This window comes from Sphingomonas piscis (assembly GCF_011300455.1).
Lineage (GTDB): Bacteria > Pseudomonadota > Alphaproteobacteria > Sphingomonadales > Sphingomonadaceae > Sphingomicrobium > Sphingomicrobium piscis.
Window position 1 is genome coordinate 339745 of the sequence record NZ_CP049869.1, and the last position, 454735, is coordinate 794479.

Annotated in this window: 445 protein-coding genes, 8 tRNA genes, 1 other RNA gene and 10 pseudogenes (2 of these 464 running past the window's edge); 209 read left to right on the forward strand and 255 right to left on the reverse strand. The window is 62.7% G+C overall.

Going from position 1 to position 454735, the window contains the following annotated elements:
- The 3 genes from G7077_RS01705 to G7077_RS01715 all read left to right on the forward strand — a co-directional run.
- On the forward strand, positions 1-345 hold the final stretch of the coding sequence (locus tag G7077_RS01705; RefSeq protein ID WP_246167289.1) for a TonB-dependent receptor. The gene continues 2352 nt to the left of window position 1, outside the view; only the last 345 of its 2697 coding nucleotides appear in the window; its start codon lies off the left edge, out of view; it ends in the stop codon at positions 343-345.
- The gene (locus G7077_RS01710; protein ID WP_166410214.1) at positions 345-1865 is read left to right on the forward strand and encodes a tannase/feruloyl esterase family alpha/beta hydrolase; all 1521 of its coding nucleotides are present in this window, start codon (positions 345-347) and stop codon (positions 1863-1865) included. The genes G7077_RS01705 and G7077_RS01710 overlap by 1 nt, the downstream gene beginning before the upstream one ends.
- A 75-nt stretch (positions 1866-1940) precedes the next feature.
- Positions 1941-2014, forward strand: a tRNA-Gly gene (locus G7077_RS01715).
- Between the two features lie 5 nt (positions 2015-2019).
- On the opposite strand, the gene G7077_RS01720 is transcribed toward G7077_RS01715, so the two are convergent.
- On the reverse strand, positions 2020-3648 hold the full coding sequence (locus G7077_RS01720; RefSeq protein ID WP_166410215.1) for a Na+/H+ antiporter: 1629 nt from the start codon (positions 3646-3648) through the stop codon (positions 2020-2022).
- Between the two features lie 37 nt (positions 3649-3685).
- On the reverse strand, positions 3686-4462 hold the full coding sequence (locus tag G7077_RS01725) for a competence/damage-inducible protein A (RefSeq protein ID WP_166410216.1): 777 nt from the start codon (positions 4460-4462) through the stop codon (positions 3686-3688).
- 60 nt (positions 4463-4522) lie between these two features.
- Here G7077_RS01725 and map point away from each other — a divergent pair, with 60 nt between their 5' ends.
- Positions 4523-5350 carry a type I methionyl aminopeptidase gene (gene map, locus G7077_RS01730; protein ID WP_166410217.1) on the forward strand — a complete coding sequence of 276 codons (828 nt, stop codon included), beginning with the start codon at positions 4523-4525 and terminating at the stop codon, positions 5348-5350.
- Here the strand turns inward: map and G7077_RS01735 are convergent.
- On the reverse strand, positions 5347-6069 hold the full coding sequence (locus tag G7077_RS01735) for a phosphocholine cytidylyltransferase family protein (protein ID WP_166410218.1): 723 nt from the start codon (positions 6067-6069) through the stop codon (positions 5347-5349). The two genes, map and G7077_RS01735, sit on opposite strands and share 4 nt — an antisense overlap.
- Positions 6070-6190: 121 nt before the next feature.
- Between G7077_RS01735 and G7077_RS01740 the strand changes: the two genes are divergently transcribed.
- Both G7077_RS01740 and G7077_RS01745 read left to right on the forward strand, forming a co-directional pair.
- The gene (locus G7077_RS01740; protein WP_166410219.1) at positions 6191-6529 is read left to right on the forward strand and encodes a P-II family nitrogen regulator; all 339 of its coding nucleotides are present in this window, start codon (positions 6191-6193) and stop codon (positions 6527-6529) included.
- Positions 6519-6779, forward strand: coding sequence for a helix-turn-helix domain-containing protein (locus G7077_RS01745; RefSeq protein ID WP_246167292.1), 261 nt, complete (start codon positions 6519-6521; stop codon positions 6777-6779). Before G7077_RS01740 ends, G7077_RS01745 begins: the two co-directional genes overlap by 11 nt.
- 3 nt (positions 6780-6782) lie before the next feature.
- Here G7077_RS01745 and G7077_RS01750 read toward each other — a convergent pair whose 3' ends face one another.
- A complete protein-coding gene (locus tag G7077_RS01750; protein WP_166410220.1) occupies positions 6783-7358 on the reverse strand; it encodes a L,D-transpeptidase family protein in 576 nt (191 codons plus the stop codon).
- A 9-nt stretch (positions 7359-7367) separates the two neighbouring features.
- Positions 7368-7613: a hypothetical protein gene (locus tag G7077_RS01755; RefSeq protein ID WP_166410221.1), complete on the reverse strand. Its 246-nt coding sequence runs from the start codon at positions 7611-7613 to the stop codon at positions 7368-7370.
- 249 nt (positions 7614-7862) lie between these two features.
- Between G7077_RS01755 and glnA the strand changes: the two genes are divergently transcribed.
- On the forward strand, positions 7863-9275 hold the full coding sequence (glnA, locus tag G7077_RS01760; RefSeq protein ID WP_166410222.1) for a type I glutamate--ammonia ligase: 1413 nt from the start codon (positions 7863-7865) through the stop codon (positions 9273-9275).
- Positions 9276-9375: 100 nt separating this feature from the next.
- A complete protein-coding gene (locus G7077_RS01765) occupies positions 9376-10278 on the forward strand; it encodes a PilZ domain-containing protein (protein ID WP_166410223.1) in 903 nt (300 codons plus the stop codon).
- Here G7077_RS01765 and G7077_RS01770 read toward each other — a convergent pair.
- From G7077_RS01770 to G7077_RS01785, 4 genes are read right to left on the reverse strand one after another with little or no spacing between them, the layout of a single operon-like run.
- A complete protein-coding gene (locus tag G7077_RS01770; protein ID WP_166410224.1) occupies positions 10275-11570 on the reverse strand; it encodes an MFS transporter in 1296 nt (431 codons plus the stop codon). The genes G7077_RS01765 and G7077_RS01770 overlap by 4 nt on opposite strands.
- A gap of 2 nt (positions 11571-11572) precedes the next feature.
- A complete protein-coding gene (locus tag G7077_RS01775) occupies positions 11573-15715 on the reverse strand; it encodes a translocation/assembly module TamB domain-containing protein (RefSeq protein WP_166412254.1) in 4143 nt (1380 codons plus the stop codon).
- A 31-nt stretch (positions 15716-15746) separates the two neighbouring features.
- The gene (locus G7077_RS01780; protein WP_166410225.1) at positions 15747-17723 is read right to left on the reverse strand and encodes an autotransporter assembly complex protein TamA; all 1977 of its coding nucleotides are present in this window, start codon (positions 17721-17723) and stop codon (positions 15747-15749) included.
- 52 nt (positions 17724-17775) lie between these two features.
- Positions 17776-17985 (reverse strand): hypothetical protein, encoded by a 210-nt coding sequence (locus tag G7077_RS01785; RefSeq protein ID WP_166410226.1) that lies wholly within the window; start codon positions 17983-17985, stop codon positions 17776-17778.
- A 118-nt stretch (positions 17986-18103) separates the two neighbouring features.
- On the opposite strand from G7077_RS01785, the gene G7077_RS01790 reads away from it, so the two are divergent.
- Complete coding sequence (locus G7077_RS01790) at positions 18104-18280, forward strand: hypothetical protein (protein ID WP_166410227.1); 177 nt, start codon at positions 18104-18106, stop codon at positions 18278-18280.
- Here the strand turns inward: G7077_RS01790 and G7077_RS01795 are convergent.
- The gene (locus tag G7077_RS01795; protein ID WP_166410228.1) at positions 18277-18924 is read right to left on the reverse strand and encodes a S24 family peptidase; all 648 of its coding nucleotides are present in this window, start codon (positions 18922-18924) and stop codon (positions 18277-18279) included. The two genes, G7077_RS01790 and G7077_RS01795, sit on opposite strands and share 4 nt — an antisense overlap.
- A 393-nt stretch (positions 18925-19317) precedes the next feature.
- Between G7077_RS01795 and G7077_RS01800 the strand changes: the two genes are divergently transcribed.
- Entirely contained in the window at positions 19318-19521 is a 204-nt protein-coding gene (locus tag G7077_RS01800) for a hypothetical protein (protein WP_166410229.1), read from the forward strand.
- 99 nt (positions 19522-19620) lie between these two features.
- Positions 19621-20019, forward strand: a complete 399-nt coding sequence (locus G7077_RS01805; RefSeq protein WP_166410230.1) for a hypothetical protein — start codon at positions 19621-19623, stop codon at positions 20017-20019.
- A 33-nt stretch (positions 20020-20052) separates the two neighbouring features.
- Here G7077_RS01805 and G7077_RS01810 read toward each other — a convergent pair whose 3' ends face one another.
- Positions 20053-20586: a DJ-1/PfpI/YhbO family deglycase/protease gene (locus G7077_RS01810; protein WP_166410231.1), complete on the reverse strand. Its 534-nt coding sequence runs from the start codon at positions 20584-20586 to the stop codon at positions 20053-20055.
- A gap of 47 nt (positions 20587-20633) precedes the next feature.
- Between G7077_RS01810 and G7077_RS01815 the strand changes: the two genes are divergently transcribed.
- The 5 genes from G7077_RS01815 to G7077_RS01835 are packed head-to-tail and all read left to right on the forward strand — an operon-like array spanning position 20634 to position 25111.
- A complete protein-coding gene (locus tag G7077_RS01815) occupies positions 20634-21668 on the forward strand; it encodes a DNA topoisomerase IB (protein ID WP_166410232.1) in 1035 nt (344 codons plus the stop codon).
- Positions 21665-22747 (forward strand): mechanosensitive ion channel family protein, encoded by a 1083-nt coding sequence (locus tag G7077_RS01820; RefSeq protein WP_246167296.1) that lies wholly within the window; start codon positions 21665-21667, stop codon positions 22745-22747. Before G7077_RS01815 ends, G7077_RS01820 begins: the two co-directional genes overlap by 4 nt.
- 43 nt (positions 22748-22790) lie before the next feature.
- Complete coding sequence (locus tag G7077_RS01825; protein ID WP_166410233.1) at positions 22791-23405, forward strand: DUF4126 domain-containing protein; 615 nt, start codon at positions 22791-22793, stop codon at positions 23403-23405.
- Positions 23406-23429: 24 nt separating this feature from the next.
- Positions 23430-23720, forward strand: a complete 291-nt coding sequence (locus tag G7077_RS01830; protein WP_166410234.1) for a hypothetical protein — start codon at positions 23430-23432, stop codon at positions 23718-23720.
- A complete protein-coding gene (locus G7077_RS01835) occupies positions 23717-25111 on the forward strand; it encodes an MFS transporter (protein ID WP_166410235.1) in 1395 nt (464 codons plus the stop codon). Before G7077_RS01830 ends, G7077_RS01835 begins: the two co-directional genes overlap by 4 nt.
- 217 nt (positions 25112-25328) lie before the next feature.
- On the opposite strand, the gene G7077_RS01840 is transcribed toward G7077_RS01835, so the two are convergent.
- Positions 25329-26558, reverse strand: coding sequence for a polyhydroxyalkanoate depolymerase (locus G7077_RS01840; protein WP_166410236.1), 1230 nt, complete (start codon positions 26556-26558; stop codon positions 25329-25331).
- Between the two features lie 117 nt (positions 26559-26675).
- On the opposite strand from G7077_RS01840, the gene G7077_RS01845 reads away from it, so the two are divergent.
- Complete coding sequence (locus G7077_RS01845) at positions 26676-28445, forward strand: ABC transporter transmembrane domain-containing protein (RefSeq protein WP_166410237.1); 1770 nt, start codon at positions 26676-26678, stop codon at positions 28443-28445.
- On the opposite strand, the gene G7077_RS01850 is transcribed toward G7077_RS01845, so the two are convergent.
- Positions 28442-29074, reverse strand: coding sequence for a hypothetical protein (locus tag G7077_RS01850; RefSeq protein WP_166410238.1), 633 nt, complete (start codon positions 29072-29074; stop codon positions 28442-28444). The two genes, G7077_RS01845 and G7077_RS01850, sit on opposite strands and share 4 nt — an antisense overlap.
- A 135-nt stretch (positions 29075-29209) precedes the next feature.
- On the opposite strand from G7077_RS01850, the gene G7077_RS01855 reads away from it, so the two are divergent.
- Positions 29210-29641, forward strand: a complete 432-nt coding sequence (locus tag G7077_RS01855; RefSeq protein WP_166410239.1) for a hypothetical protein — start codon at positions 29210-29212, stop codon at positions 29639-29641.
- Positions 29642-29756: 115 nt separating this feature from the next.
- Positions 29757-31178, forward strand: coding sequence for a DEAD/DEAH box helicase (locus G7077_RS01860; protein WP_166410240.1), 1422 nt, complete (start codon positions 29757-29759; stop codon positions 31176-31178).
- Here G7077_RS01860 and tgt read toward each other — a convergent pair.
- Positions 31141-32276, reverse strand: a pseudogene (tgt, locus tag G7077_RS01865) (tRNA guanosine(34) transglycosylase Tgt). The gene G7077_RS01860 and the pseudogene tgt overlap by 38 nt on opposite strands.
- On the opposite strand from tgt, the gene G7077_RS01870 reads away from it, so the two are divergent.
- Positions 32212-33114, forward strand: a complete 903-nt coding sequence (locus G7077_RS01870; RefSeq protein ID WP_246167298.1) for a TSUP family transporter — start codon at positions 32212-32214, stop codon at positions 33112-33114. The pseudogene tgt and the gene G7077_RS01870 sit on opposite strands and share 65 nt — an antisense overlap.
- Before the next feature lie 3 nt (positions 33115-33117).
- On the opposite strand, the gene G7077_RS01875 is transcribed toward G7077_RS01870, so the two are convergent.
- Positions 33118-34044 carry a 3-keto-disaccharide hydrolase gene (locus tag G7077_RS01875; protein WP_166410241.1) on the reverse strand — a complete coding sequence of 309 codons (927 nt, stop codon included), beginning with the start codon at positions 34042-34044 and terminating at the stop codon, positions 33118-33120.
- A gap of 188 nt (positions 34045-34232) precedes the next feature.
- Between G7077_RS01875 and G7077_RS13985 the strand changes: the two are divergent.
- The 4 genes and pseudogenes from G7077_RS13985 to G7077_RS01890 all read left to right on the forward strand — a co-directional run.
- Positions 34233-35677, forward strand: a pseudogene (locus tag G7077_RS13985) (outer membrane protein assembly factor BamB family protein); the annotation flags it as partial.
- 3 nt (positions 35678-35680) lie between these two features.
- Positions 35681-36211 carry a hypothetical protein gene (locus G7077_RS14645; RefSeq protein WP_484592836.1) on the forward strand — a complete coding sequence of 177 codons (531 nt, stop codon included), beginning with the start codon at positions 35681-35683 and terminating at the stop codon, positions 36209-36211.
- A gap of 73 nt (positions 36212-36284) precedes the next feature.
- Positions 36285-37160, forward strand: coding sequence for a glutathione-dependent disulfide-bond oxidoreductase (gene yghU, locus G7077_RS01885; RefSeq protein WP_166410242.1), 876 nt, complete (start codon positions 36285-36287; stop codon positions 37158-37160).
- Positions 37161-37202: 42 nt separating this feature from the next.
- Entirely contained in the window at positions 37203-38456 is a 1254-nt protein-coding gene (locus G7077_RS01890; protein WP_166410243.1) for a b-glycosidase, read from the forward strand.
- Here G7077_RS01890 and queA read toward each other — a convergent pair.
- From queA to G7077_RS01930, 8 genes are all read right to left on the reverse strand, one after another.
- Positions 38453-39478 carry a tRNA preQ1(34) S-adenosylmethionine ribosyltransferase-isomerase QueA gene (gene queA, locus G7077_RS01895; protein ID WP_166410244.1) on the reverse strand — a complete coding sequence of 342 codons (1026 nt, stop codon included), beginning with the start codon at positions 39476-39478 and terminating at the stop codon, positions 38453-38455. The two genes, G7077_RS01890 and queA, sit on opposite strands and share 4 nt — an antisense overlap.
- 9 nt (positions 39479-39487) lie before the next feature.
- Positions 39488-40057, reverse strand: coding sequence for a peptidylprolyl isomerase (locus G7077_RS01900; RefSeq protein WP_166410245.1), 570 nt, complete (start codon positions 40055-40057; stop codon positions 39488-39490).
- Positions 40058-40072: 15 nt separating this feature from the next.
- A complete protein-coding gene (coaD, locus tag G7077_RS01905) occupies positions 40073-40564 on the reverse strand; it encodes a pantetheine-phosphate adenylyltransferase (protein WP_166410246.1) in 492 nt (163 codons plus the stop codon).
- Entirely contained in the window at positions 40564-41478 is a 915-nt protein-coding gene (locus G7077_RS01910; protein ID WP_166410247.1) for a polyprenyl synthetase family protein, read from the reverse strand. The genes coaD and G7077_RS01910 overlap by 1 nt, the downstream gene beginning before the upstream one ends.
- Complete coding sequence (locus tag G7077_RS01915) at positions 41468-41713, reverse strand: exodeoxyribonuclease VII small subunit (protein ID WP_166410248.1); 246 nt, start codon at positions 41711-41713, stop codon at positions 41468-41470. Before G7077_RS01915 ends, G7077_RS01910 begins: the two co-directional genes overlap by 11 nt.
- Positions 41714-41746: 33 nt before the next feature.
- Positions 41747-42451 carry a DUF1013 domain-containing protein gene (locus tag G7077_RS01920; RefSeq protein WP_166410249.1) on the reverse strand — a complete coding sequence of 235 codons (705 nt, stop codon included), beginning with the start codon at positions 42449-42451 and terminating at the stop codon, positions 41747-41749.
- Between the two features lie 98 nt (positions 42452-42549).
- Entirely contained in the window at positions 42550-43170 is a 621-nt protein-coding gene (locus G7077_RS01925) for a glutathione S-transferase family protein (RefSeq protein WP_166410250.1), read from the reverse strand.
- A gap of 86 nt (positions 43171-43256) precedes the next feature.
- Positions 43257-44261 carry an NAD(P)H-quinone oxidoreductase gene (locus G7077_RS01930; RefSeq protein WP_206367662.1) on the reverse strand — a complete coding sequence of 335 codons (1005 nt, stop codon included), beginning with the start codon at positions 44259-44261 and terminating at the stop codon, positions 43257-43259.
- A 45-nt stretch (positions 44262-44306) separates the two neighbouring features.
- Between G7077_RS01930 and G7077_RS01935 the strand changes: the two genes are divergently transcribed.
- The 5 genes from G7077_RS01935 (at position 44307) to G7077_RS01955 (ending at position 49654) form a co-directional block, all read left to right on the forward strand.
- A complete protein-coding gene (locus tag G7077_RS01935) occupies positions 44307-44507 on the forward strand; it encodes a DUF1192 domain-containing protein (protein ID WP_166410251.1) in 201 nt (66 codons plus the stop codon).
- A gap of 136 nt (positions 44508-44643) precedes the next feature.
- The gene (gene clpA / locus G7077_RS01940) at positions 44644-47001 is read left to right on the forward strand and encodes an ATP-dependent Clp protease ATP-binding subunit ClpA (protein ID WP_166410252.1); all 2358 of its coding nucleotides are present in this window, start codon (positions 44644-44646) and stop codon (positions 46999-47001) included.
- A 65-nt stretch (positions 47002-47066) separates the two neighbouring features.
- The gene (locus tag G7077_RS01945) at positions 47067-47639 is read left to right on the forward strand and encodes a hemerythrin domain-containing protein (protein ID WP_166410253.1); all 573 of its coding nucleotides are present in this window, start codon (positions 47067-47069) and stop codon (positions 47637-47639) included.
- Positions 47640-47711: 72 nt separating this feature from the next.
- Positions 47712-49076 (forward strand): alginate export family protein, encoded by a 1365-nt coding sequence (locus tag G7077_RS01950; protein ID WP_246167304.1) that lies wholly within the window; start codon positions 47712-47714, stop codon positions 49074-49076.
- 71 nt (positions 49077-49147) lie between these two features.
- Positions 49148-49654 carry a hypothetical protein gene (locus G7077_RS01955; protein ID WP_166410254.1) on the forward strand — a complete coding sequence of 169 codons (507 nt, stop codon included), beginning with the start codon at positions 49148-49150 and terminating at the stop codon, positions 49652-49654.
- Between the two features lie 61 nt (positions 49655-49715).
- Here G7077_RS01955 and G7077_RS01960 read toward each other — a convergent pair whose 3' ends face one another.
- Positions 49716-53192, reverse strand: a complete 3477-nt coding sequence (locus tag G7077_RS01960) for a TonB-dependent receptor (RefSeq protein WP_166410255.1) — start codon at positions 53190-53192, stop codon at positions 49716-49718.
- A gap of 357 nt (positions 53193-53549) precedes the next feature.
- On the opposite strand from G7077_RS01960, the gene G7077_RS01965 reads away from it, so the two are divergent.
- Positions 53550-54248, forward strand: coding sequence for a polysaccharide deacetylase family protein (locus G7077_RS01965; protein WP_206367663.1), 699 nt, complete (start codon positions 53550-53552; stop codon positions 54246-54248).
- Here G7077_RS01965 and G7077_RS01970 read toward each other — a convergent pair.
- Complete coding sequence (locus tag G7077_RS01970; protein ID WP_166410256.1) at positions 54245-54787, reverse strand: SRPBCC domain-containing protein; 543 nt, start codon at positions 54785-54787, stop codon at positions 54245-54247. The genes G7077_RS01965 and G7077_RS01970 overlap by 4 nt on opposite strands.
- Complete coding sequence (locus G7077_RS01975; protein WP_166410257.1) at positions 54780-55127, reverse strand: ArsR/SmtB family transcription factor; 348 nt, start codon at positions 55125-55127, stop codon at positions 54780-54782. The genes G7077_RS01970 and G7077_RS01975 overlap by 8 nt, the downstream gene beginning before the upstream one ends.
- A 130-nt stretch (positions 55128-55257) precedes the next feature.
- On the opposite strand from G7077_RS01975, the gene G7077_RS01980 reads away from it, so the two are divergent.
- The 5 genes from G7077_RS01980 to G7077_RS02000 all read left to right on the forward strand — a co-directional run bounded on the left by G7077_RS01980 (position 55258) and on the right by G7077_RS02000 (position 60886).
- Entirely contained in the window at positions 55258-56943 is a 1686-nt protein-coding gene (locus G7077_RS01980) for a M28 family metallopeptidase (RefSeq protein WP_206367664.1), read from the forward strand.
- Positions 56940-57455, forward strand: a complete 516-nt coding sequence (locus G7077_RS01985; protein WP_246167306.1) for a CinA family protein — start codon at positions 56940-56942, stop codon at positions 57453-57455. Before G7077_RS01980 ends, G7077_RS01985 begins: the two co-directional genes overlap by 4 nt.
- Complete coding sequence (locus G7077_RS01990) at positions 57452-59179, forward strand: M1 family metallopeptidase (RefSeq protein ID WP_166410258.1); 1728 nt, start codon at positions 57452-57454, stop codon at positions 59177-59179. Before G7077_RS01985 ends, G7077_RS01990 begins: the two co-directional genes overlap by 4 nt.
- Positions 59180-59190: 11 nt before the next feature.
- On the forward strand, positions 59191-59823 hold the full coding sequence (locus tag G7077_RS01995) for a glutathione S-transferase family protein (RefSeq protein ID WP_166410259.1): 633 nt from the start codon (positions 59191-59193) through the stop codon (positions 59821-59823).
- 136 nt (positions 59824-59959) lie between these two features.
- Positions 59960-60886 (forward strand): splicing factor U2AF large subunit, encoded by a 927-nt coding sequence (locus tag G7077_RS02000; protein WP_166410260.1) that lies wholly within the window; start codon positions 59960-59962, stop codon positions 60884-60886.
- 77 nt (positions 60887-60963) lie between these two features.
- On the opposite strand, the gene G7077_RS02005 is transcribed toward G7077_RS02000, so the two are convergent.
- Complete coding sequence (locus tag G7077_RS02005; protein ID WP_166410261.1) at positions 60964-61698, reverse strand: Bax inhibitor-1/YccA family protein; 735 nt, start codon at positions 61696-61698, stop codon at positions 60964-60966.
- A gap of 109 nt (positions 61699-61807) precedes the next feature.
- Positions 61808-63283 (reverse strand): phospholipase D-like domain-containing protein, encoded by a 1476-nt coding sequence (locus tag G7077_RS02010; RefSeq protein ID WP_166410262.1) that lies wholly within the window; start codon positions 63281-63283, stop codon positions 61808-61810.
- 91 nt (positions 63284-63374) lie between these two features.
- Between G7077_RS02010 and G7077_RS02015 the strand changes: the two genes are divergently transcribed.
- Both G7077_RS02015 and G7077_RS02020 read left to right on the forward strand, forming a co-directional pair.
- Positions 63375-64124 carry a CDP-alcohol phosphatidyltransferase family protein gene (locus tag G7077_RS02015; protein WP_166410263.1) on the forward strand — a complete coding sequence of 250 codons (750 nt, stop codon included), beginning with the start codon at positions 63375-63377 and terminating at the stop codon, positions 64122-64124.
- A 183-nt stretch (positions 64125-64307) separates the two neighbouring features.
- Positions 64308-64481 carry a YdcH family protein gene (locus G7077_RS02020; protein WP_166410264.1) on the forward strand — a complete coding sequence of 58 codons (174 nt, stop codon included), beginning with the start codon at positions 64308-64310 and terminating at the stop codon, positions 64479-64481.
- Between the two features lie 44 nt (positions 64482-64525).
- Here the strand turns inward: G7077_RS02020 and G7077_RS02025 are convergent, their stop codons facing one another.
- From G7077_RS02025 to G7077_RS02035, 3 genes are all read right to left on the reverse strand, one after another.
- Positions 64526-67048, reverse strand: a complete 2523-nt coding sequence (locus G7077_RS02025; protein ID WP_166410265.1) for a glycoside hydrolase family 9 protein — start codon at positions 67046-67048, stop codon at positions 64526-64528.
- Positions 67049-67184: 136 nt separating this feature from the next.
- Positions 67185-68084: a leishmanolysin-related zinc metalloendopeptidase gene (locus tag G7077_RS02030; RefSeq protein ID WP_166410266.1), complete on the reverse strand. Its 900-nt coding sequence runs from the start codon at positions 68082-68084 to the stop codon at positions 67185-67187.
- 182 nt (positions 68085-68266) lie between these two features.
- On the reverse strand, positions 68267-69691 hold the full coding sequence (locus tag G7077_RS02035; protein ID WP_166410267.1) for a carboxylesterase/lipase family protein: 1425 nt from the start codon (positions 69689-69691) through the stop codon (positions 68267-68269).
- Between the two features lie 310 nt (positions 69692-70001).
- On the opposite strand from G7077_RS02035, the gene G7077_RS02040 reads away from it, so the two are divergent.
- Genes G7077_RS02040 through G7077_RS02050 form a run of 3 tightly spaced genes read left to right on the forward strand, consistent with a single transcriptional unit; the run spans position 70002 to position 72675 of the window.
- Positions 70002-71441, forward strand: a complete 1440-nt coding sequence (locus tag G7077_RS02040) for a pilus assembly protein TadG-related protein (protein WP_166410268.1) — start codon at positions 70002-70004, stop codon at positions 71439-71441.
- Positions 71438-72043 carry a TadE/TadG family type IV pilus assembly protein gene (locus G7077_RS02045; protein ID WP_166410269.1) on the forward strand — a complete coding sequence of 202 codons (606 nt, stop codon included), beginning with the start codon at positions 71438-71440 and terminating at the stop codon, positions 72041-72043. Before G7077_RS02040 ends, G7077_RS02045 begins: the two co-directional genes overlap by 4 nt.
- Positions 72037-72675, forward strand: coding sequence for a TadE/TadG family type IV pilus assembly protein (locus G7077_RS02050; RefSeq protein ID WP_166410270.1), 639 nt, complete (start codon positions 72037-72039; stop codon positions 72673-72675). The genes G7077_RS02045 and G7077_RS02050 overlap by 7 nt, the downstream gene beginning before the upstream one ends.
- 18 nt (positions 72676-72693) lie before the next feature.
- Here G7077_RS02050 and G7077_RS02055 read toward each other — a convergent pair whose 3' ends face one another.
- Positions 72694-73689 carry an alpha/beta hydrolase gene (locus G7077_RS02055; protein WP_166410271.1) on the reverse strand — a complete coding sequence of 332 codons (996 nt, stop codon included), beginning with the start codon at positions 73687-73689 and terminating at the stop codon, positions 72694-72696.
- Between the two features lie 322 nt (positions 73690-74011).
- Here G7077_RS02055 and G7077_RS02060 point away from each other — a divergent pair, with 322 nt between their 5' ends.
- Both G7077_RS02060 and G7077_RS02065 read left to right on the forward strand, forming a co-directional pair.
- Positions 74012-74530, forward strand: a complete 519-nt coding sequence (locus G7077_RS02060; protein ID WP_246167308.1) for an Npun_F0296 family exosortase-dependent surface protein — start codon at positions 74012-74014, stop codon at positions 74528-74530.
- A 273-nt stretch (positions 74531-74803) separates the two neighbouring features.
- Positions 74804-75682 (forward strand): LysR substrate-binding domain-containing protein, encoded by an 879-nt coding sequence (locus G7077_RS02065; RefSeq protein ID WP_166410272.1) that lies wholly within the window; start codon positions 74804-74806, stop codon positions 75680-75682.
- A gap of 86 nt (positions 75683-75768) precedes the next feature.
- Here G7077_RS02065 and G7077_RS02070 read toward each other — a convergent pair whose 3' ends face one another.
- Together G7077_RS02070 and G7077_RS02075 are read right to left on the reverse strand one after the other, a co-directional pair.
- Positions 75769-76104, reverse strand: coding sequence for a hypothetical protein (locus G7077_RS02070; RefSeq protein ID WP_166410273.1), 336 nt, complete (start codon positions 76102-76104; stop codon positions 75769-75771).
- Between the two features lie 143 nt (positions 76105-76247).
- Positions 76248-77198, reverse strand: a complete 951-nt coding sequence (locus G7077_RS02075; protein WP_166410274.1) for an AraC family transcriptional regulator — start codon at positions 77196-77198, stop codon at positions 76248-76250.
- A 130-nt stretch (positions 77199-77328) separates the two neighbouring features.
- On the opposite strand from G7077_RS02075, the gene G7077_RS02080 reads away from it, so the two are divergent.
- The 4 genes from G7077_RS02080 to G7077_RS02095 all read left to right on the forward strand — a co-directional run bounded on the left by G7077_RS02080 (position 77329) and on the right by G7077_RS02095 (position 82116).
- Positions 77329-77892 carry an OsmC family protein gene (locus G7077_RS02080; RefSeq protein ID WP_166410275.1) on the forward strand — a complete coding sequence of 188 codons (564 nt, stop codon included), beginning with the start codon at positions 77329-77331 and terminating at the stop codon, positions 77890-77892.
- Positions 77893-77998: 106 nt separating this feature from the next.
- The gene (gene parE, locus G7077_RS02085; RefSeq protein ID WP_166410276.1) at positions 77999-79981 is read left to right on the forward strand and encodes a DNA topoisomerase IV subunit B; all 1983 of its coding nucleotides are present in this window, start codon (positions 77999-78001) and stop codon (positions 79979-79981) included.
- 1200 nt (positions 79982-81181) lie between these two features.
- Entirely contained in the window at positions 81182-81319 is a 138-nt protein-coding gene (locus tag G7077_RS13860; protein WP_206367665.1) for a hypothetical protein, read from the forward strand.
- A 407-nt stretch (positions 81320-81726) separates the two neighbouring features.
- Positions 81727-82116, forward strand: a complete 390-nt coding sequence (locus tag G7077_RS02095; RefSeq protein WP_166410278.1) for a DUF4019 domain-containing protein — start codon at positions 81727-81729, stop codon at positions 82114-82116.
- 82 nt (positions 82117-82198) lie between these two features.
- Here G7077_RS02095 and G7077_RS02100 read toward each other — a convergent pair whose 3' ends face one another.
- Entirely contained in the window at positions 82199-82564 is a 366-nt protein-coding gene (locus G7077_RS02100) for an iron chaperone (protein ID WP_166410279.1), read from the reverse strand.
- A gap of 215 nt (positions 82565-82779) precedes the next feature.
- Here G7077_RS02100 and G7077_RS02105 point away from each other — a divergent pair, with 215 nt between their 5' ends.
- The 3 genes from G7077_RS02105 (at position 82780) to G7077_RS02115 (ending at position 84942) form a co-directional block, all read left to right on the forward strand.
- Positions 82780-82935 (forward strand): Flp family type IVb pilin, encoded by a 156-nt coding sequence (locus G7077_RS02105; RefSeq protein WP_425505295.1) that lies wholly within the window; start codon positions 82780-82782, stop codon positions 82933-82935.
- Between the two features lie 380 nt (positions 82936-83315).
- Positions 83316-83831, forward strand: coding sequence for a PilZ domain-containing protein (locus G7077_RS02110; protein WP_246167469.1), 516 nt, complete (start codon positions 83316-83318; stop codon positions 83829-83831).
- A gap of 88 nt (positions 83832-83919) precedes the next feature.
- Positions 83920-84942, forward strand: a complete 1023-nt coding sequence (locus G7077_RS02115) for an amidohydrolase family protein (protein WP_166410282.1) — start codon at positions 83920-83922, stop codon at positions 84940-84942.
- A gap of 131 nt (positions 84943-85073) precedes the next feature.
- Here G7077_RS02115 and G7077_RS02120 read toward each other — a convergent pair whose 3' ends face one another.
- The 4 genes from G7077_RS02120 to G7077_RS02135 all read right to left on the reverse strand — a co-directional run bounded on the left by G7077_RS02120 (position 85074) and on the right by G7077_RS02135 (position 88774).
- Positions 85074-86483 (reverse strand): erythromycin esterase family protein, encoded by a 1410-nt coding sequence (locus G7077_RS02120; protein WP_166410283.1) that lies wholly within the window; start codon positions 86481-86483, stop codon positions 85074-85076.
- Positions 86484-86627: 144 nt separating this feature from the next.
- Complete coding sequence (locus tag G7077_RS02125) at positions 86628-87014, reverse strand: response regulator (RefSeq protein ID WP_166410284.1); 387 nt, start codon at positions 87012-87014, stop codon at positions 86628-86630.
- Between the two features lie 195 nt (positions 87015-87209).
- Positions 87210-88229 carry a sensor histidine kinase gene (locus G7077_RS02130; protein ID WP_166410285.1) on the reverse strand — a complete coding sequence of 340 codons (1020 nt, stop codon included), beginning with the start codon at positions 88227-88229 and terminating at the stop codon, positions 87210-87212.
- Positions 88230-88393: 164 nt separating this feature from the next.
- On the reverse strand, positions 88394-88774 hold the full coding sequence (locus G7077_RS02135) for a nuclear transport factor 2 family protein (protein ID WP_166410286.1): 381 nt from the start codon (positions 88772-88774) through the stop codon (positions 88394-88396).
- A 155-nt stretch (positions 88775-88929) separates the two neighbouring features.
- On the opposite strand from G7077_RS02135, the gene G7077_RS02140 reads away from it, so the two are divergent.
- Together G7077_RS02140 and G7077_RS02145 are read left to right on the forward strand one after the other, a co-directional pair.
- Complete coding sequence (locus G7077_RS02140) at positions 88930-89946, forward strand: hypothetical protein (protein ID WP_166410287.1); 1017 nt, start codon at positions 88930-88932, stop codon at positions 89944-89946.
- On the forward strand, positions 89943-90116 hold the full coding sequence (locus tag G7077_RS02145; RefSeq protein WP_166410288.1) for a hypothetical protein: 174 nt from the start codon (positions 89943-89945) through the stop codon (positions 90114-90116). Before G7077_RS02140 ends, G7077_RS02145 begins: the two co-directional genes overlap by 4 nt.
- A 23-nt stretch (positions 90117-90139) precedes the next feature.
- Here the strand turns inward: G7077_RS02145 and G7077_RS02150 are convergent, their stop codons facing one another.
- The 13 genes from G7077_RS02150 to G7077_RS02210 form a co-directional block, all read right to left on the reverse strand.
- Positions 90140-91261 (reverse strand): PAS domain-containing sensor histidine kinase, encoded by a 1122-nt coding sequence (locus G7077_RS02150; RefSeq protein ID WP_166410289.1) that lies wholly within the window; start codon positions 91259-91261, stop codon positions 90140-90142.
- The gene (locus G7077_RS02155) at positions 91248-92033 is read right to left on the reverse strand and encodes an alpha/beta fold hydrolase (RefSeq protein ID WP_166410290.1); all 786 of its coding nucleotides are present in this window, start codon (positions 92031-92033) and stop codon (positions 91248-91250) included. Before G7077_RS02155 ends, G7077_RS02150 begins: the two co-directional genes overlap by 14 nt.
- A 55-nt stretch (positions 92034-92088) precedes the next feature.
- Positions 92089-92253 carry a hypothetical protein gene (locus tag G7077_RS02160; protein WP_166410291.1) on the reverse strand — a complete coding sequence of 55 codons (165 nt, stop codon included), beginning with the start codon at positions 92251-92253 and terminating at the stop codon, positions 92089-92091.
- A 226-nt stretch (positions 92254-92479) separates the two neighbouring features.
- Positions 92480-93478: an SDR family oxidoreductase gene (locus tag G7077_RS02165; RefSeq protein ID WP_166410292.1), complete on the reverse strand. Its 999-nt coding sequence runs from the start codon at positions 93476-93478 to the stop codon at positions 92480-92482.
- A gap of 186 nt (positions 93479-93664) precedes the next feature.
- A tRNA-Gln gene (locus G7077_RS02170) sits at positions 93665-93739 on the reverse strand.
- Between the two features lie 44 nt (positions 93740-93783).
- Positions 93784-94674: a branched-chain amino acid aminotransferase gene (locus tag G7077_RS02175; protein WP_166410293.1), complete on the reverse strand. Its 891-nt coding sequence runs from the start codon at positions 94672-94674 to the stop codon at positions 93784-93786.
- A gap of 23 nt (positions 94675-94697) precedes the next feature.
- Positions 94698-95525, reverse strand: a complete 828-nt coding sequence (locus G7077_RS02180) for a pyrroline-5-carboxylate reductase family protein (RefSeq protein ID WP_166410294.1) — start codon at positions 95523-95525, stop codon at positions 94698-94700.
- 6 nt (positions 95526-95531) lie between these two features.
- Positions 95532-96041, reverse strand: coding sequence for a type III secretion system chaperone family protein (locus G7077_RS02185; RefSeq protein ID WP_166412263.1), 510 nt, complete (start codon positions 96039-96041; stop codon positions 95532-95534).
- A 3-nt stretch (positions 96042-96044) separates the two neighbouring features.
- Positions 96045-96359 (reverse strand): accessory factor UbiK family protein, encoded by a 315-nt coding sequence (locus G7077_RS02190; protein WP_166410295.1) that lies wholly within the window; start codon positions 96357-96359, stop codon positions 96045-96047.
- Positions 96360-96371: 12 nt separating this feature from the next.
- Positions 96372-96884 carry a TspO/MBR family protein gene (locus tag G7077_RS02195; protein WP_166410296.1) on the reverse strand — a complete coding sequence of 171 codons (513 nt, stop codon included), beginning with the start codon at positions 96882-96884 and terminating at the stop codon, positions 96372-96374.
- A 14-nt stretch (positions 96885-96898) separates the two neighbouring features.
- Positions 96899-97426: a superoxide dismutase family protein gene (locus G7077_RS02200; RefSeq protein ID WP_166410297.1), complete on the reverse strand. Its 528-nt coding sequence runs from the start codon at positions 97424-97426 to the stop codon at positions 96899-96901.
- Between the two features lie 29 nt (positions 97427-97455).
- The gene (locus G7077_RS02205; protein WP_166410298.1) at positions 97456-99336 is read right to left on the reverse strand and encodes an acetyl/propionyl/methylcrotonyl-CoA carboxylase subunit alpha; all 1881 of its coding nucleotides are present in this window, start codon (positions 99334-99336) and stop codon (positions 97456-97458) included.
- A gap of 4 nt (positions 99337-99340) precedes the next feature.
- Positions 99341-100942: a carboxyl transferase domain-containing protein gene (locus tag G7077_RS02210; RefSeq protein WP_166410299.1), complete on the reverse strand. Its 1602-nt coding sequence runs from the start codon at positions 100940-100942 to the stop codon at positions 99341-99343.
- Positions 100943-101063: 121 nt separating this feature from the next.
- Between G7077_RS02210 and G7077_RS02215 the strand changes: the two genes are divergently transcribed.
- The 5 genes from G7077_RS02215 to G7077_RS02235 all read left to right on the forward strand — a co-directional run bounded on the left by G7077_RS02215 (position 101064) and on the right by G7077_RS02235 (position 107142).
- Positions 101064-103127: a M13 family metallopeptidase gene (locus G7077_RS02215; protein WP_166410300.1), complete on the forward strand. Its 2064-nt coding sequence runs from the start codon at positions 101064-101066 to the stop codon at positions 103125-103127.
- A gap of 172 nt (positions 103128-103299) precedes the next feature.
- Positions 103300-104949, forward strand: coding sequence for a histidine kinase famiy protein (locus G7077_RS02220; RefSeq protein ID WP_166412264.1), 1650 nt, complete (start codon positions 103300-103302; stop codon positions 104947-104949).
- 32 nt (positions 104950-104981) lie between these two features.
- Positions 104982-105320 carry a DMT family protein gene (locus G7077_RS02225; RefSeq protein WP_166410301.1) on the forward strand — a complete coding sequence of 113 codons (339 nt, stop codon included), beginning with the start codon at positions 104982-104984 and terminating at the stop codon, positions 105318-105320.
- A 62-nt stretch (positions 105321-105382) separates the two neighbouring features.
- Positions 105383-105823 carry a DUF2231 domain-containing protein gene (locus G7077_RS02230; RefSeq protein ID WP_166410302.1) on the forward strand — a complete coding sequence of 147 codons (441 nt, stop codon included), beginning with the start codon at positions 105383-105385 and terminating at the stop codon, positions 105821-105823.
- Positions 105820-107142, forward strand: coding sequence for a PQQ-dependent sugar dehydrogenase (locus G7077_RS02235; protein ID WP_206367666.1), 1323 nt, complete (start codon positions 105820-105822; stop codon positions 107140-107142). Before G7077_RS02230 ends, G7077_RS02235 begins: the two co-directional genes overlap by 4 nt.
- On the opposite strand, the gene G7077_RS02240 is transcribed toward G7077_RS02235, so the two are convergent.
- Both G7077_RS02240 and G7077_RS02245 read right to left on the reverse strand, forming a co-directional pair.
- Positions 107139-108293: an acyl-CoA dehydrogenase family protein gene (locus G7077_RS02240; protein WP_166410303.1), complete on the reverse strand. Its 1155-nt coding sequence runs from the start codon at positions 108291-108293 to the stop codon at positions 107139-107141. The two genes, G7077_RS02235 and G7077_RS02240, sit on opposite strands and share 4 nt — an antisense overlap.
- A 183-nt stretch (positions 108294-108476) precedes the next feature.
- Positions 108477-108638: a hypothetical protein gene (locus G7077_RS02245; RefSeq protein WP_166410304.1), complete on the reverse strand. Its 162-nt coding sequence runs from the start codon at positions 108636-108638 to the stop codon at positions 108477-108479.
- A 192-nt stretch (positions 108639-108830) separates the two neighbouring features.
- Between G7077_RS02245 and G7077_RS02250 the strand changes: the two genes are divergently transcribed.
- Positions 108831-108983, forward strand: a complete 153-nt coding sequence (locus G7077_RS02250) for a hypothetical protein (RefSeq protein WP_166410305.1) — start codon at positions 108831-108833, stop codon at positions 108981-108983.
- Positions 108984-109002: 19 nt separating this feature from the next.
- Here the strand turns inward: G7077_RS02250 and G7077_RS02255 are convergent, their stop codons facing one another.
- Positions 109003-109437 carry a c-type cytochrome gene (locus G7077_RS02255; RefSeq protein ID WP_166410306.1) on the reverse strand — a complete coding sequence of 145 codons (435 nt, stop codon included), beginning with the start codon at positions 109435-109437 and terminating at the stop codon, positions 109003-109005.
- A gap of 139 nt (positions 109438-109576) precedes the next feature.
- Here G7077_RS02255 and G7077_RS02260 point away from each other — a divergent pair, with 139 nt between their 5' ends.
- Both G7077_RS02260 and G7077_RS02265 read left to right on the forward strand, forming a co-directional pair.
- Positions 109577-110719, forward strand: coding sequence for a thiolase family protein (locus G7077_RS02260; protein ID WP_166412266.1), 1143 nt, complete (start codon positions 109577-109579; stop codon positions 110717-110719).
- 5 nt (positions 110720-110724) lie between these two features.
- Positions 110725-111504, forward strand: a complete 780-nt coding sequence (locus tag G7077_RS02265) for a phytanoyl-CoA dioxygenase family protein (protein WP_166410307.1) — start codon at positions 110725-110727, stop codon at positions 111502-111504.
- Here the strand turns inward: G7077_RS02265 and G7077_RS02270 are convergent.
- From G7077_RS02270 to G7077_RS02315, 10 genes are all read right to left on the reverse strand, one after another.
- Positions 111501-111977, reverse strand: a complete 477-nt coding sequence (locus G7077_RS02270; protein WP_246167310.1) for an SH3 domain-containing protein — start codon at positions 111975-111977, stop codon at positions 111501-111503. The two genes, G7077_RS02265 and G7077_RS02270, sit on opposite strands and share 4 nt — an antisense overlap.
- Positions 111977-113383: an NAD(P)H-dependent flavin oxidoreductase gene (locus G7077_RS02275; protein WP_166410309.1), complete on the reverse strand. Its 1407-nt coding sequence runs from the start codon at positions 113381-113383 to the stop codon at positions 111977-111979. The genes G7077_RS02270 and G7077_RS02275 overlap by 1 nt, the downstream gene beginning before the upstream one ends.
- A gap of 133 nt (positions 113384-113516) precedes the next feature.
- Entirely contained in the window at positions 113517-113954 is a 438-nt protein-coding gene (locus G7077_RS02280; protein WP_166410310.1) for a glycine zipper 2TM domain-containing protein, read from the reverse strand.
- A 93-nt stretch (positions 113955-114047) separates the two neighbouring features.
- A complete protein-coding gene (nadC, locus tag G7077_RS02285; protein WP_166410311.1) occupies positions 114048-114905 on the reverse strand; it encodes a carboxylating nicotinate-nucleotide diphosphorylase in 858 nt (285 codons plus the stop codon).
- A 37-nt stretch (positions 114906-114942) separates the two neighbouring features.
- Positions 114943-115791: a metallophosphoesterase family protein gene (locus G7077_RS02290; RefSeq protein WP_166410312.1), complete on the reverse strand. Its 849-nt coding sequence runs from the start codon at positions 115789-115791 to the stop codon at positions 114943-114945.
- Between the two features lie 69 nt (positions 115792-115860).
- Positions 115861-116025, reverse strand: coding sequence for a hypothetical protein (locus G7077_RS02295; RefSeq protein ID WP_166410313.1), 165 nt, complete (start codon positions 116023-116025; stop codon positions 115861-115863).
- Between the two features lie 16 nt (positions 116026-116041).
- Positions 116042-116557, reverse strand: coding sequence for an NUDIX hydrolase (locus G7077_RS02300; protein WP_166410314.1), 516 nt, complete (start codon positions 116555-116557; stop codon positions 116042-116044).
- Positions 116554-117228: a TPM domain-containing protein gene (locus G7077_RS02305; protein ID WP_166410315.1), complete on the reverse strand. Its 675-nt coding sequence runs from the start codon at positions 117226-117228 to the stop codon at positions 116554-116556. Before G7077_RS02305 ends, G7077_RS02300 begins: the two co-directional genes overlap by 4 nt.
- Complete coding sequence (locus tag G7077_RS02310; protein ID WP_425505310.1) at positions 117222-118073, reverse strand: TPM domain-containing protein; 852 nt, start codon at positions 118071-118073, stop codon at positions 117222-117224. The genes G7077_RS02305 and G7077_RS02310 overlap by 7 nt, the downstream gene beginning before the upstream one ends.
- A gap of 44 nt (positions 118074-118117) precedes the next feature.
- Positions 118118-118705 (reverse strand): LemA family protein, encoded by a 588-nt coding sequence (locus G7077_RS02315; RefSeq protein WP_166410316.1) that lies wholly within the window; start codon positions 118703-118705, stop codon positions 118118-118120.
- Between the two features lie 92 nt (positions 118706-118797).
- On the opposite strand from G7077_RS02315, the gene mscL reads away from it, so the two are divergent.
- Positions 118798-119220 carry a large conductance mechanosensitive channel protein MscL gene (mscL, locus tag G7077_RS02320; RefSeq protein WP_166410317.1) on the forward strand — a complete coding sequence of 141 codons (423 nt, stop codon included), beginning with the start codon at positions 118798-118800 and terminating at the stop codon, positions 119218-119220.
- Positions 119221-119296: 76 nt separating this feature from the next.
- Here the strand turns inward: mscL and ssrA are convergent.
- Positions 119297-119641, reverse strand: a transfer-messenger RNA (tmRNA) gene (gene ssrA / locus G7077_RS02325).
- Between the two features lie 94 nt (positions 119642-119735).
- On the opposite strand from ssrA, the gene G7077_RS02330 reads away from it, so the two are divergent.
- The 3 genes from G7077_RS02330 (at position 119736) to G7077_RS02340 (ending at position 121562) form a co-directional block, all read left to right on the forward strand.
- Complete coding sequence (locus G7077_RS02330; RefSeq protein WP_166410318.1) at positions 119736-120011, forward strand: hypothetical protein; 276 nt, start codon at positions 119736-119738, stop codon at positions 120009-120011.
- Between the two features lie 158 nt (positions 120012-120169).
- A complete protein-coding gene (locus G7077_RS02335; protein WP_246167470.1) occupies positions 120170-120844 on the forward strand; it encodes an NUDIX hydrolase in 675 nt (224 codons plus the stop codon).
- Between the two features lie 4 nt (positions 120845-120848).
- Positions 120849-121562, forward strand: a complete 714-nt coding sequence (locus G7077_RS02340) for an extensin-like domain-containing protein (protein WP_166410320.1) — start codon at positions 120849-120851, stop codon at positions 121560-121562.
- Between the two features lie 96 nt (positions 121563-121658).
- On the opposite strand, the gene G7077_RS02345 is transcribed toward G7077_RS02340, so the two are convergent.
- Positions 121659-121934, reverse strand: a complete 276-nt coding sequence (locus G7077_RS02345; protein ID WP_166410321.1) for an SWIB/MDM2 domain-containing protein — start codon at positions 121932-121934, stop codon at positions 121659-121661.
- A gap of 76 nt (positions 121935-122010) precedes the next feature.
- Entirely contained in the window at positions 122011-122826 is an 816-nt protein-coding gene (locus G7077_RS02350; protein ID WP_166410322.1) for an LD-carboxypeptidase, read from the reverse strand.
- 45 nt (positions 122827-122871) lie between these two features.
- On the opposite strand from G7077_RS02350, the gene G7077_RS02355 reads away from it, so the two are divergent.
- Genes G7077_RS02355 through G7077_RS02365 form a run of 3 tightly spaced genes read left to right on the forward strand, consistent with a single transcriptional unit; the run spans position 122872 to position 125153 of the window.
- Positions 122872-124266: a UDP-N-acetylmuramate--L-alanine ligase gene (locus G7077_RS02355; protein ID WP_166410323.1), complete on the forward strand. Its 1395-nt coding sequence runs from the start codon at positions 122872-122874 to the stop codon at positions 124264-124266.
- 25 nt (positions 124267-124291) lie between these two features.
- Positions 124292-124669 carry a hypothetical protein gene (locus G7077_RS02360; protein ID WP_166410324.1) on the forward strand — a complete coding sequence of 126 codons (378 nt, stop codon included), beginning with the start codon at positions 124292-124294 and terminating at the stop codon, positions 124667-124669.
- A 31-nt stretch (positions 124670-124700) separates the two neighbouring features.
- Positions 124701-125153 (forward strand): 5' nucleotidase, NT5C type, encoded by a 453-nt coding sequence (locus G7077_RS02365; RefSeq protein ID WP_246167314.1) that lies wholly within the window; start codon positions 124701-124703, stop codon positions 125151-125153.
- On the opposite strand, the gene G7077_RS02370 is transcribed toward G7077_RS02365, so the two are convergent.
- The gene (locus G7077_RS02370) at positions 125150-125701 is read right to left on the reverse strand and encodes a hypothetical protein (RefSeq protein ID WP_425505296.1); all 552 of its coding nucleotides are present in this window, start codon (positions 125699-125701) and stop codon (positions 125150-125152) included. The two genes, G7077_RS02365 and G7077_RS02370, sit on opposite strands and share 4 nt — an antisense overlap.
- A 192-nt stretch (positions 125702-125893) precedes the next feature.
- Complete coding sequence (locus tag G7077_RS02375) at positions 125894-126106, reverse strand: hypothetical protein (RefSeq protein ID WP_166410326.1); 213 nt, start codon at positions 126104-126106, stop codon at positions 125894-125896.
- Positions 126107-126260: 154 nt separating this feature from the next.
- Here G7077_RS02375 and G7077_RS02380 point away from each other — a divergent pair, with 154 nt between their 5' ends.
- From G7077_RS02380 to G7077_RS14370, 3 genes are read left to right on the forward strand one after another with little or no spacing between them, the layout of a single operon-like run.
- Positions 126261-127475 carry a sensor histidine kinase gene (locus G7077_RS02380; RefSeq protein WP_166410327.1) on the forward strand — a complete coding sequence of 405 codons (1215 nt, stop codon included), beginning with the start codon at positions 126261-126263 and terminating at the stop codon, positions 127473-127475.
- Positions 127468-128037 (forward strand): LytR/AlgR family response regulator transcription factor, encoded by a 570-nt coding sequence (locus tag G7077_RS02385; RefSeq protein WP_343040005.1) that lies wholly within the window; start codon positions 127468-127470, stop codon positions 128035-128037. The genes G7077_RS02380 and G7077_RS02385 overlap by 8 nt, the downstream gene beginning before the upstream one ends.
- Positions 127968-128207 (forward strand): LytTR family DNA-binding domain-containing protein, encoded by a 240-nt coding sequence (locus G7077_RS14370; RefSeq protein WP_343040006.1) that lies wholly within the window; start codon positions 127968-127970, stop codon positions 128205-128207. The genes G7077_RS02385 and G7077_RS14370 overlap by 70 nt, the downstream gene beginning before the upstream one ends.
- On the opposite strand, the gene G7077_RS02390 is transcribed toward G7077_RS14370, so the two are convergent.
- Together G7077_RS02390 and G7077_RS02395 are read right to left on the reverse strand one after the other, a co-directional pair.
- Entirely contained in the window at positions 128204-129466 is a 1263-nt protein-coding gene (locus G7077_RS02390; protein ID WP_246167317.1) for a dicarboxylate/amino acid:cation symporter, read from the reverse strand. The genes G7077_RS14370 and G7077_RS02390 overlap by 4 nt on opposite strands.
- Positions 129463-130236, reverse strand: a complete 774-nt coding sequence (locus G7077_RS02395; RefSeq protein ID WP_166410328.1) for a class I SAM-dependent methyltransferase — start codon at positions 130234-130236, stop codon at positions 129463-129465. Before G7077_RS02395 ends, G7077_RS02390 begins: the two co-directional genes overlap by 4 nt.
- Before the next feature lie 168 nt (positions 130237-130404).
- Between G7077_RS02395 and G7077_RS02400 the strand changes: the two genes are divergently transcribed.
- The 4 genes from G7077_RS02400 to G7077_RS02415 all read left to right on the forward strand — a co-directional run bounded on the left by G7077_RS02400 (position 130405) and on the right by G7077_RS02415 (position 132278).
- Positions 130405-130860, forward strand: a complete 456-nt coding sequence (locus G7077_RS02400; RefSeq protein ID WP_166410329.1) for a PA2169 family four-helix-bundle protein — start codon at positions 130405-130407, stop codon at positions 130858-130860.
- 161 nt (positions 130861-131021) lie between these two features.
- Positions 131022-131558: a hypothetical protein gene (locus G7077_RS02405; protein ID WP_166410330.1), complete on the forward strand. Its 537-nt coding sequence runs from the start codon at positions 131022-131024 to the stop codon at positions 131556-131558.
- 91 nt (positions 131559-131649) lie between these two features.
- Entirely contained in the window at positions 131650-131985 is a 336-nt protein-coding gene (locus G7077_RS02410; RefSeq protein ID WP_166410331.1) for a hypothetical protein, read from the forward strand.
- A gap of 83 nt (positions 131986-132068) precedes the next feature.
- Positions 132069-132278 carry a hypothetical protein gene (locus tag G7077_RS02415; RefSeq protein WP_166410332.1) on the forward strand — a complete coding sequence of 70 codons (210 nt, stop codon included), beginning with the start codon at positions 132069-132071 and terminating at the stop codon, positions 132276-132278.
- 35 nt (positions 132279-132313) lie between these two features.
- Here G7077_RS02415 and folE read toward each other — a convergent pair whose 3' ends face one another.
- From folE to G7077_RS02445, 6 genes are all read right to left on the reverse strand, one after another.
- A complete protein-coding gene (folE, locus tag G7077_RS02420) occupies positions 132314-132925 on the reverse strand; it encodes a GTP cyclohydrolase I FolE (RefSeq protein ID WP_166410333.1) in 612 nt (203 codons plus the stop codon).
- A gap of 32 nt (positions 132926-132957) precedes the next feature.
- Positions 132958-133034: transfer RNA gene (locus tag G7077_RS02425), tRNA-Arg, on the reverse strand.
- 37 nt (positions 133035-133071) lie between these two features.
- Complete coding sequence (locus tag G7077_RS02430) at positions 133072-133473, reverse strand: DUF1178 family protein (protein ID WP_166410334.1); 402 nt, start codon at positions 133471-133473, stop codon at positions 133072-133074.
- Entirely contained in the window at positions 133470-134297 is an 828-nt protein-coding gene (locus G7077_RS02435; RefSeq protein ID WP_166410335.1) for a carbon-nitrogen hydrolase family protein, read from the reverse strand. The genes G7077_RS02430 and G7077_RS02435 overlap by 4 nt, the downstream gene beginning before the upstream one ends.
- 5 nt (positions 134298-134302) lie before the next feature.
- Positions 134303-134560, reverse strand: coding sequence for a glutaredoxin 3 (grxC, locus tag G7077_RS02440; RefSeq protein ID WP_166410336.1), 258 nt, complete (start codon positions 134558-134560; stop codon positions 134303-134305).
- Positions 134561-134592: 32 nt separating this feature from the next.
- Positions 134593-135324: a ComF family protein gene (locus G7077_RS02445; RefSeq protein WP_246167318.1), complete on the reverse strand. Its 732-nt coding sequence runs from the start codon at positions 135322-135324 to the stop codon at positions 134593-134595.
- Positions 135325-135366: 42 nt separating this feature from the next.
- Here G7077_RS02445 and G7077_RS02450 point away from each other — a divergent pair, with 42 nt between their 5' ends.
- Positions 135367-136155 (forward strand): methyltransferase domain-containing protein, encoded by a 789-nt coding sequence (locus G7077_RS02450; RefSeq protein WP_166410337.1) that lies wholly within the window; start codon positions 135367-135369, stop codon positions 136153-136155.
- Between the two features lie 95 nt (positions 136156-136250).
- Complete coding sequence (locus G7077_RS02455) at positions 136251-136433, forward strand: Flp family type IVb pilin (RefSeq protein ID WP_246167320.1); 183 nt, start codon at positions 136251-136253, stop codon at positions 136431-136433.
- 12 nt (positions 136434-136445) lie between these two features.
- On the opposite strand, the gene G7077_RS02460 is transcribed toward G7077_RS02455, so the two are convergent.
- From G7077_RS02460 to G7077_RS02480, 5 genes are all read right to left on the reverse strand, one after another.
- Positions 136446-137909: a M48 family metalloprotease gene (locus G7077_RS02460; protein ID WP_246167321.1), complete on the reverse strand. Its 1464-nt coding sequence runs from the start codon at positions 137907-137909 to the stop codon at positions 136446-136448.
- A gap of 82 nt (positions 137910-137991) precedes the next feature.
- Positions 137992-138933: an acetyl-CoA carboxylase carboxyltransferase subunit alpha gene (locus G7077_RS02465; protein WP_166410339.1), complete on the reverse strand. Its 942-nt coding sequence runs from the start codon at positions 138931-138933 to the stop codon at positions 137992-137994.
- Between the two features lie 32 nt (positions 138934-138965).
- Positions 138966-139811, reverse strand: coding sequence for a tyrosine recombinase (locus tag G7077_RS02470; RefSeq protein ID WP_246167472.1), 846 nt, complete (start codon positions 139809-139811; stop codon positions 138966-138968).
- Between the two features lie 38 nt (positions 139812-139849).
- Complete coding sequence (locus G7077_RS02475) at positions 139850-141652, reverse strand: hypothetical protein (protein ID WP_166410341.1); 1803 nt, start codon at positions 141650-141652, stop codon at positions 139850-139852.
- Positions 141642-141827, reverse strand: a complete 186-nt coding sequence (locus G7077_RS02480) for a hypothetical protein (RefSeq protein ID WP_166410342.1) — start codon at positions 141825-141827, stop codon at positions 141642-141644. Before G7077_RS02480 ends, G7077_RS02475 begins: the two co-directional genes overlap by 11 nt.
- 48 nt (positions 141828-141875) lie before the next feature.
- On the opposite strand from G7077_RS02480, the gene G7077_RS02485 reads away from it, so the two are divergent.
- The gene (locus G7077_RS02485; protein WP_246167323.1) at positions 141876-142421 is read left to right on the forward strand and encodes a shikimate kinase; all 546 of its coding nucleotides are present in this window, start codon (positions 141876-141878) and stop codon (positions 142419-142421) included.
- Here the strand turns inward: G7077_RS02485 and G7077_RS02490 are convergent.
- From G7077_RS02490 to G7077_RS02505, 4 genes are read right to left on the reverse strand one after another with little or no spacing between them, the layout of a single operon-like run.
- Positions 142384-144189 (reverse strand): cation:proton antiporter domain-containing protein, encoded by a 1806-nt coding sequence (locus G7077_RS02490; RefSeq protein WP_246167325.1) that lies wholly within the window; start codon positions 144187-144189, stop codon positions 142384-142386. The two genes, G7077_RS02485 and G7077_RS02490, sit on opposite strands and share 38 nt — an antisense overlap.
- On the reverse strand, positions 144182-144607 hold the full coding sequence (locus tag G7077_RS02495) for an iron-sulfur cluster assembly scaffold protein (protein ID WP_166410343.1): 426 nt from the start codon (positions 144605-144607) through the stop codon (positions 144182-144184). Before G7077_RS02495 ends, G7077_RS02490 begins: the two co-directional genes overlap by 8 nt.
- Positions 144604-145914: a cysteine--tRNA ligase gene (gene cysS, locus G7077_RS02500; RefSeq protein WP_166410344.1), complete on the reverse strand. Its 1311-nt coding sequence runs from the start codon at positions 145912-145914 to the stop codon at positions 144604-144606. The genes G7077_RS02495 and cysS overlap by 4 nt, the downstream gene beginning before the upstream one ends.
- On the reverse strand, positions 145911-146420 hold the full coding sequence (locus tag G7077_RS02505) for a CvpA family protein (RefSeq protein ID WP_166410345.1): 510 nt from the start codon (positions 146418-146420) through the stop codon (positions 145911-145913). Before G7077_RS02505 ends, cysS begins: the two co-directional genes overlap by 4 nt.
- Before the next feature lie 223 nt (positions 146421-146643).
- Between G7077_RS02505 and G7077_RS02510 the strand changes: the two genes are divergently transcribed.
- Positions 146644-147981, forward strand: a complete 1338-nt coding sequence (locus G7077_RS02510) for a S41 family peptidase (RefSeq protein ID WP_166410346.1) — start codon at positions 146644-146646, stop codon at positions 147979-147981.
- Positions 147982-147988: 7 nt separating this feature from the next.
- On the opposite strand, the gene radA is transcribed toward G7077_RS02510, so the two are convergent.
- Entirely contained in the window at positions 147989-149356 is a 1368-nt protein-coding gene (radA, locus tag G7077_RS02515; RefSeq protein WP_166410347.1) for a DNA repair protein RadA, read from the reverse strand.
- An 89-nt stretch (positions 149357-149445) separates the two neighbouring features.
- Here radA and G7077_RS02520 point away from each other — a divergent pair, with 89 nt between their 5' ends.
- The 6 genes from G7077_RS02520 to G7077_RS02545 all read left to right on the forward strand — a co-directional run bounded on the left by G7077_RS02520 (position 149446) and on the right by G7077_RS02545 (position 157743).
- Entirely contained in the window at positions 149446-150330 is an 885-nt protein-coding gene (locus G7077_RS02520; protein ID WP_166410348.1) for an alpha/beta fold hydrolase, read from the forward strand.
- 65 nt (positions 150331-150395) lie between these two features.
- Positions 150396-151673, forward strand: coding sequence for an MFS transporter (locus G7077_RS02525; protein WP_166410349.1), 1278 nt, complete (start codon positions 150396-150398; stop codon positions 151671-151673).
- 87 nt (positions 151674-151760) lie between these two features.
- A complete protein-coding gene (gene cysK / locus G7077_RS02530; protein ID WP_166410350.1) occupies positions 151761-152687 on the forward strand; it encodes a cysteine synthase A in 927 nt (308 codons plus the stop codon).
- Between the two features lie 102 nt (positions 152688-152789).
- Positions 152790-155462: a putative bifunctional diguanylate cyclase/phosphodiesterase gene (locus tag G7077_RS02535; RefSeq protein WP_166410351.1), complete on the forward strand. Its 2673-nt coding sequence runs from the start codon at positions 152790-152792 to the stop codon at positions 155460-155462.
- A 93-nt stretch (positions 155463-155555) separates the two neighbouring features.
- Positions 155556-157016, forward strand: a complete 1461-nt coding sequence (gene purF, locus G7077_RS02540; RefSeq protein WP_166410352.1) for an amidophosphoribosyltransferase — start codon at positions 155556-155558, stop codon at positions 157014-157016.
- Between the two features lie 10 nt (positions 157017-157026).
- Positions 157027-157743 (forward strand): SDR family NAD(P)-dependent oxidoreductase, encoded by a 717-nt coding sequence (locus G7077_RS02545; protein WP_166410353.1) that lies wholly within the window; start codon positions 157027-157029, stop codon positions 157741-157743.
- On the opposite strand, the gene G7077_RS02550 is transcribed toward G7077_RS02545, so the two are convergent.
- From G7077_RS02550 to G7077_RS02570, 5 genes are all read right to left on the reverse strand, one after another.
- The gene (locus G7077_RS02550; protein WP_166410354.1) at positions 157740-158990 is read right to left on the reverse strand and encodes an SAM-dependent methyltransferase; all 1251 of its coding nucleotides are present in this window, start codon (positions 158988-158990) and stop codon (positions 157740-157742) included. The genes G7077_RS02545 and G7077_RS02550 overlap by 4 nt on opposite strands.
- Positions 158991-159029: 39 nt before the next feature.
- Complete coding sequence (locus tag G7077_RS02555) at positions 159030-160361, reverse strand: cryptochrome/photolyase family protein (protein ID WP_166410355.1); 1332 nt, start codon at positions 160359-160361, stop codon at positions 159030-159032.
- A gap of 43 nt (positions 160362-160404) precedes the next feature.
- Positions 160405-161370, reverse strand: coding sequence for a metal-dependent hydrolase (locus tag G7077_RS02560; RefSeq protein WP_166410356.1), 966 nt, complete (start codon positions 161368-161370; stop codon positions 160405-160407).
- Between the two features lie 12 nt (positions 161371-161382).
- The gene (locus G7077_RS02565) at positions 161383-162393 is read right to left on the reverse strand and encodes a 2-oxoacid:ferredoxin oxidoreductase subunit beta (protein ID WP_166410357.1); all 1011 of its coding nucleotides are present in this window, start codon (positions 162391-162393) and stop codon (positions 161383-161385) included.
- A 79-nt stretch (positions 162394-162472) separates the two neighbouring features.
- Positions 162473-164362, reverse strand: a complete 1890-nt coding sequence (locus G7077_RS02570; protein ID WP_166410358.1) for a 2-oxoacid:acceptor oxidoreductase subunit alpha — start codon at positions 164360-164362, stop codon at positions 162473-162475.
- Positions 164363-164488: 126 nt separating this feature from the next.
- On the opposite strand from G7077_RS02570, the gene G7077_RS02575 reads away from it, so the two are divergent.
- Together G7077_RS02575 and G7077_RS02580 are read left to right on the forward strand one after the other, a co-directional pair.
- On the forward strand, positions 164489-164962 hold the full coding sequence (locus G7077_RS02575) for an RNA pyrophosphohydrolase (protein ID WP_166410359.1): 474 nt from the start codon (positions 164489-164491) through the stop codon (positions 164960-164962).
- An 83-nt stretch (positions 164963-165045) separates the two neighbouring features.
- Entirely contained in the window at positions 165046-165249 is a 204-nt protein-coding gene (locus G7077_RS02580) for a hypothetical protein (RefSeq protein ID WP_166409923.1), read from the forward strand.
- Between the two features lie 5 nt (positions 165250-165254).
- Here G7077_RS02580 and G7077_RS02585 read toward each other — a convergent pair whose 3' ends face one another.
- On the reverse strand, positions 165255-165818 hold the full coding sequence (locus G7077_RS02585) for a GIN domain-containing protein (RefSeq protein ID WP_166410360.1): 564 nt from the start codon (positions 165816-165818) through the stop codon (positions 165255-165257).
- 109 nt (positions 165819-165927) lie between these two features.
- Here G7077_RS02585 and G7077_RS02590 point away from each other — a divergent pair, with 109 nt between their 5' ends.
- From G7077_RS02590 to G7077_RS13995, 4 genes are all read left to right on the forward strand, one after another.
- Positions 165928-167136, forward strand: coding sequence for a hydrolase (locus tag G7077_RS02590; RefSeq protein WP_166410361.1), 1209 nt, complete (start codon positions 165928-165930; stop codon positions 167134-167136).
- Entirely contained in the window at positions 167133-168152 is a 1020-nt protein-coding gene (locus G7077_RS02595; RefSeq protein WP_166410362.1) for an arginine N-succinyltransferase, read from the forward strand. The genes G7077_RS02590 and G7077_RS02595 overlap by 4 nt, the downstream gene beginning before the upstream one ends.
- Positions 168152-169411, forward strand: coding sequence for an N-succinylarginine dihydrolase (locus G7077_RS02600; protein WP_166410363.1), 1260 nt, complete (start codon positions 168152-168154; stop codon positions 169409-169411). Before G7077_RS02595 ends, G7077_RS02600 begins: the two co-directional genes overlap by 1 nt.
- A gap of 76 nt (positions 169412-169487) precedes the next feature.
- Complete coding sequence (locus tag G7077_RS13995) at positions 169488-169823, forward strand: hypothetical protein (RefSeq protein ID WP_246167327.1); 336 nt, start codon at positions 169488-169490, stop codon at positions 169821-169823.
- Here G7077_RS13995 and G7077_RS02610 read toward each other — a convergent pair.
- Together G7077_RS02610 and G7077_RS02615 are read right to left on the reverse strand one after the other, a co-directional pair.
- Positions 169750-170091, reverse strand: a complete 342-nt coding sequence (locus G7077_RS02610) for a hypothetical protein (RefSeq protein ID WP_166410364.1) — start codon at positions 170089-170091, stop codon at positions 169750-169752. The two genes, G7077_RS13995 and G7077_RS02610, sit on opposite strands and share 74 nt — an antisense overlap.
- Positions 170092-170128: 37 nt before the next feature.
- Positions 170129-170458, reverse strand: a complete 330-nt coding sequence (locus G7077_RS02615) for a hypothetical protein (protein WP_166409924.1) — start codon at positions 170456-170458, stop codon at positions 170129-170131.
- A 113-nt stretch (positions 170459-170571) separates the two neighbouring features.
- Between G7077_RS02615 and G7077_RS02620 the strand changes: the two genes are divergently transcribed.
- From G7077_RS02620 to G7077_RS02635, 4 genes are all read left to right on the forward strand, one after another.
- On the forward strand, positions 170572-170730 hold the full coding sequence (locus G7077_RS02620; protein ID WP_166410365.1) for a hypothetical protein: 159 nt from the start codon (positions 170572-170574) through the stop codon (positions 170728-170730).
- Between the two features lie 85 nt (positions 170731-170815).
- Complete coding sequence (locus G7077_RS02625) at positions 170816-171256, forward strand: DUF6766 family protein (protein ID WP_166410366.1); 441 nt, start codon at positions 170816-170818, stop codon at positions 171254-171256.
- Between the two features lie 64 nt (positions 171257-171320).
- Positions 171321-171488: a hypothetical protein gene (locus G7077_RS02630; RefSeq protein WP_166409925.1), complete on the forward strand. Its 168-nt coding sequence runs from the start codon at positions 171321-171323 to the stop codon at positions 171486-171488.
- Positions 171489-171815: 327 nt separating this feature from the next.
- Positions 171816-173087: a tyrosine-type recombinase/integrase gene (locus G7077_RS02635; RefSeq protein ID WP_166410367.1), complete on the forward strand. Its 1272-nt coding sequence runs from the start codon at positions 171816-171818 to the stop codon at positions 173085-173087.
- On the opposite strand, the gene G7077_RS02640 is transcribed toward G7077_RS02635, so the two are convergent.
- Positions 173062-173922 carry a hypothetical protein gene (locus G7077_RS02640; protein ID WP_166410368.1) on the reverse strand — a complete coding sequence of 287 codons (861 nt, stop codon included), beginning with the start codon at positions 173920-173922 and terminating at the stop codon, positions 173062-173064. The genes G7077_RS02635 and G7077_RS02640 overlap by 26 nt on opposite strands.
- Positions 173923-174037: 115 nt before the next feature.
- Here G7077_RS02640 and G7077_RS02645 point away from each other — a divergent pair, with 115 nt between their 5' ends.
- From G7077_RS02645 to G7077_RS14455, 7 genes are all read left to right on the forward strand, one after another.
- Positions 174038-174253, forward strand: coding sequence for a MerR family transcriptional regulator (locus G7077_RS02645; RefSeq protein WP_206367667.1), 216 nt, complete (start codon positions 174038-174040; stop codon positions 174251-174253).
- 188 nt (positions 174254-174441) lie between these two features.
- Positions 174442-174648, forward strand: coding sequence for a hypothetical protein (locus tag G7077_RS02650; protein WP_166410369.1), 207 nt, complete (start codon positions 174442-174444; stop codon positions 174646-174648).
- Complete coding sequence (locus G7077_RS02655) at positions 174645-174980, forward strand: hypothetical protein (RefSeq protein ID WP_166410370.1); 336 nt, start codon at positions 174645-174647, stop codon at positions 174978-174980. The genes G7077_RS02650 and G7077_RS02655 overlap by 4 nt, the downstream gene beginning before the upstream one ends.
- Positions 174977-175192, forward strand: coding sequence for a hypothetical protein (locus tag G7077_RS02660; RefSeq protein ID WP_166410371.1), 216 nt, complete (start codon positions 174977-174979; stop codon positions 175190-175192). The genes G7077_RS02655 and G7077_RS02660 overlap by 4 nt, the downstream gene beginning before the upstream one ends.
- A 34-nt stretch (positions 175193-175226) precedes the next feature.
- Entirely contained in the window at positions 175227-175928 is a 702-nt protein-coding gene (locus tag G7077_RS02665; RefSeq protein WP_206367668.1) for a hypothetical protein, read from the forward strand.
- Between the two features lie 121 nt (positions 175929-176049).
- The gene (locus G7077_RS02670) at positions 176050-176628 is read left to right on the forward strand and encodes a hypothetical protein (protein ID WP_166410373.1); all 579 of its coding nucleotides are present in this window, start codon (positions 176050-176052) and stop codon (positions 176626-176628) included.
- A gap of 19 nt (positions 176629-176647) precedes the next feature.
- Positions 176648-176926: an HGGxSTG domain-containing protein gene (locus tag G7077_RS14455; protein WP_425505311.1), complete on the forward strand. Its 279-nt coding sequence runs from the start codon at positions 176648-176650 to the stop codon at positions 176924-176926.
- A 605-nt stretch (positions 176927-177531) separates the two neighbouring features.
- Here the strand turns inward: G7077_RS14455 and G7077_RS02675 are convergent.
- On the reverse strand, positions 177532-178083 hold the full coding sequence (locus G7077_RS02675) for a putative glycolipid-binding domain-containing protein (RefSeq protein ID WP_166410374.1): 552 nt from the start codon (positions 178081-178083) through the stop codon (positions 177532-177534).
- A 159-nt stretch (positions 178084-178242) separates the two neighbouring features.
- Between G7077_RS02675 and G7077_RS02680 the strand changes: the two genes are divergently transcribed.
- The 4 genes from G7077_RS02680 to G7077_RS02695 all read left to right on the forward strand — a co-directional run bounded on the left by G7077_RS02680 (position 178243) and on the right by G7077_RS02695 (position 181820).
- Positions 178243-178539, forward strand: a complete 297-nt coding sequence (locus tag G7077_RS02680; RefSeq protein WP_166412275.1) for an autorepressor SdpR family transcription factor — start codon at positions 178243-178245, stop codon at positions 178537-178539.
- Positions 178536-178910 carry an ammonium transporter gene (locus tag G7077_RS02685; protein WP_206367669.1) on the forward strand — a complete coding sequence of 125 codons (375 nt, stop codon included), beginning with the start codon at positions 178536-178538 and terminating at the stop codon, positions 178908-178910. Before G7077_RS02680 ends, G7077_RS02685 begins: the two co-directional genes overlap by 4 nt.
- Positions 178911-179296: 386 nt before the next feature.
- The gene (locus G7077_RS02690) at positions 179297-180292 is read left to right on the forward strand and encodes a helix-turn-helix domain-containing protein (protein ID WP_166410375.1); all 996 of its coding nucleotides are present in this window, start codon (positions 179297-179299) and stop codon (positions 180290-180292) included.
- A 40-nt stretch (positions 180293-180332) separates the two neighbouring features.
- The gene (locus G7077_RS02695) at positions 180333-181820 is read left to right on the forward strand and encodes a S41 family peptidase (protein ID WP_166410376.1); all 1488 of its coding nucleotides are present in this window, start codon (positions 180333-180335) and stop codon (positions 181818-181820) included.
- Between the two features lie 101 nt (positions 181821-181921).
- On the opposite strand, the gene G7077_RS02700 is transcribed toward G7077_RS02695, so the two are convergent.
- Positions 181922-182446, reverse strand: a complete 525-nt coding sequence (locus G7077_RS02700; RefSeq protein WP_166410377.1) for a hypothetical protein — start codon at positions 182444-182446, stop codon at positions 181922-181924.
- Positions 182447-182751: 305 nt separating this feature from the next.
- Between G7077_RS02700 and nhaA the strand changes: the two genes are divergently transcribed.
- Positions 182752-183915 carry a Na+/H+ antiporter NhaA gene (gene nhaA, locus G7077_RS02705; RefSeq protein WP_166412277.1) on the forward strand — a complete coding sequence of 388 codons (1164 nt, stop codon included), beginning with the start codon at positions 182752-182754 and terminating at the stop codon, positions 183913-183915.
- Here nhaA and G7077_RS02710 read toward each other — a convergent pair.
- A complete protein-coding gene (locus G7077_RS02710; RefSeq protein WP_166410378.1) occupies positions 183905-185167 on the reverse strand; it encodes a cation:proton antiporter in 1263 nt (420 codons plus the stop codon). The two genes, nhaA and G7077_RS02710, sit on opposite strands and share 11 nt — an antisense overlap.
- Positions 185168-185925: 758 nt before the next feature.
- Between G7077_RS02710 and G7077_RS02715 the strand changes: the two genes are divergently transcribed.
- The 6 genes from G7077_RS02715 to G7077_RS02740 all read left to right on the forward strand — a co-directional run bounded on the left by G7077_RS02715 (position 185926) and on the right by G7077_RS02740 (position 189778).
- Positions 185926-186288: a hypothetical protein gene (locus tag G7077_RS02715; protein WP_166410379.1), complete on the forward strand. Its 363-nt coding sequence runs from the start codon at positions 185926-185928 to the stop codon at positions 186286-186288.
- Between the two features lie 2 nt (positions 186289-186290).
- On the forward strand, positions 186291-186572 hold the full coding sequence (locus G7077_RS02720; RefSeq protein ID WP_206367670.1) for a DUF5985 family protein: 282 nt from the start codon (positions 186291-186293) through the stop codon (positions 186570-186572).
- Positions 186569-186835, forward strand: coding sequence for a DUF5985 family protein (locus G7077_RS02725; RefSeq protein WP_206367671.1), 267 nt, complete (start codon positions 186569-186571; stop codon positions 186833-186835). The genes G7077_RS02720 and G7077_RS02725 overlap by 4 nt, the downstream gene beginning before the upstream one ends.
- Positions 186836-186850: 15 nt before the next feature.
- The gene (locus G7077_RS02730) at positions 186851-188182 is read left to right on the forward strand and encodes an SLC13 family permease (RefSeq protein WP_166410380.1); all 1332 of its coding nucleotides are present in this window, start codon (positions 186851-186853) and stop codon (positions 188180-188182) included.
- A 585-nt stretch (positions 188183-188767) separates the two neighbouring features.
- A complete protein-coding gene (locus G7077_RS02735; protein ID WP_166410381.1) occupies positions 188768-188986 on the forward strand; it encodes a hypothetical protein in 219 nt (72 codons plus the stop codon).
- Between the two features lie 390 nt (positions 188987-189376).
- On the forward strand, positions 189377-189778 hold the full coding sequence (locus tag G7077_RS02740) for a hypothetical protein (protein ID WP_166410382.1): 402 nt from the start codon (positions 189377-189379) through the stop codon (positions 189776-189778).
- A 116-nt stretch (positions 189779-189894) separates the two neighbouring features.
- On the opposite strand, the gene G7077_RS02745 is transcribed toward G7077_RS02740, so the two are convergent.
- A complete protein-coding gene (locus G7077_RS02745) occupies positions 189895-190308 on the reverse strand; it encodes a hypothetical protein (protein ID WP_166410383.1) in 414 nt (137 codons plus the stop codon).
- Between the two features lie 131 nt (positions 190309-190439).
- On the opposite strand from G7077_RS02745, the gene G7077_RS02750 reads away from it, so the two are divergent.
- Complete coding sequence (locus G7077_RS02750; RefSeq protein ID WP_166410384.1) at positions 190440-190781, forward strand: hypothetical protein; 342 nt, start codon at positions 190440-190442, stop codon at positions 190779-190781.
- A 54-nt stretch (positions 190782-190835) separates the two neighbouring features.
- Positions 190836-191093 (forward strand): hypothetical protein, encoded by a 258-nt coding sequence (locus G7077_RS02755; protein ID WP_166410385.1) that lies wholly within the window; start codon positions 190836-190838, stop codon positions 191091-191093.
- 403 nt (positions 191094-191496) lie between these two features.
- On the opposite strand, the gene G7077_RS02760 is transcribed toward G7077_RS02755, so the two are convergent.
- Complete coding sequence (locus G7077_RS02760) at positions 191497-191796, reverse strand: hypothetical protein (RefSeq protein WP_166410386.1); 300 nt, start codon at positions 191794-191796, stop codon at positions 191497-191499.
- A gap of 457 nt (positions 191797-192253) precedes the next feature.
- Here G7077_RS02760 and G7077_RS02765 point away from each other — a divergent pair, with 457 nt between their 5' ends.
- A complete protein-coding gene (locus tag G7077_RS02765; RefSeq protein ID WP_166410387.1) occupies positions 192254-193894 on the forward strand; it encodes a carboxylesterase/lipase family protein in 1641 nt (546 codons plus the stop codon).
- 79 nt (positions 193895-193973) lie between these two features.
- On the opposite strand, the gene G7077_RS02770 is transcribed toward G7077_RS02765, so the two are convergent.
- The 3 genes from G7077_RS02770 to G7077_RS02780 form a co-directional block, all read right to left on the reverse strand.
- A complete protein-coding gene (locus tag G7077_RS02770) occupies positions 193974-194273 on the reverse strand; it encodes an ArsR/SmtB family transcription factor (RefSeq protein WP_206367672.1) in 300 nt (99 codons plus the stop codon).
- 19 nt (positions 194274-194292) lie between these two features.
- Positions 194293-194688, reverse strand: coding sequence for an SRPBCC domain-containing protein (locus G7077_RS02775; protein WP_246167329.1), 396 nt, complete (start codon positions 194686-194688; stop codon positions 194293-194295).
- Between the two features lie 267 nt (positions 194689-194955).
- Entirely contained in the window at positions 194956-195627 is a 672-nt protein-coding gene (locus tag G7077_RS02780) for a hypothetical protein (RefSeq protein ID WP_166410390.1), read from the reverse strand.
- A gap of 90 nt (positions 195628-195717) precedes the next feature.
- On the opposite strand from G7077_RS02780, the gene G7077_RS02785 reads away from it, so the two are divergent.
- A complete protein-coding gene (locus tag G7077_RS02785) occupies positions 195718-196311 on the forward strand; it encodes a hypothetical protein (RefSeq protein WP_166410391.1) in 594 nt (197 codons plus the stop codon).
- 920 nt (positions 196312-197231) lie between these two features.
- Here G7077_RS02785 and G7077_RS02790 read toward each other — a convergent pair.
- The 3 genes from G7077_RS02790 to G7077_RS02800 form a co-directional block, all read right to left on the reverse strand.
- Positions 197232-197504, reverse strand: a complete 273-nt coding sequence (locus tag G7077_RS02790) for a hypothetical protein (RefSeq protein ID WP_166410392.1) — start codon at positions 197502-197504, stop codon at positions 197232-197234.
- Between the two features lie 274 nt (positions 197505-197778).
- Entirely contained in the window at positions 197779-198195 is a 417-nt protein-coding gene (locus G7077_RS02795) for a DUF2267 domain-containing protein (protein ID WP_166410393.1), read from the reverse strand.
- Between the two features lie 38 nt (positions 198196-198233).
- A complete protein-coding gene (locus tag G7077_RS02800; RefSeq protein ID WP_166410394.1) occupies positions 198234-199061 on the reverse strand; it encodes a MerR family transcriptional regulator in 828 nt (275 codons plus the stop codon).
- A gap of 208 nt (positions 199062-199269) precedes the next feature.
- Here G7077_RS02800 and G7077_RS02805 point away from each other — a divergent pair, with 208 nt between their 5' ends.
- From G7077_RS02805 to G7077_RS02820, 4 genes are all read left to right on the forward strand, one after another.
- Entirely contained in the window at positions 199270-200250 is a 981-nt protein-coding gene (locus tag G7077_RS02805) for an acyltransferase family protein (protein ID WP_166410395.1), read from the forward strand.
- 145 nt (positions 200251-200395) lie between these two features.
- A complete protein-coding gene (locus G7077_RS02810; RefSeq protein ID WP_166410396.1) occupies positions 200396-201010 on the forward strand; it encodes a hypothetical protein in 615 nt (204 codons plus the stop codon).
- Positions 201011-201013: 3 nt separating this feature from the next.
- Positions 201014-201313 carry a winged helix-turn-helix domain-containing protein gene (locus G7077_RS02815; RefSeq protein WP_166410397.1) on the forward strand — a complete coding sequence of 100 codons (300 nt, stop codon included), beginning with the start codon at positions 201014-201016 and terminating at the stop codon, positions 201311-201313.
- An 83-nt stretch (positions 201314-201396) separates the two neighbouring features.
- Positions 201397-201636 (forward strand): hypothetical protein, encoded by a 240-nt coding sequence (locus tag G7077_RS02820; protein ID WP_166410398.1) that lies wholly within the window; start codon positions 201397-201399, stop codon positions 201634-201636.
- Between the two features lie 502 nt (positions 201637-202138).
- Here G7077_RS02820 and G7077_RS02825 read toward each other — a convergent pair.
- Complete coding sequence (locus G7077_RS02825; RefSeq protein WP_166410399.1) at positions 202139-202360, reverse strand: hypothetical protein; 222 nt, start codon at positions 202358-202360, stop codon at positions 202139-202141.
- A gap of 793 nt (positions 202361-203153) precedes the next feature.
- Positions 203154-203230 (reverse strand) — tRNA-Arg (locus G7077_RS02830).
- A 103-nt stretch (positions 203231-203333) separates the two neighbouring features.
- Between G7077_RS02830 and G7077_RS02835 the strand changes: the two genes are divergently transcribed.
- Positions 203334-203837: a hypothetical protein gene (locus G7077_RS02835; RefSeq protein WP_166410400.1), complete on the forward strand. Its 504-nt coding sequence runs from the start codon at positions 203334-203336 to the stop codon at positions 203835-203837.
- Here G7077_RS02835 and hemB read toward each other — a convergent pair.
- Positions 203834-204829, reverse strand: coding sequence for a porphobilinogen synthase (gene hemB, locus G7077_RS02840; RefSeq protein WP_166410401.1), 996 nt, complete (start codon positions 204827-204829; stop codon positions 203834-203836). The two genes, G7077_RS02835 and hemB, sit on opposite strands and share 4 nt — an antisense overlap.
- 55 nt (positions 204830-204884) lie before the next feature.
- Here hemB and G7077_RS02845 point away from each other — a divergent pair, with 55 nt between their 5' ends.
- Positions 204885-205793 (forward strand): diacylglycerol/lipid kinase family protein, encoded by a 909-nt coding sequence (locus G7077_RS02845; RefSeq protein WP_166410402.1) that lies wholly within the window; start codon positions 204885-204887, stop codon positions 205791-205793.
- Here G7077_RS02845 and G7077_RS02850 read toward each other — a convergent pair.
- Both G7077_RS02850 and G7077_RS02855 read right to left on the reverse strand, forming a co-directional pair.
- A complete protein-coding gene (locus tag G7077_RS02850) occupies positions 205777-207249 on the reverse strand; it encodes an MATE family efflux transporter (RefSeq protein ID WP_166410403.1) in 1473 nt (490 codons plus the stop codon). The genes G7077_RS02845 and G7077_RS02850 overlap by 17 nt on opposite strands.
- 8 nt (positions 207250-207257) lie before the next feature.
- Complete coding sequence (locus G7077_RS02855; RefSeq protein WP_166410404.1) at positions 207258-209879, reverse strand: valine--tRNA ligase; 2622 nt, start codon at positions 209877-209879, stop codon at positions 207258-207260.
- A 261-nt stretch (positions 209880-210140) separates the two neighbouring features.
- On the opposite strand from G7077_RS02855, the gene G7077_RS02860 reads away from it, so the two are divergent.
- Positions 210141-210575: an OsmC family protein gene (locus G7077_RS02860; RefSeq protein ID WP_166410405.1), complete on the forward strand. Its 435-nt coding sequence runs from the start codon at positions 210141-210143 to the stop codon at positions 210573-210575.
- An 84-nt stretch (positions 210576-210659) separates the two neighbouring features.
- Here the strand turns inward: G7077_RS02860 and G7077_RS02865 are convergent, their stop codons facing one another.
- From G7077_RS02865 to G7077_RS02880, 4 genes are read right to left on the reverse strand one after another with little or no spacing between them, the layout of a single operon-like run.
- Positions 210660-212693 carry a S9 family peptidase gene (locus G7077_RS02865; RefSeq protein WP_166410406.1) on the reverse strand — a complete coding sequence of 678 codons (2034 nt, stop codon included), beginning with the start codon at positions 212691-212693 and terminating at the stop codon, positions 210660-210662.
- 38 nt (positions 212694-212731) lie between these two features.
- Entirely contained in the window at positions 212732-213148 is a 417-nt protein-coding gene (locus G7077_RS02870) for a DUF2497 domain-containing protein (RefSeq protein WP_246167332.1), read from the reverse strand.
- A 15-nt stretch (positions 213149-213163) separates the two neighbouring features.
- The gene (locus G7077_RS02875) at positions 213164-214594 is read right to left on the reverse strand and encodes a TolC family outer membrane protein (protein ID WP_206367673.1); all 1431 of its coding nucleotides are present in this window, start codon (positions 214592-214594) and stop codon (positions 213164-213166) included.
- Between the two features lie 17 nt (positions 214595-214611).
- Positions 214612-215262 carry a protein-L-isoaspartate O-methyltransferase family protein gene (locus G7077_RS02880; protein WP_166410407.1) on the reverse strand — a complete coding sequence of 217 codons (651 nt, stop codon included), beginning with the start codon at positions 215260-215262 and terminating at the stop codon, positions 214612-214614.
- 164 nt (positions 215263-215426) lie between these two features.
- Here G7077_RS02880 and G7077_RS02885 point away from each other — a divergent pair.
- Both G7077_RS02885 and G7077_RS02890 read left to right on the forward strand, forming a co-directional pair.
- Positions 215427-215500 (forward strand) — tRNA-Cys (locus tag G7077_RS02885).
- Between the two features lie 431 nt (positions 215501-215931).
- A pseudogene (locus G7077_RS02890) lies at positions 215932-216565 on the forward strand (tyrosine-type recombinase/integrase).
- 178 nt (positions 216566-216743) lie between these two features.
- Here the strand turns inward: G7077_RS02890 and G7077_RS14375 are convergent.
- From G7077_RS14375 to G7077_RS02905, 3 genes are all read right to left on the reverse strand, one after another.
- On the reverse strand, positions 216744-218891 hold the full coding sequence (locus G7077_RS14375; protein ID WP_206367674.1) for a phytase: 2148 nt from the start codon (positions 218889-218891) through the stop codon (positions 216744-216746).
- A complete protein-coding gene (locus G7077_RS02900; protein ID WP_166410408.1) occupies positions 218891-221719 on the reverse strand; it encodes a TonB-dependent receptor in 2829 nt (942 codons plus the stop codon). Before G7077_RS02900 ends, G7077_RS14375 begins: the two co-directional genes overlap by 1 nt.
- Positions 221720-222049: 330 nt before the next feature.
- The gene (locus G7077_RS02905; RefSeq protein ID WP_206367675.1) at positions 222050-222754 is read right to left on the reverse strand and encodes a ParB/Srx family N-terminal domain-containing protein; all 705 of its coding nucleotides are present in this window, start codon (positions 222752-222754) and stop codon (positions 222050-222052) included.
- Between the two features lie 420 nt (positions 222755-223174).
- Between G7077_RS02905 and G7077_RS02910 the strand changes: the two genes are divergently transcribed.
- On the forward strand, positions 223175-223879 hold the full coding sequence (locus tag G7077_RS02910) for a hypothetical protein (protein WP_166410410.1): 705 nt from the start codon (positions 223175-223177) through the stop codon (positions 223877-223879).
- 527 nt (positions 223880-224406) lie between these two features.
- Here G7077_RS02910 and G7077_RS13870 read toward each other — a convergent pair.
- Positions 224407-224601 (reverse strand): hypothetical protein, encoded by a 195-nt coding sequence (locus G7077_RS13870; RefSeq protein ID WP_206367676.1) that lies wholly within the window; start codon positions 224599-224601, stop codon positions 224407-224409.
- A 175-nt stretch (positions 224602-224776) separates the two neighbouring features.
- On the opposite strand from G7077_RS13870, the gene G7077_RS02915 reads away from it, so the two are divergent.
- The 3 genes from G7077_RS02915 (at position 224777) to G7077_RS02925 (ending at position 227113) form a co-directional block, all read left to right on the forward strand.
- Positions 224777-225247 carry a MarR family transcriptional regulator gene (locus G7077_RS02915; RefSeq protein WP_166410411.1) on the forward strand — a complete coding sequence of 157 codons (471 nt, stop codon included), beginning with the start codon at positions 224777-224779 and terminating at the stop codon, positions 225245-225247.
- 1070 nt (positions 225248-226317) lie between these two features.
- On the forward strand, positions 226318-226680 hold the full coding sequence (locus G7077_RS02920; RefSeq protein ID WP_166410412.1) for a hypothetical protein: 363 nt from the start codon (positions 226318-226320) through the stop codon (positions 226678-226680).
- A 79-nt stretch (positions 226681-226759) separates the two neighbouring features.
- Positions 226760-227113 carry a hypothetical protein gene (locus tag G7077_RS02925; RefSeq protein ID WP_166410413.1) on the forward strand — a complete coding sequence of 118 codons (354 nt, stop codon included), beginning with the start codon at positions 226760-226762 and terminating at the stop codon, positions 227111-227113.
- A 26-nt stretch (positions 227114-227139) separates the two neighbouring features.
- Here the strand turns inward: G7077_RS02925 and G7077_RS02930 are convergent, their stop codons facing one another.
- Together G7077_RS02930 and G7077_RS02935 are read right to left on the reverse strand one after the other, a co-directional pair.
- Positions 227140-227322, reverse strand: coding sequence for a hypothetical protein (locus tag G7077_RS02930; RefSeq protein WP_343040007.1), 183 nt, complete (start codon positions 227320-227322; stop codon positions 227140-227142).
- 408 nt (positions 227323-227730) lie between these two features.
- Positions 227731-228399, reverse strand: coding sequence for a PEPxxWA-CTERM sorting domain-containing protein (locus tag G7077_RS02935; protein WP_246167334.1), 669 nt, complete (start codon positions 228397-228399; stop codon positions 227731-227733).
- Positions 228400-228786: 387 nt separating this feature from the next.
- Between G7077_RS02935 and G7077_RS14460 the strand changes: the two genes are divergently transcribed.
- The 5 genes from G7077_RS14460 (at position 228787) to G7077_RS02960 (ending at position 230744) form a co-directional block, all read left to right on the forward strand.
- Positions 228787-228963: a LuxR C-terminal-related transcriptional regulator gene (locus G7077_RS14460; RefSeq protein ID WP_425505312.1), complete on the forward strand. Its 177-nt coding sequence runs from the start codon at positions 228787-228789 to the stop codon at positions 228961-228963.
- A gap of 105 nt (positions 228964-229068) precedes the next feature.
- On the forward strand, positions 229069-229623 hold the full coding sequence (locus G7077_RS02945) for a PEPxxWA-CTERM sorting domain-containing protein (protein ID WP_166410416.1): 555 nt from the start codon (positions 229069-229071) through the stop codon (positions 229621-229623).
- 201 nt (positions 229624-229824) lie between these two features.
- On the forward strand, positions 229825-230004 hold the full coding sequence (locus tag G7077_RS02950) for a hypothetical protein (RefSeq protein WP_166410417.1): 180 nt from the start codon (positions 229825-229827) through the stop codon (positions 230002-230004).
- Between the two features lie 164 nt (positions 230005-230168).
- A complete protein-coding gene (locus G7077_RS02955; RefSeq protein WP_206367678.1) occupies positions 230169-230534 on the forward strand; it encodes a response regulator in 366 nt (121 codons plus the stop codon).
- 60 nt (positions 230535-230594) lie between these two features.
- On the forward strand, positions 230595-230744 hold the full coding sequence (locus tag G7077_RS02960; RefSeq protein WP_166410419.1) for a hypothetical protein: 150 nt from the start codon (positions 230595-230597) through the stop codon (positions 230742-230744).
- Positions 230745-230936: 192 nt separating this feature from the next.
- Here G7077_RS02960 and G7077_RS02965 read toward each other — a convergent pair whose 3' ends face one another.
- Together G7077_RS02965 and G7077_RS14010 are read right to left on the reverse strand one after the other, a co-directional pair.
- Positions 230937-231734, reverse strand: a complete 798-nt coding sequence (locus G7077_RS02965; RefSeq protein ID WP_343040008.1) for an alpha/beta fold hydrolase — start codon at positions 231732-231734, stop codon at positions 230937-230939.
- A 2128-nt stretch (positions 231735-233862) separates the two neighbouring features.
- The gene (locus G7077_RS14010; protein ID WP_246167336.1) at positions 233863-234492 is read right to left on the reverse strand and encodes a PEPxxWA-CTERM sorting domain-containing protein; all 630 of its coding nucleotides are present in this window, start codon (positions 234490-234492) and stop codon (positions 233863-233865) included.
- 178 nt (positions 234493-234670) lie between these two features.
- Between G7077_RS14010 and G7077_RS02975 the strand changes: the two genes are divergently transcribed.
- On the forward strand, positions 234671-234934 hold the full coding sequence (locus G7077_RS02975) for a hypothetical protein (RefSeq protein ID WP_166410420.1): 264 nt from the start codon (positions 234671-234673) through the stop codon (positions 234932-234934).
- Here the strand turns inward: G7077_RS02975 and G7077_RS14465 are convergent.
- The 3 genes from G7077_RS14465 to G7077_RS02985 all read right to left on the reverse strand — a co-directional run bounded on the left by G7077_RS14465 (position 234931) and on the right by G7077_RS02985 (position 236798).
- Positions 234931-235257 carry a PilZ domain-containing protein gene (locus G7077_RS14465; protein ID WP_425505313.1) on the reverse strand — a complete coding sequence of 109 codons (327 nt, stop codon included), beginning with the start codon at positions 235255-235257 and terminating at the stop codon, positions 234931-234933. The two genes, G7077_RS02975 and G7077_RS14465, sit on opposite strands and share 4 nt — an antisense overlap.
- Positions 235258-235818: 561 nt before the next feature.
- Entirely contained in the window at positions 235819-235977 is a 159-nt protein-coding gene (locus G7077_RS02980; RefSeq protein WP_166410421.1) for a hypothetical protein, read from the reverse strand.
- Positions 235978-236579: 602 nt separating this feature from the next.
- Positions 236580-236798, reverse strand: coding sequence for a hypothetical protein (locus G7077_RS02985; protein ID WP_166410422.1), 219 nt, complete (start codon positions 236796-236798; stop codon positions 236580-236582).
- Positions 236799-237592: 794 nt separating this feature from the next.
- Here G7077_RS02985 and G7077_RS02990 point away from each other — a divergent pair.
- On the forward strand, positions 237593-238042 hold the full coding sequence (locus G7077_RS02990; protein WP_166410423.1) for a Ros/MucR family transcriptional regulator: 450 nt from the start codon (positions 237593-237595) through the stop codon (positions 238040-238042).
- A gap of 1153 nt (positions 238043-239195) precedes the next feature.
- Here the strand turns inward: G7077_RS02990 and G7077_RS14470 are convergent.
- Positions 239196-239600, reverse strand: a complete 405-nt coding sequence (locus G7077_RS14470; protein ID WP_166410424.1) for a PilZ domain-containing protein — start codon at positions 239598-239600, stop codon at positions 239196-239198.
- Between the two features lie 24 nt (positions 239601-239624).
- Positions 239625-239900 carry a PilZ domain-containing protein gene (locus G7077_RS14475; RefSeq protein ID WP_425505297.1) on the reverse strand — a complete coding sequence of 92 codons (276 nt, stop codon included), beginning with the start codon at positions 239898-239900 and terminating at the stop codon, positions 239625-239627.
- A 214-nt stretch (positions 239901-240114) separates the two neighbouring features.
- Between G7077_RS14475 and G7077_RS03005 the strand changes: the two genes are divergently transcribed.
- A complete protein-coding gene (locus G7077_RS03005; RefSeq protein WP_166410426.1) occupies positions 240115-240477 on the forward strand; it encodes an SOS response-associated peptidase family protein in 363 nt (120 codons plus the stop codon).
- Positions 240478-240484: 7 nt separating this feature from the next.
- Positions 240485-240679, forward strand: a complete 195-nt coding sequence (locus tag G7077_RS03010) for a hypothetical protein (RefSeq protein ID WP_166410427.1) — start codon at positions 240485-240487, stop codon at positions 240677-240679.
- Positions 240680-240690: 11 nt separating this feature from the next.
- Here the strand turns inward: G7077_RS03010 and G7077_RS03015 are convergent, their stop codons facing one another.
- Together G7077_RS03015 and G7077_RS03020 are read right to left on the reverse strand one after the other, a co-directional pair.
- A complete protein-coding gene (locus G7077_RS03015) occupies positions 240691-240852 on the reverse strand; it encodes a hypothetical protein (RefSeq protein WP_166410428.1) in 162 nt (53 codons plus the stop codon).
- Positions 240853-241350: 498 nt separating this feature from the next.
- Positions 241351-241995 carry an exopolysaccharide biosynthesis protein gene (locus tag G7077_RS03020; RefSeq protein ID WP_166410429.1) on the reverse strand — a complete coding sequence of 215 codons (645 nt, stop codon included), beginning with the start codon at positions 241993-241995 and terminating at the stop codon, positions 241351-241353.
- A 459-nt stretch (positions 241996-242454) separates the two neighbouring features.
- Here G7077_RS03020 and G7077_RS03025 point away from each other — a divergent pair, with 459 nt between their 5' ends.
- Positions 242455-242571: a hypothetical protein gene (locus G7077_RS03025; RefSeq protein WP_166410430.1), complete on the forward strand. Its 117-nt coding sequence runs from the start codon at positions 242455-242457 to the stop codon at positions 242569-242571.
- A 518-nt stretch (positions 242572-243089) separates the two neighbouring features.
- Here G7077_RS03025 and G7077_RS14480 read toward each other — a convergent pair.
- The 7 genes from G7077_RS14480 to G7077_RS03060 all read right to left on the reverse strand — a co-directional run bounded on the left by G7077_RS14480 (position 243090) and on the right by G7077_RS03060 (position 254965).
- Positions 243090-243206, reverse strand: coding sequence for a hypothetical protein (locus G7077_RS14480; protein ID WP_166410431.1), 117 nt, complete (start codon positions 243204-243206; stop codon positions 243090-243092).
- Positions 243207-243332: 126 nt separating this feature from the next.
- Positions 243333-245900 carry a glycosyl hydrolase 115 family protein gene (locus G7077_RS03035; RefSeq protein ID WP_166410432.1) on the reverse strand — a complete coding sequence of 856 codons (2568 nt, stop codon included), beginning with the start codon at positions 245898-245900 and terminating at the stop codon, positions 243333-243335.
- A gap of 26 nt (positions 245901-245926) precedes the next feature.
- Entirely contained in the window at positions 245927-247204 is a 1278-nt protein-coding gene (locus tag G7077_RS03040) for an MFS transporter (RefSeq protein WP_246167337.1), read from the reverse strand.
- A 20-nt stretch (positions 247205-247224) separates the two neighbouring features.
- Positions 247225-248436 (reverse strand): D-mannonate dehydratase ManD, encoded by a 1212-nt coding sequence (gene manD / locus G7077_RS03045; protein ID WP_166412285.1) that lies wholly within the window; start codon positions 248434-248436, stop codon positions 247225-247227.
- A gap of 96 nt (positions 248437-248532) precedes the next feature.
- Positions 248533-249831 (reverse strand): sugar MFS transporter, encoded by a 1299-nt coding sequence (locus G7077_RS03050; protein WP_206367679.1) that lies wholly within the window; start codon positions 249829-249831, stop codon positions 248533-248535.
- A 67-nt stretch (positions 249832-249898) separates the two neighbouring features.
- On the reverse strand, positions 249899-251578 hold the full coding sequence (locus G7077_RS03055) for a GH35 family beta-galactosidase (protein ID WP_166410435.1): 1680 nt from the start codon (positions 251576-251578) through the stop codon (positions 249899-249901).
- 138 nt (positions 251579-251716) lie between these two features.
- Entirely contained in the window at positions 251717-254965 is a 3249-nt protein-coding gene (locus G7077_RS03060; RefSeq protein ID WP_166410436.1) for a TonB-dependent receptor, read from the reverse strand.
- 169 nt (positions 254966-255134) lie between these two features.
- Here G7077_RS03060 and G7077_RS03065 point away from each other — a divergent pair, with 169 nt between their 5' ends.
- Positions 255135-255905: a FadR/GntR family transcriptional regulator gene (locus tag G7077_RS03065; RefSeq protein WP_166410437.1), complete on the forward strand. Its 771-nt coding sequence runs from the start codon at positions 255135-255137 to the stop codon at positions 255903-255905.
- Between the two features lie 30 nt (positions 255906-255935).
- Positions 255936-256904 carry a prolyl oligopeptidase family serine peptidase gene (locus tag G7077_RS03070; protein WP_166410438.1) on the forward strand — a complete coding sequence of 323 codons (969 nt, stop codon included), beginning with the start codon at positions 255936-255938 and terminating at the stop codon, positions 256902-256904.
- Here the strand turns inward: G7077_RS03070 and G7077_RS03075 are convergent.
- The 3 genes and pseudogenes from G7077_RS03075 to G7077_RS03085 form a co-directional block, all read right to left on the reverse strand.
- Positions 256901-258340, reverse strand: coding sequence for an efflux transporter outer membrane subunit (locus G7077_RS03075; RefSeq protein WP_425505298.1), 1440 nt, complete (start codon positions 258338-258340; stop codon positions 256901-256903). The two genes, G7077_RS03070 and G7077_RS03075, sit on opposite strands and share 4 nt — an antisense overlap.
- Positions 258337-261476, reverse strand: a pseudogene (locus G7077_RS03080) (multidrug efflux RND transporter permease subunit). The gene G7077_RS03075 and the pseudogene G7077_RS03080 overlap by 4 nt, the downstream one beginning before the upstream one ends.
- Positions 261477-261536: 60 nt before the next feature.
- The gene (locus G7077_RS03085; RefSeq protein ID WP_166410439.1) at positions 261537-262748 is read right to left on the reverse strand and encodes an efflux RND transporter periplasmic adaptor subunit; all 1212 of its coding nucleotides are present in this window, start codon (positions 262746-262748) and stop codon (positions 261537-261539) included.
- 87 nt (positions 262749-262835) lie between these two features.
- Here G7077_RS03085 and G7077_RS03090 point away from each other — a divergent pair, with 87 nt between their 5' ends.
- Positions 262836-263975 (forward strand): cupin-like domain-containing protein, encoded by a 1140-nt coding sequence (locus tag G7077_RS03090; protein WP_166410440.1) that lies wholly within the window; start codon positions 262836-262838, stop codon positions 263973-263975.
- Positions 263976-263979: 4 nt separating this feature from the next.
- Here the strand turns inward: G7077_RS03090 and G7077_RS03095 are convergent, their stop codons facing one another.
- The 4 genes from G7077_RS03095 to G7077_RS03110 are packed head-to-tail and all read right to left on the reverse strand — an operon-like array spanning position 263980 to position 270042.
- Complete coding sequence (locus tag G7077_RS03095) at positions 263980-265503, reverse strand: tryptophan halogenase family protein (RefSeq protein ID WP_246167339.1); 1524 nt, start codon at positions 265501-265503, stop codon at positions 263980-263982.
- Between the two features lie 3 nt (positions 265504-265506).
- On the reverse strand, positions 265507-267009 hold the full coding sequence (locus tag G7077_RS03100; RefSeq protein WP_166410441.1) for a tryptophan halogenase family protein: 1503 nt from the start codon (positions 267007-267009) through the stop codon (positions 265507-265509).
- A 2-nt stretch (positions 267010-267011) separates the two neighbouring features.
- A complete protein-coding gene (locus tag G7077_RS03105) occupies positions 267012-268496 on the reverse strand; it encodes a tryptophan 7-halogenase (RefSeq protein WP_166410442.1) in 1485 nt (494 codons plus the stop codon).
- Positions 268480-270042 carry a tryptophan halogenase family protein gene (locus G7077_RS03110; RefSeq protein ID WP_166410443.1) on the reverse strand — a complete coding sequence of 521 codons (1563 nt, stop codon included), beginning with the start codon at positions 270040-270042 and terminating at the stop codon, positions 268480-268482. Before G7077_RS03110 ends, G7077_RS03105 begins: the two co-directional genes overlap by 17 nt.
- 282 nt (positions 270043-270324) lie before the next feature.
- Here G7077_RS03110 and G7077_RS03115 point away from each other — a divergent pair, with 282 nt between their 5' ends.
- On the forward strand, positions 270325-273675 hold the full coding sequence (locus tag G7077_RS03115) for a TonB-dependent receptor (RefSeq protein ID WP_166410444.1): 3351 nt from the start codon (positions 270325-270327) through the stop codon (positions 273673-273675).
- Positions 273676-273860: 185 nt separating this feature from the next.
- Complete coding sequence (locus tag G7077_RS03120; protein WP_166410445.1) at positions 273861-274328, forward strand: hypothetical protein; 468 nt, start codon at positions 273861-273863, stop codon at positions 274326-274328.
- A gap of 122 nt (positions 274329-274450) precedes the next feature.
- Here G7077_RS03120 and G7077_RS03125 read toward each other — a convergent pair whose 3' ends face one another.
- The 7 genes from G7077_RS03125 to G7077_RS03155 form a co-directional block, all read right to left on the reverse strand.
- Complete coding sequence (locus G7077_RS03125; RefSeq protein ID WP_246167341.1) at positions 274451-275572, reverse strand: capsule biosynthesis protein; 1122 nt, start codon at positions 275570-275572, stop codon at positions 274451-274453.
- A 210-nt stretch (positions 275573-275782) separates the two neighbouring features.
- On the reverse strand, positions 275783-276724 hold the full coding sequence (rfbD, locus tag G7077_RS03130) for a dTDP-4-dehydrorhamnose reductase (RefSeq protein WP_166410447.1): 942 nt from the start codon (positions 276722-276724) through the stop codon (positions 275783-275785).
- The gene (rfbB, locus tag G7077_RS03135) at positions 276724-277794 is read right to left on the reverse strand and encodes a dTDP-glucose 4,6-dehydratase (protein WP_166410448.1); all 1071 of its coding nucleotides are present in this window, start codon (positions 277792-277794) and stop codon (positions 276724-276726) included. Before rfbB ends, rfbD begins: the two co-directional genes overlap by 1 nt.
- Positions 277795-277933: 139 nt before the next feature.
- Entirely contained in the window at positions 277934-279364 is a 1431-nt protein-coding gene (locus G7077_RS03140) for a mannose-1-phosphate guanylyltransferase/mannose-6-phosphate isomerase (RefSeq protein ID WP_166410449.1), read from the reverse strand.
- A gap of 34 nt (positions 279365-279398) precedes the next feature.
- Positions 279399-281033, reverse strand: coding sequence for a capsular polysaccharide export protein, LipB/KpsS family (locus G7077_RS03145; RefSeq protein ID WP_166410450.1), 1635 nt, complete (start codon positions 281031-281033; stop codon positions 279399-279401).
- Positions 281034-281070: 37 nt separating this feature from the next.
- Entirely contained in the window at positions 281071-281943 is an 873-nt protein-coding gene (rfbA, locus tag G7077_RS03150; RefSeq protein WP_166410451.1) for a glucose-1-phosphate thymidylyltransferase RfbA, read from the reverse strand.
- A 112-nt stretch (positions 281944-282055) separates the two neighbouring features.
- Positions 282056-283183, reverse strand: coding sequence for a glycosyltransferase 61 family protein (locus G7077_RS03155; RefSeq protein ID WP_166410452.1), 1128 nt, complete (start codon positions 283181-283183; stop codon positions 282056-282058).
- A gap of 258 nt (positions 283184-283441) precedes the next feature.
- Between G7077_RS03155 and G7077_RS03160 the strand changes: the two genes are divergently transcribed.
- Both G7077_RS03160 and G7077_RS03165 read left to right on the forward strand, forming a co-directional pair.
- Positions 283442-284926 carry a GSCFA domain-containing protein gene (locus G7077_RS03160; RefSeq protein WP_166410453.1) on the forward strand — a complete coding sequence of 495 codons (1485 nt, stop codon included), beginning with the start codon at positions 283442-283444 and terminating at the stop codon, positions 284924-284926.
- A gap of 3 nt (positions 284927-284929) precedes the next feature.
- The gene (locus G7077_RS03165; protein ID WP_166410454.1) at positions 284930-285964 is read left to right on the forward strand and encodes a glycosyltransferase family 61 protein; all 1035 of its coding nucleotides are present in this window, start codon (positions 284930-284932) and stop codon (positions 285962-285964) included.
- A 32-nt stretch (positions 285965-285996) separates the two neighbouring features.
- On the opposite strand, the gene rfbC is transcribed toward G7077_RS03165, so the two are convergent.
- From rfbC to G7077_RS03180, 3 genes are all read right to left on the reverse strand, one after another.
- Positions 285997-286560, reverse strand: coding sequence for a dTDP-4-dehydrorhamnose 3,5-epimerase (gene rfbC, locus G7077_RS03170; RefSeq protein ID WP_166410455.1), 564 nt, complete (start codon positions 286558-286560; stop codon positions 285997-285999).
- A gap of 65 nt (positions 286561-286625) precedes the next feature.
- Positions 286626-287780, reverse strand: coding sequence for a glycosyltransferase family 4 protein (locus G7077_RS03175; protein WP_166410456.1), 1155 nt, complete (start codon positions 287778-287780; stop codon positions 286626-286628).
- Positions 287781-287891: 111 nt separating this feature from the next.
- Positions 287892-289040, reverse strand: a complete 1149-nt coding sequence (locus tag G7077_RS03180; RefSeq protein ID WP_246167343.1) for a polysaccharide biosynthesis/export family protein — start codon at positions 289038-289040, stop codon at positions 287892-287894.
- 421 nt (positions 289041-289461) lie between these two features.
- On the opposite strand from G7077_RS03180, the gene G7077_RS03185 reads away from it, so the two are divergent.
- The 5 genes from G7077_RS03185 to G7077_RS03200 all read left to right on the forward strand — a co-directional run bounded on the left by G7077_RS03185 (position 289462) and on the right by G7077_RS03200 (position 292972).
- Positions 289462-290487: a KpsE/RkpR family capsule polysaccharide export protein gene (locus tag G7077_RS03185; protein ID WP_246167345.1), complete on the forward strand. Its 1026-nt coding sequence runs from the start codon at positions 289462-289464 to the stop codon at positions 290485-290487.
- Between the two features lie 70 nt (positions 290488-290557).
- Entirely contained in the window at positions 290558-291079 is a 522-nt protein-coding gene (locus G7077_RS03190) for an ABC transporter permease (protein WP_343040009.1), read from the forward strand.
- A complete protein-coding gene (locus G7077_RS14380) occupies positions 291076-291309 on the forward strand; it encodes a hypothetical protein (RefSeq protein ID WP_343040010.1) in 234 nt (77 codons plus the stop codon). Before G7077_RS03190 ends, G7077_RS14380 begins: the two co-directional genes overlap by 4 nt.
- Entirely contained in the window at positions 291306-292001 is a 696-nt protein-coding gene (locus G7077_RS03195) for an ABC transporter ATP-binding protein (RefSeq protein ID WP_166410458.1), read from the forward strand. The genes G7077_RS14380 and G7077_RS03195 overlap by 4 nt, the downstream gene beginning before the upstream one ends.
- A gap of 137 nt (positions 292002-292138) precedes the next feature.
- A complete protein-coding gene (locus G7077_RS03200) occupies positions 292139-292972 on the forward strand; it encodes a hypothetical protein (RefSeq protein WP_166410459.1) in 834 nt (277 codons plus the stop codon).
- Here the strand turns inward: G7077_RS03200 and G7077_RS03205 are convergent.
- From G7077_RS03205 to G7077_RS03245, 9 genes are all read right to left on the reverse strand, one after another.
- The gene (locus G7077_RS03205; protein WP_166410460.1) at positions 292959-294068 is read right to left on the reverse strand and encodes a glycosyltransferase family protein; all 1110 of its coding nucleotides are present in this window, start codon (positions 294066-294068) and stop codon (positions 292959-292961) included. The genes G7077_RS03200 and G7077_RS03205 overlap by 14 nt on opposite strands.
- Complete coding sequence (locus tag G7077_RS03210; protein ID WP_166410461.1) at positions 294065-295258, reverse strand: hypothetical protein; 1194 nt, start codon at positions 295256-295258, stop codon at positions 294065-294067. Before G7077_RS03210 ends, G7077_RS03205 begins: the two co-directional genes overlap by 4 nt.
- Positions 295258-297378, reverse strand: coding sequence for a hypothetical protein (locus G7077_RS03215; RefSeq protein ID WP_166410462.1), 2121 nt, complete (start codon positions 297376-297378; stop codon positions 295258-295260). The genes G7077_RS03210 and G7077_RS03215 overlap by 1 nt, the downstream gene beginning before the upstream one ends.
- 54 nt (positions 297379-297432) lie before the next feature.
- Complete coding sequence (locus tag G7077_RS03220; RefSeq protein WP_166410463.1) at positions 297433-297606, reverse strand: hypothetical protein; 174 nt, start codon at positions 297604-297606, stop codon at positions 297433-297435.
- A gap of 164 nt (positions 297607-297770) precedes the next feature.
- The gene (locus G7077_RS03225) at positions 297771-298340 is read right to left on the reverse strand and encodes a hypothetical protein (protein WP_166410464.1); all 570 of its coding nucleotides are present in this window, start codon (positions 298338-298340) and stop codon (positions 297771-297773) included.
- Positions 298333-300081, reverse strand: coding sequence for a hypothetical protein (locus G7077_RS03230; protein WP_166410465.1), 1749 nt, complete (start codon positions 300079-300081; stop codon positions 298333-298335). Before G7077_RS03230 ends, G7077_RS03225 begins: the two co-directional genes overlap by 8 nt.
- 35 nt (positions 300082-300116) lie before the next feature.
- Positions 300117-302582 carry a glycosyltransferase family 4 protein gene (locus tag G7077_RS03235; protein ID WP_166410466.1) on the reverse strand — a complete coding sequence of 822 codons (2466 nt, stop codon included), beginning with the start codon at positions 302580-302582 and terminating at the stop codon, positions 300117-300119.
- 64 nt (positions 302583-302646) lie between these two features.
- Entirely contained in the window at positions 302647-303465 is an 819-nt protein-coding gene (locus G7077_RS03240) for a hypothetical protein (protein ID WP_166410467.1), read from the reverse strand.
- Positions 303466-303497: 32 nt separating this feature from the next.
- Entirely contained in the window at positions 303498-304430 is a 933-nt protein-coding gene (locus tag G7077_RS03245; protein ID WP_166410468.1) for an FkbM family methyltransferase, read from the reverse strand.
- A 339-nt stretch (positions 304431-304769) separates the two neighbouring features.
- Here G7077_RS03245 and G7077_RS03250 point away from each other — a divergent pair, with 339 nt between their 5' ends.
- Positions 304770-305102 carry a hypothetical protein gene (locus G7077_RS03250; RefSeq protein WP_166410469.1) on the forward strand — a complete coding sequence of 111 codons (333 nt, stop codon included), beginning with the start codon at positions 304770-304772 and terminating at the stop codon, positions 305100-305102.
- Between the two features lie 21 nt (positions 305103-305123).
- Here the strand turns inward: G7077_RS03250 and G7077_RS03255 are convergent, their stop codons facing one another.
- Positions 305124-306017 (reverse strand): hypothetical protein, encoded by an 894-nt coding sequence (locus G7077_RS03255; RefSeq protein ID WP_166410470.1) that lies wholly within the window; start codon positions 306015-306017, stop codon positions 305124-305126.
- A gap of 149 nt (positions 306018-306166) precedes the next feature.
- On the opposite strand from G7077_RS03255, the gene G7077_RS03260 reads away from it, so the two are divergent.
- Together G7077_RS03260 and G7077_RS03265 are read left to right on the forward strand one after the other, a co-directional pair.
- Entirely contained in the window at positions 306167-307039 is an 873-nt protein-coding gene (locus tag G7077_RS03260; RefSeq protein WP_166410471.1) for a Kdo hydroxylase family protein, read from the forward strand.
- Positions 307040-307138: 99 nt separating this feature from the next.
- Positions 307139-307465 (forward strand): hypothetical protein, encoded by a 327-nt coding sequence (locus tag G7077_RS03265; protein WP_166410472.1) that lies wholly within the window; start codon positions 307139-307141, stop codon positions 307463-307465.
- Between the two features lie 32 nt (positions 307466-307497).
- On the opposite strand, the gene G7077_RS03270 is transcribed toward G7077_RS03265, so the two are convergent.
- From G7077_RS03270 to G7077_RS03330, 13 genes are all read right to left on the reverse strand, one after another.
- The gene (locus G7077_RS03270) at positions 307498-308115 is read right to left on the reverse strand and encodes a class I SAM-dependent methyltransferase (protein WP_166410473.1); all 618 of its coding nucleotides are present in this window, start codon (positions 308113-308115) and stop codon (positions 307498-307500) included.
- Positions 308112-309131 (reverse strand): hypothetical protein, encoded by a 1020-nt coding sequence (locus tag G7077_RS03275; protein WP_166410474.1) that lies wholly within the window; start codon positions 309129-309131, stop codon positions 308112-308114. Before G7077_RS03275 ends, G7077_RS03270 begins: the two co-directional genes overlap by 4 nt.
- Positions 309092-310111, reverse strand: coding sequence for a hypothetical protein (locus G7077_RS03280; protein ID WP_166410475.1), 1020 nt, complete (start codon positions 310109-310111; stop codon positions 309092-309094). The genes G7077_RS03275 and G7077_RS03280 overlap by 40 nt, the downstream gene beginning before the upstream one ends.
- A 171-nt stretch (positions 310112-310282) precedes the next feature.
- Positions 310283-314176 carry a tetratricopeptide repeat protein gene (locus G7077_RS03285; RefSeq protein ID WP_166410476.1) on the reverse strand — a complete coding sequence of 1298 codons (3894 nt, stop codon included), beginning with the start codon at positions 314174-314176 and terminating at the stop codon, positions 310283-310285.
- A 74-nt stretch (positions 314177-314250) separates the two neighbouring features.
- Complete coding sequence (locus tag G7077_RS03290; protein WP_166410477.1) at positions 314251-314916, reverse strand: FkbM family methyltransferase; 666 nt, start codon at positions 314914-314916, stop codon at positions 314251-314253.
- A 78-nt stretch (positions 314917-314994) separates the two neighbouring features.
- The gene (locus G7077_RS03295) at positions 314995-315918 is read right to left on the reverse strand and encodes an FkbM family methyltransferase (protein ID WP_166410478.1); all 924 of its coding nucleotides are present in this window, start codon (positions 315916-315918) and stop codon (positions 314995-314997) included.
- Between the two features lie 77 nt (positions 315919-315995).
- Positions 315996-317126: an NAD-dependent epimerase/dehydratase family protein gene (locus tag G7077_RS03300; RefSeq protein WP_206367680.1), complete on the reverse strand. Its 1131-nt coding sequence runs from the start codon at positions 317124-317126 to the stop codon at positions 315996-315998.
- 2 nt (positions 317127-317128) lie between these two features.
- Positions 317129-318205: a GSCFA domain-containing protein gene (locus G7077_RS03305; RefSeq protein ID WP_166410479.1), complete on the reverse strand. Its 1077-nt coding sequence runs from the start codon at positions 318203-318205 to the stop codon at positions 317129-317131.
- Entirely contained in the window at positions 318202-318960 is a 759-nt protein-coding gene (locus G7077_RS03310; RefSeq protein WP_166410480.1) for a hypothetical protein, read from the reverse strand. Before G7077_RS03310 ends, G7077_RS03305 begins: the two co-directional genes overlap by 4 nt.
- Before the next feature lie 68 nt (positions 318961-319028).
- Positions 319029-319871 carry a 3-deoxy-8-phosphooctulonate synthase gene (gene kdsA / locus G7077_RS03315; protein ID WP_166412290.1) on the reverse strand — a complete coding sequence of 281 codons (843 nt, stop codon included), beginning with the start codon at positions 319869-319871 and terminating at the stop codon, positions 319029-319031.
- Between the two features lie 199 nt (positions 319872-320070).
- Positions 320071-321222, reverse strand: a complete 1152-nt coding sequence (locus G7077_RS03320) for a hypothetical protein (protein ID WP_166410481.1) — start codon at positions 321220-321222, stop codon at positions 320071-320073.
- Positions 321215-322654 (reverse strand): hypothetical protein, encoded by a 1440-nt coding sequence (locus G7077_RS03325; protein WP_166410482.1) that lies wholly within the window; start codon positions 322652-322654, stop codon positions 321215-321217. Before G7077_RS03325 ends, G7077_RS03320 begins: the two co-directional genes overlap by 8 nt.
- A complete protein-coding gene (locus G7077_RS03330; protein WP_166410483.1) occupies positions 322651-324918 on the reverse strand; it encodes a hypothetical protein in 2268 nt (755 codons plus the stop codon). Before G7077_RS03330 ends, G7077_RS03325 begins: the two co-directional genes overlap by 4 nt.
- Before the next feature lie 195 nt (positions 324919-325113).
- Between G7077_RS03330 and G7077_RS03335 the strand changes: the two genes are divergently transcribed.
- Positions 325114-325836 (forward strand): hypothetical protein, encoded by a 723-nt coding sequence (locus G7077_RS03335; protein WP_206367681.1) that lies wholly within the window; start codon positions 325114-325116, stop codon positions 325834-325836.
- On the opposite strand, the gene G7077_RS03340 is transcribed toward G7077_RS03335, so the two are convergent.
- The 5 genes from G7077_RS03340 to G7077_RS03360 all read right to left on the reverse strand — a co-directional run bounded on the left by G7077_RS03340 (position 325825) and on the right by G7077_RS03360 (position 330022).
- The gene (locus G7077_RS03340; RefSeq protein WP_166410484.1) at positions 325825-326586 is read right to left on the reverse strand and encodes a DUF5672 family protein; all 762 of its coding nucleotides are present in this window, start codon (positions 326584-326586) and stop codon (positions 325825-325827) included. The genes G7077_RS03335 and G7077_RS03340 overlap by 12 nt on opposite strands.
- On the reverse strand, positions 326586-327398 hold the full coding sequence (locus tag G7077_RS03345) for a glycosyltransferase family 2 protein (RefSeq protein WP_166410485.1): 813 nt from the start codon (positions 327396-327398) through the stop codon (positions 326586-326588). Before G7077_RS03345 ends, G7077_RS03340 begins: the two co-directional genes overlap by 1 nt.
- 410 nt (positions 327399-327808) lie before the next feature.
- Positions 327809-328219, reverse strand: coding sequence for a hypothetical protein (locus G7077_RS03350; RefSeq protein ID WP_166410486.1), 411 nt, complete (start codon positions 328217-328219; stop codon positions 327809-327811).
- Positions 328212-329018 carry a 3-deoxy-manno-octulosonate cytidylyltransferase gene (locus tag G7077_RS03355; RefSeq protein WP_166410487.1) on the reverse strand — a complete coding sequence of 269 codons (807 nt, stop codon included), beginning with the start codon at positions 329016-329018 and terminating at the stop codon, positions 328212-328214. The genes G7077_RS03350 and G7077_RS03355 overlap by 8 nt, the downstream gene beginning before the upstream one ends.
- Positions 329015-330022, reverse strand: coding sequence for a KpsF/GutQ family sugar-phosphate isomerase (locus G7077_RS03360; RefSeq protein ID WP_166410488.1), 1008 nt, complete (start codon positions 330020-330022; stop codon positions 329015-329017). Before G7077_RS03360 ends, G7077_RS03355 begins: the two co-directional genes overlap by 4 nt.
- 548 nt (positions 330023-330570) lie before the next feature.
- Here G7077_RS03360 and G7077_RS03365 point away from each other — a divergent pair.
- Entirely contained in the window at positions 330571-331299 is a 729-nt protein-coding gene (locus tag G7077_RS03365) for an outer membrane protein (RefSeq protein ID WP_166410489.1), read from the forward strand.
- A gap of 106 nt (positions 331300-331405) precedes the next feature.
- Here G7077_RS03365 and G7077_RS03370 read toward each other — a convergent pair whose 3' ends face one another.
- The 6 genes from G7077_RS03370 to G7077_RS03395 form a co-directional block, all read right to left on the reverse strand.
- On the reverse strand, positions 331406-333457 hold the full coding sequence (locus G7077_RS03370; protein ID WP_166410490.1) for an NAD(+) synthase: 2052 nt from the start codon (positions 333455-333457) through the stop codon (positions 331406-331408).
- Positions 333458-333529: 72 nt separating this feature from the next.
- Positions 333530-334570, reverse strand: coding sequence for a quinolinate synthase NadA (gene nadA, locus G7077_RS03375; RefSeq protein ID WP_166410491.1), 1041 nt, complete (start codon positions 334568-334570; stop codon positions 333530-333532).
- A 52-nt stretch (positions 334571-334622) separates the two neighbouring features.
- A complete protein-coding gene (locus G7077_RS03380) occupies positions 334623-335369 on the reverse strand; it encodes a hypothetical protein (protein ID WP_166410492.1) in 747 nt (248 codons plus the stop codon).
- A 69-nt stretch (positions 335370-335438) separates the two neighbouring features.
- Complete coding sequence (locus G7077_RS03385) at positions 335439-336134, reverse strand: DUF4230 domain-containing protein (protein WP_246167349.1); 696 nt, start codon at positions 336132-336134, stop codon at positions 335439-335441.
- Positions 336131-336976 (reverse strand): MBL fold metallo-hydrolase, encoded by an 846-nt coding sequence (locus tag G7077_RS03390; protein WP_166410493.1) that lies wholly within the window; start codon positions 336974-336976, stop codon positions 336131-336133. The genes G7077_RS03385 and G7077_RS03390 overlap by 4 nt, the downstream gene beginning before the upstream one ends.
- Before the next feature lie 36 nt (positions 336977-337012).
- Complete coding sequence (locus G7077_RS03395) at positions 337013-337792, reverse strand: helix-turn-helix domain-containing protein (RefSeq protein WP_166410494.1); 780 nt, start codon at positions 337790-337792, stop codon at positions 337013-337015.
- A gap of 114 nt (positions 337793-337906) precedes the next feature.
- Between G7077_RS03395 and G7077_RS03400 the strand changes: the two genes are divergently transcribed.
- On the forward strand, positions 337907-338299 hold the full coding sequence (locus G7077_RS03400; protein WP_166410495.1) for a hypothetical protein: 393 nt from the start codon (positions 337907-337909) through the stop codon (positions 338297-338299).
- A 53-nt stretch (positions 338300-338352) separates the two neighbouring features.
- Here G7077_RS03400 and G7077_RS03405 read toward each other — a convergent pair whose 3' ends face one another.
- The 10 genes from G7077_RS03405 to G7077_RS03450 form a co-directional block, all read right to left on the reverse strand.
- Positions 338353-339552, reverse strand: coding sequence for a M56 family metallopeptidase (locus G7077_RS03405; protein ID WP_166410496.1), 1200 nt, complete (start codon positions 339550-339552; stop codon positions 338353-338355).
- A gap of 5 nt (positions 339553-339557) precedes the next feature.
- On the reverse strand, positions 339558-339935 hold the full coding sequence (locus G7077_RS03410; RefSeq protein ID WP_166410497.1) for a BlaI/MecI/CopY family transcriptional regulator: 378 nt from the start codon (positions 339933-339935) through the stop codon (positions 339558-339560).
- Positions 339936-339978: 43 nt separating this feature from the next.
- Positions 339979-341250 carry a glycosyltransferase gene (locus G7077_RS03415; RefSeq protein ID WP_166410498.1) on the reverse strand — a complete coding sequence of 424 codons (1272 nt, stop codon included), beginning with the start codon at positions 341248-341250 and terminating at the stop codon, positions 339979-339981.
- 239 nt (positions 341251-341489) lie between these two features.
- A complete protein-coding gene (grxD, locus tag G7077_RS03420) occupies positions 341490-341816 on the reverse strand; it encodes a Grx4 family monothiol glutaredoxin (RefSeq protein ID WP_166410499.1) in 327 nt (108 codons plus the stop codon).
- Positions 341813-342058, reverse strand: coding sequence for a BolA family protein (locus G7077_RS03425; RefSeq protein WP_166410500.1), 246 nt, complete (start codon positions 342056-342058; stop codon positions 341813-341815). The genes grxD and G7077_RS03425 overlap by 4 nt, the downstream gene beginning before the upstream one ends.
- A gap of 4 nt (positions 342059-342062) precedes the next feature.
- Positions 342063-342389, reverse strand: coding sequence for a DUF1476 domain-containing protein (locus G7077_RS03430; protein ID WP_166410501.1), 327 nt, complete (start codon positions 342387-342389; stop codon positions 342063-342065).
- A 102-nt stretch (positions 342390-342491) separates the two neighbouring features.
- Positions 342492-342779, reverse strand: a complete 288-nt coding sequence (locus tag G7077_RS03435; RefSeq protein ID WP_166410502.1) for a DUF6694 family lipoprotein — start codon at positions 342777-342779, stop codon at positions 342492-342494.
- Entirely contained in the window at positions 342776-343411 is a 636-nt protein-coding gene (locus G7077_RS03440; protein WP_166412293.1) for a 3-oxoacid CoA-transferase subunit B, read from the reverse strand. Before G7077_RS03440 ends, G7077_RS03435 begins: the two co-directional genes overlap by 4 nt.
- Positions 343411-344118, reverse strand: coding sequence for a CoA transferase subunit A (locus G7077_RS03445; protein ID WP_166410503.1), 708 nt, complete (start codon positions 344116-344118; stop codon positions 343411-343413). The genes G7077_RS03440 and G7077_RS03445 overlap by 1 nt, the downstream gene beginning before the upstream one ends.
- A gap of 43 nt (positions 344119-344161) precedes the next feature.
- The gene (locus G7077_RS03450; protein ID WP_166410504.1) at positions 344162-344461 is read right to left on the reverse strand and encodes an SCP2 sterol-binding domain-containing protein; all 300 of its coding nucleotides are present in this window, start codon (positions 344459-344461) and stop codon (positions 344162-344164) included.
- A gap of 56 nt (positions 344462-344517) precedes the next feature.
- On the opposite strand from G7077_RS03450, the gene G7077_RS03455 reads away from it, so the two are divergent.
- Genes G7077_RS03455 through G7077_RS03465 form a run of 3 tightly spaced genes read left to right on the forward strand, consistent with a single transcriptional unit; the run spans position 344518 to position 349935 of the window.
- Positions 344518-345945 carry an NAD-dependent succinate-semialdehyde dehydrogenase gene (locus G7077_RS03455; protein WP_206367682.1) on the forward strand — a complete coding sequence of 476 codons (1428 nt, stop codon included), beginning with the start codon at positions 344518-344520 and terminating at the stop codon, positions 345943-345945.
- Positions 345946-345985: 40 nt separating this feature from the next.
- Positions 345986-348169: a spermidine synthase gene (locus G7077_RS03460; RefSeq protein WP_343040011.1), complete on the forward strand. Its 2184-nt coding sequence runs from the start codon at positions 345986-345988 to the stop codon at positions 348167-348169.
- 59 nt (positions 348170-348228) lie between these two features.
- Positions 348229-349935: a DEAD/DEAH box helicase gene (locus G7077_RS03465; RefSeq protein WP_166410505.1), complete on the forward strand. Its 1707-nt coding sequence runs from the start codon at positions 348229-348231 to the stop codon at positions 349933-349935.
- Positions 349936-349938: 3 nt separating this feature from the next.
- Here the strand turns inward: G7077_RS03465 and uvsE are convergent, their stop codons facing one another.
- From uvsE to G7077_RS03485, 5 genes are all read right to left on the reverse strand, one after another.
- Positions 349939-351108 carry a UV DNA damage repair endonuclease UvsE gene (gene uvsE, locus G7077_RS03470; protein WP_166410506.1) on the reverse strand — a complete coding sequence of 390 codons (1170 nt, stop codon included), beginning with the start codon at positions 351106-351108 and terminating at the stop codon, positions 349939-349941.
- Entirely contained in the window at positions 351105-351749 is a 645-nt protein-coding gene (locus tag G7077_RS03475) for a hypothetical protein (RefSeq protein WP_206367683.1), read from the reverse strand. The genes uvsE and G7077_RS03475 overlap by 4 nt, the downstream gene beginning before the upstream one ends.
- On the reverse strand, positions 351692-352147 hold the full coding sequence (locus tag G7077_RS13875; protein ID WP_206367684.1) for a DHH family phosphoesterase: 456 nt from the start codon (positions 352145-352147) through the stop codon (positions 351692-351694). Before G7077_RS13875 ends, G7077_RS03475 begins: the two co-directional genes overlap by 58 nt.
- 67 nt (positions 352148-352214) lie before the next feature.
- A complete protein-coding gene (locus tag G7077_RS03480; protein WP_166410507.1) occupies positions 352215-353798 on the reverse strand; it encodes a ShlB/FhaC/HecB family hemolysin secretion/activation protein in 1584 nt (527 codons plus the stop codon).
- Positions 353799-353861: 63 nt separating this feature from the next.
- Positions 353862-354311, reverse strand: coding sequence for a hypothetical protein (locus tag G7077_RS03485; protein WP_166410508.1), 450 nt, complete (start codon positions 354309-354311; stop codon positions 353862-353864).
- A gap of 39 nt (positions 354312-354350) precedes the next feature.
- Between G7077_RS03485 and G7077_RS03490 the strand changes: the two are divergent.
- Positions 354351-356014 (forward strand): annotated as a pseudogene (locus tag G7077_RS03490) (thiamine pyrophosphate-binding protein).
- Here G7077_RS03490 and G7077_RS03495 read toward each other — a convergent pair.
- Complete coding sequence (locus tag G7077_RS03495; protein ID WP_166410509.1) at positions 356005-356208, reverse strand: hypothetical protein; 204 nt, start codon at positions 356206-356208, stop codon at positions 356005-356007. The pseudogene G7077_RS03490 and the gene G7077_RS03495 sit on opposite strands and share 10 nt — an antisense overlap.
- A 93-nt stretch (positions 356209-356301) precedes the next feature.
- Positions 356302-357311, reverse strand: a pseudogene (thiS, locus tag G7077_RS03500) (sulfur carrier protein ThiS).
- Between the two features lie 38 nt (positions 357312-357349).
- On the opposite strand from thiS, the gene G7077_RS03510 reads away from it, so the two are divergent.
- The 3 genes from G7077_RS03510 to accC are packed head-to-tail and all read left to right on the forward strand — an operon-like array spanning position 357350 to position 359696.
- The gene (locus G7077_RS03510; protein ID WP_166410512.1) at positions 357350-357790 is read left to right on the forward strand and encodes a type II 3-dehydroquinate dehydratase; all 441 of its coding nucleotides are present in this window, start codon (positions 357350-357352) and stop codon (positions 357788-357790) included.
- A gap of 53 nt (positions 357791-357843) precedes the next feature.
- Positions 357844-358335, forward strand: a complete 492-nt coding sequence (gene accB / locus G7077_RS03515; protein WP_166410513.1) for an acetyl-CoA carboxylase biotin carboxyl carrier protein — start codon at positions 357844-357846, stop codon at positions 358333-358335.
- 8 nt (positions 358336-358343) lie between these two features.
- Positions 358344-359696, forward strand: a complete 1353-nt coding sequence (accC, locus tag G7077_RS03520) for an acetyl-CoA carboxylase biotin carboxylase subunit (RefSeq protein WP_166410514.1) — start codon at positions 358344-358346, stop codon at positions 359694-359696.
- 3 nt (positions 359697-359699) lie between these two features.
- Here accC and G7077_RS03525 read toward each other — a convergent pair whose 3' ends face one another.
- The 3 genes from G7077_RS03525 to G7077_RS03535 all read right to left on the reverse strand — a co-directional run bounded on the left by G7077_RS03525 (position 359700) and on the right by G7077_RS03535 (position 361303).
- A complete protein-coding gene (locus G7077_RS03525) occupies positions 359700-360206 on the reverse strand; it encodes a DUF4402 domain-containing protein (RefSeq protein WP_166410515.1) in 507 nt (168 codons plus the stop codon).
- Between the two features lie 121 nt (positions 360207-360327).
- Positions 360328-360879 (reverse strand): inorganic diphosphatase, encoded by a 552-nt coding sequence (locus G7077_RS03530; RefSeq protein WP_166410516.1) that lies wholly within the window; start codon positions 360877-360879, stop codon positions 360328-360330.
- Positions 360880-360925: 46 nt separating this feature from the next.
- Positions 360926-361303 carry a hypothetical protein gene (locus tag G7077_RS03535; protein WP_166410517.1) on the reverse strand — a complete coding sequence of 126 codons (378 nt, stop codon included), beginning with the start codon at positions 361301-361303 and terminating at the stop codon, positions 360926-360928.
- Positions 361304-361438: 135 nt separating this feature from the next.
- Here G7077_RS03535 and G7077_RS03540 point away from each other — a divergent pair, with 135 nt between their 5' ends.
- From G7077_RS03540 to G7077_RS03550, 3 genes are all read left to right on the forward strand, one after another.
- Entirely contained in the window at positions 361439-363583 is a 2145-nt protein-coding gene (locus tag G7077_RS03540; RefSeq protein ID WP_166412296.1) for an RNA degradosome polyphosphate kinase, read from the forward strand.
- Positions 363584-363664: 81 nt separating this feature from the next.
- Complete coding sequence (locus tag G7077_RS03545) at positions 363665-364564, forward strand: iron-containing redox enzyme family protein (RefSeq protein ID WP_166410518.1); 900 nt, start codon at positions 363665-363667, stop codon at positions 364562-364564.
- Between the two features lie 49 nt (positions 364565-364613).
- Complete coding sequence (locus G7077_RS03550) at positions 364614-365345, forward strand: energy transducer TonB (RefSeq protein WP_166410519.1); 732 nt, start codon at positions 364614-364616, stop codon at positions 365343-365345.
- Here G7077_RS03550 and G7077_RS03555 read toward each other — a convergent pair.
- Positions 365342-366700 (reverse strand): L,D-transpeptidase scaffold domain-containing protein, encoded by a 1359-nt coding sequence (locus tag G7077_RS03555; protein WP_246167478.1) that lies wholly within the window; start codon positions 366698-366700, stop codon positions 365342-365344. The two genes, G7077_RS03550 and G7077_RS03555, sit on opposite strands and share 4 nt — an antisense overlap.
- A gap of 30 nt (positions 366701-366730) precedes the next feature.
- Positions 366731-367291 carry a YMGG-like glycine zipper-containing protein gene (locus tag G7077_RS03560; protein ID WP_206367685.1) on the reverse strand — a complete coding sequence of 187 codons (561 nt, stop codon included), beginning with the start codon at positions 367289-367291 and terminating at the stop codon, positions 366731-366733.
- A gap of 167 nt (positions 367292-367458) precedes the next feature.
- Between G7077_RS03560 and arsC the strand changes: the two genes are divergently transcribed.
- Both arsC and aat read left to right on the forward strand, forming a co-directional pair.
- The gene (gene arsC, locus G7077_RS03565) at positions 367459-367806 is read left to right on the forward strand and encodes an arsenate reductase (glutaredoxin) (protein ID WP_166410521.1); all 348 of its coding nucleotides are present in this window, start codon (positions 367459-367461) and stop codon (positions 367804-367806) included.
- A 34-nt stretch (positions 367807-367840) separates the two neighbouring features.
- Complete coding sequence (gene aat, locus G7077_RS03570; RefSeq protein WP_166410522.1) at positions 367841-368536, forward strand: leucyl/phenylalanyl-tRNA--protein transferase; 696 nt, start codon at positions 367841-367843, stop codon at positions 368534-368536.
- A 35-nt stretch (positions 368537-368571) separates the two neighbouring features.
- On the opposite strand, the pseudogene G7077_RS03575 reads toward aat, so the two are convergent.
- From G7077_RS03575 to G7077_RS03595, 6 genes and pseudogenes are all read right to left on the reverse strand, one after another.
- Positions 368572-368805 (reverse strand): annotated as a pseudogene (locus G7077_RS03575) (DUF2155 domain-containing protein); the annotation flags it as partial.
- A 160-nt stretch (positions 368806-368965) separates the two neighbouring features.
- Complete coding sequence (locus G7077_RS03580; protein WP_166410523.1) at positions 368966-369349, reverse strand: NADH:ubiquinone oxidoreductase subunit NDUFA12; 384 nt, start codon at positions 369347-369349, stop codon at positions 368966-368968.
- Between the two features lie 63 nt (positions 369350-369412).
- Complete coding sequence (locus G7077_RS03585) at positions 369413-370249, reverse strand: glutaminyl-peptide cyclotransferase (protein ID WP_166410524.1); 837 nt, start codon at positions 370247-370249, stop codon at positions 369413-369415.
- 1 nt (position 370250) lies between these two features.
- The gene (locus G7077_RS14015; RefSeq protein ID WP_246167351.1) at positions 370251-370643 is read right to left on the reverse strand and encodes a DUF192 domain-containing protein; all 393 of its coding nucleotides are present in this window, start codon (positions 370641-370643) and stop codon (positions 370251-370253) included.
- Positions 370644-370714: 71 nt separating this feature from the next.
- The gene (locus tag G7077_RS14020) at positions 370715-371251 is read right to left on the reverse strand and encodes a cold-shock protein (protein WP_246167354.1); all 537 of its coding nucleotides are present in this window, start codon (positions 371249-371251) and stop codon (positions 370715-370717) included.
- 91 nt (positions 371252-371342) lie between these two features.
- Positions 371343-371894, reverse strand: coding sequence for a regulatory protein RecX (locus tag G7077_RS03595; protein WP_166410526.1), 552 nt, complete (start codon positions 371892-371894; stop codon positions 371343-371345).
- 50 nt (positions 371895-371944) lie between these two features.
- Here G7077_RS03595 and G7077_RS03600 point away from each other — a divergent pair, with 50 nt between their 5' ends.
- Entirely contained in the window at positions 371945-373747 is a 1803-nt protein-coding gene (locus G7077_RS03600) for a fatty acyl-AMP ligase (protein WP_166410527.1), read from the forward strand.
- Between the two features lie 116 nt (positions 373748-373863).
- Here G7077_RS03600 and G7077_RS03605 read toward each other — a convergent pair whose 3' ends face one another.
- The 4 genes from G7077_RS03605 to G7077_RS03620 all read right to left on the reverse strand — a co-directional run bounded on the left by G7077_RS03605 (position 373864) and on the right by G7077_RS03620 (position 379535).
- Positions 373864-374496 (reverse strand): hypothetical protein, encoded by a 633-nt coding sequence (locus tag G7077_RS03605; RefSeq protein WP_166410528.1) that lies wholly within the window; start codon positions 374494-374496, stop codon positions 373864-373866.
- Entirely contained in the window at positions 374493-376139 is a 1647-nt protein-coding gene (locus tag G7077_RS03610) for an alkaline phosphatase D family protein (protein WP_166410529.1), read from the reverse strand. Before G7077_RS03610 ends, G7077_RS03605 begins: the two co-directional genes overlap by 4 nt.
- 362 nt (positions 376140-376501) lie before the next feature.
- The gene (locus G7077_RS03615; protein ID WP_166410530.1) at positions 376502-378940 is read right to left on the reverse strand and encodes a TonB-dependent receptor; all 2439 of its coding nucleotides are present in this window, start codon (positions 378938-378940) and stop codon (positions 376502-376504) included.
- A 424-nt stretch (positions 378941-379364) separates the two neighbouring features.
- On the reverse strand, positions 379365-379535 hold the full coding sequence (locus G7077_RS03620; RefSeq protein ID WP_166410531.1) for a YezD family protein: 171 nt from the start codon (positions 379533-379535) through the stop codon (positions 379365-379367).
- 124 nt (positions 379536-379659) lie between these two features.
- Between G7077_RS03620 and msrB the strand changes: the two genes are divergently transcribed.
- The 7 genes from msrB to G7077_RS03655 all read left to right on the forward strand — a co-directional run bounded on the left by msrB (position 379660) and on the right by G7077_RS03655 (position 384111).
- Positions 379660-380151 (forward strand): peptide-methionine (R)-S-oxide reductase MsrB, encoded by a 492-nt coding sequence (gene msrB, locus G7077_RS03625; RefSeq protein ID WP_166410532.1) that lies wholly within the window; start codon positions 379660-379662, stop codon positions 380149-380151.
- Between the two features lie 76 nt (positions 380152-380227).
- A tRNA-Trp gene (locus tag G7077_RS03630) sits at positions 380228-380303 on the forward strand.
- A gap of 103 nt (positions 380304-380406) precedes the next feature.
- Entirely contained in the window at positions 380407-380619 is a 213-nt protein-coding gene (secE, locus tag G7077_RS03635) for a preprotein translocase subunit SecE (RefSeq protein ID WP_166410533.1), read from the forward strand.
- Positions 380620-380628: 9 nt separating this feature from the next.
- Complete coding sequence (gene nusG, locus G7077_RS03640; RefSeq protein ID WP_166410534.1) at positions 380629-381168, forward strand: transcription termination/antitermination protein NusG; 540 nt, start codon at positions 380629-380631, stop codon at positions 381166-381168.
- 162 nt (positions 381169-381330) lie between these two features.
- Complete coding sequence (locus tag G7077_RS03645; protein WP_166410535.1) at positions 381331-381516, forward strand: hypothetical protein; 186 nt, start codon at positions 381331-381333, stop codon at positions 381514-381516.
- 91 nt (positions 381517-381607) lie between these two features.
- The gene (locus tag G7077_RS03650) at positions 381608-382948 is read left to right on the forward strand and encodes a sensor histidine kinase (protein WP_166410536.1); all 1341 of its coding nucleotides are present in this window, start codon (positions 381608-381610) and stop codon (positions 382946-382948) included.
- Positions 382945-384111 (forward strand): sugar ABC transporter substrate-binding protein, encoded by a 1167-nt coding sequence (locus G7077_RS03655; protein ID WP_206367686.1) that lies wholly within the window; start codon positions 382945-382947, stop codon positions 384109-384111. Before G7077_RS03650 ends, G7077_RS03655 begins: the two co-directional genes overlap by 4 nt.
- Positions 384112-384278: 167 nt before the next feature.
- On the opposite strand, the gene G7077_RS14025 is transcribed toward G7077_RS03655, so the two are convergent.
- Positions 384279-384848 (reverse strand): restriction endonuclease, encoded by a 570-nt coding sequence (locus G7077_RS14025; protein WP_246167480.1) that lies wholly within the window; start codon positions 384846-384848, stop codon positions 384279-384281.
- Positions 384849-384881: 33 nt separating this feature from the next.
- Positions 384882-386083, reverse strand: a pseudogene (locus G7077_RS14035) (site-specific DNA-methyltransferase); the annotation flags it as partial.
- Between the two features lie 115 nt (positions 386084-386198).
- On the opposite strand from G7077_RS14035, the gene G7077_RS03665 reads away from it, so the two are divergent.
- The 5 genes from G7077_RS03665 to G7077_RS03685 all read left to right on the forward strand — a co-directional run bounded on the left by G7077_RS03665 (position 386199) and on the right by G7077_RS03685 (position 391743).
- The gene (locus tag G7077_RS03665) at positions 386199-386339 is read left to right on the forward strand and encodes a hypothetical protein (RefSeq protein WP_166410537.1); all 141 of its coding nucleotides are present in this window, start codon (positions 386199-386201) and stop codon (positions 386337-386339) included.
- 341 nt (positions 386340-386680) lie between these two features.
- The gene (gene rplK, locus G7077_RS03670; protein WP_166410538.1) at positions 386681-387112 is read left to right on the forward strand and encodes a 50S ribosomal protein L11; all 432 of its coding nucleotides are present in this window, start codon (positions 386681-386683) and stop codon (positions 387110-387112) included.
- A gap of 4 nt (positions 387113-387116) precedes the next feature.
- The gene (gene rplA, locus G7077_RS03675) at positions 387117-387815 is read left to right on the forward strand and encodes a 50S ribosomal protein L1 (RefSeq protein ID WP_166410539.1); all 699 of its coding nucleotides are present in this window, start codon (positions 387117-387119) and stop codon (positions 387813-387815) included.
- 184 nt (positions 387816-387999) lie between these two features.
- Positions 388000-388947 carry an outer membrane beta-barrel protein gene (locus G7077_RS03680; RefSeq protein WP_166410540.1) on the forward strand — a complete coding sequence of 316 codons (948 nt, stop codon included), beginning with the start codon at positions 388000-388002 and terminating at the stop codon, positions 388945-388947.
- 135 nt (positions 388948-389082) lie between these two features.
- Entirely contained in the window at positions 389083-391743 is a 2661-nt protein-coding gene (locus tag G7077_RS03685; RefSeq protein ID WP_246167356.1) for a M1 family metallopeptidase, read from the forward strand.
- Between the two features lie 3 nt (positions 391744-391746).
- Here the strand turns inward: G7077_RS03685 and G7077_RS03690 are convergent, their stop codons facing one another.
- Positions 391747-391917: a hypothetical protein gene (locus G7077_RS03690; RefSeq protein ID WP_166410541.1), complete on the reverse strand. Its 171-nt coding sequence runs from the start codon at positions 391915-391917 to the stop codon at positions 391747-391749.
- Between the two features lie 401 nt (positions 391918-392318).
- Between G7077_RS03690 and rplJ the strand changes: the two genes are divergently transcribed.
- The 5 genes from rplJ to G7077_RS03715 all read left to right on the forward strand — a co-directional run bounded on the left by rplJ (position 392319) and on the right by G7077_RS03715 (position 395480).
- A complete protein-coding gene (gene rplJ / locus G7077_RS03695) occupies positions 392319-392834 on the forward strand; it encodes a 50S ribosomal protein L10 (RefSeq protein WP_166410542.1) in 516 nt (171 codons plus the stop codon).
- Positions 392835-392891: 57 nt separating this feature from the next.
- Positions 392892-393269: a 50S ribosomal protein L7/L12 gene (gene rplL / locus G7077_RS03700; RefSeq protein WP_166410543.1), complete on the forward strand. Its 378-nt coding sequence runs from the start codon at positions 392892-392894 to the stop codon at positions 393267-393269.
- A 137-nt stretch (positions 393270-393406) separates the two neighbouring features.
- Positions 393407-394381, forward strand: a complete 975-nt coding sequence (locus G7077_RS03705; protein ID WP_166410544.1) for an aspartyl/asparaginyl beta-hydroxylase domain-containing protein — start codon at positions 393407-393409, stop codon at positions 394379-394381.
- On the forward strand, positions 394378-395232 hold the full coding sequence (locus tag G7077_RS03710; protein WP_166410545.1) for a sulfotransferase family protein: 855 nt from the start codon (positions 394378-394380) through the stop codon (positions 395230-395232). Before G7077_RS03705 ends, G7077_RS03710 begins: the two co-directional genes overlap by 4 nt.
- Before the next feature lie 62 nt (positions 395233-395294).
- Positions 395295-395480, forward strand: coding sequence for a hypothetical protein (locus tag G7077_RS03715; protein ID WP_166410546.1), 186 nt, complete (start codon positions 395295-395297; stop codon positions 395478-395480).
- 3 nt (positions 395481-395483) lie between these two features.
- On the opposite strand, the gene G7077_RS03720 is transcribed toward G7077_RS03715, so the two are convergent.
- The 4 genes from G7077_RS03720 to G7077_RS03735 form a co-directional block, all read right to left on the reverse strand.
- Positions 395484-396608 (reverse strand): BaiN/RdsA family NAD(P)/FAD-dependent oxidoreductase, encoded by a 1125-nt coding sequence (locus G7077_RS03720; protein ID WP_425505314.1) that lies wholly within the window; start codon positions 396606-396608, stop codon positions 395484-395486.
- A 314-nt stretch (positions 396609-396922) separates the two neighbouring features.
- Positions 396923-397381, reverse strand: coding sequence for a cistern family PEP-CTERM protein (locus G7077_RS03725; RefSeq protein WP_166410548.1), 459 nt, complete (start codon positions 397379-397381; stop codon positions 396923-396925).
- A 456-nt stretch (positions 397382-397837) separates the two neighbouring features.
- A complete protein-coding gene (locus G7077_RS03730; protein ID WP_166410549.1) occupies positions 397838-398356 on the reverse strand; it encodes a carboxymuconolactone decarboxylase family protein in 519 nt (172 codons plus the stop codon).
- Positions 398357-398529: 173 nt separating this feature from the next.
- Entirely contained in the window at positions 398530-399075 is a 546-nt protein-coding gene (locus tag G7077_RS03735; RefSeq protein ID WP_166410550.1) for a peroxiredoxin, read from the reverse strand.
- Positions 399076-399190: 115 nt separating this feature from the next.
- Here G7077_RS03735 and G7077_RS03740 point away from each other — a divergent pair, with 115 nt between their 5' ends.
- Entirely contained in the window at positions 399191-400141 is a 951-nt protein-coding gene (locus tag G7077_RS03740) for a hydrogen peroxide-inducible genes activator (RefSeq protein WP_166412300.1), read from the forward strand.
- Here G7077_RS03740 and G7077_RS03745 read toward each other — a convergent pair.
- Positions 400092-400379: a hypothetical protein gene (locus G7077_RS03745; RefSeq protein ID WP_166410551.1), complete on the reverse strand. Its 288-nt coding sequence runs from the start codon at positions 400377-400379 to the stop codon at positions 400092-400094. The genes G7077_RS03740 and G7077_RS03745 overlap by 50 nt on opposite strands.
- Positions 400380-400438: 59 nt before the next feature.
- On the reverse strand, positions 400439-402658 hold the full coding sequence (katG, locus tag G7077_RS03750) for a catalase/peroxidase HPI (protein ID WP_166410552.1): 2220 nt from the start codon (positions 402656-402658) through the stop codon (positions 400439-400441).
- Between the two features lie 406 nt (positions 402659-403064).
- Between katG and G7077_RS03755 the strand changes: the two genes are divergently transcribed.
- On the forward strand, positions 403065-403595 hold the full coding sequence (locus tag G7077_RS03755) for a DUF4402 domain-containing protein (protein WP_166410553.1): 531 nt from the start codon (positions 403065-403067) through the stop codon (positions 403593-403595).
- 58 nt (positions 403596-403653) lie between these two features.
- Here the strand turns inward: G7077_RS03755 and pgsA are convergent.
- Positions 403654-404219, reverse strand: a pseudogene (gene pgsA / locus G7077_RS03760) (CDP-diacylglycerol--glycerol-3-phosphate 3-phosphatidyltransferase).
- A gap of 117 nt (positions 404220-404336) precedes the next feature.
- On the opposite strand from pgsA, the gene G7077_RS03765 reads away from it, so the two are divergent.
- Positions 404337-405671 (forward strand): MFS transporter, encoded by a 1335-nt coding sequence (locus G7077_RS03765; protein WP_166410554.1) that lies wholly within the window; start codon positions 404337-404339, stop codon positions 405669-405671.
- On the opposite strand, the gene G7077_RS03770 is transcribed toward G7077_RS03765, so the two are convergent.
- From G7077_RS03770 to G7077_RS03800, 7 genes are all read right to left on the reverse strand, one after another.
- Positions 405668-405841 carry a hypothetical protein gene (locus G7077_RS03770; protein ID WP_166410555.1) on the reverse strand — a complete coding sequence of 58 codons (174 nt, stop codon included), beginning with the start codon at positions 405839-405841 and terminating at the stop codon, positions 405668-405670. The two genes, G7077_RS03765 and G7077_RS03770, sit on opposite strands and share 4 nt — an antisense overlap.
- Before the next feature lie 103 nt (positions 405842-405944).
- Positions 405945-407600, reverse strand: a complete 1656-nt coding sequence (locus tag G7077_RS03775; RefSeq protein WP_206367687.1) for a putative bifunctional diguanylate cyclase/phosphodiesterase — start codon at positions 407598-407600, stop codon at positions 405945-405947.
- A gap of 80 nt (positions 407601-407680) precedes the next feature.
- Complete coding sequence (locus tag G7077_RS03780; protein ID WP_166410557.1) at positions 407681-409732, reverse strand: glycoside hydrolase family 97 protein; 2052 nt, start codon at positions 409730-409732, stop codon at positions 407681-407683.
- Between the two features lie 54 nt (positions 409733-409786).
- Positions 409787-411259, reverse strand: a complete 1473-nt coding sequence (locus G7077_RS03785) for a tryptophan 7-halogenase (RefSeq protein WP_166410558.1) — start codon at positions 411257-411259, stop codon at positions 409787-409789.
- A complete protein-coding gene (locus tag G7077_RS03790) occupies positions 411256-412788 on the reverse strand; it encodes a tryptophan halogenase family protein (protein WP_166410559.1) in 1533 nt (510 codons plus the stop codon). The genes G7077_RS03785 and G7077_RS03790 overlap by 4 nt, the downstream gene beginning before the upstream one ends.
- Before the next feature lie 88 nt (positions 412789-412876).
- The gene (locus tag G7077_RS03795; protein ID WP_166410560.1) at positions 412877-416314 is read right to left on the reverse strand and encodes a TonB-dependent receptor; all 3438 of its coding nucleotides are present in this window, start codon (positions 416312-416314) and stop codon (positions 412877-412879) included.
- A 135-nt stretch (positions 416315-416449) separates the two neighbouring features.
- Positions 416450-417961, reverse strand: a complete 1512-nt coding sequence (locus G7077_RS03800; RefSeq protein WP_246167358.1) for an MFS transporter — start codon at positions 417959-417961, stop codon at positions 416450-416452.
- A 43-nt stretch (positions 417962-418004) separates the two neighbouring features.
- Here G7077_RS03800 and G7077_RS03805 point away from each other — a divergent pair, with 43 nt between their 5' ends.
- Positions 418005-419018, forward strand: coding sequence for a LacI family DNA-binding transcriptional regulator (locus tag G7077_RS03805; protein WP_166410561.1), 1014 nt, complete (start codon positions 418005-418007; stop codon positions 419016-419018).
- A gap of 74 nt (positions 419019-419092) precedes the next feature.
- Here the strand turns inward: G7077_RS03805 and G7077_RS03810 are convergent.
- The 4 genes from G7077_RS03810 to G7077_RS03825 form a co-directional block, all read right to left on the reverse strand.
- Positions 419093-419178, reverse strand: a tRNA-Leu gene (locus G7077_RS03810).
- Between the two features lie 254 nt (positions 419179-419432).
- Positions 419433-419729, reverse strand: coding sequence for an integration host factor subunit beta (locus G7077_RS03815; protein ID WP_166410562.1), 297 nt, complete (start codon positions 419727-419729; stop codon positions 419433-419435).
- A 124-nt stretch (positions 419730-419853) separates the two neighbouring features.
- The gene (gene rpsA / locus G7077_RS03820; protein WP_166410563.1) at positions 419854-421563 is read right to left on the reverse strand and encodes a 30S ribosomal protein S1; all 1710 of its coding nucleotides are present in this window, start codon (positions 421561-421563) and stop codon (positions 419854-419856) included.
- Positions 421564-421859: 296 nt separating this feature from the next.
- Entirely contained in the window at positions 421860-422540 is a 681-nt protein-coding gene (locus G7077_RS03825) for an arylesterase (RefSeq protein WP_425505301.1), read from the reverse strand.
- A 49-nt stretch (positions 422541-422589) separates the two neighbouring features.
- On the opposite strand from G7077_RS03825, the gene G7077_RS03830 reads away from it, so the two are divergent.
- Both G7077_RS03830 and G7077_RS03835 read left to right on the forward strand, forming a co-directional pair.
- A complete protein-coding gene (locus G7077_RS03830; protein WP_246167360.1) occupies positions 422590-423291 on the forward strand; it encodes an ABC transporter ATP-binding protein in 702 nt (233 codons plus the stop codon).
- Positions 423288-425795, forward strand: coding sequence for an ABC transporter permease (locus tag G7077_RS03835; RefSeq protein WP_166410565.1), 2508 nt, complete (start codon positions 423288-423290; stop codon positions 425793-425795). The genes G7077_RS03830 and G7077_RS03835 overlap by 4 nt, the downstream gene beginning before the upstream one ends.
- Positions 425796-425953: 158 nt before the next feature.
- Here the strand turns inward: G7077_RS03835 and G7077_RS03840 are convergent, their stop codons facing one another.
- Together G7077_RS03840 and G7077_RS03845 are read right to left on the reverse strand one after the other, a co-directional pair.
- Entirely contained in the window at positions 425954-426127 is a 174-nt protein-coding gene (locus G7077_RS03840) for a hypothetical protein (protein WP_166410566.1), read from the reverse strand.
- An 87-nt stretch (positions 426128-426214) separates the two neighbouring features.
- On the reverse strand, positions 426215-426838 hold the full coding sequence (locus tag G7077_RS03845; protein WP_166412303.1) for a (d)CMP kinase: 624 nt from the start codon (positions 426836-426838) through the stop codon (positions 426215-426217).
- A 133-nt stretch (positions 426839-426971) separates the two neighbouring features.
- Here G7077_RS03845 and G7077_RS03850 point away from each other — a divergent pair, with 133 nt between their 5' ends.
- Positions 426972-427292, forward strand: coding sequence for a TIGR02300 family protein (locus G7077_RS03850; protein WP_166410567.1), 321 nt, complete (start codon positions 426972-426974; stop codon positions 427290-427292).
- Here the strand turns inward: G7077_RS03850 and G7077_RS03855 are convergent.
- Positions 427289-427930, reverse strand: a complete 642-nt coding sequence (locus tag G7077_RS03855; protein WP_166410568.1) for a TonB-dependent receptor plug domain-containing protein — start codon at positions 427928-427930, stop codon at positions 427289-427291. The genes G7077_RS03850 and G7077_RS03855 overlap by 4 nt on opposite strands.
- A 192-nt stretch (positions 427931-428122) precedes the next feature.
- On the opposite strand from G7077_RS03855, the gene G7077_RS03860 reads away from it, so the two are divergent.
- Positions 428123-428198 (forward strand) — tRNA-Ala (locus tag G7077_RS03860).
- 11 nt (positions 428199-428209) lie between these two features.
- Here G7077_RS03860 and G7077_RS03865 read toward each other — a convergent pair.
- The 7 genes from G7077_RS03865 to G7077_RS03890 form a co-directional block, all read right to left on the reverse strand.
- On the reverse strand, positions 428210-431572 hold the full coding sequence (locus G7077_RS03865; RefSeq protein ID WP_166412304.1) for an error-prone DNA polymerase: 3363 nt from the start codon (positions 431570-431572) through the stop codon (positions 428210-428212).
- Between the two features lie 8 nt (positions 431573-431580).
- Positions 431581-432729 carry a Y-family DNA polymerase gene (locus tag G7077_RS03870; RefSeq protein WP_343040012.1) on the reverse strand — a complete coding sequence of 383 codons (1149 nt, stop codon included), beginning with the start codon at positions 432727-432729 and terminating at the stop codon, positions 431581-431583.
- Positions 432615-433385 carry a Y-family DNA polymerase gene (locus G7077_RS14385; RefSeq protein ID WP_343040013.1) on the reverse strand — a complete coding sequence of 257 codons (771 nt, stop codon included), beginning with the start codon at positions 433383-433385 and terminating at the stop codon, positions 432615-432617. Before G7077_RS14385 ends, G7077_RS03870 begins: the two co-directional genes overlap by 115 nt.
- Complete coding sequence (locus G7077_RS03875; RefSeq protein WP_166412305.1) at positions 433300-433998, reverse strand: ImuA family protein; 699 nt, start codon at positions 433996-433998, stop codon at positions 433300-433302. Before G7077_RS03875 ends, G7077_RS14385 begins: the two co-directional genes overlap by 86 nt.
- A gap of 141 nt (positions 433999-434139) precedes the next feature.
- Entirely contained in the window at positions 434140-434622 is a 483-nt protein-coding gene (locus G7077_RS03880) for a hypothetical protein (protein ID WP_166410569.1), read from the reverse strand.
- A gap of 180 nt (positions 434623-434802) precedes the next feature.
- Positions 434803-434961: a Flp family type IVb pilin gene (locus G7077_RS03885; RefSeq protein WP_166410570.1), complete on the reverse strand. Its 159-nt coding sequence runs from the start codon at positions 434959-434961 to the stop codon at positions 434803-434805.
- A gap of 146 nt (positions 434962-435107) precedes the next feature.
- Positions 435108-437099, reverse strand: a complete 1992-nt coding sequence (locus G7077_RS03890; RefSeq protein WP_246167361.1) for a transglycosylase domain-containing protein — start codon at positions 437097-437099, stop codon at positions 435108-435110.
- A 132-nt stretch (positions 437100-437231) separates the two neighbouring features.
- On the opposite strand from G7077_RS03890, the gene G7077_RS03895 reads away from it, so the two are divergent.
- Genes G7077_RS03895 through G7077_RS03905 form a run of 3 tightly spaced genes read left to right on the forward strand, consistent with a single transcriptional unit; the run spans position 437232 to position 439863 of the window.
- A complete protein-coding gene (locus G7077_RS03895; RefSeq protein ID WP_166410571.1) occupies positions 437232-438707 on the forward strand; it encodes an ABC transporter substrate-binding protein in 1476 nt (491 codons plus the stop codon).
- Positions 438704-439129 (forward strand): DUF4112 domain-containing protein, encoded by a 426-nt coding sequence (locus tag G7077_RS03900; protein WP_166410572.1) that lies wholly within the window; start codon positions 438704-438706, stop codon positions 439127-439129. Before G7077_RS03895 ends, G7077_RS03900 begins: the two co-directional genes overlap by 4 nt.
- A 2-nt stretch (positions 439130-439131) precedes the next feature.
- Positions 439132-439863 carry a 2OG-Fe(II) oxygenase gene (locus G7077_RS03905; RefSeq protein WP_166410573.1) on the forward strand — a complete coding sequence of 244 codons (732 nt, stop codon included), beginning with the start codon at positions 439132-439134 and terminating at the stop codon, positions 439861-439863.
- Here G7077_RS03905 and G7077_RS03910 read toward each other — a convergent pair.
- Both G7077_RS03910 and G7077_RS03915 read right to left on the reverse strand, forming a co-directional pair.
- Positions 439860-440606, reverse strand: coding sequence for a metallophosphoesterase family protein (locus tag G7077_RS03910; RefSeq protein ID WP_166410574.1), 747 nt, complete (start codon positions 440604-440606; stop codon positions 439860-439862). The genes G7077_RS03905 and G7077_RS03910 overlap by 4 nt on opposite strands.
- Entirely contained in the window at positions 440593-441375 is a 783-nt protein-coding gene (locus tag G7077_RS03915; RefSeq protein WP_166410575.1) for a nucleotidyltransferase family protein, read from the reverse strand. The genes G7077_RS03910 and G7077_RS03915 overlap by 14 nt, the downstream gene beginning before the upstream one ends.
- Positions 441376-441465: 90 nt before the next feature.
- Here G7077_RS03915 and G7077_RS03920 point away from each other — a divergent pair, with 90 nt between their 5' ends.
- From G7077_RS03920 to G7077_RS03970, 12 genes and pseudogenes are all read left to right on the forward strand, one after another.
- Positions 441466-441984 (forward strand): MgtC/SapB family protein, encoded by a 519-nt coding sequence (locus G7077_RS03920; protein WP_166410576.1) that lies wholly within the window; start codon positions 441466-441468, stop codon positions 441982-441984.
- Positions 441985-442017: 33 nt separating this feature from the next.
- Entirely contained in the window at positions 442018-442476 is a 459-nt protein-coding gene (locus G7077_RS03925; protein WP_166410577.1) for a copper chaperone PCu(A)C, read from the forward strand.
- A 1-nt stretch (position 442477) separates the two neighbouring features.
- The gene (locus tag G7077_RS03930; RefSeq protein ID WP_166410578.1) at positions 442478-443077 is read left to right on the forward strand and encodes an SCO family protein; all 600 of its coding nucleotides are present in this window, start codon (positions 442478-442480) and stop codon (positions 443075-443077) included.
- 48 nt (positions 443078-443125) lie between these two features.
- The gene (locus G7077_RS03935; protein WP_206367689.1) at positions 443126-444175 is read left to right on the forward strand and encodes an SMP-30/gluconolactonase/LRE family protein; all 1050 of its coding nucleotides are present in this window, start codon (positions 443126-443128) and stop codon (positions 444173-444175) included.
- Between the two features lie 97 nt (positions 444176-444272).
- Positions 444273-445460, forward strand: coding sequence for a glycoside hydrolase family 43 protein (locus tag G7077_RS03940; protein ID WP_166410579.1), 1188 nt, complete (start codon positions 444273-444275; stop codon positions 445458-445460).
- Positions 445461-445466: 6 nt separating this feature from the next.
- Positions 445467-446921 (forward strand): xylulokinase, encoded by a 1455-nt coding sequence (xylB, locus tag G7077_RS03945; protein ID WP_166410580.1) that lies wholly within the window; start codon positions 445467-445469, stop codon positions 446919-446921.
- A complete protein-coding gene (gene xylA, locus G7077_RS03950) occupies positions 446918-448234 on the forward strand; it encodes a xylose isomerase (protein ID WP_166410581.1) in 1317 nt (438 codons plus the stop codon). Before xylB ends, xylA begins: the two co-directional genes overlap by 4 nt.
- Before the next feature lie 462 nt (positions 448235-448696).
- A pseudogene (locus G7077_RS03955) lies at positions 448697-450318 on the forward strand (glycoside hydrolase family 3 protein); the annotation flags it as partial.
- A gap of 147 nt (positions 450319-450465) precedes the next feature.
- The gene (locus G7077_RS14040; protein ID WP_246167482.1) at positions 450466-450933 is read left to right on the forward strand and encodes a putative glycoside hydrolase; all 468 of its coding nucleotides are present in this window, start codon (positions 450466-450468) and stop codon (positions 450931-450933) included.
- A gap of 10 nt (positions 450934-450943) precedes the next feature.
- The gene (locus G7077_RS03960; RefSeq protein ID WP_166410582.1) at positions 450944-451933 is read left to right on the forward strand and encodes a Gfo/Idh/MocA family oxidoreductase; all 990 of its coding nucleotides are present in this window, start codon (positions 450944-450946) and stop codon (positions 451931-451933) included.
- A 179-nt stretch (positions 451934-452112) separates the two neighbouring features.
- Entirely contained in the window at positions 452113-453690 is a 1578-nt protein-coding gene (locus tag G7077_RS03965; protein ID WP_425505302.1) for an aldehyde dehydrogenase (NADP(+)), read from the forward strand.
- 49 nt (positions 453691-453739) lie between these two features.
- Positions 453740-454735, forward strand: partial view of a fumarylacetoacetate hydrolase family protein gene (locus G7077_RS03970; RefSeq protein WP_166412309.1) — the 5' portion only. 123 nt of this gene lie beyond the right edge of the window; the window shows 996 of its 1119 coding nt (coding positions 1-996); its start codon is at positions 453740-453742; its stop codon lies beyond the right edge, outside the window.

The window sequence follows — 454735 nt, forward strand, 5'->3', positions numbered from 1 at the left end:
GGCTCAGGCCTTCGCGACGTGCTCGATACCTTCGGCTTCACGCAGAAGTACCGCTCGCAAGCCGACGTGGGCGCCAAATGGAGGGGGCTGACGACGCGGCTCACCTGGAACCACCTTGGCGGTTATGAAAACACGACGGTCACGCCGTTCCAGAAGGTAAGCAATTACGACACGGTCGATGCGCTGGTTGCCTATGACATCAACCAGAACATCACGCTGGGCGTGGATGTCCGCAACTTGTTCAACGAGGACCCACCCTTCGTGAACACGACCAACGGCTACGATCCGCAATCGTCGAATCCGATCCCGCGGCTCATCTCCTTCAGCGCGCGCCTGAAATACTGATGCTCTCCCTGGGCCTTGCCGTTGCTGCCGGTGCTTTGAACTGTGCTGCACTGGCCGGCCCACACTCGCGCACCGTGGTTGTCCAAGCGGCGACCACGGTGCGCCCTTCCCCAAGCTGGCGGATTGAAGGCAACGGACCCTACCGCGCCGAACCGGTCCAGGTGCCCTTCTGCCGGGTTCAGGGCACGATCGAAGGCAACATCGGCTTCGAACTGTGGCTTCCGGCCGACTGGAACGGTCGCTTGCTCGGTGCCGGTGTGGGCGGCGACGCCGGCGTGTTCAACTATCGAGACATGGCATTCCGCTTGCCCGAGGGCTTCGCGACGGTGACCACCGATGCAGGACACAAGGCGACGCAGAAACGCTGGATGGCCGATGCGAAGGCGCGCGTCGATTACGAACATCGCGCCGTTCACCTGACCGCCCAGGTCGCCAAGTCGCTGATCGCCCGCTACTACGGCAAGGCTGCCAACCGCAGTTATTTTCTCGGTTGCTCAGGCGGTGGGCGGCAGGCGCTCAAGGAGATGCAGAACTACCCCGCCGACTATGACGGTGTGATCGCCGGAGCGCCGGGCCCCTACATGCCGCTGATCAGCGTCCGCATGATGTGGTTCGCGCTTCAGCAGAAGCATAATCCAGCCGGCGCACTCAGCGATGCCGACTGGTCGCTCTACGAACGCCGAGCAACCGCTGCATGCGACCGAAACGACGGCGTTGCTGACGGCGTGATCGAAAACCCGCTGGTCTGCCGTTTCGACAAAGCTACCTTGCTGTGTAAGCCAGGTCAGTTTGCCAATTGCCTGCCCGCGCCCAAGCTCGCCATGCTGAACCAGATCGTCAGCCCGATGCGCGACGAGCAAGGCCGCCCGATGGACAAGGGCCTGCTTCCCGGCGTCCGCACCCGTCCCGGCCCACCCTCGCCGCTTCTGCGCGCGATGTGGGCCGATGCGGTCTACAACGACCCGAACTGGAACGAAGAGACGTTCCGGAGAACCGCGGACCTCGCCGCTGCCAATCGCATCATGCCGGAACTTCGCGCCGACAAAGTGGCGATTGCGCCGTTCATCCGCCGCGGGGGGAAGGCGATCTTCTACCAGGGCTGGGCCGATCCATCCGTCATCGCAGGTCCGACGATCGACTATTATGCGCGGTTGGCGCGCGCGAACGGCGGCTACGACAGTATATCGCGGTCCGTTCGTCTGTTCATGGCGCCAGGCATGTATCATTGTGGCGGAGGACCCGGCGCGGACACATTCGGCGGATCCGGCCACACGCCGCTCCCGGGCCGAAAGGAAGACGGCGACACCCTATGGTCGCTGATCCGCTGGGTGGAACGCAATGAAGCGCCGGAACTGCTGGTTGCCACCAAGCTTGAAGGCAGCAGCGTTCGCTTCACACGGAAGCTTTGCGCTTTCCCCAGGGTTGCCGTTTATCGGGGCAGCGGTGACGTTACCGCCGCTACATCCTTCTACTGCCGGGTGGACCCGCAACTCGCAGGAAGAATGCAGCAATCCGATTAGCCCGTCGTTCGGGCAATAGGGCGTCGTCGAGTTGACGATGCTGCCGTTGTCGTGGCAATCGGCCCGCGCCTTTGGGCGGGTATGATGTAATGGTAGCCTGTCAGCTTCCCAAGCTGAACGCGCGGGTTCGATTCCCGCTACCCGCTCCAGCCTTTTAGATCGTCCGACCGGCCGCCGCAGCTTGATCCTCGTCTTCGGGGTCGTCGCCGCGCTGGAACACGATCGTCATCTCCTCGAAGTCCAGGTCGCGCTCGAGGTCGTGGAGCACCTCATCCTCGATCTCGCCATGGCGGTGAAGCCGCAGGAGTTCGGTCCGCCCCGCCGCGATTACCTGCAGCATCAGGTCAAAGTGCGGGCGGATACGCTCCATGAAGTTATCCGCATCCGCCGCATATTTCGCCGTTCCCTCGGCCCGCGACTTGTAGGTTTCCAGCAGCTGTGGATGGATGAGTTCGCCATTACGGTCGTAGGCGACGGCCTCCGCTTCCAGGAACTTGGCGCGGGCGACCGCCGCCTCGGCCGCCGGAAGTGCCATCTTCGCAGGCGGATCCTTGTCCTCCGGCCGGAGCAGGCGGATCACCCAACCCAATGTCGCGCCCTGGATGATCACCGTCGCAAGGATCACGGCGAATGCCGTCACCAGCATCATGTCGCGGCCCGGGAAGTTGCCCGGCAGGCTGAGTGCCACCGCCATGGTGACGACACCGCGCATGCCGGTCCAACCGATCACCCCCGCCTGACGCCAGCCGAGTGGCCTTGCCCGCGACAGTCCCGTTGCCTTCAATCCGGTGAGCATCATTTCCGATCCGGCCACCCAAAGGAAGCGCGCCGCGATAACTGCCGCCGTCACCGTCAGAGCGGGGACGGCATAGGTGCTGACCAACGCCTCGACCCCGCCGGCGCGCTCGATGACGCTGCGTAGCGAGAAGCCCATCAGGATGAAGACCAAGGCCTCCAGCGTGAACACAAGGGTCCGCCAGAAGGCCGACCCCTGAAGGCGAACGCCCGCCGGAAGAATCACATGCTGGTACCAGCCGAACGCGATGCCGGCGGTGACGGTGGAAATCACACCCGACACATGCGCCGCCTCGCCCGCGACATAGGCCCCCCAGCACAGCAGAACCGACGTTGCGACGACAAGTGTCTCGTCCCGGAGCCGCCGCATCACGAACATCCAGACCGCCGCAACCAGCGCGCCGATGACTACCCCGCCAACGGCAAGAACCAGGAAGGTACCCACCGCCTGTCCAGGGTTGAACATGCCGGTCAGCGCAGCCGCCACGGCGAAGCGGAAGAGCACCAGCCCGGTCGCGTCGTTGAGCAGGCTCTCTCCCTCGAGCAACGCCTGCAGACGGCGCGGCAAGCGGACGCCTTGGAGCACGGCACGCGCCGCCACGGCATCGGGCGGAGAGACGATGGCGCCGAGTGCAAGGCAAGCAGCCCAGGGAAGTTGCGGGAATAGCCAGTGGACCGCGATGCTGACGACGATCGCCGAAAAGAGAACCGCGCCGATGGCGAGCGACAAGATACCCGGCAAATGGCGGCGGAAGCGCCCAAACGCGGTGTAGTAGGCCCCGTCCATCAGCAGCGGCGGCAGGAACAGGACCAGCATCAGTTCCGGGTCGAGCTCCACCAGGGGTAGTCCGGGGGCAAACGCAAGCGCTCCGCCGCCGACCAGCAAAGCGGCCGACGGCGGAATGCGTAAACGTGCGGCACCATAATGAAGCGCGATCGCGACACCGAGCAGCGCAAGGATCAGCTCAAAGGTTTGAACCGGATGCATGCGACCGCGCTAACGGGCAGGCGCGAGCAAATGCAAGTTAATGCATTGAAGCGGTTCTGATCCCGCCATCCACCGGTTGGTAGCCCAAGGCGCTGAGCCCCGCCGCCAGCCGGTCGGCACATGCCCGCGCCTGGGCTCCGTCGCGAGAGCGGACGACGAAGTTGGCGCCGTAACCGGCATCATCCTGAAACGGATAGCTGCCGATGCTCACGCCCTCGGCAGAGGCTTCGGTCTCACGCAGGAGGTCTGCAACCTCGCTTTCGGCCGCGCGGGCGCCGACGGTGACCGAAACCACCGGCCGTCCGCCCTCCAACGTTCCGCTCAGCCCCTGGATCATGCTCGCCGTGATGTGCGGCACACCCGCCATAATGAAGATATTGCCGACCCTGATGCCCGGCGCCCCCGACGTCGGATTAGGGATCAGGTCCGCGCCGGCCGGTGTCCGGGCCATGCGGAGGCGGGCGTCGGTGACCTCCTGCCCGCGCGCGGCGTAATAAGTCTCCAGCGTTCGTCTTGCCTCCGGGTGGACGATCACGTCCACGCCAAGGGCGGCGGCAATGGCGTCGACGGTGATGTCGTCATGGGTCGGACCGATACCGCCAGTGGTGAACAGATAGTCATTCTCCGCCCGAAGCGCGTTCACGGCGCGGCCGATCGCCTCCATCTCGTCCGGCACCACCCGCACTTCAGCAAGGCGGATGCCCTGCTCGTTGAGCCAGGTCGCGATCTGCGCGACATTCTTATCCTGGGTGCGCCCCGACAGGATCTCGTCGCCGATGATCAGCAGTGCCGCGGTCCAGATCTTTTCGTTCATTGTTTAGCGCCTGCTCCTTCGCCTCTCGCCACTTGGACGCTGAGCGCCTATATCTCAAGGATGACGGAATATATCACGGTGGATGCCGAAGACCGGGTCGAGCCCCGCAACGGCGTGGTCAAACTGCATGGTCCGGACGGCTTTGCGGGAATGCGCAAGGCTGGCCGGCTGGCTGCGGAAATCCTCGACGCATTGGTGCCTCATGTGGTTCCCGGCGTCACCACCGATGAGCTCGATCGCATCGTCTACGATCATATGATCAGCGCCGGGGCGCTGCCGGCGACGCTTGGCTACCGTGGCTACACCAAGAGCAGCTGCATCTCGATCAATCATGTCGTCTGCCACGGCATTCCGAGCGAGAAGCCGCTTCGCGACGGCGACATCGTCAACATCGATGTGACGCCGATCGTCGACGGCTGGCACGGCGATACCAGCCGCATGTACCTGGTCGGCGACGTGCCGATAAAGGCGAAGCGTTTGGTCGACGTCACCTATGAGTGCCTGATGCTCGGCATCGAGCAGGCGCGGCCCGGCAACCGCCTGGGCGACGTCGCCAATGCCATCCAACGCCATGCCGAGGCGCACCGCTATGGGGTCGTCCGTGATTTCTGCGGCCACGGCGTCGGCCGGCTGTTCCATGACTCGCCGGAGGTCATCCATGCGGGCCGGCCCGGAACGGGCGTCGAGCTTCGGCCGGGAATGATCTTCACGATCGAGCCGATGGTGAACATCGGCCGTCCCGACTGCAAGGTGCTGGAGGACGGCTGGACCGCCGTGACCCGTGACCGCTCCTTGTCTGCTCAGTTCGAGCATTCCATCGGGATCACCGAGGACGGCTGCGAAATCTTCACAAAGAGCCCGGCCGGGTTAGACAAGCCGCCTTACTAAGCCCAGCCCGCAACCAGCGCCTGAGCTTGCTGGACGTCCTCCGGGAAATCGACCTCACCCCACTCCTCCCCCTGAATGTCAAACGTCCAGACATCGGCTTCCTGAGCGATGTGGTGAATGACGCGCAGGTACCAGACGGTGGTTCCTTCGGGAGTTCGGATGGTGCGCTCGATGGCGTCACGGAACTGCTCGGCACCGCCTGAGCGGAAGGCCAGCAGCCCGATCGATTCCGCGTTCACTCCCTCGTCGAGCCGCTTGCCGATCGCCTTCAGCTTGCCGTCGCTTTCCACCACCTTCATGTCGTCGCTGTCGTAGCTGTCCTTCCGGTCGACAGTGACTCGGATTCCCGGCTGATCGTTGTCGATCACCCGCTTCATCAACGCTTTGGACACGAGGGTGTCGCCGTTCCAGACGAGGCAGTCGCCCGCCAATTCATCGCGGGCGATGTAGAGCGAGCCCAAATTGTCCGCGACCTTGTAGAATGGGTTGTAGATGGTGCGCACGGTCGGGCCGCCCTGCCGGCGAGCCAGTGCCGCGGCAATCTGGTCGTCGCGAAATCCGGTCACCACGACTGCGTCCTCGATACCGTTGGCCTCCAACGTGTCGAGCTGCCAGTCGAGCAAGGTCTTGCCTCCGAACTCAATCAGGCATTTGGGTCGGTCGACCGTCAGGGCTCCGAGGCGCGAGCCTTGGCCCGCGGCGAGTATGATGGCTTTCATGGGAGCGCCGCTTGGCCGGAAATTGCGGCGGGCGTTGGGCAAGCCGTTGACGAAGAGGTTGCAAAGGGCGCCTCTCCGGCGGCAATGGGCTTGTGACCCAACATTTGGTAGAGACGCGGACGTGAAGAAGATCGAAGCCATCATCAAGCCGTTCAAGCTCGACGACGTGAAGGACGCCCTTCACGAGGTAGGTGTCAGCGGCATCACGGTTGGCGAGGTCAAGGGCTTCGGCCGTCAGAAAGGCCACACCGAGCTCTATCGCGGTGCCGAATATGTCGTGGACTTCCTGCCCAAGGTTAAGGTCGAAGTGGTGGTCGAGGACAGCATGGCCGAAAATGTCATCGACGCGATCGAGCGGGCGGCGCGCACCGGCCGGATCGGCGACGGCAAGATCTTCGTGTCCGACATTGCGCAGGCAATCCGGATCCGAACCGGGGACCGCGGCTCGGATGCCATCTGAGGACGATGCGGCCAATCCGCCGCAGCCGATCAACATCCTGGAAGACGAGCGCCGGCTTGCGTCCATGGCGCCAGACGAATTGCGTTCGGCGATGCGGACCCTCGGCTACAAAACCCAGAGCGAGCTTGCGACCGCCATCGGCGTCAGCCGCTCTGCGGTAAGCCTGTGGCTCGAGGGCAAGGTCGGGGTACCGCGCCCTGTCGCAATGCTGCTTCGCATGCTGATCGCCGCACAGCGCCGGGCTTACTGACCCTTAGCCTTCGACGATGACCTTGGTGCCCACCTCGGTTAGGCTGAATAACTTCTCCGCGAACTTGATCGGCAATCGCACACAGCCGTGGCTTGCCGGATAGCCGGGCAAGGCACCGCCATGAAGCGCGATGCCGTGATCGTCGATGATCTGCGCAAACGGCATTGGTGCATTCTGATACTTGCGTGACCGGTATGTGCGCTGTTTGCGCTCCACCTTCCAGAAGCCGAGCGGTGTTTCCTTGCCCTTCTTACCGCTGGAAATCGTGGTCATGCCGACCACCTGCTCCCCGCGGTAGACGAAGGCGGTCTGCGTCAACAGGTCGACGACGACCTGCGTGTCGCCTTCTGCCGGAATGTGCGGCGTCCAAAGGAAATCGCCGGGCTTCAGGTGGGTGAGCCCGAAGCTGCTGGTCGCCCCCTCCCGCGCTTTTTCAGCGAAGCCGTTGGTCCAGCGATAGCCGAGGTCGGCCTTCTTGGTCGGCGCAACGGCAACTTGCTGCACGCGCGGCACTTCGGTCGTGGAACATGAGGCGAGCGCTGCCGAACACAGCAGCGCAAGCGCGACCTTGAGCCTCATCTGGACGATCTACTTGAGAGCGGCGGCGACCGGCTCGGCGGCAGCCGACCGGATCTGCTGCGCCGACTGGGCGAGTCCGGCGAAATGCGCAGCCAAGGCGGAGTGCCGTTCCCGCGCCGCCTCGGTCAGTGCCTCACGCGCCGCACGGCGCTCCCGCGACGCGCGGCGCTCATAGAAATGTACCGTCGTGACCATCATAACCCTCCCGACCCATTCGGTCGCGACATAATCACGGTCATCACGGCGCTGCAACATAGTTTTCGTCACTAAGTGCATGACGAGGAACGATTTTCCGTTTACTGCGCCCGGTGGTGATTATGGTTAACGACGGAATAACCGCTCTCCCCTCTATGTTGCCCGCCCGTCGTTTCGTGCCGCAGTGCAGCGTGAAATATTCACTTTTTTTGCAGCTGCGACTGGACTGGGGCGCCCGCGGCTGGAATGGGATCCCGTAACCCGGCCGGGGGCGCCGGGCGATTCTCAACATCAGCGGGTGTGTGCAAAATGGCGAACGACGCGGGCAAAATCCTCAGCCGGATCAAGGACGAAGAGATCGAGTGGGTCGACCTTCGCTTCACCGATCCCAAGGGCAAGTGGCAGCACCTGACCATGGCGTCTGGCGTCATTGACGAGGATATGCTCACCGACGGCTTCATGTTCGACGGTTCGTCGATCGCGGGTTGGAAGGCGATCAACGAATCCGACATGATCCTGCGGGCCGACCTCAACGCGGCCTACATCGATCCGTTCAGCGCCACCCCGATGCTGGTGCTCTTCTGCGACGTGCTCGAGCCGTCCACCGGCGAGCTCTACGCCCGTGATCCGCGCTCCACCGCGCATCGCGCCGAAGCGTATCTCAAGTCGACCGGCATCGGCGACACCGTCTACGTCGGCCCGGAGGCCGAATTCTTCATGTTCGACGACGTCCGCTTCGAGGACAGCTACAATGCGTCGGGCTACAAGATCGACGACATCGAACTGCCGACGAACACCATGCGCGAATATGACGGTGGCAACCTTGGCCACCGTCCGCGGGCCAAGGGCGGCTACTTCCCGGTTGCGCCGGTCGATAGCGCCCAGGACATTCGTGCCGAGATGGTGTCGACCATGCTCGAAATGGGCCTGCCCTGCGACAAGCATCACCACGAAGTGGCCGCTGCGCAGCACGAGCTAGGCCTCACCTTCGGTACGCTGGTCGAAACCGCCGACCGCATGCAGATCTACAAGTATGTCGTGCACATGGTTGCCCAGGCCTACGGCAAGACGGCGACTTTCATGCCGAAGCCGATCGCCAAGGATAACGGCAGCGGCATGCACACGCACATCTCCATCTGGGATGGCGGCAAGCCGCTCTTTGCCGGCAACGGCTATGCGGGCCTCAGCGACACCGCGCTCTACTTCATCGGCGGCGTGATCAAGCACGCCCGCGCGCTGAACGCGTTCACCAATCCGACCACCAACAGCTACAAGCGACTTGTGCCGGGCTTCGAGGCGCCGGTGCTGCTGGCTTATTCCAGCCGCAACCGCTCCGCGTCCTGTCGTATCCCCTACGGCACCGGCGAGAAGTCTAAGCGCGTCGAGTTCCGCTTCCCTGACGCCATGGCCAATCCGTACCTCTGCTACTCGGCGATTTTGATGGCAGGCCTGGACGGTATCCAGAACCGCATCCACCCGGGCGATCCGATGGACAAGAACCTGTACGACCTGCCGCCGGCGGAACTGGTCGCGGTCCCGACCGTCTGCGGCTCGCTGCGTGAGGCGCTCATCTCGCTTCAGAACGACAAGGCCTTCCTGACGAAGGGCGACGTGTTCAGCGAAGACCAGATCGACGCTTATGTCGAACTCAAGTGGGAAGAAGTGATGCGCTGGGAAACCACGCCGAGCCCCGTCGAGTTCGACATGTATTATTCCAGCTAGCGTTCGACGCTCAGCACCGAACGGAACGCGGCCGTCCCGACCTTCGGGGCGGCCGTTTTCGTGCACCAATCAGTAATCAGTTTGCGGCATTGCCGGCCCCATGACCTTTGAACGTGGGCACAACAGCTTTCGCGAGGCGCTGCTGCGGCAGCCGGGAACATCGCCGGTCGTCCCGGACAAGGCTCCACGCGGGAAAAGGGGCAACCCTGCTCTGAGCGCCTCGGCCGTCGCCCGGAAGGAAGTGCGCCGAAGCGACGACCGCGACGGTGATCGGCATCGCCTGACGGACGCCGGAGCGACGGTCCGAAGCGGACGCCGCAAGGTTGCGGTTGAGCTCATCAATATTTCAGGCGGCGGCGCCATGGTTCGCGGTGACCTGCGCGCACGCCTGTGGCAGAAGGTGATCTTGATCCTCGGCGATGTTGGCGAGGTGGAATGTGCCGTCCGTTGGATCCGCGACGACCGCTTCGGACTGGAGTTCGCCCACGAAACCCAAATCGCCTGCGACCCTGCAACACTCAACGAGACGTTGCTGCTGGTGTTGAAGAACAATGCACCGAAGGATGTCGAGAACAGCGACCCGGAACCGCTTACGGTGGAGCCTTCCGACCCTCGGCGCACGGCTCGCCGGCATCCGCTGATTTGGTCGGGGCTGGTGCAGTTCAATCACGAAAGCGCCGTCGCCCGGCTCCGAAACATTTCGGCCGAGGGTGCGCAGATCCAGTCGACGGGATCGTACAATGTCGGCAATGTCGTGCTTCTCGACCTCGGCAACGCCGGCGCTTTGCCAGCAACCGTTCGCTGGGCCCATGGCGATCAGGCTGGCCTCGCCTTTCACCGCCCGTTCGACGTCACCAAGCTCGCCAAGGTGCAGCCGCAGGTGGCGGGCCGCGGCTGGGTGAAGCCCGAATATCTACAGGACGAAGACGTGACGACCTCTCCGTGGGCGTCGCAATGGGGGCGCCTCACCGTCGGTGAGCTCAAGAAGACGCTGCTGCGCTAATCTTCTTCGATCAGGCTGGTTTTCTGCGTTTCCGGCAGGAGCGCGAACGCGATGGTCGCGCACCCAAGGATTGCCGTCACGTACCAGTAGAAAGCGCTCTCAATCCCTTGGTTCTTGAACCACAGCGCGGCGGCCTCCGCCGTACCGCCGAACAGGGCGTTGCCAACCGCATAGGGCAAGGCGACGCCAAGGGTCCTGATGTGGGCCGGGAACAGCTCGGCTTTGAACACCGCGCCGATGGACGTGTAGGCGCCGAGAAGCGTCAGCGGTACCAGGATCAACAGGAAGGCGGCCACCGGGTCGGTCACCGTCGACAAAGCGCTGAACACCGGCACCGTCACCAGCATCCCCCCAATGCTGAACAGGAACAGCAGCGGCTTTCGTCCAACCTTGTCGCTGACAAGACCCCACAGCGGCTGCAGCGCCATGAAGACGATCAGCGCCAGCGTCATCACCTGCGTCGCGCTCTGCTTCGAAAAGCCGGAGGTGTTGACCAGGAACTTCTGCAGGTAGGTGGTGTAGGAGTAGAAGGCCAGGCTGCCACCCGCCGAGATGATGGCGACGATGACGAACAGCCGGGCATGACCGCGCCACAAGTGCCTGGCGCTGGACACCGGCCGGTCCGCTGGCATGGCCTTGAAGCTCTCCGTCTCCTCTATCCGGCGCCGAAGCAGATAGACGATGATCGCCAGCGCGGAGCCGATGACGAACGGAATGCGCCAGCCCCAGGCGGTCAGTTCCGCTTCCGACATCAACGACTGGAGCAACAACAGCACGCCGAGCGACAGCAACTGCCCGCCGATCAGTGTAAAATATTGAAAGCTCGACCAGAAACCGCGTCGCCGCCGGCTTGAAACCTCGGACAAATATGTCGCGCTGGTGCCATATTCGCCGCCGACGGAGAGCCCCTGCATCAGCCGTGCGAGCAGAAGGATTAATGGCGCAACGAACCCGGCCTGCTCGTATGTCGGCGCGACGGCGATGATGAGGGAGCCGCCCGCCATCAAGCCGACGGAGAGTGCCAGGCCGGCCTTGCGCCCATGACGGTCGCCATAGACGCCCATCCACCAGGCGCCGATCGGCCGCATCAGGAAGCCGACGGCAAAGATGGCAGCCGTCGACAATAGCTGCGCGGTCGGATTGCCCTTCGGGAAGAACGCCGCGGCGAAGTACAGGCTCAGCGACGTATAGGCGTACCAGTCATACCATTCGACCAAATTGCCGGCCGAGCCCCCAATGACGTTCCTGAGGCGCTTTCCATTGTCCGACGTGCGGCTCTCTGTTGGCTGCAAAGCTAATAATCCTTGCTGACGCGAACGTTGGCGCCGGCCCGCCCGATTGTCGACAGAGACGAAAGCAGGGAGAGCCAGCGGGTGACCTGATACTCGATACGCGTTGCGGAATAGCCCTGCCCGTCCGTGATCACCTCCACGAACAATCGGCGGCGGATATATTTGCCCGCGGCGATCGCCGTCCGTTGCCCCGTTGCGACGTCGGCCGGAATGATCCGGAGCCGGTCGAGACCGACCGCTCGCCGCAACGCATTGATCGGGTCCAGCCCGCCCGAGCCGGATTGCAACGCCGCCACCGCGGCAGCCAGCTGCAGCGCTTCTGGTGCCGACAGGTTGGTGATCGAGGTGCCGAACAGAATGCGCGAGAGCAGTTCGTCTTGCGGCAGCGCGGGGACGCTCGCGAAGGTGATCTCGGGTCGCTGCCCCGTGCCACCGACGCGCACCGTCGCATCGATGCCCTGAACTTGCGCCTCTGCCGAAATGTCGAGCTGCGGGTCCGGCGGGCTTTCGCCGCGGAAGCGGATGATCCCACGCTCAAGCCGAAAATTGCGGCCCGCAAAGTCATAGTCGCCGCGCACCAGATTGGCCTGGCCGGTGAAGCGCGGTGAGTCGGCCGTCCCACCGATGTCCAGCTCCGTGCGCCAGCGGCTGTCGATCCCGAGACCGGTGACTTGAAGGTTGCTGCCGGTGAGACCGATCTTCAGCGCCCAAGGCCGCAGATCCTCCGTTTCGATGACTTCCCCGTCGTTCCGGTTGCGGTGGCGAACCTGGAGCTGCGGCACTGCCGCCGCGGCGCTTGCGCGGCCAAGTTGGAAGCGGCCCTTGTCGAGCCGTAGGTTGCCGGAGATCGTCCCGCCCTGTCCGTCCGATCGGATCTGAAGCGGCCCCGTCACGCGCGCGGCGACATCGTCGCGGTCGAGCAGCAAAGCCTCGTCCGCTGCAAAGCTGAGGTTCAACCCCGTCCGTCCTTCTGCGAAGGTCACCGACCCGCCGCCCCGCACGGTGCCGCCGCCGCTGGTCTGCCCGCTGAGGTTGGTGAAGACGAGCTGCGGCCCGGAGAAGCGGGCATCGGCGTTCAATTGCGTCAGCGCCATTCCCGTCACCGGGCTGTCGAGCCGGGCACCCTTGGTTCGAAGCGACCCGCGGATCACCGGATTGGCCAATCGACCGCCGACGTCGGCACCGATCGCAAGCGGGCCTGACAAGTCGAACAGCTCGTTGCCCGTCAGTCGCCACAACGTATCGGCTGGTCCTTGGTAGCGAAGCTGGGCAAACAGCGGTGCATTCAGCAGCTCTGCAATCAACGGGCCCCTGCCAAGCGGGGCGAAGCGCGCCTGCGCGCGGCCGACCGTCCGTCCCTCGCTGACGGCAACGGCGCGTATCGCCGCCTTGCCGTCGGCAACGGCCGCCGCAATGCCGACGTCGATTGGACGCGACGACAGAACCAACCCGGCCTTGCTGAGGCCGCGAACCCGAAGATCGATGCGACCGCTCCGGTTTCCCTGCCAAGCATAGTCGAGACGTCCAGTCGCAAGGCCTCCAAGACCAAGGCCGGGTTGAACGATATCGAGGATCTGTAGCGGCATGCCGCGAAGCTCGGCATGGACTTCCGGGCGCGACCCGCTCCGCCCGGACAAAGTTCCTGCCCCGCCCGCAAACAGGAAGTCTGTCGGTGCCAGCGCCCATCCATCGCCGCTGCGGGTGAGCACGGCGGCTGTCCGAAGCTGAAGCGGTCGTCTGTTCACCTGTCCGTTTCCGGTAAGGCTGATCCGGTCCGGAGAGACATCGGCAAGAGTAGAGAAGCTGAAGTCGGCGCCTCGACGCCCACTGAATGCCGCACGTATCTGGCCGCGACCGTCGACCAAGCGCCCATTCGCCACCAGCCGCGCCAGGCTGATGCCGCCGATCTGCAGGTTTTGGGCGTTCACAACGCCGTCGAGACTACTGCGACCATCCGCGACGATGACCGAGCCATCCAGCCGTCCAGCGCCGATGGCGATGCTGCCTGGCAACCGCACGTTGCGGCCGGTGAGATGCGCCTCGATCTTCTGATCGCTGCCGACCGGCGAGAACAGCAGGGTGCCGTCGATCCCTCCACCAGCGAGGCGGAGAAGACCGCTTAGTCCACCCGGATCTGCACGCAGAACGCCACTGGCGCTGGTTCCTGCGACGTCGAGAGCCGCAATCGTGATTGTAGGTCGCCCTCCCGGCGGGAGAAGAAGGGCCCCATTGCTGCTGAAGGGGCCGAGCCGCGACCCGCCCGCAGCCCGATAATCGAAGCCGGCGGCCGTCGGGACCAGTTGAAGTCGCACCTGCGAAAGCGCCAGTGCTTCGTTGGGCCGTGCCAGTAGAAGGTCGATCTTGGGTCGATTGATCGGACCGTCGAGAATCAACTTCAGCGGTCCATATTGCGCCTGTTTTCCCGCGGCCACGATGTGGAACGTGCCGTTCCGGCTGCGCTGTCCAAAGCCGGTCAGGATCAGCTTAGGGGATTGCACCCGCATGTTGCTGAAGTGGAGCACGCCATCACCACCGCGCTCCAAATCAGTGGTCAAGACGGGAAGGCCGCCGGTGAGGCTGAGGAAGAAGGCGTTGTCCAGCCTCCGAACCCACGCCTTCGCCGATCCGACGACGCGTGACCCCTGCCCGCCCGGACCGGGAACGACCTTGAGTTCGGTCAGCACGTCGACGATGCCGAGACCGGGGACAAGGTAGCGCTTCAGCCCTCCCGACAGCAAAAGTTCGAACCGGCCGGTGACGAGATCCACCAGCAACGACAATTTCCCCGACAGCTGGGCGCTCGTAAAGCGGAGGTCCTCGCCGCGGATCAGCTTGGGTGTGACGGCCAGCATTCCTTCAAGCCGCGCGTTGGCGAGGATCGAACCCGCAGCATCGCCGATCCCGGTGACACCTCGCGCTGTCAGCCGAAGCGGAACACGCATCGGCCAGGGCCCGAAGCGGCCACGGCCCTCCGCCTGGACATCGATGAAGCCCGTCGTGTCGAACCGCACCGACGGAGAGGTAAGCCGATAGGAATAATCCGCTTCGTCGAAGGCGCCGTCCAGCGTCCAAACCAGCCGCACCTGCCGCCCTGACATGTCGGGAAACAGCGCCGCCGGTCGCAGCAGATCGACGCCGACGCGCAGGTCCCGGTACCGCCCCGCGCTGAGATCGACGCCGCCGCGTGCAACCGCGCGCACTGCCGGCGATGCAAGACTGAGCTGTCCGTTTAACCGATTGTCGCGCAGACGGCCCCCGCCGCGTACCCGAACCTTCGGCGCAAGCAGTCGCCGGGCCTTGCCGGAAAGGAGCTGCGATGCAGAGACATCCCCAGCCAATTGGTAGCGACCGGAGTCCACCCCGAGCGCCAGGCGGGCGGTCGGACTGCCCCCGATGTCGAGCTTGGCCGCGCCGCGCCACCGCTTCCAGCTGCCGTCACCGTCGAGCGTCAAATCGATCGACCGCCGAAGCCCCGCAAGGGCCGTCAACACACCCGTTGCAGGCGAGACGACCCTGGCATCCAGGTCGAAGCGGTTCCGGTCCGGCTCGGCATCGAGTGCCAGCGCCAGCCGGTCACCGCCCTCGACCATCACCGCAAGCTGCACCATCGCCCGGCCCGCGCGTACGTCGGCCGTTCCGCGCACTCGGCCGACCTGCGCACGCCCGGTAACTGCCCGGGAAATCTCCAGCCGGTCGATGTTGAGACGTCCGACGAAGATATCGAAGTCGGGAAGGATCGGCCCACGGCGAGCGCTCGGGCGAAGTGTCGGAAGCCGCGCCAGGGTGGCCTTGGCCGCGGTGAGCTCCTCGACATGAAGGCTGTTGTACAGCCATGCCCCCGGCGCCCAATCGAGCATGATCTCGGGCGATGTCAGGAAAACGCCGTTTTGGTCGGCGATCGCCACATCCTTCAGGCGCGACTTTCCGAAGATAGACCCGTCGATCCGGCCGATGCAAATACGGAGACCCGAACTGGTCTCGAGCGCGGCGATCCGGTCAACGATGAAGCGGTGCCCGGGCGCAGTGTCGAGCAGCACCAAGGCCCCTGCCGCCAGAAGCAGCAGTCCCACAAGGAAGGCGAGCAGTTCCCTGGCGAGCCGGCGAGGCCAGTCCTGCCGCGGCCGCCACCCGTTTCGCCGTGGCATTTCGTCGGCAACGACGGCGGCTTCGCTCACCTCAGAAGGCCTGACCGAGCGACACGACCACCGCCACGCGTCCATCGCCGCTGCGGGGGTTTAGCGGCGTGCCGACGTCAATCCGGATCGGGCCGAAGCTGGAGTAATAACGGAGGCCCAGGCCGGCGCCGAACTGAAGCTCGCTAAGGCGCGGGAGCTTGCGGTTGCTTAGCACGCCGCCATCCAGGAAGGGCACCAGTCCGAAGTTGCCGCCGAATGCCTTCAACCGCACCCGTCCTTCCAGTCCGAACTCGGCCAGGCTGCGACCACCGGTTGGGTCGCCATCGGAATCGCGCGGTCCAAGCTGCTGATAGCCATAGCCGCGCACGGACCCGCCGCCGCCCGCATAGAAACGGCGGGTCGGCGCGATCGAGAATGTGTCCGCGTTGACGATGGTGCCGAACCGCACGCGACCGGCGACAACAACCGATTGTCCGAGCGGCTGGTACGTGCTCGCGTCGACCTGCAGCCGACCGTACGCGAACTGGCCCCCGTGCGCGGATATTTCCGGGCTCAAACGACCGCTGAGCCGGAAGCCCGTCGTCGGGTCGAGAAGGTCATCGCTGCTGTCATAACCCAGGCTCACCGGAAAAGCCGTCAGCAGGAAATCCCGGGTATCCTTGATCCCCGACAGGTCGAATGCACCGCGCTCCCGAGTAGCGAGCACCTCGGCGCCGAGGCTGTAGGTCCACTTCTTCTGCCAGATGATGTTGCTTTGCCGCTCGATATTGCCGGCGAGCAGGAGTGTCTTGGCTTCATAAGCGTCGCGGTCCTGGTGGCTTGCCGATGCCTGGACGTTCAGCACCTGATCGCGGCGCGCGAAATTGTTGCGCCGGAATTGCACGGCGGCAAGCTGCTCCTGCGTACCGGCGATGCCGCGCAACGTGATCGCGCCTTCCGGCGTGATGAAGTTGCGGTGCTGCCAACTGGCCTCAGCGCGCAGCCCCTCGCCCGTTCCGTAACCGAGCTCCCCCGCAATGGTTCGCGGCGGAGCGGGCTCAAGGCGCACCGCCAAGTCGACAGTCTGCCAATCCGCAGCGGGAATCACCTGCACCTCGGCGGATGCAACAAGGCCGGTCGCGATCAGCGCGCGGCGAAGATCGTCGACCTTGGAGCGCTGGAAGGTGTCGCCGGTGCGGAAACGCGCAATCGTCTGGACATGACGGGGCGAGAAAGCAGGCCGGCCAGCAACGCGGATGGTGCCGAAACGCGCCTGGGGTCCGGGCCGAACTGGCAGTGTCAACGTCGCCCTCCGGGCCTCGTGATCGATCTCGATGTCCTGCTCACCAACCTCGGCGAGGGCGAACCCCTGCTCGCCAAGTGCTACCTTCAGGGCAGTCCCTGCCGCGATCACGTCGGCAGCAACCACCGGATCACCCGCCCGGATGACAAAGGTCTGCCGCAATGCTCCTGCCTCTGTTCCAGCCCCTTCGAGACCGGGCAGGCTGACGCCGGCAAATTCGTATCGTTCACCCGGCTCGGCAGCGACAACGACGCGAAGAGACTGCCCCGCACGTTCGATCCGCGGCTCCACCGCCGCATCATAGTAACCCTGGCTTCGAAGCAGCTCGGCGAGCAACTCCGCGTCGCCGTTCGAGCGGCGTTCGATCTGCGCTGCATTGGCAGTCCGCCGCCGATCCGCTTCCAGCTGCGACTGCGTGCGGAAATCGGTCAGCAGCTTGTCGGCATCTGCCAGGCTGTCCAATCCCTCGACGGCAACGTCATAGCGAAGGCTAGCCGAGCCATCGTCCTGTGTGGGTGAGGGAACGGCCGGTGTTTCAGCGGTGACCGGCGACTGATCGAGGACGGGCCAATCAACCCCGAGATCGGGTAAAGGATCGAGCGGGGCGGAAGGATCGAGTTCCCCCGGATCGAGAGGATCCGTCTGTTGGGCGAGCGCAGGAAGGCACCACAGCAGCCCCGTCGCTGCCGCACACAACAGCCGCGCGCGTGCGCCCGCCTTTCCCCGCCCGACCATGGTCTTAGCTCTACCCGCGCCTCCTGAACGGCGCCAGTCCGACCTTGGGAGCTTAGTGGATCGTTCCGGTCGCCTCGTCGCCTGTCAGCAGCGTTATGACCCGCTCGATCTGTCGCCAGTGGCAGAAACGCTGGACGTTGCCGTCACTGCGAGACCGGCGGGCACGGGTTTTTGCCTCGCCGGCAGCGTCGGCGCCGAATCGTGCAATCAGCTCGTCGGCATCGCTCAGCGCGTGCCGTCCGGAAATGAACGGAAGATCCATAGGCAGCGCTGATACCGTCTGGTGATTGCCGGACTGCGCAAGAATGGAGTTGACGCCTCCTTCACCATGCTTGCCAAGATTGCGGGTGGCTCCGTCCTCTCCACTCTGGCAAGGGTTTATGATGGACGGACGGACAACACAGGCGGGGGGCTGCCTGCTTGCACTCTCTATTCTCGGCGGGCTGATCTTCGGGATCGTTCAGCGAGCGCCGACGCTTGGCGCGATCATCGGCACGGCGGTGGGCATTGTCATTGCCCTTGCCGTATGGCTGATCGACAAGCGCCGCAGCGCCTAAACCAGCTTCCGCCCCGCCCAGATCACCCGGCCGACGCAGTTGATCGATCGGATCTCGCAATCCGGCCAGTCGGGATAGGCCGGATTGTCCGACTGAACGGTGACCCGCCGGCGGATCGGGTTGATGGCGATCCGCTTCACCACCAAAGCATCGTCCACCCGAAGCACATAGATGCCGTCCCGGAGCCGGTCGCCGCAGTCGCCGAGGTCGACCAGTATGTCATCGCCCGAATTCAGCGTGGGTGCCATGGAGTCGCCCTCGACCCGGATGATCGACAATTTGTCGGAGGGGCTGCTGGTCAGGCCTTTCAGCCATCGCGATTCGAAGGCGAAATAAGGCTTACCCGTTTCGTCGTCGGGGATCGCGCCGGGACCAGCAGATGCGTGAACCGGTGTTCGGACCACGGAAACAAGGCCCGCGGTTGGCGCCTCAGCCTCCGCAGGCCCGCCAAGCAGCGCTTCGGAAATGCCGAAGTAGCGGGCAAGTTTTCGCCTTTCCTCCTCCTTCAATCGCCTCGGCACGCCGCGGCGGACGAATTGCTGGATGTAGGCGGAATTGCGGCCGAGCATGCGGGAGAGGCTGGCGAAGTCATCGCCCCTTTCCGCACATAGGCCTTCAAGAACTGTTCTGGGATCCGGCACCATTACCACGCTCTTAAGGATAGGAAACTACCTAGACAAGTAGGAAATGCGTTGGGAAATAACGATTGCCGAGTCGGCTAGACCGAGGATTTTCGCAGTGCACCTTCTTTACGACGTTGAACGTTTTCTCCGCCAGTCCCAGATTGCTCCAACCAGATTCGGCCGCGACGCGATCGGCGATCCTCGGTTCGTTTTCGACCTTCGACGGGGAAGAGAGCCACGCCCGCAGACAGTTAAGCGGGTCCGCGCCTATCTGGAACAAGTGCAATGATGCGCCTTCCGATGTCGCCAGCAGCATCCGCGCTGTTGCGTGCTCTGCTGAACCGGGCGCAAGTCGGACGTGATAGGATTCTGCTTACCGACTGGCGTTCAACGGATTGGCAATCATTAACGTTAATGGGGGAGCGGCACGTCGTCAGCCTACGCGTCCCTGGGCCCGAAGCGCCGGCGGTAGTCGCACGGCTGACGGACGGAATCGAAGAAGCGGAATTCACCATCCCCGGTCAGATCGTTGCCGACATCGCGCTTACGGGTGCACCGCAGGCTCGCAACGACGGTTCGATCGAAGTCTCGCTCGAGGCACTGACGATTGGCGATTGATTAGCCGAGTGAGCGGCGAAGGTCGGCAAGCGCATCGTACAAGGCTTGCGAAGCATCGGGCGGGGATACTGGGAGGGTCTCCCGCCTGCCCTGCTGCAAATGCCTATCGATACGCAATTTGAGCTCACCGGCGGTTGGCATGGGAGGCGCGGCGAACAACTGAACGACGCGGGAATTGGGCTCTACGGCCGCAAGGACATCGTCGAGTATCAGCTCGTCCGCGGCTGGAATCACCATCATCTCTGCGGTCAGCAGCAATTCCTCCGGCCTATCCTCCGACCAGCCGGCATCCACGAGGTCGAATGGCCGCAATGGAAGTTTGTCGTTTCGAAGCGAAGCAAGTGCCCGATAGGCAAGGCCCCAATCACCAATGCGGCTGTTCCAGAGACAGCGAGCGGCGCTCCGCCGATCCAGCCGGCAATTGCGACCGCAGCCGACAGCCAGGCGGCGGCGATCCAATCAAGGGTGATCTCAATCGTTGTCGCCGTGCCCATCTGAGCGACGCTACGACAATAATCGTTACGAGGCGGTTTAGCTGGCCAGCAATTCCGCCAGGGCTTGCGTGAATTCAGGAACGTCGTCCGGCTTGCGGCTGGTCACGATGTTTTCATCCACAACCACAGCTTCGTCGACCACGGTGGCACCGGCATTACGCACATCCGTGGCGATCGAGGGCCAGCATGCGGCCCGCCGTCCGCGAAGAAGGTCGGCCTCCACCAGCAGCCATGGCCCGTGACAGATTGCAGCCACCGGCTTCCCCGCCGCCGCAAACGCCCTGATCAACTCAATCGCCGCGGCATTGGTTCGAAGCGCATCCGGGTTGATCACCCCGCCCGGCAGCACCAGCGCATCGAACTCGTCCGCCCGTGCGTCGGCGACCAGCAGGTCGGGCCGGATCGTTCGGCCCGGATCATCGCGCACCGTGGCCTGAATGGGGCTTCTCCCCGGCGCTGCAAGCTTCACTTCGGCGCCCATGCCAAGCAGGATTTCGCGTGGGCCGAACAGCTCCGACTCCTCGGAACCGTCCGTCGCCATGATCAGGATGCGCTTGCCCTTCAACGTCATTTGTTCCTCGCACCGGAACCGCGCACCCGGCGGCTCATTCTCTCAACATGCTACGCCATTCCAGCGACGCCGAGCCCGGCATCACCCGCAAACGCCAAGGCCGCTACTGGGCCTATTTCGATGCGGAAGGCAATCGCATCACCGATCGCGACGAAATTGATCGGTTGAACGCCGTCGGTTTGCCCCCCGCCTATGAAAACGCCTGGTTCTGCGCTGACCCGGACGGACACTTGCAGGCGACGGGTGTCGATGCCCGCGGCCGCAAGCAATATCGCTACCACGTCAATTTTCGCGAGGCGCAGGACGCCGTCAAATATGAAGGGCTGCTGGAGTTCGGCAAGGCACTGCCCAAGCTTCGCAAGAAGGTTGAGCAGGATCTCAAACGCCGCAAGCTGGACCGCGACAATGTGCTCGCCGCCGTCGTTCGCCTCCTCGACACGGAGCACATCCGCATCGGGAACGAGCAATATGCAAAGTCGAACAAAAGCTACGGCGCAACGACGCTTCGCAATCGGCATCTCAAGCGCAAGGGAAGCAGCCTCGCCATGCGCTTCACCGGCAAGCATGGCATCGTGCATGAGGTGAAGATCACCGACGGCAATCTGAAACGCATCGTCAAGCGCTGCCAGGAACTGCCCGGCCAGATGCTGTTCCAGTGCCTGGATGACGGCGGTGAGGCGCGGCCGATCACCTCCGGCGACGTGAACGCTTACATCAAGGAAGCGACCGGTGGCGACTTCACGGCCAAGCATTTCCGTACTTGGGGCGCCAGCGTGATCGCGCTTGAGCAGTTGCTGAGAAAGGCGGACGACGCGCGCATCACGGTGAAGACGGTGGTCGAGCCTGTGGCCGAAGCACTCGGCAACACCCCGGCGATCAGCCGCAAGTCCTATGTCCACCCGCAACTGCTCGATGCGGTCAAGAATGATGCCCGCGACCCGCTGAACGGCATGGACCGGCCCCGCGGCCGCAAGTGGCTGTCGTCGGCCGAGGTCGGACTGCTCGAGTTCCTGGCCCGGGGCGGGAAGCGGAGCCGCAAACGCAAGGCAGCCGAAGCACCGGGAACCGCTGAGGCAGCTTGATCGCTTCGCCGTCGCTTGCCATGCCCGCGTCGATGAAGCGGCTCGACAAAATGCTCGGTTGGTTTGCGGCGAACCTGGATGCCTTGCTGCTGGGGGCGATCGTTGCCGCGGTGCTGGTCGCGATCATGCTCGTCCTACGGCAAGTGGGTCGCCGGATCACGGCGCGCGATCCTCATTGTACAAGTTGGAAGTCGGTAATCGGCCGGGTGCTCGCCAAGACCAGCCTCGGCTTTATGGTGGTCGCGGCGCTGGAGATCGTCGCCAATTACGCCGAGCCGCCGGCGAAGATCGGCAGGCTGTTCGAGATCGCCTTCGTGGTCGCAGCCTCGCTTCAAGGCGCCGTTTGGGGCCGCGAGCTCGTCATTGGGCTGATCTCTCGCAAGGTCGCGGAGGACAATGGCGGCGGCACCATCGGCAACGCGATGGCGATCATCCGCGTGCTGGTCAGCGTCGCACTGTTTGCGATCGCGATCATTCTGATCCTCCAGAACCTGGGCGTGAACGTAACTGCGCTGGTGGCCGGTCTCGGTATTGGCGGCATTGCCATCGGCCTTGCGGCGCAAGGCATCTTCTCCGACCTGTTCGCCGCCTTGGCCATCCTGTTCGACAAGCCGTTCCGCCGCGGCGATACGATCCGCTACGACAACAGCACCGGCACGGTAGAGCGCATCGGCCTGAAGACCACGAGGCTTCGCGCGCTCACCGGCGAACAGCTAATCATGGCCAACACCAAGCTTCTGGAACGCGAGATCCACAACCTTGCGCAGGCGGAGTCGCGGCGCATGACCGTGTTGTTCGCCGTTGCGGCAACCGGCAGCGACAAGCTCGACACCATCGCCGACCTCGCCTCGCAGGCCGTTCGCGACAACAAGGACTGCCGGCTGGTCCGCTGCACGCTGACCGGCATCGGCTCCGGCGCGTTCGGCCACGAGCTCGTGTATGACGACCGATCCGGCGACAACGACCGTATCGCGCGAAACAGGTCGGACATCATTCGCTCCCTGATGACCAGGCTGGAGGCCGCGGGAATGGAACTGCAGCGGGCGTCCGACATCCAGCCGCCGCTGGCTCCGTTCTGAAGCCGCAATGAACCTCGCTCACCGTTCCGCGCGTTAGGCTGCCGTGGACGCCGTTCAGCTCATCGCCCTTGCTTCGTCGGCCAGCCTGCTGGCAGGATGGCGGCTTTACCTCGTCACCTTCGTGGTCGGGCTGGGCATGAAGCTCGGCTGGATCGACCTTCCCGAGCGGCTCGCGGGGCTCGACGTGCTTGCGAACAACTGGCTGATCGGCATTGCCGCTGCCGGCGCGGTCGCTGAGTTCTTCGCCGACAAGGTGGCCTGGGTCGATAGCGCCTGGGACGCGGTCCACAGCATTATCCGGCCGCTCGGCGGCGCCCTGCTGTCGCTTGCAATCGTCGATTCCGGAGATCCCACGTGGCAGGTTGCAAGCTTCCTGCTCGGCGGCGGCGCGGCGCTGATGTCGCACGCCGGCAAGGCCGGCGCCCGAGCGATGGTGAATGCCAGCCCGGAGCCTTTCTCGAACATCCTTGTGTCGACCGCGGAGGACGTCGCCACGGGCGGGTTGCTGGCGCTTGCCATTGCAAATCCTGTCGCAGCCGCGCTGATTGCCCTTATCCTCGTCATCCTTTCGCTGTGGCTGGTGCTCACCGCCCGCCGCGTCTTGAAGCGCCTGCTCCGCGGACCGGTGCGGCAACCCGGGGGCACACCAAAGCATTAAGCCGGCAAAACAGGAGGAATGACCATGCCCGTTTCCAGTCTCACGCTTGTTGAACGGATCGCCCGCGTGCTTGCCGGCCGCGCGCTCAGCAGCAATGCGGAGGGCGATGATCCTTCGGCGGGCCCCAGTGTCGACGAGGAATGGCACAACCATGTGGACGACGCGCTGTCGATCCTCCGCACCCTTCGCGAGCCCGACCAGGTAATGGCAGCGGCAGGCGATGCGGACATGTGGGAACGGATGGTTGAGGCCGCACTGAACGTGGAGCGCGCCGCCGGTACGCCCAAGCCGGTCAACAGCGACCCCGTCGATTGAGCCCTCGCGACGGGGCACCGCCGGGGGTTCGGAGCGATCCCCGCTGGACCCTGTTCGCCTGTGTGCTCGCCTCCGGCCTGTCCTTCGTGGAAGGCTCGGTCCTGTCGGTCGCCCTGCCGGCGATCCGCGACAGCTATAGCGCTGGTGCGCAGGACGTGCAGTGGGTGATGAACGCCTATCTGCTGCCCCTGTCGGCCTTGTTGTTGCTGGGCGGCGCGCTCGGGGATCATTTCGGCCGCAAGCGCTTGCTGCTTGTGGGCACCAGCATCTTTGCGCTGACCTCGGTCGTATGCGCACTCGCGCCAAGCTTGCCGGTGCTGCTTGCCGCCCGCGCCGCGCAAGGCGTCGGCGCCGCATTGCTGCTGCCCAACAGCCTGGCCTTGCTCAACGCCGCCTATCAAGGTGAGAAGCGCGGACGCGCCGTCGGCATCTGGGCTGCAGCCGGCGCCGGAGCCGCCGCCATCGCACCGCTGATCGGCGGGTGGCTGGTCGGCTCGGTCGGATGGCCGGCCATCTTCTATATCAACTTGCCGCTTGCGCTCGGCGCTATCCTGCTTGCCGCTCGGTATGTGTCCGAAAGCCACGAGAAAGGCGCCGGCCGCACCGACTATCCGGGTGCCTTAGTAGCAACGGCCGGTCTCGGCGGCCTCACCTATGGTTTGACCCTCTGGTCGGCGACCCGCCAGTTCGGGACCAGCGCGATCCTCGCGATTGCCGCCGGCCTGCTCCTCGGAGCCATCTTCCTATGGGCCGAGCACCGCCGTGGAGAACGGGCGATGATGCCGCTCACCCTGTTCGAGAACCGCTGCTTTTCCGGGCTGAACCTGCTGACCTTCTTCCTCTACGGCGCATTCGGCGCGGCCATGCTGCTCATTCCTTATGTGCTGATCACCAGCGGAGGTTATTCGCCGGTGCAGGCAGGGCTTGCCATGTTGCCGCTGCCCGTCTTGATGACGTCACTGTCGCCAACCATGGGCGGCTTGGCCGCGCGGCTCGGACCGCGCCTACCGCTCAGCATCGGCCCTGCCGTGGTCGCCGCAGGCATGCTGCTGGCCCTGCGCGTCGGCGAAGACGCAAGCTACTGGCCTAGTGTCTTTCCGATGATCCTGGTCATGGCGATCGGCATGACGATCGCCGTGGCGCCCCTCACCTCCTCCGTGCTCGGATCCGTGGAGGAACAGCATGTCGCCATGGCATCGGGTTTCAACAGCGCGGTCGCCCGCACCGGCGGACTGATCGCCACAGCCTTGCTCGGCGCGGTGCTTGCGAGTGAAGGCTCGGCCTTGTTCGGCGGCTTCCACATGGCGATGTTCGCGGCTGCAATCACGTGCGCCGCGGCCAGCGCTGTCGCGCTTACCATGCTCGATGGGCTGAAGCGGAAGGCAGCATAGAAAATCGAAAGGCCGCCCGGGTCGCCCCGAACGGCCTTTCCATTGTCTAGCCAAGGCGGCCTGACGTTACGCGCGGACCCCCGCGGAGGCTGCGCTCACGATTTCGACCGCATGCGGCATTTGACAATGAGACATCAGACCACCTCCTTTCAGCTGTTGAAAACTGATTGAGAGATGGGAATTTCGCGCGACCATTCAAGAGGTTAACGAACAAACCTCAATCGTGCTTGGCAATGAATTCCTCGAGCACCGGCGCGATCCGCTCGCGCCACTTGCGACCGTTGAAGATGCCGTAATGGCCGACATCCTCCGCAAGGAAATACTCCTTCTTGGTCGCGGACAATTTGCTCGCGATCTTCAGCGCAGCCTTGGTTTGCCCAATGCCGGAGATGTCGTCCCGTTCGCCTTCGATCGCCAGCAGCGCCGTGTCCCGGATTGCGGCCGGGTCGACCAGCCGCCCACGATGCTTGAACTCGCCCTTGGGCAGGGCCTGCCGCTGAAACACGAGGTCGATGGTCTGTAGGTAGAATTCCTCCGTCATGTCGCAGACGGCGCGATACTCGTCATAGAATTTCTGGGTCGACGCCGCGCTCTCCTCGTCCCCCTCGACCAGATGCCTGAACATCTCCCAATGGCTGATGAGGTGGGAGCCGAGGTTCATGGTCATGAAGCCCGCAAGCTGCAGGAAACCCGGATAAACCTTCCGTCCCGCGCCCGGATAGCTCATCGGAACCGTCGCGATGACGTTGTTCTTGAACCAACTCTGAGGCCGCTCGGTCGCAAGCGTGTTCACCGCCGTCGGTGCCTCCCGCGTGTCGATGGGGCCGCCCATCATGGTGAGGCTCTTGGGTCGCCACGCGTCCTTGTCGGCATTCATCAGGGCCGTTGCCGCATAGGCCGGCACTGCCGGCTGACAGACGGCAAGGACGTGCGCGCGCTCGCCCGTTTCGGCGCCGATCGCATGCAGGAACTCGATCAGGTAATCGATATAGTCGTCGAGATCGAACCTTCCCGCCTCTTGCGGCACCAGCTTCGCATCGGCCCAGTCGGTGATGTAGACGTCGTGCTTCGGAAGCAGCCGCGCCACCGTACCGCGCAAAAGGGTTGCATAGTGGCCGGACATCGGAGCGACGATCATCAGCGGCGGGCCGCCTTGAACGTCCTCTCTGGCGAAATGCTTCAGCGAGCCGAACGGCTTTTCGAGGAGATACTCCTCGCGCACCGCGACGTCCTTGCGGCCGACGCGCACGGTCTTGATCCCGAACTCCGGTTTACCGCGCGACGCGGCAACATGGGCGAACATGTCGAGGCTCGCTGCCACCAGCGGGCTCATCGAATTGTAACTCATGGGGTTGGCAGGATTTTGGAGCCAATCCGCTCCCATCCCCGCCAATTTGCTCGCTCCGGCAAGCCAGGAGCGCTGCACTTCATATGCGTCGTAAAGCAATTCGCGTTACCCTTCCCCGTCCTAACCGATGTGGCCGCGAATGGCTCCGCTTGCAAGCGCGTGCCCTTGCGACACCCAGATTGAGACGGTGCCGCGGCGCTGCTACGGCGCCGCCCAATGGCCCGAAACACATCCCGCGCGACCGGCCGGTCGCTCTCCAGCCTCGCGATGATCTGGAGCTTCACCCGCCGCTATCCGGGCCAGATCCTGGTAGCGGCCCTTGCTTTGCTGGTGGCTGCCGCGGCAACGTCCGGAATTCCGATCGCCTTCAAGCTGATCATCGACAAGGGCTTCGGAGAAGGCGGCGCTCCGTCCGACCTGTCCCGCTGGTTCCATTATCTGTTGCTGCTGGTGGCGGTCATGGCGGTCGCGACCGCCGTTCGCTTCTACTTCGTGACCCTACTGGGCGAGCGGACCGTCGCCGACATCCGCCGCGCTGTTCACCGCAACCTGCTGCGCCTGTCCCCTGCCTTCTTCGAGGAGAACAGCCCGGCGGAGATCACGTCGCGGATCACCGTCGATACCACCATCATCGAACAGGTGGTCGGCACCACCGCGTCCGTTGCGCTGCGCAACGTCATCCTGGCGATCAGCTGCACCGGCATCATGTTCTACCTGGCGCCGAAGCTCGCCGGGATGATGCTGCTGGTCATCCCCCTGATCATCGGTCCCGTATCGCTGCTGGGCCGGCGCGTCCGCACATTGTCGACCCGCACGCAGGACCGTGTCGCCGACGTCGGCAGCATCACCAGCGAAGTGCTTCGGGCGATGAAGATCGTTCAGGCCTTCGGGCAGGAGGAGCGCGAAAGCCAGCGCTTCAGCGCCGCCGTCGGAGCGGTTTACGCGACGGCTAAGAAGCGGATCCTGCTGCGCTCCGTCCTGACCGCCACCGCCATCCTGCTGATGCTCGGCGCGATCGTGCTCGTCATCTGGCAGGGCGCCGTCGACGTCGCTGCGGGGCGCATGACCGGCGGTACGATCGGCGCCTTTGTCCTGTGCGGCGGCCTTCTCGGCGGCGCATTCGGCGCATTGTCGGAAGTGTTCGGCGACTTACTGCGCGCCGCCGGCGCGTCTGACCGGCTCAACGAACTTCTGACCGCCGAGCCCGACATCCGTGCACCCGCAACGCCGACCCCGCTGCCGGCCCATGCGACCGGCGCTTTGGCGTTCGACCATGTGACGTTCCGCTATCCAACCCGGCCCGACGTCTCGGCACTCACCGATTTCTCGCTTGCGGTGAAGCCACGCGAACGTCTCGCGGTGGTGGGCCCCTCGGGAGCAGGCAAGACGACGCTCTTCCAACTGGCACAACGCTTCTACGATCCGCACTCGGGCCGCGTGTTGCTGGACGGCGTGGACCTGCGCAATGCCGATCCAGCGGACATTCGTGAGCGGTTAGCGATCGTACCGCAGGAGACGGTAATCTTCGCCGCCTCCGCACGGGACAACCTCCGCTACGGCAATTGGGGCGCCAGCGACGATCAGCTTTGGGCGGCCGCGCGCGACGCCAATGCGGAGGAGTTCCTGCGCGGGCTCCCCGACGGCCTCGATACCTTCATGGGTGAAGGCGGTGCCAGGCTGTCGGGTGGCCAGCGTCAACGGCTGGCGATCGCCCGAGCGTTACTTCGCGACGCACCGCTGCTGTTGCTTGATGAGGCGACCTCGGCCTTGGATGCGGAGAGCGAACGGCTGGTTCAGGACGCCCTTGACCGACTGATGGCCGACCGCACAACCATCGTCATCGCGCACCGGTTGGCGACCGTCCGAGCGGCCGACCGGATCATCGTCATGGATGAAGGACGCATTGCCGAAGAAGGCAACCATTCCGAATTGATCGCTGCGGGCGGGCTGTACGCCCGCCTCGCCCGTTTGCAGTTCGACGCTTAGGCGTTCGCTCCGCCGTCGTTGCCGGTGTTTCCGGCTCCGCCGGTCTTGCCGCGGCCGCGCCCACCACCGGTCGAGCGCGTGCTCTTGCGGGCCGTTGTGGACCGGCTCTTCGTCGCCCGTGCTGGCTTGGCGTCGCCACTCGCGGCTGCAGACCGGCTTGCGCCAGTGGCCGCGGCCGACTTGGCACGGCTCGCCGCGGGCTTCTTCGCTGCCGTCTTGGCGCGGGTGCCCGACTTCGCCGACGAAGCAGGGCTCGACTTGGAACGCGAACGGCTTCCGCTGCCGGCAGACGTTGTGGTCGTGCTTGATGCGCCCGACGACGAGGAGCCTTCATCGCCACCAAAGCGCCCGGACAACACCCGCTGCGCCGCATCGGCGACCGCTTCGGCAATCAGCGAGCCCAGCTTGGTCGCACTCGAAACGGCAGCGGTTGCTGCATTACTAGCGCTGTCGGCAGCATCGAGGCCCGCATCACGAATTTTGCGACGGGCGGCGGGGCTGGCGCTGATTGCCGCCGCGGCGGCGGCGAGGCCCGCCGCCAGCATTTCACGGCTGAGCGCGACCTTTGCCAGCTTGTCGACCGTGCTTTCGCTCGACGTGGAAGAATTCTTGCTGTCGGATTTGGCCATCTGATCCTCCCTGTTTCGAGGTAGAAGACACTTCAAAGCCGTAACGGTTCCGTATCGCCTTACTGCCGCCAAGCTCGCGAAGCGTGCAAAAGGGTTCAGCGATTGTTCAACGCGTTGGAGCAAACCGCAACTGCAATGTTTCCGGGGCTAACTTCCGCTTCCATCCTGCTTGCCTGGCTGCCGGCCATGTTCGGCCTTGCCGGACCGGGTGAACCGACGGTCACCCGGATGATCGTTCAGGAACAGCTGATCATCAAGATTCCGGTGCGCCCACAACCGATCCGACGCCCGCTCGTGTGGGAAGAGCATAAGGGACCCAAATGCATCAACACCGGCCAGATCAGGGGGGCGGTTCTCGCTGGCACAACGGCGGTCGACTTCGCGCTCAATGGCGGCGGAAGGGTCCGCGCGAAGCTCGATGACGATTGTCCCGCGCTGGATTTCTACAATGGCTTCTACTTGAAGCCGGAGGATGAGCGCATCTGCGCCGACCGCGACTCCATCCACTCGCGCATGGGCGGCAGTTGCCAGATCGATACATTCCGGAGCCTCAGCCCTAAAGGCTGAATGCCGCATTTCTTGACTTATCCGCCCTTCGCGGTCTAGCGCCTCAAGGCGCAGCGGCAGCGTCCTTTAAGAAGACGCCCGCCTCTCTCTTCAACCCTGCTTTGTTGGACACTGGATGTCGTTCGCCGACCTCGGCCTTTCCCCCGAATTGATGCGCGCAGTCGGCGAAAGCGGCTACGACACCCCGACCCCGATCCAGAAGGGGGCGATCCCCTCCGTGCTGATGGGCAAGGACCTCATCGGCATTGCCCAGACCGGTACCGGCAAGACCGCGGCCTTCGTGCTGCCGATGATAGATATCCTGGGCGAAGGCCGAAGCCGCGCTCGAATGCCGCGCTCGCTGATCCTCGAGCCGACCCGTGAGCTGGCCGTTCAGGTGTCGGAGAATTTCGAGAAGTACGGAAAGTATCACAAGCTCTCCATGGCGCTGCTGATTGGCGGCGTTCAGATGGGCGATCAGGTCAAGGCGCTCGAAAAGGGCGTGGATGTCCTCATCGCCACGCCCGGCCGCCTCAAGGACCTGTTCGAACGCGGCAAGATCCTGCTGACCGGTTGCGAGCTTCTCGTCATCGACGAAGCCGACCGCATGCTCGACATGGGCTTCATCCCGGACATCGAGGAAATCTGCTCCAAGCTCCCCAAGTCGCGGCAGACGTTGCTGTTCTCGGCGACCATGCCGCCGCCGATCCAGAAGCTCGGCGCCAAGTTCCTCACCGACCCCAAGCGCATCGAAGTCGCTCGTCCGGCAACCGCCAACGTCAACATCGAACAACGGCTGATCATCACCCGCGCGGACAAGAAGCGCGACGTTCTTCGCGACGTGTTGCGGCATGAAGAAGTGAAGAACGCGATCATCTTCTCCAACCGCAAGACGACGGTTCGCGACTTGGCGGCCAGCCTGAAGCGGTCGGGTTTCGCGGTTGGTCAGATCCACGGCGACATGGAGCAGAAGGACCGGCTTGCCGAATTCGATCGCTTCAAGAAGGACGAAATCAACATCCTCGTCGCGTCGGACGTCGCCGCACGCGGATTGGACGTCAAAGGGGTCAGCCACGTCGTCAACTTCGACGTGCCGTGGCAGCCCGACGACTACATCCATCGCATCGGCCGCACCGGGCGAGCAGGCGCGCAGGGCATCGCGATCACCCTTGCGACCAAGGAAGATGCGGAGGCGGTCGCAAACATTGAGAAGCTGACCGGAATCAAGATCCCGCGTCCCGAAGCCGCACCGCAGGCCGATGCCGAGGAACCGGCAGCCGAGCCTAAAGAAGCGCGCAAGAAGGCGGCCCACAAGGCTGAGCCGCGCAAGACCCAGGCGCGCAAGCCGAAGTCGCGTGAGAATGAGCGACGGAACGATGAGGCGCCAAGCGCACCTAAGCCGCGCCGTGATCGCGAGGAGGATGTTTCTTCGCAGCCTGCCTCCGGGCGCTCGCCGATCGTCGAAGACATCGCCCCGAGTGGAACGGGCCGGTGCCTTCGTTCCTGTCGTTCGGCGCGCTCTAGACCTCGGCCTTGCCGCTTCGGTAGCGGCTTCTGAAAGCATCCGCGAAGGCTTGTAGCCGCTGTTCGGCGATCGCATCGCGCAGCCCTTGCATCAACCGTTGGTAGAACCAAAGGTTGTGCTGGGTCATCAGCATGGCGCCAAGGATCTCGCCCGACCTGACGAGATGATGCACATAGGCCCGCTCGAACGTGGTGCAGGCGGGGCACGGGCATCCCGGCTCGATCGGCTCCTGATCCTCGGCAAACCTGGCGTTGCGAAGGTTGAGCGGCCCGTTCGCGGTAAACGCCTGCCCCGTCCGGCCGGAGCGCGTTGGAAGCACGCAGTCGAACATGTCGATCCCGCGTTCCACGGCGCCAACGATGTCGTCCGGCTTGCCGACTCCCATGAGGTAGCGCGGCTTGTCGCGCGGGAGTTGTTCAGGCGCGAAGTCGAGGCAGGCGAACATCGCCTCCTGCCCTTCGCCCACCGCAAGACCACCGACCGCGTAACCGTCGAAGCCGATCTCGATTAGTCCGTCCGCAGACGCCTTCCGCAACCCTTCGTCCAGCGCACCCTGCTGAATTCCAAATAGCGCCGCACGCTCCGCATGCTCGCCGCCCTTTTCGAACTCCTCGCGCGAGCGTTTCGCCCATCGGATCGATCGCTCCATGGCGCCGACCTGTTCCTCACGCAAAGACGTGGTCGGAACCAGCTGATCGAACTGCATCACGATGTCCGACCCGAGTAGCCGTTGGATTTCGATCGAGCGTTCCGGCGACAGCATGTGCTTGCTTCCGTCCAGATGACTCTTGAACGAGACCCCCTGCTCCGTGACCTTGGACAGCTCGGACAGGCTCATCACCTGGTAACCCCCGCTGTCCGTCAGGATCGGCCGGTCCCAGCCCATGAACCGATGCAGTCCGCCAAGCTTTGCCACCCGTTCGGCCGAAGGGCGAAGCATCAGGTGATAGGTGTTGCCGAGGATGATGTCGGCGCCTGCCGCTCGCACCTCTTCTGGCCGCATCGCCTTTACGGTCGCCGCGGTGCCCACCGGCATGAAGGCGGGGTCCGGATCTCCCCACGATTCATGACAATGGTACCGGTGCGCGCGCGTCCGTCGCTCGCGCTGATGTTGAAGGAAAAGCGGGTCACGCGAGCCCCCTACCCGTTCGTGTCGCGCGAAGTCGAGACGCGCCCCCTCGACTTCGCCGGGGACGAACGGCATTGCAGAAGGATGCTGGAACCTTGGCTTTACCCAGTCCTCACTGCCGTCGCCTTTTGCACCGGCTTTATCGACGCGATTGCCGGCGGCGGCGGATTGATCATGGTCCCGGCCTTGCTGTTCGCGGGCATTCCGCCGCTGCACGCGCTCGGCACCAACAAGGCGCAATCCATGTGCGGGACGGCCGTAGCTTGCGCCAATTATGCTCGCTCGGGCCTGTTCAGCTGGCGCGAGCATCGCTGGACGGTCGCGCTGGTGTTTGTCGGTGCGGCGGCCGGCGTGCTCGTCGTTCAGGCGATCGGCAGCCAGAGCATGGGACTCGTCATCCCGATCCTGCTGATGGCCGTCGCGCTCTACGTGCTGCTGAGCCCGCGCATGACCGACGAAGACGCGCAGGAGCGGATCGGCGACACGGCATACAAGCCGCTGGCCGGTGCGATCGGCTTCTACGACGGCTTCTTCGGGCCGGGCACCGGAAGCTTCTTCACCTCCAGCCTTGTCGGCCTTCGCGGCATGGGCCTGACCCGCGCCACCGCGCTCACCAAATTGTTCAACCTCACGAGCAATGTCGCCAGCGTCATCGTCTTCGCCATCGGCGGCAAGATCCTGTGCTTGCTCAGCCTCTGCATGGCGCTTGGCGCGATGGCCGGCGGCTGGGCGGGCAGCCACAGCGCCATGCGCTTCGGTGCCCGCCTGATCCGTCCGCTGCTGGTAATCCTCTCGCTCGGGCTGACCGCCCGCCTGCTGTGGGGTTATTTCAGCGGCTGATTGTCACTCAGCGACGACCTTCGGCAGCTCGCTGATCGGTTCGACGATGATGTTGCGGAACATGGTTTCCGCGCCTTCGGACTGAAGCTGGATTCGCCCGCGGGTCAGCGGCGTGCGGCGGCCATTCTTCAGGTTCACCGTCGACAGCCGAGTGACGATCATGACCGGCTCACCATTGACAACATGCACCGCCTTGTCGCCGACGACATAAAGGTCGAGCTTGTTCCACTCGCCAACCGGCTTCTCGGCGTCCTTGGCGCCCTCGATGTTCCAGGCGGGGGTCTTCACCTCCATCGGCTTGCCGCCGAGCATGAAGCGCCGCTTCGGATAGATGATGCTTGGGTCATGCCCAGCCTCGGCAGTAGCGCTCGCATCTTCACCGACGCGGACCACCATGCCCGTCGAGCCCTTCATGATCTCGAACTCGATCGAGCGCATCCACGTCCCGAACACGGCGCCATGCGGTCCGCTGGAATGATAAAGGAGGCCGTTATTTTCCGGCAGATCGAGCCGCGGTGCGTGGCGCTTGCCGGTCCAGCGGAAATCCAGGCTAAGATGATAGTTGCCGATCACGCGCTTGTGGACCAGGCTGCCCCAGGTCTTGCCGTCGACGAACAGCACCGGCCCGCCGTCCGCCTGAATGACCTTGAAGGTCGTGCCCTTGCCGTGGGCGCCGAGCGGCTTCACCTTGGGCGCGGTATAGGTGAGCGACGGGTCCGCGTAACCGAGCCATGCTTCCCAGTCGTTCAGGTCCTTGCCGTTGAACAACGGGTATGCGGGTCCGGTCGCCTTTGGCAGGCTTTCGATCTTCAACTTCTGCTTCTTGTACGGCGGGTCGTTGGCAATCGCCGCCGCCTCGGCCGCTGTGATCTTCTCTTCCGGTGCAACCGCTACAGCCGCAGCCGTAAGCGCCAACGCTACTGACAACATCTTCGGTTCCCCGTCCACTCTCGCAAAAGCTGTGCGTGCGGCTAGTAATGAGCGCGGAGGGGGATGTCTGTATGCTTTATCGCCATGGCCGCTTGACCTCGGACCGGCTTGCGACGGCAGCACTCGGTCTCTCCGCTCTGGCGCTGGTCGCGGCCGCCGGCGCGGCGCCGCCGGCGACGGACTGGCCCATGTACGGGGGCAGTTCGACCGGCGACCGCTACTCCCCGCTGGATCAGATCAACCGCGCCAACGTCTCGCAGTTGCGCGAGGCTTGGCGCTTCGACACTGGTCCTGGCGGGCTTCAGACCTCGCCCTTGATGATCGATGGCGTGCTGTACGCCGTCACACCAAAGCAGGATGTCATCGCGCTTGACGCTGCTACGGGTAAGCCGCTCTGGACCTGGGACGCGCCGGAGGATGGCGAGCAGCCGGTCCGCGGCCTCACCATGTGGGCAGAAGACGGCGGTCGGCGGCTGTTCACCAGCAACGGTTTCTACCTGGTCGCGCTCGACCCCGCGACCGGCAAGCTCGCCGCCGACTTCGGCGAGAAAGGACGCATCGACCTTCGCGAGGGCCTCGGCCGCGATCCCGCGGACATCGCTGCCTTCCTCACCAGCCCCGGCGTGATCTACGGCGATCAGATCATCACTGGTTTCCGCACCTGGGAAGGCCATCCGGGCGCGCCCGGCGCCGTCCGCTCCTACGATGTGCGCATCGGCAAGCTTCGATGGAAGTTCAACCTCATCCCTCAGCCGGGCGAAGCAGGCCAGGACACCTGGCCGAAGGACGCCTGGAAGACGGCCGGCGCTGCGAACAGCTGGCCCGGAATGGTCGTCGATCAGCAGCGCGGGATCGTCTTCGTACCCACGGGCTCGCCGGTCGACGATTTCTACGGCGGCGACCGCACCGGCGACAATCTCTACTCGGACTCCTTGGTCGCGCTGGATGCCCGCACCGGCAAGTATCTGTGGCATTTCCAGGCCGTCCATCATGACATCCTGGACCGTGACTTCCCCTCGCCGCCCGTGCTGGTCACCGTCCAGCATGGCGGAATGCGCATCGACGCCGTTGCGCAGACAAGCAAGCAGGGTTTCCTCTTCCTGCTCGACCGGGTGACCGGCAAACCGCTCTGGCCCGTCGTCGAGAAGCCGGTCCCGCAGTCGACCGTGCCGGGTGAAGTCACCTCCCCACTCAGCCGCACGCGCTCAAGCCCGCGCCTTACGCGCGCCAGTGGCTGACCGAGGACATGCTGACCCGGCGGACGCCCGAAGCGCATGCCGCCGTCCTCGCCGAGTTTCGGAAGATGCGCAGCGGCGGTCCGTTCATGCCCTTCACTGTCGGTCAGGACACGATCGTTTTCCCCGGCTTCGACGGTGCGGCCGAATGGGGTGGCCCGGCCGTCGATCGCGCGAGCAACATCATCTACATCAACAGTAACGAGATGGCTTGGAAGGCGTCGCTCGCCGAGAACAAGCCGGAGGGCAGCGCCGGTCAGCAGCTTTACACCGAGCGTTGCGCCAGCTGCCACGGCGAGACCCGCGAAGGCTCGCCGCCACAATTCCCTAGACTGCTCGATGTTCACAAGCGGCTTACGGACGCGCAGATCACCCGCGTCATTCACGCCGGCAAAGGCCGCATGCCGGGATCCCGGCAGATCAAAGGCGAACCGCTCAAGGCTCTGCTTGCCTTCCTGCACGACGATCCCGGCGAGCAGAAAGAAGCGGTCGGCAAGGCGGCGCCGCGCAATCCTTACCGCTTCACCGGCTACCGCCGCTGGTTCGATCCCGACGGCTACCCGGCTATCGCGCCGCCCTGGGGCACGCTCAACGCCATCGACCTCGACACCGGCGATTACGTCTGGCGCATTCCCTTCGGCGAATATCCGGAGCTTGCCGATAAGACGACCGGCTCCGAAAACTACGGCGGCCCGATCGTCACCGCGGGTGGCCTCCTGATCATCGGCGCCACCAACTACGACCGAAAGATCCGCGCCTTCGACATCCGCACCGGCAAGCTCTTGTGGCAGCACGTCATGCCCTACAGCGGCAATGCGACGCCGATCACCTACGTGGCTAACGGCAAGCAATATGTGGTCATCGCCACCAGCGGATCGCGCAACCCGAAAGGGCCGCAAGGCTCCGCTTACGTCGCCTTCGCCTTGCCCTGAAAATCTTCGCCCACCCTCTGGAAAGGTTGCAAGCCGCCACCCAATTGTTCCGCACCCATAAGGAGCAAGGCGAATGAGCGACGGCAACGACTACGTACCCCCGAAGGTCTGGACCTGGGACGCGCCCAGCGGCGGGCAGTTTGCCAACATCAACCGGCCGATCGCCGGCCCAACCCATGACAAGGACCTTCCGGTCGGCAAGCACCCCTTCCAACTCTACTCGCTCGCCACGCCCAATGGGCAGAAGGTCTCGATCATGTTCGAGGAACTGCTCGAACGTGGGATCAGCGAGGCGGATTATGACGCCTGGCTGATCAACATCGGCGAAGGCGACCAGTTCGGAAGCGGCTTCGTCGACGTGAACCCCAATTCCAAGATCCCCGCCCTCCTCGACCGCAGCGGACCCGAGCCGCAGCGTGTCTTCGAATCCGGCTCTATCCTCGTCTACCTCGCCGAAAAGTTCGGCGCCTTCCTGCCCGCCTCCGGCCCGGCGCGCACCGAGACCCTCAACTGGCTGTTCTGGCAGATGGGCAGCGCGCCTTTCCTCGGCGGCGGCTTCGGCCACTTCTTCGCCTATGCACCCGTGAAGATCGAATATGCGATCAACCGCTATGCGATGGAGGCGAAGCGCCAGCTCGACGTCCTCAACCGCCAGCTCGCCGACCACGAATTCGTCGCTGGTTCCGACTATAGCATTGCCGACATGGCGATCTGGCCGTGGTATGGGCAGCTCGCGCTCGGCAAGACTTACGCCGGTGCGGACGAGTTTCTGTCGACCCATGAATATGAGCATCTGAACCGCTGGGCGAAGCAGCTCATGGAACGTCCCGGCGTGAAGCGTGGCCGCATCGTCAACAAGGTCAACGGCGAACCGCACGAGCAACTGCGCGAACGGCATAGCGCTTCCGACTTCGACACCGTCCCCGCCCCGCAATTGGATCCGGCTTAGTAATGGCGGACCTTACCGCGGTGCCCGTGCGTAGTGGGGCGCATGGGCACCGAGGGCATCTTCCCGACATTTTTCCTGTCCGGCTTCGAATGTTCCAGCTTCGACTGGGGCAAGGAGGGCCGCCGCAACGTCACCGCCGAGCTCCGCCACGACGTCCACGCCGACGAGGATTATGCCATGCTCCCGTCGCTCGGCATCGCCGTCGCCCGGGAAGGGATCGCCTGGCCCTTCGTCGACAAGGGCAATGGCGATTATGACTTCAGCAGCATCGATCCGTTTCTCGCCGCTCAGCGCCGCCACAACGTCCTGCCGATCTGGGACTTGTGCCACTACGGCTATCCGTCCGACCTCGACCCTTGGAGCGACACTTTCGTGCAGCGCTTCGCCGCTTACGCCCGCGCCGCCGCGCGCCACGTCGCCGAGCATGCGCACCACGGACCCTTGTGCTTCACGCCGATCAACGAGCCGACCTTCTGGGGCTATATGGGCGGCGAATGGGGCTGGTGCGCACCGTTCGGTAAGACCGCCGACGACCGCCGACGCTGGACGCTTCAGCTTGCCAAGGCGGACATTGCGGCGGTCAAGGCGATCCGCGCCGACTTCCCCGATGCCCGCTTTGTCCACATCGATCCTTTGATCTGGGTCGTCCCGCCCCGCAATCGGCCGGACTGGGCGGAAGCCGCAAACCGCGAGGCGTACGAAGACGCCTATATCGCTTGGGACGTGATCAGCGGCCTCAAGCACCCGGAGCTTGGCGGAAGCATGGAGATCATCGATATCTTGGGCTTCAACAACTACAGCTTCGGCCAGATGGAATATGCCGGCGGCGGCAAGCCCAACAATCCGCTGCAGCCCGGAGACGACCGTATCCGCTCCGTCTGCGACCTCGTTACCGAAGCCTGGGCCAAGTACAAGCGCCCCTCGATCATCGCCGAGACCTCGGGGCTCCACGGCGGCCGTGCCCAATGGCTCGACGACATCACTTGCGAATGCCTTGCCGCCGTCAACAAGGGCGTCGATCTCCACGGCATCTGCCTCTTCCCCGCCGTCGACATGCAGGACTGGCACAGCGGCGAATGGCTGCACATGGGGATCGCCGACGTCGAGCAACTCCCAAGCGGCGCCCTGATGCGCAAGCCGTTCATGCCCTACGTCGACATGCTTCACCAATGGCAGAAGAAGCTCAACCGGGTACAGAGGCTCGATAGCGACCCGTTCGACAAAGTCGTCGATCTGGAGGACATTCGGAAGGCGGCCCGGGAGCTGAGCCCACAGCCTGACGTGCAGTGGAACTAGGGCAGCAGCAGGCTTGAATCCCCATAGGAGTAAAAGCGGTAGCTGCTCGCAATCGCATGCGTGTAGGCCGACTGGATCACCTCCAGCCCCACTAAAGCGCTGACCAGCATGAACAGGGTCGAGCGGGGCAGGTGGAAGTTGGTCATCAGCCCATCCACGGCCTTGAAGCGATAGCCGGGCGTGATGAAGATGGCGGTGTCGCCTTCGAACGGCTGCACCTGCCCGTCCTCGCTCGCGGCGCTTTCCAGCAGGCGAAGGCTGGTGGTACCGACCGCGATCAGCCGTCCACCTGTCGCCCGCGCGGCGTTCAGCCGGTCGGCCGTCGCCGCATCGATCCGGCCCCACTCGGCATGCATCTTGTGGTCGGCGGTGTCCTCCGCCTTCACCGGCAGAAAGGTGCCCGCGCCGACGTGAAGCGTCAGCGTTTCGGTGAGGACGCCGCGCTCTTCCAAAGCCGCAAGCAACTCCGGCGTAAAATGAAGTGCCGCGGTCGGCGCGGCGACCGCGCCCTCATCCTTCGCGAACATCGTCTGATAATCGCTGAGGTCCTGCGCATCCGTTCCACGCTTCGACGCGATGTAGGGCGGCAGCGGCATCCGCCCTGCCCGCTCCAGCATCAACTCGACCGGCTCCTCGCCCTCGAAGTGCAGCAGGAAAGCGCCCTGCTCGTCGCGCTCCGACGCCGTCGCGGACACGTCAGCCGAAAAGTCGATCCGGTCACCAACCTTCAGCCGTTTGGCATTGCGGACGAACGCCCACCAGTCGCGCGGGCCCGCCCGCTTGTGCAGCGTAGCCCCGATCTTCGCCTCGCCCCTGCGGCCTTCCAGCTGCGCCGGAATGACCTTGGTGTCGTTGAACACCAGCACATCGCCCGTCCGGAGCAGCGTCGGCAAGTCTCGCACAACATGGTCGGACAGCGCACCGCCAGCGACCTTCAGCAACCGCGCACTGTCCCGCGGCCGCGCGGGGCGAAGCGCGATCAGCTCTGATGGCAGTTCGAAATCGAAGAGATCGACGCGCATGCGCGCGCCTTAGGCGCCGAGCGTCGCCTTGACGATCTTGGTCGGCACTTCCGGCGGCTCACCCACGGCGATTGCGTCCACCGCGTCCATGCCGCTGATCACACGGCCGAACACCGTATACTTTCCCCACAGCTGCATGTTGGGAGAGAACATGATGAAGAACTGGCTGTTGGCGCTGTCCGGGCTTTCGGAGCGCGCCATGGCAGCCGTACCGCGCATGTAGGGCATTTCGCTGAACTCGGCCTTCAAGTCGGGCAGCTCCGACCCTCCAGTGCCGTTGCCCTTGGGATCGCCGCCCTGCGCCATGAACCCGGGGATCACGCGATGGAACGGCAAGCCGTCGTAGAAACCGCGGCGGACCAAAGTCTTGATACGCTCGACATGGCCGGGCGCTACATCGGGACGCAGCTGGATGACGACCGATTTGCCGTTGTCGAGCGCCAGGGTCAGCCGGTTCGAAAGGTCTGCCGCGACCTCGGCCGGCGGCAAGACGGCGGGCTTCGGCAAGCTTTGCGCAACCGCGGCGCTCGTCAGCGCCAGCGACGACAAGGATAATGCGAACAAGGTCTTACGAAACATTCCCAACTCCGATTGTCAGCGCTTGGCAAGGTGGCGAGCGACATCGGCGGCCACTGCCGGCGTCACGAACTTGCCGATATCGCCCCCATAACGCGCGATTTCTTTCACCAGCCTTGACGCGATCGGCTGCAACGACACGTCCGCCATCAAGAAGACGGTCTCCACCCGGTCGTTCAGCTGCTGGTTCATGCCCGCCATCTGGAATTCATACTCGAAGTCCGCGACGGCGCGCAGGCCGCGAAGGATCAGCGACGCTCCCTGGGCCTCGGCGAAATCCATCAGCAGCGAATTGAACTCGACCACTTCGACATTGCCGCCAATGACATCGGCCTCGCGCCGGACCATCGCCAGCCGCTCCTCCAGCGAGAACATCGGCTCCTTGGACGGGTTAGTGGTCACCCCGATCACAAGCTTGTCAACCAGGTTTGCGCCACGGCGAATGATGTCGATGTGACCCAGCGTTACCGGGTCGAACGTACCGGGGTACACGCCGATGCGGCTGACCATCAGCGGTCCCTTTCGATCGCGAAACGGGCGATGGCGCGCAGCAGGTCGGCCTCGCTTCCATGGTCCGACAGATGCTCGCAGGCCTGCTCGACCAGCAGTTCCGCCTGTTGCCGCGCCCGGTCGGCGCCAAGCAGCGAAACGAACGTCGCCTTGCCCGCGTCTTCGTCCTTGCCCAGCCTCTTGCCCGCCGCTTCCTCGTCGCCCTGATGGTCGATCAGGTCGTCGGCGATCTGAAAGGCCAGCCCCACGTTGCGGGCATAGCCGCGGTAAGGCGTCCGCGCCTCGGGATGCAGGCGGTTGAGGATGCAGGCCGCCTCGACCGAATATTCGATCAGCGCGCCGGTCTTGAGCTGCTGCAGCCGCGCGATCTCCGGCATGCCGAGCTCCCGCCCCTCGGCCTCGAGGTCGAGCATCTGCCCGCCCGCCATCCCGGCCGGACCCGCGGCCCGCGCGAGCTCCAGAGTCAGTTCGGCCCGGACGTTCGGATCCTCATGGCTTTCGGGATCGGCGACGATCTCGAATGCCAGGGCATGGAGGCTGTCGCCGGCCAGCACGGCGACCGCTTCGCCAAACGCCTTGTGCACCGTCGGCTTGCCGCGGCGCAGGTCGTCATCATCCATGCACGGCAGATCGTCGTGGATCAGCGAATAGACGTGGATTGCCTCGATGGCGCAGCCCACCCGAAGCGCGCGCTGCCGCTGGATCGCGAACATGTTGCCTGCGGCCACGGTCAGCAGGGGCCGGAGCCTTTTGCCGCCGCCGATCGCCGCATGACGCATGGCTTCGAACAGGGGCTCGCGCGCGTCACCGGTAACCGGCAGCAGGTCGGCGAAAAAGGCGTCGACGTCCGCCGCGACCCGACTCGCTTCCCGCTCGAGGCGGGTGCTTGGGTTGTCGACGACTTCAGTCGGCATCGAAGGGCTTCAGGCCCTTAGGGCTTCCGTCGCCGGCGAAGGCAATCTGCTCGATCCGCGCCTGCGCATCCTTGAGCCGTGCCTCGCAATGACGCTTCAGCCGGTCGCCTTCCTGGTAAAGCTCGATCGACTTGTCGAGCGGCGCCTCGCCGCGCTCCAGCAGCCGCACGATCTCCTCGAGCCGGGCAAGCGCCGCCTCGAAGCTCAATTCACCCGTCTGTTGCTGCTCGTCCATCCGTCAGCTTCTTGCGACCGGGAAGCCGCTGAATCAAGAAGCCGGCGTGTTCTTGAACGGGTCGCGGATGCCGGGGAAGATTTCGTCGGCCAGATTCTCCTGGTCGGCATTGGCAAGCGCGGCCTCCGCGTCGCGGACATGCTGCTCACGCTCAGCGCGAAGCTGCTCGATCAGCGCGGCGCGGTCGCCTTCCAGCCGTTCGTCGGTCTGCGCGGTGGTGCCCGCCGCCTTCTGTGCCTTGGCGATCGCCGCATCCAGCTCACGCTGCGACGTCAGGCCAAGCGTCACCGGATCCTTCGGCGTGATGTTCGCCATGTTCCAGTGGCTGCGGTCGCGGATCGCGGCGATGGTGGTGCGGGTGGTGCCGATTAGCTTGCCGATCTGCCCATCGGTCACTTCCGGATGGTTGCGGATGATCCAGGCGATTCCGTCCGGCTTGTCCTGCCGCTTGCTGACCGGCGTGTAACGAGGCCCCTTGGTGCGGCGAACCGGGTCCGGCTCCTTGTGCATCTGCAGCTTATAATCGGGGTTGGTCTGACCCTTTTCGATTTCCTCGTGGGTCAGCTCGCCGGCGCGGATCGGGTCGCGGCCCGTCAGCTTGGTCGCGGCGGTATCGTCGGCGATGGCCTGAACTTCCAGGATGTGAAGGCCGCAGAATTCGGCGATCTGCTCGAAAGTCAGCGAGGTTTCCTCGACCAGCCAGGACGCGGTCGCATGGGGCATAAGGGGCTGGGCCACGGGGCATCTCCAGTGAATACAAATGAATAGGGCCGCCCCTTGCGGAGCGGCCGTCACCCTGTTCGCTTAGTCCGACCGTCGCCGGAGGGCAAGAATGTTCACGCCTTAATCGCGACGTGCCCCGAAAGGCTCTGCACCCGCCCAACCCAGCGAAACACGGACGGGTAGCGCCCGAGGTCGAACCCGCCTTCCCCGGCCACGTGGGTGTAGGCGAGCAGGGCAATGTCGGCGAGGGTGAAGCGTCCGGCCGCGAACCAGTCGTTGGCGGAAAGATGCTCGTCCATGACCGCTAGCGCGTCCTCGCCCGCCTTGCGCTTGGCCGGAAGCATGTCGCGCTGGGCCTCGCTCAGCTTGTCCTCGCCAACGAACGCCAGCCAGAAGCGCAAGGTCGCGATGTTCGGCTCATGGCTATACTGCTCGAAGGACATCCAGCGCAGCATGTCGGCATGGTCGAACCGCTCGGTTGGGATCAGGTCGGTGCCATGCGCCAGGTAGACGCAGGCGGCATTGCTTTCCGGCAGGAAGCGATCGCCGATCTGCAGCACCGGTATGCGGCCGTTGGCGTTGACGTTGCGAAGGAAGTCGGGCGTCCGCGTCTCGCCCTTGATGATGTCATATTCGCGGCGTTCCAGCGGCGTACCGACATGCGCGGCAGTCAGCCGGATCTTGTAGCAATTTCCCGACTGGGAATATTCGTGAAGGATCAGATTCTCGGTCACTGCGGCTCTGCATTGTCGCCGCCAAGGCGTGCCACAAACCCTGCCGGTTTGCTTATCGAAACGCCTACGAAATCAATAAGCGACGCTTATCGCCCGATCTCCAGCACGATTTTGCCGACATGCTCGCCGCTTTCCATGCGAGCATGCGCCTCGGCGACGCGCTCCAGCGGAAAGACGCTGTCGATTACCGGCTTCAGCATGCCGGTCTCCACGAACGGCCACACCGACTTCTCGATCTCACTGGCAACCATCGCCTTGAAATCCGTGCTCCGCGGCCGGAGCGTCGAGCCGGTCAGGGTAAGCCGCCGCCGCATGATGTCGGTGATACTCACCTCCGCCTTGGCACCGCGCTGAAAAGCGATGGACACGTGCCGTCCCTCGTCTGCCAGGCAGGCTAGATTGCGCGGCAGATAGTCTCCGCCGACCATGTCCAGCACCACGGCTACCCCGCGCCCGCCGGTCAGCCGGGTGACCTCTTCGACATAGTCGTGGGTCCTGTAGTTGATCGCAGCAAAGGCACCCAAGTTCTTGGCGCGGGCGCATTTTTCGTCGGACCCGCACGTCACGATGCAACGAATGCCGAACAAGCGGCACAGGGCGATCGCCATCGTCCCGATGCCGCTGGTGCCGCCATGCACCAGAACCGTGTCACCGTCCGCTGCGAAGCCGCGCTCGAACAGGTTGATCCAGACGGTAAACAACGTCTCCGGGATCGCCGCCGCCTCGGTCATAGTCACCGCCGGCGGTACGGACAGGCACAGGCCGGTATTCACGACGGCATATTCCGCATAGCCCCCACCCGGCACCAGTGCACAGACGCCGGTGCCGACCAGATCGTACATGGCACCCGGGCCGGCGGCTTCGACGAAGCCTGCCACCTCCAGCCCCAGCGTCGTCGGTGCGCCGGGCGGCGGCGGATAGGCGCCTTTTCGCTGCAATATGTCCGGGCGGTTCACCCCTGCGGCCACAACGCGGATCAGCACCTCGTCGGGCCCCGGCTCCGGCACCGGCAATTCCACGATCCGGAGAGCCTCGGGGCCGCCGGGTTCCGGCGCGACGACCGCGCGCATGCTACTGGGACGTGACGCCATGGCGCCGCTTATTGACAGCGCGTGTCGGAGGGTCAACGTCGGCGCATGGACATCGACGAACTTTTCCCGAGGAAGCCCGGCGATCCGCTGACGGAGCTGGCCCGCCAAGACCTCGATCCGCTCTCCATCCACGAACTCGACGCCCGCGTTGAGGCGCTCAAGGCCGAAATCGCGCGCGTCGAAGCCCACAAGGCCCGTGCCTCGGCGCACCGCTCCGCCGCGGAAGAGCTGTTCAAGAAGTCCTGAGCTTAAGCGAACATCTCACTCCGGCACATAATCTGTTGAAAAGCCTGGACACGGGCCTTGATTGCCGCGTTCCTCCGCATGACATTGGTGTTCAAGAGCCTGCGGGCTTTTCCCGCGGGCAGGAGTATCCTGCTACATGCCTAGTTTCGCTCGCGAACTCGAACAGACCCTCCACAATGCCCTGTCGGAGGCCAGCCGCCGTCGGCACGAGTACGCCACCCTTGAACATCTTCTGATCGCGCTGATCGACGACGAGCATGCGTCCAAGGTGATGACCGCGTGCGGCGTCAACCGAGACGAACTGCGTGCGTCGGTGAAGCAATATCTGGATGGGGAGCTTGGCGCCCTCGTCACCGACACCAACACCGACCCGCAGCCGACCAGCGGCTTTCAGCGGGTGGTTCAGCGTGCCATCCTCCATGTCCAGTCCTCCGGCCGCGACGACGTGACCGGCGCCAACGTGCTGGTCGCCCTCTTCTCCGAGCGTGAGAGCTACGCAGTCTATTTCCTGCAGCAGCAGGACATGAGCCGCCTGGATGCGGTCACCTACATCAGCCACGGGGTGGGCAAGGGCGAGACCCCGACCGAAGCGCGCCCGGCCGAAGGAGCCGCCGAGGAGAAATCGGAGAAGTCTGAAGGCAAGAAGGAATCTGCGCTCAAGCAGTTCACCGTCGACCTCAACGAGAAGGCGAAGGCCGGCAAGGTCGATCCCCTGATCGGCCGCATGGCCGAGGTTGACCGCACGGTGCAGATCCTCTGCCGCCGGTCGAAGAACAATCCGCTATACGTCGGCGATCCCGGCGTCGGTAAGACCGCGATCGCCGAAGGCCTCGCCCGCAAGATCGTCGAGGGCGACGTTCCCGAGGTGCTCAAACCCGCGATTATCTACTCGCTCGACATGGGCGCACTGCTAGCCGGCACGCGCTATCGTGGCGACTTCGAGGAGCGCTTGAAGTCGGTCGTGTCGGAGCTCGAGAAGCTTCCGCACGCCGTCCTCTTCATCGACGAGATCCACACGGTGATCGGCGCGGGTGCCACCAGCGGCGGTGCGATGGACGCATCCAACCTCCTGAAGCCCGCCCTCTCCTCTGGCGCGATCCGCTGCATCGGCTCGACGACGTACAAGGAGTTCCGCAACCACTTCGAAAAGGACCGGGCTTTGCTCCGGCGCTTCCAGAAGATCGACGTCAACGAGCCGACGGTCGAGGATACGGTGAAGATCATTGCCGGCCTGCGCGCGGCGTTCGAGCTTCACCACGGCGTCCGCTACACGCCCGACAGCATCAAGTCGGCCGTTGAGCTCAGCGCTCGCTACATCCACGACCGCAAGCTGCCGGACAAGGCGATCGACGTCATCGACGAGGTCGGCGCCATGCAGATGCTGGTGCCGCCCAGCCGCCGCAAGAAGGTGATCACGACCAAGGAGATCGAGGCCGTCGTTGCGACCATGGCGCGCATCCCTCCGAAGTCAGTCTCAAGCGACGACAAGCGCGTGCTGGAAACGCTCGAGGGCGACCTGAAGCGCGTCGTGTTCGGCCAGGATCTTGCCATCGAGACCTTGGCGTCGGCGATCAAGCTCAGCCGTGCGGGTCTTCGCGATCCCGACAAGCCGATCGGCAACTATCTCTTCTCCGGCCCCACCGGCGTCGGCAAGACGGAGGTTGCGCGTCAGCTCGCAAACATCATGGGCATTCCGCTGCAGCGGTTCGACATGTCCGAATATATGGAGCGTCACTCGGTCAGCCGGCTGATCGGCGCCCCTCCCGGCTATGTCGGCTATGACCAAGGCGGCCTGCTCACCGACGCCGTCGACCAGCAGCCGCACAGCGTGCTCCTGCTCGACGAGATCGAGAAGGCGCACCCGGACCTGTTCAACATCCTTCTGCAGGTGATGGACAACGGAAAGCTGACCGATCACCACGGCAAGACCGTCGATTTCCGCAACACCATCCTCATCATGACCACCAATGCCGGCGCGTCGGACATGGCGCGCGAAAGCATCGGCTTCGGTGCGCAGAGCCGCGAGGATGTGCAGGAGGATGCGATCCGGAAGATGTTCACGCCGGAATTTCGCAACCGCCTCGATGCGGTGGTTCCGTTCGGCTACCTGCCACCGGCGGTGGTCTCCCGGGTGGTCGACAAGTTCATCCTCCAGCTGGAGCTTCAGCTTGCCGACCGTGGCGTCCACATCGATCTCGACGACGAGGCACGGGAGTGGCTCACCGCCCGCGGCTACGACAAGCTCTACGGCGCGCGTCCGATGGGCCGTCTGGTTCAGGAGAAGATCAAGCAGCCGCTCGCCGAGGAGCTTCTCTTCGGCAAGCTCGTCAACGGCGGCGAGGTCAAGATCCGGATCAAGGATAATGCACCGAGCTTCGAGATCACGCCTGCAGCGCCCAAGCCGGGCAAGGTCCGCAAGGGCAAGAAACCGGAAGGCGCCGTCGATCAACGGGAATCGTCCGAACCGCAGGACGAACCGCCCGCTGCCGAGTAAGGCAAACTGACGTGAAGCGAAGGGCCGGGAGCGATCCCGGCCCTTTCTGCTTTCAGGAGAGCACGATGTCTGATCATCCCCTCGCAACGAGGAGCGGCATCCCTGACGAGCTTGCCTATCTTCGCGCAACCTACGCCCGCGAAGGCTGGCGCACCCACGCCAATTATGGCCAGCTCGCCGACTTCTGGCTCCACGTCCACGACAGCCTGCGCGGCGAAGGCAAGGCGCTCGCCCAGGCCACCGCCGACTATCGCGAAGGACAAATGGACTTGGCGGCATACCACCGCCAGTTCGCGCCCAACCTCAGCCACTTCCTCCAGCATCTGAACGCGCACCACCAGATCGAGGATCGCCACTATTTCCCCAGGTTTCAGGCGCTCGACCCGCGCATGGTCGCCGGCTTCGCCCTCCTCGACCGCGATCATCACCTGATCCACGAGGCACTCGTCGCCTCTGCTGAAAGCGCCAATCGGCTCATCGCGACCTTCGGCGGCGACAATGACGACGGGCGTCGCGCCGCCGACGATTATGCCGCCTCCGCTGATCGCCTGCTGGCGTTGCTGATGCGCCATCTCGCCGATGAAGAGGAATTGGTCATCCCCGCCCTTCTTCACCATGGCGAGCGAAGCGTCGATTAGCTTTCCCGACCTTTACACTAGGGTTAAGATCTGCTGACTGCGGCGCACCGGCGTCAATGGGGGTTCGCGCACATGCTGTATCGGGGCTTTCAGCCTTTTCGAACTGGGCTCACCGCCCTTGCGTTTGCGTCCCTTCCGGTCGCTGCGATGGCGCAAGGCGCTTCATCCGCCAAGCCGAAGGACGGTTTCTCATTCTCCGGCAGCGTTCGCCTTCGTTACGAGTACCTTACCGGGCAATTCCGCCCGGGCTTCGACAAGAGTGAGGACGCAACGCTGCTCCGAACCATCCTGACCCCGCAGTACAAGAGCGGAAAGGTACGGATCGGTGCCGAACTCTGGGACAGCCGGATGTGGGGTGGGCGCGGCGCCATCGTCGGGACGGGCGAGGTCAATACGGCGGAGCTCGTGCAGGCCTATGTTGCCGTCGACGTCGACTCGCCGCTCGGCGACGGCAGCCGCGGGGCGATCCAGGGTGGGCGAATGACGCTCAATCTCGGCTCGCGCCGCCTGATTGCCAGCGACGACTATCGTAACACGACGAACGGCTTCACCGGCATCCGTGCCGACGTGGCCAAGGGCCCGACCAGCGCCACCCTCCTCTACCTGCTGCCGCAACGCCGGCTTCCCGACGACCTGCCGTCCATCCTCGACAATGAGTGGAAGTTCGACCGGGAAAGCTTCGATCAGCGGCTCTGGGGCGGACTCGTGAACCATGGTCTAGGACGCGTCGGCAGTCTTGAGGCCACCTACCTCCGCTTCGCCGAACGGGACGACGGCAGCTTCGTCACCCGCAACCGCCGCCTTCAAACTGTGGGTGCCCGCTTCATCCGCGAGCCCAAGCCGAACCAGTGGGACTATGAACTTGAAGGCATCCGGCAGACGGGAAGCATTGCGGCCAGCACCCTTCCCGGCGCAGCAAGGCTGCCGGTCCGTGCCGGCTTCGTCCACGCCGAAGTCGGCTACACCTTCGCCGGACCCTGGAAACCGCACCTTTCCCTTGAATATGATTGGGCAAGCGGCGACGGGCCGGGCCGCCGCTACACCCGCTTCGACACATTGTTCGGCATGCGCCGCGCCGACCTCGGGCCCGCCAGCCTTTACAACGCGCTCGGCCGAGCGAACATCAGCGCGCCCGGCGTGCGGCTGGAAGTCACGCCCTCAAGCCGGCTGGACGCCTTCACCACATGGCGCGGTCTGTGGGCCGATGAGCCTGGCGACATCTTCTCCACCACGGGTGTCCGCAACGCCGTCAACGAAGAGCGCTTCGGCGGTCACCAGCTTGAGGGCCGGGTCCGCTATTGGCTGGTTCCCGCAAAGCTTCGGGCCGAAGGCAATGTCGCCGTCATTCTTCGCGACAATTTCCTCCGCGACGCCGCCAATGTTCCGACCCGGCGCGACACGATCTATTCGTCGCTATCACTGACGGCGAGCTTTTAGCGCAGCGCCACTTTGCGTCATGGCCGGATCGTGCCAGTCTCCTTCGAAAAACAAGTAGGAGGGAGAGGAAAATGCTCGGAAGAATTGCTCTGCTGGCAGTGGCTTGTGCAGCGCCCGCGGCCGCACAAGGCGATCTGGCGTCCAAGATGGTCAACACGCCGTCGGAAGTGTCGATCTACGGCGGTCCGGCCAAGGTAATGGACGACCCCGCCGTCCAGGGCGGCAAGTTCGTGCGCGTGGACAGCCCCGGCAAGCCGAACGCCTGGGACATCGGCGTCAGCAGCGCGGTGACGAAGCCGGTCAAATCCGGCGACAAGCTCGTGCTCGCCTTCTTCGCCAAGTCGGCCAATGGCGGCGACATCACCCTTCCCCACAACGGCCTCCAGCTGAACGCCGCGCCCTACACGCCGGTGTTCTCGCAGCCCGTCACGATCGGAGCGGCGTGGAAGCTTCACCAAGTCGCCGGCAAGGCGGACAAGGACTATCCGGCCGGCGGCCTTGGCGTCGCCATGCACCTGTCCGCCGCCAAGCAGGTGGTCGATCTGGGGCCGGTGATCGTCCTTAATCTCGGCCAATAAACAAAAGGCCCTCCCCGCCGGGTGGCGAGGAGGGCCTTTGTCCCGCAATGCGGCTACTGGCTTAAAAGCTGCCGCGCAGGATGAACGAGAAGCGACGGTCGTTCATGAAGTAGGACCGCGGCCCCAGCATTCCCGGCGCGAACTGCTGCAGAGTCTTCGTGACCTGGTTGTTCAGGTTCACGCCCTGCACGCCGATCTTCAGCTTATCGGTGATGCTGTAGAATGCCGACGCGTCGATCTGACCGCCCTTGTCGTTGTAGATCGGGTAATATGGGAAGATGACGTCGGACGAGGTCAGCAGATACTTCGACCGCCAATTGTAGGCCAGGCGCAACGACAACGGACCCTTCTCATAGAAGGGCGCGAAGTTGATGTTGTGCTTGGACAATTGCTCCAGCGGCAAGCTGCCGACGCGGCCTAGCGGCCCGGTATCCTGACGGAAGGTGTTCTGGACCGGCAGGCCCTTGCTCTTAATGTAGGTGTAGTTGGCCGCGACGCCGAGGCCGCTCAGCACGCCCGGAAGCATGTCGAACGTCTGCTGGTACGCAACCTCAAACCCGCGGATCTTCCCCTTGCCGTCAAAGTTGGCGGGGCCGCGCACGAACACCGGCTGGGTCACGCCTCCGCTGGTGATCGGCCGCTCCGTCACCTCCTGGTAGAAGAAGTTGTGGATGTTCTTGGCGAAGGCGTTGAACGTCAACGATCCGACGCGGGCGAAATACCACTCCAGGCTGGCATCGAGGTTATCCGACAGCGCCGGCTTCAGATACGGATTGCCCGCCGTCGCCGTCAGCCGGAAGCCATTGCTGCTGTCCTGCCCAAGCGTCAGGAAATTGCGGATGTCTGCCAATCCCGGACGCGCAAGGTTGCGGCCCGCTGCAAAGCGCAGGATCAGATTGTCCGTGAGGCCGAACCGAAGGTTCAGGCTGGGCAGGAAGTAGCTGTAGTCGTTCCGCGCGAGGTCGTCCGCCGTCTCGCCGGTCGCGAATTGCGCCAGCTGGTTGTACGCCGCCGCGCCGACCGTGCAGATGCCGCCGGGAACCGCCGGGATGGTTCCCGGAGGTGCACCTTCCGGAACCCGCGGATCGCACCGGCCTGGAATTGGGGCGGTGACGCCGGTGGCCGGGTTGGTCTCGACAATTGCCGGATCCGTCGTGAACGGGATCAGATTGCCCTGCGTGGTCAGCAGACCGAGCGCCTGCTGCGTCGGGACGCCGATGGAGCCGAGCGACTTCACCTTGCTGGTCACATAGCGCAGGCCGATGTTACCCGCGACGCGGACGTTGCCGAAGATCGGATTGTCGCTGTCGAAGCTCAGCATGGCGTAAGCCGCCTTGTTGGCCTCGCTGACGCGCTGCACTTCACCCGGCAGGAAGCCGTCCGAACGAACGCCTGAGCGCTCCGCCAGCGGGTTCCAGGTCACGGCGCTCGACCCCGATGCGCGGGTGACTTCCTGGATCTGACGAAGGAAGTTCACCGTGTCGTCGTAATCGCCCGCAGGATCCCCGGCATAATAGTTTGCCGACGGCGGCGCCGAGGTCTCGCCACGGAAGAAGTCGCGGTAATTGTACAGCTCGACGTTTCCGCCGCCGACCTGGTCCATGAACGTCGGCGATCCCGACCATGCCTCGCTGAGGGCGCCCCAATTGTAGGCGCTGCTCTTGATCAGCTGGTCGCGGTCCGAATAACGGGCGCCGAACTTCACGCGTTTCAGGAAGGGTGAGGCGTCCTCGAAGTTGTACGTGACGTCGCCCTTGAAGGCCCACTCCCTGCCGCGGCTCTTTTCCTTATGGTCCATCGCCGCGCGCCAGAAGGTGAAGCGCGGATCGGCGAAATATTGCTCGTCGGTGGCCGCGATCAGGTCCGGGCTCGCCGTTCCCCACGTCGGGAATAGCGTGTTCGGCTTGTGCGCGATCACGTCCGGCACGCCGCCCGTCAGGTCGAGCTCATAATCGGCATAGTTCGAACCGAAGACGCTGAGGTCCAGATTGTCGTGCTTCGCACGGACATGCTGGGCATCGACGTTGAACGACCAGCGCTCGTTCGGCGTGTACTTGAAGTTCAGGCCGTGGTCCTGCACCCGGTTATACTCGTCGACCGAACGGCGGGAGAGCGAGTTCTGGATGCCGCCGGTGGGGATCCGGGCAATCGCCTGTCCCGTGTCGCCGGCGCGCCAGCCGGTGCCCGGCGCAGTGATGTAGCCGCTCTCGAAAACCCCGTCGTCGCCATACTGATAGTTGGTGAACTGACCAACCGGGCACTCCGCCTGCGTGCGGCCGCCCGGACCGTTCGCATTCTGAAGGCAGCCGATCGGGAAGGTGTTGTACTCGGCCAGGTCGGGCGCGGCTTCGAACGTATGTTCGCCCCACTTCTGCGTGGCGGCCGAGCGGAGCACCTGGGCCGTGACGGCCATGGTGCGGTCGGTGCTTTCCCACTGCAATGCGCCTGCGAATCCCTTGCGGCGGCGGTCGTAGTCCTGGGTGCGATACTGGCCGCCGAGCGGAGCGTAGCGGTCACCGACGATCCAGTCGGCAAAGCCGTCGCTCGACCCCGTTGCCGTGCCGAAGCAGGCCGCGTTCGGCGCGGCTCCGGCAAGCACCGGCGGGAAGCCGGTCGCGTCGGTGTCGGACGGCAGCGGCATGCGGCAAAAATTGTCGGGCGAGCCGTTGGAGTCCGTGTCCGAATTGCCCGCCACGGTGCCGTTGCGGAGCTGGAAGTTGGTGACCTGCACACCATCGGAACGGCTCAGCAGCCTGGAGTAGGCCCCCGCGGCCATGAAGCCGACGCGACCGATGTTCGTGTCCCAATTGTTGCTGACGAGCGCGGATCCGACGGGCGACCACTTGTTGGCGAGGTCGCTGTAATTGGCCTCGACGTCGAAGCCCCAATGCAGGCCCTTGCGGTCGAACGGCAGGCGCAGGTTCATGTTGACCGTGCCGGAGAGCCCGCCCTCGATCATTTCGGCAGTGGAGTTCTTGTAGACTTCGACGGAGCCGAGCAGTTCGGCCGGCACGTCGGCGAAATTGATCGCCTGGCCGTAGACGCCGGTCGAGAATGTATCGCGGCCGTTGAATTCCGAACGAACGAAGCTGAGGCCGCGGATGACGACGCCCGAACCTTCGGCCGAGAAGTGGTCGGGATCGCTCGCGGCGGCGAAGCGGTTGATCTGGACGCCCGGAACGCGCTGCAGCGCTTCCGTCACCGACCGGTCGGGAAGAGCGCCGATGTCGGTGGCGGTGATGGCATCGACCACCGTGTCGGCGTTGCGCTTGATGTTCTGCGAATTGCGAAGGCTCTGACGGATGCCGGTGACGACGATGGTGCCGCCTTCAGGTTCGGCCGGCGCGGTCGCGTTGGCGACACTGCTTTCCGGCGCGGGCGCTTCGTCCGTCTGCTGCACCTGGCCGGCGGTGTCGCTGATATCGGCCGGCTGTTCGGTTTGGGCTTGAGCCGGTGCCGCGGCAAGCGCGAACAGGGAAACACCGGTGGACAACAATGTAAATCGGCTACGCAACAGCGATCCGTCACTCAGACGCATGGGCACTCATCTCCAAGAATGGTAGCGGTAACAATTACGCGTTCGATTAGGGGATGGCTGGGCGTGCGCAAACGGTAAGCACATGAATTTGCACGCTAAACTCGACACCGTGTCGTGAAGGTGACGACCTATGTTAAGTTTCACTCGAAAACTGATCGAGCGTTAACTCCGCCAAAAATATTTTTGATCGTCGGGAACCGTTTTGACGCGGCCGCGTGCGCAGGCCTTTTCGGTAGGCGGAGCTCCGCCACGCTACGATTCTCCCGCAGATCCGCACGCGGCGAGGTCCGATGGCAGTCACGCAGAACTTCGATATGAAGGTGATCCAGCGCGAAGGCGCGCACCGGGAGGGGTTTAATGCGGCGCGTGAAGATCGGCTTTCTCATCGTCGCGGCGCTGCTCCTGATCGCCGGCACCCTCAACGAGATCAGCAAGGCCACCTGCTTCAGCTTTACCGGACGTGTGGTTTGCCGCGTGGAAACCGCCGAACCGTTGGTAGCACTGACGTTTGACGATGGGCCGACGACGGTTGGCGTAGAAAGCGTTCTTCCCGCCCTCAAGCGCTACAATGCAAAAGCCACCTTCTTCCTCGTCGGCGCGTCAACCGAGATCGCCCTCACACGCCGGATCGTCGCGGAGGGACATGAGGTCGGCAATCACAGCTTCACCCACCAGCGCATGGTCGGCCACCCGAAGGCATTCTACGATGACGAGCTGCGCAGGACGGACGCGGCGCTTGTATCCGCGGGCGCCCCGAAGCCGACCTTGTTCCGTCCGCCGTACGGCAAGAAGCTGTTCGGACTTCCCATTGCCGTCGCGCGCAATGGGCAGACGATGGTGATGTGGGACTCAGGCGACGCCCCCGACCGCTACCCAAAGGCCTACGCCGCCGAGGTGCTGGCCGACGTCCGTCCCGGCTCAATCGTCCTCATCCATCCGATGTTTCGGTCGAGAGAAACCGAGCGGCAAGCGTTGCCACTCATCTTGGAAGGACTGACCAGGCGCGGCTACCGCTTGGTCACCGTCAGCGAACTCCTGCGCGCTGGGCGTGCTTAGGCCGCGAGAGCCTTGCCGACGGCCGCTCTGGAACGGGTGTGAAGCGCCCAGAAGTCTGGCACAGAACGACCGGCAAGCTTTTCCTGAAGCACGATCAGGTGCGAGTTCCAGCCGCTTCCGAAGCCGGTCGCGCCGGTCGGGCTCTGGATGCCGCTGTGGGTCAGGACGAGGCGGGTTTTGCCGCCCTCGGGGAACAGCTCAAACGTTGCAACCCCATTGCGCCCCTCGCCGAACGTGTAGGCTAATACCTTTTGAGGCTCGAAGCGCAGCACCTGCTCCTGGTTCACGCCGTGGCGGTGCGCCGCATATTCCTCGGGCGTCGGCACCGGCCCGTCGGACAGCTTGTCATGGTCGAAAACAAGCTTGAGCGGTCCCTCTCCGCCGATGTCGTCGCCGCCGGCAAACCACTGCGAGCGAAGCCCCGCTTGGGTGAGGTAACGCCACAACGTTTCCACCGAGGCGTCCAGCACCCGCTCCAGCCGGATCGTGTCCGCTGCCGTCCGCGCGATCGGCGCGTCCACCATGATCGTGTCACCCATTCTTCGTCTCCTTGCGTTCGGAATTGCGATCGGTTTCGACCAGCGCCTGCAGTTGATCCAGGCGGCTGTTCCAGAAATGTTCCCACTGCTTCAGCCACCGCTCGGCCTCCGCGAGCGGCTCGGCGTTCAGGGTGCAGATTTGCTGACGGCCCGACTTGCGGCGCTCCACCAGCCCCGCATTCTCCAGCACCTTCACATGCTTGGCGGCGCCCGCGAAGGTCATCCGGTAAGGCTCGGCAAGCTCACCGATCGACCGCTCGCCAAGCGCCAGGCTGGCCAGCATCCCGCGCCGCGTCGGATCGGAGAGTGCATGAAAGGTGGTGTCGAGTCGTTCAACCATATGGTTGTATATCCACGGCCTTCGCTGCATTGTCAACCAGGCGGTTTAACTTCAGCAGCCGTTCGTCGAAATCCTTTGCAGCGCGCCGCTCACTTCCGCTTAATGCGGTCAGTCCTGAAGGAGACCGTCGTTGAAGCTTTTCCGCCTGCTGTGCGGCGTTGCCCTGGCCGCCGCCGCTGCCCCGCTCGCCGCCCAGTCCGCCCCGACCTTTCAGCCTGCCCGTCTCGCGACCCACATCAAGACGCTGAGCGACGACAGCTTCGAAGGCCGTGCGCCAGCCTCGCCGGGCGAGAAGAAGACCATCGACTATCTCGTGGCGCAAATGCAGGCAGCCGGAGTCCAGCCCGGCGGCGATCTGGTGAACGGCAAGCGCGGCTGGACCCAGGCCGTGCCGCTCCTGATGTCGCAATGGAGCGCCGCTCCCACTGTCTCGATCCAGACCACGACCGGCACCCTGCCCCTCGTTCAGACCGAACAAGTCTCCGTCCGTGCGCCTCTCAACGGTCAAACTGCGCTCAACCTCAGCAACGCCCCGCTGGTGTTCGCCGGCTACGGCGTCTCCGCGCCTGAACGCGGCTGGGACGACTTCAAGGGCCAAGATGTCCGCGGCAAGATCCTCGTCGTCCTCATCAATGATCCTGACTTTGAAACCGCACAGGGCGCGTTCGGCGGCAAGGCGATGACCTATTACGGCCGCTGGACCTACAAATATGAGGAGGCTGCCCGCCGCGGCGCCGCCGGCGTCCTCATCGTCCACGAAACCGCGCCCGCCTCTTACGGCTGGAACACGGTCAAGAACAGCAACACCAACGTCATGTTCGACATCGTCCGCAAGACGCCTGCCGCCGATCACCCGGCCCTCGAAGCATGGATTCAACGCGACACGGCGGTGCAGCTGTTCAAGGCCGCGGGCCTCGATTTCGAGGCTGCGAAGCGTGCCGCCCAGCGCAAGGACTTCGTGCCCATGGATCTCAAGGCGCGCCTCACCGTCAGCGGCACGGCCACGGCCAAGGTCATCACGTCCTACAATGTCGCCGGACTGCTGCCCGGTAAGGCGCGCCCGAACGAGACCGTCGTCTATTCGGCCCATTGGGATCACCTCGGGGTTGGTCAGCCGGACGCACGGGGCGACACCATTTACAATGGCGCGGTCGACAATGCGTCGGGCACGGCCTTGCTGCTGGAGGAGGCGCGCGCCTTCGCCCGCGCTCCGCGTACCGACCGCTCGCTCCTGTTCCTGTTCGTCACCGCCGAGGAACGAGGCCTGCTCGGATCCGCTTATTACGCCAACAATCCCCTTTACCCGCTGGGCACCACGGTCGGCGTCATCAACGCCGATGCGCTCAACGTCTGGGGCCGAAGCCGCAACTTCAGCATGTCGGGCAGCGCCAAGCTCGGCCTGCTCGACCTGCTGATCGAGGAAGCGGCCAAGCGCGGTCGCCGCTTCGAACCGGACGCACATCCGGAGGCCGGCAGCTTCTACCGCTCCGACCATTTCTCAATGGCCAAGGTCGGCGTGCCAGCGATCAGCTTCGACAGCGGCGAGGACATGGTGGACGGCGGCTCGGCCCGCGGCGCGGTCCTGGCCGCCGATTATGTCGACAAGGCCTACCATCAGCCGGCCGACGAATATTCGGACCGCTGGGACCTTCGCGGCCTAGCCGATGATGCATCCCTCCTCTACGCGGTCGGACGCCGGCTGGCCAACTCGACGATGTGGCCGAACTGGAGCGAGGACAGCGAGTTTCGTGCCACCCGGAACAAGTCTGCCGCTGAGCGCCCTCTTGAGGCAGCCGGCAAGGGAGAGCGCGGGTGAGTGAAACGCTTCAGCCGGCGCTGCCTGACGATCTCGACGCGCAGGCCGAACGGCTGATGAAGCAGCTTTGCGCACAGGATCTGATGGTCGCGACGGCAGAAAGCTGCACCGGCGGCATGCTCGCAGCGCTTCTGACGGACGTCGCCGGCGCCGGCCATGGCTTCGACCGTGGTTTCGTCACCTACGACCCGCGGTCCAAGCAGGACCTGCTCGGCCTCACGCCCGAAATGACCGAGCGCAACCAGGCGGTCACGGCCGCCGTCGCCCACGCCATGGCCGAAGGCGCGCTTCAAAACAGCAATGCCGATATCGCCCTGGCGGTCACCGGCTTTGCCGGACCTGCCGGGCCGGACAATGAAGAGGGCCTCGTCCACTTCGCTTGCGCTCGGCGCGGCGCGCCCGCGGTCCTGCGCGAGGAGCATTTCGGCGCCATCGGGCGCGGGCCCGTCAGGATCGCTGCGCTTCGCGTGCTCCTGGACATGCTCGAACAATCGCTGGAGAAAGCCAAGTGAAGCGTCAGCTTGCAATCGCCGCCGCCGCGGCTCTCGTCGTCGCAACCGTACCGGCCATCCTCCTGTGGAAGAAGCATGAGCAAGGCCGTGAGCTGACATCGCACACACGGGAAAGCGGCCTCCCGCTTAGCGCCGAGCAACAGTCCGTTCGCTTCACTGACGCCGACCTCACCTTCGTCATCCATCCCGGCCGCCGCTTCATCGAAGGCAAGAGCCTCCTCGGTCTCACCGTCGTGAAGCCGATCCAGCGCATCCACTTCGACCTCGACCGAAACCTGCCGATCAAGAGCATCGCCGTGAACGGCACGTCCCTCGATCGCTCCAAGTGGAGCAATCCGGACGGACGGATTGCGATCGCGCTCCCCCGCGCCTTCGCGGCCGGCGAGCGGCTGCAGGTGGCGATCGACTATTCGGGCCACCCGCACGTGGCCGTTCGCGCGCCCTGGGACGGCGGCTTCGTGTGGACGAAGACGGCCGACGGCAAGCCCTGGGTCGCGTCGGCAGTCCAGGGCGAAGGGTGCGACCTCTTCTGGCCCTGCTTCGACAATAGCCGGGTCGAGATCGGCACCGTCACCCAGCATATCGTCGTCCCCGAAGGCTTGGCCGCGCCCTCCAACGGCCGCCTGCTCGGCGTCGACAAGCTGGACAAGGGTTGGACCCGCTGGAACTGGCGCGCGTCCAACCCCAACAATTACGCCATCGCGATCGACATCGCCCCGTACAAGCTGACCCAAAGCGTCCACCGCAGCCGATACGGGAACAGTTTCCCGATCCAGTTCTGGCATCTTCCCGGAGAGGAAAAGCAGGCTCAGGCGCTGGTCGCGGAACTGGGCGGCACCATCGACTTCTTCGAAGCGACGGTCGGCCCCTACCCCTTCGGCGATGAAAAGGTGGGTGTCGTCGCCACGCCGCACCTCGGCATGGAGCATCAGACGATCAACGCCTACGGCAACAAATATAAGCCGGCGCCCGAAGGCTACGACTGGCTGCTCAACCATGAATTCAGCCATGAATGGTTCGGCAATCAGCTGACCAACGGCGACTGGGATGACATGTGGCTGCACGAAGGGTTCGGCACCTACATGCAGCCGCTCTATCTCGGCTGGCTGCGAGGCCGGATGGTCTACGACGCGGCCATGTTCAAGCAGCGCCAGTCGCTCATGAACAAATTTCCGATCGTCTCGGGCAAGAGCCGGACCGAGGAACAGGTCTACAATGCCGAAAGCGGGCCCGGGAACGACATCTACTACAAGGGTTCGTGGGTGCTCCACACCCTCCGCGGCCTGATCGGCGACGAGCCCTTCTACCGTTCCGTGCGCCGGCTCGTGTATGGCCGTCCGGACCCGCGCCCCGGCAATTTCAAGCCACGCTTCGGCTCAACCAACGAGTTCGTCGCCATCGTCAACCAGGAGTCGGGCCGGAATCTCGACTGGTTCTTCAACGTCTACCTGCGCCACGCGCCCTTGCCGCGGCTCTTGAGCTGGCGGACCGGCAACAGCCTCAACCTTCAGTGGCAGACGCCGCGCGGGCTGCCCTTCCCCATGCCGGTCACGGTCGAAGTCGACGGACAGCGCAGCACCGTCGCGATGAACGGCGGCCGTGGCGCCCTTACCCTCCCCAGCCCGCAGGCTTTGGTCACCATCGATCCTGACAGCATGATCCTTCGCCACGCCGAGGAGATGGACCGCTTCCGCGATGTCGGCAAAAGCGCCGCCAGCAAGTAGAGAGAACCGCCATGTCTGAGCTCATCTTCTACACCAACCCGATGTCGCGCGGTCAGACGATCCGCTGGATGCTCGAGGAGATCGGACAGCCCTACGAGACCCGCATCCTCGACTATGCGACGACGATGAAGGCCCCCGATTATCTCGCCATCAACCCGATGGGAAAGGTCCCGGCCATCGTTCACGACGGCAAAGTGGTGACGGAAGTGGCGGCCATCGTCTGCTATCTCGCTGACGCCTTCCCGGAGGCGGGCCTTGCCCCCGACACAAGGGACCGGGCCGACTATTACCGCTGGATCTTCTTCGCCTCAGGACCGGTCGAGGCCGCCTTCACTGCCAAGGCGATGGGCTGGGAAGTGCCGGCCGACCGGCGCGCGATGGCGGGCTTTGGCGATTATGAAACGGCGATGAAGACGTTGGAGCGCGCCATCTCGTCCAAGCCCTTCATCACCGGCGACCGATTCACCGCGGCCGACCTGTGGCTGGGCGCGATGATCAACTTCATGCTCAACTTCAAACTGCTCGAGCCGACCCCGGCGTTCAGCGATTACGCCAGGCGGATGACCGACCGTGACGCCTACCGCCGCGCGCAGGAGATCGACGGCAAGCTGATCGCCGAAGCGCAGGCCAAGCAGCAGCACTGATCGGCCGAACCGTAATCCAGGTTGCGGTGAATCTCCGCCTGGCCGCGACGAAAGCCGGCACCTTTCCTCTCACGTCGTTCGTTTTGAACCCGTGAAATCGGCAGCACGAGCTGCCTGAATCAGAGGAGAGAGCTAGATGGCACAACATGGATATCTGGGCGACGGCTACGGCGTCCGCGGCGATCATGGCGACGACGATTTCTACCGCAACGACGACCGGGACTTCCGCGGGCAGGACCGCAACCGCGAACGTGACCGCAACTTCATGTTCGACGACCGCTCGCGCGGCAATCGCGACTTCGGCCGTGATCAGGACCGGGAGCGCATGAATCGGGATCGGGACCACGACCGCGGCTTCATGGATCGTGCTCGCGATACGGCGCGCAGCTGGTTGAGCGACGACGATCATGACGATCGTCAGCGCGGGTCACAGGGCGGCAGCGACTGGCGCGACCGTGACAACCAGAACCGCTTTACCCAGCAGGATCATGGTTGGACATCCAGCCACAACCGCGGCCAGAACCAGGACCGCGGCGACATGCGCCCCAGCATGGGCGGCTTCGGCAACCAGACCGGCTGGCAGAGCTTCGAGCAGAACCGCCAGCAGCAGCAGCGCCCGAGCGCCCATCCGGACGACCATTATCGCAGCTGGCGCGACAAGCAGATGCAATCCCTCGACCGCGATTATGAAGACTATTGCCGCGAGCGTGAGCAGCAGTTCCACAGTGAGTTCGACAGCTGGCGTCAGAACCGCCAGCAGAACCGTGGCCAACAGTCGACGGGTCAAGGCGACCAAAGCCGTGACAATGACGAACTGCTGCTCGAGCGCAGCCGCATGGGCCAGCAGGGCGATGCCACCACGACCGGCACCAGCGGTCTCGCCCGGGGCGCCGGTGGCGATCCCAGCGCTTCGTCAGACGGCGGCGGTGCCGAAATCGGCGTCGGCAGCCAGCCGGGTCACGAACCCACCAGCGTCGGCTCGGGCTCCGAACTGGCCGGCGCTACCGGCTCGATGATCAACGAAACCGCCGGTGGTGCGAGCGGCCGCAAGAAGGGCCTGTAGTCCCCCGCAGGCGCTTCTAAACAAAAGGGCCGGAGGTCTCCCTCCGGCCCTTCTTTTTTGCGCCTTGCTGCGATGAACTATTCGCGGTTGCCCATGAAGCTCAGCAGGAACTGGAACATGTTGATGAAGTCCAGGTAGAGCGTCAGCGCGCCGAGAATGGCGGTCTTGCCCATCATGTCGGTACCCTGGACGTAGGCGTAGGTGCTCTTGATCTTCTGCGTGTCGTAGGCGGTCAGACCAGCGAACAGCAGCACGCCAACGGCGCTGATCACCATGCTAAGCGCATCCGAGCGAATGAAGATGTTCGCGATGGACACGACCAGCAGGCCCACGACGCCCATGATCAGGAAGGTGCCGAAGCCCGACAGATCCTTCTTGGTGGTATAGCCCCAGACGCTGAGCGACAGGAATGCGACCGCAGTTGCGAAGAAGGTCTGCGCGATCGAGGTGCCGCTATAGATCAGCGGAATGATCGACATGGACACGCCCATCACCGCGGCGAATGCCCAGAAGAAGGCCTGCATGCCTGCCGTGCTCATCTTGTGGGCGCGGAAGCCCATCACCATGACCATGATCAGCGGCGCGAACAGCACGACCCAGCGGAGGATACCTCCGTTGAAGAAGATCTGCTGGGCGACGCCCGTCACCGCGAGGCCGAGCGCGACGATGCCGGTCAGCGCAACGCCCGACGCCATATAGTTGTAAACCGAAAGCATGTAGGACCGGAGGCCCGCATCGCGGGCGGCGCGCGGAACGCCAACCGTGACGGCTGGGTTCACGCCGGCTGTGCGCGGGTCGAACTGGTTCTGCATTTCATCTCCTCTGTGCGGGCAAGGGGCCCGTCACGTGAACAATATATCATAGGTCTGCCGGTTCCTTTCAAGCGAAACCGGACATGCCCATGTGTCGGCCTGTCGATTTTCACGCGAAGGGGTGGCGGAGGCGCTTCAGTCGTCCCAGCAGACCTGGCTTCTTCGCCGTATCGAAATACTCACCGGCCTTTTCGGGATCGAGCATTTCGGTCTCGGCAATCTCCGCCTCGAGGGCGCTTAGTTCCTTCATTTCCAGCGGCCGAAGCGTGCGGCCCTTGCCGCGCATCCGCTCGACGCAGGCGATCAGCGAACCGCCGTCGTTCAGCAACGCTTCGATGGCGGATGCCTCCTTGCCCAGATGTTCGCCAAGCAAGTCGCACAGGATCGCGTGAATTTGCGGTGAAATGCCCTTGCCCGCATTTCCATCCGCATCGATCAGCAGGTCGCACTCGCTGTCGAGCCCCATAGATCGATTGTTGATGTTCGCCGACCCGACCCGGATCATCCGGTCGTCGACGATACCGATCTTGGAATGAACGTAGATGTCCTCGCCGCCTTCCGTCACCGGCGTGTAGATTCGGAAGCGGTCGTGTCGATCGAGGTCCTGCAATGTGCGGGTGACCTTGGTTCGTGCCGGCCGCATCACCTCATCTTCCATGAAGCCTTCGACCTTGTTCGGGTTGACGACCACGAACTCGGGCCCGTCTTTCTCTTTCAGCCGCTTGCCGATCGCTTCCGCCACCACGCGTGAGGCGAAATATTGGTTCTCGAAATAAACATACCGCTTCGCCGCAGCGATCATGTCAAGGTACAGGGCCTCGATCTCCCGCACTTCGGGAAATTGCTTGAACTCGCCGCGGGTGCGCGCAACGGCGACGTCGACCTTTTGAAACTGCGGCTCGAGTTCCGGGGGCCACGAGTCACCCTCGGCCGTCGGGGGCTCGATCGGCTTGCCCCCGGCCCTTGCCCAACGCTCACGCGCCAGGTCGCCCAGCGCCTTTGCAGCAGCGCCATCCACCGCCATGGTCGCATCGTGCCACGGCCCGTACCGCCGCCCCGTGGTCGGGCGCTTGCGGCCCTCGTCATCGTCCCGGTGCGCGCGGGTGTCCCAGCGCGTCGCGGTCATGTCGATCCCGCCGCAGAATGCGAGATTGTCGTCGATCACCACGATCTTCTGGTGATGGCTCGCCCCGGTCGGATGGGCGGCGTCCAGCTTGAACGTGATCCCCTTTGTCCGCACCCAGTTGATCAGGCGGAACACGGTGGTTCCACGGGCAAGCAGCTTGGTGGCGCCCAAATCCCATCGAAGAACGTAGATGCACAGGTCCGGCCGGCACTTGGCAAGAAACGAAATGAAGGAGCCCAGCGTCGCCGGCGCCTCATCGTCCGCATCGTCGAGCTCGATCCGCGTGTCGAAGTCCCAGCCAATCAGCAGGATCTGCTTTTTCGCCTGCAGCATCGCCTTGCGGACGTGGTGGAAATAATCGGCGGCATCCACGACCAGCGCAGCTCGTTCCGCACGCTCGACGCGCCAGCAGTTTCGCCCGGGATGAAGAAGCGGCGATGACTTTACCCGGCGTGTCACAACGCCCGCTTAAACCACGGCGGCGGGCGGTGCTACCATCCAAGTTGCATGGCAAGGAACAGGGGCCGCGAACCGTTGGTTGCCCTGTTCGATGCCGCCGGACACGCCATTCTCCGCCTCGACACCCGCCACGGCGGCGCAGCGGGCGCTCGCCTGGAGCGTTCACTTGTTCTCGGCGAGCGGTGCGATCCTTGCGCTGCTGGCGTTGCTCGCCGTCGAGCAGAAGCAATGGTCTTTGGCTCTGTTGTGGCTGCTGGTAGCGCTGGTGGTCGACGGGGTCGATGGGTCGTTCGCCCGCCTGGCACGGGTGAAGGAACGCGCGGGCCGGGTCGACGGCGACACGTTGGACCTCGTGATCGACTTCCTGACCTACGTCTTCGTCCCCACCCTTTTCCTGTGGCACGCCGGCATGTTCCCCGATGGCTGGGCGCTCTGGCTGTCGGCCGCCATCCTCCTCTCCTCGCTCTACCTATTCGCCCGCACCGACATGAAAACGGAGGACGGCTATTTCCGGGGCTTTCCGTCGCTCTGGAACCTCGTCGTCTTCTACCTTTTCGTGCTTGGCGCCGGCCATACAGCCGTAGCGCTTACCGTCCTGCTCTGCGCGGTGTTGACCTTCGCCCCCATCCATTTCGTCCACCCATTCCGGGTTCGCCAGTTCGGCATCTGGCTGCCGCTCCTTGCCATTCTCTGGACTGCAACAACTGCCTTGCTGCTGATCCCCAACCTGACGGACGGCGTGCGCAGCATCGCCGCATCCGCCTCGATTGCAGCCGCGGTCATCCTCCTTGCGCTCGGGCTCCTTCGCACGTTCGGCCTGGTCGGTTCGGCGCGGGCTTGATTTCGTTTGCCTCCCGCCTAACATAAACGGCGCGGACCGGGCCCCTCTGGCGGCCGTCTCTACGACGACCGTGATGTCGGACCGCATCGGATGATCCGATGCGCGTTGGACAGGGCAAATCCCTCCCCCAAGCAGCAGCGGATCCTCCGATCAGACCATTGTTCTGACTTGAGAGGAAATGACATGAACCCGCGTTTGTACCGCCTGCTGGAGAAGCATCAGCGCATTGACGAGCAGCTTCGTATGGAGCAGCGGCGCACCTTTCCCGACTGGGTGGCACTGCTTCGCCTCAAGCGGACGAAGCTCCGGATCAAGGACGTGATCCATCGCTTCACCCGCCGCGCCGCACAGGCGTAGCCTGCTCTCGTCGCCCCCGCCTCAGCGGGGGCGACGATCCCCTATCACTGCCCGCGCTTTTCCTTCAGCAGGTCCATCGCCGAATGAACGAGGTGGACGTAGTTCGGGCTCATCGGCACGACATATTCATTCTGTCCCCAGAAGAAGGGCCAGTCCTCGCTATTCTCCGCAAGGTCAGGCTTGATGATCAGAGCCCCGGGAACGACGCCTCCAGCGATATAGCTGAAGTCCGCCCGGTTGCTTCCGTACGCCACTTCCTTTGACCTCGTGCCGACCGCCGAGACGAACGACAGGTCCGATCCCGGGTGAGTCCCGTGCAGATAGTCCAAGGCCGTAAAGGCCAGGCTGCCGTCGGAAAGATCCGGAAACGCCTTGTGGATCATATAATCCATCATGCCGGCCTGCATGATCTGCCCGTTGCCGGCCCAACCGCCCTCGCCGATCGGAACACCGAAGGGGTTCGGACGCGGGAAGCTCTTGGCATAATTCGCCTTCCACGCCGCCGCCGAGGTGCGCACGGCTGAACCGAAGGTCGGCGGCATGAAGGGCAAGGCGCGGATTGCATCGTCGAGGACGAAGCCGGTCCGTGCGCCCACCTCCGTCCACAGCCGCTGCACCGCCGCGGCATATTGCGGCTCCTTGGTCGCGATCAGCAATTCCACGGCCGCCCCGAACTGCTCGGCGACCAAAGGACCGCCGGTCGTATTGCCGTGGCTGAAAGTGAAGGGCGGGTGGCTTTGCTCTTCCGCCCAGATCTTCCGCGCCAGCTGCAGGCTGCGCCCGGCAAGCGCCGGATTGAGCGGCGCCAGGACCCGCCCCGCCGCCGCAAGCGCAGCTGCGGAACCATAGTTCAACGCTGACGACCGGCTGGTGAAGACCCACCGATCGTCCGGCGTGCCGCTGCGGTTGCCGCGCTCCTCACCGACCTTCAGCGACGGGTCGTAGATCTTGCCGTCGGTCTTGCTCGCTGCGTCGCCAAGATGGGTGTACTGCGCCACGTCCGGCTCGACGATGCCGTGGATCGCGAAGCCCACCGCATCCTGCTGCGCCACCAATTGCAGGACGCCATGCTCGATCTGCTGCAGATAGTCCGGCTTGCCGTCCGGCACGTGGATCTCGACCTTGCGGAGCTGCTGGTCGATCAGGGTCGTGTCCCGCTCCGGCCGGAACCTTTCATAAGTGTCCACCAGCTGGCGGATCACCGCATATTGGGTCTGCGTGCGCTGGTCGAAGTCGCCCGCATCCAGCCAGCCGCCGACGGTCAATCCCGGGATATGCTCGCCCGGCTTGAACTTCGTGTCGGTGGTCGGCCCCTGCCGATAGAGGTCGATATGTTCGTGGTTCACCGGCGCCTGCCGAGCATCGTCCCGATGGGCATCGCCATGCCAAACGCGATAGGCTTCGTTCACCGCCACATGGTCCATCTGCACGGGCAGGTAGACGTCGCTGCTCGGATGCCAGGCGTCCGCATAGATGTCGGGCGCAATCCGGAAGCTCGCCGTCTTCACCGGCCCAAGCTCCAGCCGGTAAAGGCCGGGCTGCTTCACATTGCTGAAGTCGAACGTCGAATAGTTATAGCGAAGGTACTTGCCCCAGGGCTTGGCCGCGCCGCTGCTCACCACCCGCGTGCTTCCGTCGGCGCCGATCCGCACCAGCCGCACGGTGCTGCCGCTCGTGTCGTTGGGGTCGCGCTCGACAACCGCGACCTTCTTCTGCTCGGGCGCATAGCCGAGCTGGCTGTGGCCGATCACCGGCTCCCGAACCCAGCCGGGAACGCTGTTCGCCTCCACCGTCCACTCGACCACCTTGCCGGTCCGCCCCTCGGGCAGGAGGCTGCGGACCACGAACCAGCCATTGTCGGCCTGATTGCGCCCATCATAGAGGTGAACGCCATTGGCGGACTTGATCGTGATCCGACGGGCGGGATCTTCCGGCGCAAGCACCAGGCTGTTCCCGCTCGCCAACGGCAGCGGCTCTGCCCCGGCACCCACATCGCGCCCGCTCGACGGCAGTCGCTCTCCGCCCGCAACCATCGTGGAGGCGGGGTGAAGCGGAATGCCCTGCGCCTCGCCGTCCATCACGAAGCTCTTGTGGAAGAAGGCGCTCGGCTTGAATTCAAGGTTGAAGCCCGCCTTGCCCGCAAGCGTTGCCGGTAGCGGCTGATCGAGGATTACGGAGACGGCAAACTGCCTGCCGCGCGGCTCGCTGTGGATGCGGTATCGGAACTTGTGCTCGGGATATTCCAGAAGCACGTCCACCGCGCCGGTCCGCGGATCGACCTTGCGCTCGACCATCCGGCCGATCGGGTCCCACTGCCCCGGCGTCGCGGACAGACGCACGTCGCCGTTGGTGGCGACACGGTTGCCCTGCTGGACGATCTCGACGCCGCTGATCTTGGCGTCGGCGAACAGCCCGTCATACCAGTTGGTAAAGGTGAAATAGTCGACCCCGCGGGTCCCGACATAACCTGCCTTGTTGGCGGTCAGGGTCTGCGCGCCCGCCGGAACGGCGGTGAAGGCGGTGGCGGAAAGCAGGGCACAGGCACCCCAAAGGCGCGTCTTGACCATGGTAGGCTTCTCTCCCGGATTCGCCGTCTCGAGCGGCTTATGTGAGCGCTAACATGCGCATCGGGAGGTTGGAAGAACGGCCGTAAAAAGATTGGCGGCCTGCCAGTCCAATGGGTCTGGCAGGCCGCCGATCTAGCTAAACGAGCTGGTATCCTTGCTCGGCAAACGCCAGGTAATCGGTCCGCAACGTGTAGCCGAGATCCTTGAACGCGGCGACGCTCATCTCCGAGAAATAATTGTTCCCGTCGTTGATGTAGCCGGTCATCAGCTCGTTGTTGTACAATTCCTCATCCCAGTGAGACCCGGCCGTGCCGGCGCCGCCATCCTGCTCCACCTGGATGGACCCGGTGCCGCCGAGCCGGTGAAAGGCATCGTTGGCTGCAGCGCCGGTATAGTTGCCGTTGCTGACGAGCCCGAGCCGGTCCCAGATCGATCCGAAGCCGAGGCTGTGCGACATCTCGTGAAGCACCACTTCGGAGAAGACCGACACGCCCATGTCCGTCACGTCGGCGATGTCGAACTGCATCTGCGCGGTTGCCGGCAGGTTGCTGCCGGTGCGGACGGAGGTCGGACCTGCTTGTCCCAGCACATTGCCGACACCGTCGATGGCGCCGAGTTCGGCGGAGATGGTGATGTCGTCCACCGTGGTGGTCTTCCCCTTGCTGCGGACCGACACGTTCGGCAGGTCGCCCGCGATGAAGGAAGTCAGATAGTTCGCCGCCTGGACGAACACATCGTGCAATTCCTGGGTCCACGTCCCGTTGAACGAGATGGTAATGTTGTAGCCAGATCCGTCTGCCGAGCCGCTGGTGTAAGGAGCAAAGGTCGAGCCGGTCCCGCCGCCGCCGCCGCCACCACCGCCGCCTTTCGCGTGGCCGACATCATGGGTGTGGATGATATGCGTCAGGTCGACGCCATGCACCTTGTCGGTGGATTCCGGAAGGTCGACACGAAGGTCGAGCCCACGCGAATGACCGAATGCGGAATTGCCGGGGCTGTAAGAAGCTTCGTCAACCTTGGGTGGAGAGTAACCCATTCACTTGCCTCCCTGTGCGCGGTCCTGCCGACGGCGCGAAGAAGGAAGCTTAACGGAATGAAAGCTTCTGGCAAGTAACTGATTTTACGGTTATTTTCCTGGTCTTCAGCCTATGTTGAACCAGAATTTATACGTCCGATTAGCTTACCGCCGGGCCGAATGCCCGGCGGTAAGCTGCTATCTCAACGTCGCGGTGAAGCAGCGGCGGACGCGTCAAGCTGTGCGCCGAGCGGATCCTTGCCGGCAACCGCGGTCCCAGCGGCGCTGAAGTCCATGATCACGTCCGCCGACTTGCTGTAGCGCGGCCAGGCGGGCAGCCCCTTGCCGTTCGGATCGCCCCGCCTGGCGAAATTGGCGATGTAGCTGCTGATCGCCTCGCCCATCCCATTGTCCCGCGCCGTCGTCGCCGCGCCGTATTTGGTGTCCTGCGTGTTGAAGAAGAAGGGGATGTCGCTGGCATGGTCGGCCCCCGTCTTGCCGAGCGATTCCGCGACGTAGGAGAAGCGGTAGGCATAGGTCGGAACGCCCTTGGCGCTCAGCACCCCTGCCAGCGTGTGGGCGCCTGTCGCCATATAGCCCGTCGGACCGCCGCTATCGTTGCTGGTCGCGCCGATCATCACCGGCACCCGGGCAAGCTTCCCCGCCGCCATGGCGCTGGCCGGATCCACTGCCATCGCACCATCGACGAACGGCCAGGCGAAGTTGCGCGGTTCATTGGAGGGACGGAACAGCGCCATCAGGTTGAGCCCGTCGACAACCTGCTCGCCCGACAAGGCGCGCAGCTTGGCCAGCGCCTGAGCGTCGCCTGCTGCAATCCCCTTACCTTCGGCAAAACGAAGGCTCGCCGCCTGCGCCGCCGCCTGGCCTGCGGGATCGGCCTTGCCGTCCCCGCCCGACATCACCACCGCCCGGTGGAACAGCCCGCCCGCCATCGGCGAGGTCAGCAGCGTGTTGACCGACATGCCGCCGGCGCTCTCGCCGATAATGGTAACGTTGCTGGGGTCGCCGCCAAACGCCGCGATATTGCGCTTGATCCACTTCAGCGCGGCGATCTGGTCCATCAGCCAGTAATTGCCCGCCGGCATTCCGCCGTCCGCCGTCAGTTGCGGATGAACGAACGTACCGAACCGGCCCAGCCGATAATTGAAGCTTGCGAACACCACGCCCTTTTTGGCGAGATCCGCGCCCGAATAGGTCGGCGGCGACGATCCGCCGTTGACGAATCCGCCGCCATAGATCCACGCGATCACCGGCAGCTTCGCGCCGGCTTTTGCACGCTCGGGCGCCCAGACATTCATGACCAGGCAGTCCTCGGCCGGTGCGGTGCCCAGCGGCGCGGCGTCGCTGGGGAAGGGCAGCTGCATGCAATCATGGCCATAGTCGGTCGCCTGCCGAACGCCCGCCCACTTGGCGGCCGGTTGCGGCGCCCGCCAGCGGTTCTCACCCACGGGAGGCGCGGCAAAGGGAATGCCCTTCCACGACTTGACCCCCTCACCGACAGACCCGCTCACCTGACCGCTTTCCGTCCGGGCGATTGGCCCAGCCGCACTTGCAGTTCCGCTTAGCGCAATCATCAGCAATGCCGCCGACATCCCGAACTTCAACATCCTGTCCTCTCCTTTTTGGGGCTGATGATAAGCTGAACCGACCGACCCGCGCCAGTGTATCCGACCGGGCGCGCGCTGCTTTGTCCAGCTAAGTACAATCGAACCTATCGGTAATTTCTGGCTAATACCTTACAGTAAACCATAGTATAGCACGGCTGAACCACAGTAATAACTCAGTAACTTCTCTCATGAGAAAATCACCACATCGGTCTCAATCGAGTGGTGGATGGTCCAGGCTACGTCTTGCACATGGGTTCAGCGGAAGGTTTCCAGCCTTAAGCTGCTGCTGCGTGCTGTCGGCGTCGATACCATGGGCAACACGACCATGATCGTCGCCGCATGCCTCATTCCTATTCTTGGAATGATCGGCGGCGGCCTTGATGTCGCTCGGGCTTATACGGTCAAGGCCAAGATGCAGAGTGCCTGCGACGCCGCGGCGCTGGCTGCCCGGCGCGAAATGGCGGGCGGCGCGATTAACCAGTCGGCACGCGACGAAAGCGCCAACTTCTTCAGCTTCAACTTCCCGCCCGGCACCATGCAGGCTGATCCCGTGAACCTCTCCATCGAGGCGAGCGACACCGACGCATCGGTGGTGGAAGTGGCCGCGTCCACGTCGGTGCCGACGACGATCATGGCGCTGTTCGGCAAGGACAAGATCGACCTCGCGGTTCAATGCAACGCCGACCAGGATTATGTGAACAACGACATCATGCTCGTTCTCGACGTCACCGGGTCGATGAACTGCACGGCCGGCACCACCTGCGCCTACGCCGCCACCGAACAGACCAACTCCCGCCTGTCGCGCCTCCGCACCGCGTCCGTATCGCTCTACCGGGCATTGGAAGGCGCAAGGGGCGTCCGCACCCGCTACGGCTTCATGCCATATTCGATGACGGTTAACGTCGGCGGCGATCTCAACAGCAACTGGATTCGGGATCCTGCCAGCTACTGGCAGTGCACCAGGACCAACGGCAACCGCTGCCAGACGTGGCAGTCCTATGTTCCCACCCGCAGTCCGGCCTGGCCCCTTTTGTGGAAGGGATGTGTCGAGGAACGCTCGACCATCTCCCAGAATTATCAGGCGCAAATCCGCATTTCGACCGATGTCGCACAGGCGGACATCGACAGCGTCTCGACGACCGACGCAAAGCTGAAGTGGCAGCCTTATGATGATGCCGCGACGACCGGCTATACGGACAGCATTGCCGACAATCTCGCGCATTTCTGCCCGGCAAGGGCCGGCCGTCTCGCCACCTACGATTCCGAAACTGCCTTTCAGAACAAGATGAATTCGATGCTGACCAGCGTCGGCGGCTACACCAACCACGATCTCGGCATCATGTGGGCAGCGCGTTACCTGTCCGGAACCGGCATGTTCCAGACCGACAATCCCGACACGTTCAACAGCATTCCCGTCGAACGCCACATCATCTTCTTGACCGACGGAGCGATGACCGCCTCCGACACCAACTACAGCTCGTTCGGAGTTACCGCCGCCGAGGACCGCATGACCGGCAACGGCAACAGCCTGAACCGCCACAAGACCCGCTTCCTCAACGCCTGCGACCGGGCTCGCCAGATGGGGATGACCGTCTGGGCGATCGCGCTGGACCCCAACCTTGGCGAAGCGGACGACATCAAGCCCTGCGCGTCCGGCGACGACCATTTCTTCACCAGCGACGGATCGAATCTCGACCGGGTGTTCGATCAGATCGGCAAGGGCATCGGCCGCCTGAGGATTACGCGATGATCAAACGGACACTCGCCCGCCTTGCCCACGACTGCCGCGGTGCCGCCGCCGTCGAGTTCGCGATCATCCTCCTCCCGCTCAGCATCGTCCTGATCGGCGGGCTAGACCTCGGCTATCAAAGTTATCTTCGTGCGACGTTGCAGGGGACGCTTAACGACGTCGCCAGGCTTGCAAGCGTGGAAAGTCCCGACCTCGGTACCAGCGGAGCGACTCTCGAGGCCAAGGTCGAAAATGCGATCAAGCAGCGCATGAGCGTGCTCGCCAAGGACGGCAGCTACACCATCAGGATGCGCAACTACTCCTCCTTTTCGGGGGCCGGCAAGCCCGAGCCATTGGTCACCGACAAGAACAACAACGGCCGCTACGATGCGGGCGATTGCTGGCAGGACATCAACCCCAACGGCAGCTTCGACCTCGATTCCGCCAGAAGCGGCATCGGCGGTGCCAGCGACGTCGTCTTCTACGATGTTACCGAATCCGTTCCGCGCATTCTGCCGATGGCCAAGCTGGTCGGCCTGCCCGCCAACCATGTCGTGAAGGCGAGCGTCGCGATCCGTAGCCAGCCTTATGACGACCAGGAAAGGCCCACGGTCGCATGCTGACCCCGCCGCTCTCTTCCCCGTCCCGTCTGCTTCGCGACACAAGCGGTGTGGCGATGGTCGAGTTCGCCCTTACCCTTCCCGTGCTGCTGCTGCTGGTGCTCGGGGGCATCGAGGTGACGAACCTCGCCGTCGCCCACCTCAAGGTGAACCAGGTCGCGACGACAACCGCCGACAATGCCGCCCGCGTTTCAAGCAAGATGGACGAAACCGACCTCGACGAGATCTTCGTCGGAGCGAAGACGGCCGGCGAGGCCATCGGGCTTGAGGATAAGGGACGGGTGATCCTCTCCTCGGTTCAGGACAATGGCAAGTCCGGCACTGCAAAGGGCCAGATGATCAATTGGCAGCGTTGCTTCGGAAAGGCGACCGGTAAGCCGCCGAAGTACGGCCGCGAGGGCAAGGGGCGAAGCGACGCCGCGCTCAAGGACGGCGTCGGCAAGACGCGGAAGATCAAGGCGCAGCCCGGGACCGCCGTGATGCTGGTCGAGGTGGCCTACACCTACGATCCCATGTTCTTCGCTGCCGTCACCGGCGGCCCGATCGACATCAACTATGAAACCGCCTTCAACGTCCGCGAACGGACCGAGCTTGGCATCACCAACACCAAAGGCCGCCCGGTCAAGAGCTGCTGAGGCGCGGCTCCTACCGCTCTACTGGCTGTCGAGATGCCGCTGAAAGAAGGGCAGCACCTTGCCGCGGAATTGCTGGGCGATACGGTTGACGTGGTCGCCTTCGTAAAGCTGCCAGTCGTACTTGATCCCATACTGCCCAAGCGCCGCCCGGAACCGTTGCACGTCGGGCAGCAGAAAGTCCTTGTCGCCGATGTCGATCGCAAAACCGTCGTAGCTCTTCAGCGCCGTCAGATATTGCGGCAGCATCACCAACGGCGCGTTCGCGGCCACCCGGCCGGCAAAGACAGGATCCACCGTCCCATCCTCCTTCAGGCCGAAGTCGATGAACATGGGCCCCTTGTCCGGCGCCGGCGCCCATGCTGCGAGCGAGGCGAACCCCGCCTTGGTGAAGAAGTCGCCGGCCTGCGCCTGCGCCAGCGTCATTCCGCTCATCTTCTTGAGCTGGTCGGCCGCCGGAACCATCGGCGCCAGGCAGCACGGGCTCATCGCATAGAGGCTTGAAAAGACCTCCGGATATTTCATGCCCAGCTTGATCGTGCCGTATCCGCCCATCGAATGGCCCGACAGGCCGCGGCTCTCGCGCTTGGCGATCGTCCGGTAGTGACCGTCGACGTAGGCGACGAGATCGCGCGCCACGAACCGCTCGAAATTGCCCGTCGTTGGGGAGTTGGAATACATGGCGCCCGCATGCCGGGTATAAGCGTCCGGCAACACCAGGATCATCTCCGGCCCGCTCGCCGCAACCGAGCTAAGCGCTGCGTCTGCCTCGACGCCCTTGAGGTTGTCTTCCGCATTGGAGGTGAAACCATGGAGGAAATAGACGACGGGATAGCGCTTCGACTTGTTGGCAGCGTAGCTGGGCGGCAGCACCACCACGACCTTTCGGTCGGCCGAATTGCCCTCGAGATTGCCCTCCAACGACGCGCCATGGACACTGATGCGCTCAACCGTCGCTGCCCGTTGCGCCTGTACCGGCGCCGAGATCGCGACCGCCGCCATTGCTGCCGCAGCCATGCAAACCACTCTCACAAGCACTCTCCGCGTTTTGTTATAGACAGAAGCTATGCGGATCGGTGGCGATGAGCAACTCGCTCCATTCATATTGTTCGCCATGTCGGTCCAATCGATTTCTCGTCTCAATTCGGGACCGGACCTGAGACACTGTTTGACTTTTGCTTTCGATGAGCGGTTAACTTGAAATTAACGATTCACTGGGGAACGGAAATGAAGACGATCGCACCATTTTAGGGCGCTTGCCATTGCGGCACTTTCCGCTGTTCCTGCACAGGCAGAGGTCACCGGATCGCTGAGCAGCGCAACCGGGCCTTTCCTCACTTTGTCCGACGCTGGCCTGAACGGTGGCACCATTGCCACCCTGTCCGGTGGTACCGTCTATTCGGAAGATAAGCCGATCGCCGACATCCCGGCCGGGACCGCCCCGGGCACCAACTTCCTCGCCGCCGGCCCGTCCTCGGGCCAAGTTGCGACCTTGACCTTCACCGCCCCGTTGCGTTCGTTCGGCTTCCTCTGGGGCTCGCCCGACTGGTACAACAGGCTTTCAGTAAAGAGCGATTTCGGCGTCTATAATTTCACGGCAAGCAGCCTCGGCTTCCCCGTCTCGAACGGAGATCAGAGCTTCGGTCAGTATGTCCGCTTCGTTGCCGGTGCCGCCGATCAGATCCGGTCGGTGACCTTCGCCAACAGCTCGCAGATCGATGCGTTTGAGGTGTCCAACTTCCAGGTGTCCGCGGTTCCGGATCCTGCCACTTGGGCGACGATGATCATCGGCTTTGGCGCGATCGGCTTCGCAATGCGCGCGTCTCGCCGCAAGGGGACGAGGCTCGCCAGGGCCTGAACCTTCTCTGAGGGGGCATTGACGCCGTCGGCTGTGCCAGCCGGCGGCGTTTTGCCGTACGCGTAAACGGGATGCACAATCCGCATCTCGGCCATGCGCTCTTCGCATTTGCAGCAAAATCGGCTCTTCGACATAACTGTCCCTGCCGATTACGGCATCCTCTCCAAGCCTTCGGGGGCGCTCCTAAGGGAACGCCCCCGTTTTTTTGACCAAATCGGCGGCTGGGTGCATTTTTCACATGTTGCACCGCACCAGAGTTGCTAAAAGCAACCCATGCTACGACTCCCCCCACTCGGAGCACTCCAGGCGTTTGTTCAGGTCGCGCGTCAGGGCTCGCTGAAGGCGGCGGCCGATTCGCTGGCGCTGTCTTCGCCGGCGCTCACACGGCGGATCCAGGCTCTCGAACATTTCGTCGGTTCCCCATTGTTCGAGCGGCAGCACAATGCCGTTCTCCTGAATATGCGCGGCCGAAGGCTTCTTGAGGAGGTCGGACCACACCTTGATGCCTTGGCTCAGGCGCTTGAACATGCGACCGGCCCGGCCCGCGGCATGCAGATCAAGCTGGCCGTCCCGAGCCTGTTCGCGTCGCAATGCCTGGTGCCTGTGCTGCCGTCACTACGGGAGCGGCATCCGGCGCTGCAGGTGGAGCTGGAAACCGGCGGCAATCGCCTCAACCGGCTCAACGAAGGCGTCGATGCGGCGATCGTCATCGCCACCCACGTCGACTCCAAGCTCTATTCGCGCTTCCTCGAACGGGGGAAGGTCGTCGCCATCGGCGCCCAGTCGTTGAAGGACGGCCTCCGCTCCCCGGCGGACCTGGCCAAGGTGCCGGTCCTTCTACACCGCAACATGGCGACGAACTTCGACGCCTGGAAGAAGTCCGTCGGCCTGCCGGACCTGGAACCCGCAAGCATCACGTATTTCGACGCGGGCCAGCTCATCCTCGACACGGCGGCCGCCGGGCTCGGCGTCGCTTTCATGTTGGACCATCACCTCGATAACTCGCAGGACTCGCGCCTGGTTCAGATCTTCGACCAGACGGTAGAAAGCCCTTATTCCTACTGGTTCGCCTGCTTGCCCAGCGCCCTCACCCGCCGGCCGGTGAAAGCCTTCCACGACTGGCTCTTCGACCGCTTCGCCGTCGCCGCTTAGTCCCGGCCGCCGCCCCGCTTGAACAAGAAAAAGGGCGGCGGGTCACCCGACCTGCCGCCCCATTTTCGTAATCCGTCGACGAAAGGTCAGTTCGATCCCGACCGGAACGTCGGCGCATTTTGCGCGATTTGCGGCGTCTTCAGCGATGCAGCCAGCTCATCGGCTTCCTTCTTAGAAACCCGGAACGCGACTTCCTTGCTGCCGACATCGCCGACGACATGGCCGTCAGGCTTCACCGTGAACCTGAAGGCGTCGCCGCGAACGAACTTGCCTTCGATGACAACCGCGTCGGCATCCGCCAAGCGCGTGGAATATTCGAACTTTTGACCCTCGAAGCTGCCGATCGAAACCGGCTTGACGCTTCCGGCTATTGCCGGTGCAGCGAACCCAAGAGCAATCATCGTCAATGTGGACCGAAGCATGTGAACCTCCATCTGGTGGTGTTTTTGCGTTGGTCCTCTCTAGCCGCGGCCCTTATGCGCCCGGGCCGGCCCCGCCTCAAATGCAAAGCCCGCGCAGTCGTGATGCATTCGCTGCATTGCAGCATCGGCAATGGCTGAGTGAGCTAATTGCACTCACGAATGGGTGAGGGGCGCCGCCATGCGGCAGGTGCGATCCCATATTCCCGCTTGAACGCCCTGCTGAACGCCGCCTCGGAGTTGAAGCCAACGTCATAGGCGATGCTCGCAACAGGGTCGCCGGTCTCCAGCAGGCGGTTCGCCGCCACCCGCAGCCGCCACCGTCCGCAATATCGGATCGGCGGCTCGCCAAGCAGCTCGGCGAACTTCTCGCCCAGAACCGTCTTCGACACGCCCGCCTCCCGCGCCAACGCATCGACGCTCAGCGGCTCGCGGTAATGGCGATGGATATGGCCGAGCGCGCGTGACAGCGCCGGATCCGCCAACGCCCGCACCCAGCCTTCAGACGCGCCGCCCTCCCGCGACAGATAGTCTCTGATCGCTTGCGCCAGGAACAGCTCGGCCAGCTTGGCGACCATCTCCGGTTCCGGCTGCGCTTCGGCAACGAAGCGCATCGAGCTGTCGACCCAGGCGCCGCTGCCGCCGGTTACGTCCAGCACCAGCAGCGCCGGAAGCGCATCGAGCAACGGATGAACGCCCGCCCGCGCCGTGCCGAGGAACCCGCACCAAACCCTTGTGTCGCCCTCGCCCGTACCGCAGGTCACCCGGTGCAGCCCCTCGGCGGTCACCCAGCCGATGCGTTCCACGTCCGCAGGCTCCAGCCCACAGGCGCTCGCAAGCCGGTGCGGGTCATTGCGCGGCAGGATGATGATGGTGCCCGGCGCCACCTCGCGCGGCTCCATCCCAGCCATCTCCACCACCAGCCGGCCTGATCGCACGTAATGGTAGCTGATCAGCCGCTCGGGCACCGGAAAGAAGGGCGCGCAATGCCCGGGCGTGAACTCCGCCGCCACGCAGAAGTCGCCGCTGAAGCAGCCGTCGATCACCACGCCCCCGGTCAGGCGCAGCGAGGCCAGAATTTCCCCAAGAACGTCCATGCGACCCCCATCGCGGCGTTTGGGTCAACTTATCCGGCAAGCCGGTCATGGATGCAAATGCGGCCGGATCGTACCTCCATGTCACTCGCCGGCCGATCTCCGGACGGCGGTCGAACAGGGAGTTTCCGACATGCTTGCAAAGACTGACAACGCGCCGGTCAACGGCATCGACACCGCCGCCCTCGGCACCGTCGTTCAGGCCGTCAAAGCCGATCCGTCGAAGGCCAAGGTCGGCTTCGACGTCGTTACTCGCTGGACCGGCCAGACCGGCAGCGAGACCGAAGTCACCGGCTTCGACATGGCGGGCGAGCGCGTGACCCGCAGCCACACCATCCGCGCCGACGAGCCGCTCCAGCTGCTTGGCGCAGACCAGGCCGCCAACCCGCAGGAGCTGCTGATGGCCGCGCTGAACGCCTGCATGACGGTCGGCTATGTCGCCAATGCGGCGCTTCGCGGCATTGCCCTCGACAAGCTCGAGATCCGCACCAAGGGCGAGCTCGACCTTCGCGGCTTCCTCGGCCTCGATGACAATGTGAAGCCCGGCTACGACACCGTCGAATATGAGGTGACGATCGCCGGCGACGGCAGCCGCGAGGATTTCGAGGCCATCCACCAGGCGGTGATGAAGACCTCGCCCAATTACTACAACGTCTGCAACCCAATCCGTACCACGGCCCATCTGGTCGTCGGCTGAGGTTGCGCGCGGGTCTCGGCTGCTCCGGGACCCGCAACGCGCCTGTGGATAACTAACCTGCCTCAACCTTGGCAGCCCGCCCACCACGCGTATAGCTTGGCTGCAAATGGCCGACCTCTTCGCTTCCCCCTCCGCGTCCTCCACGCCCGACAGCTACGACGCCTCGTCGATTGAGGTGCTGGAAGGCCTTGAGCCCGTCCGCCGCCGCCCCGGCATGTATATCGGCGGCACCGACGAACGCGCGCTCCATCACCTCGCCGCCGAAGTCATCGACAATTCGATGGACGAGGCGGTCGCCGGCCATGCCAGCCGCATCGAGGTCATCCTCGACGCCGGCAACAAGCTGACCGTCATCGACAACGGCCGCGGCATGCCCGTCGACCCGCACCCCAAATATCCGGGTAAGTCGGCACTCGAGGTCATCCTCACCATGCTCCACTCGGGCGGCAAGTTCGAGGGCAAGGCGTACAGCACCTCCGGCGGCCTCCACGGTGTCGGCGTCAGCGTCGTCAACGCGTTGTCCACCGAGACGATCATCGAGGTCGCCCGCGACAAAAAGCTCTACCGCCAGAGCTTCGCCAAGGGCCTGACCACCTCGCCCTTGCAGGAAGTCGGCGCCGCCCCCAACCGCCGCGGCACCAGCGTAACCTTCACCCCCGATCCCGAAATCTTCGGCGAGGCGGCTAGGTTCGATCCCGCCCGCCTCTACAAGCTCGCCCGCTCCAAGGCCTATCTGTTCGCCGGCGTCGAGATCCGCTGGCGCTGCGACCCGTCGCTGGCGACTCCCGAGGTGCCGGAAACCGCCACCTTCCAGTTCGCGAACGGCCTCGCCGATCACCTAGCCGAACAGCTCGGCGACCGCCCGGCGATCACCAACCAGCCGTTCACCGGCCGCCAGGACTTCCCCGAAGCCCAAGGCAGCGCCGAATGGGCCGTCGCCTGGCCCCTCTACAGCGACGGCTCCGAAAGCTATTACTGCAACACCATCCCCACCCCCGACGGCGGCACCCATGAGGCGGGCCTCCGCGCCGCCCTCACCAAGGGCATCCGCGCGTTCGGCGAGCTTGTCGGCAACAAGCGCGCCAAGGACATCACCGCCGACGACGTCTTCAACGGCGTCGAGCTGATGCTCAGCGTCTTCATCCGCAACCCGCATTTCCAGAGCCAGACCAAGGACCGCCTCACCAGCCTTGAAGCCGCCCGCTTCGTCGAGGCCGCCGTCCGCGACCATTTCGACCATTTCCTCGCCGACAATATGGATCGCGGCCGCGCACTCCTGGGCTCGATCATCGAGCGGATGGACGAGCGCCTAAAGCGCCGCGCCGAGCGCGAGGTGAAGCGCAAGACCGCCACCAGCGCCCGCAAGCTCCGCCTACCCGGCAAGCTCACCGACTGCGCCAGCGACGATCCCGAAGGCACCGAACTCTTCATCGTCGAGGGCGACAGCGCCGGCGGCTCCGCCAAGCAGGCCCGCGACCGCAAGACTCAGGCGATCCTCCCCATTCGCGGCAAGATCCTCAACGTCGCTAGCGCCAGCGCCGACAAGATCCGGGCCAACAGCGAGATCGCCGATCTTCAGCTCGCGCTCGGCTGCGGCATCCGCGACAAGTTCGACGAGGCGAGCCTCCGCTATGAGCGGATCATCATCATGACCGACGCCGACGTCGACGGTGCCCACATCGCCACCCTGCTGATGACCTTCTTCTTCCAGGAAATGCCCGAGCTGGTCCGCCGCGGCCACCTCTTCCTCGCGCAGCCGCCCCTCTACCGCATCACCGCCGGCGCCAAGAGCATGTACGCCCGCGACGACGCCCATCGCGCCGAGATCGAGGCCAAGGAATTCAAGGGCAAGAAGGTCGAGGTCTCCCGCTTCAAGGGCCTTGGCGAGATGAACCCGAACCAGCTCAAGGAAACCACCATGGACCCGAAGACGCGGTCCATGCTGCGGGTCACATTACCGTCGGCCTATGAAGACCGGCAGCCCGTGAAGGACCTCGTCGAGCGGCTGATGGGCAAGAACCCCGAACACCGCTTCAACTTCATCCAGGAGCGGGCGTCGGCGGTCGAGGATGACGCTATCGATGCTTAAGGCGTGACGATAAGCACCGCCCTTTAGCTATTCTGGCGAGTGATGGCGCTCGCGAACGGATGAGCAACTCGACGACATACTGAATGGAAGTTTTTCCGACTAGTCCGGCCTTCATCGGAGCGGTGGCCGAACGCAACAGACCCGACAGCGCGAGACGTCAGAAGCCGATCGCCAGATGGCACTCTGGGGTCTGATCTACGCCTTCATTGCTGCAGTGACTGGCATGATCGCACTGTTCAAGTAGATCCGGCAGCACCAATGTCTGCGCTGGTCGAAGGACTTCCGCTGAATGTCCGCAATGGGTGGAAAGCGGACGTTAGTCACTATTGCAGCCGACGCATTGGACGCCCGTAATCGACGCGCACCAAGCGTCCTTGCCGAAGATAGTAGGTCACGAGCTGGAATGGGTACTCCGGATGGTAGGCTATCTGGCCTTCCCTGCCTGCCGGTGGGATTGGATTGCTAAACTCCAGCACACCGATCCCTCCGTCTGCCAGTCGATAGAACGCCTCACGGCTTACCGAAGTACCTTGAGGCTCGTCGGAGGTTTTTGGCGCGTAGCTTCGCAGAAAACCAAGCCATGCGTTACGGTCGGAGAAGGCTAATTTTCCATCCCGATAGACCTTTACGTTCGGAGAGACGGACCGTTCGAACCTATCAACATCTGCTGGGATGCGCTTGGGCAGGGCCCTCAAAAAGTTCTGCAGCTCCTGCTCTTCTGCAGGAGAAGGAGGTGGTGGAGGAGCAGCAATCGATAGACCTGCCGAAGCCAGAACGCCCGCAGCTACAAGGCAAGGTATCAATTTCATCGCGTAGGACTCCGGCGGGGCCGAGCCTGCTGATGCTGCCACTGCCGCGGAATGTCTGCAATGGGTCGATTACAGACCTTTGCTGAATGTCTCGAAGGGGTGGAAAGCGGCCGTTCGGGACTCATTTGGCATTGCACCTTTGGAGTGTATGTTGAGCTGACCGGACGCATTCCGGTGCAAGGAGGTCTTCATGCTCCCTCTCGCATTTGCTGCCGTTCTCGCCCTTGGCGGCGCTTCTCAGATTTATGGCCCTCCGGCACCTACTGTCAGGCCGACACCCACTTTCAGCGGGTCCACGCCTACAAGTGCAGATGAAGTGCGCTCAGAGATAAACCATGCTCGTGAGTCCGGGCAGCTATCGCGCAAGCAGGCGAAAGAACTGCGGGCGGAAGTGGGTGAGATCGGAAACCTGGAGCAACGGTTTGCTCAGGATGGCCGCCTGACCGCCGCCGAAAGTGCAGAGCTGCAGAACCGCGCAGAGGTTGTTCGGGCAATCACCCGTGCCAAGAGTGCCGGACTTATCAAGTAAGCTGTAGCGATCAGCGTCGCCCCCATAGGACCGACACGCGGATAGACCACGTGTCCGTTTCGGGAGTCAAAGACCCAAGCTCAGGCTAAGCCCGCCGTAGGCGCGAGGAGATGATGAGGGCTGCCCCAAGCAAAGCCATAAGTGCACCGCGAGCGATCCAAGGACGCTGATCGATCATGAAGCTTGAGGCGGGCCACTGAATGATCCCTGCACCCTGAGCAGCCCAAAGAAGCCCCATCAGCAATGCGAAGATCCCAAGAATTAGAAGCGCAGTTCTCATAACCGCTTGTCTGGTCGACTTACCGAACGTCTGCAACGGGTGGAAAGCAGACATTCGTCGCGGGGCTTGCGAAGCGTCGACTGAACAGCCAGACTTGTGACCGCCGGATTGTCAGTAGGAGTTCACGATGCTCGCTATCCTCCTTTCGGCTGCACTGGCCGGGGCCGCGCCAGTAAACCAAGAGCCGAACCTAGCCGCAGCTAAGAGTTGGATTAGCCTAGTGGATTCCAAGCGATGGGATGACAGCTGGACCGCTGCCGGAACTCTGTTCAAATCACAGATGCCGCAAGCGCGTTGGGTCGCGACAATTGCCCCCGTTCGAGAGCCGTTGGGTCCAGTTTCGTCGCGAGCTTTGAAGAGTGTGACAAAGGCGAAGTCCTTGCCCGGTGCTCCCGACGGTGAATACGAGATAGTGCAGTTCGACACGAACTTCGCCAACAAGGCTGCTGCGACTGAGACAGTTGTCCTCTCCCACGAGACTTCCGGCTGGAAGGTGGACGGCTACTTCATCAAGTAGCGGCTAATGTCCGCTTTGGGTCGGAGGCAGACCTTCGTTGCATATGCGTTGGGTGGAAAGCGGACGTTCAATCAAACTCGCACTACATCCACTGAGCGTCGCGTTCGAGCACGTCGCAAAGCCGCTGCACGGCCATATCATTCACGAGTTGCTCGGGGAGTGGTCGGTCGTAAGCAAACTTGACTGTGCATCGCGTGTACTCGATGCCATCGAGGGTATCGGCGAAATGGCTGATGACGGATAGTGTGGGTGCAAAGGAAACATAATTCTTTCGCGCCGTGAACATGTAGAGAATGCGATCCAACGTAAACGCTGGCTCGCTCCACTTGATGCATTCCTTCGCATCTGGAACAGCTTCCTTAAGGGTTTGACGCAGTTGCCGCAGAAGCGGCTGCGCATCTGGTGCAGCAGCGTCAATATACTCATCGATGGTAGTCGGTTTCGGCATCGATGGGTTCTCCCCTCAGCCAGCAACTGATCCTGCCCGGAACGGCGCTCTCCCGCGAGACTTAGCAAACGCGGCATAATGTTCGCAACGGCTCGACTGCAGACCTCCACCGGTCGTTAAGCCTTTCGACATGCCTGGCTGCCACCATAGGCAAGCCCATCCGAGGTTGAAGCTGCGGCTGGTGGTGTGAGGTGACTCAGAGGAGAGCTGTTGTGATGAAGCTTCTTGAGCTGACCAAGAACGAAGAAGGTGCGACGGCAATCGAGTACGCGCTGATTGCCACGCTCATTGCTGTTGCTGCAATCGCAGCCATGGGCAGCCTGGGCAACAAGCTGGACACGACGTACAACAACGTTGCTGCCAAGCTCTAGGCCGGCCGCGCGGACCATAGCTTGTCCGAAATCGTTGGAACACAGACCTTTGTTGGATGTCGTCAAAAGCCTTCGGCGACTGTCTTCCGGACAGATTGCAGGGCATTTCTAACCCAAGGCGGCGAACGTCCGCCACGGAAGGCAAGGTACAGAAACGCGGACCTATTCTCGGCAGGCGGCTGAATGGGACACTAAGATCCGAGCAGCGAAATGAACGAAACGGGGGGTCTGACAGGCCTTTGTAAACCATTACGAGCGCACTCGCCGTATCCAGAGAGTGAATCCCCGACGTGTGTAACTTATCCGACAAGAGCTCCTGGTCCACGAAGACAGACTTCGAGGTCGCCGCAATGCCGCGTGTTGAGCGGCGGCCAGTGGAGATGCGAGCCTATGCCATTCGCTTCGACAACTCGATCTTGGACCTGTCGTTGGTGAACCTATCGTATGATGGCTGTGCGGTCGAAACGACGGAGCAGCTGATACCGGGCGAACTGCTCAGACTGTCTGTCTTGGAGCGCGGCTTCGTTAAGGCAGCTGTGCGCTGGTACAAGGACAGGAAGGCCGGCCTTCTTTTTGAACCCGAGGGATACGAGCCGGCCCATAAACAGCGATCTGCCCAACGCCCTCTGATATCAGCCCCGGTCGTGCTCAGAAGGGCGGGGAGAGGCGGGTATCCTGTTCAAACCAAAGATCTGACGCGGTTCGGCTGCAGGTGCGAGTATGTGGAAAGGCCGAACATCGGCGAGACTGTTTGGATAAGGCTCGACGGCCTTGAAGCACTTGAAGCAAGGACTTGTTGGCTGGCCGAGTCCAATGTTGGACTGGAATTCCTAAACCCCATTCACCCAGCCGTGTTCGATCTGCTGCTTGAGCGCACTCAAGGGAAACTGGGATAGTCGGATTAGGTCGGAAAACGGAACTTACTCCGTCGCCCGATTGCCCGGGATGCTGCTGGTGAGTAAGTATTCCAGAGGGGGTGGTCTCATGAGAGTTGCAGCCATCATCGGGGCAGTGTCCCTCGCCTGTTCGACCACCACCGCGAATGCGGCGCCCACCGCCCATGGTCCGGTGCTCGACATGCATGTCCACGCTTATGGAGCCGGCGGCCAGGGCCCGCCATCGTTCGTATGCGCCCCGTTTCCGGCATTTAAGCCTCTCGATCCTGGAACGGGCGGCAAGGGTCTTCCGGGCTATATGCGCAGCATGTTCGGTGAGCCCGACTGCCCTAAGAAGTACCGGTCCGCGTCAAGTGACGACGATCTGCGGACACGCACCATCGCAATGCTCAGGAAGCATGACGTGTACGCGATTGCGGGCGGAAGTCCGGCCTACGTTGACCGCTGGCTTCGGGACGAACCGACCCGCATCCTGCCCGCGGTGGGTGCTGGGTCTCCGGACAAACTGCCAAGCGTCGAGGAACTGCGACAACGGCATACCCTTGGCCGTCTCAAGGCCCTGTCCGAATTGAGCCTTCAGTATCAAGGGATCGCGCCTGGCGATCCGCGAATGGAACCCTATTGGGCGCTTGCGGAAGAACTCGACGTTCCGGTGGGAATACACATGGGTCCAGGGCCGCCTGGAACAACCTATTTCGCCACTCCGCTATACCGGGCGGCGTTGACGGACCCGCTGCAGCTTGAGCCTATCCTTGTTCGCCATCCCAAGCTGCGGGTATTTGTGGTTCACGCGGGATACCCAATGAAGGAGCGCATGCTGGCTCTCATGGCTGCGCACCCACAGGTCTATGCGGAGTTTGGGTTCCTCACGATCGGCTATCGCGACAGCGATATCTGGCCCTACCTCCAGTCGTTCATCGACGCGGGTTTCGAGGATAGGATCCTCTACGGCACCGATCAGATGGTCTGGCCCGAACTTATTGAAGTCGGGATCCAGCGTGTCTGGACTGCTCCGCGGCTCACACGAACTCAGAAGCGCAAGTTTTTATACGAAAACGCGGCTCGTTTTCTTCGGATCGATCCGGCGAAAACCGGCATTCTGCAGAGGTAGTCGGCAGTCGTCCCGATATGCCCCGGTGTGTACAGCCCAGTTTGCTTTGGCTGTAAGCAGACGCTCTTCGAAGCACTCGCGCCTATCACGTGAGCAGGAAACCCGCTTCGGTCGAGGCGTGACCGGCCGGTCTACTGCGGGGAATCGGTTTCCTTTGGAAGAGCGTCTGGCCAAGTTCGGGCTGGAGACATGCGCCGATGCCAGACGATCACGTCGTAGCCCGTACCCGGTGGAAGATCAGGATCCCCACCAGTCTGAAAGTCATTTGGATCAAACCGCCATCCGATGAGGCCCCAGTAGACCGGCCGCTTTGCCCAGCGGTCAAGTGCTTGGGTGCGAGGGCGGGCAGAAACATCGAGCCAGATGCCGTCACCTGTCAGAGGTGAAAAAACCGAGCCGAGATCTCCTGGTCGGTCATTGCGAGCTGGGCTGTCGCTGAATACGCGCTCACCGCGAGCGGGTGATGGAGACTTGCGCGGCAGCGCCACTGCACGGACCACAGCTCGCGACCAGGTAAACCCCACCGCGCGATAGTCGTGTTTCAGCTCACGCCGAAGGACCACGCCGGTAGTGACATGTCCTTTATCTTCCCAGCCCGGAGATGCCCAGACGATGTGGCTGTTCTGCGCCCATAAGGCGGCCCGTCCTGATCCGAGGCGACTGAGAAGGTTGCTGGCCATGTCTCGGTCACGACGTCCCCAATATTCTATCGGGATCGTTTTCTGATCTGCACCCGCGTAATCGAACTCAAAGGCATATAGCCCCTGCCTTGCTGCTCGCGCCGCATAGACAGCTTCGGCAACTTGTTCGTCATTTTTCCCGTTAGCCGTTTTTGAAGTGAGCTCATGTTCAAGACCGGTCGCGGCATCCAGCAAGCGCTTGATCGTGGCGGCGTCGGCATTTTTCACCCAATCCGGAAGGAATGGCGCGCGTCCACCATCCGCCGGGAGGATCGGGGCCAGCCTTCTCCGGAGGACGTCCGCGTCAACGGGCGAATAGCGCGCTAAGGTTTTCAGTGCGAAATCGGCATCGTCGCCGCTTTCTTGAACATCAATTCCGTAGATCCGGATCGGCTTCTGCGAGGTCTGGTTCCAAGCACGTAACCAGAGCAGAAGTCCTGCAAACGCGTCATTGCGCCAGATTGAAAAGAAGCTTGGCGACCGGATCAGCGCAGCAGGGTCGCCTTCGCCCGTGACAACGTATCGATCAAAGCCATATCCCGCCGCTCGGTTGCACTCCACCGCCACAGCATCGATTGCTCCTGAACGAACAAGCGCCTTGATGAGCTCGGCCTTGAACGCCTGATCCTGATGAGTGCCGTGTGTAGCTTCGCCAATGCCAATGACCTTGGCGCCATTTAGCCGCTCTACGATACCTCTGAGATCAGCGTCAGCGACTGCAGATGGGTTGAAGCGATGGCCAGCAGCAGAGATCCACCGACGTGCCGCGGCGTCGTCTGCAATGGCGGTGGTAGGCTGTTTGGAATGGGCTTGTTGAGCAGATGACAGCGCCAACAAAGCCGCGAGCCATTTCGCTGTCATTCACCCGCCCCTGCGCTGTCGATTACTGCGCCAGACTTGGCTGAATTCGATCGGAAGGCAAGCGCAACCGCAGGCAACCTGCCTAGCGAATTGTGGTGAAGGCTATAATGGTTGCGAACGTCCGCAATGGGTGGAAAGCGGACGTTAGGTTGTTAGGGGCAAGGCATTCAGGAGTGTCGCGATAGCGGTTACCAACTGGGCTGTGGCGAATGGCTTTTGTAGCATAATGCTATCGGGAACGCCGTGGGCGGTATGTTCGTGGGCACTATCACCTGACGTGTACACGATCGGGATATGAGGCGAGAGTTCGCGGGCTCGCCGAGCCACTTGCCAGCCGTCGAGGTCTCGTCCGAACCGAATATCGGTCACCACGGCCGCAAGCTCCGCGTGCTTGGCTTCGATCACCTCCACTGCGGCTGCACCTCCAAGCACGTGGTGCACAGAAAAGCCCGCCTCTTCCAAAGCATCTTGAAGGTTGAGGGCTATCAGAGTTTCATCCTCTACCAAGAGGACGGACAGTGCTGGCTGCACGGCTTGCTCCACGAGGCTGATGTCAGAGCCCGACCCAAGGGTCTCTCATCGCGAGCAAGCCAAGGAGGCGGGCGATAACGCGGCGTTAACAGCCATTCGGGCGGAAGACCAGATTTGTCGCATACTAGACACTACGGTCTAAGGTCTGTTTCAGGAGGGTAACCGCTGAATGTCAGCAGCCGGTGGTGCAGACGCTCAGTTTCCTAGTTCCAACTCGATTGTGCAACGCAGTCCGTCGGGCTCGAAGGCCAACTTAGTTCCAGCGCCGGTGCGTTTCAGAAGCCGGCTGCCGAAGCCGCTGTGGGCGGACGGTGCAACCACTGGACCGCCAAGCTCTTTCCAATGGATGACATAGCGGGTCGGAGCTTTTCTCAGTTCCAATATCACCTCGCCCGTGGGCACCGAAAGCGCACCATATTTGAGAGCATTCGTCGCGAGCTCATGGATACACAGCGCTAAGGAGACCGCTTGGGAGCCGTTTAGCATCCCGTTCGAGCCTTCGATCTTGATGCGGTGTTCGGCAGCTCCGAAAGGACCGAGTGCCGACCGGATCACATCCATAGCCAACGCTGAGGGATGGGATACGTGCTTTGTCAGCAGCCTATTGGCTTCCGCGATCGCTCTGAGCCGGCCAGCGAACGCTTTGGCATCATGGGTGTCTGAGCCGATCGTCTGGAAGGCTATGCTTTGAACAATTGTGAGCGCGTTATTCAGGCGGTGCGCCATTTCCTGCGCGAACAACTCGAGCTTGTTTCGTTCCGCCTGCAGCCGGAGAAGCTCGCTCGAATGACGTGCTCGCTCGCTAGAGCGATAAAGCCACGCAGTACTGACGATGACCGACGCTATGACGAAAAACCCTATCAAAGGGATCCAAGCACCGTTGGAAAGATCCCAGGAATAGGGGTTGAAGAATAGGTACCAACAAAGAAGGCCTCCAACGATCGCAGCCACGATCCCACTCTGAAGGCCGACGAAGGTCGTGACGATCGCGATACAGATGACTACCGTGATGGTTGGTAGTTGCTGGGGTCTCAAAGGCAGTGAGTACCGCACAGCGACGGCGATCAAAGCTGCTAACACGCCAATCAGAACCTGGGTCGGAAACCCGAACTCCGGCCTGGTGGTGAGCTCCTTTCTGAGGCGCGCAGGGAGCAGCTTCGGGCCGCCTTCTGCGGTTGGTTCGCCCCTGTCCAGTTCCGACTCCGACAACCTCATCGAATGCGGATCGCAGAATTCCTTCCGCCTCTCAACACGGCTGGGTCTGCGGGCGGTCAATGGGGGGCCTCAGGGTCGACTATGGGTCGAAAGCGGACGTCCGCATCTTATGACTCGAACGGTGACAGGATCGCCGACCCGCCGGAACCGCTGCGCTTGGCAGTTCAGCCTCTAACGTTGGCTTGCGCCCAGGCGAACTCCGCCCTGAATGGCGCCGAGTCATAGAGGAGGCTCAACCGTCCGGCCCGGCCGTCGACGAAGCCGTCGAACAGGTCGACACGGTCGAACACATATTCCCTGCCGGTCGCGAAGGTCCAACGGCAGGTCAGGTGGAATGCGATTGCGCCGTCGTTCGACATGAAGGAACGCTTGCACGTCGCCCCCGCCTTGCGAGAATCGACGAGCAGCCGTTCGAGGTAGTTCCTGACCGGATTCTCGCCATACAGCGGCGAGACGACCACTGCGTCTTGCGTGAAGAGCGACATGGCGCCTTCGACATCGGCGGTATTAAGCGACGCAATGTAACGGTCGCGAAAGCTGTCCACGCCTTCTCCTGATGCTGCGAAGTCTTACCCACGCGATATACGTGCACCTCGGGTCCGCGGCCAGAGCAGGACTGATACGACCCTCAAGCGTTGGATCGGGGCAGCAGGAAATTTGGGCTGTCCTACAAGCCCCCTTCTATGTTCCATATAGGTTCATGAAACATGCATCATACCTACCGGAACCGGCACCTCAGGCATTGAGCGAGGAGCAGGTCGACACCCTTATCGAAATTCTCAGCCGCGATCCCGACCGACTGGCGCAGGTGATCAGCCGCGCGGGGCCGGAGGACGAACGGGGCGACGGCTGGACTCCGCCACGCCGCCGCCTGTTTCTGTCCGTGCTTGCCGAGACCGGGCGGGTCGATCAGGCCTGTTACTGGTCCTCACTGTCGCGGCAGTCCGCTTATCGGCTTCGCGCCCGCGATCCCCTGTTCGCCGCCGGTTGGGCCGCCGCGGCGGAGATCGCCCGCACCTTGCTTGCCGACACTTTGTTCGAAAAAGCCATCGACGGGATCACCGAGACCATCGTCAAGGAGGGCGAGGTTGTCGCCGAGCGTCACCGCTTCGACTCCCGCCTGTCGGTCGCCGTCCTCAACCGGCTCGACAAGCGCTGCGACCGCGCCGCCGAGCAGGGCGCCCGCCACCTCCCCGCCATTGCCCAATGGGACGAGTTCCTGAACCTTATCGGCAGGGGCGACGAGGCGGGCGCCGAGGACCTGCTGGATGCGGCGTCAGAACGTCAACCGTGTAAACTTCCTCTCGGGGAATCTCCTACAGATGCGCAAGCGTCACCTCCCGACGAGCCCGCCGAGGACGACCTGTCCACCCGCTGCTGGCAGGATGATCACGGCAATTGGCTGACCAACTTCCCGCCCCCGCCCGGCTTTTGCGGGTACGAGAAAGGCCATTGGCGCGACTATGGCTACGAGCGCGATTGCACTGACGAGGAGGCCGATCTCCTCGATGCCAATGATGAGGCGGCCAATGCCGAGGAAGAAGTGGAGGATGCCGCCCTGCGCGACCGATGGTTCGCCCAATTGGCGGGCGACGAGGATGATGCACCCGTTGCGGATGGCGAGGCGGAGGCCATAGCGGACGCGCGCTATTCCCGATCGGACGCCTCGTTAACCTCTGACGCGCTAGGCTCGCCGGTGAAGGAGACCTCCCAGTGAAATTCATCCACCTCAAGTCGCGCGGCGGCGATTACATGGTCGTGGCGCAGAACGTCGCCTGGCTTCGCGCGCATGAGAATGGCCAGACCAAGATCGGCATGATCGGCAGTGAGGCGATCCAGGTCGCCGGCACCATCGAGGAAACCGCCGCCGCCATCCTCGCCGGCTGAATATCGCCGCGCGCGCAGCCGCTTTAGGGCAGCCGTTCCAACGGCATGGTGAAGGTGAACCGCGTCTCGCCGTCGGTGGAGGTCACATCCATGGTGCCGCCATGGGCCTTGGCGATCTCGTTGACGATGAACAGCCCGAGGCCCAGGCCGTGCTGGCTCTTGCCGACCACCCCCCTGAAGAAGGGCTGGAACAACTGTTCGCGGGCTTCCGGCGGGATCGGCTTGCCCCCGTTGCTGACCGATAGCGTCAGTGCCTTGGCGTCCGTCGCCGCGACGATGCTGATCGGAACGTTCGCTGCGCCGTGGGTCAGCGCGTTGGCAAGCAGGTTCGACGCAAGCTGGCCGATCCGGCCGCGGTCGCAATATACCGGCTCGGCGATGTCGATGCTCGCCCATATCGTCCGCTCGGGGGCGATCGCGCGGATCTCGGCAACCACCTGCTCCAGGACAGGTGTCAGCGGCTGGTCGGAATTGCGGTCGAGCGACAATCCTCCGCCAAGCCGCCCCCGCGCGAAGTCGAGGAGGTCGGCGATCAGGTCGCTGGCGCGCTTGATGCTGGAATTCATCTCCCCGACCACGGCCTGGCCGCGTTCGCTGAGCCGCTCGCGGTGCTCGATGATGGCGAGGCCCGCGGCCAATGCCGATAATGGATTGCGCAGATCGTGGCCAAGAACGGCAATGAACTGCTCACGGAGCGCCGCGGTCTCTGCCCCGAGGTCGAGCGCGGCTTCCGCCTTGATCCGGGCATCGACCAGGCTCCGTTCATAGGTGCGGCGGTCGACCGCCCGGAACAAGGTCATCCGGGTGGCGACATGGCGCCCGCTATCGTCCCTCTTCTCGGCGGCATTGGCGATGAACGGGACCTTGGACCCGTCCTGGCCAAGGAGGTCGAAGGCCACTTCCTCGACCCGGCCCTTCAGCCGGAGCAGCGGCACCAGATGCGTTTCAAAGGCCAGTCTCGCACCGAAGCTCAGCACGTCTCGAAACTGCTTCCCAATCAGCGTGCCGCTGTCGGTCCCAAGCCAGTCCGCAAGTGTCCTGTTGGCCTTGATGACCTGCCCGGCGGGGGTCAGCGACAGATAGCCGCAGGGCGCATTCTCGTAGAGGTCGCCAAGGTCTTCGGCGAACGCGTCAGACGAATTCACGGATCGCCGCCGTCACTTCGTCCGGTGCGCTGAGGTTGGGGCAATGGCCGGTCGCATCCAGCATCCGCAGGCGGCTGTTGGGAATGTGGGCGTGCACATATTCCCCGACGCAGACGGGGGCGATGATATCCTCCTTGCACTGGAGGATCAGCGTTCGGGCGGTTACTGATGGCAAGTCGGCGCGATTGTCCGACAGGAACGTCACCTTCGCGAACTGGCGCGCGATCTCGGGATCGGTCGCGCAGAAGCTGATCTCAAGGCTGGTGCTGAGCTCGGGACGGTCGGCATTCCCCATGATCGCTGGCGCCATTGCGGCCGACCAGCCCAGGTGATTGTCCCTGAGGAAATCGAGCAGCTCGGCAATCTGCTCGTTGGAAAAGCCGCCGACATAACCCTCGTCGTTGATGTAACGCGGCGATGGGCCGACCATCACAAGGTCGGTGAACATGCCCGGCGCCTTGATGCTCGCCAATGCACCGATCATCGCGCTGACGGAATGGCCGACAAAGATCGCGTCGCTCAGGCCGATTGCGTGGCCGATCTCCACCACGTCATCGGCATAGCCGTCGAGGGAAGCATATCTCTGCGGATTGTAGGCGTTGAGGTCGGAGCGTCCGGCACCCACATGATCGAACAGGACGATCCTGAAATCGCCCGCGAACCGATTGGCGACGTCGGCCCACATGTGCTGATCGCAGCCAAACCCATGCGAAAAGACGATGGTGCGGGCACCGTCGCCGAACATGTTCACATTATTTCGGCGCAGGACCATGCGGCATGGCTAACACTTTAACTTGCATCAAAACAGTGGGCGCCGCGACAATCACCTATTCTTCGGCAACGTCCTTCGGAGGAAGCGCGGCCGCTTTCTCCTCGCATTCCTCCGCCATCGCCGTCAGCGTTGCCGCAGAAGCACGATCTTCCATCTTGGACGCAAGGGCGCGGCATTGCGCTGACCTGGTCAGCAGATCACGCGCGGTTTCATCGATCATGCATAACTGGACTAACAAGAGTTAAGAACGTTCCGGATTTCACGGAATTGTTCTTCGCGTCCGAACGTCCCGTAACCAGTGGCGACACCGGTCGTCGATGTCGCCGCAGCATGGAGTTGCTCACTCCGGCCGATGGCGTCCGCTTGGATGGTAATGGGCGCCGTATGCTGGCACCGGACCGGCTACGCAACGAGCGGCGTTACAAGAGCAAGTCCCTCAACGTCGTTTACGGGCTCCCCTCACCGCCATTCGCCCCCACGACACCGCCGGTGGTAAAACTGCTCTCATCCGACCCCATCAGCACGAACAGAGGCGCGAGCTCCACGGGCTGTCCGGCGCGGCCGAGCGGCGTGTCCTGGCCGAATTCACCCATCTTGCCGGGCAATTGCCCGCCCGCCACCTGCAGCGGGGTCCAGATCGGTCCCGGTGCGACGGCATTCACCCGTATCCCCTGCTTCACCACCTGCTTGGCCAGTGCCTTGGTGAAGATCAGCAGCGCGCCCTTTGTCGAGGCATAATCGAGCAACTCCACCTCCGGCTCATACGAGTTGACTGAGATGGTGTTGATGATCACCGACCCCGGCTTCATCAGCGGGATCGCCGCCTTGCTGATCCGGAACGGCGCATAGATGTTGGTCTTGAACGTGCGGTCGAACTGCTCGTCCGACACGTCGAAGATATGCTCCTTGCTCTGCTGGTAGGCTGCATTGTTGACCAGCAGGTCGAGCCCGCCGAGCTGCCGCGCCGCCTGCCCGGGCAGGCCTTCGCAAAACTCGCGCGATTGCAAATCGCCGGGTATCGCCACCGCCTTGCGCCCCGCCTGTCGGATGAGGTCGACAACTTCCCGTGCGTCCGGCTCTTCGGACGGGTAGTAGTTGATGGCGACGTCTGCTCCTTCCCGGGCGAAGGCGATCGCGGCAGCCCGGCCAATGCCGCTGTCACCGCCGGTCAGCAGCGCCTTGCGCCCAGCCAGCCGGCCCGATCCCTTGTAGCTTCGCTCGCCATGGTCGGGCCGCGGGTTCATCTTGCTCGCGAGCGCCGGCCACGGCTGTCGTTGTTCAGGAAACGGCTCGGAAGTATATTTCGTGCGGGGGTCGGTCAGGGCCACGGTGCCGTCTCCAATTGCGGATGCTGAAGGCTGGGCGGAAGCGCGGGTGGACAATATTGCGAATCCGGCGGCCGCACCGCCAAGGACGGTTCGCCGCGTAGTATCCATGCCAGCCATGATCACGCTCCGCTGTTCCCGGCCCGAACCGACGGGGGAACGACAAGTTCAGCACCTGCCCTCATTCCGGTATCCACATGATACGAGCGTGACTTGGCGGCTCACGTCCGCTTTCACGCAGCGACTTGGATAGGTGATTACGTCGTGCCCTGCACCGGCAGCGGCGACCGGGACGAGTTCTGGAGCTGGCTGGGGCGGCAGGATTCGAACCTGCGAATGCCGGTACCAAAAACCGGTGCCTTACCACTTGGCGACGCCCCAGCAGAGCGGCGGCTTATAGCTGCCGAACCGCGACTTGAAAGACCCTAAGCGTTGACGAGGCGTCCGTTGACGAGGTCGTCGTAATCGCGGGCCAGCTGCCGCGACAGGTCGCCAATCTCGAAGTTCCAAGGCCCAGCCGACTGGATGAACGTCACTTCGGCGGCGCTGCCCGTGATGAACATCTGTTCGAAGCCTTCCAGCTCCTCCGGCCAGATGGCCCGTTCGACCACCTGGACTCCGCGCTTGGCGGCAAGCTCCATCACCGTTTGGCGGGTGATTCCGTTGAGGAAACAGTCCGGGGTGGGCGTGTGAAGCACGCCATCCTTGAAGAAGAATGCGTTCGCGCCGGTCGCTTCCGCCACCTGGCCGCGCCAATCGAACATCAGCGCATCATTGTAACCCCGCCCTTCCGCATGATGCTTGGACATGGTCGCGATCATGTAGAGGCCCGACGCCTTGCTGTGCACCGGGGCCGTATGCGGCGCCGGCCGGCGCCACGGTGCGATGTCGAGGCGCAGGCCCTTGGCGGCAACGGCAGGGTCGAAATATTTGCCCCATTCCCAAGCAGCGACGGCAAGGTGAGGCTTTGTGGCCTGCGCCGAAACGCCCATCTGCTCCGATCCGCGCCAGGCGACCGGCCGAACGTAGGCGTCGACAAGCCCGTTGGCCTTCAGCACCTCGTTACAGGCAGCGTCGATCTCTTCCGCGCTCCAAGGCAGATCGAAGCCGAGGATGCGGGCACTGTTGACCAGGCGCTCGCTATGCTGACGGAGCTTGAAGATCACGCCATTGTAGGCCCGCTGCCCTTCGAACACCGACGAGGCGTAATGCATCGCATGGGTCAGGATATGGACGTTGGCTTCACGCCAGGGGACGAGTTTGCCGTCGAACCAGATGAAGCCGTCGCGGTCGTCGAAAGTGCGGGTGTCAGCCATGAGCGGCGACTAAGCCAGCCTCGTCAATGGAGCAAGCCGTCGGACCCGGCGACCTCGCTTCCAAGCTGCGTGCCGCGAGCGGCGGCAGCGTCGATCACCTCCATGACGAGCGAGTCCAGCCGGCCGTCCTGATCGAGGACGGCGAGGCCTGCCTCGGTCGTTCCTTTGGGGCTGGCGACCCGCCGGGCGAGATCGTCCATGCTTTCGCGCGTGCTCGCGGCCAACCATCCGGTGCCGTAAACCGTCTCCACCGCGATGGCCTGCGCCGTGTCCGGCGACAGCCCGCGGGCAACGCCGCCCTTGGCCAGCGCGTCGATGAAGCGGGCAACGTAGGCCGGTCCGGACCCGGCGACCGCGCCGACTGCGCCGAAACGCGCTTCGTCGAGCGTCCAAAGACCGAAGCCGAGATGTTCGAAAAGACGGGAAACCTCGGCCTTCGCCGTGTCGCCGGCATCCTCGCTATACAATGCGGTGACTCCCCGCCGGACGGCCACGGCGAGGTTGGGCATTGCACGGACGATGGTTGCAGCGCCCGGGAAATGCCGCCGCAAGGTCGCGGCATTGGCACCGGCGAGCAGCGACAGGACGATCGTCTTGGCGCTGAGGTAGGGCGCAAGCTGGGGCGCGACCTCGCCAAGCTGTTGCGGCTTGAACCCGAGAACCACCAGCCGCGGCGGCGGGCCAGCCTGCCCTGCCGAGGTCACGGTTCGAACGCCCTCGACCGGCGTTCCGCTAGGACGGACGACGGTCACAGGCGCGAAGTCGGCGGTCGCCGATCGCCAGCCGTCGACCAAGGCGCCCGTCATGTTGCCGCAGCCGATCAGCCAGGTGGGCGAAGGAAAGATGTTCATTCTTGGCTATGCCTCGCCATGGGTGTCGATGAGTGCGGCGGAAATCGCCTCGGTAGGGGTCTTGCCGCCCCACAGCACGAACTGGAACACGGGGTAGAAGCGCTCACATTCCTCAAGCGCCGCTTCGGCAATGGCTTCAGCCTGCGCGAAGCTCAGCCCCTCCCCTTCCCGCGCGTCCAGAATGGTTGCGTGGCGGAACACGACGATGCCGGATCCAGACCACATCTCGAAATGGCCGAGCCAAAGCTGTTCGTTGATAAGGCCAAGCGCTTCGTAGATCGCGGCCCTTTTTTCCGGACCCACCTTGATGTCGGGAAAAGTCAGGAATTGAAGCACCTGATCCTCGGGCCGCCAGACGCCGCGAAGCTCATATTGCGCCCAGCTACCGGTGGCCGACGCGACGATCTCCCCGTCGCCGGATCGCTCGCACGCCCAGCCGCGCGCTTCGAAATATTGTTCCAGCACCTCGATGGGAGCGCCGTCGTCGCGCTCCTCCTGGCCTTCTTCCTCGCTCAGGGGTCAGACTCCCGCCGCGCCGATGTCGCCAGGCTTTGCCTTGCCACGCGCCTTGGCCGTGCCGGCGGCCGGACCCTCCACCTTGGCTTCAAGGGCGGCAATGCGGGCTTTCAGAATTTCATTCTCGTCGCGGGCGGCAGCGGCCATCGCCTTGACGGCGTCGAATTCGTCGCGGGAGACGAAGTCCATGCCGCCCATCCACTCGCGCATCTTCTCCCGCGCCGAGGATTCGGCTTCGCGGCCCATGCCGGCGAAGGTGCCGGCGACGCCGTTCACCATCTTTACGAAATCGTCGAACAGGCGGTTTTCCGACTGCATTGCCGTTGCTCCCTACAGCCCGAGCACGGACTGGCCGGCACCCGGGTTCAAGCTGTCGATCGCGGAGTTCAAGGTCGCCGCGAAGATCAGCCACGCCAGATAGGGGAGCATCAGCAATCCCGCCAGTGGCCGCAACCGATAGAATTGGCCGGCCGCGGCGGCCGCGATGCCCGCCATCAGGAATATGACGATCTTGGCCAGTCCGATATCATGGGCGGCGAAGAACAAGGGCGACCAGAGATAATTCAGAACCATCTGTGCAAAGAACAGGATCAGCGCCTCCTTGCGCCGCTTCGACGGCGGCTCGGCAAGGATCATCGCCAGTGCAAGGCCGAGCAGGATGTAGAGGATCGTCCAAGCGACCGGGAACAGCCAGCTTGGCGGCATGAAGCCAGGCTTGGCGAGCCCGTCGAACCATGCGTTGCCATAGCCGGAGTTGGAGAGCCAGCCGCTCGCAAAGCCGAGCAGAAGCACGGTGGGGACGGTAAGGAGGGCGATGCGCTGCCAGGCGCGGCGCTCGGTCATGCTCGCTCCGGCCGTTAGCGAACTGGCGGCACCGGCATCGGCTGCAGCACCGCGCAGGCGATGCGCGTGCCGCTGTTGCCGCTCGGGTCGGTGCGATAGTCGTCCGCGGCCGAGTGGATCATCAGCGACGATCCGTCGGCGTCCATGAGTTGCGCATAGGTGGCGTTCGGCAACGTGACGCTTTCACGCACCCAGCCGTTCCCGGCGGCGGTAACGTTGGGCATGTCACCCGCGTGGGCGCCGTCAGGGTTCTGAAGGCCGTGCTTGCGGTCCGTGGGGTTCCAATGACCGCCGGCGCTCTCGAACGCGGGCCCGTCGCAGCGACCCTTGGTGTGGACGTGGACGCCGTGGATGCCGGCGGGGAGCTTGCTCGCCTCGATGCGGAAGGTCACGCCGCCCGGCGTATCCCAGGCGCGCACGGTGCCGATCTGCTGGCCGGCGCCGTTGACGATATTGCTGACGGGCCCACCGCGCGGCTCACCCGTGGCGGTGCAGGCGGCGAGTGCGACGGGGGCCAAGGCGGCTACCAACTTGATCTGCATGAGCGTGTCTCCTCGCCGGTGAGAATGCGTTAAGGGGCGGATGGTTCAGCGGAGATCATTTGCGCCAGCACCGCATCCACCTGCACCTGATCGCCAACAGCGACGTTCAGCTCCGCGACGACGCCGTCGAACGGTGCTACCAGCGCATGCTCCATCTTCATCGCTTCAAGGGTGAGCAGGCGTTGGCCTTTTGTGACGTGGTCGCCGAGCGAGACTTCCGTCGCAGTGACCTTGCCGGGCATGGGTGAAACAATGGCGCCGTTGCTCGCAAAGGCAGCGGTCGCGCTTCCCCTGACGGAGCGGCCGAACTCAAACGCTTGTCCTTCGTAGAAGACCACCACGCGCTCTCCGTCCGCGAAGCCCGAGGCAGCGGCGATCTCCCCATCGTCCGGGGAGACGATGCGGGTGCTGCCGGCTGCGGAAAGGGCGACACTTCTGCGTGCCGGTGCGTTCAAGCGAAAGCCGGCGAGCTCGCCCGAGCTCCCGTCTTCGGCCTCCGCAAGCGCGACCATCGCTGCTGCCCGGTAGATCGAGACGTTAGGCGCCTCATTGGGAACCAAGGCGTCGAGGTTCCGGCCGATGAACCCGGTATCGAGCCGAGCCGCTGCAAAGTCGGGGTGGAGCAAGGCGTTGAGCAGGAAGCCGGCGTTCGTGCGAACCGGCCAGACTTCGGTCCCGTCAAGCATTGCCGTGAGTGCAGCGATACTGTCGTCGCGTGTCTCGCCGGCTGCGACGAGTTTGGCGATCATCGGGTCGTAGAAAGGCGAAATGGCGTCGCCCTCCTCCACGCCGGTCTCCACCCGGCCCTCATCACCAAGCTCGAAATGTTCGAGATTGCCGATGCTCGGTAGAAATCCCTTCGCTGGATCCTCCGCATACAGCCGCGCCTCGATGGCATGGCCTTTGATCGACAGTTCCTCCTGCGGCTTCGGCAGCGGCTCGCCCGATGCCACTCGCAGCTGCCACTCGACCAAATCCTGACCGGTGATTTCCTCCGTCACCGGGTGCTCGACCTGGAGCCGCGTGTTCATCTCCATAAACCAGATTCGGTCGGCCCTAAGAGCCTCGGATCCGTCGGCGATGAACTCGATCGTTCCCGCGCCTTCGTAGTTGACCGCCTTGGCCGCGCGAACCGCGGCGCCGCACACGGCCTCGCGGGTCGCCTCGTCCATGCCGGGCGCGGGTGCTTCCTCGATCACCTTCTGGTGGCGGCGCTGGAGCGAGCAGTCGCGTTCGAACAAGTGGACGACGTTGCCGTGGCTGTCGCCGAACACCTGCACTTCGATGTGGCGCGGGCTTTCGATCCATTTTTCCAGCAGCACCACATCATTGCCGAACGACGAGGCCGCCTCGCGCCGGCAGCTTTCGAGCGCATCGTCGAAGTCGGCCGCGGCATCGACCTTGCGCATCCCCTTGCCGCCGCCTCCCGCAACCGCCTTGATCAGCACCGGATAACCGATCGCGTTCGCCTCGGCCTTTAGCCGATCCGCCGACTGATCTTCGCCAAGGTATCCGGGAGTCACCGGCACACCGGCTTCCGCCATCAGTTTCTTGGCGGCATCTTTCAGCCCCATCGCGCGGATGCTCTCCGGCTTGGGCCCGACCCAGATCAGGCCCGCATCGATCACGTCTTGAGCGAAGTCGGCATTCTCCGACAGGAAGCCGTAGCCGGGATGGATCGCTTCCGCCCCGGTCTGCTTCGCCGCTTCGATGATCTTGTCACCGCGCAGGTACGACTGGCGCGCTGGGCTCGGTCCGATATGCACGGCCTCGTCGGCCATCCGCACGTGCAGCGCTTTCGCGTCCGCGTCGGAGTAGACCGCGACGGTGCGGATGCCGAGCTTTCGGGCAGTCCGGATCACGCGGCAGGCAATTTCGCCGCGATTGGCGATGAGGAGCGACTTGATCATCGCATCACATCCGGAACACGCCAAACTGCGGACGTTCGGGTATTGTGGCATTCAGGCAAGCAGCGAACGCTAAGCCCAGCACATCGCGAGTCTGCGCCGGGTCGACGATGCCATCGTCCCATAGGCGAGCGGTGGCGTGCCAAGGGTTGCCTTCGTCCTCATACTTCTGGCGGATCGGGGCTTTGAAAGCCTCCGCCTCCTCCAGAGTCCACTTGTCGGCGTCTCGGTGCACCGTCGCCAGCACCGACGCTGCCTGCTCGCCTCCCATCACGCTGATGCGGCTGTTGGGCCAGGTGAACAGAAAACGTGGGGAATAAGCGCGCCCCGACATACCGTAATTGCCGGCGCCAAAGCTGCCGCCGATCAGCACCGTGACCTTGGGCACGGTTGCGGTGGCGACGGCGGTGACCAGCTTGGCGCCATGCTTGGCTATGCCTTCCGCCTCATACTTCCCGCCGACCATGAACCCGGAGATATTCTGCAGGAACAGCAAGGGAATGCGCCGCTGGCAGGCGAGTTCGATGAAATGCGCACCTTTCTGCGCACTCTCGCTGAACAGTACGCCATTGTTGGCGAGAATAGCGACCGGCACGCCCCAGATGTGCGCGAACCCGCATACGAGCGTGGTTCCGTAGAGGGGCTTGAACTCGTGCAGTTCGGAGCCGTCGACGATGCGCGCGATGATCTCGCGAACGTCATACGGCGCGCGCACATCTTCGGGGATCAGCCCGTACAATTCCTCTGCGTCGTGCAGTGGCGGACGCGGTTCGCGGCCCTCGATTGCTGCAGGCTTTGCTGCACCCAGATGACTGACGATGTCGCGGACGATCGTCAGCGCATGTTCGTCATTCTCGGCCAAGTGGTCGACGACGCCGGACTTGCGCGCGTGTAGGTCGCCCCCGCCGAGATCCTCGGCGCTGATCTCCTCACCCGTCGCCGCTTTCACCAGCGGCGGTCCGGCAAGGAAGATCGTGCCCTGGTTGCGGACGATCACGCTTTCGTCGCTCATCGCAGGAACGTAGGCGCCGCCCGCGGTGCAGCTGCCCATGACGCAGGCGATCTGGGCGATGCCCTTCGACGACATCTGGGCCTGGTTGTAGAAGATCCGGCCGAAGTGATCACGGTCGGGGAACACCTCCGACTGGTGCGGCAGATTGGCGCCGCCGCTATCGACCAGATAGATGCACGGCAGCCTGTTCTGCTCGGCGATTTCCTGCGCCCGAAGATGCTTCTTTACCGTCATCGGAAAGTAGGTGCCGCCCTTCACCGTCGCATCGTTGGCGACGATCATGGCTTGCCGGCCGGAAACCCGGCCAATGCCCGCGATCAGGCCCGCGCCCGGCACCTCACCGTCGTAGAGATCGAAGGCGGCGAGTTGGCCGATCTCGAGAAATGGTGAGCCCGGATCGAGCAAGCGCTCGACACGCTCACGCGGCAGCAATTTGCCGCGTGCGACGTGCCGTTCGCGCGACTGCTCACTTCCTCCGAGCGCCGCTGCAGCGACGTCCGCACGAAGCCTGTCGGCAAGGGTCCGGTTGTGCGCGGCACGGGCTCGGAACTCGTCGCTGTCGACGTTGACCTTGGTGTCGATACGCGGCGCGCTCATGCCCCTCTTTCATGCCGTTGGTCGAAAAGCCTTAGGCTCGAACTAGCCGGTCGGGCAGCTATTGGAAAGGACAGCGGCCGGGCGCTACCAGGGCCGCAGCACAATGTTGGAGATCAAGCCCATGAAGCGCAGCGCGCTCTTTCTCGTCGCATCCTCCCTCGCCCTCGCTGCCTGCGGCAGCACCGGAACGGGCACCGCCACCGAACAGGCGCAGGGTACAGAGGCCGGCATCGTGCCCGCTTCGATGGACAAAAGCGTCAAGCCCGGCGACGACTTCTTCGCCTACGCCAACGGCAGTTGGGTCAAGAACACCCAGATTCCCGAAGACCGGTCAAGCACCGGCGCGTTCCTGATCGCCGATCAGGAGCGGGAACGGCAGACCAAGGAGCTGTTCGACGGCCTGCTGAAGTCCAATCCGGACGCGAACAGCAACGAAGGGCGCATCGTCAATTACTACAATGCCTACCTGAACACCGACGCGATCGATAAGGCAGGGATGGTCCCGGCCAAGGCAGACATGGACGCGATTGCCGCCATCGCCGATGTACGCGCGCTAAGTTCCTACATCGGCGGCACGCTGCGCGCCGATACCGACCCGCTCAACTCAACCAATTACCAGACGGAAAATCTGTTCGGCATCTTCGTCACGCAGGGGCTGAACACGCCAGGCGAAACCCTGCCCTATCTGATGCAGGGCGGGATCGGACTGCCCGAGCGCGAATATTATCTGTCCGGCGAGCATGCCGCCGTTCTGCCCAAGTACAAGGCCTATATCGCGACCGTACTGCAGGCGGCGGGCTACCCCGATCCGCAGGGCGCGGCGGGCCGGGTCATGGACCTGGAAACCAAGATCGCCCAGGCGCATGCCACGCGCGAGGAGAGCGAGGATTTCTCCAAGGGCGCACAAGTTTGGTCGCGCGCCGAGCTTGAGCAGAAGGCACCGGGGATCGACTGGGGCGCCCTCTTGAACTCGGCGCAGCTCGGCCAGGCGCAGAAGTTCCAGGCCTATCATGCCACCGCAATCCCCAGACTGTCTTCGCTGGTCGGATCACAGCCGCTCCAGAACTGGAAGGACTGGCTGGTCTTCCATACGCTCAACCAGCAGTCGAACGTGCTTCCCAAGGCCATTCGAGACGCCAGCTTCGCCTTCAACGGCACCGAACTGTTCGGCACACCGAAGCAGCGGCCACGTGACCAGCTCGCCCTCAACAGCGTCAGCAACAATCTGCAGGACGCAGTCGGCAAGGCCTATGTCGACAAATATTTCCCGGCCTTGGCCAAGAGCCAGGTCCAGGGCATGGTCGACAACATCAAGGCCGCCTTCGCCAAGCGCGTCCAGGCGATCAGTTGGATGGCGCCGAGCACCAAGGAAGAGGCGCTAAAGAAGGTGCAGTCGATCGTCGTGGGCGTTGGCTATCCGGATGCGTGGCGGGACTATTCGTCGCTCACCATCGGCAACGACGCCTACGCCAACCAGAAGAATGCCGGGCTTGCCGAATATCGGCACCAGATCGCCAAGATCGGCAAGCCGATGGACCGCAACGAATGGTGGATGCCCCCTCAGCTGGTGAACGCCGTCAATCTGCCGGTGCAGAATGCACTGAATTTCCCGGCGGCGATCCTGCAGCGTCCCTTCTTCGATCCCAAGGCCGACGCCGCTTTCAACTATGGCGCGATCGGCAGCGTGATCGGGCACGAGATCAGCCACAGCTTCGACAATAATGGCGCATTGTTCGATTCCACCGGACGGTTGCGCAACTGGTGGACCCCTGCCGATTTCGCGAAGTTCCAGGAAGCCGGAGCGGCGCTTGCAGCGCAGTTCGACCAGTATGAGGCCCTCCCCGGCCTTCATGTGAACGGCAAGCTGACTCTGGGCGAGAATATCGCGGACGTTGCAGGCCTTGCCGCTGCCTACGACGCCTACCGAGCCTCGCTCGGCGGCAAGGAAGCACCGGTGATCGACGGCCTGACCGGCGACCAGCGCTTCTTCATCGCTTATGCGCAGGCCTGGGCGACCAAGATGCGCGACGCCACGCTACGCAATCGGATCGCGACCGACGGCCATGCGCCAGGACAATATCGCGCGCTCACCGTCCGCAACCTCGATCCCTGGTATCAGGCGTTCAATGTTCAACCCGGCGAGAAGCTTTACCTGACCCCCGACAAGCGCGTGAAGGTCTGGTAACGGTACAAATGTCGTATCCTTGACACTTGTTTAGCGTTCGCAACAACTTGCGCGGCTCTGAATAATTGTTCAGAGCCGCGCCTGCGTGGCTGACGAGAATCAATCCCAAGATGTCGATCAAACCGGGCTGGCGGCCGGCATTCCGGCCCAGGGCTCGGCAGACGTGGGCGCCATGGAGCCGCTGGGCCGACCCGGGCTTCACCATTGGCGCGAAAGCACCATCACCAATGCCGATCTGAACGATCGCGGCGGAGTCTTCTTCGCGGCGATCGAGATGACCCGGATGCCGATGATCCTCACGGATCCGAACCTGCCGGACAATCCGATCGTTTTTTGCAACAAGGCCTTTCTCGACCTCACAGGGTATGAGGAGGGCGAGGTACTCGGCCGCAACTGCCGCTTTCTCCAGGGTGCGCAAACCGATCGCGGTCAGGTGGCGGAGCTTCGCGAAGCGATCGCGCGCAACGGCTCGATCGCGCTCGAGATCCTCAACTATCGCCGCGACGGATCGCCCTTCTGGAATGCCGTGTTCATCGGGCCGGTCTACGATACCGATGGCAAGCTACTCTACTTCTTCGCAAGCCAGCTGGACGTCACCCGCCGCCGCAACACCGAGCAGTCGTTCCGCCAGGCGCAGAAGATGGAATCGATCGGCCAGCTGACCGCCGGCCTCGCCCATGACTTCAACAACCTGCTGCAGGTCGTGAACGGCAATCTGGAGCTGATTTCGACCGCCAAGGATCCCGACCGGCTTGCCCGCTACGTCGCCTCGGCCCAGTCGGCCGCCGAACGCGGGGCGAAGCTTACGCGTCAGCTACTGGCCTTTGCCCGCAAGACCCGGCTTGAACCCAGGCCGACCGACCTGTCGCACCTCGTCACCGATTTCAGCGAAATGCTGGAAAGCACGCTGAACAAGCAGGCCGACCTGCACCTCAGCCTTCGGCGTGGCCTGCCCCACGTAACGGTCGACCCCGACCAGCTTGAAATGGCGCTGCTCAACATCGTCAACAATGCGCGCGACGCGATGCCGAACGGCGGCCTGATCACAGTCAGCACGTCGCTGCTGAAGCTCAACGGGAATGCCGAGGCCTTCGACCTTGAGCCGGGCGACTATATCGTGCTCGAAGTAGCGGACGAAGGCGAAGGCATGGACGCCGACGTGCTGGAGCGCGCCACCGAACCTTTCTTCACGACCAAGGGCGTGGGTCAGGGCACCGGGCTTGGACTGGCGATGGCCAGCGGCTTCTTGCGTCAGTCGGGCGGACGGCTCGATATCCAGAGCAAGAAGGGCGAGGGCACCTCCGTCCGGATGATTTTCCCGATAACCGGGCCGGCAACGATTGAAGGGAAGTCGGAGCCGAAGGACAAGGTCGAGGGCACCCGCGGCCAGTCGGGCACCGAGCATGTGCTGGTGGTCGAGGATCACGACGAGGTGCTGAGCCTCGCCCGAGAGATTTTGGAGAGCGCCGGATACAAGGTCAGCACCGCCATCAGCGGCGAGGCGGCGCTTCGGCTGTTCGAAGAGATCCACCCGCAGGATCCGGTGCACCTCCTCTTCACCGACCTCGTCATGCCGGGCGGCATGAACGGCCTCGCCCTCGTCGACGCAGTGTGCGAGCGCGACCCTTCCGTCTCCATTCTGATGACTACCGGTTATAACGAGGAACTGGTGGTCAACGGCCCGCGCAAGCGCGCCACGGACGTGCTCAGCAAACCCTATCGTCGCTCCGAACTGCTGGACCGGGTGCGTCAGGCGCTCAACCGCCACGGCGAGGACGGCCCGCGCCGCAACCCGTCGGATTTCGGCGCCGCGCAGGCCTGACCATTTCGCGCCGTCTGAGCTAGGGAAGCGCGATGCCCACGATCGCGCTGCTCATCCTTTCCAACATCTTCATGACGGTGGCCTGGTACTGGCACCTCAAGGGCGGGATGAACAAACCCATTCTTGCTGTGGTCCTGATCAGCTGGGGCATCGCGCTTGTGGAATATTGCTTCGCGGTTCCCGCCAACCGCCTCGGCTACGCCAATGGCTGGAGCGGCGCCCAACTGAAGATCGCGCAGGAGGCGATCACCCTCACCGTCTTCGCCGGATTCATGGTCGCGGTGCTCGGCGAGCCATTGCACTGGCGCCACCTTGCCGCCTTCGCCTGCATCATGGCGGCGGTGGCCTTCCTGTTCTGGGGTAAGCCTTAAGGCCCGCAGGGGAACCCGCAGGTGCTGTGCTCGTAGTGTCAGCACCTGTGAGGAGAGGACTGATGTCCCTGGACGCTTCCGCGCGCCGCCCGTCCCGCCGCGGTGCGCACCCTGTCACGCCGATGCTGCTTCCCGTCCCAATCCTCTGCTTCGTCGGGGCGCTGATCGCAGACTGGGCCTACACGGCCTCGCCCGACATGCTGTGGATCGACTTTTCCTCCTGGCTGCTGATGGCTGGACTGATCGGGGGCGGGCTGGCGATCGCCGCACTTGTCGTGAGGCTGGTCCGGGCGCATGCGGATCGCGGAGCAATCGGCCTTCCACTGGTGCTGCTCGGTTCCGCCTGGATCGTCGAGCTGGTCAACAGCTTCATCCATACGCGCGACGGCTGGACGGCCGTGGTCCCGACGGGGATCATCCTTTCCGCCATCGGCGTCATCCTCTCGCTTGCCGCCGGCTGGACGTGGCAATCCATCTCGCATCGCGAAGGAGCTGTCCGGTGAAGCGGCTCCTTCTCCTCTCCGCCGCAGCTCTGTCGCTCGCCGGCTGCGGCAATAGGCAGCAAAGCGACCCGAGCCGCACCTACGGCCCGAACCCCGAACTCGCCGAACCTCACGAGAAGCTCGTTTCGGACGTCGGCGTGTTCGAAGTCGTCGGCTGGAAGCCGGGTGAGACGCCCACCGTCCCTTCCGGCTTCCGCGTCCAGCCGCTTGCGACCGGCCTGTCGAACCCGCGCACGGTGCTCCCGCTCGCGAACGGCGACGTGCTGGTTGTCGAATCGAAAAAGGAAGGCGGCGAGCCGGTTCAGCGGCCCAAGGACCCGATCCGCGACTTCATTATGTCCCTGTCGCACGGCAAGCCGAAGGGCGGGCAGAAGCCGCCGCCAAGCAACCGCATCACCCTGGTCCGCGATGCCAACGGCGACGGTCGCGCGGACGGCCAGACGGTGCTGATCGACAAGCTGAACAGCCCGTTCGGGATCGCGGTCATCGGCAACTACCTCTATGTTGCCGCCACAGACGCGATCCTTCGCTATCCGTTCACGCCCGGCCAGACGCGCATCACCGCCCCGCCTGTCAAGATCGCCGACCTTCCCGCCGGCCCGATCAATCATCACTGGACCAAAAGCCTGACGGCCAGCCCCGACGGATCGCGGCTCTATGTAGGCGTGGGCTCCAACAGCAACATTCTCGAGCGCGGCGTCGAGGCCGAGGCGAACCGCGCCGCCATCCTCGAGGTCGATCCGCAAACCGGCCTTTGGAAGGTCTTCGCCAGCGGCCTCCGCAATCCCAACGGCCTCACCTTCTACCCCGGCAGCAACACGCTGTGGACGGTGGTCAACGAACGTGACGAGCTCGGCCCCGACCTGGTACCCGATTACATGACTTCGGTTCGTCCCGGTGCTTTCTACGGCTGGCCCTACAGCTATTTCGGTCAGCACGTGGACCCGCGTCCGCGCCCGCAGCGTCCCGATCTCGTCCGCAAGGCCGTGTCGCCCGACTACGCGCTTGGCGCCCATGTCGCCGCGCTTGGCCTGACCTTCTACACCGGCGCCACCTTCCCCGCTTCGTTCCGCGGCGGCGCCTTCATCGGGGAGCATGGCAGCTGGAACCGAAAGGCGCCGAGCGGCTACAAGGTGGCCTTCGTCGCCTTCCAGAACGGCAAGCCCGTCGGCGCCCCGCAGGATTTCGTCACCGGCTTCCTCAAGGATGGCAAGGCCCGCGGCCGCCCGGTGGGAGTCGCCGTCGACCGCACCGGCGCCCTGATCATTGCCGACGACGCCGGCAACACGATCTGGCGGGTCAGCTACGCGGGTCGCTAAGCGGCGCCCACCAGTTCCCGCCCGATCAGCATCCGGCGGATCTCGTTCGTGCCTGCGCCGATGTCGAGCAGCTTCGCGTCCCGATAGTAACGCTCGACCGGCCAGTCCTTGGTGTAGCCCGCCCCACCCAGCGCCTGCACGGCTTCTTCAGCCACGCGCACCGCATTTTGCGACGCCAGCAGGATCGCGCCCGCCGCATCGAAGCGCGTCGTCCGACCGGCATCGCAGGCCCTCGCGACCTGGTAGACGTAGGCGCGCGCCGAGTTCAGCGCGACGTACATGTCCGCAACCTTGGCCTGCATCAGCTGGAACGAGCCAACCGCCTTGCCGAACTGCTTGCGCTCGCGAATGTAGGGCAGGACCGTGTCGAGGCAGGCCTGCATGATCCCGAGCTGGATTCCAGCCAAGACCGTCCGCTCATAATCGAGGCCGCTCATCAGCACCTCGACGCCCTTGTTCTCCTCGCCCAGCACGTTTTCGGGCGGAACAAAGCAATCGTCGAACACCAGCTCGTTGGTGGGGCTTCCACGCATGCCCATCTTGTCGATCTTCTGCCCGACCGAGTAGCCGGCCATACCCTTTTCGATCAGGAAGGCAGTGATGCCGCGGCTGCCCTCGCCGGTTTTGGCGTATACCACAACGGTATCGGCATAAGCACCGTTGGTGATCCAGAATTTGGTGCCGTTCAGCCGGTAACCATTGCCACTTTTGTCGGCCTTCAGCTTCATACCGACCACGTCACTGCCCGCCCCAGCCTCGCTCATCGCCAGCGCACCCACATGCTCTCCGCTGATCAGGGGCGGCAGATACTTCGCCTTCTGATCCTGGTTGCCCCAGCGCCTGATCTGGTTGACGCACAGGTTGGAGTGCGCGCCATAGCTCAGCCCCACCGAGGCGGAGGCTCGCGCCACCTCCTCCTGCGCGACGACATGCTCCAGGTAGCCGAGCCCGAGCCCGCCCCACTCCTCCTCTACCGTGATGCCGTGCAGGCCAAGCTCGCCCATCTGCGGCCACAGTTCCTGCGGAAAACGGTCGGCCTCGTCGATCTCGGCGGCCAGCGGCGCAATCCGCTCGGCGGCGAACCGCTGCGTGGTTTCCCGGATCGTCTCGGCCATCTCACCGAGGTCGAACTCCAGCCCGTATTCGGACATGTCACTCTCCTTTGCCGTGCAGCTAGCAGAGGGCGAGCGGGGCGGAAACGGGTACTAGGAGACGGTCCTCCCATCCGAGAGGATGAAAAGCGAGGTGACGAGGAAGCTGCTGACGGCGAGTGCCCAGGGGTTCCCGGCCAGTTTGGCCAACATGCGCGAAACGAACATCGGATCGATTCCTGATCAGGCGAAGATGTCGGGCCGGAAGAAGAGCTCGTAGATCGCGTTCAGCATCCCGAAGGTGCCGAGCGTCGTCACCGCCATGATGCCGTAGATCCTGGCGGTTAGTCGCCCCACGTTCTCGCCCGTGGGTTTCCGGCCATTGCTGAAAGGTTCGCGGATCATCGGCTGCTTCTTCGGGTCCAACTGGTGAATGATGCGAAGGCGATTGAAGCAGCGACGTTTCAGGGCAGTGCTGGTAGCGAATGTGAATTGTTTCATTTGTCACAATCGGCGCAAATACGGATGGGGTTCTCGTCGCCGAAGCTAAGAAAACCGGAGCCTTTACGCAGCGGTTGCAGATGTTAGGACTAGATCATGTCCGGCTTAGAACAGATCGGCCTTGTGCTGCTCATATTGGCCCTGCTCGCCTTGCCCGCGATCGGAACGGTCGTTCAGCGGCGTGTGGATAAAGAGGCCGACGAAGCTCCGGTTCGCAGCGACCGGTCGGACACGAGGCACGAGCGCTGAAACTCAGCGCGTATAGCGACTAGCCCCGTTCGGCGCTGATCGTTGCGGGCGTTAGGCTGGACACGGGCGCCGTGGGTGCCGCCGTCAAGGGCTTCGTCGCGCCACGGTGACAGGTGAAGCAAGTCACCTTCATCTGGCTCATGTCCTTGACGCCGAGGTCCTGAGTGTTGATCCGGTGCACCATCCGCATCATCGCGCGGGCAATCTGCTTTTCTTTCTTCGCGTCGGAAGCGAAGTCCATCGTCGGCGGCGTGCCCGCGTGGCAATGCGTGCATTTGACCCCGAGGGCGGATGAAAAGGTTTTCATCACCTCCATCAGCTGTGGCCGCGGCATATCTTTGGGCAGGACCTGAAGGTTCTTCGGCGCCGGCGGAGCACCGGTCGGTTGTGCGGCGGCGACCGAGAATGCGAGGGCACCCGCGGATGCGGCGAGAACGAGCGAGGACCAGTTCATTTCGGAAGGCTAACATGAGCTTACCTGTTTGAACAATGGGGTCGAGCCGACTATCTGGCAGGCAACTTCTTGGAGACGCGACCCACATGGCCACCACCCCAACGACCCGATCGTCATCCTCTCCTATGCGCGCACGCCGATGGGCTCGATGCAGGGATGCCTCGCCGATGCCAGCGCAACCGATCTTGGCGCCACCGTCGTCAAAGCGGCGGTCGAGCGCGCGGGCGTCAGTGGCGAGGATATCGACCGGATCTACATGGGATGTGTGCTTCCTGCAGGACTCGGCCAGGCTCCGGCCCGGCAGGCAGCGATCAAGGCCGGGCTGCCCAAGTCGGTTCAGGCGACCACCGTCAACAAGGTTTGCGGATCGGGCATGCAGACGGTGATCATGGGCGCTGAAGCGCTGAGCGCCGGCAATGCGGACGTGATCGTCGCCGGCGGCATGGAGTCGATGACCAATGCGCCCTATCTGCTCAAGAAGCATCGCTCCGGCGCGCGCATCGGCCACGATACGGCGTACGACCATATGTTCCTGGACGGGTTGGAAGACGCCTATGAGGAAGGCCGCGCGATGGGCAGCTTCGCTCAGTGCACCGCTGACGAATATCAACTGACCCGCGAGCAGATGGACGAATTCGCCATCTCCTCGCTGACCCGCGCCAAGGAAGCAATCGAGAGCGGCGCTTTCGCCGACGAGGTCGTGCCAGTCACGATCACGAGCCGCAGGGGCGAAACGGTTATCACCACCGACGAGGCGCCGGGCAAGGTCAATCCCGAGAAGATCCCGGGCCTCCGCGCTGCCTTTGCCAAGGAAGGCACGATTACGGCGGCGACCAGCTCCTCCATTTCCGACGGTGCCGCCGCCGTGGTGCTGATGCGTGAAAGCGAAGCGCGGGCGAAAGGCCTGACCCCCGTTGCCCGGATCGTAGCCAGCGGCGCCCATGCGCAGGAGCCAGCGGAGTTCACCCTCGCCCCCATCGGCGCGATGAACAAGGCGCTGGAGCGCGCCGGCTGGAGCGTCGGCGACGTCGACCTGTTCGAAGTCAACGAAGCCTTCGCTTGCGTTGCAATGTTTGCGATGCGCGACCTCGGCATCCCGCACGACAAGATCAACGTCCACGGCGGCGCCACCGCGCTCGGGCACCCGATCGGCGCCAGCGGCACCCGCATTATCGTGACGCTGCTCAACGCCCTCAAGCAAAAGGGCGGCAAGCGCGGCGTTGCCAGCCTTTGCATCGGCGGCGGCGAAGGCACGGCGCTGGCCGTGGAGCTCGTCGACTAACTGCCTTGACCCTATCGCAGGACGACATCGCCGCTTTTGAGCGGGACGGCTTTGTCGTCTTGCATGAGGCGTTTTCGAGCGAACTTGCGGAGCATTGCCGCTCGGTGCTTTGGCAGGCTCTCGGCCTAAGCCCCGAGCGACCCTCCGAGTGGACCGAGCCGGTCGTCCGCCTTGGCCAGTTCGCGGGTCCCGTCCGCGAGGCAGCGAATACGCCCCGCCTCCATGCCGCCTACGATCAACTCGTTGGCGCTGGCAGGTGGCTTGCACCGCAGACTCTGGGCACATTCCCGATCCGCTTCCCTTCGGCAACGGCCGCTGTCGACACCGGCTGGCACATCGATGTCAGCTTCGGGACCGAACACCCGGATTTCATGCAGTGGCGCGCCAATGTGAGGTCGCGCGGGCGCGCCCTGCTCATGCTGTTTCTGTTCACCGATGTCGGAGAGAATGACGCGCCCACCCGGATCAGGGTGGAGTCGCACCGCCGTGTCGCGCGCTTACTTGCGGATGCGGGCGAAGAAGGCCTGACGCTTGGAGAGATGGTCGCGGCGGACTTCGGTGGAACGGCCGACTGCAGCGAGGCCGTAGCCGTCGGACCTGCGGGAACGGTCTACCTGTGCCACCCATTCCTGGTGCACGCGGCGCAGGACCATCGCGGCTCGAACGTCAAGATGATGGCCCAGCCGCCGCTGTTACCATCACGAGGCGCGCTGCGTCTCGAGCGGGACGTTGGCGACTATTCACCCGTTGAGCGCGCCATTCGTAACGCGCTGGGTGAAGCCTAGTCTACGACCTCATCGGGCGCGACGCCCCAGATGTCGGCAACGCGAATATAGCCGTCGCGCTTGCCGATCTGGATGTGGCACCAACCGGAGCTGCATTTCTCGATCTTGCCGACAACACCGGCTTGCGCACGGTAACGGAGCTTGGCCCCGTCTGAAGGCTGCGACAGGATCGGGCGTGGTTCGCCGGGCTTGACGATGGCGCTGCGGCGGTCGGACAGCATGGTCGACAGCATCCACCCCTTGGTGCCGTCCGGATCCTGGATCAGCCGCCAGCTTTCGTAGCGCTTGAGCACCCGAACCGGAAGGTCGCGGCGCTTGTAGAGCCATATGCCTGGATAAGTGCGCGCGGGTCCGGTCCGCATCATCGCCTCGCCGCTGGCCAGCGATGCCCAATAGGGCACGGGCTTGTCCTGCGCGGCAGCGGACGCCGCCAGCGACAGGGCAACTACCGTCAACGCCCCCTTGCGCAGCATCACGCCCCCGTCAGAATCCGGTCGACGAGCTGCTTCACGGTCGGCACAAAACCGTTCGAATAGAATGGGTCCTGCTTGAAGCGGTAAGCCGCGTGACCGGCGAACATCAGGTTCTGGTCGACAGGACCACCGTGCGCGATATCCTGCAACGTCTTCTGGATGCAGAAGCTGCGCGGGTCGGCGAGGCGGCCTGTCGAGTTCTTCTCATTGTCCGCCCAGGACGAGAAAGCACACTGGCTGAGGCAGCCCATGCAGTCGGCCTGGTCACGGCGGATGATCGCCGTCTCTTCCGGCTGAGTGAACACCAACGTGTCGTCGGGAGTCTTCAGCGCATCGGTGTAGCCCGCCGCGTGCCACTCGCGGGCGTGCTGGAGATCGCCCTTGGTGACCCAGTAATTCTTGCGGGTGCCGACACCGACGTCGAGTGTGAACTGGTGATCGCCAACCGGCTCTTTAGTGAAGGCGATCTGGCGCCCGCTGCGGGCTTCGAGCGCGCGCAGAAAGGGGGTCTTCACCGCGGAGGAGTAGAAGCCGGTCGGTGAAAATTTGTGCAGGAGGACGTCGCCCTCCTCCAGATCCATCAGGCGCGCCTTCCACTCGGGCGGGATCGGGCTTTCCTGGGTCAGCAACGGCCGGGTACCGAACTGAAAGACAATCTGCCCAAGCTCGGGATTGTCGATCCAGTTCTCCCACTCGTCGAGGCGCCAGACGCCGCCGGCCATGACGATGGGCACGGTATCGGCAATGCCGCCTTCGCGCATCACATCGCGCAGTTCCTTGACGCGTGGATAAGGATCCTGCGGCTTGCGCGGATCCTCGGCATTGGACAGGCCGTTGTGCCCGCCGGCGAGCCATGGATCCTCGTAGACGACGGCGCCGAGAAGCTCCGCGACCTTGGAGTAAGCGCGCTTCCAAAGGGCGCGAAAAGCGCGGCCGGAAGAGACGATCGGCAGGTAATTGACGCCATATTGCGCCGCGATCTCGCTGAGCTTGTACGGCATGCCGGCGCCGCAGGTGACGCCGGTGACCAGCCCCTTGGTGCGCTCCAGCACGCCATGAAGGATCGGCTGCGCGCCGCCCATTTCCCACAGCACGTTGATGTTGATGGCGCCCTTGCCGCTGGCGATCTCATAAGCCTTTTTGACCTGTGCGACGGCGCCTTCGATCCCGTAATGGATCAGCTCTTCATGGCGCTGGCGGCGGGTCATCCCGCGGTACACCTGAGGGATGATGCGGCCTTCAGGATCGTAACTATCGGCGTTGACGGCGCTGACGGTGCCAATGCCACCGGCGGCCGCCCAGGCACCCGAGCTCGCGTGATTGGTGGCGCTGACGCCCTTACCGCCTTCGACCAGCGGCCATACCTCACGGCCGCCGTACATGATGGGCTTCAGCCCCTTGAACAATGTCGCTCTCCTGTTGTCGCGGGCGCTATATAAGCGGGGCGCCGCGATTGCTGCAAAATTCGACGGTATAACGGTGCAACGAAAGAGGGCCGGAGATTGCTCCCCGGCCCTCGTTCACTGCTCGCTGCTGCGATCAGCAGCGATTTTTCGCGACCTGGCTGCCGACGATTGCGCCAAGCGCACCGCCGATAAGCGCTCCGCTAGTGCCGTTGTTGTTGCGACGACCGTAATAACCGTAGCGGTTTCGGCCGGTGCTGTTGGCGACCTGCGATCCGATCACCGCGCCGGCGATGCCGCCGACCACCGCGCCCGCCGTGCCGTTGCCGCCACAGCGGTAGCCGTTACCGTAGTAGCTGTTGCCGTAATAGCCGTTGTTGTAGCCGCCGCCGTAGTAGGGCTGGCTATAGCCACGGCCATAGGTGCCATACCCGCCGTAGCCGCCACCGTAATAAGGCTGGCTGTAGCCGCGGCCGTAGCCGCCGTGATAGCCGCCATATTGGGCGTTGGCAGTCGCGGGGATCGCCGCCAGGGCTGCACCGGCGCTGAGCGCGACAAGAGCCTTCTTGAACATCGATTCACTCCTCGATTCTCGGCGGCCGGTACGCGGCCGTCATGTGAGGAATGGTGTGCGCGTTTGCCCCTGTCGTGGGCGTGAATGGCGCCGTCAGCTTGGCGACAGCACGTAATCGAGGCCGATGTCCACGGCCGGTGCCGACTGGGTGATACGGCCGACGGAGATGAAGTTGACCCCCGTTTCCGCGATCGCGCTTATGGTGTCGAGATTGACTCCGCCGCTTGCCTCCAGCGGAACGCGTCCGTTCACCAGCGCAACCGCCTCGCGAAGCAATGCTGGAGCCATATTGTCGAGCAACAGTCGATCGGCGCCGGCGGCAAGCGCCGGCTCGATCTGGCCGATGCGATCGACCTCGACCTGCACCTGAAGGCCGGTGTTGGCGGCCCTTGCGGCGCGTACCGCCTCGGCAACGCCGCCACACACCGCGACATGATTGTCCTTGATCAGGACGCCGTCGTCGAGGCGCAGGCGATGGTTCTGCGCCCCGCCCATCCGCGCAGCATATTTTTCAACCAATCGCAGGCCCGGAACCGTCTTGCGGGTGTCGAGCAGGACCGCGCCTGTCCCGGCGATCGCGTCAACGTAACGCCGCGCCATTGTAGCAATGCCCGACAGATGCTGGAGCGTATTGAGCGCCGACCGCTCGGCAGTGAGCATCGCGCGGGCATTGCCCTGCAGCCGCATCAGCACCGCGCCGCGCTCCGCTTGCTCGCCGTCATCGAAGGCGACCTGGATGCTGACGGTCTCATCCAGCCTGCGAAAGAATGCCGCGGCGATGCCGATCCCCGCAACCGTGATCGGCTCCCGCGAACGCATGACCGCGTCGAACCGTGCATCTGCGGGGATGGTGGCGGCGGAGGTCACGTCCCCACCTGCCCCGAGATCCTCAGCAAGCGTTCGCGTCAGGAAGTCGTCGAGGTCGAAGCCCATGTCTGCCAATGTCGTCATGGGCATGCTGTAGGGCGCCGCTTAGCGCGCGAAAAGGTCAGTGGACCTCGTCGACCACCGGGGCATCGATCCCCGCGCGCCACTTGCCGTCCTGCCTGCGGTAGCGCTTGGCCTGCTGCGCCTCGAAGCGGTCGCCGGCCCAGCCGAAAACGGTTAGGACGATCTCGTCGCCCTCGATCTCGATCCGATTGAAGCTCTGCTCCTCGTCGCGAACGCGAACGGACGTTGCCGTGCCGGCCTGGACGACAAGGGTACCGCCCGCGCGGGTCACGAGGTCGCTGGCGTCCTGCGACGAGGCACGATGATTATGGCCGGCGAGAACCAGATCGACCCCAAGTTCCTCCACCGCGTCGAGCGCCAACTCCTGCCGCCCGATGGCACGGCCAAGCTCCGGCCCATCGCCGACCGGCAGCGCGAACAATGGATGATGGGTGACCAGTACCCGCGTCCAATCAGGATTGGTCCGCGAGAAGCTTTCGCGCACGAAATCGATCTGCTCGTGGCTGATCCGGCCATCCTTGAAGGTCAGCGACCGCGCCGTGTTGATGCCGAGCACGGCAACGCCCGGCAGGTCGAACGAGGGGCACAGCGTATCGTCGATGTAACGCTTGTAGCGGGTCAGCGGCGACAGGAAGCGGCGAAAGACGTCATAGAGCGGGATGTCGTGATTGCCGGGGACCGCGAGCACGTCGTGGCCAGAATCGCGCAATCGCCCGAGGAAGGCGCAGGCCTGTTCGAACTGTTCGGTACGGGCGCGCTGGGTGAAGTCGCCCGATGCGACCACCAGGTCGGGCTTCTCTTCATCGATTCGGACAGCAACCGCTTCGACAAGGCGGTCGTCATGAGCTCCGAAGTGGAGGTCGGACAGGTGGATCAGCCGGGCCATGAACCGCAGAACGCACCCAGGCTGAACAGGTTCAGCCGGCCGGAAAGATCAGTAGGCTTAAGCTTGAGCTTACTTATTTGGTGCCGGACTCGTCGTCGCCGGCGCTTCTGCACCCTGCTTGTCGAGGTCGGCGGCCGCGTCCGCCCCTATGTCGATCGCGGCCTGACGCTCGGCGGCCGGCGAGACGCAGCCAGCGAGCGTCAAAACGATGATCGTCGAAACAAGAAGACGCATGATCAACCTCGTCCGGCTAGAAGTTCAGGAACAGGAGCAGCTTCACGTCGACTGCGCAGCCTTCGACGCGTTTCTGTTCAAGGAAGGCCGGAATGTCGGCGCGGGCGACCAAGTGAACCTTGATGTCCTCATGCTCGGTGCCGCCTCCTTCGCCCGACTTTGTCACGCCTTCGACCCGAACCAGGCTGAAGCTTTCGGTGACCATGCCTGGGGAGGCGTGAAAGTCGCCCAGGCGCGTGACGGATGTGCCGGTGTAGCCGGTCTCTTCCTCCAGCTCCTTGACCGCTGTGCCTTCGACAGTGGCGTTGCGATCCTCGTCGCCGACGAGGCCTGCGGGCAGCTCGATGCAGCGCCCTCCGACCGGCATCCGGAACTGCTCGATCAGGATCACCTTGCCCTCCGTTTCGGCGAGGATGACCACGGCGCGCACGTCGTTGGTGCGGCTGACATATTCCCAACGGCCGCGACGGAGCGCGCGAACATATTTGCCCGCCCACATCACTTCGACGGGCTTGTCTGAATCTTCGATCATAGTTCGATGAGCTTGTCCGGAATCTCGTTCTGATCGTCGTCCGAGCGGGGGAAATGATCTGCCAACACCGTCCCAACGCGCTCGATCGCGGCAATGATCCCGTCGGCGGGACGGCCCGCCTTAACCTCGACGATCAGTGCCGCCATCGCCTCGCCCCAGGTGTCGGGTGTGGTGACGGCGGTGATCGCCTCATCGGCGACGATCTCGGCGCGGTGCTCGCCTTCGGACAGGTAGATAAGGACTCCTGTCCGGCCCACGGTCCTTCGTTCGGTCGCCGCCTTGAACAGTGCGACGGCCCGGCGACGTACCCGCCGCGTCTTAGTCGCGCCCGGTGTCAGGGCTAGCCGAAGCGGCATCCACTTCATTATGTAGAGCGCAACCAAGAATTTCAGCAACGCAAGGCCGAGAAGAAGGGTCAAAAGCTCGCGCATGGTCGGGGGCACGCTCCAGCCTCTGAGCAAGGTCCAGCCCAAATCGAGCAGCCACGGCCACACCGCGACGCTGGCCAGGGTCAGGAAGAGTATCAGGACCGCATAATGCAGTCCGACGTCATGGTAGGCGTCGCTCCGGTCGGCGCTGATCGCCAGAATTTCGCCGTTGCTCTTCGCCTCGGCGGCCGCGATGGCGGCACTCACCCGCGCGTGGTCGGCCTCACTAAGGTTCATCACCATCCCCCTGATGCGCCCCCGCCGCCGAACGAGCCGCCGCCGCCGGAGAAGCCGCCGCCACCGCCTCCTCCCCAGCCGCCGCCACCGCCGCCAAATCCTCCGCCGCCCCAACCGCCGCCGCGGGACGACCGGCTGAATTCATTAAGGCCCCACAGCACGACCCAAGGGTCCACGCCGCCGCGCCCGCGACGATATCTGCGCTTCCGCCCACCCGCAGCACGCAGCAGCGGAAGGATCACGAAGAAGAAGATCAGGATCAGGAAGAAAAACGGAAAACCGCCCCGGCCGTTCGATCGCTGACGCTGTTCCTGCTGCACCTGTGCCTGCGCTGCGTTCTTGGCGGCTTGGTCCGGAGGCAGGCTGATCGTCTTGATGATCTCGTCAGCGCCCGCGATCACACCGCCCGCCATGTCCCCTTCCCTAAACCGCGGAAGGATGGCGTTGCGGATGATCACGCTCGACACGGCGTCGGTCAGGAAGACGCGGGCACCATAGCCGGTCTCGATTCGGACCTTCTTCTCATTGGGGGCGACCAGCAGGATGACGCCGTCGTCGCGCTTCTCGTCACCGAGCTTCCAATATCGGCCCAGGCGGTAGCCGTAATCTTCGATCGTGCGCCCTTCGAGGCTGTTTACCGTCGCTACGACGAATTGCCGCCCTGTTTGGGCAAACAGCGCTTCGGACTTCGACTTGAGGTCGAGTTCCTGCTCCGGCCGGAGCAGGTCCGCCTGGTCAACGACCGGGCTGGTGCCGCGCTCCGGGAAAGTCTGCGCCGACGCGGGGGCAGCCGCGAACATCAACAGCGTCACCGCGAGCGCAGCTAGGCAATCCAGAACTCTTCGGTGGATCGCCACGTCGCTGCGCTCCTCGCGATGACTGCGGTGGATGTCGATCAGCTCGCGTTGAAATCGACCGTTGGCGCGTTCTGCGCCCCGGCTGCCGCCTCGAACGGTACCTTGGGCTTGGCGCCGTAGAAGATCTTGGCACCGATTGCGTCGGGGAAGGTTCGGATGCGGGTGTTATAGCCCTGCACCGCCTCGTTATAATCGCGCCGACCGACGAGAATGCTGTTTTCCGTGCTCTCGATCTGGCTTTGCAACGTCAGGAAGTTCTGGTTGGTCTTCAGCTCCGGATATGCCTCCTGCAGCCGCTGGAGCGACATCGTGATCTGGTTCTGCGCTTCGTTGAAGTTGCGCACCTTTGCGGGATCGTCGAGATCCCCGGGGCTGAGCTGGATCCGGCTGGCATTGGCGCGGGCGTTGGTCACCTCGACCAATACGCTCTTCTCCTGCTGGGCGGCGCCCTTCACCGTGTTGACGAGGTTGGGAATGAGGTCCGAGCGGCGCTGATATTCGCTCTGGAGGTTGCCCCAGGCGGCATTCACCTGCTCCTCGGCGGTTGGCACGCTGTTGAGGCCACAACCGGCTAGCGAAAGCGCCACCAACGGTGCAAACAGGCCAAGGCGTCGAACTGCGGTCATTCATCCCTCCATGCGTCGCGTTGCGTATAACTATGAGGGCAGCCGCAAGGTTTCAATATGCTGTTTTATGACAGCAATACAGTGGAGACCCTATGCTGAGCGAGTTTCGAGCCTTTATCGCCCGGGGCAATGTGCTGGACCTGGCCGTTGCGGTGATCATTGGCGCCGCCTTCGCCACCATCACGACCAGCCTCACGGAAGACATGATCATGCCGGTGGTCGGCGCGATCTTCGGTGGACTCGGTTTCTCCAGCTACTTCACGCTGCTGGGACCGGTACCGGCCGATTTCGCCGGCGATCCCCAAAGCTATGCGGATCTCAAGAAGGCCGGCGTGGCGGTCCTCGGCTGGGGGCAGTTCGTCACCGTGGTGATAAACTTCCTGATCCTGGCCTTCATCATCTTCCTGCTGGTGCGGTTCGCGAACAAGGCGACGCGGCGGGAGCCAGACGCACCCGCGGGTCCGACGGAGATCGAGTTGCTCGCCGAGATCAGGGACGAATTGAAGCGGCGATGAGGAACGTGGAGGCTTGGTACCTGCGCTTCGGGAAAGGTCCGAGGGATTCTGTTGCCCGGCTCCCTCGGAGGCCGCTGGAATCCCCTTCTGTTGCCCGGTGGGGTCCGACCGCGCTTTTGTCTTTGTAACTTAGGACCGTAAGGCCATCAGTTACGCAGCAATAGCAAGAGCCTCGTTATCGTTGGCACTTGTGTGAATGAGCCGTCGCGGTGGTCTCATACCGATCGGCAACCAGGCCTTTACCACGCTCGTCGATCCTATTTCGCCCCCATCAGCAACGGCCAGGTCTGCCGCTGGTGGTGGAGGCGCCGGGGTACTGCCCCCGGGTCCGAAACGCTTATTTCACCCGATACTCTACCGACGTAGCCGGATTGCTCCGGCAAGGTGGAAGATAGGGATTCGGTCGGAGCGGGGCAAGGCCGTGACGGTGCCCTGAAGGAAACAGGCTGGAATTGCCGCCGCAAAGACTGGTATGCGCGGCTTGGATTTCAACACTGCAGGGGACGACCACCATCATGAAGCGCTTTTCCTTCGCAATGATCGCCGCCGCCGGCCTGATGCTTGCAAGCTGCGGCGGTAGCGGCGACGCCACCAACGAAGCGGACGTGAATGCCGCCCAGTCCAGCGAGCTCAACGATCTGTCGATGCAGGCGGCCAACGACGCGGCCAACTCGGCTGAGATGGAGACGCTCGGGAACCAGGCCGCTCAGCTTAACGAGGAAGCGCCGGAAAATACGGCTGCTCCGGTCGACGATGCCGATGCCGAGGCGATGAACGTCAGCGGGATGTGACGCCTACTTTTAGACGAAGATGAAAGGCCGCCGGGCTTTCGGCGGCCTTTTTCTTTGGCGGGCGCCCTCGTAACCGGGCGGAAATGTCAAACGAGACAATCCCCGCGGCGACTCTGATCCTGATACGGGAGACCGGCGGGTCCGCACCTGAGATACTGATGGTGGAACGGGCCGGCGGCATGTCGTTTGCGGCAGGGGCCTGGGTGTTTCCAGGCGGACGCGTCGATCCACTCGATGTCGCATTGGCCACTGCCCTTGGCTTGGGCGAAGCCGACAGCCTCCGGCTTGCAGCTATCCGGGAGACCCTTGAAGAGTGCGCCATCCCGGTGGGGATCGAACCAGCCCCCTCCCCTCAGCTCGCCCGGCAGATGCAGCACGAACTGCTTCACGGCAACGACCTGGAAACCGTGCTTGTCCGTCACGAGCTTGATCTGGTTCTGAATGCGCTAATTCCTCTGGCCCGCTGGATACCGCCGCTCGAAGTCAGCCGTCGATTCGACACCACCTTCTTCGTCGCGCTTATGAATGACGGCGACCGGGTTCCGAACATCATCGATACGGAATGCACCGCGGCCCGCTGGGTCACGGCACGCGAGATGCTGCGCCAAGAGGAAGCGCGCCAAGCTGCGCTGATCTACCCGACCCGCAAGAACCTGGAGAGGTTGGCCCAGTTTGACAGCTTTACCGCTATTCTTGACCATGTTGCTGCACATCCTCTTATTCCGATCACCGCCGCGGAAGAAGTGCAGCACGGCCAACGCTTCGTCACCATTCCCGAGGGCCGCGGCTATCCAATCACGCGCGATCCGATCGACCGGGTGAAGCGTGCCTGAAAGGATGCGCGGCGTCGGATGCCTGCTTCTACTGATAGCGACCGGGGTCGCCATCTGGTGGTTTGGGTCCCGCTTCGTGCGCGATCATCCGCAGGACGTGCCCTGGACCAAGCTCAGTCTCACTCAACCGATCGGGCGATTCACCGGCCGCAAGGTCGCGGGGCTATCGGAGGACACGGCCTTGTGCCGAAGCCTACTGGAACAGGCCGGCTCGCGTGCTGTTTCCGCTTCGTCGCGGCGCGATGGACCGCAGTGCGGGTACGACGACGGCATGCGCCTTGCTGAACCCGATCTCGTCTACGACCCGGCCGGCCCAGTCACCTCCTGCCCGGTTGCGGCCGGCCTCTTCATCCTGGAGAGACAGGTGATCCAACCAGCGGCCCGACGTCGTTTCGGAACGGAGGTCGCCCGGGTCGTTCATGCCGGAAGCTACAGCTGCCGCCGCCTCTACAACCGATCGGAGGGCGCCTTCAGCGAACATGCGACCGCCGACGCTTTCGACGTGCTCGGCTTTGTCCTGGATGATGGCCGCCGCATTTCGGTACTCAAGGACTGGTCCACGCCCGGCGACAAGGCAGCCTTCCTCCGGGACGTTCGCGACGGGGCATGCTCACTGTTCGCGACGGTGCTGTCCCCCGACTACAATCGCGCTCACGCCGATCACCTGCACCTCGATCAGGCGCAGCGGGGTGCTGGCGGCTGGCGCGCCTGCCGCTGACGGCGCCGAGTCGAGTACCGCCGCCGTTAGTTCACCAACGAAAAAGGGACCCGCGTCTCCGCGAGTCCCTTCTCGTCACGGCCTTGCGGCCGGATCCTACTTGAGGTGGTTCGACAGATGCTTGTTCATCTCGAACATGGTGCAGCTATCCTTGCCGAAGACCTTCTTCAGCTTGTCGTCCGCAAGGATTTCCCGCTTGTTCTGAGGGTTTTGCAGGTTGTTCTTGCGGATGTGATCCCAAACCTTGGAAACCACCTCGCTACGCGGCAACGGGTCGTTGCCGACGACCGCTGCCAGTTCCGGCGAAGGTTGAACCGGACGCGCCAGTCCGCCGCCCGCTTTCCTGGTGGTCCCCGTCGAAGATTTAGCCATTCAAGCCCTCCTGTTGTCTCTCCCCTTCGTAGAGCGCAACTGAGGGGCGTTTGCAATCCTTAGCAACGAAGATGGTTCAAAAGCCGGATTGACCGAATGGAACGACCTTGTTTGCGGCGTCGTGGCCAATGTCCGCCGAGCCGCCGAACGGGATCCCCGACCGGGTGCACCAATCGCGAACGATCGCTTCGGCGTCGCTGCCGAACGCGGGATCATTGTCGGGAACGTCGCTGACCCGCCCGAGCCGCAGTCTCCGCACTTTGCGGACGCTGGGTGAGGACGAAAGATGAAACATGGTCCGGTCGATGCGGTAGAGGTGTTCGCTGACATCCTCGACCAGCAGATCGGCTCCGCTGAAGTCCGGCTCCAGCGAAGTTCCCAGCAGGTTGGATAATACTGTCAGGTTAAACGCCAGCGCAGGCCCATCCACGCCCGCTTCGAGAGCGTCGGGGTCGCCGCGGACCATCCAGTCCAATGCGCGGTTCACCGCCGCCGGACCGCCTTCGCGAACGACGTCCTGAACCATCGGCCCATGGGCCACGGAGGCACCTGCCTTGTGCAACCCGGCCAGTAGGAAACCGCCGTCGCTATAGCCAAGGTAAGTTTTGGTACGCGCAGCGCTCGGCAAATCTTTTACCGCGGTTTCGGCAATCCGGTTCGACCCGTAACCGCCCCGCGCGAACCACACCGCATCGACGCACTCATCGGCCATGACCTCGCGCAAAGCCGCCAGCCGGTCGGCATCGCTTCCCGCGAAGTGGCCTTCGGAAAGGAAGCTTTGCGGGTGGATCATCAGCTCGCAGTCGCCCCGGGCGCTTGCGATCGCCTGGACAGCCTCTGCCGCTTCCCGCTTCAGCGTGCAGCTCGGCGCCACAACCGCGATCCGGACCATCTTTTCCCCTTTGTCTTCGCCGCCCCACGCAATAGTGCACCCGCCATGCAGGATTCCACCTTCTTCTGCGGCATCGGCGGCAGCGGCATGCTGCCCCTGGCGTGCATCGTGCGCGCCAACGGCACGCGCGTTCTCGGCTCCGACCGGGCGCTTGATGCCGGCCGGCTTGCGCCGAAGTTCGATTATCTCCGCTCGCTGGGAATCGACTTATTCCCGCAGGACGGGTCCGGCGTGGACGCGGGCATGACCTTGGTGACCTCCGCAGCGGTCGAGGACACCATTCCCGATGTCGTGCGCGCCCGCGCCCTAGGGTTGCCTCACCTCACCCGGCCTCAGCTACTGGCCCAATTGCTCAACGCTGCGGAGCGAAGCGTCGCGGTCGGGGGAACCAGCGGCAAGTCGACGGTGACCGGCATGATCGGCTGGATCCTGCATGTTCTCGGCCGCAAGCCGACGGTGATGAACGGTGCGGTGATGAAGAATTTCGTCAGCGCCGATGCGCCTTTCGCAAGCGCACTGGTCGGCGACCCCGGCCTGTTCGTCAGCGAGGTGGATGAAAGCGACGGGTCCATCGCCCTATATCGGCCTGGGGTAGCCGTGCTGAACAACGTGACGCTGGACCATAAGGAAATGGACGAGCTTCGCGAGCTGTTCGGCGGCTTCCTAAATGCGGCGTCCACAGCGGTGATCAACCTTGATGACCCCGAAACGCGTCTGCTTGGCGAAAGGTTGGAGCCAAGCCGGCGTATCACCTACGCGTTCGATCACCCAGACGCAGACCTTCTCGGCCGCAACCTTCGGCTTTCCCCGGGCGAAGCGACCTTCGACCTGGTTCACGAAGGAGAAGCTTATGCCGTTCGGCTCGCCGTGCCGGGCCGTCACAATGCCTCCAACGCATTGGCGGCGATCGGTGCCGTTCTGGCGCTTGGCATCTCCGTTGCGGAGGCCGCGGAAGCACTGGCAAGCTTTCAGGGCTTGAAGCGCCGGCTCGAGACGGTTGGTACTGCTGGCGGCGTGACGGTGATCGACGACTTCGGCCACAATCCCGATAAGATCGACGCGACCTTGGCGGCGCTCCGGGCGCAAGCCGGACGGCTGCTCGTGATGTTCCAGCCGCATGGCTATGGCCCAATCGCCAAAATGGGAGACGAACTCGCCCGAAGCTTTGCGGACGGACTTGGCGAAAACGACCGCCTCTACATGCCTGACCCCGTTTACCAGGGCGGCACCGTCGATCGAAGCCGTGGATCGGAATGGCTGGTCGGCAAGGTATGCGAACTCGGGCGATCAGCCGATCACATCCCGAAGCGGCAGGCGATTGCCGACAGGCTGATCGCCGAAGCGAGGCCTGGCGACCGCATCGTCATCATGGGTGCCCGCGACGATACGCTGAGCGATCTGGCGGCGCAGATCGTCGCCGCTCTCGCCGCGCGGAACTGACTCCCGCTTTTCGCGTCGGGCACTCATGGCGAAGCCTGGAACGGTAATTGGCTGGAAGCTCCCCAGCGACGAGCGCGCCCGGCTGATCGACCTATTCCCGCCGCGATACGAACGGGTCGTGGCCGACCATGTAACGCTGAAAAGCGGCGCAACCGCCGGCACACCAGTTCCGCAAGGGGTTCGCGCGCGGATCGTCGGCCGGGCCGATGACGGAACGAGCCTGGAGTGTTTGGTGGCCGAGCTGGACGGGACCACCGATCGTCCGGACGGATCGACTTACCATATTACCTGGTCGCTCGGACCCCGCCGCAAAGCGCGCGAGAGCAACGATGTGCTTCGGGATCTTGGGTGGAGCCGCTTCGAGGAGCCCATTCCCGTAAGCCTGAACCCGGCGCGTTTCTGACGTGCCGAGGCTATTTCTCGATTGCGACGGCGTGCTGGCCGACTTCGACACGGCAGCATCGCGGCTGCTGGGCATGCCGGCCGCCCAGTTTCAGGCCCGGCATGGCAACCGTGACTTCTGGAAGCGGATCCAACGCGCGCCGGACTTCTATGGCACCCTGCCGAAGATGGCGGACGCGAATCAGCTGTTCGAAGGTGTGAAACACCTCAATCCGACGATTTTGACCGGACTTCCTCTAGGCAACTGGGCAGCGCCGCAGAAGGTTCGCTGGGCAGCCGAGCACTTCCCGGGCGTGCCCATCATCACCTGCATGGCGCGCGACAAGCATCGGCACATGCATGTCGGCGACGTGCTGGTGGACGACCGGGAAACGCACCGGGCCGCCTATGAAGATGCGGGGATGATCTTCATTCACCACACCAGCGCGGCCGACAGCCTGCGCCAGCTTTCGCCCATCTTTCCGTCGGTGAGATCGCCGGCTTAAGCGGCGGTCTTGAGATCGACCTTCTCGACCCACTCCGGCCAGAAGGCGGGCTCCCGGTTCGACCAGCCCGGCGCCGTGGCGGCGCTCTCGCTGATCGACTGGAGCAAGGTCCGACGGCGATCCGGGTGGAGGTGCGGCAAGGCGGCCGCCGCGCAGAAGGCCGAGGGCAGCCACGGGCGCGCCGCAGCACCGATCAGGCGCTCGTACAGGAAGCGATAGGCCGCGAAGTTCGGCAAGCGATCCTGACCGAGGTCGAAGGCCGACAGTGAGATCAATGTTCCAAGGAACGGCTCGATCATGTCGAGGCCGCTGTCGTCCGGCACATGTTGGCGAAGCGAGTCGAGCTGCTTGTAGAGGCGGCCTTGCGCGCGGATCGAGGAGCCCTCGGCCTCGTCGCGGGCCCAGCATTCCATCGCGTCGCGGCGGCCGTAGGCAACGTCGAGCGACCGGCGAATGTAGCGCTGCGTAGCCTTAGAAAAGGCCGCAAATTCCTTCATTTCCGAGATCAGCATAGCGCCGCTGGCCGGCTGGCTGGTCCGCGTGATCATGACCCGACTCCTTTTGCCCAGGTAGGATCATGCGGTTGGTTTGGTTTCGCAAAACTTAACCACAATCCCACCCCCCATTCAGATTGAATCAGAGGGCGGGACCTGCGGCAATACGAAAGTGTCACGGTTCGTCGCAGAGCGGCGAACTGTCACATACATGCAACTTGTGGATAACTAATCCGTCACCCCAGATCAGCCGGGAAAGCCGGACGACGGCACCGGCTCGTCACTCTGGCCTGGCTGCGCCGCGGCGGGCGGATCGGACGCGTCCATGGACTCGTCGCTGCCGACGTCGACCTTGCGGTCGAGATCGTCGGGGTTGCGCTTGAGCTCCTGCTCAAGATCCTTGTTTGGTGCCGCTGAATGAACCGCGGGCGGAATAATCTTCTGTTCGTCCTTGCTCATGGTGAAGTCCTGAACTCCTTTCGAAGTAGAACGACCGTCCCGCCGCCGTCGTTCCGCAGCCTTTACGATAATCATTCGACCGGCAGCGCCGGCATTTCTGCCAGCGGCGCTTCCGGGGTTTGCCTCGCCGGATCCAAGCGACGAATATGGCGCCATGCAGTTGCTGCCACTGACCCGTGCCGAACATCGCCTTTCGGACTGGCCGATTGCCGCCAAGTCCATCCTGGGCTTCTGGGTGTTCTACGCGCTCACGGTGGTTGCGCGCGCCTGGCTCGGCACCGATCCGGTGACGGAACTTCGCAATCGCCTGCTGCTGATCGGCTTCGGGATCATTCTCACTGCGCTTATCTACCTTGCGCTGGCGGCGTTCGGCCGCGGGCGAAGCCTTGCCCGCCGCGCCGTGATCGCTGCCGCGGGCTCGTTCCTGGCAGCGGGCGCCATGTCCGGTTTTCAGGTGCTCGCCGACCGGATCATGGCGGACAGCAAGGAACAGGTGCGATACCAGGCTCGCGAAGGCTTTGTGATCGTCGAGCAGGGCCGCCGGGTGCGTATCGAGCGGATGTCGCAGGCGCCCCTCGAAGTCACCCTGCCCCGTCTTAGCGAGCTCGACTCCGCCAAGCAGTTCCGGATCGCCGCCAATCTCGCCGTCATGTGGTTATTCTTTTTCGCTGCGTGGAGCGCGTTCTACCTGGCGATGGTGGCACAGCGGGACGCGCTGGAAGCGCAGCAGCGCGCTGCCGACGCGGAAGGTGCCGCGCAGGCGGCGCAGGTCCGGGCACTCCGCTATCAGGTCAACCCGCACTTCCTGTTCAACACGCTGAACAGCTTGTCCTCGCTGGTGATGACGGGGCGCAGCGACCGTGCTGAAACGATGCTGCTCGCACTGTCGACCTTTTTCCGCTCGACCTTGTCGCTCGACCCGACCGCGGACGTCACCCTGGCAGAGGAAATCGATCTCCAGCGGCTCTATCTCGACATCGAGAAAGCCCGATTCCCCGACCGGCTCCAGGTCGAGATCGACGTTCCGGAGGAGCTCGAGCAGGCACGGCTTCCCGCCCTGATCCTTCAGCCCATCGTTGAGAATGCGATCAAGTATGGCGTGTCGACGACGCGCAAGACCGTGGTCGTGAGTATCGCCGCCCGGACCATGGACGATGGCCGAATGTGTCTGGAGATCAGCAATCGACTGAAACATGGCGGCAAGGACGCCCTGGGCGCGGCAACCCATGAAGGGACCGGGCTTGGCCTATCCAACGTTTCTCAGCGCCTCCAGGCCCGGTTCGGACGCCGCGGCGAGTGCCGCTTCGGACCGATGACGGAGGGTGGCTACAAGGTTGCACTGACGATGCCGGTGGAACGCCGTGGCTGAGGATTCGCTGCGGGTCCTGATTGCGGATGACGAGCCGCTGGCAGCGGAGCGGCTGCAATTGCTGCTTGCCCGAAGCGAGGGCGCGGCGCTGGTCGGCACCGCCGGCGACGGCGAGTCCGCCGTGTCCATGAGCGAGGCGCTGCAGCCCGACCTTCTGCTGCTCGACATTGCCATGCCAGGGCTCGACGGCATTGCGGTCGCCCGGGCGCTTGCCCGCCAGACCCCCGCGCCCGCGGTGGTGTTCGTCACCGCCTTCGACCAGTTCGCCGTCGCCGCCTTCGAAGTCGAGGCCGTGGACTACCTAATGAAGCCGGTCGACCCGGTTCGCCTTCAGCGCGCGCTCGACCGGGCGCGAACCTATCTGAGGCAGCGCACCGAGGGGGGGCCAAGCAGGCCACCCGCTGGCTCGAGGAATTCTGGGCTTCCGACCTCACCGGCCTCGTGCGGATCGCCGCTCGCGACGTCGATCGTGTGTCGGCGGAGCGCGATTACATGCGCCTGCACGTCGGGCGACGCAGCTGGCTCATCCACCACAGCATGGCAGCGCTGGAGGAAGGATTGAACCCTGAATTGTTCGTGCGTCTTCACCGGTCGGCGATCGTCCGTCGCGACTTCATCACGGGGTTCACGCGCAACGCCTCAGGCCGCTGGATCGCCCGCCTTGCCGATGGGGAAGAGCAGCCCGTCGGAAGGCTCTACGCCGATCGGGTGCGGAGTATGGCGGGCCGCTAGTCTTCCGCGCTGCGGTCGACCACGGCCGCCACTGCAACATCCATGGTCACATTGCCGAGCGTCCGGAAGATGTCGGGCACCATCTCCACCGCGACAAGCAGTGCGAGCGGCTCGATCGGCACGCCCAGCGCGATGGCTATCGGACCGATTGAACTGATAAAGCTGACCTCACCGGGCAGGCTGATCGCCCCGTAGCTCATGACGGCTCCGACCGCGGTAGCCGCGACCATCTGGGTCATAGTCGGCTCAAGGCCCAACCAGTGCGCGACGTAGAAAGCGACTGCGGTGTTCATCGCCGGCCCCGTCGCCCGAAGCAATGCAACGGAAATCGGCAGTGTGACGCCCGCCGTCCCCTCCCTGATGTTGAGTCCCTGCGCGGCGGTCAGCATGGCCGGCAGCGAGGCAAGCGACGATCGGGTCGAGATAGCGACGGACTGTGGCCCAATCATGCAGCGAGCGAAGGCCCGTGGATTCAACCCGCCGCCGAACACGGCAAGCGGATAGGCCATAATCGTCACCAGGGCGCCGATGACCGATAGGACGAGGACGTAGTGGCCGAGAGCAGCGAAGGCAGCGCCGCCCGCGCTTGCACCGACCGTGAAGGCGAGCGCGAACACGCCAAGCGGTGCAATCCACAGCACCCACGCGATGATCACTAACAGCGCATCGGCGACCGCGTCGAAGAAGTTGACGACGAGGGCACGGCGGTCGGGCTCGATACGCGACAGGGCCAAGGCAAAAAGGAGGGCGAAGACCACCAAAGGCAGCACCTCACCGCTTGCCGCCACGGCAATGACATTGTCGGGAATCACCGATTTAAGAAAGTCCGCCGCGCCGAGGATTGGTGCGCTGGCCGCGGTTCCTGCCACGCCCGCGATCCCGGCGCGAAGTCCTGCCGCCGCCGCTTCCGGCAAGGGGAAGGCGCCGGTCAGCAATTTCACCATCACCGCGCCGATGATGGCGGATGCGGTGCAGATGATGACGATCCATAAGACGGTTCGCCCGGCAACCCTCCCGGCCCGGGCCATGTCGGCGCCCTTTGCAACACCCGTTACCAGTAGCGCGACCATCAACGGAATGACCGTCATCTTGAGGGCGTTCAGCCACAGGTTGCCGATCACCCCAAGCCACCGCACCGCGGGCTCACGAATGCCATCGCCCGCATCGAGCACCGCCATTCCGAGCAGCAGGCCGGCGATAAGTGCGGCAAGAACAAGAAACGGGCGCGTGGACGGCGCCGCCGAAGCGGTTTGGGTCAAGCAGCAGGCTTTCGGAACTTGAACAGGAAGCGGTCGGTCTGACCTCGAACCTTCGGATCGAAGACGTTGGTGAGGTGATCGTCGGCTGGATTGCGCAGCAGGTCGCTCGATCCTTCGAAGGTGAAGCCGGCGCGCTCGAAATCGGCGCGGACCACCGCCGGATCGATCCGGTGATACTTTTCGACCACTTCCCGCGTGTCGCTGCCCGGGTTGGCGGCATGGTCGATGATGCCCAGGACGGCCCCCGGCTTCATCGCCTTGAACAATTGAGCAAGCCACGCATCCGGGCTCATTTGCGGGATCTTGCGTTCCGCATTCTGCCAATAAACGTCGTGGTAATCGAGGTTCATGATCAGCGCGTCATAAGCCTCGGTTCCCAGCAGCGGCTGTTCGAACGGGGACGTCAGGAGCGTCACATTGCCTTGCCGCGCGGCAAAGTCGGCGAACTCCTTTTGTCGCGCTTCGTTGAGGAACTGACGCGGCTGCCAGACGGTGACGTGACCCGCCTGACCCACCACCGGCGCCATGATCTCCGACCAGTAGCGGTTGGCGCCAAACATATCGATTGCTCGCATGCCGGGCTGAAGCCCGATGAAGTTCAGCACGTCGGCGGGCTTTCGGCCAGCGTCGAGCTTGACGTTATCGGAGCTTCGGGAGGAGGCCTGCAAGGCCTCGGCGATCGAAACCGGCGCCGGTTGTGCATGGAGCGGGGCCGCTCCCCAAACGCTCAGCATCAGGCACGCACCCATCAGTCGCAGTCGCATCGACATCCTCCCTCTGTTGGTGTGACGACAAGTAGTGGAGCCGCCGGTCAGCGCAATGGGCCTTTCAGCGGTGAGGCGAGCAACTTTTGCGATTCACGGTGCGCGATTTGTAGGCACCCCCTGCCGCTTTCGCGCGTTGAGCGCTTCGAAACCCATTCACCACAGGAGCTTACCATGGCCGACCAAGACCAGGTTACGACCTTGAACACCCTCACCGCGACGCTGATCGACAGCGTCACTGGCTATGAGGACGCCGCCAGCAATGCCGACGGCAGCCGCTTCACCGAAATTTTCCGCCAGCGCGCAACCGAGCGCAACCAGGCGGTTGAAGAGCTCCGTTCTGAAGTCCGCCGCCTCGGCGGCAACCCCGAGGATGACGGCTCTTTCCTCGGCAAGACCCACCAGCGCTTCCTTGATCTAAAGGCGGCGGTCACGGGCCGCGACGACCAGGCGATCATCAACGAGGTCGAGCGCGGCGAAGACTATCTCAAGGAGAAGTTCGAGGCGGCGCTAAACAGCGATGCGCTGACCGCCGAAAGCCGCTCGGTGGTCGAGCGCGTGTACCAGTCGGTGCGCAGTGGCCACGACCAGATCAGCCAGCTGAAGCACGGCATGGAAGCCAGCGCGTAGCATCAAGCTAGCTCACCAGACGAAGGCGGCGTTGCACCAGCTCCGCCGCCTTTTTCGTGCCCGTCGCTCAAGACACTCCCTCACCTTGCGAGCCGGACCGAATTGCATCTATCGTGCCGACCGCATTCGGCCATCACCAACGCCGAGGAGGGGAAGAAGGCGTGACAGTTGATCTTAAGAAGTGGAAGCAGCGCAATGCCGCCGAGCGGGTCAAGGCAGCGCTCACCCGGCCCAAGAAGGACAATACGGCCGAGCGGCTGAGGAAGCAGTTTTCAGGTGCCGCCGACAAGGCGGTCCAGGCATTGAACGTCAAGGGGCGGCACCCGTGGCTCAAATATGGCTACACGGACGAGGTCGTAATCACCGCGAAGCTGGGGTCGCAGGTTATTGCCGTTACGGGCGATGAGGCGATCGCGCTCAAACCCAAGGACGCCGTCGCCTTTTTCAAGGACGTTATCGAGGCAACCAACGCCGGCCAGCTTGACCGCGAGCTCCTGGCCGCGTCCGCGAAGGCTACTCCAGGAAAGGCTGATCAACCCGAGAAGAAGGCTGCCGCCGTTGCCGAGGCTGCTGCTCCGGCATCCAGTTCCGCTGCACCGAAACGGGAAGTTACCGTCGATGCCAAACCGTCTGTCGCAGCTGCACCCGTCAGTTTGGGCCGCATGCCGTTCAGCGTCGGTTTGAAGGGCGAGCGCTAGGGCGGCGTGGTCGGGTGACGTGCGACGGGACTCACGTCGTCGAGCTCAAGGGTGGTGAGAATTGAAGCAGCTGCACGTAGTCGGGCCAGGCATGACCGAAGGCGACGTTCGTCGCCGCGCCGAGCTGGTGGACGAAATCGCCGATCTGCCGGAACGGGCCCATGTCGAAGAGGATCGGCTCTACTGCGACGTTCTGCAGGCGATCGCTGCCGGTGCGGCCGATGCGCCGTCGCTCGCCCGTGCGGCCCTTACGGTACGCAGCATCGATTTCAGGCGCAGTTACTCCGCCGCAGGAGACGATCATCATCTCAGGCCGAATGTCGGCAGATTGCCGCCCGCACCGCCGAGGCCCGGCTTTGCCAAGCGGGAGTTCGCCGCAGGGTTTTTCGCCGCGGGTGCGCTCGTCCTGCTGTTCAACTTCATCTAACCGCTGCCTGACCGTCACTCCTACCCTTGCGCGCGCCGCCAAGTCAGGGCAGCGGTGTCGCGTAGGCTTGGGGAGGTTGCAAAGTGACTCCGGAGGAAGTGCGGCTACGCGTTGCCGCGATTGATGAGATCGCCGACCTGGTCGAGCAAGCTCACATGCGCGAAGATCGGCTCTACTTCGATGTAATGGCCGCCATCGCATCGGGTGCCGAAAATCCTGCGGAGCTTGCCCGCGCTGCACTTGCGACCCGACAACTCAGCCTCGACCGCTATTATTCGCCGCCGACCGACTGAATATCAGCCGCGTGAATTCGTCAGGGCTACCCCGCTCAATACCCCATCAAGGCCAGCACTTCCCTGCGGCTCCGTTCGTCTTCGCGGAAGGTGCCCATCATCCGGCTGGTCGTCATCATCACGCCCGGCGTGTTGACGCCGCGCGCGGTCATGCAGGCGTGACTGGCCTCAATGACAACGGCCACCCCCTTGGGCTGGAGATGTTCCCAGATGCAGTCGGCAACCTGCGCGGTAAGCCGCTCCTGCACTTGTAGGCGCCGTGCGAAGCCGTGGAGCACGCGGGCGAGCTTGGAGATGCCAACGACGCGATTGCGCGGTAAATAGGCGATTGCCGCCTTGCCGATGATCGGCGCCATGTGGTGCTCGCAGTGCGACTGGAACGGTATGTCCTTCAGCAACACGATCTCGTCGTAGCCGCCGACCTCATCGAAGGTGCGGCTGAGGTGGACCGCCGGGTCTTCGCCATAGCCCCGGGCATATTCCTTCCACGCGCGGGCAACGCGCGCGGGTGTGTCGATCAGCCCTTCCCGGTCGGGATCGTCGCCGGCCCAGCGAAGCAGGGTGCGAACCGCGTCGGCGACATCGTCCGGCACCGGAAGCTTGCCTTCGGGTTGGACGAGATCGCCATCGTCGGGCGTGTTGCTCATCGTCCATGCTCCTTCGTTCGTGGTGAGGCGGATGGTGACCCCGACTGGATTCGAACCAGTGGCCCTCAGATTAGGAATCTGATGCTCTATCCTGCTGAGCTACGGGGCCGCCTCTTGGCGCGGAATAAGGGCGAAGGTCCCGATGATCAATTGACTTGGCCGGGAGGCACCACCGGCAGCGGCAAAGGCGCGATCGGTACTCCCTCTTCGACAAGCGCCTTAGCATCGCTTAGCCGCGCCTGCCCGTGAACCAGGCCAGGCTCGATTTCGCCGCTATGCATGGCTCGGGCGGTCTCGACGAACTTGTCGCCCACCCACTCCGAATTCTTTAGCATTTCGGCTTGCATGGCGGCAAGCCTGGCTAACGCGTTTGCATCACCCTTTCGAGGCACGCTCGGCGCCATTGGTGCCTTCTCCACCTCGGTGGACGCGCAATAGGGGCATTGCACGAGCCCCGCCTTTGCCTGCCGCTCGTAATCGGCATTCGAGTCGAACCAGGCTTCGAACCTTTCTCCTCCACCCCGGCACTGAAGGTCGAAGACGATCATAGCAGTGCCGCCGACTCGATCGGCCGCCGGTGGGTGAGTGCAGGCAGGCGGCTGCGGACGTCAGCAATGCGCTGGAGATCGACGTCGGCAAAGGCGACGCCGACCTTCTGATCCATGTCGAGCAGCAGGTCGCCCCAGGGGTCGACGACCAGCGAATGGCCATAAGTGACGCGCCCGTCCTCATGTTGGCCGGCCTGCGCTGCTGCGACGACGAACAGACCCGCCTCGATGGCGCGCCCACGGAGAAGTATTTCCCAATGCGCCCGGCCCGTTGGCACGGTAAACGCAGCAGGGACGGCGATTGCGTCCGCGCCTGCCTCGGCCAGTTTGGCAAAGAGCAGCGGAAAGCGAAGGTCGTAGCAGATGGCGAGACCAAGGTTGCCGACTGGCGTGCCGCGAACGACCACGGCGCCGTCCCCTGCCCGGTAGACCGCCGACTCGCGCCAGCTCTCGCCAGTCGGAAGGTCAACGTCGAACAGGTGCATCTTGTCGTACCGCGCGCGGATCTCGCCCGCCGGATCGATCACGAAAGCGCGGTTCGCCAGTTTGTCTCCTGGTGTGCGGATCGCGAGCGAGCCAAGATGGACCCAAAGTTTCGCCTTTCTCGCTGCCTCGCGAACGGCAGTGAGCGTGAAATCTCCGTCCTCCTCCACCACGTTGCCGGCCGCCCGCCCCTTGTCGCGGTCGAGCAGGTTCGACATTTCAGGCGTGAACAGCATTGCGGCGCCCCCGGCGGCCGCATCCTCGACCGCCGCAACAAGCGCCTGCGCATTTCGCCTTGGGTCAATGCCCGTTTGGGACTGGAAGATGGCGATCCGGGTCATGGTCGTCAGGCAGCCAGCATCCCGTCGAGCCTGCCTTCGTACTCCAGCGCCATCAGATCGTCGCAGCCGCCGACATGTTGTCCGCCGATGAAGATCTGCGGAACAGTCGTGCGGCCGTTCGCGCGCTGAACCATCTCTTCTTTTTCAGCGCCGCCGCGGTCCACCTTTATTTCGCGATACTCGATACCCTTGGAATCGAGCAGCCGCTTGGCGCGGATGCAATAGGGGCAGGTGAACTTGGTATAGATTTCGACCTCGGTCACGTGAGACTTCCTCCGATTCGTCTGCTGGCGCTCTAACGCATGATGTCGACCGGACGCACCACCCTTGCCCAGCTTAGCAATTCTATCGGTCCTGCGCCGGCCTTCCGGAGCGCCTGAGCACAACTATCCGCGGTGCTGCCCGTGGTGAGCACGTCATCGATAATCACAATTCTTCTGCCCGAAACCTGCGCCGGATCGGCGATGAAGGCCGCGCGCACGGCCTGGCGGCGCTGCCGTCCGCTCAACCCCCGAAGCGATGGAGTGCGCTTCACCCGCCTTAGGGCGAGCGGTGCAATCGGCGCGTGGGCCACCCGCGCCACTTCGCGTGCAATGAGCTGGGCCTGGTTGAAGCCCCGGTTCCACAAGCGGCCGCGATGAAGTGGGACCGGCACGATCAGCACCTGTTCGCCCTTCAGCAGCGGTGCCAGATATTTCGCCATTGTCCTGGCAAGCGCAACCTTGCGGCCATATTTCAGCCGGATCGCCAGGCTGCGCGTGACGTCGTCGTAGCCGACCGCCCCCCGCATTCGGTCTATCTTCGGCGGCTCGGCAAGGCAGCGGCCACAGCGATCGGCCTCGGTACCTTCCAGCGGCAACCCGCACGTGTCGCATCCTCCGTCGCCAAGGAAGTGGATGGACGGCCAGCACGTAGCGCAGAAGGCATGAAGCTCGTCGGTGATCACACCGCACGCGGGGCAGCGCGGTGGCAGCGCGAAGTCGAGCACCATTCCGGCAACACGGCGGGTCAGGGAAGATGTGCTCACGTCAGGCTTGTCGCGCAGGGCGCGGCGACGCACAAGCCGCCGGTGACCAGCCTCTTCGATCTTGATCTGCGGCGGCAGCGCCGCGACCGAGCTGCGCGCCTGGGCTTCGAGACCTTCCTGCTGGAGAGGGCGTTCGACGATTGCATCGACCGGATCGGGATGGTCCAACGCACGTTCGAGACCGCCCTGCTTGTCGGCTGTCCCGACCCAAGCTGGCCGGAGCGCCTGAACGCGGTCGTCAGCAATGTGGAGGTGTTCGATCCCGGTGCGATTCTCGCCAGCAATGCAGGGGGTCATCAAGCGGACGAACGAGAACTGCCGGTGCTGCCGGAGAGCTACGACCTCATTCTGGCCGTCGGTACGCTCGACAGCGCCAACCAACTGGACGAGGTGTTCCTCCGCTTTCGATTGGCGCTGAAGCCCGACGGCCTGCTGCTGGGGGCCATGTCAGGTGGTGAAACGCTCCCCGCACTGCGCGTCGCAATGCGCGCCGCGGACGAGGTCATGGGTTCGGCAGCACCGCATGTTCATCCCCGGATCGCTCCGGCGGCGCTGACCGGCCTCTTGTCTTCAGCAGGGCTGAAGATGCCCGTCGTTGACGTTGACCGGGTGAGAGCAGCCTACCCCAGTCTTCGCCGACTATTGAACGACTTGCGGAAAATGGCCGCGACGAACCTTTTGGTCCAGAGATCGACACGTCCGATCACCAAATCAGCATATCAAGCGGCGGCGGCGGCATTCCTGGAGTGCGGCGATGCCGGGCAAACCATCGAGACGTTCGAGATTCTCCATTTCGCCGGATGGGCGCCGCCTACCGAACAAGCGGGATAATGAAGGCTTAAAAGAGCTTAATCATCTGGGCAGCATGACTTGTTAACCGATGAATGCGACATCCAACGTGTGGACGTGGACCAGAGGAGGGTGGCGTGAGCGCTATCCGAACGGCTTATCGCAAGCTCTTCGCTGATGAGCGGGGGGCAACGGCGATCGAATATGGACTGATCGTTGCGTTGATCGCCATCACCATGGCGATCGGCCTTCAAAAGCTTGGCGGCGGCGCCGGGGGTATGTGGACAAACCTCCAGGCAAAGGCCGAACAGCATATGTAGTCGGACGGAGCGTCAGCTCCGCCTGGTTCCGTATACGACCAGCTTCACCTTTTGACCCGGCGACAGCGCGCTGTTCGCCGCCAGTCCATTCAACGACAGGAACCGCTCAAGCCTGAACGAGCGATAAGCCATTCGGCTGGCAAGCGACTGAACCGTGTCGCCGGCACGGACAGTGACTACGTCGACGACCCGGGGCCGGATTGCCGCTGCTTCGGCAGGCGTAAGGCGGCGAAGCGAATTCACCATCGAGCGGAACGGCCCGATGCCCTGCCCCGCACGGGTGATCATCACGAAATGATAGACGGTGTCGCGATCCCACTGATAGGCGACAACGCTGACGTCGACCCAGGACGAGCCGGCCTGCGCCCGCGTGGCTGTGACCGCCGCCGGCATCCCGTTGATGGTAGTGCGCTCCGGTTGCGCGATAGCGATCCGCTGGCCGCCTCCAAGCTCCTGAAGCACGCGCGCCGCGTAAGATTCCAGGGGTCCTTGGTAACCACCGCCGCCGAACTCCGCCTGACCGCCTGACCCGCTGATCGATACCGACCGGGTTCCGTTCTGCATTTGAAATCCGACGGGAATGGCGAATTGCAGGCGCAGGCCCGGGTGACGGAAGTAAACGTCCTCAATGACGCCCTGGGCAGGATCGTCGTCGACATAGGTGCCGTCGAGTTGCGCCAGGAAATGGTCGCGGTTGCGGATGCCGGTACCCAGTCGCCCAGTCTGCTGCGCCATGACTTGCGCCTGACGGGCACGGTTCTCGCTGAGCGGGTGCGTACTTGCCCATTCCGGCGTGGAGCGGGTCTCGCGGCCCTGGACCCGTGCTTCAAGCGCGCCCGAGCGGGCAAGCGCCGCAAGAATGCCGGGACCCCCGGCCGGATCGTAACCTGAGCGCGCCAGATACTGGGTGGCCAGCCGATCGGCGTCATACTCCTGCTGCCGCGAGAAACTTAGCGTGCGAAGCTGCGCCTGCTGGCTAAGCAGGTTGCCGACGGCGCTGCTGCCGAAGACGCTACCGAGGATGGCCCCGAACACGCCGTAGATGGAGTTGCGCCGCTGAACGCGCTCGCGCTGCTGCGCATGGTTGGCGGCGACGTGGCCCGCTTCGTGCCCCAGCGCAAACGCGAGCTCAGACTCGTCGTTCATGAGCGTCATCAGCTGCCGGGTGATGTAGATATAGCCGCCCGGGACGGCGAAGGCATTCTCCACCGCCGAGTTGAGGGTGGTGAAGCGGAACGACTGACCGGGATTGGCAACGCCCGAATAAGCCGCCACCCGCTGACCGACCGACTGCACGTAAGCAGCCCGCTGACCTGTCTCGGCGCCGCCGAATTCTTCAACCAGCGCCGCATGTTGTTGCTGCGCCTCCGCGACCTCGCGCGGATTCAGGTAGCGGGCGGACTGCGCAGCCAACGCAACAGGCAGAAGCGCGCTCGACGCGGCGGCTGCAATCAACAGGGCTTTGCGCATGGACATGTCTCTCCGTCTGTCTTGGCCGATGGCTAGGATCGGCCATTTGAACGGGAGATGTCCGGCGATTGTTCCTTGGCCGGTCCGACTAGCCGATGGCAAGGAACTTGGCGCGCCGCTGCGCGAGAAGCTCGTCCGGACTTAGCTTGGCGCAGCCGTCCAATTCATCGAGCAGCGCGGTCTTGAGCGAGCCGATCGCACCGCCGGGATCGCGGTGGGCACCGCCAAGCGGCTCCGGCACCACCCGGTCGATGACACCGAGGCCCTGCAGGTCGGTCGCGGTGATGCGCATCGCTTCGGCGGCTTCGCCCGCCTTGTCCGCCGTCCGCCACAGGATGGATGCGCAGCCTTCGGGCGAAATCACCGAATAGACCGCATGTTCGAACATCAGCACTCGGTTCGCCGCGGCAATGGCGATGGCTCCGCCCGATCCGCCCTCTCCCACCACGGCGGCGATCAGCGGCACCTTAAGGGCCAGACATTGCTCGGTTGCGCGGGCGATGGCCTCCGCCTGCCCGCGCTCCTCGGCCTCGACTCCGGGAAAGGCGCCTGGCGTGTCGACCAGGGTCACGACCGGAATGCCGAACCGGTCGGCCAGCTGCATCAGGCGGATCGCCTTGCGGTAACCCTCGGGCTTGGCCATTCCGAAATTGTGGCGAAGCCGGGAGGCCGTGTCGTCGCCCTTTTCATGGCCGATCAACATGACCCGGTACCCGTCCATGCGCGCCAGCCCGCCAATGATCGCCTGATCGTCGGCAAAGGCCCGGTCGCCGGCCAGCGGCAAGAAGTCGTCGGTCAGCCCGTCGACATAATTCTTGAAATGCGGGCGTTCGGGATGACGCGCCACCTGTGCCTTCTGCCATGGCGACAGCCGCGAATAGGTCTCGCGAAGAAGCTTGTTGGCCTTGGCTTCCAGGCGGGAGATTTCCGCATCGATGTCGATCGCGCCATTGCTGGCGGTTTCGCGCAGTTCGATGACGCGCGTCTCCAGCTCGGCGATCGGTTTCTCGAAATCGAGGTACGTCTGCATCGGCGCGGCGCTAGGCCGCACGGCGCGGGCCGTCAACTTGGACGGTCGGCCAAGGGGTGCCGGGCATTCACCAGCTCGACGAGCCGGCTGCTGTCGACATGCGTGTAGATTTGCGTGGTCGCGATATCGGCATGGCCGAGCAAGGACTGAAGCACCCGAAGGTCGGCACCGCCCGACAGCAGGTGCGTGGCGAATGCGTGGCGAAGGACATGCGGACTGACCCGGTCGGGCGCAATTCCCGCATCCGCCGCAAGCTGCCGAACGATCTGGAACAACCGCACCCGGCTCAGATGCCCCTTGCCGCTGGGAAACAGCCACAGCGAAGCACTCGGGACGTGGTGGCGCCACTTTCCAACGGCGGCTTCTGCGCGCCCGGAGATCGGCACCAGCCGTTCCTTGCTGCCCTTCCCGCGCAAGATCAGGAATGACTGGCCCGCACGAACTGCGGCTCGCGGCAGGGAGACGAGTTCGGTTGCACGAAGGCCGGAGCCGTAGAGCAGTTCCAGCAACGCAAGGTTGCGCACCGCATTGCCCTCGTCGCTTGCGGCGCGGTCTTCCGCCGCTTCGAACATGCGCTCAACCTCTCGATTGTCGAGGATGCGGGGCAGCGGACGCTCGAGCCTTGGCCGCGGCAGCGCCGCGGACGGATCGTCGGCGCGCAAGCCCTCATCGAGTAGAAATCCATAGAAGCGGCGCAGTGCCGCCGCTCTCCGGGCCACGGTCGCGCCCGATAATTCGCCCCAGCGTTCGGCAAGGCCCGAGAGCTCGGCGGGATCGGCATGGACCAGCGGCCGAGCCAGGCTCTCCGACGCGCGTTCCAGATCGTTGCGATAAGCCTGAAGCGTGTGCTTGGACGCGCCATATTCGGCGGACATCATGTCAAGGAAGCGGTCCGTGAGGCGCCGGTCTTCCTCCGTCACGTGCGCGCCAGCGCCTCCGCGGCAATCATCCTGGCCGAAAAGTCTTGGCCGGTCTTTCGAAGCGCCGCCACCGAATGGAACAGGTGAAGGCCCGGAATGTCGCGCCACTCCTGCCGCTGAAGGCCGGTGCCCGTCAGGACCAGCACGGTTCCGCCCTGGTCCAGATCGGCCGCAGCATCGATCAGCTGAGTCCAGCTCGTCTTCCGCTCAAGCCGCAGGCCGTGCCGACGGTTAAAGTCGTTAAGCTGGTCGACGCTGATCTTGCCAAGGCCTGCCAGCGCGCCGACGAGCAAGGCGCTGCGCTGCTTGCCCGGGCTATTGTCGCGCCCGATGAAGGAGGAAATCCGTCCGTTGCTGACGTCTACGGAGACGCCTTGCGGTGCCGATAGCGCAAGCATCGCCCAGCAGGCGTCCGCTTGGGCATCGTCCATGTCGTCGACGACCGCTGCCCACCGCGCTGCTTGCCGGTCCAGGCCCGCAGCAAGCATTGAGGCGATCAGGTTTGCGGCGTCTCCCTGTAGGTCAGCGCTCGGCGCGATCCGGGCGGCGGCGCGGCCGAGCACCGCGCGCGATGCTTCCTTGTCCCAGCTATTGCCGCCAAGGGACCAGAGGCGGCGCATGGCCGAGAGCCGCGTGTCGCGGTCCCTGCCGACATAGGCGACGCGCAGCTGCCAAGCATCCGTGTCCGACAATTCGTCGGGTCCGGTGCTGTCGTAGATGGATGCGTAAACGTCCGTCAGCGCCTGGGAGGAAAAAACGCCCAGACCCGCGGCAATTCGTGCCGAGGCCAGCCGCTGCTGCGCCGTCAGCAAAGGTGATCGGGCCTGCCAGGACCGAAGCTGCGGGCTGGACGCGTTGATCAGCCGCTCAGGAGGAACCATGCCGGTGGCCGTGGCCAAGCCGAAGCGCCAGCTGTTCAGGGCTTGCACCGGCTCCCACTCAACCGTCACCGCGCGATTGGTGTCGGCACCCGCCCCAACTACTTTCTCTGCAAGCACCAGATCGATGCCGCCCACACGCCCACGGCGACGGATCGATTCCATCTGGGCGGCCGCGCTTTCTGGCTCACCCGACAGGGAGGCGCACATTGCATCCACCATCGGGGCCACCTTCGGCTCCACTTTGCCGAGCCCGTCCCGAAGCGGGCACAGGCCAGGCGCATCGCCGTTGGCGAGCGCACTCTGGACGGCAATCTGGAACATCTTCGGGGTAAAGTCGGCAACATCGACGCCGCTCACCAGCATGCGGGCGGCATCCGCTTCGCCCATTCGCAGCAGAAGCCAAGCCCGCTCGGCGACCCAGTCCACGGGATTAACAAGCCGCGGTGCCGGGGCCCGGGCAAGCAAGGCGTTGCGAAGCGCGATATGCGCCCAACGCGATGCCAGCGGTGCGTCCATTCGGCGGAGAAGCACCGACAGCATCGGTCCGTTGGCAGCTCCCCACGGCGTCGTCGCGAGCCCAAAGTCGGCCGGATCGAGGCGGCCGACCACACGAGGGTCGCGCCTGGACTCGTCGGGCATTTCGATGGGCGGCGGCGGAGGCGGCAACTCATCGGCGCCAAGCTCGGCAACACCGCTGTCGCCTTCAGCGGGCGCGGCGGGAGTCTGCCGGGGACGCGAGCTTGCAACCGGTTCACCTCCCGGCTGCACCGCCGTCGCCGGGTTGGCCGGCTGGGGAGCAGGCGCGGTTGCGGGCGCGGGCTGTGTCGGCGCCGTGGGCTGAGCGGCCTGCTGTGCAATTGCCGGAAGGGACGCGATTCCGACTACCGCCGTACCGGCAAGCCAGAAACTAGCGCGCATTGGCACCTTGGCTGACTTCGACCTCGATCGTCTTTGGTTCCACTTCCTTCGCCTGCGTCGATAGGAAGTACAGCCCGGCAAGGACGAGCAGCAGCACGATGATGAGTGGAACGATCGGCGACATGGGTCGGCGGCGCGGCGTGGCTGGGGTCAGGATGGTGCGGCGGTTTGGCATGGTTGGCGCTTTTGCCCCACCTGGGCGCCCGCTGTATAGCCACTTATCGTGACCTCGCTGCTCTCACATCTCGATAAGCCCGTCGCTCTTGTGGGGATGATGGGCGCCGGCAAGTCCACGGTGGGGCGTCGCCTTGCCAAGCGGCTGGAGCTCGACTTCATCGACAGCGACGATGCGATCGAGCAGGCGTGCGGGCTGCCGGCCGGAGAGGTGTTCGCGCGTTATGGCGAGAAGGACTTCCGCGATGGTGAGCGGCGAATCATTGCGCGCCTGCTGGACGATCATCGGCAGGTGATCGCGACCGGCGGCGGCGCCTTCGCCGATGAGGGCACCCGGTCCCTTTTGAAAGACAAGGCCGTGACGATATGGCTGGACGCGCCGATCGAGATATTGGCGGAACGGACGTCGGGGCGCGACACGCGGCCGTTGCTCAACAACGACGATCCGCGCGGGACGTTGGAACGGCTAATGGAGGCGCGCCGACCTTTTTATTCTCAGGCCGACATTCGTGTACGAAGCGGCAACGTGCCGCATCGTGACGTGGTCGAGTGGATCGTCAGTGCGCTAGAGGATTATTTGCAGCGCCGGGTTTAGCGGTCTCCGCGTCGCCGATCGGCCGGCCGACCCCAAACATCCGGTCCATGGCGGCGCGAAGGTCGCCCGTCTCGCTCTGCCGCTGCAGCCGTTCGCTGTCACGGGCACGGTATTCCGCCTCCACCCGTAGCGCCTCGCGCTCCGAAACGCCGAGGCTGACAAGCGCTTGCCGCGCCATGCTGACCGCACTTTCGAACAACTCGCGCTGCATAAGGGCAACGTCCAGACCGTCTAACGCCATCATCTGCCGCCGGTCATAGACACGCACCATCACCTTGGCTTGCGGGAAGGCCTCAAGGATCGCCTTCAGCTGCTCCCGCTCGAGCGGTGCATCCTGGCAAAAGAAGATGCCCTCCGCTGTCTCGGCACCAGCGGTTCGGAGGAGATCGAGCCGGGTGCCGTCGCCATAATAGACGGTGGTACCGAATTCCTGGCTGATCTCGATCTGGGCACTGCTCTGGTCGATGATGGTCACGGGGATCTTCTTGGCCATCAGCATTTGTCCGACTGTCTGTCCGAACCGGCCGTAGCCGACCACGATGGCGTTTGTTTCCGGCGAGAACTCCGGCCCATCATGACCTGCGCCGCCTGCCGGCATTCGCGCCTTGGTCCAGTCGATCAGCTTCATCAGGAAAGGTGTTGTGACCATCGACAGGGTGACGACCGCGCTCATCAGCGAGGCGGTTTCGGGCACCACCAGGCGCGCGGCGGCCGCCTGACCGAACAACACGAAGCCGAATTCACCGGCCTGGCTGAGCAATAGGCCCAGCCAGATGGCGCGAACGCCGCGGATCCCGAACATGAAAGCGATGCCGGCGATCAGCAGCGCCTTGACAGCGATGATGCCGAGCGCGAGCCCACCAACGAGCAGCGGCTTGGCGGCGATTGCCGGAAGGTCGAGGAGCATGCCCACGGACAGGAAGAACAGGCCGAGCAGGATGGAGCGGAAGGGCTCGACGTCGCTCTCCAATTCGTGCCGGTACGGCGATTCGGCGAGCACCACGCCCGCGACAAAGGCACCGAGCGCAACCGAGAGGTGAAGCGAGTGCATCAGCGCGGCGCTGGCAATCACCGTGAACAGGCCGGCGACGACGAACAGCTCGCGTTCCGACAGGCGGCCGATCAGCCGGAACATCGGATTGAGCAGGAAGCGCCCGGCGATCACAAGCCCGGCGACCGCCGCGATCGTGTAGAGGACCAGCATCCCGCCCGGCGGTGCGCCAGGGTCTGCAGGGGCACGGGACATAGCCGCGATGATGGTGATCAGCGGAACGATCGACAGATCCTGGAACAGCAGGATGGAGAATGCCCGCTCCCCGTCGGGGTCGTTGAGCTGGCCCGACGAGCGGAGCATCGGCAGCACCTGCGCCGTCGACGACAAAGCCAGCGGCAGGCCGAGCGCCAGCGACGCCTCTATGCTGAAGCCGATGGCGAGGTGCAGAAGCGCACTCAGCGCCAAGCCGCAGCATACCACCTGCGCAAGTCCGAACCCGAAGATGTCCCGCCGCAGGCGCCACAAGCGGCTTGGGTGAAGCTCCAGCCCCACCAGGAAGAGCAGGAAGGCGATTCCGATCTCCGAAACCTGCATGATCGACTGAGGATCGCCGACCAGCCCGAGGACGTAGGGGCCGATGACCGCCCCGCCGACGATGTAGCCGAGGGTCGCACCCAGCCCGAGCTTGCGGAACAGGGTGACGAACAGAAGCGCGGCGCCCAGCATGACCGCCCCACTGAGAAGCAGGTTGCTGGCCGCGACCGGCTCACCCATGGTCGGCTGCCTTCAACGCGGCCGCCAAGGCGCGGAACGGCAGCAGGATGGCCCCATGCCGCCCGCGGCGGCTCCGGGCGGGCACAAGAGAGGTCAGATCGGGCCAAACGCCCGGATTCTCGCGCTTACCGTCAAGCCATGCTGCCAAATTCGCTACCGCGGCTTCCGCAGCGGCCAGGTCCACTCCAGCGGCATGGCGGGCCATGATCGCGGACGACGCTTGACCGAAGGCGCAAGCCTGGACGGAGAGCGAGAGCGCCGAAAGGCTTGCGTCATCGACCATAACTCCGACACGAACGACGCTCCCGCATGTTGGCGACCGCATTTCCGCTGCGCCATCTTCCCGCGCCAACGCAGCCGGCTCCGGCAATGACGCCGCGAGCCGCAGGATCTCAGTCGTGTACAGCGGCGCGTTCACGCTCGCCGCCACGTCGTTCCACCGGAACCGTCCTCGAGCAGGAAGCCTTCCGCCTTCAGCTCGTCGCGGATGCGGTCGGCGGTGGCGAAGTCGCGGTTCTTCTTGGCGGCGTTACGTTCGGCGATGCGCGCCTCAATGTCGCCGGCATCTCCCTCGCCCTGGAACCAGCTCGTGCCGCTCTCGCTTAATAGGCCGATGAGCATTGCGCTGCCGCGAAGAACGGCGGGATCGTCGATCGCGGAGAGGCGCGCCAGTGCGAGCGGGGTGTTGAGATCGTCCTGAAGCGCGTCGACGACGGCATGATCCGGGGCGGCGGGCGTGACGTCTCCTGCCACGCGGTAGAGCCGGTCCAGCAGTGCTTTCGCTTGCGCGATCACGGCGTCCGTCCACGGCAGCGGCGAGCGATAGTGCGCCGATAGCAGCGCCAACCGGAGCACCTCCCCCTTGTGCCCCTGCGCCAGCAGGTCAGCCGGCGTGACGACGTTACCAAGCGACTTGGACATCTTCTCCGCGCCCATGTCGACGAAGCCGTTATGCACCCAGTAGCGGGCCAATGGTGCGCCGCCATGGGCGCATCGGCTTTGAGCCAGCTCATTCTCATGGTGCGGGAAGACAAGGTCGAGCCCGCCGCCATGGATGTCGATGGTCTCGCCGAGATGCGCCCGGATCATCGCCGAACATTCAATGTGCCAACCGGGCCGCCCGCGTCCCCACGGCGAGTCCCAGCCGATCACGCCCGCATCGCTCGGCTTCCAAAGAACGAAGTCGGCCGGATCCCGCTTGTACGGCGCGACCTCAACCCGGGCACCGGCCAGCATCGCTTCCCGGTCGCGGCGGCTCAGCACTCCATAATCCGGGTCGGAAGCAACGTGGAACAGCACATGACCCTGCGCCGCATACGCGTGTTCAAGCTCGATCAGCCGCACGATCATGGAGATCATCGGAGCGATCTCGGCGGTGGCATGCGGCGCTATGCTGGGCTCTCGAACGCCCAGCGCGCCCATATCGTCGAGGTAATAGCGCTCATAACGCTCGGTGATTACCGAAGGCCCGACGCCCTCGGCCTCCGCCGCTGCGATGATCTTGTCGTCGACGTCGGTGACGTTGCGGGCATAGACCACCTCCGCGTCCGGATAGCTATGCTCCAGCAAGCGGCGAAGCGTATCGAACACCACCGCCGGCCTGGCATTGCCGATATGGGCGCGGCCGTACACCGTCGGCCCGCACACATACATGGTGATGCGCTTCGGGTCGGCCGGAACGAAGTCGCGCTTCTCGCGCGCCATGGTGTCGTGGAGCCTGATCATTCCTTGACCTTCGGGCGCCGCCTTGTTTCGACCCAGTCCACGATGGCGCGGCCACTGGCGTTCAGCAGCGGGTAGGTGCGCGAATTGGCCATCCACTCGGGACGGTCGGCGTCAGCGCCGTACATCAGGTCGGTGCTGAGGTTGGCGAAAAGAAAGAAAAGGGTCGCGCCGATGAGACCCTTCAGCATGCCGAAACCGGCGCCGAGCACCTTGTCGACCGGCCCGAGCACCGACTTGCGGGAACGTTTGCCCAGCATTCGGGCAAGCAGTTTGACGAGGATGAAGCTTGGCAGGAACAGCAATGCGAAGGCCAGAACGGCGGCCCCTGCGCTGGTTCCAACAAAGTCCGTCATTCCGGTCCAGAGCTGCTCGTGGAACAGCTTCAGCATGACCACGGCGACCACCCAGGCGGCGAGCGACAGCACTTCCTGAACGAAGCCCCGGACGAAGCCGATCATGGCGCCGCCGCCCAGAAGCAGGATCACGAAGATATCGAGCGCGCTCATTGCGAAGCTGCCGCTAGCGAACTCTGACCGCCAAGGCGAGATGTCAGAGCCCGCCGTCGCCACATGGCGAAAAATGCGAACATTGCGCGCTCCGACCCATCCGCACCCGCCGTTCGCTCCCTTCTCAAGCTACTAAATGGCAGATTCCCGTCGTTGGCACAGGCCTTGCTTCTTTCGGGTCACGGCCACGATCGATGGCCATCAACACACAAAAGGGGTGCCAATGCGTAATTCAGTTCTGCTCGCCGCCACCGCGGCCACCGCTTCGCTCGTCCTGAGCGCGGCAGCTTCGGCTCAACCGATCACCAATGTTGTTCAACCGGCGAAAGGGCCCGCAGCAATGAATTCCAACGCCATCGCCGAAGCGGTCCGCGACGCCGTGAAGAGCAATTACGTACTTGCCGACAAGGTGCCGCTGGTGACGGCTGCGCTGGACAAGGGCATCGCGGAAGGCCGCTACCAGGGTCTGGAAGGCGGCACGCTGGCCGAGCGCTTGAACCAGGACCTTGCCGCTGCAGCGCACGACAAGCATCTCTCCATCAGCTTCGATCCCGTCCACGCCGCCATGCTGAAGGGCCCGATGAGCGACGAGATTACCGAGGGGCCGGAGTGGGAGCGGATGGCCCGTGGCATGAACCACGGCATTGCCGAGCTGCGCCTGATGGACGGGAATGTCCGCTACATGAATCTCGTCGGCTTCGCCTGGACCGGAGCCAAGTCCGCCGCCGCCATCGACAATGCGATGCGCTTCCTAGCGGATGGGGACGCAGCCGTGATCGACCTTCGGTACAACGGCGGCGGCAGCCCCAAGGCGATCCAATATCTTTTCAGCCACTTCGTCGCAGCGAACAAGCCGCTGATGACCTTCTACTTCGGGGGCGGCAAGGCAGTGGAGCGCGACCTTTCGTTGGCCAAGCTACCGGCCGGCCGGATGAAGGGTAAGCCGCTCTACATTCTCACCAGCAACCGGAGCATTTCGGCGGCGGAGGCCTTTGCTGCACTGGTGAAGGATTATGGTGTCGGCGACATCGTCGGAGAAACCACCGCCGGCGCGGCCTATCGCAACAGCTACTTCCCGATTGCCGGTCAATATATGTTGAGCGTCTCGGTCGCGCGTGGCGAGGTCGGCCCGTCCAGGGTAGATTGGGAAGGAACGGGCATCGCCCCGACGATCAAGGCGAACGCCGACGATGCGCTGGACATGGCGCACATGGCGGCGCTCGAAAAGCTCGGCGCAACGGCCGCTGGACCGGAGAAGGCGATGATGCTTGCGAAGGCTGCGGTGCTGAAGGCCAAGCTGTCGCCAGTCAAGGCGGCCCATGATCTCCCCGCTTACGTGGGCCGGTATCAGGATCGTGCAGTCACCGTCGACAAGGATGCCCTTTACAGCCAGCGCACCGGTGGCCCCCGCACGCGCCTGCTGGCCGTCGGCGGCGACGCGTTCATCATGGAATCCGATCCTTTGACGCGCGTCGAATATGTCGTCGCTGACGGCAAAGCAGTCAGCATGGAGGTGATCCGTGCCGACGGCTCCCGTCAGAAGCAGCCGCGTACCGACTAAGCGCGCGTCAGCGGCCGAGGATCTGGTCGACCAAGGCGCGAAGGTTCGGCATCTCCGCTATGCGGATGCCGTCTGAAGCCTTCGCGCCCTTGGGCACCCAGGCTCTTTCGAACCCGAGCTTCGCCGCTTCCTTGAGGCGGAGCGGCGAATGCGCCACCGGCCGCACCTCGCCCGACAGTGCAATCTCACCAAGGACGATGCAGTCGTTGGGGATCGGCCGTTCCGACAGCGCGGAAACCAAAGCAGCCGCGACGGCCAGGTCGGCGGCGGGATCGCTTAGGCGGTAACCGCCGGCGACGTTGAGGTAGACCTCCGCGGTTGCAAAGCTGAGGCCGCAACGCGCCTCCAGTACTGCCAGCACCATCGCCAGTCGTCCGCCGTCCCAACCGACGGCAGCGCGGCGGGGGGTGGCACCGCTGGCCAACCTGACCACCAGTGCCTGTATCTCGACCAGAACTGGCCGGCTGCCCTCGATGGCAGGAAAGACGCTGGTGCCGCTCACCGGCTCACCGCGCTGTGTAAGGAACAGCGCCGACGGGTTTGGGACTTCGGCAAGCCCCTGCCCTTCCATGGCGAAGACGCCGATCTCGTCGGTGCCGCCGAAGCGGTTCTTGATCGCGCGCAGGATCCGGTACTGGTGGCTGCGCTCGCCTTCGAAGCTCAGCACCGTGTCGACCATATGCTCCAGCACACGGGGACCGGCGATGGTGCCGTCCTTGGTGACATGGCCCACCAGGATCGCCGCGGTGCCGCGCTCCTTGGCGAAGCGGACCAGTTCCTGGGCGGAGGCGCGCACCTGGCTGACCGTCCCCGGCGCGCCTTCGATCAGGTCCGAATGCATGGTCTGGATGGAATCGATGATCAGCAGCGCCGGCGGCGTGCCCTCGCCCATCGTCGTCAGGATGTCGCGGACGGACGTCGCCGAGGCGAGCCGCACCGGCGCCTGCCCCAATCCCAGCCGAACCGCCCGCAGCCGCACCTGCTCCGCCGACTCCTCGCCGGACACGTAGACGACGTCGTTGCCGTTGCTGGCCAGCTTGGCTGCAACCTGAAGTAGCAGGGTCGACTTGCCGATGCCCGGGTCGCCGCCGACCAGCATCGCCGAGCCGACAACGATGCCGCCACCGACCGCCCGGTCAAACTCCGGGATCCCGCTCGGCAGCCGATCGGGCAACGCAACCGGGCTGTCGAGTCCAACGAGCTGGATCGCTCGGCCGCCGCCCTGAAGATTGTGCTTGGCGGCGAAGATATTGGACACATCAGCCGCTTCTTGAACCAACGTGTTCCATTCGGAGCAGTCGCCGCACTGGCCCTGCCAGCGGCTGCTGACCGAACCGCAAGATTGGCAGACATAACGGGATTTCGGCTTCGCCATGGTTCGGCTGGTCTAAAGCCTATGGCGAACGGCGCAACAGCCGGCGGCGCGCCGCGTTAACGCAGGTCAACCCTCAGGAGTGATCGACCATGCCCTATGCCAAGGCCAAAGACGGGACCATGCTTTATTATAAGGATTGGGGCCGCGGTCACCCGATCGTCCTGATGCACGGCTGGCCCCTGACCGGCGACACGTGGGACGATGCCGCCGTGCGACTGGGGGAGGAAGGCCACCGGCTGATCATTCCCGACCGGCGCGGCTTCGGTCGGTCGGACCAGCCGTGGGACGGCTATGACTATGACACATTCTCCGACGACGTCGCCGCCATCCTCGAGGATGCGGGCATCAGCGAGCCGGTAGGCATTGTCGGTTTTTCCATGGGCGGCGGCGAAGTTGCGCGTTTCGTGTCTCGCCAGGGCAAGGGACGGGTCAGCCATGCCGCGCTGATCAGCTCCGTAGTGCCGCATGTCGTCCAGTCGGACTTCAACCCGGACGGCGTTCCGCAGGAACAGCTCGACGCGATCACTGCCGAGCTGAAGAAGGATCGCGCCGGCTTCATGACCACCTTCCTAAAGCAATTTTACGGGGTCGGCTTCATGACGTCGTCCGTTTCGGACGAGGTGGTGGAGAACAGCCATCGCCAGGCAATGATGGCGGGCGCCCGGCCGACACTCGCCGCGGCGCAGGCATGGGCGACCACGGACTTCCGTCCCGACCTGCCAGCGTTCGAGGGCATCCCGACCCTCATTATTCATGGTACGGCGGACAAGAATGTGCCGATCGACGCCACTGGCCGAGTGGCTGCCAAGCTGATCCCGCATGCGGACTTCCTGGAGTATGACGGCAGCCCGCACGGCGTTTTCGAGACGGACAAGGAGCGGCTGATCAACGATCTGCTGGAATTCTTCGGCACGGGCCGCGCTGCCGAAGCCGATCAGCGCAGTGCCATTCCCCTCAACGAAACTACCCTTTGAGCAACCGGCGGCAACCGGTTCGCCGCCGGTTGCCGCCTCGCACACCGAGGGCTAGGGCGCGCGTCGTGAGTCTCCTGCCCGAACCTCTGCGCCTCCCGAATTATCGCGCTTACTGGCTGGCTAGGCTGGCAAGCACGATCGCCCAGATGTCGATGGTCATCGTCATCGGCTGGCAGGTGTACGACATCTCCCGCCGGACGATGGAAATCGATGACGCGGCGTTCCAGCTCGGAATGATCGGGCTGGTCCAGTTCGTTCCTCTATTCATCCTGACGCCCGTCAGCGGTTGGGCGGCGGACAGGTTCGACCGGCGCTGGATCGGGCGCGCAGTCCTGTGCCTGGAACTGGCCTGCGCTTTGGTTCTCTTCGCCGCGACTTGGAGCGGCCACATCTCGCTGCCGATCCTGTTCACCGTCGCCGCCGTGCTCGGAGTTGCGCGGGCCTTCGCAGGACCGGCGTTCGGCGCCCTTGCACCCAATCTCGTCCCCCGCGACATGCTCCCGCGTGCCATCGCGCTGAGCTCGACCGCCTGGCAAACAGGTGCAATCATCGGCCCGGCGCTCGGCGGCCTTTTGTACGACATCACCCCGCACCTGTCCTACGGCGTGAGTGGTGCATTGTTCGCCTTCTCCGCTGCCTGCCTGTTCACCATCGGCCGGGTTCAACGGACCGCGATCCAGCCCGGAAGTCCCTTGAAGCGCATGGGCGAGGGCCTGTCGTATATCGGTCGCAACCGGATGGTGCTGGGCGCCATCACGCTCGACTTGTTTGCCGTCCTGCTTGGCGGCGCGGTGGCAATGCTTCCGGTCTACGCTCGCGACATTCTCCATGTCGGTGCCCAGGGGCTTGGCCCGTTGCGCGCCGCCCCCGCACTCGGCGCGACGCTGACCGCCATCTTCTTCTCGGTCCGACCGCTCAAGACGGAAGTCGGAGTGAAGATGTTGACCGCCGTTGGTGTGTTCGGCGCCGCCACCGCGGCCTTCGGCTGGTCCACCTCCTACGCCTTTTCGTTGGCTATGCTGGCACTGCTTGGCGCCGCCGACATGTTCTCGGTCTACATCCGGCAGTCATTGATCCAGCTCCACACACCGGACGAAATGCGCGGCCGGGTCAGCGCGGCCTCCACCCTCGCCATTTCGGCGTCCAATGAGCTTGGCGAAGCGCGAAGCGGTTTCGTGGCAGCCTGGCTGGGACCGGTCGCCGCGACGGTCGGCGGCGGGATCGCGGCCATTGCGGTCACCGTGCTATGGACGCTCTGGTTTCCCGAGCTCCGCCGGGCTCGGACCTTCGATCCTCCCGAACCGGCACCCGAAAAGCCACCGGTAGCGGCAGGAAGCGTATAGGTTGGCTTGCAACATCCGGAAGAATAAGTGAAAGCGTATAGTCGAGTTTACAGCTAGACTTCTCTTGAGAACGCCAAGGAGAGAAACATGAAGGCAGCATCGGTCCTGGAGACCATCGGCAACACCGCCCACATCCGCGTCAACCGCCTGTTCGGCGACAATGAAGTCTGGATAAAGTCGGAGCGGGCCAACCCCGGCGGGTCGGTCAAGGACCGTATCGCCTTGGCGATGATCGAGGACGCGGAACGCTCCGGCAAGCTGAAGCCGGGCGGAACGATCGTCGAGCCCACCTCGGGCAACACGGGTATCGGCCTTGCGCTGGTTGCAGCGGTGAAGGGCTACAAGCTGACCCTCGTCATGCCCGAAAGCATGAGCATCGAGCGTCGGCGCCTGATGCTGGCCTACGGCGCAAGCTTCGACCTCACCCCGCGCGAAAAGGGAATGAAGGGCGCGATCGCTCGCGCCGAGGAGATCGTCGCCTCGACCGAAGGCGCCTGGATGCCGCAGCAGTTTGAGAATCCGGCGAACGTCGAAGTGCACCGCCGCACCACCGCGCAGGAAATCCTCAACGACTTCCGCGACGCGCCCATCGACATCCTAATCACCGGCGTCGGAACCGGGGGGCACATCACGGCATGCGCCGAGGTGCTGAAAAAGGAATGGCCGGCCCTTCAGGTTTTCGCGGTCGAGCCGACCTTGTCACCGGTCATCTCGGGCGGTCAGCCGGGCCCCCACCCGATCCAGGGCATCGGCGCAGGCTTCATTCCCGCCAACCTCGATGTGTCGGTGCTTGACGGCACCATTCAGGTCGACCCCAACGACGCCAAGGAATATGCCCGGCGCTCGGCCCGTGAGGAGGGCCTGCTTGTCGGAATCAGCTCCGGCGCGACCCTTGCCGCTATCGCGCAAAAGCTCGCCGAAGTCGGTGCGGGAAAGCGTGTCCTTGGCTTCAATTACGACACCGGCGAACGCTATTTGTCGGTTCCGGAATTTCTTCCCGAACAAACAAGCTAAATAGCGCAGTAACCCTATCGGTCGCGCGGCTGTTAACCTCGCCGCGCTTAACATCCCCCTGAGGTGGCTTGTGCGTGCCTGCAAGCCGCCGCTGGGGATGAGATGCGTAGATCAAGATTTGCAAAGGCCATTGAATCGAGTTCCGCGGCACCGGAGCGCGTGTCGATCAGCCAATCCTTATGGTTTGACCTGACCAGCCCCGAGCGGATCGAGGATGAGGTTGTCGCCGAGTGGCGGAGCGCCGGGCTGAACCACGCGCCAGCGCTCCTGTTCGCGACTCACCTGCTCCTCCTGTTTGCCTATTTCGGCATTCATCCCGCCCCTTGGGGCACATCTGCTGCGACGACTGCCCTGATTCCGGCTGGCTTGGCCTTGTTGCTGGACGCTGTTGCAATCGTGGGCATCTGGCTCCGGTCGCGAACGGAGATTGCTGCTCATTCGGTGATCCGGCTGCTGTTCGGCTATCTTGCGATTTCAGGTGCGCTTTGGCTGCTGTTTGCATCGTTGACGGCGCAGAGCGGCGAAGTTGCGCTGGCGTTCGGACTGGTTGGTGCCGGCCTTGCTGCCACGGGGGTGGTATCGGTTAACTCGCCGCCGCTGGCGATTGCCAATGCGCTCGTTGCATGCGGCGCGGCTTTCATGTTCGCCGATACCTTTGCCGGCGGTGCGCGGATGGCGGGGTTTTCGATCCTGCTGGTCATCTACAGCATCGCAGGGGCGCGAACCTCCATCGTCATCGAACGGCGCCGTCAGCAGCTGGACAACGAGGCGCGCAAGGCGACCCGCTTCGTCGACGAATTCGAAAATAGCGGCCAGGGCTGGTTCTGGGAAACCAACGCGGAGGGGACCCTTTCCTACGTGTCCCAGCAGCTGGCAGACGATTTTCAGTGCCAGCCGTCCGATCTCCTCGGCCGCCAGTTCACGGACCTCATGTCGGTGGATAATGAGGATCGGGAAGAGCGCAAGACCCTCGGCTTCCACCTGTCCGCTCGTTTCCCATTTTCCGATGTCGTGGTTCGCGCCGCAAGTGACCAGGACATCCACTGGTCCCTGTCGGGCAATCCAATCTTCGACGAGCGTGGCCGCTTCCTGGGTTTCCGGGGCATCGGCACCGACCTGACGGAGCAGCGCCGTTCGGAGCAGGAAATCACCCGCCTTGCCCGCTTCGATTCGCTGACCGGGCTGCCCAATCGGGCGATGATGCGCCAGACTTTGGAAGAAGCGCTCAAGAATGCCGCCCGCCGCCAGAAGGGCTGCGCCCTGTTCCTGATCGATCTCGACCGATTCAAGAACGTTAATGACACGCTGGGCCATCCGGTGGGCGACGCACTGCTTCGCCAGGTTGCGCAACGCCTGACCTCCGTGATGGGCGATCATGGCCAGATCGGCCGGCTCGGCGGCGACGAGTTCAAGGCGGTGCTGCCCGGAACCGTCGACCTCGGCCTCTTGGAGTCGCTTGCCCGAACCCTGATCGAGCAGGTGTCGCGCCCTTACATGATCGAGGGCCATAAGGTAACGATCGGCGCCTCGGTCGGCGTCGCTATCGGCGATCCTGGCCGCACCGGCGCCGACGCGCTGGTGCGCAATGCCGACCTTGCACTCTACGCCGCGAAGGGCGACGGGCGGGGCAAGCACAAGATCTACGAACCCTCGATGCACAGCGAGGCAAGCGACCGCCAGGTCCTCGAGAATGATCTTCGACAGGCGCTCGACCGGGATGAACTGTGGGTGGCATATCAGCCCGTGGTTCACGCCTCGACGGAGCAGGTCTGCGGCTTTGAAGCGCTGGTCCGCTGGAACCACCCCGTTCGTGGCCCCATCTCGCCCGCCAAATTCATCCCGCTCGCGGAAGAGTGCGGCATGATCCCGAAAATCGGCAAATTCGTGCTTCAGGCCGCCCTCAAGGAGGCGGCCGCGTGGCCCGACCATGTCCGCATCGCCGTCAATTTGTCGCCGATCCAGTTCAACGATCCGGGCATTGCGGAAATGGTGGGGACGTTGTTGAAAGAGAGCGGTGTCCGGTCGCAGCGTCTGGAACTGGAGCTGACCGAAGGCGTGTTCCTGTCCGAAGGGGCATTGACGGACGAAACGTTCGCCAAGCTCAAGGAAGTCGGAGTTCGCCTCGCACTCGACGACTTTGGCACCGGCTACAGCTCGTTGGGCTATCTGAAGAAGGCGCCGTTCGACAAGATCAAGATCGACCAGAGCTTCGTCCGCGGCGCCGCGTCGAAGACCAACCGCAACAGCGCCATCATCCGCGCCATCGTCACCCTTGCCGAGACGCTCGGAATGGACACCACGGCGGAGGGGGTCGAGACCCATGACGACCTCAACCTCATTCGCGAACTCGGCTGCAGCCAAATCCAGGGCTATATCTTCGGCAAGCCGATGCCCGGCGAGGATGCCCGCGCTCTCGCCAACCTCTCAGTGGTGGAGGCAGACGGCTACCAGACCAGCCGCGAACCGCGTCAGCGCTTGATGCGCCGCGCCATCGCCCAAATCGGGCATCGCAAGGTCGAGATACGGTTGCGGAATATCTCGTCTGGTGGCGCGCTCGTCGATAGTGATGCGGCGGTGGCGCCTGGCACTAGCCTCACCGTCGACATCGTCGGCGTTGGTCCGGTCGTCGGGGAAGTTCGCTGGGCCCAGAAGGGCAAATTCGGCCTGGAGTTCGCCGAGCAATTCGACCTCAGCCGCCTTGCACCCAAGAAGGAGCAAAAGAACGAGACGTCGATTCTCCGCCCCTGGTATGTCGAACAAAAGGTCGGCACCTGACCCACTGACCGGTCGCGCTGACGCATCGAACCGCGACAAACGGGAAAGCGGCTCCTATATGACCGTCCTATTGCAGCGCGCGGGACTCGGGACATGCTGACCACCAACCCATTCGACCACGGCCTGGACGGCGACAAGCTGCGCGAAGAGTGCGGCGTCTTCGGCATCTGGGGCGCCGACAATGCGGCCAGCTTCGTCGCGCTCGGCCTTCATGCGCTTCAGCACCGCGGTCAGGAAGCGGCCGGCATTACCAGCTTCGACGGCCACAATTTCCACTCCCATCGCGCCATGGGCCATGTCGCGGGCAATTTCGACCGCGAGGAAGTGATGCGCTTGTTGAGCGGGCGCACCGCCATCGGTCACGTCCGCTATTCGACGACGGGCGAGACCGCGCTCCGCAACGTCCAGCCGTTATTCGGTGATCTCGCGCAGGGTGGGTTCGCTGTTGCTCATAATGGCAACCTTTCGAACGCGATGAAGCTTCGTCGGACGTTGAACCGCCGCGGCTCCATCTTCCAGTCGACCAGCGACACAGAAGTGATCATCCACCTTGTGGCAACCTCCGGCCACGGCAGCACGCTGGAGCGGCTGACGGAGGCGTTGCGGCAGGTCGAAGGCGCTTACTCACTGCTCATCCTCACCGAGGAAGGCATGGTCGCCTGCCGCGACCCGCTCGGTATTCGGCCCCTCGTCATGGGCAAGCTGGGCGAATCGACGATCTTCGCCTCAGAAACGGTCGCGCTGGACGTGATCGGCGCCACCTACATACGCGACGTCGACCCCGGCGAACTGGTGGTAGTCAACGAAGGCGGCATCCGCTCCTTCCGCCCCTTTGCCAAGGTCGAAGCGCGTCCCTGCATCTTCGAGCATGTCTACTTCTCGCGGCCCGACTCGGTCGCGGAAGGAAAGTCGGTCTACGAGGTTCGCAAGAATATCGGCGCCGAACTGGCAATCGAATCGCCCGTAGAAGCGGACTATGTCGTGCCGGTGCCGGACAGCGGCGTGCCGGCCGCAATCGGCTTCAGCCAGCAGTCGGGCATCCCATTCGAGCTCGGCATCATTCGTTCGCATTATGTCGGCCGCACCTTCATCCAGCCGACCGACGGCATCCGCCATTTGGGCGTCAAGCTGAAGCACAATGCCAACTCGGCATTGATCGACGGCAAGAAGATCGTCCTTATCGACGACAGCATCGTGCGCGGAACCACCAGCGTGAAGATCGTCCAGATGATGCGCGACGCCGGTGCCCGCGAAGTTCATATGCGGATCGCCTCTCCGCCCACGCGCCACAGCTGCTTCTACGGTGTCGACACGCCGGAGCGGGCCAAGCTGCTGGCCGCACAGATGAGCGTCGAGGCAATGGCGGATTACATCAACGCCGACAGCCTCGCCTTCATCTCCATCGACGGCCTCTATCGTGCGCTCGGCACCGAGCGCGACCATGACAAGCCGCAGCGCTGCGACGCCTGTTTCACGGGTGACTATCCAACCTTGCTGACCGACCTTGCCGAGAAAGAGGGCGCGATCCCTTTATCTCTCGTCGCCAGCCGCTAAGCACCCCACTATGACCGACACGAAGCCGTTCGACGGCAAGCTCGCGCTTGTCACGGGTGCCAGCCGCGGCATTGGTGCCGCAACAGCCGAGGCGCTCGCTGCGGCGGGTTCCCACGTCATTCTCGTTGCCCGCACCGCCTCTGCGCTGGAGCAGGTCGAGGACCGCATTTACGCAGCGGGTGGCAATGCCACCATAGCTCCGCTCGACCTTACGGAGGGCGAATCGATCGGCAAGATCGCCGCGGCCGTGGCGGAGCGCTGGGGCAAGCTTGACCTCCTCATCCTCAATGCAGCGATGCTCGGATCACTCACACCCGTCGAGCATATCGACCCCAAGGAATATAGCCGCGTCCTCAGCCTCAACCTTCTGGCCAACCAGGCGCTGATCGCAGCGTTCGATCCGCTGCTCCGCAAGTCGGAACACGCCGAAGTCGTCGCCCTCACCTCTTCCGTCGGCTCCAAGCCCCGCGCCTTCTGGGGTGCATACGGCTCGTCAAAGGCGGCGCTGGAGACGTTGCTTGGCGCCTATGCCGATGAGACTGAATATACCGGCAAGGTGCGGGTCCACATCGTCGACCCGGGCGCCACCCGCACCCGAATGCGCGAACTGGCATTCCCAGGCGAAGCCCCGGAAAGCCTCAAGCCGCCGGAGGCCGTGGCTGAAGCGATTGTCAATCGGCTGACCGGCGATGCTGCGACCGGCGAGAAGTTGCGGGTCGACGCTTAGCGCCGTTGCAGCGTTACCTGGGCGACGTCGATGCTGCCGCCGCGAAAGCCCCCTTCGCAATACATCAGGTAATAACGCCAGAGCTGGTGGAATTCGCCGCTGAAGCCGGGCAGATCGCCGGCCGCAACGACGGCGTCATAGCGATGCCGCCACTGCTTCAGCGTCTCGGCATAATGAAGCCGAAGGCTTTCGCTCCGGTCTCTCCATGATAGGCCACGCTGCTCCGCCAGGGAGGCGAACAAGGGTTCGTTGAGGAGCATGCCCCCCGGGAAGATGTAGGTTTGGATGAAGTCGGCGCTGGTGGAATAACGGTCGAACAGTTCGGGACGGATGGAGATGAACTGCAATGCCGCCCGGCCGCCGGGCGCGAGGTTGGCGGCGATGCAGTCTAGGTAGGCGCCCCACCAGCGCTGGCCGACCGCCTCCACCATTTCGACTGAAGCGACCGCATCGAATTGTTCGCGAACGTCGCGATAGTCCTGAAGGCGGATGGTGATGCGGTCGCTTAATCCTGCTGCCGCGGCTTCCCGCTCGGACCAGGCCTTTTGTTCGGTCGACAGCGTCAGCCCAATGACGTTTGCGCCGCGCCGCGCCGCCTCGATGGCGAGGCTGCCCCATCCGCACCCGATTTCCAGCAGCCGGTCGCCGGGCTTTAGTTCCAGCCGGTCGAGAAGCTGAGCGACTTTGTGCCTTTGAGCTGCGGCAAGGTCTTGGGTCTCTCGCTCGAACCATGCCGAAGAGTAGGTCATCGTCTCGTCCAGCCAGGCGGCGTAGAAGTCGTTTCCAAGATCATAGTGGGCAGCGATATTCTCCCGCGCCTGTGCGGGGGCGTTGTCGCGCAATCGATGGCGCAAGGCATTCAGCCATCGGAAGGGCCCCTTGGACCGCGCCGCGCTGCCGAGAGCCACGGCGTTGGCGGTGAAGAGCTCGAACAGAACAACCGGGTCCGGGCTCGACCATTCGCCAAGTGACCAGGCCTTGTACCAGCCCACCGACCCGGAGGTGCCGAGGCGCACGAGGCCCATCCAACTCTGGAGATTGACGATGGCGGCGGGTCCGGGCGCCCTGAAGCCTATCTCACGACTGCTTCCGTCGGGAAGTGTGGCGTGGATGCCGCCGGCCACGAGCCGACGGTCGAGCTGGTCGATGAGTTTGCGGAACGCCGGTGCGGCGAGCCGCCCGAGGAGGCCCGCGCCGGTCGCGAAGCCGCGGTCCGCTCGTACCAGATGCTCGCCCCTTGCGCCCATGCGCGCCTAGTAGCTGCGCCGGGGCGCGAAAGTCGAGCGTCAGCCCCGCCGCGCCGCGGTTAGCGCCCGCTCCCGCGCTTCCCGGTGGCCGATCAAGGGCGGCGGATAGCTGCCGCGGTCAGCGGGATCGTGAATCTCCGCGTCCGACAGGTGCGCCAGTTCCGGCACCCAGGTGCGAATATAATCGGCGGCACCAAACTTTGCCGACTGCGTAAGCGGCGCCATGATCCGGAAGAAGGGCTGGCTGTCGCTGCCGGTGCCCGCAATCCACTGCCAGTTGAGGCTGTTGTTGGCATAGTCGGCATCCACCAACGTGTCCCAGAACCAATGCGCGCCGCGCCGCCATTCGACAAGAAGATGCTTCACCAGGAAGCTTGCTGCGATCATCCGCACACGGTTGTGCATCCAGCCCGTCGCCCAAAGTTGGCGCATACCGGCGTCGACGATCGGGTAGCCGGTCCGGCCTTTCGACCAGGCCGCGAAATCGTAGTCAGCCTGCTTGCCGGTGCGCCATCTCACCCGCGCGGGCCGCTGATGCTCCTCACCCAGTTTCGGATCGGCGGTGATCGCGCCGCGCGCGAAGTCGCGCCAGGCGAGCTCCTTGCGGAATTTGGCCGCATCTGCGCTGCGGAGGTGGTGCCAGACCCGGCGCGGGCTGATCTCGCCGAAGTGGAGGTGGGCCGAAAGGTTGGAAGTGCCGATCTCGGACGGCAGGTCGCGGCGGCGCGCATACTCGCCCGCGTCGGCCTCGAATCGTTCCAGGTGGGCAACGGCCCCCTCCTCGCCGGGATGCCAGACGCCGAAGCCCTTGGCCCAGTTCGGCTTGGTTGGGAGTAGATGCCAATCGTCCAAGCGGTCCGATCTTGGGAGCTTGTCCGGCTTGCTGAAGCGTTCCGCTGCATCAATCGGCTCAGGTACCTCATGCTCGCACATCGCCCGGAAGAAGGGGCCGAACACCTTGAACGGCTGCCCGCTGCCGGTGCGAACCCGGTCGGCCGGGACGAGCGTGTCGCCTGCGTGAATGGTGATCCGGTCGCCGAGCGTCTCCTCGACCTCGCGCCACCACGGTTCGAAGTGACGGGTCGCATGGACAGTTTCTGCGTCCAGCTCGTCCGCAACCCGCCGCACGGCTTCCGCGCTGCGGCCCCGGCGAAGCACCAAGGCACCGCCCCGCGCCTCCAAGTCGGCGCCGAGTGCGCGGAGGCTGTGGTGCAGCCACCAGCGCTGGGCACCGCCGATCGCCCAGTGGCCGGGCGTTTCGTCGTCGAGCACATATAGTGCCGCGAAGGGGCCGGCTTCTGCGGCAGCGGCAATGGCGGGCTGGTCGTTGAGGCGGAGGTCCTGCCGGAGCCAAACAAGCGAGGTCGTCATGACCTTGCCTAACGCGCCGCCGCGGACGGCGATGCCACCGACCTTAGCCGGTAGGTGGGCAGCCGGGAGCGCCGGTGGGGATCACCGCCTCCCGCATCAGGCCGGAGCGCCCGCGCAGCTGCATGTATCGCGCGTCGCCGATCTGCACCCGAATTTCGCATAGGCTCGCCTCGGAACTGGCAAGCGGCATAACCGACCAGCGTAGGAACTTGCGTAATGCTGGCTCGCGCCTCAGAGCTTCCCGAACGTACGGATCGGCCATGCCGTTCGGCGTGCAGCGGCTTGCCGGGCACATGCCCGCTACAGGGTCCCATTTGCTCCAGCGGTAGCAATCGCCCTCACGCCAGGTGAGATCGCGGCGCCAGAACAGCGCCGGCGGCGGCGAGGTGAAGATGGCCTGCGCCGTCGGCGCGCGCTTGCGAACCGCCGCTTCGGCGCGATCGCTGATCAATAGATTCAATGCGATGTAGGCGACGGCGATGCCGATGGCGTTCTGCGCCACGCGCGGCCAGTCGGCGCGGCCCCTTTTCTCCTGCCGCTTGGACCAGAAGACAGAAGCGCCGAGCAGGATCCAGAGGAAGAGGTCGATGATGAACAGCCCGTCCGCATGGTACCAGCGGGCCGAGAGTGGCGAGAACAGCTGGACCGAGTAGGTTGTCAGCAGGTCGAGGAAAGGGTGGGTCAGCGCGCCGAGGTAGCAGAGCGCGAGCAGCCACCACGGCCGCAGGGGCAGACCGCTTTTGAATTGCCGATCATGGCCTTGCTGCCATCGGTCGAGAAGCCAAAGCAAGCCGAACAGGATAGGCGGCATCATCAGCACGCCGCCGACCAACCCATGCGTGAAGCCGCGGTGCGTGGCGAGCGGCTGCCACGGCGCGCTCCCGAAGAAGACGTCGATGTCCGGCATGTTGGCGCCGAGGATCAGCGCCGTCAGCCCCTTGCGTGTGCGGTTCTTCAGGCCCGCCTGGCCAAGCACCCAGCCGGCCAACGAGTGGGTCAAATTGTCCAAGCCTGATCGCGCCTACAGCGAGTGCGGTTCTTTCTCGACCTGCCAGGTCTGACCCTTGGAAACGAGCGCCTGGAGGTCGGGCGTCTTGCCCTTTGCGACCGCCGCGTTCTGCTCCACGACCGCGCTTTCGAAGGTCGGCGCGGGATCCTCGTAAATGACACCGAGCGCGACAGGGAAGCTCTGCGGCATCTCGATCAGCATCGCGGCAATGGCACGATTCTTGGGATCGTGGACGAGCACTGATGGGTCGTCGCCTTCGACCACCTTGAGAGCCATCCGCTCGGCGTCGATGGCGATGCCCTTGGTGCCGCCGGAGAAAAGCATCTTCTCGCGGGCCTTCAGCCAGAGCTGCTTTTCCTGAGCGACGCTGCGGTCGGTGAACGGCGCGAAGACCTCGTCATTGTAGACGACGCAATTCTGATAAATTTCGACAAAGCTGGCGCCGCGATGGGCGTGGGCGGCCTTGAGCACGTCGGGCAAATTCTTGTGCACGTCGATGCCGCGCGCGATGAAGCGAGCGCCGGCGCCGAGCGCGAACATGCCGGGTGTCGCCGGCCGGTCGACCGAACCGAACGGGGTGGAGGGCGAGCGGGTTCCGATCCGCGACGTCGGCGAATATTGCCCCTTGGTCAGGCCGTAAATCTCATTGTTGAACAACAGGATCTGGCAATCGAGGTTGCGGCGCAAAACGTGCATCGTGTGGTTGCCGCCGATCGAGAGCGCGTCGCCGTCGCCGGTGATGATCCAGACGTCGAGCTCCGGATTGGCAAGCTTGATGCCGGTCGCAAAGGCAGGGGCACGGCCGTGGATCGTGTGGAAGCCGTAGCTTGCCATATAATATGGAAAGCGGCTGGAGCAGCCGATGCCGGAGACGAACACCGTCTTCTCGCGCGCGACGCCGAGGTCCGGCATGGTCCGCTGAACCGCCTTCAGCACCGCATAGTCGCCGCAGCCGGGGCACCAGCGCACTTCCTGGTCGCTGGCCCAGTCCTTGGCGGTGGTCACTTTCGTCATCTCATTCATGTCAGATATCCACCAAGATAGGCGAGCACGAGCAGTACCAGGATTAGCATCATCACCAGCGGGAAGACCGGGATCGGCTTCACGCCACCGCCTCCCCGACAAGCGCCGCGTCGATCGCCGCTTCGATCTCGGCGATCCGGAAGGGGTGGCCGGAGACCTTGTTGAGCGGCTTGGCGTCCACCAGGAACTGGTCGCGCAGGACGGTCTTGAGCTGGCCGGTGTTCATCTCCGGCACCAGGATATGCCGGAAGCCTTTGAGCAGGGCCGCCATGTTGCCCGGCATCGGGTGAATGTGGCGAATGTGGAGGTGGCTGACGCTTTGCCCCTTTGCGCGGCCGCGGCGGACGGCCTGGTGAATGGGGCCGAATGTCGAGCCCCAGCCGACGACCACCAAGTCGCCGGTCTCTTCGCCCAGGCAGATGTCCTGGTCCGGAACGGCAACGCCCGCGACCTTTGCGGCGCGAATGCGGGTCATCTCGGCATGGGCTTCGGGCGAGTAATCGATGTTGCCGGTGCCGGGTGCCTTTTCGATGCCGCCGATGCGATGTTCGAGGCCCGGCGTGCCCGGCTTGATCCATGGCCGCGCAAGATCCTCGTTGCGGGCGTAGGGCAGGATCCCCTCGCCTTCCGGCGGCTGATCGGAGAAGAACTCCACCGGGAACGGCTGGTAGCCGCTCATGTCCGGCACCTTCCACGGCTCGGCCGCATTGGCGATATAGCCGTCCGTCAGCAGCATCACCGGCGTCATATACTGCACCGCGATGCGGCACGCCTCGATCGCGCAGTCGAACGCGTCGGCGGGGGAGCGGGCGGCGATGACCGGCAGCGGTGCGTCGCCGTTGCGGCCGTAGAGCGCCTGGTAGAGGTCGGACTGTTCGGTCTTGGTCGGGAGGCCGGTCGACGGCCCGCCGCGCTGCGAATTGACGATCACCAGCGGAAGTTCGGTCATGATGGCGAGACCGATGGCCTCCATCTTCAGCGCGATGCCGGGGCCGGACGAGGATGTGACGCCAAGGCTGCCCGCGTAGGAGGCGCCGATGGCAGCGCAGGCGGCAGCAATCTCATCCTCCGCCTGGAAGGTGGTGATCCCGAACTCCTTCAGCCGCGAAAGATGATGCAGGATGGGGCTCGCCGGCGTGATCGGGTAGGAGCCGAAGAACATCGGCAGGCCGGCGAGCTGCGCGCCTGCGACAAGTCCGACCGCGAGCGATTCCGCCCCTGTGACGGTGCGGTAGAGGCCGGGCTCGGCCGGGACCGGCGCCAGGCGGTGCTGCTTGACCGGTGCGGCCATCTCCACCGTCTCGCCATACGCATGACCCGCATTCAACGCGGCGATGTTGGCCTCCGCAAGCTCGGGCGCCTTGGCGAACTTGGACTTGAGCCAGTCGACGATCGGCTGGCGGTCGCGGTCAAACATCCAGAGCGCGAGCCCCAGCGTCCACATATTCTTGCAGCGCAGCGCCTCCTTGTTGCCGAGCCCGAACGGCTTCACGGCATCCATGGTGAGCTGCGAAATGTTGAGATGGACGAGCTGCCACTTGGCGAGGCTGCCGTCCTCCAGCGGGTTGGCGTCATATCCCGCCTTGGCAAGGTTGCGGGCCGAAAACTCGCCCTCGTCGGCAATGATCAGTCCGCCTTCGCGAAGCTGCTTGACGTTCACCTTCAGCGCCGCCGGGTTCATCGCGACGAGCACGTCCGGCTGATCTCCCGCGGTTTCAATCGCGGTGGAGCCGAAGTTGATCTGGAAAGCCGAGACGCCGAATGTCGTGCCCTGCGGCGCGCGGATCTCGGCGGGAAAGTCCGGAAAGGTCGCAAGGTCGTTACCCGCAAGCGCGGTGGACAGCGTGAACTGGCCGCCCGTAAGCTGCATTCCGTCACCGCTGTCGCCGGCAAAGCGGACGACGACGGCTTCCGGAACCGGGTTGGCGCCGGCTTCGTCTTCGGTGATGAGGTGGGTGGCGGTCGCCACGGGCAGTCCTTCTGCGATGTCTGGATCGATGCCCATTTAGGACGGTGCGGCAGGTTTCGCCACCACTTCATCGCACCCGGCGCAAAGTGGATTGCTTCGTGCTTACGCTCCTCGCAAGGACGCCGGATGATCGAGGACGAGTCCCAATACCGCCGCGGAGTCGGCATCATGCTGCTGAACCGCGACGGCAAGGTCTGGGTCGGCAAGCGGATCGACCATCCGAGCGAGGCCTGGCAGATGCCGCAAGGCGGCATGGACGAGGGTGAAGAGCCTTGGGGCACGGCGAAGCGCGAGCTTGAGGAAGAAACGGGGATCACACCCGATCTGGTGGAGCTGATCGGGGAAGCGCCGGAGCGGCTTCGCTACGACCTTCCTGAGGAGCTGCAGGGCAAGTTCTGGAAGGGGCGGTTTCGCGGACAGCAGCAGAACTGGTTCCTGTGCCGCTTCCTGGGTAAAGACGCGGATGTGAACATCGCCACCGACCATCCCGAGTTCAGTGACTGGAAGTGGGTCGAGCCGGCGAAGCTCCCGGACCTCATCGTGCCGTTCAAGAAAGAATTGTACCGTAAGCTGCTTCGCGATTTCGCCCCCCAGCTTTGAACGGCTCGTCGGCACACACGCGCAACAATCGGCACCAACGGCGCTCGGCGGAGTTTAACCTGCCATATTATCAAGGATTATTTGTGCCGAACGAGCGTATCGTTGCCATCGGTTTGCTGACCAACTCCGACCTCGATTTGTTGGGCAGCAGTTTCGACCGGATCTGGCCCGTCGAAGAAGCGCCGGCTTTTCCCGATCTACTAAGCGCGATCGATGAAGCCGACCGTGAGCTTCAGGAGCGGAAGAACGGCGCCCCTGGCCCGGTGCTTGGCGGCGGCCGCTATTAGGCGCTTCAGCGAAGCCGACGGAGCCCGCCGCCGCCGCTGATTGCCGACGACACCTGCGGATTGCCGACATAGCCGACCTCGCCGCCACCACGAATTGCCGCGTTCAAGCTTGAACTCGCCCGCACCTTGATCACTCCGCCACCCGAAATGGCAGCCGACGCAGTTCGCGTTTGCACCTGGAGAGCATCGATCACGCCGCCACCCCGGATCGCGGCAGCGACATCGCTCTCGGGGGCAAAGCCGCGGGCTACGGCGATCTCGCCACCGCCGGAAATCGCCATGTCCGGCAGGCGCGGTGCTTCGATCAGGATCTGGAGATCGTAGTTGCGCGGACAACGGTTGTTGCAAGCGGCGATCCGAAGCTGCCCCGAGCGATCGACGCGCATCTGGGTGAAGGCAGAGCTGCCGGTAAGGATGGTAACCCGTTGGACCGGGCCGGGCCGAACGGTGACTCGGCCGCCGCCCATCAGCTGGATAGAGCGAAAAGCCGGCGTGGCGACACGCTCGGCACCAGTGGCGGGCACCGACAGTGTCACGACGGCCAGCGTTGTCAGCAATATGTTGCGCATCAGGACGGCTCCTTCATCATTCATGAGCTACATCTGTAGCGCGCTACATTTGTAGCTGTCAAGCGGTGCCGGTGTGGTCTTCCCCCGACTGGCGGGCTAGACGCCGGCTATGACGGGCCTAAGCAGCAGCGAGCAACACATCACCGACGTGGCCCGTGCCCAGCCCATGCTTGAGCAGGTGCTTGCCTGGTCGGCGGTGAACAGCGGCTCGGGTAACCTCCAAGGCCTCGCGACCATGGCGGGGATGCTCGGCGACGTCTTTGCCGCGTTGCCCGGCAACCTGCAGCTCATAGATGCAGAGCCGTCGCGCAACGTCGCGGCCAGCGGCAGCGTGGATGAGGTCGCTTACGGCCGCCATTTGCACCTGCAGGTCCGGCCCGACGCGCCGCTGCAACTGCTGTTCACCGGCCACATGGACACCGTCTACCCGGTCGATCACCCGTTCCAGGCAACTCGGTGGTTGGACGACGCGACTCTCAATGGGCCGGGCGTTGCCGACATGAAAGGCGGGCTGGCGGTGATGCTGGCGGCCCTCACCGCGTTCGAAACGTCGGATCTCGCGGCAAAGGTCGGCTACGAAGTGCTGATCAACAGCGACGAGGAAGTCGGCTCGCTCGGCTCTGCTGCGATGATCGCCGAGGCGGCGCAGGGCAAACGCGCGGCGCTGACCTATGAACCCTCTGCCTTGCCGGATGGAACGCTTGCTGGGTCGCGGCCGGGCAGCGGCAACTTCTCCTTTCTTGTCCGCGGCCGCTCAGCCCATGCAGGGCGCAATCCCGACGACGGGCGCAATGCGGTGGTGGCCGCTTCGGAACTGGCGCTCCGGCTGGCGATGTCGAAGACTCCGGGGCTCAGCATCAATCCGGCCAAGATCGATGGCGGGTCGCCGAACAATGTCGTGCCGGATCTGGCCATTCTGCGCGTCAACATGCGGCCGCGTACCGGCGACGACCAGGAGATCGCCCAGCGGCTGATCGACAAGGCCGTGGACGAAACGGCGAAGCAGCATGAAGTCTATATCGAAGTGCATGGCGGCTTCGCGCGGCCGCCCAAGCCGATGACGGGCGAAGCCGAACTGCTGTTCCAGATCGTTCGCAAGGCGGGTGCCGACCTCGGCCAGGCGATCGACTGGCAGCCTAGCGGCGGCGTGTGCGACGGCAACAATATCGCGGCCTGCGGTGTACCGGTGGTCGACACGATGGGCGTACGCGGCGGCAAGATCCACAGTGAGGAGGAATATCTGATCGTCGAAAGCTTGCCGGAGCGCGCGGCCTTGTCCGCGCTGACCATTGCCCGTCTGGCGAGGGAGGCTCTGTGAGCTACCGAGTGCGGCCCGCAACGGGCGACGACTTCGCCGCCATTTACGAAATGGCGAAGCTGACCGGCGGCGGCTTCACCAACCTGCCGCCGGACCGCGCCACCCTGGTCGAGAAGCTGGCGCGGTCGGATCGCTCCTTTGCGCGGGAAGAGGACAGCCAAGCGGGTGACCTCTACGTCTTCGTGCTCGAGGATCTCGCGACGGGCCGGGTACGCGGCACCTGCCAGGTGTTCGGCCAGGTGGGGACCGAGCACAGCTTCTATTCCTACCACCTCAGCACCCTTACGCAGAGCAGCCCTGAACTGGGCAAGACGTTCCGCAACCAGATGCTGACGCTGACGACCGACCTTGAGGGCTCGTCCGAGGTCGGCGGGCTGTTCCTCCATCCGCAGGCACGCGCTGGTGGGCTTGGCGCCCTGCTTGCGCGCAGCCGTTACCTGTTCATCAAGCAGCATCGCGCCCGTTTTGGCGACCGGACCCTGGCGGAGCTTCGGGGCGTGATGGACGAGGCCGGCAATTCGCCCTTCTGGGACGCGCTTGCGGGCCGCTTTTTCGACATGAGCTTCCCGGAAGCCGACGAGTTCAACGCCATTCACGGCACCCGCTTCATCGCGGACCTGATGCCGCGCACGCCCATCTATGTCGCAATGCTTGCCGACAATGCCAAGAACGTCATCGGCCACCCCCACCCGACGGGCCGGGCGGCTTTACGGATGCTGGAAGAGGAAGGCTTCCACTTCGACCGGTACGTCGACATTTTCGACGGCGGCCCGACGGTAATCGCACCGACCGACCAGATCCGCTCTATCCGCGAAGCCCGGTTGGACACGGTGGCGGAGATCGGCGACGTCCCCGGCGGAAGGAAGTCCATCCTCTCCGCGGGCCGGCTAACCGGCTTCCGTGCCTGCTGCGCCGGGGTTCGCCGCGTCGAGCGGCGCGGCGTGGCGATCACGCCGGAGACGGCCGCATTGCTGGAGGTGAACGTGGGCGACCCCCTGTTGGTGGTGCCGCGCTGATGCCGATTGTCGAGATCAACTTCGACGGCCTGATCGGGCCAAGTCACAATTATGCTGGTCTCAGTTTCGGCAACCTTGCCGCGATGAAGAACGCCGGCGCCGTGTCCCAGCCGCGGGCTGCAGCGCTGCAGGGCATCGCCAAGATGCGGTCGAATATCGCCCTGGGTCTGACGCAGGGCATGTTCCTTCCCCATCCAAGGCCGAATCGCGCCTGGCTTACGCAGCTATCGACCGACGTGGACAGCGCAAGCTCCGAACTGCTCGCCAATGCCATGTCCGCCTCGCCGATGTGGGCGGCCAATGCTGCCACCGTCTCCCCTGCCCCGGACACCGCCGACGGGCGTTGCCACCTGACTGTGGCCAATCTGCGGACCATGCCGCACCGCAGCCACGAATGGCCGAACACGCTCGCGCAGCTGCGGCTGGCGTTCGGCAACGAGCAGCACTTCGCGGTGCACGGGCCGGTGCCGCCGGCCTTCGGCGACGAGGGTGCCGCCAACCATATGCGGCTCACCCCTTCGCACGAAGCACCGGGCCTGGAGGTCTTTGTCTACGGCGTTGCCGGCGGCGCCTTTCCTGCACGCCAGCATGTCGAGGCGTTCCGCGCCATCGCCCGGGTGCACAGGCTAAACCCGGAGCGAACCTTGTTCGCGGCACAATCGGAAGAAGCCATCGCTGCCGGCGCGTTTCACAATGATGTGGTGGCGGTTGCGAACGGGCCGGTGCTGTTCGCCCACGAACAGGCGTTCGCGGACAAGGCGGCCCTGCTCGACACCTGTACGCGGCTGGTTCCGGGCTTCGAATATGTCGAAGTGCCTGCCGCCGAGGTGCCGTTGACCGATGCCATTTCGTCCTACCTCTTCAACGGTCAGCTGGTGACCTTGCCGGGCGGCGAGATGGCTTTAATCGTTCCGTCCGAAGCGCGGGAGACCGCGTCGGTCTGGGCATGGCTGCAGCGACACCTTGCAGGCAACGGTGCCATCCGCCGGGTCGAGGTGGTGGACGTCCGTCAGTCCATGGCCAACGGCGGCGGCCCCGCCTGCCTTCGGCTGCGCGTCGCCTGCGATCCGGCAACGGTGGACCCGAGGTTCCTTGTCGACGACGCAAAGCTCGACCGGATGGCGGAGGTAGTGGCCAGCCATTGGCCGGAGGAGATTGCCGTGGCGGACTTGGGGCGGTCCAGTCTCATCGAGGCGGTCGAATCCGCACGGGCGCAGATGCTGGACCTGCTCGACCTGACCCAGCTCGCGTCGGGTTAATTTACAAGTAACCATATCCTTTCAGACTTAAATGGCGGAACTCCGCCACTGGCATGGCGTTTGCTTAATACTTCACATGCGCAAACGTATCGCCCGTCTGTTCACCATCAAGACCAAGTGGGAGGCGTGGTTTGTCATCTACGCCATTGCGCTCGGCGCGATTGAGCGGGGGCGGCACTATATGGAAGTGTATCCGGGCTTCAGCGGCTATCTGCTGGCGTTTGCTTGCACCGGGGTGGTGTTCCTGGCGGGCGGGAAGTTGCTCGACAGCGTAACTCCGGCGAAGCCCGCCATGGCATTCGGACCGCATGTGGGCGATTTGCGGCGCCGTTACCCGGTCAGTCGTAGTCGACCCAAAGTGCGCCACGCGCCGAGCGGTTCAACGTCACCGATTTCGCTTCGCAAAGATTGACGCCCGGCCAGACTGCGTCGACCCCGCCCGACAGTTTGGCGCGAATGTCGAAGGCACAATCGGGATCGCTGAAGTCCACCTGACCACGTCCGCCGGATGGCGGCCTGGCGGGCAAGGGCCTCCACTCGGCGGTTCCGAAGCGACGGATCTCCAGGGTTTCGATGTTGAGCCCGGTCGCATTGACGATCGTAAAATTCGCCGCGCCGGCGGCAAGCGCAGGCGCGGCGACAAATGCGAACAAAGCTGCAGGTAACTTCCACCCGGACATAGAACGACGTCTACACCGAACGCCGCCGCTGCTCAATTCAGGCGGCGTTGAGCTCCGCATAGCTGGGCCGAGGGCCGCGAATGAAGGGAGCCGAGCCGGTCCCGACGCGATACGCCTCCTGCAGCGGCAAGGCCGTCGAACAGAACGCACATTCGGCCAGCAGACGACCGATCATCCAGTGGGTGCGGCCGCAGCCCGGGCAATGATTCACTTCATTTTCCCGGTACACGGCATGGTAGCCGCGGGCGGCAGGATCGAAGGGGTTACGCTCAACAGAACTCAGCATGGTCGTTTCCTTTTCAACCATTTGGAAGGCCCAACGAGCGATGAGTCGTTCGGTTTCAGCGTCGAAGCGGAACGCCTCCAATCTGTCTCCCAATGGCAACAATCTGTTCCGCTGCGGGACGCTGTGGATATTAACCATCTCTTAGGCATTGCGCGCCAAGCTGCCCGCCAAGGGTGAAATCAAGGGTGGGCAGCATGGAGTCAAACGTCCGTTTCTATCGTCGCCGCGCCGCCGAGGAGCGCACGGCTGCCCAGCGCGCAATCACCGAACAGGCCCGAAGCTGGCACGCCAAGCTGGCCCAGGACTTTGCTGAGCGGGCCGACGCCTGCACGGGAATGGCCCTGACCGCCTGATACCGCCTCAGGGCTGTACTCGGCGGAACCTTTTTCCAGTTTCCAGGCGTTCGTTCCGGAACCCAAATGGTTTCGGGAGACGCTGATGCGCCGGTATGCCTACGCCTGGATAACCCTCGCCTTCTTCCTTGTCTCGTTTGCGCTTCACTGGTTCTTCGGCTGGAAGGCTTATGCGGACGATGCCGCAACGCACGGGCAAGTGCCCCAGATGGCCGAATATCTCAACGAGATGGGCCGCGACACGTTCGAGAATTGGCAATCGGAGTTTCTGCAACTGCTGTGGCAGGTCGTCGGTCTCGCTTACTTCCTTTACGTCGGCTCGCCCTCGTCGAAGGAGAATGACGATCGTGCTGAGGCGAAGCTCGACGCGCTGATCCGAATGGTTGGCGGCGAAGACGCCGAGCAGCTGCTGAAGGATATCGACCAGCATTACATGCGGACGGACGGCGTGTCGCCGCATGGCCACGACGCGGAGATTGCAAAGGCAGCGGGACGGCATCTGAGCGGGGTGGCGCGGCGAGCCTGAAGCGAGGGCGGCAGGGAACCGGTTGGACTCGCCGAGGATTCTTCACTGTCGAAAGGAGAGGATCATGCCCCGTGAACTGATCGATACCGGAACCGACAAGCGCTTTGTTCGCCGCGACGAGAACGGCCGCTTCAAAGACATGGTGGATGTTGGTCGCAGCCTGGCAGCCGACCGCCGCCAGCATAGCGACACCAAGACGAAGAAGGGCGAAGGAGACCGCGGCGACCGTTGAGCGCTGGAGTGGCGGCGCGGAGTGATTCCGCGCCGTCGGACCTGTCGAGCCAGGTGGCGAGCAAGCCTTTGGCTTCGCACCAGCTCATCGCACAGTCGTGCCGTTGCCGTGCAACGGCTTGCTTGCGCTCGGTGGTTCGAAATGGCGCGCCCGGAACGATTCGAACGTCCGACCCTCAGATTCGTAGTTAGAGGGACAGTTTAAGAGCGGCTCTCTTCAAACCGCTGGAAACTACGGCGGTTCTCCCAATGTTCTGTTCCTAATTACCCCTTTTTGTTCCTGCAAAATCCTGATAGCGTGCTTGCTAGGTGATTGCTGGAGGCTTCAATGGCGGTCGGGAAAATCACGGCTGACGGTATCAAGGCGCTGGTCAAAAGCGACCGCGACGAGTTCCTTTGGGATGACAAGCTCGCCGGGTTCGGTGCCAAGCTGACGCCCAAGGGGGCGCTGACCTACATTCTCCAATATCGTCTCGGCGGGCGCGGTGCCTCGACTAAGCGCTACACCATTGGTGGGCCGAATAAGGGCTGGAAGCCGCACACGGCACGGGAGGAGGCTGAACGGCTGTCTCGTTTGGTGAGCCAGGGGGAAGACATTGCTACCAAACGGAAGGACTCGCTGATCGCGGCGGAGGAAGCCAAGCGGATCGCGAAAGAGCTGGCCTTTGCCGACTACGTTGATCGCTTCGCGGAAGGGAAGCTCAAGGCGAAGTGGCCGAAGTCGTGGCGTCAAACGAAGGGCTGTCTCGTCAAGCACGCTGTCAGCCGGTGGAAGGACAAACCCCTTCCCTCGATTACGAAGGCGGACATCCTCAAGGCACTGTCAGCACTGGATGACATGCCGGCGACCAAGCGGAACCTCTATGCGGCGCTCTCCTACATGTTCGGCCAAGCGCGTCTGGATGAAGACATTGCCGTCAACCCGATGAGCGGCGTCGAAGCTCCTCCGGTCGTGGCTGAGCGTAGCCATACGCTGAACGAGGATGAGTTGCGCTGGCTGTGGCACTCCACCGAAGAACTGCGCGCACCCTACGGCCCGTTGTATCGCCTCTTTGCCCTGCTCGGGCAGCGCCGAAGCGAGATTGGCGGAATGGACTGGGCGGAACTGAACCGTAAGGCCGGGGAGTGGCATATCCCTGCCGCTCGCGCCAAGAACGGGACAGAGACGATCGTTCCCCTGCCCTCCTCCGCTATCGCAATCCTCGACAAAGCCACTGGCAAGGACAAGTGGCCGCGCAACGGGCTGGTGTTCCCGTCCCGTGCAGGAACGGCGCCCTCGGGCTTCTCCAAGACCAAGAAGCTGTTGGACGCCAAAATGTCCGAACTGGCGAAGAAGGAGGACGGATCGTTGAGGCCGTGGCGCACTCACGATCTGCGCCGCACCCTCGCTACCAACATGCAGTCGATGGGCTTTGCCTTTGAGGTTGTTGAGCATCTACTGAACCACAAGGAAAAGAGCCGTACGGGTATCGGCAAGGTCTATCAGACGCACGCCTTCAAGCCTGAAAAGCGGGCTGCCATTGAGCGTTGGGAAGCCGAGTTGCAGCGGATCGCGGCGGGCAAGGACGCCACGGTCATTCCTCTTGCTCGGATGGCTTAGCTCCTCGCGCTTCGATGGCTGCGGCTATGCGCCGTATGCCGCGCAATAGATCCTCATCATTCATGGCACGGCCAGGCCTCAGCTTATCGAGTGGTTCCACAACTCCGCTGATGACGAACATGCGACCAATGGCGTACCTTAGATCGTTGCCTTGGCCGTGGCCCATTTCGAAATTGAAGCGGTCCTTGCCCATCAATTTGCCTGCGACCTCTGAGCCTAAGTCGATCGCTTTAGCCCGCCGATCCTCCTGCTCCTTGAGAGGGCCGTCAAATACCGCCTGAGCCGCTTTCTGAACCCTCTTTAGTAGTTCGGCCTGTTTCGCCTCGGCCTTCTCAAGCTCGCGCCTAACTTCCACGGGCATCTCTTCGTCAGCGAGAAACGCGGTCTTCAGGCCGTTTATTTTGGTACTCACCCGGTCGAGCTCGATCGCTGGCTCCATGAACGCCCACATCGCCGGCCTGTGCTTTTCGAAAAGGTCGAGGTCGATCTGAGGCTGGAAACCCTCAAGCAAGAAGCGCGCGGCGCTGCTTACGCCCTCCCAGGTAGCGCGGTCCTCCGTCCACTTTTTGCCGGTCTGCAATTCCACCAGCGTTACAGTGCCAGCCAGTAGCTTGATGAAAAGCGCCATCTCAGGGCCGCCGACAAGGCTTTCCTCAAGGAACGACATCTCCAACCGCATCTCAATTTCCTGAGCGATGGACCGCTCAGACTTTTCTGCTGCTGCCGTCAGTTGATCCTTCAGGCGTGCGGTCGTTCTGAAAGTGAACGCAGCTCGCTTCGCCTCCTCGTCTGCCTTCTTGGGGCGACCCCGCCCACTTGAGATGATCTCGGCCACTTGTCCCCAACTTCCTGCTTTATGCATTCGCCGGCGCATCCAAGAATCTAGACATCCGCCGTCATTTAGTGTATGCATTGACGCATCGGGAAAGTCCGGTCAAGGAGGGTTTTGGATGATTAGGAAGTTTGAAGCCGCGGTTGACGCGCTTGGGCGCTGCGACAGCGGGAACGCTGGTCTCGTGCTCGGAAAATCTCAATCAACGCTGGCGAATTGGCGCACGCTCGGCATCGGCCCTGCGTGGTTCAAGGTCGGTGGCCGCGTCTATTACCGATTTGATGATCTAGTCGCGTACGGGACGGGCGAAGCAAGCGCTCCGCAGGCGGCGTGACACATGAGCGCACATCGCCGGGTGTCGCTCTGCCCCACTCAAAATGAGCGAGACCGCGAACGGGATTCCGGCCCGCTGCGGTCTCAATGCCCCAATCGTTTCGTCACGCCAGGGTTGCATCCTCTTACTGGAATGCACTCTCCAAGGCAATCAATAAACCGCTCCGGTGGGCGGAAGGTGGTGCGGCAATGCCAGCCTTTCACCCCTTCCCCGACCAGCGTTCGGCAGCCCTCGCGCTGCTCAATGCTGGTGGTCGCCTGACGCGCAAGGCTGGGAGTTTTCTCGGCCAACTCGCCGTCGATCCTACACCGATGACAGAGGCGCAATCCGACTGGCTAACGACGCTCCTTGAACGCGCTGGCCTGCCTCCGCTTGCCAAGGAGAATGCCCAGTGAGCAACGATAACGAGAAGCCTGACCGCTACCCTGATGTAGCGGGCCATCGTGGCATCGATGCCAGTATTGAAGCCGCAGAGGGCATGACGCCGAAGATCGGACGCCTTCAGAAGATGACGTTGGCGGTCATTAGAGAAGAAGGACCCCGAGGCCGCACCTCAGACGAAAGCACCGAAGCCTGTGGGATGGACCGCTGGAGCATTCAGCCCAGAATAAGCGAACTCAAGGCTAAGAGACTTGTCGTAGATTGCGGGCTGAGGCGCCGCAACAGCACCGGCAAGAACGCGATCGTGTGGGTCACTCCTGAACACAAGCAGGAGGAGGCCGCATGAGCAGCAAGTCCAAGCCCAAGTCGCCTTACATCACGGCAACACACCCACAGCGCGGGACGTTGTGGGCTGCCGTCGATCCCGACGCTCGCAACCTAGAGGGCCGAGTAGAGGATCTGCGCTTCGGTGCTTACCTCGCCCCCTTCAAGTCCGCTGCCGACGCAGAGGCTGCTCTACGGGCTGCTGGCGGGCAACTGGAGGTTTCGCATGGCTAGGCGTCGGGACAGGTTAAACGCGACTGGCCGGAACGTGTATGGCGTCGGACAGGACGGGCGCTTTATCTACGTCCGTCACTCGCTGGTGGTGTCGCCTCAGTTCTCGGCCCTGTCGCCCAATGCCCGCAATCTCTTCTGGGAGTTGCAGAGCATGTTCAACGGCAGAAACAGCGACACGCTGTTCCTGTCTGTGCGGGACGCGGCTGATCGGCTCGGGCTTGTTTGTCTCAAGGCAACTGGCGCGGCTTTCGATGAGCTGGTCAACCTCGGCTTCCTGCGTGAGGCGATGGCTGCCAGCTTTCGCCAGAAGTACGATAGCAAGTCTCGGGCGCGGGCTTGGAAGCTCCTTTGGATCGGTAAGGACAACAAATGCTCCGGTCCCGACTTTCTGCCGCCGCTCGATGGTCTCCCTCTCACCAAGAAGGAACGGAAGCGGGAGGCCGCGAGGTCAACGGCCATCAAGCGGTTCAGGCGGGACGGCGATAAAGGAAAATTCACGGTGGAGGATTCCTCTACACTCGCCGCTAGAGCCGAGTTCTCCGTGGAGGATTCCTCTACGGTCGAAATGCCAATCGGCGGAAAACTGCCAACCCTCGTTGTTGGGGAATCCTCTACACATATATGTTACCAAGGGGGTGTGGGGAACGACAACGCTTCCCCTGCCCCTCACTCAGCATGGTGGGCCTCTATCGAGAGGTGCATGGCTCGGCGGTCTGACCTGCAAGCCGCTGCTTAAGCTTGGAAGAAGACGAGGATGCACTGGACCAGCTGATGGCTGAGTTCGGCATACCAGACGCGGGGGTGGGTCGCGATGATGACGGCCTGCTCCCGCCCTTGGATGATCTGGAGGGGTGGGAATGAAGACCGACAAGAAGGCCAAGGGCAAGGCGGTCGTACCTGCCGAACAGGCTAAGGACATAGCCAAGGTGCCGGCCAATGAGTTTCGCAAGGTCACTGCCGTAGACGGCGTGATGACGATCCAGGGCGAGAAGGAGGCCCATGACCGGCTCTGCAACGCAATGGGTTCAGACGATGCGAATTTCCAAACGATGCTCCTCAACAACCTACTCAACATCATCCCGCAATCGATCAAGGATGATGGCGATTACACTTTCGACGTAAGAGTAGCAGTCTCGATGCTGGAAGGGATCGGGCCAACTGACGGCCTAGAGGGGATGCTGGCCGCTCAGATGGTGGCGACACATCACATGTCCATGCTCACCATGCGGAAAGCCGTGCACTCGACCAGTGCGGAGCTGCGGCAGGCAAACGCCAGCCTGGCCACAAAGTTTAGCCGAACTTTCGTCGCTCAGATGGAAGCGCTCGCGAAGCATCGGCGCAAAGGCGAGCAGGTGGTGCGTCACGTGACAGTCGCGGAAGGCGGGCAGGCCGTGATCGCCAACAACGTCAACACCGGGGGTCAGAATCGTGGATGAAAAAGCGACGTTCAATCCCATGCACTCGGATAATGAGACAGATACGCGCACGGGCGCACGTGAAGAGACCTCTATAGAAGAGAAGAAGGGAGTAGTTCGGCTGTGCGGGGCCAAGACCCGCTCTGGTCGCCCCTGCCCTACCTACGCCATGCCGAACGGTCGCTGCCGAATGCACGGCGGCACTAACCCAGGAGCACCCTTGGGAAACAAGAATAGGTGGGTCCATGGCCGGCGATCGGCTGAGACAAAGGCCTTCTACGCCCTGCTGCGCCGGATGAGGGCTGAGCTGGCGTTTTGAAATTAATCAAAATCAATCAAGTGGTGTGGCCTAAAGCAGACGACGGTTAGATCACGCTGGCCGGTTCTTACCGGGAAATAGCGGCCCGTTTCCGAACGGTGAATAACGGGTAGCGGACATTGATAATACAGTTGGGAAACAGTGTCGGCGCTGGCTGATAATACAGCCGAAAAACAGCCATGCCGCAGTTGCGCGCGCAAGTGCTAGGCTCCTGTAATAACAGGGCAAGAACAGGCCCGCCGTTTGATAACATTCAAAGGCAATCAAACGCGGTGGGCGGTTTTCGGCTTTCTTAGGGTCCACCAACGAAGGCCCTGCTTCGGTGATAATACACCGAAAGAACACCTAATGGGTCTATCGGTTCGGCGGGTTTCGGACCCCGTAAAAAGAAAGGCCCCCACCTCGGATATGGCAGAGGCAAGGGCCAAGCGCCGGGGGGCTGGCGCTATCGGTTGAAGATCGCAAGCGTCCCCAGAACGAGGGCGATACTGGCACTTTCGGAGCCGGAATCAGCCGGCAGGTGTTCAGGGTCAATCGGCTTGGATATCTGTTTAGGGCCGATTCCAGAATGTCAGCGAATGTCCGCTAAGGGTGGAAAGCAGAAGTTAGCTGGGCTCTGCTTGCCACAAGTTCGGATACAAGCTGACGAAGCCATTTGCCTGAAGCTCTAACGTGGCTCGGTATGGGCCCTGGGGCGAATTGTAGTCATAGCTCCATTTCGACAGCCGCTTGTAGATCTGGGACAGCGGCTGAAGGGTGGCACTGTCTAGGTCCATCCAGGCGACGGCAAACTTGCATTCGTCTCCGACGGCGAGGTTCATGCGGCGCAGCTGAGCGAAATTCGTTGCCGGAGTGAAACCGAAATCCAAATCCTTCACGTCATGCAGTCCGTCCTGCCGCACCCCGTTCAGCAGCCAGCCGTCAGCATCTCGATGGATTTGATGCTCAATAGGCTCGCCGCCAGTATATCCTCTTACCGAGCCGCTTTGGGTCTCCCAATTTGCAGCTAGCTCCAAACGGTAGTTCAAAGACGTGGGCAGTCCTTCTGCAAGGTATACCGCACACCCTTCAAGCACCCACCCTTGGTCACCCTCAATCAAGCAGGCGGCATCATGGCCGGGTGTGTACAAGGCCTTCCAAATGGCTGTTGTCACCATTTTCGCTCTGAATCCTCACAGTATGGAAACTTGTAGGTGTGACCGGAGATCGCGACCCGGCGAGAAGGCGACCTTGCAACTCAGCCTCTACCTTTGGTCGCAACCAGACAAGATCAGATCTCGGTTGACTTGTTTAGTCATTTAGCTAAATATCGAATGATGAGTCAGGTATTCAAAGCTTTGTCCGACCCAACCCGGAGGCGGGTACTTCAACTGCTGCGGCAGAAACCGATGAGCGCGGGCGAACTTAGCGAGCAATTCAGATATTCGAAGCCAACGATGTCGGCGCATTTCTCGGTGCTGAAAGATGCGGACCTGATCCATGCCGAGAAGGTCGGCAAGTCTATCATATACCATCTGAAGCTTTCGGTGCTCGAAGATGCGCTGCTGAGCTTCGTTCATTCATTCGGAAGCACCGAGGACGGTCGCGAAATCAACGAGGAGAGTGCGCGATGAACAGGGAACTCACCGGAAGCCTCACGTGGGCGGGAGGGATCATCCTGGTGGCGCTCGCTGCAACGGCAGCGCGGAAAGCGGGCTTGCTCGATGCCGACACGGTTACCCGGATAGTGTTGACCATCATCGGCCTGATGGTCGCTTGGTACGGCAACCGGATGCCAAAGACGTTCACCCCCAATGCCAGCGCCCGGCAGGTCCAGCGCTTCGGTGGTTGGTCAATGGCCCTAAGCGGGCTGCTCTACGCTACGCTATGGGCCCTCGCCCCATTCGATGCCGCACTGTGGCTGGGTTGCGGCGCGATCATGGCCGGGATCGCCGCAACGGCGATCTATGGTTTCTCGCTACGAGGAAAAGCGAAGGGCGCATGACCTTCACGGGTGCCTGCATCTCGACATTCTGTTCAATGCGGAACGTCGCTCAATGTCCGCAATCGGTCGAAGGCAGACGTTCGTTGCATATGCGTATTGGGTGGAAAGCGGACATTCGGGATGGCTGCCCCTCTCGCTTCAATGACTAGATAAAAGGTACCTCAGGTCACCTTAGACGCTCAGCGGCCTTGCACCATAGCCAACCGAGCCAGGGCAGTAGCGGCAACCAACTTGCGAATGCACATAGCTATTGGCAACCTTCATGGGTGTTATCGGAACTAACCTTCGGCTGGCGCAGCTCAGTCCTTCTTTCGGCTGCACTGGTCATCGTGACGATCGCATTTGCCCTCTGTCGCACTTTCGACAATCGGCGAGCAAACCGGGTCATGGCGGTGCTTCTGCTCGTACTGACAGGTGTTCTCACGCCTTGGTTGATCGGGTTCGCCGGCTTTTACGACAATTGGCAATGGCTGACTTTCTTCCCGATCGCTCAGCCGCTCCTCGTCCCGCCGTTGCTGCTTGCGTATGTTGAGATGACGATTCGCGGCAGCCCACTCCAAGTGCTGCGAGCCTGGTTTCTACCTGGCTTCGTTGCCGTCTCGTTCGAGCTCGCCAGTTTCATACTGCCACTGTCGGATAAGTTGGAGTGGGCAGAAGTGGTCGGTCGTGCGTTCAGAACGGCCGAGAACTTACTGCTAATTGTGCTCTTTGCTTTGGTTCTGAGGCGGGTCCGAAGGCTGGTTGCAGATTACCGTAAAACGCTAACCGAGCAGAGGAGTGACGAAGCGCGCTTCGGGCTCACTTGGCTCCTTCAACTAACTAGCGCCATGACCATCCTATGGAGTGTCTGGGCACTCTACGCGCTTACGGACACCGTCATACCGTTAAGCTTCGATGGGTTGATGCCGCTCTATCTTGCTATTGCGGGGGCTTCTGTTTGGCTGGCAATCCAGGCTTGGCGATACGGAAACGTGCCCTGGCCGAGGCTTCAAGCCGTAACGTCTGACAAAGATGCGCCTCCTCGTCCCACACGCGATTGGCAGGCGGAGGGCGGACGTTGGGCGACGGTCTTAAGAGAAAGCGAAGCGTATCGCGAACCCGCCCTCACCCTGCGAGGGGCAGCCCGCATCGTCGGTACCAATGAGGCCTATTTATCGCGCGCTTTCAACGAAGGACTGGGCCTAAGCTTCTCCGCAGTCATACAAGGTCTTCGAAGTGACGCCGTGGCAGCAGCTATCGAGCGCGGCGGAGGCGAAGATCTCTTAACCTTGGCACATGATGCCGGCTTTGCGTCAAAGGCGAGCTTCAATCGGGCGTTCGCGGCCCGGTTCGGGGTCCCTCCTTCGACTTATCGCCGTCGTCTCAGAATCGTGAAAAATTAGCTGCACTCGGCAAAATGAGGCGACGCAAGGTCCAACCTCGATGAAGTTTTCGGCCATGAACCGTCGCAAGTTTTTGTCCGCCACTGCTGCCCTCCCGGCAGCCGCCCTTTTCCCTTCAGAGATCTGCGCCCTCAGGCCTGCGCAGCAGACGCGGGTGGGGAAAGACCTGGCAATCTTTCGCGCCGCTATGGCCATACACCCAGGGCTTTACTTGCACTGTAGTCCGCGCGAGATCGCGGCGTCGCAGACGCGCTTCGAAGCGGCCTATTCGGCGGCCGCCGAAGCCGAGGACATAGCAGCCGCTTACCTCGCTCTTTCCCGGCACCTCGCGACCATCCGCTGTGGGCACAGCTATGCCAACTTCTTCAATCAGAACGATGCCGATGTGAAGCGGCTGTTCGAGCGGCAGACACGCCTCCCTTTTTGGTTCCGCTGGGTGGGTTCTCGCATGATCGTGACACGAGACCCCAGCGACATGGGCCTGCCGCGTGGTACGGAGGTGCTGGAGCTAAATGGGCGTCTTGCCGCGGCGGTGCTCGAATTGCTGCTGCCTTACACCCGGGGGGATGGTGCCAACGATAGCAAGCGGCGCAGCCTGCTGAGCGTCGAGGGTCGGGAAGACTACGAGACCTTCGATGTCTTCCAAGGTTTGCTGCTGCCGCCTGCTGGCGGGTTTCACGATCTTCTCGTTCGCACCCCTGATGGACGAAAGGTGCGCTGCCGTTGTGCTCCTATCTCGCTCGCCGATCGCCGTGCCATGATGACTAGGATATCCCCAGAGAGCGGCGAGCCACGCTGGCAGTGGGAACGCAGAGCTGACGGCGTAGTCGTTCTTACCATGCCCGGCTGGGCGATGTGGAACAGCAATTGGGACTGGCGAACCTGGCTCGAGAAAAGGCTCGACAGCCTCAGCGATGCAAAGGGACTGATCGTCGACATTCGCGAGAACGAGGGCGGAGACGATTGCGGAGACCCAATCCTCGCGAGGCTCATCAATCGACCGTTAAGCGGCTGGCCGTTCGACCTCCGTCTGCGCTTCGACCAAATGCCCTCGCTGCTGCGCGAGAACAGCAGCACTTGGGATCAGACTTTCTATACGCTCGGAAACGGTGCACACCCACTGGGTAATGGATACTTCCGTCCCGTCGCGGCGGAAACTATTTCGGTCATTGAACCTTCGGCGAAGCGCATCACCTGTCCGGTGGTTGTCCTGACTAGCCCAGTCAACAGCTCGGCGACCTTCGCGTTCATCAATGCCGCGCGGGCGACCAAACGGGTAACACTCGTCGGCGAAACGACCGGTGGCAACCTACGTGGTGTAAACGGGGGAGCATTCCTATTCGTGAAGCTGCCATTTAGCGGTATCGAATTTGATCTGCCTCTAAAGGGCTACGTTGCGCGGCACGCAGAAAAGGACGGCGGGATCGTTCCGGACGTTCACTTACCGGTCACTGTGGCAACGCTCCGCGACGGCGTCGATAAAACTCTCTCGCGCGCGGTTCAGCACGCCCTAGCGAGAGGAATGTAGTTCCCAATTAGTAACTGCCAACCACTTGCGCGTAGCGAATGTCCGCAATGGGTCGGTTCCAGAACTTGAGCAGACGCGCGCCAAGGGTAAACGGTGGAAGGTTAAGCGTTGAACGCGACCATGGGCGCGGCATTGCCGCTGAGCGCCTGCTTGCAGCAAGCCCGCAAGTTCTGAAGCCTTGCCATAGTAAGCGGGTCAAAATCGGCTTCTAACGCAGCTGCGACGATCGTAGAGCTCAGCAACTGAGCTGTAAGATCGACGTGCTGAAGCTTAAAACCGTGCTCAGCGACAGTGTCAGGTGACGAAACGAGATCATCTCCCACCCCGCCCAACTTCCTCAGGACCGATCGAAGTTGAGCGACAAGGTGATCTCGCGTCAGACTCGATCCCCGGAGTTCTGAGATGGCCTTCTCTGCCGCTTCGATCTTAGCAAGCGTGTAGCCATGCCGACGGGCCGTGGCAGCTACCCCTGACAGTTCTTTGCGAAGGTCCTGGAGCATGTTCAGCAGGAGGCTCAAGTCGCTGAGGAGGTAGGGATAGCAAGCCTGCATGACGGACGAGAACGGCCCGTTATTTGAACCAACGAGTTCAACCGCTCCGTTCGTGAACGTCCCCTCCAACCGCATCGCGTTCCAACCTCCAGCATGGAGCTCATGAACTAAAATGGTTAACCGCGACTTTCGTGATCAGAGAAAGAACGTCCGCTCTCAGAAGACTGCTCGATTTGGTGAATGACCGTTACGGGTCGATTGCTGACGCCCGCTAAGGGTGGAAAGCGGAACTTCGGCTTAGACCAGCGTACTGCTAATTATGATAACGGGACCTGGCCGTCACGGGCAGGCAAGTTGCGTGAGTTCAAGTAGCTGTGCATGGCGGCGCGGTGGCAGGAGAACATTCCTCAAACGACGAACGCAATGCCGGGCTCGCGCTCATGGGGGCAGCGGCACTAGCGCTAGTCATTGCTAATTCGCCACTGGCCGAGAGCTACCACAAGGTCCTTCACTCGCACGTTGGTCCGCTGACGGTTCACTATTGGATTGCCGACGCCCTGATGGCCGTCTTCTTCCTACTCGTCGGGTTGGAAGTGAAGCGCGAATGGTATGACGGTCAGCTGTCGACCCCTGCAGCGAGGCGCCTGCCGATGATTGCCGCCGCTGCTGGGATGGCGGTCCCAGCACTAGTTTATAAGCTCGGAACCGGCTTCAATCCGACGCTGAGCAGCGGTTGGGCGATCCCGGCCGCAACCGACATCGCCTTCGCGCTGGGCGTGCTGGCGCTCCTAGGCGGTCGCGTTCCCGCTTCGATCAAGCTGCTCCTAGTCACAATCGCGATTATTGATGACATCGGAGCGGTTGCGATTATCGCCCTCTTCTACACTTCGGATCTGAGCGTACCGGCGTTGGCTGCGTCGGCGATCATTGTGAGCATTATGGCTGCTATGACAATGTTCGGAATCCGCAAGCTTTGGCCCTTTCTGCTCGGTTTCGTGCTGCTGTGGATAGCCGTCTTTCAGTCGGGGGTTCACGCGACCATCGCCGGAGTGCTCGCGGCACTGACGATCCCACTAGGGAAGGGGGAGCCCTACTCGCCTCTGAAGAAGCTCGAGCACCGTGTTCATCCTTATGTGATGTTCGGGATCGTGCCGGTCTTTGGCTTCGCCAGCGCTGGCGTGACCTTCCCCGGAGCGGAGGCGCTGCTCGACCCGCTTCCCGTGGGCATCGCCCTTGGGCTGCTCTTCGGGAAGCAAGCAGGTGTTTTTGGTGCGGTCTGGATCGCCGATCGCACCGGAGTTGCGCCGAAACCGCAATCCCTTCGTTGGGCACACATCTACGGCGCGTCACTCCTGTGCGGCATCGGCTTCACGATGAGCCTCTTCATAGGCGATCTGGCTTTTGGAGATCCGCTGCTGGTGGAAGAGGCTAAGATTGGGACGCTTGCAGGTTCGCTAGCTTCCGGGATCCTCGGCTTTGCCGTGCTCAAATGTACGAAACCTATCATCAGCACCCACTATGAAGTGGACGAAGCGGAGGAGGTCTTCGGGGAAGATGCCGATGAAGACCCGACGGTGTGCCGAGCGAGGCAATTCACTGACTAGTCTCGGGCTCCTTCTTTTCGGCACGCTCTACAGCTGCTCCAGCCGTAAGGCCGTGCACGATCGTTGACAGAAGGATCGTCAAGGCGATCGTAGCCCAGAGCTGCCCTTCATTCTTGAATGACAGGTGCCCGGTAGCGAACCCTAGGTAATAGATCGATCCAATCCCGCGAACGCCAAATGCCGCCACCACGAAACGCGACCGTCCGGCGAGGTCGGTTCCAGCCAGGCTCAACCAGCCGACCAAAGGCCGAATTACAACTATTAGGGCAGCGGCAATCGCCACATGGCGCCAATCCAACTCACCCCAGAGCAGCGGGAGAGAGCCACCGATCAAGAGCAGGAGAATGGCAGTGAGTGCGTGCTCGATGGCTTCCGTAAAGCTATGGAGCCGCCCGTGGAATTGATGCTCCTGTTCTACACGCCGCAGCGCCAGTCCGGAGACGAAAGCCGCGATGAACCCGTATCCTTCCAACAGTTCCGTGAAGCCGTAGGTGAGAAGCACAAGGGCGAGCGCAAGCACGCCGGACCCAGTTTCCGCCAAGGCGTTGCCACGCGGAAGCTGGAAAATGATCTTCCCGAATACGGTGCCGACCGCTGCTCCCCCAAGGACGCCCACAGCTATGCGGTACAATACGTCTCTGGCGAGCCATTCCGTGGCGAGGTCCCCGATCAGGAACCCCTCCGCTCCAACGATCAAACCGAGGTAGACAAATGGGAACGCAAGCCCGTCATTCAGACCTGCTTCCGTCGTGAGTGTGAACCGCACCGGGTGCTCCCCGCCTTCGGTGGGCGGGCCAACTTGAACGTCGCCAGCAAGCACCGGGTCCGTAGGAGCAAGAACGGCACCGAGCAGGATTGCGCCCGCAAGTGTCATTCCCGCTAGCCAGTAGCCAAGGCCCGCAACGGCAAGAATGGTCAGCGGCATCGCGACGAGGAGCATGCGAACAGTAGGCTGCCAACGCTTGTAGTTGGTGAGGTTGTCGATGCGCAGGCCAGTTCCGAAGAGCGCGACGATGACGGCAAGTTCGCTTAGTCGCTCCCAAACTTTCGGCGAGGTGCGGGGGTCGACGACGGCCGGCATGCCAGGCACAAAGGCGAAGGCAACCATGCCGATGGCAATGAGGAGCGCTGAGGAAGCTGGTTCCCGACCCGAGAAGTACCTAGGAATCCAGTAGGCGAGGACGATGCCTGCACCTACCGTTGCCATCGCCACATGTTCGGGTGCCAGACCAAAGAAGGGCTCGCTGCTCATCTCTGCCTGCCCTTGATCACATCACCTCAGAAGCTTCCTTAACGGCTTGCTGAAGCGTAAGGTCCCGCCTTACGTTACCCCGTGAGAACGGGGCTGGTGCAGCTCAGCTTGAGCTAGGTCGGAAGCCGACGCTCCAGCGACATTCGCTCGCAACTGTAGGCGACTCTATCCCTAAGCATTGTTCCTTGAAGGTAATGAAGCGGCGAAGGCGACGCCCCGCTGCACCCATCCCATCAGAAGCAGATCGGAACTCAGCTGGTCTTGATCAATCAAGACGAAGCCCTTGGTGGATCGTCCACCTATCTGCATCGGACCGACCCCCGGCTCAGCAAGCGCATGCTGCGATGCGAGCGCCTCGCGCACACGCTGTGCAAGAGCTAAGTCAAACGCCATGGCCGATGCCGTCCTCGCTTCTCTAAGGCTGAGGCGACTTAATCGCCGAACCGGTGTTCGACCGCAATGGTTGGAAACGGCGCGCAGCGCCGCCTGAGGCAAACTGCAGCGGCTAAGAGATGTGACCTATTAGCGCGATTAATATCCCCAACACCACTAGTAGCTCCGCTACAACCAGCCAACCTTTATGCTTGCTCATGTGCCCTCCGGTGTCAGGAGCGCCTGAAGAACGCGGTTACCTAGATTCTGTGCCGACCTCTGAAATGGTCGGTTCCAGACCTTTTCGGGTTGTTTGCTAGGGGTGGCAAGCAGACATTCTTACCTCAAGTGGTTGAACTGGGAGCAGGCATGTTTAGTGCGCACACATGGCATCCGAAGAGGAACTGGTAGCCTTCGTGGCTTCGAGCTTTCGGTCTATTTGGGCGTTGGAACTGCTGCTGCTTCTCAAGCAGGAAGGCCGCGCATGCCGCACTGAAGACTTGGTCTTGTCCCTCCGTGCGAGCCCCGCAGTGATTGATAGGGCCTTGGAAGCACTGGTGGCTGGCGGCTTGGTCACTTGCGAGGACGGTACCTGCATTTACATGCCTGTAACATCTGAAGTGCGGGCGCTTGTCGACGAAACAGAGCAACTATACCGCTCTAAACCAGACAGAGTGCGGCGACTGATCGTTGCCTCGGTCAACAAGGGCCTGACGGCCTTTTCAGACGCTTTCCGGCTGAAGGATTGACTGTGCAGCAAATCTTCCCCGCCGCCGTGTACGTCCTGTGCTTCCTGACCAGCGCCTGCTGTGCCTGGCTGCTAGGGCGCAGCTATGCGCGTTCGCGGGAGCGTCTTTTACTTTGGAGCAGCGCCTGCTTCATCCTGCTTGCTGGCAACAACCTCCTGCTGGTCATGGACCTTCTCATCTTCACGGATGTGAACCTGCGCATTGGAAGGCTTCTGTTGTCGCTCTCCGCGATCTCGGTCCTTCTATTCGGCTTCATCTGGGATCTGGAGGACGATGCGGCGTGACCTTGTTCGACTTCCTTTCCGGCTCGGTCGCCTTTGGGTTCCTTGTGGCGGCCTTGTTCTTCCTCCGCTTCTGGAAACGAACGGATGACGGGCTATTCCTCGCCTTTGCGATTGCGTTCGGCCTTCTGGGCCTTGGTCAGGCTGTGCAGGCGCTTGCCAATATCCCTCATGAAGAGCGGGAATACATATTTTTGATCCGACTGCTTGCCTTCAGCGTCCTAATCGCCGCCATCTTTCGCAAGAACCGTGCAGCTAAGCAGTAGCTCTCCGAAGTCGGCATGAGCGTGCATTTCACACCTCAAGCAATCACCCTGCTTGTACTCGTCGCTGTGGTTGCGGCGCTGATCTGGGACAAGTTGCGTGCCGACGTTGTAGCGCTCGCAGGCGCTGCCGTACTCCTGATCACCGGCGTTCTTCGACCTATTCAGGTTCAAAGCGCATTCGCCGCTCCTGCCATTGTCGCACTCGCCTCGCTCTTCGTCATTGCTTACGCAATGGAGTTGTCCGGACTTCTCGACATCTCAATTCGAGGCTTGGTTGCGCTTTGCCGGAGAGTGGGAAGAGCTGGCCTGTGGGTAGTGATTGCGGTCGCCGGCGGCGCGTCTGCGTTTCTTAACAACACACCGATAGTCGTCTTGACCGCACCAGTAGTGCGGGAAGCTGCGAAATCGCTCGGCCTCTCGCCCAAGCGCTTCCTCATGCCTCTCTCCTACTCGGCGGTACTTGGTGGCTGCTGCACCCTAATCGGCACTTCGACCAATCTTCTGGTGAACGACATGGCAGGAGTGGCAGGACTGCCCAAGTTCGGTTTGTTCGACATCACGCCTGTAGGTTTGGTGGTTGCGCTGTCCGGCGGCCTGTACTTGTTGCTTTTCAGCGGTCGGCTGATCCGGGCGGATCCGCAACGCGAAAGCGCCAGCGGCCCAGCTGCAGAAGCTGCCATTCAAGAGGGATACGAAGGCCTTGCTGCAACGCAGGTCGGTTCGCCCACGGCTTTCGTTCCGACCCGCCGGTTCCAGCCAGTCAAGGCGATCGCCTCCCTATCGATCTTTGCTTCGGTGATCATGATGGCGGCGCTCAACGTTGCACCCATCGCAGCTTGCGCGTTCGCCGGCGCGGTTCTGCTAATTCTTTTGAGGATCATCACTGCCGACGAAGCGTACAGCGGCTTAAGACCCGATGTCCTTATGCTAATCGCTGGTATGGTCGTGCTCGGGATCGCGATGGAAGTTACGGGCGTCGCAGAAGTCGGAACCCGTTGGCTGATCGCATCTTTGGACGGGATGAGCCCGTTGACGGCTTTGATCGTTATCTACGGCGCAACCCTGTTTGCGACGGAGTTGCTGTCAAACGCCACTGTGGCGGTGCTGTTCACGCCCGTTGCGGTGGCACTCGCGGAGGCATTGCACGCAAACCCGCAGCCCTTCCTGGTTGCGGTGATGATTGCTGGCAGCGCCGCCTTTGCAACCCCGTTCGGCTACCAAACTAACGCGCTGGTATATCAGATGGGCGGGTACAATTATCTCGACTTCGTGAGGGTAGGGCTACCATTGAACCTGATTACTTGGATTACCGCGGTGGTCACAATTCCCATCTTCTTCCCTCTCTGACGAAGGTCCGCAACGGTTGAATAGCGGACCTCCGTTTCAAGCTTTAGAGCGGAGAGTTCTTCCTATCAGCCAAATATGTAGGGCGTGTATTCCGACAAAAAGCAGCGCCGGGAAAACAAGGCTCTCCTGACCGGGCCGAGGCTTGAGGAAGTCGGGCTGAGCTACCATCGCTGTGAGGATAATCGCGGCTAGCACAGGCACAAATGAAAGGGCGAGTGGTCGGGGCGCTGTCCAATTAACGGAGCCCTTGAGTGACCATTGCATCGGCAGCCGGCGCTCGTTTCGAAAACGACGATTAGCCCAGAGCGACATCGCTACGAGCAGGCCAATAGCCAATACAGCTATGATCGTCTTCTCCATTAGCACTCTCCAGTCTCACGAAGATAGCCTAAATCAGCGTAAATCCAATGTCTGGTTTGGGTCGTAAGCTGACATTAACTCCACCTCAGCTGAGCACTTCTTGAGGCCCGCCCGTTTTAGCAAAATGACGGTTTGGCGCGCCTCAACAGTAGGGCACTCGCTCTAATCGCTCAACGACGTGTAGCGAAACCTTGCCGCCGAGACGACGATTGGTAAGCTGAGCCAATGAACGCGGCCATCGAGCAGGCTATCTGCAATTATGTCTGGCAGCGGGAGCCGAGTAATCCCGCGACATACCAAGACCTTGTTGGCGTTGCGCTCAAGTCGATGCCTATGATCGGAGATAACGACCTCACTGCCTTGCTCGGGAGACTGATCAGGGCTGGCAAGATCGAGCAATTCGAAGATGACGAACGCGGCACGGTTTACACCCGCGATTGCTGACCTGTGCTTGCTATGTGATTGCTAGCCGAAGTTTGCGGGACTGAACATCTCACCTAGGCCCTTGCATCCGCTAGCTTTTTCGGGGTCAGGCCTTCTAACATCGGGTTAGAGGTTCAGAAAAACTGACTAAGTTATCAGCGTCAATCCTCATGCTCAGGTTCGTATCGGTGGCAATCGTGCTCGGCTTGACCGCAACCTTCCAGTTAGCTCAACCATCAGCTGCCGAATCTGCCCCCGCCAGCGATTCCCCCTCGGCTGGCGGGGCTTTCCACTTCGAGCCTAGTTCTGCTTACGCGCCTTGCGCTTCAAAGCGGAAGTTCCGCTTACGACCCAAAGCGGACGTTAGGCGCAGTCTGAAAGCCGTAACCATTCAGCTTTATCGCTCTTGGCATGAAGCGTCGCATTTTCATTCTCAGCGCTTTAGTTGCCCTCGGCGCTTGCGGTCAGTCACCTCGCTGCGCCACCGATGACGCTCAAGGACTTGTTCAGGCGCTCAAGCCGAGGGAGCAGTTTAGGTCGATGCTCACAATGGCTGTCGAGCGCACGCAGACGGCTGGCATGGTGGCGGCACGAGATGACTCCAAATCGCGCGAAAAGCTTGCGCACGCCGTAACTGATGCTGTCGAACGGCACGAAGCGGAGTGGGAGCGAAACCTCATTGCAAGCTGGCAAACGTTGAGTGCCGCAGAACTGAAACAAGTATGCGCTGCCCTGAAGGAACGCGATCAAAACGCGTTCATGCGCTTCGCACAGCGAGTTGGACCTGCGGTCAAGACGCAAAACGACCCCTAATGCAACGTGCGGCAGTCGAGGTTCTCGAAACAGTCTGGTGAGCGCGTTGTCGAACGTCCGCTTTCCACCCAAGGCTGACATTCAACGAAGGTCTGTGTTCGACCCATTGCAGACATTCACTTCAGGTTCGAGAAGACCCGCGAGAACCGCGGTAGGTCAAGTCTTGCCTTGGCTTCAGCGAAGCTTCGTTCGTCTAACGGGCCTTTGAGGACAGCCCCTCGTCCACCGTCATCCGCCTCTCGGGCGCTTCTTACGAGATAGTAAAAATCAGTTCTGGTGCGGTCACCATTCGGATGGATGGCCAGCGCAATGAAACGGTTGTTAGCCCCCGCTGCGAAAAGCGTTTCACCAGCAAGACCGTCGCCTGCGCAGCTCCCGCTCGGGTCGATGTCGCGACAAAGGCTCATCTGTTCCATTGTATCAACGGCGACCAGACGGTAAGGCCCCGCAAGTCGCTCATCGTGAATGAAGTCGCTCCCACAACTGGAGACGAGGAGGCTAACGGCGCTGCCAGCGATGACCTTGAACATGCCACTTGAGTATCATGGGAACGTCCGCTTTCCACCCTTAGCGGGCTTCAGCTGGAGGTCGGCAATCGACCCATTGCGGACATTCGCTGCGAAGCTACAATCTCCCGATGGCACGAAGGGTTTGTAAAATCATGCTGCTCGCTGCGGTGCTGCCTGCGACCGGGCTATTGGCTCCTACCGCACCTCTTGCTGCCGCCCGCGTGTCGACTGCCACGGCAGCCTGTGAACGGGTTAAAACTCAATACGCAGCGGCGAACCATTTCCCTGTCTCAGTTGTCGCGTTCTGCGACCCAATCGAAAGCGCCGACAGCCCTGAAGGCTTCTATGTGCTGGCATTGCACAGCAACCGGAAATGCGATGGAATATGCAGCACAAACATGGGTTGGTTTGCTGTTAAGAAAAGGACGGGCCGGGTGTTCGAGTGGGATGTGGTGGAGATGCGGCTGGGCGGGCCACTTAGGCCTCGTTACTGACGTCCGGTTTCCACCCGTTGCAGACAGTCGCCGCGTCGTGAGACAAGGCGGCCGATGATCCAACTCATCTATTTGCAACCCGGCGAGCGAATGCCGCACCTGTCGGATGATGAGCCGTGGCTCACAGTTGAGGCGAGCGCTGATGGCCGTTTCCTCGGCAGTGGCTATGGCTTCAAACCCTCAGGAGAGGGCGTGTTATACGTGTCCTTGCCTGAGAGTGACGTATCAATAGAAGCAGCACTGGCCGCCGCTACGGAGTGGGCTGGTGAGCAAGGAGTGCCGCACATCTGGGTTCGGACGAGTCCCGATTAGCGAAGGTCCGCTTTCCACCCACTGCTGACGTAAGCTGAGGGTCTGCAATCGACCCATTGCAGACATTCAGCGACGATGGGATGTAGGGCAGTGCGCTGCTATTACGTCCTGGTTCACGGAAGACTAAGTTGGAGAGACGCTGAACCACAGAAAGACGTTTCTCGACCGTGCGGCCTTTTCTCCTACCGGTATGTGCTCGCCTCAAACGAGGAGAGCGCTGCCAAAACAGCTTTCGAACGCATCCGAGCGAACCTTGATCGTCAAACCGGTTGGCTTCGTGACGGCAGCGTTAACTTGTGCCTTGAGACGGAAGAGGTTCGCAGAGCCCCTATCTACAAGCTCCTTGAGCCCGATAATCGGGGCACACCTTCTACGAACAGGATTGATAGCAGACCTTACGAACTTAGCCGCACTGGCCTCCCCCTGCCTCAAATAGAACTCCAACGGTGGCTGCGATGCTCACAATGCTGAGGACCACCGAAGCACCAACGTGCTTACGTGTCTTCGACCGCAGGCCCAGCACTCCGAAGGCGACTGCAACCAAGGCCGCAGGACCGATGAAGAGGAGGAAAGCCAATTCTGGGTAGTCTTCAACGCGGCAGCCCCGCATGAGGTAAGCCTTGTCGGTGACCGTGAAGTAGGTGGCAACAATCAGGCTGATGACGCTCAAGGCGAGCGGCCAATAGGAACGTGCGATGCTCACAAGGCCATACCTAAGTCACACTTCCTAACGTCCGCTTTCCACCCTTAGTGGACGTTAATCTCGCGAACGACGAAGCGAAGCCAGTGTGGAGAGTGCAAAGGCGCTTGCGAAAGCGAATGAGCAAGTCACCAATAGGATAAGGAGGATCATGCTCCACGCTGCTGCTCCAATCCGGTCTGCTTCTAGTGTCCCGGCGGGTAGCGGGCTCAGCCACACAATCGCTGTGTAGACTGCCAAAAGAACCAAGAGGATGGTCGCCGCGCGCGATGTTCGCCGAAACCCGAAAATCGCGAACGGCGCGCTCAGAAAAGCAATGATCAAGAGGGGCGTCGCGTAAGACATCAAAGCGATCATAGCAGATGATTGCTAACGTCCGCTTTCCACCCTAACAGGGCGTTCGGCGGATGTCCGAGTTCGACCCATTGCGGACATTCCCAGCTGAGCCGATAAGTGGCTTGTGGCGGATCACCTGCCCCAGAGCCTGAATTGGCATAAACTGTCCGGTGCTTTAGCACTGGCTCTAATATCGCTGACTTCGAGCGCCTCAGCGCTGGCCTCTACCACCAGTGCCAAGCTCGACGCGGGCTTGGTCAAGACCGAGCAGGGACTGCTGCAAGGCATCGTTGACGGCGACCTCGTTCATTTCAGGGGCATTCGATACGCCGCGCCCCCGGTTGGAGCCTTGCGCTTTGCGCCGCCCCAACTCCCGGCACGATGGCGGGGCGTAAGGGCTGCCAACACGTTCGGCCCCATTTGCCCCCAAGGTAAGGAGTTCAACGAGGACTGCTTATTCCTGAATGTCTCTGCACCGAAGGCGCTCAAGCAGGGTACTCGACTGCCAGTTATGGTCTGGTTGCACGGCGGGGGACTGTCTGTCGGGACACCCAACACCTACGACGCGTCGAGGCTGGTTCGCCAAGGACATGTCGTGTTCGTCGGCGTCGAGTTCCGAGTTAACGCCTTCGGCTTTTTTGGCATCAAGGGCCTGCCAGGATCGGGCACCTTCGGTTTTCAGGATCAGCAGGCGGCGCTCAGATGGGTGAAACAAAACATCAGCGCCTTCGGCGGCGATCCGAATAACGTCACCCTGTTCGGCGAGTCCGGCGGAGGGGTCAGCACCTGCGCCCAAGTTGTTTCACCAAAAGCACGCAACCTGTTCCAACGTGCGATCATCCAAAGCGGGACTTGCTCGATCAGCTGGCCAAAGCATGCAGTTGGCATCGACTTGCCCGCTGGAAGCTTCTTCCAGCCTCTGAGTGAGACGGAAGCGCTTGGCGTGGCCGCCGCTGCTCGGCTCGGCTGTGGCGATGGATCGGACGCTGCACGGATAGCATGCTTGAGGAAGCTTCCATCTGAGAAGATTGCTTCCGAGGGAGGCACATTCACCTTCGCTGCATTCAACACTCCGACCCTACCATTGGACCCGCAAGCAGCGCTTGCCTCCGGCAAGTATCACCGCGTGCCGATTATGATCGGCTTCACCCGCGACGAAAGTCGGGCGATGGCATCCGGCGCACTTCTGACGGGGAAGCCGATTACAGATCAAAACTACACACGACTGATCGGCGAAGCGTTCGGACCGAAGGCTGGGTCGGTCTTGTCGCGATACCCACTCCAACGCTTTGGCGATGGCGCGTCCGCGTGGTCAGCCGCAAACACCGACCGCATGTTTGCCTGCCCAGCCTTATATGATGCCCTTAACTTATCGTCACACAATCGGACATTCGTTTACGAGTTTGCCGATCCAAATGGCATTGGCCTGGTGCCTTTCCTCCCCACAATGAAGTCTGGCGCGTCACACTCGAGCGAGCTCCCGTTGCTGTTCGACCTAGCCGACGGACCAATCGACCTTACGAATGGCAAGAAGATCGCAAGAAGCCCTGTTCAAGAGGCATTGGCGAAAACGATGATCGGCTACTGGACCGATTTTGCGCGAAGCGGAGATCCAAACTCCAGCCGCAAGCCAACATGGCCCCCTTTTCGCCGCTCTGGGAGCCGAAAGGTCTTAGTCCTCGCTCCAGGCAGCGACAGGCTGCGAACGACGGACGCCTACAGCTCGCATCGATGCGACTTTTGGGAAGAGATGATCGTCCGGTAAGTGTTCGCTATCCATCCATGGCAGACATTCATGCGCAGGTCGTTTCCCCCAAACACCGGACGGCTGGCCGCCGCTTGCTTTAAGGTTGTTCCTTGAACATCTCCACCATCCGGTCGAGCCGGTGTTCCCAGATTGATCGTCGTTCTTGTGTCCAGTTGGCGAGGGTTTCGAAACCTGCCGGTTCTAATCGACAGGTGCGAACACGGCCCACTTTTTCAGTGGCGACAAGTTGCGCTTCTTCCAGCACCCTCAGGTGCTGGGTAACTGCGGTCAGAGTGATCTTCAGGGGCTGGGCCAGAGCCGTGACGGATGCTGGCCCAGCACTCAGCCGATTGATGATGCGCCTGCGTGTTGGATCGCCAAGCGCATCGAGGATCAAGTCAAGCGGCGATCGCGGCTCAGGCAATTGGTGCAACTTTGCTCTGAAATTGTTGCTCCAATCTGTCGAAGCATGTCTTCCAGCCCATCTCGCGGATCTGAGGGCCATCGGCACCTGGGAGAAACGCGCCCTGAAAGGTGAGCTTCAGCTGCGTTCCCTGGTCTTCCGGCTGCAGCTCGGTCGTGATCAGGGCGACAGAGATGCAATTGTCTCCGAACGCCATTCTCGAGCTTGCAATGATGCGCTCTTCCGGAACCACCTCCAGGATCGTGTCGCTGTTCGTAATCGATACTCCGGCAAATGGCGTACCTTCGCGAAACCGGTAGCGCAGCCGCTGATCTGAGCCTGGGCGAAGCTCGGAAGCAAATTCTTCAACTTCGTGCTGATCGCCTTCAGCATACCACCGGCGTTTCATGTCGGGATCAGCAAAGGCTTTCCAAACCTCTCCTCGGCTCGCAGGGATGTGTCGCTCCAAGACGAACGTGCTGTGTGTGACGTCAGAGTGGTTCATGCTCATCGCTCCGTTAGTGAAGTGTGCGCTTAAGTATCACGTTCAACAACACAGTCAAGCCTACACTTCAGTATCGGTAGTTAGTGCAGTTTGTGGAACGTCCGCTTCCCACCCTCCGGGGACATTCGATACCTTTGCCCGCAGCACCGCTTCCAAGTTCAGCGCCGACGGTCAGTCCTTCGATAGCAATTCATCGACGGACACCCCGTCCCCGTCCAAGAGCTGCTTCACCCTTCGATGGGCAGCGTAGTATCGAAGGAGCGGTGAGTTCGGCGAGACTTCGCGGACTTGCGCCTCATCATTGGCGCTTATGCTGGTCTCCTGTGCCACATAGTCTGCATAGCCTTCGCGCTTCCACTCAGGCATCCGCGCAAGCCGCACTTCGCCATAGCGACGAGCCGTCAGCAGGTGGACGCTTTCGTGGGCGATCGTGCCCGACAAGGTGCGGACTCCGCCTCTTGGTGCTCCATTGCGGACCCGATCGGCTAGAATGTCTGCATTGTTGAATAGCAAGGCCGACGAGAATGGTCGCCTAAGAGCAATGGCACCCCAGTTGCCTGCTGCGAGAACCTTCCAACGCCAACCGCCTTCGGTCAACACCAGCGTCCGGCGAAGTTCTGGCACCGTCAATGGGCTTGCGGCGAGTAGAGCGTCCGCACGCTGGATCCGCTCTGCCATCACCTCCGGGATCGGTGCCTCCGAATAGATTTTCGTGGTGCCGATTTGTTTGAAGTGCGGAAAGGCAAGTGCGGCCGGCGAGTAAATGATGCCGACGATGGCTACGGCCAGCCCGGCCATAACTCCGAAGCCGCGTATGCCACCCGGGAATAGCAGAAACTTCATTGTCCGATGCATCGTCGAGAGAGCTTCTGCGCAGGAAGGCGACCAGTCAACACCTAACGATTTACACTGCTCGTGAGGCGGAGCTCCAGGGTGGCTGAGCGTCTGCTTTCCACGCATTCCGGAGGTTCACCGAAGGTCTGCAACCGACCCATTGCGGACATTCAGGTATGCCGGCAAATCGTGGAAATGCGGTCGTTGAAGTCTCTTCCCTTGTGTGTTCTGGCAGCTGTCCTCAGTGGTTGCTCTTACACTTACAATCTAAGCGCTGTTGTCATCGATGGACGCTTGGCTTTTGTTGTAGACCAAACGTTTCTGCGCTCCCCTGACTGCATCAGGGGGATAGAGGTCTCCCTGGATACAGATGGTCCCAATCCCCAGCTTGAGTCGGGGGATGACGCGAGCAAAATCAGGAACGGTGTTTACTGGTCTCAGCGCATGGAGACGGGCTCGTGCCTCAACGATTTCCCGGTGCTGTATGGAAGTCAGCTGAAGGGCACTCCCTTTGTATTCAGTGATGGAGAGTCCGGGATTGTGATGCCTAAGAAATTGCGCGTCGGCGTGATCTACCAAGTGCATACTGAAAGTAGCGGTTCCGGTTACGGCAGCGGCTGGTTCCGCATCACACCTCAGCTAACCGTAGAGAGCTGGCGGGAAGACCCGACGCCCCAAGGGGATTACAGCTAAGGTGTAGAAACCACCCATTGCGGACATTCGGCTAACTTCTGCTTTCGACCCATTGCGGACATCGGCTCGTTGTATCAAACCTTGCAGGTGACTGAGCCCGCCAACCACTTTCTCCAGCGGGTCGCTGAGGAGCTCCAGGCGGCGGAAATAACTGCCTCCGCACAAGCAAAGATGGCTCACCTAGATCTTGCAGCACGGTTTATGACCGCTCTCAATTTTCGGGCCGAGCTTCCAGAGGCCGCGACAAGTGCTAAGCCAACAAACGCTGTTTGATCAGCTTCTCACCCAAAGGGGCGCGGCCGAGATCGTGACCAAGTAACTACAAAGCGGCTGGCCCTATCGGCACGCTGCGAGCTTTACTGCGTAGGAATACCGCCTTCATACCTAACCGACATTCGCGGCTTCGGTGATAATACAATTCGATGGGTGGCGAGAGCGTAGAGAACCTGACTCTTCAGGCATCGAAATGTCGAAAATTAGCGGGGAAGGTTGCGGATCCCTTCTCTTCCTCAACACTCATAGCTTGGGCAGAGGATCTAGAGAAAAGGGCTGCATTGCTGCAGGCGCGGCCGCCTTCCGCGTCGGCAAGAACCAACGTCCGGCGCAGCATCGTTTCGCCATCCGCGACTTAGGTTTGCCTTGAGTTCACTACGCTGAAATGGCCCGGTCGATTGTCTTCTTGGTCGACCGGGCCATGGATCATACACACCGGGGTTAGGGGTTGGTGTGATCCACACCCGAAACGAATTGCGTTTTTAGGTGTTCCGAGACACTTCGGTCGTAAACACACGCTCTCGCATCTCACGTAAGAAGAAGCTTCTCACTTCGATGTGGTTGTCGTGACCAGGTAGGAGAATGGAGCGCCCATTAGGTGAGCGCTCCCTGGTCAAGCCACATGCGTACGAGTGGCTAGACTCGGTTTAGTTTGCGCTGTTGCCGTCCAGGTCAGCACCTGAACGCGTGGCGTCAGCCGCCTTCTCGCCGGTCGCCCGAGTGGCATCTGCCTTGTCCTCAAGGTTATCTTCAACGGCTTCGTTCGCAGCGTCGTCCGCAGCTTCCTCAAGGTTGTCTGCCGTGGTTTCAGCATTCACCTCAATGTTGTCAGCTTGCTGCTCTTGCGGCGTGTTGTTGCTGCCACAAGCCGCAAGAGAGGCGAGCGCAAAGCCGAGTGCTGCGATGGGTACGATTTTCATGCGAAATCCCCTTAAAATGAGGTGTGAAATACGCTGGGCCGACCTTCATTGTTCCGCCAGTGCAATCAATCGTTCCAACAAGAAGCTGCTTGGAACCGGTTCTAAGCTAGCCCGTTTCGTTCGGTACTCGCGTAGTAGACCCCCTCGACGTGAGTTGGAATTTCGGCCCGGCCATGGCTCCCTTTTTGGTCGGGCCGTTTTTTGTCGTGAAAGAAGGCTCATTCACGACTCTGTGGAGTTCCGCCTTCCACCCATTGCGGACATCCCCCGCGCGTCAGTCGGACCAAAGATCCTGCAATGCCACTGGTAGGTTTCGCTCGATGACATCGGACTTTGTGCCGAGCTTCTCCCGTAGCACCCAGAAGACATCTTCGACGAGTGTGTCCAGTGGTGCGTGATGACCTTTCACCCGATCATGAACTCGCGCCTTGAAGGTTTCGGCATCAGGCACGGGTCGGGCCGGTTGATCCAAGCGCCAATTCTCAAGAAACAAACCTCGTTCGAGCGCGGGAAGCACATTAGCGATTTCCACCGCTGATCTGGGCTCGAGAGAGTCTCGCAGTTCGAGCATGACAGCATGCATCTGCGGCGCTGCACGGTGTGTGGTACCAAGGCCTGATCGTTCCATCAGACTTTGGCACCACTCAATGTGCAGTTGGGTCGCATGCTCGACATCGTAGGGATGACCCACTCAGCACTCCTGCTTTTGTCGCTAGTTAGTTAAAGCCGTCAGCTCTGCAGCCGCGCGGCGTAGACCTTCATTGCCTCGGACAGCCAATCTGTGAAGCCTTCGGCATGCCGGTCAAAGTTCGCCCGAAAATCCGGATGCTCAAGATACAGGTCAGCAAGACCCGCGTAGGCTTCCGGAGGGCACTCCTTGTTCCACATGGTAGCAATCCAAGCATGGTGGCGCTGTAGAAGTGGTGCGTTGGCGGGATCGTCTGCCACGGCACCGCGCATATATTCTTCGGCTAGTGCGGCGCCTGCGGCTTCGCCTTCAGCTAACCGCTCGGCCAACCCATTCTTGCTCAGGTTGCGGAGGCCATCCTTGCTATGCTCGATGACCGGCCTAAGTTCTTCGCCATAGCGACTGACCAGCCAGTCCTCATATTCCGCCTGCTTCTCAGGTGAGAACCCTTTGTAAAGATCGCTGTCGTCCATCGTCTCTTCTCCTTGAAGGTCCGCGATCGTGCGGTCGATCGTGGTGAGGAGTAAGCGAGACCGCTCCAGCCGCTGCGATAAAGCTGCGCGATGTTCGCAAAGCATCTCGATGCGGTCCCGGCCATCAACTTCTAGCAGCTTGCCGACGTCCGCCAGAGCCACGCCGAGTTCGCGATGGAAGAGGATGTCCTGCAAGCGTAGCAGTTCTGCGCGCCCGTAGTAGCGATAGCGGTTCTCGCCAGTGAACGCCGGCTTGAGCAGGCCCATTTGATCGTAATGGTGCAGTGTTCGCACCGAAACTCCAGAGAGCTTCGCCAGCTGCTTTACGGTGTACATGCTCATGCCTTCGTCCTTCCGCGGACGACTGATTAACCCCTGACGTAACGTGAGGGTCAAGAAGTGAAGGTCTGACCGAATTGTCTGGGACCTGCATCTCTACGCGCCACCATCTAGCTGACGTAAGGCAATGTAAACCAGTTTACATCATAAACCTATCGTGTCATTCAGATGCTCCATTCACTGGAGCGACTCACATGGCGACTGTCTTGGCCACGCCCTCGGCGGGGATCGTATTCACGCGTTCGACGCGGTTAGAGGCGGCGCCTTGCTGCTGGGAGTGGCCTTCCATGCCACTATGTCGTTTCTCCCCGGACCTCAGATCTGGGTCGTGCGAGACACGCCTTCTCCGTCGCTCGGAGCTCTGTTTGTGCTCCTCCACATGTTCAGAATGATCCTGTTCTTTCTCGTCGCTGGATTTTTTGGTCGCATGCTGATTGAAAAAAGGGGCGCCGCCGGCTTCGTTCGGAACCGCGGCGTTCGTGTGCTTCTGCCGCTGCTGGTCTTCTGGCTTCCGCTCAGCTTGGCCATGCTCGCATGCTTCGTCTGGGGCGCCGCTCAGATGAACGGCGGCGTCGCGCCACCCAACATGCCGCCGCCGCCCGCAATAACGTGGCGGACGTTCCCTCTGACCCACCTTTGGTTCCTCTACGTGCTGACGGTTTTTTACCTGGGCGCGTTGGTGATCCGGAAGCTGCCGGGACGCTGGTTCGACGGACCTGTCAGCTTCGTGTTGGGTCGGCCATTTGCGGGCATGGTGATGGCAATTCCGATGATCGCGGCGATGGCACTCAAGCCAGACTGGATACCCTCCCTAGGTATTCCGACGCCAGACACCGGCCTGATCCCGAACTCGACCGCGCTGATCGGCTACGGCACGGCCTTCACCTTCGGCTGGCTGCTGCAACGACAGATGGATTTGCTTTCCCGATTGGCGCGCACGTGGGCGCATCATCTTTCGGGGGCAGCCATCCTTAGTACCGCATTGATCCTGCTTTTGGGTGGCACTGTGCCGAATTTCGCACCCGAGCCAGATGCAGGCCGGCGCCTTCTGCTCGCTGCCATCTATGGCCTAGGTGCATGGTGCTGGACGTTCGGCCTTCTGGGGCCGCCCTACGCTTCCTGTCTGAGCCGAAGCCAGTTGCCCGCTATTGCGCCGACGCGTCCTACTGGATTTATCTTATGCACTTGCCGGTCGTCATGGCGCTGCAAGTTTTGGTCTTCCCTGTGGCTGTGCCCGCCATCGTGAAGTTCATGCTGGTGGTGGGCGGGGCCGCGATTGCGCTGTTCGGCTCTTACCATCTACTGGTGCGGCACAGCTGGCTCGGCCGCTGGCTTAACGGCCGCCGCTATTCGTGGAGGAGCCGGCAGCACACAGGGGAGACAGCAACAGCATGAACGAGCAGATGGACAGCACCCGCGAAGACCTCGCCTTCCTCCGTGCACTGGTAAGCGAGGGCGGGCAGGCGCGCGGTGCTGTCGGGTCGGCGCTCTTGGCGGGCGGGCTGTGCTACGGCCTGCAATGCCTGGCACAATGGGTGCTTCTGATCGACGGTGCTGCCACTCCACTGCTTGATCTGGCGGCCGGCGTTCTGCCGACCATCATCTTCTTGGTCGTCATCACCGTGATCATCCGCCGCGATCGTCACTCCAGCGGGCATGGGGTTGGTACGAGGGCGATCAATGCAGCGTTCGGTGGCGCTGGAGTGGCTGCACTCGTTACCTCCGCAATCTTCGGCTACCTCGCGGTCCGGCAACAGAGCATCACAATCTGGCTCTTCCATCCAATGATGGTGTGCGTGGTGCAAGGTACTGTCTGGTACATCGCCTACGCCATTCGGAGACAGGCATGGACGGGCATCGTTTCGGTGGGATGGTTCGCCAGCGCCCTTGTCCTCACGGCTTTGCTCGACACCCACTGGTTTGTCCTATTCCTATCGGCCGCTCTGTTAGGCCTAATGGCGTTACCCGGCTGGGTGATGATGCGGGCCGCTCCGGCGCGCGCCTGAGCCATGCCTGCGTTCGACATTGGCAAGATCGACGACGTAATCCACGGTCGCATGCGGCTTGGCATCATGGCCTATCTCGCCGACGCTGAAGTGGCGGACTTCAATGAGCTGAAGTCGCTTCTATCGGCCACCCAAGGAAACCTGTCCGTGCACCTCAGTAAGCTGGAGGATGCAGGTTACCTGCGGATCGAAAAGAGCTTCAGCGGACGCAAGCCGCTCACACGTGCCCACATCACTGAGGCTGGGCGAAAGGCTTTTGCCTCCTATCTTGAAGCGCTCGGGCAGTTGATCGTCAAAAGCTGAGCTGTCGAAGTTCTGCAGTCGAGAGATTCAACGTCCGCTTTCCACCCGTTGCGGACATTCGCCCAGTCCGCGAAAGAAGCTCGATGAGGGACAATCAGCGCGGCGACAGGTTCATCGCTCCGGGCACGCCGGTGCGGTATGACGGTCTTGAAGAGGGTGGATCCCAATATGGCATCGTCATTCATTGCTGGAGCGACGATGACCTTGGAGCGCACGACTGTTACGTGGCTTTCTTCGGAGCCGAGATGCCAGCGTTTAAGCCTGCGGAAACACCCTACGTGTTGCGCTATGCGGCTTCCTCGTTGAGCGTCCTAAATGATTGAGCCTCGAACGTCCGCTTACCACCCAAAGCGGACATTCCGATAATCGCTCCCGAGTGTTAGCGTGCAGGCATGACTAACCAGCATGAGTCCAGCCCAGATTACAAATTCATTGGCCCAGACGAGAACGGTGCCTTGCGTCTGGAGATGCCCAGCCTGGATCCCAACCACGGCGGTGAGTTCTTCTGTGTCACTCTAGGTACGGACAAGGATGCGATAGCCGAAGCGATGTGTCGGTGGCTTTGCGCTAATGGCTATGGAGAGATGGAGTGAGCAGACAAGACACTTTGCTGCGAACCGTCATCCGCGAGATTGGTCCCGATGCGGTGCTCTGCATTGACCCTGCTTTGCAGGCCGGCGAGTTCACTTGTTGTGAGGCCAGTCGTAACATGGCGAATCAGCCTTTCGAGGCTTTTGCGGCTCCAAGGCTGCCTTTGCCTGCTTGCTCCGACCCTGACCGCTGCGTCTGCGTCTACAAACTTGTGTTGGGTGACGAGGGCTAAGTTCAGCGTTCCGGCGGCAGAGGTGCGATCTCTGCACCCTTGTGGCCGCATAGCGAGCAGCGGAGCATCTTGGCGGCATCTCCTAGGCCGTAGTTGTGCCGGAACATCCTGAGGAACTGGAGGCCGGTCACTCGGCTGACGTGCTTGCATCCAGGGCAGCGGATCGCCGGATCAACCTTGTGGTGCATGAAGTCGGACACGACTCGAAAGCTCTTGTTGCCCATTCCTCCTGTTCACTGTTCGTTCTGTCTCTGACAAGACGCAACCGGCCGCATTTTGTCCGACGCAGGGTGGTACGTCTCGTGCAGCGGCTTGGTGGTTCGATCGCTGTCTCGGCCCTGCTGTCGCAATCTGCTCGGACCATCGACCCTGTGCAGCGCCAGGTAGGCGACGGCTACAGCGCTGGCACCCTAGACACGACTAAGTCTCGCATCCCGCTCCTGTCGCGTTCGCTCTATCCCAAGCGCAATGTCCTAGGAGATGAGGTGCGTAGCGGGGCGGTGTCGGCCCTGACTTGGCTAGCCAAATTTAGACAGGCACGAGCAAGAACGATCCTGTTCCAAATGCGCTGCTTTCAATGGGTGCAAGGATCGCGTGCTTGGTCGCTCCATAAAAGGAGTCCGCCTGCCCGATGTGCTCTATGATCGCCACTCCCAAAAGGCGGGTGAGCTGACGCGGCAATATGTCTCAAATGAGCTAGAGGCGCCGGGTTGGAAGGATCTCGACAAACCTGCGCGCAAAAATGGCGCTCAAAAGGCCATCAGACGGCGCGTAAGGATGCAAGAGAAAGCATTGGTCTTGGGTGGAATGATGAAGATGAGGCTCCTGACGTGCAGGGTCCCGAGATGTCTGACCCCACTCCTAGTAGCACCTTCCGCCATTGCCCCCGTCCAACACTGACTGAACCGAGTTTCGGAAAGATCGGTTACGGGGCGCGTGATTGCTACGTGATTGCTAGAACGAAAAAGGGGCTTCAAGCTGACAGCCTGAAAGCCCCAATTTGCCCTGTGTTTTCAATGGCGCGCCCGGAACGATTCGAACGTCCGACCCTCAGATTCGTAGTCTGATGCTCTATCCAGCTGAGCTACGGGCGCGCAGGCCAGGTGACTGGCGAAGCGGCGACATAAGGGGATGTGCCAGGGCGCGCAACCCTAGAACTGCCTTGAATCCGGAAGCCTTCCGGGCAAGGAGATCGCAATGCGCCGGTCCGTGTCCCTTCTCGCTTCCTGCTTGATGCTGTGGGGCTGCAGCCAGCCTGGCGGACCTTATCCGTCGCTGCAGCCGCGCGCCGCCGAGGGGATTGACCCGCGCCTTTCGGTCGCGCCACTGTCCGCTCCCGCAGCAGCGAGCGCCCAGCTACTCGCCCGCGCCGACGCGCTCCTTCGGCAGGGCCGAACCGGCAACGACAGCTTTGTATCTGCTATCGCTGAAGCGGAGCGGCTCGCAGCCAGCGCCGGTGCCCGCCAGAGCGAAAGCTGGGTCGTTGCCCAGCAAGCGCTATCGGCGGCCGCAGCCGCACGTTCGGCGACGACGCGTGCGCTGGCGGATCTCGACGCTGTTGCAGCGGGCCAACTGCAGTCTGCAAGCACCATTGCGCCCGCCGACCTGGCGACGATCCAGGCTGCGGCCGCCGAGTTGGCCCGGCTCGACGCTGCGCAGCAGGCGCGGATCGACGCGGTTACCCGCCGCCTCGGAAGCTAGGCGCGGATCAGCCGCGCGGCGTGGAGCGCGTGATAGGTGAGGACGCCGGTCGCGCCTGCCCGCTTGAACGCTAGCAGTGTCTCGAGGATCAGCGCGTCGCGGTCGCCCGCACCGGCAGCCGCCATATGCTCGATCATCGCATACTCGCCGGACACCTGGTATGCGAAGACAGGCACGCCGAAGCGGTCCTTCACCCGCGCGACCACGTCCAGGTAGGGCAGACCTGGTTTCACCATCACCATGTCGGCGCCCTCGGCGAGATCCATTTCCACCTCCCGCAGCGCCTCGGCGCCGTTGGCCGGATCCATCTGATAACCGCGCTTGTCGCCCTTCAGCCTGCCTGACGAGCCGACCGCATCGCGAAACGGCCCGTAAAAGGCGGAGGCATATTTGGCGGCATAGGCCATGATCGCGACGTCGCTGTGGCCTTCACGCTCCAGCACCGATCGGATAGCGCCAACGCGGCCGTCCATCATGTCGGACGGCGCGATGATGTCGGCGCCTGCTTCCGCCTGGACCAGCGCCTGCTGGGCAAGGATGGCGACCGTTTCGTCGTTCAGCACCCTGCCCGCCTCGTCGACGATGCCGTCGTGGCCGTGGGCGGTGTAGGGATCCAGCGCGACATCGGTCAGGACGCCGATGTTCGGCACCGCCGACTTGATCGCGGCGATGGCGCGGCAGATGAGGTTTTCGCGATTGAGCGCCTCGGCCGCGTCCTCCGTGCGGAGCGGCTGCGGCGTGTTGGGGAAAAGCGCGATGCAAGGGATGCCAAGGTCGGCGGCCTCCCGCGCCTTGTCGGCGATCCGGTCGACTGTCCAGCGGCTGACCCCGGGCAAGCTCGCGATCGGTTCCTCGCAACCCTGTCCGTCGCAAATGAACAGGGGCAGGATGAGGTCGCTGGTATGCAGGCGCTGCTCGGCTAGCATCTCACGCATCCAGCCGCTCGAGCGGCCGCGGCGAAGACGGGTGGCGGGATAGGATGGTGCGGTCATCGCACTTGCCCTTACCGATTGGAACTCTTTGGGGCCAGCACCGCTACGCCTTGCAATGAACGACGACCTTCCCCGCCAAGCCGTCCTGGTTGTCAATGTTCACAGCCGGCGTGGGCAAGACGCGTTCGAGCAAGCTTGCGACCTGCTCCGCGGCGCGGGCGTTGACCTGATCGCCGCCCACCCGATCGACGATCCCGAGAAGATGCGCCCCGTCGTCCAGCAGGCGATTGCCGACAAGGCGCCGATGATCATCGTCGGCGGTGGCGATGGATCGCTGTCGAGCACCATCGACGATTTCCTTGGATCGGAGACGGTGTTCGCGCTGCTTCCGCTTGGCACCGCCAACAGCTTTGCCCGCACGCTGGGCGTGCCCCTCGACCTCGAAGGCGCGGTGCAGGTGATTGCCAGCGGCAGGAAACGGCGGATCGACCTTGGCGCGATCGACGGAGACTATTTCGCCAATGCCGCCGCCATGGGCCTGTCGCCGCTGATTGCGGAGACGGTGCCGCACAAGCTGAAGCGCTATCTGGGCATGGTCGGCTATCTGATCTGGGCGGTCAGGGTAGCATTCAAGTTCCGGCCGTTCCGCCTTCACGTCGACGACGGCACCACGCGCCACAAGGTGTGGGCTACGGAGGCGCGAATCGCCAACGGGACCCACCACGGCGGTGTCGAGCTGGTCGAGAATGCCTCGCTCGACAGTGGCGAGATCGTCGTCCAGGCGGTGACCGGCCGCAGCCTTTGGGGTCTGGCATGGAGCTGGTTCACGACCCTGTTCAAGCTGCGCGCGAAGGACCTCACCGTAACGGAATTCCATGGAAAGAAGCTGGAGATCATCGCCCGGCCGCGGCAGAAGATCTCGATCGATGGGGAGCTTAGTGCCCAGACCCCGGTGACGGTCACCGTGGCTCGAGCCGCCGTATGGGTCGCAGCGCCGCGCGAGGAGGTCAGCCCGACGGGTTGAGGGCGCCACCCGGCTCTCGCGTGGCGTTCGCCTGTTCGACGCATTCGTCGTTCCTCGGTTGCTGGTCCACGGCCATCCGCGCGAGCCGCCACTTGCCGTACCTGAAGTAGAGGACGGCCATGACGAGGTTGATCAGCGAGGTCGCGGGAAAGCTGGTCCAGATGGCGTCGGCGCCGAGCCAGGCCTGGGTCGCGAAGATGTAGCCGAAGCGAAACGGAACCAGGCCCACGGCAAGGATGATCAAGGGCGCCCAGACGGCGCCATTGGCGCGGACGGTGGCGAACAGGACCATCATGACGCCGAACAGCAGGAAGTTCCACGTCGCGAGCAGGTGGATGCGTTGGGCGATAGGTAGCGCCGGACTGTCGGCGCCAAGGAACAGCGCGAGCACCGCTCGGTCGGCCAGCGTCATCAGGACGATCAGGATGGCGGTGATCGCCAGCGACTGGAGGATTCCGACCTTGGTGATGCTGCCGACGCGGTCCCACTTGCCGGCGCCGATATTCTGCGAGGCCATGGCGCTGACCGCGGCGCCGAGTGCCATCGCCGGCATCTGGACATAGGTCCACAGCTGCATGGCAACGCCGAAGGCAGCCGCCGTGTCGACGCCTTCGCGGTTGACCATGCCGACTAGGGCGAGTGCGGAGAGCGAAATGACGATCATCTGGATGCCCATCGGCAGACCCTTGAGCGTCATCGTCTTCAGGATGCCAAGGTCGGGCTTCAGGTAGCGCAGCTCGGGCCCACGGAGGCGCAACGGCAGGTCGCGGACGTAGAGCGTGATCAACAATGCGACGAGGCTGACGTAATTGCCGACGAGGGTCGACATGGCCGAACCGGCGATGCCCATCGCAGGGATCGGGCCGATGCCGCGGATGAAGACCGGGTTGAGCCCGCTGTCGAGCAGGACGGCGATGATCATGAACCACAAGGGCGTGAGGCTGTCGCCCGCACCGCGGACCGCCATCATCATCAGGGTGAGCAGCAGGAGGGCCGGAAGCGCGAGGAAGATGACCTTCAGATAAGCAAGCGCCAGCGGCGCCGCATCCGCAGGCGTCCCGAGCAGCTTCAGCACGCCCGGTGCCGCGAAATAGCCGAAGATGGCGGCAAGGATGGTGATGACGGCAAAGCTGCCGGCGATGGTGCCGAAGACCCTCCGCGCAGCATCGACATCGCGGCGTCCCCACGCCTGCCCGATCAGGATGGTTGACGCCATGCCGAAGCCGAACACGAAGGACGACAGCAGGAACATGACCATGTTGGCGTTGGCTGTCGCGGCGAGTGCATTTTCGCCGAGCAGCCGGCCGACCCACATGGCGTTTATCGTGCCGTTCAGCGATTGAAGGATCGAGCTGGCCAGCGTCGGCAGCGCGAACTTCAGCAAGGTCGGGCCGATGCTGCCCTCGGTCAGGTCGCCCCGTCTCGGTGGGCGCCCGTGTTGCTGATCGTTCGGCACGCGGTCTCCTATCCGAGCCGCTCCAACGCGGCGCGGAGGCGTTCGGCTTCACTGGCGCGCTCGTCATGGTCGGCGCGGGCCTTCTCAACGGCTTCCGGCTTGGCCCGGTCGGTGAAATTCGGGTTGGCGAGACGCGTGGCGAGGCTGTCGCGTTCCTTCTCCGCCGCCGCGACGGCCTTGGCCAAACGCGCCTTCTCGGCCTCGAGGTCTATGGCGTCGCCCAGCGGAAAAGCGATCGAGACGCCGTCCACCAGGATTTGCGCCGATCCGGCGGGCACCGCGTCGGCGGCCACGGCGGGGCCGAGCTTCGCCATTCGGGACAGGGTCGCGCGGTTGTTGGCGATGCGTTGCAGCATACCTTCATGGCCGCCGATCACGTGCGGGATCAGTTCGGCGGTCCAGGGGACGTTGAGCTCCGAGCGCATGGCGCGGACCTCGGCAATGAGGGAAACGAGGCCATTCACCTCCCAGCTTGAGACCGGGTCGGCCTGTGCCTCCGGCGCCGGCCACTTAGCGAGGATCAGCTCGTAGGGGCGTGTCTGCGCGTTCCACAGCTCTTCGGTGACGAACGGCATGAACGGGTGGAGCATGACGAGAATCTGATCGAATGCCCAGGCGGCGACCCGCTTGGTCTCTTCGTCGAAGGCGCCCTTGATGAGCTCCACATACCAGTCGCAGAAACTGCCCCAGGTGAAGTGGTAGATGGCGTCGGCCATGCCGTCGAAGCGGAGGTCGTCGAAGGCCTTGTCGAGCTTCGCCAGGGTGTCGACCACCTCGCCGATGATCCAGCGATTGACCGGCAGCGTGGCTTCGGGCGCCGCGATGCTGTCGGAGGCGCCGACTCCGTTCATCTGCAGGAAGCGGGCGGCGTTCCAAAGCTTGGTTGCGAAGTTGCGGTAGCCCTCGACGCGCTTCTCATCGAGCTTGATGTCGCGGCCCTGGCTTTCCATCGCCGCCATGGTGAAGCGCAGCGCATCGGCGCCGTACTTGTCGATGAGCCCGAGCGGGTCGACGGTATTGCCCTTCGACTTGGACATCTTCTGCCCCTGAGCGTCGCGGACGAGGCCATGGAGGTAGAGCGTGCGCCACGGCACCTCCCCCATGAACTCCAGCCCCTGCATCGCCATGCGCGCATCCCAGAAGAAGAGGATGTCGAAGCCGGAAATGAGGACATCGTTGGGGTAGTGGCGCTGGAGGTCGTGCGTCTGTTCGGGCCAGCCTAGGGTAGCGAAGGGCCAAAGGGCCGAGCTGAACCACGTGTCGAGGACGTCCTCGTCCTGACGCAGTTCAACGCCCTCGCCAGCTTCCTGTTGTGCTTCTTCAAATGTTTCCGCGACAAAAATATTGCCGTCGACATTGAACCACGCCGGAATGCGGTGGCCCCACCACAGCTGGCGCGAGACGCACCAGGGCTGAATATTCTCGAGCCAGTTATACCAGGTCTTCGACCAGCTTTCGGGAACGATCTTGATCTCGCCCGAGCGGGTCGCGGCCATTGCGCGGTCGGCGGCTGGCTTGACGTCGAAATACCATTGGTCGGTCAGCCAGGGCTCGATTACCACGCCCGAGCGGTCGCCGAACGGGGTGGCGATGACACGGTCCTCGACCTTCTCCAGCGTTCCGTCCGCTTCGAGCATTTCGACCACCCGTTTGCGGGCATCGAAGCGATCGAGGCCGAGCAGGTCGGCGGGGATCAAGCCGTCGCTGGATTGGGCAATGCGCCCCTGCCCGTCGAGCATGTTGAGCATCTCGCCCGGTTTGAAGCCGGCGCGCTTGCCGACCTCGTAGTCGTTGAAGTCGTGGCCGGGGGTGATCTTCACCGCGCCGGAGCCGAGTTCCGGATCGGCATGTTCGTCGGTGATGATGGGAATGAGGCGGCCGGTGATCGGCAGGCGGACCTGCTTGCCGACGAAGCTGCGGTAGCGTTCGTCCTCAGGGTGAACGGCGACGGCCATGTCGGCGAGCATCGTCTCGGGCCGGGTCGTCGCCACGCTGATGTGGCCGCTGCCGTCGGCGAGCGGGTAGCGGAGGTGCCAGAACTTGCCGGGAACCTCCTTGGTCTCGACCTCCAGGTCGCTGATCGCGGTTTGGAAGCGCGGGTCCCAGTTCACCAGGCGCTTGTCGCGGTACAGGAGGCCGCGCTTGTGAAGCTCGACGAAAACCTTCGTGACCGCGGCGGAAAAGCCCGGGTCCATGGTGAAGCGCTCGTTCCGCCAGTCGCACGAGGCGCCCAGGCGGCGGAGCTGGCGGGTGATCTGGCCGCCGCTCTCCTCCTTCCACTGCCAAACGCGCTCGACGAAGCCCTCGCGGCCGAGGTCGGTGCGCTTCTTCTGCTCGGCGTCGAGTTGTCGCTCGACAACCATCTGGGTGGCGATGCCGGCATGGTCGGTGCCGACCACCCACAAGCTGTCCTTGCCGCGCATCCGCTCGCGACGGATCAGGATGTCCTGCAGCGTATTGTCGAGCGCGTGGCCGATGTGGAGCGAGCCGGTGACGTTGGGCGGCGGCATGACGATGGTGAAGGGCTCGGCGTCCGGGCGCTCCGGCCGGAACAGGCCATTCTCCTCCCAATGCGCGTACCAGCGCGTTTCGACGGCAGATGGATCGAAGGTCTTGGGGAGCTCGCTCATGGCTGAGCCGCGTAACGGTGAGTCGCGCCCGCTTCAACCGCCGGTCTGTTGGACAAAATAGGAGTTTTCCCGAGGGCAAGTTGACTCGGGTGACGCGCTGGCAAGGTTTGCACGTTAGCCCGCAAGTGACGCCTTTGTTCGGCAATCTGCCATACCGGTTGGTTTATGCTTACAACACTGTACCAGATAGGTTGTATGTAGGACAGTTTGGAAACCGTCGTCGACGCCGTATACCTGCCGTCATCGGACCTAGGAGGTATCATGATCACACGGACGGCGATGGCGCGCTACGAGGGCATGGGCAAGACCGGCAAGGGCTGGATATCGACGCAGTCAGGCGTTCTTCAGGAGCAACGCTACGGCTTTGGCACCCGCTTCGAAAACGAGCCGGGCACAAATCCGGAGGAACTGATTGCCGCCGCGCATGCGGGTTGCTTCACCATGGCGCTGTCCTTCCAGCTGGCCGGCAAGGGGATGAACGAGGGCAGCCTGCAGACCACCGCCAAGGTGAAGCTCGACCAGGACGGGGACGGGTTCAAGATCAGCCGGTCGGACCTCGAACTGACGGCGGACGTGCCAGGCATTTCCGAGGATGAGCTTCGGGCGCTTGCGGAGGCTGCGAAGGCGGGTTGCCCGGTGTCGAAGCTGATGAATGCAGAGATGACGTTGACGGTGACCGTCGGAGGTGCAGCTTAACTCAGCGTCACCCTGAACTTGTTCCAGCGTCCGGTCCCAGGCGATGGCTTGGAGTTGGATGCTGAAACAAGTTCGCTTGGCGGGTCAGCGTTTGAGATAGCGCCCCATCCAGCCGAACACCTCGTCATACCACTGGATCGAGTTCTTGGGCTTGAGCACCCAATGGTTCTCGTCCGGGAAGACAAGCAACCGTGAGTCGACGCCGCGGCGCTGGAGCGCCGTGAAGGCGGCGAGCCCCTGGGTGTAGGGGATGCGGAAGTCCTTCTCGCTGGTGATCACCAGCATCGGCGTCTTCCACTTGGTGACATGGTGGACCGGGTTCCAGCGTTCAAAGGCTTCAGGGTCCTCGTAATAGGTCTTGCCGCCATGTTCCCACTCGTCGAACCATAGCTCCTCGGTCTCGTACGCCATGGCGCGGGCGTCGAAGACGCCGTCGTGCTGGACGAGGCATTTGAAGCGGTCGGGCCACTGGCCCGCGATCCAGTTCATCATGTAGCCGCCATAGCTGGCGCCGAGCGCACAGGCATTGGCGGCGTCGAGCTGCGGGTCCTGCGCGGTGGCGAAAGCGAGACCCTTCTGCAGATCCTCGAGCGGCTTGCCGCCCCAGTCGTTGCGGATGCTGTCCGTGAACGCTTGGCCGTAGCCGGTGGAGCCGTGGAAATCGACGCTGACCACGCCATAGCCGGGCGACGCGAACAGGCGCGAGTTCCAGCGATAGGACCAGGCGTTGCCGAAGCTGCCCTGCGGTCCGCCGTGGACGACGAAGGCGATGGGGAGCTTGGCGGTCGCACCTTTCGGCTTGACCTTGATGCCCCACACCCTGTCGCCGTTGGCGCCGGCGAAGCTGAAGCGGTCTAGGGTGACGGGATCGAGCTCCGCCAGCAGGTCGCGGTTGACGGCGGTCAGCTGCGTGCTGCGGCCGCGGCGGTCCAGGCGATAGAGGTCGTCGGGCGCGAAGACGCTGTTGGAGGTGTAGAGGACATCTCCATTCGGCAGCGCGCGGACGTTGCCGGCATGGCCTTCGCGCGTCAGGCGGGTGACCCTGCCGCTGGCGGCGTCGACGCGAAATACCGGTTCTTCGAGCGTATCGCCGGCGGTGACGATCAGGCTTTCGCCGTCGGGTGCCCAGGCCATGCCGCTGACCGACCGGTCCCAATTCTGTGTCAGGGCACGCGTCGTGCCGCTCGCGATGTCGCGCAGCATCAGCACCTGGCGGTCGGCTTCAAAGCCGGCTCGGGCCATGGAGACGTAGGCGAGCGTGCGCCCGTCGGGGGAAACGGCGGGAAGATTGTCGGTGCCGTCATTCGGGTCGGTTAGGTTGACGGGCGCGCCGCTGCCGTCGCTCGGCGCCGCGAAGATGTCGAGGTTGGTGGAGGTCGCCTCGATCCGCCCCGCTTCGCGAAGGGCGAAGAAGATGGTTCGGCCGTCGCGCGAGAAGGCGATCTCCTCGCCGCCGCCGAACGGCTTGGAAGGTGTGTCGCCTTCAAGCTCACCAGTCAGGCGAATGCCCGGGCCGGTCACGCGGCCGTTTTCAAGCGGGAAACCGTAGATGCGCGAGCGATTGCCCGGCTCTGCCCACGTGTCCCAGTGGCGGACGAAGAGCTTGTCGTAGGTGCGGCCGGAGCCTTCGGGCTTCGCCGCGAAGGTGGTCGCGGCGCAGGCGAGGTCGGGGCAGTCGGGGCGGTCGGCCCAGACGATCAGGCGGTCGCCGGAGGGCGCGATCTTGAAGCCGGAGATATCCGCTCCGAAGTCGCTAATGGGGGTGGCGGTGCCGCCTACGGCCATGCGGTGGAGCTGGTCCCGCTCCCCGACCGCCTTTAGGAAATAAAGCGCGCCGTCGGGGCCGAACACCGCATCGTGGCCGCCTTCCGCACTTGCCAGCAGCTGGGGTGTCGCGCCGGGGGTGCGAAGGTCCAGCAAGTGCAAGCGGTTGTTGCGCCTATTCTTGGCAAGATCGGTGTCGGAGATGGTGAACACCGCCCAGCGGCCGTCCGGCGAGACTTCGGGTGCGCCGAGACGATGCATCATGTGCATGTCCGTGGCGGTCATCGGCCGGGCGCATGCAGCGGAGGAGAGAAGCGCAGCAGCGGCTGCGGCGATCAGGAGCGAAGATTTCATGGGTTGCAGGCGTAACGGTCCGCCCGCACCTGTTCAACTCAAGAGAGCGGGCGGCCCGTAATCCGCGAGATCTCGCGCTTCACATGCTCGTCGACCAGCTTGGGGAGGTGATCGTCGAGCCATTGCTTGAGGATCGGCCGGAGCATTTCCCGGACCATTTCCTCCAGCGGGTTGACGGCCGGTGGAGGCGGCGCGCTTGCGGCGACGGCGGCCAGCGTCTCGATCGACTGCCGGCTGGTCTCGGCAACACTCTGGTCGAGCAAGGGCGGGCCGAGGTCCATGGGCGGTGCCAGGGGCTCGTTCAGTTCGAGCACCTCATCCTCCGCCTCGTCCTGCTCCGGCTCAGCCTCCATACGCGTGGTGATATGGCCGCGCTGCTCCTTCTCCTCCGCGATCACCTTTTTGATCGAGGCGAGGATATCTTCCATCGAGGGTTCGCGGCCGGCGGACTGCATGACGCCAGATATCGCCTATTGCGCGGGCGGTGTCACCACTGGTGTTTCGGCGGGAGTGACGGTGCGGGTCGCAACCGCCGTGTGCTGCGGCTCGCCCGCCCAGTCGTTCCAATTGCCCGCGACGCGGCGATAGTTGCCGAGCGGGTCGTAGAGCGGTCCGCCGTCGAGGCCCAGATCGTCCGCCTCCGCCTGCCCCATGGCGTTCAGAAGCTGGAAGCCGGCGACGTAGGAGTCGCGCTTGGCGGTGACGAGCGCGACCTGCGAGTTCAGCAATTCCTGCTCGGCATTAAGGACGTCGAGCACGGTGCGGGTGCCGACGCTGCGTTCCGCGCGGGCACCTTCAAGCGCAAGCTCGTTGGCCTGGACGGCCACGGTGTTAGATTGAATCGCGCTTTGCGCGGCCTGGTAGGTCGCGAAGGCGGACTGGGTATTGGCGACCACCGCACGTTCGGTGCCGACCAACTGCTCCAGACGCTGGCCTTCGAACGCCTGAGCCTGGCGGATCCGCGCCGACGGCAGGCCCCCCTGGTAAAGCGGGATTCGGGTGCTGACACCGACGCTAGTCGCCGAGCCGGAGCGCGGCGTGCCGCCGGTGTCCCCTGAAACGGTGTTGACGTAATCGCCCGATGCGACTGCCGACACGGTCGGAAGGCGGCTGGCCTGCGCGACGCGGACGTCGCGGCCGGCTGCGGTCGCTTCACGCTGGATGGCGATGAGGTCTGGATTGTTGGCGAGCGCAATCTGCACCGCTTGCTCCGGCGTTGCCGGGAGCGGCGGCAAGGGCGGCGGCGGCGCGAGCACGCCCGGCGCGCGACCGACGACGCGGCGATAATTTTCCTCGCTTCCGCGAAGACGACCCTGCGCGGTGGCGAGGTTCGAGTTGCCGAGCTGAAGGCGGGCCTCCGACTGGGCGACGTCCGTCCGGGTAAGATCGCCGATCTCAAACCGGTCGCGAGTCGCCTCGAGGTTGGTGGTGAGAACGCGAACGTTGTTCTGGTTGAGTTCGACAATGGCGCGATCGCGGATCACGTCCATGTACGCAGCGACGGCTTCGGTGAAGGTGTCGCCTTCGACGGCGCGAAGGGTTGCGCGGCCGCCCTCGACGCGGATCCGCGCCGCCTCAATGCTGTTGCGGACACTGCCGCCGTTGAACAACGGGTAGCTAAGGTCGACACCGCCCGACACATACGGGCCCTTGCCAAGGCGACGAAGCGAGCCGCTCTGCGTCAGGTCCCGGTTGAGGCCGACCGTTGCATTGACCTGCGGACGACCGGCAGCGCGCGCAATGGCGACGTTGGCGTCGGTTGCGCGGAGGCTTTCACGTTGTGCAGTGATGGTCGGGTTGTTGGCGTAGGTGGACACCAGCGCCTCCCGAAGCGTGTCGGCCGACGCCGAACCCGCGGCAAGCGTGAGCAGAGAGGACCCGAGAGCGATCTTGCGAAACACGAGGCGCACCTTTCGCGCTAGAATGTGAACGAGTGGTGACGGCGGAAGCCGGGGAGAGCCGGAACACCCGCGTCATTGATCGAGAGATAGCCGAACGCCCCGCCCGCCTTGCGGCCGACGATGAGCCGAGTGACGCCGCGTTCGGAAAGCGCAGTCCCGAGCCGCCCGCCAGGAGCAAGCTGGTCGGTGATCGCGTCGGGAATGTAGTCCACCGCGCCATCGATCAGGATAACGTCGTAGGGCCCCGTGGCAGGATAACCAGCCTCCAGATCACCCTGCACGATCGCCACGCTTTCCGCCTGGCCGATGGCCAGAAGGTCCGCCTCTTGTTCGAGAGCAGTGACCTGCAGGCCAATGTCTGCAAGCAGCGCGGCCGCGTAGCCCGTGCCGGCGCCGACCACCAATGCCTTCTCACCCGCCTGGGGCGCAATCTGGGTCAGCAGCTGCCCGTGAACCGAACAGGCGCTCAGGAAGCGGCCGTGCCCGAGCGGCAATGCCCGGTCGATGTAGGCGATCGGCTGCACCTCCGCCGGAACAAAGCGCTCGCGCGGCACCCGTCCCATCGCGGCAAGCACGCCGGCGTCGGTCACGCCTTGCGGCTTCAGCTGACTGTCGACCATTGCGCGGCGGGCAGCCGCATAGTCGGGAACGGGCGCGTGAAGAGTCATTGCTGTTATATGCCGCTAATACACCTAGGTTGCAAGCAGGCTCTTATCGCCAGCGGCAGGCTTTTGCCAACCGCCGTTGGTCGAACGGACGCGCGGCGTCGACCGGGGGTCGGCAAGTTCACGCTTGACCCTGAGGGCCAAGCCGGGGAAAGGCGCTTCTTCTCGGCCCGATGGCGGAGTGGTTACGCAGAGGACTGCAAATCCTTGCACGCCGGTTCGATTCCGGCTCGGGCCTCCACCCACATTCAGAGTTATGAGTCTCCGGCGCAAGCCGGAGACGAATGGCGGACTTCCGCGGCTTTTATCCTGCCCTTCCTAACGCGGAGATTGCCTCGCGCACTTTGAAGGCCTCCGTTCTGCGTCCAAGTCTCCACGGCAAGATCCGCCCGTCAGGTTTGAAGCTTAACATAAGCCTCGCAAGCAGTTGTCGTTTCTAGCGCTGCTAATGACTCTGAGCAGACGCTCAGCTCCGAAGGTAGAGCAGCTGGAACCCGGCCATTGTTGAGCAAGGCCCAAGTCTGGAAAGACCCATACTCAGACGTTGAAGTTTTGATCGGCTTTGCCGGTGAGCGGACGTCCGTTCATCTTCCGGACTTGGAGCAGCAAGTCACATGCACAGATCCTCCGCTCGTTGTCTCCCCGGCCGCTGTTGGCCTGAGGAGATGAAGCATGGGACACGCAATTCACGATCCCGATCAGGAAGACCGCCCCGCGTGGAACGTTGGCCGTAAGCTAGGTGCCAAGCGGCCGCTCCTGCCCAAGCAGGTTTGGGCCGTGCGCTTCTTTCTGGAGCAGGAGCATCGCCTCCGAGATCGCGCCCTCTTTGACCTTGCGATCGACAGCAAGCTTCGCGGGTGCGATCTCGTCAAAATCAAGATCGATGAACTGGTAAGCGGGGCTCGCATCCGTCAGCGGGCGATCATCATTCAACAGAAGACTGGCCGGCCAGTTCAGTTCGAGCTTTTGGAACCTGCTCGCACAAGCTTGCTCCAGTGGCTTGAGCGGCGTGGTGGCGCGCTGGATGAGTATGTCTTTCCAAGTCGGGCTGACCGGCTAATGCACATGAGCACTCGACAGTACGCCCGGCCTTGTTGACGAGTGGGTGACCGCGATCGGTCTGCGTCGGGAGGACTACGGCACCCACTCGCTCCGGCGCACGAAGGCAGCTCTTATTTACAAGCAAACAGGCAATCTGCGTGCAGTGCAGATCTTGCTCGGTCACACCAAAATCGAGACCACTGTCCGCTACCTTGGTGTCGAAGTCGAAGACGCTCTCGCACTGGCAGAGGCAACCGAGATATGAACATAGGGGTGGGCCGGTGCGCCAGCCCACCTTCTCCCCGCCTGGCTCGTCCGTAACTCTTCGATTGTTGCCGCTGCGGGCGGACTAGATCTGCTTAACCGCGGAACGTCTGCTTTGGGTGGAAAGCGGAACTTCCGGTTTTGCGCATATCAACGAAGCCTCAGTGCTCCGACAAAGCCTAAGGCTTGTCGAGCGCTTCAGAGACGAGGCTATTCGCTCGCGGCCACCCCCAGGCGCCCAGTAGAATTTCGAACAAGCGAGTGTTTGGAAAGTAGCCGCCTACCTTCTCAGCACCGGCTCCAGTAGCAAGAACGGGCACCTCCTCTGCTGTGTGACTGTCGTTGACAAGCACGTTCTTGAGGCGAGCGACCGGCGCCTTACTAGCAGCTGCTTTCCACGCGTCGTAGCCAGACAGAAGGGCTTCGCCGCGCTTTCCGCCGTCGACCTGAAAGCCGAACGAATGATCGGCAGTGAACAACAGCAGAGTATCACGGAGATCCACTCGACGTTCCACCTCTGCGATTAGCTGATCGAAGCGGGCCACGTTCTGCAGGCCTTTGAAAGGGTCGTCAGTGTGCGCGTCCCACTCCACCACTAGAAAGTAGCCCTGAGGAGATGTCTGCAGGATGTCTAACGCTCGCAAGGTGGCTGCGTGCACGTCCATGCTGTCGCCTACGACCACCGGGCGGCGCTGCTTGGCAGGGACTTCCTCCAGAGAAGAATATATCGGGCGATCATGCGCTTTGCCGAGCGACTCTAGCGTGGTGCCATGCGGAAGCTGATCGCTGATCTTCTGGCGGCCGGCGCCAAACAGCACATCCACCCCGTCGCCGAACCTAGGTGCAAGTGCCTGAGGAAAGATCTCGCCCCACTTCGAACGATCGTTTGCGTGAGCATAGGTGGCGGCTGGTGTTGCATCCGCGATCGACTGACTGCTGATGACCCCCGTCACCAAGCCTCGTTCCTCCGCATACTCGAGTAACGTTTTGCGAGGCGTACCATTCCGCTGGCCGCGAACGGCATCGGGACCTTGGCTGATCACCCCGTTTCGCGTCTTAGTACCAGTCATGATGGCCGACATGCCATTGGCGGAGTCAGACACAAATTCGTCAACAGGCGATGTCTCGCTAAGTCCAAGATTAGGCCACTGCTGAACATGAAGTTTGAGGGGTGCGCCATAAGCAAGCAGGCTGGCCCCATTCAGGACCGACACACCTCCAGCATCCGCAAGAAAGACAATAACGTTTTTCGCACGGGGCGGCTGAGTCGACTGCTGACGGGTAGTTGCCGGGCTCGAAAGCGTGGCGAGCACATCCCGCCAGCTTACTAGCTTGAAGTTCTGGCCTCGAGGCGCGTTCACTCCATCCTGCACGACCAGCAGCCCGAGCGGGTATGCGGGTCCGAAGTTGCCCGGATGAAAGGCGATGCCATCGGTTTCTTCCGTCGCGCCCAACGCCCCAGGTGCGACCTGAAAACGGCCCGCAGGCTTTAGGTCGGGCAGGCGGAACAAGGCGTAAGCATTGTCACCTTGGCTGGATGCGATCAGATAGCCGCCGCTGCGCCCTTCAGGAGCAAGCGCCAGACCTTCGACATCGGCAATCAGCTGCTGGTTGTCAGCCCGCGCAATAAGTTGCCCGGTTGTCGGCGCGGATGCTCGCGCGTCGAAGCGCCAAATGCCGACATCTTCCTCTCCGACGAACAGGGTGCGGGAACGGGGATCGACGACGCAGCCTTCGGGCTGGCTCGCGACTTTGAGGGTGCGGACGATCGTGCTTCGAGGGGCTCCATTGGCAAGATCGATCCGCATCTGGTGAATGCGGCCCTCCTTCAGGACGGAAAAGGCATGAACTTGGCCTGCCTCGCGCCAGAGGCAGATGCCGTAGCCTTCACCCATCCCGCCATCGACGAAGCCGAGCGCCGTCAGCTTGCCGGTGGCGCCATCCAGCCGGAACAGCCGCAGCTTGGCGGCGGCGGGGTCGTTGCGGTCGCTCGCGGCCACCAGGATACCCTGCCGCCCGAGATCCAGAAGGTCGACATTGTTGAGCCGTCCCGACGGGTTGAAGTCGCGCACCTTGCCGTCGAGCCCGTAAACGTAGAGCCCCGCTTTCTTGTCGGTGCCCACGATCAAGCTGGCCGACGGATTGCGGCGGTTGCGCCAGATGGCGGGATCGTCCGCCGCATCGGCGTTGGCAGTTCCAACCGGCACTGTCTCGCCACGGGCCATGACGTTGAAGGTAGCAACTGGCGACGGCGGGGCTTGCGCCACAGCCGCCGCACAGCCGCTTGTCAGAAGCGCCGCAAGTCCAGCGGCTCCCCTGCCTTTCATCAAAAGTTCACCCGCACGCCGGCGGTGTAGCGGCGGCCAAACCGCTCCCACTCGATCGTATAATCCTCGCGATTGGGCGAGTTGATGCCGGTGGCGCGCAGAAGGCTGCCTGGATCGGAGAAGCGGCGGCCCGGTTTGTTCAGCAGGTTCGATCCGTCGACATAGACTTCGACATTGCGGTTGATCGCGTAGCGCGCCGAGAAGTCCAGTTCGTCATCGTCGTACCAATACGTGTCACCGGCGGCGGCAAGATCGTCCGCGATGCCATCGAGCCACTTGCTGCGAAACTGATAGTTGAGGCGGAGCGAGAGGCCGTACTTCTCGTAATAGCTGCCGATATTGTAGACGAGGTCGGAGGTGCCGGGCAGCCGCACCTTGCGGTTCGGGATGGCACCGATCGCCGGTTTGGTGACCTTGCTGTCGTTGAAGGTCACATTTCCGCTGACACCGAAGCCGCCGAGCCAGGCTGGTACGCCCAGCGATTCGGTCCAAGGATCAAGCTGGAGCTGGGCCGCCACTTCCGCACCGAAGATGCGCCCGTCACCGCCGTTCGTAATGCCGCTGAACACAAACCCGGAGCGATCGACTCCGTTGCTGTCCAGCGCGCTGGAGCCGAACGGCCGCCGCTGCGTGTAAAGCACGTCCTTGACCTTCTTGTAGAAAACGCCGGCCATCAAATAACCCTGCGGACGCAGATACCATTCGACGTAGGCGTCCACGCCATAGGCGCGCTCCGGCTTCACGCCAGGGTTACCGCCGGAGATCGTCTCGTTGGTGTCGTTGACGACGACGTTGGGACGAAGCTGGTCATAATCGGCACGCGCGGCACCGCTGTTGAACGACAAGCGCAGCTTCTTGGTGTCGTCGAGATTGTAGTTGAAGTGCAGGCTTGGGAAGACCAGCGAGTTGTCGCTCTTGGCCGTCACTTGTCCGGTCACACCGGCGACAGTCGCCTCGGCGATCCCGCGGTTCTCCACCCGCTCGAAACGGGCGCCGCCGACTACGGAGCCCCATCCGTAGCGCAGGGTCGCCATCAGGTAAGCCGCATAGACACGTTCGCGCACGTCGTAGATGTTGCCAGTGGCGGGCAGGAAGGTGCCGACCTTCTTGGCGGCATCTGCCGCATCGCGCATGGCGTCTTGGTCAAAATAATGAAAGGTGTAGCCAAGCGGGATTTCACCGAGGAAATCGCGGTCGAGCGAGAAGTCGGTATAATTCGTCGAGATGCCGGCCGCGGCAAATTGGGCGGCGGTGTTCAGGACCAGCTGGTTCTCATCCACCGTCTTGGTGCGCTGATCGAACTGAAAGCCAGCCTTGATGGTCGCCTCTCCGCCCATCAGAGGCAGGTCTTTCGCGATCGAGGTCCGGGCCGTGTAGGCGTCCGTCGTATCGACCGCGTCGAGCAGGGTCAGCGAGCTCAGCGGCTTGGTGAAGCTGTCGATGTCGGTCACCTGATCGCCCGCGGTGTAGCGCGTCGGACTGGACAGCTGGATGGTGCGGAAGATGGTGAGGTCGCTACGGTCCGGATCACTGAAGTCGTAGCGGACGGTCGGGCGAAGGTTGCGCGAGCTGGGGCTGTCCCAGCTCGCCTCACCGACGACCGAACGATCGTCCTTGGAGCGGGTGAAATTGCCGAGCCAGTTCCAGTGCCACCCACCGCCGAAATCGTGATTGCCTTCCAGGCTGTTGGTGAAGATCGACTGGCGAAACGCGCGCAGCGTTGAACGCTGGCGAATGTCGATGCCGTAGACCGTGCCCTGAAAGGGCGTGTTGCCAATGCAGACATCGGCATAGCCGCTGGTGGTCGGCGTGGTGTTCACCGTCGGAGTGCAATCGGCCGTGTTGGCAACCAGGTCGCCCTGGCGATCGTCGAGGTCGAAGCGATAATTGTCGCGCGCTTCGTCATCGGTGAAGATGGTATAGATCGACCGCAGCGAGATTTCGTGCCCGTCGGCGGGGCGATAATCGAGGCGGCCAGAGAAGGAGTAGTTCTTGCGGGTCAAACGGTAGAGCTTGTTCTCCGTTTCATGCGCCCAGAAGCGGGTTTCATAACCTGGGCCGCGGTCGGCGCTGACCTGCTCATAATCATTCTCGAAATTGTCGGTGATCATGCCGCGCTGATAGTAAGATGCGGAAAGCAGGGCGCCGATCTCGCCCGCGCCTACCTTCCAGCGGTCGGAGAGCACGCCCGACACTTCGTAGGACTTGCGGTTGCCATATTCGGCGATGCCTGCACCTACCTTACCGGCGAAGTGCAGCCCACGGAAATCGAAGGCCGAGCGGGTCACGATGTTGACGTTGCCCGCGATGGTCTCGCCCGGCATGTCCGGAGTCACCGCCTTGGAGACGATGATCTGCTTGGCGATCGCGGACGGAATGGAATCGAAGCGGGCATCGCGGCCCTCGGGGCTGACCACGTTTAGTCCGTCGAACGAGAGGGTGGTCCAATAGTTGGGCGCGCCGCGAAGGCTGATGTAGCGGGCTTGGCCCTGGTCGCGTTCAACGGCGACACCCGGCAAGCGGCTGGCGGCCTGGGCGATGTTCTGGTCGGGCAAGCGGCCGACGGCATCAGACGCGGCGACCGCGACGATAGAGTCCGATTTGCGTTGAACGTTCAACGCGGCCGCTTCCGACTCCGCGATCGGCCGGCTGCCAGTGACAACGATCTCATCTAGAGCAATGTCTTCGGTGGTGTTGCTGTCAGTAGCGAGGCTTCCCTCCTTGGCAGGAGGGGTCGGCGACTGCTGCGCCAGAGCCTGACTCGACCAGCCGGCAGCCAATGCGAAAGAGTAAGCGCCGCAAAGCGCAACAGCACGTACCGACTTCATTTGAACCCCCAGCTTTCCAATTATCGGGCTGGGGTAGGTTTTGGCGGTTACAGGCCGAGTTCACTTCCATGTCAGTTGGGCGACTCAATTGTTAGTCGGAAGTGACGGCCCGCTTATTGATCCTTCAGTCGGTCGTACGCTGCTGCCTTGCAACGACAAAGCGTGGCAAGCTCCAGCAACGCCCTGCTAACATCGGTCTGCATCGTTGCGGCAAGCATCTCGCTTACCCGCGCCATTTCTCGAAGCTTTTCAGACGAACTCCGCAATGGGAACACCTCAGGCAACCGAGTCGATGTTTACGCAGCTATTTCGTCGAGCATGGTCAGGCAATCAGAGAAACGATGAATCATCCGAGCGAGACTGCCAGCACCGCTCGCGGTGCTGCACCTTGCCGAGTCCACAGACGTGTCCGTCGATCTTCACGTTGTAAGGCGGATCAGTGAAGATGAGGTCAGCCTTGTCGCCGCCGAGCAGAACTTCAAAGTCTTTGTCCTCACGGGAGTCACCACACAGGAGTTTGTGACGCCCGAGTATCCAGATGTCGGACCGTCGAGTCACGGCTGCTGATCTCAATGGCGGGATTTCATCTTCAGCCTCGTCGGCGCTGACAGGTGAGCTCTCTGACGCAGCATCCAAAACGAGATCAATCTCGGCCAGCGAGAAGCCAGTGACCTCCACGTCAAACTCGAGATCAACAAGCGCCTGAAGCTCGATTGCCAGAATGTCGCGATCCCACCCCGCGTTCAGCGCCAGCTTATTGTCGGCGAGCACATATGCGCGCCGCTCTGTTTCGGTGAGATGGGAGAGCTGAACCGTCGGCACTTCGGCGATGCCCAGGAGCTTCGCGGCTGCCAGGCGCCCATGCCCGGCAATTACCGATCCATCAGCTGCGGTGAGGATAGGATTGGTAAAGCCAAATTTGGTGATGCTGTCGGCAATTTGCCGAACCTGCTTCTTTGAATGCGTTCTGGCATTCTGGTCGTACGGCTTCAGCCGTTCTACGTTTTGATACTCCACCGAGATTGTCTGCCGCACTGCCCCTCCCTCGCGCCCAGCAGGCGCAATGACCCAAAGCTGATGTAGCATTGTTCATGGAACGTTTCAAGAACGATTCGCCGCAGGGCGGACACGCTTTGCCGTGGTGGAGGCACGATCTTTCGACTGAATGGATGCTCCGCTTTCCTGCCTTTCCCCTTACAAGCGGAACTTCCGCTTACGACCCATGGCAGACACTTGCAGATCCATTAACCTCCACCATTCGATTGGCTTTGATGCGACCGTTATTCTACCTTGACGGGCTCAACGAGCTGCCTGATGCACTTGAGTTTGCGGCAATACTGCTCTCCTCATCGTACAGTTAAATGCTGTTTGCCGTCTTCCAGTCAGGGCACCAGCACTTGTAGGTAGTGACCTGGCTACCAGGCGGCAATTGATCGAAGCTAGGACGCAACCGCAATGACGAAGCTAGTTTTGCACATTGGAATGCAGAAAACTGGCTCCACCGCGATACAGAGAAGCTTGGCCGCCAATAATGGAAACGGCTTCGTCTTGCCGCACTTAGGCGGGAAGCCTTTAAAGCCCCTCCACCGCGACGCCCTGATGCAGCTTTTCCCGAAGAGTTCAGAGCAGCTTACAAATAGGCCTATCCAAAAAGGCCGGAATCTTGATGTAGTTGCAGATCCGGTTCATCAAATCAGACTGGCTGCCGCAAAAACCAACACAGTCATTCTCTCGAGCGAAGGTATCGCGAAAATAGACTTGCGAAAGTTTGCGAGCTTCGCACGCGAGCTTTTCGATGACGTGGTTGTCGTTGGCTATGTAAGAGAACCGATATCTTTGATGTCAGCTGCATTCTGGACAAGTATAAGGGCTTATCCCGCCGCTGGCTTCAACCTAGGTCGCCTGCCATACCGATCGTACTGGATATTCGATAAAATTTTTGGACGAGAAAATGTACAACTTTGGAGATACGACAAGAGCGATTTTCCTGATGGTGACATTGTTCAACACTTCTGTTCCCGCCTTGGCCTGCCTAAACTGACTTCAGAAAACCGGAATGAAACAGTTTCCAGGCCTGCCGTAGCTGCAACATACCGACTGAATCGTGGCCTCCGGGGGGCGAACTGGATGCCTTCAAGTGCATCCGCACCGCAATTGTAAGAAACTTCCCGCATGGTGCATGGCCAAAATTCCGATTTTCGCCGCTTCTGCTTAGGCCGCTCATTGATGATGACGACGTCAGTCGGATGGAGCTTCGAATCGGGGCGTCGCTGCGGGAAGGCTTTGACTCACAAGAGCACGACGTTGCGAGCGAAGCAGCTCTGAGCGAGCTCGACGAACACGCTTACGCCGCGCTGAGACAACTGCGTGCAAACCTGAAGCCTGAAGAGTTAGCACTGTTTGATCGGGAACTCGGCGCAGCGAAATGGTCGGACGACTCGTGTAAGTAAGTAGCTTTCCACTGTCGCAGCATATTCAACAGTTGCCTTGCCCCGAAAGCACCGCTGCTGATCAAAGTCAGGTTATTCACCTGCTCAGGTGCTTTCAGCCATGCAGCTTAAATGCGAGCTCAATTGAATATGCCTAAATTGCCGTTATCTGATTAGGCAGGGGTCCCATGGGAACGTCCGCTTTCCACCCTGTGCAGACATTCGCTAGAATGCAGGTGTTCCGCCCAAAAGCTATTCTCAGTTCAGATCGCGAGAACCATCGCTGCTGCCCGGATAGTCAGCGATCAATGCGTGCATCGCGTGATCGAGCAAAGCAGCGCCCGTACTCCTGCACTCGACAGAGTCGAGCAATTCCATCGCCTGGCCGATCAATGCGACAGCACGACGAACAGCTGCTTCCTCTTCGACGTTCTCAGGTGTTTGCCCTGGCACAATCCATCCTTTCCAGCGCCAGTTTCGCTAACCGATTGCAATTCATCAATAAGCGGGCGGCACTTGCCTCAAAACGAGACCGTCCAGAACGGACGTTCCTCCAACGCGATCCGGATTGGTTTCGATTTGAAATGGTGTAAGCTCGTCGAGCTCGACTTTGCAGAAAGAGGGTCTCGTGACTGATGAATCTAAGAAGCCAGTCGCCGAGCAACTCATCAACCTCAAGGATGACGTAAACCGCATTGCCGAGAGACTGGGCCGCCTCTCTTGTGACAACTTGAAGGGGTCTGGAGAGCGTTCCATTGCTTCGCCTGCGCCGCAAGTCTCTGTTGATGCAGTCGCAGCGGCCTTGAAAGCGCGACGCCTGCGGGTCCGCTATTTTCACAAGAATCTTTTCGCCGACCCGGCATGGGACATGATGCTGGAGCTTCTGCTCGCTGAGCTCATTGATCGCCGTATGACGGTCAGCAGACTGTGTGCGTCCGCCGGAGTACCAGCGACGACGGCCCTGAGGTGGTTAAACAACATGGTGCAACAGAGGCTGCTTGTCCGGCGAGACGATCCCCTGGATGCCCGCCGTTCTTTCGTGGAGCTCGCACCAGACACGAGCAGCAGCCTTCGAGAATACTTCCGAGAAGTTGGTTGAACTCGCCTCCTCCGGTTGAACAGCAAAAAGCAGCCGTTCGGGTCACAGGCTCAATTCCATCGCGCCGTGTCTCTCATCTAGCAGCCGAACCGCCCACGAACAACGAGCCGCTGCGTCATAGCTGGCCATTGACGGAGCAGGCTCGTCAGTTCGAACTTGGAAGCATTCTGAGCTCAGTGGTCACTGACTTGATAGCCCCGGAGAGTGTCGGTGAGCTGAGCATGCACCACGCGGGTTGCTGGGAATGTGACTTAGCCGATGACTCGCTAATTTGGTCGGGTGGAGTTTTTGACATTTTCGGCTTGCCAAGGGACGCTCGCATCTCGCGCGCAGAGGCAGTTGCGTTTTACGAAGAGGGCTCGAGAGCAACGATGGAGCGGCTTCGAGCCTACGCCATCAAACACCGGCGAGGCTTCACCCTAGATGCCAAGATCCGCGCAGCTGTAGGAGAAGTGCGGTGGATGCGTTTGATCGCCGCTCCCGTTTGTTCGGGTAAACAGGTGGTTCGACTGACCGGTCTTAAGATAATCATTTGAGAATAGCTGATGTCCGCTTGCCATCTAATTCCGGCGTTCGCTGAAGGTCTGCTTTAGACCCATCGCGGACTTTCGAGCCAAGCATGCTTGTCGGTAGGGGCTGTTGCCGCCCCTCGTCCTCTGGACCATCTACAGTGGAGGCGGTTTCGCTGGCGGTCAGTGTTGAAATGCGCCCACGAAGCGCACTTCCGATCGACCTGCAGCGGTTGAGACTACGTTGCCCAACAACAAGGCAAGATCGGTAAATTCCACGGAGATCGCCTCGCCAACCGGGAGTTCGTGAGGGATCTCGCACCGTTTGAGCGAATAGCTGCTCACCGGCACGTCACAGGCCGACCCATCCTGACGCACTAACCGTACCAGTGTCTCGCGCATGTGAGTGCCCTTCCAACCGTTAATTCGATTCGATTAACAGCAGTTTGCTTTGACAGTCCGGATCTGTCACGATCTCCTTTGGGGCGGCTCGTTAGATCCCCTTTCAAACCGCCCCAAATTGGCACGTGCTGATAGCCGTGTTCGGAAAGGAGTGCGGTCATGAAGCGCTCGTTCTATTTTGCTTGCGCAGCAGCAATGTCATCGACCGCGATCGCGGCCGACATGCTTCCCCTGAAAAAGGGAATCTATGTTCCCGTCAGTGTCGCCTGCCGTGAAGCGTCGAACGCCGAGATCGTGAACTATTGGGGTGGGAAGAGTGCGATTGGTGTTGCTCAGGCCACATGCACCATCAAGAAGCTTACGCGCAAAGGCACAGCATTCACGTTATACGATGAATGCAAGGACCTGCAGAGTGGTGAGATCATCGAAGGTGGACCTACTGTCCTTAACATCAGCAGCCCCAGCAACTTCCGAATGAACGGGACAGCCTACCGCTACTGCGGCCCGAAGGTGCAGTTCTAATTTCCGCTCGTGCGCGCCGGCAAAGTCGCACATTGAATTACGAGGCCCGCACCGTGGGTTGCGATCGCAGGAGGTTCAAATGAGCAACCGGTTGTTCACTCTTGTCATTGCGACGGTTCTGACCGCTCCCGCTTTAGCTCAAGGTAGCGAAGTCAGCAGGGGTCGTACGATCAGCGGGCGTAATTGGTACGTTGATGGTGCTGGTAGGTGCTTCACCCTCGATGATAACGGCGGTGTGGTCTACGACCGCAGTGTAGATTGTCATCGTCCCCGGGATGATCGGGCACAAGAGAGTGAAGCCGGTGGTGCCATCCTCGGTGGAAGTCTAGGGGCGGTGGTCGACGGCAGGCGGTACTACAAAGACACCCGCGGCGACTGCTACTACGTGGATCAGTACGGACAGCCGATCTACAAGTACGATGTGCGCTGCTGAGTGCCGAAGCTGAAACTTATCTGTTCTCAGATCACGCTGTACTCAGCGTCGCCGAGAAGCACTCCGCCGGCCTGAGAGTCTGCGACCCAGCGAACCTCAGCGGGGATCGCCTCTTCCTTCCCGACCTTCAAATAGATTTGCTCACCAACTTCCAACCCTTCCTGCCCCTCCAGACTGAAGCCTTGCGCTGAGACGTCGGTGATAGTCACCTTATGTTCGGTCCCATCAGCTCTTGTAAGCAGCGCTGGAGAGTGAACTATAACCCTGGTTGGTCGCATATAGGTGATCCTGCTTTTCTCATTTCGTCTCGGAGCATTAGCCAATGCGCCACCTAATGCTTCCTACGATGAAGAGACGACGAACTCCGGTTAGTTCTAGCGGGGATCATCTATGTTGCGAGTTCCTCAATGACCAGACGTGGTCAATATTTCTACAGCTCAGCATGGCGATTGTACGCTGGAAGAGGTTCAAGGCCGATGTTCGAGGGTTGGTTCACACCCACCTCAACTTCGACCGTTGCGGACACGTGGCCGCACGCAGTGTAAGGGGTTCATGTCAGAAGAAAGCCGTTGGCCCGAAGACCAACGGCGCTAGTTCAAAGTGCGTGAGCTGAGCGGTTATGCAGCTTGAGCTAACCTGTAAGTCACTTTGCGACGGCGCATGGAGAAGCCGACGCCTCCAAATCCCACAAGCATCATCGCCCAAGTCGACGGTTCAGGCACGGCGGCAACTACGCCGAAATTGTCTACCTCAAGGGAGTTCGAAGACGACGACAGAGCGAGACCAGTTATCGACGTTCCGGCTTCTGCCGTGAAGGTCAGACGACCATTGGTGCGGGATGCACCCTGATCTCCATTGGCGGGCGGACTGTTAATTACGTCCTGACCTGTGAACGTACGCGTTGCGCCATTCGAGAGCGTAAGTACGAAACTGTTGTACCAGTCCGCCGAACCGTAATCCAATCCGAGCTGGCTTAGTCCGGCAAACAGGAAGTTTGCAGTACCGCCACCAAGTACACTGAGGTACGGATCACCCTGGCCGCCCACTGCGGGATCAGCGCCCGCCCCATTGCTGCCCGACTGAATGATCCAGTTGCTGCCAGATACCCCGCCCATGCTGCCTGCGCTGAAATCAGCGTAAAGCGTCTCCCCAGCTGAAATGCCGCCAACGCCGTTTTGAAAGCTGGCTGAGACCTGCGCATGTGCCGCTGAGCCGAACAACGCGCCGCTCGTTGCTGCTAACGTCAGAATGGTGGTCCTCAGTCGTAACGATAGTGCCTTGTGCATCGTGTCTTCCCCTTTGCACGGCTGCACCTAGGGTAAGTTCTCCGATGGATCTGCGACGAGTATGAGACTGTGCTACTTCAGGACAGCCGCCAGGAGAGATGAGGCAGCGAATGTCTGCTTACCACCCAAAGCGGAAATTCGTTAATTGAGTGCATCCGATCGCTAGGCGCTCACGTAACTCCTCAGAGTCTCAGAGGACGGGTGAGGAATATGGCGGTTGTGAGTTTGCGCTTTCGAACCCGATCGGCACCTAACTTCGGGAGACCTGACAAACCTACTTTTGGCAGTGAACGTAGTCTTCATACCGCGGTCCTGCGCCACAAGTCTCTAATGGCCGCCTCTCAGGTCGCGTCATTAACCCCGCGTCAGCGGGATGTCCTTCAAGGAATGCTTGCAGGATTGCTTAACAAGCAAATCGCTTTCTCGCTTGGTATAAGCGAGAAGACAGTGAAGATGCATCGAGCACAGCTCATGCTTAGTTTGCAAACAGGTACGACAGCGGCGACTGTCAGGGTGGCGGTAGAGGCCGCGTTTGCTCCTCTCTTCACGCGTGACCACAAGTGAGCGCACTGGGCTAAAGGCTAGGCATCACCTTGTTAGTTAACGTGCTTTTAACGAGCTGTGTTCGGTGAGCGCAGAGCCGGGGGTTCTTAGGTAGGAGTCCTCGGCATGATTAGATTGTTCGGTGCCCGCATCGCCAGTGCGGCTTTAATCTCGTTCTGCAGTGCTGCTCCAGCAGCAGCAGCGCAGACCTACACTTTCGACTTCAGCACCACGACTCCCTTGCTCGGAGCACCAGGAGCCGGCAGCGGCTTACTTACGACCGACGGGATCACATTTGACAGCCGCGGCTACACTGCTCAGACGATCACTGGCATAAGCGGTACGTTCAACGGTTCGGCTATCACAGGTCTGGGTTCACTCACGGGTGCAAACAACCTGTACTATCTGACCGGCCCTAGCTTTCTTGATGGAAGCGGACTCGGCTTTATGACTGCGGCTGGTACAAACGTGAACCTGTTCTATCAGGACTTTGCCGCTTCGTACCGCATCAACACCACTAACCCGTTCACCATCAGCACCGTTCGCGCCAGCTCTTCAGCTGCAGTTGCTGCCGTCCCTGAGCCTGCCACTTGGGCAATGATGCTCTTAGGATTTGGAGCGGTAGGCTTCTCAATTCGCTCTGCTCGTCGCAAAACGATGCTGAAGTACGCGACTGCTTAGCTCTGTTCTGAGAACAAGCGCCGCCAGTGGACAAACTGGCGGCGTTTTCTTATCCGAGCGTCCGCCTTCCACCCAAAGCAGACATTCTGCTCCTCTGCATTGGCTTGCATCCGGTTAGCGATCGGCTGGGACCGAAAGGTACACAACAGGAGTAATCCCATCACGTCCGGAACTCGACGGTATAGATCATGTTAGCTGAGCATGAGCGACGATCCACTGGACCACATGCGCGAGCGAATTGCGAAATGCCGTGAGCTGGCGAAGTTCGTCAATGATCCGAGGACGACCGAAATTTTGCTCCAGATGGCCGAGCAGGGTGAGAAAGACCTGGCCCGATTGATTGCTGAACGAGAAGGTCGCAGGCAATCGACGTCAGGGTAAATGCGGGTTTCCGCCAGCTGTTTTCATTCAGCGAGACCGCGAACTGCGCTTTAAGCCAGCTTACTGAGAACATCTCACAAAGTCGCGCCGCGGACTCAACATTGCCATAACGCTGTCGTAGTCACCTCGCCGTGCACCCCTCTGAGTTGCACGCGAGGATTGCTGTGCACGCTCTGATTATTGAAGATGACTTCCTGATCTCCGAGCTGATCCAGGAAAGCCTTGGCGAGCTTGGCTACACGTCGTTTGACGTCGCTCACCGAGAGGAGGAGGCAGTTGCCCTTGCAGAGGAGCGCTGCCCAGAGCTGATCACCGCGGATGGTCGATTGAGTGATGGTAGTGGGGTGGGAGCGGTCCGAAGCATCTGTCAGAACAGACAAATACCCGTTGTCTTTATCACCGGGGACAAAAGTGACATCGTCCAAACCGTTCCTGACGCTGTGATCGTAGATAAGCCTTTCCAGTCTTGGGACCTAAAGGAGGCTGTTGGAGTGGCACTTACCCGCCGGATTACATTCAGACAGATGTAATGAGTGCGATCTACGCTGCCACGCGCCTTAGCCTAGTTTAGCCTCTAAAATGCGCTTGCGATGAAGCTCTGCTTGTTCAGCCAAGTGCTCAACGATCTGAGGTTCGATGCGAGCGACACGACGGCGGCGCTCATCGTCAGTCTCGGGTGGCTTCTTGGACATAGCGGCATAGGACGCGCTTACTTCCTCCTAGTCATTATGCTGGGTTAGCTTCGGGCATCCTAACGTCCGCTTTCCACCCATTGCGGACATTTGCTGTAATCAGAGATCTACTTGCCCGAGGCGCTCAGGGTCTAAAGGCACGGCTTCCTGTTGCGGGGCTTAGCTAGACAAAAGTGCCTATCAGTTCCGAACCGCTTGCCGGTTTATATTCCAGGGCCGAGGTCCAGTTCGCGCTAATCATCACGTCGCCTCCAGGATTAGGTCGGCCGTGGCGTTCGGTTCATCCCACATCGGGAAGTGACCACTATGCTCGAACCAGACCATCCGAGAGCCAGGAAAGGCGCGGCAGGCCCGCTCGGCCTGAGCGGGTATGCAGAGGTGATCATGGCGGCCCCAGCCAATGGTGATAGGTCCCGAAGCAGCAGGACCTCCTTGTGCCGGACCTCGAGTCAGGTCCCTGATCAAGCCTTTCGCGGTACGGGTCCGCGCGAGACCAATGAGTTCGCCAGCAACAAAGTCACCATCTAAAGCCCAAGGCTTGGCAGAGAGCTGCGCCAGAAGTGCGCTTCTACTCACAGGGTTGCGAGACAACACCGGAATAGCTGGGCGTATGGCACGAACCAGGTTGGTAGAGGCCAGTAGGGTACTACCAGCCCAAGTTCGTTCCCACCCTTGCCAGAACCCGCCAGGATCGAGCGCAACTACGGGTCCTGTAGAGCCTCGCCGAGCAAGTTCCAGGACCAGTCGAGCGCCAAGTGAGCTTCCGACCATTGGCACGCCTACCAACTTCTCCGACACAAGCCATTCTGACAGACTGCGGGCGAGGCCTTCAAACGTGTGGCTATCCTCCTCAGTCGGGCTAGCGCCGTGGCCAGGTAAATCGATGAGGACAAGCTCGCGGCTCGCCTCTAACTTCGAGAAGAGTGTCGTCCAGCCGTGACGGGTGCTGCCGAGGCCATGAACTAGAAGCAAGGGTCGGCCGGTTCCTCGGCGCTCAAATGCGATGGTCATGGAAAGCGAACGAAGAGCATATGCCATCGGGCCCACATGCCGGGCGAAGTTCCGTGCATGCGCACGTCTCGCTGGTGCAGAAGCGCCCCTTCAAGCTTCAACCTATCAGCTGACTGAACTACGTTGCATTTGCATCGGCAAAGGCGAAGTTCCGCTTTCCACCCTAAGAGGGCGTTCGCCGGATGTCCGAGTTCGACCCAAAGCGGACATTTCGGCGCTCATGGATGCGGGTGGCTATGGAGGGATGGGCTAGGTGGCGGAGTACCGCTTAGCTTTGGAGCAATTTTGCCGCTTGGTTGAAGAAAGTCAGCATGAAGATAGAAAGCGCAGCCAGGGCCAACAAGATGCTGATTGTGAACACGACGTTCAGCGAAGAAGCCTCCTCTAGGTCCTCATTGTGAGGCGCTCGACCGTCAAATGGCGCGACAAGCTCCTGATGAAAGTGATCGCTCGACTTGACTCGCTCTTGCGCTGAGAGACCCGGGTGCACTTCCATGTTGGACCCTTACCGAAAACGGCTTACTCGCAGCAGAACCCTAACTCTTTGTTAAGCATACATCCCCTGGTATCCTCTCGTTACCGAACGTCGGTGAGACAACAGAATGCTTGGACCCATATTCGCCTGCGCTGTACTCGCAATCACAGACGGGGACTCGTTGCGTTGTAGAGATGGCAATCGGGTCCGCTTAGCAGGGATTGATGCGCCAGACCTTCCCGCCGGATGTGCCCGGCGGCCTATCTGCGCATCTGGACCGGCTTTGCGAGCGCAGCAAATGCTGACCAGCGTTGCTTTGGGAAAGACCTTCCGCTGCCAGAAAGCGGGAATGAGCAACGGTCGGATTGTCGCCTATTGTTCTCGGGGAACTCTCGATCTTTCGTGCGTCCAGTACGCTACCGGCCGCGCCGTAGTGCGGCATGCCAAACGCTCACGGGTTTGCCGGTAGACAAGGCGCATGGGTGCAAACCTTTACCGGCTTTTCTCCGCCCCTAAGGAGCAGATACGATAGATTTGTGCCTCGTCCCGATGCTGAAGGAAGCTAAGAAACGTCACCTAGGATCGGCCCTCCGCCGCCAGCCGAGTAGCTGCTTGGCGTATGTCTTCTACTCCGTTTCTACTCCTTATGAGAACGACGGTTTGCTTTTAGATTTCTGGCCTGTCACGATTGTTTGTGGCGGCTCGTAGTTCCCCTTCCACCGCCGAGTTTGGCACGAGCATAGCTCGGCCTAGGAGAGAGGATCTATATGGTACCACGCATCAGCAAGGTACTCTCGCGCGTTGGCCACTCTTTCAAAGAGCGCGACTTTAGCATTCGTTGCCCCTCATGCGAGGAGATGCGAGACATCCCTGAGTGCATAACGAAAGCAGACATGCGGTCGCGGACGTACCGGTGTCCAGGTTGTACGGCTTTGCTCGTCTTGATCGGAGAGCCGAGCTATCGTCCACTCAACGACGGAAGGGGTCGCAACGAAGACTGGTGGTCCATTCGTCCAATCGCAGACCTATTGGTCAAGCTTGCAAGTAGTCAGCTCGTAATACCAGCCACGAGCGGGTCACGGACATTCGGTGAACCCTTAGTCTAGATTATAGGCTGCAACGGCCGTAACGGCCACGCGAAACGCTCAGTTGCGGCTCGCAAGCTGCCCATTCGACCATGCACACACCTGCGCTTCGTAACTCGGCGCTCAGCCGATGTAGTCGTCTAGTACGGACGTCATCCGCTTTCAGAGCGGCCTCCCTCTCAGCGGCGGCTCGCGTTCTAAGGTAATGGATCTGGCTGGTCATGTCTTTCGCAATCAGACCTGCGGATCATAGCCAGCGTAATTGGGGTTTGTATCTATCGATGCATGGGCCTTCTCCGACACATGCGGTAATGGGACCTTTATCGGTCGAGCAAGCAGGTAGCGGTGAGTTTGGCGACCGTCAGCGATCTCCAGGGTAGCGGCGCAATCTCCGGGCCCTTGTGGCCGCGGAGCGAACACCGCAGCTTTTTGGCCACGTCCCCAGCCCATAATCTTGCCGGGACATTCTTAAGAACTGAAGGCCGATCACGCGTCTGACGTGATTGCATCCAGAGCAACGGATCGCCGGCTCATAGAAGAAGCGGCCCGAACCTTAGTTGGTTCGAGCCGCTGACACCCTCTCCAGAGTGCAATCTTATGCTGTTGCGAGAGCTTGCTCAGGCTTCCGGCGGCGGCGCATGGAGTAACCGATACCGCCAAAACCCAACAGCATCATTGCCCAAGTCGCGGGCTCGGGAACCGCTGCGGTAGTGGACAGCAAGGTGAACGTGCCACCCACGGCCGAAGAGCCTGGTGTACCGAAGGTCACGTTGTTGAGGGCAAGAGAGAAGCTTCCACCCGCGCCAAAATTAAAGGTCTGAGGACCATCCCAAACAACTCGGCCGCAACCACCTGCGATCAGCCCGCAGGACGTGAGAAGCTGGTAGAAGCCAAAGGACTGGCCGGTGATTGTGTCACTAGCCGTGCCCAGAGGGTTGGTGAAGGCGAACTCCACCGATAGCGGGTACGAAACCGTATCTTCCCCGATATTCACGGAGCCTTCGGTGGTGCCAAGGGTGAAGAGGTTGCTGACAAACAGCGAGTTCGGAGTGGCCGTCAGTGGATCAAGGTCAAGGCTAAGAGAGAAGTTGCCCGGTGCGCTTGTGAGCACGAGGCCCGGGTCGCTGCTGTGGACTGAAGGCGTGGCAGTCCCGGCGATCGTAACCTGAGCATTAGCAGCCATCGGCAACATCAATGCTGCCAAGCCGAGTGCAATCTTCTTCATAAATCCCCCTATCGTCAGAGCCTGTAGTTAATTATCGATTAATTTAGCGAGAGTCGAGCCCTGCTTGAGCCAACAAATCGGATGCCTGAGGTGCCCTCGCCAACCGCCGAGTAGGTGAGGAACTGTCATGGAGTGGCAGCAACTCTTAAGCTAGAGTCTCTCTGTCGTTGCGCGTCGCGTGCCGATGAGTTTCTGCTTGCAACTCACCGGAGCCGTCATGCGAAGTGTAAAGTTCTATCATGAACAAGCTCGACAGGAGCGCGCCAAGTCGGCCTCGACCGACGACGAAGTGGCCAGGACGATGCACTTACGATTAGCTCAAGTATACGAGCAAATGGCTTACGAGACCGAGATCCAGCTTGAGCAAAAGCGCCAGGAGCGAGCAAGCGATTCTGCAAACCAGCCGTGGAGCAAAGGCGGCAAGGATCAACTTGAGTCTTAACTACTCGTCTTGCAATTTCCCGACACACAAGCAGCCGCTTCGTCGGCATCCAAGACGAACTGACAACCGGCGCGCTGAAGGCCCGTCCACCGAACCGGAGCGCTGATGATGCCTCGCCTGGCCACTCTAAGCTCGAATGTGTCGCCTGGAATGAACTTGACCGGCGAGCGGATCTCGCAACCTTCATAGGACATGTTGACCACTGTGAGGTCGTCAAACTCGCCCCACGGGTGGACTGCAAAGCCGCTCAGGTTCACAGGGTTGCGAGGCGCTTGTCTGAAGCGCCTCGGCTGCCGCTCTGGCCGGAATGACTTGTTCATCATTTCGTAGCCATACAGCAAAAGGGAAAGCCCCTCTCTGCTCCATTTGCGGCTCTTCGAAGTTGATACGGAACTTTGCACATCCGGGTCGCTCCTTTCCGCCAGGTCAAAATGTTCGCGCACTGGCTTGATCAGAACGTTAACCTCTCACCTGCAGGAGCATGAGATGACCCGCGCTCATGACACCCGTCTCGGATCACGGAAGAACCTCTTTGTCACAGCCCAGCTTCAATGGAACGGCGGAGCTGGTTCTGTCCGCATCCGCAATATCTCAGCGGTTGGTGCGCTAATTGAAGGAGCGGAACTGCCGTGTGTCGATGCTCAGGCTCAATTGAGCCGAGGTACTTGCAGTGTCCCGGGCCAGATTGTGTGGGTTAGAGGTCAGCAGGCGGGCTTTGAAGCCCTCGAGCCTATCACCCCTGATGATTGGCTTCCGCTTCACTCGCGGGTTCGGAAAAGCGATGTAGCGCCGTCTTCATCCAACCACCATCTGCATCGAGATCAGATCATGGCCGAGAACCAGTACGAATTAGGACGATGGTTGAGGAGGTGCGCGTCCGCATCTCAGTTCAGCACGGCTTCGAGGAAGATCGGCAGCTCATGTCCACGCTGGATAACATTCACCGGCTTCTTACCTGGCAAGTTGGTGAACTTCAGCCCTGATGCAGTGAGCGGCTGCCGGTGGCCAATGTTCGCCTTGCGTAAGATGCTTCCTTCAAACATGATTGCTGCGGCTGAGCTAGCTCAACCTCTTGCTGGCGCAGTCAGGAGCTGGGTGTTTAGACGCCGCTCAGCTCCGCCCAGCCTTTCTGGGCCGTTTAGACCAGATGCGGGCCGTCGGGGCTGATCACGACGCCTTAAAGGCTGCCTCAGACGCTTGCCACCCGACGCTCAACTGAACGAAATGCAATATCAGCGGCGCATTGTTCGCCACGATCAGATGCTCTCCGGTTGAACCTTGGCTCAAAACTCCTGCGCATCGTGGTTATGGCTTGAACGGCGTGTTTGTGAACGCCCGAGATAAACACAGTCAGCAGCAGCAAGCTGACGATCGCAAAAGGATCTGAAGCGTAAGCAACTAGTGATCCAAGTGCAGGAGCTACCACGAGTGTCCGAAAGTTCATTTGGCCTTACCCCCGGTATAGCGGTCATCAGCCTTAGCCGAACTCTCTAGCGAATATCATCTCGTTAAGCGGGCTGTCTCAAACTGAAACTAGATGTTCCCTAGAGACCCTAAGGCACGAACTGTACCTTCAGACCAAGCGACCAGCTGCTGCTGATCCATCACCAGGATGAATTTACAGTGGAGGCTGCATCGCCGTCGTTCAGTGTTGAAATCCGTCCACGAAGCGCACTTCCGATCGACCTGCAGCGGTTGAGACTACGTTGCCCAACAACAAGGCAAGATCGGTAAATTCCACGGAGATCGCCTCGCCAACCGGGAGTTCGTGGGGGATCTCGCACCGTTTGAGCGAATAGCTGCTCACCGGCACGTCACAGGCCGACCCATCCTGACGCACCAACCGTACCAGTGTCTCGCGCATGTGAGTGCCCTTCCAGCCATTAATTCGATTCGATTAACGGTAGTTTGCTTTGACAGTCCGGATCTGTCACGGCTACCAGCACGTGCCAAACTGGTTCGGCGTGAGACCCGCCATACATTAGAATATCGCCTGGCTGGTCCCCAAGAGCACACTTGTAGTGTGTCACTACGCTGAGATCCACATTCCACCGGAACTTGATCCAGACATTCGGGTCGAAGGCATAAACCTGATCGAAGTCTTGCTGCAGGTAGCGACTAAACTCACCAACGCGACATCCAATATCCAGCGCAGTTCGAAAGTTGCGAACAAACGGTCTGCTGATGCGGTAAGTCAGCTTGCAGGGATGATCGGGACATTCCCTCGGGTCAACTGGGCTATATAGGTAATCCCTATCCACCCATTCCTTCTTAAAAGGATTATCCCTCCACTGGGTGGGAACGGGAAGCTGCTCTCTTGTGAGAAAATTGCCAAGAGGCGCGCTGACGGTCTCAGCTGGCGAGGTGCGATCTGCTTCTAATAACGTCATCTCTCATGAGCATTGCTGTCCGAGAAGGGTAAGCATAGCCCGGTAACAACGGTTCACCCCGCTCGGAGGGCGTCTGCCGGGAAATCGTTGAATTAACGAGCACTTGTTGCCGAAAAAACTGAAGAGGGCTGCTCCGGCATCGCTCGCCCAAGGTGGACAGAATGTCCACTTTCAACCCATTACGAACATTCGTGCCGCGGCCACGAGACTCAGTAGATTGCATTGTTGATCCACCCCTGTATCCCCGACCAATTGCTCGGGAGACATCATGGATATCAACAAACTTACAGAAATCACCGCGGACATCGTTGCCGCACACGTCAGTAACAACTCGGTTGCGGTGAGCGATCTGCCAAATCTCATTCGGCAGGTTCATTCGGCTCTTGCTGGCTTGGAGCAGGGCATAACTGCAGAGCAGGAGGCTAAAACTCCCGTCGTTTCAGTGAAAGCCTCGGTGAAGCCGGACTACATCATCTGCATGGAGTGCGGGAGGAAGCAAAAGGCACTGAAGCGGCATCTTCAGACTGCGCACGGCATGGACCCACAGACTTACCGTAAAGATTACGGTCTTCCCGACTCGTATCCGATGGTCGCTCCCAACTACTCTGAGCAAAGACGGAGTTTGGCGAAAGCTATTGGCCTGGGGCGCCGGGCAGGAGAAGCGCTGACCGCCAAGCCGAAGGGCAGGACCAAGCGCGCCGCTGCAGCCGAGGCTTAGTAGGTTCGAACGCACGAGCACTCGCATTTGGCGAGGGTGAGTCACACCAAGTGTGTTACGATGTCGCCGTGGCGATTATCGGGTCCACACTCTGCTTCCCGTTCAAAGCGGACCTAAATGCAAGGCGGCGTGAACCGTTAGCCCCTACCTAAGCAGATGCGCCGAGCCAAAAGCGCACACACTCACTAGGCCCGTCGGAACCCCCACTCCGGCGGGCCTTGCTTCTTTCGGTACTTGTAGCGGCTCGCTTGAGGTCAGGACCCACGTCACCCCACTTTGGACCCGTGCTCGGGCCCTTTCGTGTACTGATCAGCTATGACGTAGCTCGGCGTAACGCCATACCCCACTTGGCGTACGCACCTATTCTGAATCAGATCTTTCAGCCTTCGCTGTACGGTTCTTGGGTGCATCTCGGTTGAACGGCTAATCTCACTAGCCGTGCAGGGGCCAGTTCGCAGGACGGCCAAAATGTCCGCACACGATTGAGACAGCCGCCAGGAACCCGGCCTCCTTTTCTCCTGCGTGCCCGGTGAACAAGCGTCATGAGTAGGTGACTGGCCCGCAGCCTTGATCCTGCGGAGCTCGGACAGCAACTTGTCGACTTGTGTGCTGAGGTCATCAGCCCTGTCTCGCTCGACGCGATAGAGCTCCGCCCAGTCAATCCCATAATCAACTGGCTGCTGCCGTTCTGCCGCAAGATCCTGGAAAGTCCCTCCGTTCAGCATCCGGTATGCCTTACGAACTGAGCTGAGCGCGTAGGCATCATCCGTGTCCGGTCGCCCGGCAATGTCCAAAGCAACCGCTACAGGCTTCGTCAGTATTTTCAGTCTGCTATCTAAAGCCATCTTCCCACCCGTGTCGCGACTGACACGACTGTCGCGACACAAGGTTTCGACTAGGTTAATTATGTGTCCGCCAGCGCCGTCCACCTTAGAAGCTTTAGACGCAGCGCAAACTGACAGCAGCAATCTTCCGCTGCCACATGGCTTCGTCCAGATAGTTTAGCAGCTGCTGGAAAACACGGGGCCCATCTACTGATGTCAGCTGACCTAAGGTGGCTACGATGATGCGCCTCATCTCAATGCAGGCGGTAACGTAAATCAACTAAGCCCGTGCCAACCGTTAGGTAGGAGCAACAGCCTACCGCCGATCCTCAGGCGATAACGATGCCAGCAAGTCGGGCCATTCGCTGCAGATCAAGAACCTCTTCATTGCTCATGTTGGATCTGAGAGCGGGTCTGCGGGGTTGGACTTGCGCTTGCCGGCGGGGTGCTGGAATTGGTCTTAGTACCTCTGAGCGGGTGACAGGGCTCTCGAACTGGAGACCCGCTTCCTCGCCCCGCTTCCAAGCGATGTGACCACGAATGCTGTTTTCACCGCGACGCAGTGCGACAGGAAAGCCTGGCGGTGGGAGATCGTTTGATTGAACCGATGCGCCGCCTTCCGACAGATTAAGCAAGCGCACTACAGACTCTTTGTCTCCGTGAACCAAAGTTCTCATGAGGAGCACAGAGGAGCGATTCGCTTCTCGGCGTTCAGTGCCTGATGCATCGGTCATGACCCCACTCCCACCTTGAGTACTCTACTGAAGAAACATGAGGCCCGTCGCTTGGCCATTTGACCAACGAACTTCAGCTTCAATTCTGCCCTTGCGTTTGATCACAAGTTCAACCTTGACGCCTTCGGGCAGGGGCTGAGAAGGGAGCAACTTACAGCCGGCGTACGAGAGATCTGCGACGTCCACATCCGCATCAACTCCATCGCCGACGACAAAGCCCGTCATTGCAACTGGGCGGCGCTCAGCGGAGCGGAAGCGGATCGGCTTACGATCCTTTGGAGGACAAGCATTCGTTCTCATGGCCGATGGTTAGCAGTCAATTTACTTTTGTTCCCGGTCCAGTTTGCGAGTGTGTCAAACTCGAACAATGCGATGCAAAATGTGGCCGCAGGCAGTATAAGTGGTTCATGTCAGAAAAAAGCCGCCAGCCCGAAGACCAACGGCGCTAGTTCTAAGTGCGCTGCTTAAACCCAAGCCGGTCAACAATACTCGTGCCGACAAGCTCGAAACCTTTATGTGGCGCTACAGCTTTCAGGAGCGCCGATGTCTCGCCTTTGCCGAGGCGGAGGGTGAGAAGGGAGCGAAGACACGCACATGGTTTACGCTGCCAGACGAAGATGTTTTCGCGGTCGCCGGGATCTGGCGCGACACTCCCGAGTGGGGCCTAGCTTACTCGATGGTCATGACAGAGGCGTGCATCCACGTCGCTGACGTGCACGATCGGATGCCGGTCATCCTGAAGCGTGAGCGGTGGGCAGACTGGCTGGACGGGCCGCCTGAAGCCGCGAGCTTGTTCTGTCGCCCCTACCCTGATTTGATGGTGTGCGATCGGACCACAGACAATTTGGTACGTCGGACCGCGGCAACGCAAGGGTAGAAGCGCTATGACCACAAAAGGCTTGTACAAGGACGTAGATGAAGAGGCTGGCGAGGTCGTCTTCATGGACTGGGGAAGCATTGAGACCTTCCAGACCTTCATGCCCCGCCATCACTACGAGGTCAGTGGCCTGCTTCCCCCATTCGAGTATTTACCGACCTACGAAGAGTATCGCAGACAGTCACAAACCGATCAGGCTTGAACCTTAGCTATTCAGCTTATCTCGCGGTTCGTCTGCTCACGCATCTTCCGGACACCCTGCTCTAGACCGTCTAGGATCAGGCCACGTCTGAGACCGATCCGCTCAAGCTGACTGATCAGATTTGCAACGTGAGTAGCGACGGTGCGCATCACATCGGCCTCGATGTCATCCAAAGATTTGGCTCCAGAGTTCATGGCTAAAGGAAGGCGCCGCCAGCGCTCGCCCGGCGTCGGAGGCGCAAGCTGGTTTGGCAGGGTTGCAACTACGCTGAAGATCGGTGGGTTGCTCGCTGCTTGACGGTGGACGCCCTCTCTTGTGTGATTAGCGCATATTTTTAGAGGCTGGGCGCTTAGCGCTTCGGCCGTTCTTGCATTGGGGTAGGCGGGTTTGATCTCAGACGAAGATGAGATCGTGCGGTTAGCTGCTGGTGACGCTCAAGCGCTGTACCTGCTCGGCTGCAACATCATGGAGGGCTCGCTCTTTGAGTACCCGATCACGGATGCGGAGCGCTTCGGAAAGGCGGAGGTTCTTGGTCATCTGGCAGCGGCATGCGGCGATCCAGACGGCCTGCTGTTGCTTGCTGTCGCTACAGCGACGGGGGCTGGTGTAGCCGTCACCCCTGAAGCTTACGAGATGCACCGCAACCCCACGACGAAAGCAATCCGAGGTCGTCAAATGGGGAGAATGTTGTTGAGAGCAAACGTAATTGCCAGCCACGCCGCGCCCAGCGTAACGCTCACGAGAACTAAACTCACCAGCGTGGCTAAGCCGCCAAGAAGCACCAAGGCACCGTCTCTATAGAGTAGAGCTAAAGCGAAGATCGTCATTGTGATCGCGGGCGCGTGGTTGCCAAGGGGAATAGGCAGCCAAAGGATCACGGAGAGAAGAAGACAGATCATGCCAACGATCCTCGCCCCGAGATGGTTCGTGAAGCTTAGCATCCTGGGGCGAAATACCCGCTCAACTCTCCTTTCGAGTGGCAACAGCTTCGCGAGGATCAGACGTATCACGTGCTTGGTAAGGCCACGCTGATCGGCTTTCTTCGGGAACCAAGGCGTGGCACGACCAACTGCCAATTGAGCGGAAATGAGTAGCAGAGGTATCCCCGTGATAAGCGTGGATCCGGGCGGCAGTGGCAGGATGTTGATGGCCGCAAAGGTAAGCAGCAGTCCTCCCCACATCCGATCACCCAGAAGGGTAGAGAATTGTGTCAGAGTGAGTCTGCCTCCGGGCTGCTCTTCCAGGATGCGCTCAAGCAATTCGGAGAGCGGTAGGATCGCCTTTTGATTGGTGCCGGCAGTACTTTCGCTCTTCATGGCCTCCAACTCGGCATTGCCTGGTGTCCTGAGCCCTTAGTTGTGGCGAAGGTAAGCGCTTGTAACAAGCTGCTCCCATCGCCTCCTGCATTCCGGAGACGGCTCGGGTAATGTTTGAAATTCATGCGCTGGTGCAAGCGCTGGGCTTCCAGGAACATAGTGGCGTGAGTGATCGATGACTTGCAGGCTTTGCAACCGTGGCGATGAACCTTTGCATTTGTCCAGTTGGGTAAGGGAGTGCAGCCACGATGGCATGCGCGAGGCAGCAAAGACTCTCGGTCCTCGTATGACGGCGTTGATCCTGCTTTTTAGCGCAATCTGGCTTGGCGGCGCGCTTTCACTTGTGATGGCTGTACTCGGTTAAGCGACCGGCTAATAGAAGAAGCGGCCCGGACGTAGGTTGATCCGAGCTTCCGATACCGCTTCAACGCTTCTTCCACCAAGCCGGATGGGCTTGGCATGGGCCTCTCCATCTGCCGCAATCTCGTTGAGCAGAACGAAGGCCGCATGTGGGGGACCTCTGAGCCGGGTAGAACTGAGATCCACTTTACACTCCCCGTGGCCAGCAAAGGGTGAGCCGAAAACCCGAATGTCGCGACGGGTCGTAAGCGGAAGTTCGGCTTTGAAGGGAATAAGCCGGGAAGCGGAACAAACCTGACGAGTCCAAAGCGCCTTCCGTCGGTACCCTGCACGGGTCTTGGTGGTGCAAAGTCTACCCTGCTCTGCACATTGCGCTACCCTGATGTACGATTTCCAATTCCCTGTTTCCGCGAGTGGGGAACTGCCTACGAAAAGCGGCAGAAAACTGCTGCGGAGTAAAGGCATCTGACCGCGAATTTGAGCGGAGTTCTTCAGATTTCCCTGCAAATCGCTGTTTATCAGGGAAATGGCGCAGAGACTTGTGCTCTCTAGACTGCGCCCACCTCCACTCACAACTCGATCATGCACCAGGCATGGGTGCCGGTATTTCCCAAGGAATGTCGTCGAAGCGAGTGGCTTCGAGATTTGTGGTTCTGACCGGTTTCAGTGCCTTCGCCGGTAGCATTAGTTTCCAGCCCTGCGAGGTCAACGATCACACGCCAGTCGCCAGTTAATCAACGTCCGTAACGGAACCGCCCTCCCTTGAGAATGATGTACCCCGCAACGTTGGCATGGACGTTCCCTTCGCTGCCACCTTCCAGGCGATCGTCGCCGTCACTGCCATCGAGCACGTCGTTGCCGATCTCGCCGAACCTGACCTCGTCGCCGCGCTCCCATAAACGATGTCAGCAAACATCGATCACGGTCGTGCGATCCTGCGGGGATGATGCACCCCGACGATCAATCGTGGCCCGCCGCTAAGGACGGCTCAGAAGGGCAATCTCATCGACCACGACATTGTCGTCCAAGCGCCAGATCTTCAGGACGTGCTTGCCCGCTTTCAAATCCGGATAACGGGCTTCCAGGGTCAGCGAGTTGTTGATCACTGCCTCTGCCCACGCCTTTTCCCCCGGCGTATTCTGCGCGCCGCCGGTGGCAGTCAATGCATAGGAGAGGGTTTGAACGGGTCCGTCATCGACCGAAACTCCCACTCGCAGCGGGTCGGAATTGATCGTGTTCAACGTCGGCAAGAGCCGTAGCGACACCATCAAGGGCCGGTTGGTTGGCCAATTGAAGTCATATTGCGCGTTCGGCCCCTCACCTGGCCTCGACGCGGCACTTCCCTGCGGAGTCGCGACCAAGGCGCCGTCGCCCAATCCAAGATCGGGTACCGCTTTCCAGCCGACGCCGTTAGCGGCAGTCGCCCGATCGAATTTCACCGCATCGAAGCGAATGTCACGCGGCGCAATTGCCCGAAATTCCGGCTGAACACCGCGCCGATGCTCCGGCGTGTCGGCTGCGACCCTGGTGATGCTGGGCATCGTCTGCTTTGTCGGATCGTTCCAGATCACATAGCTCATATGCACCTGGGACATCATGCGGTCCCACTTGCCGCCATTGATTGCGTGATATTCCGCGGTGAGCGCGCTGTCCCTTGCGAACGTGCGTTCCACCACGTCCGCGAAATGGTTGGCGCGAGCATCGTTGCGGGCGGCGAGGAGCTTGTTCCAGGCGGCGCCGTAATACATCTCGTACAAGTTTCCGACCGCCACGATCGGGAAGTGCACCAGCTGGAAATAAGCGCTCTGCTGATCCGCGGGCAGCGTCGCGCGGACCGCTTCCGAGCGCTTTGCAAGCGTTTGCCAGTCGGCGACGATCCTGCCGAACTCGCCGCCGCCCAGCCATTCGCCGGTGGCTTCGCCAAGGGGGTAACTGTTCTGATCGAGCAACTCCGGCTTTCGGCGCGCGGCATACTCGCTATACTCGGTGACCAGCCGGGCAATCTCGTCAGCGTGCGCGTCGCCGAAGGTTTGCGCCGCCCATTGCCGGGGGAAGGCGCGCAGATTTCCGACGGTCATCGCCTCCGGATTCCACGCCATCTTCATGAAGAAGCTCAGCGGATATTCCATCGGCTTGATGTCGCCGACATTCACTACCCACAGGTTGCGGGCGTCCCGCCGATAGGCGAGGTCCATCTGCTGCCAGACTTTCCCGATCTGGTTGGTGTTGAGCCACTTGTAGTTGCGGGGGCCGCCGACATAGTCGAAGTGGTAATACACGCCGTAGCCCCCACGGCGTCGAAGGTCCGGGCGCGCGGGATCGGGCAGCCGACGAATCTGACCCCAATTGTCGTCGGCAAAGAGCAAGGTGACATCGTCGGGCACCTTCATGCCCTTGTCGTAATAATCCTGCACTTCCTTGTAGAGCGCCCAAACCTGCGGAGTCTCCGACGCAGGCTTGCCGGTGACGTCGGCGATGATCTTGCGCTGGTCGGCGACGATCGTCTCGAGCAACTCTGTCGCCGTGCCCTCCGACATCGGCTCGTCGCCGTCGCCGCGCATGCCGACGGTGACGAGGTTCTCATACCCCTTGCCGTCGCCCTTCGACATCATGCGTTCGATCCCGCCGCGCCAGAACTTGCGCAGATTCTCGGCATTGGTGGTGTAGTTCCAAGCACCGCCCGTCCCGTCGGCCTTGACGCCGCGATGCCACTCCGCCTGAGCGCGAGTCATCGGCTCATGATGCGATGTCCCCAGCACGATCCCCATGTCGTCTGCCAATGGCAGGCTGGCGGGGTCGTCGAGCGCGATCGACTTGCCCCACATCGCCGGCCACAGATAATTGCCCTTGAGGCGCAGGATCAGCTCGAACACCCGGGCGTATGCCTTTGCGTTGACGCCACCGAATTGCTTCTTCGCCCAACCGCTGAATGCAGGGTCTTCGTCGTTGATGAAGATGCCGCGATATCGGACCTTTGGCTCGTCGCGGCGTTCGCCGGCCGTTAGCCAAAGATTGATGCGCGTCTTGACGGGCACGTCCGCGAACCAGTGCCAGGGTGAGACGCCCATTTTTTCGGAAAGATCGTACGCCCCGAACACCGCACCGCGACGGTCGGCACCGACGATCACCAGCGCTCGCGCGATGCCCGGGAATGGCTGTTCGACAACGATCTGCCGATACGCCTCCCATAGACCCTTCAGATCGTCGGTCTTGAGCTTGCCGGCAGCGATCAAGCTGTCGAGCGTGGGGCTTTGACCAAGCGTCCCTATGATGACGACTTGGTCCTTCGCCTGCTCGACACTGGCAAGTCTAAGTGGCGCCCTGCCGCTGACCCGCTGAAGGTCGCCGGCCAGCTCGTCGGCGACACGGCGGACAGCGGTATCCGCCTGACCGTCGACGAAAACAGGGGCAGGAACCCCGTCGCGCACCAGGACGAAGCTTCCCGCCGTTGGACGCGAGCAGATGGAAACGGCCGTGCTGCACGCAAGAGCTGGTGAGCCCGTCATGAGCGCCACAGTGAATGTAAGGCCGACACGAAGACGCATGTTAGCTCCTCAACGATTTCCGCAGTTTACGCTGCGGTGTCTGTCCACACGGTGGGTTCCAGCCTGGGTGTCAGGAGGTGGATGATTCCCAAAGTGACCAGGTAGGTGACGCCGGCAAAGAGAAGCAGCGGCACGTAGCTTCCGGTTGCTTCAAGGGTCCAACCGGCAAACTTGGCGATGAACATGCCACCGATCGCACCGGCCATTCCGCCCAGCCCTACGATTGTTCCAACGGCGGACGTCGGGAACAGGTCGGAAGTCAGCGTATAAAGGTTGGCCGACCAACCCTGATGTGCCGCCGCCGCCAGTCCGATGATCAGCACGGCCAGCGGGAGGCTATGCACGAAGGCAGCCAACGACACCGGCGTGACGCACAACGCGCAGACCAGCATGGCGGTCTTGCGCCCGGCGTTGAGCGACCAGCCGCGCTTGATCAGCCGGGATGAAAGCCAGCCTCCGCCGATGCTGCCGACGTCCGCCAGAAGGTAGACGGCGACAAGAGCCGGTCCAAAGGTGGCGAAGATGCCCTTCGACTGCGGAAGCAGGGTAAGGCCGTAGGTTTTGGCGAAGAAATCCGGAAGCCAGAACAGGAACAGCCACCAGACCGGGTCGGTCAGGAATTTGCCCAGGATGAAGGCCCATGCCTCCCTCCGCCGCAAGGCCTGGCCCCAGCTAATCTTGGTTGGCGGATCGATCGGATCGCTTTCGATCAAGGCGATCTCCGCCTCACCGACACGCGGATTGTCTCGCGGCAGCCGATAGAGCGCGAGCCACACGCCGAGCAGCACAATTCCGCTAAGGCCGGTTATCACAAAGGCCATCTGCCAGCCCCAGGTCATGACCAGTATGGGGATGAGGATCGGGGTCAGCAGGGCTCCCACGTTGGAGCCGGCGTTGAACAGGCCGGTCGCAAAGGCCCGCTCGCGCTTCGGGAACCATTCGGAGACGGCCTTAACCGCACCCGGGAATCCGCCGGCTTCCCCCAGCCCAAGAGCAAAGCGGGCCGCCATGAACCCAGCCACCGAGGAAGCCGCGGCATGGGCGACGGCTGCGAGGCTCCATAGACCGATGGCGAAAGAAAAGCCTTTGCGAGTACCGACAATGTCGAGAAGCCGGCCTGCGATCAGGAGGCCCAGAGCGTAAGCCGTCTGGAAGGCCAGGACGATGTTGGCATAGTCGTTTTCGGACCAGCCAAATTCCTTTTCCAGCAGCGGTTTGAGGACGCCGACGACCTGCCGGTCGACGTAGTTGATGGTGATTGCGAAGAACAGGAGGGCGCAAATGACCCACCGGTACCGGCCCACTCGTTGCGAGGCAGGGTGATCTACCAATTGAACAAAGTCCCATCTTCGAGGCGGTTTACGGGCAGGTAGGCGCGTTTGTAGGGATATTTGGCTGCGAGCTGTTCGTCGATGTCGACGCCCAGGCCCGGTGCATCGCCGGGGTGAAGCGCGCCGTCGGCGAAGCTGTAGCTGTGCGGGAACACGGCGTCCGTTTCCTCCGTGTGGCGCATATATTCCTGGATTCCGAAGTTGGGCACCGACAGGTCGAAGTGAAGCGCGGCCGCCATGCACACCGGCGACAGGTCGGTGGCACCGTGGCAGCCGGTGCGGACGTTGTACATGTCGGCAAAGCTGGCGATCCGGCGCAGGTGGGTGATGCCGCCGGCATGGACCACCGTGGCGCGGATATAATCGACCAGCTGCTCCTGGATCAGCTGCTTGGCATCCCACACGCTGTTGAAGATCTCTCCCACCGCAAGCGGCGTGGTGGTGTGCTGGCGGATGAGGCGGAAGCTGTCCTGATTGTCGGCAACCACCGCATCTTCCATCCAGAAGGGACGGTAGGGCTCCAGATCCTTGCCGAGCCGGCCGGCTTCGATCGGGGTCAGCCGGTGGTGGACATCGTGGAGCAGGTGGACGTCCCAGCCGAGCGTGTCGCGCGCGGCGGCGAACAGCTCGGGCACGACCCGAAGATATTTGCTGGTCGACCAGACATTCTCGGTCGGCAGATCGGCATCGGCGGGTTCGTAGAAATATTTGTCCTTGGACACGCCGTAGGTGGAAGGGAGCCCGGGAACCCCGCACTGCAGCCGGATCGCTTTGTAGCCCTGCGCCTGATAGTCGGCAGCGACCGCGATCGTGTCCTCGATGCTGACGCCGTTGGCATGGCCGTAGACCATGACGTTCTCGCGCGATGCACCGCCGAGCAGCTGGTAAAGCGGCAGGCCGGCAACCTTGCCCTTGATGTCCCACAAGGCGGTGTCGACCGCGGCAATGGCGCTCATCGTCACCGGTCCGCGCCGCCAGTAGGCACCGCGATAGAGATACTGCCAGATGTCCTCGATGCGGTGCGCGTCGCGGCCGATCAGGCACGGAATGACATGGTCGTTGAGATAGCTCGCAACCGCCAGCTCACGGCCGTTCAACGTCGCATCGCCAACCCCGCGAACACCGTCCGACGTCTCAATCACAAGGGTGACGAAGTTTCGGCCGGGACAAGTGACGATTACGCGGGCATCAGCGATTTTCAAAATGGGTCCTCTGCATTGCAATAGACTGCGCCGGTTTGCCCACCAAGTCGGATAGAGACGCGCGCAGCAACGAGTTTGATGGGTAGCGCGAGGTGCGCGTCATGGTCGGGCGCCCTCAACCTGATCGCCGACGGCCTGGCCCGCGAGAGCGTTTGTCGGCCGAGCGCCCCAGAGCGCATAGAAAAGAACGTACAACTCACACACGGCCGTCAGAACGAACGAGGCCTGCAGACCATATCTATCGGCCAACCACCCCTGGATGATCACCAATGCTCCGCCAGCGATAGCCATGATCAGCAATCCGGAGCCCTCTTCGGTCAGTGGACCCAACCCCCGGATGCCGAGGGTGAAGATCGTCGGAAACATGATCGAGTGGAAGAAGCCGACCGAGATCAGCGCCCACATCGCGAGCTTCCCGTGGGATGTCAGAACGACCATCATCACCACGAAGGCACCGACGCTGAACGCCGCGAGCACTTTTTCCGGAGAGATCGACCGCATCAGGAAGCTTCCAAGGAAGCGGCCGACCATCATGCTGCCCCAGAGCAGAAAGAGGTAGTTCGCCGCCTGCTGGTGGGTCAGATTGCCGATCTCCGGCGCGGAAACGAAATTGATGAACAGGTTCGAGACACCGATTTCGGCGATCAGATAGATGAAGATCGCCGGAACACCGAAGACCAGGTTGCGATGGTTCCACAGTGAATGCCTGGCCCGGTCCTCCGCCCGCACCCGGCGCGTGCCTGCCGCCATGTCCGGCAGACGGTATCGGGCGATGACAAATGCCAAGGCGACCAACGTCAGCGCCACCAGAAGGTAGGGAAGCTGCACCGCCTGTGCGTCCGCGAGCCGTTCTTCCGCAGTGAGGGGTGCCGCGCCCGCGACACTCGTCCCTCCCGTCGAGCGGCCCAGAATCAAATAACCGCCGAACAAAGGCGCAAGCGTGGTGCCAAGTGAATTGAACGCCTGGACAAGGTTCAAGCGCGACGATGCCGTCTGCGGCGGCCCGACAACCGCGACGTAAGGGTTGGCTGCCACCTGAAGCAGCGTGATTCCGGACGCGACGATGAACAGCGCGGTGAGGACCACGACATAGGAAGGAAGCCGCGCCGCCGGAATCATCAGCAAGGCACCTGCCGCCATCACCAGAAGCCCGATGACGATAGCGGACTTGTACCCGACGCGCTCAATCAGTCTTGCCGATGGGATGGACGCAACAAAATAGGCGATGAACCAGACGGATTCGATCAAGGTCGTCTGAGTGTAGGTCAGATCGAACACGCTTCTGAGATGCGGAAGCAGCGTGTTGTTGATGACGGTGATGAAGCCCCACATGAAGAATAGTGTGGCAAGAAGAGACAAAGCTTGGCGGTAATTGCCGGCGACATCGCTGGTCTTCATTTCAACCATCCTGCCAGATTTGAACGCTTGCGATGCGCTTGGAGCTTTGTTCGTTCACCATTGCAAATCAGCGGTACCTGTAGAGGCGGACGCGATAAATCTTGCCCTGGGCGGCGTCGCTGCTCAGCAGCCTGAGCAACTGCCCCTGCCCACTTTCGTCTCCGTTCAGCCTTCGGCCGGCAACCATCCCGCCGTTGCGAAGGAAGACCTCGTCGATGCTCTGGATGCCGACGATCGGAAGACCCTTCGTGTCCGATGTAAATGTCAGCTGGGCATCGCCGCTGCCGACGACCAGGAACTCATCTGGCCCAATTTGAAGAAGCATTGCCCCGACGCGGCTGTTCGGGTCGATCGTTCCACCAGGTGGTGCGGCACGCACCATGTTGGCGAGATAGTTGCCGACACGGAGGCGGCCCGCGCGCTGCGCTTCGCCCTCCATGACCATCGCCCGAATATTGCCCTCGGCCTGCTTCTGCAGGATGAGCGGCGCCAGGCCGGCAAGCTGGCCGTAGACATGGCCGATCGCATCGTCCCGCCGGCCGACGCTCTGGCCATTGCCGTCGAGATCGCCGGCGCCCTCGCTGCCGTCGATACCGAACGGAGAAAAGCCCAGCGCATTTAGCGCGCCGAATGCGTGCAGCGCATTGGCCGCACCTTCCTTGCCGCCGCGCGCTTCCGGAATGAACAACGGGTTGTCGGACCGATTGTATGCGGCTGCCCAGTCGACGAATTGATCGAAGTAAATGTCGGGCGACAGGAATTCGAGCGACGGCGCGCCGGCCTTCCAGATGTCCAGGGAGCTCGGAAGCGGACCGCCCGAATTATATTGTCCGGGTTCGTAGTTCGGCCGGATGAGCGCCGCGTTGGTGAACATCGGCAGCGGATATTCCGCCTTCCCCGCGGCCGTCACTTTCTCAACATAGGTCGCATAGAACCATGACATGAACAGGTGATCGGTGACCGATCCCGTCCCGAACACCTCCTGCCAGGTGCCCGACGCTCTTGCGCCGGCCGCTTCCCATACCGAGCGGAGTGTCGGATTGAGCCGCGTGCGGTTCGTCGTCAGATGCTGCATCAACTCAGAGGGTACCGGCGCCGCGAAGGCTGCTTCGGCGACCGCAGAATGGTCGCGAGACTGAGGAATGACGCCGACCTCGTTCTGAACTTGCACCATCAGCACCGTGCGCTGCACGCGATCGATCGCCGCGATGTGGCGCATCAGACGTGCGAATGCGCGGGCATCGGAAGTCTGAGCTGCTGACGAAAACGGGGAAAGGCGCTCGGTGCCCTGCCCGCTGCTCATCTCGACCCGCGGAAACCGGGCGAGGTCGCTTTTGACCCAAGCGGGAACATAGCTGGAATAGGTATTCTTCCAGCTCCCGAACCAAAGGATGACCAGCCGCAGATTGTTCTTGCGTGCGCCCGCGGCGAAGTCGTCGACGACTTTGAACGTGAAGTGCCCCTCTTGGGGTTCGATGTCCTCCCACGCCACTGGAACCAGAACCGTGTTCAGGTTCATCGAACGCAGCATTGGCCAGACCGGCGCCATGTAATCGGCACTGTTGTAGCTGGAGTTGTGAGTCTCACCGCCAAGGATAAGGAACGGCTTGCCGTCGACGATCAGCTGCGTCGCGGCCCCCCGTCGCTCCAGATGAGGCAAGCCCTGCGCCTGGGCGGCTCCCATCATCGAACTCAAAGAGAGGACCAAACAGCCGACGAGAGCCTTCAGAACCTTCATGCTTTTCATGTCTGGCCTCGCGGGATCAGCAACAGCGTTCGTGAGTGATGGAATAGGCCATCTTGAAAGTGGAAGCAGCCCAGCCGTTCGAGACCGACCGGGCCGCCGCCACCTTTCACATCAGGACGGAACTAGATCGCGAGCGACCTAGAACCTGCCGCGAACGCCAAGCATCACGGTGCGCCCGGGATTATACTCGTTGAAGGTCGCATTCGGATAATCGAAGTAGCTGCCTTGCGACTCCTTGGTGATGTTGATCACGTTCAGCACGACCGTGGGCAGGTAGGCGTTGCCCAGGACCTTGCTGAGATCCACGTTGCCGGAGAAGTCGAGCTGCTTGTAGTCGCGGCCCCAGATGACTCCGAGCGGCGCAACAAAGCCGTTCTGACCCGGGTTGGACCCCTGCGACCCTTCGTTGAAGGTATAGCTCAGCCGCGCCGAGATGCCGTTGTTGTCGTAATAACCGGTAAGGTTGTACGTTTTCGGTGACACGCCGATCGCAACCGCCGGCGCACCCGCACCTTCGCCCTTCTGATCGATCAAGGTCAGATTGCCCTGAACGCCAAGACCGGTGAAGCCCCAACGCTCCGTTATGATGTCCAGCGGCTGGGTGATCTGGAACTCCAGCCCGTTGACCTTCAGCTTGCCGTCGGAATTGACCTGCTGGGTGAGGAGGATTTCGGCGTTATTGCCACCGGAGCAGTTCGTCGTTCCCGCAGGCGAGCCAAGGCGCGTGCAGATGGCTTCACGTTGCTGCGACGTCAGCCCTTCGAACGTGATCCCGTAGGGGGTCAGGAACGACAGCGGCTGCCTGGTGGTGCCGTTCACTGTGAAGCCGGTGATCGACTTGCGGAAAGCCGCAAACGCAATCACGCCTTCGCCGCCCGTATAATATTCGAAACCAAGATCGATGTTGGTCGAGATGTAGGGGTCAAGCTCCTGGTTCCCGATCGAGCCGACATCGGCCGACGGCGCATTGAAGGTAGCGCCGGGGAGCAGGGCATTGGGATCCGGACGGGTCATCGTCTTGGAAATGCTGCCGCGCGCCACGGCCTTGCGGCCGAAGTTGTACGCGGCAGTGAATGACGGCAGCCAGTTCTTGTACCGCGACTTGTCGGTCAGGAACACGATCTGGTTGGGATAGCGGCCACCGTCGGCGATCGGCGTCGGCACGGTGTTCCGAATGTCGGGAATGCTGATGACACCGCCGATGATCTGGTCGGTACGGACGTGGCGCGCGCCGGCATTGAACCGGAACTGATCGTCGTCGCCGACATCGAAGATGCCGTTGATCTCGAAGAAGGTGCCCAGCACCTTTTCACGGACGAGACCGCCGTTCGCACCGCTGCTTCCACTGCGAACTTCGGTCCTGTTTTGCAGGAAGCCTTCGTAGTTGGTGTCCTGGGCAAAACGATCCCAGTCTACGGTGATGAAGCCGGTGTCGTTGGGGCGAAGATAGCTGGCGATCGCCGAATTGGGGATGAGCGATCCCGCATAGACGATTGGCGGCCCGCCCGCCGTGTAATTGGTGCCATAGCCGGCATAATCAGGAAAGCCGGGCGCAATGGGCGTTCCGGGGACCTGCGTTCCGGGCACGCTGAGGCCGGTGCACGGCAAAGCCGCCGTGTTCGGGCCTTCCAACGTGATGTTCGGCCCGTTCCCGCAGATCGCGTTGGACCATGCGTTGGTGGCGTCGAACGGCGTGATGCGGCGCTGCACATCGTCGTAGGCCGCGCCGATCCGGGCGCTGATCTTTGTCTCGTCCCCGAACAACAGGCTTCCGCGGATACCCTTGGTCTTGGTCTTGCGGTCTTCGCCGTTCAGATTGACGCGGGCGCCGCCGTACCAGCCAAAATTCTTCGGATCGTTGAGGTCGATGTTGCTGTTGACCTGCGGGACTCCGCCGTTGTTGACATAGTCAACGGTGATGCCGCTGCTTGGCGGGGTAATCACGAGAACCGTTGGGCTTTCCCGGTGGAAATCACTCTTGGTGAGGTTCGCCTGAATATCGCCCTTGATGAAGCTGCTGATCGTGAATTGGGCGCCGGGGTTGATGCCCCAGAACTTCTGATCGTCCATGTACGGGCGATATTCGAGAAAGAATTGCGCGTTGGCATAGGTGCCGCTGGTCACCACGCAGCCGGCGGTACAATCCGACCGGTCATACTGGGTATTCAACGGGATGGGCGCGCTGTTGCGGACGGCCCAGTTCAACGCGGAACGGGTGAAGTCCGTCTTCCGGGTGCCGTACATACCGTCGACGTAGAATTGAAGCGCATCGCTCGGGCGATATTCCAGGGAAGCGATGGCGTTCTTGCGGAAGCGGTAGCCGACCTCGTCACGCGGACGAGACAGGCGCGGCAAGATGCCGTTATCGATCTGGTCGATGGTTGCGCCCGGATTGCGGCTGAGCAGGAAGGCCTGGTCGATCGGAGCGCCGACGGTGAGGCCGTTGCCGGCGTTCGCGGGGACCGTGGCAGGGATCGTGAAGTTGCCGCTACCGGTGGGGTTGCGCGTTGCGCCCGTGCGCTGCGATGCGCTGAGGTTTGGATTGGTGAAGCCGATGGTTTCATATCCATCGACCCGGAACTCGTTGCGCGCAAAGGCGCCGCCGACGAGGATGCCAAAATCGCCAAAGGTACGGCTTGCCAGCAGATGGCCATTATAGCCCCACTTGTCCGCGTTGCTGTTCTTCGTGCCTTGCAGGCCATAGCTGATGTAGGGCTTTGGATTGTCGAACGGGCGCGCTGAGCGAAGGTTGACCGTACCTGCAGCACCACCTTCCAACTGGCTCGCGGTCGGGGACTTGCTGACCGTCAACTGCGTGAACAGCTCCGTCGGAAGAAGGTCGAGGTCGACCTCGCGGTTCGTGCTTTGCGCGTCGAACCTTACCGAAGCGACCGCAACCGGCGCACCGTTCAGAAGCACGCGCGTGAAGTTGGTCCCAAGGCCGCGGATGGCAATGTTGGAGCCCTCGCCCGTGACCTCGCGGCTGATGGTGACACCGGGAATCCGGTTCACGGATTCTGCGATATTGGTGTCGGGAAACTTGCCGATGTCTTCGGCGAAGATCGAATCGGTGAAGCCGATCGAACGGCGCTTGGCATTTGCCTGGCTCTGCAGGGATGCGCGATAACCGGTGACCACGATGCTCTGATCGCCGGTTGCCGAAGGATCGGCCGGAGCCTGGGCTGTGGAATCGATTTGCGTTGGAGTGGTCTGACCGGCGCCTTCGTTCGTCGCATCGGTTGCCGGCTCGGCCGAGCTGCTATTGGACGACGCCGTGGGCTCCCCATTGCCCCCGGCGGTTTGCGCGGACGCCGTGCCCCCGATCAGCAAAACTGGAAATGAAGCCGTAGCCAGCAGCAAGCGCCGGCGCGCGTTGAACGATGCCATTGTGATCCTCCCTGTTCTCCGGCGGCTCTCTGGCCGCATCGAATTAACATGAGAGGTAAGCTCCACTCATCTTAATTGTCAACACAAAGGTAATCACGGTGGTCTTACCACTTGATGACGGTAGAAGTTGGGCTATGATTTCGTCATGGGTGAGGGCTAAGCGAGCAGAATGAGAGTTCCACGTGACAGCAAAGACCGGCTGTATCAGTCGGTTGTGCGGCAACTCGGCCAAGCCATTGAGGCCGGCGCCTATCCGGTCGGGACCCGACTGCCGTCGGAGCGCGACCTTGCCGAGCAACTGGGCGTGAGCCGCCCGGTGGTGCGGGAGGCGATCGTGGTCCTGCAGAACAGCGGCATGGTGGAGATTCGCCATGGCGCCGGTGTCTTCGTTCGCGCCAAGGCTGAAAGCGCCGGGTCTTTCGGGATGGATGCCGATGCGGGACCGTTCGAAGTCATCGAAGCGCGACGGCTACTCGAAGGTGAAGTGGCAGCGTTGGCGGCTGAACTGGTCACCGATCGTCAGATCGCCGAGTTGGAGACGTTACTCGATCGGCTCGGCGATATGCGCCTGGACGAAGCGACACGCGAGCAGGCGGACCGTGCTTTCCATCTCGCGCTTGCGCGGGTCACGGGGAACGATGTGCTGGTCAACCTTGTCGAGATGCTGTGGGACATTCGCTATCAGTCGTCGCTGTGCGCATATTTCTTCAAGCGAGCACGGGACGCGGGGATTGAGCCTGTGGTTGACGAGCATCGCGTCGTTCTGGACGCGCTGAAAGCGCGCGACCCGGAAGCCGCCCGCAAGGGCATGCGCGATCACCTGGCGCTCGTAACCAAGAACCTTCTCATCGCCACCGAAGAAGATGTTCGCGAGCGGGCTCGGCTGAGGGTCGAGGAACGAAGGTTCGACTTCGCGCGACGCGCCGGCGTGAGCGTCTGATCGGCCGCTTGACCCCGAGGAGGCAGATCAATGTTCAATCGCCGTGACGCATTGCTATCTGGTCTCGCGACAGGGCTGGTGGGATCGGCTGCGCGTGCGGCAGTGCCCGTCAGCTGGCCCGCCTTCCCCGCCGAAGAAATTGCGCTCTGGCCGGGGCCTCCACCAGGTGCGCCGGCAAGGTTGCCGGTCGAAGACGTGATCGAGACCGGCAATGCTGAGCGGCATGGGCGGATGGTGAAGGGACTTGCCCGGCCGCGGATGAAAGTCTTCCGGCCCGCGAAGCCCAACGGTGCCGCTCTGCTTGTAACGCCGGGCGGCGGCTATTCTGTCATCGTCATTGATGTCGAAGGCTATCAAATCGCACCATGGCTCGCGGAGCGGGGTTGGACGGTCTTCGTCCTCTACTATCGCCTGCCAGGCGAAGGCTGGGCAAATCGCGCCGATGTCCCGCTTGCCGATGCGCAGCGCGCAATGCGGCTGATCCGGTCGCGGGCTGCGACCTACGGCTTCGATCCCAGCAAGGTAGGCGCCCTGGGCTTTTCCGCCGGCGGGCATGTCTGCGGCGACCTCGCGACCCGGTTCGACGCAAAGGTCTATACGCCGGTCGATGCCGCCGACCGGTTGAGCGCGCGCCCGGCGGTGGCCGCACCGATCTACGCCGTTCAGTCGATGAGCGACCCGTTGGCGCATGGAGGCTCGCGCGACATGCTTCTGGGACCGAACTCCTCCTCGGCGATGCAGATGGCGCATAGTGTTGCGCGTAATGTCACGAGCGCCACTCCTCCGACTTTCCTCGCCCATGCAGAGGACGACACGGTGGTTTCGGTCGAGAATAGCGTAGAGATGCGCGCCGCGCTGAAGGCCGCTGGAGTGAAGGTCGAAACGCATCTTTTCACCGTGGGCGGCCATGGCCTCGGCACGCCGGGGCCGGCAGGCGAGCCGGCGCGGCACTGGAAGGAATTGTTTGCGACCTGGGCGCGAGCCCAAGGGCTCGGCTAGCTTCCCGCTTCGCCCGGTTCCGTCGGTTCCGCGATGGCAGCGTCGGCGCCGAGCGCACGGTACAGATCGACAGCGTTGCCCGCCCGTTGCCGCTGCACAGCCACCCGCCCCTGCTGCGCGTTGTAGAGTGTGCGCTGCGCGTCCAGCGTGGTGAAATAGGAATCGATCCCCCCGCGGTAGCGGGCGTTGACGAGCCGCAGCGTTTCGCTGGCGGCGGCAACATTAGCCTGAGTGGCGCGTAGCCGCTCCTCCACCGTGCCGCGATCGGCAAGCGCATCGGCCACTTCGCGGAAGGCGGTCTGAATGGCGCGTTCGTAGGATGCGAGAGCGGCGTCGCGCTCGGCCTGGCTCAGGCGAACGTTTGCACGGCCGGCACCGGCGTTGAAGATGGTGTAGCCCGCCCCTGCCCCGGCGGACCAAGTAAAAGCGCCGCTGCTGAACAGCGAGGTCAAGCTTGAGCTGGCGAGTCCCAGCAGACCTGTTAGCGAGATCGTCGGGAACAAAGCCGCGCGCGCGGCGCCGATCTCCGCATTGGCGGCGTAAAGTGTAAATTCCGCTTGCACGACGTCGGGTCGGCGCAGCAGGACGCGAGAGTCGAGGCCGGCGGGAAGCGGGGCGAAGGTGTCGCCGGCTCGTTCGATCGACTCCGGCAGAGTGCCGGGCGCGATAGGGGCACCGACCAGCAGTTGGATAAGGTTGGCGTCCTGAGCTCGGGCGGTGCGCTGCTCCGCTACGTCCTGCCGCGCCGTTTCCAGCACTTGCTGCGCCTGAAGCAGGTCGGTTGCCGGCGCGACTCCGCCCCGGAGTCGGGCTCGGGTCAGAGTGAGGCTCTGCTCGGCAGCGGCAGCCGTGTCCTCGGCAATGCGTAGCAGGCTCGAGTCCGCGGCATAGTCGAGCCATGCATCGGCGAGATCGCCGATCAACGTCAGTCTGACCGAACGCGCTGCTGCCTCGGTGGCCAGGAAGCGCTGCTGCTCGGCGCGGGTGAGTGAGGCCAAGCGCCCGAACAGGTCGATTTCGAAGGATGGCGAGACGCGCAGCGCGTAGCTTTGACGGACGCCTCCGGATGAACCCACCGCACCTGCAGTGGAGCCGCCCTTGCTGACGCTCGTATCCGCGCTGCTGTCGACCCTTGGGAACTGATTAGCGCGGGTAATCGTCACCCGCTCCCGCGCGGCCGCGATGTTGGCGACGGCGATACGAATGTCCCTATTGTTGGCAAGCGCCTGCTGGATCAACGCCTGCAGACGGACATCGCGGAAGACGTCGCGATAGGTGAAAACGGGCAGCGCGACTTCGTTCTGGCGCAGGTAAGCATCGCCGGCCGGCCAGGAGGCGGGCACGGGCAATGGCGTCGGCGTCAATTTGGGATCGAGCGACGTGCAGCCAGCCAGCAGCAGCAGCAGCAGCATCAACGCGGTCGATGTGCGCTTCACGCTTCCGCCGCCTTTCGCCGCGTGCGGAAGCGTTCGCGCACAACGATCAGGCCGTCTTTGACGCCGCGGCGAACCAGCACGAAGAAGAGCGGGATGTAGAAGATCGCGAGAATGGTCGCGGTCAGCATCCCACCAATGACGGAGGTGCCGATCGCGATGCGGCTGTTGGCGCCAGCACCGGTGGAAAGGGCCAGCGGAAGCACGCCGAAGATGAAAGCGAAGCTGGTCATCAAGATCGGGCGAAGTCGGATCCGTGCTGCCTCGAGCGCCGCATCGAGGATCGGCTTGCCCTGCCGTTCGGCCTGCTCGGCGAACTCGATCATCAAAATCGCATTCTTGGCGGCCAGGCCCATGGTCGTGAGCAGGCCGATCTGCAGGTAGACGTCATTTTCCAGTCCGCGCAGCGTCACCGCGAACACCGCGCCTACCAGCCCCAGCGGGATGACCAGCAGCACGGCCAACGGGATCGACCAGCTTTCGTAGAGTGCGGCAAGGCAGAGGAAGACGACGATCAGCGAAATGGCATAGAGCAAGGGCGCCTGGCCTGAAGACAGCCGCTCCTGGAAGGACTGGCCGGACCAGGCGACACTGGTCCCCGGCAGCTGTCCGGCAAGCCGCATCATCTCGTCCATCGCCTCACCCGAGCTGACGCCCGGCGCCGGCTGTCCTTGGAATTCGAACGCCGGCACGCCCTGGAAACGCGAAAGGCTGCTCGGCGCCGTCGACCAGCCGATCCGCGCAAAGGAAGAGAAAGGACTCATCTCCCCGGTAGAGGAACGGACGTACCATTGCGACAGGCTGGAAGGATCGGCCCGGTACGGAGCGTCGCCCTGAACGTAGACGCGCTTCACCCGCCCCTGGTCGATGAAGTCGTTGACGTAGCGTCCGCCCCAAGCCGTCGACAGGGTCGAGTTCACGTCGGCCTGGTTGAGCCCGAAGGCGGTCAGCCGCTGCTGATCGACGTTGATCGCCAGGCTGGCGACGTCCGGAAGGTCGCTTAAACGAACGGAGGTCAGCTTGGAGTTGGCGTTGGCGAGCTGAAGCAGTTTTTCCCGAGCGGCAATGAAGTCGGCACGGCTGAGCCCGCTCCGGTTCTGCAGCTGCATGCTGAAGCCGTTGGACTGACCAAGGCCGCGGATGGCGCCGGGGACGAGGGCGAACACCTGCGCATCGCGGAAGCCGCGGAAGGCACCGGAGGCGCGCTCGACGATGGCGTCGGCGGTGTTCTCCTTGCCCGGCCGTTCGCTCCAGTCCTTGAGGTTGAGAAAGCCCTGCCCCGTGTTCTGGCCGGTCGCGCCGCCGCCCCGCCGCCGCCCGCCACGGTGAACAACGTCTGGATGTTGCCTGACTCATGCTCGGCGAAATAGCGCTCGATCTGCCGCTGCACCTCAAGCGTGCGCACCTGCGTCGCGCCGGCGGGCAAGCGGAACTGGATGCTTGCCGCGCCCTGATCCTCCGTCGGAAGGAAGCCGCTCGGCAGGCGAAGGAACAGGACGACGAGCAAAGCGACGATGGCGGCGTAGAGCCCCAGAAAGATCCATTTCCGGTCGATGACCTTGAGCGCTGCCGCCTGGTAGCGGTCGACGCCGCGATCGAAGATGCGGTTGAAGCCATTGCCGGCCCGGTGAACGAGCGCACCAAGCCTTGGCGCCTTGCGGTCGAGCCAGGTGGGCGTCGGCCCGTCTTCCGAATGGGGCTTCAGCAAGGTGGAGGTGAGCGCCGGGCTCAGCACCAGCGCGACGATCACCGACAGCACCATCGCCGAGACGATGGTGATCGAGAATTGCTTGTAGATGACGCCTGTGGACCCGCCGAAGAAGCTCATCGGCAGGAAGACCGCCGAGAGGACCAAAGCGATGGCGACGAGCGCCGTCTGGATCTCACCCATCGAGATGATCGTCGCCTCGCGCGCCGACATGCCGGGGTTCTCCGCCAGCAGACGCTCGACATTCTCCACCACCACGATGGCATCATCGACCAGCAGTCCGACCGCGAGGCTGAGTCCGAACAAGGTCAGCGTGTTGATCGTGAAGCCTGCGATGTAGAAAATGGCGAAGGTACCAAGCAAAACCACCGGAATGGCGATCGCCGGAACCAGCACTGCCCGCCAGCTTTGCAGGAAGACGAACATGACGATGATGACGAGGATCACCGCTTCGATCAGCGTCTTGACCACTTCTTCAACCGACAATTTGATGAAGGCGGTCGTGTCGTTGGCGTAGGTGTGCTGGATGCCCTCGGGGAAGCTGGCGGAAAGCTCCTGCACCCGCGCCTTCACCAATTCGGAGGTCTGGAGGGCGTCGGCACCGGGGGCGAGCGAGACGGCAATGCCGGCACCGGGATGGCCGTTGACGCGGGTCACGGCGTTGTAATTTTCCGAACCGAGCTCAACGCGGGCAACGTCGCCGAGCCGGACGCTTGCGCCGCTCGGGTCGGTTTTCAGGATGATCGCGCGAAACTCTTCGGGTGTCCGAAGCTTGGACTGTGCGGTGACCGTGGCGTTGAGCATCTGCTCGGACGCTTGCGGAAGGCCGCCGACTTCGCCGGCCGCTACTTCGGTATTCTGGTTCTGGATGGCCGAGACCACGTCGCTGGGCATCAGCGACACGGCTGCCAAGCGCTGCGGCTGAAGCCAGATCCTCATGGCGTGCTGGGAGCCGAAGACGTTGATGTCGCCGACGCCCGGCACGCGCGACAAGGGGTCCTGGAGGTTGGAGGTCAAATAGTCGGACACGTCCATGTTGGTGCGGGTGTCGGTGGAATCGTACACCGCGACGATCATCAGGAAGTCGGGGTTCGACTTGGTGACGCGGATGCCCTGCTGCTGAACCTGTTGCGGCAAGCGGGCAATCGCCTGTTGCACCTGGTTCTGAACCTGCACCTGCGCTGTGTCCGGGTTGGTGCCTTTCTCAAACACGACCGAGATGCTCACCGCGCCGCGCGAGCTGGACGAGGAGGAGAAGTAGAGCAGGCCGTCGATGCCGGTGAGCTGCTGCTCGAGGATCTGGGTAACGCTGTTCTCGACCGTCTCCGCCGAGGCGCCCGGGTAGCTGGCGCGAACGTTGACCTGCGGCGGTGCGACGTCTGGGTATTGCTCGATCGGCAAGCCCTGGATCGCGCCGATTCCCGCCAGCATGATGACGATGGCAATCACCCAGGCGAAGATCGGGCGATTGATGAAGACCTTGGACACGGCCTAGCGTCGGCCCTGCTGGTTGCCGCTCTGTTGACCGGCCGCGCCGGGCGGACGCGGCGCGATCCGTTGCGGTGCGTTCGCCGGCACCGGCCGCAACGGCGCGCCGGTTCGAAGGTTTGCCGTCCCTTGGGTGATGATCTTGTCCCCCGGCCTCAACCCCACAGTCACGACCCAGTTCGGCCCGTAGGTGCGTGTTGCCTGCACCGGACGCCGCTCGGCCTTGTTGCCCGCGCCGACCACGAACACGAAGCCCTGACCGCCGATGTCGCGTTGCAGCGCCGCCTGAGGAACCAGGACGACGTTGGGAGTGACCGCCTGCGTGAACTCCGCCTGGACGAACATGCCGGGCAGCAGAATCCCCTGGGGATTAGGCATCCGCGCCCGAAGGGTCACCGTGCCGGTGCTTTCGTTCACCAGGGCTTCGGAGAACTGAACGGTTCCAGTGTAGCCATAGTCGCTGCCGTCCTCGAGCTTCAGGCGTACCTGCGTGCTGCCGGACAGCGCGCCGCCACTGGCCAATGATCGCTTGAGCGTCAGAAGGTCCGCGGCCGACTGCTGGATGTCGACATACATGGGGTCGACGCCCTGGATCACTGCGAGCGGGTCGGCCTGGCTGGCGGTGACCAGCGCGCCAACCGTCGAAAGCGACCGGCCGATGCGACCGCTGATCGGCGCGGTGATGGTGGTGAAGCGAAGGTTGATCTGCGCCGTCTGCAACGCGGCATTGTTTTGCGCCACCTGGGCGCGGGCCTGCCGCGCCTGGGCTGCGGCGTCGGTGTAGTCCTGCTGGGCGACGGCCTCGATCTCAGCGAGCGGACGATAACGATTCGCTCGTTCCTGCGCCGCCTGCGCGGTCGCTTGTGCCGCCGCGACGTTGGCCCGCTGCTGATTCACTGCCGCTTGGTAGAGGCTCGGGTCGATCTGATAGAGCGCCTGACCCTGCCGGACGTACGAGCCTTCCTGGAAAAGTCGCCGGCGGACGAGGCCGCTGACCTGGGGTCGAACTTCCGATTGCTGGAAGGCGACCGTTCGCCCGCCGAGGCTCGATTGCAGCGGAACCGAGGCAAGCTGGGCGACAACGAACCCGACCTGAGTCGGGCCGCGCTGGCCGCCGCCCTGCTGGCCCTCTCGATCCGACCCTGAGCAAGCGGTCAGGGACAGGGCACTGGCGGCAATGGCGAGCAGCGCCGCACGCGGAGCGATGGAAGGCACGGCTGCGGCTCTATTGCGCCAGGCGGCGCTTCTCAACCGCAACTGGTCGAAAATAATCAACGGTTTGTTGACCTTGCAGTCGGCGCCTTGCTTCAATTCCGGCCCATCCTCGCCTATCGAACAGGCGCGCCGGTAGCCTGCCGCGGCTCTCAGCACTATGGGGCGAAGGACGGTATCCCGCTCGGCGGACGACCAAGGGAAGCGAAGTTCAGTATGCAGCAGTTTTCGCCCGTCCGGGAGTGGCACGACATCGACGTCGCCAAGTTTCGCAACGAGATCGCACCGCTTCGAGAGCCCGCAATCCTTCGCGGACTGGCCGCCTCCTGGCCCGCAGTGCAAGCGGCCGGGCAGTCGAACGAGGCCCTACGGGACTATCTGCTGCCGCTCGACAACGGCAAACCCACGCCCGCCTTTCTAGGGCCGCCCGAGATCAAGGGACGCTTCTGGTACCGCGAGGACATGCGCGGCTTCAATTATCAGCAAAGCCAGGCCGCCATCGGACAATTACTGCAGGCCTTGGTTGCCGCGCAGGACGATCCGAACGCCCCGTCGCTCTATGCCGGCGCGGTTCCGGTTGCCGAGCACATTCCCGCCTTTGCCCGCGACAATGACATCGACCTGCCCGGCACGGGCGCGGTTGCGCGGATGTGGATCGGCAATCGCGCCACCGTTTCCACCCACTTCGACCTGTCGGAGAATATCGCCGTCGTGGTTGCTGGCCACCGACGCTTCACCCTGTTCCCGCCCGAGCAGGTGCAGAACCTCTATGTCGGGCCGTTCGACTTCACCTTCGCCGGACCGCCGGTCAGCATGGCCAACCTGCGCGAGCCCGATCTAGGGCGCTATCCCAGGTTTGCGGAAGCCTTGAAGAACGCCCGCGTTGCAGAACTTGAACCAGGCGATGCCATCTTCGTCCCCTACATGTGGTGGCACCATGTCGAGGCGCTGGATGCCGTCAACGTGCTTCTCAATTATTGGTGGGAGCTGACGGGCGAGACGTGGAAGGGCTCACCCTTCAAGGCGCTGATGCACGCCATCATGAGCATCCGCGACTTGCCCGAGCGCGAACGGTCGGTGTGGCGGGCCTGGTTCGATCATTATGTGTTCGGCGACGGTCATGCCGCAGTCGCCCACTTACCCCCACACGGACGCGGTGCGCTTGGCGACATGAGCCCGGAGATTGCGCGCGCGGTGAAAGCCTTCATCGTCGACGAGTTCAAGCGCTAGCGACTTAGGGTAGCTCCGCACGGCAGAAGCGGTCGATGAATTGCTGATGCGTCGGCATCCGCTCGACGTTGGAGCTCATTGCTCGGGCAATGCGCGTCATTCGACTGTCGAGTTCCTCGTCCGGAAGGACGTCGGCGACCGGATGATGACGGGCGGGAACGATCCCTTGCCCATTCATGACCGCAAGCCAGCTCGTTTCGGAAAATAGTTCGTTATCGTGGCGGTAGAGCCGACCATTCTCGCGAAAGATGGCGATCCGTTCCGCCAGCGTGTCCGGGATCGGCATTGTCCGGCAGTAGTTCCAGAAGGGCGTGTCGTCCCGATGGGTGGCCTTGTAGTGGAGGATGATGAAGTCGCGCACCTGCTCATATTCGAGCCGCGTGCGAGCGTTGAAATAGTCGATGTCGCGCTGATTGAAGAGCTTGTCGGGGAAGTTGGTCATCAGCCGCGCGACGCCCGACTGCACGAGGTGGATGGAGGTCGATTCCAGCGGCTCGAGGAAGCCTGACGCGAGGCCTAGCGACACGACATTCTTGATCCACGACTGGCGTCTCCGCCCGGCCTTGAAGCGGAGGAAATTGGGGTCGGAGATCGGCTCCCCGTCCAGATCCGCGTTGAGGCTTTCCAGCGCGTGGTCTTCGCCGATATAATCGCTGCAATAGACATGGCCGTTACCGGTCCGCGACTGCAGCGGAATGCGCCATTGCCAGCCGGCGGTCTTGGCTGTCGATCGCGTGTAGGGGACCGGCTCGGCAACCTTGCGACAGGCGCGGGCGACCGCCCGGTCGCATGGAAGGTAGGTGCTCCAATCCTCGAAGCCCGCGCCTAGCGTTTGTTCGATCAGCAGGCCGCGAAAACCCGAGCAGTCGATGAACAAATCGCCCGCGACCGCTTCCCCGCTCTCCAGGCGAACCGCGGCTACGTTGCCGCTTTCTCCGTCTTGGTCGACCCCGACAATTCGGCCTTCGACCCGCTCCACGCCGCGGCTTTCCGAAAGCCGGCGAAGGAATGCCGCGTACAGCGATGCGTCGAACTGGAAGGCGTAAGCAATGGTGCTGAGCGGCGAGTCCGGCCGGCTGAGGTCCGGACGCTGGAACTTGCCGGCGCGGGCCGCGAGGACGGCAATGCTGTAATCGTCGAGCGGACGGCCCCTGCCCTCTTGGTGCTGGCGCAACCAGAAGTGATGGAAGTGAAGCCCCTCCATGTCCTGTCCGTAGACGCCGAACGGGTGGATGTAGCGCTCGCCCAGCCCTCCCCAATTCACGAACTCAATACCAAGCTTGAAAGTGGCATTGGTGCGGCGGACGAAGTCGTCCTCGTCGATCCCGAGCAGCCGGTTGAAATAGACGATGTGGGGAATGGTCGCCTCGCCCACGCCGACTGTTCCGATCGCTTCGGATTCGATCAGCCGGATGCGGACGTGACTGGACGGCAGCAGCTTGGACAAGGCCGCAGCCGCCATCCAGCCGGCAGTGCCGCCGCCGACGACGACGATGTCCTTGATGCGGAGATGGTCAGGCGTGCCCACGGTTCAGCCGGCCGGGCAATATCGCGCGATGAACTGCGCATGGGTCGGCAGCTTGGCGGTGACGGCCTCCATCGCCTGGCGCATAGACTCTATACTTTCGTTGACCTGATCCGCTGGCAGGCCCGCGATGATCGGGTTGTAGGCACGAGGCAGAATGTTCTGGCCGATCATAACTGCGACCCAGCTTGGGCGGGTGAACAATTCCTCCTCATACCGGAAGACGCGCGCGGCCTGTTCGAACAATTGCATCTTGTAGGTCAGCGAGTCCGGCACCTTCATATTGCGGCAGTAGGTCCAAAACGGCGTGTCGTCCCGCTCGGTCGCCTTGTAATGGAGGATGATGAAGTCGCGCACCTGCTCATATTCTGTGCGCATGTGGCGGTTGTACTCGTCCCGAATGACGTTCGCCAGCGAGGCATCCGGGAACAGTGAGATGAACCTGCTGATCCCTTCCTGGATCAGGTAGATCGACGTGGACTCCAGCGGCTCCAGGAAGCCCGACGCCAGTCCGATGGCAATGCAGTTCTTCGACCACATCTGCTCCCGAACTCCGGTTTTGAAGCGGATCGGACGCGGGTCGGCAAGTGACGCACCCTCAAGGCCGTCCAGCAGCATCTGCGTCGCTTCGTCCTGCCCGAGATATTCGCTGCAGAAGATGTGGCCGTTGCCGACGCGCTTCTGTGTGGGGATGCGCCATTGCCAGCCGGCAGTCTTCGCCGTCGACTGAGTATAAGCGCTTAAGGGTCCGTGGTGCTCACTCGGTACGGCAAGCGCCGTGTCGCACGGCAGCCAGTGGCTCCAGTCGGTCAGGGGAACGCCCAGCGCTTGTTCGATCAGCAGGCCCCGGAAACCGGTACAGTCGAAGAAGAAGTCGCCTTCCACTTCACGGTTATTGTCGAGAAGAAGTCCAGTGATGGCGCCGCTCTCGCCGTGCTGGCGAACCTCCCGGATCACCCCTTCAACCCGCTTGACGCCGCGCTCTTCGGCATAGTCGCGCAGGAAACGGGCGTAGAGCGTCGCGTCGAAATGGTAAGCGTAGCGAACGTGCGATAGCAATGAGGACGGGTTGGGATCAGGAAGGACGAACTTGTTCGCCTTGGCCATGACCGAGCAGAGGCTGTAATCCTCGATCGGGTGCGAGTTGCCGGCCGCCCGTCCGTGAAGCCAATATTGGTGGAAGTCGAAGCCACGCATGTCGACGCCATGCTGGCCGAACGGGTGGATGTATTGGTGACCCTTGCGGCTCCAGTCGATAAACCGGATTCCCAGCTTAAAGGTCGCATGGGTCGCCTTCATGAATTCGGCTTCGGGGATGCCGAGGATCGCGTTGAAGTTGATGATGTCGGGGATGGTCGCCTCGCCCACCCCGATCGTTCCGATCTGGTCGCTTTCGACCAGAGTGATAGAAACTTCTTTAGGGTCGAGCAGGCTGGAAAGCGCGGCAGCCGTCATCCACCCGGCCGAGCCGCCGCCGACGATGACGATGTTCCGAAGCATCGGCTGCATGGTCAGGGCTTGTTCTTCTGGAGGTAGAGCTTGAGCTGGTCGACGTAGACTGCGTGCGGCGGCAGGCTGCCGGCGACCTTTTCGACTTCCGCCTTCATCGCCGCAAGAAAGCCGCGGATCCGGTCGGCCGGTGCCCGGTCGGCCAGGCGATCGTGGCGGCGGGGCCGGCGCCCCATGCCATAGTGAAGAACGGTCCAGTCTTCCGGATGGAACGGCTCGAGATCGTAGGACACGAGCAGGCCGCGTTGCTCGAACATGTTGATCTTGCGCACCAGCTTGTCGTTTACCGGCTGCCCGCGCGCGACCTGCCAATAGGTCCCCTCGGGAAGACCCTCGGTCTGGAACATGGCCTGCGTGAAGAGGCCGGCATGCTCATAATCCTCTCGGGCGCGGCGGCAATATTCGCGGCGTTCCACGGCCATGCGGCCCGACAGGGGAATGAGCGAGACGAGGCGCTCAACATCCCGTTCAAGCAGCAGGATTGGTGCAATGGTCAGCGGCTCGGCAACGTGCGCAGCCTGCCCCACACCGACACAGTTCCCAACCCACGCCTCCGTGCGGCTTCCAAGCTCCGCTTCGCATGTCCGTTCGGGCCCGTCCGGGTGATCAGCTTTCGCCTCGTCACGAGAAGAGGCGTCGAAAACGTTGAGGCGCACCCGCTTACCTTGCAGCGGTGTATCGGACCGCCACCCGTAGGCAGTCGGCGCGACGGTCCGAAGAGGCGCGCCGAGCTGCGCCGAGGTCGAGGTGCTCAGGGCCGCGCCAATAGTTCGGCCGGTCGAAACGGGCGCTTGGAGCCGAGAGAGAAGACGCGCCTCCGGGCCAGTGCAATCGACGAACAATCCCCCCTCGATATTCTCGCCGCCGACGAGCGAAACGGAGACAATCTCATCTCCTTCGACCTGCAGATCGACGCCGTCGGTTCTTAGGATACGAACCCGACCGTTTGGAACGGCCTCCTCGAACATCCGCCCATAGGTCGACGGGTCGATCTGGTAGCCATATTCGGCGTTGGACAGCAGGCTTTGGGAGGCGGCCGCGGATTCCTGCGGGGGATGGGCGAACAGGCCCTTTCGGGCAGCAATCGCAGAGACTAGGAACGGCTCTAGGCTCGTCATCCGCTCACGGGCGAGGAACTGATGGAACAGAATGCCGTCGATCACCGGGAAAGGCAGCTGATAACATTGAATCCACGACCGCTCGCCCGCGGCCCACTTCTCATACTTCGTGCCCCACGAGAAAGCGGTATCGCTCCCTGTGATTAGAGCGGGCTCCTCGATCCCGGCACGACGATTGAACTCGTACGCCGTCGGGCCGGCCGCGTTTCCATAAAGGATGTCGCTATCGGGCGCGTTGCCCACCTGAACCCAGCTGATCTGCAACGCCGACGGCAGCTGGCGCGCCAGCGTCGCTACCGTCATTGCCGCGGCGAGACCGCTGCCCACGACAACGAGATGGTAGAGCGGGGCGTCAGACGGCCGTGGCATCGACATTCCCAAGAGTGGCGGCCACACCCGACTTGCGGATAAAGTCCTCGTGCGTCGGCGTCGCTGCCACTGCAGCGGCTACGTTGGCGCGAATGGCGGCGGCATTCCTTGCGATTACGTCGGTCGGCAGTGCGTCTGCCCGGCGGTCATATCCGCGCGGCATGAGATTCTGCCCCATCATCACGGCGATCCAGCTTGGCGGCAGGAACAGGCCATGTTCGTAGGCGATGATAGTGCCCCGCTCCGTCCAGGCGCTGATCTTCTCCTGCAGGCTGTCCGGCAGTGTCATGCTCCGGAAATGGCGCCAAAAGTCGCTGTCGTCGCGCTGGGTTGCGACATAATGAAGCAGCAGGAAGTCGCGAACTCGCTCAAAATGCAGCTCCATTCGGCGGTTATATTCGTCGATGTCGTCCTGGTTGAAGCTCTTGTCCGGGAAGATCTGGATCAGCTCTGTGATGCCGTCCTGGATCAGGTGGATCGAGGTCGACTCCAACGGCTCCAGGAAGCCGCCCGAAAGCCCGACAGCAACCACATTCTTGTTCCACAGCAGCTTGCGGCGCCCGGTGGTGAAGCGAAGTCGGTTGGGACCTTTCAGCGCCGGCGCGTCGAGATTGTCGAGCAGAACCCGTTCCGCCTCTTCATCAGAGATGAAGTCGCTGCAATAGACGTGGCCGTTGCCGACCCGATGCTGAAGCGGGATCCGCCATTGCCAACCGCTCTGGCGAGCGGTGGCGCGGGTGAACGGTCCGATCGCTCCCCGGCTTTCCGTGGGAAGGGCGATGGCTCTGTTGCAGGGAAGCCACCGGCTCCAATCGTCATAGCCCGTCTGCAACGCCTGCTCGATCAATAGGCCGCGGAAGCCGGAGCAATCGATGAACAGGTCCGCTTCGATCGCCTCGCCGCTCTCAAGCGTCACCGATTGGACAAAGCCAGTGTTGGGATCGAGCGCCGTGCTCGCGATCTTGCCTTCGGTGCGCAGGATGCCTCTCTGTTCGGAGAAGCGGCGCAGGAACTTGGCGTAGAGCGAGGCATCGAACTGATAGGCGTAGCCGAAGGTGGACTCCACCGCCGCGGGGTCTTTGGCTGGGTAACGAAAGCGATAATGCTCCGCGGCGCTGACCCCGTAGGAATAGTCGTCGAGACGCCCGGCCCCGTTCACACCTTCGCTCCTCAACTTGAGCCAATAATGGTAGAAGGGAACACCCTCGATCGCCGGACCGTAATCGCCGAACGGGTGAATGTAGCGATCGCCGATCTTGCCCCAGTCGCAAAATTCGATGCCGAGCTTGAACGTCGCTTCGGTGGTCTGCATCAATTCGCGTTCGGAGATGCCCAGCGAATTGTTGAAGGCGCGGATGTGCGGCAACGTCGCCTCGCCGACGCCGACGGTTCCGATTTCCTCCGACTCCACCAGCCGGATGGACACGGGCAATCCCTGCAATTTGCTGCACAATGCTGCAGCCGTCATCCAGCCGGCGGTTCCGCCCCCGACGATGCAGATGGACTCGATCGGTCCCTGTTTGTCTGTGCCCTGTACGGCCACCATCACCTCTCCCGGAATGGCCAACTATCACGATCCGGCCCTTGGGCAACATGCGAGACTACGTGCGCAGGTCCACTGTGTGATGCGTGAAAGTCACATCTACTTTCCGTTTAATCCATATCGCAAAAGGCCCGTTGCCCGACGGACATCGCATATATAGGCTCAATTCTGAGTTGTCTGACTATTAGAGTCGCGCCCTGTCATGGGACCGAAGCGGCCGCAGCTGACAACGTGGATAGAACCTATGTTCAGGGGAGGGATTGCCGAAATGAATCAAGACTCGAATTGGGCCCGTCGCTGGTCGGTTCGCGGGTGTTGCTTGCAACGTCCGCGCTGCCGTTCGCAGTGGCGCCGAGCATTGCCCATGCGCAGGACACGACGACGGCCGATGCGGCGCAGTCGGACGGAACCGCGCCGGAAGCGCCGACCGGCGCACCGGACTCGAGCGCTACCGATGACGACAATGCGACTGCCGGCGACAACAGCGGCGCTATCGTCGTTACCGGTTTCCGCCGCGCGCTTGAAACCGCCAAGAACATCAAGCGCAACTCGGACACCTTCGTCGACTCCATCACGGCGTCGGACGTTGCAACGCTGCCCGATCTTTCGGTCGCCGAGGCACTGGGCCGTATCCCAGGTCTGACCGTGTCTCGCTTCCCGACCGGTGGCGCCAGCCCCGACTTCCCTTCGCCGGAAGGCCGAGGCAACCTCATCCGCGGTCTTGGTTACACCCGCTCCGAGTTCAACGGCCGTGACGCGTTCAGCGCCAACGGTGGCCGTGCTCTCGACTGGTCGTCCATTCCGCCGGAACTCGTCGGCGCCGTCGACGTGTTCAAGAACCAGACCGCCGACCTGATCGAAGGCGGCATTGGCGGCACCATCAACCTGCGGACGCTCGAACCGTTCGACCGCAAGGGCCGAGTGATTGCTATTGCGGTCGACGGCACCTATTCCGACCTTCGCAAGAAGTGGGCTCCTTCGGGCAGCATCACCCTCGGCGATCGCTGGCAGACCGGCGCGGGCGAGTTCGGCCTGATGGCCTCCTACTCGCGCTCCAAGCTTGATTCGCGCATTCACGGTTGGCAGCAGAGCGCTCCCACCCCGCGTGTCCTGGTTGGTGGCAATCTCCCCTCGACGGGCTTCACCGGCGCCGGGCGTATCAACGAGTTTGCGGGTGTCGATCCGAGCCAGATCATCGGTGCGACCACCGGCTTCCAAATGCGCACCAACGACGTCGACCGTGACCGCACCAGCTATTATGGCGCGGCTCAGTGGAAGAACGACCGGATCAAGGCGACGCTGAAGTACGTCAACGTCAGGAACGATATCGACAGCGTCGAGCGCACCTACGAGTGGTGGCCGGACCACGATCCGGGAGCGACCATGTCGGTCAGCAATCTGGTCGTCCGCCCCTGGTCGACGGAAGGCACGGCCCTTTGCAACGGCGCCGGCGGCTTCCCATCCAACCCGGGTGACTGCGAAACCCTGATCCCGATCCAGGGCGGCCTGATGGAATCCGGTCTTGTGTCGAACACCAACGACAGCTGGACCGGCGTCTACGGCAATGCCATCGGCTCGCTCGGCATCGGCAAGCAGGAGCGGACCAAGACTCGCGACCTCAGCGCCAATGTCCAGTGGGACGTGACGGACCGTATGACCGTCAGCCTCGACGCTCACCGCACCCGGTCGAGTGCCAAGTTCATGGAGCTTTGGGGCGGTCTCAACAGCTGGGCCAATCACCAGATCGATCACGATCTCGACAATCCGACGATCGCGTTCACGATCGACCCGCGCAATCAATTCAACTCGGGCAATACACGTTATCCGGGCGATGACGCCGGCACACCAATTCCGCATCCTACCAGCCTTGCTGATCTCAACGGCGCCAACTGGCAGTTTGCGGCCGATCGCTGGCAGGTCGGCACGGGCAAGCTGTACGCTGTCCGCGGAGACGTGAACTACGACCTGTCCGGCGGCGACGGTGCGACTTCCTGGTTCAAGGACGTCAAGTTCGGTGCTCGCTACGCTCGTCGCAGCCAGCGGAACGCCGAAATGGGCCTGAACTGGGGCGCAATCGCTCCGGCGTGGGCCGGCGGTTACGGCATCGTCGGCACGTTCCAAAATCCGGAACAGGCTGCAGAAGGGATCGATTTCTCGAACTTCTTCCGCGGCGGCGTCGTCCAGGGTGACAATACGGTGTTCCCGTTCGTCAACGAGGACCTGCTGACCAACTACAGCGCGTTCCGGCAATTTCTGCTGAATGAGCCGCAGATTGGTACCAACCACCTTTGGGTTCCGCGCGGTTCGGACGATGGGTCGCGGTTCGGTTCGCCGAACTTCAACCCGCAGGACATCTCGGACATCACCGAGAAGACGAAGAACCTCTATGCCCGTTTCGACTTCGGCAACGAATTCGACAATGGCATGTCGCTCGACGGCAATATTGGTATTCGTTACTCGAAGACCGAGTTGGCTTCGACCGGCTTCCGCGCCTATCGACCGCTGAATCCCGACACGGAGCAGCCCGAGTTTGCCGCCGACGGCGTGACTCGTCTGAGAACGCCGGACGCGGAAGACCGGGACGATCTGGTCGACTTCGTGCCTGAAGCTGCAATCTATGCGGCGCAGGCTCCGCTCGCGACCGACTTCAAGTCCAGCGACACGAAGTGGTTGCCCTCGTTCAACCTCAAGTGGAATCTCAATCGTGAGATGCTGTTCCGCGTTGGTGTGAGCAAGGGCCTTAGCCGGCCCAACGTGCAGGATCTCCGCGGATCGCAGGAATATGTCGTTACGGCGAGCCGCGAGAACTATGCTCCGATAACGGATGAGAACGATCCGTTGTTCGGTGTCGATCGCGGTGCTGCGAATATTACCGTCAATGAAATCCGTGTCAGCCGTGGTAATCCGCAGCTGAAGCCGACGACGGCGTGGAACTACGACCTGTCATACGAATATTACTTCAAGAACGGCTATGTTTCGGCAGCAGCCTTCCTGAAGAAAATCCGTAACGTCCAGGTCAACGGCGAGCTGTCGCTCGGCACCGACACGATTGCGGGACAGGAAGTTCCGGTGATCTACAGCGGTCCGATCAACCAGTCGAAGGCGACGGTGAAGGGCTTCGAGCTCGCTTACCAGCAGACCTACGACTTCCTGCCGGGCTTCTTCGGTCATCTGGGCTTGCAGGCCAACTACACGATGATCCTGGCGAAATCGACGCCGCCGGCCAACACCGGCGACTCCGACGGCGACGGCATTCCTGACGAAGGTCAGACCGGTGTCTACCGCTTCGGCGTTGATGATATGCTCGGCCAGTCCAAGCACATCGCCAACGTTGTCGGCTTCTACCAGGACGACAAGTGGGAGGCGCGTCTCGCCTACAACTGGCGCTCGAAGTATCTGACGACCTACCGCGACTATGTGACGGGTTTCCCGGTCTACAACTCGGCCTCGGGCAACCTGGACGCGTCGCTCAAGTATCAGATCATCCAGCCGCTCCAGGTGCGTGCGTCCATCGCCAACATCCTGGACACGAAGAGCAAGGCTCGGGTTCAGATCGACCAGAACGGCACAATGTATGATCGCTTCAGCTTCCTGAACGATCGCCGCATTGTGATTGGCCTACTCGCTCAGTTCTAAGCGAGAGATCGAACATCGTTTTGTAGATGAACTTGTAAATCTGGGCCGGTGGGAGACCACCGGCCCTTTTTTGCGGCAGGACGCAGCCAAATGTCGATGAATGGCCGGCGGGCTCTCGCCTGCAGTTCAGGTTGATTTGCTATACTGCATGCGAAATCATCAGGCTCGCGGGAAGGGAATTTACAATGCGTCACATCTTGATGGCTGCAGGCGCAGCCTTGCTTACTGCGTCGCCGGCGTTCGCGTTTCAGCAGGCGGCCGGTGGATCCGGCGGCGGTGGCGGCGGTGAACCGCTGCTTGTGCGAAGCCAGGACCCGGATCTGTCGACGGACCCGGCATCGATCGATGACGTTCGCCATAGAATGACGAAGGACAACAAGGGTCGTCGCGCGCGCATCGATCCCAATCAGCCGCGGCCCGCCGCGGCAACGGACATCGTTGCGGGCAAGGACGTCATGGACACGTCGGGTGTTGCGATCGCCACGATCGTCAAGGTGGAAGCCGATGGGGCTGTGCTTCGCTCGGGCGAGAAGGTCGTGAAGGCACCGCTCGAAGGCTTCGGGATCAACAAGAAGGGTCTGCTGCTGAACCTTACCAAGGCTCAGTTCGATCAGTTCATCGCCACGTCGGGGGTGCAAGCGCCCAAGGGCTGACCTTCAATCCAAACGATGCGAAAACGGCAGCGGGCATTGCTCGCTGCCGTTTTCGTATGTGGAGGTGACTCGCCAGCTCTTGGTCGGGCACATCGCAGACGGAGCGATGTCCATGTCCGTGATCAGCAGCCCAGTCGTTCAAGCATCGAGGCGATCAGCGTCCTGACGGCAGACTGGCTGGCCAGCCCGCCGCGGACCAGGCACCGGTCCACGAGAACACGTCGGAAAGCCGCATAGAGGCCGGGCTCCGGAGGGGCCGGAATCGACCAGAATGAGTCGAGGTGCCCCTGGTGGGTAAGCCCCGGAATGTCGTAGATTGCTTCGCCAATGGCGCACACAGGACGATCGTGCTGAAGAGCAAGCGTCGCCGAGGTGCTGTTGACACAAACCATTCCTTTCGACAGCCGCGCCATCGTGTCCAGATCGCCTCCGTCAACGTAGTACAGGCGTCCGGTCAGGCCCAGCCTGTCGGCCTGAGAGGCGAAGAACCGCCGCCAATTGAAGAAGCTGCTGTCGAGCGGATGAGCCTTGATCAACAATTTGAGGTCGGCCGGAGCGTTCGCGGCAAAGCTTTCGACCACATATTTGGCCGCGCTTTGCATATTCGGGAAAGACGAATGCGCCTTGATCTGGAAGTCGTCCGACAATTGCAGAGGAAGCAGGAAGAAGGGTTTGTCAGCCAGATCCGCGAGCGTCTTCTCCGCTGCAGCGGCACGCCTCTTGTTCGTCGCCAAACGCCATAGCCAGCCCACCCCTTCCTTGAGGATCGGCGTCGCCCGGTGGGAGTGGTAATGCGGGTAACGGAGGCGACCGGTAAAAACGTGGTGATAATACCAATAGGAATCACGGGCGCGGCGGCGGAAGCTTGCGGTGACGGGCGGATTGCCGGGCTCGGCGGGTAGCTCCTGCGCCTGCGCCACGAACCAGTCTTTGTCGCGCGGCAGCGTGGAACGTGCGTTCACCCCGTCCCGCTCAAGCGTCATCCAGTTCGGCCGCAAATAGCCTTCTTCGAGCACGTGGATTCGGACGCCGCGCGACGCTGCGATTCCGTGCGCCGTCACGTGGTAGGGACGGCAATCGCCGAATAGCAGGAGGTCCGTGATCTCCTGTTCGCGGATAAAGCGGTCGAGGAACACCGCCCAGTCGGAGAAGCGACCCGTGAAATTTACCGCACCCTTGGGCCAGTCATAGCGGTCGCCGCCGCTAAGATTGATACGGTGAACGGCGATACCGCGCTTGATCATCGCGTCGCCAAGCTGGCGGAACAGACAACCAGGTGGGCCTTGAAGAAACAGGAACGACCGTGTCGCAGGCCGGAGCTCGGACGGCGGAGGAGCAGCTTGTGCACTCCTCGCAACGGCCCGCTGCCGGTCGATTGCCGGAGGTTGGACGCGAGTCGCTGTCTCCGGAGACAAATGAGAACGTCGCGACGCCATGGTTAAGGATTAGCGATATCAGCCCTGCGAGGATAGCCGAGACGTTTCCGTCTGCTGTTCAGGGCTTGGCTCCCGATCGCCGGGCAACAAACGCTCGACCACGTCACTAAGCGAAGTTCGCCAGGACGGGAGGCTAACCTGATGCGCCGACTGCAGCTTCGTACAGTCGAGCCGAGAGTTGGCGGGGCGCTTCGCTGCTGTCGGGAAGTCCGAGCTGCCAATCCGCACCACCCGCGCCGTGGGGCCACCGCGAGCGGCGGAAGTTGCGAAGATGCCCTCGGCAAACTCGGCCCAATTTGTACTCTCTGAGCCCGCCATGTGGAATATTCCGCGCAAGTTCTCGTCACGATCGGCAGCGAGGTTGGCCACAACCTTGAGGATGCCATCGGCGATGTCGAGCGCGCTCGTCGGATTGCCCAGCTGGTCCGAAACGACGCGAAGCTCCTCCCGATCGGTTCCGAGCCGAAGCATGGTCTTCACGAAGTTCGCACCAAAAGGGCTGTACACCCAGGCAGTCCGGAGGATCGCGGCATTGTCGTGCTCGGCGAGCACCTGCCGCTCGCCGTCGAGTTTCGATCGGCCGTAGACGCTTGTGGGTCCAACGGGATCGTTTTCCCGAAATGCGGCCGGTTTCAGGCCATCGAACACGTAATCGGTCGAGGTATGGACCAGCGGCACCGCGAGCCTTGCAGCTGCGTAGGCCACCGACCCGGCTCCGTCAGCATTGATCGCAAAGGCCGCAGCCTCATCCGCTTCCGCTTTATCGACCGCAGTATAAGCGGCGGCGTTGACCACGGCGTCCGGCCTGGCGCGTTCAACGGCGGCCACGATTTCACTGCGGCCGCTCGCGAGATCGAGGTGAGGCCGACCCAGGAGAATGATCTCGTAGCCGCGCTCGGAGCCGCGTTCGAGAAGGGAGCGGGCGACCTGACCCTGCGTACCGGTAACGAGAATCCGCATCAGCCCTTCGATTCTCCCGAGGACCCACCGATCAGCCCCAAGCGCTCGCCTTTGTAGGCGTTGCGCAGCGGTTTCCACCACCATTCATTGTCGAGATACCAAGCAACCGTCTTCTCGATTCCGGTTTCGAACGTTTCTTCCGCCCGCCAGCCGAGTTCCTGCTCCAGCTTAGTAGCATCGATCGCGTAGCGCGCATCGTGACCCGGCCGATCGGTCACGAACTCGATCAAGTCGCGATAATGCGAGTTCGCGGGCCGCAACTCCTCCAGGACATCACAGATGCGGTTCACGACATCTATGTTGCGCCGCTCGTTTCGGCCGCCGACGTTATAGGTCCCTCCAAGCCTACCGCGCTCCGCGATGACGTCGAGCGCGCGCGCATGGTCCTCCACGAAGAGCCAGTCGCGCACATTCTCGCCCTTTCCGTAGACAGGCAGCGGCTCGCGATGGAGGGCGTTGAGGATGGTGAGCGGGATCAGCTTTTCGGGAAAGTGGAACGGCCCGTAGTTGTTGGAGCAGTTCGAAACCACCACCGGAAGGCCGTAGGTCCGCTGCCACGCCTTGGCGAGGTGATCTGACGATGCCTTTGACGCGGAGTATGGAGAGCTGGGGTCGTAGGGCGTTTCTTCCGTGAACAGCCCCTCGGCACCGAGAGAGCCATATACCTCGTCGGTGGAGACGTGGAGAAAGCGGAATGCACTGCTCCTCGGCTCCCCAAGCCCGGCCCAATAGCCTCTCGCCGCTTCCAGCAAGGTGAAGGTGCCGATGACGTTGGTCTGGACGAAGTCGGCCGCGCCGGTAATCGATCGGTCGACATGGCTTTCGGCCGCCAAGTGCATGACCCGGTCAGGCTGGAAATCAGCGAAAGCGCCAGTCATGGCGGCCCGGTCGCAGATGTCCGCCTTCAGGAAGCGGTAATTTGACTTTCCCTCAACCGCGGTCAGGGACGCCAAATTGCCGGCGTACGTCAGAGCGTCGATGTTCAGGACGTCATAGCCTTTGTCGAGCACGAGATGCCTGACCAAGGCGGAACCGATGAAACCCGCACCCCCAGTAACGATTACGCGCATTGTCAGCCTTTGATGTCTTGAACCCGCACGACGTAAATGGACGCCGCTCATAGCCTCCGTAAGGCTCCGGAACGGTTAGGGGCGAGTTGTGCCGCTGACAATATCCCGAGGGTGAAGGGTCCGCGGTCCGGGAGCTCAGCTAGTCTCGTCCGTACGCGTCGGCCAAGCGCTCGATGTCGTCCTCGCCAAGGTAGGGCCCGGACTGAACCTCAACGATGTGAAGAGGCTCGGCGCCGATGTTCCTGATCCGGTGCGGCACCCCTGCAGGCACGAAGGCCGATTGATTCTCCACCAAATGCACCGTCTTGCCGTCGATCGTAATCTCCGCCTCTCCCGCGACGATGACGAAATGTTCGGATCGCTGCCGATGACGCTGAAGCGACTGTTGAGCGCCGGGCTTCAGTATCAGCCGCCGAGTCTGAAACCTCTCGCCGCGGTCGACCGTCTCATACGTGCCCCAGGGCCGGTACACACGTTGCGGTTCGTCGGCGCGCGGGTGACCGGAGAGCCGCATGGCATCGACCAACTTCTTCACGTCTTGCGTCCGGCTGAGCGGGGCGATCAGTGCCGCATCGCCGGTCATCACACAGACGATGTCGGACAATCCGACCACGCCCACCGTGACGTCCGCCTCGCTTCGGATCAGGGAATTGTGCACGTCCAGCACATGCACGTCACCTTTGAGGACGTTGCCCCCAGCACCCGCCTCCGAAGCCTCAAGGACGGCGTCCCAGCTTCCGACATCGGACCAGCCGAGATCGACCGGGATCACGCGAGCCAGCTCCGTCGCTTCCATCACGGCATAGTCGATGGACTCGCTGGTTGCCTGGGTAAATTGCGCAGCGTCGGGCCGCAGGAACGCGCCATCGACAGTCGGCGATGCCATAGAGGACGCAACGGGCGCGGCGATCGCCGGAGCCAGACGTTCCAGTTCAGCCAGAAAGGTCGACGGCTGCATCAGGAACATGCCGCTGTTCCAATAGCAATTTCCCGTCGCCATGAGGGCCGCGGCGCGCTCTCCGTCGGGTTTCTCGATAAAGCGGCGGATCTTACGGACGGCCTGTCCAGGCTCAACTTGGGTAGCCTCGATATAGCCGTAGCCGCTCGTGGGTGCCGTCGGCTGAATGCCGAAGGTGACGATGTGACCATCTAGAGCCGAAGCCGAGGCTGCTGCTACGGCGTCGGTAAAGGCTGAAACATGCTCGATCACATGATCGGACGGCAGGACGAGGATCAGCTCGTCGCCCAGGTTCGCGGCGCACAAGGCAGCCAGTGCGATCGCCGGCGCGGTGTTCCGTGGGGCGGGTTCCAGCAGGATCGCGGCCGGGGCCAGTCCGATCTCTTCAAGCTGATTGGCGACGAAGAAGCGCTGTTCTTCACCCGTGACCACGATGGGATCACTGAACATATCCCCGGTGGTGCGCTTCACCGTCGATTGAAGAAGCGACTCGTCGTTGAGGATCGGAAGAAACTGCTTTGGCGCACCCATCCGCGAAAGCGGCCACAGGCGCGTTCCACCGCCACCCGACAATATCACGGGACGGACGAGCTGCTTGCCCCCAGCGTTCATCTTGTGCTGCCCCACCCCTTCTGACTTATCCTAATCAACGCCGCATGGCCTTCGCCATTGCGCGCTTCAGCCGCCCTTGTAGCCTTCGGATTGCTACGAGGAAGTGGTTCCCGCCTTGTGACTGCCCATCCGCGAGCCTTTTGACGAGAATTTCGGGGGGGCAAGGCAGACCGGTGTGCGGATCCAGGTACCGCGGGTAAAGCATCAAGGTCGCGGCCACGAGTTCATCGAGCGACCGTCTGGCCGCGCGGCGGGCCGGCACTGCTCCAAGGTCGCGGGTCAGCCCCCATCCCGCGTAGAAGGGGACGCCATGGGTCGTGACGGCCTTGCCGCGTAGAAGCGCCTCAAAGCCCGCGAGAGACGTATTCACATGCACTTCGTCGCAAAGATCGATGAGAGCCGAGATTGGCAGGTCGCGCACGATCTCGTCCGCAAACTGGAGAACCTGAGCCTCGGGAACGGCGCCTATCCGGTGGCCCGCCTCGACGTCCGGATGGGGCTTGTAAAGGATGTAGGCGTCTGGAGACGTTCGTCGGACACGCTTCAAAAGCTCCAGGTTGGTTCGGACGTCGCCTCCCCCGCTCTGGACCGACCGATCATCCTCAACCTGACCGGGCACCAGCAAGTGCGCGCGTGGGACCCGGCGCTTCAGGTGGGCGGTTGCCTGCTCATATTTGCTGATGCCCGAGGCGACGATAATTTCGCGAAGGTGGCGGGCGCGTTCAAGGACTCCGGCATCGAAGTTGCCGGTGTGGAGCAGGCTCTCCAAGTCGCTAGGCTGGGTCGGGTCGAAGTAAATGCCGGAGCGGTCGACGATGATCGACAAGGGTGGGACGCAATCGGCGCCGAGGCCGGCCGACCGGATGAAGCCGTCTTCGACCTCAAGCAGGCGCACGCCGCTTTCCTCCAGCGCCGCAAGGTCGGCCGTCGGAGTACGCGACTTCCAGATCGCGACGGCCCCATCAGGCTCAGTCGCGGCATGGTTGATGAAGCGAACCTCGGTGCTGCCATTCCACAGCAATGGGGCAACGGTCGGCTGCTTCCAGAACGCAAAGCCAACGGCCGCCTCGATCTGGCGATTGCTGTCGATGAGTTCCTTCCAGAAAGTCAGGAGCTCGATGAGCTCGGCGAGTGTTATCGGCTGCCGCGTAAACGGGTCCGCATAGCCTCGCGTGTCGAGGAAGAGACGCTTGAATAGCTCCGGGAGACTGGCTGGATCGGCCGCGAGCTGCGAATAACATCCCTCGCTTACGCAATGAACGGGCACGCCCGCGATCGCTGCAACCAGCACGAGCTCATCACTGCCTTCGGCGATGACCTCTGTGGCGCCATTGACCAAGTGCCATGGATCGCACTCGCCGTATATTGTGTGCCCTTCCCTCGTCGCGGCGTCCGGGTCACTTTGCCAGAACAGCAGCGGTGCGGCCGTCTCTTGCCCACCGAAACGCTGGTAAGTTTGGGCGCGGACCAACGTGTATGGCCTAGTAGGAAGTGCAGGCCGTGCGCCCCAGAAACTCCCGCCGACCCGCCGCTCTGCGAGCATCGCAATCAGCCGGTGAGCGTCGTCGCCTGAAACCCCGTCGAGATTGTGAGGGCCCATCAGCGACGCGGGCCGTGCGCCCGGAAAAGGCGGCACCCGAAAGAAATCAGGAGCTTCGTTCCTGTTCATGGCTGCCAGGCCGCAGCTCCTTGGCTCGACGCCCGGGTCAATACGACGACGTCAACAGCCTGCGAAGATAGACGGCATAATCGCTCTTGCCGAGGCGGGAGGTTGCGCGCTCCAGTCCTGCATCGTCGATGAACCCGTTGCGCCACGCAATCTCTTCCGGGCAGGCGATCTTCATGCCTTGCCGCCGTTCGAGCGTGGCCACGAACTCCGCAGCTTCGAGAAGGCTGTCGGGGGTTCCAGTGTCGAGCCAGGCATAGCCGCGGCCCATCACTTCGACATTGAGCTGGCCCTTCGCAAGGTAGGCACGATTGACATCCGTGATCTCAAACTCGCCTCGGTCCGACGGCGTGATGTTGGAAGCAATGTCCACAACCTGCTCGTCGTAGAAGTAGAGGCCGGTAACCGCCCAATTGGATCGCGGCTGGGCGGGCTTCTCCTCGATGCTTCGCGCCCGCATCTCAGCGTCGAAATCGACAACACCATAACGTTCGGCGTCGGCGACCTGGTAGGCGAACACCGTGGCGCCGGAAAGCCGTTGGCGAGCCTGCGTCAGGGTTTCGGAAAGGCCATGGCCGAAGAAGATGTTATCTCCCAGGACGAGGCACGAGGGCCCACCGGATACGAAGTCAGCGCCGATCGTGAAGGCCTGGGCAAGACCCTTGGGTTCCGGCTGAACGGCGTAGGAGAGGTTCATTCCCCATTGTGAGCCGTCGCCGAGAAGATGCTGGAACCCGGCTGCGTCGTGCGGCGTGGTAATGATCAGAACATCCCGAATCCCGGCCAGCATCAATGTGCTGAGCGGGTAATAAATCATCGGCTTGTCATAGACGGGCATCAACTGCTTCGAGACGGCCAGCGTCATCGGGTAAAGACGCGTTCCGCTGCCCCCCGCCAGGATGATCCCCTTCATCGACCCGTCACCATTGAACAATCAAGCATTGACCCCGCCCGGCTTCTCCAAACGTGCAGGGCTCTGCGGCTAGGTATGGTCGACATCATCTGCCGCGCTTTATCTATGGTCTTCAGATTAGAAAAGCGTCGCTCGCGGCGCGGCCCGAACTCACTTCATGAACGAAGCTGCCGAGACGGGCTGCGCGAACCTCGTAATCGTCGGTGCGATCAACTCGTGAGTCTTGGATGTGAGAACAAACGTCTTGGTCGATCGCTGCGGCCATGATCTCGGCCTGATCGTCCCAAGTATTCCCCAGACCAGCAAATCGGCCGAGATCGCGCATCAGCGCGGGCAGCGCGAGAACAGCCGAGTGCTTCTTCCGGTCCATCGACAAGCCCGCCTGAGCCAGGACGTGATCCGAAATCAGCCACCTCTCACATATGTCCTGAAGCAGCGGAGAGAAGCGCCGCATCGACGCTGGCCGCCTGGAAATGATTGCAGTGTCCGGAACTGCGGACCCGCAAAGCTCCAGAGCATGGATGGCGCTGCCCTCGGCAAAAATCGCCAATTCGGCGCTTCGCAAGGCCTCGACCAGCTGAGTTAGGCTAAGGTCCTCAGGATAGACGACCTCGAAACCTGCTTTCTGAAGTGCTTTTTCAACGAAGCTCTCGCCGTAGAAGGAGCCGCTGTGCTGGTGACGGAGGCGCGAGATGTACAAGCGTCGGGAGCCGGAAGGAGGCGGAAGCCGCCAGCTGAGTTCCCTGTCCAGCATGCTCTGGTAACCGGGAAAGGTGGTTGGGCCGGCCAGCGTCCTCGCCTGCTGCCCGACGAACAGCCGGCGAAAGCGGATCGGCTCTGTAATCGGTATGACATGCGATTTGGAAAAGCCGTGGAAATTCAGCGCCTCCGTCATGTAGGGCATGATCTTCGTGTTGTTGACGAGATTGAAGGCCACCTTGGCGCTGTGCAGTTCCTTAAGCGCGTAGCGGGGCCAGAGGCGGTGGATGCTCTCCGTCAAGGCATGGCCGAAGTGCCTGAACATCAGGCCGCCATAGATGACAGGCTCTTCGACGATGGTCGTCGCCTTCGCATCGTTCAACGGCAGGATCGTCAGCGCGCTCTCCGCCTTTCCATATCGATAGTGCTGCAAAGCCGGCGACGGCGGGCTGGCCTCAACCGTGAGGCTGCCCTTGCTGCTGGGTCCTACCAACGGTCCAATGGTGATGTCCTGAAGCTCGATGATCTCAGGCCAGTCCATGATGAGGCGACTTGCTCCAGATGAGGTGACGGACAAAAGGTGGCAATCCCTCCTTCGTCGCCAGAACCTACTAGAGAGCACGGCCCGCAGACTCAATCGGCCGGCGTGAGCTCCAAGGTGCTGTTGCGTGCGGATCCGGTCGCAACCACTTGCCATATCGATCCGATTGATGGCTTTGCCGGATTGAAGGCAGATCGAGTTCGTTGATAAGCCACGAACCGCTCCGAGCGGACTTTCGTGGGGTTGGGAGACAGTCGAGTGATTGGCGAGGAAGCGAGCACGGTCAGAAGCGCCGATCAGGCCAATTCCTCATCTCCGCTTGCCAAGCTTTCGTATGAAGAGGCGATCGCCAATAATCAGGCAGCCTTGTCCCGGTGGCCTCGTGACCAGGAGGCGCAGGAAGCCCGCCTTGTCCCTTTCTGCCAGCCGGGCATCCGGCCGACCTTCAGTATCCATCCCGACGATCTGATTTTCACGATCGGGTCCTGCTTCGCTCGCAATATCGAACAGCATCTGATCGCCGGCGGCTTCAGCGTCGCCGTCAGCCGCTTCGACGAGATGTGCCAGGCGGAAGGCGTGAAGGTGAAATCCAACACGCTGAACAAGTTCGTGGCGCAGTCCATCGTGAACGAACTCTCCTGGGCACTCGAACCCGGCGCTGAATTCCCGCGCGAGTCGATCGTTGAGGTGAAGAACGAGCGATATCTGGACATGCAGCTTGCGCCGGGCCTGCTTCCGACGAGCCTGGACACCGCCTTGCGAACACGGCGGGCCGTTTCAAGCTACATGCGCATGGTGAAGGATGCGAAGGTCGTCATCGTGACCTTGGGGCTTGCCGAAGCCTGGTATGACACCGCCCTCGATCTCTACACCAACACCATGCCGATGAAGGGCACGGTGGAGCGCTATCCCGGGCGGTTCGAGCATCATGTCCTGGAATATAATCAGTTGCTCCGGTCGCTCCGGCACATGTTGTCCCTGTTGGAGCAATACGGGAACCCAGACTTCCGGATGATCCTGACGGTGTCGCCTGTCGCAATGGGGGCAACCTTCACTGAACATGATGCGCTGGTTGCCAACACCTACTCGAAAGCGGTTCAGCGGGCGGCGGTCGAGGCGATCTGCAGGGAACACGACCGCGTCGACTATCTCCCTACCTTTGAGAGCGTAACGCTGTCTGACCAATCGCTGGCGTGGCGGGAAGATCGCGCCCACGTGTCTACCGACATCGTTCGCTTGAACGTTCTTCGAATGGAGAAGGCCTATTCAGCTCGGACTGCCGACACATCGTCCGAGCAGTCGCTGGACGCGGCTCACGTTGAGGCGGTGAAGCTTGCCAAAGAGGGCAAGTCTCTCGCCAAAGCGGGCGACATGCAGGCTGCCGACCAGCTTTTCCGGCGGGCAGTAGAACTGGCGCCGGACGAGGTCCTTCCGCATCTCTACTGGGGAGACGCTTTGTATCGGCAGGGGCACTTCGGAGAGGCTGCGCGGGAGCTTCAGACCGCTATGGATCTGGGCGGTCGAGTGTATGAGATCGCGTACACGCTGGCCAAATGCCACGCGAAAGTCCTGAATTGGCCTCAAGCCGAAGTCGCCGCCCGGGCAGCGATCGAGGACTCGCCCGATGCTGCAGGCCCCTACAAGCTGCTCTCCAAGGCGCTCAAGCAGCTTGGCCACACGGCGGAAGCCGAGCGCTTTTTGGCAAAGCATCAGCAATTAACCGAGCAGCAGACCCAAGCTTAACCCATGGGCCATCAATTCTTTTATGGTTTCGAAACGGGGGAAGCGGAGGAGCGGCTAAGAAAAGTCGTCACGGAGCCTGATAGCGCCCGCCCGCCCATCCACCACTTGGTAGACGCGATCGCGCTGCCCGGCATGCCCGAATTGTACGACACCACCGGACTCCGCATCGACGAGGCGGCGGTGAGAACCTTGTCGGCGGATGCTCCCCCTATCCGGCGACAGAAACTGCACCGCTCCGAAAACCAGGTCAGCGTTCCTGCCCGGCTGAAGGTAGTTGAAGAACCCGTGCTGTTTTGCGGGCACCTGATGAAGCATTACGGGCATTTCGTGATCGAGAGCATGTCACGCCTCTGGGCTCGTGATCTGCATACCGATCTGCCCGTTCTATTCACTCGGCCCGGCAAATGGCGGGAGCCGCCATCCTACGGGACGGACGTGCTTGCGGCGCTGGGTGTGGAAGCCCGAATGATGGCCGTCGACGAGCCGACGATCTTCCGCCAAGTCGTCTGTCCCGGAACTGCGTTCGAGTATCGTTGGAAAGCCTTTACGGTCGCCGATGAGCCGCACTTGACCGTGGCGAAGAATTTAGCTGGCTCGCCCACGACCGACTGGCGAAGGCCGGTGTATCTCACCAGGAGCGGCCTTCCGGGTGACCTTCGGAAAAGCAAGGAGGAGCCGGAACTTGAAGCCGAGTTGCTTCAGCGCGGCTTCGACATTGTTCGGCCTGAGACCTTGTCGTTGGCTGAACAAATTTCACTATTCGACAATGCGCCCCTTGTGGTGGGTACCGTAGGCTCGGCAATGCACACGGCCTTGTTCTCCCGGTCCGCAAACCGGAAGCTGGCAATCCTGAACTGGGGTCGCGGGTTCGAAAATTGCCTTCTCGTGGACTCGGTCAAGGAGCATGACTCCTATTACCTGAAATCCATGCAACGGCGCGGCGACACGGGCGAGCATGTGCTGGACGTCGCGCGAACCCTTCAGCTGCTCACCGAAGCGGGCCTTGTTGACCGCAAAACGTACGTCGGATCAGCCTAGACGAGGGCTCGGCAGCCAAGTGCCGCCAAGCCTCAATCGTTCAGGGAAAAATAGGCCGGAAGCTGCTTCAGCGTCGGCTGAACCCTATCCTTGGCCGACAAGGATTCAGGATCGGCGATCGCGGGCCAGTCGATCGCGATGTCGGGATCATCCCACGCGACGCCCTTGTCGTGCTCCGGGCTGTAGTAGCTGGTCACGCGGTAGCTGATTACGGAGTCGGGTTCCAAGGTGCAGAAGCCATGCGCAAAGCCGGCAGGTATCCAGAAATGCTTGTTGTCGTCGGGACTTAGCTCCAGCGCGACATGCTGTCCGTAGCTGGGAGAGTTGCGCCGCAAGTCGACGGCAACGTCCAGGAGGCGGCCCGCCAGGCATCGGACCAGCTTGCCCTGCGCGGCTGGGTGCGACTGGAAGTGAAGGCCGCGGATGGTTCCGGCGCGTTTGCTGAGGGACTGATTGTCTTGAACAAAGGCGGTCGGCCCGACCCGCTCGGCAAAAGCGCTGAGACGAAACACTTCCGAGAAGTAGCCTCGCTCGTCCTCCAGCTTGCGAGGTGTGATCTCGAGCAGGCCTTCCACAGCGAAGGTTCGAAATTCCATTGCCATTCCATTATGGTGTGAAGTGGCGGCGGCTTAGCTGATCGACCTGCAGATGCAAACGCCGGCTAGAGTCGAGGAAGCCAGTCGGTAACGATCGCAAAATGCGACTCCCAATCGGGAGCTTTGAACGTCTCCACATCCCTCAGTTGCCGAGAGCGGTCTTCACTGTCCGCCGAATATTCCAGGATCTTCTGCTCCCAAGCCTGCGGATCTTCAGGATCGAGGTAGGAAGGAATCGTGCCGACGATCTCACGGTACACGGCCAAGTCCGCAGCGATGACCGGCACCTGTAATTGCAGCGCCTCGATCACCGGAAGGCCAAAGCCCTCCACGCGCGAGGGCATCAGCAACGCACGGGCACCACGCATCCAGCTGGCGAGTTCATCATCGTCGCACCGTCCACACTCGCGAACGAAACCGGAGAGCGAGCCCGGGTTGTCGAGAACCGAGGTTACCGCGTCCGCCTCCCACCCGCGTTGACCGACGATGACGAGGATTGGCGCGCCGTCACCCAGCTTGGCGACCAGGGACTTCCAGACCGCCAGGAGTAGGAGGTGGTTCTTTCGCGCCTCTATCGTCCCGACGGTGATGAAATATGGCCGGTCGAGCAACTTCGGCTCCGCACTGCGTAGCGGGGAGGTGCCGCTGATCCACGCTAGGATGGTATCCGGCATCGGTAGCCGCGACTGCTCGGCGAATGTGCGAAGTTCAGCGCATGTAGCCGCGGAATTGCAGATGATGCCCGTTGCGCTGATCAACGCGTTTCGCGTTCGAAGCGCGTGCTTGTCGGCTTCGCCGGCGCGACAATATTGCGGGTGCGTGATCGGGATCAGATCGTGGATGAGGTAGACGGCCTTGACCTTGTGCCGTGCGACCCAGTTGACCAAGCCATCATGGTCCAGCCCCGTGTGGCCCACGTTCAAATAGACCATGTTCGCGCGCGGCGGGGCCGTACTTGCCCTCAGCAGACCTAAGGCTAGGCATGAGACCAACGACGGGCGAACGCCGCGATCGTCGGAGCAAATTAGCTCAAAGAGCCGACGCGAGTCCTTTTTGTTAAAAACCCAGACCTTGCCGCGGAACTGAACGACCGCCTGCGCCTCACGGCCGAACCGCAGCACGTATTCGAAACAGACGCGGTCGATCCCCGTTGGGAGGCGCAGCGTCCATCGGCGCCAGACCAGGCGCGACACGTCGATCAGCAAGGTGCCCTCGGTCATGGAAACGACATGGAGCGCGAGATGAGCACGTCGCCTGCATTTTGAAGTCGTGCAGGCGTTACGTCAGGTGCTCCACGTCCCCATGCGCGACGTGACTTCGCATTCACTGCCTTATTGCACCAACCCCGGCACAGCTTGACCAAGCCCGATGAAGGTGAAGGCCATCGACGACAGGATACCCACGAAGCGCTGCAAGTCCGAAATGGGCGCGCTTGCGACATAGAGGATGTCCTCGTCGCGCATCGGAAAATGCTGCGCAGCGAAGAGGGTGGCCGGGTTGCGGAAGTCAACGCGGTAGATGATCGGAATGCGGCCATCCGCGGTTCGTGGTGAGATGGCAGCAATCTCCGGAGCAACGGCCGAAGGGGTTTCGAAGCGGAATACGAAAGCGCCCTTGGCATTCGCGCGGTCATCCCTCAAGCCACCGACACGCCCCATTGCATTGGCGAGTGTGAGCCCGGTGCTTTCGAAGTCGATCTCGCCGCTCTTGCTGGCCGCGCCCAGCGCAGTGAAGCTGTACGGCTGATAGTGCAGCGTGACGATGTCGTTCCGCCCGACCCGAATGTTTTGGGCAGGATCGCGGATGATCTCCTCGAGTGGCTGCGCTGCGACTTGCCCTTGCCGCGTGACCTGTACCATCACCTTGCCAACCGGTCGGCTCGGGCCACCGGCAAGAGAAATCACGTCGAGCAGACGCTCGCCGGTCGGAGTGATGGGCACCCGGCCGCTCTTTCCGACCTCGCCCACCACTGCCACAGTTGAGCTCATGTTCTGAGCAATGCGCACGGAAACTTGAGGGTCGTGCGCCATTCCTTTCAATCGGGCCTGAATTTGACGTTCGACCTGTTGTGGAGTTCGGCCGGCCGCGGTGATCGCGCCTGCAAACGGAACACGGATCTGGCCGTTTTCATCGACCATGAGCTCCGGGATGGTGGCGCTAGAACCGATCATTTCGCCGCCGGCGACCGAGCTGGCGCCGAACGAACGGTTGCCGCCGAATAGAACCGCGGGCGGCGCTTCCATGACTGTAACCTGGAGAAGGTCTCCGTGTCCGATGATGGTCTGGGTTACGGCTGCGTCGCCAAGCGTCTGCGACAACGGCCGCTCCCGATGCGCGGCTTCCACGAAGCGGGCCAGCGGGTCGGTGACGTCCACGACCTGGATAGGTGCGGAGCCGATCATGACACCATCCGACTTGTTGATCGCGCCGGCCGTCGGGCCGCCCGCACCAGGAGCAATAGCGGTACAGGAGGTCAGCATTACGGCTGCCGCTAGTCCCAAGCACCGCAACGGCGCACCGATGGCTCTACGCAATTTCATTCTGGAAGATCCCGTCCCAAACTCAAGGCTTTGAAGTAGTGTACCTATTTACCTAGGTTCCATAAAGCCTTACGCCCTTGCTCAACAATGAACGGCCGCCGCCCAAAAGGTTACACGCTGATGAACGCGCACATACCATTGTTCAATGAGCGTTCATTCGGCTAAGCCGATGCGCCGCATCACTTAACAGCCAGAGCGAATTATGGAAGTCCTGCCCGTCTCCAACAACTCTTCCGAAAGGACGAGCTCAACCTCTTCGGTCGTGCCAACGGGGGCGCGGTCTCGCCTGGACGCCCTGAAGAGATCGACCCCGCATTGGCTCTTCCTGGCTGTGGTTGTTGTGCCCTTTCTGCTGGCAGTTTTGTACTTCGGCTTCCTCGCCTCGCCGGTCTACATCTCGGAATCCAAATTCGTCGTTCGCAGTCCCGAGAAGCCGCAGGCAACGGGGCTCGGTATCGTGCTTCAGACCGCGGGCTTCACGAGCGGGCAGAACGAGATTTACGCGGCGCAATCCTATGCCGTTTCCAGAGATGCATTGCGGGCGGTCAATCAGAACAATCGCTTTGCGCGCGCTTATGGCAGCGAGGACATCTTCATTCTTGATCGGTTCAACCCGCTTGGCATCAACGGGTCGTTTGAAGATCTGTACGAATATTTTCGTACCAAGGTTCTGCTTCTGAACGACGCGACCACGTCGATTTCGACTTTGACGGTCCGGGCATACAATCCTCAGGAGGCTCAGCGCATCAACCAGCGGCTGCTCGCAATGTCGGAAGCGACCGTGAACCGCCTGAATACCCGTGGTCGTGAAGACCGAATCCGCAATGCTCAGGAAGAGGTCGTGAAAGCGCAGGCGCAGGCACAGGCCTCTGCCGTGGCTCTAGCGGCGTACCGGAATCTCAGCGGGGTGGTCGATCCCGAGAAGCAGGCCGAAGTTCAGTTGCAGATGATCTCCAAACTGCAGGACAGCTTGATCGTCGCACGGACCGAACTTGCTCAGTTGCAGCAATATGCGCCTAGCAACCCTCGTATTCCCGTGATGCGGACGCAGATCGCCTCGATCGAGCGAGACATTGCCAGGGAAATGGGCCGGATCACCGGTAACCGGGGTTCGCTTGCGCAAACGGCCGTGCGCTACCAGCGTCTCGTTCTTGAGAATGAATTGGCGAACAAGCAGCTCACTGCATCGCTTGGTTCTCTCGAGCAGGCGCGCAACGAAGCACGCCGGCAGGAAGCTTACGTCGAGCGGATCGTTCAGCCCAGCTTGCCGGACGCGCCCATGGAGCCGCGACGACTTCGCGGCATACTTGCGACGCTCGCGCTGTCGCTCGTTGCCTATGGCATTCTCAAGATGCTGCTCGCCGGCGTGAAAGAGCATGCCCAGTAACAAGGCCGTACCCGTGCAACGCCCGCCTGCTCGCACCGGATCGCTTTTGCGCGTTTCGTCGTGGAAGATCATGCAACGCGTCCTTGGCGCGTTGCTGCTGCGGGAATTGCTAACCCGCTACGGCCGGAACAACATCGGCTTTCTTTGGCTCTTTGTGGAGCCGATGCTGTTCGTGGCGGTGGTGAGCGTGATCTGGTCGTACATGAGGCATGTGACCGGCTCAGCCATTCCGATCGCTGCGTTCGCACTCACCGGCTACTCATCCATTCTTCTCTGGCGCAACATGCCAAGCCGCTGCATCGGTGCCCTCAGGGGCAACAAGTCGCTGCTCTACCATCGGCAGGTGACGCTTCTTGATGTCTACATCTCGCGGGTCCTGCTCGAAGGACTGGCCGTTACCACCTGCTTCGCCTCGCTCGGCATCATCTTCTACGCGATGGGCTGGATCCCTGCGCCTGAGGACATGCTGGAGGTGCTTGGAGGATGGTTGCTTCTTGCTTGGTTCGGCGTGGGTCTCGGGTGGACGATAGGCGGGCTGTCCGAGAAATACCCCCAGTCGAGAATATCTGGGGTCCATTCTCGTACATCATGATCATATTCTCCGGCGTGGCGTTCGTTGCCGATGCGCTACCGCCCAACGTGCGCGAAGTCGTGTTGTGGGGTCCGCAGATCAACGCCCTGGAGTTTCTTCGGGAGGGCTGGTTCGGGTCGCTCTTCAGAGCGCACTACGACATTCCTTACGTCATCATCTTCAACCTGGTGTTGAGCTTCGTGGGCCTCAGTTTGGTTCGCCAGGTTGGCAAGGACATGGGTGAAGAATGATCCAGCTCACCAACGTCTGCAAAGATTATGAGACCGCTGGTGGCCGCCGTCGGATTCTCAACAACATCAATCTGACGATCAGGCCGGGCGAACGCGTCGGGATCCTCGGACGGAACGGCGCCGGCAAGTCCACCCTGGTGCGGCTGATCAGCGGTGCCGAGCCTCCCACATCGGGGACGATCGAGCGGTTCATGTCCGTGTCGTGGCCGCTGGCATTCTCCGGCGGGTTTCACGGCACTCTGACCGGTGCCGACAATCTGCGCTTTATCTGTCGCATCTACGGCGCCGATTTCGAATCGCGGCTGCAATTCGTTCAGGAGTTCTCCGAATTGGGCTCCTATCTCTACGAGCCCGTCTCGACCTACTCGTCAGGTATGCGGGCGAGGCTTGCCTTCGCGGTGTCGATGACGATCGACTTCGACTGTTACCTGATCGACGAAGTGATGGCGGTCGGTGACGAACGCTTCCGGGAGCGCTGCCGGGTCGAACTATTCGAAAAGCGGGCGGACAGGGCCATGCTGATCGTGTCCCATAGCCATCGTTATCTTAAAGGGACGTGCCACCGCTTCCTCCTCTTCCGCGACGGCGAGATCGAAGAACATGATGATTTCGAGGAAGTTTATTTCCGGTACAAGGAATCGATCGGCGAAGCCTTTGAGAACAAGGAACAAATGGTAGCCGAGATGCAATAAGCTGCCGCGACTGCCCATACCTGCTGTTACAAAGTGAATTTGGAAGAATGGCACTGATAGATCGTCACCCGGACGTAGCCGACTATGTTCTGGAGCTTTCGCTACCGGAAATCAGGGCGCGGGGTGGGGTCGCGGACTTGTTCGAAACCGGCCAGTTGATCATCATTAAGGACTACCGGCTTGATTTCGACTACGGCGCGCTTGCAGCGCTTTCGAAATCAACTGAGTCCATCGCCGATCCCGACCTCAGGCGGAAGCTGAAGAAGCTTACCGCACCAAACTTTTTCAAGGGCACGGCACCGAAGGAGAGCCGTGGAAAGCTCGTCTTCCCGGATCAGGTTCGTCAGGCCATCTATGACACGATGTGCCATGGGGACCGCGAAATCTTCGATCGCGCGGCACGCGCGTTGCGCAGCTCACACGACGAAGCGATGCGGATCTTTGAGATCTGCTTCCCTGGCTATGATCCCTTTCGTTTCATCCCTAGCGTGCGCCTCACCCGCACGTTGTTCGAAAATCTGCACTGGGACAATCATTCCATCGACGCCGATTTTCATCAGGCACGTATTTTCGCGAACCTCGACAGCCGGCCCAGGATCTGGAGCATCAGCCTCCGTTTCACCGACTGGGTACGGAAGCATTACCGTGAACACGGGCTGGAGCGTTTCGCCGGCAAAGATCCCAACCTGATGCTCGATTATATCGCCGGATCGGTTCTCGGAGGCACCAAGAACACCTGGATGGACAGTGAGCCGCGCCACCGCGTGGCGTTCGATCCTGGCGAAGTGTGGCTAGGCGAATCCCGGCTGATCTCGCATCAGATCTACTATGGCGAGGCAGCCATGGTTTACATGTGGTTCGTTAACGTCGGGTCGATGGCCAATCCGGATAATCGCTTCAACGAACAGGTTGAGAGCTTGCATCGTGAGATGCGTGCCGAAGCGCCCAAGGCCGAACTCACGTCCGTCTAAGCTGAAGGTTGAAGCCGCGCCTTTCAGCAATGCGAGAGGCCTCATCGAAGATGGCGATGACCTGCTCCCGAAGCTTCCCATGAGTGTAGGTCTGCCGGAGCTTCGACTGGGCAGTGTCGATCATCGCATTACGTTTCGTGGGATCTTGCAGCAGGTCTCCTACCGCTGTTCTCCATCGATCCGTGTCCTTCGCGAGCATCCCCGCGCCGTCTGAGCAAGCGCGATCGTAGACCGGCAAGTCGGAAGCCACCACCGCCATGCCGGCCAGGCTATACTCCACCCACTTCGTGTCCGCCTTGCAGCCGTTGAAGCTGTTGTCCTCAAGTGGCGCCAAGCCGATCCACCAGCCAAGGGAACGAAGGAAGGGCAGGAAGTCGGTATAGTCGGCAACGGGTGGGATGTGTCGCGCTCTGGTGCCGAACTCGTCGAGTTCGGCCGGCATCTTGATCGTTCCGAACACTTCGAAGTTCAAGCTGGGGTTCTGGCGCATCAGCTCGCAAACGGCCGGCATGATCATCGCCAGGTCCGCGGAGTGCCCGGCCGTCCCCATATAGCCGATGACCGGTCCGCTTGAGGGGCCCACCAACGCCCCAACATCCTCTTCGGCGACCGCGCAGTAGATGTCGCCAGCGACGGTAGGGGTGCGAACGCCATGTTCAGCAAAGCGAACCGCGAGCCCAGCGGTCGAGACGTAGAGGAGGTCGCAACCCTCGATATTGTTGCGTAATGCCTGCAGCCGTTCTGGACGGTTGTAGGCTTTGAACTTGGATTCGCCGAGGCTTGCCGGGACGGCCAGCAGATCGTCATCGATATGAAAGACGACGGGAATGCCCGCTGCGCGTGCCAGCCTGATCCAGTCACCTCCGAGCTCCGACGTACAGCGCGACAGGACGAGGATGTCCGGGGAGTGGTGAGTGAAGGACGCTTCGACCGCCCCTACGTCCGCAAGGTTCTTCTCGAAGGCGATGCGGTATGGTGACGCCACGGCTTTGGTGAATGGCTGGCCGAAGCTGATCATCTGAGTTGCGGTCGGACCGTTTTTCCCATCGCAGACGATCAGCGCCAGCTTGCCCGCCTTTTCGTCGGACGCTCTCATGCGGAAGCCGCGACGAGAACATCTTGAGAAAGCACCGCGGGCCGAACTGCTCCAGCGTTCGGCAAAGGCCGCGAATGACCGGTTTCAGCGGTCAGGCACGCCAGGATCAGGCGAGCGAAACGGCGATAGACTTCCGATGGATCTCTGGGCATCGGCAGCTGCGCAAGGAAAGCCTCCTGCCTGCTCAGGATCATGTCCGGACGAATGCGAACGTCACGTTCGAACGCCAGCCAATCGTCAAGCGTACTGATCTCCGTCAGCCCTTTGTAATTGCTTGCGTCCATCACACCGCCAGGGTCACGCCACACGGCAACGGGAATGCCCGCCACAATCATGTCAAAGATGATCGTGGACGGAGCCGAAATGCCGAAGCGGTATGACTTCATGTCGAAGGCGTAGAGCGGCAGCATGTTGAGGTCGACATTGGTCGGCAAGGAGACCTTGTTCTTCAAGACATATTGACCCCCGGGGTGAGGCCTGAGTGCCACCCGCTCCCCGCGGGCTGCCATCTTGCCGCAAAAGGCGAAGAACATTTCCATGAAGGAGGTCTTGTGGTCGCCCGACACACGAAGGCGTACGGAGTGCATGTTTTCGCAGACCAGCCCAGCACCGGATGCCACTTCGTCAGCTTCGGGTGACCGGTTCAGCAGCGTAGGCGGGCCTGTGACATAGAGTTTGGAGCGCTGTGAAGCGATCAGCGAGTTCAGCGCTTCCGCTTCGAACCATCCGCACACGATGTCTGCGGCAAAGCCGATGTTGCGCCCGTGACTTTGAATATGTTCGCGGCTCTGACGAAACCCGATGCACTCGAACCCGTGCTGAAGCGTCACACGCACATAAGTGGACGGCGCAGCAAGGAAGACGCTCGACGTTTCGTGATGCGCGGGCAGATTGGACTCGCTGGCTGCGAAGATCATGCCGGACCCGCCAGCCAATACGGCTTGGGCCTCCTCGGGGCTGCCGTAGAGGTGGAGCGAAGCCCCGGCGCCTGCCGCCAAGGCGGCAACCTCGCGCTGCCACACCTTTTGCCTGTCACGTTTGACGAAAGCGTCCGACACCAGGATACCGAGCCGAGCCTCCGTCTCTCGTGCAGCCAGATAGATCAGAGGGCGCAAGATGCTGACGTCCTGCACCAGATTGAACAGGAAGAAGACCGATTTGCCCGTCCCGGGAGCCTTCGCGTCCGCCATCAAAAGAGCTCGCGGACAAGCGTGACTTTGCCGAGAACATCTTCCCACCGCGGGACGGCCATAAAGCCCGGACCGACAGGGTCGATCTCATCCCGCGGCGCGTAGGGACCCGACAGCCGTGCAGTGACGCGTGTCGTGCACCAGTTCGTGTAGCCCGAACGCAAGAGTTCCAGGCCGAGCCGCACGTCTTCAGAGATGGACGACCGAGTCCCGGGCACATTTTGTAGATCGGCTAAGGCGGCACGGCGCCAGGCGGTGAACAGCAAGGTGTTGGCTGCTACCTGATATTCGAGGTCCGGCAGCGCTTGCAGAACGTCAGGCTCGCCAAACGTCAGGCTCGGCCCGCGTACAAGAGAGACACCGGTCGGGAACAAGCCGCCGGATGCTGGCTGAAGGACGACATCCTTTTTCACGATCTTCTCGGCGAGCAGCGCGCAGCTTGCGGAGGCGGCAGTGTCGCGGCGCTTCAACATTTCCAGCACCGCACAAAGCGCGGCGCCGTCCCGCAATACGACCCGATCGCTGAGCGTCAGCAGTGTGTCAGCGCGGATATCCTTGGCAATTTCGCGCAGGGACGCGTTGTATGAAACCGATCTCGGTTGAACGCCTTGCGGTGCAGCGGCCAGCGCGGGCTGCAATCCTTCGAGCCCGTCGGGAGCCCTGATCAGGATCTCAGTAACGTTCGGAACAACATCCTTGATCGCCGCAAGAAGGCGCGCCGTAGCCGCGGCCGTGGTTGCGTCGACGAGTATGGCCAGGGCATCCTCGACAACGACCGCAGCTTGTTCCGGTGGTGCGGCGTGGCTCGAGTTCGGCACAGGACGAAGTGTGATCGCCAAGGGCGTCCTCGCGGGGCGCAAAGCCGTTTCGGGGAGGACGCCGCTCACCCGCGGAGCAGCGGCGTCACCAGCCTGGTCGGCGACGAGCGTAATCGACCATTTCGGGCGGTTGTCGGCAGGCTCCGCAACAAGATAAGGACCTTGTAGATACGCGTTTTCATTTTCGGACAGGTGGCGGGACGCCAACGCGCCGATCGTCGGGATGCTGTTCCTGGGGAGGATCAGTCCCCGTCCTCCGGAAGCACCATCATCGGATTGATGCCAATCCAGGCCAAACACGGCAAGGAGCCATTCGCGAACCTCGGCTAAACCTGGTTCTTCTTTTGAACCCTGCTCCTGTCCAACGGTGGCGATGCAACTGACCCATCGCTCTGGCCATCCCTTTCCGCCGACCGTTTCGCGCAGCAGGACCTCCGAGCGCTCCCAGAAGTCGTCCATGGGACTGGGCTCGACTTGCAAGGCCTTCAGCTCGGCGTTGTGGAGCCCACCCGGCAAAAGGGAGGGAAAAGGCAGCAACGCCAATGCGCTGTTGAAGCCCTCCACGCCCTCAAGTTCGAGCAGCACAGGCATTAGCGGATGCACCAGCTCGAAGTCGTGAAGAACAGGTCCCTCCGACGGCAGCTGAACACCCTGCCCCATCATCAGCAGGTTGGCCGGGCTACTGGGTTGTGCCTGATAGGCACGTAAGCTTACTCCGTTGCCCCGTTCGGCGCCCGCAAGCATGAGCCGCAAGCGCGCCCCATCGACCATCGACGCATTCTCGATACGCGTGCCGCCTGTCCTGAACGCCCAAGACCCACAGGTTGTGGGTTGATCGGTTCGCCCAACCCGATCGCCTGGCAAGTTCAAGAGCCTGCGATACGAGTCGCGGACTTGTTGGGTGGGTTCGCCGCCAGCGGCGGCAAGGTCATCGAGATCAAACGTGCCGTCGTTGCTGGAAGCCTTCTTCGGAGCAGCGACGGCTGCAATTACCGTCGAACGTTCCAAGCCTTGCGGCCGATCAATGATCGGCGGAGCACTCTTCTTAAGCTTGGGCGACGGGAGCGCGCCGACTGGAGCTGCTTCGACCGGAGCTGATGAAGATGGCTGAAGCTTCTTATCCGCCTTGGACGAGCTTGGAGACGCCTGCCGCTTCGTTTCAGGCGGCCCGCACGGCGGACGACCCAACACCCGGCCAAAGCGTCGATAATGTTCGCGCGGATCCAGTCCGCTCAACGAAACGTCGCTGTAGCTGGCACTGTACCACTCAGGATCGAATTCCGGCGGTAGCGTCTTGGGCATTATGAAGTCAGCTTTATCATAGACGTCGGGAACGGCGTTGCCTTTGGCCGTTCATCAGGGTTCGTCAGGGTCCGAGATATCGAGGATGATCTCTCCATTCGAGTCCCGGATCTCCACCCTCTTGGCTGCGCCCGACCCAAGTGCGTCTGCCGCAACCCGTCGCGCTGTTGCGGCGCTATCCGTCTCGAAGCCCGCGGGGACGAGGCCACTGATCTCGTAGAACTTCACGCTATATCTGCTCGACACGTCCATCTCGGCAATTGGGCTTCATCCGACATCTGAACGGGATCCCCTGCGAGAAGCAGGCCCACCAACCCGGATCTACTCATCGATCATGAGCGAGCGCTTCTGCCAAACTATCGGTCTGCGAGCAATTGGCGTGGGTCCAAGCCTCAAGCCTCCACCGTGGCGGAGCATCGGCTTGCCTGCACCGCAACGTCCAGCGCCAAGCCGAAGCTATAGCTCACGAGCCCATAGACGGCGCCCGTTCGGTACAACTCCCACAGGTCGTCCAGCAGCGTGAGGCCACCCGTAGCCCTTAAGTTGAGCACGAAATTCCCGTCTCCGAGGTCCAGGTACAGGCTGTCACCAATCTCTTGCTCCAGCTTAGGCCAAAGCTGCGTGAGATCCGCCGCTTGCCTTTGCAGAATGACGTAGCCGAAGGGTCCATCACGTTCGACGACGGTCCGAACGGCAAAGATCTCCTGTCCGTCGAGCAATTGCTCGGTAGGCTTGGGTTGAAGTCCCGACCAGTTGGCGAACGTCGCCTGTTGCGCCGCGTCCGCGGCATAACCCGCTTCGATGTTGAACGTCTTTGCGACGCTTTGCGGCTCGATCTTGGAGTCGGTCAGCACGCATTTGGTGAGCTTTGGGAGCTCCGCCAGGCGCAGCATTTCCAATGCTTGCGATGGAGGCACTCGGCTAGGCGACGGGCCGATCAGCAGGACTCGGCTGCTAGGCAAGGTCCCGCTCCTCAAGCTCGAGCAGCATCCTCCACGCCCTGCCGTCGGCAATTTCCTCCAGCGAAAACTGGCTGTATGCGAGGTGGGCAAGCCATGCGTCACGGTCGGGATACACCGGATCTTCGATTTGCGAGAGTTCGGTCAGGCCGACGGGTGCAGCGGCACTCGCTGGCGAGACGAACACCGGCGTTCCAAGGCACACCGCCTCAATGGCAACGTTGGAGGAGTGAGTGACCAAGGAATGCGCGCTTTCAAGAGCTACCGGAAGCGGAACCGCGGCTTCCGTATCCTTCGGCTTCTCCCTAACCACGATCGGCCGATCGGTGGCAGCTTTCAGCATTGCCAACGTGGTCTCAAGCCAGTCGAGACAACCATGCGCCTGCATGAAATAGTCCGTCGGCGGACAGACGACGATCTCCCTTCCCGACTTGCGCCAAGGCTGCGTCTCAATGCCCAGCGCTCTGAAGCGATCGCTCGGGCAGCGGCGAACGGCGCCGGCTTCGTACCCGTTGCGCGTGATGCGGTACGAACGCCCGTGTCCGCGGTCAAAATAGGCATGATCGATGTAGAGAAAGTAGAGCGACTGCGCCTTGGCCTGAGCCAGGATGCGATCGCTTTCGCGAAGAACTCCCCAGACCACCGGTACATGCCGCAGGACCTCGGGTTCGTCCTCGGCATAAGCGAGGCGCGTACCGATGGCTCCGGCAAAGGCACGGACGACGGGGTTACCTCCGCCGCCGCGGTTTAGGAAGCAACTGAGCATCCAAGGTTGAAGTTGCGAAGGTCCGACGTGGACGACCGCCTGTTGACCGATGATTTCGCCGTCTCGCTTGTGCGTTTCGACCCGGACGAGGCGCGGCGCCGGACCCAACATGGAGGCAGGCAGGCGGATGGGGAACGGCTTCTCCGCCGCGACGAATTGCGTCGGCCAACGCTCGATGACCTGTGAGTGAAAGGGCTCGTTGGCGGTTCGGACGACGAATTCGTCTCCGCTTCCAACACCCGGGATGAACATTCGATCGCGGTGGGTCTCAAGTTGCACCCAAGGTCGCTTGGGAGCCTGCCAACGGACAATCTTGGCGCGGACTTCCGGCGTCACGGATATTCCAAGGTCCGGCAAGGAGAGCTTCGAACTCGCCAAATCGCGGACCAGCGCTCCCCAATCCGGTTGAGTTTGGCTTTGCTTCCACTCGCTATAATCGCGTGCTCGTCCGAGGAAGGCCTTGCCGATCATGGTTCCTCGCTTCGCGTCTGTCGCATCGCCCACCGGCCGAGCCAGATCGAGAAAATGCCGCTGGGCGAGCTGATTTCGAACGAATTCCAGGTCGAAGATGGCTTGCCCGGGGAACAGCAAGAGCGGGGTGTCCCACACCAATTGCTCGATCAAGCGGTCACAACCGGCGTCGTCCACGATCTTCACAAGACCTTGCCAGCCCTTGAGCTGCACTTCCCCGCGGGCAATGCTCGCCATAGCCGCGGTGGGAAATGCAAGCACGACAGCATAGCGCAACTCGCGAAAGGCGAGCATCTGAGCCAAGCCGATGTGCGCTGTCAGATCATCGATAGAGCTGAGGTGCACCACCGCGATGAGGAGCGGCTTCGAAGGTTCGGGCGGCTCCGTGCGTTGGCGGTTTAGCCAGCTTTCCCACTCTGCCTTGACGGCGGCCGCCACCTCGACGTTCCCGGCGACGAACGCGCGCCTCCACGACAGCATCCCGGCGACGAACTGCGCGTTGCTCATGCGGCAAGGTTCACAATGCTCGCACTGAGGTTTTCCTAGGTGAACTGGTCCACGGTCGCGCGAACGTTCCCGGTGAGTTCATAAGCGGACTCGATCAAGTCCGCGATCGTACCCGCGTCAGCGTCCGTGTCGAACAGGAAGCCATTCTGACCATGCCGGATGATTTCAGGAGCAAAGCCGGTCCGGCTTGCAACCGGCACTGCATTGCTCATCATCGCTTCGATGAGTGGGATCGGCCCGCCTTCTAGGCGCGAAATCGACAGGAACACGTCGAAGTCCGAGTAGATCTTGCCATATTCACTGTAGCGGGCGGTCTTGTAGGTAAAATTCGAAAGTGAGAGCATTTCCTCGAAAAGCGCATATTGGTTCCAGTTACGCCCCAGCAGCAGGAACTGCCGGTGAGGCAAGCGCTTGATCACCTCGAGCAGCACATCCGGATTCTTGCGCTCGTAGAAGGCCGACGACAGGCCGACCACGCCGGACCCCGATCGCGCATGATATTGAAAAAGCTGCGGATCGGCAGCGCCCAGGATGACGACCGTCTTCTCTTCGGGGAGGCCGCGATCGAGCCACACCTGACGATTGGACTCGCAGGTGAAAATGATCTTGGTTGCGCGGTCGAAGGCCACCAGCAGTCTGGCAATCGACTCCGGCGTTTCAATGCGCGGATGGGTGTACCAGACGAAGATCTTGGCGTCAGCCAGCATCTCCGACTCTCTTGCGACGAATGTCTCGAACAATGAATGATGAGAGAAGAAGTAGTTCTTGGTCGGTGGCGGCGCTGCCGGATAGTAGACGACCTGCCAACTCGCCGGCTGCCGCGAACCGATCTCCCTGCTGATTGCATCGAGGATCCAGCCGCGCGATTTCTCGTGCACCATGAACGCCCAGTCGACGCTGCCATCGTCGTTCAGGCGCTCGGGGAAAGGCCCGGCGCGAATTGCGCTTGGCCGAGGGGCCGGGCTCTCCCCGACAAATGCTGAAAGGCCGCCATACACAGCCTCCGCATTCGTGAGCACCGGGACGTCGAGCTGGTGAGCGTGGTGCCTGAAAAGCTGCGCAATCGGCGCATTGAGCCGTTCAACCACGATCGCCGAGCAATCCACAAGGAGCCCTCGGACACCTTTGGGCTTTCCTGAGAAAAATCGCGGGATCCGCCGCGACGAGCGAAGCACGTTCCAGAAGCGCGAGTCCGACTCCAGAAGCTGAGTGGATACCATCAGCTCATAATCCAGCTCATCATAATGCCTGAGCATCTTCACCAGCTTGGTGACGGCGCGCAGGTTGTTCCCCGGCTCGATGACGATCAGAAGCTTCTTCCCGCAACGTCCACCCGGCTTGCACTTTGCGGCTGCGATGGCGTTGGTCAGCAATCCGGCCCACAGCTTGCCGATCCGCTCCGGCGCGTAACGGGTGAGCACTCGGCTCGCTTCCGCCAGGCGCTGAGGAAGCACTCGCTCTCTCTGCGGTCCAATACAGGCGCGCAAGGCATCGCGCATCTTGCCGCTGGGGATCGCCTCATCGAACTCCGACACGGCGGCACCTTTGCCGGAGATAACTGGCACGCCGGCGGCAAAGGCCTGCAGGACCCGGGTTGAGGATTTGATCTCACAAAAGGCGTCGTCGCCGGTCGTCAGCAGTGCGGCGTCGGCGGCGGCGAGTTCGGCGTAAACGGCCGGGGCTGACCAGGGAACGTAGCGTGTAGGAAACCCGCAGCCCTGGACCAGTGCCTGGTAGACAGGCTCGCTGTTGCTGACGACGATCAGCTCCAGCGGAACGTCTTCATTGACCCTGTAGAGCGACTTCAGACTAGGTCGCAGCGTATAGATGCCGAAATTACTGTGGCTTGCCCCGTAATTGCCGAACCACACGATCCGCTTCCGATCGGCAGCGCTGGAAGTGGAGGGCGGCGGCAGTTGTTCCGGCAACGTCCAGCCAGTCACGAACTCGTAAGTCTCGCGATACACGTCCCACGTCTCCGCGACGTCGGGGATGTTGTGCACCTTAAGGCCTGAGACGCCGTTGTCGCAGGCGTAGCCCTGGATCCGGTCGGCCATTTCAGCGCTGGGGACGGTCACGCCAGCAAGGAATGGCGCCATCCCGAGAAACCGTAGCATGTTCACACCGAACTCGTTCTTTACGTAGCCCGGCGCGAGCATGTCGTCGCAGAAATCCATGAAAACCGGCACCTGGAACAGGCGCGCCTTGGCGACCACATCCACGACCGTCTGATCGATCCGCTTGACGATCACGATGGCGTCGAGTTCGCCGATCTTCTTCAGCAGATCCTCGGTCGAGGTGAAGTATGTGCTCCTGAAGCCTGGCGAGAGCACCCGCGCAAAGTGGAAGCAGCGATAGCGGATGCTCGCCGAATCCACCTCCACCGACTTGATGAGCCAACCGATTTTCAACGGCCGTGAACGCCCGGCATCCTCGCTCACCGGGGTCACCGATGCACCCTCGAACGAGAGGGTCAGGTCAAATGTCGGCGCAATGTCCATTCAAACATCCAAGACAGGAACCGAACCTGCCGGCAACCACTGCCACATTTCGGGAGATAGTCGATCAGGCGGCAGAAGCGGGAGCAGGCGTTCGAAGGTTGGGAACGTTCACCTCGAACGCTTCGAAAATGCAGGATTGGCATCCGCAATCGGAAACGTCGATGTTCCACTGCTGGAAGTGCGCTCCGCCGCCGTAGGTGATCTGATGGCTGATCGCTTTGGGGTTGGCATACCAGACCGCGCCGGGAGCAAATTCGATCCGGTGTAGTGGCGTACCGTCCTTCAGCGGACCGAAGCCCTTGAGCCCTGCCGTCCGGATCGGAACGCTGGGGGACTCGCCCGGCTTCTTCTTCTTTAAAATCTCCTCAAGGTCGGGCGCGCTGTCCCGGCAGATTTCCCTGAAGCTCGGCCCAACGTTCCACTTTCGTGGGCGGTGGTCGAAGTTCAGCACCGACATCAGCGACATCTGGCCGCATGGAACATCGTACGTGTCGTAGTGGAGGGGTTCGTCTGCAGTGATCAACGGACGATACGACATGGTGCCGCCATCCTTCAGATCATAACCGAACAGGGCGATTGTGAGGTCGGTCATGCGTTTGATCGCCTGATCGTACGCTGACCTGAAGCTTTCCGTGTCCGGCCGGCCGAAGTTGAACTTCTCCTTGAACTTGCGGCGATAGTCGGAGAGGCCCTCGCGTAGACCGGTAAGCACCGGTTCGCCTATGACCTGATCGATCACGATGATACCGGGCTTCGCGTAGAACTCCCGCATCTCGCGCTGCCTATCGGGCTCAGCAAAGTCGTTCAGGTCCGCTGGGCATGGCATCACCAGGATCGGCGTTTCCAAACGAGGGTCCAACTCGACCTTTGTTACGTCGTTCATCGGAGCAATCATCATCTCTTGAACATCAATGTTTACGCTTGCGGCAAATAGCCGCTGGGATCGCCCGCGTCGAACTCTTCGTACAGGCTTCGGTGCACGATGATCAGCTCGATCGTCGCCTTGCGAGTCAGGAGCTGGTTGAAGATCATGTAGCCGTTATCCTTAAGCTTCTGCACGACGGCGGGGAGCCGCGGCAAGTAGGTCAACGGGTTTTCAATGCCCTTGATCTCGAACTCGGTCACGATCTGCAAGGGCCGGATCTGCGTCTCGTCCATGATCTGCTCGAGCACGTCGTCCGCCACGCCTTCAACGTCCATCTTGAGGATGTCCACGCGGTCATGGCCATTCTCGGCCATGAACCCATCAAGCGTCCGGCAGCGCACGATCTCGTGCTTTTCCTTACCGTGGATCGGGTAAAGAGACGAATTTAGCACCTTGTCGCTGGTATACAGCTTCAACTCGGCATCCCGGGAGAAAATGCCCTGGTTCTTGAAGACGAGCCGTTGGTCGCCCTCATATTGCTTCATGAAGTCCGCGACCGCGGGGGTCGGGTCGAACATGTAGACAGGCACCTCGAATAAATCCGCGGCTTCAGTGTCGAAAGTCACATCGTTGCCGACCCCAAAGGAGTAGATGACCGGTCGCGATCCCGCCCGCACACGGTGGAGCAGGTAATTTCCGACCTTGCCGAAATGCTCTTTGCTGATCTGGTAGGAGTCGGAACAGGCCGCCTGGAACAGCAACAGCAACACCTGGTACACCGGAGACCAGTGGTGGCCCGCTGGCCTCATCAGGCACAAACGAAAGACCTCAAGGATCTGCTGGTCGTTGAAACGTTTCCGAAGATAGTCGTTGCGCTGGAGGAAGTCCTCATCGACGAGCGGCTTGAGGCTCAGCTCGGCCTCCTTCAGCAGATCGGTCAGGCTGCGATCGAGGTGATGGTTCTCGCTATGATCTCCGGCCATTCCGCTTGAAACCTCAGTCCATCATGCGGACCTCAAGGACCCGATTATCGTTCTTGTTCAACTGCTTGCGCTATGACAATAATGTCCCTGCGCGGCGCAGACAAGGCAAGTGGGGCAGCGGATAGCCCAGTTTTCGCATATTGCCTATCGCACCTACTTTCCACTAACTCACCGTCAAAATCACCCCGGATCAGATGCGCGTGCTTGATCTTCGCAACTCTAGGTAATGGCCAATCGTCAATGGACACTGCGTCGTCAGGCACAGAAGATCTCGAGCCCCGGTCGGCCGAGCTGGACATAAGCGCGCTTCGTACCGCCCTCCAGGAGAGGAAGCGGGCGGTGACCATGCTTCGTGCAGAAGCTTCCAGAGAACTGGAATTACGCGAGGCTCTCCAGGCTCAGCTTGTTGAGGCAAACAAGGAAATCGTCGCGAGCTGGAACCGCCGAAAGGAGATTTCCGCGGTAAACGGGAACCTCCGAACGAAATTGTCGGAGGCTACCGCTGAACTCAAGCAGCTCAGATCTGAGCTCAAGAAGCTGAAATCCGAATTGCAGACGAGGCACGAAGAACTTGCGGCGATGCAGCGTTACGTCGTCGAAGCGAGCATTTCAGGCAAGGCGAAGAAGCTGTCCCGCCGCGCAAAAGGCTTTGTTCGCAAATTATTCAAGTAGCTGAGCGCCGATCCCGGGATCTTAGATAGCGGGCTCCAACGGCGCCGACGTCTCGCCGGAGGCGAGCCTGTCGTGCACGCGCTTGATCCGAGCCTCGAAGGCCAGTTCCGGCCGATCCATGGTGGTTGCTTCGCTGAAGTACATGGCGGCGAAGGCCCGTTCGCCATGATAGATTTGATGGGCGACGATACGCGTCTCGCACACCCAGACATCACCCTGCGCGAACGCGATGTGATGCTTGGGCTGACGATCCAGGCAGGGCGTCTTCGAATAGAGGGCGGACTTGTTCATCGCCCGCAGGAGATCGTCACCGTTCGATCCCGCGAACCGCCGGAGTTCCGCATCCCGATATACGCGTTCGGCGAACTCGTCGCTGCGATGGCTGACGCGCCAAAGCCGCGGCGATGCCGCGAGATTGGAGAAGATCCGAACCTGGTGGAAATGCTCCTCTATCCCGAACACGTCCCAATGAAGGTCTTCGTACATGGTTTCGGTGAACCGCCACGTGTACATTGCGCGGGTCGAAACGTAGTTCGGGAACAGCCGCGCATATAGCGCATCGGACTGCGCGTTTCCGCTTCTCACCTGCTCCTGGAAATAGCTCAGCTTTCCGGCATCGGAGCCGAACACGTTCTGGAACACGAATTGGTCGAGCGGCCCCGTGTTCTTCGGCGTCAGTGCGAGGATCTTGTGCCCGCCATACTTTTTGACGCGCTGCATGATGTCGGCTGGACCTTCGACATCGAAGTTCAGGCTGTTGAGGAAGGGATAATCGAGATCGAACCTGACGTCCCGCAGGAGGACCAGGCAACCTTCTTCGTACAATCGGCGGACCTCCGAGCAATCGGCCTCGGTCTTGACATCGTGCTCGACGATGTAATCCGCGACCAGCGGATCTCGCACAATCTTAGCCATTTGGACTTGAAAGTTCCTGCCTGTATCGTGAAGGAATCTACGGGAAGCGGGTTGGAAGCGTCAAGGTCCGGCACGCAGCAGCCGCCCGGCGAGGGCAGCAGGATAGATTTGGATTTCCGATACTTTCCAGTAAGTTGCCTGTAGGACCCATGCCCAAGCTGTTCGTCAACCCGAACCTGCCCAACTATTTCATCTCCGCGCCGGAGGTCACCTCGGAGGCCACTGCGCGAAGCTTTGTAGATGAATATGAGGACGCGAAGGTTGTCCTCTTCCCAAACCTATCCGCCGAGATCGACCATGAGTTCTGGGCCAATCTGGATACGGATCGATACCCGGAGCTGAAGAAATTCGGGCCACTCCTGCAAGTCGATGCGTCGCCCTCGGAGGAGCGCCGCCAATTGAAAAAGGCCCTCACGGTCAGGGATGTCGACGATGTGACAGCTGACGGTTTGATCGAGCAATTTCAGCGCCTCACCGGCCACCTGATTCCGGCCTACCGGGCGATCTTTGCGGACTATGCGTTCGATCGGTGCAAGGTCATGTTGAGGCTGAACACGATCATGGCCGAAAACATGCACGTGGACACCTACAAGAACGAGAATGAGCAGCATTTTGCGCGAATGTTCATCAATCTCGATACGCAGCCCCGGATCTGGCATACGAGTTGGCGGATCGGCGACATGGTGGAACGGGCAGTCGGGAAGTTGCCGCCTGAAGAACTCGAGCACCTCAGCCGCGGCGAGGTCTGGAGCAGGCTGAACGCGAGCTTCTATGGGCAAAATTCAAGGGAATGGTGGGATAATCAGCCCCGTCACATCAGCTTTTTCCAGCCGGGAGACGTCTGGATTGTGGATAGTAGGCAGGTGGCGCACCAGATCTTTTACGGTCGACGTGCGCTCTCGATCGACTTTTCCGTCCCCAAGGAGCTGATGAAGGATCCGTCCTTGCACTACCTTGAGATCGCCGACCGCTTCAGGGCCAGAAATCGTGAAGCTTACCGTTCTGCTCCCGCAGCAGCTTGAGGCAAAGTGTCTCACCGGATTAGGATCTGGCGCTGGTAGCGTGCCACGCTTTCTCAACTGCTCCGAGCGCCGTTCGGCCCTGATCTCAAAGAGGAATATATGAACGTGCAGGATGACACAGAAACACGTGAAGCCGAGGTTGCACAGCTTCCCGCCGAGAGCGGTCTGAAGCCGGAGAATGTCCGACAGATGAAGATCGCCATGGCGACGCTCGTCGCCTGCGCCGTCCGGGCAACAAACGACAATGAGCTCGAACAGCGCTTCGTGTCATTGGTCGATCAGGCTTTCGACAATTACCGGACCAATTCCGATGCCGACCCGCAGCATGTCCTGGAGGCCCTCCACTGGACCCGCGAGATGTTGTCGGGATGGAACCCCGTTCCAGGCCGCAAGACTCCGATATTCGGCTCGGGCACGGAGGCTTAAGAAACCTGGTTGTAGAGGCTTGCGTGTTCCCCTCAGACCTTCCGAATTGCAACAAAGCCAGGTCCAAAGCGCATCCAGGCGATCTGCTGCTGCAAGTCCCGCATTTCAGTGTCACTCGCCTCGCCGTACACAAATCCTTCAGCGGCGAATTGAGCAGCTAGGCGACCGAAATATGTTGCCGCCGGGATAGTATATGGGCGGCCATATGCCGCGACCCATTTGCTCCGTGAGGTCAAAAGGTCCTCGCACACGAATAAGCCGCCCGACCTCATCTGCGGAAAGAGCAGTCGGAACGTGTCGATCTGATGAGACCAGAAGTGCGAACCGTCGTCGACGATGATGTCGGCGGGGTGTTTCGTGATCAGGCTTTGGAGAAACGTCTCGTCCCCCTGATCACCGATCTCGATCTGAATGCTCGTGTCGGCGTGGGCGCGGCATGCTTCCTTGATGTCCACGCCTACAATCTGCGCGTCTGGGAAGAAGTCTTTCCAGACGCGGAGCGACGCTCCTTCGTGAACGCCGATTTCGATGATGCGAAGGTTGCCCCGGTCGCGGAACGGCGCCAGCAGCTCCTCATAGAGGTCAAGGTAATTGTGGCCATGGGACGCCTTGTCGGTGCTGTGCTTCAGTCCGAGTTCGTTGAGGTTCATGCCGGTCTCACGCGTTCAAGTTTCACCCAGCGGTCCGCTCCGATTTCGAGGCTCCTGCCGCTATTCTGTTCTGCCCAGATACTGATTTTGACGTTAGTCGCCACCTGCCGGGCACCAATCTCGACATCAATGTCGAATAGACAGACGGTACGCTCACCTACGACTGCAGCAACTGGCAGCGTGTACACCGCCGTCCCGTCGACCCTTACCTCAACACGGCGGTAACCCGCCGACGCCGTCTCGAAGGCGATCATCCCATGCACCCGGTAGGTTCCCGGCCGCTTGGGGTACACGAACGCCGTTGCGCCTCCTCCGTCATGCATCCCCATCGTGTCTTCGTTCTCTCTGTCGAACTCCACGGTGAGATGGGCGCCGCTCCTTATGGTCTGCGGTGACGTCGCCGTGAGGTGGCAAAGGTCTCGATGGAAGCCGAACTGCCGAGCCACCAAATGACCAGCGCTTTCGCAATTATCGTTCAGCGTGATCGGTCGCCGCGTCGTCTGGTTGAAGGCAAGGGCGGCGCCCACCTCATTGTGCGCCATATAGCCGTACTGCATCTTGTGCGGCAGAGAGACGAAGGGATGGCTGATGGGCGCTGCCAGCCCTCCCGTCCAGGTGACTTGGGTCGAACCCGACGTCAGCGCAACCGACCTGGTCACCGTGCCGCCTCGGGTCATGAAGGTCGCCGAATAGGTCCCGCTGTATCCTCTCCACGGAAACTGCATTCGCGCGGCGGTGGCACCAGCAAGCGCCCAGGGATCGTCATCTCCAAGCAAGTAGAAACCCTGCCGGTCGATGGCCTGGCAATTGTCGAGCACCACGCCGTCTATGCCCGCATCGGAAGGGGCAAAGACCAGAAAGCCGGTATGGGCGTTCTGCTTGTAGAAAGGGCTCCCTGGGTCGCCCGCATCGGTATGGATGTCGTTGAAACCAGGGTTCAGCGACACGCAGCTGGACAGCTGCATATTCTCGCTCTTCAATGTCGCGGTCGAGCCGCCGAGGATGAAGCCAAACATCCCGCAGTTCTCCGCCGTGTGGCCAAGGACCAAGCATTCGCTTGGCTGCCCCCATATTTCACGCCAACGCTGGCGCAGTTGAAGGTGCGGCCGCCGATGACGTTGACCTTCTTGTTGCCCCAATTGCCCCCGGATCCGCTGAGGTCGATGCCCTGATCGACATTGCTGATCTGCGGATCCAGGATGGTGACACCGTCATTGCCGCCGCCGCTGATCCCTCGCGTCCGCATGTTGGGGAAGGCTTCGACCTTGGACGCAGGATAATTGCCGGGAACGAAGCCTGAGGCGGTATAATAGGTGGCATTTCCGAGAAGGTCCCGCACCCTCGGCCGGATCAGCCGGCAATTGGAGCAGTCGTCGATCCGTATGCCCTCGACAACATCGTCTTCCACGAAGACCCGCGGATCGTTGTTGTGGATGCTCTGATCGTGGAACAGCCCGTCGTGAACATAGATGTCCTCGAAGTCGCTATCCGTGCAGCCACGCAGGAATACGTATCTGCCCTTCCCCTTGCCCGTCGCTTCGACTTGCCTGACGCGGTGGCCGCTCCCGCCCTCGATCCGCAGGCCTGACCGACTCTCCCGATCCCCGACATCTGCGATGTCGCCCGTGTCTAGATACAGGCTATCGATCCGCACCTGCTCGCAATCCTTGAAAGCGAGAATCTGGCTGTCGTGAACCGAGTTGATGTTTCTTAGTCGAAGCCTGACGATCCAGGGTCTCGACTTGCTCGCGATGACAAGGTCGTCGCTGACGCCGTAAAGCTTGTCCCCGCCATCAAGCGGTAGACCGCGGTCGAAGGCGTATGAGACGGCAGCCAGGAGGGCAGCTCGGTCGTCGGACTTCCCGTCACCCTTCGCCCCGTAAGACATAGGGCTGACGCCGGCACCGCCAAATGGAGTGAACGGCGTGGGGCTGTCGACGCGGCCTGCGACTTGCAGAAGCGTGGCGCCAAGTGCCGCTCCGCCTCCGTCCAGCAAAAAGGCTCGCCGACTGCTCTCAAGTGGCACAATTGTAGCTCCGGCGGTCCGTATACCCGCTGACGCCTTTCAGCACGCAACTTCGGATTGCAACCATCCCGAGGTGAACGTCAGGCTCTCATCGATAAAGCGGGCTGTTCGGCCATTCCGCCGGAACCGCTCAGGCGAACGCTAGGGTTTGGTAGCGGGCTCAGGGTCGGGAGAATGTCGGCGCTCGCTATCCTGCTTCAATTCGGCCAGTCCCGCGCCTTCGAGAAGCTCTTGATAAAGTGCGACCTCCGAGGTGTACCGTTCGTGTTGGAACTTGCGCGGTCCCTTCCCGGTCCAGACCAGGCTGTCCTGGCGGAAGAACCAGTCGATATAGCTCATGTCCATTTGCGCCAGCTGGACCTCATCGCCGCCAAGCTCCCGCACCGCATGGTTCAACACTACCTGATCGAGGAACCACACGGCTTCGCCCGTCTCCAGCGTGCTTCGGATCAGTTCGGCGGACCTGTCGATGAAACGACGGGCGCCCTCCGTCGGGCGCAGCGTCAATGCCCCCGCCGCGACGCCGGCGTGCGGACGTTCGTCGAAACGCATCCGGACCGTCACGTCGGCATTGTCCGAATCTGACGCAACGGCCGCTACATTGCCGCGCACGATGCAGTCTGCGTCGAGGCTCAGGTAAGAGGCCGGTGAGCGTGCAAACACTTCAGCGAGCCGAACAAAGCGGACCGACGCATAGTAGGTGCGCACGTAATCGACGCTAAGGCCGGTAAAATCCCGATGTTCGAACGAAAGGCTGATCTCGAGGCCGGGATAGATGCTCCTGAGGAGATCGATCGCAGGAGCGACGGCCTCATCCGGATTGATCAGGTGGACATGACATTTGGCGCCCGGCGACTTGGTTGCGAGCGACGCGATCAGGACGAGGCCATGCTGGAAGAAATAGCCGCTGTCGGCGGCAAAGAAGACGACATGGTCCTCGGGTGAAGCGTCGGGGAGTTCCCCAAGCAGCGGCGGTAGCGAGGCAGGGTTTCCAGCGCCCGAACCGATCAGCTCTTGAGTCCGCCAGAAGTTAGCGGCCGGATCATTTGGCGAGCGAACAAGTGCTTGGTCGAAGCTGGCCAATGCCTCGTCATAGCGGCTCTGGGCAGAAATTGTCCGGCCCAACAAAGTGTATAGATCCGGGTTTTCGAAGACAGCCGCCTGTTCGCGGAGGTACTGCTCCGCCTGCTCGACACGTCCCATCTCGATCAAGATCGTCCCGGCAAGGACCGCCAGTTGGTCGGACTGGACCTGGCGGAGCGATGCGGCGCGTAGCTCGTCCAGGGCGCTCTGCTTTTGCCCCACGCGATAGAGAATATTCGCGGCCACCACATGGCAGGCAGCGTCGCCCTCCGCCAATCGGCGGGCGATCGGCAAGGCGTAATCCAGATCGTACATCGCTAGGCTGACAGAGAGTATCCTCTCCTCCAGCTGCGCATCGAATTGCTGATCGGCCCGAAGGGATTCAAAGTGGCTCCGAGCCTCGTCCCAGCGTCCAAATCGGTCCAACAAGGACCCCAGAAGCATATTCAGCTCCGGCGGACGCTCAGGTGATGGAATTTGCTGGAGCAGCTCGAACGCACTCTCGTAGGCTGAGAAAGCTGCACGGCCTTGGATGACGTAAGCTCGGACCGCGTCGCATTTCTCTCGAAGGGTGATCGCAGGCTTCACCTCGGCTGAAGGAACTAGCCACTTTGAGCCGTCGTAAGCGGTCGCCCAGTCCGTAACTTCGCTGCCGGCCGCCTCGAACGCCGCCGCCCAATTCTCGTCGATGTGGGAACGTCGAATAAGGGTTGTATTGGGGTACCAGATGCAGTTGCGACCTTTTGCCAGCCAATAGGGCCGCGGTGTTGCCGGAAGCAGGACGAATGTCGGCACGCCCATGCTACCGGCCAGATGCGCGATCAGGCCTTCACCGCAGACGACTAGGTCCATGGCCGCAATGAGGGCCGCAAGGTCGTCCAAATCTGTCGCTCCGACCTTGCCCGTATCGGGTTCGCCGCGCTCAAGCTCGACGAGCGACAAACCCGGTGCCGCGATCCGCCTCATCAACAGGGAAGCGTTATTGTCCTCGGCAGGCCCAGCCAGGCCCACGAGGATCTGCCCCTCACCCGCTTGTGCCTGCAATCGTGCGCGTTGCGCAGCAACAGCCCCAGGGTCCGGGGCGACATAGGGCGCCATGGTGTCGAACGAGGCCAGGTCTGGCTTGAACCACTTGGACAGACTGCCCAAGGGTAGATGATGGCTAATCCCCTGCGGAGGGCCGGAACCTGCCGCTACGACGGTGATGCCATCGAGGGAGCGGCGCACAAGGCTGACCATCTCGGGCGGCACTTCGAGCATGATGCCTAACCCCAGGCCGGTGAGGTGCCGCAGATTCGCCATGTGCATGATGTTCTCACCAGCGGTGAGCCCATTTTCTGCCCAGACGAGCAGCTTGCCCTCGATTGCAAGTTGCCCGGTCCACCACTCGAACGGCGGCACCACCTCCCGTTCCACAAAGCTGGGCAGCTCCAGCCGCCGGTCGTTGAGACGGTGGAAACCCTCGACGTCGCCCTTCAGAAGTAGAGCATTCGCCAGCTTGCAACTGATCAGCGGATGCTTTGGGGCTTCGAGAAGGGCACGTTCGAACTGCTCGATGCCTTGGTCGAGCCGTCCAAGTTCAACAAGGAGCTGGCCCTTGAGCTGCAAGGCCTCCACCACCTTGGCGCCGGAAGAGATGAGAATGTGCAGCTCCTCCAGTGCCGCTGCTCGGCGTCCCAGGCCTTCCAGCGCGCGGCCTACTCCCAGACGGGCGGACGGGCTTTGAGGTTCGAGCGCGAGCGCTTGCCGGTAGGTTGATAGGGAGTCTTCCCATTCCCCGCGATCGGCGTGGTACCGCCCGAGCCAACGGTAGCCGTCGATATCGGCCGAGCCGGTGGCGATCGTTCCCTGTATGTAGTCGAGGACAGCCTTCTCGTCGGAGTTATCGACGACGATCCGCGTCAAGGCACGGCGTGCTTCCCCGTCATCCGGCCGAAGCTGGAGATATCGCTGCAGGGCGTCCTTTGCCTCGGCGAAGCGCTCGGCACCGAGCAGGGTGGTCGCCAGCTTGCGCCACGCCGGGGCGGATGCCGGATATTTGCCGACAATATCGTGAAATCGAGCAATCGCGCGCGCTATGTCGCCCGCGTTGATTAGATAATCGGCGTGTTCGAGTTCCTGCCCGGCGAGCGCATCGTCCCTGAGGCTTGCAGCTTCGGCACTCAGAGGGTCGGCACTATCCAACCTCGCCAGCAAGCGCGAAGCGGCTTGCTCAGCAGCCTGCCACTGACCTAATTCGAAGTGGCAGCGCAGCTGTAGAAAAAGAAGATCGCGGTCGAGTTCGGCATCGCCGAGGCTCGTAAGCACGGCGAGTGCCTCCGCTGCTTTGCTCAACTTGAATAATGCGCGGGCAAGCGTCGTCTTCAACTCCGTACTGCTCGGGTCTAGGGCCAACCCGACCTGCAGATGGGGAACCGCGTCCCCCCACCTTTTCTGGAGCATGTACAGGCTAGCCAACCGACCCCGCGCCTCGACAAGGTCGGGGAATTCGGCGAGCAGGTCGAGATAGGCTTGCTCAGCCTCCTCGAAGCGCTCAGCAGACGCTAGCGCTTTCGCCGCTTGCACGCCGGCAACGATCTTGCGGCTCGAAAGCTTCTGCTCGCAACGCTCTTTCCACTGCGCAAGCTTATGATCGTTCGGGTCGGCGGCCAGAAGTAGCTGCAGCACAGGCAAAGCGGCCGCATAGTCCTTCATGGCCATGTAGGCCGACGCGAGCATCCGCTTAGGCTGCGGAAACTCCGCAACAGCCGGTCCGCTCAGGACTTTGACTACATCATCGGGGCGGCCAAGCCGTTCATAAGCCTGCGCGAGCTTGAGCCGGAACTCTCCCTCTTGAGGTTGTGCCTCCACCGCAGGCTCGAGAGCCTCGACCGCTGCGGACCAATCGCCTGCTGAAGCCGCAGCTTTCGCTTTGGCGACCAAATCACTGACCGGTGTGCGGCTCGCTTCCATATCGGATCTTTGTGACACGTGCCCCTAGCGAGGTCTCAAGCCTAGCAGCAAAGGACCCGTCTAGTCACATCCGGTCAGTTTTCGAAGACATAGATGCGGTCTGACTGGGCCTTTTCCTTGGGCGTCATGCCGTAGGAGACAAGTAGATCGGCCGCTTTGCGGATGAATTCGTCATGGGCCTCGCTGAAGCCTTTTTCCTCGACCATGATCACCGGCTTGTGCCGCAGGATCGTTTCGCGGGCGCCAACGAGTGCTGCGAATTCCGCCCCCTGGATATCTAGCTTGATGAGGTCGACGGCATCGAAGTCGTAGCTATCGATTGTTCGGACCTCGACTTCGATGGCCCTGTTCGCCTTGAGCTGCACACCCTCGGGCGTCATGACCTGCGGGTGGTTGCAGATGAAGGAACCACCGGAATTCTTGGCGGTGGGATACATGCTGAGGGTGCCGACCTCGTCAGCGATTGCGCAAGGCTCAACCCGGACGTTCTGCGGAACATTCAACGTGAGGCACTCCCGCACCCGCGGGATCGGTTCGAACGCGACCACCTCGTCAAACCGGCTTGCGAAATCGCGCGAGAAGATGCCGACGTTGGCGCCGACGTCCAGCGCTCGTCGCCAGCTCTTGACGAACGGGTATGCCGCTTCGCGGTCACGCTTTTGATAATCGTGAACCTGATCACCGAACCTCGTGAAGTGGTTCTCCAGATCCGGAAAATACAGGCCGCCAACTTGCAACATGATCAAACCTTCTACGCCATGCCGGCGTGATGCCGTACTACAGCAGAACCAGGTTCAGCGTCCCGCGATCGTGCCGCGCTAGCCCTCGACGAACTGGTTCAGATCGATCGGCTCGCCCGGCACGTAGCTTTCGAACGCCCTCTCGAACACCCGATCCAGCGAAGCATCCTTATAGAAGATGTAGTTCAGCCCGCCGGCACCCTTCTTTTGGTAATTCTGGATCTGCTCAACCGTGAACTTCACCTTGCGGTGCATGCGAAGCTGATCCCAAGAGAAGCGCCAGCCCATTTCAACCATCGTGTCGATGATCGCCAGGTTCTTTGGGTTGTCGAAGTTGATCTCGACCAGCACGGTCTTCAACTCCGGCTGACGAAGCGTTTCCATCATCCCGGCAATCACACGATGCTCAAGGCCGTCGACGTCGATCTTGATGTGGTGTGGGGCCGGTATGCCCTCCTTCACCAGTGAATCGAGTGTTCGCCCGATACAGCCTTGCGGGCGGCGGTTTTCCTTGCTGACCACCCAATCCGCGGCAAACGCCTTGTCTTCCGTCCAGCTATTCTCTTCGAAATCGTGGTAGGAAATGCCGATGCCGAAGTCGCTCAACAGCAGCCTATCGACCTTGTCCACGTCGCTGAGCGCAAGACAGTAAGCGAGCACGCGCCCGTGGAGATTGTTGAGGAAGATGTTCTTGTTCAACTCGGCATAGTTGAGCGCTTCGGGCTCGAAGGCGTAAACCTCCGCATTCCGCATCACGCCGGCATAAACCGTATACATCCCAACGTTCGCGCCGATGTCGTACAGGGTTTCACCCTCAGCGAACGTGTCCATCCACGCCAGGGTGATGGGTTCTTTGGAAAAGAGGGTGCGAAGCCGCTTCTTGCTTGAGGACCCCGTCGTCGCGAACCGCATCGGTTTGCCCTGATGGGTTACTTCGCCATATTCCAGATCCAGCCACTTGGTCTGGATCCTGCCCGAATCTGCTGTAATATCTGCAATCACGCGACGCTCCTGTGGCGAGGGCGCGGATAGGTCAACCCTGGGCCAAACAATTGAATCGGCGGCATCAACACCGCCAGTCACGCCATCAAATTGCGCGCCTTCAACTCAGCATTGGCTTGCTCGAGCAGGTCTTCCGGGACGGGCTGATCTTGAACCCAGCGGACGAAACGTCTCAGCCCATCCTCGACGGTAACGGCAGGTCGAAGGCCCAGCGTGCTCGCAAGCTGTGAAAGGTCTGCGAAATTGTGCCGAATGTCACCGACACGATACTGACCGGTCACGTGCGGCTCGACCTGCCCGCCCATGATGTCCCTTAACAGCTTGGCGACTGCCATGATCGAGGTTGGCTGGCCGGAACCGACGTTCAATGTCGCGCCGCTGCCAATCGGCTGTTCAATGCTACGGAGCATCGCCTGCGCGACGTCCTCGACATGGACGAAGTCGCGGGTTTCCTCCCCATCTTCGAAGATCGGAAGCGTTTGCCCGAGCCGTATCCTCGTCGAGAAAATCGAAAGAAGCCCCGTATATGGGTTCCTCAACGATTGACCTTCGCCGAAGACATTCTGGAACCGCAGGATCGCGTGGGCAATTCCCAGGGCTCCGCACCCCACGCGCACCAGATCCTCTTGCGCAAGCTTGGTCGCAGCGTAGATCGAGGCAGGACTGAGCTTGTCGTCCTCGCGCGTAGCGGTCGCGCTAATGTCGCCTGAGCAGACCGGGCAAACCGGCGTCCACCGGTGGTCGGCAAGTTGCTGAGGAGATCGGGGACCGGGGTATCTACGTGCTCCGCCCGGGTCGCAGCTGTGGCAAAGGTAAGCGCCTTCGCCGTAGACCGACCTGCTTGAGCTCAGAACGATGTTCTGCACACCATGCTGCTGGTTCGCCAATATGTCGAACAACGTGGCGGTGGCCTGGACGTTGACCCGATAGTAGCGGTCAACCTCATACATCGACTGACCCGTACCCGTCTCGGCAGCGAGATGAACGATCGTATCGATGCCCCGGAGCGCCTGCTCGAGGTTTGAGCGAGAGGTCACGTCGCCATGAAGGAACTCTGCGCCAGGAGGCGGAACGTAATCCGGCTGGTCGCCATGGATCTGAGGGGACAGATTGTCGAGGATCGTGACCCCGTGCCCTGCGCCCACGGCCATTCTGGTTAGATGGGTACCAATGAAGCCCGCCCCGCCGGTGATCAGGATCGAGCGCATGATTAGTCGCGGTCCAAGGCGACCTCGTCGCACTCCACCTCGATCATCCGTTGAGCCGCGGCCAGATGCTCGTCCTGCTGGCTTGCGGGCTGCGGACGCGCGGCTGGAGCCTCCGACGGGCCGTCACCTGTGGCATGGGCAAGGAACAAGCGCATCACATGAGCAACCCCGTCCTCGACCACGTTGCGGAGGTCTGCCGCGTAATAGGCGCCGCGGTTGAACGATCCGGTGATGACTTCATATGACGGGAAGTAATGCACATTGTCGAACCGGAGGCGCATCGTTTCCGCGGCTACACGCAGGACCGACTTGGAGTAAGTCGTCGCGGACAAGACATGTGCGCCGGGCTGGGCCGTTGCCACCAGCGGAACCGGGGAAACGGTGAAAATGATCTGCGCCTGCGGATTCACCTCCTTCAGCGAATTCCTGAACTCCGTGAGGTCGGCAATTACGTCTTCAACCGGCTGATTGTAGAATTCGTAGCGCCGGGGATCGAACTTCCCTCCCTCTACGCCCGGGCAAATCGGGAAGACGGCCCCGTCGCTCCGGGTGCGCCAGCACTCCGTCAGGCCCAGTGTGAAGACGAACACATCCAGCTTCTCGAACATCTCACGAACGGCGGCGAGATGCTGCTTCCGATCCGCCTTCAACTCGGCGAGCGAGATATAGCCACCTGGCTGCGTTGTGGGGCGAAAAGGATCGAGAAAATGATCGGGAGCTTCCTTCCAGGCATCTTCAGCCGGAAGAAACTGGCCATAGGCACGCTTGAACAGCTGCAACAATTGGCGCGCCGTATAGATGTTGCCGTAGCGGCACGAGAAAAGACCGTAGTTATGCTTGGCGCGAATTTGTTCGGGCACGATGGGGTGACCCGCCTCGGCAACATAGTAATTGTAGCCGGAGTTCTTGAGGTAACGCGCAATATGCTGAGCAAAGCAGCTGCCGGCGGTTGCAACCTTGGTGTCAACGCCAATCCGAACATTGAACTCGCCGACCGGGTCCACGTCAGCAGGAGCAGGTTCCGCAACGGATTTGCGCCAGAATGCCTTTGCTGGGAGCGACTTATATGGATGTTTCATGAGCTTTTCTCTCGAGCTTTGCCCGACGTCCCTAAGAACCGTTTCTCAATGTCCCTAAGAACACGCTCGCCGTAGAGCCAATTACCGTGGGTAGCATCGTTGGCGTAAAACTCCGGCCGCAAGAATCCCGCCTCGTTCACGGCTCTTGCAGGCGGATCGATGAGTTTGATGCCATATTCTGCGCAAAGCTTGGCCAGAACTTGCCGCTGTAATTGCCAGAATTTGAGGCGCAGCTCGGGAGAAGACACTCCTCGCCGCGCAAGATCTTTCGCAAACGTCGTCTCGTGATTGTTCGCGATATGGTCGTTACTTTCCTTCGGCGGCGGCGGAAGAACGTGGACTACCCGGGCGGAGGTCGCCTCCCGCAATGCCTGAAGCGAACGCCCGTCCCCTGAGCGCAGACCCTTTTCGAAAAGGTGCTCGATGGTTCGGAAAGGTACTAGTTCCAGTCCTTCGCCGACCGCCTGATGTCCGGACGGCAACAGAAAGGTGAATGGCCGTGGGTGTTGGATGGTACTGTAGACCGCGTGCTGATTCCCTCCGATCATGGAGACAACCACATCCTTCGGCTCAAGGTCGCCGACGATTCTAAGAAAAGCCTCGAAGCTGGTGGTGCCGATCCGAACGCCGTTTTTTTCCTTAAGCAGCCGATGGGCCGAAAGCGGCACCGGCTGCCCTTTTCCCTCCCGCTTCAATATCGCGGTTTGGACCGCATGGGCATGGCTGTCACCGAACAGCTGGATGCGCGGCTTCACTCCCTGCTTCTTCTTCGGGACGCCGGTGCTTCCGACCGTCTCCGCTTGGACAAGGGGATTCATCTTCGTCACTCAGTGACCAGTGCGGGGAAGCTCTTCACCAACTGATCGACCTTGCTCACCTGTTCAAGGAACGGCGCCAGCGCATCCAGCGGAAGGGCGCACGGGCCGTCGCACATTGCTTTGTCGGGATCCGGGTGAGCTTCCAGGAAGAGACCCGCAATGCCGACCGCCATTCCTGACCTAGCGAGGGCAGCGACTTGCGCGCGGCGGCCGTCGGCGCTGTCGGACCTGCCGCCGGGTTTCTGAAGAGCGTGTGTGGCGTCGAACACAACCGGCGCCATGGACTTCATCAGGTCCATGCCAAGCATGTCGACCACGAGGTTGTTGTAGCCGAAGCTGGACCCGCGCTCGCAAAGGACGATCTGGTCGTTCCCGGCCTCGGCGCACTTACGAATGATATGCGCCATCTCGTGCGGCGCCAGGAACTGGGGCTTTTTGATGTTGATGACGGCCCCGGTCTTCGCAAGCGCAACGACCAAGTCAGTTTGACGCGCCAGAAAAGCAGGGAGCTGGAGGATATCGGCCACTCCGGCCACGGGTCCCGCCTGGAATGGTTCGTGAACATCGGTGAGGACCGGCACGCCAAATCTCGCCTTGACCGCGGCAAGGATCCTGAGCCCATTTTCAAGCCCTGGTCCTCGAAAGGAGTTGATTGAAGATCGGTTCGCCTTGTCGAACGACGCCTTGAAAACATAAGGGATGCCGAGCGCACTGGTCACGTCGACGAACTTGGCTGCCGTCGCCATCACGACGTCCTCATCCTCGATGACGTTCATTCCGCCGATGAGGACGAAAGGGGCGGAATTATCGAACTTGATGCCGTTCTTGAGGCTTACCGAACCTGACAACACTCTATTTCCTTACCTTCGGCCCTCCCTCGGCAGATCAGTTGGGCATCCGCCGAATGTCACCATGTGGAGAAGCCCATTCGGACCGGCAAGGCTTCCTGCCTTCAGCTCCTCGGCGGCGCATATATCACTCCAGCGGCAAGCGGCAATTCAGTTGACGACGAACCGTGGACGATCATCGTTCAAGCTGGCGAACCCCTCAATCTGTTCGCCCATCAGACCTTTGGCATTCCGTCCTGAATACCGCCTGATCTGCCACGCGCCCCTCGCCTCCTTCGAATGCATCGAACAAGGCCGCAAACCGCCGATAAACATCCAAGGGTTCAAGCGGCATCCCTTGCTGCTCGATCCAGATCCTTTGCGCCGCCAGGATGGCTTCGCGATTAAGCAGCGCCGCCTCGGCGAAACCGATCATGTCTTCAGCGGAGGAGACCTTGGCCAGGCCCGCATAGTGCCCAAGATCAACCTGGCCATCCGGATCCTGCCACACGGCCGTTGGAAGATCGGCGAGCAGCATGTCGATAATCACGGATGACGGCGGCGAGATGCCGAAGGCGAAGTCGCCCAGCCCGAGCCTGTAGAGGGGAGCTTCTTCGAGTTCGACAAAGGGCGGCACACCATGATCGCCCCTTGTTGAAAACCGGCCTCCGGGGTGAGGACGAAGGCGGGTTGCTATTCCCTTCTTGTGAAGACCTCCGGCGGCCTTCCTGAACGCTGTGAGGAATTCCTGCCGAAGCTTGCTTGAGCCGTCGAACCTGACCGAGTGCAGATTTTCGAAGACCATCCCTGCCTTGTTTGACTCGATGGCCAATCGTTTGCCGACCTGAAGCACCGATGTCGGTCCGGTGACGACTACTTTGGGTGCCTGGGACGGCGCAAGCGATGTCAGTTGCTCCAGATCGAACCAGGTGCACAAGATGTCCGCCGCGAACGATGCCGTACTTCCAAACTTTTGAGTGTGGCTCACGCCATGTCGAAGGCCGACACACTCGAACCCGTGCTGAACCGTCACTCTGAGATAATCCGCCCCGGCGTATCGAAAGATGTTGTGGGCGGTCTCATGCTCAGGCGTATTGGACTCACTTGCCGAGAAGAGAAGTCCACCGCCCTCCGAAAGGTGCCGATAAGCGTCGAGATCGTCGCCGAACCTGATCAAGGTCGCGCCTGTCTCTTGGCTGATCGCCTGCAATTCGTGGACCCAAATCCCCGACGTGTCCCGCGCGCCGAACCGATCGGACACAAGCAAGTTTGTATCGAAGCCATAGTCCCTGGCCGCCATGAAGATCAGCGGGCGGAGCACCTGCACATCCTGGAGCAGGTGGATGATGAAGACAGCCTTACGCTTACCCATCCTGTCCAGCCTCCGTCAGGGAAACGGGAATTCGGGCAGTTTCGGAAAGGATGATCCTGACCGGCCCAAGCATCTCGGCCAGCCGTGTCGCAATTTGACGCATTGTATGGCCGTATGTTGCCATCTCGAAGGCGACCGATGGCGCCCCGCGATCATTTTTAGGAAAGCCTGCGGGACGGTCGTCAGCGCGTCGGCGCCAGAACCGCCGGAATCCTCTCCTTCTTTCCGAGCCCAGGAACGCTTCACCCAGTGGGACCCTGCGGAAATCGACGTCGAAGTCCAGTTCCGCCGAGCAATAAGGACTCGCGACCGACAGACCCCCTATCCCAGCAGTGAAATTGTGGACCTCCGCCCGCGTCGCCATCCCATGAACCACGCAGATCCGTGGCTGCTCTTTCTTCAACTGGGGCGGCTCCAGGGTCGCCAGAAAGGAAGAAAGACGAACCGCTTCAGTGTCTTCGCTGCCAAGCTCCTCCAGGTGACGACAATATTCATCCTTCCGGGTGACGGACAGCCGAAGGGTTCCGGCCCTAAGGTCCGCAAGGTATACGGCGGGGTCGCGGTAGATCAGCGGGTCCAGCGCCTCGTACAGGGGATGACCGACCGAAAGAATCTGACATCCGAATGCCAGGCTCGTGAAGGCCCGGTTCAGCGATTTCGCCCGGCTGAAGAGAGCCGGCGAGACCGGCAGGAATGCCAGGTCGGCTCGTTGGAGCACCTCCTGCTCTGCGGTCTCGCTCCACTCAAGCAAGGTGAGGTCGATCGGCAGCCCCGCAAGCATGTCTAACCCGTCCGCGTCCAGCGCACGGCGGTTGGTCAATACCGAGAGTTCAACCTTCACTGCCTGGCTGAGTTCGAGCACGGCAGAGGAATGAGCCGACAGATCGGCTAGCCCGATCTCGAAATGAGGGTTGTCCCCGACGCCGAACCAGCAGGCTCGGATCGCACCAGTTCGGCTTGCTTCCTCCGCCTTGCGATCGGCCAGCGACAGGATCTCCCAAACGGACTGGCTAGGTGCTGGATCGTTCACCACGTGGACTGGAAGGTCGGGACTATATTGCCGGGTGACCTCCGCCAACGGGGGCGTTGAGCATAGTGCAAAGTGACAATCCTGAAGGATCGCCCTCAACCAGTCACGGTAACGAAGCAGCCGGCTGTCCGCATGTTGACTGAAATAGTCGTCGAACAGGTCGACGCCGACCAGTTTGCCGCGGCCTGAGGCAGCTGCCGCGGCAAGAAGCGATCGTGCATCGTGGCATTTGCTGATCACGAGTGCGTCGAAATCCGCGATCAAGGGATTGAAATCGTTGATCGGTTGCAACTGCAAGAAGATGCCGTGAGCTTGCAGACCGGCGGCGAGACGCCCGTATCGAACCCGGGCACCGGCGGACGATTGATAGTTACGCGAAGGTACAAGAACGATCAGCTTCATCCGATCAGCCGCTCAACCTTCGTGGCCGTATCCGCAAACCGCGGGACGACCAGCTCCAAAGTCGGGGCGTCGGAAGCGTTCACGACGGTCGCGCTTACCCTGGCACTGAAAAGATGAACGCATGACACGCTCGTACCGGCGCTCCCTTCCAGCCAGGATTTTGCGACGTTCGAGCGAGCCATCCAAAGGTGGGGAGATGGCGCGGCTACCGAAAAGATCTCGCCCCATAGTTCATCGGCCGCGTCCGATCCGAGGAGACCGCCGGCGTGAATAACCTTGGCATTCAAAGATCCACCGCGGCGTTCTGCAGAGACCATGGCACATGATGCGCTCGCAACTTCGGGATGCTGCAGCATCGCCGCCAGCTCTCCGGCGAGGAGGTTGGAATGCAAAATTACATTTGCCCTCACAATGGCGGTGAGGGGCGTGTCGGTTGCCCGAATCGCATTGCGCGGCGACGCCTGCCTCTGCACCTTGCCGGGGAATAGCTTCGCGGCGGAGCGAGCCTTTGACGCGGTCGCACCTGTCAGAACCAGGACATCCTGCTCCGCGAATGCTTGTAGTGCGATACTTCGAACCTGCTGCTTGAAGACGTCATCCGGCGTGTCTTGAGCGTCGACCAACCAGGTGATTGGCGCTCGGACGGTATTGCGAGCCGCCAAACCACTTACCGGTACCATTCGCTGCTCATCGGACGGCGGCCGCCGCCGGCGCCTGCGGATTGCCACTGGCGTTACCCCGTCTAGCGGACGGCCGCCACTCACGAGTGGCAGCTGTCGCAACAAACCGATGTCCAGACTGCTGATGACCTTTAGGATCTTTTCGGATGCCGAAATCAACAGAGCGGGAAGGCTTGGGTCCTTGTCAGAGACGAGCAGCGGTGCTGGCGTGAGTTCCGCTGCGCTCCCCCCTGTTTCCGCTTGAGCCCGCATCTGAACAAGCCCGCTTATCGTCGGCAGCTGATCCGGCTTCAGAATGAGCCTTTGCGGGCCAGTGCCATCCTCAAGGGCTGACGGGGGTCTAGCCATCGCTAGCCCATTGGCCAAACCGGATCGAACCACTTGAAACCGGAAGATCTGCAACAGCCATTGGCGCAGATCGATGCGGTCGAGGATGCTGTTCGCGGGCTCGCTCCAGTCCACGGCAACATTCTCGACCGGAGCACCATGCAGATGGAGCTGCTTCAGGGCCGCAGTGAGTTGCTGACCCAACGAGGCTACGCTGGAGGCGTCGGCCGTCCTTCCTGAAGCCGCCCACAGAGCTTCGGCATAATGGTCGCCGTTGCGGTAGAGCGAGGGAAACGGAATCACTTCCGCGTGCTCAACCACTCCCTCGGCCGATGTCAGTACCACCAAGACCGGGAAGTAAGGATTGCGTAGCTGGAACTCCGCGACCTGGAGTGACGATCTGACAAGCCCTTCGCCGACCTGGACCGGTGCTGTCCCGGCGCCCGGCACCAACTGAAACCCACGAAACACCAGCGGCCGCGACCCAATTGCCCAGCGGGTGCGCAACCGGACATGGCGGGCGAACCAGCCGTCCACGATCTTGCTCTGGATAGGCGGGCTGGGATCGTCTCCCAGCATTGATTTTGGATGAGCATCGCCGGAAATCCAGCGAAGCTCATCAACGGCGTTCGACAGGAGCGTTTTTTCCGAGGCCGAGGCGTAACCTACCGGCACGTCACCGACGAAGAAGAGGTTCTTGTCGCTTCCGTCCAGTTCCGACCCTCTAACCCACAGAATGTCCCCGGGATCGCTCTTAGGCATTGAGAAGCAAGGCGTTGCGGGACCAAAAAGGTCTGGATCTCCCACCGGCGTACGCGTTGCGCTGCGCTCACCGAAGCCGTGGCGACCTTCAGCCATGCCGAACTCGACAAAGTGCACGAGGGGGTTGATGCCGACGGCAGCGACATCCTCATATGCCTTCAGGTAGGCTGACGTCGTGAACATGGGGCCGGGGTCGCGGCCTTCTCTCCACCCGGTCGCCATAAAGTGATCCAGGGGATGGATCCCCGAGGTTCGAACGTCCTCATACTTCTCAAGGTACCAATGCTCGTCGAAGAACAAGGATTCTGCGACGACATGCTTGGCCTCGGCTCGATCTTCGACCGTAGCAGAGCGGTTCTTGCGGGAGATCAGACGATTAACTCGCGCCTGAATAGCAAGAAGCTTGTCGGTTAACTTGCCCGACTTCAACTCTCTAGGCATCTCGCGACCAACCGGGCGACCGCCGCTGACGGAGCTGACGGCGTCGACTTCCATGGCAGTGACGGTACAGCTCAGGCATTAGTGTGCGTGTCCCCGGCGGCGTGCCCACGTTCACTCCCCGGCAAGATGGAGCGGACTAACGGCTTGGAGCAAAGCGCCAACACAAATCCTAAGTTGGCAATCCGGCGGCAAAGGTGCATTTCTGGGGCGCCATAGCGGTTCGAGTGACCGAGTAGAACAGGGATAGGCATGAGTCTGAAGGTTTTTGTTGGGTATGACAGTCGGGAAGACATCGCCTGGCAGGTATGCCGTCACTCGATTGAACGGCACTCCGACGGAAACGTCATTGTCATTCCCGTGCGCCAGCCTGCCCTTCGTGAGCTCGGCCTCTACACGCGGACTTACGACGTCGGTTCATCGACCGAATTCTCCCTCACTCGCTTTTTGACGCCGTTCCTGTCGGCGCAAGACGGCTGGGTGGTATTTTGCGACTGTGACTTCTTGTTCACGACCGACGTTCGTGAGGTGCTGAACGGGCTCGACGATTCAAAGGCGCTTTACTGCGTCCAGCATGATTACTCGCCCGCGCACGACGTCAAGATGGATGGCAAGAAGCAGACCAGCTACCCACGGAAGAACTGGTCGTCGTTCATGGTGCTGAATTGCAGCCATCCGGATGTGAAAGCCTTGACTCCGGACGTTGTGAACTCGGCCAACCCGGCCTTCCTCCACCGGTTCGAGTGGATCAAGGATCAGAACGATATTGGAGCCCTGCCGCTCGATTGGAATTTTCTCGAGGGTGAATATCCGAAGCTTGAGCGGACACCCAGGGTCATTCACTATACCAACGGCGGGCCCTGGTTCGATCAGTGGCAGAACTGCGACTATGCCGACTTATGGCTGCAGGAGCGCGCGCTTTACCTTGCAGCGCCGGAGGTCTCGTCCGAACCGGAAACGCGGCTAGCGTCCTGATTTGGTGATCGCCGCATCCAGGGCGATCCGCATTTGCCTTCCTAAAGCCGCCTTACTGCCTCCCATCTGCCTGACCAGCAATCGCCAGTCCGCAGCCGCGCTCGTCCGGTCGTCGAGCGACCGGTAGAGAGACCAGAACTTCTCAGGTCCCAGGACGGGAATCAGGTTGAAGATCCCGTGGAAACCGAAGGAATTTCCAGCAGGCGTTCGCTCGTAAGCGAACTGTTGGGCTAGAACGGCGTCGGCGATACGCAACTTGCGCGCTTCGACCAGGTCGCGGTTCAGTCGGCAGATGGCGATGTCTTCCGGATGTCTGACCTCAAAGGCGGGGTCACGGCACAGCTCAAGCAGCCGCCTGCTTCGCAACGAGAAGCCGCCATTGCCGACCTCGTGCCCGTCGTCGAACTGGGGCCATGGCGCGCCGATATAATCGAATTCCAGGAAATCAGGCCGCCATTGCCGTGGATCGATGATGAAACCGTCCCACTGAACCACCAAGCAATGGGACGTCGCAATGTGAGGCGCGAGTTGCTTTAGCATGAAGTGAGAGTAGGCCTCGGCCGAGGGGAGCCGGTCGATCCTTCTGACTTCAATCCCTGGTTCGACCCCTGCGGGCGGGCGGTCGGTCAGGAGGAGAGCCGATCCGAAATCCGCCTGCTCCAGGCACAGCCGCAGCGCTTCGGCGGTCGCCGCGACGTTGACGGACGCGACCGCACATAGGGTGATATCGGGCAGTGAAAGCCTGGTCATCAGACCGCGATCAGGAATTGCTCAGTGAAGGGGCTGAGGTGTGGGTGATGGAATGGATCTCGGCGCTGGTCGGTTTTCCATTTGCGTTTGAGCGCCAACAGTTCCGAGGCGAAGCGAACCCTGTTCCTGCGTGCGCTATCCTTGCCGCGCGATTTGGATTCATGGTGGATCAGGGATGCGCGCGGTTCGTAGACGCTCCCCCATCCCGCCGCGTTCAGCTTCAGGCAGAGGTCGACGTCGTTGAAAGCAACCGGGAAGAGGTCTTCGTCAAATCCTCCGACCTTCAAGAATTTACTCCGCTCGACGACCAGGCATGCCGCCGTCACCGCCGTAACCTCCTGAGGCAACAGATGGCGCGAAAAGTAACCTTCCTCACCCTCCGGAACCAGACGGTGGGCATGGCCGGCCCCGCCGCCAACACCGAGGACGACCCCTGCATGCTGAACACTTCGGTCTGGGTACAGCAATCTGGCACCGACGGCTCCGACGTCGGATTGGACGGCATGGGCAGCGAGGAGGGACAGCCAGTCCCCATCGATCATCTCGACGTCGTTGTTGAGGAAGCAGAGCAATTCCGTGCTGGCCTGCTCGACGGCGCGGTTGTTTAGAGACGAATAATTAAAGGGGCCGGGCATGCGCAGCACGGACGCGCCACCCCGCTCCAGCTCTTCCAGGTAGCGCAACGTCGATGGATCATCACTGCCGTTGTCGACGACGATCAGGCGGACATTCGGGTAATCGGTGGATCGCAAGCCCTCGACGCAAAGGCGCAATAGGTCGCAACCATTACGAGTGGGAATGATGACCGTCATCGTAGGGCCGGAAGAGGGTCTCGCCTTTTCCGTTCGAGGGAGCAGCGGCTGGGGCCTGTCGCGGCGGTGATGAAGGACTAAAGGGAGCCGCTGTGGTGTTCGTCCTGCGGCGAATTCCCGGCGGCCGGCAGACGCAAGGTTCAAGCTGGGACCGGCAAGTGATTTCGCGACGTCCGACCGAACGATGCAGGCGCCTGTGAGATAGTCGTGATGCTCTGCCAGGCGATCGTTCCAGCTTGGCTTGAAATGCGGCAATCGCCGTTCGGTCGCCGGCCCGATCAAGTCATCGTCAGCGTAGATAATGCTGGCCCTCTCCGCGTCCTCAGCGGCCGCCGCATAGAAACGAAAAGCGCCGCTCGAAAGCAAATCACCCGCTGCGACGAAGCAAACCCAAGGAGCATTGTCGCCGCTCAGAGCGGCGCGGGAAGGTCGTCGGAGCCCCTCAAGACGATCGGCGGCCGGGCTGGACCGGCCGCCTGGATGGAAGCAAGGCTTGCTTCGGTCGCGAAAGAATGGGGCTCGCCAGACGGCGCGTAGACGATCGGCTGGATCAGCTCAGGCGCGTCCTTGACTCGCGCTGCGCGCCGCGCTTGCGGCTCGTGCCGCTTGATCCAGAGTGGGTAGGCCCACCTCGAACGGCCGGCGAGTGCCGACAAGCGATGTCGCGAGCGCAGCTTAAGTCCGCGCGCGCGCCACGCCACACCCTGCAAAAATGAGAAGGGGGCAGCGACAAAGGCATCCAGATAGACCCGGGCAGCGAGCAGCCCCGCGGATTGCGCTGGCTCGACTGCTGAACTGTCGGCCCTCAGCCCGTCACTCAATTCCACGCTCTTGCAGTACACGTTCGATCAGTGGAACGTCACTGGGGTTGTTCAACTCGATCGAATCCCAACTGAGTGGGTCCATCGGCACGACGGCGACCGGCAGGCCGAGATCGAGGAAGCGTAGCTGCTCGAGCCCTTCACGTTCCTCCAACTCGGACGGCGGCGCTTGAGCAAACGCGGCAAGCGCGCTCGGCCGATAAGCGTACATCCCAAGATGAAGGTGGATCGGGACCAGATCGGAAGCCGCAGCGCCGTCGGGCAGGTAAGGAATGATCCGCTTTGAAAAATAGAGTGCGCGCAAGTCGCGGGTGAATACAGCGGTTGTTCCACCGACCCGTCCATGACGCGCATCTTCCGCCAAATGCTCGTACGTCGATCGGGCGCAGCGGACGACCGGCGTCGCCATCACCGCCGCTTTATCTTCTTCCAACCGAGCAACAAGTTGTTCGACGATCATGGGCGGCGACAAAGGGGCATCGCCCTGCAGATTGACGATGACGTCCGCGACATTGCCGAGTTTGGCGATCGCATCGGCGCAGCGCTCGGTCCCGTTGGCACATTCTGGCGCCGTCATGACGACCTGGGCACCAAACCGCCGTGCCTCGTCGGCGATCCGATCGTCGTCCGTGGCCACCCAGACGCCAGCGCAGCCCGGGACGGACGCCGCGCATTCCCAGCTCCTCTGGATCAGCGTCTTCTTGACTCCGGACGCGCCGGTCAGAGCAACGAGCGGCTTTCCAGGGTAACGGGTCGACGCGAACCGCGCCGGGATGATGATCGCGAAACTTGCGCTCATTTACCGGCGCTAAGTCCGATCCGCAGGAAATCGTGAACATGGACAATTCCGATCGGAACGTCCGTGTTCACCGGTGCGTCGCGCTCCAGAACGAAAGCGCAGGTAATCTGGCTCTCGTTGAGGAAATGAAGCGCCTCTTCGGCAGGCACATCGCCCATGATCGTCTTCGGATTACGCGTCATGACGGCCTGGGCAGTTGCGGTGCCGAGCTCGTCGAAGTGTCGACGAAGATCGCCGTCGGTAATCACGCCAATCAACCGGCCCGCCTTGTCGACGACACCCGCAATGCCGAACCCGCGCGACGTCATCGTGACGATTACGTCGCGCATCGCGGCGTCTTCGTCGACCAGCGGCATGCGGCGGTGCATCATCTCACACACCGGCGTAAGGCGAAGTCCGATCGAACCAGCCGGGTGAAGAACCTTCATCCGGTCACTGGAGAAGCCGCGCATCTCCATCAAGGCCATCGCAAGAGCATCGCCCAACGCCATTTGGACGGTGGTCGATGTCGTGGGTGCGATGTTGACGGGGCAAGCTTCCCGCATCGCCGGCAGCAGAAGCTTAACGTCCGCGGTCTGCATCACCAGCGAGTCGAGCCGGGAGGCGACGCCGATGATCTTCACCCGAATACTTGCCGCGTAGCGGAGGAAGGCGCGAAGTTCGCTGGTATTGCCGGAATTGGAGATGACGACGAGCACGTCGCCGGGGACCAGCATTCCAAGGTCGCCATGCGCGGCTTCGGCCGGATGAACGTAGATGGCCGGGGTTCCCGTGGCCGCCATCGTTGCCGCCCATTTGCGGCCGATATGACCCGACTTGCCCATTCCCGTCACAACGACGCGGCCGGTGGCCGAGAATATCAGGTCGCACGCGTCCACGAACGTTTGGTCGAGGCAATCGGCGAGCTTGTGAACGGCTTCAGCTTCAAGCGTCACAACTTCGACGCCACGCCGCAACAGCGCTTCCGGCGATGGAATCGCGCGAAGCGAGGGCTGAGCAATCATAAAACCTCCAAACCCAAGGTCCGCTCGGCCAGACCGACTCACGCAACACGGCCTTTATAGGAAAAATCGGAACCGGGCCTTCGGCCTCCGGTCCACCTTGGATGATTTTCCGATGCCCTTTTGCGCTGCAGCGTCAGTCTGATCCGGTGGCAGCTCCCTCAGAATAGCCCGGCAAATCAGGCAATCACATGATTGACGCGGTGTTAGACTAATTGTGCGTGAGTTCAACCTGCTGTGCGCCTGCGAACATCGTCATTGGGGTCAGTATGGAGGGCAATCGGCGCTATTACCGAGAGAGAGCATGTTGCACATGCGCAACAAACTGATGCTATAAGATATCCTGCTCGGAACCAATCAGGTTCTTTGGCGTCTGATCAGTTGCCAAAGGGACATCCGTCACTAGCTAAGGACTGCAAGGAACTGTAACGAAGCCGATACGATCCTGGCCTTGGTTGGGGATCGTGTTCGTCATCAACAGGCTCGAAGCGGACAGAAATAAAAGGTTCACGGCAAGAATCTGCTGTGGTGTTTGTGAAAGGGGAAGTGAAATGACGCTTATTCGATTGGGCGCCTTTACGGCGTTGGCACTGGTGATGAGCCAGCAAGCCAGTGCGCAGGAATTCCGCGGCGTTCGCGCCGAAGTCAACGGCGGCGTCGACCGCTTCTACTCGGAAGGCAACAACGATACCGGCCTCGCAGTCGGTGGCGCTGCCGGCCTCGACTTCGACCTTGGCGGTCTGGTCGTCGGTCCGGAAGTTACCTTCCTCTGGTCTCCGCGTGAGAACGTCACTCGTGACGGTCCGGGCGTTGCGTATCGCAAGTCGTTCGAGGAGTGGGGCTTCGGTCTTCGCGCCGGTACGCTGATCACGCCGGACACCTTGGTGTACGCCAAGGGCGCGTTCGTCGTGAACGAGCAGCGCAAGCGCTTTGACGCGGACACGGTCGGCGATTATTACAACCACTACCGCACCCGCGGTTGGCAGGTTGGTGGCGGCATCGAGCAGATGCTGAGCGAGCACTTCTACGTGAAGGCGGAAGGCCGCTACTCCAACTATCGCACGGACTCGTCGCGCCTGACCGGCCTTCTTGGTCTCGGCGTCCTGTTCGGACCGGCCGCGCCTGCTCCGGTCGTTGCGCCGCCGCCGGCTCCGGAGCCTGCTCCGCCGCCCCCGGCTACGCAGACCTGCCCGGACGGTTCGGTGATCCTGGCGACCGACGCGTGCCCCGTGCCGCCGCCGCCGCCGCCGCCGCCGGCGCCGGAACCGGAGCGCGGCTAAGCCACGCTTCGCTTTCAAGCGAACAAGGAAGGGGCGGACTTCGGTCCGCCCCTTTTCTTTTATTTTACGAAGGAAGGCGTTCGTGCTGAGAGGCGCGCCTGCCCGCTTAGCTGCGCGGGATGGTGGCCAGGTCGGACATCCAGGCAGACGCCGTGCCATCAGACGGCGCACGCCAGTCGCCGCGAGGACTGAGGCTGCCCCCGGCCAGCACCTTGGGGCCGTTCGGAATGGCGCTGCGTTTGAACTGGCTCAAGACGAAGAAGCGGTGCACGAAATTCTCTAACCAGTGGCGGATCACCGGCAGGTCGTATTCCGCCTTGTTCTTCTCCGGGAAGGCTCCTGGCCAGTTGCCGAGGTTCCGGTCTCGCCAGGCGTGCCAGGCAAGGAAGGCAATCTTGCTCGGCGCCTGCCCCTGCCGAAGCGTGTAATAGAGGAAGAAGTCGTTCAGCGCATAAGGACCGACCTTATCCTCGGTGCTCTGCATCTCCCCATTCTCGTCCGCTGGGACCAATTCGGGCGAGATTTCCTGATCCAGTATGGCGGTGAGTACCTCCGCTGTCTCTGCATCGAACTGCTTCGACTCCACCGTCCAGCGGATCAGATACTGCATCAGCGTCTTCGGTACGCCCGTATTCACGGCATAATGGCTCATGTGGTCGCCGACGCCATAGGTCGCCCAGCCCAGGGCCAGTTCCGACAGATCGCCGGTGCCGACGACAAACCCGCCATGCTGGTTGGCCAGACGGAACAGATAGTCGGTCCTGAGGCCCGCCTGTACATTCTCGAAGGTGATATCGTACACCTTCTCACCCTTGGCGAACGGGTGCCGCATGTCCGCAAGCATCTGTTGAGCCGCAGGACGAATGTCGATTTCCTCCGCGCCGACCGCCATCGCCTGCATCAGTTTCCAGGCATTGGCCTTGGTCCCCTCGCTCGTTGCAAAGCCCGGCATGGTGTAGCCCAGGATGGTGGAGCGCGGCAGACCCATCAGGTCGCACGCCTTCGCGGCGACGATCAGGGCATGGGTCGAATCCAGACCGCCGGAGATGCCGATCACCAGATGCTTGGCCTTGGTCGCTTCCATGCGCCGGACCAGCCCGTCCACCTGGATGTTGAAGGCTTCATAGCAGTCCTGAGCCAGCCGCTCCGGCCGATTAGGAACGAACGGAAAGCGGCGCAGCTTGCGGATCAGGCCGGTGTCGCCATCCTGCAGATCTAGGTTGAACTGGATGCGCCGGAATCTGGTTTCCGGCTGGCCGGCGAAGCTCGCGGCATCGTTGTGGGTGCCCGTCCGCATCCGGTCCAGAGCCAGACGCCGCACGTCCACGTCGGCATAGATCACGCCCGGATCGCGGCAGAAGCGCTTGGACGCGGCCATCTCCTCGCCGAGCTCGAAAATGACGCTCTGCCCGTCCCAGGCAACGTCGGTGGTGCTCTCCCCTGCCCCGGCGGCCGCATAGACGTAGGCGGCGGCGCAGCGGTTCGATTGCGAGGCGCACAGCAGCGAGCGCTCGTCCGCTTTGGCGATGGTAATGTTGGAAGCCGACAGGTTGCACAGCACCGTCGCTCCGGCGAGCGCGCCCGCGGTGGATGGCGGCGTCGGCGACCAGAGATCCTCGCAAATTTCCGCGTGGAAGCAGAAGTCCGCATAGTTGCCGGCGGCGAATAGCAGGTCGACCCCGAAGGGCGCTTCCCGGCCCGCCACCGTGATGGTGGCGCGGCACTGGTCGTGGCCCGAGGCGAACCAGCGTTTTTCGTAGAATTCGCGGTAGTTGGGCAGGAAGGTCTTGGGGACGACGCCAAGGATCGTGCCGGCGTGAATGGCGATCGCGCAATTGTAGAGCCGACCGTTCCGGCGCAGCGGCGCTCCCACCAGCAGCACCGACCGCAAATCATTGCTTGCGTCCACGATCCTCGCAATCGCCGCCTCGCTCAGGTCGAGCAAAGCCTGTTGAAGGTGAAGATCGTCAATGGCGTAGGCCGATACGCACAGCTCAGGAAAGACGACCAGGTCGGCACCCCGCGCATGAGCCTCCTGGGCAAGCGCGATTATGCTGTCGGCATTGGCTGCCGGGTCGGCGATCGTCACCCGGGGCCGCGCCGCCCCTACCCGCACCAGTCCGTGCCGGTGGATGGAGGTGAATGGCAACTCAGTCATCACGGTCCCTTCAGAGGCAGCCTTGGCATCGCCTTTAGCGGCAAGACGCCGTGCGGACCAAATCGCTCCCGCTCAGTCGCCCGTGATGCGCGGATCGATGTCCTGCGGCTCGGCTGGCACGTGCAACTGCGGCTGTCCTACATCACCCTTGCCGACCGTGTTGCCGGCCATCTCCAGCATCCGCTCCAGCGGGACCCGGGCACGGTTCATCAGGTCGGTGCTCATCTCGATCCGCGGCTCGAGGTCGCGCAGCGCAACGTACAGTTTCTCCAACGTATTCAGCGCCATATATGGGCACATGTTGCAGTTGCAGTTGCCGTCGCCCCCAGGCACCCCGATGAACGTCTTGTGCGGCGCAGCCTTCACCATCTGGTGAATGATGTGCGGTTCCGTCGCGACGAGTACCGTATCGGCATCGGTCGTCAGCGCGAAGTCTAGGATCGCCTTGGTCGACCCGACGATGTCGGCGTGATCAACGATGTGGGGCGGGCATTCCGGATGCGCCGCGACCGGCGCGCCGGGATGCTCGGCCATCAGCTTCAGCAATTCGGTCTCGCTGAACGCCTGGTGCACGATGCAGATGCCGGGCCACAGCAGCATCTCGCGACCCATCTTGCGCGATAGGTAACCGCCGAGGTGACGGTCAGGACCGAAGATGATCTTTTGGTCCTTGGGGATTTGGTCGAGAATGGTCTGGGCCGAGGAACTGGTGACGATGATGTCGCTCAGCGCTTTCACCTCGGCCGAGCAATTGATGTAGGTCAGCGCGATATGATCCGGGTGCGCCTCCCGGAACCGCTTGAACTGGTCAGGCGGGCAACTGTCCTCAAGCGAGCAGCCGGCGTCCATATCGGGCAGGATGACGGTCTTCTGCGGTGAGAGGATCTTCGCCGTCTCGGCCATGAAGCGGACGCCGCAAAAGGCGATCACGTCCGCATCCGTGGCCGCTGCCTTGCGCGACAGGTCGAGGCTGTCGCCGACGAAATCGGCTAGATCCTGGATCTCGGGCTTCTGGTAATAGTGCGCCAGAATAACCGCGTTGCGCTCGCGCTTCAGCCGCTCGATCTCGGCAAGCAGATCGAGGCCCTTCAGGCTCGCGGTTTGAACGGTCATTCGTGGCTCTCCCGGGCGGGGCCGCTTGCCCCCGCCCCAGATAAGAACCGCGCTAGCCCGCCGCAACTCCGTTGGCGAAGGCGACGACAGGCGGCAGTATGGCAACCACCTCGAGCAACACGTGCGACAGTGTCAGCAGCGCAGCCACGGCAATCGTTGCGGGGTGGACGGCGCCAAGCACCTTGCGATCGTGCCGCGCGAGCACGCCGACGAAGATCAGCTGGATGGCCAGCGTTACCCACTCGCCCCAAGGCATGATGAGCGGCATCGGCAGCAAACGGCCAAGCGCGGGCTCCAGAAGCATGAACATGGCGCCGAGCATCACGCGGCGGTGCCACTGCACCTGCTTGCGGAGCGCGATCGCCCAAGCGACCATTCCTCCAAAGAACAGCGCGCCGACGCTTGTCAGCGTCAGGAAATAAGGCGGCGAGAAGAATGGCGGCTGCCGGCCAAGCGACAGCGAATTGTAGCCGACGAGCACGAAGGTCACGCAGATGACCGCCGCTAGAACGGCCGAAACCCAGCCCAACTTGCGGTGGATGCCAAGCTCGCCTTTGTGGACGAGGAGGTTCTGCGCGATGAAAATGCCGAGCCAGCTCACCATCAGGCCGGCATGAAGGTGCACCATCGCGGGTGCCTCGCCGAACCTTGTGAACCCACGAGCGGCGAATTGCAGAAATCCGAACATGATGAAGGCGGCCAGAACGACCGCATAGCGAACGAAGAAGCCCTGATCGGCCATATAGCCACGCTGCCGCACGGCGGGCGCAGCACCAGCATCCTGAACTTGAGTAGCCATGTGAAAACCCCCGTGTCCTCCCCCCGAGGACGACAAATTGTTTACCGCTTTTCAGCGCCGGTGAAAAGATCAGCGCCGCTTACGCGCAGCCTCCTCCAGCACCTCGTTATAGCTTCGGCTCTGGTCGATGTAGGACGGATCACGCGTACCCGACTCGAACGGGAAGCGGGCCACGACCTTCGCATCCTCGAAGCCCGCGGCGCGAAGGGGCATGGCGAAGCTGCGCGCGATGGCCTGCCTCGCCGCTTCCCTGGCCAGGCGCATCGGCGTGTCGGCCGCCGCCTGCTTTCGTAGGTCCGTTACTGCAGCGGCCCGGTTCGCCTGATCGAGCTGCGGCTGCGTGTTGGCAATGGCGCCGATGATACCGCCGCCGCCATATTCCCGCGCCTTGGCGAGATCGACTTCCGGCCCTGCGACTTCAACGTCGGGTATCGTCACGGTCAGTGTTTTGGAACCCGCGTCCCACCGCACGTCGCGGTCGCCCAGCTTGGCCAAGTCCACCTCATAGCGAACGTCGCCCGGCAGAATCAGGGTACGCTCGTTTGAAAAGCCGAAGCGGCTCACCTTTGACGTGGTGACGGAGACGTAACGGGCGGCGAAGACGTTCAGCCGGCTCTGAGCCCGCATTGATTCGAGGCTGGCCGATGCGATGGTCTCCGGCTTCGGGCCGCCGATCACCCGGTCGAACAGGCCGAGCGTCCCGCCGAGCAGAAGCCCGATCAGCAGCGCCGCGGCGACAGCACCCGCCACCATCCATTTCTTCAACGACCGATCCATAACTCTCCCGCACGCTCAACGAGCCCGCGCCTTTCCAGGTCCAGAAGATGTGCCAGCACCGTGCCGCCGGCCGCTGGCACGAGCTTCGGGTCGAGCCCCGGATAGCCCTCCGCGACGATCGCGGGAATGTCGCGTGCTCCACCTTCGAGGATGCGTTGGATCTGACGCTCGCGCTGCATCCGGTGGCCAAGCATGCCGCGGATCAACTGCTTCGGCCTCGTCACCGCAGGGCCGTGGGCCGGGTAATAGACCCGGTCGTCGCGTCCCTGGAGCTTTCCAAGGCTCGCCATGTAATCAGCCATGTCGCCGTCGGGCGGGATCACAACCGTCGTCGACCAACCCATCACATGGTCCCCGGTGAACAAGGCACCGCGATAGGCGAAGCATAAGTGATTGGAGGTGTGGCCGGGCGTAGCGACGACCGCGACCTCCCACCCATCGACCTCCAGCGTATCACCGTCCCGCAGTTCGCGGTCGGGGCGATAGTCGCCGTCGAATGCTGCGTCGGCTCTGGGACCCACCGACTCCAGCGCCAGTGGAGCGCATCCCATCACCGGCGCGCCGGTCAGCTGTGCCAGCGGCCGGGCCGCAGGACTGTGATCGCGATGGGTGTGAGTAACGAGGATGGCGCGAAGTGGCCGAGATCCGATCGCTACTCGAATGGCGTCCACATGATCATCATCGGCGGGTCCCGGATCGATGACGGCGACCTCCGCATCACCGATGAGGTAGGTCTGTGTGCCGGTAAAGGTGAACGGCGACGGATTGTGTGCCAGCAACCGGGCAATGCCGGGCTCAAGCTGTTCCAACTGGCCGTAAGGTGCGTCCACCGCCGCCCTGTCGCACGAAGCGGAGGGGCAAGGAAGTCAGCGGAGGGACTTGAGCCTTTCGGAAGTCGCCTCGTCCGCCGGGAAAAAGCTCTCGATCGTTACTTCCGACAAGGTGACTTCGACGGCTGTTCCAAAGACGGTGGTGGTCGACAGAAAGGACAATGGGCCTGCCGGGGAATCCAGAATGAGCGGCGACGCAACCTCCGAGAGCTGATGATGGCCGCTGGATGCCGGCGCAGGATAGGACTTCAGCTCCTCCAGCAATGCGGCAAGCTGAGGGTCGCCGCTCGCGCGCACTTGCCCGCCTAAACGGGCGAGCAGGTGAGCCTTCCACTCGGCCAGGTTGGCTATGCGGGGCGCGAGACCCTCGGGATGAAGGCTGAGCCGAAGCACGTTGGGCTGCGGGACGAGCAACGCGCCGGCGACGCCCTCGATCAATGTGTGAACCGCCGCATTAGCGTGAAGCAGGTTCCAGTGGCGATCCACCGCCAGTGCGGGAAAGGGCAGATGACCGTCGATGATCCGCTCGACCGCCGCGCGTGCTGCGGCAAGGCTTGGGTGATCGAACGGACGCTCGGCCACGTCCGGTGCAAATCCCGCCGCAATCAGCAACGCATTGCGCTCCCTGGGCGGTAGGTCGAGGCTGGCGGCGAGCCTGGCGACCATCTCCCGTGACGGCGCCGACCGGCCAGTTTCGATGAAACTCAGATGCTTGGTGCTGATGTCCGCTTCGCAAGCGAGGTCCAACTGGCTCATCCGCCGGCGTTGCCGCCAGGATCGAAGCTGCTCGCCAAGTCGGCAATCCATGTAGCTCATAACCGCCTTCTAACGTTCGCCCGGCGCAGGAGCCATTACCTCGGCGGTAATCGACCTGCACCGCCCGGCGCGCGAACTTCGGAGCAGGGAATCGTCCCTTGCTGGAGACCGGACATGATCATCTCACCTTTCCTACGCACCATATTGAAGCTCGACAGCGCCAGCTGCCTGATCATGGCAGCAGGCCTGATCCCCGCCTCCAAACTGCTGGAGCCAATGCTTGGGATGCCGACCGCATTTCTGGCGGCCGCCGGGGCCAGCTTGCTTCCCGTCGGGCTATTCATCCTATGGCTGAGCAGCCGTCGCGAAGCGGCGAAAAGCCTTGTGCTGCTGGTAATCGCCGGAAACGTCGGCTGGGTCGCGGCGAGCTTGCTGTCGCTGGGCTGGTTGCAGGATCGAACGGCGCTGGGAACGGCGTTGCTGTTGGCGCAGGGGGCGGCAGTGGCCTTGTTCGCCATGCTCGAATGGCGCGGCCTTCGCGAGTCCGCCTGGGCATCTGCCGCTTAAGGGCGAAAGGCGTTCCCGGTCGGCGTTTGGCCGGGAACGCCCCTTCAAGGCACCTAGCTGCCCGCCTTCAGCTCCGCGATGCGGGCCTTCAGCTTGGCAGCCAGTTGCGCCTTGTTCTCGGCCGGCATGTCACTGTCGCCCTCGACCCGGCTGAGAACCTTTTCCAACGATGCGGCGGTTTCCGCCTTGGTCGTGCCCGCCTTGGCGCAGATCAGCATGCGGGTGCGGGTCTTTTTCTCAGCCGTCGGCGTCGCATTGACGTCAGCTTCGAACTTCTCGCCGTTGCAGGCTGCCATCTTGGCTTTGACCTCGGACGGCAGCGCTCGGCGAACCTGATCGCCGCCGCCGATCTGGCGTATTTCGATCCGCTCGACGACGTCCTTTTCCTGAGCGGCGACGGGTGCCGCCAAGGTCAGGCCCGCACCGGCGAGCACGAGGGCGATCGCGCCGCCGGCGAGCTGCCGGCCGCGGCTGGGCATGTTGTTCAGCATTGTCAGTCTTTCCTTCAATTCGCCGATTGGAGTGAGGGCACAGACGGTTTGCGGCATCGGCTGCGCGGCACAGCGCAGGATTGTCTGCGCATATTTGTGCCGGGCGTCGCTGCCGCGAATGTCGATCAGGCTGGCATCGCACGCGGCCTCAAGGTCGCGCCGGAACAGCCGATGAGCGATGTGAGCGATGGGATTGAACCAGTGGAGCGCAACCATGAACAGCGCCGCCGCACTGGCAAGGAGGTCGCCGCGGCGATGATGCATGGCTTCGTGAGCAAGTGCCAGTTCCCGCTCCGCTGCATCGAAGCGACTTGCAAAGTCGATGGGCAGCAAGATGTACCGACGCAGGATACCTGCGGCCGCAGGACCGGTCACGGCGCTTGTCAGCAGCACGGTAAAGCCAGGAACCGCTGCGTCCGTAAGAGGCCGGCCAGCCTGCACCGCACGAAACATGAAGCGGCGGTAGTTCAGCAGGTGCCACAACAAAAAGGAACTCGTCCCAGCTAGCCACAGAGCGAAAGCGCCTTGAGCCAAAGAAAAGGTCCAACCTGCGGTCAGAGCTGGAGCAGGTGCGATCGCACCGAGGTCGATCATCACGGTCCGATCAGGAACCTGGATCGCAAACGGCGGCAGAAGGAGCCGCGTCGTGGGAACAAGCCAAAGCGCATAGGCTGCCCGCGCACCAAATGCGCGAGCGACGGGGCCGCGCAACACCAGCACCACAAGGATGAGGACGGCCGTCGCCGCCAGTGTCTCCGCCACCCAACTCATTTCCGCAGGCTCCGAACCAGTTCTTCCAGTTCATCGAGATCCTTCGGGTCGAGATCGCGCTGCTCGGCCAGTTGCGCGACCAAAGGCGACACCCGGCCACCGAACAGGCGGTCCACCAGGCCGGTGGCCTGCCGCGCCGCAATGACATCCCTTTCGACCGCAGGACGATATAGAAAGCGTCGTCCGTCTGCCTGGGTCGCAACAGCGCCCTTGGCCGCAAGCCGCGCCAGCAATGTCTTGACCGTGGTCAGGCTCCAGCCGAGGCGGCTACCCACCTGTTGCGCCAGATCGGACGCGGTCATGGGCGAGTCGTCCCACAACGCCTGCATCAGCTGCAGCTCGGCGTCACTGACCTTGATCTCTTGTTCGCTCATGACGACTACAAGTGTAGTCGACGCCCTGAACGGCAGGTGAATGTCAGGCTGGCGGCAGTTCCGCTGCAGGCCGAAGGAAGGACGAGAAGGCCGACGGCGCAGCCTTGTGTCCCACGCGCCCACTCAGCGCCGTCGGATAGACGGTGCCGAACAGGCTCTCCATGCTTCGCGCCCAGCTATATTGCTTGGCTTCCGCCATCGCCGCTTCCGACAGCTGCCGGCGATCCGACCGCCAGATCTTCAGAATGTTGCCGGCCATCGCATCGCTGTCGCCCACCGGGCCGAGCAGGCCGACATGCTCGCCGACCCGGTCGATCATTGCACCAGAGGCGACCCCGACAACTGGAAGGCCGGAGGCCTGTGCTTCGACGATGGACACGCCGAACGTCTCGTCCGCCATTGCGGAAACGTAGATGTCGGCGCTTGCCAGCCAGCGCGACAGATCTGTGCGGCTTTTGACGTAACCGGGCATCGAAATGCGCGAGTCGGCGAGCTGGCTGATTTCCTCGCGGAGCGGTCCTTCGCCGAGCAGAACGAGACGTGCTCCAAGCTCTGCCGGCAGCTTACGAAATGCGTCGACGACCACGTCCGGCCGCTTCTCGATATCGAGGCGACCGACGTAGATGAGCAAAGGCTGACTTTCGGTCAGGCCAAGGGAGTGGCGCAGTCGCTCGTCGCGCCTGGTCGGACCGAACTCACCAAGTTCGACGCCAAGGCCGACAACCTCCACGTTACCGACTCCGAGCGCGCGCAGCTTGGTGCCGCCACCATTTTCACTCAATGCAAACACGGTGTCGAAGCGCCGATAGAGCGCTCCGCAATATCGGTAACACAAACGCGCTGCCGCTCCGCCAACCACCTTGCCCAGAAATTTGGAGACTGGCCGTTCGACATAGACAGTCGGGAAATCCGTCATGTACGCTGCGACCAGCGCCGTTTCAGGGTGACGCTTGCGATGCGCGACCGCTGCCCAAGGAAGGTTGTAGGCATCCTGGCACTCGATCAGATCGGGCCGAAAACGATCGAGCGCGGCTTGCACTGCGCTGTTGCGAAGCAAGAGGCGGTAGTGCGGGCTTAGCGGCACGTGCGGTGACTTGATGGTCACGGTGATCGCGCGGCCCTCTTCGACCACCTCGTCGCGCTCTCCTGGTATGATCAGAAGGTGCCGGTGCGGCGTATTGTCGAGGATGTGCCGGCGTTTGTGCAGCAAGTAGGTGCGCACCCCGCCGCCGACGTCGGACCAGCTCTGCGTCAGGTCACAGAACAATCTGGGCATCGCGAGCGGGCTGCCAAGGTCGGGGTCGTCGCGTCCCATCACCGGCAACAACCCGGCAGCGGCCCCAAAGTGTCCCTCACCCTGACACGATGCGCAATGTGTCGAAAAACTTTACGCAGGGCGAAGGTCCTTAGAAATAGGAAGCTACATTAAGTACAGAAATCCGCCGTTTTTTGCATTTGGCACGGCGGTTGCAATATTGTTCGTGTCCACTTGGTTCCACGCCACGTAAGGGGCGGTGAGGCGGTTCTCTGGTCCCCCTCACTGCCCCTTTAGCGTTACTGGGATTCCGAATTCGCCGGCGCGACAAGCTGCTGAAGCTCACCACTTTCGAACATTTCCATCATGATGTCCGATCCGCCGACGAATTCGCCGCGAACGTACAGCTGGGGAATAGTCGGCCAATCGCTATATTCCTTGATGCCGTTGCGGATTCCCTGGTCCTGAAGCACGTCCACCGTTTCGAACGGGGTGCCCAGATGATCAAGGATCGCAACCGCGCGGCTGGAAAAGCCGCACTGCGGGAATAGGGCGGTGCCCTTCATGAACAGCACCACGTCATTCTTCTTCACGATCTCGTCGATGCGTGCCGAAACGTCACTCACTGATGGTCTCCCGATGGCGTGGCAGTGGTCAACTGCAGCGCGTGTAATTCCCCGCCCATGCGCCCGCCAAGAGCGGCATAAACGGCCTGATGCTGCCTGACCCTGCTGAGGCCCGCGAAGCTCGCCGACACGACATGGGCGGCATAATGGTCGCCGTCTCCGGCAAGGTCGCGAATCTCCACAACGGCATCCGGAATAGCCTCGCGGATCAGTTGCTCGATATCGTTCGCAGCCATCGGCACGGGATCAGGCCTGTGCCTCGATCAACTGACGCCGCGCTTCGGCTTCGTTGCGCGTAAGGGCGTCCCGGACGCTCGCTTCGTCCGTCTCGACTCCCGCGGCGGTCAGATCGCCGATCAGCTTGCGGATCACCGCCTCGTCGCCGCCTTCCTCGAATTCTGCGTGCACGACTTCGCGCGCGTAAGCGTCCCGTTCCACGTTGGACAGCTTCATTTCGCGGGCGGCCCACTCACCGAGCAGCCGATTGCGGCGAGCGACGATGCGAAACCGCATTTCCTCATCATGGGCAAACTTGGCTTCAAATGCGCGTTCACGGTCGTCGAAAGTGGTCATAGGGTCCTTCCCGATGTGCGCTGCACGAGATAGTGAGCCGCACCGCCTGCGTCCAGCAGACTACGTGGGTTCTTGCCTGCCCCACAGCCCAGGACGCAGCAGTTACTCGGCTCCTAGTTCGTGGGCCCGCTGGTCCGCCACCACCTGAGCAGCGGTCATTCCGTCGAAGGTAACGCGCGCCAACGCCTCCGGATCGCGATTGCCGAACCGCCGGCCGCCGACGGTGCGAAGGGCTCGGTCGAATACCAGCCGGTCCGCGTCCGGGATCGTGCGCCTCGCCTTCTCACTCGTAGTTTCGAAGCTCTCTTTCGAGGAGCCGTCGATCAGCACCGTCTCGTCTTTGTGGCAGCCCGCGAGGAACAGCAGCAGAACGCCGACGGTCCACTTCATTCGACGTAAAGCGCCGACGTCTTGGCTCGAACCTCATCAGGGCCAACGCCGGGCGCCAGCTCGATCAGCTTGAACGGGCTCGCATGATCCGGCCTTTGGAATACGGCGATATCCGTGATGATCATGTCCACGACATTCTTGCCGGTCAGCGGCAAGGTGCAGGCCGGGATGAACTTGGGATCACCGTTCTTGGAAACATGCTCCATCACCACGATGATCTTCTTGACGCCTGCGACCAGGTCCATCGCACCGCCCATGCCCTTGATCATCTTGCCCGGGATCATCCAGTTGGCGATGTCGCCGTTCTCCGCCACTTCCATGGCGCCCAGCACGGTTAGGTCGATATGCCCGCCCCGGATCATTGCAAAGCTGTCTGCTGAGCTGAAGTAGCTCGACGAAGGCAGCTCACTGATCGTCTGCTTGCCGGCATTGATGAGGTCTGGGTCCTCCTCCCCCTCGTAAGGGAACGGACCGATCCCAAGCATTCCGTTCTCGCTCTGCAGCGTCACCGTCAGGCCTTCGGGGATGTGGTTGGCCACCAGCGTCGGGATGCCGATGCCTAGATTGACGTAATATCCGTCCTCCAGCTCCTGGGCGGCGCGCGCCGCCATCTCGTCCCTGGACCAGGCCATCATGCAGTCTCCCGCTGCCGAACGGTGCGGAACTCGATCTTCTTGTCGTAGGGCGCGCCGCTGATAAGTCGCTTCACGTAGATGCTCGGCAGGTGGATTGCGTCGGGATCGAGCGAGCCCACGGCCACGATCTCCTCGACCTCGGCGACACAGATCCTGCCGCAGGTCGCGGCGGGTGCATTGAAGTTGCGCGCCGTCTTGCGGAAGACGAGATTTCCGGCCTCATCCGCTTTCCAGCCCTTGATGATCGACAGATCGGCGCGGATGCCGCGTTCCAGGATGTAATCCTCGCCGTCGAAGCTCTTCACTTCCTTGCCCTCGGCGACCTGGGTGCCGACGCCCGTCTTGGTGTAGAAGCCGGGAATGCCCGCACCTCCGGCGCGCATCCGCTCGGCCAGCGTCCCCTGGGGGCAGAATTCCACCTCCAGCTCGCCAGCGAGGAATTGCCGCTCGAACTCCTTATTCTCGCCGACGTAAGAGCTGATCATCTTCTTGACCTGGCGGGTGCGCAGCAGCTTGCCGAGCCCCTCATTGTCGATGCCAGCGTTATTGGAGGCGATGGTAAGATCCTTGACTCCGCTGGCGACGATCGCGTCGATCAGCCGCTCGGGAATGCCGCACAGGCCAAAGCCCCCGGCGGCGATTGTCATGCCGTCGAACAGCAGCCCGTCGAGCGCCTCCGTGGCCGTGGTGTAGATGGTCGCCATGACGCTGCGGTAGGCAAAGGCGAACCGCGTTTCAACTCGCCGTTCAGCTCTTCAGGCGCTTGAACAAGCTCCCAAGTTCCATGGCAGCGGCCAGGTCGCCCCTAACCCGCAGCCGCCCGCTCATGTAGGCACGCATTGGATCGAGCTCACCGTCCGACAGCGCCAGCCAGTCCGCCCAGGAAATGCTGATGCTCGTCTCGGCCGGCGAATCCTCCTCGCCGATCCGCTCTTCGATACCGTCGATCAGCAGGACTCCGTCGTTTCCGAAATCCAGCTTCAACCTCTTGCCGGGAAGCCAGGCATCATGCCGGCGAAGCTTGTCGGCAAACTCCTGCTTGGTCATGGTGCGCCCGCTACCCGCCCGTTGTTCGCGGGGCAAGGCGGGCCTATCTGCTGCCCATGGGCTACGAAACCGATTTGAAACTCTTCATCGACGGCAGCTGGCGCACCGGCGAGAACCGAGACCACTTCGCCGTCGTCAATCCCGTCGACGGGAACCGCATCGCGGACCTGCCGCTCGCCACTGAAGCCGACCTCAACGAGGCTGCCGAGGCTGCCCGCCGCGCCTTCCCAATCTGGCGCGACACGGCGGTTGAGGAGCGCGGGACGATCCTTCGCACGACGGCGCAGATCCTGCGCAAGCGTGCCGACCAGATCGCGGCGATCATGACGCAGGAGCAGGGCAAGCCGCTCGCCGAGTCCCGCGCCGAAGTCGCCGGCTCCGCGTCCATGTTCGACTGGTATGCAGAGGAGATCAAACGCGATTACGGCCGCGTTCTCGTCCGCCCGACGGGTCAGCGCTCGATCGTCACCCATCAGCCGGTCGGCCCGGTGGCTACCTTCACGCCCTGGAATTTCCCGCTCTACCTGCTCGCCAAGAAGGTCGCCGCCGCGCTTGCCGCCGGATGCTCGGTCATATCCAAGCCGCCGGAAGAGACCCCAGGTTCAACACAGGCGCTGGCCGAAGCGCTCGATCATGCGGGTCTTCCGCGCGGCGTTTTTCAGATGGTGTTCGGCAACCCCGACCTCGTCAGCCGCACGCTGATAGCTCACCCTGCCATCCGCAAGATCAGCTTCACGGGCTCCACGCCCGTCGGCAAGCACCTCATGAAACTCTGCGCCGACAGCATGACCCGCGTGACCCTGGAACTCGGCGGCCATGCCCCCGTGCTGATCTTCGACGATTGCGACCTCGACAAGACGCTCGACATGGTGGTGCCGCAGAAGTTCAGGAACGCCGGCCAGGTCTGCGTCTCGCCGACACGCTTCTATGTTCAGGAGGGCATCTACGACGCCTTCCTGAAGGGCTTCGCGGAACGCACTGCGCAGGTGAAGGTCGGGGATGGCCTGCTAACCGACACGAAGATGGGTCCGCTGGCCAACAAGCGTCGACCCGAAGCGATCGGTGCACTGGTCGACGATGCCAAGGCGAAAGGCGCCAAGCTCCTCGCCGGCGGCGAACCCGGAGACAGCGGCTTCTTCTTCAGGCCGACCCTCCTTGCCGACGTGCCGCTCGACGCGAATATCATGAACGAGGAGCCGTTCGGCCCAGTTGCCGTCAGCCGGTCCTTCACGAGCTTCGACGAGGCCATCGAACAGGCCAACCGGCTCCCTTACGGCCTCGCCGCCTTCGCCTTCACGGAGAACGGCCGCCGCGCCAATCTGCTGGGCGACGCGATCGAGGCGGGCATGGTCGGTATCAACACCTTCGCCATCTCCACGGCCGACACACCGTTCGGCGGGGTGAAGGATAGCGGCTTCGGCAGCGAAGGCGGCAAGGAAGGGCTGGAAAGCTATCAGGTCGTGAAGGCCATTCACCAGGCCTGACGGTCTGCATTTCGCGACCGCCGTAGGCTGGGGGAACTCATTGGCTCCAATTTCAAGGGCTCGGCAATGGACGGTCGGAGCGCGCTTCACCGCCACCGTCTTTGTCGGATCGTTCCTGCTGTTCCTAGTGCAGCCGATGATTGCCCGGCTTGCGCTGCCGAGGCTCGGTGGAGCGCCGGCCGTCTGGAACTCGGCCATGCTGGTGTATCAGGCATTGCTCCTGGCCGGTTACGCCTACGCCCATCTGCTTGGCCGACTTGCACCGCGCAAGCAGGCCGCCGTTCACCTTGGCGTCTTCGCACTGGCGGCCTTTTCTCTTCCGATCGGCCTTTTAGATTTGGACGTGCCGCAGGGCGCCGGTCTGTTCCTGTGGGTCCCATGGCTGCTTCTGGTCTCGGTCGGCCCCCTGTTCTTCGTCATCTCCGCTCAGACGCCGCTTCTCCAGCGCTGGTTCGCGCTGACCAGCGGAAAGGATCCCTACCCCCTCTACGCCGCGTCGAACCTTGGCAGCTTTGCAGGTCTCTTTGCGTACCCGCTTCTTGTCGAGCCCATGGTCGCGGTCGCGGACCAGCGCTGGTATTGGAGTGCCGCTTACCTCGGCCTTGCGGCCCTCGCCGCCTGGTGCGCACTTGCGCTTCCGCGCACGGCACCGGTCGATCAACGCGAGGTTCGCTCGACCAGACCTGCCAGGAACATCGTGCTGTCCTGGATTATGGTGGCCGCCATCCCGTCCGGGCTGGTCTTGTCGACCACCCTCTACATAACCACGGATATCGTCGCGATCCCGTTGCTCTGGGCATTGCCGCTCGGGCTTTATCTGTTGAGCTTCACGGTCGCCTTCGGTGCTCCGGAGATAATCGTCCGACCGATCATGTGGGCTGCGCCGGTTGTCCTGCTTCTGAACGCCGTGCTTCTGTTTTCCGCCCCTTCCTCCGGCTCGGCAGTGCTCTTTGCCGGTCTGTCTGCGCTCGGACTGTTCCTGGTTTCCGTTTCGCTGCATCGCCGATTGTACGAGACCCGCCCGCCTGCGGACCAACTCACCGCCTTCTACCTGGCACTTGCCGTAGGCGGCGTCCTGGGCGGCCTGTTCTGCGCCTTGATTGCGCCTTTGCTGTTCGACTGGACCTACGAACATGCCTTGCTGATCGTTGCGGCGGCGCTGCTCCTGACCGCCCGGAGCCCCTTCAAGCCCGTCTATGATCTTTGGGATGGCGGCCGTCTGGCCAATGTCGTGACCCTGATCGGCATTCCGACGGTGCTGCTGCTGTCGGTCGCGAGCATTCCGCTGGGCCGACTGGCGGTGGCTCCGGCCATCCTTGTCGTGGCAATCGCCGCAATCGGCAATCGTCCGTTGTTCGCTGCCGCCGTTGCAAGTTTGGTGCTGACCACCGGCGGCTGGAACAACCTTAGGGCGTCGGTCGAGCCTGGCCGACTTACCCGAAGTTTCTTCGGCGTTTACACCTTGGAGGAGAATGCCCGCGACAGGGCGATCAGTCATGGAACGACGGTGCACGGTATCCAGAATCGTGGCTCGCCCGAGCGGGAGCGGATGCCGACCACCTACTATGCTCCGCGCTCAGGCGTGGGTCTGGTGCTAAGCTCGCCGCTGATCGCCGACACTGCCCGCGTCGGCCTTGTGGGCCTGGGTGCCGGAACCCTCTCCTGCTACGCCCGGCCGGCACAGCAGTGGACGATCTACGAGATCGATCCCGTCGTCGTGCAGATCGCCAGCGATCCGCGGCGCTTCAGCTTCCTGTCCCGCTGCCTGCCGAAGCGCCGGATGGTAATCGGCGATGCCCGGCTGACGCTGGCGCGCGAGACTGCCCCGAAGGTGGACATGCTCATCATCGATGCCTTCTCTTCGGACTCGATCCCTGTCCATCTGCTCACCCGCGAAGCGTTCCAGATTTACCGCCAGCGCCTGAAGGACGACGGCCTGCTCCTCGTCCACATCAGTAACCGCTACCTGCACCTCGACAGCGTGCTCGGCGCCGAGGCGGAGGCGGCGGGCTGGTCCGCGCGGATCCGGATCTTCAAACCGAAACGCGCGGATCGGTCGCTCAACTATTTCGGCTCCGATTGGGTCGTACTGTCACCCTCGCAGATAAGGATCAGCGCACTCGAGCAGGCTGAGCCCGGGCTCACCTGGCTGCCTTTACCGCCCCCGGTGTCCGCGCCCTGGTCGGATGATCACGCCAGTTTGCTACCGGTTTTGAAGTTCTAGCCCGCACCCATTCGGCTGTCGGGTGGCGTCAGCGCGCGCAAACGCCTAAGTGGCACCCCATGCAACATCCTCAAATTCATTCCGCGCTTGCGGAAGCCCTCGACGCGCGCGGGTATGAGACACTAACGGCGGTGCAGTCGGCGGTGATCGCCGACGAAGCGCATGGCCGCGACCTCATCGTTTCCGCCAAAACCGGCTCGGGCAAGACCGTCGCCTTTGGCCTCGCCATGGCCGGCCAGCTGATCGAGGCCGACAAGGTGCCCTGGTCGCGCGAGCCGCTCGGCCTCGTCATTGCCCCCACGCGCGAGCTGGCGCTTCAGGTCAGCAAAGAGCTCGACTGGCTCTACGCCAGCGCCGGCGCGCGCATCGTCACCTGCGTCGGCGGCATGGACCCGATGAAGGAGCGCCGCGCGCTCAACGGTGGTGCCCACATCGTCGTCGGCACACCCGGCCGCCTGCGCGACCATCTCGAGCGCGGCGCTCTCGACCTTTCTTCGATCCGTGCAGTTGTGCTCGACGAGGCGGACGAGATGCTCGACATGGGCTTCCGGGAGGAGCTCGAGGCTTTGCTCGACGGCACGCCCGAGACGCGCCGCACCCTGCTCTTCTCCGCAACCATGCCCAAGCCGATTCAGGCGCTCGCCAAGCGCTACCAGAAGGATGCGCTGCGGATCGAAACCGTCGGTGACCGCGAAGGCCACACGGACATCGCCTACCAGGCGGTGGCGCTCGCGCCGACCGACATTGAGCATGCCGTGGTCAACCTGCTGCGTCTCCACGAGGCAGAGACTGCGATCCTGTTCTGTGCCACCCGCGACGCGGTTCGCCGCCTGCATTCCAGCCTGACCGAGCGCGGCTTCAAATCGGTCGCCCTCTCCGGCGAGCACAGCCAGTCGGAGCGCAACAACGCCATCCAGGCGCTTCGCGACCAGCGCGCCCGCGTCTGTGTTGCGACCGACGTCGCCGCGCGCGGCATAGACCTTCCCTCCGTCAGCTTGGTCATCCACGTCGAACTGCCCCGCGATGCCGAGGCGCTCCAGCACCGCTCGGGCCGCACCGGCCGCGCCGGCCGCAAGGGCACGGCGATCCTGCTTGTCCCCTTCCGCGCCCGCCGCCGGGTCGAGACCATGCTCCGCAACGCCCGCATCCAGGCACAGTGGATTGCCCCACCCACCGCCGCCGAGATCCATAAGATGGATCATGAGCGCTGGATGGATACACTCCGCAACGCTCCCGAGGCGGAGGATGAGGACAAGGAGATGGCGGCGCAGCTGATGGCGGAGCTCTCGCCCGAAGCCATCGCCGCTGCTTTGGTGCGCGCGATGCGCACCGACCTGCCCGCGCCGGAGGAACTCCACGTCCAGGCACCGCGTGATGGCGCGGCCGAGCCCGGCCCGCGCGCCGGTTTCGAAGGGGCGGCCTGGTTCCGGATCAACGCCGGCCGCCGCCACAATGCCGATCCGCGCTGGTTGCTGCCCGTCATCTGCCGCTACGGCCACATCAGCCGCAATGAGGTCGGCGCGATCCGCATCGCATCGAACGACAGCTATTTCCAGGTCAGCGAGCGCGCTGTGCAGAGCTTCGTCAAGGCGCTTCGCCGCGCCACCATCGCACCCGAAGATCAGGGCATGATTATCGAAATGGCACCGCCCCGTGAAGTCGCCGTCGCGGGCGCGGCGCCTACGCGCCAGGACAAGCCCTCGCCCGGGGAGCAGCAATTCAAGGGCCGCCCGAAGAAGAAGCCGAAGGGGTGGAAGCCGAGCTAAGGCTCAGACCAGCTCCGGCTCCCGGACCCGCTCGCCTTCGTCCACATCCGCCTCGTCCTCCGCCGCGACGCCCTGCTCAAGTGCCGCCTCGTCGGCGAACAGTTCGTCGGCATCTTCGGCATAGATGCCGAACCGCTCGGCCACGTCCGGCGCGAACCGGAGCAGGTCGGGGCGGAGCTTGATGATCGACACGTCCTTGGACTTGCCCTCCATCATGACGTCGAACTCCAGCCCCGCCGCCATGCGCATGAAGGTCGCGAACTCGAACGGGTTGGTGAAGTCGCTGTGCCCGGTCCAGATCGGCGGCAGCAGCACCGTCTTGGTCCGCGCTGTCGCCTTGACCGGGGCCTTCACCAGCTCCTTCGACTTGCGCGCCCTACCCGCCTTCGCCGCCGCTCGCTGCTTGGGCGTGATCTGACGCTTCACCTCCCGCATCTCGGTTCGGGGCGAGGAGAAGTGGATCTTGGGCCGGACGCCCTTCGGCCACGTCTTGAGAAAGCGCTCCAACGTGTCGCGGATTTCCAGCCGTTCGGGGTTGAGGCACCAGAAATGCTGATAGTCGAAGATCAGCCGCACGCCCGTCCGCTCATGAATCCAAAGCACGTCCGCAGCGGAGAAGCGGATATCGTCATTCTCCAGCACCAGCCGGTCCTTGACGTGCTGCGGGCATTGCTCCCAGCCTTCGATCCAGCGGGCCCGGCTCGCCTCATGATCGTCGTAGACGCCGCCGACATGGGTCACCATCACCGCCTCCGGCCCCGCGCCCATCCGGTCGAGCATCTCGGCCTGGCTTGAAAAGTCCCAGATGCTTTTCTTCGTCAGCTCCGGGTTGAGGCTGTTCAGAAGCACATATTGCGACGGGTGAAAGGAGGTGCGGATGTCCAGCTCTCGTGCCTTGGCGCCGATGGCGCGCAGCTCGGTGTCGCTCTCAGCCACCATTTTGTGAAATTGCGGCATGTCGGGATGGGTCGCGTAAGGCGCCAGGTCGGACGAGAAACGGTACATGTCGATCTCGACCTCCTTCAGATAGTCGAAGATCGCGTCGATATATTCGAGGCTGCATTTCAGGTGCGGGTTCTTCTGCCAGCGCCGCGTGTCGTTCGCCCTCATGCCTGGCCGGCCCATCACCTTGACCGGGAAGCCGAGCCGCAGCGGGCGGGTTGGATTAATCATGCGATCTGCTCCTCGGGAAAGCCCAGGTCGGTGATGAAGCGGTTCCATTGTTCGTGGCGGAGCGCACCGCCGCTCGCCTGCCGGTGGCCGCTTCCATACTCGCTGCCCGCCCCGTCGGGCCGATGATCTGCGAAAAAGCGGATGAGGTCGCGGCCGGAGCCGGTGCGTGCGGCGAAATGGACCCAGCCGGGCCGGTAGTCCTTGTTGGCCGCGATCACGACCTTGTCGCGCAGTCGCCCGCGCCACTGCTGCGCGATCAGCGGATGGATCTGGCACGGCGATGCCAGCGGGATCAACGCCACCTCGCCGCGTACCTTGGGCGCCGCGCGCTTGGCATCGTCCATCGCACAGCGCACCTCGTCCTTCGCGGCAAGAAGCTCGGCCGTTTCCGGATGCTCACCCGACAGCAGTTCCTTGGGTGAATTGCACTTCAGCAGCAGCCTCAGCGCCGGCGTAGCGTCCGCCTTCGCGGTGCGCCGAGGCGCGTTGATGAGGCTGACGGCATTGCGGAGCGCCGTCTTGCCGTACCGCGCCTGCGCCGCTGTCATCTCTGCAAAGCCGGACTCCTCCGCCATGTCGCCGATCAGCCCAATGGCGGCGAGCCACAACAAGTCGTCGGACGTTCCAATCCGCGCGCGCACCAATAGGCCAGCAGCGCCGATGTCGGCTCCGGCTTCCAGCCATGGCCGCTGATCACGACCGCATCGCCCGGCGTCCCGGTCGGCACATGATGATCGACGATGGCCGTCGGCGTGCTCGCCAGCAAAGCGCCCTCACGAACGCCGAGATCGGTGACGATCAGCCCGCCCGGTGCCGCATGGCGAAGCTCCGAACGGATTTCCTCCGACCACGGATTTTCGCCCTTGCCGACGATCCGCAAGGTCGCACCATCGAGGCTTCGCTGAAATATCGCGGCAGCCGCCAACCCATCCGCATCGAAATGGCCGAGGATCAGTGGCGCTGGTCCGAACCGGCTGGCCACCTCGGCAAATGTCGCGCCGACCTGCTGACGCCGGCTCTCGGTTTCATCCTCTGCCACGGTCACTAAACGTCCGGGCGCTGCAGCCGTGCCGTCAGGGGGCGAAAGGCGGTACGGGTGCCGCTCTTCAGAGGCTGAGGTTATAATAAAGCGAGAGGCGCCACTTGCCGTCGTATCCGGGGTAGGGTCGATCGATGACCCGAGCGCCCTCGAGACCCAGTTCCACTAGTTCCTTGTACCGCAATCGCACTCCGGCGCCCGCAGAGGCGAGGTCGAAGCGCTGGGACGGCAACGGTCCGCGGCGGTGATAGGAGAGCCGCGCCGCATCGCCGAACGCATAGATTTCGCTTTTCGTCAGATCGCCCTTGCCGAGCGGCTGATAGGCGAGCTCGAGCACGCCGCCGACGCCGCTGTCTCCGGTCAGGAAGCTGGTATCGAAGGCACGCCCCACCGTCGCACCGCCGACGGCGAACAGTTCGGCGCCAGGCAGCGGGTCGGGGCTGTATTGGCCGGTCAGCGTCGCCCGGCCGGAAAAGCGGGTCTCGACCTTCTGATCGACGCCGATGTTGCCGTTGACCTTGCGGAAGTTCGCTTTCGCGAGCGGGGAGATCACACGAGCATTCAAGATGTCGAGGCCATGGGACGCAATCGCGCTGGCGCTGATCGTGCGCTTCGGCGTGGCCGTCACAAAGCCTCCGCTGAGGCGCGCGGCCCGGGTCTGCTCCGTCGCGATGACGTTGCCGAACGCGGCATTCTCACTGTTCACGCCATCGACGCCCAGGCTGACGTCCGCGGCCTGCTCGTAGGTGCGGATAACGGGATAGGTCAGCGCGACGGACACCAGCTTGGCGGTGCCCTCGATATTGAAGCGGCTGGCGCGGGTTCGAACCCAGGCAGCGTTGCTCGACAGGGTCAGGCCGTCGGCGCCGATTGGAACCGAATACGAAGCGCCGAGCTGCCGGTATCGGCGGATCTTCGCACTGTTCATCGCAGTGAAGCTCAGATGGTCGCCGTGGGTCGCCAGGCCATAGAAACTCAGCCGTGCTTGCGCGAGCAGGTCGCCGGCAAGGTCGGGGCCACGGTTGCCGATCCCGGTGACGAGTTGGGCGTGCTTCTGCTTGGCATTGACGATCAACTTCAGCGCATCGTTCGATCCCGAATTGTCGAACTGCGTATCGAAGCTAAGGCCGGGGATTGCCCGCATCAGCGAGAATTGCCGCTGCATCGCCGCCTTCTCCAGCGGCTGTTGCCCAACGAGCCGCGCTGCCTGCTTCTGCAGCAGCGGCACCGGCCGGCCCTTGTTCGAGCGAACATCGACGCTGCCGATCGACCCTTCGGCAAGCTGGACCACGACGACATTTTTCTCGAACGGCTGGTCGGGAACGGAGATGGTGTAGAGCGCAACGTCGCTCTTTTTATAAGCGCGCGACAATGCTCCTGCGAGCTCAACCAGCGTATCGCGGTTGATCGGGCGGCCGACGAAGGCCTCCGCCGCGGCTGCAACATTCACTGGTGCCTGGGCGCCTCGAAAGGCGATGCCCGCTATCGGCTGTCCATTGCCTACGGTCTCGACCTTCGTCTGACCGCTCGGGCCAGGTTTCCTGACGACCGGGGCGGGTGGACGTTGGTCAAGACGCTCGCGGGTGATGCCCGCACCGCCTGTCGGAAGCTGCTGCAATACGGCAGCAGCAAGCAGGATGCTCAATGCCATGATGGCCCCCTTGGATGGACGGAGGCGCCGGCGCCTCGAAACGGGCGCCGGCGGCCGGGTAGATCAATGCTTGAGGAGCGATCCGCCCAAGGTTCCGTTCACCGTCCCGTTAAGAGTGCCATTGACGAGGCCTCCGACGGTCCCATTCACCGTCGTCGTCACAGCACTGGTGACACTCGGGTTGGTGGGCTGAAGCCCGACCAGTGAGGCCACCTGCGGCGCCAGGACGAGCGATCCGCTGTTGGTGCTTGGATTGACCACCGTCACGCCGAGCAGATTTCCGCCCGACACCGCACTGACCGTCGCCAGTTGGCCGGTCGTCGGGTTGGCAGCAAGGACGTTGAGCCCGATCAGCGGGCGAGGACCGCCGACCACGGTGCCGCGACCGAGATCCAGCCGGACGAGGTCGCCAAGCCGTCCTCCGGTGCCCGGAAGAAGCACGGAGGTTCCGCCTCCAAGCTGCACCAAGGTGTGGCCGCTGGTGTTATTGTTATCGCTAACATTACTGCGCATGACCTAGTGCGTCCGCGTCGACCCTAGTAGAAGCGGCGGATGGCCACACGTCTCGGTGCCCGCTCAGGCGGCCGCATTCTCGTCGATCAGCTTCGTATTCAGGGCTGCGACCGGATCTTCACCGTTCCCGGCGAAAGCTTCCTCGCTGTCCTAGACGCGCTTCATGACACGCCGGAGATCGACCTCGTCGTCTGCCGGCAGGAAGGCGGCGCCGCCTACATGGCAGACGCCGACGGCAAGATGACCGGCCGCCCCGGCATCTGCTTCGTTACCCGCGGGCCCGGCGCCACCAACGCCAGCGGCGGCGTGCACGTCGCATTTCAGGATTCGACCCCGATGATCCTGTTCGTCGGCGATGTCGCCCGCGGTGACCGTGATCGGGAGGGGTTCCAGGAAGTCGACTTCCCTGCCTTCTTCGGCCCGATCGCGAAGTGGGCGGCGCGGATCGACGATGCCCGCCGTATTCCCGAATATGTCGCCCGAGCCTACCGCGTTGCGACCTCGGGACGCCCCGGGCCCGTCGTGCTCGCCCTTCCAGAGGACATGCTCCGAGACGAGGTCGAAGCCCTCGACCGCCCACTCGTCGCGCCGGTGGCAGAGGCACCGGACCCCGGCGCCATCGCGGCCTTGTTCGAACTTCTGAAGCACGCCTGCGCGCCGGTCGCCATCATCGGGGGCGCCGACTGGAACCCGCGCGCCGCGCATCATTTCGCTACTTTCGCGCACCGCCATGGTATCCCTGTCGCCGCCAGTTTCCGCCGCCAGGACGCGATTTCCAACAGCTGCGGCGTCTACGCCGGCAACACCGGTTACGGCCCCAATCCCCAATTGCTCCAGCGCATCCGCGAGGCCGACCTGATCCTGGCCGTGGGTACCCGGCTCGGAGAATCCACCACCGAAGGCTACACGCTGATCACACCCGACCACCCCGGACAGACCCTCTTCCACGTCCATCCCGACCCGAACGAACTCGACCGCGTCTTCCGCACGGACCTGCCGATCTGTTCCGACATGGGGAGTTCGCGGAAAGCATTGCCACCTGGCATGACCCGGACCTCATCCGCTTCTCGGCAGGCGACGAAGCCCACGCGCAATGGCTCAATTGGAGCACTCCCAAGCCGCGCGACGGCGTGACCCTCGACCTCGGCCCCTGCGTCGCGACCATGCGCGACAAGCTTCCGGAGACTACAATCATCTGCAACGGCGCCGGTAACTATTCGGGCTGGTGGCACCGCTACTGGCGTTACGGCTCCATGCCGACCCAGCTTGCCCCGACCAGTGGCACCATGGGCTACGGTCTTCCCGCCGCTGTCGCCGCTGCCCTGCGCTTCAAGGACCGTCCGGTGGTGTGCGTCACCGGGGACGGCGACTTCCTGATGAACGGCCAGGAACTCGCTACCGCCGTCCAGTACGGCGCCGACCTGCTGGTGATCGTCGTCGACAATGGCAGCTACGGCACCATCCGCATGCACCAGGAACGCGACTATCCGAACCGCGTCTCAGGCACCCGCCTCGCCAATCCGGATTTTGCTGCCCTCGCCCTCGCGTTCGGAGGCTGGTCCGAAGTGGTTGAGCGCACCGATGACTTCGCCCCGGCGTTCGATCGCGCCTTGGAACGCGGCGGCATCCGGCTGATTCACTGCAAGACGGACGTCGAACAGATCACCAATGCGCGGACGCTCAGCGACCTTCGTCAACGCTGAGGCTGCGCCGCCTCGAACAGCTTCTGGTTGAGGATAAAGATGCGGCAGGTCTCCTGCCTCTCGTCGGCCGCTTGTTCCGGTTTCCGGTGCACGTCGACGCTGACCCGCGGCTGATCGGGTTGCCCGAACTTCGGCAACAGTTCATCGAGCGGCGCGCCGAAGCTTCCGGGCGCCCCCTTGCGGCCTTGGGCCATGGGTCGTCTCCCGCACTGTGTACCGAGCGGATGAGTCTACGATTGAAACTGATTTTCGGTCCGCACATCTCCGAGGCGGACGAATTACTTGTGCTAAATCAAACCCGCCAGCGGGCTCGACGGGTCGGCATAGCGCCGCTTCTGCATCCGCCCGGCGAAATAGGCCATTCGCCCGGCCTCAACCGCTGATTTCATCGCCCGCGCCATCAGCACCGGGTCCTTGGCTTCGGCAATCGCCGTATTCATCAGCACGCCGTCGCAGCCGAGCTCCATCGCCTCGGCCGCATCGCTTGCCGTGCCGACGCCGGCATCGACCAGCACCGGCACCTTGGCGCCCTCGACGATCAGCCGGATGGTGACGAGGTTCTGCAGGCCGAGCCCCGACCCGATTGGCGCGCCAAGCGGCATGATCGCCACCGCGCCGGCATCTTCAAGCTGCTTCGCAGCGATGGGATCGTCGGTGCAATAGACCATCGGCTCGAAGCCCTCCTTGGCCAGCACCTCGGTCGCGCGCAGGGTCTCCACCATGTTCGGGTAGAGCGTCTTGGCCTCGCCCAGCACCTCCAGCTTCACGAGGTTCCACCCGCCCGCCTCGCGCGCCAGCCGAAGCGTCCGGATTGCATCCTCGGCGGTGAAGCAGCCGGCGGTATTCGGAAGATAGGTGACCTTCTTCGGGTCGATATAGTCCATCAGCACCGGCTGGTTCGGGTCGGAGATGTTGACCCGCCGCACGGCAACCGTGACGATCTCCGCGCCCGATGCCTCGACGGCCGCAGCGTTTTGAGCGAAGTCCTTATATTTGCCGGTGCCGACGATCAGGCGCGAGGTGAAGGTTCGTCCTGCAACGGTCCAGGTGTCGGCGCTGATATTCACGGGCGCGTTCATCAGCCGCCTCCAACGAAATGAACGATCTCGAAATCGTCGCCGTCTTCCACCTTGATCTCCGCGAGCGTCGATTTGGGCACCAGTTCGACGTTGCGTTCCACCCCGACGCGGCCCGGGTCGAACCCAAGTTCACGCACCAGATCGGCGATGCTGATTCCAGGCGCCACGCGGCGATGCTCGCCGTTGACTCGGATGGAGAGGGATTCGTCCAAGCTCATTGACAAGCGCAGATAGGAAGCTGCACGCCGCAGCGCAAATGGCGAAGACGATCCTTGTTCTCAACGGCCCCAACCTCAACCGCCTCGGCAAGCGGGAGCCGGAAATCTACGGCACGCAAACCCTCGACGACATCGCCGCCATGGTGGTGGAGCATGCAGCCAAGCTCGGCTTTACCGCCGACGTCCGGCAGTCCAACCATGAAGGTCACCTCATCGACTGGCTGCACGAGGCGGAGGACACCGACGCGGCTGCTGTCATCATCAACCCCGGCGGCTACAGCCACACGTCCGTCGCGCTCCACGATGCGGTGAAGGCGATCAGGACTCCGGTCATCGAGGTGCATCTTAGCGACCCCGAAACCCGCGAAGCGTTCCGCCACATCGACTATGTCGGAATGGCCGCAACGCAGGTGATCAAGGGACAGGGCGCGCAAGGTTACCTGTCTGCACTGGACGTAGCGGCCCGGCTCTGCGAGTAGGCCGCGCTTGAGGGCCGTCTGGGCCGCACGAATTTAACAAGGGAAAGAAAGCCATGGCAGACCGCGAGGAGAACGGTGCAATGCGCATCGATCCGGCGCTGGTGCGTGAGCTTGCCGAGCTCCTCACCACCAACGAGCTGACCGAGATCGAAGTCGAAGACGGCGACCGCAAGATCAAGGTCGTCCGCAATCCTGCGCCGGTGTTCGCCGGGGCGGCACCTGCCCCCGCTCCCGTTGCTGCTGCCCCAGCCGCAGCAGCCACGCCCGCCGCGTCAACTGCCGAAGCGCCGGCTTCGGCCGAGGAAGCGAGCGGCGAAACGGTGAAATCGCCGATGGTCGGAACCGCCTTTCTCGCAGGACAGCCCGGTGCCAAGCCCTTCGTCAGTGTCGGCGATGCGGTGAAGGCGGGCGACACCCTGCTGATCGTCGAAGCGATGAAGGTCATGAACCCGATCACAGCGCCGAATGGCGGCGTGGTGAAGAAGATCATGGTCGCCGACGCGCAGCCGGTTGAATATGACCAGCCGCTCGTCGTCATCGGCTGAGCGGGCCCATGACCATTAAGAAGCTGCTGATCGCCAATCGCGGCGAGATCGCGCTGCGTATCCACCGTGCCTGTCATGAAATGGGCATCAAGACGGTGGCGGTTCACTCCACCGCCGACGCCGACGCAATGCACGTCCGGTTGGCGGACGAAACCGTTTGCATCGGTCCGCCTTCTGCCACGGATTCCTACCTCAACATTCCGGCAATCATCTCGGCGGCGGAGATCGTCCACGCCGACGCCATCCATCCTGGCTACGGCTTCTTGTCGGAGAACGCCCAGTTCGCGGAGATCGTGGAAAGCCACGGGATCATCTGGGTCGGCCCCAAGCCTGAACATATCCGCACCATGGGCGACAAGATCGAGGCGAAGCGCACCGCCGCCGCGCTCGGCCTGCCACTGGTTCCCGGCTCGCCCGGCCCACTGGACAGCGTCGCCGACGCCCACAGGCTGGCGGAAGAGATCGGCTATCCGGTCCTCATCAAGGCGGCATCCGGCGGCGGCGGCCGCGGCATGAAGGTGGTCCCGTCGGAGGATCAGCTCGAGGCGCTGATGGCGCAGGCGTCGTCCGAGGCGAAGGCGGCGTTCGGCGACGACACCGTCTACATGGAAAAATATCTCGGCGACCCGAAGCATATCGAGTTCCAGGTTTTCGGCGACGGCAATGGCGCCGCCATTCACCTCGGTGAACGCGACTGCTCGGTCCAGCGCCGCCACCAGAAGGTCATCGAGGAAGCGCCTTCCCCCGTCATCTCCGCCGAGCAGCGCGCGCACATGGGCGAGGTCGTCCGCAAGGCCATGGCCGACATGGGCTATCGCGGCGCCGGCACCATCGAATTCCTCTACGAAAATGGCGAATTTTACTTCATCGAGATGAACACCCGGCTGCAGGTCGAGCATCCGGTGACCGAGATGATCAGCGGAATGGACCTGGTTCGCGAACAGATACGGGTGGCCTGCGGTGAGGGCCTAAGCGTCACACAGGACGAGGTTCACCTCAACGGCCATGCTATCGAATGCCGGATCAATGCCGAGGATCCGCAAACCTTCATGCCCTCGCCCGGGCTGGTGAAGAATTATGTCGCGCCCGGCGGCATGCATGTCCGAGTCGATAGCGGCCTCTACACCGGCTACCGCGTGCCGCCTTATTACGACAGCATGATCGGCAAGCTGATCGTCTATGGCGCCGATCGCAACGAGGCCATTCGCCGCCTCAAGCGGGCTCTCGAGGAGTTCGTGGTCGAGGGGATGAAGACGACCATCCCGTTGCACCAAAGGATCATCGCCGATCCCGCATTCACCGGCGGCGACTACACGATCAAGTGGCTGGAAAAATGGCTTGAGGAAAATCCCGCCGCCTGACGCTTATTGGTAGTCTGCCGTCACCGCGAACGTGCCGGTATAGAGCCCGTCCGGTGTTGCATTGGTCAGGGTCAGCGTTCCGCCGATGTTGAAATCGGTCCCGGGAAAGCCGGAGTTGGCCAGAACCAGCGAGCTTGGTGCGCTGGTGGTCATGGTAATCGTCCCATAAGGGCCCGTCAGCGTCATGCTCGGCGGCACGTTGATCTGCACGGGCGACTGCTTGCTTCCCTGAACATTATAGGTCGCCGGCGACGTGGCTCCGGTGCACGTCAGTGTCGCGGGGCAGGTGAAGACGCCGTTCTGCCCGATCGACACACTCGCCGTGAAGTTGGTCGCCGCAGACAGGAGGATGGTGCCGAAACTCAAGTCGGCAACCCGCGAAATGACGAGTGGCTTGTTGACCGATGCGGCGACCGCGGCCGTCGTCGTCGCAGCCGCTGCTGGAACGGCGCAACATGCGGCTACCAGCAAGGCAGCAACAGCACTCGATTTACGCCAACTTGCAGTCATTCCATCCCCGCCACAGCCACGGCTGTCGAACGCAGCACGGCCATGGTGAAGGGGCTTTTAACCCTTTGCGGCTTTCGAGTTTCTTGGGCTTTATGGTTAACGACAGCTTAGGAGGTCAGGATCATGCCGCGCCAAGCTGCGCCAGATGCGCTTGCTCGGCTTCTTCGATCAGCTCCGCGGCGCGCTCCGGCCCACCGACACTCAGCACCTCATAGCTCTGACCGCGCATCCGTTTGTAGGTCTGGAAGAAAACGGTGACTTCATCGACGAAGGTCCGCCCGAGCTGGTCGATGTGATCGACCTGGCTGAACAATTTGCTCTCCGTCAGCCGGGCAATGATCCGATCATTGCGCTTGGCCTTCTTGCCAACCTTCTGCTGCACCGATTCCATCACGCCGAGAATGCGGACCTTGACGATGCAGCCCACCGGTAGCGGGGCTTCGGGCAGGATCAGAAGGTCAACCGGATCCCCGTCGCCACCCAGCGTGGAGGGGATAAAGGCGAAATCGAACGGGAACACCATGCCCATCGGCAGGAACTTGCCGATCCGGAAGCGATGGCTTTCGGGGTCGTAATAGACCTTCACGCGCGATCCCGCGGGTGCCTCGACGATCGCCTGGCAAGTGGAGGACGCGCGGTCGAGTTCGTGCGGCAATTGTTCTAGAGGAATCATCAACGCTCAATCCCGCACCTGATGGAAAGTTGCTTTTGGGGAGCGCTTACGACTTCTTGCCCTTGCCGCTTCCCTTTGCCTGCTCGGCGGCGATCGCTTCCAGTGCCTTGCGCCCGACGTCCTTGGCAAGGTCCCACATCACCTGCCCGTCTTTGCCCGCTTTGCCGGACAAGGTCTTCAGCTGGTCGCCCGCGTCATCGGCCAGCGCATGCGCCTTCTTATTGTCCTTGAGCGCCGCGGCCATCGAGACCAATGCAGCCGCGACCACATCGGCAACCAGCGGGTTCTGCGTCAGAGCCTTCATGCCCTCGACGGCCGTGCTGACCGGGCTTTTGGGAGCTTTCGCTGCCTTCACCGATGATGCTTCGGCCTTCTTGGACTTTTTCAGCTTCTTCTCGGCCTTGCTCTTCTTGTCTTTTGGCACGTGCGTCCTTTCTCCACATCGAGCGTTGGCTGCTCACATTTCCTTGCTGTCATATCAGTGTAACACGGCTCTGTTTCAACTTGGCGACATGAATTGGCGAAAAGCGCAGGCGATCCTAAGCGTTCCGGCAAGCTGATGGACGAAGGTACGGAGCCTTCGGTCGGTCCATCATCGATCGAGAGGCGCTTCTTCAATCGGGAAATGAGCTGGCTCGCCTTCAACCGGCGCGTCCTCGAAGAAGCCTGCAACCCACGCCACCCGTTGCTGGAGCGGCTTCGTTTCCTGTCCATTTCCGCGAACAATCTGGACGAATTCTTCATGGTCCGTGTCGCCGGCCTGAAGGCGCATCAGTCGCTCAAGGTCGAGGACGTCTCCATCGATGGTCTGACACCCTCGCAGCAGCTCGCCGCCATCATCGCCGAAGCCGACAGTCTGGTGAAAAGCCAGCATGAGGTCTGGGCGGTCCTCCGCTCCGAACTGGCCGAGGCGGGAATGACCGTCCTTGCCGGCGAGGAGCCGCTCGACGATGAAGCGGACGCCTGGCTCGACAAGCATTTCCGCGAGCAGATCTTCCCCATCCTGACTCCACAGGCGATCGATCCGGCGCACCCCTTCCCGTTCATCCCGAACAAGGGTGCGTCTCTGATCTTTGAGCTGAAGCGCGGCCGCACCTCGGTGCGCGAGCTGATCATGACGCCTTCCAGCGTTCCGCGCTTCATCCGCATTCCGGGAAAGAACGCCCGCTACATCGCGCTGGAGGACCTGATCCGCCGCAAAACAGCCTACCTCTTCCCCCGCTACCAGGTGGTGCGCGGCGGCGGCTTCCGCCTCATCCGCGACAGCGACATCGAGATAGAGGAGGAGGCGGAAGACCTCGCGCTTTACCTCGGCAAGGCGATCAAGCGGCGGCGCCGGGGCCGTGTCGTCCGGCTGGAGCTTGAGCCCGGCATGCCGGACAGCCTGGTCTCCGCGGTCCAGGAAGGGTTGGACGCCACCGGCGGCGCGATCATTTCAGAAACTCGTGGCTTGCTCGGCATGACCGACCTCTCGCAGCTGGTCGAGGAAGACCGGCCCGAACTCAAGTTCACGCCGTTCACACCGCGCTTCCCCGAGCGGGTCCGCGAACATGGCGGTGACTGCTTCGCGGCGATCAAGGAAAAGGACTTCCTCGTTCACCACCCGTACGAAAGCTTTGAGGTGGTGGTGGAATTCATCGAGCAGGCCGCCGCCGACCCGGATGTTGTCGCCATCAAGCAGACGCTTTACCGCGCGGGCAAGCAGTCGGCGATCATCCGCGCCCTCATCGACGCTGCCGAGGCTGGCAAGTCCGTCACCGCCGTCGTCGAATTGAAGGCGCGCTTCGACGAAGAACAGAATCTGGTTTGGGCCAATGCGCTCGAACGCGCTGGCGTCCAGGTCGTCTACGGCTTCATTGAATGGAAAACCCACGCGAAAGTGTCGATGGTCGTCCGGCGCGAGGAGAAGGGCTTTCGTACCTACTGCCACTTCGGCACCGGCAATTACCATCCGGTCACCGCCAAGGTGTACACCGACCTCAGCTACTTCACCGCCGATGCGAAGATCGGCCGGGATGCGGTGAAGCTGTTCAACTACATCACCGGCTATCTGGAGCCCAAGACGCTCAACCACCTTGTCATGTCGCCGCAGCAGATGCGGGGCGAGATCATCCGCCTGATCGACGTCGAGATCGCCAATGCCAAGGCCGGCAAGCCGTCGGGCATCTGGGCCAAGTTCAACTCGCTTGTCGACCCCACCATCATCGAGAAATTGTACGAGGCAAGCGCGGCGGGCGTGAAAATCGATCTCGTCGTTCGCGGCATCTGCTGCCTTCGCCCCGGCGTTCCCGGGATGAGCGACAATATCTACGTCAAGTCGATCGTCGGCCGCTTCCTGGAGCATGGCCGGCTGTGGTGCTTCGGGAATGGCGAGGAACTGCCCGGCCCGAATGCCAAGGTCTACATCAGTTCCGCCGATTGGATGCCGCGCAACTTCGATCGGCGCATCGAATATATGCTGCCGATCCAGAACCCGACTGTCCATGCCCAGCTATTGGAGCAGGTCATGGTGGCCAACCTCATCGATAATGAGCAGAGCTGGCGCCTGAACCCGGACGGGTCCTACACCCGCATCGCGGCGGCGGAAGGACACGCCTTCAACCTGCACCAATATTTCATGTCCAACCCATCGCTGTCAGGCCGCGGCCAGGCGCTGAAGAAGGGCCGCCGGGTGCCCAAGCTGCGGTTCCAGCGTGGCCGCTAACAAAGGTTAGCAAAGCCTTGTTTTCGGCTGGTCTTTAGACCCTGAACGGAACCAGAAACCGCGTGCGCCGGTTCTTTGAGCATGGCAACATTGTTCAAATGGGAGGCCCGACCGGCCTCCATCGATCTCTTCGGAGAGGAGATTCAGCGCCGTCTAGCGCACTGGAACCGCGACCGGCTGGCCCCTCGCTTCCCGGACGAAGACTGGAGCGACCGGCTCCATACCGATACCGAGATGCTGGAGCTTCAGGCGGCTTTTCTCGAACGTCTACGCGCGAAGGTGCGCTCCGCCGCGGCGGCGGCACCAACCGACGCGGATGGCTTTGTCGCCTGGTTCGAAGGGCTGAAGGCAAATGGCCCCGGTCAATTCGACCCATTATTCGACTGGCTCGCGGACAGCGCCAGCATGGAAGAGATGCGCTGGTACCTGGAGCAGGAGGCAGCGGGAGAGGCCGGTTTCGACGACCTGACCGCGCTGACCCAGATCAAGCTACCTGAGCGTGTGAAGCTGGAGCTTGCCCGCAACTATTGGGACGAAATGGGCCGCGGCAATCCCAAGGGGATGCATGGCCCGATGCTCGAGCGGCTAGTCACGGCCTTGGAACTTCAGCCGTCGATCGAGACCACCTGTGCGGAAAGCCTTGCGCTCGCCAATGCAATGACCGCGATGGCATCGCGCCGTGACTATGCGTGGCACGCCGTCGGCGCGCTTGGCGTCATCGAACTGACCGCACCGGACCGCTCGGCAGCCGTCGCGACTGGCCTGAAGCGCCTGGGCATCTCGCCCAAGACCCGCCTCTATTTCGATCTTCACGCCACATTGGACGTCAAGCATAGCGAGGAGTGGAACAAGGAGGCGATCGGGCCCGCCGTTGCCGAAGATCCGCGCCGTGCCCATGCCATTGCGGAAGGCGCACTAATGCGGCTGACGTGCGGCGCCCGCTGCTTCGAACGCTATCGCGCGACGCTCTGGCAGCGCTGAAAACCTTGTGCCCCCTTGTGCGTTTCGGTGACGCACAGGGAAAGGCACGATGGCCAGCTACCGCGGCACGGCAAACGGGCAGGACAAGGCCAAGGCGGCCGCCGCGGTCCTGCTTGTCCATGCCGGGCTTGCTGCGCTTATCCTGACCGGCCTCAACCCGCAGGTCGTGCACCGTACCATCAGTGCACTGAAGACATTCGATGTCCGCCCCGACGTACCGCCGCCTCCGCCGCCACCGCCGCCGCAACCGGCGCGATCTTCCCCGGCGAAGGAGGCTGAAGGAATTGCAGGCAAGAAGGCAGAGCCGTCGCCGATCGTTCTCCCCGAACAGCGCGTTCCGCTGCCAGTGAAGCCGCCATTGCAAGCCGCCTCTGTCGCCGGCAGCGGAAGTGCCTCCAATGCCGGTGCTGCTGCAGTTGGCGAAGGCCCGGGCGCGGGAAATAACGGTTCGGGCCGCGGTGGCGGCGGCATCGGCGGCCGCGGTCCGGACTATTCGAAGTTCACGCCGGTGCAGCGTATCTCACGCATTCCCAACCGAGAATATCGCCGGCTGGTCGCGGCAAGCGGCCGGGACTTCGGCACCGTCGGGCTCACGCTCAAGGTCAACACGGACGGCAACCCGTCAAACTGCCGGATCGTCCGCACCAGCGGCGATCGCAGCGTCGATGCGCTGATGTGCCAGCTTGCGCTCAGCTATATCCGCTTCCGGCCCGCACGCGACGACCGTGGCCGTCCGGTGGCGCAGGATTATACCTGGTTTCCCGACTGGTCGCCCTATTAAGGTGCTGCGGCCGCGCTTCCGGCGCCAACCGGTTCGCCTGCCAGCCGCGCTGCGTCTCGTTTGTAGATGTCGTCGTAAAAGGCGACCGTGCCATTGTCGGGCACGGCCGTCAGATAGGTGATGTAGACGGGCACCGGGCGATCCAGATCGACGCGCTCCTCGGTCCCCGCGCCCTGCCATTCAAGGTGGCGGCCGAACAGCCACTCGCCAAGCCGGCTCGCATCCTCCAGCCGGACGCAGCCGCCGCTGAACAGCCGCGATGCCTCGCTAAGCAGCTCCTTTTCCGGGGTGTCGTGAAGGTACACGCCTTCCCGATTGGGAAACATGAACTTCATCCGTCCCATGCTGTTGTGCGGTCCGGGCAGCTGCCGCACCCACACTTCGGCTTTGTGATCCGCCACCGCCTTCCAATCGACGGTTGCGGGATCCAGAATTTGCGGGTTGTCGCTGAAGTCGCTGACCACCTCGTAACCGCGACTCTTGAGGTAGCCGAGCCCCATCTTCACGACGTTCGGCGCGATGCGCTCCGCCGCCAGATCCGGCGGCACGTACCAATAGGGGTTGAGGTTGGCGAAGCGGATCAGCGCCGCCATCATGGGCGTCGGGTAGATGGGCTTGCCGACTACGACGTTCATGCTGTCCGCCACCCGGCCATTCTCATAAGCGTAGAGTCGCTGGGCGGCGGCGTTGACCACGATGTAGCGCCCCTGACCGCCAGGCAGCGTCCGCGCCCGCTGCAGATTCAGCCAAAGCAGCCGCCGCTGGTGGTCGTCGCCGTAGCTGCGGTCGGCCAGCGCCTGGCGAAGCTGCGCATACAAAGGGTTCATCCAGCCCATGTCGGTGATGAACTTCTCAAGCGACGGCGCCGCGGCCGCCTGGTCGAGCCACACACGGGCGTTCCGCGGGTGCGGCGCCAGCTCACGATCGACGAAATAGGTCTCGGAATTGGGAACGCGCCGGAGGTCGTTCACATAGTCCGCGAAAGCCTGCGAGAGCATGCGGTCAGCGCGGTCCACCGCCTTGGGCTTACCGCCCCAAGCCGCCTGCAGTGCACGGTCGAGCTCGGGCGCGTGATATTTCCGGGGGTCGAGGCCGTCGACATGGGCGCTGTCGAGCCGCTGAAGCAGCAATTGTGCGGCGCTGCCCGATTGGCGGGCAAGCCATAGCGGCGCACCGCCACGCGCGCGGTAGAAGTCGCCCAGACTTTGATCGTTGGGTTTAAGCTGCGCCGCCTGCGCAGCCGCCGGCACCGGCATAAGCGCCATCGGCCCGGCAAGTGCCAGGCCCATTGAGAAGATGACGCTGCCAGGACGGTAAAAAATGCGCACCGGCAGCGATTTGCCGCCGGTGCGCACCCTAGGCAAACAATTCGTCACGAGTGGACGTTAGCCGCGCTCGCCCGAACGCGCCGGCGTCGAGTAAGTCGGCGTGGTCGTGGTCGTGGCCGGAGCACCCGAGTAATAGGTGCCGTTCTGGTAGTAACCATCGACGCGGCCGTCGCGGTCGTTGTCGGCCCAGACAGCGCCGGCGAGACCGCCGATGGCTGCACCGATCACCGCGCCCTCGAGCGGGTTGATGCCGCCGATGACTGCACCGGCAGCAGCGCCGAGCGCCGCGCCGCCGAGCGCACCGGTGGTGACGCGGCGAAGAGTGGGATCATAACCCTGCGGCTGACCGGCGTAATACTGGCCGTTGTAGTTGTAGCCGTCGACATAGCCGTCGTTGTTGTTGTCCGACCAGACAGCACCGGCGAGACCGCCGATGCCGGCGCCAACCGCCGCACCTTCGATCACGCTCACGCCCGGAATGACTGCGCCGGCAGCAGCGCCCAGCGCGGCGCCACCGGCCGCTCCCTGGGCGATGTCGCCGTTCTGCGCCGTGCTCGTGCAAGCGGCGAGCGACAGCGAGCTTGCAAGCGTCACCGCGATAATGGATTTCCGCATCATTGTTCTCCCGTTGTAGTTAAACTGTGGACCATGCACGGACCCTTTGACCCCGGCCAATCGCACGTGTCACAGCGCAGGAACGACACATTGCCCATATCGTTCCGGATGTGCAGCAAGCGTGCCGTCGGCTCTTCAGCCACCTGTGGGCACATGCGGATTTCTGTAACGTGAACGTAACGATCTACCACAATCCCGCGTGCGGCACCTCGCGCAAGACACTCGCGATCCTGCAAGAAGCCGACGCCAACATCACGGTCATCGAATACCTGAAGAATCCGCCAAGTCGGGAGGAGTTGCAGAGGATCTATATTCGTGGCGGCATGACGCCACGGCAAGGTCTTCGCGCCAAGGAGCCGCTGGCGGAGGAGCTTGGCCTCACCCAACCCGTAGCGTCCGACGACGCAATCCTGGATGCGATGGTTCGCCATCCCATCCTCATCAACCGGCCGCTGGTCGAAACCGACAAGGGCGTTCGCCTGTGCCGGCCTCAGGAATTGGTGCGGGAGCTTCTCTGACCGCCGCTTCACGCCCGCTCCCGAAGAACTGCGAATGAGCCGGCTGGACGCCCGGCTGCTGCTTCGCGGCTATGCGGCGGGCATTTTCCCGATGGCCGACAGCCGCGATGCCGACGACCTGTTCTGGGTCGAGCCGCGGGTCCGCGCCATTCTTCCGCTCGACAGGTTCCACCTGTCGCGGTCGCTTCGCCGAACGGTCGTTGCCGGCCGCTTCAGCGTTACCCGCGACCGTGATTTCGGCGCCGTGATCGCGGCCTGCGCCGAGCGGGAGGAGACGTGGATCAATGCGGAGATCGAACGCGCCATGCTGGACCTCCATCTCCGCGGCCACGCTCACTCGGTGGAAGTTTGGCTGGGCGATGCGCTGGCTGGCGGCCTTTACGGAGTGAAGCTCGGCCGCGCCTTCTTCGGCGAAAGCATGTTCAGCCGGGCCACCGACGCGTCAAAGGTCGCTCTCGCCTGGCTGGTGGCACGTCTTCGCGCGGGCCGCTTCACCCTGCTCGACTGTCAGTTCATGACCGACCATCTCGCCTCGTTGGGCGCCGTTGAGGTGCCCCGCGATGCCTACCTTCAGTTGTTGAATTCGGCCGTGTCCGGCGCTGCTGGTGGAGGCGAGGAGTTCCCGCGTCCCGACTTCCTGGCGCTGGATTCGCTGGTGGATGCCGACGCGTCGGGCACCGCCACACCTGCCGGAAAGCTCATTGCGCAACTCTTGACCCAGACGTCGTAGACCGGGTGCTCGACAACGTTCAGAGACGGCGACTCCTTGTAGACCCAGCCTGAAAACACCCGCTTCCATTGCGAGTCCGTCTGGAGAGAGTCGACTTGCACAAAGGCGCCGGTCAGCTTCTCCGTTTCCCACGGCGCAGTCGTTTCGCACGCCCGCAGGCGGACGATCACGTCCTTCACCTTGATTGCCTGACCGGGCCGCATCGACAGGTCGCGGACGATCCCGTTGCGCTTATTGAGCAGGCCGATCACCGCGACCCTTTGGTTCATCGGCGTAATCCCCGGAGCGTTGGGGCGGGCGGCGGAGCTCCGGCGACGGCGCGCGGCTTGCCTGCGGCCTCGTTGCCTTCAGCCTGATTGTCGGTTGGCTGTGCCTTGCAGCCGGCCAGCAGCACCGCGCCGACCCCGATCAGCAGCGGCAGGCGCATGCTCAGTCCGGGGTCCAGGGCTGATAGTCGCCGGTCGAGAGCGGCCGCACCTTGCCGCTGCCGAGCGCTCCGTCCGGACGGAAGGCCGCCATGGTGCCGGTGAGGTTCGGCTCCGGCTTCTGCTGGAACGTCCGGACCGGCGGAAGCGACTTCTCCGGCAAGTCGTCGATGGTTCCGCGGAGCCATGCCTGCCACGCGGGCGGGACTCGGCTGCCGTCATTATTGCCGTCGTAGATGACCCAGCGGCGAGCCGGATCCTTCTTGTGCTGGTAATAGATGTTGCCGGAATCGTCGCGGCCGACCTCCCTGCCCTTGCTCCGCGTGAACAAGGCGGTTCCGACGGTGGCGCCGTTCCACCAGGTGAAGGTCTTGGCCAGGAATCCCATGCATGGAGCCTCTGCCGCGTCCGGCGAACGAGTGCAAGCGCCGCGCTGGCGAGTCCCCGCGGCTCAGCAGCCGCTCGGCACGATCTCGAACAGCTTGGTCCAATATTTGCCGGTCACGAACAGCCGGTCGCCCGCTTCGTCATAAGCAATGCCGTTGGGAACCGCCTCCACATCGCTGCCACCTGCTTGCCGGCGAAGCTCGGAAAGATCCATGACCGACCGCACGGCTCCGGACGCCGGGTCGAAGATGACGACCTGATTGGTTGTCCAGACGTTGGCCATCAGCGCACCTCGGCGCCACTCGAGCTCGTTGATGTTGGCCACCGGTTGGCCGCCGGCATTCACGGTGAAGGTCCGGACCACCTTCATGCTCTTGGGGTCGAGCACCCGTACGACGGGCGTGCCGTCGCTCATGAAGATTTGCTTGCCGTCGTTGGTCAGGCCCCAGCCTTCGCCCGTGTAGGAGAACTCGCCCGTCTTGCGGAACGTCCTGGCGTTCCAGCGGAAGCCTTTGCCTTCCTTCCAGGTGACGCTGAACATCTCATTGCCCAGCTTGGTGAGACCCTCGCCGAAATAGGGAGGCGGCACCACCGCCTGCTGAAGCACCTTGCCGTCCGACAGCCGGACCCGGCGCACACCCGATTGCCCGACCATGCCGGTGCTTTCGTAAAGCTGGCCGCCGTCGAACAGCAGCCCTTCGGTGAAAGCCTTGGGGTCATGGGGGTAGGACTTGCGGACCGTAAAGGTGCACAATGTCGGAAGGATCGGCTCGGCGATCGCCGGCGCCGAACTTGCCTCGGCGGCGCTGTTGCCGGTGGCCGCGCGCGGGCCGCAGGTTGCAACGACCGTCCCCAGCAGAAGGGCGGCAACGACCTGAAGAGACTTGGTCGACCGTCTCATCTCAGTGCGGCCATTCGACTTTGTCGCCAACCTTGATGCCTAGCTCGGCTGCTCGCCCGCCAGGGATTTCAAGGACGGCGATCACCGCCTCCGTCGAGACGACCGGCTCAAGCGATTGCGGCACAGCGTCTGCCCCGATCGTGGCGATGGTGCCATCCGGCCGGATGAAGATCATGTCGATCGGGATCAGCATATTCTTCATCCACAGGCTGACCGGCCGCGGCGGTTCGAACGGGAAAACCATGCCGTGATCGGCTGGCAGCAACTTGCGGAACATCAAGCCCTTTTCCTGTTCCTCGGGAGTGTCCGCTACCTCGACCGTGAAACGATGAGTCCTGCCGCTTGAAACGATGGTCAATGGCACGGTGCGATGTTCGGGCGCGGGCAGCTCCACGTTGGTCGCCTCGGAAGTTTGCTGATTGTTGCAGGCCCCCAGCGCGGCGGCAGACAGCAGGGCCGCCGTGATCAGGACGCCGTTCGAAGCTCCACCGCCGTGTGACCCTTGGCCGTCGGCGCGATCCGCGCCTCCAGCCGCTGCCCCGGCTGAAGCTCCCCCGTCGCCGCGTCGCGAACCGTTTCCATGTGAACGAAGATGTCCTCGTCCGGCGCACCCAGCCGCTGCACGAAGCCATAGCCCTTGACGCGATTGAACCACTTCACCTCCACCGCCTCGAACTCGCCCGCCGCATCGACGAGTGCCCGGCGGTTTGCCCGTTCCGGGCGGGGAAGGGAAGGCCTGGGTTCCGGCTCGGCCGCAGTCGCGAGGTCGATGCCGATCACCCGCTTCGCCTGGATGCCCCGCTCCATGACGACAGGGATGCATTCAACCGTGGCGCCCTCGGGCAGGCTCCGCCGGCCATGCTCGCGAAGCACGCTGAAGTGAATCAGGATGTCGCCGTCCATCTCGTCCGAAACCACGAACCCGAACCCGCGGGTCGCGTCGAACCATTTCACCCGCCCGGTGACCGGTGCGGGCTCGCCGTCAACTTCGTCCGTGTTCACTGCCAATCTGCTTGCCAAGCCGAGTCCTGCCATCGCGACGGATGCGCCTTAACATGGGTAAGTCTGTCGGCAAACCGACTATCAAACTCACTTACATGAAGTTGGCGAATAACTCACCCGCTTCGGGCTCCTGCCCTGGCGGAAGACGGAGGATCGCCTTGCTTACGGTCAGGTCGTGGCCGGCCCGGATCATCGATGCCAATGCCTTGTCAAAGCCTTTCGGATCGTGTGCCGTCGTCGCAAAAGGCCCGATCCTTCGCCGCCGCGCGAAGCGAAGCGCCGCCTCGATCCTTTCTTCCTCAGCCAACTCGCGTGCCTCGGCCCCGTCTTCCTCGCCGACCCCGGCAAGGCGAAGCGATTGCACCACCCGCGACTTGCCATAGCCGCGGCCCGTCAGTGAGCGGCTTTTGGCCAGTGCGTAAGCCGCATCGTCGACGTAGCCACTCCGCCGGAAACGGTCGGCGATCGCCTCCAGCTCGGGCGAACCCTCGCCTGCCCAGCCGCGCTCCTGCACCTTGCGGCGAAGATAATCCAGCAGCTTCGCGCGCGTCGTTGCGAAGCGCCCGACGTAGCGCAGCGCCATCTCCTCGAGCTTGGCGGAATTGAGCGGGGGACGCTCCCGGCGAGGCTTTGGGGCAGGCATCGGCCCTTTTTGTGCCACACTCACCCGTCACACGAAATGGGCCGTGAACGATGGTTAACGTGCGGCACTGCGTATCGCAAAAGAGAGAGGAAGCGGGTGCTCGACCGCACGATGGACATTCAGGCAACGCTTGCACCCCCGGCGCAACTGCGACCCTCGACGATCTTCCACGGCGGACGGCGGATTTCGGCACCCTCGCCGAGGCGCTCGACTATGCGGCTAACGGCAAGCGCGGCATGAATTTCCATGATGCCCGCGGTACGCTGGTTCGCCCTTATCCCTATTCGCAACTTCGTTCGGACGCGCAGGATCTCTCCGGCCGCCTTGCCGCGCTGGGGATCGGAAAGGGCGACCGCGTTGCCTTGATCGCCGAGACCGGACCTGAATTCGCGGCATGCTTCTTCGCTGCCATCTATCTCGGCGCGTGGCCGGTTCCGCTGCCGCTTCCGACCAGCTTCGGCGGCCGTGAGGCCTATGTCGAGCAGTTGAAGGTGATGATGACCAGCAGCGATCCCAAGCTGCTGATCTACCCGCCGGAATTGGCCGAGTTCGCTGAGGATGCCGCAGCGCAGCTCGGCGTCGACGCCCGCGCCTGGGACAGCTTGCCGGAAGCTCCTGCCGTCGAAGCGACGCCGGGCACCGCCGACGACGTTGCCTACCTTCAATATTCCAGCGGCTCGACCCGCTTCCCGCACGGCGTTGCGGTGACTCATCGTCAATTGCTGTCCAACCTTCGCGCCCACGGCATCGGCCTTCAGGTGCAGGACGACGACCGCTGCATCTCCTGGCTACCCTGGTACCACGACATGGGCCTCGTCGGATGCATGCTCTCGCCCGTCTCTCTGCAGATTTCGGCCGACTATCTGAAGACGGAGGACTTCGCCCGCCGTCCGCTCGCCTGGCTCGACATGATCAGCCGCAATCCGGGCAGCAGCGTCTCATATTCACCGACCTTCGGCTACGACATCTGCTCGCGCCGCATGAGCTCGCAGACCCGCGCCGCCGATCGCTTCGACCTGTCGCGCTGGCGGATCGCCGGCAACGGTGCCGACATGATCCGCCCCGACGTGATGCAGGCTTTCGTCGACAGCTTCGCCGAAGCGGGCTTCAAGGCCGGCGCCTTCTGTCCCAGCTACGGCCTTGCCGAGGCGACGCTGGCCGTCTCCTTGATGCCGCCGGGCGAAGGCATTCGACTGGAGCTGGTGGACGAAGCCGAATTATCGGGCGTCCCTGCCGATGAGGGCAAGCCCAAGCGTTACCGCGCCATCGTCAACTGCGGCCGTGCCGTGGAAGGCATGGAGATCGAAATCCGCGGCCCGGGCGGCGACATTCTGCCCGACCGCTCGATCGGCAAGGTGTTCGTGCGCGGCACCTCCGTCATGGTCGGCTACTACCGCGACGAGGAATCCACCAAGGCTTGCCTGTCCGAGGATCGTTGGCTCGACACCGGCGATATGGGCTACATGTCGAACGGCTACATCTTCATCGTCGGCCGCGCCAAGGACATGATCATCATCAACGGCAAGAATCATTGGCCGCAGGACATCGAATGGGCGGTGGAACAGCTGCCCGGCTTCAAGTCCGGCGACATTGCCGCCTTCGCCATCACCGGCCCGTCCGGCGAGGAAACGCCTGCCGTTCTCGTCCACTGCCGGGTGTCCGATCCGGAGGAACGTGGGCGTCTGCGCGACGACATCAAGGAACGCATCCGGGCCATTACCGGCATCACGCCGGTGGTCGAGTTGGTTCCGCCACGCACCCTGCCCCGCACCTCCTCGGGCAAGCTCTCGCGCACCAAAGCGCGCAACCTCTACCTAACCGGCGAAATCGTCCCCTACGACATCGCTGCGTAGCCGCGGAGCGCAGCGAAGCGATTGTGCAGCGATCGTTAGCAGCGCGACGGCAAACGCCGCCGGCGGGTCGCTTGCGAGCCCGTTTCGACGTCACGAAACTTGCCTCCGTGACGGCCTCAGGTGGATTTGCCCCACACCCGACGCGCCAGCGCAAGCGCAGCACACCCGGCCACGAACGACAGCAAGGTGATCGGCGGCATACCGCCCGGCCACTTGGCGGGTTCGATCCAATTGTGGAGACCAGTCACACCGGCGTGAAAACCAGATGCCGCCGCAATCGCCCCCAGGGCGAGGGCGCGTCCGCGATACGTCAGGGTGCCCGACTTCCGTGCCCCGATCTCCATCCCTACCGCCGCCGCCGCGCCCGCCAGCAGCGACAGTCCCGCGGCAAAGCTCATCTTCGGCCCAACGAAGAAACCGGGGAAATAGCCCGGCTCCAGAATCGCCAGCGACACCGCAACGTGCAGCAGCACGCCGCCTCCTGCCCATGCAAGCAACCGCCTTGGGCTCCGCCCCGCCACCATGGCCTGCACGCCCGCAAGGATCAGCAGCAGCGCCGACAGGCCCACGGCCTTGTTGACGATCAAGCTTGGCCAATCCGCCCACGGCACGCCTTTGAAGACGTTGTAGCGAACCGTTGCATAAACGAGCGACGCGGCGGAGAGCGCGGCAACGATCCGGAGATCGCGCCGTGCTTCCCCCCTGTCCGCGGACTCCTTGACCCGCAGAAGCTCGCCGACCGCGTTCACTGGCCGCCTGCCGCCGCGATGCCCCCAAGCACCTTGACCCGCTCGAGCGGCACCGGCTCGGACGTCGTCTTCGCTTCCGATGTCGAGATCGAGTGCGCGAACAAGAGGTCGCCCGAGTGGCCGTCGCGGAACTCGAAGATCACCTGCGGTTCCGGATAGGCGATCCAGCGGTCGCGGCCCGCCTTGTCCGGGATGTTGAAAGCGTTGTTGACCCGGACGATCGTATAGACCGGCCAACCCTTGCCGTTCGCCTGCGAGCTGCTGCCGCCGCTGTCGTTGCGATATTGGTTGCTCGCCCACAGCACGTTCACCTTTCGGTCGCCGCTATTGTACCAGCCGCTGGGCGGAGAGCCGCCGGCGTCGCCGATCCGGTGGTTGTTGCTGGTGTGCGGGCCGCTGGCGACATCGTAGACCCCCGGCGCGACACGCGCGACGAAGCTCTTGTGCAGGTCGCCCGTCAGGAAGATGACCGGTTTGCCGAGCGACTGCGCGAGGTTCAGCAGTTCCGCCCGCTCGTGCAAATGCGCTGTCCAGCCATCGTCCTTGGACGCACCGCCCGACCCTTGCCCGTACCAGGCGCCATTGTCGTGCGGCACGGCAAGGTTCACCGACGATACGATGAAGATGAAGTCCGCGTCGCTGCCCTTGAGATTGTCGAACAGCCATTTCTTCTGATCCGCACCGATCATGGTCGTCTTCGGATCGGAAAGGTTGTTCTTGTCGTGCAGGCTCCGCTCCGACCGGGCATCGAGCAGGTAGAAATCGGCGTTGGACACCCGGAACTTGGAATAAAGATTGGTGCCGATGCTGTAGCGGACCTTCTCGCTTACCGTGAATGACGGCTCGATCTGTACCCGATGCCGGTCGAGCACCTTCGCGATCCGGTACACGCCCGTGTTCCCGAAGCCCCAGAGCACGTGGAGATTGTTGGTCTTCGCCGGATCCAGCTTCGTGAAGTCCGCCGAGCGGTCCGTCAGGATATTGCTGCCGGCCTTGATGTCCGTCTGCCCGAAGTGCGGATCGCGCTGATTGCCGATGTCCGGGTTGCTCCAGCCGACGTAATCGCGCCACGCATGGAGCGCCGGGTCGCGAAAGACGGCGCGCTCCACCTCGTTGCTGACGCTGTCCGCGCGGATATTCTCCTGGAACGGCTTGCCGCGTGCATCGAGGCGGTAGCCGATTTCACCCGAGCCGGTGACGTCATTTAGGATTTCGTGATCGTCCAGCGTCACGAACAAGGGCACTTCGCGATAGAAGTTCGCGAGATTGTCGTTCTTCAGATACTCTTTGTAATTCTGCCAGACGCCGGCCACCCCGCGGGCCAGTTGCGTGACCTTGGGCTGCTTGGCCACGCCATTTTCGGCCGCCCACTGCGCCTCCGTTTTGTCGCGCCCCACTTCGTAGATCCAGTCGCCGTTCTGGATCTGGAACAGAATCTTGTCCTTCAATTCGCTCAGGATGCGGCCGTACGTTCCCGGCACCGGGTTCTGTGACTGGTTGTTGCCGGTTCCGATTTCGAAAGCGAAATTGAAGGCGCCCTTGGGGTTCAGCGCCGGATCGCGAAAGGCCTCGCTGCTCGGGAGGGTCAGGAAGCTGTTGACCTTGCCGCCCACGCGGGTGTCCGCGTGCCGGCCGTCGACCACCAGCGCGTAATAATATTTGGTGCCTGGCTGCAGCCCTGAAGTTGCACCCAGCCGGTGGAATCATGCTCCCAACTGGTGCGGACCGGTGCGGACAGCGTTCCCCCGAAAGGTCCGGTGATGTCGAATAATGAACGCGAAATTCGCCGGGCTGCTTGAGCCGCGCCCAAACCCTGATGGACGTCGGCGAGACGTTGCCGAGCTGTGGCCCGTTGGTGATTGAATCAAGCTTGGCGAACTGCACCGGCGCTGAAGGTGCCTGCGCCAATGCCGGTTGAGTGAGGATGGCGGTCAGGGACAGCGCTGCCAGCAGCCGCGCGCGAGACGAGATCGTGGTCATGGTTGAGGGTTCCTTGGCTGTTGCTCTAGAAGTGCGCGCGAAGGGTCGCGCCGAAGCTGCGCTCGTCGCCGAGATTGGCGGTGATGAGGCCGAGGTTGGAGGCGCTCAGTGCCGTGAAATATTGTTTGTCGAATAGGTTCGTGACCCAGGCCGACAAGTCGTAGCGCCCATCCCCGAACCGCAGTCCGACACGCGCATTGGCGATCCCGTAGGCGGGGATCTTCGTGTAGATGGAGTTGCTGCCGCTGGTGTCGTTGGACGAGCGGTGGTTCCAGTCGACGCGGCCGTAAACCTCGTCACCAACGCCGAAGAGCTGGACGGGCTGAGTCACATCCGCGCCGACGTAGTAAATGAACTTCGGCGCGTTCGCGAGCTGGACGCCCGACAGGTCCTGCACCTGGCTGACGTTGCGGTTCTCCGGCGCAACCTGGGCGTTTCTATAGTCCCGGTAGACCGCGTCATTGTAGGCGGCGGAGGCCGTCAGCCGCACCCAGCGGCTCGGCGCCACCGTCAGATCCGCTTCCACGCCGCGCGAGCGCACGCCGGGAATGTTGGAAATGTAGCGGATCGACGAGCTTGTGGTGCCGATCTGCTCCGTAACGCCTGCCTGGTAATCCTTGACCTTAGTCAAATAGGCGGCGGCGTTGAGCGTGATGCGCCGGTCCCAGAACTGGCTTTTCACGCCCAGTTCCCAGGCGTCGACCTTTTCGGGATCGACCACCGGCGAAATTCCGGCCGGCAGATCGCCGAGGCTGAGGCCCCCCGACTTGCTGCCGCGCGAATAGGTCGCGTACGTCAGCACATCCGGCGCAACCTTGTAGGACAGCGTCACCTGTCCGGTCAGCGCATTGTCCTTGAGACCGGTGGTGTAGCGCTTCTCCGGGTAGATGGCGTTGCGCAGGTTCTGCGCCGTCACCCGCTGCGCCGGAGTCAGTAGAGACAGGTCGTTGCCCGCCGCCGTATATTGGTCGAACAGCCCGGTCTTCTTCTCATGGGTGAAGCGAAGCCCGCCCGTCACGCTTAGCCGGTCGCTGGCGTGCCAGGTCGCCTGCCCGAATGCCGCATAGCTGTGGGTGATCGGCTCGATCACCGACAGCGACAGGAAACCGTTCAGCGCGTAGTTTGCGATGGTCTGGTTGGCGTTTGGGTTGTTCCACAAAGCCGAGGCAGGCCCCTGCTGGTAGTGCCCGAGCCCGTTGACGTTCTGCCAGAAGTAATAAAGCCCGCCGACGTAATCGATCTTCCCGTCGCCCTTCGACGCGGCCCGGAATTCCTGGCTGAACTGCCGCTGATGATTGTCGGTACCGCTGTGCAGCGTCAGCTCGAGCGGCGTATTGTCCGTGTCATTGTCCGGATACCAGTCCCAGCCGCGCCAGGCGGTGATGGATGTCAGCACGACCGGTCCGACATCCCAGTCGGCTTTCCCCGAGACGCCGTAGCCCTTCATGTTCGCCTGAACCGGGCCGTTGACGTCCACCACCCGGGCGAACGGGTCGGTGATATCGAAGCGCGGCTCGTACCCCCCGCGGCGTGCCCGATCGAGCCAGTTGTTGGTGAGCGGTGCGCCGTTCGCGTAGCGGGTGAACAGGCCGACGATGCTGGTCGTGCGCGAATAGCTGGTCTGCCGCGAATAATCGCCGATCAGCCTGACGTTGATGTCCGGCGTCGGGGTCAGAAGCAGCTGGCCGCGGAGGTTGAAGTTGGTGAAATCGTTGATTTCACGCCCATCGAACAGGTTTCGCAAGCTGCCGTCGCGATGGGTGTGCGACAGCGTCACCCGATAAGCAGCGAGGTCCTCGGCAATCGGCCCGGTCAGCGATCCGCGAAGCTGATGGTAGCCGTCGTCGCCGATCGTCGCCTCGCCGGTGAAGCCATGTCTGAATTCCGGCGCACGCGTGGTGATGCTGATTGCACCGGCCGTGGTGTTCTTGCCGAACAATGTTCCCTGCGGCCCACGCAGCACCTCGACCCGCTCCAGGTCGATTAGGTCGAACTGGGACGCGCCGATCCGCCCGTAATAGACATCGTCGACATAGAAGCCGACGCCGATCTCCAGCCCGTCGTTCTGGTCGGAGTTCGACCCCAACCCGCGGATGTTGGCGAAGGTGTTGCGGGCATTGTTGTTGCGGATGACGAGAGAGGGCGTCAGCTGCGCGATTTGCGTCAGGTTGGTTGCGCCGATCCGGTCCAGCGTCTCGCCGCTGACCGCCGTCAGTGCGATCGGCACGTCCTGCGCGCGCTCCTTGCGGCGCCGCGCGGTGACGACGATTTCCGGGTCGTTCTGCGTGGAAGCGGCGGCGGCGGTTCCGGCGCCGGCAGCGACGGCGGCACTAGCCTCGCCAGCGGTCTCGTTGGCGGGTTGTGTCGCATCCGTCTGCGCAGCGGCAGGGGCGGAAAGAGCGATGGCCGAAGCGCCTGCAAACAGCAGGTGGCGGGCAGCCGGAAGAGATTGGAAATGAAGCAAGGTCGGTCCTTCACGTGGATGGCGGCGCACGGCCGCGCACCGTCCGCCGGCGCTGGCGGCGCGGTTCTGAACAAGGCTCGGGCGTCGTCAGGCCGCGCGGCGTGCGAGGTCTGGAAGGGCGCTGGGCGCCGCAACGTCCGTGGGGAATGGCTTAGGGAAGCGCCTCAGGGGCGCTCAGCGGATCAGTCGGTACACGTCATCGTATCGCCCCATCGTCTTGGGGGAACACGATCCCTGGCGTTGTCGCCTTGGAACCGTGCGCTTTAGCCGTTAGTGACGCGGAGCAAGCTGCATCCCGATCAAAAGCCGCGGGTTTGAACACCGGCGACCGGCCGGCGACGCAGCAACCACCTGCGTCTTCTGTAATCCCTAGCTACTTACTAGGGTAATTGCCGTCAACCGCTAAATTGCGCGATGCCAGCCGTCATGCGAGGCGCGTCTTTTCGGTGACGTCGAACTGCACCACCCGGCCGTTGTGGATGGTAATGGCGATCGACCCGTAGCGGATTCGCTCCAGATGATGGCGGAGCTCCTCGACGATGTCCGGCTCGCGTGAGCCCGGCCCGCTTCGCGCCTGTTCTTCATGTCCGATCATTGGCCCCTCGATCCTGGCGCGCCGGGAATCGCGCGCCGCCGCCTCCTACCGACGCTTACTCTACTCATCAACTAGGGATTGCATTCAGCCGTGCGAAAGCCGCTGGGGCCTAGCCTCCGGCGCCATGAGGATTGAACCGCTTTCCAGACGAGGCTTCGTGGTCGCTGGCGCAAGCTCCGCCTTCGCGCTCGCTGCCTGCGGCAACGCCGCACCCGCCGCCGGCCGCCGGTTTGAGGTCAACCTCACTGCGGCCGAGTGGCGCAAGCGCCTGGGCCCGCAACGCTACCACGTCCTGCGCGAAGCCGGCACCGAATTCCCGAACACCAGCCCGCTGAACAAGGAGCATCGCCGCGGTACCTTTGCATGCGCCGGCTGCGGCCTCCCGCTGTTCGCCTCCGCCACCAAGTTCGACAGCGGCACCGGCTGGCCCAGCTTCTTCCGCCCGCTCCCCAAAGCCGTCGTTACTCGCGCCGACCGAAGCTTGCTGATGGAGCGCACCGAAGTGCTCTGCCGTCGCTGCGGCGGCCATCTCGGTCACCTGTTCGAGGACGGACCCAGGCCGACCGGCCTTCGCTACTGCATGAATGGGCTGGCGTTGAAGTTCGAGCCAGCCTGAAGCGAGCCCTTGCCTGCGCTTGCCGTTCAGCGGCCTTGCGCTCAGCCGGTGCGGACGGTAGGTCGCACGCCGGCCTAGGGGTATAGCTCAGTTGGTAGAGCATCGGTCTCCAAAACCGAGGGTCGTGGGTTCGAGTCCCTCTGCCCCTGCCAGTCAATCCGCCATATGCTTGAACGTGCGCACAACCCGCGCTACATCATGCGTCTATCGAGGTCCCGGCCAGCGCCGCGGACCTCGTTTTTCTATCACTTTGAGGTGAGCAAGACAGTGGCCAAGGTCTCTCCCGGCGAATTCATGCGGCAGGTCCGGCTCGAAGCCATCAACCGCGTGTCCTGGCCGAGCGCGGGCGAAACCCGCACCACCGCGATCATGGTCGTCATTATGACCACCTTGCTCGCCCTCTTCTTTTTCGCGGTCGACGGCACCTTCGGATTTCTCGTCCGCCAGGTCCTCGGTCTTCTAGGTTAAGGTTTTCCCATGTCCCGCTGGTACATCATCCACGCTTATTCGGGCTTCGAGAACAAGGTCCGCGAATCGATCCAGAGCGAGGCCAGGCGCCTCGGCCTTGAGCGCGCCGTCGAGGCGATCGAGGTCCCGACCGAGACGATCACCGAGGTGAAGCGCGGCAAGAAGGTGCAGTCCGAACGCAAGTTCATGCCGGGCTACGTGCTCGCCAAGCTGGAGATGAACGACCAGGTCTACCACCTCGTCAAGAACACGCCCAAGGTCACCGGCTTTCTCGGGCCCGGCGGCAAGCCGCAGCCGATCCCGGACGCCCAGGCCGCGCGCATGCTCGACCAGAAGGAAGAAGCCGCCGCCAACGCGCCCAAGCAGAAGATCAACGTCGATTATGAGATCGGCGACGCGGTCAAGGTGCTGGACGGCCCCTTCGCGACCTTCAACGGTACGGTGGAAGAGCTCGACTTCGACCGTTCGCGGGTCAAAGTCAGCGTCTCGATCTTCGGCCGTGCTACCCCCGTCGAATTGGAATTCGAACAGGTCGAGCGCGTTAAGTAGCCGCGAGCGCAGCGCCGCCGGCGCGAAACGCGTCGCCGAAGCAGCGTAGTAGACGGCTGCAGCGCCCGGCCGGCGGGGCGGTCAGTCCAACTGACCCAGCCCGTCCGACGTCACGGGATTCACTCCCGTGACGGACTCACTTTCTTCCCGTAAGACGCGGCCATGGCCACCGGCGAAAAGTTCGAACGTCACCGCCAGCCTTGGCGCCAGGACGAAATCCAGAAGCTCCATCAGCTCGCCGCCAAAGGCATGAGCCTCAAGGCCATCGCAAAAGCGCTGACCCGAAGCGAGGAAAGCACCAAGGACCGCGCCAAGGCTGACGGGCTGAAGATCGCCAAGGTACGATAAGGCGGGGTAAGCCCGATCGGGTCTTGCCGCAGTAGCTGGCCCGTGGATCCTATGGTACCGCGCCCTGGGGTTCGCGAGGGGAGACGGAAAATTGGCGAGAAGCCGCCTCGCTCTGGGTGTTGCCGGAGGCCTGGTCGTCGGCTTCCTTGCGCTTTTCGCCGTCGTCGGCATGACGATGTGGCTTGGCGAACGGTCCAACGCGCTCTTCCGGGATGCGGCCTTGCAGCGGGACGCGCGGGTCGCCGCGGTTGAACTCCGCGATGCGCTGAGAACGGCCGAGTCCAGCCAACGCGGCTATCTTCTGACCGGCAATGAGATCTATCTCGCGCCCTACGACACGGCCAAGGTTCGCGCCCAGCAGCAGCTGTCGGATTTCCAGCGGCGCGTAGCGACGGCGTCCCAGGCACCGCCGTACCTGCCAAGCCTGCGCACGGCGGTCACCGACAAGCTGGAGGAGATGGACCGGAGCGTCGGGCTGAAGCGCGCCGGTTCCGACGCGGATGCCCTGTCGATCCTCCGCAGCAACCGCGGCAAGGCCTTGATGGATGAGATCAACGTCTACCTCTACGGCGCAATGCTGGACGCCGACGAGAAAACGACCCTGTTCGAGGGAGAGCAGCATGACAATGCCGCCATGCTGCGCTGGGTGTCCATCGCCGCCGCGCTGGTGATCACGCTGGTCGTCGCCGCGGTGGCGTTCACCGTCCATCGCAACCGGCAGGACATCACCCAGGCGCGCGACGAGGTGCGGGCCATCAACCGGACGCTGGAAGACCGGGTCGAACAGCGAACGCGTGAGCTGGCGCTTGCCCGCGAACGGGCGGAGCTCCTGCTGACGGAGGTCAATCATCGCGTCGCCAACAGCCTGCAGCTCATCTCGGCCCTGGTCAGCATGCAATCCAAGACGGTCACCGACGAAGCGGCCAAGGGCGCGCTGAAGGAAACGGAGTCGCGGATCCAGGCGATCTCCCAGATCCACAAGAGCCTCTACACCTCGGGCGACGTGACCTCGGTCGCCTTGAACGAATATCTGGCCGTCATGCTGCAGAACCTTGGCGCCGCCATGCACAACGACGGCCACACGGCGCGCCTGACGAGTGAGCTCGATCCCGTGAGCCTGCCTACCGACCAGAGCATCAGCCTCGGCGTTATCGCCACGGAGTTGGTGACGAACGCCTTCAAATATGCCTATCCGGAAGGGCATCCGGGCGACATCCGCGTGAGGTTGCGCAAGCTCGACGACGGACAGGCCGAGCTCGTGGTTCAGGACGACGGCGTCGGGCTGGGCAGCACCGGCCATCTGGGCGGAACGGGCCTGGGATCGAAGATCGTCGCCGCCATGGCCGCCGGCCTGAAGACCAGGGTCGAATATGTCGCCCGCACGCCGGGGACCGCCGCCCGCCTGACATTCTCCACCGCACAGCCGGCATGACACGCGCCCCTTCATCGGCTGCACAATGGCGCGTGTTCACGAGGCTTCACATGCGCGTCGCCGCGCTCGCGCTGCTGGCCGTCGCACCGCCGTCCGCCGCGCGCGAGCCCGGCAACGGCATCACCCGACCTGTCGTCCTTCCTCCGTTCGATCCCGCCGCCCGCGCCTGCACCAGGCCCCGCGGCCTTCGGAACGAGCTCGTCTTCGTCCAGGATAATGAGCGCGAATTCGTGCAGGGCATCGCGCGCGGCCTGGCGGTCGCCGCTTCGGACCGGGGGCTCGCCTATCGCGTGGTCCGCTCGAACAACAACGCCGCCCTGATGATCCGGCAGGTGAACGGCCTCAACGCCCAAAAGGCCGGCGCGATCGTCGTCGCGCCGATCGACCCGCCCTCGCTGAGCCCGAGCCTCCGGCGCGCCATCCGGGGCGGCGCTTATGTCGGGGCGATCGTGCCGCCGCCGGCAACCACCATCCTGAACGCGCCGCAATATCAGACCGGCAAGGTGCTTGCGGAGGCGGCCGCCGCGCACATTCGCACCCGGCTGGGCGGCAAGGCCAAGGTAGTCCTGCTGACCCACGACAATCTGCAATTCCTAGCGCCGCGCTTCACCGCGATGCGGGATACGCTGCGGCGGCTGCCCGGCGTCACCATCGTCGCCGACATCTCCCCCGTCACCGTCGATCGCGCCGGCGGTCACCGCACCATGAAGATGATCCTTCTGGCCCATCCCAGGGTCGACGTGGTCCTCGGCGCCGACACGGTGGTGCTGGGCGCGCTCGACGCGCTGCGGCAGGCGCGCAAGGCTCGGCCGGACCAGTTCCTCGGCGGCATCGACGGAGAACGTGCGGCCGTCGCCGAACTGAAGAAGGCGGGCAGCCCCTACAAGGCCAGCATCAGCCTCGCCTCTCCCATCTTCGGCTACGCCATGGGCCGGTTCGCGTCCGACTGGCTGAGCGGGAAGTCGGTCCCCCAGGCCATGGACATCCTGCCCAAGGCCCTCACCATCGCCAACATCGCGCAGTACGAGCGCGACGTCGCCGACCCCAGGGCCGTCTATGCCGACCCCCGGCGCCGATATTCCTACCTCCGGATGTACGGCAACATCTGCTCCGACACGCGGGATCGGTATCTGAACTTCCCCTGGTCGTCGGAAAGGAAGTGACACCGAGCGCAGCGAAGCGATTGCGCAGCAATCGTTAGCAGCGCGAAGAGTTGTCACGCGCCGGCCGGCGGGGCGCGTAGCCTAAAGCGTAGCGAACCCGTTCCACGTCACGGATTCACTCCGTGACGGCTTCTTCCCTGATCTCGTCAGTCTGTCGATCCCATGGATCACAACAAACTCCCCTGCTTCCGCCCGCTCTCATCCTCCCGCTTCGCTCGCTTCACGCTTGCGGGATCAACAAACGGGATATCCGGCTTCTTGCCCTGGAACAGCTCGGCCAGCGTGATGATCTGCAACTTCGGATAAGTTCGCCCCCACTCATCCGTGAAACGCCCCACAGCCGCCGCTTCCGTCTCCATCGGCCGCGTCGGGTTCACGGCGGTGATGAACACCCCAATGGGCGCTTTCTCCCGCTCCATGGCGCTGTGCAGGTCGCGGATCATGTTGACCGAGACATTGTTGCCGCCCTTTACCGACACCAGCGCCTTTTCGGTCCTTTTGCCGTCGGGCTTGAAGTAGATGATGCCGTCGATCCCGCCGTCGGCACCCTTCTTCTTGCCGCCGAACGGCAGCGCATCGACCATCGACACCGCCCACCACTGAAACTGATATTTGTCGCGGATGGCGAGGTCCTGCGCCGAGGCGAGATCCTTGGGCGTGCCGTGCACTTCGAAAGCGATACCAGGAAAGGCGTCCTTGAGGCGCTTCTCTATCAAACTGATGGCGAGGTGGGTCACGTCAATGCCGATCCACTGGCGCCCGAGCTTTTGCGCCGCGTGGACGGCGGTCCCGCAACCGCAGAAAGGGTCGAGAATGACATCGCCTTCCTTGACGATGCAGCAATGATGCGCTCCAGAAGCGCTACCGGCTTCTGTGTGGGATATCCCAAACGTTCGTGCCCGGCTGATGGCCCAATGTCGCTCCACTCGTTCTGCAGGGGAACACCGGGCATCTCATCTAAGTAGCGCTTGAATCTTGGAACTCCGGTCCCTGAGTATCCGATCCGCCCCTCTTCGGCCATTCGACGCATATTCTCTAAAGAGTATGCCCAGATACGACCCTTGTAGGGCTTCGATCCAACATATTCCCAACCATCCTTCGGGGTCAGATGCTCCGAAGTTAAATCGTGCTGCCAATCACCGCCCGCCGGCCGCTTGGCACGCCATTCATAAAGTGTGTCTCCGCCGGGTTTCGCCGCTGTAAGGTTATCCAGCTGAAAACGGCGACCGGTTTCGGGATCAACGTTCTTATACGATGTTTCAATGTACGATTGGCTATATGGAGTGAAGATCCAGTTCCAGGTGTATTGGGATGTCTTCGTGTAGAAGAATATCACGTCCCGAATGTTGCCGTACTGAGTTCTGCCTTGTTTCGCATCACTGTGGGCGGTCGTGCGTCTCCAGCTAATTTCTGACCGGTAGTTCTCAGATCTGAATACAGCATCCAATAGCAACTTTAAATAATGCGACGCCGTCGGATCGCAGTGAAGGTACAAGCTCCCGGTCGGCTTCAGCACCCGATGCAACTCGATCAGCCGCACCGCCATCATGGCGAGATACGCCATCATGTCATTCTCGCCGAGGAACGTGCGCATGGCGCGCAGCAGCTCGGCGGCATCGGTATTACCGCTGCGGATCACCTGGTCGAAGGCGTCCTCCGCCTTGTCGTTCCAGTGCCAGGTGTCCTCGAACGCCTCGATCTGCGCGTCCGAGCCGTCGCCGGTCTTCGACTTGAACAGTATGTTGTAGTTGGCGTTCGAATTGAACGGCGGGTCGAGGTAGATGAGATCGACGCTCTCGCTTGCGATATGCTCGCGCAGTACGTCGAGATTGTCCCCGTAAAAAAGCTTGTTCGTCACGCACTTCCCCGCCCCGAGTGCCTCAACCGTAGCAAGCCCGTCACGGGAGTAAATCCCGTGACGTCGGACGGGATCGGTCAGCTTGCCTGACCGCCCCGCCGGCCGGCACTGCATGGCTCTACGCGCTGCTTCCCGGTTGCTTTCGCAACCGCTCAGCTGCGCTCGGCATTTCGTGCTGTCCTACACCCCTCCCCGCGTGCCACACTCCACCCGCACAGGAGGAACCCGCATGCCCACCAGCTTTCTCGGCCTGTTCCTGGTCTCGACCGCGCTCTCCCTTGCCGCCACCTTCACGGTGCTCGGTCTCAGGAAGCTCGTCCGCACGGCCTATCCGCCGCGCCGCAGACCGATCGAACTGCCTCGGGCCTGACGATCGGAAAGCGACACCATCAAACCCCGCCAGAACGTCAACCGTGTAAACTTCCCCTTAGCAAAAGTCCTACAGCCACCTCTTTCAGGGCCGCAGATGCGGCGAAGTTGACGAAGGTCACATTTCAGCCCTCCTCCGCTCCCGCGGCAAACCCGCGCAGACCGCCGAATGCGTGACCTTCGCCGCTCCCTTCACTTTTGCCGCCATTTGCTGTAGTGGCGCCCGCATCCAGGACATCGTCATGGGAATCGCTGTGGGAGGCTGAGCTTCGGCTTGGCCGCTTGAACCACTAAACTTCAAACCGGGGCAAAGTACCACTTTGGCCCGAACTCGAGAGTGATATGGCAAAGAAAATCACCGGCTACATCAAGCTGCAGGTGCCTGCGGGCGCCGCCAATCCGTCGCCGCCGATCGGCCCTGCTTTGGGTCAGCGCGGCGTCAACATCATGGAATTCTGCAAGGCGTTCAACGCCGCGACCGGCGACCAGGAAAAAGGCATGCCGATCCCGACGGTGATCACCGTCTATGCGGACCGCTCCTTCTCCTTCGCGACCAAGACTCCGCCGGCCTCCTTCCTTTTGAAGAAGGCCGCGAACCTCAAGTCGGGCTCCAAGGAGCCGGGCAAGGTGTCGGCGGGCACGATCAAGCGGTCCAAGCTGGCCGAGATCGCCGAAACCAAGATGAAGGACCTCAACGCGAACGACATTGAGGCCGCGACCAAGATCATCGAAGGCTCCGCTCGCGCGATGGGCCTCCAGGTTGTGGAGGGCTAACACCATGGCAAAGCTGACCAAGAAGCAGAAGAACCAGGCATCCGCGGTCGACCGCGACAAGCTGTACGGCGTCGATGAGGCGCTGGGCATCGTCAAGGCGAACGCCACCTCCAAGTTCGACGAAACCGTCGAAGTGGCGCTGAACCTGGGCGTCGATCCCCGCCATGCGGACCAGATGGTGCGCGGCGTGGTGAACCTGCCCAAGGGCACCGGCAAGACAGTGCGCGTCGCCGTGTTCGCCAAGGGCGCCAAGGCCGAGGAAGCGACCAAGGCGGGTGCCGACGTCGTCGGTGCCGAGGACCTGATGGAGACTATCCAGGGCGGAACCATCGACTTCGACCGCGTGATCGCGACCCCCGACATGATGGGCGTCGTCGGCCGCTTGGGTAAGGTGCTTGGTCCCAAGGGCCTGATGCCGAACCCGAAGCTCGGCACCGTCACCATGGACGTCACCAAGGCGGTGACGGACGCCAAGTCCGGCCAGATCGAGTTCCGCGTCGAGAAGGCGGGCATCATCCACGCCGGCATCGGCAAGGCGAGCTTCCCCGCGGAGGACCTCAAGGCCAACTATGACGCGTTCGTCGACGCGATCCTGAAGGCCAAGCCGACGGGCTCCAAGGGCAAGTATCTCAAGAAGGCCAGCATCAGCTCGACCATGGGTCCGGGCGTGAAGGTCGAGATCGGCGAGATTGCCGGCGCTTAAGAAAAGCTAACCTTCATCAACTGTTCAGGGAGGAGCTCCGGCCAAGGTCGGGGCTCCTCTTTTGCATCCAGGCAGGTGTGTCGGCGATGCAACACTTTTTGAAAGCATGCCGCACGTGCGAAACTCTGTTCGCCGTAGCGGGTTTGGACCTCCGTCTTCACTAACGAAGCAAGAGGTTATTTAAATGAAGAAGTTTCTCTTGGCCGCTGCCGCTACGGCAGCGCTTGCCGCACCTGCGGCTGCCCGTGACGGGTCGCCCTATGTCGGTATCGAAGGCGGTCTGCTGCTGCCCCGCGACGTCAATGGCGATGCATTCGTCGACAACGTCCGCACGGTTGGCGCTGGCGCCGACTTCAGCGACGGCGGTGCGTTCGAGCATAACCTGAAGCGCGGTTGGGACGTCGATGTCATCGGCGGTTACGACTTCGGTGCCTTCCGCCTTGAAGGCGAACTCGGCTGGAAGCGTGCGAAGCGCGAAGGCCTAAACCCGGACGGCAGCTTTCTTGGCTCGCTGAACACCGGCCTCAACCGTCCCTCGGTTGCTCCGGATCCCGGCGCGCCGGGCCTCGCGGCATTCACCGCCGACGACTTCGACGACGTTGACGGCAAGGTTTCCGTCCGCTCGGCGATGGTCAACGCGCTCGTCGATTTCGGCGCTGACGACGGTCTGTCCTTCTACGGCGGCGTCGGCGCGGGTCGTGCTTGGGCGAAGGCACTCAACGATAGCGACAGCGCCTGGGCGTTCCAGGGCATCCTGGGCCTCCGCACCGCGGTTAGCGAGAACATCGACCTGGGTCTGAAGTATCGCTACTTCCGCACCGGCCGCATGGGCTTCGTCGGTGGTCCAATCACCCTCGCGGGCAATCCGGACTCGGTGTTCGGCGGAACCTACTCCAACATCACGCCGACCCTGAACGACCGCTTCCGCTCGCACTCGCTGCTGGCGTCGCTGACGTTCAACTTCGGTGCGCCTGTTGAGCCGGCCCCGGTGGTCGCAGCGCCGCCGCCCCCGCCGGCCGCTCCGGCCACTCAGACCTGCCCGGACGGCAGCGTCGTTCTGGCGACTGACGTCTGCCCGGCGCCGCCGCCCCCGCCGCCGCCGGCTCCGGCTCCGGCTGGCGAACGCGGCTAAGCTTCACGGCTTTGCTTCAAGGAGACCCCGGACGAGCGACCCTCGTCCGGGGTCTTTCTTTATGGTGCCTACCGTTCGTCGAAAAGCTTTTGGTTTCCGTTTCTTAGGGCGTAGCGAGAGGCAAGATCTCTCGGAGTGACCACCCTCATGAATGTTCGTCCGCTGCTTGCCCTGTCCGTTGCCGCCGCCGCTCTGCTCGCCGCACCTCAGCAATCCGCCGCAGCGCCCGACACGGTGGACGCCAGCCTTCCGACGCAATTGCCGCGCGAAGCGGTGCCGAGCCATTACGCAATCACCGTCACCCCGAACGCACCCAAGCTGACGTTCGACGCCAATGTGCTGATCGACCTTCAGGTGGTGAAACCGACCCGTAGCTTGACGCTCAACGCAGCCGACCTGTCATTCCGCAAGGTCAGCATCAGCGGCGCGGCACAGGCCACCGGCCGTGCCAAGACCAATGCCGATGCGCAGACCGCGACCTTCGACTTCGGGCGTACGCTTGCTCCCGGCAAGTACCGGCTGGCAGTCGATTATTCGGGCAAGATCAACACGCAGGCCAACGGACTGTTCGCGCTCGACTATAAGAACAAGGAGGGCAAGGACGCCCGGTCCTTGTTTACTCAGTTCGAGGCTCCGGACGCGCGGCGGTTCGTACCGAGCTGGGATGAACCGGATTACAAGGCGACGTTCGACCTCACCGCCCGTGTGCCCGCCGCCGAGACGGCGGTCAGCAACATGCCGGTAGCGACCAGCCGCACGATTGCCGGCGGGCTGAAGGAGTATCGCTTCCAGACCTCGCCGGTCATGTCATCCTACCTGCTGTTCTTCGCGCAGGGTGATTTCGAGCGGATCGCGAAGAAGGTCGGTGACCGCGAAGTCGGGATCGTCGTTTCCCGCGGCAACGGCGACAAGGCACGCTACGCGCTCGACGCGGAAGCGCAGTTGCTCCCCTATTTCGACGATTACTTCGGCGTGCCCTACCCGCTGCCCAAGCTCGACAATGTGGCCGGTCCGGGACAGTCGCAATTCTTCGGCGCGATGGAGAATTGGGGCGCCATCTTCACCTTCGAGAAGATCCTCCTGAACGACCCTGCGATCACTACCGAGCGCGACCGGCAGGCGATCTTTTCCGTCGAGGCGCACGAAATGGCGCACCAATGGTTCGGCAATCTCGTCACCATGGCCTGGTGGGACGACCTATGGTTGAACGAAGGGTTCGCGAGCTGGATGGCGACCCGCGCGACCCAGCATTTCCATCCTGACTGGGGCGCGGACGTCGATCGCGTCGCTTCCCGCGAAGAGGCGATGGCGCTGGACGCGATCAAGTCGACGCACCCGATCGTCCAGCAGATCCGGACCGTCGAGCAGGCCAATCAGGCGTTCGACAACATCACCTATGAAAAGGGCCAGTCCGTCATCACAATGCTGGAAGGGTTCGCCGGCGCTGACATCTGGCAGGCCGGCATCCAGGCCTATATGAAGCGGCACGCTTACCAGAACACGCGCACTGCCGACTTGTGGGCAGCAGTCGAAGGCGCCGGGGCCAAGGGGCTGACCCAGGTCGCCAACGACTTCACCAATCAGCCCGGTATCCCGTTGATCACGGTGGGACCGGCGCGCTGCGTCGGCGGGCGCACTGTGGCCACACTGACCCAGACTCAATTTGCCGGGGACGATCGCGCGCGGGTTAGTACCCCGCTGCGCTGGCACGTCCCCGTTCGGGCTAGTGCAGGAGGCAAGGTCGCGCAGATCATCACTGCGGGGCCGACCAACACGATCGAGGTGGAAGGCTGCGGACCCTTGCTGATCAATCCGGGACAGACCGGCTATTTCCGTACCTTGTACCAGCCTCAGCAAGCGGCGGCTCTGATTGGGCGGTTCGGAGCGCTCGGCCCGGTCGATCAGTTCGGCCTGATGACCGAGCAACTGGTACTTTCAAGCGCCGGTTACCAGCCGATGTCGGTCGGCCTGGATGCGATTGCCGCCGTACCGGCGACCGGCAACGCCAAGGTGGTCAACGAAGCGGTGAGCCGGTGGAATGACTTGTACGATGAGCTTGAGGGGCAGCCGGCCCTGCAGCAGGCGATCGCTAGCCGCATGGTTCGCACCTACGGCCCGCGGCTCCAGCAGCTTGGCTTCGCGCCTCGGGCGGGCGAGTCCCCGATCGAAACCCTGCTTCGGCCGACCTTGATCGGGAGGCTTGGCAAGTACGGCGACCCCGCCGTCAAAGCGGAAGGCAAAAGACTGTTCACGGCCTGGCAGTCGAACCCGGACGCTATTCCAGGCTCGCTGAAAGGCAGCTGGCTCGGCGTCGTCGCCGACAATGCCGACGCCGCGACATGGGATGCGCTTCATCGCAGTGCCCAACGGGCCAGTGGTGCGGTGGAGCGGTCGACATTGTACGAGTTGCTGGGGCGCGCCCGGAACGAAGCTCTGGCGCGCCGGGCACTGGAACTCGCCCTTACCGATGAACCGGGCAAGACGGTCAGCGCTTCGATCATCCGGTCCGTGGCAGCGGTTCACCCGAAGATGGCGATCGAGTTCGTTCTCGCGCACCTCGCGCAAGTTAACGAGCTCGTCGACATTTCGGGGCGGTCGCGGTTCATGCAGCGGCTCGTCGGGGACAGCAGCGACGCCAGCCTGATCCCAATCCTGGAAAGCTATGCCAACGCCAATCTTGCAGCAACCGATCGGGCGCCGATCAACCAGGCGATCGATACCATCAGATTGCTGTCTGCGCGGCAAAGCAGGATGCGCTCCGAGGTAGGCGCGTGGCTTGCCGGCCGTTCGTCTTAAGCGTCAATCGTCAGCGAGGCCCAGCATTGCGCAGTAATGGCGGCAGGCCCGCAGATGAGCGACCCGCTCGCGTTCGCTTCTGGCGTTCTCGGCCAGCAGCAACGCGCGCTTCAGGCGGTCCATCAGGTAGATGCGATAGCCGGAGTCGCCTCTTTCGGATCGAGCAGTCGGCATTACCAACCCCCACCAAGCCATCAGGAAAGTGCCTGAAGATCAGCTACTTACGCTATGTTAGCTGGGGCCGGACTGAATAATCGAGTCATCGCTCGTTCAACGACTCGCGGGCTGCCGTGTTGGCGCATCGGCTTGAACGGCCGGCAAAAATCTGTATAGGCGCGGTTCGCTCCCGGCTTGCCGGGCGCACCGTCCGAGACAGCTGCTGAGGGCTCCCCTCTTAATCCGCAGCCTAGACGGGGACAGGAATCATTCGGCGGACTTCAGGTCTGCCGTCGTGCGTTGCATGTGCAGCGCTTCGATCTCCAACCCCACGGACATACGTTCTCGTCGCGGCTTGCTGCGCCGAGTTTTTGAAGTCTCGGCCAAAGTACCACTTTGGCCGAAAACATGGAGTTGGCATGGATCGTTCGCAAAAAGCCGATCTGGTTGCCGAGCTGAAGAGCGTCTTCTCCGAGACCAGCGTGGTGGTTGTCACCCGCAATCTCGGGCTTTCGGTGGCCCAGTCTACCGACCTGCGCCTGAAGATGCGCGATGCCGGGGCCCAGTTCAAAGTTGCGAAGAACCGGCTTGCACTCATCGCGCTGGATGGCTCGCGCTATCAGCCGATCGGGGACCTTCTGAAGGGCCCGACCGCGCTGGCGACCTCCATCGATCCCGTGGCCGCCGCCAAGGTGGCCGTGGACTTCGCCAAGACGACCGACAAGTTCGAGATCGTCGGCGGCGCGATGGGCGACACCGTGCTCGACGTGAACGGGATCAAGGCGCTCGCCGAACTCCCGTCGCTCGACGAAATGCGTGGGACGCTGATCGGCCTTATCCAGGCCCCGGCGACCAAGATCGCGCGGACCGTCGCCGAGCCCGGTGCACAGCTTGCACGGATCTTCCAGGCTTATGCTTCCAAGGAAGCCGCATAAGCCCCTTCGTTTTCAACGCACGACAATTGGGCACGATTGCCCGCACAGGAGTAACAAATGGCTGACATCAATGCGCTGGTTGACCAGCTTTCCGAACTGACCGTCCTCGAGGCGGCCGAGCTCGCCAAGGCCCTCGAAGAGAAGTGGGGCGTTTCTGCTGCCGCCGCCGTTGCGGTTGCCGGTCCGGCTGCCGGCGGCGCTGCTGCCCCGGCTGCTGAAGAGAAGACCGAGTTCGACGTGATCCTCACCGGCGACGGTGGCAAGAAGATCAACGTCATCAAGGAAGTCCGCGCGATCACCGGCCTGGGCCTCGGCGAGGCCAAGGCGCTCGTCGAGTCGGCTCCGAAGCCGATCAAGGAAGGCGTCAACAAGGACGAAGCCGAGAAGATCAAGAAGCAGATCGAGGAAGCCGGCGGCACCATCGAACTCAAGTAAGCTTCGCTTACGCGAAAAGCTTCTTCGCTTTCTCAGCGACGAAACAGGAAGGGCGGCCTCGCGAGGGGCCGCCCTTTTCGTTTTCAGATGTTCCACTGACCCAGCACTGCTAAAGGACGATCGAGAGGTTTAACGAAGTGCGCGTCGCTCATCCATTGCTCAAGCTTCCGTTTAAATTCTGCGCGGAGACCCTGGCGCGCGAAGTTGCCGCTTTGCCCAAGGACGCCTGGGTTGAACATCCTTCCAAAATCGACGGCAATCTGGCCGTACGGCTCGTAAGTCCGGGAGGTGCGCATACAGACGACTGGGTCGGCGCCATGGCGCCAACGCCGTTCCTCCAGCAGACGCCTTATATTCGTCAGATCATGGAAGCGCTCGATGCGCCGTGGGGACGAAGCCGGCTCATGGGTCTCGAAGCTGGCGCGACCGTACCGCACCATGTCGACGTCCATTATTACTGGCGGACGCACCTGCGGATCCACGTTCCAATCGTCACCAACCCTGGGGTGGAATTCACCTGCGACGGCACGACGGTGCACATGGCCGCTGGGGAGTGCTGGCTGCTCGATTCCTTCTTTCCTCATTCGGTTGAGAACCGGGGCGAGGATTTGCGTATCCACCTGGTTCTCGACACGGTCGGCAGCAGCGCTCTTTGGGACCTGATCGACGCCGCGGCAACCGGCGCGAGCCAGCCGACGCTGGTGGCGCCGGGCGGCGCAGGTGCAAAGCCCTTGCTGTTTGAACAAGTCAACGCGCCCGAGGTGATGTCGCCGTGGGAGATCAAGTCCCACATCGCCTATATTTTCGACTGGATGGATGATGATCCGAAGCTCACCCCGGTTCAGCAAATCCTTGATCGTTTCGTGACCGGATGGGCTGGCGTTTGGGCTGTCTACGGTACCAACGACAGTGGCATCGTTGCCTATCTTCGGCTGATCAAGGAAGTGCGGGAGCAGCTTGCTCGGTCCGGCGGCAAGGAGCTGATGATGCGTAATGGCTGGCCCATGCTCGACTCGCTGCAACGTTACGTTCTTGGCAATGCAGTGCTGCCCGCGAAGGTGCAGCGGTTCGTGGCCGCCGCCCGCGCGGCGCAGCAGGCCGCGACCGCATGAGTTCGCCGTCGTACCGCGACTTGATCAAGGATCCGATCTTCGCCGTCAGCACTCCGCGGTCTGGCTCAACCCTATTGTTCGAGACGCTCGCAAAGGCACGGGGTCTGTTCACACCTGGTGGGGAAAGCCACAGCCGAATTGAAAAGGTCGCGAATTTCCATCCCGCGGCACGGAACTGGACGTCGAACCGACTGACACAGGACGACGCTACGAATAGCAACGTCGAGCAATTGGCGGAGCTATTCTATCGTGACCTGCGCGAAGCCGAGGGTGAACTTCCCGAGGGGGCTGTTCGGATGCTCGAGAAGACCCCGAAGAACTCGCTTCGGATCCCCTTCTTCTCGGCGGCATGGCCATCCGCAACCTTTGTCTACCTGTACCGTGATCCGCGGGCTACCTTGGCCAGCATGGCGGAAGCCTGGGCTACAGGACGGTTCACCACATATCCGCAGCTGCCAGGATGGACAGGACTTCCCTGGTCGCTGTTGCTGGTTCCAGGTTGGAGAGACCTGATCGGCAAGCCGCTAATGGAAGTTGTTGCCGCCCAATGGGCGCGGACCACCGAGATCATCCTCGACGATCTTGCCAACCAGTCGAATGTGGTCGCGATCGCTTACGACGATCTCATCGCCGATCCGAACGGATTGTTGAGCAGGCTGACCAGCAGGCTCGGTATCGATTGGGACGTCCGGCTTCCGGACGAACTGCCTTATTCGAAAATGACCTATTCGAAGCCGTCAGCTGAAAAATGGCGGCGGCTTGAAGACAAGATCTCCGCGGTGCTTCCGATCGTTGCGGCCGCCGATGAACGCGCCCGCCGCTTCTCCGATGAGGTCGGGTTAAGAGTTTAGGCGCATCCGGATCGGACGAAGTTGCAGGCGATCGGCAATCATCATGGGTTCAGCCATGGCGCATGCTTTCGCTCATCGTTGCTGCAACCCTGCTTCCTCAAAAGGTGACCGCCACGGCGACGATCCGGATTATGCAGCAGGCGCGTGCGAGCGAGGAAAGCTGGTGGTCGGCGCCCCAGCGCACCGAGCGGTCACTCCGCGACGAGGCCGGACGATTGGTCCGGCTCCGTCTGGTTGAGCATGAGTGAGCGCTAGAGCGCCTGCCCCGCCGCCCAGCCGCTCGCCCACGCCCACTGGAAGTTGTACCCGCCGAGCCAGCCGGTGACGTCCACCGCCTCGCCGATGGCGTACAGCCCGGGGACCGAGCGAGCTTCCATCGTTTGCGACGACAGGCCGGCAGTTGCGATGCCGCCGACGGTGACTTCGGCCTTGGCAAACCCCTCCGTGCCGGTTGGGCGAAAGCGCCAGTCGCCCAGCTGCGCCTCGGCATGCATCAGCTTGCGGTCGGGCAGGTTGGCAAGGTCGCCATCGATGCCAAGCCGGTCCACCAACGTCGTCGCCAGCCGTTCGGGAAGCATGGTGCCGAGAAAGCCGCGCAAGCGGGTGCGGGGCCGTTCGCGTTTCGCAGCCAGGAGCCATCCCGAAACGGCATTCGGGAGGAAGTCGACGCCCACCTCCTCGCCCGGTCGCCAGTAGGATGAGACCTGAAGTATCGCCGGGCCGGACAGGCCGCGATGGGTGAACAATGCCGCCTCGCGGAAGCTCGCCTTCCCTGCGTGGGCGACGACCTCGGTGGTGACGCCCGACAACTCGCGAAACAAAATTTGATCACCACCAAGCGTCAGCGGCACCAGCGCCGGCCGGGGTTCGACCACCTTGAGGCCGAACCGTCGGGCGAGATCATAGGCGAAGCCCGTTGCTCCAAGCTTCGGGATCGAGGGGCCGCCAGTGGCGATGACCAGTGCCGGTGCCTCATGGATCCGGTCGCCCGCTTTAACCCTAAAACGGCCGTCGGCGTGACTGATGTCACGTAGTGGCGCCTTTAGTTGCAAAGTCACGGCCCCTTTGTCGCACTCGGCGAGGAGCATGGCGACGATCTGGCGGGCACTGCCGTCGCAGAAGAGCTGACCAAGCGTCTTCTCATGCCAGGCGATGCCGTGCCGCTCGACCAGCGCGAGGAAGTCCGCGGCTGTATAGCGGCCCAGTGCCGATTTCATGAAGTGTGGGTTGGCGGAAAGATATTGCTGCGGGCCCGCGTTCACATTGGTGAAATTGCACCGGCCGCCGCCCGAGATCAGGATCTTCTTGCCGGGTGCGTCGGCATGGTCGAGCAACAGCACTTTGCGGCCCCGCTGCCCCGCCACCGCGGCGCACATCAGCCCCGCCCCGCCCGCACCGAGGATGATTGCATCGAAGCTTTGCGCAGGTCTGCTCACGCGGCCTGCCTAGCGGCTTCCCGGCCGAATGTCCGCCTGTCGCCGGTAAGTCTGGCTGGCCGAAATGGCGCGATAAAAAAAGGCTCCGGGCGCTAAGCCTCGGAGCCTTTGAAAGGTTATCGCCTCGAGCGGGGTCGGCAGAAGCGACGGTCGGGAAACGACACTGAAGCTAAAACGCCGAGCATTCGCTCCAGATCCAAAAGAAACGCCTGCGAATCAGTATGTTGGTTGTGAGCGCCGACGCGCTCAGCGGATCAGGCGGCGCGCAGCTGCAGGCGCTGACGGCGACGGCGCACCTGGAAGCCGACTGCGCCGAAGCCGACGATCAACATTGCCCAGACATCCGCTTCCGGAACCGGTGAAACCAATTTCGGCGTAAGATCGGCAAACTGCGTCAGGTTGCCCGTCGCCGAGCCGCCGTTCGACGAGGTGCTCTGATAGCGCGTGTGAAAGTCGCTGAAGGTCAGAGGAGCGGGAGCGGTATCGCCGCTGAAGGCAAGGATAAAACTTCCGCTCCAAGTGTCCTTCACAGGCACGCCGATATTGGACCCGCCCGAACAATTATTGTCATTCTTGCCCTTACCGCCCGTCAGGCAGAACAGCACTTGGTATCCGTTGGCGATGCTGCCGCTGGACACCTTGGAGTAAAGGCTGTCCTCCGAAGAGGCCGATATCAGCGGCGCGGGACTCGTGTTGAAGCCAAAGGCCGTCACCTTCGACGAGTCGTGGCCAACGCTGGTTCTTGATGGTGAAGTCGAACAGATAATCGCCGGTGCCGTTCACGCCGGTATAGGTCAACGTCAGATAGCTACCCAAACCGGAAACCGTATTGCTCCCCGATACGCCGTCGAAGGTGAAGCCCAGCGTGCTGCCGGTCCCATATTCGACGCCATTATACTTGATCTGCGCGGAAGCTGGTGACGCGAAAAAAGCACCGCAGGCAATCGCCATGGCGCCAAAGCTTTTCGTCAACGTCCGCATTTTCCCCACCCCAGAACAAGGCCTAACCAGCCGTGAAGGACTCATGATCTCATCGCCTGTAAATCAAAAATTAACGGTAGGCGAGTCCTGAAGACCGGGTCTTAGGGCGGTATTCAGCGGTATGGTCCCGGATTGGCACAGCCCGTTCGCAGCACGGCACAGTGGCCTGATTCCGCGCCCCTTGTGGATCAAAGCACCGCGTGGACGGTCGCGATGGCTTTCATCACCGCGCCGATGCGGGCCGCGGACTGGATGACGTCCGACTTGACGCCATGCTGCTGAAGCACACGCTCATGGCTGTCGATGCACATGCCGCAACCGTTCATCGCCGATACGGCGATCGAGAAAAGCTCGAAATCGTCCTTGTCGATGCCATGGCTGCCGATGAAGTTCATCCTGAGCTTGGCCGGCAGCGTCCCATATTCGGGGTTCGAGGCCAGGTGGACGAAACGGTAATAGACGTTGTTCATCGCCATCAGCGCCGCCGCACCGCGCGCGGCATTGGCATATTGGTCGCTCAGCTTACCTTCGATCTCCGACTCCGTGGCTGCCACCAGTGGACGATAGCCAGAGCCGTGAGCGCAGGCGAGCAACAGGCCGAGCTTGCGCTCGTCACCCAGAAGCTGGTCGCTGAGGATGGAGGAGATGTTGAGCCGGAGGTCCTTGGCGTAGTCCGGCAAAGTGTCGGCGAATTGCTTAAGCGACATTGGGGGGCAGCTCCGAAGGTCTTGGGGTAATCCCGAGGCAGAGGCCAGCGGGAACGCTGAAACCTCTGCCGCGGGAGGCGAGCAGCCAAGGGGGCGCGGCTGCCCGCTCACGGCACCGAGCAATCGGGCCGGAAGCTGCGGAACAGGGGGAACCGCAGCTACTCGTAAGGGTGTTAGGCCGCGACCGGCTTCAGGACATCCTGTCCTTCCGTCCAGTTGCACGGGCACAGCTCGTCCGTTTGCAGCGCGTCGAGCACCCGCAGCGTCTCCGCCGGGTTGCGGCCGACGTTGAGGCCGTTGACGGTGACGTGCTGGATCACGTTATCCGGATCGATGATGAAGGTGGCGCGATAGGCGACGCCTTCTTCCGGATGCAGGATGCCAAGCGCTTCCGCCAGCTTCTTCGAATTGTCCGCGATCCACGGGAAGTCGGCGGCGGCCAGGCGCTCGTCCGACTTGCGCCAAGCGAAGTGGACGTGGCTGGTGTCGGTGGACGCACCGATCAGCACGGCATCGCGATCCTCGAAGTCACCCTTTAGGTCGCCATAGCCGACGATCTCCGTCGGGCAGACGAAGGTGAAGTCCTTCGGCCAGTAGAAGAGGATCTTCCACTTGCCGTTGGTCTCCGCGAGGTTCAGCGTCTCGCCTTCCGGAAGCGCCGAAGTGCCCTGCTGGACGGGGACCGTAAGGCTGGGAAGCTTATCGCCAACGGTAAGCATGGATGTGTCTCCTGTTGTGGGTGAATCTCTATTGCAGTGCAGCATCTAGGGTGCTGGCATCAATCGTTCAACTGCTTTAAAGCGGTCTTACTGATTGGAAATTTCGATTAAGCAGATGAGCGTCCATCCGCCCACGATCAAGCAGTTGCAATATCTGGTGGCGCTTCGCCAGCACGGCCATTTCGGGCGTGCCGCGGATGCATGTTTCGTCACCCAATCCACCTTATCGGCAGGTCTCCGCGAATTGGAGACCCTGCTCGGCGTCACATTGGTAGAGCGCACGCGGCGAGTGGTTCGGTTCACCGCGCTGGGGGAGAAGATCGCCGACAAGGCGATTGCGGTGATCCGCGAGGCCGAGGAGCTGACCGAGCTCGCCCGCGCCGACGGCCAGCCGCTGCATGGCGAGCTGCGGATGGGCGTCATCCCGACGATTGCGCCCTTTCTGCTGCCAGCGATGCTTCCGAAACTTCGCAGCGAGTGGCCGAACCTCAAGCTCTACCTGCGAGAGGAGACCAGCCACGCAGCATGCGAGGCCCTGCACCGCGGCCGGCTCGACTGCGTCCTGCTCGCCCTCCCCTTCGGTTGCGGCGATGTCGACAGCGTGACCCTGTTCGACGATCGGTTGCTGGTCGCCTTTCCACGCGGCGAGGCGCCGGCCGCCAAGTCAGTCGAGGCCGGTGCCATCGACGAGAACCGCCTGCTCCTGCTTGAAGACGGGCATTGCCTGAAGGACCATGCCCTTTCGGCCTGCAACCGGCCGGAGATGCGGGCGCACGCGGCTATGATGGGGACGTCGCTGCACACATTGGTGCAGATGGTCGACAATGGTCTGGGCGTGACCTTCGTCCCGGCCATGGCGATCAGCGCCGGAATTCTCCAGGGCACCAACATCGAGGCGCGGCCGCTGAAGTCGGATCACGGATACCGCCGAATTGCGCTTATCTGGCGTCGGTCGTCGCCCCGTGAGGGAGAGTTCAACCTCTTGGCCTCAGCGCTCCGGCGGATCCTTCGCGAGATCAGTCCAGACCTAACAGCCACTGCGCCAGCGGAACGGGTCTCGGCTTAGCGAGGGGCATGCTGCGGTTGAGGTCGGAACGGTGCGCCATCACCCAGCGAAGACATTCGGACTGGCTGTCGAAGGCGGTGAAGTCCTGGGCGCTAGCCCGAAGCGTATCGGCATCGACCAGGAAGCGGGAGCCGCGACGGCACCCAGGCGCCCCACTCCAGTTGCGCTCGGGCGAAGTAACCGCGACCACCCAATAGGTGCGTGTCGGATCGAGCTGATCCACGTCCTTCCGGTGCATCGGCCTCTCCAAGCCGTTGTTGTGGGCCGCAGGCTGAACCTGCGGCCCACGTTCGTCAATCAGGCGATTCCCGCCTCGTCATTCTTGTAGCCGCTGGCAACGTCGAAGCGGTCGGCATCCATCACCTTGGTCCAGGCCTTGACGAAATCGCGGACGAACTTCTCCTCGTTGCCACGCTCGGCATAGACCTCTGCGGTGGCGCGAAGCTGGCTGTTCGACCCGAAGATGAGGTCGGTGCGGGTCGCGCGCCACTTCTCTTGGTTGCCGCCGCGGTCGTAACCGATGAACTCCTCGTCGCCGCTGGTGTCGACCACCTTCCAGAAGGTGTCATTGTCCAGCAGGTTGACGAAGAAGTCGTTGGTCAGCTGCCCCTTGCGGTTCGTGAACACGCCTTCCGGCGCATCCTTGTGATTGGCGCCGAGCACTCGAAGACCACCGAGCAGCACCGTCATTTCCGGCGCCGACAGGCCGAGCAATGAGGCCCGGTCCACCAAGAGTTCCTCCGTCTTCACGCTATGCTTGGTCTTCAGGTAGTTGCGGAAGCCGTCGGCAACGGGCTCCATGACCGCGAAGCTGTCGACGTCCGTCCATTCCTGAGCGGCGTCGCCGCGGCCGCCGGTGAACGGCACCTCGACGTCGAAGCCGGCATCGCGCGCCGCTTTCTCGACCGCTGCCGTGCCGGCCAGCACGATCGCGTCCGCCATCGATAGGCCGCCACGCAACTCGTCGATCTTGGCGAGGATGCCGGACAGTTCCTCGGGCTCGTTCACCGCCCAGCCACGCTGCGGCTCAAGCCGGATGCGCGCGCCATTGGCGCCGCCGCGATGGTCCGAGCGGCGGTAGGTGGATGCCGAAGCCCAGGCGGTCTTGACCAACTGGCCGACGGTGAAGCCCGCATCGAGGATCCTCGACTTGAAGGCGCTGACGTCGGCATCGGATGGAGTGGAGCCAGCCGGCACTGGGTCCTGCCAGATCAGGTCCTCGGCCGGCACTTCCGGGCCGAGGTAACGGACCTTGGGGCCCATGTCGCGGTGGGTCAGCTTGAACCAGGCACGGGCGAAGGCGTCCTTGAACGCTTCATGGTCGTTGCGGAACTTTTCGGAGATCGCCCGCAGTTCCGGGTCTTCGCGAAGCGCCATGTCCGCCGTTGTCATCATGGTCGGCACGCGCTTGTTGGGGTCGTGCGCTGCCGGCGCCATGTCCTCCTCGCGCTGGTTGATCGGCTGCCATTGCTTGGCGCCGGCCGGACTGGTCACCAGTTCGTACTCATAGTCGAGCAGCAGCCGGAAGTAATTCTCGGACCATTGCGTCGGCGTGTTCACCCAGGCGCCTTCGATGCCGCTGGTGATGGTATGCTCGCCGATACCGCTTTCGTAAGCGCTGGCCCAGCCGAGGCCCTGAAGCGAGATGTCCGCCCCTTCGGGCGACTCGCCGACCAGGCTGGCGTCGCCCGCGCCGTGCGCCTTGCCGAAGGTGTGGCCGCCGGCCGCGAGCGCTACCGTCTCCTCATGGTTCATTGCCATGCGCTCAAAGGTGATCTTGATGTCGCGGGCGGACTGAAGCGGGTCGGGCACGCCGCCCGGGCCTTCCGGATTGACGTAGATGAGGCCCATCTGGATGGCGGCGAGCGGATTTTCCAGCTCCAGTTCTTCCTCGGGAAGGATGCGGGTCTTGTTGTCCGCATGGCCGACGAACTGCTCTTCCGAGCCCCAGTAGATGTCCTTCTCAGGCTCGAACACGTCGGCGCGGCCGCCGCCGAAGCCGAACACCGGCCCACCCATGCTTTCGATGGCAACATTGCCAGCGAGGATGAACAGGTCGGCCCAGCTGATATGCTTGCCGTACTTCTGCTTAATCGGCCACAGCAGGCGCCGGGCCTTGTCCAGGTTGCCGTTGTCCGGCCAGCTGTTGAGCGGGGCAAAGCGCTGCTGCCCGCTATTGGCGCCGCCCCTTCCGTCGGCGGTGCGGTAAGTACCGGCCGCGTGCCAGGCCATGCGAATCATGAATGGGCCGTAGTGACCATAGTCCGCAGGCCACCAAGGCTTGCTGTCGGTCATCAAAGCGGTGAGATCGGCCTTCAGCGCGTGGTAGTCGAGCTTCTTGAACGCTTCGGCATAATCGAACTCGTCGCCCATTGGGTCGGGCGAGGTGCCGCCCTGGTGGAGGATGTCGACGGGAAGCTGGTCCGGCCACCAGTCGCGGTTGGTCCGCCCGAGCAGCCCCCGCACCGTCGTCGGCTTGTCGAATGGGCATCCCATTTCGCCGGTCTTCGCGTCCATGTCTCACCTCTCCTTATCGCATTGGATAGGCAGGCTAGGCCTGATCGGTGACAGATCGAAACGAGGAAAAGCGGTCAGTGAGACAGAAGCATTCGATTATAAGACGGGGCGAAGATCGCCTTTATTGGCATCGCTGAGCGCAGCAGCGAGGGTTTCCCGCACCTTCATCATTACCCGTTTGTGCACCACTGCTGAGTCGTCGGCTCGGAACCGGGTTTGGCCGCTAATATGGCTTTTTCATCATCACTGCGGACCCCTTGTCTCTTCCAATGCCATTGTCCAGCAGGCGCCCACGGCCCGGAACGACGTGGAAATGGTAAATTTCTCGGGAACCAAGCACGTTTAATGCTCCTTGAGGCGCGGCTGGCATTTAGGCCTCCTCGATTACTCGTGTGGGGAACCAACAATGCGTTATCTTCTCGGTACTGCGGCTGCTGCCGCACTTTTCGCAGTGGCCACGCCGGCCGCTGCTCAGACGGCGACGGTGACGTCGACCGCCGAAGCCACGGCTCGCGGCACGGTCCTGACCTCACAGTCTTTGACCAAGACGGAAGACCTGGACTTCGGCGTCGTCACCGTTGACCCGACCAGCTTGGGCGGCACCGTGAGCGTCAGCGCGTCGGCGGGCTCGGTCCAGAATGTCACGGGCGGCGTGTCGGCGCTTTCCGCGCTTGCCAAGTCAGCCCGTTTCGACGGCCTGGCGGCACCCGGCCAGAGCGTCTCGCTGACCCTCAATCCCCCGGCTTCCGGCACGCTTGTCGGCGCGGTCGGCGCGGTGGACATCGTGTCGATGGAAATGGACACCACGACCGGCTCGAAGACTGCCGGTTCTGATGGCAAGTTCACCGTCTATGTCGGCGGCGAATTCCAGATCGATCCTGATCAGGCCGCCGGTGTCTACAGCAACACGTTCGAACTGACCGCTGAGTATCAGTAAGCTTTTTCAGCAAACTGAAGCGGCACGGGGGCGGTTGCGCGAGCAGCCGCCCCTTTGTTTAATCCATGTGCCGTAGGCCGATCCGTAAATAGTCGTAGCCGGTGATCAGAGTCAGTGCAGCGGCTACCCACAGGCTTCCAAGCCCCACATCGTGCACCCATGGTTGGTCCGGAACGGAGCCACCCAGGATCAGCGCGCCCAGGGCCACCAGCTGGAAGGTGGTCTTCCACTTCGCAAGCGCACTCACGGGCACGGACACCTGCAGTCCGGCCAGGAATTCCCGCAGCCCCGAGACGATGATTTCGCGAAGCAGGATGATCAGCGCAGGCACGATGTGCAGCCCGTGGATCTCCGGCTCACCGCTCATCTTGCGCGTCGACACGAGCATCACGATGACGCCCGCGACCATGATCTTGTCGGCGATGGGATCGAGAAACTGACCCAAGCGCGAGATCCGCCCCTGGGCGCGCGCCAGGTAGCCGTCGAAATAGTCTGTGATCCCGACAACGCAGTAGAGAACGAAGGTGATCGCGTAATCCACGGGGTGGGCCGCCACAGCAGGAACACCAGGATCGGCACCGCGAAGATGCGCGACAGCGTGAGGAGGTTGGGCAAGGACAGCATGCTCGACCGCTTTGTCATCGAACGGGCCACTTGAGCAAGCCGGCGCGCTTGCCGAGCGAAATCAAGACGCTAGAGCGGTGAGATGATCCTTGTTTCCCGTCGCCTGCCCGTTCGTCGATGAACGACTCGCTTCATCTGGTCAGGACCCGCCGGTTCCTGCCGCTGTTCGTCACCCAGTTCCTCGGCGCCTTCAACGACAATCTGTTCCGCACCGCGATGGTGATGCTGGTCATTTACGGCATCTACCGGGACGAGGCACATGAAGCGACGTTCAGCGCCATTGCCGGCGGCCTGTTCATCGCCCCCTTCTTCCTGCTTTCCGCTTTGTCCGGCCAGCTCGCCGATGCACGCGACAAGGCGGCCATTATTCGGATTGTGAAGACGGCCGAGATCCTGATCATGATCGTCGGGGCGGCTGGCTTGCTGATGCACAGCCCGGCGCTGATGCTCACGGCCTTGTTCGCGATGGGCGTTCACTCGACGTTTTTCGGCCCAATCAAATATGCGATCCTGCCGCAGCATCTGCAGCCGGAGGAAGTGCTTGGCGGAACCGGCCTGGTGGAGGCCGGGACCTACATCGCGATCTTGGGCGGGACCATCCTGGGCGGTCTCCTGGTGCTGCAGCGGCCGGACGGGACCTATCATGCCGAATGGGCAGCGGTGGCCGTCATCGCCGTCGCGCTAATCGGCCGCGTCGCCGGATCGTTCGTGCCCGCCGCACCCTCCGTCGATGAGCCGGAAATCCCGGGCTTTCCCAAGCGCGGCATGGACTGGCACATCGTTCGTGCGTCGGTGACCCTCGTCAGGGCGACCATGCACATCCCCCGGCTGTTCCTGGCAATCATGGCGATCAGCTTCTTTTGGGCGATGGGCGCGGTGCTGGCGGCGCAGTTCCCACCGCTGGTCAAGAACGTGTTCAACGGGACGTCAGGAGTGGCAACGCTGTTCCTCGCCATCTTCTCGGTCGGCGTCGCGGTCGGATCGGTCGCGATCAATCGCCTTCTGAAGGGTGAAGTGTCCGCGCGCTACGCGCCGGCGGCGGTGCTTGCGATGGGCCTGTTCGTGCTCCTGCTCTACCTACTGTGCCGCAACTGGCCGGCGTCGGCGACCTTGGTGCCGGTGCGGGAGTTCGTGGAGAGCCCCCGCGGCGTGCTTGTCGTGGCCGACCTGTTTTTCGTGGCGGTGGCCGGCGGCATGTTCGTTGTTCCGCTTTACGCCTTTCTCACCACCACGGTCCCCAAGTCCGAAACAGCGCGAACCGTCGCCGCCAACAATATCGTGAATTCCGGTTTCATGGTCGCGGCCTCGGTGATCCAGGCGGTGGCGATCGGGTTCCTGAACGTAAGCGTCGCTCAGAGCTTGTTGATCGTGTCGCTGGCGAGCGTGGTGGCGGCCTGGCTCGGGTGGAAACTGCACTGTGCCTGCGAAGCTGCGGCCGCAAGCGCGTCCTAAGCGAGCATCAACGTCACGAACAGGAAGCCGGCCGCGAAGGTCGTCGCGAACAGGCGGACGTCGTTGCTGATCGTCGGTGAAGCATTGGCCGGCGCCGCATCAGCATGCAGGACGATCCGGCGGCCGAAGCGGCGCGGGTCGGGTGCAAGGGCGGGTCGGTAGGCGGTCACGCCAATTCCTTAACATGGTTTTTACCATGTGTAGAACCCGGACGAGCCGCGTGCGATCCGGCCGTCCCAAAGTGGGATCACCGGCATTCCGCAGCGAGGCTGTTTAGTTCGAAGCCGCCCGGCTGGACGGTCGTGGAGACATTTGGTGGGCCGATGCCCGCTCCCGCTGGGTTTGATTCACCAGCTGCAGCGCGCGCTCCGCCGGCATCGGTTTGCCGAAGTACCAGCCTTGGCCGATCTGACAGCCAAGCTCCAACACCACCGCATGGGTCGCCTCATTCTCGATCCCTTCGACGAGGACCGGGACCGACAAGGCGCCGGCGAGCGTCGTCACCGCGCGCACGATGGCGGTGCTTTCCTTGTTCGACTGGATGTTGGTGACAAATGCCCGGTCGACCTTGATAAGGTCGAAGGGCAGCGAGCGAAGGTGCGACAAGGAGGAGAAGCCCGTCCCGAAGTCGTCGAGCGCGAGCCTGATCCCTTGGTTTTTCAGGCTGGTCACAATGGTTCGCGCAAGATCGATGTCGGCGAAGAGCGAGCTTTCGGTGATTTCGACGACCAGCCGCTCCGCCGGGAACCCTGTCTCGGTCAGCATCCGGACGATCCGCTGAGCAAGCCAACTGTCGGCGAGCTGAAGCGGCGAGATGTTGACCGAAATCTTGATGGACGGATCCCAGTCGGCGGACTGGGCAAGTGCCTGGCGGATGACCTGCTCGGACAGGATGTCGATCAGTCCGATCTCTTCAGCGACGGGAATGAAGCGGTCGGGCTCCACGATGCCACTCAGCGGATGATCCCAACGCGCCAGGACCTCGAAGCCGATCAGCTTGCCTGTCTCGAGGTCCACCTGCGGCTCGAAATAAGGCACGAATTGGCCGTGATCGAGGCCAAACCTGATACCCTGCTCGATTTCGTCCTGGATCAGGAGCGCGCGCTCCATCCCAGCGTCAAACCAGACCGGTCGCGCCACCCGTCCGCTCTTAGCCCGATCCATGGCGATGTCAGCGCGGCGGAGCAGGTCGGGGATGCCGGCGTCGCTGGGCTCGGCCGAGGCTAGGCCTGCGAAGGCTCCCACCTGCATCATCCGTTCGCCCAGGGTAAATGGGCGGGTCACTGCCCGAAGAAGCGCGTCCGCAACCCATTCGGCGTCCGTCACATCCTCTTCCGCGAAGGTCATCGCCACCGCGAACTCATCACCGCTCATGCGGGCGACAATGGCGCCCTCCCCCGCTGCCTGTTGCATGGCGGAGGCGACCAGTTTCAGCAGCTCGTCTCCCGCTTCATAGCCATGGCGGTCGTTGATCGCCTTGAAGCGGTTGATCTGAAGCGAGATGATGACGAGGTGCTGGCCGCCGAGCGCTGCCCTTTCCCGAAGTTCCTGGCCACGATCCGCAAAGCCTTTGCGGTTGTTCAGGCCCGTGGACGCGTCGGTGGAGGCCATGATCGCCGCCCGCCGTTCTCCGTCCGCCCGCAACTCGGCCTCATGCTGAAGGTCGACGTAGCGGCGCCATCCGAACAGGATCAGCGCGACGTTGAGGGTCAGGGCCGTGCTTGCGATCTGAATTTCGCGGCTGAATTGCTGCCCCGCGATCTTGATTTCGGAGAAGAAGGTGCTGCCGTTCCAGATCAGCAGCATGACGGCCGCGATGAGGACCGTGAGCACGATCGCGTCTCGCCGCGCATTCTGCGTCGCCGGCTGAGCCTTGCTGGCGGGGGATGCATGGCCTTGATCAGTGAACACGAACGGCGTGGTAGGCACGAAGACTTAAGATTTCGTCCACAACGGAGTTGGGTCGGAACGCCGCCGTGGTTAGCAAAAATGCAGGTCCTGAGCCGGAACTAGCGAAGGAGCTTGAAGCGAATTGCGGCTCCGCCACCCGGTGCCAGGTGGACGCTTAGCGTGTCGGCCGCGGTGACCTGCTTGCGCTCGATGAGCAGGTCTTGCGGATTGGTGCGAAAATCGGCGTTCGGCCCGTCGCGGTAGATCTGCGCTTCATAGGTGCGCCCCGGCTCCAGGAAGGTCAGCGGCTGCGCCACATCGCGGCCGTTTTCGTCCGTGATGGCGCCGAGATACCAATCCTCGCCACCGCGCTGCCGCCGCGCGACGACGACGAAGTCGCCGATTTCGCCCTGCAACGTTCGGGAGATGTCCCAGTCAGTCGGCACGTCGCGGATGAACTGAAAGGCGCGCGGGTTCGCCTCGTAATTCTCCGGGAGATCGGCGGCCATGTGCACCGGGCTGTAGACCACCACATATTCCGCCAACTGCGTCGCTAGGGTCGACTGCACCCGCTCTTCCAGCTTCTCCTTGCCGAAGGTCAGGTCGAAGATGCCGGGCGTGAAGTCCATCGGCCCGCCGAGCAGCCGAGTGAACGGCAGGATTGTCATATGCTCGGGCGGGTTGGTGGGACGTCCCCAGGCATTGAACTCCTGCCCTCGCGCGCCTTCGCGGCTCAGCATGTTGGGATATGTGCGGCGCAGACCGGTGTCTTTGACCGGCTCATGCGCGTCAATGGCGATACGATGCCGCGCCGCGACCTGAGCAACCTTCAGATGATGGCGAACCATATATTGACCGGCGAACCACTGCTTGCCGCCCGCCGCATCGACGATGTCTCCGCTGTGGCGAACATAGCCGGTCTTGACCACGGAGACGCCGTTCCGCTCGTACAGAGCCATCGCCTGTTCCAGCTGACGCTCATAATTTTCGACGCCGCCGCCCGTCTCGTTATGGCCGATGATGCGGACGCCCCTTGAGCGTGCATAAGCGGACAGCGCCGGCAGGTCGAAGTCAGGATAGCTGCGCGTGAAGCTGAATTTGTCGCCATTGGCGATCCAATCGCCGTCCCACCCTTCATTCCAGCCTTCGACGAGCACGCCGTCAAATCCATATTTGGCGGCGAAGTCGATGTAGCGGCGCACATTGGCGTTGTTGGCTCCGTGGGTCGGGCCGCTCCCCCATGTCGACTTCTGGAGATGCATCTCCCACCAAATGCCGACATATTTGCCGGGCTTCACCCAGGATACGTCGCCGAGCTTGTTGGGCTCGTTGAGGTTCAGCTCGATCCTGCTGTCCGCAAGCGCCGCCGCAGTGTCTCCAATCAGAATTGTCCGCCAAGGCGTCGCAAACGGTCCTGTTTTCTTCGCCAGCACGCCATCGGGCCACGGCATCAGCCGTGCCGTCAGCGCCCCCGCACCGTCGCCGGCGAGGAGCATGCTCGGAAAATCCACCAGGCCCGCCTCGTGAAAGGACAGATGCAGCCCGTCAGACCGGCGCAGAGTCAGCGGCGTTTCGGCCAGCGTTATTCGACGCGCATCGGTCTGGGTGTAGAGATACTCGTCCCGCTCCTGACCTAGTCCATCGTACCACCAGGCTTGGTACTCGCCGACCGGGTGAAAGCTGGTGCTATCGCCGGTGACCTGGACGGCCCGGCCGGCCTGGATGCCGTCATAGAGGTAGCGGAAGCCGAGCCCGTCGTCGAAGATGCGGAAGACGACGGTCGGATTCCGGTTGAGTGCAGTGTCGCCGCTCAGCGTCAGCGCCAGTTCGTTGTGGCGATCGCGGATCACCCGCTCCTCACCCCACGGCTGCTCCCAGCTATTATCGACCGAGTGGCGGCGTACTGCGGTGATGGCGGCGAACCGCGGCGCGGCTTCGCCGGCAAAGGACAGGCCAAGTGCGGAGGGCGCGATCACCGGCCGCCCTCCCCGGGCGACCGTGTAGAGGGCCCTGCCCTGATCGACGGTCACGCACACTTCGATCGTTCGGCTTGGCGACTGCGCGCATTCGCGCGTCGCGGCGGCGCCGGCCGACGGCACGAGTGCAAGCGCGGCGCCCCCTAGCGCCCAACGTACCGCCTTCAAACGAGCCGGCGTAAAGATTGACGACATCAGTGCACTTCCTCGCCTAGACGCGACCCGGTCGCGGAGTTGAATTGGAGATGGTCAGGACGAGGCATGCGCCAGCCGCTGCAAGTGCGCGCCATGATCCATCTGCTGAAGGACCTTGGCGCGGATGAATTCGACCATGCCGCCGATCTCGGCCTGCAGCGTCTCCACCGGCACATGGTCCACGCTGGGTGGCCAGCTTTCCGGCAGGACCCGAAGGCCGATGAACAGGGCGCGCCAGCTGTCGTGCGAAAAGCTTTCATGCTCGAGCGGCGCCACCTCGCCGCGCGCCATGAAGGTCGCAATACGATGCTCCAGATCGGGTGAAACCGAGCGCGACCGCGCGCGACTCCACAAGCTGCCCTTGTTGGAACTCAGCTTGTAGTAAGCGTCCTGAAAATCGCGGATACGCGCGACACTTTCCGACATCACCCGATTGAATTCGTCCTGCTCGGCATGGTGGTCGGCGGAAACCGGAAATAGATTCAGCAAGTGGACGATGCCCAGCTGCGCCAAGTGAAGGCCGGCGCCGTGGAGCGGATCCAACGAGGCGGCGGCAGCACCGATGGCGACCACGTTTCCGGCCCAGTGAGGGCCGGTGGTTCGCTGGATGAGCGGCGTGATCGAGATTTCACGGAGATCGAACTGTGCTGCGTTTGACGCGGCACGGACCGCATGCTCGTCGCTTTCGCACTCGCTGCTGAAGGCATGCGCGACATGCGTTCCGGTTTGAGTCGGCAGCAGCAGCGTCCACCCACCGCTGCTCGGCACCACGCTGGCGAACGGCGGAAGCCGCTTCAGCCGAGGCGCATGGCTGGTGAGCAGCCGGTCCACAAGGCCGGCCTCAGGCTCCTCCGCGCGCGAGGGGCCTATCAGCAAGGCATCCGTACCCGTCGCATCTACGTATAGATCGGCCCCAAGCCGAGCACCGCCCGGCAGGCACACCGCCTTGACGTTCCCGTGCTGAGTGCGCTCGACATCCAAGTCGGCGGCATTGTGGCCGATTACGCCGAGCGCCAGCGCGTGACGTTTGACCAGGGCCGCGTAGAGGTGGGCGGGCAATTGATACGCGAAATCGGTGCGGCCGAACCGGGCGGTCTCCGAATCCGGCCGCATCAGCCGGCAGGTGCGCGCGGCGACGGCACTCAAGGAGAAATCCTGAAATGGCAGGCGAAGACCGAAGCGGCTCGCCCGAAGCCAGCACGGAAGAAAGTCCTGCCCGGCAATCGCATGTCCGTACGACGCCCAGGCGTGGAAGAAGCCGTCGCCTGACTGGCCAAATTGCCAGCCAAGGGAGAAACTGCCTCCCGTGGCGGCTATAAGTTCGCGCTCGTCGATCCCGATGCGGCGATGCAGCGCTTCGATCGGCGGGAGCGTGGGCACCACCGCCCAAGCCGGCAACTTGCTGGGCAGCTGCACGGCGTCGACCGAAACGTCCGACATCGCGAGCGCTCTCCGGATGGCGGCGGCGGCAAGCCACAGCTCCGCATCCCGGCCGACCACCACCACGTTGCGCGGCGGCGCGTTCATGCGACCTCCTGCCGGTAAGGCTCGGCGCAATAGCGTGCCACGAACGTGCCGTGATCGGCGTGGCTTGAAACACATCGGTCGAGCCGGGCCTCGAGGTCGCGCAATCGCTGCTCCAGCTGCCTGGGACCCATCGCGTCGGCGCAGCGGTCATAGCGTTCCGCGACAATCCCCTGACCCGCCAGGACCGCCAGCCAACTGTCCTTGGAAAAGAGGCCGAGTTCGTAGTCTGGCGTCGTGCCGCGCGAGCGAAACAGGTCTATCTTGTGCCGCAGCGTATCCGGCAGCGGCATGGCGCGGAGATAGTCCCACAGCGGCTCTCCGACACGGTCATTGGCGACGTAGTGAAGCACCAGGAAATCGCGAACGCGATCGTAGTGCATGCCGAACAGCCGATTATATTCTGCCGCAAGCCGCGGGTCGGCCGTGCTTCCACGACGCGGGAAGAGCTTCAGCAGGTCCATGATGGCGGCCTGGATGAGGTATATGCTGGTGGACTCCAGCGGCTCCAGGAAGCCGCTCGACAGGCCGATCGCCACGCAATTGTTTTTCCAGGCGAGGGCCCGGCGGCCGGCTGCAAATCGAAGCAGCTTGGGATCGGCATCCGTCTCCCCGTCGAGTTGCTCCAATAGCGCTTCGGCAGCCCTGTCGGGCGGCAGGAAGCTGCTGGCAAAGACATAGCCGTTGCCGGTGCGATGCTGCAGCGGAATTCGCCAGATCCAGCCGCCTGCTTTGGCCGTCGAGCGCGTGTACGGGGTCAGCTCGCCGCCGCTGGCGCAGGGCACCGCAAGCGCGGAATCGCACGGCAGCCAATGTGCCCAATCCTCCCAAGCGATGCCCAGCGTCTGGTCGAGGAGCATGGACCGGAAACCGGAGCAGTCGATGAACAAATCCGCTTCCAGCTCGATGCCCGATTCGAGCCGGACGGCAGCAATGTCGCCGCTGCCCCCGTTACGGTGAACTCCCGTGATGCGACCTTCCACGCGCTCGACGCCGCGGTCGACGCACCACCGCCGTAGGTAGGCGGCGTAGCGGCCCGCATCGAAATGATAGGCGTAGGAGAAGGTCGAACCGATGTTCCCGTGCTCGCCTGCGGGAAAGCCGAACCGATCTTCCCGTGCCAGACGCACGGCGAGGGAGTAATCCTGGAGTGGACGGACCGCGACGTCGCAATGTTGCGCACGTAGCCAATGATGCTGAAAATCGACCCCGGCCCAAGGCTCACCGAAGGCGCCGAATGGATGGATGTAGCTGTGACCCGTCCGTAGCCAGTCCCCGAACTCGATGCCGAGCTTAAAGGTGGCGCCGGTCTCGGCCATGAACTCGGCCTCGTCGAGCCCCAGCATGTCGTTGAAGAGCTTGATGTGCGGAAGCGTCGCCTCACCCACCCCCACAGTGCCGATCTGTTCGGATTCAACCAGCCGGATCGCATAATCCTGCTCCGGGAGGATCCGGCGAAGACCGGCCGCCGCCATCCAACCAGCGGTGCCGCCACCGACGATAAGGACGTTGAAGATGGGGGCGGAGCTCATCGCCATGTGCCTTTGCAGCGGGGAGGATGCCGTGGGGCCGGGATCATCGATTTCCGGCCCCACGTCCCCACCGCGTCGCTCCTGTTGCCTAGAACTTCACCCGGACGCCGAACTGATAGCGCCGGTCGACCCGGTTCCAGGCAGAGTCGAAGTAGACCGGCTTGGCGCCGGGCGTCGCAATCGAGTCACCGAAAATCTGCTGTTCGTACACGGTAGTCGTGTTCAGCAGGTTCGATGCGTCGAGCGACAGTTCGAGGTATTTGTTGATCGAGTAGCGGATCGACCCGTCGAGGAAGCCCGCGGCCTTCTGGTACACCGGAAGGCCGATGCAGCAGTCGAGGTTGTTGGTGAGGTACCGCGAGCGCCAGTTGTAGGCGAGGCGAACGCCGAGCGGTCCCTTTTCGTAAAGGGCCACGGCGTTGAACGTGTGCTTGGATATGCCCTGCAGCTTGTGGGAGTCGATCAGCGCCGTTCCGCCTTCCACCGGAACGCCGATGCCGACCGCGCCAACGCCACCGCCCGACGTCGCATTGATCAAGTTGGAATTGTTGATCCCCGATTGCTTGACGTAGGTGTAGTTGAGCTGGGTACCCAGCCCGTCAAACGGCTGTGGCAGGAAGTCGAAGAAGGTCTGGAACGCCGCTTCGAACCCGTAGAGCTTGCCGCCGCCCTTTTCATTGTCCGGCCCACGCACTTCGACATTCTGGGTCGATCCATTGTTCGTGAACTGCCGGGTAAACAGGCCGTAGGAAACCGTGTTGCGCAGCTTCTTGTAGAAGGCGTCCACGGTGAAGGAGCTGCTAGGTCCGAAATATTTCTCGAACGAGACATCGAACTGGTCGGCGACGACCGGCTTCAGGCCGGCATTGCCCGCTTCGGCACGGAACACGAAGTTGTACCCCGTGACGTTTGCCGCCGTGTGCGCCGCCGTGGGCGAATTATAAACCACGTAGGGCGAGTCCGGGCCGGTGTTGATGACCGGCGCGTTGATCGACACGAAGTTGCGCAACAGGCCAATGTCCGGCCGCGAGATTGCGCGAGAGTAAGCGAAGCGGACGTAGGTGCGGTCGGGAAGGCCCAAGCGCAGGTTGAAGCTTGGCAGCCAATTGGTGAATGACGCCTTGTAGGTGTCGTCCGTGCCGCCGCCGCTGGCGAACGCGATCGTGTCGGCAGTCAGGTAGCAACGCGGATTGACCACCGCATTGCCCGACAGCGGGGTCCCGCAAGCGGGCAGCGACAGCAAGGTCGTCGCTGCCGGGAAAGCGACCGAACCGCGGCTGTTCTCCGTCGTGCGAACGACGCGCAGGCCGATGTTACCCTTGACCGTGACGTTGCCGAACAAGGTCGTATCGTCGCCGCCGAACCGCAGCATCGCATAGCCGGCGAGCGTCCGTTCCTTGAGGCGCATCACCTCCGACGGGGTGAAGCAATCATGCTCCGTCGCCTCGGGCCGATCGCAGATGGCGGTGTAGCCGCTTCCGATCGGCGAATTGGTGGCGGCGCCGCCAAGCGCGCCGATCAGCCGGTCGAAATCGCGGAGCGTGTCGCGGTTCAGATAGACGAGATCGCCATTGTCGTAGACGTCGCCGTCATAGAAGTTGCCTCCGCCCAGCGCGTAGGACTCCCAGATGCCATCGCCATAACCCTGGAACGGCGGATGTCCTGCGGCGCACGCGGGATAGGGCGCCGGCGACGTATTGTCCGCGTTGAATCCCGGACCGTTGCAGTTCCAGCTGGCCGCGATTGGCGTCCAGTTGAAGGTAGAGTAACGCACCGTTTGCTTGCGCTCGGCATTGCGGACGCCAACCTTCAGCGAGTCCAGCCATCCGCCTTCGTCGAAGTCATATTCGGCATCGGCACGCAGCGCGAGTTCGGTACCGTCATTGTCCTCGACATGACCCTGGATGAACGGGATCCAGTAGTTGTGAGGATTGGCCAGCCCGCCGTCGGCGTAGTTGACGTTCGATCCGGGCAGCGAGGTGATCTGCGGGGTGCCGTCGCTGTTCACCCGATAGTCCATGTTCGCCAGCGATCCCGCGGCCACCAGGATATCGTTGTTGTAAGTGGTCGCATCGACATATTGCACATCGAAGTTGGTGTGCAGGCGGTCGGTAACGTCCCACCGCGCATTGAGCGAATAATCCTTCGTTCCTTCTCGGTGACCGAAATTCCGCGCCTCATTTTCGAAACGCATTCCGTCCCGAAGCGATGAGCAGGGACGGTTCGTCCCACCCGCGCAGGAATTGACGAACGGAATGCCGGGCACGGCCGAGCCGGTGTCGGCCGCCGCCTGGTCGCTCTCGAAGCTTCCACGCCAGAAGCCATGCCCTTGGGTCAAGACGCCGGACTGGAGCATGCCATCCGATCCGAACGCAAGCGCGGGTGTTCCGGGCGCGGGGCCGAGGATAGTGCTGGTCCGCGGGAAGAAGGCGGGCGTGCCGAAGTAATTGCCGTCGAAGATGGCGTGGCTGGCTCGTTCGAACCAGGCGTTCTTGTAATGCGAGTTGGTATATTGCGCGGTCAGACGGAAATTGCCGGCGACATTCTCATATTGCGCGGCCGCAGCGATACCGCGCCGCTTGCGATCATAGTCGACTTCGGAAAACCGCACCCCATCAGGCGCATAGGCCCAACCCGTGCCGCCGAACGGATTGCCGTTGCAGGCAACCGCGCCATTGGTGATCGTTGCGCTGGCCTGCGTGCCGAAGCCGCCGGTGCAATAGGTGTCGATCTTATCCATGATGACGCTTTCGGTCCGCGTCACGACATGGGACTGGGCGTAATCGGCCATCAGGCCGAAGCGGCCGGCTTCCGTATCCCAAGTATTGCTGACCAGCGCCGAGAATTCGGGCGTCCAGCGTCCTGAACGATCGCCATAGTTCATCCGGAAGGTGCCGGTTGCCTGCAGTCCCTTGCTGTCGAACGGCAACCGCGTGCGCAGATTGACCGTGCCCGCAATGCCGCCCTCGATCATCTCGGCAGTTAAATTCTTGTATGCGTCGACACCGGCGAGCAGCTCGGGCGAAACGTCGTTGAAGTTCAGCCCCCGGGCCGAGTCCGCGGAGAAGCTGTCGCGCCCGTTGAACTCGGTCTTCACGAATGGAAGGCCACGGATCAGGACGCTGGTCGGCTCGCCCGACGGGTGGGTGCTGTCGTCCGCGGACTGCAACCGGTTCACTGTGATGCCGGGAACGCGGGACAATGCTTCGGACGCGGACTTGTCCGGGAAGGCGCCGATGTCGGTCGCCGTGATGGAATCGACGACGGTGTTGGCGTTACGCTTGATGTCCTGCGATGTTGCCAAGGCGCGGCGGACGCCGACAACGACGATGTCGTCGCCGGGCGAGGCCTGCGACGGCGCTTCCGTGCTGCCGGTGGAAGATTGCTGGGCCTGCGCGGCCTGGTCGTCAGTGGTTGCGCTGTCCTGCGCATGCGCCGCACCGGAGGCGACCACCGTTAATGCAAAAACGGAAACGCTGTTGCGGAATATTGCGCTGCACGCGGCACGCGAACGGCCCTTGATCATCTGACACCCCCTTCATGCGCTGGCACTCTTACTGGCGCCATGTGCAATAATTTGTCGCAAATTTATGCAAAGCGCAAGAGGGTTTGCAAACACTCCTCTGAACCAGACCCTATTGCTTCTATGCAAAACTTTGCATTACATGTGCAAATCGGGTGCAAGAGGATCCGACTCGCGGGGGATCAAAAAGGTGAGGACGGCAGCAATCAGGAAGGCCGCGGCAGCGATGTCGAGCGCCCGAGTCGGATCGTCGCCGAACAGGTTCCCGATCATCGGCCCAAGGACGGCCGCCGCCGCCAGCTGCGGCAGCACGAGGAACATGTTGTGAATGCCCATGTAGACGCCGACCCGCTCCGGCGGGACGGCGCTTGCCACCATCGCATATGGTGTCGACAGGACCGATCCCCAGGCGCACCCAATCGCCGCGGTGGGGAGCCACAGCAGGCCCGGGTCGTCCACGGCGCCGATCCCGGCAAAGCCCAAGGCGCCCACTGCAAGGCACAAGGCGTGCGATCCGCGCCGTCCAAGCACGCCGACGATAGCGGGCAGCAAGAGCGCGAAAAGGGCGGCACAGCCGTTGTAGGCCGCAAACAGGATGCCCACAGCGTCGGCGGCTTCGTTGTACCGGGCGCTTCCAGCCACCGGCGCGCCATAGTGCAGGTTCGCCACTGCGGGCACCAGGTAGACCCACATGGCGAACAGCCCGAACCAGGTCGCGAACTGCGTCCAGGCCAACCGGCGCATAACCCTGGGCATGGTGATGATGGCGGTCGCAACTGCACCTGCCTGCGACGCGAAGCGGATGGAGGGCCAGGCTGCCAGCAGCTGGATCACCCCGTATGCGGCGATGACGCCGCACAGGAGATAGCCTTCGCGGTGAAGGTCAAGAACCGCGACACTCGCCGTGCCCCCGGCCGCCAGCAGAACCCACACGCCTCCCCGCCGGGCGAGCTGCCGCGCGTTGTCGGGCTTGCTGAGGACCCCGGCCGACGCAACCTCGGCCGGCGCCGGCGGCTCCCGCGTGGCGACTACGGACCACAGAACGGTCAGCAGCACGCCAGCAGCGCCCGTATAGAAAGCCGCGTGCACGGATGGCGGCAGTCCGTCAGGCGACGATCCGCCCGACCAGCCGAGCCAGTTCCCGAAGATCCATGGCAGCAGGGAGGCAAACACCGCTCCGCTGCCGATGAACAAAACTTGCATGGCAAAGCCGGCGTCGCGCTGCTCCTCCGGCAGGACGTCCGCGAGCAAGGCGCGGAACGGCTCCATCACGACATTGATGGAAATGGTAAGAAGCCACAGGCCCGCACTGGCGGTCCACACACTGGTGACGTTGGGCATCAGCAGCAGGGAAAGTGCGGTCAGGAACGCGCCTGCAAGCAGGAACGGACGCCGGCGGCCGAGCGGTCCCCGCGTCCGGTCGCTCCACTGGCCAATAATCGGCTGGACGATCAGACCGGCGATCGGCCCGGCAATCCACAGCATGGGCAATTCGGCAACGTCGGCGCCCAAGGTTTGGAAGATCCGGCTCGTGTTGACGTTCTGGAGACCCCAGACGATCTGCACGCCGAACAGCCCGCAACAGATGCTGGCGATTTGCCCGATCGACAGGCGCGGGCGCGTTTCGGGACCTTGGGGCGGAGGGTTCAACCGCTAGGCTCCGGCCCGGCGAATCATTAGGGACGGGGCAGGAATGAACGACCAGACCAACAGCAAGACGACGCTGGAGCAGATCGCCAAGCTGGCCGGCGTGTCCATCTCAACCGTGTCGCGGGCACTCAACGATCACCCCCTGATCAGCCGAAGCACCAAGGAGCGGATCTGGGCGCTGGCACATGAGCAGGACTATACCTTCCGCCAGGCCATGCCAACCGCGCCGATCGGAGCGGAAGGATCCATCGCGATTGTCATGCCCTACTTCCACGGGCGGCCACTTCCCTTATCGCACCCCTTCTTCCTGGAGCTGCTGGCAAGCATCGGCGAAGCAGCCCGCGCCCGTTCGTGCGACTTCACGGTCAGCCACGTAGCACCCGCAAGCTACGGCGACCTGGTCCTTGCCACGACCACCAGCCGCGCCAGCGGCGTCATCTTTCTGGGACAAAGCGCGCTTCACCGCGAGCTGAACAAACTTGCCGAAACTCCGGCAAGGTTCGTCGTCTGGGGCGCCAATCTGCCGGGGCAAAGTTATCGCACGATCGGCTCCGACAATCTGATGGGCGGCCGCCGCGCAACCATGCACCTTGCACGGCTGGGCCGGAAAGCCATCGCCTTTGTCGGCGGCACTGACCCTGAGGCCATGCAGCGGCGCCGCGGCTACCTGGACGCGCTGAAGCAGGCAGGCATTGCGTCCAACCCTGACCTTGTCTGCGAAGCGGAGTTCGAACTGGAATCGGCCGAAGCGGCGGTCGGAAGCCTGCTTCGGCGCGGGATCACCTTCGACGCCGTCGTGGCGGGCAGCGACCTGACTGCATTAGGCGCTATCCGCGCACTGCGCGATCGCGGCCTCAGCGTTCCCCAGGACGTGTCGGTAGTCGGCTACGACGACATGCTGCTGGCTCGGCTCAGCACACCCGCACTTACGACGATCAGGCAGGACACTCAGGAAGCCGGACGTCTTCTTGTGTCCAGCGTCCTGGACCAGCATGCATCCGATCAGTCTCGACGGCTTTCCACCGAACTGGTCGTGAGAGAGTCCTGCGGCGCGTAAGGCGCGCTCATTTCAAGCTACGCTGGATGATAGATATAGCCGCACAGCTTTCAGCAGCGTGTGCAGTGAGTGCATGGTGCGGACGGCGGGACTCGAACCCGCACGCCCTGAGGGCAGAAGATTTTAAGTCTCCAGCGTCTACCGGTTCCGCCACGTCCGCGCCAAGCGGCACGCTCTATCGCAGCGGCAGCAAGGGCGCTAGCGGCTGCGTCTTCCTAAGGTCGCTCGCGGCACCTTCACTGCGCCGAGAACATCGCAACACTTGCGCTATCTAGCGCATGCGCCACGCCCGGCGGGCAGAGTAGATGGGAGACTCTCCGAACTGAGCCGGGCTCTTGGTGGGGCGGTAAGGAGCGGACTGCGCGGGTTGCTGATCCCCGGCAGGACCCATCAACGGAGTAGCCCGGTCGAGCCTTATTCGGCGGTCACTTCGCCAAGGTTCAAGCGCTCGCGCATTTCCTTGCCGGGCTTGAAATATGGGACGCGCTTGGCGTCGACATCGACAGCCTCGCCGGTGCGCGGGTTGCGCCCGACGCGGGCATCGCGGCCCCGGGTCGAGAAGGCGCCAAAGCCACGAAGCTCGACACGGCCGCCACTGGCAAGCTGTTCGGTGATGGAGTCGAAGAACGCGTTTACAGCCGTCTCGATCTCACGCTGCGTGAGGTCAGGAAAGTCGGTGCACAGTTTCTGCACTAGTTCCGAACGAATCATCGGCGTCCCCGCTGCCGGCCCTTCGGGCCTCCTTGAGCAGCGCGCCCCCTGCACATCTGCTCAGTCCGCAAACATTCTCACAATGGCTGCCCCCGCGCAACCCGCGCGGGGCAAACATCGAAGATTACTGCTTTTTCGCCTGCTTCAGGGCTTCGCCAAGGATGTCGCCGAGCGATGCACCCGAGTCCGACGAACCGTACTGGGCGACGGCCTGCTTCTCTTCGGCGATCTGCATCGCCTTGATCGAGAAGTTGGGCTTCTTGGAACGGTCGAAGCCGATGACCATTGCATCGAACTTCTGGCCGACCTGGAAACGCTCCGGACGCTGCTCGTCGCGATCGCGGCCGAGATCGGTGCGCTTGATGAAGCCGGTCACGCCATCGTCGCCGACCTGAACTTCAAGGCCGCCGTCGCGGACTTCGAGAACGGTGACGGTAACCACGTCGTTCTTGTTGACGCCAGCGCCGCCAGAGGCACCCGCAGCCGACACGCCGCCGCGCTCAAGCTGCTTCATGCCAAGGCTGATGCGCTCCTTCTCGACATCCACGTCGAGAACGACGGCCGTGACCGTCTCGCCCTTGTGATGAAGCTGAAGCGCTTCCTCGCCCGACACGCCCCAGGCGATGTCCGACATGTGGACCATGCCGTCGACGTCGCCTTCCAGGCCGATGAACAGTCCGAACTCGGTCGCATTCTTGACTTCGCCTTCGACCTGCGAACCGACGGGATGCTTCTCGGCGAAGTCCGACCAGGGGTTCGACTGAGCCTGCTTGAGGCCCAGCGAAATCCGGCGCTTCTCCTCGTCGACCTCGAGCACCTTGACGTCCACTTCCTGCGAAGTGCTGACGATCTTGCCCGGGTGGACGTTCTTCTTGGTCCAGCTCATCTCCGAAACGTGGACCAGCCCTTCGATACCCGGTTCCAGCTCCACGAAGGCGCCATATTCGGTGATGTTGGTGACGCGGCCGCGGAAAGTGCCTTCCAGCGGATACTTGGCGGCGGCGCCTTCCCACGGATCGCTCTCGAGCTGCTTCATGCCGAGGCTGATGCGCTGCGTGTCGCGGTTGATGCGGACGATCTGCACCTTCACCGTGTCGCCGATGTTCAGCACCTCGGACGGGTGATTGACGCGCTTGTAGCTGATGTCGGTGACGTGCAGCAGGCCGTCGATGCCGCCCAGGTCCACGAAGGCGCCGTAATCGGTGATGTTCTTGACGACGCCGTCGATCACCTGGCCCTCGGCCAGCGACTGGATCAGGCCCGAACGCTGCTCGGCGCGGGTTTCCTCAAGGATGGCGCGACGCGACACGACGATGTTGCCGCGGCGGCGGTCCATCTTCAAAATCTGGAACGGCTGGGCGATGTCCATCAGCGGGCCGACGTCGCGGACCGGACGGATGTCCACCTGCGAACCGGGAAGGAACGCCACGGCGCCGCCGAGGTCGACGGTGAAGCCGCCCTTGACGCGGCCGAAGATCACGCCGTCGACGCGGTTGCCGGCTTCGAATTCCTTTTCAAGCTTGTCCCAGGCGGCTTCGCGGCGTGCGCGGTCGCGGCTGAGCATGGCTTCGCCGTTGGAATTCTCGACGCGGTCGACATAAACTTCGACTTCGTCGCCAACGTTCAGCTCGGCCTTCTGGCCCGGAGCGGCGAACTCGCGCAGCGGAACACGGCCTTCCGACTTCAATCCGACGTCAATCACCGCGAGATCATTTTCGATCGCAGTGACGGTGCCCTTCACCACCTTGCCTTCGAAGGTTTCGTTTTCGCCACCTAGGCTCTGGTTCAGGAGGGCCGCGAAATCGTCGCGGGTCGGAAAGGCTGCTGTCGCCATAAAGTCGATTGTCTCTCGTTCTTCAAACGGGCCTGCCGCGTGACCGTCACCATGACGGGCATTCACATGCGGACCTGGTTGCATTCACCGCCGCGCACGGACCATCCGGTCGCAGCATCCTTGGGTATGGAAAGCTCCCGCAACGGCAGCACGAATGCGCGTCGGGCAGCGGCATGGAGCCGATTGCCAAACGCGCCAGGTAGAAGCTGCTCGCCGCGAGAGGCACTTGGCACACCCGCCGGACGGACGTCCCCTAGCCTAAAGGCCACAAAAGGACAAGGCTGAGCGCCGCCGCCTCACTGACGCGACGGCGCTTTCGCGAGCTCGGCCCCGATCGTGGGCGCAATTGCGCGGACCACCCTCTGCACACCCTCGCGGTTGGGATGGATCCGGTCCGGCAGCATCAACGCCGAATCCGTAACCACGCCCTGAAGAAAGAATGGGTAGAGCGCTGCGCCGCATTGCTTTGCGACGTCCGGGAAAACCGCATCGAACCGGCGGCGGTAGTCGGCGCCGAGGTTGGGCGGCGCGAGCATACCGGTCAGTACCACCGGAATGCCGCGTTCACGCAATCGCCCGCAGATCGATTGGAGGTTGCGGCGGGTCACGGCCGGATCAAGCCCCCGCAACATGTCGTTCCCACCAAGTCCGACGATGGCAAGGTCAGGGACCCGTGGCAGTCCGGCGAGCGTGAATTCGAGCCGCTCCAGTCCCGCTGCCGTGGTATCGCCCGACACGCCGGCATTCTGCACGCTGACGGCGACGCCGCTCTTGCGCAAGGCCTGCTCCAGTTGCGCCGGAAAGCTTTCATTGGGAGCCAGGCCATAGCCGGCATAAAGGCTATCCCCGAAGGCGAGGACCAGCTTCCCGACCCCCTGCGGCTCGCCCGCCAAGGCGGTGGGCTCACTCTTCTCCGAACGCTGCGCAGGCTGCGCTTCCGGCGAGCAGGACGACGCAAGCAGGTGGACGGCGGCCACGGCACTCGCATAACAGGACAATCTCCAGCTCAAGGACCCATTACCTTTCATGGCCAGTCAGAAGGACGGCGCCGATAGCATGATCAGCGCCCGAAACATCAGGTTAACCTTGGGCGCGCGCGGCGCCGAGACAGAGATCCTCAAAGGCGTCGACCTCGATATTCGTGCCGGGGAGAGCCTTGCGATCCTGGGGCCGTCCGGCTCGGGTAAATCCTCGTTGATGGCGGTCCTGTCCGGACTCGAGCGGGCAACTTCCGGTGAGCTGACGGTTGCCGGGGTCGATTATTCGAGCCTCAGTGAAGACGATCTTGCCCGTGCGCGGCGGGGCAAGATAGGCATTGTGTTGCAGGCATTTCACCTGCTTCCGACCATGACGGCGCTGGAGAATGTGGCCGTGCCGTTGGAGCTTGCGGGTGCTAGCGACGCATTTGCCACCGCCGAAGCGGAACTGATGGCAGTAGGTCTCGGTCACCGCCTTGCCCATTTTCCCTCGCAATTGTCGGGCGGAGAACAGCAACGCGTGGCAATAGCCCGCGCCGTGGCGCCGAAGCCCGCAATCATCTTCGCTGACGAGCCCACCGGAAATCTTGACCAGTCCACAAGCGCCGGGATCGTCGATCTGCTGTTCGAGCGTCAGAAGTCCGCCTCGGCAACTTTGATCATCATCACGCACGACCAGACGCTCGCCGACCGTTGCGGAAGGATCATCCGGATGCAGGACGGCACGATCGCCTCGGACAGCGCCGCTTGACCGGGCTGGGCTGGCGAGGCGCCTGGAAGCTGGCGCGCCGCGACTTGTCGGGCGGCTTTCGCGGCCTTCGCCTGCTGTTCATCTGCTTGTTCCTGGGCGTTACGACGCTTGCGACCATCGGCAGCCTGACCGCGGCCATCCAGAACGAATTGTCCGTAAATGGCCAAGCATTTCTGGGCGGCGACCTGGAAGTCGAGATTTCGCAGCGGGAGGCGACGGGCGTAGAGAAAGCAGCTCTCGCTCGTGAAGGTCGGCTTAGCGAGACCGTTCGAACCCAGGCCATGGCCCGGCGTGGGGACGAGCAAGGCGTTGGCGTGCTGACCGAGCTGAAGGCGGTCGACCGCAACTATCCTTTGTTCGGCGAATTCAAGGTGCAGGGTGCCGGACTGCCGCTCGGCCCTGCCGACGCGCTGATTGGCCCGGGGCTCGCGGAACGCCTGGCGCTTAAAATTGGAGACCGCGTTCGCTACGGCGAGGCCAATTTTCTGGTGCGCGGGATCATTTCCGATGAACCCGATCGGGTAAGCGAAGGCTTCACGCTCGGCCCGGTCGCGATCGTTTCCCTGGAGGGTCTGAGGCGTACCCGGCTGATTGCCCCCGGAAGTCTATTCCAGAGCAAATATCGGATCCGGCTTGCCGAGGGCGGCGAACCCGAGCCGGTGATCGAGCGCCTGCAAGGACGGTTCGAGAATCAGGGTTGGGAGTTTCAAAGCCGTAACGGCGCTGCTCCAGGCGCAAGCCGTTTCTTCGACCGAATGGGTCAGTTCTTGTCGCTGATCGGCCTTGCCGCACTGGTGATAGCCGGGATCGGAGTCGGCAACGGCGTGACGTCTTACCTGGCGGGCAAGCGCAACGGCACCGCTACCCTGAAAATCCTCGGCGCCACATCGCAAGACATCGGCCGCATCTACTTCCTCGAAATCGGCATCGTGGCCGCGGCTGCCGTGGGCCTGGGGCTGATTGCCGGCGCTGTGCTGCCACTGCTCGCGATATCGGTCGCGGGGGACTTGCTACCGGTGCAGCCGCGATTTGCCATTCACCCCGTGCCGCTCGCGACAAGCGCCGAGTACGGGCTGCTGATCGCCTTCATCTTTGCCTTGCCTCCATTGGCCCGCGCCCGGCTCTACCCGGCAGCTTCGCAGTTTCGGGCTCTCGTCGACGAGCGTCGGCGCATCGATATTGGCACAGTGCTGGTCATCGGGGCCGCACTTGTCCTGCTCGTTGCAACGGCGCTCGTCTCGTCCGACAACCCGGGCTTCGTGGGCATGTTCATGGGGGCGGTCGTCGCCGCGCTGATCCTGCTGGCTGCCGTGGGCTCCTTGCTGCGCTGGGCCGCGCGCCGGCTGCCGAGGGTGCGGCGGCCCTTGTTGCGCACCGCCATCTCCAACCTTCACCGGCCCGGGTCGCAGACGGTGGCCCTGGTCATCGCGCTGGGACTTTCACTGACGCTTTTCGTTACGATTTCCGCCATTCAGACCAGCCTCAGGGCCGAGATCGAGGGCAGCGTCCCGAAGCGCGCGCCCGACCAGTTCGTGCTCGATATCCCCGCACCTCAACGCCCACGGTTCGAACAGGTCGTCCGTCGTCATGCGCCCGGCGCGGCGCTGAACGTCGTTCCAACTTTGCGCGGCACGATCACGGCCTATGGCGGAACGCGTGTTTCCGATCTGGAGGAGCTTCCGGAAGGCGCGTGGTTCCTGCGCGGCGATCGCGGCGTCACCTATAGCGCCGACCTGCCGGAAAGCAGCGAACTGGTTGAGGGCAGCTGGTGGCCGTCGGGCTATTCGGGTCCGCCTTTGGTGTCCATCGATGTGGAGGCCGCGCGGATCATGGGCGTCGGCGTCGGCGACACGATGACGGTGAGCATCCTTGGCCGTGAGATCGAGGCACGCATTGCGTCCTTGCGGAAGGTCAACTGGCGATCGTTAGGCTTCAACTACATTCTGGTATTCTCGCCAAACAGCCTCGCCGGCGCGCCGCATACCGTCGCCGGCACCATCAGCATGGATGGACCGCCAAGCTCCGCATTAAATCGTGACCTTCTCACCGCCTTTCCCTTCGCGTCCGTGATCGACGTGGGCGAGTTGATCGGGCGCATACAAGCCATGCTTGGTCAGATGGCCGCAGCGATCCTGATTGCCGCTTCCGTGACGGTGCTCGCCGGGATCGCCGTCCTCGTCGGTGCCATCGCAGCATCCCGGCACGCGCGAAGCTATGACAGCGTCATCATCAAGGTGCTTGGCGGAACCAGGCTTCAGATCCTTGGCAGTCAGGCGATCGAATATGCGATGCTTGCCGCGGTTCTTTCAGCCTTTGCGCTCGCAATAGGGCTGTACGCTGCTCACTATGTGGTCGTTCAACTGTTCGAATTCGGCTGGGCGCCCCATTGGCCCACGGTCCTGTTGACCCTGGGCGCCGGCTCTGTCCTCACGCTCGTCATCGGCCTGCTGGGCTCCTTGCCGCTTATGGCAGTGAGGCCAGCAGCAGCGCTAAGAACGGCATAGGCCAATAGGCAAAATCCTATTGCCAAAAGGAAACAAATAGGGAACATGGACTCGCTCGGAGTCGCTCACATGATCGTTTTGAATTCGTCCCTTCTGCTGGCAATCGCCGCACTGATCACAAGTCTGTCCGCCCTGATCTGGTCGGTTCGCCGCAAGCCTTAACCCCGGAGCCGCTGTACTAGGCGGCCGCCCTGCCAAAGCTCGGCAGACCCGGTGCCGCGTCGCTGTTGCGCAACGGCGAGTGCCGCATCGTCGTCAAGCGCGTCGAAATACTCCGGAGCGGAAGCGATCTGACCGGCGCCGTCCAGACGATACAACTTATATTCCGGCATGCCGCGCCCCTTCCGTCGGGCGCTATGACGACTGCCAAGCTAAGTTCCTAGTCCGCGACCCGACACTTGGCGCCAAGCACTTGCGGATCAGCCTAACCGTTGCTTTTCCACAATGACGATCGCTGCCGCGACCGCCTCCTCCGCGCTCATCCGGCTGGTGTCGAGCAGCACGGCATCTTCCGCTTGCCGAAGCGGCGCCGACGAGCGGTCGCTGTCGCGGGCGTCCCGCGCCTCGATGTCGGCCAAAATGTCGGGCAGGTGGGCAGGCATGCCACGTGCCTGAAGCTCTTTCAGTCGGCGTTCCGCACGGATCTGCGGTGAGGCGGTCACGAACAGTTTCACGTCCGCGTCAGGTGCAATCACCGTTCCGATGTCGCGGCCGTCCAGCACCGCCCCTGACGGGCCCGCCGCGAATCTTTTCTGCCGCTCGAGCAAGGCTTCGCGGACCATCGGGTAGGCGGAAATTCGCGATGCAATGCTGGACACCGTTTCGCTGCGAAGCTCGGGATCGTCCCAGCCGATGCCGTCGATATGACAGGCACGGACCGCCTCGAACTCGCTTCCCGGGTCGCCACCGAACCGCCACAGGTTCAGCGCCACGGAGCGGTAGAGTAGCCCGGTATCGAGATGGGGCAGCCCAAAATGTCGGGCAAGGGCGCGCGCGATTGTCCCCTTGCCGCTCGCCGCCGGTCCGTCGACGGCGATCACCAGGGGCGCGTTCGCTGCAGGAGGCACCGGCTCATCCAAGCCCGGCGCTTTGACAGGGGCAAACCGCTATGGCAAGGCGCCGCCGAATGCCACACGACGGCATCAACGATCACAGCAGCGTTGGAGTATTCTCACCATGGTGAAGCCCGAATGGGGCACCAAGCGCACTTGCCCCAAGTGCTCGACCCGTTTCTACGATCTCGGCAAGGACGATCCGGTCCATTGCATCGAGTGCGGCACCGACTTCGTGCCGGAGCCGGTGCTGAAGTCCAAGCAGCCGCTGGCGTTTGAAGTCGCTGCGACCGCAAAGGAGCCGGCAACGACCGATGCGGACCTCGAGGCTGAGGATCTGGCGATTGTCGAGGAAGAGGAGCCGAGCGCCGACGACGAAGTCGACCTGGACACGGGGGACGAGGATCTTGGCGTCGAAGCCGGCGGCGAGGACGACGAGGGCTAAGCGCCCTCGTCTCCCCAGCTAACGTCGGGCGGCGAGAACGTCGGCCCAGCTGACCAGCTTGAAATTCTGTGATTGGGCGGGTTCACCCCGTCCTGCACGACCAACAACCCGCGCGGATACGTCGGCCCGAACGCACCCGCGTGGAACGTGATGCCGTCGGTTTCTTCCGTTGAACCGAGCGCACCGGGAGCGACGCGGAAGCGGCCTGCGGGCCCCTCGGAGCTGACGACGTTCAAGCCATCGAACGACAATGTGGTCCAGCAATTGGGTGCGCCGCGAAGGCTGATGTAGCGAGCCTGACCCTGATCGCGCTCAACCGCGACGCCGGGCAGGCGGCTGGCGGCCTGAGCGACGTTCTGGTCGGGAAGACGGCCGACCGCATCGGACGCGGCGACGGCAACGATCGAGTCCGCGCGGCGCTGAACATTCAGTGCGGCAGCTTCGGACTCCGCGATCGGCCTGCTGCCGGTGACGACGATTTCGTCGAGCGGGACGTCATTCGTGCGGCTTTCGGTCGCAAGGCTTCCATCCTCGGCTGGCGGCGTCGGTGCTTGCTGCGCTAGCGCCTGACCGGACCAGCTGATGGCGATTGCGAGAGAGCAGGCGCCGCAACGCGCCCTATGACGAAACGATGTCATGTTGATCCCCACTCGACTTGAGTTGAGGGGCGGATATGTTTGCAATGCTACGGCAAACCGGCCCGAGTCATGTCAGTTCGGAGACTCGGCACTGGTAGAAGCACTGCTGTTGCAGTTCCGCCGCGGGTCACGTGCGGAAAGCGCATTTTCCCATTTGCTTGGCAGGGAGTTTCGCCTAAAGGCGGCGGCCACGGGGCCGTAGCTCAGCTGGGAGAGCGTCGCAATGGCATTGCGAAGGTCAGGGGTTCGATCCCCCTCGGCTCCACCATCCCTTAATCGTTAATGGAAGTCCCGCGTGCGTTGGCGGATGACCTGTTCCGGGTCGGCGCCGGTGCGGAAGGGCTTGTGGTACTGGTCGTTGGTTTTCGGCCACTTGCGATCTTCCTCGCCGCGGTCAGGTGAGCCGCCGTTGGTAGCGCCGTCGCCGCGGCCGACACGGTGGTGGAAGTCCATCTCGCCGACCGCGCGCAGCATGGGGGTATAATCCTCGATTGTGTCGGCGATGACGTGGATCACGCCGCCTTCGCGCTGGACGGTGCCCCTGACCGCAATCATGGAGGAGGAGAGCACGACGCGGCGGTGGGTCTCGAACTTGTGCGGCCAGATGATGATGTTGGCGATGCCCGTCTCGTCCTCGATCGTCGCGAACAGCACGCCCTTGGCGCTGCCCGGCTTCTGGCGGATGAGGATGATGCCGGCGACCGTCACCTTGCGGCCGTCCTTGGTAGTGTTGAGGTCGAGGCAGCGAGTAAGGCGGCGGCGGTCGAGTTCGGGCCGCAGAAAGGCGACCGGGTGGGCCCGCAGCGACAGCTGAAGCGCACGATAATCTTCCACCACCTCGCGGCCCTCGCTCATGGCGTGGAGTTGAACGAAGGGCTCGACGACTTCGGCCTGCCGGGCATCGGCGGCGGCGAACAAAGGCAGCGGCGCTTCGCCGAGACCCCGCACCTGCCACAGCGCCTGGCGGCGGTCGGCGCCGAGGCTTGCGAATCCGTCGGCTTCCGCGATCCGCTCCAGCGCCGCCAAGGGCACGCCCGATCGGCGCCACACATCCTCAATGGACGTGAAAGATCCATCGCCCCGCGCCGCCACAATCCGAGCGGCATGCTCGTTGGCAAGACCGCGCACCATGCGGAGGCCGAGGCGGAGGGGCAGCCAAGCCCCCTTTCCCGCAAGCGGCAGAGGGTTGGGGTGAGGGTTTTCTCCTTTTCGTAGCGGGGAAGGAGAAGAGGGCAGACCATCACGCTGCTCTCCCCGGCTCGCGAGAGAGGGTTCCAACGTGCAATCCCAGCGGCTGGCGTTGATGCAGACGGCCCGCACCTCCACCCCATGTTCCCGCGCGTCGCGGACGATCTGGGCAGGCGCATAAAACCCCATGGGCTGAGCGTTCAGCAGCGCGGCGCAGAAGACGTCCGGATGGTGGCACTTCATCCATGACGAGGCGTAGGCGATCTTGGCAAAGCTGGCGGCGTGGCTTTCGGGAAAGCCGTAGCTTCCGAACCCCTCGATCTGCTTGAAGGTGCGCGTTGCGAAGTCGCGGCTGTAGCCGCGCGCCACCATCCCTTCGATGAGCTTGTCCTGAAAGTGGCTGACCCCGCCGGTAAATTTGAAGGTCGCCATGGAGCGTCGCAGCGCATCGGCTTCGGCGGGGGTAAAACCCGCGCCGACGATCGCGACCTTCATCGCCTGCTCCTGAAACAGCGGCACGCCCAGTGTCTTCTTGAGCACCGCCTCCAACTCCGGCTTGGGATATTCGGGCACTTCCTTGCCCTCGCGGCGGCGAAGATAGGGGTGAACCATGTCGCCCTGGATCGGCCCTGGGCGGACGATCGCAACTTCGATCACCAGGTCGTAGAACTCCTTGGGCTTCATGCGCGGCAGCATGCTCATCTGTGCGCGGCTTTCGATCTGGAACACGCCCAGCGTGTCGGCGCGCTGGATCATTTCAAAGACCTTAGGGTCGTCATCTTGGAGACTCTCCAGCCCCATCCGCACACCCCTATATTCGTCCAGCAGGTCGAATGCGCGGCGCATGCACCCCAGCATGCCAAGGCCGAGCACGTCGACCTTCATGAAGCCCAGTTCCTCGATATCCTCCTTTTCCCACTCGATCACGCGCCGGTCGGGCATGGCGGCAGGTTCGATCGGCACCAGCGTATCGAGCCGGTCGCGGGTGAGGACGAAGCCGCCGGGATGCTGGCTGAGGTGCCGCGGTGTGCCGATCAGCTGCCGCGCAAGGTCGAGCGTCAGCGCCAGACGCGGGTTGGTGGAGTCGAGGTTCAGTTGCTCGACATGGGTTTCGGCAACGCCTTCGTTGGACCAGCCCCATACCTGCCCTGCAAGCGCGCCGGTGAGGTCTTCAGGGAGGCCCAGCGCCTTGCCGACTTCCCGTACCGCGCCGCGCGCGCGAAATCGGCTCACCACCGCGGTCAGTGCCGCATGTTCATGGCCGTAGGTGTTGTAGATCCACTGGATCACTTCTTCTCGGCGCTCATGCTCGAAATCCACGTCGATGTCCGGCGGCTCGTCACGCGCTTCGGAGATGAAGCGCTCAAAGAGTAGCTCATGCTTGATCGGGTCGATGGAGGTGATGCCAAGCACGTAGCAGATCATCGAATTGGCCGCTGACCCGCGCCCCTGACAGAGGATGCCTTGGCTGCGCGCAAAGGTGACGATGGAGTTCACCGTTAGGAAGTAAGGCGCATAGTTGCAGCGCCCGACCAGCCGCAGTTCATGCTCCAAAAGGTCGGCGTAGCGCTGGGGAACGCCGTCGGGATATCTGTCCGCCAGCGCCGCCCGGGCCATGTGCGCCAGCGCATCCTGCGGCGAGCGGCCGGACATGACGATTTCGTCCGGATATTGGTAGCTGAGTTCGCGCAATTGGAAGGGGCAAGCGGCGGCAATGTCGGCTGTGGCCTGGATGGCGTCGGGGTAATCGGCGAAGCGGCGCTCCATCTCGGCGACGCTTTTCAGATGCCGGTCGGCGAAGCGCTCGCGCCGGAAGCCGAGGTCGTCGATGGTGCTGTGCTCGCGGATGGCGGTGACCACGTCCTGCAACATGCGTTTGTCGGGAGAGTCGTAGAGTACGTCGCCGGTGGCGAGGCTGCGGACGCGGTGCTGGCGGGCGAGCTGGTCGAGAGCATGGAGGCGCTGCTTGTCGCCGGGACGGCGGCGGTAGGTCAGCGCGCAATGGGCACGGTCGCCGAAGATATCCCTAACTGCCGCGAGCGATGCGGCAGCGGTGTCCACATCGTCGGGCAGTAGCGCTGCGACAAGGCCTTCAGACCAGGCCTCGACATCTTCCCAGTGGAGAAAGCATTGCCCTTTTTCGCCCTTACGGGGGTCGGCGCGCTTCTTGCCCTCGCTGAGTAACAGTGTGAGCCGGGTCCAGGCGGCGCGGTCCTGCGGCCACACGAGGAGTGACGCGCCGTCCATAAGGTTGAGGCGGCAGCCCGCGACGAGGCGAACGCCGGTGGTATCCGCCGCCACCAGCGAGCGAACCAGCCCGCCGACGCTGTTCCAATCGGTGACGCCCAGCGCCGGATAGCCGAGCTGGGCCGCGGCGGAGAACAATTGCTCCGGGCTGGAAACCCCGCGCAGGAAGCTGAAGTGGGTGGTGGTCTGAAGCTCGACATAGGTCATGGGCGGAGTCACCCGAACGCCCCGTGGAGCCACCAGCTATGGTCGCCGGTGCGTGGGTCGACGCCGTCGCCGCGGCGGAACAGCCAGAAGCGTGCACCGCCTTCATCCTCGACCTGGAAGTAATCGCGGACGCTGTCCGCCTCCTTGCCGTGCTTCCACCATTCCCCGTGGATCCGCTCCGGCCCGTCGGCACGGCGAACGACATGCATCTCACCGCGCCAGGCGAAGCGGATCGGCGGCTGGTCGGGGAGCTCGGCCATCACTTTGTCGATCCTCTCGGGCGGCGACAGCAGGCGCACGGGGCGCGGCCATTCGGCGGGCCAACCGGCGCCCTCCTCCAGCGGCGCGATTTTCCGGACGCTGCGTTCGGGGACGTCGCTTTCGACGAAGGTGGAGCGGTAGAGCGCGCGTTGCCCAAGCCGCATCACCAGCCGGTCGACCAGCTGGCCAAGGTCGGGCACCGGGCCCTCGCCGCCAAGATCGTGCGCCACCGGTTGCGGCTGGAGCGGCTCGCAGCGGCCGGCGGTGAGGCGCATCGCCTCGATCCCGAACCCCGGCTCGACCGCCTCGATCTTCATTGCCAGCAGGCGATGGAGATGGGCGGGATCGCGGGTGGCGCGGGCAGTGCCGATGGTGAGACCCTGCTCCTCCCCATCAACGCGGGTGCAGGTCAGCGTCAGCATGCGGGCGCCAACCCCCTGCCCTTCCAGTGTACGAGTCAGCATGGCGAGCAGATCACGGAGCACCTGTTCGATAGCATCTGCAGTCGCGATCGGCTCCAGCAGGCGGAGGTGGGCCTCCAGTGGTTCTTCGGGGATGAGTGGATCAATTGGCTCGCCGGCCCGGCCCAGTGCCTGGTCGAGGCGGGTCAGCAGCATCTGGCCGAAACGCCGCGCCAAGGGCCCGCGCGGCATGGCGATGAGGTCACCAACCGTGGCGATGCCCATCCGCTGCGCGGTGCGGAGCGCCTTGTCGTCGATCCGCAGCGCCGCCACCGGCATGCTGGCGATCGCCTGCGCTTCCGATCCGCTGGCGCAAAGCGTCACCGGCTTTGCCGTGCATCGGGCCAAGGCGTGCGCAGCTCCGGCGGTTCCAGCAACGGCAATGCGGGCGGTGTAGCCCAGGCGCGCGCAGAAGCGGACGATACGCCGGCACATCCGCTCCTCGCCCCGAACAGGTGCGACACACCGGACAGGTCTAGCCAAAGGCCGGTCGGGTCCGACACCGCGACCCGCGGAGTCCAGCGCCGGGCCGTGAAGATCGCCAGCTGGGTCAGAACGGCTAGGTCCGCGTCCGGTTCGGAGGGGCGGGTCTCCAGCCCGGGGACCAGCGCCTGCGCCTGGGTCACGGCCATTCCGGTGTGGAGGCCGAGTGCGCGGGCGACTGGGCAGGCGGCGGCTACCGTCATCCGCTGTCCGCTGCGTTCAATGGTGACGATGGGCGGGCCGTCCACAGCAATGGGGTCGGATATCATCACCGGCCGCTGCACCGACGGTCCGCTTCGGAACGGCACTTCCGCCGCTTCGCTCCGCCGCCCAAGCTCACGCACCGGCGGCTTCTGGTGGGTGGGCAAGCTGTCGATCTGCGCCTGCACCTCCGCGCGCCGGGCCCAGCGCGCACCGGGGCGCCAGCCGCCGCCGCGCGGGCAGGAGCAATCCTCTATCCGGTTGCCGATGTCCGGCGGATCGGTGGGATCGAATCGGCGGGCGGGCGGCGGCGCAACAGCGTCATGCCGCCTGGCGGACGCCGCCCCGATCCGCCGCAGCCGATCGATGGGAAGGTCCGGCAGGAAGAGCGAGGCGACCCTCGGCATCACTGCCCTCCATGATCCAGTGGTGAGGCTCGCCGCCACGCTGGCGGACGAGATGGATGTTCCAGCGAGGACGGCCGACGCCCGGCACCGGAAGCTCAGCCGACGGCACGCAGCCCACAGTCCAGCGGGTTACGGCGCAGGACGGTTGGACGAGGGGCTCGGCACCATTCTTGCGCCACTTGCGAAGCATCAGCGCCATGGTCCCGCTCTGCTCGGCAGCCAGTTGCAGCCGCCGGGTCGCGGCCATCGGCACCTGCCCAACCTCACCAACCACCGCGGCCAGGCCGCCATGACGAAGCCCCTCTTCCATCACCGCCAACACATCCTCGTCGCGGCGGCATTCGGCCTGGATCAGCCGGTCGGGAGTCAGCCCCGCCTGCGCCAAACCGGGGGCAAACAGGTCGCGCCAGCGAAGAGCCCACAGCACCGGATAGGCCGATACGCGCGCCGTGATACCGGCGATGAACAGCAAGGCCGCGGCATCGTCGTTGATTTTGGAACTGGCGCCGGCCACCTCGTGCAAGGCCCCAAGCAGCAGCCCGCCGCCAAGCCGCGAATCCATGGCCTCGACTCCGAACGACAACACGCCGGACGCATCGGTACGGCCCGCCATCTCGATGGCGCGAACCTCGGCACGAAGCGCTTCCAGGCGCGGATCGGATGATGGCAAAGCAAGGGTCACGGCGACTCGAACGACTCATTTGTTCTCTTTATGTTCCGTGAGTCGCAGGCCAGAGTCAACCAACTCCCATGCTTATTCGAGGGATGCGGTGACGCTGCTGAATGGACGGGCGAGTGCATCTCCAACGGCGAAAAAGGCGATCGATGCCGCCGTTGCGCCAACGAAGATGAAGCAAGCAAACTCCAGCAGGCGGCCGACCAGGCGATTATCCTCGAACCGCGAGCCGGTGGTCGGGCGCTGCGCCGCACGTCGCTCGATCGTTTCCGTTGCGACTGGACAGGCGAGCGACTTGTCCGGCTCGTGGATCACGGCATCCATCGCGATCACGTCTTGCGTCTGGACTCCAAACCGGTCCTCGCCTGACCACACCGCCCGGGCGATGATCACATGCTTCCCGCGCCGAATCTCGATATATTCCCCACGCCTGGGCGGCTGCCGCGACTGGATCAGCAGCCCGCGCGAGGACATGTTGAGGATGAGTGCGTCGCCCCAGCGCTCGGCGATGCGCATCCGCGCTTTGATGAGTACGTTGCGGCGCTGTTCCCGCGGTTTCACGTCTGCGACCCTCCCAGGCCGTTCGAAACGGCGCATGAGAGGTGAGGCGAACAGCCTCAGCAGTAACTTAACACCGGCACCGAAACGGATTCTTCTCCTCCGGTCGCACGTTTGTAGAGCACAAAAAAAGCGGCGGCGCCTTTCGACGCCGCCGCCCTTTTTCAACCGTTCGGCGAAAGCTTAGAGCTTCGCAGCAACGTTGTTGAAGGTCGTGCCCAGCTTGGTGCCGACGCTGCCCATGGCGGCAATCGCGGCAACGGCGATGAGGGCGGCAATCAGGCCGTACTCGATCGCGGTAGCACCATCTTCGTTCTTGATCAGCTTCAGAAACTTGGCCATCTCTGGTCTCCTATAGGCTCCACTTGCGGGGAACCTCTGTTCCCCCACCCGGCCGTTCCATCGCCCAGGTTGCAGCCTTCCTATCCGCGGACCGGTTGAGAAAGTTTTAAAGCCAGCAGTTTCCGTACGTTAACCAATATCGCGGCTCAGCCGCCGAAAAGTTCCTCCAATGCGCGTACCAAATCCCCGACCGGATCGCCGCCTTCGCTGCTCCCCGAGGCTGGCGCTTCGGACCGTTTCACCTTGGGTTTGAACGGCAGTTCAGGCCCTCCGCTTCCTTCGATGGCGATCGCCGAAGTCATGAAGTCCTTCCACATCCCGGCGGGAACCGTTCCGCCCGTCATCCCGCCGAGCGGCTTGTTATCGTCCCGTCCAACCCAGACTCCGACAACGAGATTACCGGCAAAACCGACGAACAGCGCGTCGCGATGCTCTTGAGTCGTTCCCGTCTTCCCGAAGGTTGGAACACGAAGCGCCGCGCGTTTGCCGGTTCCCTGGTTAGCGGCCGACCAGAGAAGGTCGAGCATCGGCGCCCAGTCGCGGCGTCGGTCGAGGCTGCCGCCCCTGCTCCGGAAGAAGTCGGTGAAGCCCTGCTCCTCTTTTTCCTTGATGCTCACCCCTTGGGCGCTGACCGGGTACCTGCCGCCGGCCACGGCGGCGTAGGCGGCCGTAAGCTCCAGCAAGCTGACGCCCTCCGTGCCAAGCGCCGCGCTCGGATGGTTGGGCAGCGGCGTCGATATCCCAAGCTCCCGCGCCACGCGCAGCACGTTCTGGCGACCGACCTGTTCCGACAGGCGAACCGCTGCCGCATTACTCGAACGGGCGAATGCATCCCGCAAGGTGATGCTGCCGCGATACACCCCGTCCGAGTTGGCCGGAGTCCACCCGTCGATCGTGATCGGCCGGTCTTCGATCTTGCTGTCCGGCGTCCAGCCGGAACGCAGGGCCGCGAGGTAGACGAACAGCTTGAAGGCCGATCCGGGCTGCCGGCGCGCTTGCGTGGCGCGGTTGAATGGGCTCGCCTTGTAGCTCTTGCCACCCACCATCGCGACGACCCTGCCGTCCGGCCGCATTGCCACGAGGGCAGCTTGTGCCTGGGCGATCGGAGCGCGTGATATCACGCGTTCGGCGATCCGTTGGAGATCATAGTCGAGGGTAGTCTCAACCTTGACCTCGCCGAAGTCCGCCTCGAACGCGTCGCGGGCTTCGGGGGCAACCCAGTCGGCGAAGTACGTGCCTGCGGGCAACTTCGCTGCTTGCCGAACTGGGCGTGCAGGTGTCACCGCGGACGCCCGGGCAGGGGTTATGACCCCAGTGTCGGCCATTGCAGCCAACACCAGCTTGGCCCGCTTGCGCGAGGCGGCCAGGTTGCGCGTTGGGGCTAGGCGCGAGGGTGCTTGGACGACCCCTGCAAGCATTGCTGACTGCGCGAGCGTGAGATTTTCGGGCTTTTTGTTGAAATAGTGCCGTGCTGCTGCACGAAGGCCGTACACACCGTCCCCGAAATAGACGCTTGATAGGTAGCGCGACAGAATCTCGTCCTTGGTCAGCCACGCCTCCAGCCAGAAGGCGATGATCACCTCCTGTGCCTTGCGCTTGTAGCTTCGATCGCTCGACAGGAAGCTGGTCTTGGCCAGCTGTTGCGTCAGCGTGCTGCCGCCTTGACGGACTCCCCCGGCCCGGAAGTTGGCCACGAAGGCGCGGCCGATGGCGCGCGGGTCGATGCCCCAATGGCGGCGGAACCGGCGATCCTCGATGGCGATGAACGCGTTGGGAGTCAGCGGATTGAGCTTGGCAACTTCAACCGGCGCTTCTTTGATTGCACCGCGCCGCGCAATGGCATGACCATCCGCGGTCATCAGGAGCATGGCAGGGTCGTCGAGCGGTTCAAGCGCCCGGGACAAAGGTGCAGTGACGATCAACCAAGCCAAGGTGATCAGAGTCAGCGCGGCAACAATGTACAGTGTGTGCCGCAACCAACGTCGGCGCTTCGGCGCAGGCTCCGGCGGCTCTGAGTCGAAATCCGTGGTGAGAGTGTCACTATCGGCCACCGGCTCCACGTCCGGAGCGGCGAAGGGGTCGGGCAGATCCTCGACATTGGCGCCATTCCGCGCCCAAATCCCGCCGCCAAATGCCAACTGCGCCTTCTCCGAAACGGCTGAGTGCTTTAGCTTAGTAAAACAGTGAAGAGCAGATATCCAGAGCCTTGCGGAACCTGCGCTCTACCGTCCGGCTTGGGACTGGCGCAGGCTGGGGCTAAGGACGCTGCGATGAACGGGAACCATGCCTTTTCGGCCATCCTGCTGTCCCTTGCAGCGCTGTTGACGCCGGGCTGCAAAAAGGATGACGAGGCGCCGACCAGGGTGGCGGTGATCGGTTCCCGGATGAAGGTGGCCGATCCGTCCAGTTCAGTCCTAAGCGCCGGCGATCAACTCCTGGTCGCCAATGTGGCTCAAGGGCTCGTCCGCTTCGATGCACGCGGTCAGATTGAGCCTGGACTCGCCGAACGATGGAACGTCAGCGACGACGGGCTTAGCTATGTTTTTCGCCTCCGGAGCGCCGAGTGGCACGACGGCAGCAAGCTTACCGCGCAGCAGGTTGCCCGGCTTCTCCGTCGCGCCACCAACCAGGAGGGCCGCAATCCGCTTCGGGATAGCCTCGGTGCAGTGACGGAGATCGTCGCAATGACAGACCGGGTTCTGGAGCTCCGCCTGAGCGCACCGCGGCCGAATCTTCTTCAGCTGCTGGCCCAGCCCGAACTGGCGATCATCCGCGGCGGTGGCTCTGGGCCGTTCCAACTGGGTGAGGATACGGGCGAAGAAGGTCGTCTGACCCTGTCCCGTGAAATCCTCGTCAACGACGGCGACGAGGTGCGGAAGGAAGAGGTGGAGCTTCGACACCTCCCGACCCGCGAAGCGGTTGAAGCCTTCGCTCGCGGCGATGTTGACCTGGTGCTTGGGGGGACATTCGCCGACCTTCCAATCGCTCGCGGGGTTCGGCATCCCCGCAACGCCCTGCTTTTCGATCCCGTAGCCGGGCTGTTCGGGCTGGTGCCCGTCGACAGCGCCGGACCTTTGAACGAACCGGACGTCCGTCGCCTGCTTACCCAGGCGATCGACCGAGACGCCTTGATCGCCGCGTTGGGCGTTCCCAATCTGGCACCCCGAACGACGTTGCTCCAGACGGGACTTGAAGGAGTTCCGACGCTTGCGGCGCAGCCATGGTTTACCAGGCCGCTGTCGGATCGCCGCGCTTCATTGATCGCCGAATCCAACCGTCTGTTCGGCACCGATGAGAAGCCGTCGTTGCGGATTGGCCTTCCGGATGGTTCCGGCGCGGACCTATTGTTTGCGCGTCTTCAGGCGGACTGGGGCGCGATCGGCCTTACCGTGCAGCGGGTTGGTGCGACCGATCGGGCCGACCTTCGGCTGGTGGACGCGGTCGCGCCATCAACATCGCCGTCCTGGTTCCTTCGGCAGTTTCGCTGCGCCGTTGCGCCGATCTGCAGCGAAGATGCCGACGCCTTGCTGGACTCGGCGCGGCAGGCGATGGTGGCCGAGCAACGCGCCGCCTTCTTCCTTCAGGCAGGGCAAGTCATGGATGAGCAGGTTCTCTTCTTTCCTCTGACCGCGCCCATTCGCTGGTCGCTGGTGTCCCCCGCCGTCCAGGGCTTTGCCGGGAACCGCTTTGCCCGTCACACGCTCACCGGTCTAAGGACGCAACTGGAGCGGAGTTCGTCGGAATGAGCACAGACACACAACGCCGATTGTCGGCACTGTCGGCCGAGCCGCAATCCGTCCGCCAGCGCATCGAAGCGCTCGAGCGGGTGATGGAAGGGTTGTTCGAGATCCCCGGTCTGAACCGGAAGGTCGGTTTGGACGTGCTGCTCGACTTCATTCCCGGCGTCGGTCCGACAGCGGCGGCGGCGATCGGCGCTTATCTGGTGTGGGAAGCGCGGAATCTAGGCCTGTCCAAATGGCAGATCGCCCGCATGGGCGGAAACGTCGGAACGGACTGGCTGCTCGGGATGATCCCCTTCGTGGGCGCCATCCCCGACTTCTTCTTTCGGTCGAACAGCCGCAACCTCAGGATCATCAAGCGGCACCTCGACAAGCATCACCCCGGCACCGCAACCCTGAACGCCGACACATTTACACGGCGCTTGTAACATTGGGCGGATCGTCGGGCAGCTTCTCACTTCACCCTGATATCGATCGGCAATCACTCAGGCGCGACTTTGCCGAGCAGGGCTGTGTTCAGATCGCGCCGTTCATCTCCGACGATGCCGCTGAAGAATTGCGGGACCATGTGATAGCCCGCGATGACTGGCGAGTGCGTGTTCTTGCAGGAAGCAGCAAGCCGATCGAGTTCGCATTGCCGGCCTGGACCGCGATGAGCGACACCCAGCGGCAAGCTATCCGTCAGGCTGCGGGACCCATCGATCGAGACCCATTCCGGTACATCTTTCAACAGATCGTTGTCATAGCCGACGACCTCCGCAACCTCGAACCAAGTACCGTACTCGGCCGATTCGCAGCGTTCATGTCGAGCGACCCGGTCGTTGAGCTGATGCGATTCCTTACCGGGGCGCCCGACATTGACGCCGCGGACGCGAGCGCAACCCGTTATGGTGCCGGCGACTTCCTAACCTTGCACAACGACCATCTGGACGAACATGGGCGCAGGGCCGCCTACGTTTTCGGACTCACTAAGGAATGGCGTACCGAGTGGGGCGGGCTGCTGCAGTTCCATTCCAAGTCCGGCGATATCCTGCATGGCAAGGTGCCGCGAATGAACGCGCTGACCTTGTTCGCCGTGCCGCAGGATCACAGCGTCAGCCAGGTATCCAGCTTCGCGCCCAATTCGCGTTACTCGGTCACTGGCTGGCTTCGGGCCACCTAGATATCGAGCAGGGCGTACGGGCGGTCGAACGCCTTTTTCACCACGAACTGCGCGCAATTGTAGACCGGCTTGCCGCCCATCGTCTTGCCTTCGTAGCTGCCGTGATGGGCGTGGCCGTGGACCACCGCCTGGACATGGTCGAAGCGGTCGATCGCGTCTGCCAGCCGTTGGGTGCCGAGATATTGGAAGATCTCCGTCCATTCGCCGACCAACGTGTCCGGGATTGGCGAGTAGTGAAGCACCGCCACGGACTTCGGTGTGCGGATCGTGCGCAGCCCATTCTCGAGCTTGCGCGCCTCATTGTTGGCGACGTCGACGAAGGCCTTGATCTCCGGCTCCCCGAACGGCGCCAACTCGCCGCGTCCGAACCCGCCGACGAAGCCCTTCACGCCGGCAAAGCCGATGCCTTCGATCTCCACCGCTTGCTCGTCGAGCACGGTCATGCCTGCCTGCTGGAGGATCTCCTTCACATGCTCCGGCTGGCCGCATTCGTAATCGTGATTTCCCAGCACACCGACCACGGGCACCTTCGCGGCACGGATGTCGTCGGCGAGGATCTCGGCCTCCTTCGTCTTACCGAAGTTGGTGAGGTCGCCGCACAGCACGATGACGTCCGCTTCGCCCGACATTTCGACGAACAGGTCGCGGTAGGGATTGGCGTTGCTCTCGGTGACGTGAAGGTCGCCGATCGCGGCGATGCGCACCGTGGCGCTGGTGGTGTCCTGCTGTTCAACGTCGTTCATGGCGTTCCTCAAGATTGCCGACGGCTTCGGAGAAGCCCCATTCCTTGATGTCGGGGAGATAGTCGCGCGGGGAGAAGAGCCGGCCGCGGCAGACCTTCATGCCCGGTGCGGGCATTTCCGCCTGCGCCTGCAGGCGCCCGATCAATTCGTCGAACAGCCACCGCGGGATCGCTTCGCGCTCGCTCGGGTAGATGAAGCGGAAGTTGAGCACTGCCATCAGCAGCACTTCCCAGTGAAGCTCCATGTTCGACAGCAGCCGGCGCCAGTCGATTTCGTCATGCTTTTTGAGGATAACGTGGGCGACGTCCGCGCCGTCGTAGCGGTAGCGGTCCTGGACGTAGATCTTCGACCAGACGAACTCGGTCGGCGGCACGATCTTCACCACCGTGTCGTATATGCTGACGCGGGGCGCATGTTCGAACCAGTCGTCGGTGACGTGGGTCGAGGCGGTGGGCATGTTGAAGATAACGTCCAGGAACAGCTCGCCCCGGCACACGCGCGCCAGCCAGCGCTCGTCCACCATCTGGACCTCAAACCCATGGCTCTTGAAGAAGGCGAGGATGCGCAGGCAGTCGCCGGCCTTTGCAAACACGTCGACGTCCTTCGTCGGGCGAACGATCCCGGTGTAAAATGACAAGGCGTAAGTGCCGGACACAAGGAAGGGCACTTCCGACTGGGCGAGCAGGTGCAGCACCTCTGAAAAGAAATCTTCCGAATCCGGTGGCGGGTCGAACTGGGACGTGTCGAGTATGGTAGGCTCGTGAAGCATAAGTCCTGAACGCGGCGCGGCGTTGGAGTTTCCGGAGCGCCATTCACAAAGCCGTGTGCAGCCAGTCGCGACCGGCCGCGTTACACTTTCATGACAGAGCTTCTTCAAGCCAACTCGTTCGAGATTCTGCCTCACCTCCTGTCGCTTCTCGTCGCCTACGCCCTGGCTTTCCCGATTGGCTGGAATCGTGAGCGCGAAGAAAGAAGCGCGGGCCTCCGCACGTTTCCGCTAGTTGCGGTCGCTACCTGCGGCGTCGTGCAGGCGGCGGAGAGCTCGATGCCTGCGACACCGGAGGCGATGGCGCGCATCATCGAAGGGCTGATTACCGGCATGGGTTTCATCGGCGGCGGCGCGATCCTCCGAATGAAGGACAGTGTGCGCGGCACGGCGACCGCCGCGAGCCTTTGGATCACCGGAGCGATCGGCATTTCGGTCGGGCTTGGAAGCTATGATGTCGCGATCTTGCTCGCGGCGGCGACGGTGATCACCTTGTGGCTATTGTCGCCGCTGAAGAAGCTTGGACAGTCCGCCTCCAACCTCACCGAACCGGATGACCGTGCGGCAGCGGATGCGAATGCGGACAAGCCGAAGGAAGAGCGTCAGCAGTAGCGAAGCAGGTGCGCTTGCCCTATCGGCGGCGACATGATCCGCATATCTTCGCCCCTTGCCTTTCTTCTTCTCGCATCTTGCTCCGGCGAGGCTGGCGCGCCCCAGATCGAAGTCAAAGATGCGTGGGTGCGACCCACGGTCGGCGCAGGACAGATGACCGCCGGTTACGCGACCATCGTCAATTCGGGCGGCGCCAACGATCGATTGATCGGCGCGGAGACGGACGCCGCCGCCAAGGTCACGCTCCATTCGTCTTCAAACAAGAATGGCATTGCACGCATGCGCCCGCTGGCAAACGGCCTTCCGGTCGGTGGCGGCGGTACGGCGACGCTTAGCCCGGGCGGCAACCATCTGATGTTGGAACAGCTCAGCCGTCCGCTTGCGCCCGGACAGAGCGTCCGGCTGACCCTTCGCTTCGAGAAAGCGGGTGAAAAGGTCGTCACCGCTGCAGTTAGGAATGAACCGGCAACGACGGGTCACGAAGGACATTGAGATGAAGCGCGTTCGCATCTTCCTGTGGTTGCTGGTCGCACTTGCGCTTGCCGGCTTTGCATATCTCCAGCTGCGGCCTGCACCGGAGCAGGCTGGCGGCAGCGGTTCGGCTGTGTCCGCCCTGACACTGGGTGGACCGTTCACCCTCACCGGCGCCGACGGCAAGCCGTTCAGCAGCCAAACGCTCAGCGGGAAGCCCTACGTCATTTTCTTCGGCTTCACCCATTGCCCCGACGTTTGCCCGACGACGCTGGCGCGCCTAGTGCGCTTGCGTCAGCAGCTCGGCGGCGACGGCAACACGCCGGCAATTCTGTTCGTGTCCGTCGACCCGGAGCGCGACGGCCCTGCTGAGGTCGGCAAATATGCGACCTTGTTCAACGCGCCGATCACCGGGCTTACGGGCACGCCCGCTCAGATTGCGCAGGTGAAGAAGCAGTTCGGCATCTTTTCAAAGAAGGTGCTTGACGGAAGCGGCGGCTACAGCGTCGATCATACGGCAACCGCCCTGCTATTCGGCAGTGACGGCAAGTTCGTCGCCACGATTGCGCCGGAGGAACCCGACAGCAGTGCGCTGGACAAGCTGAAGCGGATCGCCGGCTGATGCGATTCCCGCTTGCCCTCCCTGCGCTTTGCGGCGAACCTTGCGGCCATGAAACAACTTCTCGCCGCCACCGCCCTGCTCTTCACTCTTAGCGCCGCCGCACCGATGAACGCGCCCGTCCCCGAAGCGAAGATCGAGCGGCAGGATGCCGCGCTCGACCGGCTGATCGCTCCCGGCACCACCGTCCGCAAGCTCGGCGAAGGCATGCGATGGTCGGAAGGTCCGGTGTGGATCGCCGACGGACAATATCTGCTGTTCAGTGATGTGCCGGGCAACCGAATCCACAAGTGGAGCGAAGCAGAAGGCCTAACCGTCTGGAAGGAGCCCTCGGGTGGCGACGGACCGGCCAAGCCCGGCTTTCGGGAGCCGGGCACCAACGGATTGAAGCCCGGGTTCGCCGGACAGATCCTCGCCGCCGATCATGGCAGCCGGGCGATCGCCGCCATCGACCTCGCGACCAAGGCGAAGCGGATGCTGGTCACCAGCTATCAGGGGAAGAAGTTCAACTCGCCTAATGACATTGCGGTCGCCGCTGACGGGACGATCTGGTTCACTGACCCGCCCTACGGGCTCGACGGGCTGAACGATTCCCCGCTCAAGGAGCAAAAGGCCAACGGCGTCTATCGGGCGACATCGGACGGCAAGGCCGTACTGGTCGAACCGTCGCTAAGCTTTCCCAACGGCCTCGGCTTCTCGCCCGACGGAAAGACGTTGTACGTTACTGTCTCCGATCCCAAGCGCGCGGTCATCATGGCTTATGACGTGACGCCGCAGCAAACGTTGGCCCGCGCCCGCGTGTTCAGCGACATGACGGCGCTGGTAAGCCCGGCGAACCCCGGCCTTCCGGACGGCATGACCGTCGACGAATATGGCAACGTCTGGTCCAGCGGCCCGGGCGGCATTCACATCTTCTCGCCGGCGGGTAAGCGGCTCGGGCTCATCAGAACGGGCACGGCGATCGCCAACCTGGCGTTTGGCGGACCCGATGGAACGACACTGTTCCTGACCTCCAATCACATGCTGGTGTCGCTACCCACCAAGGTGCACGCGGCGCCTGTCCACGCACCCGCCATCTTCGAAACCGGCGAGCGCGGATAGGGTTCATCAAAGCAGCGCTTGCCAGAATCGGCAGCGCTCTGTTAGCGCTAACAGCGGGAGAGTCGGGGGACGTCGACCAACCCGGGAGAGGAATGAAATGAACGGCAAAGCGTATCTGGCCCTGTTGGCCGCTGGCACGGCTTCCATCACCCTGTCCGGCTGCACCACCGCAGCTGCGGTCGCTGCAGCGCAGGTCGCATCCACTGCGGCGCAGGTGGCAGCGCAGGCCAACACTGCAGAGGCTGCCGCTCCAGCGCCAGCTGTTGTAGCTGCAGCAGCAAACGAGCCCCGCTCGCCGGAAGGTCTGCGCTACCTCTCGCAGCCATTGGTCACGGAAATCTACACCGCCGATCCATCGGCGCACGTGTTCGACAACCGTTTCTACATCTACGGTTCGCACGACATCAACGGCACGACGCCGGAAGACGATCTCGGCTCCCACTTCGAGATGCGCGACTATCGCGTGCTGTCGATGGACAGGGTCGGTGCGCCGGTGACGGTTCACCCGGTAGCCCTCGATATCAAGGACGTGCCCTGGGCGGGCCGGCAGATGTGGGCGCCCGACGCCGCCTTCAAGAACGGCAAATACTACCTCTATTTCCCGGCCAAGGATAAGCAGGACGTCTTCCGCATCGGCGTTGCCACCAGCAACAGTCCGACCGGTCCGTTCACCGCGCAGCCGCAGGCGATCAAGGGCAGCTACAGCATGGACCCGGCCGTCTTCACCGACGACGACGGCACCAGCTACATGTATTTCGGCGGCATCTGGGGCGGGCAGCTCCAGCGCTGGAACGGCAACACTTACAATCCGGACGGCGGCAATACCGACCTGAAGCAGGACAATGCCCCGGCAGCGGCGCCCCGCGTCGCCAAGATGCGTGGCGACATGCTCGAGTTCGCGGAGAGCCCGCGTCAGGTGCAGATCGTCGATGAGGCAGGCAAGCCTATCCTGGGTGGCGACCACGACCGGCGCTTCTTCGAAGCCTCGTGGATGCACAAGTACAACGGCAAATACTATTTCAGCTATTCGACCGGCGACACGCACTTCATCGCTTATGCAACGGGCGACTCACCCTATGGCCCGTTCACCTATCGCGGGCGCATCCTGTCGCCGGTCCAGGGTTGGACATCGCACCATTCGATCGTCCAGAAGGACGGCCGCTGGTGGCTGTTCTACCACGACACGCAGCTCACGAATAAGACTCACCTGCGCAATGTGAAGGTGACGGAGCTGACCTATAATCCGGATGGCACGATCCGGACCATTGACCCTTTCGTCCGTTAAGCCGTCATGTATCTCGGCATTGATGTCGGCACGTCCGGCGTAAAGGCGGCATTGCTTGCCGCCGACGGCTCGCTGGTCGAGCAGGCGACGGCGCCGCTCGAAGTTTCCCGCCCCGCCCCGATGCACTCGGAACAGGACCCAGCCGACTGGTGGGCGGCGACGGAAAAGGCGGTGCTGTCGCTTAAGGCTCAGAACCGCAAGGCGGTGCGGGGCATCGGCGTTGCCGGGCAAATGCACGGCGCCACCCTGCTCGATGCGCAGGACCGTGTGCTTCGCCCCGCTATTTTGTGGAACGACGGTCGCTCCGAAGCCGAGTGCGCAGAACTGGAAGCCGCCGAACCGCGCAGCCGCGAGATCATCGCCAACGCGGTAATGGCCGGCTTCACCGCGCCCAAGCTGCTGTGGGTGAGGAAGCACGAGCGGGAGATCTTTGACCAGGTCCGCTCCGTGCTGCTGCCCAAGGATTATGTGCGGCTGCTGATGACCGGCACCAAGGCGTGCGACATGGCGGACGCCAGCGGCACCTGCTGGCTCGACGTGGCAAACAGGTCCTGGTCCGAAGAGATGCTGACCGCCACCGGGCTCAGCCTCTCGGCGATGCCCGAGCTGTTCGAAGGCAATGCTGTCACCGGCAATCTCTTGGCCGACGTCGCCGCACGCTGGGGCATGGACAGCGTGCCCGTCGTTGCCGGCGGCGGCGATAATGCCGCGGCTGCGGTCGGCCTTGGCGTGGTCAATGATGGCGATGCCTTCATCTCGCTCGGTACATCGGGTGTCGTGTTCGTCGCCACCGACAGCCTGCGCGCCAACCCGAGCCGAGGCCTTCATGCGTTCTGTCACGCATTACCCAACATGTGGCACCAGATGTCGGTGATGCTGAGCGCCGCCGCCTCGCTCGACTGGGCGTCGAAGAATGTACTCGGCACGGAGGACGTTCCTGCGCTGCTGACGCTCGCCGAGGACAGCACCGGCGAAGCGCCCTACTTCCTTCCGTACCTGACTGGCGAGCGTACCCCCCACGCCGACCCGCATGCGCAGGGCGTTCTGTTCGGGCTGCGCGCCGAGACGGGGCGTCCGGAAATCGCCCGATCGATCGTCGAGGGTGTCGCGATGGGTCTCCGCGACGGGCTCGATACGATTACCGAGTCGGGCTCCAAAGTCGAAAGCCTCACCGTGGCTGGCGGCGGCTCGCGCTCTCTCTTCTGGGGCCGCATCCTCGCCGGTGCGCTCGACACGCCGCTCGTCTACCGCGCCGGCGGGGACGTTGGTCCCGCTTTCGGCGCCGCGCGGCTTGCGCTGATGGCAGTGGAGGGCGCACCGGTTGCCGATGCTTGCCCACCCCCGACCATGATCGCGACCGTGGAACCCGAGCCCGCGATCGTTTCCTACTTTCAAGGGCGGCAGCCGCGCTTCCGCTCCCTCTATTCCGCACTCCAGTCCAGCTTCCGAGGTGACCAATGACCGACCGCGTTTTCGCCGACATCGAGCCCATCAAGTATGAGGGCCCGGACAGCGACAATATGCTCGCCTACCGCTATTACGATCCCAAGCGACAGGTGCTGGGCAAGTCGATGGAGGAGCATCTCCGCCTCGCCGTTTGCTATTGGCATAGCTTCGCCTGGCCGGGTGCGGACATTTTTGGCGCGGGCACGTTCGAGCGTCCTTGGATGCCGGCGCAGGCCTGCACTGAGGACATGGCCGAGATCAAGCTGCAGAACGCATTCGACTTCTTCGAGCGGCTCGGCGCCCCCTTCTTCTGCTTCCACGATGTCGACGCCATGGCCGTCGCCAACACGACGCAGGAGCATCAGCGCAACCTGGCCGCCATTGCAGACGCAATGCAGAAGCGGATGGAGACCGGTGGCACCAAGCTGCTGTGGGGCACCGCCAACCTCTTCTCCCACCCGCGCTATGCCGCCGGTGCGGCGACCAGCCCCGATCCCGACATCTATGCGTGGGCCGCCTTCCAGGTCCGCGAAATGCTGGAGACCACGCATCGTCTGGGCGGCGCGAATTACGTCCTGTGGGGCGGCCGGGAAGGCTACGACTCTATTCTCAACACCAAGCTGGGCCAGGAGCTCGATCAGCTCGGCCGCTTCCTGAATATGGTCGTCGAGCACAAGCATAAGATCGGCTTCACGGGCAAAATCCTGATTGAACCGAAGCCGCATGAGCCGGCCAAGCACCAGTACGATCGCGACACGGCCACTGTGTACGGCTTCCTGGAGCGCTACGGCCTCATCGGCGAAGTGTTCGTCAACATCGAGGCGAACCATGCGACTCTCGCCGGCAACAGCTTCGAGCATGAGATCGCTACCGCCGTCGCGCTGGGCGTGTTCGGCTCCATCGACATCAACCGCGGCGACCCGCAGAACGGCTGGGACACGGACCAATTCCCGAACGATGTGCCGGGCCTGACGCTGGCGTTGCTGGAGATCCTGAAGGGCGGCGGTTTCGACACCGGCGGCTTCAACTTCGACAGCAAGGTGCGGCGCCAGTCGATCGATCCTGTCGATCTCTACTACGGCCACATTGGCGGCATCGACGTTCTCGCCAAGGCGCTGCTCAATGCGGCCGCGCTCATCGAAGATGGCCGACTGCAGAAGTTCGCCGACGAACGCTACGCCGGCTGGCAGGGCGAGTTCGGGCAGAAGGCGCTGAAGTCTGCAACGCTTGCAGAACTGGCCGACCATGCGCTGCAGGCGAACAGCACCAAGCGTCCGTCATCCGGTCGTCAGGAATATCTCGAAAACCTCATCAACCGCTTCGTCTGATCCAAAACCATCTCCGATGAACGTGTCGCCCGGCCTTCGTGCCGGGCGATTTCGCATGTGAAGAACGAGATTTCGGTACGTTTGCGCAATGTTAGCGTTACCAAGCACTTGTGGGCCTTTTCCCTTGCCCATAAGCACGTCGGTCGGAGCCTGGGAGAGCTCCTTGGAGGGAATGCACACATGTTGACGGCTAAGCGCGCGTCGTTCGTCCTCGCTGCTCTGCTAGCGAGCGCCTGCACCACCACTGCCCCGGTCGCCCCCGCAGCGCCCATGGCGCCGGAAGCGCCGGCCGCACCGCAGGCGCCTGCCGACGCCCGTGTGCGCTGGCCCTCGGTCCAGAGCCAGGTGCCGATCGACGCCGCGGTTGAATCGCGCATCACCCGGATCATGAGCCGCATGAGCGTCGACGAGAAAGTCGCGCAGACGATCCAGCCGGACATCTCGACGGTCACCCCCGCCGACATGCGGAAGTATAAGTTCGGCTCGATCCTGGCCGGCGGCAATTCGGCACCGAACAATCAGGACATCACCTCGACCGGCGCCGACTGGCTGAAGCTTGCCGACGAATTTTGGGATGCGGCGAACACCGCCCAGTGGTCCGGCGACAAGATCCCGCCGATCTTCGGCATCGACGCCGTCCACGGCCACGCCAACATCCCGGGTGCCACCATCTTCCCGCAGAATGTCGGCCTAGGCGCAATGCGCGACCCCGACATCATCGAGAAGATCGGCGAGATCACTGCCAAGGAAATGACCGTCACCGGCATCGAATGGGATTTCTCGCCCACTATCGCGGTTGGCCGCGACGATCGCTGGGGCCGCTCGTACGAATCCTTCTCCGAAAACCCGGAGGTCGTCCGCGCCTACTCGCCGCGAATGATCCTCGGCCTTCAAGGCCGTCCCGGAACGCCGGACTTCATGGGCCCGGGCCGCGTCGTCGGAACGGTGAAGCATTTCGTCGGCGACGGCGGCACCGATGGCGGCAAGGACCAGGGCGACAATCTTTCAACCCCCGAGCAGTTGCGCGATATCCACGGCGCAGGCTACCCACCTGCCATCGAATCCGGCGTGCAAAGCGTCATGGCCAGCTTCTCGCTGGTGCGCGGCGAAAAGGTGCACGGCAGCAAGGAATTGCTGACCGACATCCTGAAGGGCGACATGAACTTCAACGGATTCGTCGTCGGCGACTGGAACGCGCACGGTCAGGTGCCCGGCTGCACGAACACCAATTGCCCGCAATCGATCAACGCCGGTCTCGACATGTATATGGCGCCCGACAGCTGGAAAGGCCTTTACGAAAATACGCTGGCGCAGGTGAATTCGGGCGTGATCCCGATGTCACGCCTGGATGATGCGGTGCGCCGGATCCTTCGCGTCAAAATCCGCGCCGGCCTGTTCGAGAGGCCGAAGCCCTCGGCTCGTCCGTTTGGCGGTCAGTTCAACCTGCTCGGTGCGCCCGAGCATCGCGCCGTGGCGCGTGAGGCGGTGCGCAAGTCGCTGGTGCTGTTAAAGAACAGCAATCAGATCCTGCCGCTGCGGCCGCAGGCGAATGTGCTGGTGGTGGGTGACGGCGCCGACAATATCGCCAAGCAATCGGGCGGCTGGACGCTGACCTGGCAGGGCACCGGCCTGAAGAACAGCGACTTCCGCAATGCCCAGTCGATTTATTCGGGCATTCGCGAAGCGGTAACCGCCGCCGGTGGCCGTGCGACCCTCAGTGCCGACGGCAAGTACGGCCGCAAGCCCGATGTCGCGATCGTCGTCTTTGGTGAGGATCCCTATGCCGAGTTCGTGGGCGACCGCCCGCGCTCGGTCGAGTTCAGCCCGGCCGACAAGAAGGATTTGGCGCTGCTTCAGCGGCTCAAGAAGGCGGGCATTCCTGTTGTCTCCGTCTTCCTCTCGGGCCGCCCCTGTGGGCGAATCCAGAGATCAACGCGTCAGATGCCTTCGTTGCGGCGTTCCTGCCAGGCGGCGAAGGCGGGGGCGTGTCGGACGTTTTGTTCCGAAAGGCCGACGGCAGCGTGAACCACGACTTCACCGGCAAGCTCGCCTTTTCGTGGCCGAAGCGGGTCGACCAGACGCCGCTGAACTTCGGCGATGCCAATTATGATCCGTTGTTCGCCTACGGTTATGGTCTCAGCTACGGCCAGCCTGGCGAGCTTGCCGCACTGTCCGAGGACCGTCCACCGAACGAGGATCTGCCCGATGGCATTCTGTTCGGCCGCGGCACCGTGCCGCAGGGCTGGAACTTCGACTTCCTGCCCGGCACCGCCGGCCAGATCCGGAGCATCGACCGCCGCGCGCAGGAAGACGCGCGCAGCATCCTCTTCCCGGGGACCGGAACGTCGGCTGTTGCGATCCAGGCGCCCGCCGCGCTGGATTTCAATCGGCAGTTCACCGGCCAGCTTCACCTTGTGATGGAGTATCGCATCGACCGCCGGCCCACCGGCCCGGTGGTGCTGCGTATGCTGTCCGGCAGCGCGGCCGGTGCGGATGTTCCGGTCACCAACACGTTCCGCTCGGCGCCGCTCGGCCAATGGCAGACGCTGACTCTGCCGCTTGGCTGCTTCGGCCGCGGGCTCGATGCGACCAAGATCACGGCACCACTGGTGATCGAGACCGCCGGGCAGCTCGGTCTCTCCGTCTCCGACGTGAAGATCATCAGCGCGAACACGCCTCAGGGTCAGTGCGGCAGCTAAGCCCGCGGGCATGATCCGCGTCGGCCTCGCAGGCTACGGACTGGGCGGGAGCGCGTTTCACGCCCCGCTCATCCGGGCCTGCGAAGGTCTCGAGCTTAGCGGCATCCTGACTAGCCGCGACGTGGCTGGTCGCGTCGACAGCCTCGATGCGCTGATCGCCGGCTGTGACCTGATCGTGGTCGCAACGCCCAATGCCACACACTTCCCCTTTGCTAAGGCTGCGCTCGAGGCCGGCCGGCATGTGGTGATCGAGAAGCCATTCACTGCGACAGTCGAGGAAGCGGACGCTCTGATGGCGCTGGCCGATCGGCAGCAGCGCCTGCTTACCGTGTTTCATAACCGCCGCTGGGACAGCGACTTCCTGACGCTGCGCGACATGCTCCCCCGCTTGGGTGCGGTGCAATTGTTCGAAGCCAATTGGGATCGCTTTCGCGTCGAGATCCGTGACAGTTGGAAAGAAGCGCCGGACGGGAGCACGGGGCTGCTCGCCGACCTTGGTTCGCACATGATCGATCAGGTGCTGCAGCTGTTCGGACCGCCTGACGCACTGCAGGCGGACATGGCCAAGCAGCGCCCTGGTGTCAGGGTCGACGACTATTTTCAGCTCACCTTGTTCTATGGCGACATGCGCGCCGTGCTGAGCGGCTCCACCCTGGTGGCAAGCGCACGTCCGCGCTTTGCGGTGCACGGCATGGGCGGCAGCTTCATCAAGCATGGCCTCGACCCGCAGGAAGGGCAGCTTAAGGGCGGGCTGATCCCCGGATCGCCAGATTACGGCCTCGACCCCTCGCCCGGTCGTTTCGTGACGCCGAGCGGCACGACGGAGCTATTGCCGTCTGGCCGCGGCAACTATCTCGCCTTCTATCAGGGTGTCGCCCAGGCTATCGTGAGCGGCGCTCCGCCGCCTGTCCTGCCTAACGAAGCGCGGGACGTCATGCGTATCATTGAACTTGCCAAACGCAGTGCCGACATTGGCGAACGCCTGAAACTTCCCATCTGATACCGTGCTGGACTAGCGCCCGCCGACTGAAAATGTTAGCGCTACCAGTCTAGCCCGAGTCACGGCACTTCCTGGTTGCAAAATCCGGTTGGAACGCCAAGGCACGGTGGACCGCTCAAGCTCGACGGAGCGGCCGCCGTGAGCAGGCGCGGGCGAGCAGTAAAACGGAGAGTGCTGACGTGATTGAAGGCAAGATGTTCATCGGCGCCCGTGCGGTGCAGGGTACCCAGGGCGAGATTCGCGGGATCAGCGCGGCCACGGGCGAGAAGCTCGACCCGGCATTCGGTGGCGCCACCAAGGACGACCTCGACGATTCCTGCCGCTTGGCCGACGAAGCCTTCGACACTTATCGCAACACCGATCCGGAAACCCGCGCCGCTTTCCTGGAGGCGATCGCCCAGAACATTCTCGACCTTGGCGACGAGCTGGTTGAGCGCTGCATGACCGAGAGCGGACTGCCTCGTCCCCGTATCGAGGGCGAGCGCGGCCGCACGGTCGGTCAGCTTCGCCTATTCGCGCAGGTGGTGCGTGCCGGCCGCTATCTCGACGTCCGCATCGATCCGGCTATGCCGGACCGCCAGCCGCTTCCACGCCCTGATCTTCGGTCGCGCATGATCCCGGTCGGGCCGGTCGCAGTTTTCGGCGCGTCCAACTTCCCGCTCGCTTTCTCGGTCGCCGGTGGCGACACCGCTTCCGCGCTCGCGGCCGGCTGCCCGGTCGTCGCCAAAGCCCACTCGGCGCACCCCGGCACCTCTGAACTGGTCGGCTCCGCCATCCAGAAAGCAGTTGCCTCCAGCGGCCTCCCCGAAGGTGTCTTCTCGCTGCTATTCGATAGCGGCCGCGAAATCGGCCAGGGCTTGGTCGCCGACCACCGCATCAAGGCCGTCGGCTTCACCGGTTCGCGCGGCGGCGGAACCGCGCTGATGAAGATAGCGGCCGAGCGCAAAGAGCCGATCCCGGTCTATGCCGAGATGAGCTCGATCAATCCAGTGATCCTGTTCGAAGGTGCGCTTAAGGAGCGCGCCGAAGCGATCGGCAAGGCGTTCGTCGGCTCGCTGACGCTCGGCGCCGGTCAGTTCTGCACCAATCCTGGCCTAATCCTCGCCGAAGAGGGCGAAGGCCTGAATACATTTCTCAGCGCGGCAGCTGAGACCCTGAAGGAAGCGGCGGCATCGACCATGCTGACGCCGGGCATTCACCAGTCCTACTGCCAAGGCGTCGAGGCGCTCGCCGGCCACAACCAGGTGGAAACGGTCGCGCGGGGCAAGGCGGGTGAGAACTTCCAGGGTCAGGCCGCGCTGTTTGCGACCTCCTCCGAAGCGTTCCTTGCCGATCCCCACCTCCAGGAAGAAGTATTCGGTTCCAGCTCGCTGGTGGTCCGTTGCCCCGATCGCGATGCCGTGCGCGACGTCGTCGAGGCGCTCGAAGGCCAGCTGACGGCAGCGATTCACATTGCCGAGTCCGATTATCCGCAAGCCAAGGAGCTGCTGCCACTTCTCGAGAAGAAGGTTGGCCGCATCCTCGTCAACGGTTTCGGCACGGGAGTTGAGGTCGCGCATGCAATGGTTCACGGCGGCCCGTACCCGTCCACGGCCGATGGGCGCTCGACGTCGGTTGGCACGATGGCCATTGATCGCTTCCTGCGCCCGGTCAGCTACCAAGACTTGCCGGACGCGCTGCTTCCTGACGACGTCAAGGACAGCAATCCGCATAAGCTCGAGCGTTTGATGGACGGCAAGGCCGTTCTCGCCGACTAAGACTTAAACAAACGGGGTGAAGGGCTTGGAGCAGGCTTTCTCGGCGGCGATGCTGCCTGACGATCTCGACGGCGCGGTTCTTGCAGGCCGACTTCGGCTGGATGCGGGACCGACGCCGGTCATCATCCGGGGCGGCGAGGTGTTCGACGTCTCCCGCACCGCGCCGACGGTCGCCGACCTCCTCGACCGCGATGATGCGGCGAGTGTCACCGGCGAACGAATTTGTTCGACCGAGGAGCTCATTGCCAAGGTCGCGTCGTCGGCGCCTGGTTCCTACCTGCTGTCGCCAGTCGACCTTCAAGTCGTGAAGGCGGCCGGCGTCACATTCGCGGTGTCTGCCGTGGAACGGGTGATCGAGGAACGGGCGCGCGGCGACAGCGACAAGGCGGCGCAGATCCGCACCTCGTTGGAAAGCACGATCGGCAAGGGAATCCGCGCGGTGGTTCCCGGAAGCGAGGAGGCTGCAAAGCTCAAGGACGCTTTGCTCGAAGCGGGCATGTGGTCCCAGTATCTTGAGGTCGCGATCGGCCCGGATGCCGAGATCTTTACCAAGTCGGCCGTGCTTTCCACCGTCGGCTGGGGCGCGGAGATCGGCGTGCGTTCGGACTCCACCTGGAACAATCCGGAACCCGAGGTCGTGCTGATCGTCAACAGCCATGGCAAGGCTATGGGCGCGACGCTCGGCAACGACGTTAACCTGCGCGACTTTGAGGGCCGAAGCGCGCTGCTGCTGTCCAAGGCCAAGGACAATAATGCGTCCTGCGCCATCGGTCCCTTCATTCGCTTGTTCGACGAGCAGTTCACGATGGACGACGTTCGCAATGCGGTCGTCGAGCTCGATATTGACGGTCCGGAAGGCTACCGCCTTGAAGGCACCAATCGGATGACGGAGATCAGCCGCGATCCCGAGGAACTGGTCCGACAGGCGCTCAGCGAACATCATTTCCCGGATGGCTTTACCCTGTTCCTGGGCACCCTGTTCGCGCCGGTGCAGGACCGGGACGAGGCGGGCCGCGGCTTTACCCACAAGATCGGCGACGTGGTG

Bases quoted from the DNA above. Each gene is read 5' to 3' on its own strand.
- G7077_RS03180 (WP_246167343.1), bottom strand. From the start codon at position 289,040: ATGCTGACCTCCTGTACCGCTATTGCTCCTGGTGCGGGCGGCCCGACG.
- G7077_RS03175 (WP_166410456.1), bottom strand. From the start codon at position 287,780: ATGACCGAGGGCACCTTGCTGATCGACGTGTCGCGCCTGGTCTGGCGC.
- G7077_RS02175 (WP_166410293.1), bottom strand. From the start codon at position 94,674: ATGGCTGACACCCGCACTTTCGACGACCGCGACGGCTTCATCTGGTTC.
- G7077_RS03070 (WP_166410438.1), top strand. From the start codon at position 255,936: ATGTTCAATCGCCGTGACGCATTGCTATCTGGTCTCGCGACAGGGCTG.
- G7077_RS03285 (WP_166410476.1), bottom strand. From the start codon at position 314,176: ATGGAAGCGAGCCGCACACCGGTCAGTGATTTGGTCGCCAAAGCGAAA.
- G7077_RS02645 (WP_206367667.1), top strand. From the start codon at position 174,038: ATGATTAGGAAGTTTGAAGCCGCGGTTGACGCGCTTGGGCGCTGCGAC.
- G7077_RS03050 (WP_206367679.1), bottom strand. From the start codon at position 249,831: ATGAAGACCAGCGATGTCGCCGGCAATTACCGCCAAGCTTTGTCTCTT.
- radA (WP_166410347.1), bottom strand. From the start codon at position 149,356: ATGGCGAAGCCGAAATCCCGTTATGTCTGCCAATCTTGCGGTTCGGTC.
- G7077_RS01910 (WP_166410247.1), bottom strand. From the start codon at position 41,478: ATGCCGACTGAAGTCGTCGACAACCCAAGCACCCGCCTCGAGCGGGAA.
- G7077_RS03060 (WP_166410436.1), bottom strand. From the start codon at position 254,965: ATGGCATCGTTCAACGCGCGCCGGCGCTTGCTGCTGGCTACGGCTTCA.
- G7077_RS02035 (WP_166410267.1), bottom strand. From the start codon at position 69,691: ATGTTGAAGTTCGGGATGTCGGCGGCATTGCTGATGATTGCGCTAAGC.
- G7077_RS03205 (WP_166410460.1), bottom strand. From the start codon at position 294,068: ATGAGAGCGTCCGACGAAAAGGCGGGCAAGCTGGCGCTGATCGTCTGC.
- G7077_RS02130 (WP_166410285.1), bottom strand. From the start codon at position 88,229: ATGAGGTTGTCGGAGTCGGAACTGGACAGGGGCGAACCAACCGCAGAA.
- G7077_RS03440 (WP_166412293.1), bottom strand. From the start codon at position 343,411: ATGGCCTGGTCCAGGGACGAGATGGCGGCGCGCGCCGCCCAGGAGCTG.
- G7077_RS02470 (WP_246167472.1), bottom strand. From the start codon at position 139,811: ATGATGTCCGCCGAATATGGCGCGTCCAAGCACACGCTTCAGGCTTAT.
- G7077_RS02000 (WP_166410260.1), top strand. From the start codon at position 59,960: ATGGCACAACATGGATATCTGGGCGACGGCTACGGCGTCCGCGGCGAT.
- G7077_RS02380 (WP_166410327.1), top strand. From the start codon at position 126,261: ATGCAGTTGCTGCCACTGACCCGTGCCGAACATCGCCTTTCGGACTGG.
- G7077_RS02195 (WP_166410296.1), bottom strand. From the start codon at position 96,884: ATGACCGAGCGCCGCGCCTGGCAGCGCATCGCCCTCCTTACCGTCCCC.
- accC (WP_166410514.1), top strand. From the start codon at position 358,344: ATGACCATTAAGAAGCTGCTGATCGCCAATCGCGGCGAGATCGCGCTG.
- G7077_RS03370 (WP_166410490.1), bottom strand. From the start codon at position 333,457: ATGACTGAGTTGCCATTCACCTCCATCCACCGGCACGGACTGGTGCGG.
- G7077_RS03855 (WP_166410568.1), bottom strand. From the start codon at position 427,930: ATGACATCGTTTCGTCATAGGGCGCGTTGCGGCGCCTGCTCTCTCGCA.
- G7077_RS02055 (WP_166410271.1), bottom strand. From the start codon at position 73,689: ATGGCTGCGGCAGCAATGGCGGCGGTCGCGATCTCGGCGCCGGTACAG.
- G7077_RS02565 (WP_166410357.1), bottom strand. From the start codon at position 162,393: ATGAATGAGATGACGAAAGTGACCACCGCCAAGGACTGGGCCAGCGAC.
- G7077_RS03665 (WP_166410537.1), top strand. From the start codon at position 386,199: ATGCCCACCAGCTTTCTCGGCCTGTTCCTGGTCTCGACCGCGCTCTCC.
- G7077_RS01710 (WP_166410214.1), top strand. From the start codon at position 345: ATGCTCTCCCTGGGCCTTGCCGTTGCTGCCGGTGCTTTGAACTGTGCT.
- G7077_RS02585 (WP_166410360.1), bottom strand. From the start codon at position 165,818: ATGCGCAACATATTGCTGACAACGCTGGCCGTCGTGACACTGTCGGTG.
- G7077_RS02545 (WP_166410353.1), top strand. From the start codon at position 157,027: ATGACCGACACGAAGCCGTTCGACGGCAAGCTCGCGCTTGTCACGGGT.
- G7077_RS03850 (WP_166410567.1), top strand. From the start codon at position 426,972: ATGGTGAAGCCCGAATGGGGCACCAAGCGCACTTGCCCCAAGTGCTCG.
- G7077_RS02475 (WP_166410341.1), bottom strand. From the start codon at position 141,652: ATGCGCGCTAGTTTCTGGCTTGCCGGTACGGCGGTAGTCGGAATCGCG.
- G7077_RS03745 (WP_166410551.1), bottom strand. From the start codon at position 400,379: ATGCACCGGAAGGACGTGGATCAGCTCGATCCGACACGCACCTATTGG.
- G7077_RS02790 (WP_166410392.1), bottom strand. From the start codon at position 197,504: ATGAAAATCGTACCCATCGCAGCACTCGGCTTTGCGCTCGCCTCTCTT.
- G7077_RS02880 (WP_166410407.1), bottom strand. From the start codon at position 215,262: ATGACTCTTCACGCGCCCGTTCCCGACTATGCGGCTGCCCGCCGCGCA.
- G7077_RS02435 (WP_166410335.1), bottom strand. From the start codon at position 134,297: ATGACCCGGATCGCCATCTTCCAGTCCCAAACGGGCATTGACCCAAGG.
- G7077_RS01805 (WP_166410230.1), top strand. From the start codon at position 19,621: ATGCCTATCGATACGCAATTTGAGCTCACCGGCGGTTGGCATGGGAGG.
- G7077_RS03365 (WP_166410489.1), top strand. From the start codon at position 330,571: ATGACGCTTATTCGATTGGGCGCCTTTACGGCGTTGGCACTGGTGATG.
- G7077_RS03410 (WP_166410497.1), bottom strand. From the start codon at position 339,935: ATGAGCGAACAAGAGATCAAGGTCAGTGACGCCGAGCTGCAGCTGATG.
- rplJ (WP_166410542.1), top strand. From the start codon at position 392,319: ATGGATCGTTCGCAAAAAGCCGATCTGGTTGCCGAGCTGAAGAGCGTC.
- G7077_RS14370 (WP_343040006.1), top strand. From the start codon at position 127,968: ATGCGCCTGCACGTCGGGCGACGCAGCTGGCTCATCCACCACAGCATG.
- G7077_RS02685 (WP_206367669.1), top strand. From the start codon at position 178,536: ATGAACAGGGAACTCACCGGAAGCCTCACGTGGGCGGGAGGGATCATC.
- G7077_RS03140 (WP_166410449.1), bottom strand. From the start codon at position 279,364: ATGAACGCTGGGGGCAAGCAGCTCGTCCGTCCCGTGATATTGTCGGGT.
- G7077_RS01815 (WP_166410232.1), top strand. From the start codon at position 20,634: ATGCTACGCCATTCCAGCGACGCCGAGCCCGGCATCACCCGCAAACGC.
- G7077_RS01775 (WP_166412254.1), bottom strand. From the start codon at position 15,715: ATGCCACGGCGAAACGGGTGGCGGCCGCGGCAGGACTGGCCTCGCCGG.
- G7077_RS03785 (WP_166410558.1), bottom strand. From the start codon at position 411,259: ATGAACGCGCCGCCGCGCAACGTGGTGGTGGTCGGCCGGGATGCGGAG.
- G7077_RS03525 (WP_166410515.1), bottom strand. From the start codon at position 360,206: ATGACTGCAAGTTGGCGTAAATCGAGTGCTGTTGCTGCCTTGCTGGTA.
- G7077_RS02660 (WP_166410371.1), top strand. From the start codon at position 174,977: ATGAGCAGCAAGTCCAAGCCCAAGTCGCCTTACATCACGGCAACACAC.
- G7077_RS14465 (WP_425505313.1), bottom strand. From the start codon at position 235,257: ATGATGAACAAGTCATTCCGGCCAGAGCGGCAGCCGAGGCGCTTCAGA.
- G7077_RS02735 (WP_166410381.1), top strand. From the start codon at position 188,768: ATGAACGCGGCCATCGAGCAGGCTATCTGCAATTATGTCTGGCAGCGG.
- G7077_RS01845 (WP_166410237.1), top strand. From the start codon at position 26,676: ATGGCCCGAAACACATCCCGCGCGACCGGCCGGTCGCTCTCCAGCCTC.
- G7077_RS02555 (WP_166410355.1), bottom strand. From the start codon at position 160,361: ATGACGACCTCGCTTGTTTGGCTCCGGCAGGACCTCCGCCTCAACGAC.
- yghU (WP_166410242.1), top strand. From the start codon at position 36,285: ATGAGCGACGGCAACGACTACGTACCCCCGAAGGTCTGGACCTGGGAC.
- G7077_RS01970 (WP_166410256.1), bottom strand. From the start codon at position 54,787: ATGGGTGACACGATCATGGTGGACGCGCCGATCGCGCGGACGGCAGCG.
- G7077_RS02810 (WP_166410396.1), top strand. From the start codon at position 200,396: ATGAACGAGCAGATGGACAGCACCCGCGAAGACCTCGCCTTCCTCCGT.
- nusG (WP_166410534.1), top strand. From the start codon at position 380,629: ATGTCCCGCTGGTACATCATCCACGCTTATTCGGGCTTCGAGAACAAG.
- G7077_RS02845 (WP_166410402.1), top strand. From the start codon at position 204,885: ATGAACGACGACCTTCCCCGCCAAGCCGTCCTGGTTGTCAATGTTCAC.
- G7077_RS02240 (WP_166410303.1), bottom strand. From the start codon at position 108,293: ATGTCCGAATACGGGCTGGAGTTCGACCTCGGTGAGATGGCCGAGACG.
- xylB (WP_166410580.1), top strand. From the start codon at position 445,467: ATGTATCTCGGCATTGATGTCGGCACGTCCGGCGTAAAGGCGGCATTG.
- G7077_RS03645 (WP_166410535.1), top strand. From the start codon at position 381,331: ATGGCCACCGGCGAAAAGTTCGAACGTCACCGCCAGCCTTGGCGCCAG.
- G7077_RS03895 (WP_166410571.1), top strand. From the start codon at position 437,232: ATGAACGGGAACCATGCCTTTTCGGCCATCCTGCTGTCCCTTGCAGCG.
- rplL (WP_166410543.1), top strand. From the start codon at position 392,892: ATGGCTGACATCAATGCGCTGGTTGACCAGCTTTCCGAACTGACCGTC.
- G7077_RS03165 (WP_166410454.1), top strand. From the start codon at position 284,930: ATGGGCCATCAATTCTTTTATGGTTTCGAAACGGGGGAAGCGGAGGAG.
- G7077_RS01935 (WP_166410251.1), top strand. From the start codon at position 44,307: ATGGACATCGACGAACTTTTCCCGAGGAAGCCCGGCGATCCGCTGACG.
- G7077_RS02700 (WP_166410377.1), bottom strand. From the start codon at position 182,446: ATGCGGTTGGAGGGGACGTTCACGAACGGAGCGGTTGAACTCGTTGGT.
- G7077_RS03740 (WP_166412300.1), top strand. From the start codon at position 399,191: ATGAGCGTCCATCCGCCCACGATCAAGCAGTTGCAATATCTGGTGGCG.
- rplK (WP_166410538.1), top strand. From the start codon at position 386,681: ATGGCAAAGAAAATCACCGGCTACATCAAGCTGCAGGTGCCTGCGGGC.
- G7077_RS03025 (WP_166410430.1), top strand. From the start codon at position 242,455: ATGGGCCTCTCCATCTGCCGCAATCTCGTTGAGCAGAACGAAGGCCGC.
- G7077_RS02200 (WP_166410297.1), bottom strand. From the start codon at position 97,426: ATGCAGATCAAGTTGGTAGCCGCCTTGGCCCCCGTCGCACTCGCCGCC.
- G7077_RS02345 (WP_166410321.1), bottom strand. From the start codon at position 121,934: ATGGCTAAATCTTCGACGGGGACCACCAGGAAAGCGGGCGGCGGACTG.
- uvsE (WP_166410506.1), bottom strand. From the start codon at position 351,108: ATGATTAATCCAACCCGCCCGCTGCGGCTCGGCTTCCCGGTCAAGGTG.
- G7077_RS03020 (WP_166410429.1), bottom strand. From the start codon at position 241,995: ATGAAGAGCGAAAGTACTGCCGGCACCAATCAAAAGGCGATCCTACCG.
- G7077_RS02865 (WP_166410406.1), bottom strand. From the start codon at position 212,693: ATGAAATCTTCGCTCCTGATCGCCGCAGCCGCTGCTGCGCTTCTCTCC.
- G7077_RS01810 (WP_166410231.1), bottom strand. From the start codon at position 20,586: ATGACGTTGAAGGGCAAGCGCATCCTGATCATGGCGACGGACGGTTCC.
- G7077_RS03815 (WP_166410562.1), bottom strand. From the start codon at position 419,729: ATGATTCGTTCGGAACTAGTGCAGAAACTGTGCACCGACTTTCCTGAC.
- G7077_RS03600 (WP_166410527.1), top strand. From the start codon at position 371,945: ATGGTTAACGTGCGGCACTGCGTATCGCAAAAGAGAGAGGAAGCGGGT.
- G7077_RS02820 (WP_166410398.1), top strand. From the start codon at position 201,397: ATGAGGGACAATCAGCGCGGCGACAGGTTCATCGCTCCGGGCACGCCG.
- G7077_RS02520 (WP_166410348.1), top strand. From the start codon at position 149,446: ATGCCCTATGCCAAGGCCAAAGACGGGACCATGCTTTATTATAAGGAT.
- G7077_RS14380 (WP_343040010.1), top strand. From the start codon at position 291,076: ATGATCATATTCTCCGGCGTGGCGTTCGTTGCCGATGCGCTACCGCCC.
- G7077_RS03320 (WP_166410481.1), bottom strand. From the start codon at position 321,222: ATGGGTAAGCGTAAGGCTGTCTTCATCATCCACCTGCTCCAGGATGTG.
- G7077_RS01725 (WP_166410216.1), bottom strand. From the start codon at position 4,462: ATGAACGAAAAGATCTGGACCGCGGCACTGCTGATCATCGGCGACGAG.
- G7077_RS03190 (WP_343040009.1), top strand. From the start codon at position 290,558: ATGCAACGCGTCCTTGGCGCGTTGCTGCTGCGGGAATTGCTAACCCGC.
- G7077_RS03585 (WP_166410524.1), bottom strand. From the start codon at position 370,249: ATGAGACGGTCGACCAAGTCTCTTCAGGTCGTTGCCGCCCTTCTGCTG.
- G7077_RS02910 (WP_166410410.1), top strand. From the start codon at position 223,175: ATGACGAAGCTAGTTTTGCACATTGGAATGCAGAAAACTGGCTCCACC.
- rplA (WP_166410539.1), top strand. From the start codon at position 387,117: ATGGCAAAGCTGACCAAGAAGCAGAAGAACCAGGCATCCGCGGTCGAC.
- G7077_RS03795 (WP_166410560.1), bottom strand. From the start codon at position 416,314: ATGATCAAGGGCCGTTCGCGTGCCGCGTGCAGCGCAATATTCCGCAAC.
- G7077_RS03830 (WP_246167360.1), top strand. From the start codon at position 422,590: ATGGCCAGTCAGAAGGACGGCGCCGATAGCATGATCAGCGCCCGAAAC.
- G7077_RS02080 (WP_166410275.1), top strand. From the start codon at position 77,329: ATGCTTGCAAAGACTGACAACGCGCCGGTCAACGGCATCGACACCGCC.
- G7077_RS02165 (WP_166410292.1), bottom strand. From the start codon at position 93,478: ATGGCTGGCATGGATACTACGCGGCGAACCGTCCTTGGCGGTGCGGCC.
- G7077_RS02100 (WP_166410279.1), bottom strand. From the start codon at position 82,564: ATGCCGAAACCGACTACCATCGATGAGTATATTGACGCTGCTGCACCA.
- coaD (WP_166410246.1), bottom strand. From the start codon at position 40,564: ATGGTCAGCCGCATCGGCGTGTACCCCGGTACGTTCGACCCGGTAACG.
- G7077_RS02855 (WP_166410404.1), bottom strand. From the start codon at position 209,879: ATGAGCGAGCTCCCCAAGACCTTCGATCCATCTGCCGTCGAAACGCGC.
- rfbC (WP_166410455.1), bottom strand. From the start codon at position 286,560: ATGGAATTTCGAACCTTCGCTGTGGAAGGCCTGCTCGAGATCACACCT.
- rfbA (WP_166410451.1), bottom strand. From the start codon at position 281,943: ATGAAGGGGATCATCCTGGCGGGGGGCAGCGGAACGCGTCTTTACCCG.
- G7077_RS02675 (WP_166410374.1), bottom strand. From the start codon at position 178,083: ATGGTGACAACAGCCATTTGGAAGGCCTTGTACACACCCGGCCATGAT.
- G7077_RS02535 (WP_166410351.1), top strand. From the start codon at position 152,790: ATGCGTAGATCAAGATTTGCAAAGGCCATTGAATCGAGTTCCGCGGCA.
- G7077_RS14455 (WP_425505311.1), top strand. From the start codon at position 176,648: ATGCACTCGGATAATGAGACAGATACGCGCACGGGCGCACGTGAAGAG.
- G7077_RS14010 (WP_246167336.1), bottom strand. From the start codon at position 234,492: ATGAAGAAGATTGCACTCGGCTTGGCAGCATTGATGTTGCCGATGGCT.
- G7077_RS14645 (WP_484592836.1), top strand. From the start codon at position 35,681: ATGCCGGGATCCCGGCAGATCAAAGGCGAACCGCTCAAGGCTCTGCTT.
- G7077_RS03925 (WP_166410577.1), top strand. From the start codon at position 442,018: ATGATCCGCATATCTTCGCCCCTTGCCTTTCTTCTTCTCGCATCTTGC.
- G7077_RS02490 (WP_246167325.1), bottom strand. From the start codon at position 144,189: ATGGGTGAGCCGGTCGCGGCCAGCAACCTGCTTCTCAGTGGGGCGGTC.
- katG (WP_166410552.1), bottom strand. From the start codon at position 402,658: ATGGACGCGAAGACCGGCGAAATGGGATGCCCATTCGACAAGCCGACG.
- G7077_RS02360 (WP_166410324.1), top strand. From the start codon at position 124,292: ATGGCGAAGCCTGGAACGGTAATTGGCTGGAAGCTCCCCAGCGACGAG.
- G7077_RS02430 (WP_166410334.1), bottom strand. From the start codon at position 133,473: ATGATCGTCTTCGACCTTCAGTGCCGGGGTGGAGGAGAAAGGTTCGAA.
- G7077_RS02280 (WP_166410310.1), bottom strand. From the start codon at position 113,954: ATGTTCAAGAAGGCTCTTGTCGCGCTCAGCGCCGGTGCAGCCCTGGCG.
- G7077_RS03530 (WP_166410516.1), bottom strand. From the start codon at position 360,879: ATGATTCCTCTAGAACAATTGCCGCACGAACTCGACCGCGCGTCCTCC.
- G7077_RS02625 (WP_166410366.1), top strand. From the start codon at position 170,816: ATGCGCCGGTATGCCTACGCCTGGATAACCCTCGCCTTCTTCCTTGTC.
- G7077_RS01995 (WP_166410259.1), top strand. From the start codon at position 59,191: ATGTCTGAGCTCATCTTCTACACCAACCCGATGTCGCGCGGTCAGACG.
- G7077_RS01755 (WP_166410221.1), bottom strand. From the start codon at position 7,613: ATGTTGCAGCGCCGTGATGACCGTGATTATGTCGCGACCGAATGGGTC.
- G7077_RS02825 (WP_166410399.1), bottom strand. From the start codon at position 202,360: ATGGGCAACAAGAGCTTTCGAGTCGTGTCCGACTTCATGCACCACAAG.
- G7077_RS02400 (WP_166410329.1), top strand. From the start codon at position 130,405: ATGGCCGACCAAGACCAGGTTACGACCTTGAACACCCTCACCGCGACG.
- G7077_RS03400 (WP_166410495.1), top strand. From the start codon at position 337,907: ATGATCATCTCACCTTTCCTACGCACCATATTGAAGCTCGACAGCGCC.
- G7077_RS03865 (WP_166412304.1), bottom strand. From the start codon at position 431,572: ATGACCTATGTCGAGCTTCAGACCACCACCCACTTCAGCTTCCTGCGC.
- G7077_RS02065 (WP_166410272.1), top strand. From the start codon at position 74,804: ATGCTACGACTCCCCCCACTCGGAGCACTCCAGGCGTTTGTTCAGGTC.
- G7077_RS01795 (WP_166410228.1), bottom strand. From the start codon at position 18,924: ATGGTGCCGGATCCCAGAACAGTTCTTGAAGGCCTATGTGCGGAAAGG.
- G7077_RS02775 (WP_246167329.1), bottom strand. From the start codon at position 194,688: ATGAAACGCCGGTGGTATGCTGAAGGCGATCAGCACGAAGTTGAAGAA.
- G7077_RS03680 (WP_166410540.1), top strand. From the start codon at position 388,000: ATGAAGAAGTTTCTCTTGGCCGCTGCCGCTACGGCAGCGCTTGCCGCA.
- G7077_RS03455 (WP_206367682.1), top strand. From the start codon at position 344,518: ATGGGCTACGAAACCGATTTGAAACTCTTCATCGACGGCAGCTGGCGC.
- G7077_RS02610 (WP_166410364.1), bottom strand. From the start codon at position 170,091: ATGTCCGGGTGGAAGTTACCTGCAGCTTTGTTCGCATTTGTCGCCGCG.
- G7077_RS02025 (WP_166410265.1), bottom strand. From the start codon at position 67,048: ATGGTCAAGACGCGCCTTTGGGGTGCCTGTGCCCTGCTTTCCGCCACC.
- G7077_RS13995 (WP_246167327.1), top strand. From the start codon at position 169,488: ATGCGCAAACGTATCGCCCGTCTGTTCACCATCAAGACCAAGTGGGAG.
- G7077_RS02935 (WP_246167334.1), bottom strand. From the start codon at position 228,399: ATGCACAAGGCACTATCGTTACGACTGAGGACCACCATTCTGACGTTA.
- G7077_RS02005 (WP_166410261.1), bottom strand. From the start codon at position 61,698: ATGCAGAACCAGTTCGACCCGCGCACAGCCGGCGTGAACCCAGCCGTC.
- glnA (WP_166410222.1), top strand. From the start codon at position 7,863: ATGGCGAACGACGCGGGCAAAATCCTCAGCCGGATCAAGGACGAAGAG.
- G7077_RS02635 (WP_166410367.1), top strand. From the start codon at position 171,816: ATGGCGGTCGGGAAAATCACGGCTGACGGTATCAAGGCGCTGGTCAAA.
- G7077_RS03340 (WP_166410484.1), bottom strand. From the start codon at position 326,586: ATGACCAGGCTTTCACTGCCCGATATCACCCTATGTGCGGTCGCGTCC.
- G7077_RS02870 (WP_246167332.1), bottom strand. From the start codon at position 213,148: ATGCAGTCCGCCGGCCGCGAACCCTCGATGGAAGATATCCTCGCCTCG.
- nhaA (WP_166412277.1), top strand. From the start codon at position 182,752: ATGGGGGCAGCGGCACTAGCGCTAGTCATTGCTAATTCGCCACTGGCC.
- G7077_RS03345 (WP_166410485.1), bottom strand. From the start codon at position 327,398: ATGACGGTCATCATTCCCACTCGTAATGGTTGCGACCTATTGCGCCTT.
- G7077_RS03195 (WP_166410458.1), top strand. From the start codon at position 291,306: ATGATCCAGCTCACCAACGTCTGCAAAGATTATGAGACCGCTGGTGGC.
- clpA (WP_166410252.1), top strand. From the start codon at position 44,644: ATGCCTAGTTTCGCTCGCGAACTCGAACAGACCCTCCACAATGCCCTG.
- G7077_RS01765 (WP_166410223.1), top strand. From the start codon at position 9,376: ATGACCTTTGAACGTGGGCACAACAGCTTTCGCGAGGCGCTGCTGCGG.
- G7077_RS03550 (WP_166410519.1), top strand. From the start codon at position 364,614: ATGGCCAGCTACCGCGGCACGGCAAACGGGCAGGACAAGGCCAAGGCG.
- G7077_RS01945 (WP_166410253.1), top strand. From the start codon at position 47,067: ATGTCTGATCATCCCCTCGCAACGAGGAGCGGCATCCCTGACGAGCTT.
- G7077_RS03430 (WP_166410501.1), bottom strand. From the start codon at position 342,389: ATGACCACTTTCGACGACCGTGAACGCGCATTTGAAGCCAAGTTTGCC.
- G7077_RS03885 (WP_166410570.1), bottom strand. From the start codon at position 434,961: ATGGCCAAGTTTCTGAAGCTGATCAAGAACGAAGATGGTGCTACCGCG.
- G7077_RS01875 (WP_166410241.1), bottom strand. From the start codon at position 34,044: ATGTTGTCAGTAGCGTTGGCGCTTACGGCTGCGGCTGTAGCGGTTGCA.
- G7077_RS14385 (WP_343040013.1), bottom strand. From the start codon at position 433,385: ATGCCGAGGGTCGCCTCGCTCTTCCTGCCGGACCTTCCCATCGATCGG.
- G7077_RS03960 (WP_166410582.1), top strand. From the start codon at position 450,944: ATGATCCGCGTCGGCCTCGCAGGCTACGGACTGGGCGGGAGCGCGTTT.
- G7077_RS02295 (WP_166410313.1), bottom strand. From the start codon at position 116,025: ATGCGTCTTCTTGTTTCGACGATCATCGTTTTGACGCTCGCTGGCTGC.
- G7077_RS02120 (WP_166410283.1), bottom strand. From the start codon at position 86,483: ATGACAGCGAAATGGCTCGCGGCTTTGTTGGCGCTGTCATCTGCTCAA.
- G7077_RS03655 (WP_206367686.1), top strand. From the start codon at position 382,945: ATGACACGCGCCCCTTCATCGGCTGCACAATGGCGCGTGTTCACGAGG.
- G7077_RS03840 (WP_166410566.1), bottom strand. From the start codon at position 426,127: ATGCCGGAATATAAGTTGTATCGTCTGGACGGCGCCGGTCAGATCGCT.
- G7077_RS03290 (WP_166410477.1), bottom strand. From the start codon at position 314,916: ATGTTGCAAGTTGGCGGCCTGTATTTTCCGGATCTGGAGAACCACTTC.
- G7077_RS02255 (WP_166410306.1), bottom strand. From the start codon at position 109,437: ATGAACTGGTCCTCGCTCGTTCTCGCCGCATCCGCGGGTGCCCTCGCA.
- G7077_RS02250 (WP_166410305.1), top strand. From the start codon at position 108,831: ATGTCCGGCTTAGAACAGATCGGCCTTGTGCTGCTCATATTGGCCCTG.
- nadC (WP_166410311.1), bottom strand. From the start codon at position 114,905: ATGACGACATTGGCAGACATGGGCTTCGACCTCGACGACTTCCTGACG.
- G7077_RS02190 (WP_166410295.1), bottom strand. From the start codon at position 96,359: ATGCAGTCGGAAAACCGCCTGTTCGACGATTTCGTAAAGATGGTGAAC.
- G7077_RS03435 (WP_166410502.1), bottom strand. From the start codon at position 342,779: ATGAAGTGGACCGTCGGCGTTCTGCTGCTGTTCCTCGCGGGCTGCCAC.
- G7077_RS02290 (WP_166410312.1), bottom strand. From the start codon at position 115,791: ATGGCCCGGCTGATCCACCTGTCCGACCTCCACTTCGGAGCTCATGAC.
- G7077_RS02050 (WP_166410270.1), top strand. From the start codon at position 72,037: ATGCTGACCCCGCCGCTCTCTTCCCCGTCCCGTCTGCTTCGCGACACA.
- rpsA (WP_166410563.1), bottom strand. From the start codon at position 421,563: ATGGCGACAGCAGCCTTTCCGACCCGCGACGATTTCGCGGCCCTCCTG.
- G7077_RS02315 (WP_166410316.1), bottom strand. From the start codon at position 118,705: ATGACCGCAGTTCGACGCCTTGGCCTGTTTGCACCGTTGGTGGCGCTT.
- G7077_RS03780 (WP_166410557.1), bottom strand. From the start codon at position 409,732: ATGTCGTCAATCTTTACGCCGGCTCGTTTGAAGGCGGTACGTTGGGCG.
- G7077_RS02985 (WP_166410422.1), bottom strand. From the start codon at position 236,798: ATGCGCGAGACACTGGTACGGTTGGTGCGTCAGGATGGGTCGGCCTGT.
- G7077_RS03355 (WP_166410487.1), bottom strand. From the start codon at position 329,018: ATGAGCGCAAGTTTCGCGATCATCATCCCGGCGCGGTTCGCGTCGACC.
- G7077_RS03720 (WP_425505314.1), bottom strand. From the start codon at position 396,608: ATGTGCGCCGCGGTGGCGGGGCAGCGGGGCCGCAAAGTGCTGTTGCTC.
- G7077_RS14460 (WP_425505312.1), top strand. From the start codon at position 228,787: ATGCTTGCAGGATTGCTTAACAAGCAAATCGCTTTCTCGCTTGGTATA.
- G7077_RS02110 (WP_246167469.1), top strand. From the start codon at position 83,316: ATGCGAGCCTATGCCATTCGCTTCGACAACTCGATCTTGGACCTGTCG.
- G7077_RS03260 (WP_166410471.1), top strand. From the start codon at position 306,167: ATGCCCAAGCTGTTCGTCAACCCGAACCTGCCCAACTATTTCATCTCC.
- G7077_RS02835 (WP_166410400.1), top strand. From the start codon at position 203,334: ATGCGCCGGTCCGTGTCCCTTCTCGCTTCCTGCTTGATGCTGTGGGGC.
- G7077_RS01780 (WP_166410225.1), bottom strand. From the start codon at position 17,723: ATGGTCGGGCGGGGAAAGGCGGGCGCACGCGCGCGGCTGTTGTGTGCG.
- G7077_RS03380 (WP_166410492.1), bottom strand. From the start codon at position 335,369: ATGGCTACTCAAGTTCAGGATGCTGGTGCTGCGCCCGCCGTGCGGCAG.
- G7077_RS03120 (WP_166410445.1), top strand. From the start codon at position 273,861: ATGCGTCACATCTTGATGGCTGCAGGCGCAGCCTTGCTTACTGCGTCG.
- G7077_RS02045 (WP_166410269.1), top strand. From the start codon at position 71,438: ATGATCAAACGGACACTCGCCCGCCTTGCCCACGACTGCCGCGGTGCC.
- G7077_RS02575 (WP_166410359.1), top strand. From the start codon at position 164,489: ATGATCGAGGACGAGTCCCAATACCGCCGCGGAGTCGGCATCATGCTG.
- G7077_RS02480 (WP_166410342.1), bottom strand. From the start codon at position 141,827: ATGCCAAACCGCCGCACCATCCTGACCCCAGCCACGCCGCGCCGCCGA.
- G7077_RS01955 (WP_166410254.1), top strand. From the start codon at position 49,148: ATGCTCGGAAGAATTGCTCTGCTGGCAGTGGCTTGTGCAGCGCCCGCG.
- G7077_RS03035 (WP_166410432.1), bottom strand. From the start codon at position 245,900: ATGCGTCTTCGTGTCGGCCTTACATTCACTGTGGCGCTCATGACGGGC.
- G7077_RS02740 (WP_166410382.1), top strand. From the start codon at position 189,377: ATGAAGCGTCGCATTTTCATTCTCAGCGCTTTAGTTGCCCTCGGCGCT.
- G7077_RS02755 (WP_166410385.1), top strand. From the start codon at position 190,836: ATGATCCAACTCATCTATTTGCAACCCGGCGAGCGAATGCCGCACCTG.
- G7077_RS02945 (WP_166410416.1), top strand. From the start codon at position 229,069: ATGATTAGATTGTTCGGTGCCCGCATCGCCAGTGCGGCTTTAATCTCG.
- cysK (WP_166410350.1), top strand. From the start codon at position 151,761: ATGAAGGCAGCATCGGTCCTGGAGACCATCGGCAACACCGCCCACATC.
- G7077_RS03710 (WP_166410545.1), top strand. From the start codon at position 394,378: ATGAGTTCGCCGTCGTACCGCGACTTGATCAAGGATCCGATCTTCGCC.
- folE (WP_166410333.1), bottom strand. From the start codon at position 132,925: ATGAGCAACACGCCCGACGATGGCGATCTCGTCCAACCCGAAGGCAAG.
- G7077_RS02670 (WP_166410373.1), top strand. From the start codon at position 176,050: ATGAAGACCGACAAGAAGGCCAAGGGCAAGGCGGTCGTACCTGCCGAA.
- G7077_RS03395 (WP_166410494.1), bottom strand. From the start codon at position 337,792: ATGAGCTACATGGATTGCCGACTTGGCGAGCAGCTTCGATCCTGGCGG.
- G7077_RS03545 (WP_166410518.1), top strand. From the start codon at position 363,665: ATGGCAACATTGTTCAAATGGGAGGCCCGACCGGCCTCCATCGATCTC.
- G7077_RS14375 (WP_206367674.1), bottom strand. From the start codon at position 218,891: ATGAAAGGCAGGGGAGCCGCTGGACTTGCGGCGCTTCTGACAAGCGGC.
- G7077_RS02070 (WP_166410273.1), bottom strand. From the start codon at position 76,104: ATGCTTCGGTCCACATTGACGATGATTGCTCTTGGGTTCGCTGCACCG.
- G7077_RS02260 (WP_166412266.1), top strand. From the start codon at position 109,577: ATGGGCTCGATGCAGGGATGCCTCGCCGATGCCAGCGCAACCGATCTT.
- G7077_RS03305 (WP_166410479.1), bottom strand. From the start codon at position 318,205: ATGAAACATCCATATAAGTCGCTCCCAGCAAAGGCATTCTGGCGCAAA.
- G7077_RS03480 (WP_166410507.1), bottom strand. From the start codon at position 353,798: ATGGCATTGAGCATCCTGCTTGCTGCTGCCGTATTGCAGCAGCTTCCG.
- G7077_RS02960 (WP_166410419.1), top strand. From the start codon at position 230,595: ATGAAGCTCTGCTTGTTCAGCCAAGTGCTCAACGATCTGAGGTTCGAT.
- G7077_RS14470 (WP_166410424.1), bottom strand. From the start codon at position 239,600: ATGACCGATGCATCAGGCACTGAACGCCGAGAAGCGAATCGCTCCTCT.
- G7077_RS02750 (WP_166410384.1), top strand. From the start codon at position 190,440: ATGCTGCTCGCTGCGGTGCTGCCTGCGACCGGGCTATTGGCTCCTACC.
- G7077_RS01870 (WP_246167298.1), top strand. From the start codon at position 32,212: ATGACAATGGTACCGGTGCGCGCGCGTCCGTCGCTCGCGCTGATGTTG.
- G7077_RS03595 (WP_166410526.1), bottom strand. From the start codon at position 371,894: ATGCCTGCCCCAAAGCCTCGCCGGGAGCGTCCCCCGCTCAATTCCGCC.
- G7077_RS03010 (WP_166410427.1), top strand. From the start codon at position 240,485: ATGACCACAAAAGGCTTGTACAAGGACGTAGATGAAGAGGCTGGCGAG.
- G7077_RS03450 (WP_166410504.1), bottom strand. From the start codon at position 344,461: ATGACCAAGCAGGAGTTTGCCGACAAGCTTCGCCGGCATGATGCCTGG.
- G7077_RS03465 (WP_166410505.1), top strand. From the start codon at position 348,229: ATGCAACATCCTCAAATTCATTCCGCGCTTGCGGAAGCCCTCGACGCG.
- G7077_RS02350 (WP_166410322.1), bottom strand. From the start codon at position 122,826: ATGGTCCGGATCGCGGTTGTGGCGCCGAGCTGCACGCTGAAGCGGGAA.
- G7077_RS02680 (WP_166412275.1), top strand. From the start codon at position 178,243: ATGAGTCAGGTATTCAAAGCTTTGTCCGACCCAACCCGGAGGCGGGTA.
- G7077_RS02305 (WP_166410315.1), bottom strand. From the start codon at position 117,228: ATGGTGATGAACCTTAGTGAGGCCGACCACGCGCGGGTGAGTGCCGCC.
- queA (WP_166410244.1), bottom strand. From the start codon at position 39,478: ATGCGCGTCGATCTCTTCGATTTCGAACTGCCATCAGAGCTGATCGCG.
- G7077_RS03915 (WP_166410575.1), bottom strand. From the start codon at position 441,375: ATGCTTCACGAGCCTACCATACTCGACACGTCCCAGTTCGACCCGCCA.
- G7077_RS03805 (WP_166410561.1), top strand. From the start codon at position 418,005: ATGAACGACCAGACCAACAGCAAGACGACGCTGGAGCAGATCGCCAAG.
- G7077_RS02225 (WP_166410301.1), top strand. From the start codon at position 104,982: ATGCCCACGATCGCGCTGCTCATCCTTTCCAACATCTTCATGACGGTG.
- G7077_RS01950 (WP_246167304.1), top strand. From the start codon at position 47,712: ATGCTGTATCGGGGCTTTCAGCCTTTTCGAACTGGGCTCACCGCCCTT.
- purF (WP_166410352.1), top strand. From the start codon at position 155,556: ATGCTGACCACCAACCCATTCGACCACGGCCTGGACGGCGACAAGCTG.
- G7077_RS03325 (WP_166410482.1), bottom strand. From the start codon at position 322,654: ATGAAGCTGATCGTTCTTGTACCTTCGCGTAACTATCAATCGTCCGCC.
- G7077_RS03300 (WP_206367680.1), bottom strand. From the start codon at position 317,126: ATGCGCTCGATCCTGATCACCGGCGGGGCGGGCTTCATTGGTACCCAT.
- G7077_RS03940 (WP_166410579.1), top strand. From the start codon at position 444,273: ATGAACGGCAAAGCGTATCTGGCCCTGTTGGCCGCTGGCACGGCTTCC.
- G7077_RS03005 (WP_166410426.1), top strand. From the start codon at position 240,115: ATGTGGCGCTACAGCTTTCAGGAGCGCCGATGTCTCGCCTTTGCCGAG.
- G7077_RS02330 (WP_166410318.1), top strand. From the start codon at position 119,736: ATGAAGCGCTTTTCCTTCGCAATGATCGCCGCCGCCGGCCTGATGCTT.
- G7077_RS14475 (WP_425505297.1), bottom strand. From the start codon at position 239,900: ATGAGAACGAATGCTTGTCCTCCAAAGGATCGTAAGCCGATCCGCTTC.
- G7077_RS03730 (WP_166410549.1), bottom strand. From the start codon at position 398,356: ATGTCGCTTAAGCAATTCGCCGACACTTTGCCGGACTACGCCAAGGAC.
- G7077_RS01965 (WP_206367663.1), top strand. From the start codon at position 53,550: ATGCGGCGCGTGAAGATCGGCTTTCTCATCGTCGCGGCGCTGCTCCTG.
- G7077_RS02075 (WP_166410274.1), bottom strand. From the start codon at position 77,198: ATGGACGTTCTTGGGGAAATTCTGGCCTCGCTGCGCCTGACCGGGGGC.
- G7077_RS01855 (WP_166410239.1), top strand. From the start codon at position 29,210: ATGTTTCCGGGGCTAACTTCCGCTTCCATCCTGCTTGCCTGGCTGCCG.
- G7077_RS02015 (WP_166410263.1), top strand. From the start codon at position 63,375: ATGCCGCCGGACACGCCATTCTCCGCCTCGACACCCGCCACGGCGGCG.
- G7077_RS02600 (WP_166410363.1), top strand. From the start codon at position 168,152: ATGCCGATTGTCGAGATCAACTTCGACGGCCTGATCGGGCCAAGTCAC.
- G7077_RS02715 (WP_166410379.1), top strand. From the start codon at position 185,926: ATGGCATCCGAAGAGGAACTGGTAGCCTTCGTGGCTTCGAGCTTTCGG.
- G7077_RS02030 (WP_166410266.1), bottom strand. From the start codon at position 68,084: ATGGGTTACTCTCCACCCAAGGTTGACGAAGCTTCTTACAGCCCCGGC.
- G7077_RS03245 (WP_166410468.1), bottom strand. From the start codon at position 304,430: ATGGCCGGAGATCATAGCGAGAACCATCACCTCGATCGCAGCCTGACC.
- mscL (WP_166410317.1), top strand. From the start codon at position 118,798: ATGCTGAGCGAGTTTCGAGCCTTTATCGCCCGGGGCAATGTGCTGGAC.
- G7077_RS03415 (WP_166410498.1), bottom strand. From the start codon at position 341,250: ATGGGACGCGACGACCCCGACCTTGGCAGCCCGCTCGCGATGCCCAGA.
- G7077_RS02270 (WP_246167310.1), bottom strand. From the start codon at position 111,977: ATGCTGCGCAAGGGGGCGTTGACGGTAGTTGCCCTGTCGCTGGCGGCG.
- G7077_RS01800 (WP_166410229.1), top strand. From the start codon at position 19,318: ATGGGGGAGCGGCACGTCGTCAGCCTACGCGTCCCTGGGCCCGAAGCG.
- G7077_RS01975 (WP_166410257.1), bottom strand. From the start codon at position 55,127: ATGGTTGAACGACTCGACACCACCTTTCATGCACTCTCCGATCCGACG.
- hemB (WP_166410401.1), bottom strand. From the start codon at position 204,829: ATGACCGCACCATCCTATCCCGCCACCCGTCTTCGCCGCGGCCGCTCG.
- msrB (WP_166410532.1), top strand. From the start codon at position 379,660: ATGAGGATTGAACCGCTTTCCAGACGAGGCTTCGTGGTCGCTGGCGCA.
- G7077_RS03900 (WP_166410572.1), top strand. From the start codon at position 438,704: ATGAGCACAGACACACAACGCCGATTGTCGGCACTGTCGGCCGAGCCG.
- G7077_RS02375 (WP_166410326.1), bottom strand. From the start codon at position 126,106: ATGAGCAAGGACGAACAGAAGATTATTCCGCCCGCGGTTCATTCAGCG.
- G7077_RS01930 (WP_206367662.1), bottom strand. From the start codon at position 44,261: ATGGCGTCACGTCCCAGTAGCATGCGCGCGGTCGTCGCGCCGGAACCC.
- G7077_RS03270 (WP_166410473.1), bottom strand. From the start codon at position 308,115: ATGAACCTCAACGAACTCGGACTGAAGCACAGCACCGACAAGGCGTCC.
- G7077_RS03210 (WP_166410461.1), bottom strand. From the start codon at position 295,258: ATGGCGGACGCGAAGGCTCCCGGGACGGGCAAATCGGTCTTCTTCCTG.
- cysS (WP_166410344.1), bottom strand. From the start codon at position 145,914: ATGATCAGGCTCCACGACACCATGGCGCGCGAGAAGCGCGACTTCGTT.
- G7077_RS02020 (WP_166410264.1), top strand. From the start codon at position 64,308: ATGAACCCGCGTTTGTACCGCCTGCTGGAGAAGCATCAGCGCATTGAC.
- G7077_RS03265 (WP_166410472.1), top strand. From the start codon at position 307,139: ATGAACGTGCAGGATGACACAGAAACACGTGAAGCCGAGGTTGCACAG.
- G7077_RS03240 (WP_166410467.1), bottom strand. From the start codon at position 303,465: ATGAACGACGTAACAAAGGTCGAGTTGGACCCTCGTTTGGAAACGCCG.
- G7077_RS02095 (WP_166410278.1), top strand. From the start codon at position 81,727: ATGCTCGCTATCCTCCTTTCGGCTGCACTGGCCGGGGCCGCGCCAGTA.
- G7077_RS03065 (WP_166410437.1), top strand. From the start codon at position 255,135: ATGAGAGTTCCACGTGACAGCAAAGACCGGCTGTATCAGTCGGTTGTG.
- G7077_RS02215 (WP_166410300.1), top strand. From the start codon at position 101,064: ATGAAGCGCAGCGCGCTCTTTCTCGTCGCATCCTCCCTCGCCCTCGCT.
- G7077_RS03580 (WP_166410523.1), bottom strand. From the start codon at position 369,349: ATGGGATTCCTGGCCAAGACCTTCACCTGGTGGAACGGCGCCACCGTC.
- G7077_RS02230 (WP_166410302.1), top strand. From the start codon at position 105,383: ATGTCCCTGGACGCTTCCGCGCGCCGCCCGTCCCGCCGCGGTGCGCAC.
- G7077_RS02650 (WP_166410369.1), top strand. From the start codon at position 174,442: ATGCCAGCCTTTCACCCCTTCCCCGACCAGCGTTCGGCAGCCCTCGCG.
- G7077_RS01915 (WP_166410248.1), bottom strand. From the start codon at position 41,713: ATGGACGAGCAGCAACAGACGGGTGAATTGAGCTTCGAGGCGGCGCTT.
- G7077_RS02745 (WP_166410383.1), bottom strand. From the start codon at position 190,308: ATGTTCAAGGTCATCGCTGGCAGCGCCGTTAGCCTCCTCGTCTCCAGT.
- G7077_RS02410 (WP_166410331.1), top strand. From the start codon at position 131,650: ATGACCGAAGGCGACGTTCGTCGCCGCGCCGAGCTGGTGGACGAAATC.
- aat (WP_166410522.1), top strand. From the start codon at position 367,841: ATGAGCCGGCTGGACGCCCGGCTGCTGCTTCGCGGCTATGCGGCGGGC.
- xylA (WP_166410581.1), top strand. From the start codon at position 446,918: ATGACCGACCGCGTTTTCGCCGACATCGAGCCCATCAAGTATGAGGGC.
- G7077_RS02105 (WP_425505295.1), top strand. From the start codon at position 82,780: ATGAAGCTTCTTGAGCTGACCAAGAACGAAGAAGGTGCGACGGCAATC.
- G7077_RS02630 (WP_166409925.1), top strand. From the start codon at position 171,321: ATGCCCCGTGAACTGATCGATACCGGAACCGACAAGCGCTTTGTTCGC.
- G7077_RS03715 (WP_166410546.1), top strand. From the start codon at position 395,295: ATGCTTTCGCTCATCGTTGCTGCAACCCTGCTTCCTCAAAAGGTGACC.
- G7077_RS02395 (WP_166410328.1), bottom strand. From the start codon at position 130,236: ATGTCGATGCGACTGCGACTGATGGGTGCGTGCCTGATGCTGAGCGTT.
- G7077_RS03870 (WP_343040012.1), bottom strand. From the start codon at position 432,729: ATGTGCCGGCGTATCGTCCGCTTCTGCGCGCGCCTGGGCTACACCGCC.
- G7077_RS02815 (WP_166410397.1), top strand. From the start codon at position 201,014: ATGCCTGCGTTCGACATTGGCAAGATCGACGACGTAATCCACGGTCGC.
- G7077_RS03255 (WP_166410470.1), bottom strand. From the start codon at position 306,017: ATGGCTAAGATTGTGCGAGATCCGCTGGTCGCGGATTACATCGTCGAG.
- G7077_RS02710 (WP_166410378.1), bottom strand. From the start codon at position 185,167: ATGAGCAGCGAGCCCTTCTTTGGTCTGGCACCCGAACATGTGGCGATG.
- G7077_RS01750 (WP_166410220.1), bottom strand. From the start codon at position 7,358: ATGAGGCTCAAGGTCGCGCTTGCGCTGCTGTGTTCGGCAGCGCTCGCC.
- G7077_RS02550 (WP_166410354.1), bottom strand. From the start codon at position 158,990: ATGGGCGCAAGGGGCGAGCATCTGGTACGAGCGGACCGCGGCTTCGCG.
- G7077_RS02355 (WP_166410323.1), top strand. From the start codon at position 122,872: ATGCAGGATTCCACCTTCTTCTGCGGCATCGGCGGCAGCGGCATGCTG.
- G7077_RS02140 (WP_166410287.1), top strand. From the start codon at position 88,930: ATGAAACATGCATCATACCTACCGGAACCGGCACCTCAGGCATTGAGC.
- G7077_RS03110 (WP_166410443.1), bottom strand. From the start codon at position 270,042: ATGGTGGCCGTACAGGGCACAGACAAACAGGGACCGATCGAGTCCATC.
- G7077_RS02780 (WP_166410390.1), bottom strand. From the start codon at position 195,627: ATGAAGTTTCTGCTATTCCCGGGTGGCATACGCGGCTTCGGAGTTATG.
- G7077_RS03235 (WP_166410466.1), bottom strand. From the start codon at position 302,582: ATGGACATTGCGCCGACATTTGACCTGACCCTCTCGTTCGAGGGTGCA.
- G7077_RS03935 (WP_206367689.1), top strand. From the start codon at position 443,126: ATGAAACAACTTCTCGCCGCCACCGCCCTGCTCTTCACTCTTAGCGCC.
- rfbB (WP_166410448.1), bottom strand. From the start codon at position 277,794: ATGCGCGTAATCGTTACTGGGGGTGCGGGTTTCATCGGTTCCGCCTTG.
- G7077_RS03735 (WP_166410550.1), bottom strand. From the start codon at position 399,075: ATGCTTACCGTTGGCGATAAGCTTCCCAGCCTTACGGTCCCCGTCCAG.
- G7077_RS02505 (WP_166410345.1), bottom strand. From the start codon at position 146,420: ATGAGCGCGCTCGATATCTTCGTGATCCTGCTTCTGGGCGGCGGCGCC.
- G7077_RS02990 (WP_166410423.1), top strand. From the start codon at position 237,593: ATGGATATCAACAAACTTACAGAAATCACCGCGGACATCGTTGCCGCA.
- G7077_RS02115 (WP_166410282.1), top strand. From the start codon at position 83,920: ATGAGAGTTGCAGCCATCATCGGGGCAGTGTCCCTCGCCTGTTCGACC.
- G7077_RS03495 (WP_166410509.1), bottom strand. From the start codon at position 356,208: ATGGCCCAAGGCCGCAAGGGGGCGCCCGGAAGCTTCGGCGCGCCGCTC.
- G7077_RS01960 (WP_166410255.1), bottom strand. From the start codon at position 53,192: ATGCGTCTGAGTGACGGATCGCTGTTGCGTAGCCGATTTACATTGTTG.
- G7077_RS03485 (WP_166410508.1), bottom strand. From the start codon at position 354,311: ATGCGCAGTAATGTTAGCGATAACAATAACACCAGCGGCCACACCTTG.
- G7077_RS02220 (WP_166412264.1), top strand. From the start codon at position 103,300: ATGGAGCCGCTGGGCCGACCCGGGCTTCACCATTGGCGCGAAAGCACC.
- G7077_RS03275 (WP_166410474.1), bottom strand. From the start codon at position 309,131: ATGTTTGGCTTCATCCTCGGCGGCTCGACCGCGACATTGAAGAGCGAG.
- G7077_RS02900 (WP_166410408.1), bottom strand. From the start codon at position 221,719: ATGAAGTCGGTACGTGCTGTTGCGCTTTGCGGCGCTTACTCTTTCGCA.
- G7077_RS03920 (WP_166410576.1), top strand. From the start codon at position 441,466: ATGACAGAGCTTCTTCAAGCCAACTCGTTCGAGATTCTGCCTCACCTC.
- G7077_RS03330 (WP_166410483.1), bottom strand. From the start codon at position 324,918: ATGGAAGTCGACGCCGTCAGCTCCGTCAGCGGCGGTCGCCCGGTTGGT.
- G7077_RS02370 (WP_425505296.1), bottom strand. From the start codon at position 125,701: ATGATCACGCGGACCAGCCAGCCGGCCAGCGGCGCTATGCTGATCTCG.
- G7077_RS02210 (WP_166410299.1), bottom strand. From the start codon at position 100,942: ATGAGCGCGCCGCGTATCGACACCAAGGTCAACGTCGACAGCGACGAG.
- G7077_RS02925 (WP_166410413.1), top strand. From the start codon at position 226,760: ATGAGCAACCGGTTGTTCACTCTTGTCATTGCGACGGTTCTGACCGCT.
- G7077_RS03055 (WP_166410435.1), bottom strand. From the start codon at position 251,578: ATGAAAAGCATGAAGGTTCTGAAGGCTCTCGTCGGCTGTTTGGTCCTC.
- G7077_RS01850 (WP_166410238.1), bottom strand. From the start codon at position 29,074: ATGGCCAAATCCGACAGCAAGAATTCTTCCACGTCGAGCGAAAGCACG.
- G7077_RS01890 (WP_166410243.1), top strand. From the start codon at position 37,203: ATGGGCACCGAGGGCATCTTCCCGACATTTTTCCTGTCCGGCTTCGAA.
- G7077_RS03540 (WP_166412296.1), top strand. From the start codon at position 361,439: ATGGACGAAGGTACGGAGCCTTCGGTCGGTCCATCATCGATCGAGAGG.
- G7077_RS03930 (WP_166410578.1), top strand. From the start codon at position 442,478: ATGAAGCGCGTTCGCATCTTCCTGTGGTTGCTGGTCGCACTTGCGCTT.
- G7077_RS01790 (WP_166410227.1), top strand. From the start codon at position 18,104: ATGATGGACGGACGGACAACACAGGCGGGGGGCTGCCTGCTTGCACTC.
- G7077_RS03690 (WP_166410541.1), bottom strand. From the start codon at position 391,917: ATGCCGACTGCTCGATCCGAAAGAGGCGACTCCGGCTATCGCATCTAC.
- G7077_RS03560 (WP_206367685.1), bottom strand. From the start codon at position 367,291: ATGATGCGGAAATCCATTATCGCGGTGACGCTTGCAAGCTCGCTGTCG.
- G7077_RS02860 (WP_166410405.1), top strand. From the start codon at position 210,141: ATGATCACACGGACGGCGATGGCGCGCTACGAGGGCATGGGCAAGACC.
- G7077_RS01830 (WP_166410234.1), top strand. From the start codon at position 23,430: ATGCCCGTTTCCAGTCTCACGCTTGTTGAACGGATCGCCCGCGTGCTT.
- nadA (WP_166410491.1), bottom strand. From the start codon at position 334,570: ATGACCGTTCAAACCGCGAGCCTGAAGGGCCTCGATCTGCTTGCCGAG.
- G7077_RS03155 (WP_166410452.1), bottom strand. From the start codon at position 283,183: ATGGACTGGCCTGAGATCATCGAGCTTCAGGACATCACCATTGGACCG.
- G7077_RS03360 (WP_166410488.1), bottom strand. From the start codon at position 330,022: ATGATTGCTCAGCCCTCGCTTCGCGCGATTCCATCGCCGGAAGCGCTG.
- G7077_RS02920 (WP_166410412.1), top strand. From the start codon at position 226,318: ATGAAGCGCTCGTTCTATTTTGCTTGCGCAGCAGCAATGTCATCGACC.
- G7077_RS03910 (WP_166410574.1), bottom strand. From the start codon at position 440,606: ATGAACGACGTTGAACAGCAGGACACCACCAGCGCCACGGTGCGCATC.
- G7077_RS02340 (WP_166410320.1), top strand. From the start codon at position 120,849: ATGCGCGGCGTCGGATGCCTGCTTCTACTGATAGCGACCGGGGTCGCC.
- G7077_RS02690 (WP_166410375.1), top strand. From the start codon at position 179,297: ATGGCGGTGCTTCTGCTCGTACTGACAGGTGTTCTCACGCCTTGGTTG.
- accB (WP_166410513.1), top strand. From the start codon at position 357,844: ATGGCAGACCGCGAGGAGAACGGTGCAATGCGCATCGATCCGGCGCTG.
- G7077_RS01720 (WP_166410215.1), bottom strand. From the start codon at position 3,648: ATGCATCCGGTTCAAACCTTTGAGCTGATCCTTGCGCTGCTCGGTGTC.
- G7077_RS03445 (WP_166410503.1), bottom strand. From the start codon at position 344,118: ATGGCGACCATCTACACCACGGCCACGGAGGCGCTCGACGGGCTGCTG.
- G7077_RS03125 (WP_246167341.1), bottom strand. From the start codon at position 275,572: ATGATCAAGCGCGGTATCGCCGTTCACCGTATCAATCTTAGCGGCGGC.
- G7077_RS03105 (WP_166410442.1), bottom strand. From the start codon at position 268,496: ATGCCACGGCCGTCTGACGCCCCGCTCTACCATCTCGTTGTCGTGGGC.
- G7077_RS03230 (WP_166410465.1), bottom strand. From the start codon at position 300,081: ATGAGCAACGCGCAGTTCGTCGCCGGGATGCTGTCGTGGAGGCGCGCG.
- G7077_RS01900 (WP_166410245.1), bottom strand. From the start codon at position 40,057: ATGTTTCGTAAGACCTTGTTCGCATTATCCTTGTCGTCGCTGGCGCTG.
- parE (WP_166410276.1), top strand. From the start codon at position 77,999: ATGGCCGACCTCTTCGCTTCCCCCTCCGCGTCCTCCACGCCCGACAGC.
- G7077_RS03620 (WP_166410531.1), bottom strand. From the start codon at position 379,535: ATGATCGGACATGAAGAACAGGCGCGAAGCGGGCCGGGCTCACGCGAG.
- G7077_RS02300 (WP_166410314.1), bottom strand. From the start codon at position 116,557: ATGATCGAAGATTCAGACAAGCCCGTCGAAGTGATGTGGGCGGGCAAA.
- map (WP_166410217.1), top strand. From the start codon at position 4,523: ATGACGGAATATATCACGGTGGATGCCGAAGACCGGGTCGAGCCCCGC.
- G7077_RS02180 (WP_166410294.1), bottom strand. From the start codon at position 95,525: ATGAACATCTTTCCTTCGCCCACCTGGCTGATCGGCTGCGGCAACATG.
- G7077_RS02465 (WP_166410339.1), bottom strand. From the start codon at position 138,933: ATGCAGACGTACCTCGATTTCGAGAAACCGATCGCCGAGCTGGAGACG.
- G7077_RS02040 (WP_166410268.1), top strand. From the start codon at position 70,002: ATGGGCAACACGACCATGATCGTCGCCGCATGCCTCATTCCTATTCTT.
- G7077_RS02510 (WP_166410346.1), top strand. From the start codon at position 146,644: ATGCGTAATTCAGTTCTGCTCGCCGCCACCGCGGCCACCGCTTCGCTC.
- G7077_RS02730 (WP_166410380.1), top strand. From the start codon at position 186,851: ATGAGCGTGCATTTCACACCTCAAGCAATCACCCTGCTTGTACTCGTC.
- G7077_RS02980 (WP_166410421.1), bottom strand. From the start codon at position 235,977: ATGTTTGAAGGAAGCATCTTACGCAAGGCGAACATTGGCCACCGGCAG.
- G7077_RS02205 (WP_166410298.1), bottom strand. From the start codon at position 99,336: ATGATCAAGTCGCTCCTCATCGCCAATCGCGGCGAAATTGCCTGCCGC.
- G7077_RS02950 (WP_166410417.1), top strand. From the start codon at position 229,825: ATGAGCGACGATCCACTGGACCACATGCGCGAGCGAATTGCGAAATGC.
- G7077_RS03145 (WP_166410450.1), bottom strand. From the start codon at position 281,033: ATGAACAGGAACGAAGCTCCTGATTTCTTTCGGGTGCCGCCTTTTCCG.
- G7077_RS02590 (WP_166410361.1), top strand. From the start codon at position 165,928: ATGACGGGCCTAAGCAGCAGCGAGCAACACATCACCGACGTGGCCCGT.
- G7077_RS02335 (WP_246167470.1), top strand. From the start codon at position 120,170: ATGGTGGAACGGGCCGGCGGCATGTCGTTTGCGGCAGGGGCCTGGGTG.
- G7077_RS01860 (WP_166410240.1), top strand. From the start codon at position 29,757: ATGTCGTTCGCCGACCTCGGCCTTTCCCCCGAATTGATGCGCGCAGTC.
- G7077_RS03765 (WP_166410554.1), top strand. From the start codon at position 404,337: ATGAACGACTCGCTTCATCTGGTCAGGACCCGCCGGTTCCTGCCGCTG.
- G7077_RS03100 (WP_166410441.1), bottom strand. From the start codon at position 267,009: ATGCAGCCGATGCTTCGGAACATCGTCATCGTCGGCGGCGGCTCGGCC.
- G7077_RS02620 (WP_166410365.1), top strand. From the start codon at position 170,572: ATGGAGTCAAACGTCCGTTTCTATCGTCGCCGCGCCGCCGAGGAGCGC.
- G7077_RS01735 (WP_166410218.1), bottom strand. From the start codon at position 6,069: ATGAAAGCCATCATACTCGCCGCGGGCCAAGGCTCGCGCCTCGGAGCC.
- G7077_RS02160 (WP_166410291.1), bottom strand. From the start codon at position 92,253: ATGATCGATGAAACCGCGCGTGATCTGCTGACCAGGTCAGCGCAATGC.
- G7077_RS03790 (WP_166410559.1), bottom strand. From the start codon at position 412,788: ATGAGCTCCGCCCCCATCTTCAACGTCCTTATCGTCGGTGGCGGCACC.
- G7077_RS02695 (WP_166410376.1), top strand. From the start codon at position 180,333: ATGAAGTTTTCGGCCATGAACCGTCGCAAGTTTTTGTCCGCCACTGCT.
- G7077_RS02965 (WP_343040008.1), bottom strand. From the start codon at position 231,734: ATGGCATATGCTCTTCGTTCGCTTTCCATGACCATCGCATTTGAGCGC.
- G7077_RS01785 (WP_166410226.1), bottom strand. From the start codon at position 17,985: ATGGATCTTCCGTTCATTTCCGGACGGCACGCGCTGAGCGATGCCGAC.
- G7077_RS01745 (WP_246167292.1), top strand. From the start codon at position 6,519: ATGCCATCTGAGGACGATGCGGCCAATCCGCCGCAGCCGATCAACATC.
- G7077_RS03875 (WP_166412305.1), bottom strand. From the start codon at position 433,998: ATGGCGGGCCGTACCGATGCGTCCGGCGTGTTGTCGTTCGGAGTCGAG.
- G7077_RS02460 (WP_246167321.1), bottom strand. From the start codon at position 137,909: ATGTCCATGCGCAAAGCCCTGTTGATTGCAGCCGCCGCGTCGAGCGCG.
- G7077_RS03755 (WP_166410553.1), top strand. From the start codon at position 403,065: ATGCGTTATCTTCTCGGTACTGCGGCTGCTGCCGCACTTTTCGCAGTG.
- rfbD (WP_166410447.1), bottom strand. From the start codon at position 276,724: ATGCGGATTCTCGTTACCGGTACGCAGGGTCAGGTCGCCCGCTCCCTT.
- G7077_RS03510 (WP_166410512.1), top strand. From the start codon at position 357,350: ATGGCGAAGACGATCCTTGTTCTCAACGGCCCCAACCTCAACCGCCTC.
- G7077_RS02245 (WP_166410304.1), bottom strand. From the start codon at position 108,638: ATGATCCGCGAACCTTTCAGCAATGGCCGGAAACCCACGGGCGAGAAC.
- G7077_RS03215 (WP_166410462.1), bottom strand. From the start codon at position 297,378: ATGCCCAAGACGCTACCGCCGGAATTCGATCCTGAGTGGTACAGTGCC.
- G7077_RS03335 (WP_206367681.1), top strand. From the start codon at position 325,114: ATGAGTCTGAAGGTTTTTGTTGGGTATGACAGTCGGGAAGACATCGCC.
- G7077_RS02155 (WP_166410290.1), bottom strand. From the start codon at position 92,033: ATGGTCCTGCGCCGAAATAATGTGAACATGTTCGGCGACGGTGCCCGC.